General features: G+C 71.9%; 402 protein-coding genes, 2 tRNA genes, 10 pseudogenes and 1 riboswitch. Of the genes and pseudogenes, 233 read left to right on the top strand and 181 right to left on the bottom strand.

The annotated features are described in order from the left end of the window. Positions 1 to 193 precede the first annotated feature (193 nt). Positions 194 to 1162, top strand: a complete 969-nt coding sequence (locus tag ACZ4VI_RS03640) for an oxygenase MpaB family protein (RefSeq protein WP_467996233.1) — start codon at positions 194 to 196, stop codon at positions 1160 to 1162. On the opposite strand, the gene ACZ4VI_RS03635 is transcribed toward ACZ4VI_RS03640, so the two are convergent. From ACZ4VI_RS03635 to ACZ4VI_RS03610, 6 genes are all read right to left on the bottom strand, one after another. Beyond that, on the bottom strand, positions 1137 to 2504 hold the full coding sequence (locus ACZ4VI_RS03635) for a GH1 family beta-glucosidase (protein WP_467996231.1): 1368 nt from the start codon (positions 2502 to 2504) through the stop codon (positions 1137 to 1139). The genes ACZ4VI_RS03640 and ACZ4VI_RS03635 overlap by 26 nt on opposite strands. An 82-nt stretch (positions 2505 to 2586) precedes the next feature. Then, positions 2587 to 3426: a carbohydrate ABC transporter permease gene (locus ACZ4VI_RS03630; RefSeq protein ID WP_467996229.1), complete on the bottom strand. Its 840-nt coding sequence runs from the start codon at positions 3424 to 3426 to the stop codon at positions 2587 to 2589. Next, on the bottom strand, positions 3423 to 4394 hold the full coding sequence (locus ACZ4VI_RS03625; RefSeq protein WP_467996227.1) for a carbohydrate ABC transporter permease: 972 nt from the start codon (positions 4392 to 4394) through the stop codon (positions 3423 to 3425). The genes ACZ4VI_RS03630 and ACZ4VI_RS03625 overlap by 4 nt, the downstream gene beginning before the upstream one ends. Before the next feature lie 180 nt (positions 4395 to 4574). Continuing rightward, entirely contained in the window at positions 4575 to 5882 is a 1308-nt protein-coding gene (locus ACZ4VI_RS03620; RefSeq protein ID WP_467996226.1) for an ABC transporter substrate-binding protein, read from the bottom strand. A 161-nt stretch (positions 5883 to 6043) separates the two neighbouring features. Further along, positions 6044 to 7072, bottom strand: a complete 1029-nt coding sequence (locus ACZ4VI_RS03615) for a LacI family DNA-binding transcriptional regulator (RefSeq protein WP_467996224.1) — start codon at positions 7070 to 7072, stop codon at positions 6044 to 6046. A 539-nt stretch (positions 7073 to 7611) separates the two neighbouring features. Further along, positions 7612 to 9120, bottom strand: coding sequence for a M1 family metallopeptidase (locus ACZ4VI_RS03610; protein WP_467996222.1), 1509 nt, complete (start codon positions 9118 to 9120; stop codon positions 7612 to 7614). A gap of 209 nt (positions 9121 to 9329) precedes the next feature. Between ACZ4VI_RS03610 and ACZ4VI_RS03605 the strand changes: the two genes are divergently transcribed. After that, positions 9330 to 11327, top strand: a complete 1998-nt coding sequence (locus tag ACZ4VI_RS03605; RefSeq protein ID WP_467996220.1) for a Xaa-Pro dipeptidyl-peptidase — start codon at positions 9330 to 9332, stop codon at positions 11325 to 11327. Next, positions 11324 to 12643 carry a M14 family metallopeptidase gene (locus tag ACZ4VI_RS03600; protein ID WP_467996218.1) on the top strand — a complete coding sequence of 440 codons (1320 nt, stop codon included), beginning with the start codon at positions 11324 to 11326 and terminating at the stop codon, positions 12641 to 12643. The genes ACZ4VI_RS03605 and ACZ4VI_RS03600 overlap by 4 nt, the downstream gene beginning before the upstream one ends. Positions 12644 to 12820: 177 nt before the next feature. Here ACZ4VI_RS03600 and ACZ4VI_RS03595 read toward each other — a convergent pair whose 3' ends face one another. Further along, positions 12821 to 13777, bottom strand: a complete 957-nt coding sequence (locus tag ACZ4VI_RS03595; protein ID WP_467996217.1) for an FAD-dependent oxidoreductase — start codon at positions 13775 to 13777, stop codon at positions 12821 to 12823. 73 nt (positions 13778 to 13850) lie between these two features. Here ACZ4VI_RS03595 and ACZ4VI_RS03590 point away from each other — a divergent pair, with 73 nt between their 5' ends. Genes ACZ4VI_RS03590 through ACZ4VI_RS03580 form a run of 3 tightly spaced genes read left to right on the top strand, consistent with a single transcriptional unit; the run spans position 13851 to position 16620 of the window. Next, positions 13851 to 15488, top strand: coding sequence for an ABC-F family ATP-binding cassette domain-containing protein (locus ACZ4VI_RS03590; protein ID WP_467996215.1), 1638 nt, complete (start codon positions 13851 to 13853; stop codon positions 15486 to 15488). Continuing rightward, positions 15488 to 16216, top strand: a complete 729-nt coding sequence (locus tag ACZ4VI_RS03585) for a 2-phosphosulfolactate phosphatase (protein WP_467996213.1) — start codon at positions 15488 to 15490, stop codon at positions 16214 to 16216. Before ACZ4VI_RS03590 ends, ACZ4VI_RS03585 begins: the two co-directional genes overlap by 1 nt. Continuing rightward, the gene (locus ACZ4VI_RS03580) at positions 16213 to 16620 is read left to right on the top strand and encodes a hypothetical protein (protein WP_467996211.1); all 408 of its coding nucleotides are present in this window, start codon (positions 16213 to 16215) and stop codon (positions 16618 to 16620) included. Before ACZ4VI_RS03585 ends, ACZ4VI_RS03580 begins: the two co-directional genes overlap by 4 nt. A gap of 337 nt (positions 16621 to 16957) precedes the next feature. Here ACZ4VI_RS03580 and ACZ4VI_RS03575 read toward each other — a convergent pair whose 3' ends face one another. Continuing rightward, positions 16958 to 19333: a Tex family protein gene (locus ACZ4VI_RS03575; protein WP_467996210.1), complete on the bottom strand. Its 2376-nt coding sequence runs from the start codon at positions 19331 to 19333 to the stop codon at positions 16958 to 16960. Between the two features lie 140 nt (positions 19334 to 19473). Then, positions 19474 to 20337, bottom strand: coding sequence for an SCO6745 family protein (locus tag ACZ4VI_RS03570; RefSeq protein WP_467996208.1), 864 nt, complete (start codon positions 20335 to 20337; stop codon positions 19474 to 19476). A gap of 114 nt (positions 20338 to 20451) precedes the next feature. On the opposite strand from ACZ4VI_RS03570, the gene ACZ4VI_RS03565 reads away from it, so the two are divergent. Next, the gene (locus ACZ4VI_RS03565) at positions 20452 to 21429 is read left to right on the top strand and encodes a GlxA family transcriptional regulator (RefSeq protein ID WP_467996206.1); all 978 of its coding nucleotides are present in this window, start codon (positions 20452 to 20454) and stop codon (positions 21427 to 21429) included. Between the two features lie 13 nt (positions 21430 to 21442). Continuing rightward, a complete protein-coding gene (locus tag ACZ4VI_RS03560) occupies positions 21443 to 22087 on the top strand; it encodes a DJ-1/PfpI family protein (protein ID WP_467996204.1) in 645 nt (214 codons plus the stop codon). Between the two features lie 7 nt (positions 22088 to 22094). On the opposite strand, the gene ACZ4VI_RS03555 is transcribed toward ACZ4VI_RS03560, so the two are convergent. Further along, the gene (locus tag ACZ4VI_RS03555) at positions 22095 to 22847 is read right to left on the bottom strand and encodes an enoyl-CoA hydratase/isomerase family protein (RefSeq protein WP_467996202.1); all 753 of its coding nucleotides are present in this window, start codon (positions 22845 to 22847) and stop codon (positions 22095 to 22097) included. Between the two features lie 64 nt (positions 22848 to 22911). Here ACZ4VI_RS03555 and ACZ4VI_RS03550 point away from each other — a divergent pair, with 64 nt between their 5' ends. Together ACZ4VI_RS03550 and ACZ4VI_RS03545 are read left to right on the top strand one after the other, a co-directional pair. After that, the gene (locus tag ACZ4VI_RS03550) at positions 22912 to 23541 is read left to right on the top strand and encodes an HdeD family acid-resistance protein (RefSeq protein ID WP_467996201.1); all 630 of its coding nucleotides are present in this window, start codon (positions 22912 to 22914) and stop codon (positions 23539 to 23541) included. 130 nt (positions 23542 to 23671) lie between these two features. Continuing rightward, a complete protein-coding gene (locus tag ACZ4VI_RS03545; protein WP_467996200.1) occupies positions 23672 to 24208 on the top strand; it encodes an ATP-binding protein in 537 nt (178 codons plus the stop codon). Here ACZ4VI_RS03545 and idi read toward each other — a convergent pair. The 3 genes from idi to ACZ4VI_RS03530 form a co-directional block, all read right to left on the bottom strand. After that, positions 24174 to 24782, bottom strand: a complete 609-nt coding sequence (gene idi / locus ACZ4VI_RS03540; protein WP_467996198.1) for an isopentenyl-diphosphate Delta-isomerase — start codon at positions 24780 to 24782, stop codon at positions 24174 to 24176. The genes ACZ4VI_RS03545 and idi overlap by 35 nt on opposite strands. Positions 24783 to 24925: 143 nt before the next feature. Further along, complete coding sequence (locus tag ACZ4VI_RS03535) at positions 24926 to 26173, bottom strand: GNAT family N-acetyltransferase (protein ID WP_467996196.1); 1248 nt, start codon at positions 26171 to 26173, stop codon at positions 24926 to 24928. 170 nt (positions 26174 to 26343) lie between these two features. Further along, the gene (locus tag ACZ4VI_RS03530) at positions 26344 to 27285 is read right to left on the bottom strand and encodes a cation diffusion facilitator family transporter (protein WP_467996194.1); all 942 of its coding nucleotides are present in this window, start codon (positions 27283 to 27285) and stop codon (positions 26344 to 26346) included. A gap of 463 nt (positions 27286 to 27748) precedes the next feature. Between ACZ4VI_RS03530 and ACZ4VI_RS03525 the strand changes: the two genes are divergently transcribed. The 17 genes from ACZ4VI_RS03525 (at position 27749) to ACZ4VI_RS03445 (ending at position 47807) form a co-directional block, all read left to right on the top strand. Continuing rightward, entirely contained in the window at positions 27749 to 29515 is a 1767-nt protein-coding gene (locus tag ACZ4VI_RS03525) for a DUF5941 domain-containing protein (RefSeq protein WP_467996291.1), read from the top strand. Beyond that, the gene (locus tag ACZ4VI_RS03520; protein WP_467996192.1) at positions 29512 to 30249 is read left to right on the top strand and encodes a phosphocholine cytidylyltransferase family protein; all 738 of its coding nucleotides are present in this window, start codon (positions 29512 to 29514) and stop codon (positions 30247 to 30249) included. The genes ACZ4VI_RS03525 and ACZ4VI_RS03520 overlap by 4 nt, the downstream gene beginning before the upstream one ends. After that, positions 30237 to 31298 (top strand): iron-containing alcohol dehydrogenase family protein, encoded by a 1062-nt coding sequence (locus ACZ4VI_RS03515; protein WP_467996191.1) that lies wholly within the window; start codon positions 30237 to 30239, stop codon positions 31296 to 31298. The genes ACZ4VI_RS03520 and ACZ4VI_RS03515 overlap by 13 nt, the downstream gene beginning before the upstream one ends. After that, positions 31276 to 32055: a CDP-alcohol phosphatidyltransferase family protein gene (locus tag ACZ4VI_RS03510; RefSeq protein ID WP_467996189.1), complete on the top strand. Its 780-nt coding sequence runs from the start codon at positions 31276 to 31278 to the stop codon at positions 32053 to 32055. Before ACZ4VI_RS03515 ends, ACZ4VI_RS03510 begins: the two co-directional genes overlap by 23 nt. A gap of 17 nt (positions 32056 to 32072) precedes the next feature. Next, complete coding sequence (locus tag ACZ4VI_RS03505; RefSeq protein ID WP_467996289.1) at positions 32073 to 32951, top strand: glycosyltransferase family 2 protein; 879 nt, start codon at positions 32073 to 32075, stop codon at positions 32949 to 32951. 48 nt (positions 32952 to 32999) lie between these two features. Beyond that, positions 33000 to 33929 carry an ABC transporter permease gene (locus ACZ4VI_RS03500; RefSeq protein ID WP_467996188.1) on the top strand — a complete coding sequence of 310 codons (930 nt, stop codon included), beginning with the start codon at positions 33000 to 33002 and terminating at the stop codon, positions 33927 to 33929. Then, the gene (locus ACZ4VI_RS03495) at positions 33922 to 34707 is read left to right on the top strand and encodes an ABC transporter ATP-binding protein (RefSeq protein ID WP_467996187.1); all 786 of its coding nucleotides are present in this window, start codon (positions 33922 to 33924) and stop codon (positions 34705 to 34707) included. Before ACZ4VI_RS03500 ends, ACZ4VI_RS03495 begins: the two co-directional genes overlap by 8 nt. A gap of 116 nt (positions 34708 to 34823) precedes the next feature. Then, positions 34824 to 35477: a TetR/AcrR family transcriptional regulator gene (locus ACZ4VI_RS03490; RefSeq protein WP_467996185.1), complete on the top strand. Its 654-nt coding sequence runs from the start codon at positions 34824 to 34826 to the stop codon at positions 35475 to 35477. Between the two features lie 316 nt (positions 35478 to 35793). Then, on the top strand, positions 35794 to 36711 hold the full coding sequence (gene hpnC, locus ACZ4VI_RS03485) for a squalene synthase HpnC (protein ID WP_467996184.1): 918 nt from the start codon (positions 35794 to 35796) through the stop codon (positions 36709 to 36711). Next, positions 36708 to 37658: a presqualene diphosphate synthase HpnD gene (gene hpnD, locus ACZ4VI_RS03480; RefSeq protein ID WP_467996183.1), complete on the top strand. Its 951-nt coding sequence runs from the start codon at positions 36708 to 36710 to the stop codon at positions 37656 to 37658. The genes hpnC and hpnD overlap by 4 nt, the downstream gene beginning before the upstream one ends. A 373-nt stretch (positions 37659 to 38031) precedes the next feature. Continuing rightward, a complete protein-coding gene (gene hpnE / locus ACZ4VI_RS03475) occupies positions 38032 to 39519 on the top strand; it encodes a hydroxysqualene dehydroxylase HpnE (RefSeq protein WP_467996287.1) in 1488 nt (495 codons plus the stop codon). After that, a complete protein-coding gene (locus ACZ4VI_RS03470) occupies positions 39516 to 40616 on the top strand; it encodes a polyprenyl synthetase family protein (RefSeq protein WP_467996181.1) in 1101 nt (366 codons plus the stop codon). The genes hpnE and ACZ4VI_RS03470 overlap by 4 nt, the downstream gene beginning before the upstream one ends. Positions 40617 to 40723: 107 nt before the next feature. Further along, on the top strand, positions 40724 to 42709 hold the full coding sequence (gene shc / locus ACZ4VI_RS03465; RefSeq protein ID WP_467996179.1) for a squalene--hopene cyclase: 1986 nt from the start codon (positions 40724 to 40726) through the stop codon (positions 42707 to 42709). Beyond that, positions 42709 to 43374, top strand: coding sequence for a phosphorylase family protein (locus ACZ4VI_RS03460; RefSeq protein ID WP_467996178.1), 666 nt, complete (start codon positions 42709 to 42711; stop codon positions 43372 to 43374). The genes shc and ACZ4VI_RS03460 overlap by 1 nt, the downstream gene beginning before the upstream one ends. Before the next feature lie 7 nt (positions 43375 to 43381). Further along, the gene (gene hpnH, locus ACZ4VI_RS03455; RefSeq protein WP_467996176.1) at positions 43382 to 44395 is read left to right on the top strand and encodes an adenosyl-hopene transferase HpnH; all 1014 of its coding nucleotides are present in this window, start codon (positions 43382 to 43384) and stop codon (positions 44393 to 44395) included. 110 nt (positions 44396 to 44505) lie between these two features. Next, positions 44506 to 46389: a 1-deoxy-D-xylulose-5-phosphate synthase gene (dxs, locus tag ACZ4VI_RS03450; protein WP_467996174.1), complete on the top strand. Its 1884-nt coding sequence runs from the start codon at positions 44506 to 44508 to the stop codon at positions 46387 to 46389. Positions 46390 to 46421: 32 nt separating this feature from the next. Continuing rightward, on the top strand, positions 46422 to 47807 hold the full coding sequence (locus tag ACZ4VI_RS03445) for an aspartate aminotransferase family protein (RefSeq protein ID WP_467996285.1): 1386 nt from the start codon (positions 46422 to 46424) through the stop codon (positions 47805 to 47807). Positions 47808 to 47949: 142 nt separating this feature from the next. Here the strand turns inward: ACZ4VI_RS03445 and ACZ4VI_RS03440 are convergent, their stop codons facing one another. Further along, positions 47950 to 48762 carry a tyrosine-protein phosphatase gene (locus ACZ4VI_RS03440; RefSeq protein WP_467996172.1) on the bottom strand — a complete coding sequence of 271 codons (813 nt, stop codon included), beginning with the start codon at positions 48760 to 48762 and terminating at the stop codon, positions 47950 to 47952. Positions 48763 to 49154: 392 nt separating this feature from the next. Then, a riboswitch (cyclic di-AMP (ydaO/yuaA leader) is annotated at positions 49155 to 49309 on the top strand. Positions 49310 to 49313: 4 nt separating this feature from the next. On the opposite strand from ACZ4VI_RS03440, the gene ACZ4VI_RS03435 reads away from it, so the two are divergent. Both ACZ4VI_RS03435 and ACZ4VI_RS03430 read left to right on the top strand, forming a co-directional pair. Further along, the gene (locus ACZ4VI_RS03435; RefSeq protein ID WP_467996170.1) at positions 49314 to 50285 is read left to right on the top strand and encodes a M23 family metallopeptidase; all 972 of its coding nucleotides are present in this window, start codon (positions 49314 to 49316) and stop codon (positions 50283 to 50285) included. A gap of 159 nt (positions 50286 to 50444) precedes the next feature. Next, complete coding sequence (locus tag ACZ4VI_RS03430) at positions 50445 to 51239, top strand: SGNH/GDSL hydrolase family protein (protein WP_467996168.1); 795 nt, start codon at positions 50445 to 50447, stop codon at positions 51237 to 51239. Here ACZ4VI_RS03430 and ACZ4VI_RS03425 read toward each other — a convergent pair whose 3' ends face one another. The 6 genes from ACZ4VI_RS03425 to ACZ4VI_RS03400 form a co-directional block, all read right to left on the bottom strand. After that, complete coding sequence (locus ACZ4VI_RS03425; RefSeq protein WP_467996166.1) at positions 51240 to 52088, bottom strand: STM4011 family radical SAM protein; 849 nt, start codon at positions 52086 to 52088, stop codon at positions 51240 to 51242. Between the two features lie 13 nt (positions 52089 to 52101). Continuing rightward, a complete protein-coding gene (locus ACZ4VI_RS03420) occupies positions 52102 to 53433 on the bottom strand; it encodes an STM4012 family radical SAM protein (protein WP_467996164.1) in 1332 nt (443 codons plus the stop codon). Beyond that, positions 53430 to 54251: an STM4013/SEN3800 family hydrolase gene (locus ACZ4VI_RS03415; RefSeq protein WP_467996283.1), complete on the bottom strand. Its 822-nt coding sequence runs from the start codon at positions 54249 to 54251 to the stop codon at positions 53430 to 53432. Before ACZ4VI_RS03415 ends, ACZ4VI_RS03420 begins: the two co-directional genes overlap by 4 nt. 20 nt (positions 54252 to 54271) lie before the next feature. Beyond that, the gene (locus ACZ4VI_RS03410) at positions 54272 to 55447 is read right to left on the bottom strand and encodes an STM4014 family protein (protein ID WP_467996162.1); all 1176 of its coding nucleotides are present in this window, start codon (positions 55445 to 55447) and stop codon (positions 54272 to 54274) included. Next, positions 55444 to 56406 (bottom strand): STM4015 family protein, encoded by a 963-nt coding sequence (locus ACZ4VI_RS03405; protein WP_467996160.1) that lies wholly within the window; start codon positions 56404 to 56406, stop codon positions 55444 to 55446. The genes ACZ4VI_RS03410 and ACZ4VI_RS03405 overlap by 4 nt, the downstream gene beginning before the upstream one ends. Positions 56407 to 56624: 218 nt before the next feature. Continuing rightward, positions 56625 to 57248 carry a TetR/AcrR family transcriptional regulator gene (locus ACZ4VI_RS03400; protein WP_467996159.1) on the bottom strand — a complete coding sequence of 208 codons (624 nt, stop codon included), beginning with the start codon at positions 57246 to 57248 and terminating at the stop codon, positions 56625 to 56627. A 152-nt stretch (positions 57249 to 57400) separates the two neighbouring features. Here ACZ4VI_RS03400 and ACZ4VI_RS03395 point away from each other — a divergent pair, with 152 nt between their 5' ends. Beyond that, a complete protein-coding gene (locus ACZ4VI_RS03395; RefSeq protein ID WP_467996157.1) occupies positions 57401 to 58603 on the top strand; it encodes an MBL fold metallo-hydrolase in 1203 nt (400 codons plus the stop codon). Positions 58604 to 58677: 74 nt separating this feature from the next. On the opposite strand, the gene ACZ4VI_RS03390 is transcribed toward ACZ4VI_RS03395, so the two are convergent. Next, positions 58678 to 59469, bottom strand: a complete 792-nt coding sequence (locus tag ACZ4VI_RS03390; RefSeq protein ID WP_467996155.1) for an alpha/beta fold hydrolase — start codon at positions 59467 to 59469, stop codon at positions 58678 to 58680. Between the two features lie 357 nt (positions 59470 to 59826). Continuing rightward, the gene (locus ACZ4VI_RS03385; RefSeq protein WP_467996154.1) at positions 59827 to 60615 is read right to left on the bottom strand and encodes an alpha/beta fold hydrolase; all 789 of its coding nucleotides are present in this window, start codon (positions 60613 to 60615) and stop codon (positions 59827 to 59829) included. 247 nt (positions 60616 to 60862) lie between these two features. On the opposite strand from ACZ4VI_RS03385, the gene ACZ4VI_RS03380 reads away from it, so the two are divergent. Continuing rightward, positions 60863 to 61864 (top strand): NAD(P)H-dependent flavin oxidoreductase, encoded by a 1002-nt coding sequence (locus tag ACZ4VI_RS03380; RefSeq protein WP_467996153.1) that lies wholly within the window; start codon positions 60863 to 60865, stop codon positions 61862 to 61864. A 494-nt stretch (positions 61865 to 62358) separates the two neighbouring features. Here the strand turns inward: ACZ4VI_RS03380 and ACZ4VI_RS03375 are convergent, their stop codons facing one another. The 3 genes from ACZ4VI_RS03375 to ACZ4VI_RS03365 all read right to left on the bottom strand — a co-directional run bounded on the left by ACZ4VI_RS03375 (position 62359) and on the right by ACZ4VI_RS03365 (position 66336). After that, positions 62359 to 62628, bottom strand: coding sequence for a hypothetical protein (locus ACZ4VI_RS03375; protein WP_467996151.1), 270 nt, complete (start codon positions 62626 to 62628; stop codon positions 62359 to 62361). Positions 62629 to 62651: 23 nt separating this feature from the next. Beyond that, a complete protein-coding gene (locus tag ACZ4VI_RS03370; protein ID WP_467996150.1) occupies positions 62652 to 64412 on the bottom strand; it encodes a S8 family serine peptidase in 1761 nt (586 codons plus the stop codon). A 61-nt stretch (positions 64413 to 64473) separates the two neighbouring features. Further along, positions 64474 to 66336 carry a tetratricopeptide repeat protein gene (locus tag ACZ4VI_RS03365; RefSeq protein WP_467996148.1) on the bottom strand — a complete coding sequence of 621 codons (1863 nt, stop codon included), beginning with the start codon at positions 66334 to 66336 and terminating at the stop codon, positions 64474 to 64476. 102 nt (positions 66337 to 66438) lie between these two features. On the opposite strand from ACZ4VI_RS03365, the gene ACZ4VI_RS03360 reads away from it, so the two are divergent. Further along, positions 66439 to 67167, top strand: coding sequence for a TetR/AcrR family transcriptional regulator (locus tag ACZ4VI_RS03360; RefSeq protein WP_467996146.1), 729 nt, complete (start codon positions 66439 to 66441; stop codon positions 67165 to 67167). Here the strand turns inward: ACZ4VI_RS03360 and ACZ4VI_RS03355 are convergent. The 7 genes from ACZ4VI_RS03355 to ACZ4VI_RS03325 all read right to left on the bottom strand — a co-directional run bounded on the left by ACZ4VI_RS03355 (position 67162) and on the right by ACZ4VI_RS03325 (position 73101). Beyond that, positions 67162 to 67701 (bottom strand): NTPase, encoded by a 540-nt coding sequence (locus ACZ4VI_RS03355; RefSeq protein WP_467996144.1) that lies wholly within the window; start codon positions 67699 to 67701, stop codon positions 67162 to 67164. The genes ACZ4VI_RS03360 and ACZ4VI_RS03355 overlap by 6 nt on opposite strands. A 79-nt stretch (positions 67702 to 67780) precedes the next feature. Continuing rightward, a complete protein-coding gene (locus ACZ4VI_RS03350) occupies positions 67781 to 68425 on the bottom strand; it encodes a protein-L-isoaspartate(D-aspartate) O-methyltransferase (protein ID WP_467996142.1) in 645 nt (214 codons plus the stop codon). A gap of 3 nt (positions 68426 to 68428) precedes the next feature. Further along, the gene (locus ACZ4VI_RS03345; protein ID WP_467996140.1) at positions 68429 to 70750 is read right to left on the bottom strand and encodes an FdhF/YdeP family oxidoreductase; all 2322 of its coding nucleotides are present in this window, start codon (positions 70748 to 70750) and stop codon (positions 68429 to 68431) included. A gap of 29 nt (positions 70751 to 70779) precedes the next feature. Next, positions 70780 to 71286, bottom strand: a complete 507-nt coding sequence (locus tag ACZ4VI_RS03340; protein ID WP_467996138.1) for an SRPBCC family protein — start codon at positions 71284 to 71286, stop codon at positions 70780 to 70782. Positions 71287 to 71394: 108 nt separating this feature from the next. Continuing rightward, positions 71395 to 72129, bottom strand: a complete 735-nt coding sequence (locus ACZ4VI_RS03335; RefSeq protein ID WP_467996136.1) for a hypothetical protein — start codon at positions 72127 to 72129, stop codon at positions 71395 to 71397. Positions 72130 to 72317: 188 nt separating this feature from the next. Then, on the bottom strand, positions 72318 to 72734 hold the full coding sequence (locus ACZ4VI_RS03330) for a DUF6153 family protein (RefSeq protein ID WP_467996134.1): 417 nt from the start codon (positions 72732 to 72734) through the stop codon (positions 72318 to 72320). Positions 72735 to 72819: 85 nt separating this feature from the next. After that, positions 72820 to 73101 (bottom strand): hypothetical protein, encoded by a 282-nt coding sequence (locus ACZ4VI_RS03325; protein WP_467996132.1) that lies wholly within the window; start codon positions 73099 to 73101, stop codon positions 72820 to 72822. Between the two features lie 593 nt (positions 73102 to 73694). Here ACZ4VI_RS03325 and ACZ4VI_RS03320 point away from each other — a divergent pair. Genes ACZ4VI_RS03320 through ACZ4VI_RS03300 form a run of 5 tightly spaced genes read left to right on the top strand, consistent with a single transcriptional unit; the run spans position 73695 to position 77474 of the window. After that, positions 73695 to 75491 carry a sensor histidine kinase gene (locus ACZ4VI_RS03320; RefSeq protein ID WP_467996130.1) on the top strand — a complete coding sequence of 599 codons (1797 nt, stop codon included), beginning with the start codon at positions 73695 to 73697 and terminating at the stop codon, positions 75489 to 75491. Between the two features lie 7 nt (positions 75492 to 75498). Continuing rightward, the gene (locus ACZ4VI_RS03315) at positions 75499 to 75933 is read left to right on the top strand and encodes a roadblock/LC7 domain-containing protein (RefSeq protein WP_215071982.1); all 435 of its coding nucleotides are present in this window, start codon (positions 75499 to 75501) and stop codon (positions 75931 to 75933) included. A 2-nt stretch (positions 75934 to 75935) separates the two neighbouring features. After that, on the top strand, positions 75936 to 76307 hold the full coding sequence (locus ACZ4VI_RS03310; protein ID WP_392286325.1) for a DUF742 domain-containing protein: 372 nt from the start codon (positions 75936 to 75938) through the stop codon (positions 76305 to 76307). After that, positions 76285 to 76908, top strand: a complete 624-nt coding sequence (locus ACZ4VI_RS03305) for a GTP-binding protein (protein WP_467996128.1) — start codon at positions 76285 to 76287, stop codon at positions 76906 to 76908. The genes ACZ4VI_RS03310 and ACZ4VI_RS03305 overlap by 23 nt, the downstream gene beginning before the upstream one ends. Then, on the top strand, positions 76905 to 77474 hold the full coding sequence (locus ACZ4VI_RS03300) for a GAF domain-containing protein (RefSeq protein ID WP_467996126.1): 570 nt from the start codon (positions 76905 to 76907) through the stop codon (positions 77472 to 77474). Before ACZ4VI_RS03305 ends, ACZ4VI_RS03300 begins: the two co-directional genes overlap by 4 nt. Before the next feature lie 133 nt (positions 77475 to 77607). On the opposite strand, the gene ACZ4VI_RS03295 is transcribed toward ACZ4VI_RS03300, so the two are convergent. Next, entirely contained in the window at positions 77608 to 78807 is a 1200-nt protein-coding gene (locus tag ACZ4VI_RS03295; protein WP_467996124.1) for an acyl-CoA dehydrogenase family protein, read from the bottom strand. 636 nt (positions 78808 to 79443) lie between these two features. On the opposite strand from ACZ4VI_RS03295, the gene ACZ4VI_RS03290 reads away from it, so the two are divergent. Then, positions 79444 to 79517, top strand: a tRNA-Pro gene (locus ACZ4VI_RS03290). A 133-nt stretch (positions 79518 to 79650) separates the two neighbouring features. After that, a complete protein-coding gene (locus ACZ4VI_RS03285; RefSeq protein WP_467996122.1) occupies positions 79651 to 80289 on the top strand; it encodes a TetR family transcriptional regulator in 639 nt (212 codons plus the stop codon). Here ACZ4VI_RS03285 and ACZ4VI_RS03280 read toward each other — a convergent pair. Both ACZ4VI_RS03280 and ACZ4VI_RS03275 read right to left on the bottom strand, forming a co-directional pair. Beyond that, on the bottom strand, positions 80286 to 80789 hold the full coding sequence (locus tag ACZ4VI_RS03280) for an ATP-binding protein (protein WP_467996120.1): 504 nt from the start codon (positions 80787 to 80789) through the stop codon (positions 80286 to 80288). The two genes, ACZ4VI_RS03285 and ACZ4VI_RS03280, sit on opposite strands and share 4 nt — an antisense overlap. Positions 80790 to 80979: 190 nt before the next feature. Beyond that, positions 80980 to 84090 carry a TIM-barrel domain-containing protein gene (locus tag ACZ4VI_RS03275; RefSeq protein ID WP_467996118.1) on the bottom strand — a complete coding sequence of 1037 codons (3111 nt, stop codon included), beginning with the start codon at positions 84088 to 84090 and terminating at the stop codon, positions 80980 to 80982. Between the two features lie 344 nt (positions 84091 to 84434). Here ACZ4VI_RS03275 and ACZ4VI_RS03270 point away from each other — a divergent pair, with 344 nt between their 5' ends. From ACZ4VI_RS03270 to ACZ4VI_RS03260, 3 genes are read left to right on the top strand one after another with little or no spacing between them, the layout of a single operon-like run. Then, a complete protein-coding gene (locus ACZ4VI_RS03270; RefSeq protein WP_467996116.1) occupies positions 84435 to 85691 on the top strand; it encodes an extracellular solute-binding protein in 1257 nt (418 codons plus the stop codon). A 50-nt stretch (positions 85692 to 85741) separates the two neighbouring features. After that, positions 85742 to 86725, top strand: a complete 984-nt coding sequence (locus tag ACZ4VI_RS03265; protein ID WP_467996114.1) for a carbohydrate ABC transporter permease — start codon at positions 85742 to 85744, stop codon at positions 86723 to 86725. Further along, the gene (locus tag ACZ4VI_RS03260; RefSeq protein WP_467996113.1) at positions 86722 to 87561 is read left to right on the top strand and encodes a carbohydrate ABC transporter permease; all 840 of its coding nucleotides are present in this window, start codon (positions 86722 to 86724) and stop codon (positions 87559 to 87561) included. The genes ACZ4VI_RS03265 and ACZ4VI_RS03260 overlap by 4 nt, the downstream gene beginning before the upstream one ends. 21 nt (positions 87562 to 87582) lie before the next feature. Here ACZ4VI_RS03260 and ACZ4VI_RS03255 read toward each other — a convergent pair whose 3' ends face one another. Next, entirely contained in the window at positions 87583 to 88368 is a 786-nt protein-coding gene (locus tag ACZ4VI_RS03255) for a DeoR/GlpR family DNA-binding transcription regulator (protein WP_467996111.1), read from the bottom strand. A gap of 175 nt (positions 88369 to 88543) precedes the next feature. Here ACZ4VI_RS03255 and ACZ4VI_RS03250 point away from each other — a divergent pair, with 175 nt between their 5' ends. Genes ACZ4VI_RS03250 through ACZ4VI_RS03235 form a run of 4 tightly spaced genes read left to right on the top strand, consistent with a single transcriptional unit; the run spans position 88544 to position 92222 of the window. Beyond that, positions 88544 to 89416: an SIS domain-containing protein gene (locus ACZ4VI_RS03250; protein WP_467996109.1), complete on the top strand. Its 873-nt coding sequence runs from the start codon at positions 88544 to 88546 to the stop codon at positions 89414 to 89416. A gap of 26 nt (positions 89417 to 89442) precedes the next feature. Then, on the top strand, positions 89443 to 90399 hold the full coding sequence (locus ACZ4VI_RS03245; protein WP_467996107.1) for an ROK family protein: 957 nt from the start codon (positions 89443 to 89445) through the stop codon (positions 90397 to 90399). Beyond that, complete coding sequence (locus tag ACZ4VI_RS03240) at positions 90396 to 91352, top strand: 1-phosphofructokinase family hexose kinase (RefSeq protein ID WP_467996106.1); 957 nt, start codon at positions 90396 to 90398, stop codon at positions 91350 to 91352. Before ACZ4VI_RS03245 ends, ACZ4VI_RS03240 begins: the two co-directional genes overlap by 4 nt. 9 nt (positions 91353 to 91361) lie before the next feature. Then, positions 91362 to 92222: a class II fructose-bisphosphate aldolase gene (locus ACZ4VI_RS03235; RefSeq protein ID WP_467996104.1), complete on the top strand. Its 861-nt coding sequence runs from the start codon at positions 91362 to 91364 to the stop codon at positions 92220 to 92222. Positions 92223 to 92239: 17 nt separating this feature from the next. On the opposite strand, the gene ACZ4VI_RS03230 is transcribed toward ACZ4VI_RS03235, so the two are convergent. The 5 genes from ACZ4VI_RS03230 to ACZ4VI_RS03210 form a co-directional block, all read right to left on the bottom strand. Continuing rightward, positions 92240 to 93442 (bottom strand): glycoside hydrolase family 1 protein, encoded by a 1203-nt coding sequence (locus tag ACZ4VI_RS03230; protein ID WP_467996103.1) that lies wholly within the window; start codon positions 93440 to 93442, stop codon positions 92240 to 92242. 34 nt (positions 93443 to 93476) lie between these two features. Beyond that, complete coding sequence (locus ACZ4VI_RS03225) at positions 93477 to 94745, bottom strand: MFS transporter (RefSeq protein ID WP_467996101.1); 1269 nt, start codon at positions 94743 to 94745, stop codon at positions 93477 to 93479. 150 nt (positions 94746 to 94895) lie between these two features. Beyond that, entirely contained in the window at positions 94896 to 96593 is a 1698-nt protein-coding gene (locus tag ACZ4VI_RS03220; RefSeq protein ID WP_467996099.1) for an alpha/beta hydrolase, read from the bottom strand. Between the two features lie 102 nt (positions 96594 to 96695). After that, positions 96696 to 98030, bottom strand: a complete 1335-nt coding sequence (locus ACZ4VI_RS03215) for a sensor histidine kinase (RefSeq protein WP_467996097.1) — start codon at positions 98028 to 98030, stop codon at positions 96696 to 96698. Next, the gene (locus ACZ4VI_RS03210) at positions 98027 to 98692 is read right to left on the bottom strand and encodes a response regulator transcription factor (protein ID WP_467996281.1); all 666 of its coding nucleotides are present in this window, start codon (positions 98690 to 98692) and stop codon (positions 98027 to 98029) included. Before ACZ4VI_RS03210 ends, ACZ4VI_RS03215 begins: the two co-directional genes overlap by 4 nt. Before the next feature lie 242 nt (positions 98693 to 98934). On the opposite strand from ACZ4VI_RS03210, the gene ACZ4VI_RS03205 reads away from it, so the two are divergent. The 5 genes and pseudogenes from ACZ4VI_RS03205 (at position 98935) to ACZ4VI_RS03185 (ending at position 104365) form a co-directional block, all read left to right on the top strand. Next, positions 98935 to 100347 carry a family 2B encapsulin nanocompartment shell protein gene (locus ACZ4VI_RS03205; protein ID WP_467996095.1) on the top strand — a complete coding sequence of 471 codons (1413 nt, stop codon included), beginning with the start codon at positions 98935 to 98937 and terminating at the stop codon, positions 100345 to 100347. Between the two features lie 91 nt (positions 100348 to 100438). After that, positions 100439 to 101548, top strand: a pseudogene (locus tag ACZ4VI_RS03200) (family 2 encapsulin nanocompartment cargo protein terpene cyclase); the annotation flags it as partial. 14 nt (positions 101549 to 101562) lie between these two features. Further along, complete coding sequence (locus tag ACZ4VI_RS03195; RefSeq protein ID WP_467996093.1) at positions 101563 to 102447, top strand: geranyl diphosphate 2-C-methyltransferase; 885 nt, start codon at positions 101563 to 101565, stop codon at positions 102445 to 102447. A 128-nt stretch (positions 102448 to 102575) separates the two neighbouring features. Continuing rightward, positions 102576 to 103862 carry a cytochrome P450 gene (locus ACZ4VI_RS03190; protein WP_467996091.1) on the top strand — a complete coding sequence of 429 codons (1287 nt, stop codon included), beginning with the start codon at positions 102576 to 102578 and terminating at the stop codon, positions 103860 to 103862. Positions 103863 to 103972: 110 nt separating this feature from the next. Beyond that, positions 103973 to 104365 carry a nuclear transport factor 2 family protein gene (locus ACZ4VI_RS03185; RefSeq protein ID WP_467996089.1) on the top strand — a complete coding sequence of 131 codons (393 nt, stop codon included), beginning with the start codon at positions 103973 to 103975 and terminating at the stop codon, positions 104363 to 104365. 7 nt (positions 104366 to 104372) lie between these two features. On the opposite strand, the gene ACZ4VI_RS03180 is transcribed toward ACZ4VI_RS03185, so the two are convergent. From ACZ4VI_RS03180 to ACZ4VI_RS03160, 5 genes are all read right to left on the bottom strand, one after another. Further along, entirely contained in the window at positions 104373 to 105329 is a 957-nt protein-coding gene (locus ACZ4VI_RS03180; protein ID WP_467996087.1) for a LysR family transcriptional regulator, read from the bottom strand. 38 nt (positions 105330 to 105367) lie between these two features. Continuing rightward, a complete protein-coding gene (locus ACZ4VI_RS03175) occupies positions 105368 to 106063 on the bottom strand; it encodes a type 1 glutamine amidotransferase domain-containing protein (protein ID WP_467996085.1) in 696 nt (231 codons plus the stop codon). A gap of 181 nt (positions 106064 to 106244) precedes the next feature. Beyond that, the gene (locus ACZ4VI_RS03170; protein ID WP_467996083.1) at positions 106245 to 107312 is read right to left on the bottom strand and encodes a trypsin-like serine peptidase; all 1068 of its coding nucleotides are present in this window, start codon (positions 107310 to 107312) and stop codon (positions 106245 to 106247) included. Between the two features lie 55 nt (positions 107313 to 107367). Next, positions 107368 to 112596 carry a trypsin-like peptidase domain-containing protein gene (locus ACZ4VI_RS03165; protein WP_467996082.1) on the bottom strand — a complete coding sequence of 1743 codons (5229 nt, stop codon included), beginning with the start codon at positions 112594 to 112596 and terminating at the stop codon, positions 107368 to 107370. Positions 112597 to 112732: 136 nt separating this feature from the next. Then, positions 112733 to 113629 (bottom strand): DNA/RNA non-specific endonuclease, encoded by an 897-nt coding sequence (locus tag ACZ4VI_RS03160; RefSeq protein WP_467996080.1) that lies wholly within the window; start codon positions 113627 to 113629, stop codon positions 112733 to 112735. Positions 113630 to 113737: 108 nt separating this feature from the next. Between ACZ4VI_RS03160 and ACZ4VI_RS03155 the strand changes: the two genes are divergently transcribed. Next, positions 113738 to 114550, top strand: coding sequence for a caspase family protein (locus tag ACZ4VI_RS03155; RefSeq protein WP_467996078.1), 813 nt, complete (start codon positions 113738 to 113740; stop codon positions 114548 to 114550). Positions 114551 to 114568: 18 nt separating this feature from the next. Here ACZ4VI_RS03155 and ACZ4VI_RS03150 read toward each other — a convergent pair whose 3' ends face one another. From ACZ4VI_RS03150 to ACZ4VI_RS03115, 8 genes are all read right to left on the bottom strand, one after another. Beyond that, positions 114569 to 117709 (bottom strand): helix-turn-helix transcriptional regulator, encoded by a 3141-nt coding sequence (locus ACZ4VI_RS03150; protein WP_467996077.1) that lies wholly within the window; start codon positions 117707 to 117709, stop codon positions 114569 to 114571. A 203-nt stretch (positions 117710 to 117912) separates the two neighbouring features. Next, a complete protein-coding gene (locus tag ACZ4VI_RS03145; protein WP_467996279.1) occupies positions 117913 to 119613 on the bottom strand; it encodes a S8 family peptidase in 1701 nt (566 codons plus the stop codon). Between the two features lie 506 nt (positions 119614 to 120119). Beyond that, a complete protein-coding gene (locus ACZ4VI_RS03140) occupies positions 120120 to 120968 on the bottom strand; it encodes a GNAT family N-acetyltransferase (RefSeq protein ID WP_467996076.1) in 849 nt (282 codons plus the stop codon). Between the two features lie 162 nt (positions 120969 to 121130). Then, positions 121131 to 122039, bottom strand: a complete 909-nt coding sequence (locus ACZ4VI_RS03135) for an NAD(+)/NADH kinase (protein ID WP_467996074.1) — start codon at positions 122037 to 122039, stop codon at positions 121131 to 121133. Continuing rightward, positions 122036 to 123043 (bottom strand): SPFH domain-containing protein, encoded by a 1008-nt coding sequence (locus tag ACZ4VI_RS03130; RefSeq protein WP_467996072.1) that lies wholly within the window; start codon positions 123041 to 123043, stop codon positions 122036 to 122038. The genes ACZ4VI_RS03135 and ACZ4VI_RS03130 overlap by 4 nt, the downstream gene beginning before the upstream one ends. A gap of 52 nt (positions 123044 to 123095) precedes the next feature. Continuing rightward, positions 123096 to 123755 (bottom strand): MerR family transcriptional regulator, encoded by a 660-nt coding sequence (locus ACZ4VI_RS03125; RefSeq protein WP_467996070.1) that lies wholly within the window; start codon positions 123753 to 123755, stop codon positions 123096 to 123098. Positions 123756 to 124001: 246 nt separating this feature from the next. Continuing rightward, positions 124002 to 125270, bottom strand: a complete 1269-nt coding sequence (locus tag ACZ4VI_RS03120) for a DMT family protein (protein WP_467996068.1) — start codon at positions 125268 to 125270, stop codon at positions 124002 to 124004. After that, positions 125267 to 126043, bottom strand: coding sequence for a phosphatase PAP2 family protein (locus ACZ4VI_RS03115; protein ID WP_467996066.1), 777 nt, complete (start codon positions 126041 to 126043; stop codon positions 125267 to 125269). The genes ACZ4VI_RS03120 and ACZ4VI_RS03115 overlap by 4 nt, the downstream gene beginning before the upstream one ends. 147 nt (positions 126044 to 126190) lie before the next feature. Between ACZ4VI_RS03115 and ACZ4VI_RS03110 the strand changes: the two genes are divergently transcribed. From ACZ4VI_RS03110 to ACZ4VI_RS03100, 3 genes are read left to right on the top strand one after another with little or no spacing between them, the layout of a single operon-like run. Beyond that, positions 126191 to 126793: a TetR/AcrR family transcriptional regulator gene (locus tag ACZ4VI_RS03110; RefSeq protein ID WP_467996064.1), complete on the top strand. Its 603-nt coding sequence runs from the start codon at positions 126191 to 126193 to the stop codon at positions 126791 to 126793. A gap of 56 nt (positions 126794 to 126849) precedes the next feature. Further along, complete coding sequence (locus tag ACZ4VI_RS03105) at positions 126850 to 127224, top strand: DUF488 domain-containing protein (protein WP_467996062.1); 375 nt, start codon at positions 126850 to 126852, stop codon at positions 127222 to 127224. 40 nt (positions 127225 to 127264) lie between these two features. Beyond that, on the top strand, positions 127265 to 128599 hold the full coding sequence (locus ACZ4VI_RS03100) for a cytochrome P450 (RefSeq protein ID WP_467996060.1): 1335 nt from the start codon (positions 127265 to 127267) through the stop codon (positions 128597 to 128599). A 22-nt stretch (positions 128600 to 128621) separates the two neighbouring features. Here the strand turns inward: ACZ4VI_RS03100 and ACZ4VI_RS03095 are convergent, their stop codons facing one another. Beyond that, entirely contained in the window at positions 128622 to 129092 is a 471-nt protein-coding gene (locus tag ACZ4VI_RS03095) for a DUF309 domain-containing protein (RefSeq protein ID WP_467996058.1), read from the bottom strand. Positions 129093 to 129232: 140 nt separating this feature from the next. Here ACZ4VI_RS03095 and ACZ4VI_RS03090 point away from each other — a divergent pair. Continuing rightward, positions 129233 to 129306, top strand: a tRNA-Pro gene (locus ACZ4VI_RS03090). A gap of 648 nt (positions 129307 to 129954) precedes the next feature. Here the strand turns inward: ACZ4VI_RS03090 and ACZ4VI_RS03085 are convergent. From ACZ4VI_RS03085 to ACZ4VI_RS03075, 3 genes are all read right to left on the bottom strand, one after another. Continuing rightward, positions 129955 to 130089 carry a hypothetical protein gene (locus ACZ4VI_RS03085; RefSeq protein WP_467996057.1) on the bottom strand — a complete coding sequence of 45 codons (135 nt, stop codon included), beginning with the start codon at positions 130087 to 130089 and terminating at the stop codon, positions 129955 to 129957. Between the two features lie 151 nt (positions 130090 to 130240). Then, on the bottom strand, positions 130241 to 130903 hold the full coding sequence (locus tag ACZ4VI_RS03080) for a hypothetical protein (RefSeq protein WP_467996055.1): 663 nt from the start codon (positions 130901 to 130903) through the stop codon (positions 130241 to 130243). Positions 130904 to 130991: 88 nt separating this feature from the next. After that, positions 130992 to 131429: a hypothetical protein gene (locus ACZ4VI_RS03075; RefSeq protein WP_467996053.1), complete on the bottom strand. Its 438-nt coding sequence runs from the start codon at positions 131427 to 131429 to the stop codon at positions 130992 to 130994. Between the two features lie 786 nt (positions 131430 to 132215). On the opposite strand from ACZ4VI_RS03075, the gene ACZ4VI_RS03070 reads away from it, so the two are divergent. Then, on the top strand, positions 132216 to 133370 hold the full coding sequence (locus ACZ4VI_RS03070; protein ID WP_467996051.1) for an aminotransferase class V-fold PLP-dependent enzyme: 1155 nt from the start codon (positions 132216 to 132218) through the stop codon (positions 133368 to 133370). 45 nt (positions 133371 to 133415) lie between these two features. Here the strand turns inward: ACZ4VI_RS03070 and ACZ4VI_RS03065 are convergent, their stop codons facing one another. Further along, positions 133416 to 133931 carry a putative immunity protein gene (locus ACZ4VI_RS03065; protein ID WP_467996050.1) on the bottom strand — a complete coding sequence of 172 codons (516 nt, stop codon included), beginning with the start codon at positions 133929 to 133931 and terminating at the stop codon, positions 133416 to 133418. 297 nt (positions 133932 to 134228) lie between these two features. On the opposite strand from ACZ4VI_RS03065, the gene ACZ4VI_RS03060 reads away from it, so the two are divergent. After that, positions 134229 to 136049, top strand: coding sequence for an ABC transporter ATP-binding protein (locus ACZ4VI_RS03060; RefSeq protein ID WP_467996048.1), 1821 nt, complete (start codon positions 134229 to 134231; stop codon positions 136047 to 136049). Between the two features lie 103 nt (positions 136050 to 136152). After that, the gene (locus ACZ4VI_RS03055; protein ID WP_467996047.1) at positions 136153 to 136725 is read left to right on the top strand and encodes an antibiotic biosynthesis monooxygenase; all 573 of its coding nucleotides are present in this window, start codon (positions 136153 to 136155) and stop codon (positions 136723 to 136725) included. Positions 136726 to 136763: 38 nt separating this feature from the next. Here ACZ4VI_RS03055 and ACZ4VI_RS03050 read toward each other — a convergent pair whose 3' ends face one another. Further along, positions 136764 to 137687, bottom strand: coding sequence for a ketopantoate reductase family protein (locus ACZ4VI_RS03050; protein ID WP_467996045.1), 924 nt, complete (start codon positions 137685 to 137687; stop codon positions 136764 to 136766). Continuing rightward, positions 137684 to 138247 carry a winged helix-turn-helix transcriptional regulator gene (locus ACZ4VI_RS03045; protein WP_467996044.1) on the bottom strand — a complete coding sequence of 188 codons (564 nt, stop codon included), beginning with the start codon at positions 138245 to 138247 and terminating at the stop codon, positions 137684 to 137686. Before ACZ4VI_RS03045 ends, ACZ4VI_RS03050 begins: the two co-directional genes overlap by 4 nt. A gap of 90 nt (positions 138248 to 138337) precedes the next feature. Between ACZ4VI_RS03045 and ACZ4VI_RS03040 the strand changes: the two genes are divergently transcribed. The 4 genes and pseudogenes from ACZ4VI_RS03040 to ACZ4VI_RS03025 all read left to right on the top strand — a co-directional run bounded on the left by ACZ4VI_RS03040 (position 138338) and on the right by ACZ4VI_RS03025 (position 142464). Next, the gene (locus tag ACZ4VI_RS03040) at positions 138338 to 139594 is read left to right on the top strand and encodes an ROK family protein (RefSeq protein WP_467996042.1); all 1257 of its coding nucleotides are present in this window, start codon (positions 138338 to 138340) and stop codon (positions 139592 to 139594) included. A gap of 112 nt (positions 139595 to 139706) precedes the next feature. Beyond that, positions 139707 to 141181 (top strand): annotated as a pseudogene (locus tag ACZ4VI_RS03035) (ABC transporter permease). 42 nt (positions 141182 to 141223) lie between these two features. After that, positions 141224 to 141922, top strand: coding sequence for an ABC transporter ATP-binding protein (locus ACZ4VI_RS03030; RefSeq protein WP_467996040.1), 699 nt, complete (start codon positions 141224 to 141226; stop codon positions 141920 to 141922). 68 nt (positions 141923 to 141990) lie between these two features. Continuing rightward, complete coding sequence (locus tag ACZ4VI_RS03025; protein WP_467996039.1) at positions 141991 to 142464, top strand: hypothetical protein; 474 nt, start codon at positions 141991 to 141993, stop codon at positions 142462 to 142464. 19 nt (positions 142465 to 142483) lie between these two features. On the opposite strand, the gene ACZ4VI_RS03020 is transcribed toward ACZ4VI_RS03025, so the two are convergent. After that, positions 142484 to 142906: a DUF350 domain-containing protein gene (locus ACZ4VI_RS03020; protein ID WP_467996037.1), complete on the bottom strand. Its 423-nt coding sequence runs from the start codon at positions 142904 to 142906 to the stop codon at positions 142484 to 142486. A 285-nt stretch (positions 142907 to 143191) separates the two neighbouring features. Here ACZ4VI_RS03020 and ACZ4VI_RS03015 point away from each other — a divergent pair, with 285 nt between their 5' ends. Then, positions 143192 to 143728, top strand: coding sequence for a DoxX family membrane protein (locus tag ACZ4VI_RS03015; protein WP_467996036.1), 537 nt, complete (start codon positions 143192 to 143194; stop codon positions 143726 to 143728). Between the two features lie 122 nt (positions 143729 to 143850). After that, positions 143851 to 144249 carry a phosphodiester glycosidase family protein gene (locus tag ACZ4VI_RS03010; RefSeq protein ID WP_467996034.1) on the top strand — a complete coding sequence of 133 codons (399 nt, stop codon included), beginning with the start codon at positions 143851 to 143853 and terminating at the stop codon, positions 144247 to 144249. 65 nt (positions 144250 to 144314) lie between these two features. On the opposite strand, the gene ACZ4VI_RS03005 is transcribed toward ACZ4VI_RS03010, so the two are convergent. Next, a complete protein-coding gene (locus tag ACZ4VI_RS03005) occupies positions 144315 to 144806 on the bottom strand; it encodes an SRPBCC family protein (RefSeq protein WP_467996032.1) in 492 nt (163 codons plus the stop codon). Between the two features lie 186 nt (positions 144807 to 144992). Between ACZ4VI_RS03005 and ACZ4VI_RS03000 the strand changes: the two genes are divergently transcribed. Together ACZ4VI_RS03000 and ACZ4VI_RS02995 are read left to right on the top strand one after the other, a co-directional pair. Then, complete coding sequence (locus tag ACZ4VI_RS03000; protein WP_467996031.1) at positions 144993 to 145649, top strand: UdgX family uracil-DNA binding protein; 657 nt, start codon at positions 144993 to 144995, stop codon at positions 145647 to 145649. 98 nt (positions 145650 to 145747) lie between these two features. Continuing rightward, positions 145748 to 146749 (top strand): SDR family oxidoreductase, encoded by a 1002-nt coding sequence (locus ACZ4VI_RS02995; RefSeq protein WP_467996277.1) that lies wholly within the window; start codon positions 145748 to 145750, stop codon positions 146747 to 146749. Between the two features lie 28 nt (positions 146750 to 146777). Here ACZ4VI_RS02995 and ACZ4VI_RS02990 read toward each other — a convergent pair whose 3' ends face one another. Then, positions 146778 to 147125 (bottom strand): glycoside hydrolase family 15 protein, encoded by a 348-nt coding sequence (locus ACZ4VI_RS02990; protein WP_467996030.1) that lies wholly within the window; start codon positions 147123 to 147125, stop codon positions 146778 to 146780. Next, a complete protein-coding gene (locus ACZ4VI_RS02985; RefSeq protein WP_467996028.1) occupies positions 147062 to 148531 on the bottom strand; it encodes a glycoside hydrolase family 15 protein in 1470 nt (489 codons plus the stop codon). Before ACZ4VI_RS02985 ends, ACZ4VI_RS02990 begins: the two co-directional genes overlap by 64 nt. Positions 148532 to 148694: 163 nt before the next feature. On the opposite strand from ACZ4VI_RS02985, the gene ACZ4VI_RS02980 reads away from it, so the two are divergent. The 7 genes from ACZ4VI_RS02980 to ACZ4VI_RS02950 all read left to right on the top strand — a co-directional run bounded on the left by ACZ4VI_RS02980 (position 148695) and on the right by ACZ4VI_RS02950 (position 153108). Continuing rightward, the gene (locus ACZ4VI_RS02980) at positions 148695 to 149159 is read left to right on the top strand and encodes a hypothetical protein (protein ID WP_467996027.1); all 465 of its coding nucleotides are present in this window, start codon (positions 148695 to 148697) and stop codon (positions 149157 to 149159) included. Then, on the top strand, positions 149156 to 149530 hold the full coding sequence (locus tag ACZ4VI_RS02975; RefSeq protein ID WP_467996026.1) for a monovalent cation/H+ antiporter complex subunit F: 375 nt from the start codon (positions 149156 to 149158) through the stop codon (positions 149528 to 149530). The genes ACZ4VI_RS02980 and ACZ4VI_RS02975 overlap by 4 nt, the downstream gene beginning before the upstream one ends. Further along, a complete protein-coding gene (locus tag ACZ4VI_RS02970; protein WP_467996024.1) occupies positions 149514 to 149840 on the top strand; it encodes a monovalent cation/H(+) antiporter subunit G in 327 nt (108 codons plus the stop codon). Before ACZ4VI_RS02975 ends, ACZ4VI_RS02970 begins: the two co-directional genes overlap by 17 nt. Then, positions 149837 to 150118, top strand: coding sequence for a hydrogenase subunit MbhD domain-containing protein (locus ACZ4VI_RS02965; protein ID WP_467996022.1), 282 nt, complete (start codon positions 149837 to 149839; stop codon positions 150116 to 150118). Before ACZ4VI_RS02970 ends, ACZ4VI_RS02965 begins: the two co-directional genes overlap by 4 nt. Next, on the top strand, positions 150115 to 150843 hold the full coding sequence (locus tag ACZ4VI_RS02960) for an MnhB domain-containing protein (RefSeq protein WP_467996020.1): 729 nt from the start codon (positions 150115 to 150117) through the stop codon (positions 150841 to 150843). The genes ACZ4VI_RS02965 and ACZ4VI_RS02960 overlap by 4 nt, the downstream gene beginning before the upstream one ends. Beyond that, entirely contained in the window at positions 150840 to 151214 is a 375-nt protein-coding gene (locus ACZ4VI_RS02955; RefSeq protein WP_467996019.1) for an NADH-quinone oxidoreductase subunit K, read from the top strand. The genes ACZ4VI_RS02960 and ACZ4VI_RS02955 overlap by 4 nt, the downstream gene beginning before the upstream one ends. Before the next feature lie 76 nt (positions 151215 to 151290). Then, entirely contained in the window at positions 151291 to 153108 is a 1818-nt protein-coding gene (locus tag ACZ4VI_RS02950) for a complex I subunit 5 family protein (protein WP_467996275.1), read from the top strand. Positions 153109 to 153130: 22 nt separating this feature from the next. Here the strand turns inward: ACZ4VI_RS02950 and ACZ4VI_RS02945 are convergent, their stop codons facing one another. The 7 genes and pseudogenes from ACZ4VI_RS02945 to ACZ4VI_RS02915 all read right to left on the bottom strand — a co-directional run bounded on the left by ACZ4VI_RS02945 (position 153131) and on the right by ACZ4VI_RS02915 (position 159761). Further along, the gene (locus ACZ4VI_RS02945; protein ID WP_467996017.1) at positions 153131 to 154240 is read right to left on the bottom strand and encodes an enolase C-terminal domain-like protein; all 1110 of its coding nucleotides are present in this window, start codon (positions 154238 to 154240) and stop codon (positions 153131 to 153133) included. Then, the gene (locus ACZ4VI_RS02940) at positions 154237 to 155601 is read right to left on the bottom strand and encodes a GMC family oxidoreductase (protein WP_467996016.1); all 1365 of its coding nucleotides are present in this window, start codon (positions 155599 to 155601) and stop codon (positions 154237 to 154239) included. The genes ACZ4VI_RS02945 and ACZ4VI_RS02940 overlap by 4 nt, the downstream gene beginning before the upstream one ends. A gap of 22 nt (positions 155602 to 155623) precedes the next feature. Continuing rightward, positions 155624 to 155794, bottom strand: a pseudogene (locus tag ACZ4VI_RS02935) (lycopene cyclase family protein); the annotation flags it as partial. 122 nt (positions 155795 to 155916) lie between these two features. Further along, entirely contained in the window at positions 155917 to 156537 is a 621-nt protein-coding gene (locus tag ACZ4VI_RS02930; protein WP_467996014.1) for a gluconate 2-dehydrogenase subunit 3 family protein, read from the bottom strand. Then, positions 156534 to 156968: a hypothetical protein gene (locus tag ACZ4VI_RS02925; RefSeq protein ID WP_467996012.1), complete on the bottom strand. Its 435-nt coding sequence runs from the start codon at positions 156966 to 156968 to the stop codon at positions 156534 to 156536. The genes ACZ4VI_RS02930 and ACZ4VI_RS02925 overlap by 4 nt, the downstream gene beginning before the upstream one ends. A gap of 7 nt (positions 156969 to 156975) precedes the next feature. Next, positions 156976 to 158784, bottom strand: coding sequence for a thiamine pyrophosphate-requiring protein (locus ACZ4VI_RS02920; protein WP_467996010.1), 1809 nt, complete (start codon positions 158782 to 158784; stop codon positions 156976 to 156978). 11 nt (positions 158785 to 158795) lie between these two features. Then, positions 158796 to 159761: a TIGR03557 family F420-dependent LLM class oxidoreductase gene (locus ACZ4VI_RS02915; RefSeq protein ID WP_467996008.1), complete on the bottom strand. Its 966-nt coding sequence runs from the start codon at positions 159759 to 159761 to the stop codon at positions 158796 to 158798. Between the two features lie 157 nt (positions 159762 to 159918). Between ACZ4VI_RS02915 and ACZ4VI_RS02910 the strand changes: the two genes are divergently transcribed. Then, positions 159919 to 160095, top strand: coding sequence for a CsbD family protein (locus ACZ4VI_RS02910; RefSeq protein WP_467996006.1), 177 nt, complete (start codon positions 159919 to 159921; stop codon positions 160093 to 160095). 227 nt (positions 160096 to 160322) lie between these two features. Next, the gene (gene nhaA, locus ACZ4VI_RS02905) at positions 160323 to 161630 is read left to right on the top strand and encodes a Na+/H+ antiporter NhaA (RefSeq protein WP_467996004.1); all 1308 of its coding nucleotides are present in this window, start codon (positions 160323 to 160325) and stop codon (positions 161628 to 161630) included. Positions 161631 to 161666: 36 nt separating this feature from the next. Here nhaA and ACZ4VI_RS02900 read toward each other — a convergent pair whose 3' ends face one another. Together ACZ4VI_RS02900 and ACZ4VI_RS02895 are read right to left on the bottom strand one after the other, a co-directional pair. Then, positions 161667 to 165086, bottom strand: a complete 3420-nt coding sequence (locus tag ACZ4VI_RS02900) for a S8/S53 family peptidase (protein WP_467996003.1) — start codon at positions 165084 to 165086, stop codon at positions 161667 to 161669. Between the two features lie 35 nt (positions 165087 to 165121). Further along, positions 165122 to 167218 (bottom strand): M14 family zinc carboxypeptidase, encoded by a 2097-nt coding sequence (locus tag ACZ4VI_RS02895; RefSeq protein ID WP_467996001.1) that lies wholly within the window; start codon positions 167216 to 167218, stop codon positions 165122 to 165124. A gap of 193 nt (positions 167219 to 167411) precedes the next feature. Here ACZ4VI_RS02895 and ACZ4VI_RS02890 point away from each other — a divergent pair, with 193 nt between their 5' ends. The 13 genes from ACZ4VI_RS02890 to ACZ4VI_RS02830 all read left to right on the top strand — a co-directional run bounded on the left by ACZ4VI_RS02890 (position 167412) and on the right by ACZ4VI_RS02830 (position 180237). Then, entirely contained in the window at positions 167412 to 168479 is a 1068-nt protein-coding gene (locus tag ACZ4VI_RS02890) for a lytic transglycosylase domain-containing protein (RefSeq protein ID WP_467996000.1), read from the top strand. A 60-nt stretch (positions 168480 to 168539) separates the two neighbouring features. Continuing rightward, positions 168540 to 169565 carry an RNA polymerase sigma factor gene (locus ACZ4VI_RS02885; RefSeq protein WP_467995998.1) on the top strand — a complete coding sequence of 342 codons (1026 nt, stop codon included), beginning with the start codon at positions 168540 to 168542 and terminating at the stop codon, positions 169563 to 169565. Positions 169566 to 169663: 98 nt separating this feature from the next. Beyond that, on the top strand, positions 169664 to 170596 hold the full coding sequence (locus ACZ4VI_RS02880) for an ABC transporter ATP-binding protein (RefSeq protein WP_467995996.1): 933 nt from the start codon (positions 169664 to 169666) through the stop codon (positions 170594 to 170596). After that, complete coding sequence (locus tag ACZ4VI_RS02875) at positions 170593 to 171363, top strand: MlaE family ABC transporter permease (RefSeq protein WP_467995995.1); 771 nt, start codon at positions 170593 to 170595, stop codon at positions 171361 to 171363. Before ACZ4VI_RS02880 ends, ACZ4VI_RS02875 begins: the two co-directional genes overlap by 4 nt. Before the next feature lie 2 nt (positions 171364 to 171365). After that, positions 171366 to 172184, top strand: coding sequence for an MlaE family ABC transporter permease (locus ACZ4VI_RS02870; RefSeq protein WP_467995994.1), 819 nt, complete (start codon positions 171366 to 171368; stop codon positions 172182 to 172184). 6 nt (positions 172185 to 172190) lie between these two features. Further along, entirely contained in the window at positions 172191 to 173435 is a 1245-nt protein-coding gene (locus tag ACZ4VI_RS02865; RefSeq protein ID WP_467995992.1) for an MCE family protein, read from the top strand. Beyond that, complete coding sequence (locus ACZ4VI_RS02860) at positions 173432 to 174460, top strand: MCE family protein (protein ID WP_467995991.1); 1029 nt, start codon at positions 173432 to 173434, stop codon at positions 174458 to 174460. The genes ACZ4VI_RS02865 and ACZ4VI_RS02860 overlap by 4 nt, the downstream gene beginning before the upstream one ends. Continuing rightward, complete coding sequence (locus ACZ4VI_RS02855) at positions 174457 to 175440, top strand: MCE family protein (RefSeq protein WP_467995990.1); 984 nt, start codon at positions 174457 to 174459, stop codon at positions 175438 to 175440. The genes ACZ4VI_RS02860 and ACZ4VI_RS02855 overlap by 4 nt, the downstream gene beginning before the upstream one ends. Next, positions 175437 to 176573 carry an MCE family protein gene (locus ACZ4VI_RS02850; protein ID WP_467995989.1) on the top strand — a complete coding sequence of 379 codons (1137 nt, stop codon included), beginning with the start codon at positions 175437 to 175439 and terminating at the stop codon, positions 176571 to 176573. The genes ACZ4VI_RS02855 and ACZ4VI_RS02850 overlap by 4 nt, the downstream gene beginning before the upstream one ends. Next, positions 176570 to 177859: an MCE family protein gene (locus tag ACZ4VI_RS02845; protein WP_467995987.1), complete on the top strand. Its 1290-nt coding sequence runs from the start codon at positions 176570 to 176572 to the stop codon at positions 177857 to 177859. The genes ACZ4VI_RS02850 and ACZ4VI_RS02845 overlap by 4 nt, the downstream gene beginning before the upstream one ends. After that, a complete protein-coding gene (locus ACZ4VI_RS02840; protein WP_467995986.1) occupies positions 177856 to 179046 on the top strand; it encodes an MCE family protein in 1191 nt (396 codons plus the stop codon). Before ACZ4VI_RS02845 ends, ACZ4VI_RS02840 begins: the two co-directional genes overlap by 4 nt. A 5-nt stretch (positions 179047 to 179051) precedes the next feature. Further along, positions 179052 to 179567 carry a hypothetical protein gene (locus tag ACZ4VI_RS02835; RefSeq protein ID WP_467995985.1) on the top strand — a complete coding sequence of 172 codons (516 nt, stop codon included), beginning with the start codon at positions 179052 to 179054 and terminating at the stop codon, positions 179565 to 179567. Between the two features lie 25 nt (positions 179568 to 179592). Then, entirely contained in the window at positions 179593 to 180237 is a 645-nt protein-coding gene (locus ACZ4VI_RS02830) for a hypothetical protein (protein ID WP_467995983.1), read from the top strand. Positions 180238 to 180258: 21 nt separating this feature from the next. Here ACZ4VI_RS02830 and ACZ4VI_RS02825 read toward each other — a convergent pair. The 3 genes and pseudogenes from ACZ4VI_RS02825 to ACZ4VI_RS02815 form a co-directional block, all read right to left on the bottom strand. Next, positions 180259 to 181767 (bottom strand): annotated as a pseudogene (locus ACZ4VI_RS02825) (carboxylesterase/lipase family protein); the annotation flags it as partial. Between the two features lie 146 nt (positions 181768 to 181913). Then, positions 181914 to 182819: a 5'/3'-nucleotidase SurE gene (gene surE, locus ACZ4VI_RS02820; RefSeq protein WP_467995981.1), complete on the bottom strand. Its 906-nt coding sequence runs from the start codon at positions 182817 to 182819 to the stop codon at positions 181914 to 181916. A gap of 130 nt (positions 182820 to 182949) precedes the next feature. Next, on the bottom strand, positions 182950 to 184194 hold the full coding sequence (locus ACZ4VI_RS02815; protein ID WP_467995979.1) for an MFS transporter: 1245 nt from the start codon (positions 184192 to 184194) through the stop codon (positions 182950 to 182952). Between the two features lie 497 nt (positions 184195 to 184691). Here ACZ4VI_RS02815 and ACZ4VI_RS02810 point away from each other — a divergent pair, with 497 nt between their 5' ends. The 4 genes from ACZ4VI_RS02810 (at position 184692) to ACZ4VI_RS02795 (ending at position 190402) form a co-directional block, all read left to right on the top strand. Then, positions 184692 to 185411 (top strand): phosphatase PAP2 family protein, encoded by a 720-nt coding sequence (locus tag ACZ4VI_RS02810; RefSeq protein ID WP_467995977.1) that lies wholly within the window; start codon positions 184692 to 184694, stop codon positions 185409 to 185411. Between the two features lie 251 nt (positions 185412 to 185662). Further along, on the top strand, positions 185663 to 187213 hold the full coding sequence (locus ACZ4VI_RS02805) for a carboxylesterase/lipase family protein (protein ID WP_467995975.1): 1551 nt from the start codon (positions 185663 to 185665) through the stop codon (positions 187211 to 187213). A 176-nt stretch (positions 187214 to 187389) separates the two neighbouring features. Continuing rightward, positions 187390 to 189264, top strand: coding sequence for a glycoside hydrolase family 3 protein (locus ACZ4VI_RS02800; protein WP_467995974.1), 1875 nt, complete (start codon positions 187390 to 187392; stop codon positions 189262 to 189264). Positions 189265 to 189394: 130 nt separating this feature from the next. Next, positions 189395 to 190402, top strand: coding sequence for a LacI family DNA-binding transcriptional regulator (locus tag ACZ4VI_RS02795; protein ID WP_467995972.1), 1008 nt, complete (start codon positions 189395 to 189397; stop codon positions 190400 to 190402). A gap of 22 nt (positions 190403 to 190424) precedes the next feature. Here the strand turns inward: ACZ4VI_RS02795 and ACZ4VI_RS02790 are convergent, their stop codons facing one another. Then, positions 190425 to 191174 carry a phosphatase PAP2 family protein gene (locus ACZ4VI_RS02790; protein WP_467995970.1) on the bottom strand — a complete coding sequence of 250 codons (750 nt, stop codon included), beginning with the start codon at positions 191172 to 191174 and terminating at the stop codon, positions 190425 to 190427. A 107-nt stretch (positions 191175 to 191281) separates the two neighbouring features. After that, on the bottom strand, positions 191282 to 192271 hold the full coding sequence (locus ACZ4VI_RS02785) for an alpha/beta hydrolase fold domain-containing protein (protein ID WP_467995969.1): 990 nt from the start codon (positions 192269 to 192271) through the stop codon (positions 191282 to 191284). A gap of 369 nt (positions 192272 to 192640) precedes the next feature. Here ACZ4VI_RS02785 and ACZ4VI_RS02780 point away from each other — a divergent pair, with 369 nt between their 5' ends. From ACZ4VI_RS02780 to ACZ4VI_RS02705, 16 genes are all read left to right on the top strand, one after another. Then, on the top strand, positions 192641 to 193000 hold the full coding sequence (locus ACZ4VI_RS02780) for an ATP-binding protein (RefSeq protein WP_467995967.1): 360 nt from the start codon (positions 192641 to 192643) through the stop codon (positions 192998 to 193000). Between the two features lie 104 nt (positions 193001 to 193104). Beyond that, positions 193105 to 194733: an AMP-binding protein gene (locus ACZ4VI_RS02775; protein ID WP_467995966.1), complete on the top strand. Its 1629-nt coding sequence runs from the start codon at positions 193105 to 193107 to the stop codon at positions 194731 to 194733. Between the two features lie 13 nt (positions 194734 to 194746). Continuing rightward, positions 194747 to 195241 (top strand): acyl-CoA thioesterase, encoded by a 495-nt coding sequence (locus ACZ4VI_RS02770; RefSeq protein WP_467995964.1) that lies wholly within the window; start codon positions 194747 to 194749, stop codon positions 195239 to 195241. A 97-nt stretch (positions 195242 to 195338) separates the two neighbouring features. Next, positions 195339 to 197711, top strand: coding sequence for a bifunctional salicylyl-CoA 5-hydroxylase/oxidoreductase (locus ACZ4VI_RS02765; protein ID WP_467995963.1), 2373 nt, complete (start codon positions 195339 to 195341; stop codon positions 197709 to 197711). A gap of 13 nt (positions 197712 to 197724) precedes the next feature. Next, positions 197725 to 198789: a carbon-nitrogen hydrolase family protein gene (locus tag ACZ4VI_RS02760; protein WP_467995961.1), complete on the top strand. Its 1065-nt coding sequence runs from the start codon at positions 197725 to 197727 to the stop codon at positions 198787 to 198789. Continuing rightward, positions 198786 to 199901 carry a cupin domain-containing protein gene (locus tag ACZ4VI_RS02755; RefSeq protein ID WP_467995959.1) on the top strand — a complete coding sequence of 372 codons (1116 nt, stop codon included), beginning with the start codon at positions 198786 to 198788 and terminating at the stop codon, positions 199899 to 199901. The genes ACZ4VI_RS02760 and ACZ4VI_RS02755 overlap by 4 nt, the downstream gene beginning before the upstream one ends. Positions 199902 to 200038: 137 nt before the next feature. Further along, positions 200039 to 200944, top strand: a complete 906-nt coding sequence (locus tag ACZ4VI_RS02750; RefSeq protein ID WP_467995957.1) for a fumarylacetoacetate hydrolase family protein — start codon at positions 200039 to 200041, stop codon at positions 200942 to 200944. 20 nt (positions 200945 to 200964) lie between these two features. Continuing rightward, positions 200965 to 201762 (top strand): maleate cis-trans isomerase family protein, encoded by a 798-nt coding sequence (locus ACZ4VI_RS02745; protein WP_467995955.1) that lies wholly within the window; start codon positions 200965 to 200967, stop codon positions 201760 to 201762. Between the two features lie 85 nt (positions 201763 to 201847). Next, positions 201848 to 202687 carry a PaaX family transcriptional regulator gene (locus ACZ4VI_RS02740; protein WP_467995954.1) on the top strand — a complete coding sequence of 280 codons (840 nt, stop codon included), beginning with the start codon at positions 201848 to 201850 and terminating at the stop codon, positions 202685 to 202687. Positions 202688 to 202847: 160 nt separating this feature from the next. Further along, the gene (locus tag ACZ4VI_RS02735; RefSeq protein ID WP_467995953.1) at positions 202848 to 203219 is read left to right on the top strand and encodes a hypothetical protein; all 372 of its coding nucleotides are present in this window, start codon (positions 202848 to 202850) and stop codon (positions 203217 to 203219) included. An 11-nt stretch (positions 203220 to 203230) separates the two neighbouring features. Then, complete coding sequence (locus ACZ4VI_RS02730) at positions 203231 to 204814, top strand: peptidoglycan-binding protein (protein WP_467995951.1); 1584 nt, start codon at positions 203231 to 203233, stop codon at positions 204812 to 204814. Next, positions 204786 to 205292, top strand: coding sequence for a protease inhibitor I42 family protein (locus ACZ4VI_RS02725; protein ID WP_467995949.1), 507 nt, complete (start codon positions 204786 to 204788; stop codon positions 205290 to 205292). Before ACZ4VI_RS02730 ends, ACZ4VI_RS02725 begins: the two co-directional genes overlap by 29 nt. Before the next feature lie 46 nt (positions 205293 to 205338). Beyond that, on the top strand, positions 205339 to 205752 hold the full coding sequence (locus ACZ4VI_RS02720; protein WP_467995948.1) for a hypothetical protein: 414 nt from the start codon (positions 205339 to 205341) through the stop codon (positions 205750 to 205752). Positions 205753 to 205940: 188 nt separating this feature from the next. After that, complete coding sequence (locus tag ACZ4VI_RS02715; RefSeq protein WP_467995946.1) at positions 205941 to 206846, top strand: bestrophin-like domain; 906 nt, start codon at positions 205941 to 205943, stop codon at positions 206844 to 206846. A 45-nt stretch (positions 206847 to 206891) separates the two neighbouring features. Continuing rightward, the gene (locus tag ACZ4VI_RS02710) at positions 206892 to 208292 is read left to right on the top strand and encodes an ABC transporter substrate-binding protein (RefSeq protein WP_467995944.1); all 1401 of its coding nucleotides are present in this window, start codon (positions 206892 to 206894) and stop codon (positions 208290 to 208292) included. 427 nt (positions 208293 to 208719) lie between these two features. Continuing rightward, on the top strand, positions 208720 to 209484 hold the full coding sequence (locus ACZ4VI_RS02705) for a hypothetical protein (RefSeq protein ID WP_467995942.1): 765 nt from the start codon (positions 208720 to 208722) through the stop codon (positions 209482 to 209484). A gap of 56 nt (positions 209485 to 209540) precedes the next feature. On the opposite strand, the gene ACZ4VI_RS02700 is transcribed toward ACZ4VI_RS02705, so the two are convergent. Further along, a complete protein-coding gene (locus ACZ4VI_RS02700; protein WP_467995941.1) occupies positions 209541 to 211058 on the bottom strand; it encodes a PucR family transcriptional regulator in 1518 nt (505 codons plus the stop codon). Positions 211059 to 211273: 215 nt separating this feature from the next. On the opposite strand from ACZ4VI_RS02700, the gene ACZ4VI_RS02695 reads away from it, so the two are divergent. Together ACZ4VI_RS02695 and ACZ4VI_RS02690 are read left to right on the top strand one after the other, a co-directional pair. Continuing rightward, entirely contained in the window at positions 211274 to 212770 is a 1497-nt protein-coding gene (locus ACZ4VI_RS02695) for a purine-cytosine permease family protein (RefSeq protein WP_467995940.1), read from the top strand. Between the two features lie 56 nt (positions 212771 to 212826). After that, a complete protein-coding gene (locus tag ACZ4VI_RS02690) occupies positions 212827 to 212967 on the top strand; it encodes a hypothetical protein (protein ID WP_467995938.1) in 141 nt (46 codons plus the stop codon). Positions 212968 to 212981: 14 nt separating this feature from the next. Here ACZ4VI_RS02690 and ACZ4VI_RS02685 read toward each other — a convergent pair whose 3' ends face one another. The 3 genes from ACZ4VI_RS02685 to ACZ4VI_RS02675 form a co-directional block, all read right to left on the bottom strand. Then, positions 212982 to 214484 (bottom strand): aldehyde dehydrogenase, encoded by a 1503-nt coding sequence (locus tag ACZ4VI_RS02685; protein WP_467995937.1) that lies wholly within the window; start codon positions 214482 to 214484, stop codon positions 212982 to 212984. A 55-nt stretch (positions 214485 to 214539) separates the two neighbouring features. Continuing rightward, positions 214540 to 216132 carry a GMC family oxidoreductase gene (locus tag ACZ4VI_RS02680; protein WP_467995936.1) on the bottom strand — a complete coding sequence of 531 codons (1593 nt, stop codon included), beginning with the start codon at positions 216130 to 216132 and terminating at the stop codon, positions 214540 to 214542. Positions 216133 to 216290: 158 nt separating this feature from the next. Further along, a complete protein-coding gene (locus tag ACZ4VI_RS02675) occupies positions 216291 to 219224 on the bottom strand; it encodes a helix-turn-helix transcriptional regulator (protein ID WP_467995935.1) in 2934 nt (977 codons plus the stop codon). A gap of 265 nt (positions 219225 to 219489) precedes the next feature. Here ACZ4VI_RS02675 and panD point away from each other — a divergent pair, with 265 nt between their 5' ends. The 4 genes from panD (at position 219490) to ACZ4VI_RS02655 (ending at position 222513) form a co-directional block, all read left to right on the top strand. Next, on the top strand, positions 219490 to 219915 hold the full coding sequence (gene panD, locus ACZ4VI_RS02670) for an aspartate 1-decarboxylase (protein ID WP_467995933.1): 426 nt from the start codon (positions 219490 to 219492) through the stop codon (positions 219913 to 219915). A 27-nt stretch (positions 219916 to 219942) separates the two neighbouring features. After that, a complete protein-coding gene (locus ACZ4VI_RS02665; RefSeq protein ID WP_467995931.1) occupies positions 219943 to 220287 on the top strand; it encodes a GNAT family N-acetyltransferase in 345 nt (114 codons plus the stop codon). Further along, positions 220284 to 220925: an arylsulfatase gene (locus tag ACZ4VI_RS02660; RefSeq protein WP_467995930.1), complete on the top strand. Its 642-nt coding sequence runs from the start codon at positions 220284 to 220286 to the stop codon at positions 220923 to 220925. Before ACZ4VI_RS02665 ends, ACZ4VI_RS02660 begins: the two co-directional genes overlap by 4 nt. A 343-nt stretch (positions 220926 to 221268) precedes the next feature. Then, a complete protein-coding gene (locus ACZ4VI_RS02655) occupies positions 221269 to 222513 on the top strand; it encodes a transglycosylase family protein (RefSeq protein WP_467995929.1) in 1245 nt (414 codons plus the stop codon). On the opposite strand, the gene ACZ4VI_RS02650 is transcribed toward ACZ4VI_RS02655, so the two are convergent. Together ACZ4VI_RS02650 and ACZ4VI_RS02645 are read right to left on the bottom strand one after the other, a co-directional pair. Continuing rightward, positions 222394 to 223359, bottom strand: coding sequence for a DMT family transporter (locus ACZ4VI_RS02650; protein ID WP_467995927.1), 966 nt, complete (start codon positions 223357 to 223359; stop codon positions 222394 to 222396). The two genes, ACZ4VI_RS02655 and ACZ4VI_RS02650, sit on opposite strands and share 120 nt — an antisense overlap. Positions 223360 to 223476: 117 nt before the next feature. Beyond that, on the bottom strand, positions 223477 to 224193 hold the full coding sequence (locus ACZ4VI_RS02645; protein ID WP_467995925.1) for a carbonic anhydrase: 717 nt from the start codon (positions 224191 to 224193) through the stop codon (positions 223477 to 223479). Between the two features lie 130 nt (positions 224194 to 224323). Here ACZ4VI_RS02645 and ACZ4VI_RS02640 point away from each other — a divergent pair, with 130 nt between their 5' ends. From ACZ4VI_RS02640 to ACZ4VI_RS02630, 3 genes are all read left to right on the top strand, one after another. Next, a complete protein-coding gene (locus ACZ4VI_RS02640; protein ID WP_467995924.1) occupies positions 224324 to 225049 on the top strand; it encodes a (2Fe-2S)-binding protein in 726 nt (241 codons plus the stop codon). A gap of 57 nt (positions 225050 to 225106) precedes the next feature. Continuing rightward, a complete protein-coding gene (locus ACZ4VI_RS02635) occupies positions 225107 to 226582 on the top strand; it encodes an SDR family NAD(P)-dependent oxidoreductase (protein ID WP_467996273.1) in 1476 nt (491 codons plus the stop codon). Positions 226583 to 226831: 249 nt separating this feature from the next. Beyond that, a complete protein-coding gene (locus ACZ4VI_RS02630; RefSeq protein WP_467995922.1) occupies positions 226832 to 227002 on the top strand; it encodes a hypothetical protein in 171 nt (56 codons plus the stop codon). A gap of 105 nt (positions 227003 to 227107) precedes the next feature. Here ACZ4VI_RS02630 and ACZ4VI_RS02625 read toward each other — a convergent pair whose 3' ends face one another. From ACZ4VI_RS02625 to ACZ4VI_RS02615, 3 genes are all read right to left on the bottom strand, one after another. Next, positions 227108 to 228529, bottom strand: coding sequence for a lipase maturation factor family protein (locus ACZ4VI_RS02625; RefSeq protein ID WP_467995920.1), 1422 nt, complete (start codon positions 228527 to 228529; stop codon positions 227108 to 227110). Between the two features lie 24 nt (positions 228530 to 228553). Then, entirely contained in the window at positions 228554 to 228724 is a 171-nt protein-coding gene (locus ACZ4VI_RS02620) for a hypothetical protein (protein WP_467995918.1), read from the bottom strand. Positions 228725 to 228796: 72 nt separating this feature from the next. Continuing rightward, the gene (locus ACZ4VI_RS02615) at positions 228797 to 229339 is read right to left on the bottom strand and encodes a DUF1990 family protein (RefSeq protein WP_467995917.1); all 543 of its coding nucleotides are present in this window, start codon (positions 229337 to 229339) and stop codon (positions 228797 to 228799) included. Between the two features lie 197 nt (positions 229340 to 229536). Here ACZ4VI_RS02615 and ACZ4VI_RS02610 point away from each other — a divergent pair, with 197 nt between their 5' ends. The 8 genes from ACZ4VI_RS02610 (at position 229537) to ACZ4VI_RS02575 (ending at position 240055) form a co-directional block, all read left to right on the top strand. Further along, a complete protein-coding gene (locus ACZ4VI_RS02610) occupies positions 229537 to 230718 on the top strand; it encodes a DUF6777 domain-containing protein (protein ID WP_467995915.1) in 1182 nt (393 codons plus the stop codon). Between the two features lie 50 nt (positions 230719 to 230768). Then, complete coding sequence (locus ACZ4VI_RS02605) at positions 230769 to 232874, top strand: SpoIIE family protein phosphatase (protein WP_467995914.1); 2106 nt, start codon at positions 230769 to 230771, stop codon at positions 232872 to 232874. 78 nt (positions 232875 to 232952) lie between these two features. Next, positions 232953 to 234323 carry a wax ester/triacylglycerol synthase family O-acyltransferase gene (locus tag ACZ4VI_RS02600; protein ID WP_467995912.1) on the top strand — a complete coding sequence of 457 codons (1371 nt, stop codon included), beginning with the start codon at positions 232953 to 232955 and terminating at the stop codon, positions 234321 to 234323. Positions 234324 to 234376: 53 nt separating this feature from the next. Then, positions 234377 to 235249: an Fpg/Nei family DNA glycosylase gene (locus ACZ4VI_RS02595; RefSeq protein ID WP_467995911.1), complete on the top strand. Its 873-nt coding sequence runs from the start codon at positions 234377 to 234379 to the stop codon at positions 235247 to 235249. A gap of 31 nt (positions 235250 to 235280) precedes the next feature. Then, positions 235281 to 236036, top strand: coding sequence for a LytR/AlgR family response regulator transcription factor (locus ACZ4VI_RS02590; protein ID WP_467995909.1), 756 nt, complete (start codon positions 235281 to 235283; stop codon positions 236034 to 236036). 485 nt (positions 236037 to 236521) lie between these two features. Further along, positions 236522 to 236962 (top strand): hypothetical protein, encoded by a 441-nt coding sequence (locus tag ACZ4VI_RS02585; RefSeq protein ID WP_467995908.1) that lies wholly within the window; start codon positions 236522 to 236524, stop codon positions 236960 to 236962. A gap of 17 nt (positions 236963 to 236979) precedes the next feature. Further along, the gene (locus tag ACZ4VI_RS02580) at positions 236980 to 238785 is read left to right on the top strand and encodes a sodium/solute symporter (protein ID WP_467995907.1); all 1806 of its coding nucleotides are present in this window, start codon (positions 236980 to 236982) and stop codon (positions 238783 to 238785) included. A 61-nt stretch (positions 238786 to 238846) separates the two neighbouring features. Then, complete coding sequence (locus ACZ4VI_RS02575; RefSeq protein WP_467995905.1) at positions 238847 to 240055, top strand: sensor histidine kinase; 1209 nt, start codon at positions 238847 to 238849, stop codon at positions 240053 to 240055. A gap of 77 nt (positions 240056 to 240132) precedes the next feature. Here ACZ4VI_RS02575 and ACZ4VI_RS02570 read toward each other — a convergent pair whose 3' ends face one another. The 3 genes from ACZ4VI_RS02570 to ACZ4VI_RS02560 form a co-directional block, all read right to left on the bottom strand. Beyond that, positions 240133 to 240627, bottom strand: a complete 495-nt coding sequence (locus ACZ4VI_RS02570) for a hypothetical protein (RefSeq protein ID WP_467995903.1) — start codon at positions 240625 to 240627, stop codon at positions 240133 to 240135. A 183-nt stretch (positions 240628 to 240810) separates the two neighbouring features. Continuing rightward, positions 240811 to 241230: a PaaI family thioesterase gene (locus tag ACZ4VI_RS02565; protein WP_467995901.1), complete on the bottom strand. Its 420-nt coding sequence runs from the start codon at positions 241228 to 241230 to the stop codon at positions 240811 to 240813. Positions 241231 to 241234: 4 nt separating this feature from the next. Then, the gene (locus tag ACZ4VI_RS02560) at positions 241235 to 241807 is read right to left on the bottom strand and encodes a sigma-70 family RNA polymerase sigma factor (protein ID WP_467995900.1); all 573 of its coding nucleotides are present in this window, start codon (positions 241805 to 241807) and stop codon (positions 241235 to 241237) included. A 260-nt stretch (positions 241808 to 242067) separates the two neighbouring features. On the opposite strand from ACZ4VI_RS02560, the gene ACZ4VI_RS02555 reads away from it, so the two are divergent. Both ACZ4VI_RS02555 and ACZ4VI_RS02550 read left to right on the top strand, forming a co-directional pair. Then, on the top strand, positions 242068 to 243264 hold the full coding sequence (locus tag ACZ4VI_RS02555) for a CapA family protein (protein WP_467995899.1): 1197 nt from the start codon (positions 242068 to 242070) through the stop codon (positions 243262 to 243264). A gap of 94 nt (positions 243265 to 243358) precedes the next feature. Beyond that, complete coding sequence (locus tag ACZ4VI_RS02550) at positions 243359 to 244282, top strand: polysaccharide deacetylase family protein (RefSeq protein ID WP_467995897.1); 924 nt, start codon at positions 243359 to 243361, stop codon at positions 244280 to 244282. An 88-nt stretch (positions 244283 to 244370) separates the two neighbouring features. On the opposite strand, the gene ACZ4VI_RS02545 is transcribed toward ACZ4VI_RS02550, so the two are convergent. Continuing rightward, positions 244371 to 245024 (bottom strand): class F sortase, encoded by a 654-nt coding sequence (locus tag ACZ4VI_RS02545; protein ID WP_467995896.1) that lies wholly within the window; start codon positions 245022 to 245024, stop codon positions 244371 to 244373. Between the two features lie 379 nt (positions 245025 to 245403). Between ACZ4VI_RS02545 and ACZ4VI_RS02540 the strand changes: the two genes are divergently transcribed. Beyond that, a complete protein-coding gene (locus ACZ4VI_RS02540) occupies positions 245404 to 245934 on the top strand; it encodes a hypothetical protein (RefSeq protein WP_467995894.1) in 531 nt (176 codons plus the stop codon). A 127-nt stretch (positions 245935 to 246061) separates the two neighbouring features. Here ACZ4VI_RS02540 and ACZ4VI_RS02535 read toward each other — a convergent pair whose 3' ends face one another. The 3 genes from ACZ4VI_RS02535 to ACZ4VI_RS02525 all read right to left on the bottom strand — a co-directional run bounded on the left by ACZ4VI_RS02535 (position 246062) and on the right by ACZ4VI_RS02525 (position 248156). Then, positions 246062 to 246622, bottom strand: a complete 561-nt coding sequence (locus ACZ4VI_RS02535; RefSeq protein WP_467995893.1) for a hypothetical protein — start codon at positions 246620 to 246622, stop codon at positions 246062 to 246064. A gap of 215 nt (positions 246623 to 246837) precedes the next feature. After that, complete coding sequence (locus ACZ4VI_RS02530) at positions 246838 to 247602, bottom strand: bestrophin-like domain (protein WP_467995891.1); 765 nt, start codon at positions 247600 to 247602, stop codon at positions 246838 to 246840. 20 nt (positions 247603 to 247622) lie between these two features. After that, complete coding sequence (locus tag ACZ4VI_RS02525; RefSeq protein ID WP_467995890.1) at positions 247623 to 248156, bottom strand: hypothetical protein; 534 nt, start codon at positions 248154 to 248156, stop codon at positions 247623 to 247625. Positions 248157 to 248364: 208 nt separating this feature from the next. Here ACZ4VI_RS02525 and ACZ4VI_RS02520 point away from each other — a divergent pair, with 208 nt between their 5' ends. The 3 genes from ACZ4VI_RS02520 (at position 248365) to ACZ4VI_RS02510 (ending at position 252670) form a co-directional block, all read left to right on the top strand. Beyond that, on the top strand, positions 248365 to 249336 hold the full coding sequence (locus ACZ4VI_RS02520) for an SCO0930 family lipoprotein (RefSeq protein ID WP_467995889.1): 972 nt from the start codon (positions 248365 to 248367) through the stop codon (positions 249334 to 249336). Positions 249337 to 249683: 347 nt separating this feature from the next. Then, positions 249684 to 250496, top strand: coding sequence for an SAM-dependent methyltransferase (locus tag ACZ4VI_RS02515; protein WP_467995887.1), 813 nt, complete (start codon positions 249684 to 249686; stop codon positions 250494 to 250496). Further along, positions 250493 to 252670 (top strand): putative bifunctional diguanylate cyclase/phosphodiesterase, encoded by a 2178-nt coding sequence (locus tag ACZ4VI_RS02510; protein ID WP_467995886.1) that lies wholly within the window; start codon positions 250493 to 250495, stop codon positions 252668 to 252670. Before ACZ4VI_RS02515 ends, ACZ4VI_RS02510 begins: the two co-directional genes overlap by 4 nt. 134 nt (positions 252671 to 252804) lie before the next feature. Here ACZ4VI_RS02510 and ACZ4VI_RS02505 read toward each other — a convergent pair whose 3' ends face one another. After that, the gene (locus ACZ4VI_RS02505) at positions 252805 to 253683 is read right to left on the bottom strand and encodes a LysR family transcriptional regulator (protein ID WP_467995884.1); all 879 of its coding nucleotides are present in this window, start codon (positions 253681 to 253683) and stop codon (positions 252805 to 252807) included. A 72-nt stretch (positions 253684 to 253755) separates the two neighbouring features. Between ACZ4VI_RS02505 and ACZ4VI_RS02500 the strand changes: the two genes are divergently transcribed. The 4 genes from ACZ4VI_RS02500 (at position 253756) to ACZ4VI_RS02485 (ending at position 258848) form a co-directional block, all read left to right on the top strand. Beyond that, a complete protein-coding gene (locus tag ACZ4VI_RS02500) occupies positions 253756 to 254466 on the top strand; it encodes a succinate dehydrogenase (protein ID WP_467995882.1) in 711 nt (236 codons plus the stop codon). A 1-nt stretch (position 254467) separates the two neighbouring features. Beyond that, the gene (locus ACZ4VI_RS02495; RefSeq protein ID WP_467995880.1) at positions 254468 to 256408 is read left to right on the top strand and encodes a fumarate reductase/succinate dehydrogenase flavoprotein subunit; all 1941 of its coding nucleotides are present in this window, start codon (positions 254468 to 254470) and stop codon (positions 256406 to 256408) included. Further along, on the top strand, positions 256405 to 257154 hold the full coding sequence (locus ACZ4VI_RS02490) for a succinate dehydrogenase/fumarate reductase iron-sulfur subunit (protein WP_467995879.1): 750 nt from the start codon (positions 256405 to 256407) through the stop codon (positions 257152 to 257154). The genes ACZ4VI_RS02495 and ACZ4VI_RS02490 overlap by 4 nt, the downstream gene beginning before the upstream one ends. Before the next feature lie 71 nt (positions 257155 to 257225). After that, positions 257226 to 258848: a serine/threonine-protein kinase gene (locus tag ACZ4VI_RS02485; protein ID WP_467995878.1), complete on the top strand. Its 1623-nt coding sequence runs from the start codon at positions 257226 to 257228 to the stop codon at positions 258846 to 258848. A gap of 98 nt (positions 258849 to 258946) precedes the next feature. Here ACZ4VI_RS02485 and ACZ4VI_RS02480 read toward each other — a convergent pair whose 3' ends face one another. Continuing rightward, positions 258947 to 261289, bottom strand: coding sequence for an ATP-binding cassette domain-containing protein (locus tag ACZ4VI_RS02480; RefSeq protein WP_467995876.1), 2343 nt, complete (start codon positions 261287 to 261289; stop codon positions 258947 to 258949). A gap of 9 nt (positions 261290 to 261298) precedes the next feature. Beyond that, positions 261299 to 262330: an MsnO8 family LLM class oxidoreductase gene (locus tag ACZ4VI_RS02475; RefSeq protein WP_467995874.1), complete on the bottom strand. Its 1032-nt coding sequence runs from the start codon at positions 262328 to 262330 to the stop codon at positions 261299 to 261301. A gap of 703 nt (positions 262331 to 263033) precedes the next feature. On the opposite strand from ACZ4VI_RS02475, the gene ACZ4VI_RS02470 reads away from it, so the two are divergent. Beyond that, complete coding sequence (locus ACZ4VI_RS02470; protein ID WP_467995873.1) at positions 263034 to 263522, top strand: phosphatase domain-containing protein; 489 nt, start codon at positions 263034 to 263036, stop codon at positions 263520 to 263522. A 158-nt stretch (positions 263523 to 263680) separates the two neighbouring features. Here the strand turns inward: ACZ4VI_RS02470 and ACZ4VI_RS02465 are convergent, their stop codons facing one another. Beyond that, entirely contained in the window at positions 263681 to 263896 is a 216-nt protein-coding gene (locus tag ACZ4VI_RS02465; RefSeq protein ID WP_467995872.1) for a dodecin, read from the bottom strand. A gap of 308 nt (positions 263897 to 264204) precedes the next feature. Between ACZ4VI_RS02465 and ACZ4VI_RS02460 the strand changes: the two genes are divergently transcribed. The 3 genes from ACZ4VI_RS02460 to ACZ4VI_RS02450 all read left to right on the top strand — a co-directional run bounded on the left by ACZ4VI_RS02460 (position 264205) and on the right by ACZ4VI_RS02450 (position 267379). Then, positions 264205 to 265461 carry an extracellular solute-binding protein gene (locus tag ACZ4VI_RS02460; RefSeq protein ID WP_467996271.1) on the top strand — a complete coding sequence of 419 codons (1257 nt, stop codon included), beginning with the start codon at positions 264205 to 264207 and terminating at the stop codon, positions 265459 to 265461. 152 nt (positions 265462 to 265613) lie between these two features. After that, positions 265614 to 266498 (top strand): GNAT family N-acetyltransferase, encoded by an 885-nt coding sequence (locus ACZ4VI_RS02455; protein ID WP_467995870.1) that lies wholly within the window; start codon positions 265614 to 265616, stop codon positions 266496 to 266498. Between the two features lie 68 nt (positions 266499 to 266566). Beyond that, entirely contained in the window at positions 266567 to 267379 is an 813-nt protein-coding gene (locus ACZ4VI_RS02450; protein ID WP_467995868.1) for a lysophospholipid acyltransferase family protein, read from the top strand. Here the strand turns inward: ACZ4VI_RS02450 and egtD are convergent. The 4 genes from egtD to egtA are packed head-to-tail and all read right to left on the bottom strand — an operon-like array spanning position 267274 to position 271569. Beyond that, positions 267274 to 268239, bottom strand: coding sequence for an L-histidine N(alpha)-methyltransferase (gene egtD, locus ACZ4VI_RS02445; RefSeq protein ID WP_467995866.1), 966 nt, complete (start codon positions 268237 to 268239; stop codon positions 267274 to 267276). The two genes, ACZ4VI_RS02450 and egtD, sit on opposite strands and share 106 nt — an antisense overlap. Further along, on the bottom strand, positions 268236 to 268988 hold the full coding sequence (gene egtC / locus ACZ4VI_RS02440) for an ergothioneine biosynthesis protein EgtC (RefSeq protein ID WP_467995865.1): 753 nt from the start codon (positions 268986 to 268988) through the stop codon (positions 268236 to 268238). Before egtC ends, egtD begins: the two co-directional genes overlap by 4 nt. Further along, positions 268988 to 270301 carry an ergothioneine biosynthesis protein EgtB gene (gene egtB, locus ACZ4VI_RS02435; protein ID WP_467995863.1) on the bottom strand — a complete coding sequence of 438 codons (1314 nt, stop codon included), beginning with the start codon at positions 270299 to 270301 and terminating at the stop codon, positions 268988 to 268990. Before egtB ends, egtC begins: the two co-directional genes overlap by 1 nt. Continuing rightward, positions 270298 to 271569 (bottom strand): ergothioneine biosynthesis glutamate--cysteine ligase EgtA, encoded by a 1272-nt coding sequence (egtA, locus tag ACZ4VI_RS02430; RefSeq protein WP_467995861.1) that lies wholly within the window; start codon positions 271567 to 271569, stop codon positions 270298 to 270300. Before egtA ends, egtB begins: the two co-directional genes overlap by 4 nt. A 132-nt stretch (positions 271570 to 271701) precedes the next feature. Here egtA and ACZ4VI_RS02425 point away from each other — a divergent pair, with 132 nt between their 5' ends. Next, entirely contained in the window at positions 271702 to 272526 is an 825-nt protein-coding gene (locus tag ACZ4VI_RS02425) for a TIGR02452 family protein (protein WP_467995859.1), read from the top strand. 14 nt (positions 272527 to 272540) lie between these two features. Here ACZ4VI_RS02425 and ACZ4VI_RS02420 read toward each other — a convergent pair whose 3' ends face one another. Continuing rightward, positions 272541 to 272957 (bottom strand): type II toxin-antitoxin system PemK/MazF family toxin, encoded by a 417-nt coding sequence (locus tag ACZ4VI_RS02420; RefSeq protein ID WP_467995857.1) that lies wholly within the window; start codon positions 272955 to 272957, stop codon positions 272541 to 272543. 70 nt (positions 272958 to 273027) lie between these two features. Here ACZ4VI_RS02420 and ACZ4VI_RS02415 point away from each other — a divergent pair, with 70 nt between their 5' ends. Together ACZ4VI_RS02415 and ACZ4VI_RS02410 are read left to right on the top strand one after the other, a co-directional pair. Further along, entirely contained in the window at positions 273028 to 274143 is a 1116-nt protein-coding gene (locus ACZ4VI_RS02415) for a glycosyl hydrolase family 18 protein (RefSeq protein ID WP_467995856.1), read from the top strand. Positions 274144 to 274218: 75 nt separating this feature from the next. Beyond that, positions 274219 to 274383, top strand: a complete 165-nt coding sequence (locus ACZ4VI_RS02410) for a hypothetical protein (RefSeq protein WP_467996295.1) — start codon at positions 274219 to 274221, stop codon at positions 274381 to 274383. 92 nt (positions 274384 to 274475) lie between these two features. Here the strand turns inward: ACZ4VI_RS02410 and ACZ4VI_RS02405 are convergent, their stop codons facing one another. The 3 genes from ACZ4VI_RS02405 to ACZ4VI_RS02395 all read right to left on the bottom strand — a co-directional run bounded on the left by ACZ4VI_RS02405 (position 274476) and on the right by ACZ4VI_RS02395 (position 277515). Continuing rightward, positions 274476 to 275894, bottom strand: a complete 1419-nt coding sequence (locus ACZ4VI_RS02405) for a flotillin family protein (protein ID WP_467995855.1) — start codon at positions 275892 to 275894, stop codon at positions 274476 to 274478. Between the two features lie 81 nt (positions 275895 to 275975). Beyond that, positions 275976 to 276194, bottom strand: coding sequence for a hypothetical protein (locus ACZ4VI_RS02400; RefSeq protein ID WP_467995853.1), 219 nt, complete (start codon positions 276192 to 276194; stop codon positions 275976 to 275978). A gap of 79 nt (positions 276195 to 276273) precedes the next feature. Further along, positions 276274 to 277515, bottom strand: coding sequence for an MFS transporter (locus tag ACZ4VI_RS02395; RefSeq protein WP_467995852.1), 1242 nt, complete (start codon positions 277513 to 277515; stop codon positions 276274 to 276276). 155 nt (positions 277516 to 277670) lie between these two features. Between ACZ4VI_RS02395 and ACZ4VI_RS02390 the strand changes: the two genes are divergently transcribed. From ACZ4VI_RS02390 to ACZ4VI_RS02380, 3 genes are all read left to right on the top strand, one after another. Beyond that, complete coding sequence (locus ACZ4VI_RS02390) at positions 277671 to 278693, top strand: LacI family DNA-binding transcriptional regulator (RefSeq protein ID WP_467995850.1); 1023 nt, start codon at positions 277671 to 277673, stop codon at positions 278691 to 278693. A 140-nt stretch (positions 278694 to 278833) separates the two neighbouring features. Then, positions 278834 to 279103 carry a hypothetical protein gene (locus ACZ4VI_RS02385; protein ID WP_467995848.1) on the top strand — a complete coding sequence of 90 codons (270 nt, stop codon included), beginning with the start codon at positions 278834 to 278836 and terminating at the stop codon, positions 279101 to 279103. Positions 279104 to 279286: 183 nt separating this feature from the next. After that, on the top strand, positions 279287 to 280474 hold the full coding sequence (locus ACZ4VI_RS02380) for a thiolase family protein (protein ID WP_467995846.1): 1188 nt from the start codon (positions 279287 to 279289) through the stop codon (positions 280472 to 280474). 53 nt (positions 280475 to 280527) lie between these two features. Here ACZ4VI_RS02380 and trxA read toward each other — a convergent pair whose 3' ends face one another. After that, on the bottom strand, positions 280528 to 280893 hold the full coding sequence (trxA, locus tag ACZ4VI_RS02375; protein WP_467995844.1) for a thioredoxin: 366 nt from the start codon (positions 280891 to 280893) through the stop codon (positions 280528 to 280530). Between the two features lie 163 nt (positions 280894 to 281056). Here trxA and ACZ4VI_RS02370 point away from each other — a divergent pair, with 163 nt between their 5' ends. Next, positions 281057 to 282508 (top strand): dihydrolipoyl dehydrogenase family protein, encoded by a 1452-nt coding sequence (locus tag ACZ4VI_RS02370; RefSeq protein WP_467995842.1) that lies wholly within the window; start codon positions 281057 to 281059, stop codon positions 282506 to 282508. Next, positions 282505 to 283383, top strand: coding sequence for a 3'-5' exonuclease family protein (locus tag ACZ4VI_RS02365; RefSeq protein ID WP_467995841.1), 879 nt, complete (start codon positions 282505 to 282507; stop codon positions 283381 to 283383). Before ACZ4VI_RS02370 ends, ACZ4VI_RS02365 begins: the two co-directional genes overlap by 4 nt. 6 nt (positions 283384 to 283389) lie before the next feature. Here the strand turns inward: ACZ4VI_RS02365 and ACZ4VI_RS02360 are convergent, their stop codons facing one another. Further along, positions 283390 to 284004, bottom strand: coding sequence for a TetR/AcrR family transcriptional regulator (locus ACZ4VI_RS02360; protein WP_467996270.1), 615 nt, complete (start codon positions 284002 to 284004; stop codon positions 283390 to 283392). A 140-nt stretch (positions 284005 to 284144) separates the two neighbouring features. Here ACZ4VI_RS02360 and ACZ4VI_RS02355 point away from each other — a divergent pair, with 140 nt between their 5' ends. Beyond that, positions 284145 to 285539 (top strand): purine-cytosine permease family protein, encoded by a 1395-nt coding sequence (locus ACZ4VI_RS02355; protein WP_467995839.1) that lies wholly within the window; start codon positions 284145 to 284147, stop codon positions 285537 to 285539. A 32-nt stretch (positions 285540 to 285571) separates the two neighbouring features. After that, positions 285572 to 287227, top strand: coding sequence for an amidohydrolase (locus tag ACZ4VI_RS02350; protein ID WP_467995838.1), 1656 nt, complete (start codon positions 285572 to 285574; stop codon positions 287225 to 287227). An 82-nt stretch (positions 287228 to 287309) separates the two neighbouring features. Here the strand turns inward: ACZ4VI_RS02350 and ACZ4VI_RS02345 are convergent, their stop codons facing one another. From ACZ4VI_RS02345 to ACZ4VI_RS02335, 3 genes are all read right to left on the bottom strand, one after another. Continuing rightward, positions 287310 to 287936 (bottom strand): DUF305 domain-containing protein, encoded by a 627-nt coding sequence (locus tag ACZ4VI_RS02345; RefSeq protein ID WP_467995836.1) that lies wholly within the window; start codon positions 287934 to 287936, stop codon positions 287310 to 287312. A gap of 90 nt (positions 287937 to 288026) precedes the next feature. Then, positions 288027 to 288449: a DUF6153 family protein gene (locus ACZ4VI_RS02340; RefSeq protein WP_467995834.1), complete on the bottom strand. Its 423-nt coding sequence runs from the start codon at positions 288447 to 288449 to the stop codon at positions 288027 to 288029. A 62-nt stretch (positions 288450 to 288511) separates the two neighbouring features. Next, positions 288512 to 288856, bottom strand: a complete 345-nt coding sequence (locus tag ACZ4VI_RS02335) for a tetratricopeptide repeat protein (protein ID WP_467995833.1) — start codon at positions 288854 to 288856, stop codon at positions 288512 to 288514. Between the two features lie 153 nt (positions 288857 to 289009). On the opposite strand from ACZ4VI_RS02335, the gene ACZ4VI_RS02330 reads away from it, so the two are divergent. Beyond that, the gene (locus ACZ4VI_RS02330) at positions 289010 to 289975 is read left to right on the top strand and encodes a pirin family protein (protein ID WP_467995832.1); all 966 of its coding nucleotides are present in this window, start codon (positions 289010 to 289012) and stop codon (positions 289973 to 289975) included. Positions 289976 to 290045: 70 nt separating this feature from the next. Here ACZ4VI_RS02330 and ACZ4VI_RS02325 read toward each other — a convergent pair whose 3' ends face one another. Next, positions 290046 to 291020: a helix-turn-helix transcriptional regulator gene (locus tag ACZ4VI_RS02325; RefSeq protein ID WP_467995831.1), complete on the bottom strand. Its 975-nt coding sequence runs from the start codon at positions 291018 to 291020 to the stop codon at positions 290046 to 290048. 136 nt (positions 291021 to 291156) lie between these two features. Here ACZ4VI_RS02325 and ACZ4VI_RS02320 point away from each other — a divergent pair, with 136 nt between their 5' ends. Together ACZ4VI_RS02320 and ACZ4VI_RS02315 are read left to right on the top strand one after the other, a co-directional pair. Next, positions 291157 to 291552, top strand: a complete 396-nt coding sequence (locus ACZ4VI_RS02320; protein WP_467995829.1) for a RidA family protein — start codon at positions 291157 to 291159, stop codon at positions 291550 to 291552. 213 nt (positions 291553 to 291765) lie between these two features. Then, a complete protein-coding gene (locus ACZ4VI_RS02315) occupies positions 291766 to 292506 on the top strand; it encodes a class I SAM-dependent methyltransferase (RefSeq protein WP_467995827.1) in 741 nt (246 codons plus the stop codon). Between the two features lie 113 nt (positions 292507 to 292619). Here ACZ4VI_RS02315 and ACZ4VI_RS02310 read toward each other — a convergent pair whose 3' ends face one another. Beyond that, positions 292620 to 293372, bottom strand: coding sequence for a hypothetical protein (locus tag ACZ4VI_RS02310; RefSeq protein WP_467995826.1), 753 nt, complete (start codon positions 293370 to 293372; stop codon positions 292620 to 292622). Positions 293373 to 293387: 15 nt separating this feature from the next. Beyond that, a complete protein-coding gene (locus tag ACZ4VI_RS02305) occupies positions 293388 to 293996 on the bottom strand; it encodes a hypothetical protein (RefSeq protein WP_467995824.1) in 609 nt (202 codons plus the stop codon). 66 nt (positions 293997 to 294062) lie between these two features. Here ACZ4VI_RS02305 and ACZ4VI_RS02300 point away from each other — a divergent pair, with 66 nt between their 5' ends. Beyond that, positions 294063 to 297437 (top strand): AfsR/SARP family transcriptional regulator, encoded by a 3375-nt coding sequence (locus ACZ4VI_RS02300; protein WP_467995822.1) that lies wholly within the window; start codon positions 294063 to 294065, stop codon positions 297435 to 297437. Between the two features lie 22 nt (positions 297438 to 297459). On the opposite strand, the pseudogene ACZ4VI_RS02295 reads toward ACZ4VI_RS02300, so the two are convergent. The 3 genes and pseudogenes from ACZ4VI_RS02295 to ACZ4VI_RS02285 form a co-directional block, all read right to left on the bottom strand. Next, a pseudogene (locus tag ACZ4VI_RS02295) lies at positions 297460 to 297708 on the bottom strand (flavoprotein); the annotation flags it as partial. 96 nt (positions 297709 to 297804) lie between these two features. Continuing rightward, positions 297805 to 298575 (bottom strand): aquaporin, encoded by a 771-nt coding sequence (locus tag ACZ4VI_RS02290; protein WP_467995820.1) that lies wholly within the window; start codon positions 298573 to 298575, stop codon positions 297805 to 297807. 19 nt (positions 298576 to 298594) lie between these two features. After that, positions 298595 to 298909, bottom strand: coding sequence for an ArsR/SmtB family transcription factor (locus tag ACZ4VI_RS02285; RefSeq protein ID WP_467995818.1), 315 nt, complete (start codon positions 298907 to 298909; stop codon positions 298595 to 298597). A gap of 82 nt (positions 298910 to 298991) precedes the next feature. On the opposite strand from ACZ4VI_RS02285, the gene ACZ4VI_RS02280 reads away from it, so the two are divergent. Further along, the gene (locus ACZ4VI_RS02280; protein WP_467995816.1) at positions 298992 to 299411 is read left to right on the top strand and encodes an arsenate reductase ArsC; all 420 of its coding nucleotides are present in this window, start codon (positions 298992 to 298994) and stop codon (positions 299409 to 299411) included. Positions 299412 to 299446: 35 nt separating this feature from the next. Here the strand turns inward: ACZ4VI_RS02280 and ACZ4VI_RS02275 are convergent, their stop codons facing one another. The 3 genes from ACZ4VI_RS02275 to ACZ4VI_RS02265 form a co-directional block, all read right to left on the bottom strand. After that, the gene (locus ACZ4VI_RS02275; protein ID WP_467995815.1) at positions 299447 to 301834 is read right to left on the bottom strand and encodes an ATP-binding cassette domain-containing protein; all 2388 of its coding nucleotides are present in this window, start codon (positions 301832 to 301834) and stop codon (positions 299447 to 299449) included. Positions 301835 to 301967: 133 nt separating this feature from the next. Next, positions 301968 to 302324, bottom strand: coding sequence for a VOC family protein (locus tag ACZ4VI_RS02270; RefSeq protein ID WP_467995814.1), 357 nt, complete (start codon positions 302322 to 302324; stop codon positions 301968 to 301970). Positions 302325 to 302556: 232 nt separating this feature from the next. After that, entirely contained in the window at positions 302557 to 303111 is a 555-nt protein-coding gene (locus ACZ4VI_RS02265) for a GNAT family N-acetyltransferase (RefSeq protein WP_467995812.1), read from the bottom strand. 162 nt (positions 303112 to 303273) lie between these two features. On the opposite strand from ACZ4VI_RS02265, the gene ACZ4VI_RS02260 reads away from it, so the two are divergent. The 5 genes from ACZ4VI_RS02260 (at position 303274) to ACZ4VI_RS02240 (ending at position 308380) form a co-directional block, all read left to right on the top strand. Then, a complete protein-coding gene (locus tag ACZ4VI_RS02260) occupies positions 303274 to 303591 on the top strand; it encodes a hypothetical protein (RefSeq protein WP_467995811.1) in 318 nt (105 codons plus the stop codon). A gap of 74 nt (positions 303592 to 303665) precedes the next feature. After that, positions 303666 to 304400: a hypothetical protein gene (locus tag ACZ4VI_RS02255; protein WP_467995810.1), complete on the top strand. Its 735-nt coding sequence runs from the start codon at positions 303666 to 303668 to the stop codon at positions 304398 to 304400. Further along, on the top strand, positions 304393 to 305118 hold the full coding sequence (locus ACZ4VI_RS02250) for a hypothetical protein (RefSeq protein ID WP_467995809.1): 726 nt from the start codon (positions 304393 to 304395) through the stop codon (positions 305116 to 305118). The genes ACZ4VI_RS02255 and ACZ4VI_RS02250 overlap by 8 nt, the downstream gene beginning before the upstream one ends. After that, the gene (locus ACZ4VI_RS02245) at positions 305115 to 307067 is read left to right on the top strand and encodes a carbamoyltransferase C-terminal domain-containing protein (RefSeq protein WP_467995807.1); all 1953 of its coding nucleotides are present in this window, start codon (positions 305115 to 305117) and stop codon (positions 307065 to 307067) included. Before ACZ4VI_RS02250 ends, ACZ4VI_RS02245 begins: the two co-directional genes overlap by 4 nt. After that, complete coding sequence (locus ACZ4VI_RS02240) at positions 307064 to 308380, top strand: MFS transporter (RefSeq protein ID WP_467995806.1); 1317 nt, start codon at positions 307064 to 307066, stop codon at positions 308378 to 308380. The genes ACZ4VI_RS02245 and ACZ4VI_RS02240 overlap by 4 nt, the downstream gene beginning before the upstream one ends. Here ACZ4VI_RS02240 and ACZ4VI_RS02235 read toward each other — a convergent pair. Beyond that, a complete protein-coding gene (locus ACZ4VI_RS02235; RefSeq protein ID WP_467995804.1) occupies positions 308377 to 309252 on the bottom strand; it encodes a LysR family transcriptional regulator in 876 nt (291 codons plus the stop codon). The genes ACZ4VI_RS02240 and ACZ4VI_RS02235 overlap by 4 nt on opposite strands. A gap of 79 nt (positions 309253 to 309331) precedes the next feature. On the opposite strand from ACZ4VI_RS02235, the gene ACZ4VI_RS02230 reads away from it, so the two are divergent. From ACZ4VI_RS02230 to ACZ4VI_RS02215, 4 genes are all read left to right on the top strand, one after another. After that, complete coding sequence (locus tag ACZ4VI_RS02230; protein WP_467995802.1) at positions 309332 to 310210, top strand: EamA family transporter; 879 nt, start codon at positions 309332 to 309334, stop codon at positions 310208 to 310210. A 135-nt stretch (positions 310211 to 310345) separates the two neighbouring features. Further along, a complete protein-coding gene (locus ACZ4VI_RS02225) occupies positions 310346 to 311440 on the top strand; it encodes an ABC transporter substrate-binding protein (protein ID WP_467995801.1) in 1095 nt (364 codons plus the stop codon). A 66-nt stretch (positions 311441 to 311506) separates the two neighbouring features. Next, positions 311507 to 312289 (top strand): ATP-binding cassette domain-containing protein, encoded by a 783-nt coding sequence (locus ACZ4VI_RS02220; protein ID WP_467995799.1) that lies wholly within the window; start codon positions 311507 to 311509, stop codon positions 312287 to 312289. Then, entirely contained in the window at positions 312286 to 313587 is a 1302-nt protein-coding gene (locus ACZ4VI_RS02215) for a sugar ABC transporter permease (protein ID WP_467995798.1), read from the top strand. The genes ACZ4VI_RS02220 and ACZ4VI_RS02215 overlap by 4 nt, the downstream gene beginning before the upstream one ends. A 6-nt stretch (positions 313588 to 313593) precedes the next feature. Here ACZ4VI_RS02215 and ACZ4VI_RS02210 read toward each other — a convergent pair whose 3' ends face one another. After that, entirely contained in the window at positions 313594 to 314505 is a 912-nt protein-coding gene (locus ACZ4VI_RS02210; RefSeq protein ID WP_467995796.1) for an oxidoreductase, read from the bottom strand. A gap of 40 nt (positions 314506 to 314545) precedes the next feature. Continuing rightward, positions 314546 to 315139: a sigma-70 family RNA polymerase sigma factor gene (locus tag ACZ4VI_RS02205; protein ID WP_467995795.1), complete on the bottom strand. Its 594-nt coding sequence runs from the start codon at positions 315137 to 315139 to the stop codon at positions 314546 to 314548. A gap of 64 nt (positions 315140 to 315203) precedes the next feature. On the opposite strand from ACZ4VI_RS02205, the gene ACZ4VI_RS02200 reads away from it, so the two are divergent. Beyond that, positions 315204 to 316046 (top strand): alpha/beta fold hydrolase, encoded by an 843-nt coding sequence (locus tag ACZ4VI_RS02200; protein ID WP_467995793.1) that lies wholly within the window; start codon positions 315204 to 315206, stop codon positions 316044 to 316046. A gap of 137 nt (positions 316047 to 316183) precedes the next feature. Further along, positions 316184 to 317146, top strand: coding sequence for a glucose-6-phosphate dehydrogenase assembly protein OpcA (opcA, locus tag ACZ4VI_RS02195; protein ID WP_467995791.1), 963 nt, complete (start codon positions 316184 to 316186; stop codon positions 317144 to 317146). Here opcA and ACZ4VI_RS02190 read toward each other — a convergent pair. After that, positions 317125 to 318302 (bottom strand): annotated as a pseudogene (locus ACZ4VI_RS02190) (4-hydroxybenzoate 3-monooxygenase). The gene opcA and the pseudogene ACZ4VI_RS02190 overlap by 22 nt on opposite strands. Before the next feature lie 155 nt (positions 318303 to 318457). Here ACZ4VI_RS02190 and ACZ4VI_RS02185 point away from each other — a divergent pair. Then, a complete protein-coding gene (locus ACZ4VI_RS02185; RefSeq protein ID WP_467995789.1) occupies positions 318458 to 320332 on the top strand; it encodes an IclR family transcriptional regulator domain-containing protein in 1875 nt (624 codons plus the stop codon). 20 nt (positions 320333 to 320352) lie between these two features. Here the strand turns inward: ACZ4VI_RS02185 and ACZ4VI_RS02180 are convergent, their stop codons facing one another. After that, on the bottom strand, positions 320353 to 320811 hold the full coding sequence (locus ACZ4VI_RS02180) for a MarR family winged helix-turn-helix transcriptional regulator (RefSeq protein WP_467995788.1): 459 nt from the start codon (positions 320809 to 320811) through the stop codon (positions 320353 to 320355). Between the two features lie 163 nt (positions 320812 to 320974). On the opposite strand from ACZ4VI_RS02180, the gene ACZ4VI_RS02175 reads away from it, so the two are divergent. The 11 genes from ACZ4VI_RS02175 (at position 320975) to ACZ4VI_RS02125 (ending at position 332134) form a co-directional block, all read left to right on the top strand. Then, positions 320975 to 321727: a CoA transferase subunit A gene (locus ACZ4VI_RS02175; protein WP_467995787.1), complete on the top strand. Its 753-nt coding sequence runs from the start codon at positions 320975 to 320977 to the stop codon at positions 321725 to 321727. Then, positions 321724 to 322383, top strand: a complete 660-nt coding sequence (locus ACZ4VI_RS02170) for a CoA transferase subunit B (protein WP_467995786.1) — start codon at positions 321724 to 321726, stop codon at positions 322381 to 322383. Before ACZ4VI_RS02175 ends, ACZ4VI_RS02170 begins: the two co-directional genes overlap by 4 nt. A 20-nt stretch (positions 322384 to 322403) precedes the next feature. Beyond that, the gene (gene pcaH / locus ACZ4VI_RS02165; protein ID WP_467995784.1) at positions 322404 to 323174 is read left to right on the top strand and encodes a protocatechuate 3,4-dioxygenase subunit beta; all 771 of its coding nucleotides are present in this window, start codon (positions 322404 to 322406) and stop codon (positions 323172 to 323174) included. Between the two features lie 6 nt (positions 323175 to 323180). Beyond that, a complete protein-coding gene (gene pcaG, locus ACZ4VI_RS02160; protein ID WP_467995782.1) occupies positions 323181 to 323747 on the top strand; it encodes a protocatechuate 3,4-dioxygenase subunit alpha in 567 nt (188 codons plus the stop codon). Beyond that, positions 323744 to 325084: a 3-carboxy-cis,cis-muconate cycloisomerase gene (gene pcaB, locus ACZ4VI_RS02155; protein WP_467995780.1), complete on the top strand. Its 1341-nt coding sequence runs from the start codon at positions 323744 to 323746 to the stop codon at positions 325082 to 325084. Before pcaG ends, pcaB begins: the two co-directional genes overlap by 4 nt. Positions 325085 to 325196: 112 nt before the next feature. Then, on the top strand, positions 325197 to 326360 hold the full coding sequence (gene pcaDC, locus ACZ4VI_RS02150; protein WP_467995779.1) for a bifunctional 3-oxoadipate enol-lactonase/4-carboxymuconolactone decarboxylase PcaDC: 1164 nt from the start codon (positions 325197 to 325199) through the stop codon (positions 326358 to 326360). A 182-nt stretch (positions 326361 to 326542) separates the two neighbouring features. Continuing rightward, complete coding sequence (locus ACZ4VI_RS02145; RefSeq protein WP_467995777.1) at positions 326543 to 327916, top strand: MFS transporter; 1374 nt, start codon at positions 326543 to 326545, stop codon at positions 327914 to 327916. 108 nt (positions 327917 to 328024) lie between these two features. Further along, entirely contained in the window at positions 328025 to 328492 is a 468-nt protein-coding gene (gene aroQ / locus ACZ4VI_RS02140; RefSeq protein ID WP_467995776.1) for a type II 3-dehydroquinate dehydratase, read from the top strand. Further along, a complete protein-coding gene (locus ACZ4VI_RS02135; RefSeq protein ID WP_467995774.1) occupies positions 328489 to 329349 on the top strand; it encodes a shikimate dehydrogenase in 861 nt (286 codons plus the stop codon). Before aroQ ends, ACZ4VI_RS02135 begins: the two co-directional genes overlap by 4 nt. A gap of 153 nt (positions 329350 to 329502) precedes the next feature. Then, positions 329503 to 331362, top strand: coding sequence for a bifunctional sugar phosphate isomerase/epimerase/4-hydroxyphenylpyruvate dioxygenase family protein (locus ACZ4VI_RS02130; protein ID WP_467995772.1), 1860 nt, complete (start codon positions 329503 to 329505; stop codon positions 331360 to 331362). 58 nt (positions 331363 to 331420) lie between these two features. Beyond that, entirely contained in the window at positions 331421 to 332134 is a 714-nt protein-coding gene (locus tag ACZ4VI_RS02125) for a TetR/AcrR family transcriptional regulator (protein WP_467995770.1), read from the top strand. On the opposite strand, the gene ACZ4VI_RS02120 is transcribed toward ACZ4VI_RS02125, so the two are convergent. From ACZ4VI_RS02120 to ACZ4VI_RS02105, 4 genes are read right to left on the bottom strand one after another with little or no spacing between them, the layout of a single operon-like run. Then, entirely contained in the window at positions 332068 to 332808 is a 741-nt protein-coding gene (locus ACZ4VI_RS02120) for an ATP-binding cassette domain-containing protein (protein ID WP_467995768.1), read from the bottom strand. The genes ACZ4VI_RS02125 and ACZ4VI_RS02120 overlap by 67 nt on opposite strands. Then, positions 332805 to 333773, bottom strand: a complete 969-nt coding sequence (locus ACZ4VI_RS02115; protein WP_467995767.1) for an ABC transporter ATP-binding protein — start codon at positions 333771 to 333773, stop codon at positions 332805 to 332807. Before ACZ4VI_RS02115 ends, ACZ4VI_RS02120 begins: the two co-directional genes overlap by 4 nt. After that, on the bottom strand, positions 333751 to 335505 hold the full coding sequence (locus ACZ4VI_RS02110) for an ABC transporter permease subunit (RefSeq protein WP_467995765.1): 1755 nt from the start codon (positions 335503 to 335505) through the stop codon (positions 333751 to 333753). The genes ACZ4VI_RS02115 and ACZ4VI_RS02110 overlap by 23 nt, the downstream gene beginning before the upstream one ends. Beyond that, positions 335502 to 337013 (bottom strand): ABC transporter substrate-binding protein, encoded by a 1512-nt coding sequence (locus ACZ4VI_RS02105; RefSeq protein ID WP_467995763.1) that lies wholly within the window; start codon positions 337011 to 337013, stop codon positions 335502 to 335504. Before ACZ4VI_RS02105 ends, ACZ4VI_RS02110 begins: the two co-directional genes overlap by 4 nt. A 186-nt stretch (positions 337014 to 337199) precedes the next feature. On the opposite strand from ACZ4VI_RS02105, the gene ACZ4VI_RS02100 reads away from it, so the two are divergent. The 4 genes from ACZ4VI_RS02100 to ACZ4VI_RS02085 are packed head-to-tail and all read left to right on the top strand — an operon-like array spanning position 337200 to position 340416. Beyond that, on the top strand, positions 337200 to 337940 hold the full coding sequence (locus tag ACZ4VI_RS02100) for an amino acid ABC transporter ATP-binding protein (RefSeq protein ID WP_467995762.1): 741 nt from the start codon (positions 337200 to 337202) through the stop codon (positions 337938 to 337940). Between the two features lie 43 nt (positions 337941 to 337983). Continuing rightward, positions 337984 to 338829: a glutamate ABC transporter substrate-binding protein gene (locus tag ACZ4VI_RS02095; protein ID WP_467995760.1), complete on the top strand. Its 846-nt coding sequence runs from the start codon at positions 337984 to 337986 to the stop codon at positions 338827 to 338829. A 10-nt stretch (positions 338830 to 338839) separates the two neighbouring features. Next, on the top strand, positions 338840 to 339505 hold the full coding sequence (locus ACZ4VI_RS02090) for an amino acid ABC transporter permease (protein WP_467995758.1): 666 nt from the start codon (positions 338840 to 338842) through the stop codon (positions 339503 to 339505). Beyond that, positions 339502 to 340416, top strand: coding sequence for an amino acid ABC transporter permease (locus ACZ4VI_RS02085; protein ID WP_467995756.1), 915 nt, complete (start codon positions 339502 to 339504; stop codon positions 340414 to 340416). Before ACZ4VI_RS02090 ends, ACZ4VI_RS02085 begins: the two co-directional genes overlap by 4 nt. Before the next feature lie 325 nt (positions 340417 to 340741). On the opposite strand, the gene ACZ4VI_RS02080 is transcribed toward ACZ4VI_RS02085, so the two are convergent. Both ACZ4VI_RS02080 and ACZ4VI_RS02075 read right to left on the bottom strand, forming a co-directional pair. Continuing rightward, positions 340742 to 341140: a YybH family protein gene (locus ACZ4VI_RS02080; RefSeq protein ID WP_467995754.1), complete on the bottom strand. Its 399-nt coding sequence runs from the start codon at positions 341138 to 341140 to the stop codon at positions 340742 to 340744. Positions 341141 to 341220: 80 nt separating this feature from the next. Next, entirely contained in the window at positions 341221 to 341844 is a 624-nt protein-coding gene (locus ACZ4VI_RS02075; RefSeq protein ID WP_467995752.1) for an NAD(P)-dependent oxidoreductase, read from the bottom strand. A gap of 104 nt (positions 341845 to 341948) precedes the next feature. Here ACZ4VI_RS02075 and ACZ4VI_RS02070 point away from each other — a divergent pair, with 104 nt between their 5' ends. After that, entirely contained in the window at positions 341949 to 342332 is a 384-nt protein-coding gene (locus ACZ4VI_RS02070; protein ID WP_467995750.1) for a winged helix-turn-helix transcriptional regulator, read from the top strand. A 119-nt stretch (positions 342333 to 342451) separates the two neighbouring features. On the opposite strand, the gene ACZ4VI_RS02065 is transcribed toward ACZ4VI_RS02070, so the two are convergent. Together ACZ4VI_RS02065 and tnpA (ACZ4VI_RS02060) are read right to left on the bottom strand one after the other, a co-directional pair. Continuing rightward, a protein-coding gene (locus tag ACZ4VI_RS02065) for an IS5 family transposase (protein ID WP_467996269.1) occupies positions 342452 to 343311 on the bottom strand; the annotation gives its coding sequence in 2 pieces (ribosomal slippage) (positions 342452 to 342960 and positions 342960 to 343311; 861 coding nt in all). Between the two features lie 83 nt (positions 343312 to 343394). After that, positions 343395 to 343811, bottom strand: a complete 417-nt coding sequence (tnpA, locus tag ACZ4VI_RS02060; protein WP_467995748.1) for an IS200/IS605 family transposase — start codon at positions 343809 to 343811, stop codon at positions 343395 to 343397. Between the two features lie 26 nt (positions 343812 to 343837). On the opposite strand from tnpA (ACZ4VI_RS02060), the gene ACZ4VI_RS02055 reads away from it, so the two are divergent. Beyond that, positions 343838 to 344998: an RNA-guided endonuclease InsQ/TnpB family protein gene (locus tag ACZ4VI_RS02055; protein ID WP_467995746.1), complete on the top strand. Its 1161-nt coding sequence runs from the start codon at positions 343838 to 343840 to the stop codon at positions 344996 to 344998. A 126-nt stretch (positions 344999 to 345124) separates the two neighbouring features. Here the strand turns inward: ACZ4VI_RS02055 and ACZ4VI_RS02050 are convergent. Together ACZ4VI_RS02050 and ACZ4VI_RS02045 are read right to left on the bottom strand one after the other, a co-directional pair. Then, positions 345125 to 345667 (bottom strand): annotated as a pseudogene (locus ACZ4VI_RS02050) (alpha-amylase); the annotation flags it as partial. Beyond that, complete coding sequence (locus ACZ4VI_RS02045; protein ID WP_467996268.1) at positions 345661 to 345927, bottom strand: carbohydrate binding domain-containing protein; 267 nt, start codon at positions 345925 to 345927, stop codon at positions 345661 to 345663. The gene ACZ4VI_RS02045 and the pseudogene ACZ4VI_RS02050, both read right to left, overlap by 7 nt. A 167-nt stretch (positions 345928 to 346094) precedes the next feature. On the opposite strand from ACZ4VI_RS02045, the gene nadE reads away from it, so the two are divergent. The 4 genes from nadE to ACZ4VI_RS02025 all read left to right on the top strand — a co-directional run bounded on the left by nadE (position 346095) and on the right by ACZ4VI_RS02025 (position 349131). Further along, complete coding sequence (gene nadE / locus ACZ4VI_RS02040) at positions 346095 to 346925, top strand: ammonia-dependent NAD(+) synthetase (protein WP_467995744.1); 831 nt, start codon at positions 346095 to 346097, stop codon at positions 346923 to 346925. 110 nt (positions 346926 to 347035) lie between these two features. After that, positions 347036 to 347422 carry a VOC family protein gene (locus ACZ4VI_RS02035; protein ID WP_467995742.1) on the top strand — a complete coding sequence of 129 codons (387 nt, stop codon included), beginning with the start codon at positions 347036 to 347038 and terminating at the stop codon, positions 347420 to 347422. Between the two features lie 89 nt (positions 347423 to 347511). Further along, positions 347512 to 347742, top strand: coding sequence for a DUF6381 family protein (locus ACZ4VI_RS02030; protein ID WP_467995740.1), 231 nt, complete (start codon positions 347512 to 347514; stop codon positions 347740 to 347742). Positions 347743 to 347874: 132 nt separating this feature from the next. Continuing rightward, a complete protein-coding gene (locus ACZ4VI_RS02025; protein WP_467996266.1) occupies positions 347875 to 349131 on the top strand; it encodes a cytochrome P450 in 1257 nt (418 codons plus the stop codon). Positions 349132 to 349180: 49 nt separating this feature from the next. Here the strand turns inward: ACZ4VI_RS02025 and ACZ4VI_RS02020 are convergent, their stop codons facing one another. Beyond that, a complete protein-coding gene (locus ACZ4VI_RS02020; protein ID WP_467995739.1) occupies positions 349181 to 350353 on the bottom strand; it encodes a lipase family protein in 1173 nt (390 codons plus the stop codon). 133 nt (positions 350354 to 350486) lie between these two features. Beyond that, a complete protein-coding gene (locus ACZ4VI_RS02015; RefSeq protein WP_467995737.1) occupies positions 350487 to 351497 on the bottom strand; it encodes an AraC family transcriptional regulator in 1011 nt (336 codons plus the stop codon). 119 nt (positions 351498 to 351616) lie between these two features. Here ACZ4VI_RS02015 and ACZ4VI_RS02010 point away from each other — a divergent pair, with 119 nt between their 5' ends. Then, the gene (locus tag ACZ4VI_RS02010) at positions 351617 to 353356 is read left to right on the top strand and encodes an AMP-dependent synthetase/ligase (protein ID WP_467995735.1); all 1740 of its coding nucleotides are present in this window, start codon (positions 351617 to 351619) and stop codon (positions 353354 to 353356) included. A gap of 127 nt (positions 353357 to 353483) precedes the next feature. Continuing rightward, positions 353484 to 354941, top strand: a complete 1458-nt coding sequence (locus ACZ4VI_RS02005; protein ID WP_467995733.1) for a cellulase family glycosylhydrolase — start codon at positions 353484 to 353486, stop codon at positions 354939 to 354941. A gap of 107 nt (positions 354942 to 355048) precedes the next feature. Here ACZ4VI_RS02005 and ACZ4VI_RS02000 read toward each other — a convergent pair whose 3' ends face one another. Then, positions 355049 to 355852: an alpha/beta fold hydrolase gene (locus tag ACZ4VI_RS02000; protein WP_467995731.1), complete on the bottom strand. Its 804-nt coding sequence runs from the start codon at positions 355850 to 355852 to the stop codon at positions 355049 to 355051. A 252-nt stretch (positions 355853 to 356104) separates the two neighbouring features. Here ACZ4VI_RS02000 and ACZ4VI_RS01995 point away from each other — a divergent pair. Then, positions 356105 to 357479 (top strand): annotated as a pseudogene (locus tag ACZ4VI_RS01995) (IS1380 family transposase). Between the two features lie 253 nt (positions 357480 to 357732). Here the strand turns inward: ACZ4VI_RS01995 and tnpA (ACZ4VI_RS01990) are convergent. Next, positions 357733 to 358090 (bottom strand): annotated as a pseudogene (gene tnpA, locus ACZ4VI_RS01990) (IS200/IS605 family transposase). 14 nt (positions 358091 to 358104) lie between these two features. Between tnpA (ACZ4VI_RS01990) and ACZ4VI_RS01985 the strand changes: the two are divergent. The 4 genes and pseudogenes from ACZ4VI_RS01985 to ACZ4VI_RS01970 all read left to right on the top strand — a co-directional run. Next, positions 358105 to 358954: pseudogene (locus ACZ4VI_RS01985) on the top strand (RNA-guided endonuclease InsQ/TnpB family protein); the annotation flags it as partial. A gap of 203 nt (positions 358955 to 359157) precedes the next feature. Continuing rightward, positions 359158 to 360252: a LacI family DNA-binding transcriptional regulator gene (locus ACZ4VI_RS01980; RefSeq protein ID WP_467995729.1), complete on the top strand. Its 1095-nt coding sequence runs from the start codon at positions 359158 to 359160 to the stop codon at positions 360250 to 360252. Positions 360253 to 360321: 69 nt separating this feature from the next. Further along, positions 360322 to 361221, top strand: coding sequence for an SIS domain-containing protein (locus tag ACZ4VI_RS01975; protein ID WP_467995727.1), 900 nt, complete (start codon positions 360322 to 360324; stop codon positions 361219 to 361221). A 17-nt stretch (positions 361222 to 361238) separates the two neighbouring features. Further along, positions 361239 to 361991 (top strand): PIG-L deacetylase family protein, encoded by a 753-nt coding sequence (locus ACZ4VI_RS01970; RefSeq protein WP_467995725.1) that lies wholly within the window; start codon positions 361239 to 361241, stop codon positions 361989 to 361991. Between the two features lie 145 nt (positions 361992 to 362136). On the opposite strand, the gene ACZ4VI_RS01965 is transcribed toward ACZ4VI_RS01970, so the two are convergent. Together ACZ4VI_RS01965 and ACZ4VI_RS01960 are read right to left on the bottom strand one after the other, a co-directional pair. Then, positions 362137 to 362916 (bottom strand): VOC family protein, encoded by a 780-nt coding sequence (locus ACZ4VI_RS01965; RefSeq protein ID WP_467995723.1) that lies wholly within the window; start codon positions 362914 to 362916, stop codon positions 362137 to 362139. A 209-nt stretch (positions 362917 to 363125) separates the two neighbouring features. Beyond that, positions 363126 to 364088 carry an NAD(P)/FAD-dependent oxidoreductase gene (locus ACZ4VI_RS01960; RefSeq protein WP_467995721.1) on the bottom strand — a complete coding sequence of 321 codons (963 nt, stop codon included), beginning with the start codon at positions 364086 to 364088 and terminating at the stop codon, positions 363126 to 363128. A 76-nt stretch (positions 364089 to 364164) separates the two neighbouring features. On the opposite strand from ACZ4VI_RS01960, the gene ACZ4VI_RS01955 reads away from it, so the two are divergent. The 7 genes from ACZ4VI_RS01955 to ACZ4VI_RS01925 all read left to right on the top strand — a co-directional run bounded on the left by ACZ4VI_RS01955 (position 364165) and on the right by ACZ4VI_RS01925 (position 371936). Further along, positions 364165 to 364761, top strand: coding sequence for a helix-turn-helix domain-containing protein (locus tag ACZ4VI_RS01955; RefSeq protein ID WP_467995719.1), 597 nt, complete (start codon positions 364165 to 364167; stop codon positions 364759 to 364761). 154 nt (positions 364762 to 364915) lie between these two features. Next, positions 364916 to 365884, top strand: a complete 969-nt coding sequence (locus tag ACZ4VI_RS01950; protein ID WP_467995717.1) for an NADPH:quinone oxidoreductase family protein — start codon at positions 364916 to 364918, stop codon at positions 365882 to 365884. After that, a complete protein-coding gene (locus ACZ4VI_RS01945) occupies positions 365881 to 367068 on the top strand; it encodes an acyl-CoA dehydrogenase family protein (protein ID WP_467995715.1) in 1188 nt (395 codons plus the stop codon). Before ACZ4VI_RS01950 ends, ACZ4VI_RS01945 begins: the two co-directional genes overlap by 4 nt. Then, a complete protein-coding gene (locus ACZ4VI_RS01940; protein ID WP_467995713.1) occupies positions 367065 to 368267 on the top strand; it encodes an acyl-CoA dehydrogenase family protein in 1203 nt (400 codons plus the stop codon). The genes ACZ4VI_RS01945 and ACZ4VI_RS01940 overlap by 4 nt, the downstream gene beginning before the upstream one ends. Before the next feature lie 812 nt (positions 368268 to 369079). Further along, positions 369080 to 369919, top strand: coding sequence for a phosphatidylinositol-specific phospholipase C/glycerophosphodiester phosphodiesterase family protein (locus tag ACZ4VI_RS01935; RefSeq protein WP_467995711.1), 840 nt, complete (start codon positions 369080 to 369082; stop codon positions 369917 to 369919). Positions 369920 to 370032: 113 nt separating this feature from the next. Next, positions 370033 to 370227 (top strand): hypothetical protein, encoded by a 195-nt coding sequence (locus tag ACZ4VI_RS01930; protein WP_352190023.1) that lies wholly within the window; start codon positions 370033 to 370035, stop codon positions 370225 to 370227. Between the two features lie 125 nt (positions 370228 to 370352). After that, positions 370353 to 371936, top strand: coding sequence for a hypothetical protein (locus ACZ4VI_RS01925; RefSeq protein WP_467995709.1), 1584 nt, complete (start codon positions 370353 to 370355; stop codon positions 371934 to 371936). 61 nt (positions 371937 to 371997) lie between these two features. On the opposite strand, the gene ACZ4VI_RS01920 is transcribed toward ACZ4VI_RS01925, so the two are convergent. After that, on the bottom strand, positions 371998 to 372798 hold the full coding sequence (locus ACZ4VI_RS01920; RefSeq protein WP_467995707.1) for a VOC family protein: 801 nt from the start codon (positions 372796 to 372798) through the stop codon (positions 371998 to 372000). Positions 372799 to 373199: 401 nt separating this feature from the next. Further along, positions 373200 to 373583 (bottom strand): DUF779 domain-containing protein, encoded by a 384-nt coding sequence (locus ACZ4VI_RS01915; RefSeq protein ID WP_467995705.1) that lies wholly within the window; start codon positions 373581 to 373583, stop codon positions 373200 to 373202. A gap of 139 nt (positions 373584 to 373722) precedes the next feature. Here ACZ4VI_RS01915 and ACZ4VI_RS01910 point away from each other — a divergent pair, with 139 nt between their 5' ends. Next, complete coding sequence (locus tag ACZ4VI_RS01910; protein ID WP_467995703.1) at positions 373723 to 374802, top strand: NAD(P)H-dependent amine dehydrogenase family protein; 1080 nt, start codon at positions 373723 to 373725, stop codon at positions 374800 to 374802. Beyond that, complete coding sequence (locus ACZ4VI_RS01905; protein WP_467995701.1) at positions 374799 to 375284, top strand: carboxymuconolactone decarboxylase family protein; 486 nt, start codon at positions 374799 to 374801, stop codon at positions 375282 to 375284. The genes ACZ4VI_RS01910 and ACZ4VI_RS01905 overlap by 4 nt, the downstream gene beginning before the upstream one ends. Positions 375285 to 375298: 14 nt before the next feature. Here the strand turns inward: ACZ4VI_RS01905 and ACZ4VI_RS01900 are convergent, their stop codons facing one another. After that, positions 375299 to 376876 (bottom strand): GMC oxidoreductase, encoded by a 1578-nt coding sequence (locus tag ACZ4VI_RS01900; RefSeq protein WP_467995699.1) that lies wholly within the window; start codon positions 376874 to 376876, stop codon positions 375299 to 375301. Between the two features lie 159 nt (positions 376877 to 377035). On the opposite strand from ACZ4VI_RS01900, the gene ACZ4VI_RS01895 reads away from it, so the two are divergent. After that, on the top strand, positions 377036 to 377632 hold the full coding sequence (locus ACZ4VI_RS01895; RefSeq protein ID WP_467995698.1) for a DUF6197 family protein: 597 nt from the start codon (positions 377036 to 377038) through the stop codon (positions 377630 to 377632). A 62-nt stretch (positions 377633 to 377694) separates the two neighbouring features. On the opposite strand, the gene ACZ4VI_RS01890 is transcribed toward ACZ4VI_RS01895, so the two are convergent. Continuing rightward, positions 377695 to 378423: a VOC family protein gene (locus ACZ4VI_RS01890; protein WP_467995696.1), complete on the bottom strand. Its 729-nt coding sequence runs from the start codon at positions 378421 to 378423 to the stop codon at positions 377695 to 377697. A gap of 178 nt (positions 378424 to 378601) precedes the next feature. Here ACZ4VI_RS01890 and ACZ4VI_RS01885 point away from each other — a divergent pair, with 178 nt between their 5' ends. Continuing rightward, entirely contained in the window at positions 378602 to 379816 is a 1215-nt protein-coding gene (locus tag ACZ4VI_RS01885) for an FUSC family protein (RefSeq protein WP_467995694.1), read from the top strand. Between the two features lie 21 nt (positions 379817 to 379837). Here ACZ4VI_RS01885 and ACZ4VI_RS01880 read toward each other — a convergent pair whose 3' ends face one another. Further along, a complete protein-coding gene (locus ACZ4VI_RS01880; RefSeq protein ID WP_362420788.1) occupies positions 379838 to 380029 on the bottom strand; it encodes a hypothetical protein in 192 nt (63 codons plus the stop codon). Positions 380030 to 380210: 181 nt separating this feature from the next. Between ACZ4VI_RS01880 and ACZ4VI_RS01875 the strand changes: the two genes are divergently transcribed. Then, positions 380211 to 380489, top strand: coding sequence for a hypothetical protein (locus tag ACZ4VI_RS01875; protein ID WP_393485102.1), 279 nt, complete (start codon positions 380211 to 380213; stop codon positions 380487 to 380489). A gap of 276 nt (positions 380490 to 380765) precedes the next feature. Continuing rightward, on the top strand, positions 380766 to 382562 hold the full coding sequence (locus ACZ4VI_RS01870; protein WP_467995692.1) for a S8 family peptidase: 1797 nt from the start codon (positions 380766 to 380768) through the stop codon (positions 382560 to 382562). Here the strand turns inward: ACZ4VI_RS01870 and ACZ4VI_RS01865 are convergent. Then, positions 382559 to 382780, bottom strand: coding sequence for a hypothetical protein (locus ACZ4VI_RS01865; protein ID WP_467995690.1), 222 nt, complete (start codon positions 382778 to 382780; stop codon positions 382559 to 382561). The genes ACZ4VI_RS01870 and ACZ4VI_RS01865 overlap by 4 nt on opposite strands. 72 nt (positions 382781 to 382852) lie before the next feature. Beyond that, a complete protein-coding gene (locus ACZ4VI_RS01860) occupies positions 382853 to 383398 on the bottom strand; it encodes an EF-hand domain-containing protein (RefSeq protein ID WP_467995688.1) in 546 nt (181 codons plus the stop codon). 182 nt (positions 383399 to 383580) lie between these two features. Here ACZ4VI_RS01860 and ACZ4VI_RS01855 point away from each other — a divergent pair, with 182 nt between their 5' ends. Both ACZ4VI_RS01855 and ACZ4VI_RS01850 read left to right on the top strand, forming a co-directional pair. Then, positions 383581 to 384624, top strand: coding sequence for a M28 family peptidase (locus ACZ4VI_RS01855; protein ID WP_467995686.1), 1044 nt, complete (start codon positions 383581 to 383583; stop codon positions 384622 to 384624). Between the two features lie 85 nt (positions 384625 to 384709). After that, the gene (locus ACZ4VI_RS01850) at positions 384710 to 385006 is read left to right on the top strand and encodes an antibiotic biosynthesis monooxygenase (protein WP_467995685.1); all 297 of its coding nucleotides are present in this window, start codon (positions 384710 to 384712) and stop codon (positions 385004 to 385006) included. Between the two features lie 18 nt (positions 385007 to 385024). Here the strand turns inward: ACZ4VI_RS01850 and ACZ4VI_RS01845 are convergent, their stop codons facing one another. Beyond that, positions 385025 to 385486: an RrF2 family transcriptional regulator gene (locus ACZ4VI_RS01845; protein WP_467995683.1), complete on the bottom strand. Its 462-nt coding sequence runs from the start codon at positions 385484 to 385486 to the stop codon at positions 385025 to 385027. A 188-nt stretch (positions 385487 to 385674) separates the two neighbouring features. Here ACZ4VI_RS01845 and ACZ4VI_RS01840 point away from each other — a divergent pair, with 188 nt between their 5' ends. Beyond that, the gene (locus ACZ4VI_RS01840) at positions 385675 to 388368 is read left to right on the top strand and encodes an FAD/NAD(P)-binding protein (RefSeq protein ID WP_467995681.1); all 2694 of its coding nucleotides are present in this window, start codon (positions 385675 to 385677) and stop codon (positions 388366 to 388368) included. Positions 388369 to 388614: 246 nt separating this feature from the next. Here ACZ4VI_RS01840 and ACZ4VI_RS01835 read toward each other — a convergent pair whose 3' ends face one another. Next, positions 388615 to 389868 (bottom strand): Tm-1-like ATP-binding domain-containing protein, encoded by a 1254-nt coding sequence (locus ACZ4VI_RS01835; protein ID WP_467995679.1) that lies wholly within the window; start codon positions 389866 to 389868, stop codon positions 388615 to 388617. Positions 389869 to 389973: 105 nt separating this feature from the next. Between ACZ4VI_RS01835 and ACZ4VI_RS01830 the strand changes: the two genes are divergently transcribed. Beyond that, positions 389974 to 390552 carry a Type-2Aa cytolytic delta-endotoxin gene (locus ACZ4VI_RS01830; protein ID WP_467995678.1) on the top strand — a complete coding sequence of 193 codons (579 nt, stop codon included), beginning with the start codon at positions 389974 to 389976 and terminating at the stop codon, positions 390550 to 390552. A gap of 76 nt (positions 390553 to 390628) precedes the next feature. Further along, on the top strand, positions 390629 to 391249 hold the full coding sequence (locus tag ACZ4VI_RS01825; RefSeq protein ID WP_467995677.1) for an L-threonylcarbamoyladenylate synthase: 621 nt from the start codon (positions 390629 to 390631) through the stop codon (positions 391247 to 391249). Between the two features lie 42 nt (positions 391250 to 391291). Here the strand turns inward: ACZ4VI_RS01825 and ACZ4VI_RS01820 are convergent, their stop codons facing one another. Both ACZ4VI_RS01820 and ACZ4VI_RS01815 read right to left on the bottom strand, forming a co-directional pair. After that, complete coding sequence (locus ACZ4VI_RS01820; RefSeq protein WP_467995675.1) at positions 391292 to 392944, bottom strand: FAD-dependent oxidoreductase; 1653 nt, start codon at positions 392942 to 392944, stop codon at positions 391292 to 391294. Between the two features lie 23 nt (positions 392945 to 392967). Continuing rightward, on the bottom strand, positions 392968 to 393882 hold the full coding sequence (locus tag ACZ4VI_RS01815) for an AurF N-oxygenase family protein (RefSeq protein WP_467995673.1): 915 nt from the start codon (positions 393880 to 393882) through the stop codon (positions 392968 to 392970). A 267-nt stretch (positions 393883 to 394149) separates the two neighbouring features. Between ACZ4VI_RS01815 and ACZ4VI_RS01810 the strand changes: the two genes are divergently transcribed. Beyond that, entirely contained in the window at positions 394150 to 396954 is a 2805-nt protein-coding gene (locus ACZ4VI_RS01810) for an alpha/beta hydrolase family protein (protein ID WP_467995671.1), read from the top strand. Positions 396955 to 397020: 66 nt separating this feature from the next. Here the strand turns inward: ACZ4VI_RS01810 and ACZ4VI_RS01805 are convergent, their stop codons facing one another. Then, positions 397021 to 397374, bottom strand: a complete 354-nt coding sequence (locus ACZ4VI_RS01805; protein ID WP_467995669.1) for a zinc ribbon domain-containing protein YjdM — start codon at positions 397372 to 397374, stop codon at positions 397021 to 397023. A 61-nt stretch (positions 397375 to 397435) separates the two neighbouring features. On the opposite strand from ACZ4VI_RS01805, the gene ACZ4VI_RS01800 reads away from it, so the two are divergent. The 3 genes from ACZ4VI_RS01800 to ACZ4VI_RS01790 all read left to right on the top strand — a co-directional run bounded on the left by ACZ4VI_RS01800 (position 397436) and on the right by ACZ4VI_RS01790 (position 401432). Next, positions 397436 to 398242 (top strand): N-formylglutamate amidohydrolase, encoded by an 807-nt coding sequence (locus tag ACZ4VI_RS01800; protein WP_467995668.1) that lies wholly within the window; start codon positions 397436 to 397438, stop codon positions 398240 to 398242. A 41-nt stretch (positions 398243 to 398283) separates the two neighbouring features. After that, positions 398284 to 399876 (top strand): molybdopterin-dependent oxidoreductase, encoded by a 1593-nt coding sequence (locus ACZ4VI_RS01795; protein WP_467995666.1) that lies wholly within the window; start codon positions 398284 to 398286, stop codon positions 399874 to 399876. 110 nt (positions 399877 to 399986) lie between these two features. Beyond that, the gene (locus ACZ4VI_RS01790; RefSeq protein WP_467995664.1) at positions 399987 to 401432 is read left to right on the top strand and encodes a glyceraldehyde-3-phosphate dehydrogenase; all 1446 of its coding nucleotides are present in this window, start codon (positions 399987 to 399989) and stop codon (positions 401430 to 401432) included. A 100-nt stretch (positions 401433 to 401532) separates the two neighbouring features. Here the strand turns inward: ACZ4VI_RS01790 and ACZ4VI_RS01785 are convergent, their stop codons facing one another. The 7 genes from ACZ4VI_RS01785 to ACZ4VI_RS01755 form a co-directional block, all read right to left on the bottom strand. Beyond that, positions 401533 to 403296, bottom strand: coding sequence for a serine/threonine-protein kinase (locus ACZ4VI_RS01785; protein WP_467995662.1), 1764 nt, complete (start codon positions 403294 to 403296; stop codon positions 401533 to 401535). A gap of 99 nt (positions 403297 to 403395) precedes the next feature. Then, a complete protein-coding gene (gene mmsB / locus ACZ4VI_RS01780) occupies positions 403396 to 404637 on the bottom strand; it encodes a multiple monosaccharide ABC transporter permease (RefSeq protein ID WP_467995661.1) in 1242 nt (413 codons plus the stop codon). Between the two features lie 5 nt (positions 404638 to 404642). Continuing rightward, positions 404643 to 406217: a multiple monosaccharide ABC transporter ATP-binding protein gene (gene mmsA, locus ACZ4VI_RS01775; RefSeq protein ID WP_467996265.1), complete on the bottom strand. Its 1575-nt coding sequence runs from the start codon at positions 406215 to 406217 to the stop codon at positions 404643 to 404645. Positions 406218 to 406236: 19 nt separating this feature from the next. Further along, a complete protein-coding gene (chvE, locus tag ACZ4VI_RS01770; protein WP_467995659.1) occupies positions 406237 to 407355 on the bottom strand; it encodes a multiple monosaccharide ABC transporter substrate-binding protein in 1119 nt (372 codons plus the stop codon). A gap of 5 nt (positions 407356 to 407360) precedes the next feature. After that, positions 407361 to 408347, bottom strand: coding sequence for a hypothetical protein (locus tag ACZ4VI_RS01765; RefSeq protein ID WP_467995657.1), 987 nt, complete (start codon positions 408345 to 408347; stop codon positions 407361 to 407363). 103 nt (positions 408348 to 408450) lie between these two features. Further along, positions 408451 to 409455 carry a zinc-dependent alcohol dehydrogenase gene (locus ACZ4VI_RS01760; RefSeq protein ID WP_467996264.1) on the bottom strand — a complete coding sequence of 335 codons (1005 nt, stop codon included), beginning with the start codon at positions 409453 to 409455 and terminating at the stop codon, positions 408451 to 408453. Positions 409456 to 409594: 139 nt separating this feature from the next. Then, positions 409595 to 410758, bottom strand: coding sequence for a mandelate racemase/muconate lactonizing enzyme family protein (locus ACZ4VI_RS01755; protein WP_467995656.1), 1164 nt, complete (start codon positions 410756 to 410758; stop codon positions 409595 to 409597). 199 nt (positions 410759 to 410957) lie between these two features. On the opposite strand from ACZ4VI_RS01755, the gene ACZ4VI_RS01750 reads away from it, so the two are divergent. Together ACZ4VI_RS01750 and ACZ4VI_RS01745 are read left to right on the top strand one after the other, a co-directional pair. Then, positions 410958 to 411728 (top strand): IclR family transcriptional regulator, encoded by a 771-nt coding sequence (locus ACZ4VI_RS01750; protein ID WP_467995654.1) that lies wholly within the window; start codon positions 410958 to 410960, stop codon positions 411726 to 411728. After that, positions 411725 to 412567 carry an SMP-30/gluconolactonase/LRE family protein gene (locus ACZ4VI_RS01745; RefSeq protein ID WP_467995653.1) on the top strand — a complete coding sequence of 281 codons (843 nt, stop codon included), beginning with the start codon at positions 411725 to 411727 and terminating at the stop codon, positions 412565 to 412567. The genes ACZ4VI_RS01750 and ACZ4VI_RS01745 overlap by 4 nt, the downstream gene beginning before the upstream one ends. A 67-nt stretch (positions 412568 to 412634) precedes the next feature. On the opposite strand, the gene ACZ4VI_RS01740 is transcribed toward ACZ4VI_RS01745, so the two are convergent. The 5 genes from ACZ4VI_RS01740 to ACZ4VI_RS01720 form a co-directional block, all read right to left on the bottom strand. Next, positions 412635 to 413198, bottom strand: coding sequence for an SMI1/KNR4 family protein (locus ACZ4VI_RS01740; protein WP_467995652.1), 564 nt, complete (start codon positions 413196 to 413198; stop codon positions 412635 to 412637). A 43-nt stretch (positions 413199 to 413241) separates the two neighbouring features. Further along, the gene (locus ACZ4VI_RS01735; protein ID WP_467995651.1) at positions 413242 to 414432 is read right to left on the bottom strand and encodes a hypothetical protein; all 1191 of its coding nucleotides are present in this window, start codon (positions 414430 to 414432) and stop codon (positions 413242 to 413244) included. Between the two features lie 316 nt (positions 414433 to 414748). Continuing rightward, entirely contained in the window at positions 414749 to 416374 is a 1626-nt protein-coding gene (locus ACZ4VI_RS01730; RefSeq protein ID WP_467995649.1) for a hypothetical protein, read from the bottom strand. A 175-nt stretch (positions 416375 to 416549) separates the two neighbouring features. After that, positions 416550 to 417296, bottom strand: a complete 747-nt coding sequence (locus ACZ4VI_RS01725; RefSeq protein ID WP_467995647.1) for a hypothetical protein — start codon at positions 417294 to 417296, stop codon at positions 416550 to 416552. A 66-nt stretch (positions 417297 to 417362) separates the two neighbouring features. Further along, positions 417363 to 419030: a carbohydrate binding domain-containing protein gene (locus tag ACZ4VI_RS01720; RefSeq protein ID WP_467995646.1), complete on the bottom strand. Its 1668-nt coding sequence runs from the start codon at positions 419028 to 419030 to the stop codon at positions 417363 to 417365. A gap of 237 nt (positions 419031 to 419267) precedes the next feature. Between ACZ4VI_RS01720 and ACZ4VI_RS01715 the strand changes: the two genes are divergently transcribed. After that, positions 419268 to 420314, top strand: coding sequence for a M4 family metallopeptidase (locus ACZ4VI_RS01715; protein ID WP_467995644.1), 1047 nt, complete (start codon positions 419268 to 419270; stop codon positions 420312 to 420314). A gap of 53 nt (positions 420315 to 420367) precedes the next feature. On the opposite strand, the gene ACZ4VI_RS01710 is transcribed toward ACZ4VI_RS01715, so the two are convergent. Then, entirely contained in the window at positions 420368 to 421432 is a 1065-nt protein-coding gene (locus ACZ4VI_RS01710) for an AI-2E family transporter (protein WP_467995642.1), read from the bottom strand. Between the two features lie 163 nt (positions 421433 to 421595). Here ACZ4VI_RS01710 and ACZ4VI_RS01705 point away from each other — a divergent pair, with 163 nt between their 5' ends. Both ACZ4VI_RS01705 and ACZ4VI_RS01700 read left to right on the top strand, forming a co-directional pair. Continuing rightward, positions 421596 to 422450 (top strand): DMT family transporter, encoded by an 855-nt coding sequence (locus ACZ4VI_RS01705; RefSeq protein WP_467995641.1) that lies wholly within the window; start codon positions 421596 to 421598, stop codon positions 422448 to 422450. Continuing rightward, the gene (locus tag ACZ4VI_RS01700; RefSeq protein WP_467995639.1) at positions 422447 to 423688 is read left to right on the top strand and encodes an MFS transporter; all 1242 of its coding nucleotides are present in this window, start codon (positions 422447 to 422449) and stop codon (positions 423686 to 423688) included. Before ACZ4VI_RS01705 ends, ACZ4VI_RS01700 begins: the two co-directional genes overlap by 4 nt. Here the strand turns inward: ACZ4VI_RS01700 and ACZ4VI_RS01695 are convergent. The 4 genes from ACZ4VI_RS01695 to ACZ4VI_RS01680 form a co-directional block, all read right to left on the bottom strand. Next, on the bottom strand, positions 423676 to 426642 hold the full coding sequence (locus tag ACZ4VI_RS01695; protein ID WP_467995638.1) for an NHLP bacteriocin export ABC transporter permease/ATPase subunit: 2967 nt from the start codon (positions 426640 to 426642) through the stop codon (positions 423676 to 423678). The two genes, ACZ4VI_RS01700 and ACZ4VI_RS01695, sit on opposite strands and share 13 nt — an antisense overlap. 1 nt (position 426643) lies before the next feature. Continuing rightward, positions 426644 to 428908: an NHLP family bacteriocin export ABC transporter peptidase/permease/ATPase subunit gene (locus ACZ4VI_RS01690; protein ID WP_467995636.1), complete on the bottom strand. Its 2265-nt coding sequence runs from the start codon at positions 428906 to 428908 to the stop codon at positions 426644 to 426646. Beyond that, on the bottom strand, positions 428905 to 429711 hold the full coding sequence (locus ACZ4VI_RS01685; protein WP_467995635.1) for a biotin/lipoyl-containing protein: 807 nt from the start codon (positions 429709 to 429711) through the stop codon (positions 428905 to 428907). The genes ACZ4VI_RS01690 and ACZ4VI_RS01685 overlap by 4 nt, the downstream gene beginning before the upstream one ends. A 106-nt stretch (positions 429712 to 429817) precedes the next feature. Then, complete coding sequence (locus ACZ4VI_RS01680) at positions 429818 to 430069, bottom strand: hypothetical protein (protein WP_467995633.1); 252 nt, start codon at positions 430067 to 430069, stop codon at positions 429818 to 429820. Between the two features lie 348 nt (positions 430070 to 430417). Between ACZ4VI_RS01680 and ACZ4VI_RS01675 the strand changes: the two genes are divergently transcribed. The 3 genes from ACZ4VI_RS01675 (at position 430418) to ACZ4VI_RS01665 (ending at position 435086) form a co-directional block, all read left to right on the top strand. After that, complete coding sequence (locus ACZ4VI_RS01675; protein ID WP_467995631.1) at positions 430418 to 432466, top strand: prolyl oligopeptidase family serine peptidase; 2049 nt, start codon at positions 430418 to 430420, stop codon at positions 432464 to 432466. 254 nt (positions 432467 to 432720) lie between these two features. After that, positions 432721 to 434289 (top strand): globin domain-containing protein, encoded by a 1569-nt coding sequence (locus ACZ4VI_RS01670; protein ID WP_467995629.1) that lies wholly within the window; start codon positions 432721 to 432723, stop codon positions 434287 to 434289. Further along, entirely contained in the window at positions 434286 to 435086 is an 801-nt protein-coding gene (locus ACZ4VI_RS01665; protein WP_467995628.1) for a pyridoxamine 5'-phosphate oxidase family protein, read from the top strand. The genes ACZ4VI_RS01670 and ACZ4VI_RS01665 overlap by 4 nt, the downstream gene beginning before the upstream one ends. 212 nt (positions 435087 to 435298) lie before the next feature. Here ACZ4VI_RS01665 and ACZ4VI_RS01660 read toward each other — a convergent pair whose 3' ends face one another. Further along, positions 435299 to 435430, bottom strand: coding sequence for a hypothetical protein (locus tag ACZ4VI_RS01660; RefSeq protein WP_467995626.1), 132 nt, complete (start codon positions 435428 to 435430; stop codon positions 435299 to 435301). Continuing rightward, complete coding sequence (locus tag ACZ4VI_RS01655) at positions 435423 to 435620, bottom strand: hypothetical protein (protein ID WP_467995624.1); 198 nt, start codon at positions 435618 to 435620, stop codon at positions 435423 to 435425. Before ACZ4VI_RS01655 ends, ACZ4VI_RS01660 begins: the two co-directional genes overlap by 8 nt. Positions 435621 to 435765: 145 nt before the next feature. Here ACZ4VI_RS01655 and ACZ4VI_RS01650 point away from each other — a divergent pair, with 145 nt between their 5' ends. The 5 genes from ACZ4VI_RS01650 to ACZ4VI_RS01630 all read left to right on the top strand — a co-directional run bounded on the left by ACZ4VI_RS01650 (position 435766) and on the right by ACZ4VI_RS01630 (position 440165). Next, positions 435766 to 436041: a hypothetical protein gene (locus ACZ4VI_RS01650; RefSeq protein WP_467995622.1), complete on the top strand. Its 276-nt coding sequence runs from the start codon at positions 435766 to 435768 to the stop codon at positions 436039 to 436041. A gap of 70 nt (positions 436042 to 436111) precedes the next feature. Continuing rightward, positions 436112 to 436660, top strand: a complete 549-nt coding sequence (locus tag ACZ4VI_RS01645; RefSeq protein WP_467995621.1) for a hypothetical protein — start codon at positions 436112 to 436114, stop codon at positions 436658 to 436660. A 308-nt stretch (positions 436661 to 436968) separates the two neighbouring features. Further along, entirely contained in the window at positions 436969 to 437346 is a 378-nt protein-coding gene (locus ACZ4VI_RS01640) for a hypothetical protein (protein ID WP_467995619.1), read from the top strand. A gap of 352 nt (positions 437347 to 437698) precedes the next feature. Further along, entirely contained in the window at positions 437699 to 438310 is a 612-nt protein-coding gene (locus ACZ4VI_RS01635) for a DUF998 domain-containing protein (RefSeq protein ID WP_467995617.1), read from the top strand. A 307-nt stretch (positions 438311 to 438617) separates the two neighbouring features. Further along, a complete protein-coding gene (locus tag ACZ4VI_RS01630; protein ID WP_467995615.1) occupies positions 438618 to 440165 on the top strand; it encodes a pectate lyase family protein in 1548 nt (515 codons plus the stop codon). A gap of 10 nt (positions 440166 to 440175) precedes the next feature. Here ACZ4VI_RS01630 and ACZ4VI_RS01625 read toward each other — a convergent pair whose 3' ends face one another. Both ACZ4VI_RS01625 and ACZ4VI_RS01620 read right to left on the bottom strand, forming a co-directional pair. Further along, positions 440176 to 440967, bottom strand: a complete 792-nt coding sequence (locus ACZ4VI_RS01625; protein ID WP_467995613.1) for a hypothetical protein — start codon at positions 440965 to 440967, stop codon at positions 440176 to 440178. A gap of 84 nt (positions 440968 to 441051) precedes the next feature. Beyond that, on the bottom strand, positions 441052 to 441855 hold the full coding sequence (locus ACZ4VI_RS01620) for an endonuclease I family protein (protein WP_467995611.1): 804 nt from the start codon (positions 441853 to 441855) through the stop codon (positions 441052 to 441054). A 308-nt stretch (positions 441856 to 442163) separates the two neighbouring features. Here ACZ4VI_RS01620 and ACZ4VI_RS01615 point away from each other — a divergent pair, with 308 nt between their 5' ends. Beyond that, entirely contained in the window at positions 442164 to 443504 is a 1341-nt protein-coding gene (locus ACZ4VI_RS01615; protein WP_467995610.1) for a flavin-containing monooxygenase, read from the top strand. Positions 443505 to 443546: 42 nt separating this feature from the next. Here ACZ4VI_RS01615 and ACZ4VI_RS01610 read toward each other — a convergent pair whose 3' ends face one another. The 6 genes from ACZ4VI_RS01610 to ACZ4VI_RS01585 form a co-directional block, all read right to left on the bottom strand. Next, a complete protein-coding gene (locus tag ACZ4VI_RS01610) occupies positions 443547 to 444773 on the bottom strand; it encodes a tryptophan dimethylallyltransferase family protein (protein WP_467995608.1) in 1227 nt (408 codons plus the stop codon). Positions 444774 to 444876: 103 nt separating this feature from the next. After that, entirely contained in the window at positions 444877 to 446223 is a 1347-nt protein-coding gene (locus tag ACZ4VI_RS01605) for a cytochrome P450 (RefSeq protein WP_467995606.1), read from the bottom strand. Positions 446224 to 446234: 11 nt separating this feature from the next. Beyond that, positions 446235 to 446828, bottom strand: coding sequence for a GTP-binding protein (locus ACZ4VI_RS01600; RefSeq protein ID WP_467995604.1), 594 nt, complete (start codon positions 446826 to 446828; stop codon positions 446235 to 446237). Next, the gene (locus ACZ4VI_RS01595) at positions 446803 to 447180 is read right to left on the bottom strand and encodes a DUF742 domain-containing protein (protein ID WP_467995602.1); all 378 of its coding nucleotides are present in this window, start codon (positions 447178 to 447180) and stop codon (positions 446803 to 446805) included. Before ACZ4VI_RS01595 ends, ACZ4VI_RS01600 begins: the two co-directional genes overlap by 26 nt. Beyond that, a complete protein-coding gene (locus ACZ4VI_RS01590; protein ID WP_467995601.1) occupies positions 447177 to 447578 on the bottom strand; it encodes a roadblock/LC7 domain-containing protein in 402 nt (133 codons plus the stop codon). Before ACZ4VI_RS01590 ends, ACZ4VI_RS01595 begins: the two co-directional genes overlap by 4 nt. After that, entirely contained in the window at positions 447575 to 448753 is a 1179-nt protein-coding gene (locus tag ACZ4VI_RS01585) for an ATP-binding protein (protein ID WP_467995600.1), read from the bottom strand. The genes ACZ4VI_RS01590 and ACZ4VI_RS01585 overlap by 4 nt, the downstream gene beginning before the upstream one ends. Before the next feature lie 475 nt (positions 448754 to 449228). Between ACZ4VI_RS01585 and ACZ4VI_RS01580 the strand changes: the two genes are divergently transcribed. Together ACZ4VI_RS01580 and ACZ4VI_RS01575 are read left to right on the top strand one after the other, a co-directional pair. Continuing rightward, on the top strand, positions 449229 to 450485 hold the full coding sequence (locus ACZ4VI_RS01580; protein WP_467995598.1) for a serine hydrolase domain-containing protein: 1257 nt from the start codon (positions 449229 to 449231) through the stop codon (positions 450483 to 450485). Positions 450486 to 450544: 59 nt separating this feature from the next. After that, positions 450545 to 450805, top strand: coding sequence for a hypothetical protein (locus ACZ4VI_RS01575; RefSeq protein WP_467995597.1), 261 nt, complete (start codon positions 450545 to 450547; stop codon positions 450803 to 450805). Positions 450806 to 451268 lie beyond the last annotated feature (463 nt).

Genomic DNA, 451268 nt, shown 5'->3' with positions numbered 1-451268 from the left:
GGGACAGGTGCCGCCGGAGCCGAGCGGGTCCACGGGCCCCGGCGAGACGGCGAGTCCGGGCGGGACCACGCGTGCCGACGAGCCGACGCGGACCGACGACCTCACCGGTGCTATAGAGCCGACGGAACCCGGCGAGACGGCGGGGCCGAGCGGGTCCTCGGGCCCCGGCGAGACCGCGAGTCCAGGCGGGACCATGCGGGCCGACGACCGCACGCGGGCCGTCGAACCCACGCGGGCCGGCGAGCCGACGAGCCCCGGCGCGCGCGCGTCGGTCGCGCGGCCCGGCGCGGACGACGGCGGGACGGCGGCCTCGCCCCAGCCGCCGCCCGTCGGGGGAGTGCTCTGGAGTGTGGCCGGGGATGTGCGGGGGCTTCTCATGTTGCCCTCCGCGCTCGCGCTTCAGGTCGCCCATCCCGCCGTCGGCGCCGGCGTCGACCAGTACTCCGTCTTCCGCACCGACCCCTGGGGGCGGGGTGAGCGGTCGCTGCGGTCCGCCCTGCTCTGGGTGTACGGAGGCGAGGGCGCGGCCGAGGAAGGGCGCCGGCTCCGTAAACTGCACCGCACCATCCAGGGCACCGACGCCCACGGCCGCCGCTACCACGCGCTCACTCCCTCCCACTACGCCTGGGTGCACGCCACCGGCTTCCCCGTCTACCACCACGGCCTGCGCCTGCTCCACCGCCCGCTCACCGAGGCGCAGGAGCGGCAGCTCTACGCCGAGTGGCTCCAGGTCGGCCGCATCCTCGGGATCCACGACCGGGACATGCCCCAGACGATCGAGGAGTTCTGGCCGTACTACCGCACGATGCTCGGCGAGCTGGAGGCCACCGTCGTCCTGCGCGAGCTCGTCGCCACCGACCAGCCGGTGCCGCCGCCCGACCGCGGCCCCCTGCCGCTGCGGCTGCTGCTCCGCGCGCTGTGGCCGGTGATCCTTCCCCGGCTCGCCCGCTTCCGCGCCTTCGTCACCGTCGGCCTGATGCCGGCCGACGCCCGCGAGGCCGTCGGCCTTGAGTGGACCGACGAGCAGGAGCGCAGGCTCCGCAGCTTCGCCCGGGTCGTGCGGGCCGTGGTGCCCGTACTCCCGGAGCGGCTCCGCTATCTGCCCATCGCGCGCGACGCACGCCGAGACGCCAGGCTCAGCGCCGCAGCCCGCCGCGCCTGATCACCTCCGCGTACCAGCGCGCGCTGTCCTTCGGCGTACGGCGCTGGCTCGCGAAATCCACGTGGACGATCCCGAACCGCTTGCCGTAGCCGTACGCCCACTCGAAGTTGTCGAGCAGCGACCAGAGGAAGTACCCGCGCACATCGGCGCCGTCCGCGATCGCACGGTGCGCGGCTGCCAGGTGGGCGTCGAGGTACGCCACCCGCTCGGGGTCGTGGACGTGCCCCTCCGGGTCGGCGTAGTCGTCGTACGCGGCACCGTTCTCGGTGATCAGCAGCGGCACCTCCGGCAGTTCGTCGCCCAGCCGGACAAGCAGCTCGTACAGGCCGTCCGCGTCCACCGGCCAGTCCATGGCCGTCCGCGGTCCGGGCGCGGGAACGAACCGCACCCGCTCCGGCGCGCCCGGCCAGGGCGACGGGGACTCCGAGACACCGGCGGCGACGACGGCGGGGGAGTAGTAGTTGACGCCGAGCGAGTCGATCGGCGTGGAGATCACCTCCAGATCGCCGTCCCGGACGAAGGACCAGTCGGTGATATGGGCCGTGTCCTCGACCAGATCGGCCGGGAGGCGGCCGTGGAAGACCGGGTCGAGGAAGATCCGGTTGCCGACGGCGTCGATACGGCGCGCCGCGTCGCGATCCTCGGGGGAGTCCGACAGCGCCCTGATCGCGTGGAGGTTGAGGGTCAGCGAGAGCTCCGCCGAGGCGGGCACGGCCGCACGCAGCGCCCGGACGGCCAGGCCGTGGGCCAGATTGAGGTGGTGGGCGGCGCGCAGCGCGGCCGCGTCGTCGGTACGGCCCGGGGCGTGGACACCGGAGCCGTAGCCGAGGAAGGCGGCGCACCAGGGTTCGTTGAGGGTCGTCCAGGTGGCGATCCGGTCGCCCAGGGCCTCGGCGGCGAGCCCCGCGTACTCGGCGAACCGCTCGGCGGTCGCGCGCTCCGGCCAGCCGCCCTCGTCTTCCAGTTCCTGCGGCAGATCCCAGTGATAGAGCGTGGCGACCGGCCGGATCCCGGCGTCGAGCAGCTCGTCGGCGAGGCCCCGGTAGAAATCGAGCCCCTTCTGTGCCGCGGGCCCGCGTCCGGTCGGCTGGATCCGGGGCCAGGAGAGGGAGAAGCGGTAGTCCGTGAGGCCCAGTTCCTTCATCAAGGCCACGTCCTCACGCACCCGGTGGTAGTGGTCGGCGGCGATGTCACCGGTGTCGTCGTTGCGCACCTTGCCCGGCGTACGGCTGAAGGTGTCCCAGATGGACGGGGTGCGGCCGTCCTCGGCGGCGGCGCCCTCGATCTGGTAGGCGGCGGTGGCCGCGCCCCAGCGGAAGCCGGCAGGGAAGAGAGCGTTCATGGAGGGAGAACTCCTGTGAGGGGGAAGGGGAATTCGGTCGTCAGTCGGCCGGTGACTCGGCAGGCCAGGGCCCCGGGACGGCTCAGCCCTTGACGGCGCCCTGCATGATGCCGCCCACGATCTGCCGGCCCAGCAGGCCGAAGACGAGCAGCACCGGCAGCGTGCCGAGCAGGGTGCCCGCCATGATCACGGACTGGTCGTGGACATAGCCGCCGCCGAGCTGGCGCAGCGCGACCTGCACGGTCGGCTCCTGCGAGGACAGCGCGATGATCGGCCAGAAGAAGTCGTTCCAGGCGGCCATGAAGGTGAGCAGCCCGAGCACCGCCATCCCCGGCCGGGCCACTGGCACCACGATCGACCAGAAGATCCGGGCCGAGGAGGCCCCGTCGACCCGGGCCGCCTCTATCAGCTCGTCCGGCAGCGACTGCACCAGGAACTGGCGCATGAAGAACACCCCGAAGGCCGAGACGAGGCCCGGAAGAATCACGGACTGCAGCTGGTTCACCCAGCCCAGTTCGGCGATCACCATGAAGAGCGGGATCACCCCGAGCTGGGGCGGGATCATCATCGTGCCGACGGTGATCGCGAGCAGCGCGCCCCGGCCGCGGAAGCGCAGCTTGGCGAAGGCGAACCCGGCCAGCGTGCAGCAGAGCACCGTGCCGACGGTGATCGAGCCGGAGACGACGAGGGAGTTGAGCAGAGCCTTCCCGATGTCCGCCTCCTCCATCACCGCCTCGACGTTGCGGAACAGGTTCGGGCCGGGCAGCAGCGTCGGCGGCACCCGCGCGAGATCGGCGTTGGAACGGCTGGCGGCGACGATTGTCCAGTAGAACGGGAAGGCGGAGACGAGGACGGCGAGGACCAGGATCGCGTACGTGATCCGGCCCCCGCGCCCCGTACGGCCCGCGACACGCGTGGTCATACCCGGCCCTCCTTCCGTGAACGGCGCCGCACGATCAGGGCGTTGACCCCGACCAGGACGAGAATGAGCAGGAACATCACCCAGGCGATGGCGGCGGCGCGGCCGAGATGGAAGAAGCCCCAGCCCTGTTCGTACAGATAGAGGCCGAGCGTCTGGTACTGGTGCGAGATGCCGCCCGAGATCGACCCCTCGAACAGCAGTGGCTCGCCGAAGAGTTGGGTCGCGCCGATAGTGGAGACGACCGCGGTGAAGACGATCGTGGGCCGCAGACCGGGCAGGGTGACGTGGAGGAACTGCCGCCGGCGGGACGCCCCGTCCATCTCCGCCGCCTCATACAGCTCGGCGGGGATGGACTGCATGCCCGCGAGATAGATCAGCGCGTTGTAGCCCGTCCAGCGCCACACCACGATCGAGGAGACGGCGATCTGCGAGGCGAGCGTGCCGTTCTGCCAGTCGACGGGGCCGAAACCGACCAGCGAGAGCGCGTAGTTGACGAGCCCGTAGTCATGCCCGAAGAGCTGGGCGAAGACGAGCGTGGCGGCGGCGACGGAGGTCGCGTACGGCAGCAGCATCGCCGTACGGAAGAACGTCCGGCCACGAAGCCTGTAGTTGAGCAGATGGGCGAAGCCGAGGGCCATGGCGAGCTGCGGCACGGTGGACAGGACCCCGATGGTGAACGTGTTGCGCAGCGCGGTCCAGAAGAACTCGTCGGTCAGCAGCGCCGCGTAGTTCCCGAAGCCGCGCCACTCCATGTCGCCGGGGGTCTGCAGCTCGACGCGGTAGAGGGAGACGAACGCGGTGTAGAGGAGGGGGAAGAGGCCGAAGGCCGCGAACAGGGTGAAGAACGGGGCGAGATAGGCGTACGGGACGAGCGCGGACCGCCGCCGGCGACGGCGGGCGGGCCCGGAGGGCCGGGCCGACGACGGCGGGACGGGCGCCCTCGTCGGCCCGGAGGCGGTCAGGGTCACGGTGCGGCCCTTCGGGTCGGAATGGGCGGATGCGGGAAGCGCCGCGGGGGCGCTGGGGAGGCGAGGAGGGGCCGGATTCCGGCTCCCGGTTTCCGAGTGGTGAGCCCGGATTTCGGCTCCCGGTCTCCGGGCGGTCAGCCCGGATTCCGGCTCCTGGATTCCGGCCCCCCGCCCCCGGGGTCAGCCGACGGCGTTCTCGACGCCCTTCTGCGCGTTCGACCACGCCTTGTCCGGCGAGGTGCCCTTGCGCTCCACCTCGCTCAGCGCGTTGGTGATCTGGTCGGCGACGTTCTTGTCGTGGACCCCGAGCACCTGCACCGGGGCGGCCTTGGCCGCGTCGCCGAAGATCTGCCCGATCGGCGCGCCGGAGAAGTACGGGTCCGTGGCCGTCGCGACCTGGGCGATGGCGCCGGTCGAGGAGGGGAAGTTCCCCTGCTTCGTGAAGAGCGTGGCCTGCTGTTCGGGGGCGGTGAGCCACTTGATCAGCTCGTACGCCTCCTTCTTGTGCTTCGCCGCACGCGGTACGGAGAGATAGGAACCGCCCCAGTTCCCGGCGCCCCCGGGCAGCTTGGCGATGTCCCACTTGCCCTTGCCGGCGTCACCGGCCTGGCCCTTGATGTAGCCGAGCATCCACGCGGGGCAGGGGAGCGTCGCGAAGGAGCCGGTGGAGAACGCCTGGTTCCACTGCGGCGACCACTGGTCGAGCTTGGCGCTCAGCCCGTCCTGCGCAGCCTTCGTCGAGGCGTCCCAGGCGGTCTTCACGGCGGGGCTGTCGGCGTAGACGAGCTTCCCGGACGCGTCGTAGTACCGCTCCTTCTGCTGGCCGATCATGACCGCGTACAGACTGCCGACGCTGTCCACCCAGGCGCTCTTGGTAGGGGCCTTGGCCTTGTACTGCCGGCCGAGCTCGAGATAGCCGTCCCAGGTGGACCACTTCTGCGCCAACTCGGCCCGGTCCGTGGGGAGTCCGGCCTGTTTGAACAGGTCGGTGCGGTAGCACATGGCCTCGGGGCCGACGTCCGTGCCGAGCCCCAGGACCTTGCCGTCCTTGGTGGTCGCGGCGGACCACTTGGCGTCGGCGAACTCACCCTTCAGCGCGTCCGCGCCGTACTTCCTGAGGTCCTCGAACTTGTCCTCCTGCTGCTGCGTGACGGAGGCGATCCGCCCGACCTCGATGCCCTGGACGTCGGCGAGCCCGCCCCCGCCGGCCAGCCGCGTCTGGAGCGACTTCCAGTAGTCCTGCTCGTCCTCGGTGTCGGTCTGCTTGATGGTCACGCCGGGGTGCGCCTTCTCGTACGCGGCGTAGAGCCCGGCCTCCTTGTAGCCGAACGAGCCGAAGAGGTCGACGGTGATCGTGACCTTTCCGCCCGCGCTGTCGGAGGAGTCGTCGGATCCCCCGGATCCGCAGGCGGCGAGCAGGGCCCCGGTGAGAACGACCGCGCCGATCCGTGCGGCGGCGGTCGTTCTGGCGGCTCGGGCAGTGGGCATGGGGAAGCCTCCGTCGTTGAGAGCGCTCTCAGAATGCGTCTGGAGCGTGCCTTCCGGCCCAGGTTCCCGTCAAGAGTCGAACGCGTAACAGCTCGGCGTACGGCGGAACTTGTCCGCCCGCTTCAGGAGCCGTACGCGGCGGAAGCGCAGGTGGGGAGCGGTCAGGCGGAGGCTCGGCGGACCAGCTCGGTCCCGGTGATCACTGGCGCGGGGACGCCTCCGCCGTCGAGGGTTCCCATCAGCAGCCGTACCATCAACCGGCCCATTCCTTCGATGTCCTGACGGACCGTCGTGAGCGGAGGGTCGGTCGCCTCGGCCACCTGGAGCATGTCGTCGAAGCCGACGAGCGCCACGTCGTCCGGGACGCGCCGGCCGTGCTCCCGCAGCACGCGCAGCGCACCCGAGGCCATCAGGTCGTTGGCGGCGAACACGGCGTCCAGGTCGGGGCGGCGGCGCAGCAGCTCCGCCATCGCACGCGCCCCGCTCTCCTCCGTGAAGTCTCCCTCGGACACCAAGTCGGGCTCGGAACTGGGTAGTTCGTCCCGATATCCGTCGAGCCGGTCGAGCGCCGAGGTCTGGTCGCGCGGCCCGGTGATGTGCGCGATGTTCCGGCGGCCGAGCGAGCGCAGATGGCGCACGGCGGAGCGGGCGCCCCCGCGGTTGTCGCAGTCGACGTACGGCACCGGCGGCTCGCCCTCGGGGCCCGTCCAGCCGGGGCGGCCGCCGAAGACCGTGGGCACCTGGGCGCGCCGCACGATCTCCGGGAGCTGGTCGTCGTTGTGGAGCGAGAAGGCGAGCGCTCCGTCGACATGGCCGCCGCCGAGATAGCGCGCGATCCGCTCGTGGTCACCGGGCCCCTCCACCCAGAGCAGCACCAACTGGGCGTCGTGCGCGGTGAGCTCACGGCTGATGCCGCGCACCTGCTGCTCGAAGAACGGGTCGGAGAAGATCCGGAACTCGGGCTCCGCGATGATCACGGCGACGGCGCCGTTGCGCCGGGTCACCAGGGTCCGCGCGGCGTGGTTGGGGATGTAGCCGAGCTCCTCGACGGCCTTGCGCACCTTCTCCGCCAGCGATTCGCGGACGCCGGCCCCGCCGTTGACGACACGGGAGACCGTCGCCCGGGACACCCCGGCGCGCGCGGCGACGGCTTCCAGGGTCGGGCGCGTCCCGGACGTCGTTTCGCTCAAGGCTGGCTCCCCACGGGCACGGTGCTGCGACGCTGCTGACAGCGTCGAGGGTAACTCCTGGTCGCCCGGGCAGAAGCCCATCCGGAAAGCGCTCTCGCCGGCCGGGTGCGTCCCCTCCGGGCCCGGCGCACAGGACCGGGCCCCGCGCCCCCAGCGCCCATCCCCGCGGCACCAGGCCTCGCGCCCCCGCGGCACCAGACCGGGGCCCGCGCCGCACCAGGCCCGGGCCCGCGCCCCTACAGCGCGGCCCCGCCCCCGCCTGGTCGAGGCCCACGTCCGCGGCTGCGCCCCGAGGGCGTAGCCCTCGGGCGGGCGGCGGTCACGACATCGCGGGCGCCGCCCCCGTGCCCCGTGGTTTCCTCTCCGCCACTCCGTGGCGGGGTTTCTCATGGGGACGGATCCCCACACCCGCTGGGCCCGGTCCCCGCCCCGGGGCCTGTGCCCCGGCGGCACCTGGGGCGGCAGCTTCGCGCCGCCCACAGTCCACAGGCCCCAGGCCCACAGGCCCCAGGCCGCCGGGGCGGAGCGCACGTGCGGGCTCAGTGCTCGTCGTGGTCGTGGATCGTGTTCGTCTCCGCGATCTTCTTCCAGGACTTCGGCTGCACCGGCGCCGCAGCCCCGGCCGACCGCGCCGACACCCCCGCCTCGGCCGCCGTCGGCGCGGACGGCTTCACCGGCTGGTACAGCCAGGTGTCGAAGAGCGCGGCCAGCGGCTTGCCCGAGACCCGCTCGGCGTACCTCACGAAGTCCCCGACCTTGGCGTTGCCGTACGCGAACTCCGTCGGCCAGCCCTTCAGGACCGCGAAGAAGTCCTCGTCGCCGATCTCGTTGCGCAGCGCCTGGAGCGCCAGCGCGCCCCGGTCGTAGACGGCGATGTGGAACTGGTTGTCCGGACCGGGGTCACCCGGCTTGACCGTCCAGAACGGGTCATCGGCGGCACGCGTCGCGTAGACGTGGTCCGCCAGCTCCTGGGCCGTGCCCTCGCCCTCCTGCTCCGACCACAGCCACTGGCTGTAGCGGGCGAAGCCCTCGTTGACCCAGATGTCCTTCCAATTGTCGACCGACACGCTGTCGCCGTACCACTGATGCGCCAACTCGTGGACGACGACCGACACGTTCGACCCGTTGGCGAACTGCCGGGGGCTGTAGAACGGCCGGGTCTGCGTCTCCAGCGCGTATCCGCTGGTCACGTTGGGGACATAGCCGCCCAGCGCGTTGAAGGGGTACGGCCCGAAGACCTCCTCCAGCCACTCCGCGACCTCGGCCGTGCGCTCGATCGACGCGCGCGCCGCGCCCGCGTTGTCGCCGAGGTCCTTGCTGTACGCGTTGAGGACCGGGAGCCCGTTCGCCGTCCTGTCGGTGGTGATGTCGAACTTCCCCACCGCCAGCGTGGCCAGATAGGTCGCCTGCGGCTTGTTGGAACGCCAGTTGAAGCGCGTCCGGCCGAGCCGCGAGGACTGCGACTGCAGAACCCCGTTGCTGATCGCCTGCGTGCCGTCCGGCACGGAGACCGAGACGTCGAAGGTGGCCTTGTCCAGGGGGTGGTCGTTGGAGGGGAACCACCAGGCGGCCGAGTCCGGCTCCTGGGCGGCCACACCGCCGTCGGGGGTACGGTGCCAGGCGGTCCAGCCGCCGATCTTCACCTCGGATGGCTTGCCCGCGTACCGCACGACGACCGAGATCGTACGGTTCTTCTCCAGCGGGGTCGCCGGGGTGATCTCCAGCTCCTGCTCGCCCGTCTTGGCGAACGTCGCCTTCCTGCCGTTCACCCGCACCTCGCTCACCTTGAGCCCGAGATCGAGGTTGAAGCGGGAGAGGTTCTGGGTGGTCGTGGCGAGGATCGTCGCCGTGCCCTCCAGGAGGTCGGTCGCCGGCTGGTACGTCAGGCGCAGGTCGTAGTGGGAGACGTCGTAACCGCCGTTGCCACTGGCCGGGTAGTAGGGATCGCCGATGCCCGATGCGCCCGGAACGTAGTCCGCGGCGGATGCCGGGATCGCCAGCAGGAGAGAGGCCGCGAGTGCGCTCGGAACGACAAGTCTGCGGTGCACGAGAGCTCCAAGTCGGTGAGAGGAGTCGCTATGAGGAGTCGGTAAGAAGCCCGAATGGTGTTCGGTCCTTAGCGACGCTATTCAGCACCCGACGCCCCGTCACGTCCAGAGGACCTCCTGTCACACGATCGCCATTCGGCCGAAACGAACCCATCCGCCCGTCGACTGCACTCTTTTGCCAGGGAGTTGACCGGAGTACGTTCCGCCCCATGCCGATACCTGTGCGGAGAACCCGCAGAGCCCGTCTGTCGTGCAGAACCCTCGTGGCGGCCGCCGCGGCCGCCCTGACGACCGCCCTCGTGTCCCCGACCGGGGCTCAGGCGAACGCCCCCGTACGGGAGTCGCAGCCCGTCCACTCCTACGCCGACGCGATCCGCGAGTCCGTCTGGGTGGACACCGGACTCGACGGCGACGGCGACGGCCGCGCCGACCGGGTCGCCGTCGACATCGTCCGCCCCCGCGAGACCGCGGCGGCCGGCCGGAAGATCCCGGTCATCATGGACGCCAGCCCGTACTACGCCTGCTGCGGGCGCGGCAACGAGAGCCAGCGGAAGACGTACGACGCAGCCGGGAACCCGGTCCAGTTCCCGCTCTTCTACGACAACTACTTCGTGCCGCGGGGCTACGCCTTCGTCGCCGTCGACCTCGCAGGCACCAGCCGCTCCGACGGCTGCGACGACGTCGGCGGCCGCTCCGACGTCCAGTCCGCCAAGGCCGTCGTCGACTGGCTGAACGGCCGCGCCCCCGGCTACACGACCCGTACCGGCTCCCAGCGTACGAAGGCCACCACCTGGTCCACCGGCAAGGTCGGCATGATCGGCAAGAGCTGGGACGGCACCATCGCCAACGGCGTCGCCGCCACCGGCGTCGAGGGCCTGGAGACGATCGTCCCGATCGGCGCGATCTCCTCCTGGTACGACTACTTCCACTCCCAGGGCGCCCCGCTCTACGACGCCAACCCCAGCTGGCTCTCCGACTACGTCAACAGCCCCGAGGCAAAGGGCCGTTGCGGTCCCGTCCAGGACCGCATCACCGCCGCCACCCCGTACAGCGGCGACTGGACCCGCGCCTGGAGCGAGCGGAACCACGTCCCGGACGCGGGGAAGGTGAAGGCGAGCGTCTTCGTCGTGCACGGGCAGCAGGACCTCAACGTCCGCGCCAACCAGTTCGGCCAGTGGTGGGACGCCCTCGCCGCCCACGGCGTCGAGCGCAAGATCTGGCTCTCGCAGACCGGTCACGTCGACCCCTTCGACTTCCGGCGCGCCGACTGGGTCCGCACCCTGCACCGCTGGTTCGACCACCACCTCCTCGGCTACGACAACGGCATCGACCGCGAGCCGATGGCCGACATCGAACGCGCCCCGGACCGCTGGACCACCGACCGCGTCTGGCCGCCGCGCACCACCGAGCCCACCACCCTGCGCCCCGGCACCGGCCCGGCGCCCGGCGTCGGCACCCTCGGCCGTACCCCCGCCGCCCCCGGCGCCACGGAGACCTTCACCGACGACCCGGCCCTCGGCGAGACCGACTGGGCCGCGCGGATCGACGAACCGACCTCCGCCAAGGCCGGCTTCACCACCCCGGCGCTCGCCCGCGACCTGCGGCTCTCCGGCCCTTCCACGGTGACCGTCACCGCCACGCCGACGACCGCGACCGCCCATCTGACGGCCGTCCTCGTCGACCTCGGCCCGGACACGATCCGGGACTACGCGGCGCGCGGCGAGGGCATCACCACCCTCACCGAACGCTCCTGCTGGGGCGCGAGCACCGACGGAGACAGCGCCTGCTTCAAGGAGACCAAGGCCCGTACCGCGGATGTGGACTTCACCGTCGTCAGCCGCGGCTGGGCGGACCTCGGCACCTGGGCCGATCCGCGGAAGGGCCGCCCGCTGACCCCCGGAACGGCGTACACGATCACGCTGAAGCTGGCGGCCACCGACCACGTCGTCCCGGCCGGCCACCGGCTCGCCCTGATCGTCGGCGGCACGGACAAGGACCTCCTCGATCCTCCCTCGACCACGCCGACATTCACCCTCGACCTCGCCCGAACGTCGGCGAAGCTGCCCCTCGTCGGCGGTGTCGAGGCCTTCGCGCGGGCGACGGCCGGTACGGTCGACGCACGCCTGGCGCCTGTCGTCGCCGGGCAGCCGCTCATCGGTGTCGGGCCCGCGCGCTCGGACATCCCTGTCCCGGGTGAGGTCCGATGACCCGCACACCGAGCCGCCGCTCCCGCCGCACGCTCGCTCTCACGGTGGGCCTCGCCGCCCTCAGCCTTCCGCTCGTCGCCGTGCCCGCCGAGGCCGCCGGCGACGCGACCCCGCCGCCCCCACGGACCGGCTTCGAGACCAGCCAAGGGGCCCGGTGGACCACCGAGACCGAGGAACGGGACTTCCTCGCCGCCGTCGACCGGGACAGCGACCGGGTCGCGGTGCGGACCATCGGCACGACGAAGCAGGGCCGCCCGATCCGGCTCGCCACGGTGGGCACGGTGGGCCAGGGCGGTACGGGAGGCACCACCCTCCTGCTCGTCTGCACCCAGCACGGTGACGAGCCGTCCGGCCGGGAGGCCTGCCTCAGCACCGTGCGCGACCTGGCGTACGCCCGGGACCCGGAGACCCTCCGCTTCCTCTCCCGTACGACCGTCCTCGCCGTCCCCACCGCCAACCCGGACGGGCGCGAGGCCGACACCCGGGGCAACGCCGACGGCGTCGACGTCAACCGCGACCACCTCGCCCTGAAGACCGCCGAGGGCCGGGCGCTGGCCGCCCTGATCCGTGACCGGCGCCCCGAGCTGATCTACGACCTGCACGAGTACGACGGCACGTCGCCGTACTACGACAAGGACCTGCTCGCCCTCTGGCCGCGCAACCTCAACACCGACGACCATGTCCACGACGAGGCCCACGCCCTGTCGGAGTCGTACGTCCGGCCGACCGCGGGCGCCGCCGGCTACAGCAGCGGTGTCTACGGGATCTGGACCGATCCGCTGACCGGGCAGCCCGTCAAACAGGTCGCGGGCGACGGCCAGGAGCGCATCCTGCGCAACACGGCCGGCATCAAGCACTCCGTCGGCCTGCTCGTCGAGACCCGGATCGAGGCCCTGACGGCCGCCGAGAAGGACGACACCGCCCGTAACCAGCGGCGTCGCGTCACCACCCAACTCGCCGCGCTGAAGGGCGCCTTCGCCTACGTCGACGAGCGGCGCGGCCGGCTCGTCGCGGCCACGGCGGCGGCCCGTCACACGGGCTTCGCCGACCGGGGCCCGGTCCTGCTCGGCGGCGCCGACAACGACCCGGCCGAACCCGCCGAGATCATTCAGGACCCGCCCTGCGGCTACCGCCTGGACGCGGCGCAGTACGCCGAGTTCGGCGACGAGCTGGCGCTGCACGGGGTCGCGGTCCGCGGTGGCGGCGACGGGGCGTTCGTACCGCTGCGGCAGTCGCAGCGCGCGCTCGTCCCGCTGCTGCTCGACGGCCGGGCCACCTACCGGCTCACCACCGGACAGCCGGTGGAGGTCTGTTGAGCGGCATGTCGGAGGACAGACCTTGATCCACGTGGGCTAAAGTTACCGGCTGGTTTTGACCGGGCCATGGGGATCCCCCCCCGGCCGGAGGCTGGGGGAGGGTCCCCACGGCCCCGATCCCAGGATCGGGCCGGAGCCGCGGCGCATCCGGCCGAGGCCGGTCCCCCCCCCGGCCAGTCAGGCACAGGCCAGCTCCGCCGCCCTCCGGGCGCAGCCCCAGGCGACCGTGACGCCCGCGCCGCCGTGGCCGTAGTTGTGGACGAGACGGCCGCCGGACGGCAGCGGCTCCACGTCGATGCGGACCCCGCCCGTGCGGGCCGGGCGCAGGCCCACGCGATGGCCGATGACCCGAGCGCGGGCGATCTCCGGGCGGATCCGGGCGCACCGCGCCACAATCTCCGCCGCCGTCGCCTCATCGGCTTCCAGCCGTTCGTCGCCCTCCTGCGCGGTCCCGCCCAGGATCAGCCGCCCGGGCTGCGGGAAGAAGTACGTCGTCTCGCTCGACGCCCCGTCGGCCGCCGTGAACCACTCCTCGATCCCCGGGTTCTCCACAAGCACCAACTGCCCCCGCACCGGCCGGAGTCGCGCGTCCGGTACGAGTTCCCCGGCGCCCAGACCCGCGCAGTCCACCACCACCCGCGCCGACCGCCCCGCCTCCCCGAAACCGGTCACCGTGCGCCGCTCCAGCACGCCGCCCGCCTCCTCCAACCGGCCCCGCAGCCACGCCAGATGGACCGGCATGTCGATCAGCGGCAACCGGGCCGCGAGACCCGTCTCGTACGGCCCCGGCACCTCGCGAGCCCCCAACTGCCGTAGCCCCGGCACCTCCTGCGCCCAGTCGCCCAGTTCGCCGAGGACCGTGTCGGCGTGGACGCCTGCCACCAGCCGTACCCCCGTCGCCACCGGATCGGCCGCGAGCTTCTCGTACACCCGCAGCGACTCCAGGGACCAGCCGCCGACCTCCGCCGCCGGCTCGATCCGGTACGGCCACCACAGCGCCCCCGCCACCGCGGAGGTCGTCTCCGTCACCGGGTCCCGCGACCACACCCGTACCCGGGCGCCCCGCTCCGCCAGCGTCTGGGCCGTCGTCAGACCGATGACCCCGCCGCCCACCACGATCACCTCGTCGCTCATGGACGGACGGTACCGGGGCCTGTCCGGCGCGCACCACGGTGCCCGGAGCGGGTGGCTTACGATTCATCTCCTGATGACTGCCACTCTCGTCGCCAAGGACCTCGCCGCCGGCCACGGCGAACGCTCCCTCTTCGCCGGCCTCGACCTCGTCGTCGCCCCCGGCGACGTCATCGGCCTCGTCGGTGTCAACGGCGCCGGCAAGTCGACCCTGCTGCGGCTGCTCGCCGGGCTCGACACCCCCGAGGAGGGCGAGCTGAGGCTCTCGCCGCCCACCGCCACCGTCGGCCACCTCCCGCAGGAGCCGGAGCGGCGCGAGGGAGAGACGGTCCGGGAGTTCCTGGCCCGCCGTACGGGCGTCGCGGCGGCACAGACCGCGATGGACGAGGCCACCCAGGGCCTGGTCGACGGGGCGCCCGGCGCCGACGACGCGTACGCCGTGAGCCTGGAGCGCTGGCTCGGCCTCGGCGGAGCCGACCTGGACGAGCGGGCCGAGGAGGTCGCCGACTCCCTGGGCCTGACCGTCGGCCTCGACCAGCCGATGACCTCCCTCTCCGGCGGCCAGGCCGCCCGCGCCGGACTCGCCTCCCTCCTCCTCTCCCGCTACGACGTCTTCCTCCTGGACGAGCCCACCAACGACCTCGACCTCGACGGTCTGGAGCGGCTCGAAGCCTTCGTCCAGGGGCTGCGCGCCGGCACGGTCGTCATCAGCCACGACCGCGAGTTCCTCACCCGCACGGTCACCAAGGTCCTCGAACTCGACCTCGCCCAGCAGCAGATCACCCTCTACGGCGGCGGCTACGAGGCGTACCTGGAAGAGCGGGACACCGCCCGCCGGCACGCCCGCGAGGGCTACGAGGAGTACGCGGGCAGGAAGGCCGCCCTGGAGGCACGCGGCCACATGCAGCGCTCCTGGATGGACAAGGGCGTCAAGAACGCCCGCCGCAAGGCCACCGACAGCGACAAGCTGGGACGCAACGCCCGCAGCGAGGCGAGCGAGAAGCAGGCGGCGAAGGCCCGGCAGACGCAGCGCATGATCGAGCGGCTCGACGTCGTCGACGAGCCGCGCAAGGAGTGGGAGCTGCGGATGGAGATCGCCGCCGCCCCGCGCTCCGGCTCGGTCGTGGCGACCCTGCGCGAGGCCGAGGTCCGGCGCGGCGACTTCAGCTTCGGACCGGCCACCCTCCAGATCGACTGGGCCGACCGGGTCGCGATCACCGGCGCGAACGGGGCCGGCAAGTCGACGCTGCTCGCCGCGCTCCTCGGCCGGCTCCCGCTCGACGCGGGCGACGCGGTGCTCGGCTCGGGCGTCGTCGTCGGCGAGGTCGACCAGGCCCGCAAGCTCTTCCACGGCTCGGAGTCGCTGCTCGACGCGTTCTGCGCGGCCGTCCCCGAGACGGAGCCCGCGGAGGTACGGACCCTGCTCGCGAAGTTCGGTCTCAAGGCCGACCACGTCCTGCGCCCCGCCACCACGCTCTCCCCGGGCGAGCGGACCCGGGCCGCGCTCGCCCTCCTCCAGGGCCGGGGCGTCAACCTCCTCGTCCTCGACGAGCCGACGAACCACCTGGACCTGCCGGCCATCGAGCAGCTCGAGTCCGCGCTCGACTCCTACACCGGCACGCTGCTCCTGGTCACCCACGACCGGCGCATGCTCGACGCGGTCCGCACGACCCGCCGCATCGAGGTCGCGGCCGGCAAGGTGACCGAACTCTGATGGGCGTCACCTTCGGCTGGGGCCCGACGGAGGCCGCCGTCCTCGCCCGGGACGCCGCGTGCCTGGTCGTTGTGGACGTCCTCTCCTTCACGACGTCGGTGGGCGTGGCGGTGGAGTCCGGCACGGCCGTCTACCCGTACCGCTGGAGGGACGAGACGGCGGTGGCGTACGCGACCGGGCTCGACGCGGCGCTTGCGGTAGGCCGCAGCGAGGCGTCGCCGGATTCACCGTGGACGCTCTCCCCGGCCGCGCTCCGGGCGGCCCCGCCGACCCCGCGCCTGGTCCTGCCGTCCCCGAACGGCTCCACGATCGCCGCCGGGGCCGGCGACGCGACCGTGGTCGCCGCCTCGCTCCGCAACCGCACGGCCGTCGCCGCCTGGCTGGCCCACCACGGTTACGGCTCCGAGTCCCGCCCCCTGACGGTCATCGCCTCGGGCGAACGGCACCCGGACGGCTCCCTGCGCCCGGCCCTGGAGGACCTCCTCGGCGCGGGCGCGGTCCTTTCGGCCCTGCGCGCCATGGGTCCGTACGACCTGTCTCCGGAGGCGCGGGCGGCGGCCACGCTGTGGGAGGCGACGGACGATCCCGCGGCGGAGCTGCACCGCTGCGATTCAGGGCGTGAACTGTACGTGTACGGCTATCCGCAGGACGTCGCGGTGGCCGCCGAGGCGGACACCTCGGAGACGGTCCCCGTCCTGAGGGACGGCGCATTCCAGGAGACACCATGACCGACCTGCTGACCCGGCTCACCGAGATGCTGGACGACCTCGACGCCGACGTCGACGAGACCATCGATCTCGCCGACGAGATCGCCGCCTCGGGCGACGCGGCGCTCCTGCCGCGTCTCCAGGCCGAAATGGACCGCGCCCTCGTCGAGCGCAACGCCTACGCCCGGGAGCTCCTCGGCGGCGTCCTCGCCGCGATCGGCGGCCCGGACGCCCTCCCGGCGCTCCTGCGCGCCTCCTCCGTCGACCTCGGCGACGACCAGGACTCCCTGGCCACGGAGATCGTCGACCTGGTCCAGTCCGACCCGACCCGCTCCCGCGCCCTGCTCGAGCCCCTGACGGAGGACGACGACCTGACAGTAGCCAACCGCGCCGAATGGGCCCTCGGGTTCCTCCCGAACGAGTAGGGGCCGGGCGGTCACGGCGGAGTCCGTGACGCCCAGGCGTGCGGCATCGCCGAGTCCCGGCGGGCCTGCGGAGGCCTCAAGCCCAGCCGGCAGGCGTCGGGGCCGTGGCGGGCGCCGAGGGCGCCCGACGGGCGCGAGAGCCGCGGGCGTCGGCCGCTCAGGGCCGAAGGCCCACCCGCCCGCAGTCGCCGACGGCGGGGCACCACCCACCAGGTGGCCCGCACCTCTGTTCATTCACCTGCACGGGCGAGCGAAGCGAGATGGGGGTACCCCCAGGCGAAGCTCTGGGGGAGGGTGGGAACACCGGGCCCGGCCGTCAGGCCGGGCCCGTTCCGCGTCAGCGGCCGCGCCGCTTGCCGCCGCCGCCCTCGTTCAGCAGGCCCGCCTTGCGGAGGGCGTCCGCCATCGCGCTGTTCGCGGGGGCCGGGGCGGCCGAGCCCTGGGACTGGCCGCGGCGCTGCTGCGGCGGACGGCCGCCGCGCTCGCCGCGCTCCCGGCGCTCCCGCTGCGGCGCGCCCCCACCCGCCGCGTCCGCCGTCGCCTCGTCGTCCAGCCGCAGCGTCAGCGAGATCCGCTTGCGCGGGATGTCGACGTCCAGGACCTTCACCCGGACCACGTCACCCGGCTTCACCACGTCCCGCGGGTCCTTGACGAAGGTCTTCGACATCGCCGACACGTGCACGAGCCCGTCCTGATGCACGCCGATGTCCACGAACGCCCCGAACGCCGCCACGTTCGTGACCACGCCCTCCAGGACCATCCCCGACACCAGGTCGCCGATCTTCTCGACGCCCTCCTTGAACGTCGCCGTCTTGAACGCGGGCCGCGGGTCGCGCCCCGGCTTCTCCAGCTCGCGCAGGATGTCGGTGACCGTCGGCAGACCGAAGGTGTCGTCCACGAAGTCGTCCGCCCGCAGCGACCGCAGCACACCCGTGTTGCCGATCAGCGACGCGACCTCGCCACCCGTCGTCTTCACCATCCGCCGCACCACCGGGTACGCCTCCGGGTGCACCGAGGACCCGTCCAGCGGGTCGTCCCCGCCGCGGATCCGCAGGAAGCCCGCGCACTGCTCGTACGCCTTCGGCCCGAGCCGCGCCACGTCCTTCAGCGCCTTCCGCGACCGGAAGGGACCGTTCGCGTCGCGGTGCGCCACGATGTTCTCGGCGAGGCCCGCGCCGATCCCCGACACCCGTGAAAGCAGTGGCGCGGACGCGGTGTTGACGTCGACGCCGACGCCGTTCACACAGTCCTCGACCACCGCGTCCAGCGAGCGCGAGAGCTTCACCTCGGACAGGTCGTGCTGGTACTGCCCGACGCCGATCGACTTCGGGTCGATCTTCACCAGCTCGGCCAGCGGGTCCTGGAGCCGCCGCGCGATCGAGACCGCGCCGCGCAACGAGACGTCCAGGCCCGGCAGTTCCTGCGAGGCGAAGGCCGACGCCGAGTACACCGAGGCGCCCGCCTCCGAGACCATCACCTTGGTGAGGTTCAACTCCGGGTGCCTGGCGATGAGTTCACCGGCCAGCTTGTCCGTCTCGCGCGAGGCCGTGCCGTTGCCGATGGCGACGAGCTCGACCGCGTGCTCCTTCGCGAGCCGCGCCAGCTTCGCCAGCGACTCGTCCCACTTGTTCGCCGGGACGTGCGGGTAGATCGTGTCGGTGGCCACGACCTTGCCCGTCCCGTCGACCACGGCCACCTTGACACCCGTACGGAAGCCGGGGTCGAGGCCCAGGGTCGCCCGCGTCCCCGCCGGGGCGGCGAGCAGCAGGTCGCGCAGGTTCGCTGCGAAGACCCGTACCGCCTCGTCCTCCGCGGCCGTCCGCAGCCGCAGCCGCAGGTCGATCCCGAGGTGGACCAGGATCCGGGTCCGCCAGGCCCAGCGGACCGTGTCCAGGAGCCACTTGTCGCCCGGCCGTCCCCGCTCGGCCACACCGAAGCGCGCGGCGACGATTCCCTCGTACGAGGACGGTCCATGAGTCTCCGAAGGCTCCTCCGGCTCCAGCTCCAGGCTGAGGACGTCCTCCTTCTCGCCGCGCAGCATCGCGAGGATCCGGTGCGAGGGGAGCGCGGTGAACGGCTCCGCGAAGTCGAAGTAGTCGGCGAACTTGGCGCCCGCCTCCTCCTTCCCCTCCCGCACCTTCGCCGCCAGCCGGCCGCGGCCCCACATCCGCTCGCGCAGCTCGCCGATCAGGTCGGCGTCCTCGGAGAACCGCTCCGCGAGGATGGCGCGGGCGCCCTCCAGGGCGGCGGCCGGGTCGGCGACGCCCTTGTCGGCGTCCACGAACGCCGCGGCGGCCGCGGACGGCTCCACCGACGGGTCGGCGAGGAGCCCCTCCGCCAGCGGTTCGAGACCGGCCTCGCGGGCGATCTGCGCCTTGGTGCGGCGCTTGGGCTTGAAGGGCAGGTAGATGTCCTCCAGCCGGGCCTTGGTGTCGGCGGCCCGCAGCTGCGCCTCCACCTCGGCCGTCAGCTTGCCCTGCTCCCGTACGGAGTCGAGGATGGCGTTGCGCCGGTCCTCCAGCTCCCGCAGATAGCGCAGCCGCTCCTCGAGCGTGCGCAGCTGCGCGTCGTCGAGCATCTCGGTCGCTTCCTTGCGGTAGCGCGCGATGAACGGCACGGTCGAGCCGCCGTCGAGCAGCTCGACGGCCGCCCTCACCTGTCGCTCACGTACGCCGAGTTCCTCGGCGATCCTGCCTTCGATGGACGTCGTCACGGTGTCCCGACTCGCCTTCTCGTGCCTCAAGCTTGCGAGTGCATTCTGCCGCTTCCGTCTCCGGAACCCCGCACGCGCCCCGGCCCGGCCGTGTCCGGGCCGGGGCGAGGCGGATTCCGTCATCGGTACGGCGGATTCCGTCAGCCCTTGTCGCCGAGGTCCGCGGGGAACGCCCCCGCCAGGAAGGCCGCGTTCCGGAAGGCCTTGCCGAGCTCCGTCAGACGCTCGACCCCGGCCGCACCCAGGTGCTCGTACGGGGCGGAGTCCAGGCGGTCCGTGTGCTCCTCCACCGCGTCGCGCAGGGCCGTGCCCTCGGGGGTGAGCTCGCCGTCCGCGTCGAGGAGCCCGCGCTCGCGCAGCCGCCCGGCGGCGGCGTCCCAGTCGGCGCGCTGCCAGCCACGGCTGCCCAGGGCCCAGCGCGGGTTCATGCCCATGCCCGTGGCGGTGTGGCTGACCATCGCCTCCAGCGGGTCGAGGTCCGCGCTCAGGAGGGCCGCCAGGTGGCCGTCGCCCCGGTGCTCGCGCAGCAGCGTCGCGGCGTGCCAGTAGCGCAGGTGCGGTTCCTCCGGGACCGGCAGGTCGGCGTGGGCCGAGTAGAGCGGCCGGGAGTGCCGGGTGCAGGCCTCGGTGGCACGCAGGGCGAGCTCGGCGGCCTCCGCCATCTCGGCCGAGGCGATCGTCTCCTCGCCGAGGAGACGGCGCATCGTGCTGTCCACGGCCCGCAGCCGCGCGTCCACCACCTCTGCCGGCGAGGCGATGTCCCAGACGGCCGGCAGATGCCGGGCCAGCAGCTCGACGTTGTAGTTGGAGAAGGCCGCGGCCACGGTTCCGGCTCCCACGGCGCCCATCGCGGCGCTGCGCGCGGCGAGCCGCATGGCCGACCTGTCCTCGAAGCCCAGGGCCCGGAACTCGGTGTCCAGATCCGGTGAGAAGTACAGCGTGGAGTGCATCGGGTTCAGCATGTGGTGGCAGCGGCGGCCCGCACGGGGTGGCAGAGAGGTCATGGAACGGCACGTTACCGACTGGTCGGTACGACCGGTAGCCCCGGAGCCCCATGGCAGAAAAGGTGGGACCTTCGTCATTGCGGCCACCCCGCGCCGCCCCGAAGGATGGATCCCATGACGACACGACCCGTGCTCTTCGTCCTCTTCGACGGAGTGCAGAGCCTCGACGTCACCGGACCGCTGGAGGTGTTCGCCGGTGCCGGCCACTTCGGCGGCGCGTCCTACCCGATCCGCACCGCCTCCCTCGACGGCGGCCCGGTCCGCAGCCAGAGCGGGCTGCGAATCCTGCCCGACACCACGCTCGCGGCCGCGGACCGCCCGCACACCCTGGTCGTCCCCGGCGGCGAAGGCACCCGGCGCCCCGATCCGCGGCTGATCGACTGGCTGCGCGAGAACGCCCCGCACGCCGAGCGTCTCGTCTCCGTCTGCACGGGCGCCCTGCTGCTCGCCGAGGCCGGGCTCCTCGACGGGCACCGGGCGACCACCCACTGGGCCGCCTGCGAGCACCTCGCGCGCTGCTATCCCGAGGTGGACGTGGACCCGGACCCCATCTTCGTACGGGACGGCAGACTGTCGACCTCCGCGGGCGTCACGGCCGGCATCGATCTCGCCCTCGCCCTGGTGGAGGAGGACCTGGGCCGGGACGCGGCGCTCACCGTCGCCCGCGCGCTGGTCGTCTTTCTCCGCCGCCCGGGCAACCAGGCGCAGTTCAGCGCCCAGCTCGCCGCCCAGACCGCCCGCCGCGAGCCCCTGCGCGACCTCCAGCACTGGATCACCGAGCATCCCGGTGAGGACCTGTCGGTGGAGGCCCTGGCCGCCCGTGCCCGGCTGTCGCCGCGGCACTTCGCCCGCGCGTTCCGGGCGGAGACCGGTACGACCCCGGGCCGGTACGTGGACCGGGTCCGGCTCGAACACGCGCGCAGGCTCCTGGAGGAGACGTCCGACGGGGTCGAGGAGGTCGCGCGGGCGGCCGGCTACGGCACGCCCGAGGCCATGCGCCGGGCCTTCGTCAAAGCCATGGGCACCGCCCCGGCGGAGTACCGCCGCCGCTTCCACGCCCCCGTACCACGCGCACCACAGACCACCCGCTGAAAGGAATCGCACCGTGCAGATCGCCGTACTGCTCTACGACGGCTTCACCACCCTCGACGCCGTCGGCCCCTACGAACTCCTCGCCCGTCTCCCCGGAGCCGAGACCGTCTTCGTCGCCAAGGAGGCGGGCCCGGTCCGCAACGACCAGGGCAGCCTCGCGCTGATCGCCGACAAGGCCCTCGCCGACGTGCCGCACCCCGACATCGTCCTGGTCCCCGGCGGCCCCGGCTCGCGTGAGGCGATGAACGACCCGGAGATCCTCGCCTGGCTCCGTACCGCCGACGCGACCAGCACCTGGACCACCTCCGTCTGCACCGGTTCCCTGATCCTGGGCGCCGCGGGCCTGCTCGCCGGCCGCCGGGCCACGACGCACTGGCTCGCGTACGAGGAACTGCGGGCGCTCGGCGTCGAACCCACCGGCGAACGGGTCGTCTTCGACGGCAAGTACGTCACCGCCGCCGGGGTCTCCTCCGGCATCGACATGGCCCTGCACCTGCTCGGCCGGATCGCCGGCGACGAAGTTGCGCAGACGGTCCAACTGCTGACCGAGTACGACCCTCAGCCGCCGTACGACGCGGGTTCCCCGCACAAAGCCCCCGCCGAGATCGTCGCCCGCTGGCGCGGCGAGAACACGAGGGCTCTCGCCGAAGAGGGCTGACGAGGGGTCAGATCCCGTACGTGAAGCGGGGCGTGCGGCGCTCCAGGAAGGCGGCGACCCCTTCCGCGGTGTCGCCGCTGCCGCGCGCCCGCTCCGCCCAGTACGCGTCCCGGTCCGTGCGCCCGTCCGCGAACTCCTTGGCCGCCGCCTGGGTCAGCAGCGAGCGCGAGACCAGGACCCGGGTGAACTCGCCCACCCGCTTGTCCAGTTCGCCGGCCAGTAGGACCTCGTCGACCAGGCCGGTGCGCAGCGCGCGCTCGGTGTCGATCAACTCCCCCGAGAAAAGCAGGTACTTGGCGGCGGCGGGCCCCACCAGAGCGGCGAGGCGCCGGGTGGACGAGGAGGGGTAGACGATCCCGAGCTTCGACGGCGTGACCCCGAACCGCGCTCCCTCCTCCGCGAACCTCAGATCGCAGGCCGCCGCGAGCTGGCTGCCGCCGCCCACGCAATAGCCGCGGACGGCGGCCAGCGTCGGCTTGGGGAAGGCGGCGAGCGCCTCCTCGGCCCGCACAGCGAGCGCCTGCTGCTCGTCGCCGGGCTCCCTGAGCGTCGAGATGTCCGCGCCCGCGCAAAAGGTCTCGCCGTCCCCCGTGAGGACCAGTGCGCGGACCGCCGGGTCGGCGGCGAGCGGTGCGAGCAGTCCGGGCAGGGCCCGCCACATCGCGGCCGTCATCGCGTTGCGCTTGGCCGGGTTGGAGATGACGAGGGTGGCGACCTCGTCGGCGACGGCGACCTTCAGCTGCGGTTCGGTGGGCTCCATGCGCCGGATGCTATCCGGGCACCCCGACCGTACGATCAAGAAGGGGGTCCGAGGAGGAGGCGCCATGGCCCGGGATTCCCACGACCCCGTACGCGAGGGCAGGAAGCTCAGCCGCAGCTTCGGCTGGCTCACCGCACTCGGTGTGCTGCTCGTCGTCGCCGGCCTCGTCGGTCTGATCTACACCGGTGTGGCCACCCTCACCTCGATGCTGCTCTTCGGCTGGCTGCTGCTCATCGGCGGTGTCGTCGGCCTGCTGCACGCCATCGAGTCGCGGGGCACCGGCTTCTTCTGGCTCGCCGTGGTCGTCGCGGCACTGAACATCGCGGCCGGCGTGGTCGTCATCCGCCATCCGGAGGGATCGGCCGAGGCGCTGACGATGTTCGCCGCGCTGCTCTTCCTCACCGGCGGTGTCTTCCGGCTGGTGGGCAGCGTGGTGGTGCGCGGTCCGCAGTTCGGCTGGACGCTGCTGCAGGGCGTCATCGGAGTGATCCTGGGAATCCTGGTCCTCGGCGACTGGCCGGACAGCAGCCGGTACGTTATCGGTACCTTCTTCTCGCTCGCCCTGCTCTTCGACGGGCTCGGCCTGATCGCCCTTGGGGTCGGCGGCCGGCAGATCGTCGGGATGGTCGCGCCGCCGCCTCCGCCCGGCCCTCCGAAGAAGTCAGAAGAAGATCAGGAGCAGTCGAACAACTGACGTTGGCATACTCACCCGATCAGAATGCGGTCGATAAGCGTCGACTTCTGGTCAGTAGCCCGGTCCGGACCTGCCGATTACCAAGACTTGACTCGTGGCGACAATCGAGCACGAGGGTGGGAGCCGGACTATGGAGAGCCGGGGGAGCGTCCCCGCACGGCCACCGTCCTACGAAGGGGTCTGGCGCTTCACCGCTCCCGCGGTCGACGTCTCCGTTCCGCAGGCCCGGCACGCCGTACGGGACCTGCTGATCCGTCAGGGTGTACCGGTCCACGAGGACACGGTCCAGGGCCTGCTCCTGATCGTGTCGGAGCTGGTCACCAACGCCGTCAAGCACGCGGCGCTGCTCTCCCCGCAGGTGGCGGTGGAGGTGGCGATCGGCGCGGAGTGGATCCGGGTGTCCGTCGAGGACAACCATCCGTACCGCCCCAAGGCGCTGGAGGCGGACTACGGACAGACAGGCGGCCGCGGGCTGCTCCTGGTCCGGGAGATCGCACTGGAGTCCGGCGGGGCCTGCGACGTGGAGCACACCGCGAGCGGCGGAAAGATCATCTGGGCCGCGCTGCCCCTGGTCCCGCGGCTTCCGGCGCCGGGTCCGGCGCCGGAAGGACTGCCCACGGCGGCGCCCGGGATCACCAGCCCCCGGCCGGACCCGTCAGCTCCCTGATCGCCGGACGCGCCGCGTCCAGGACGGTCATGAACCACGCGGAGAACGGCGCGGTCGCGTGCCGCTCCGCCAGCTCCTCCGCCGTCACGAAGGCGGTCGCCTCGACCTCCTCCGGGTCCGGCTGCAGGTCGGCCTGGACCAAGCCGACGAAGAGGTGGTTGTACTCCTGCTCCACCAGGCCCGAGGCCGGGTCCGGGTGGTTGTAGCGGACCGTGCCCGCCTCGGCGAGCAGCGTGGGCGAGATCCCCAGCTCCTCGTACGTGCGCCGGGCCGCGGCGGCCATCGGCGCCTCGCCCGGGTACGGGTGGCCGCAGCAGGTGTTCGACCAGACGCCGGGGGAGTGGTACTTGCCGAGCGCGCGCTGCTGGAGCAGCAGCCGGCCCGACTCGTCGAAGAGGAAGACGGAGAACGCCCGGTGCAGTCGGCCCGGCGCCTGGTGGGCGGCGAGCTTCTCCGCCGTCCCGATGGTGATGCCGTTCTCGTCGACCAGTTCGAGCATGATCGACGCCTGGACTGCGGTCGGCTGGACGCCGTTCGACGAGCTGTGAGCCACGCTGGCTGTTGTGGTCGGCATAACCGTCCTTCGCTTCGGTCTCGGCCCGGTGGGGCTCCCTCAGTCTGCCGCACAAGAGCCACTTGTCCGTACCTTGAGCGGCCGGACATGGCCCGCTCCCACCACACCGGAGTACACCCGGTGCGGCGGGAGCGGGCGGAGCGTCAGACGCCGAAGGCCGCCGGATAGCGGATCGTGCCCGGTTCGACCTGGCCGGAACCGGCCAGGTCGAGCGCCATCATGGCCTCGTCCGGAACCTCGAAGGACGGCTTGATTCCATACGCGGACGCCCGTACGAACCCGAACCGCGGGTAGTACTCCGGATGGCCGAGCACCAGCACGAGCCGCTCTCCGCGCAGCCGCGCCGCGTCGAGGACGGCCCGCACGACGGCCTCCCCGGCGCCCTGCCGCTGGTACGCCGGATCGACGGCGACCGGACCGAGCGCCGCCGCCGGAACGTCGTCGACCAGACACCGGGTGATCAGCGCGTACGCCGCCACGGTGCCGTCCGGGGCCTCGGCCACGTACGACAGACCGGGCAGCCACGCCCCGGGGTCCGCACGGAGGGCGTCGACCAGTCCGGCCTCCTCCGCCGTGGCGAAGGCGGCCGCGTTGATCTCCCGTACGCGAGGGATGTCGGCGGCGGTCTCCACCCGCGTCCGCCACCGGGTGTCGGCGGGCCGCAGGACGTACCCGGTGTAGCCGTACTCGCCGCCGTGGTCGCGGCGCATGGCGAGTTCCGCCCGGGTCGAGGCGAGCGCCTCGGCCATCCCGGGAGCGGTGGGGTCCGCGGCCTCGACGTGCGCGGCCAGCGGACCGTAGTACTCGTCCCAGTCGCTCTCGGGCTGCGGGACGACCCCGAGGACGTGGTAGCCGGCCTCGACCGCCGCCGCGGTGTTCCCGGCGGTGGTACGGAGCGCGTAGTGCTGGTCCCAGAAGGCGCGGGCCTCCTGGCTCGGCTCGTCCACCGTCCACTCGCACTCGGTGAGCACCAGAGTGCCTCCGGGTGCAAGGAGCCGGCGCCAGGAGCGCAGGGCGGTGTCGAAGCCGAGGTTGTAGGCCGAGCTCTCGGCCCAGACCAGATCGAAGGATCCGTTGGGGAACGGCAGTTCGCCCATGTCGGCGTTGAGCGTGACGACACGGTCGCCGTGCCCGCGGGCGGCGGCGGCCTGCCGCAGCTCGTCCAGGAACGGCTCGTGCAGATCGACGGCCGTCACCTCGGCCCCGGCCTCGGCGGCCAGGAGCAGCGCGGAACGGCCGGGCCCGCAGCCCAGGTCGAGCACACGCGGCCGCTCGGGGAGCGGACCGGAGGCCGCGAGCAGACGACGGGTGGTGGAGTCGGAGCCAGGACCCTGCCGCGGAAGACCGTGGTGCAGGGCGAAGAAAGCGGTGTACAGAGCGTTGTCGGACAACGTGGGAAACCCTTGTGTGAGAGGGCCCCGGCCGACGTGGAACGTCAGGTCAGCCGGAAACCCGGAAGCTGAGGGAGGACCGGGCGCTGCCGCACTGGGCAGCCTCCATCGCGACGGTCATCAACCTCAGCTCCTCTCCACGCCTCACGTCTGTGCGAGAAGGCTAACAGTCACAGGCAGAGCTTCGCCTCGTGCGCGGCGTGACCGGCCGGCTCCAGCTGGAAGGTGCAGTGCTCCACGTCGAAGTGGGAACCGAGGCAGCCCTGGAGGTCGTGCAGCATCTTCTCGTGGCCCACCGAGTCCAGCGCCGCCTGGTCCACCACCACATGCGCGGAGAGCACCGGCATCCCGGACGTGATCGTCCAGGCGTGCAGGTCGTGGACGTCCTCGACGCCCGGCAGCGCCAGTATGTGCGCCCGGACCTCCGCCATGTCGACGCCCTTGGGGGCCGCCTCCAGGAGGACGTTCAGGGTCTCGCGCAGCAGCTTGACCGTGCGCGGCACGATCATCAGGCCGATCAGGATCGAGGCGATCGGGTCGGCGTACTGCCAGTCGGTGGCCAGGATGATGCCCGCCGAGACCAGGACCGTCACCGAGCCGAGCGCGTCTGCGAGCACCTCCAGATAGGCGCCGCGCACGTTGAGGCTCTCCTTCTGGCCGCGGACCAGGAGTGAGAGCGAGATCATGTTGGCGACCAGGCCGACCAGGGCGAACGCGATGGTCAGTCCGCCCCTGGTCTCGGCCGGCTCGATGAACCGCTGGATCGCCTCGTACAGCACATAGGTGCCGACGCCGAGCAGAAGAAGGCAGTTGGCCAGCGCGGCGAGGATCTCGGCCCGTGCGAAGCCGTAGGTGCGGCTCTCCGTGGGCGGGCGGTTGGCGAAGTGGATCGCGAGCAGCGCCATGGCGAGACCGACCGCGTCGGTCGCCATGTGGGCCGCGTCGGCGATCAGCGCGAGCGAGTCCGCCACGATGCCGCCGATGATCTCGACCACCATCACGGACAGCGTGATCGCGAGCGCGATCCGCAGCCGGCCCCGGTAGGCCGCGGCAGCCGTCCCCGTGGGCGGCGGCCCGCCGTGACTGTGCCCGTGGTCGTGTCCAGCCCCCATGACGTGCCCTCTCCCTCGGTCGTCTCCCGTGCCCCGAGTCGCAAGTGAACTACGGGTGGGGGGTATGCGCAACACGGCACTGAACACCGTTGTCATAACATCTGACCTGCGGTGATGCGGATACGCCAAGAGGGTGTGCGACCGTGGGGCGGAGCAACCGGGGAGCCGCGGTTTGTGGGGCGGCGGGTCGAACGCCCATGATGATCTCCGCGGGGCGTCGCGCACTCGGGCGGATACGAGTGGGCCCGGGGGAGTCCGCACCGCGAAGCCTCGATGAACTCCCGCCCTCGTTCATCCGATAGCCTCAGCCGACGTGCCGCCGCCCGATGCCGGGCCGAGCCGCCGTGCCCGGGGCCGTGACATGGGCCCCGAGGGCCCGCCCGTCAGCTCCAAGGAGTGAGTTCGTCTGTCGACCGCCATCCTCACCGGTCCGCCGGTACCCGGATCGTCGCTCGACGGCGATCTGCGGTCGCTGGGCTTCGACGTACGCGTCGCCTCCGGCCCGCAGGACACGGGCGCGCTGCTCGCCGCCGTACCGGCAGGTGAGCGGGTCGCCGTCGTCGACCCGCGCTTCGTCGGACACCTCCACGCACTGCGCCTGGCCCTCACCGACCCCCGCTTCCCCGCCGCCGCCGCGCCCGGCGCGCTCACCGCGCAGCCCGAGGCCCGCCCGGCACTCGCGCGCGCGCTGACCGACGCGTACGCCTCGGTGCCCGGCGCCCCGGCCCCCTCCGCACCCACGGCCACCGACGAGACCCTGCCCGACACCCTCGCCGAGGCGCTCGACGCCGACGGCGTCGCCGTGCACCGGCCCCAGCTCGGCACGCTCGTCGCAGCCGTACCGACCGACGCCGAGGCCCGCCACGAGGCCCGCGCCGCCGTCGCGGCCGTCGACGAGGAGGCCGTACGGCTGCGCTCCGCCGTGAAGGCCCACGACGGCTTCTTCACCACCTTCTGCGTCAGCCCGTACTCGCGCTACATCGCCCGCTGGTGCGCCCGGCGCGGTCTCACCCCCAACCAGGTCACCACGGCCTCGCTGCTCACCGCCCTGATCGCGGCCGGCTGCGCCGCCACGGGCGCACGCGGCGGATACATCGCCGCCGGTGTCCTCCTCCTCGTCTCCTTCGTCCTGGACTGCACCGACGGGCAGCTCGCCCGCTACTCCCTGCAGTACTCGACGATGGGCGCCTGGCTCGACGCCACCTTCGACCGCGCCAAGGAGTACGCCTTCTACGCGGGCCTCGTCCTCGGCGCCGCGCGGAACGGGGACGATGTATGGGCGCTCGCGCTCGGCGCGATGGTCCTGATGACCTGCCGCCATGTCGTGGACTTCTCGTTCAACGAGGCCAACCACGACGCCACGGCGAACACCAGCCCCACCGCGGCCCTCTCCAGCCGGCTCGACAGCGTCGGCTGGACCGTCTGGGTCCGCCGCATGATCATCCTGCCGATCGGCGAACGCTGGGCCATGATCGCGGTCCTCACCGCCGTCACCACCCCGCGGATCGTCTTCTGGGCGCTGATCATCGGCTGCGCGTTCGGCGCGTGCTACACCCTCGCCGGCCGCGTCCTGCGCTCCCTGACCCGCAGGGCGCAGCGGACGGACCGGGCGGCCCAGGCGCTGGCGGACCTGGCGGACTCCGGCCCGATCGCCGAGGCCGTCGCGAAGCTCCGTAACCCGAACACCCGGTTCTACGGGTACGCGCCGCTCGTGAAGGCGCTCGTGGCCGTCGCCGCGCTCGCCGCGGCGCTGGCCGAGGGCGATCCCTGGGTCGCGGTCGCCGGCGCCGTCGCCTATGCGGTGATGTCCGGGTTCGCCGTCGCCCAGCCTCTCAAGGGCCCCCTCGACTGGCTCGTGCCCCCCGTCTTCCGCGCCGCGGAATACGCCACGATCCTCATCCTCGCCGCCCGTTCCGAGGTGAACGGCGCCCTGCCCGCGGCTTACGGGCTCGTGGCGGCCGTCGCCTACCATCACTACGACACGGTGTACCGCATCCGCGGCGGCACCGGCGCGCCGCCCGCATGGCTGGTGCGCACGATCGGCGGTCACGAGGGCCGCGTGTTGCTGGTGACGGTCCTCGCCGCGCTGCTCGCGAGCCGGGTCAATGACTTCACCCTGGCGCTCACCGCCCTCGCGGTCGCCGTCGCGCTCGTGGTGCTCGTGGAGTCCATCCGCTTCTGGGTGTCCTCCGGAGCACCCGCCGTACATGACGAAGGAGAAACAGCATGATTGGCCTCGTACTGGCAGCCGGTGCCGGACGGCGTCTGCGCCCCTACACCGACACGCTTCCGAAGGCCCTCGTGCCTGTCGACGGTGACACCACCGTCCTCGACCTCACGCTGAAGAACTTCGCGGAGGTCGGCCTCACCGAGGTCGCCATCGTCGTCGGCTACCGCAAGGAGGCCGTGTACGCGCGCAAGGAGGCCCTGGAGGCCCAGTACGGCCTGTCGATCACGCTGATCGACAACGACAAGGCCGAGGAGTGGAACAACGCGTACTCCCTGTGGTGCGCCCGTGAGGTTCTCAAGCGCGGTGTGATCCTCGCCAACGGCGACACCGTCCACCCGGTCTCCGTCGAGAAGACCCTGCTCGCCGCGCGCGGCGACGGTCAGAAGATCATCCTCGCCCTCGACACGGTGAAGTCCCTCGCCGACGAGGAGATGAAGGTCATCACCGCCGACGGCAAGGGCGTCCGGAAGATCACCAAGCTGATGGACCCGGCCACCGCCACCGGCGAGTACATCGGTGTCACGCTCATCGAGCCCGAGGCCGCCGAGGCGCTCGCCGACGCCCTTCAGGCCACCTTCGAGCGCGACCCTGACCTCTACTACGAGGACGGCTACCAGAAGCTCGTCGACGACGGCTTCACCATCGACGTGGCCCCCATCGGCGACGTCAAGTGGGTCGAGATCGACAACCACGACGACCTGGCGAAGGGCCGTGACATCGCGTGCCTGTACTGACCCGGCTCATCCCGTCGCCGGTCGTCGTCGACATCCGCCGGGGAGCGATGGAGGACCTCTCCACGCTCCTCGCCGACCAGCGGATCTCCAGCAACGGCCGGATCGCCGTCGCCATCAGCGGCGGCTCCGGCCTGAAGCTGCGTGACCACTTCGCCCCCGAGCTGCCCGGAGCCGACTGGTACCCGGTCGACGGCGGCACGATCGACGCGGCCGTGAAGCTCGCCGACGCCATGCGCGGCAAGCGGTACGACGCGGTGGTCGCCCTGGGCGGCGGCAAGATCATCGATGTGACCAAGTACGCGGCGGCCCGGGTGGGCCTGCCGCTGGTCGCCATCGCCACGAACCTGTCGCACGACGGCATCTGCTCGCCGATCTCGACCCTGGACAACGACAACGGGCGCGGTTCCTACGGGGTGCCGACCCCGATCGCGCTGGTCGTCGACCTGGACGTGATCCGGGACGCCCCGGTGCGCTTCGTCCGCTCCGGGATCGGTGACGCGGTCTCCAACCTGTCCGCCATCGCGGACTGGGAGCTCTCGCACCGCGTGACCGGCGAGCCGGTCGACGGCCTCGCCGCGGCGATGGCCCGCAGCGCCGGCGAGGCGGTGCTCCGCCACCCCGGCGGCATCGGCGACGACGACTTCCTCGTCACGCTCTCCGAGGGCCTGGTGATGTCCGGCATTGCCATGTCGATCAGTGGTGACAGCCGGCCCTCCTCCGGCGCCTGCCACGAGATCAGCCACGCCTTCGATCTGCTGTACCCCGAGCGCGCCGCCAGCCACGGCGAGCAGTGCGGCCTCGGCGCTGCCTTCGCGATGCACCTGCGCGGTGCCGCCGAGGGCTCGCTCCAGATCGTCGAGACGCTGCGCCGCCACGGCCTGCCCGTGACGCCCCAGGAGATGGGCTTCGGCGTGGACGAGTTCGTCCGGGCCGTGTCCTTCGCCCCGCAGACCCGTCCCGGCCGCTTCACGATCCTCGAACACCTCGACCTCTCCGACGACCAGATCAGGGACGCGTACGCCGACTATGCAAAAGCCATCGGTAGCTGAGCTCCGTCCTGTCGTGCACCCGGCGGGTGTGAAGGACCGGCGCAGCGGAGAGCACTGGGGCGGCCGCCTGTACATGCGGGAGATCTCGCTGCGCATCACCCGCCGCCTGGTCACCACGAATGTCACGCCGAACCAGCTGACGTACGTGATGACGCTCTGCGGCGTGCTCGCGGCCCCGGCCCTGCTCGTGCCGGGCATCTGGGGCGCCGTCCTCGGTGTCGTCGCGGTGCAGCTCTATCTGCTGCTCGACTGCGTCGACGGCGAGGTCGCCCGCTGGAAGCAGCAGTTCTCGCTGGGCGGCGTGTACCTGGACCGGGTCGGCGCGTACCTCTGCGACGCCGCGGTCCTGGTCGGTTTCGGCCTGCGCGCCGCCGACCTGTGGGGCAGCGGCCGTATCGACTGGCTGTGGGCCTTCCTCGGCACCCTCGCCGCGCTCGGCGCCATCCTCATCAAGGCGGAGACCGACCTCGTCGGCGTCGCCCGCCACCAGGGCGGACTGCCGCCCGTCAAGGAGGCGGCGAGCGAGCCCCGCTCCTCCGGCATGGCCCTCGCCCGCAGGGCGGCCTCGGCGCTGAAGTTCCACCGCCTGGTCCTCGGGATCGAGGCGTCCCTGCTGATCCTGGTCCTGGCGATTCTCGACGCGGTCCGCGGCGACCTGTTCTTCACCCGCCTCGGCGTCGCGGTCCTCGCGGGCATCGCGCTCCTCCAGACGCTGCTGCACCTGGTGTCGATCCTGGCGTCGAGCCGGCTGAAGTGAGGAGCGTGAGCACGGCGATGAAGCTCGGTGCCGTCATCATCACCATGGGCAACCGGCCCGACGACCTGCGCGCGCTGCTGGAGTCGGTGGCCAAGCAGGAGGGCGACCCGGTCGAGGTCGTCGTCGTCGGCAACGGCGCCCCCGTGACGGGGGTGCCCGAGGGCGTCCACACCATCGACCTGCCCGAGAACCTGGGCATCCCCGGCGGCCGTAACGTCGGCATCGAGGCCTTCGGCCCCGAGGGCCCCTGCGGACCCGTGGACGCCCTGCTCTTCCTTGACGACGACGGTCTGCTGGCCCGCACGGACACCGCGGAACTGGTCCGCGAGGCGTTCGCCACCGACCCGCGCCTCGGCATCATCAGCTTCCGGATCGCGGACCCCGACACCGGTCTCACGCAGCGCCGGCACGTGCCCAGGCTGCGCGCCGCCGACCCGATGCGGTCCTCGCGCGTGACCACGTTCCTCGGCGGCGCGAACGCCGTCCGCACGCGGGTCCTCGACGAAGTCGGCGGCCTGCCGGACGAGTTCTTCTACGCGCACGAGGAGACCGATCTGGCCTGGCGGGCGCTCGACGCCAACTGGATGATCGACTACCGTTCCGACATGGTGCTGCTCCACCCCACCACGCCACCGTCCCGGCACGCGACGTACCACTTCAACGTGGCCCGCAACCGGGTATGGCTGGCCCGGCGCAACCTCCCCGCTCTCCTGGTTCCGGTCTATCTCGGTGTCTGGCTGCTGCTGACCCTCGCGCGGCGTCCCTCCGGCCCCGCCCTCAAGGCGTGGATCGGCGGTTTCCGGGAAGGCTGGGCCACCCCCTGCGGACCGCGCCGGCCCATGAAATGGCGTACGGTGTGGCGGCTGACCCGACTGGGACGCCCGCCCGTCGTCTGACCAGTGCTGCCTGACCTGCCGCGCATCTGAATACGAAAGTTTCGACCTGTGAGTGACACAACCCACCACGGTGCGGTCGCGACGAGCGCCCCGCCATCCGCCGACGACGGCCTGACCCCGGCCGAGCTGGCCGCGAAGTACGGACTGTCGGTCAGCGGCGCCCGGCCCGGGTTCTTCGAGTACATCCGGCAGCTCTGGGGACGCCGCCACTTCATCCTCGCCTTCTCCTCGGCGAAGCTGACGGCGCAGTACAGCCAGGCGAAGCTCGGTCAGATATGGCAGGTGGCGACCCCGCTGCTGAACGCGGCTGTCTACTTCCTGATCTTCGGGCTGATCCTGGGCGCCGGCCAGGGCATGAGGACCGAGGTGTACATCCCGTTCCTGGTGACCGGGATCTTCGTGTTCACCTTCACCCAGAGCTCGGTGATGGCGGGCGTGCGGGCGATCTCGGGCAACCTCGGGCTCGTCCGTGCCCTGCACTTCCCGCGGGCCTCGCTGCCCGTCTCCTTCGCGCTCCAGCAGCTCCAGCAGCTGCTGTTCTCCATGATCGTGCTGGCGGCCGTCGCGATCGCCTTCGGCAGCTACCCGTCACTGAGCTGGTTGCTCGTGGTTCCGGCGCTGTTCCTGCAGTTCGTGTTCAACGTCGGTCTCGCCATGATCATGGCCAGGATGGGTGCAAAGACGCCCGACCTCGCCCAGCTGATGCCGTTCGTCATGCGCACCTGGATGTACGCCTCCGGCGTGATGTTCTCGATCCCGGTGATGCTCGCGGACAAGCCGGCCTGGATCGCCGACGTCCTCATGTACAACCCGGCGGCCCTCTACATGGACCTGATCCGGTTCGCCCTGATCGACGGCTACAGCTCCGCCAACCTGCCGTCGCACGTCTGGCTGGCGGCACTGGGCTGGGCGCTGGCGATCGGCATCGGCGGCTTCGTCTACTTCTGGAAGGCCGAGGAGAGGTACGGCCGTGGCTGAATCCACCCCGGGACGTGTTCCCACCGTCATCGCCGACGAGGTCCACATCGTCTACCGGGTCAACACCGGTGGCGGCGGCAAGGGCAGCGCCACCGCGGCGCTCAGCCGGATCGTCGGCCGCGGCAAGGCCGAGGTCACCCGCGGCGTCCGCAAGGTGCACGCGGTGCGCGGCGTCACCTTCACCGCCTACCGCGGTGAGGCCATCGGCCTCATCGGCAGCAACGGCTCCGGCAAGTCCACCCTGCTGCGCGCCATCGCCGGACTGCTCCCCACCGAGAGCGGCAAGGTCTACACCGACGGCCAGCCCTCGCTCCTCGGCGTCAACGCGGCGCTGATGAACGACCTCACCGGCGAGCGCAACGTGATCCTCGGCGGCCTCGCCATGGGCATGAGCAAGGAGGAGATCCGCGAGCGCTACGAGGGGATCGTCGACTTCTCGGGCATCAACGAGAAGGGCGACTTCATCAGCCTGCCCATGCGGACGTACTCCTCCGGCATGGGCGCCCGGCTCCGCTTCGCCATCGCGGCCGCCAAGAACCACGACGTCCTCATGATCGACGAGGCGCTCGCGACCGGTGACCGCAGGTTCCAGATCCGCTCCGAGGAGCGCATCCGCGAGCTCCGCAAGGAGGCCGGCACGGTCTTCCTGGTCAGCCACAGCAACAAGTCGATCAGGGACACCTGCGACCGCGTCCTGTGGCTGGAGAAGGGCGAGCTCCTCATGGACGGGCCCACGGAGGAAGTCCTGCGGGCGTACGAGCGCGAGACCGCGAGGTAACCCCCGAACCGTGTACGAAGGCCCCCGCCGAGCCGGCGGGGGCTTTCGCGTTCTCCGCGCCGCGTCGCGCCCCCACCTGGAATGTTCATGCGGTCAACATCGGGCAGGATGAGCCCATGGCAGCGTTCTCGGGGGGAAAGTCCTACCACCACGGCGACCTGCGCAACGCGCTGATCTGCGCCGCCGTCGACCTCGCCACCGAAGGCGGTCCCGAACGTGTCGTGCTGCGCGAGGCGGCCCGCCGGGTCGGTGTCTCGCCCACCGCCGCGTACCGGCACTTCGAGGGCCGCGGCGAGCTGCTCCGGGCCGTCAAGATCCACGCCCAGCGGGCGCTCGCCGAGTCCATGGAGCGCGCCGCCGACCGCGTCCCCGGCGCCGACGACCCCACCGTCGCCGCCGAGCTGCGCCTCGCCGCCCTCGGCCGCGGCTACGTCGGCTTCGCCGTGGACCAGCCCGGCCTCTACCGGGCGGCCTTCTGCACCCCCGGCCCGGCCTGCGGCGACACCTGGCCGCCGCCCGGCCGGCCCGCCGAGCAGGAACCCGAGATCCGCGCGTTCGCCCTGCTCACGGAGGCACTGAACGCCCTGGCGAAGGCCGGCCGCATCCCGCGCCGCGCCCGGCCCGCCGCCGAGGCCGCCACATGGTCGGCCGTGCACGGACTGTCACTCCTGCTGCTCGACGGCCCGCTCGGCCGCCTCCCGGAGCAGCGCCGCGCCGCCGTCGTCGAGTCCACCCTGGCCCTGGTGGTCTCCGGCGCCCGTGCCGACTGAAGGCCGCCGGAACGCGAACTACCGCTTCGTCCGGGAAGGTTGGCGCGCCCGGCGATGTTTTTCGCCGGGCGCCCGGCACCCCGACGCGGCACTCAGCGTTGTACAACGTAAGCTGTACCGGTGCTGATTCGTGGCAAGTGGGGCGATAACCCCTAGGCATCCCCGGCCGTCAGGCGGCGAGCCCTCAGGGGAGACCGGTGGCGTGTCCGAAATAGGATGGATTGGATCGGCAGTGTAGAACAGGAGATATGACGGCCATGACGCGAAATCTCCAGCTCCACGAGGGTGTCGCCGTCCCCGCGTCGGGCAGCGGCCGGTGACGGGAACCCGGCAGGTGCGCCCCGACGCCTCCTCGCGCACCACGCTCGACAAGGCCGCGGACGAGAACTTCCCCGTGGCCCCCTTCTTCCTGCCGCGTGCCTGGCGCGACGACCTCATGGCGATCTACGGCTACGCCCGCCTCGTCGACGACATCGGCGACGGCGACCTCGCCCCCGGCGGAGCCGACGCCCGCCACCTCGGCGTCGCCCCCGAACGGGCCGAGGACCGGCTCGCCCTCCTCGACGCCTTCGAGGCCGACCTCCTGCGGGTCTTCGACGGTGCCCCGCACCACCCCCTGCTCCGCGCGCTCCAGCCGACGGTACGACGGTGCGGGCTCACCCCCGAGCCGTTCCTCGGGCTGATCGAGGCCAACCGCCAGGACCAGGTGGTGCGCCGCTACGAGACCTACGACGACCTCCTCGCGTACTGCGAACTCTCCGCGAACCCCGTCGGGCGGCTCGTCCTCGGGATCACCGGCACCACCACCCCCGAGCGCGTCCGCCGCTCCGACTCCGTCTGCACCGCCCTGCAGATCGTGGAGCACCTCCAGGACGTCGCCGAGGACCTCGGCCGGGACCGGATCTACCTGCCCGCCGAGGACATGAAGCGTTTCCACGTCACCGAGGACGACCTCGCCCGGCCGACCGGGAGCGCGTCGGTGCGCGCCCTGATCGCCTTCGAGGCCGCGCGCGCCCGCGCGCTCCTCGACGACGGCATCCCGCTGGTGGCGAGCGTGCCCGGGCGGCTGCGCCTGCTGCTCGCCGGCTTCACCGCCGGCGGACTCGCGGCGCTCGACGCGATCGCCGCCGCCGGGGGCGGATTCGACGTCCTGCCGGGGCCGCCCAGGCCCACCAAGCCGAGTCTGATGCGCGAAGCGGGCACGGTCCTGCTCAGAGCGCGGAGAGAGGGGTGAGCCGGACCGTGGAGGGACAGACGGAGACGTCCGCGCCGGTACAGGCCGCGTACAGCTACTGCGAGGCCGTCACCGGACAGCAGGCGCGCAACTTCGCCTACGGGATCCGGCTCCTGCCGACCGACAAGCGACAGGCCATGTCCGCGCTGTACGCGTTCTCGCGACGCGTCGACGACATCGGCGACGGCACCCTCGCGCCCGAGGCCAAGCGGGACCGGCTCGAAACCACCCGCGCGCTCCTCGAACGGATCCGGCAGGGCGCGGTCGACGAGGACGACACCGACCCCGTCGCCGTGGCCCTCACCGACGCCGCCCGGCGCTTCCCGATCCCGCTCGGCGGGCTCGACGAGCTCATCGACGGCGTCCTGATGGACGTGCGCGGCGAGACGTACGAGACCTGGGACGACCTCAAGGTCTACTGCCGGTGCGTCGCGGGCGCCATCGGGCGGCTCTCCCTCGGCGTGTTCGGCACCCAGCCGGGCGCGCAGGGCGTGGAGCGCGCCCCCGAGTACGCCGACACCCTGGGCCTGGCCCTCCAGCTCACCAACATCCTCCGGGACGTACGCGAGGACGCCGGAAACGGGCGTACGTACCTGCCCGCCGACGACCTCGCCAAGTTCGGCTGCGGCGAGGGCTTCGCGAGCGAGACCGTCCCCGCCGGAGCCGACTTCACCGGCCTCGTCCACTTCGAAGTCCGCCGCGCCCGCGCCCTGTTCGCCGAGGGCTACCGGCTCCTGCCCATGCTCGACCGGCGCAGCGGCGCGTGCGTCGCCGCGATGGCCGGGATCTACCGCCGCCTCCTCGACCGGATCGAACGCGACCCCGAGGCGGTGCTGCGCGGCCGCGTCTCGCTGCCCGGCCGCGAGAAGGCGTACGTCGCCGTGCGCGGCCTCTCCGGCCTCGACACCCGCCACATCTCCCGACGGACCGTCAGGAGGCGGGCCTGATGCGCGCATACGAGCCCGGCCACCGGGCAACCCCGCGCCGCGCGGCGGCGTCCCTGCCTGCGGGCACCGGAAGGGAGGCCACGTGAGCGAGGACGAAACCACCGCGCACGGCGCGGAAGCCCGCGGCGGCACGGCCGCACCGGGCGCCGACGGCGCCCGGCCCGTGAACGGCAGGGCGTCCGCCGTCGGCGGTACGTTGGCGCCCGCGCTCGGCGTGGAGCCTGGCCGTGCGGCCGTACCCGGCGCTGGTGGCGGCCGGCCCCGGCCGGTGGACGGGAGTGCGTCCGCCGTCGGCGGTACGTTGGCGCGCCCGCTCGGCGTGGAGCCTGGCCGTGCCGCCGTACCCGGCGCTGGTGGCGGCCGGACCCGGCCGGTGGACGGGAGCGCGTCTGCCGTCGGCGGAACGCGGGCGCACGCGCCCGGTGCGGGTGCGCCCGCCGCCGGTTCGCGGACCGAGGGAGCGCCCGGGCCCGAGGCCGGGACCGGCGGGAGCCGGCCGCACGCCGTCGTCGTCGGGGGCGGGCTCGCCGGCGTCACCGCCGCACTCCAACTCGCCGACGCCGGGCTGCGCGTGACGCTCCTCGAAGGCCGGCCGCGGCTCGGCGGGCTCGCGTTCTCGTTCCGGCGGGGCGAGCTCACCGTCGACAACGGGCAGCACGTCTATCTGCGCTGCTGCACCGCCTACCGGTGGTTCCTCGACCGCGTCGAGGGCGCCCACCTCGCCCCCCTCCAGGACCGGCTCGACGTGCCCGTCCTCGACGTCGCCCACCCCCGCGGCCCCCGCCTGGGAAGGCTGCGGCGCACCGGCCTTCCCGTACCGCTGCACCTCGCCAGAAGCCTGGCGACCTATCCGCACCTCTCCCTCGCCGAGCGGGCGAGCGTCGGCCGCGCCGCGCTCGCGCTCAAGGGCCTCGACCCCGCCGACCCCGCCCTCGACGGCATCGACTTCGCCACCTGGCTCGGCCGCCACGGCCAGTCCCCGCGCGCAATCGAAGCCCTCTGGGACCTCGTCGGCGTCGCCACCCTCAACGCCACCGCGCCGCACGCCTCCATGGGCCTGGCCGCCATGGTCTTCAAGACCGGCCTGCTCTCCGAGCCCGGCGCCGCCGACATCGGCTGGGCGCACGTGCCCCTCGGCGACCTTCACGACACCCTCGCCCGCAAGGCCCTCGACTCCCTCGGCGTACGGACCGAACTGCGCACCAAGGCCGAGCGGATCTCCCGTACCGAGGACGGCCGCTGGACCGTCGACGTACCGGGGGAGAGCATCGAGGCGGACACCGTCGTCCTCGCCGTGCCGCAGCGCGAGACCCGCGAACTGCTCCCCGACGGCGCCCTCGACGACCCCGACCGGCTCCTCGACATCGGCACCGCGCCCATCCTCAACGTGCACGTCGTCTACGACCGCAAGGTGCTCAGGCAGCCCTTCTTCACCGCCCTCGGCTCCCCGGTGCAGTGGGTCTTCGACCGCACCGACTCCTCCGGACTCAAGGGCGGCGGTCAGTACCTGGCCGTCTCGCAGTCCGCCGCCCAGGACGAGATCGACACGCCCGTCGCCGACCTGCGCGAGCGCTACCTCCCGCAGCTGGAGCGCCTGCTGCCCGCCGCCCGCGGCGCCGGCATCCGCGACTTCTTCGTCACCCGGGAGCGGACCGCGACGTTCGCCCCCACCCCGGGCGTCGGCCGGCTCCGCCCCGGCGCCCGCACCCACGCCCCCGGCCTGTACCTGGCCGGCGCGTGGACCGCCACCGGCTGGCCCGCGACCATGGAGGGCGCCGTCCGCAGCGGTTTCAGCGCCGCGGGCGCCGCGCTCTCCGCCCTCGGCCGCCGCCATGAACATCCGCTGCAGGAGGCGGCATGAGTGTGAGTACTGGAACAAGAGGAGAGACCGTGCCGACTGTGCCCCCGGTGAACCCGGCCGTCGACACCGCGGACGTCACCGCTCTGCTGGAGCGCGGGCGGACCCTGTCCACCCCCGTCCTGCGGGCGGCCGTCGACCGGCTCGCACCGCCCATGGACACCGTCGCCGCCTACCACTTCGGCTGGATCGACGCCCAGGGCAACCCCACGGACGCCGACAGCGGGAAGGCCGTGCGTCCCGCGCTCGCGCTGATCTCCGCCGAGGCCGCCGGAGCACCGGCCGAGGTCGGTATCCCCGGCGCCGTCGCCGTGGAGCTCGTGCACAACTTCTCGCTGCTGCACGACGACCTGATGGACGGCGACGAGCAGCGACGCCACCGCGACACCGTCTGGAAGGTGCACGGACCCGCGCAGGCGATCCTCGTCGGCGACGCGCTCTTCGCGCTCGCCAACGAGATCCTGCTCGAACTCGGCACCGTCGAGGCCGGCCGCGCCACCCGCCGGCTGACCACCGCCAGCCGCAAGCTCATCGACGGGCAGGCCCAGGACATCTCCTACGAGCACCGCGAGCGGGTCACCGTCGAGGAGTGCCTGGAGATGGAGGGCAACAAGACCGGCGCCCTGCTCGCCTGCGCGGTCTCCATCGGCGCCGTCCTCGGAGGCGCCGACGACCGCACCGCCGACAAGCTGGAGGAGTACGGCTACCATCTCGGCCTCGCCTTCCAGGCCGTCGACGACCTGCTCGGCATCTGGGGCGACCCGGAGTCCACCGGCAAGCAGACCTGGAGCGACCTGCGCCAGCGCAAGAAGTCCCTGCCCGTCGTCGCCGCCCTCGCGGCCGGCGGCCCGGCCTCCGAGCGGCTCGGCGAACTGCTCGCCGCCGACGCCAAGAGCACCGACTTCGACTCCTTCTCCGAGGAGGAGTTCGCCACCCGCGCGGCCCTCATCGAGGAGGCCGGCGGGCGCGAGTGGACCTCCGAGGAGGCCCGCCGCCAGCACACCATCGCCATCCGTGCCCTGCACGAGGTGGACATGCCCGAGCGTGTCAGGGCGCAGCTCACCGCGCTCGCCGACTTCGTCGTCGTACGGAAGAGATGATCACCATCACCCTGATATGAGTGCGCAGTCGCCGGCCGGTGCCCCCGGGCATCGGCCGACGGCAGACCCGAGGAAGCAGATGTATTCGACTGCACGAAGGGGAAGCCATGACAGCGACGACCGACGGAAGCGCCGGGGGCATGGCCCCCCGCGCAGCCGCGGCCAGCGACACCACTGACACCGCGTCTCCGGCGGCCGGCCTCGAAGAGGCCGCGAAACGGGCCGCGGAACGCTCCGTCGAGCATCTGCTCGGCCGCCAGGACGCCGAAGGCTGGTGGAAGGGCGACCTGGAGACCAACGTCACCATGGACGCCGAGGACCTCCTGCTGCGCCAGTTCCTCGGCATCCAGGACCCGGAGACCACCCACGCCGCCGCCCTGTACATCCGCGGCGCGCAGCGCGAGGACGGCGCCTGGGCCACCTTCTACGGCGGACCCGGCGAGCTCTCCACCACCATCGAGGCGTACGTGGCGCTACGCCTGGCCGGGGACCTGCCCGAGGACCCGCACATGGCCCGCGCCGCCGCCTGGATCCGGGAGCGGGGCGGGATCGCCGCCTCCCGCGTCTTCACCCGGATCTGGCTCGCCCTCTTCGGCTGGTGGAAGTGGGACGACCTGCCCGAGCTGCCGCCCGAGCTGATCTTCCTGCCGAAGTGGTTCCCGCTCAACATCTACGACTTCGGCTGCTGGGCCCGGCAGACCATCGTGCCGCTCACCGTGGTCTCCGCCAAGCGGCCGGTGCGTCCCGCGCCCTTCCCGCTGGACGAGCTGCACACCGATCCCGCCCGGCCGAATCCGGTGAAGCCGCCCGCGCCCGTGGCGAGTTGGGACGGCGTCTTCCAGCGACTCGACAAGGCGCTGCACCTGTACCACAAGGTCGCCCCGCGCCGGCTGCGCGCGGCCGCCATGAACGTCGCCGCCCGCTGGATCGTCGAACGGCAGGAGAACGACGGCTGCTGGGGCGGCATCCAGCCCCCCGCCGTCTACTCGGTGATCGCCCTGCACCTGCTCGGCTACGACCTGGAGCACCCGGTCATGCGGGCCGGTCTCGAGTCGCTCGACCGCTTCGCCGTCTGGCGCGAGGACGGTTCGCGCATGATCGAGGCCTGTCAGTCGCCCGTCTGGGACACCTGTCTGGCCACCATCGCCCTCGCCGACGCGGGCCTGCCCGCCGACCACCCGGCGCTGGTGAAGGCCGCCGACTGGATGCTCGGCGAGGAGATCGTCAGGCCCGGCGACTGGGCCGTCCGCAGGCCCGAACTTCCCCCGGGCGGCTGGGCGTTCGAGTTCCACAACGACAACTACCCGGACATCGACGACACCGCCGAGGTCATCCTCGCGCTGCGCCGGGTCAAGCACCCGGACCCCTCCCGGGTCGAGGCCGCCGTCGCGCGCGGCGGCCGCTGGACCCTCGGCATGCAGTCGAGGAACGGGGCCTGGGCCGCCTTCGACGCCGACAACACCAGCCCCTTCCCCAACCGGCTGCCGTTCTGCGACTTCGGCGAGGTCGTCGACCCGCCCTCGGCCGACGTCACCGCCCATGTGGTGGAGATGCTCGCCTACGAGGGCAAGGCCCACCACCCCCGTACCCGCAGGGGAATCGCGTGGCTGCTCGCCGAACAGGAGCCGAACGGCGCCTGGTTCGGACGCTGGGGAGTCAACTACGTGTACGGGACAGGCTCGGTGGTCCCCGCGCTCACCGCCGCCGGACTGCCCCGCTCCCACCCCGCGATCCGCCGGGCCGTCGCCTGGCTGGAGTCCGTACAGAACGAGGACGGCGGCTGGGGCGAGGACCTGCGCTCGTACAAGGAGCAGCCCTGGATCGGGCACGGCGCCTCGACCGCCTCGCAGACCGCCTGGGCACTGCTCGCCCTGCTCGCGGCCGGCGGGCGCGAATCGAAGGCGGTGGAGCGCGGCATCGCCTGGCTCGCCGAGACGCAGGCCGCGGACGGCTCCTGGGACGAGCCGTACTTCACCGGCACCGGCTTCCCCTGGGACTTCTCCATCAACTACCACCTCTACCGCCAGGTGTTCCCGCTCACGGCGCTCGGCCGCTACGTGAACGGCGAACCGGCCGTCTCCAGGGAGGGGTGATGGGCGAAGAGCCGGGGTCTTCGGGCTCCGTGGCGCCGCTGCTGATCGCCTGCGCGCTCGGCATCGAGCAGCTCGCCCTGCGCAGCGGTGAACGGGCTGGAGCACTGGGGTCGTTCACCGTCGTCCGCACCGGCATGGGCCCGGCCCACGCCCGCCGGGCCGTCTCCCGGGCGCTCGACCGGGAACCCTGGCGGGACGCCGTCGTCATCGCCTCGGGCTTCTGCGCCGGGCTCGCCCCCGGGATGCACCCCGGGGACCTGATCGTCGCCGACGAGACCCGCGGCGAACCGGGAGGGCCCGACGGCGTCACCCCCTGCACCGGGACCGAGCTCCTGGTGCGGGCCCTGACCCGGGCGCTGCCCGGGCGGACCGTGCACACCGGCCCGCTGGCCGGCTCCGGCCATGTCGTCCGCGGCCACGAGCGGGCCGAGCTGCGCGCCACCGGGGCCATCGCGGTGGACATGGAGTCCGCCGCCACGCTCCGTACGGCACTGGACGCCGGACCCCGCCCGGTTGCGGCCGTACGGGTGGTCGTGGACGCTCCAGAACATGAACTGGTCCGGATCGGCACGGTACGCGGTGGAATATCGGCTTTCCGTGTTCTTCGTGCCGTCCTTCCCGCATTCTTCGAATGGCACCGTTCTTTGCTGCTCCCCAGGAGGTGAGCGAGTTATGGCCATGCCGCTCCGTCAGTCCATCCGGGTCGGGACCTACCTCATCGAACAGAAGCTCCGCAAGCGGGACAAGTTCCCTCTGATCGTCGAACTGGAGCCGCTGTTCGCCTGCAACCTCAAGTGCGAGGGCTGCGGAAAGATCCAGCACCCGGCGGGTGTGCTCAAGCAGCGGATGCCGGTCGCCCAGGCCGTCGGCGCCGTCCTGGAGTCCGGGGCGCCGATGGTCTCCATCGCGGGCGGCGAGCCCCTGATGCATCCTCAGATCGACGAGATCGTGCGCCAGTTGGTGGCGAAGAAGAAGTACGTCTTCCTCTGCACCAATGCGATGCTGCTGCGCAAGAAGCTGGAGAACTTCACCCCCTCCCCGTACTTCGCCTTCGCGGTGCACATCGACGGGCTGCGCGAGCGGCACGACGAATCCGTCGCCAAGGAAGGCGTGTTCGACGAGGCGGTGGCGGCGATCAAGGAGGCCAAGCGGCGCGGCTTCCGGGTCACCACCAACTCGACCTTCTTCAACACCGACACCCCGCAGACCATCATCGAGGTGCTCAACTACCTCAACGACGACCTCCAGGTCGACGAGATGATGATCTCGCCCGCCTACGCCTACGAGAAGGCCCCGGACCAGGAGCACTTCCTCGGCGTCGAGCAGACACGGGAACTCTTCAAGAAGGCCTTCGCGGGCGGTAACCGGGGCCGCTGGCGGCTCAACCACTCGCCGCTCTTCCTCGACTTCCTCGAAGGCAAGGCCGACTTCCCCTGCACGGCGTGGGCGATCCCGAACTACTCGCTCTTCGGCTGGCAGCGCCCCTGCTACCTGATGAGCGACGGCTACGTCCCCACATACCGGGAGCTGATCGAGGAGACCGACTGGGACAAGTACGGCCGCGGCAAGGACCCGCGCTGCGCCAACTGCATGGCGCACTGCGGCTACGAGCCGACCGCCGTCCTGGCCACCATGGGCTCGCTGAAGGAGTCCCTGAGGGCGGCCCGCGAGACCGTCCGGGGGTGAGCAGAGACGCTCGGGGAGCCCCTGCCGGGGCTCCCCGAGCGTGCAGCCGGGACAGCCGGGACAGCCGGGACAGTCGGAACACTGGGTCTACGGGCCGAAGGGGGCCGAGCATGACGATTCTGGAGAACATCCGGGGGCCGCGCGACCTCCGGCCGCTCAGCGACGCCGAACTCGCCGAACTGGCCGGGGAGATCCGGAAGTTCCTCATCCACGCGGTCGCCAGAACGGGCGGCCATCTGGGACCCAACCTCGGCGTGGTGGAGCTGACCATCGCGCTGCACCGGGTCTTCGACTCGCCCGACGACCGCATCCTCTGGGACACCGGGCACCAGAGCTATGTCCACAAACTCCTCACCGGACGCCAGGACTTCTCCAAGCTGCGCAGCAAGGGCGGACTCTCCGGCTACCCCTCCCGTGAGGAGTCGGAGCACGACGTCATCGAGAACTCGCACGCCTCGACCGTCCTCGGCTGGGCCGACGGCCTCGCCAAGGCCAACGAGGTCCTCGAGAAGGGCGACCACGTCGTCGCCGTCATCGGTGACGGCGCCCTCACCGGCGGCATGGCCTGGGAGGCGCTCAACAACATCGCCGCCGCCCGCGACCGGCCCCTGATCATCGTCGTCAACGACAACGAGCGCTCCTACGCCCCGACGATCGGCGGCCTCGCCCGCCACCTGGCCGCCCTGCGTACCAGCGACGGCTACGAGCGCGTCCTCGCCTGGGGCAAGGACGTCCTCCAGCACACGCCCGTGATCGGACAGCCGCTCTACGGCTCGCTGCACGGCGCCAAGAAGGGGTTCAAGGACACGTTCGCGCCCCAGGGGCTCTTCGAGGACCTGGGGCTGAAGTACCTCGGTCCCGTCGACGGCCATGACATCGGAGCCGTAGAGTCCGCGCTGCGTCGCGCCCAGCGCTTCCACGGGCCCGTCCTGGTGCACTGCCTCACCGAGAAGGGCCGCGGCTACCGGCCCGCCCTGGAGGACGAGGCGGACCGCTTCCACGCCGTCGGCGCCATGGACCCGCTCACCTGCGAGCCGCTCGCCCCGTCGGCCGGCCCCTCCTGGACCTCCGTCTTCGGGGACGCCATCGCCGAGATCGGGGCCGAGCGGCCGGACGTCGTCGCGATCACCGCGGCCATGCTCCACCCCGTCGGCCTGACGAAGTTCGCCGAACGCTTCCCCGACCGGGTCTGGGACGTCGGGATCGCCGAGCAGCACGCCGTCGTCTCGGCCGCGGGCCTGGCCGCCGGCGGACTCCACCCGGTCGTGGCGGTGTACGCGACCTTCCTCAACAGGGCCTTCGACCAGCTGCTCATGGATGTCGCCCTGCACGGGTGCGGCGTCACCTTCGTCCTCGACCGGGCCGGCGTCACCGGCACCGACGGCGCCTCCCACAACGGCATGTGGGACCTCTCCGTCCTCCAGGTCGTGCCGGGCCTCCGGATCGCCGCCCCGCGCGACGCCGAGCGGCTGCGCGACCAGCTCCGCGAGGCCGTCGCGGTCGCCGACGCCCCAACCTTGCTGCGCTTCCCCAAGGAGACGGTGGGGGAGCCGGTCCCGGCCGTCGGGCGGATCGGCGCCATGGATGTCCTGCTTGAGCCCTCGGAGCCGGACGCGGAGGTGCTGCTCGTCGCCGTCGGCGTCATGGCCGGCGTCTGCCTCCAGGCCGCCGACCTGCTCGCCGGACGCGGCATCCGCTGCACCGTCGTCGACCCCCGCTGGGTCAAACCCGTCGACGAGGCCCTCGCCCCGCTCGCCGAGCGGCACCGGCTGGTCGCCGTCGTCGAGGACGGCATCCGCACCGGCGGCGTCGGCGCGGCCGTCGGCCAGGCCCTGCGCGACGCGGGCGTCGACGTCCCCCTGAGGACCTTCGGGATCCCCGAGCAGTTCCTCGCCCACGCCAAACGCGGCGAGGTGCTCGCCGACCTCGGCCTCACCCCGGTGGAGATCGCCGGGAACATCAGCGCCGCACTGACCCGGAAGAAGGGGCGATGAGTGAAGAAGTGGCGACGAGCGAAGGATCGGCGATGAGCAAGGAGTTCGACCTCTCGGCACTGCTCGCCGAACGCGGCGCCGAGCGCTACGAGCTGCACACCCGGTACCTCAACCACCAGCTCCCGCGCATGCTGCACACCATCGGTTTCGACAAGGTCTACGAACGGGCCGAGGGCGCCCACTTCTGGGACGCCGACGGCGAGGACCACCTCGACATGCTGGCCGGCTTCGGCGTCATGGGCCTCGGCCGGCACCACCCCGTCGTCCGCAAGGCCCTCCACGACGTCCTGGACGCCCAGCTCGCCGACCTCACCCGCTTCGACTGCCAGCCGCTGCCCGGACTGCTCGCCGAGAAGCTGCTCGCCCACAGCCCGCACCTCGACCGAGTCTTCTTCGGCAACAGCGGTACGGAGGCGGTGGAGACCGCGCTGAAGTTCGCCCGGTACGCCACCGGGAGGCCCAGGATCCTCTACTGCACCCACGCCTTCCACGGCCTGACCACCGGCTCCCTCTCGGTCAACGGCGAGAAGTGCTTCCGGGACGGCTTCGCTCCGCTGCTGCCCGACACGGCGATCGAGCTCGGCGACCTCGACGCCCTGGAGCGCGAGCTGCGCAGGGGGGACGTGGCCGGGTTCGTCGTCGAACCCATCCAGGGCAAGGGGGTGCACGAGGCCCCGCCCGGCTTTCTGCGCGCCGCCCAGGAGGTGCTGCACCGGCACGGCGCCCTGCTGATCGCCGACGAGGTGCAGACCGGGCTCGGCAGGACCGGCGACTTCTACGCGTACCAGCACGAGGACGGCGTCGAACCCGACCTGCTCTGTGTCGCCAAGGCGCTCTCCGGCGGGTACGTGCCGGTCGGCGCGACGCTCGGCAAGGACTGGATCTTCAAGAAGGTCTACTCGTCCATGGACCGCGTCCTCGTCCACTCCGCCAGCTTCGGCTCGAACGCCCAGGCGATGGCCGCCGGGCTCGCCGTGCTCTCGGTCATGGAGAACGAGGGGACGGTGGCGCACGCGCGCCGGATCGGCGAGCTGCTGTCCTCGCGCCTGAGGGAGCTCGTGCCGCGCTACGAGCTGCTGCACGAGATCCGCGGGCGCGGGCTGATGATCGGGATCGAGTTCGGGCGGCCCTCGTCACTCGGGCTGCGCAGCCGGTGGACGATGCTGCAGGCGGCCCGGAAGGGTCTCTTCGCACAGATGGTCGTGGTGCCGCTGCTCCAGCGCCACCGGATCCTGACGCAGGTGTCGGGGGACCATCTGGAGGTGATCAAGCTGATTCCGCCACTGATCATCGACGAGGCGGACGTGGACCGCTTCGTGACCGCGTTCACGGCCGTGATGGACGACGCCCACGGTGGTGGCGGGCTGATGTGGGACTTCGGAAAGACGCTGGTCAAGCAGGCGGTCGCGCAGCGCTGATTCCCCGAGCGTGATCCGATCGTCCGGGCCGGCCGGTCCGAGCCGGTAGAGGCGCAGAGCCCCGTCGCCGAGCTGTGCCTCGGCGGCGGCGCCCCGCATCTGCGCTGAGCCATTCGAAAGGGGCCGATATGTCCGATTAGGGTCACGCCTCGACGACGAGGCGCTCGCGCAGCCGCGCGCGGGTCTCCGGGGCGAGCTTCAGGCCGTCGGTGAGGTAGCTCTCCACCGTTCCCCAGGTCTGCTCCATCGTCTCGAACGCGGCCCGCAGATACTCCACCCGCGCGTCGAACAGCGGGCTGATCAGCTCCATCACCTCGGGCGACATCGCGTCCGCGGAGGTGGAGCTGCGGCGCACCTTGTAGCGGCGGTGCGGATCGTTCGACTTCACGTAGTCGGCCTCGATCGCCTCGCGCTCGACACCCACCGCGAGCAGCGAGATGGCGATGGACAGGCCCGCCCGGTCCTTGCCGGCCGCGCAGTGCATGAGCGCGGGGACGCTGTCCTCGGCCAGTGCGTGCAGGACGCGGCTGTGCTCCGCCGTCCGCTCAACCATCATCTTCCGGTACGAATTGGACATTCGCTCGGCCGCCTTGCCGTCACCGAGGATGCCGCGGAGCTGCTCCAGCTCGCCGCTCCTGACCAGCTTCCAGAACTCCTTGCCGTCGGCCGGGTCGTTGAGCGGGATGTTCACGTTCCGTACACCGGGAAGTTCGACATCCGGGCCCTCTATCTTGAGGTCGGCCAGATTGCGGAAGTCGAAGATCGTGTGGAGCCCGAGGGCCGAGAGGAATGCGGCGTCCTCCTCGGTGGCGTGCGCGAGGTGGCCACTGCGGAAGAGGCGTCCGAATCGCACCGAATTGCCGTCCACGGTCGGCAGTCCGCCCACGTCCCGGAAGTTGCGTACCCCGGTGAGCTCGGGTTCGGTCGACGGGACCTGCGGCAGCTGCTGCGTCACGAGTGCTCCTGAAGGTTGACGGATCGAGATCACTTCCGGATCGATTCCTCGGGCAATCATCCCGGGTGGCGCGGCCCCCGTGCACCCCTGGGCAGAGGAATGGGTGTTCTGTCCGAATTGGGCCGTTAGGTATAACGCGCCCTGGTTGCAGGGGAGATGGGATTCGGTGCGTGAGCAGCGTCATATCAGTGACGGAACGTGCCTGATCGTCTTCCGTAATCCCCTTACCGGAAAAGGAAATCGAGGTTCCGTCATCCACGGAGGGTGACCGGAATTCGGCGTAAATATCACGCCCCGGATTGCGAAGAGAAACCGGCGGCTTGTTCGCCTCGACCCGCTCGTCTAGCGTCACCGTCACTCCGGTCGGACCGCCGAATCCTGCCACCGTCCGGAATCCGCACCCACCCACGTACGGCAGGAGCGGGGGACCCAGGTAGTACGCCGTTCCGGTCGTGCCGGACGGCTCGGGGTAAAGCCGCGTGAAAACGCGGCCGGACATCTCCAGTCCGAACCCGACAGCTCACCTCGCAGGCGACGGAGAGGAATTCGCCATGCCCGCGAAGGGTAAGCACCGCCGTCCCAAGGTCAACCCGATCACGCGCGGATTCGTCGCCGCCGGTACCGGTGGCGCCGTCGTCGCCCTGCCTCTGCTCGGTGCGACCGGAGCCCACGCCGCCGACAAGGCCGCCCCGTCCGTGACGCCCGAGCAGGCCGTCGCCGCGGCCCCCGCCGCTCCTGCGAAGGCCGCGCCCGCCAAGGCCCCGGCCGCCAAGCCGAAGACGTACTCCGTCGTCCCCGGCGACTACCTGTCGAAGATCGCCGCCGAGCACCACCTCGCGGGTGGCTGGAAGAAGCTCTACGCGGACAACCGCGAGGTCGTCGGCGAGAACCCGTCGCTCATCTTCCCCGGCATGAAGCTCACCCTCGGCGCCAAGTCGAAGGCGAAGGCGGCGCCCAAGGCCCCGGCCCCCAAGGCCGCCCCGAAGGCCGCGCCCAAGGCGGAGAAGTCCTCCACCGGCTCGGGCGAGTCCCGCAGCTCGCGCTCCACCGAGCGCAGCACGGTGGAGTCCACCCAGGCCGCCCCGGCTGCTCCGGCCGCCCCCGCGCAGACCTCGTCCTCCGGCTGGGTCGCCCCGGTCGGCGGCGGCGTCTCCACCCCGTACCGGGCCTCCGGCTCGATGTGGTCCTCCGGCTACCACACCGGTGTCGACTTCATGGCCTCCTCCGGCACCTCGGTCAAGGCCGTCGGCGCGGGCACCGTCCACTCCGCCGGCTGGAGCGGCGCCTACGGCAACGAGGTCGTCATCCAGCACGCCGACGGCACGTACTCCCAGTACGCGCACCTCTCCTCCCTCTCCGTCTCCGCGGGCCAGACCGTCTCCGGCGGCCAGGAGATCGGCCTGTCCGGCTCGACCGGCAACTCCAGCGGTCCGCACCTGCACTTCGAGATCCGCACCGGACCGAGCTACGGCTCGGACATCGACCCGCTGGCGTACCTTCGCCAGCACGGCGTCGGTATCTGACACACCAGCAGCACCCCGCAGGGGCCCGGCACTTCCGTGTGCCGGGCCCCCGCGGCGTATTCCGGCTTGGTGGAATCTTGACCGGTGGCGTATATCACCCGGCGTCAACCCTTCCTTACGGTCGCGTAGGTCACATCCGTAAGGGAAAGATGTGCTCCTGTGGCAGACGATTCGAGATCAGAGAACACGCACGCATTCGGGTCGTACGCGGCGATCGGCGACAGCTTCACCGAGGGCGTGGGCGACCCCGGGCCCGACGGGAAGTACGTCGGCTGGGCAGACCGTTTCGCGGTCCTGCTCGCCGACCGACTGCCGGAGCACGACGCATTCCGTTACGCCAACCTCGCCGTACGCGGCCGGCTTCTCGACCAGATCGTGGAGGAGCAGGTCCCCAGGGCGAAGGAGCTCGGCCCCGACCTGGTGAGCTTCTGCGCGGGCGGCAACGACATCATCCGCCCCGGCACCGACCCCGACGACGTCGCCGAGCGCTTCGAGCGCGCCGTCGCCGATCTGACGTCGGCCGTCGGCACGGTGATGGTGACGACCGGCTTCGACACCCGCGACGTCCCCGTCCTCAGGCATCTGCGCGGCAAGATCGCCACGTACACGGCCCACGTCCGGGCCATCGCCGACCGCTACGACTGCCCGGTCCTCGACCTGTGGTCGCTCAAGTCCGTGCAGGACAGGCGGGCCTGGGACGACGACCGGCTGCACCTTTCGCCCGAGGGTCACACCCGGGTCGCGCTGCGCGCCGCCCAGGTCCTCGGCATGGACGTACCGGCCGACCCGGACCAGCCTTGGCCGCCGCTCCCGCCGCGCGGCACGCTGGAGGTGCGCCGCGACGACATCCACTGGGCCAAGGAGTACCTGGTCCCGTGGATCGGCCGGCGCCTGCGGGGCGAGAGCTCGGGCGACCACGTGGCCGCCAAGCGCCCCGACCTCATGCCGCTTTAGTCACCGGGAGGACGCCGGGATCCGCTCCAGGACACCGCCCGCGAACACGTCGTACAGCGGCAGCGTCTCCAGATGGACGTAGCCGATGTGGCAGTCGCAGACGGCGAGCGGACAGGCGCGCGGGCGCAGGGCGGCACGGTACGAACCGTCGTACAGGTTGCCGAGCTCGGCCTTCACGAAGTGGCAGCGGCGCACGGTCCCGTCGCCGTCCACGGAGATCACCGACTCACCGGTCCGGCAGGGGAGGCCGGCGGAGCGGTGCGGACGGCGACTGTACGGGAAGAGGGGGTCGAGGGCCGTCCAGCCCTCGGCCTCCTCGTCCGTGTACGTATGGCCGTCGGCCGCGTTCACCCACAGATAGACCTCGGGCGGGAGGTCGTCCCGCAGCCGCCGGGCGTGCTCCCAGTGCTCCGGCAGGCCGACGATCCCGACGCTGAACCGCGTGCCCCGGGCCGCCAGCTCGCGGCACTTGCCGAGGAAACGGTCGTACGGCGTCTGCCCGGGGTGGTACGTGCACCAGAGCGCGAGGGTCGCGGGATCGGCCTCGGCCGGCCAGTCGGTGCGGCAGCTCAGGTTGGTCTGGATCGCCACCCGCTCGATGTGCGGCAGGTGCGACAGCTCGACGAGCGTGCGCCGGTACCAGGACCGGACCAGGCCCTCGCCCCACGGCGTGAACAGAATCCTCAGCCGGTCGCCGCTCTGCGCCGCCGCCCACGCGGCGAACCGCTCCAGCGCGGCCCGGTCGGCGCGCAGCTGCTCGCGGCTGTCGCGGCGCTTGGCGAAGGGGCAGTAGGGACAGTCGTAGTCGCAGGAGGCGAGCGGGCCCCGGTAGAGGATCGTCAGGTCCATGGCGGGCACCCCGCTACTTCGGCTCGTAGGCGGCCATCGCCGCCCGGACGGCCGGGGAGAACAGAGCGGGGCCGAGCGCGTCCGAGTGGGCCAGGCCCTCGGGGGAGAGCCGCAGCAGACCGGCGGGTGCCGCCGGATCCAGCCAGCCGAGCGCCTCGAACCGGCCCAGTTCGGCCGGGAAGTCGGAGAAGGGCGAGGCGCCGAACCGCTCCTCGTACTCCAGGGTGGACATGCCCCGGGCCTGGAGGAGGGACTGGAGTAGATGACGGCGCCGGGCTTCGTCCGCGTCGACGGGCCGGCCCACCTGGGCCCGCGTGAAGTCTTCCGTCTCGGCGTACGCGTCGATGATCGAGCGGACCTTCCCCATGTCGACGGCGTAGTCGAAGGAGTAGTGCAGCGAGGAGGTGTACGAGCGGGCCCCGCAGCCCAGGCCGATCATCCCGTCCGTCTGGCAGGCGTAGTCGTCGGCGCCCTGCGGCGGGGCGTCGGCGCGCCGGAACATCCGCATCGACACCTGCTCGTAGCCCCGCGCGAGCAGATGGTCCCGGCCGTGGCGGTAGAGCCGCAGCCGCTGCTCGTCCCACGCGCGGTCGGCGGTCGCGGCGAGCCGGCCGAGGCCGGTGAGGGGCCGGACGTAGAGCGGGTAGAGGTACAGCTCCTCGGGCCGCCAGGCGAGGGCGGCGTCCAGGGAGTGGGTCCAGGTCCGCTCGGTCTGGCCGTCGATGCCGTAGATCAGATCGATGTTGAGGACGGGGACGCCGGTGTCCCGGATGCGGGCGAGCGCGGACTCGACGTCGGCGCGGCGCTGCGGGCGCACGGCGGCGCGGGCCTCGGCCTCCACGAAGCTCTGCACGCCGATGCTGAGCCGGGTGGCTCCGCGCTCGGCGAGGACCGCGAGCCGGTCGGCGGTCGCCGTCGAGGGGGACGTCTCGACGGACAGGGGGATCGCGCGCAGGTCGGCCCCCATCCGCTTCTCGGCGATGTCGCAGAGCCGCTCCAGTTCGCCGGCAGTGAGGAACGTGGGCGTGCCGCCACCGAAGGCAGCTGTGGCGAAGCGGACCGGCGCGCTGTCACCGAGCGCGTCGCGGACGGCGGTCGCCTGGCGGTCGAGGGCGTCGAGGTAACGGGTCGTCAGCTCGTCCGGGGCGCCGATCCGGGTGAAGAGGTTGCAGAAGCCGCAGCGGACCTCGCAGAACGGTATGTGCGCGTAGAGGGAGAGGGCGTCCTTCGGCTCGTCCCGCCAGAGCGTGGCGAGCTCGGGCGCCGGGTCGGGGAGAGGGCGGTACGCGGTCTTGTGCGGGTAGGCGTAGACGTAGCTCTCGTACGGTCGCGGGGTCTCGGTCATGCGACGTCCTCCCGCGCGGGGCCGTCGAGGAAGAAGTGGGCGTACGGGACGGTCCAGACGACCTCGTGACCGAGCCGGTGACCGGTGAAGCCGTCCTCTCCGTACGCGGTGCCGTGGTCCGAGCAGACGATCGCGAAGCAGCGTCGGCGGCTGCTCATGGCGGCGAAGAGACGGCCGATGTGCCGGTCGACGTACTCGAGCGCCGCCGCGTGCGAGGCGCGGGTGTCGCCCGACTCCCGGGTCGCGCCGGGGAGATGGAACCAGTTGGGCTGGTGCAGCGCAGAGACGTTGACGAAGAGGAAGAGCCGCTGCTCTCGAGGGAGGGCGGCGACGATCTCCTCGGCGCGGGCCACCTGGGACTCGAAGGAGGTGGGGGAGGTGACGCCGAAGGCGGGCTCCCAGTGGCTCTCCTGGAAGAGGCCGGGCAGGACGGAGCCGAGCGGGCCCTGGCCGTTGAAGAAGCCGACGCCGCCGACGCAGGCGGTGCGGTAGCCCTCCTTCGCCAGACCGGAGACGAGATCGGGGGTGTCGTGGACGAAGGTGCCCTCGGCGGTGGTCTCGCTGCCCGCGAACCGTGCGGCGAAGAGGCGGGGGTGCGGGCCGGGGGTGGCCGGGGTCGGCAGGAAGCCCGCGAAGATCGCCTGGTGGGAGGCGTACGTGAAGCTGCCGGGCGCGTGCCGGCGCTCCCAGCGGCCGCCGGGGAGATGCCGGGCCAGGTTCGGGATGCGGCCGGCGGCGGCGAGCTCGGCCGCCACGTCGTACCGGAGGGTGTCGAGCGTGATCAGGAGGAGGTCGTGACTGCCCACGATCTCGTTCATGTCGGGTGCGGGCTGCGGGTTCACGTGGTGCTCGTTCCTGTGGTGCGGGTGGTGCGAGTGGTGCGATTGGTGCGGGTGGGGCTTTCGCGGAGGAGCGCGGCGACCTGGGCGGCGTACGTGTCCAGGCCCTCCGCGCCGCTGCCCGGGAGGCCGGTGAGCCCGGGGAGGAGGTCGCCGAAGGCGTTGACCTCGCCGACGGCGAAGCGCCGCCAGCCGACGGCCGGAAGCAGATCGACACCGACGCACCGCGTGCCGGGGAAGGCGGCGGCGGCCCGCTCGCAGACGTCGAGCGCGTCCGCCCACCGGCCGCCCGCGCCGGTGACCGCCGCGCGCACGGCGCCCAAGTCACCCCGGGCGCCGCCGAGATGGAGGTTGGTCATCGGGGAGCGGCTGGTCCTGACGACGGCATGGGTGGCGCGCCCGTCGATCACCACCACCCGCAGATCGGCCGCCCTGCCGCCCTGCGTCGCCTTCGGCAGCCAGCGTTCGATGTGCAGCCCGTCGGGGGCGAGGGCATCCACGATGGCGGCGACCTCGCGCTCCGTCGTGTAGCGGCGTACCCGAAGGGAGTTGAAGAGGTGTCCCTCCGGGGCGCGTTCCACGGAGGTGGTGGCCTGCACCCGGCCGGCGCCGTTCGTCTCCAGGGCCAGCACCCCCGAGGCGGACGAGCCGTGGGCGAGTTTCACGAACACCCGCCGCAGCCCCGATGCCGCCATCAGGGAGCGGACGTCCGCCCAGCCCCGCACGGGCGGGGCACCGGCCCCGGACGTCGGAGAGTCCGGCACTGGGACCTTGGCCTCGCGCAGCCGGGCATGCGCGAGCCGCTTGTCGAACAGCACCGCCAGCTCGGCCGGGTCGTCGACCAGGACCGCCCCGGCGTCGGCGATGCTCCCGGCGAGTCGCGCCGTGGCGGCCGTGAAGGCCTCGTACCAGCGGCCCGTGCCCTCGACCCGGGTCGGGTCGTCCGTGCCGCGCAGGAGCCGGTCGACGTCCGGATCTTCACCGGGCGACTCCAGCCGGACCGTCTCGCCCGGGCGGAACCGCGCCCCGCCCCGCAGGACGTCGAGCCAGGACTCGACCCGCGCCTCGGGCAGCCCGGCGGCCCGCACCGCGTCGCGGAAGAACGCGACTCGGCGGTTGCCCGGATTACCGACCACGACGAGGCGAGGCTGTGCGGGGGGCGGGGAAGGTGTCATTCGGCGACCGCGACGTACCGGTAGATCTCGCCGTCGCCGTCGTCCTCCGGCTCCTGCGCGTCGTCGACGTCGACCGTCACCCCGTACGGCGTGAGGGTGTCGACGATCCGCTCGCTCATCTTCTCGGAGAGGTAGTGGTGCGAGAGGTCGAGGTGCGTGAGGTGGGTCAGCGGCTGGCCCACGAGCAGCGCCTCGGCGCCCTCGTCGGTGAGCGTGCCCATCGACAGGTCGAGACGTTCGAGCCGGGCGACCACCGGGGCGCTCGCCACGGCGGCGGCGATCTCGTCCTGGAGGACGCTGTTGCGCAGCGCGAGGCGGCGCAGGGCGGGGAGGCCGGTGCCGGCGAGCAGCGGCGCCAGGTCGGCGACCGAGGAGTCGCCGCCGTACTCGTCGGTGCCGAGCCACAGTTCGAGGCTCTCCAGGGCCGGCAGGTCACTGGCCGCGATGCCGCGCACGACCTCGGCACCGAGTCCGCCGGACTCCACCACGAGCGTGCGCAGACCGGCGTGCTTGATCGCCGGGAAGACGAGTCCCGTGCCTCCGCGCACGCCGAACTCCCGCAGGCGGGGGTAGGCGGCGAGCAGCGGGGTCACGTCCGACTGCTGGATCCAGCTGATCTCGCAGTCCTCGAAGCCCATGTCCCCGAGGAACAGCGCCTCCAGGCCGGTGAGCCGGTCGGCGGCCGCCTCGACGAGCGCGGTGACGATCGCCTCGGACGAGGTGTCGTACGCCTCGTCCCAGCCACCGACGACCAGCGCGCGGACCCCGTTCGTGTCGACGGCCGCGAGGAAACGGGCGAAGACCTGTTCCCACTGCTCGTCGTCGGGTTCGCAGTACGTCGGGGCGGAGACGCGCCAGGCGACGGAGGCCGCGTCCGGCAGTTCGACGGTGGAGTCACGGTCCGGGAACTCGAACACGGGAAGGCCGTGCAGCTCCTGCATATACCCCGAAATGGTCATGAGTGCTCCAGACACCGGACGGCGTTGACCGCGTTGATCGGCTGACGCGAGAAGTTGTACCAAGCCGCGCTGACAACGCGGTGCGCCGGGGGCGGCGGGAGGGCGTTGTCAGTGGCTGCCAGTGGCCGACTGGTGTGCGGGCCGGGCCCGTTCGGGCTCCTCCAGCTGGAACTGCCCGCGGGCGGAGGGGTGGTGTATGAGAAGTACGCCGCGCCGCTTCACGCCGGCGTGGGGTCCGTCGTGTCCAGGGAGGGGAGGCCGAGCTCGCGGGCCAGGGCGGCGTCGGCCCATTCCAGCATGGCGGCGCGGGAGAGCGACCCGGCGTACGACGTCATCTGCACGGCGAGGCCGTCCAGGAAGGCCGTCAGCCGCCAGGCCGCGGCGGCCGGTTCCGGGCACGGGAACTCGCCGGCTGCCGCACCCTCGGCGATCACCCTCGTCAGGGCCGCCTTCCACTGCTGGTCGAGCGCCCCGGCGACCTCGCGCAGCGCCGGTTCACGCAGACAGGCCGCCCAGCCCTCGATCCACAGCCGCCAGCCCTTGGCCTGCCCGGAGGGGGCGTACCACCGGACGGCCGCGCGCAGCCGTCGCAGGGCGGTGGTCCGCCGCCCCAGGAGCCGGCGCAGATGCGCGAGGTCGGCCTCGGCGGCGTACGAGAAGGCCTCCGCGACGAGCTTCTCCTTCGTCGAGAAGTGGTAGAGCACCAGCGCGTTGCTGACCCCGAGGGCCGAGGCGACATCGGCGATCCGGACGGCCGCCACGCCCCGTGCCTCGATCTGCTGGACGGCGGCGCGGAGCAGCTCTTCGCGCCGTTCCGCCACGCTCAACCGCACTCTCGCCACGCCCGTCAGATTACACAGAACATGCCAACGGCAAGATCATCTTCGTTCGGCGCTCGCTGCTACTGAATGATGATTCAGTATCGCCCATCCGCCCCGGCCGTGATCGGCGCGGGCCGCCCATAATGGAACGACCCCGACCATCAGGAGGACCCGTGACCGGCACCGGCTCCGACCATTCGCTGCGGGCCAGGCTGCGCGCCCTGCGGCCCGAGGCCTTCGGCGCCGATCCCACGGGGGAGCGCCTCGCGCGCATCCGCCGCTCGCCGAATTTCGTGGACGGTGTCTTCCAGAACCCCGTGGCCTCCCGGACCAGGCCCGGCGGGTCCACCGTCGAGTTCGCGAAGATCTACTTCCAGAAGGAGGCCCGGGCCCGCCGTGCCCCCACCGGCACGATCCCGGTCCACGCCACCACCCTGGCCGACCTCGCCAAGCCCCCGGTCTCCGGCCTCCGGCTCACCTGGATGGGGCACTCCAGCGTCCTCGCCGAGGTCGACGGCCACCGGGTCCTCTTCGACCCCGTGTGGGGCGACCGCTGCTCGCCCTTCGCCTTCGCCGGGCCCCAGCGCCTGCACCCCGTGCCGCTGCCGCTCGCCGCGCTCGGCCCGGTCGACGTCGTCGTGATCTCCCACGACCACTACGACCACCTCGACCTGCCCACGATCAGGGCGCTGGCCTCCACGGACACCCTCTTCGCGGTACCGCTCGGCGTGGGCGCCCACCTGGAGCACTGGGGAGTGCCCGCCTCGCGCCTGCGCGAACTGGACTGGAACGAATCCACCGAGGTCGGCGACCTGCGCCTGACCGCGACGCCCGCCCGCCACTTCTGCGGCCGCGGCCTGCGCAACACCCAGCACACCCTCTGGGCGTCCTGGGCCGTCGAGGGCCCCGAGCACCGCATCTACCACAGCGGCGACACCGGGTACTTCCCCGGCTTCGCGGAGATCGGCGCGGCGCACGGCCCCTTCGACGCGACCATGATCCAGATCGGCGCGTACAGCGAGTTCTGGCCCGACATCCACATGACCCCCGCCGAGGGCGTCCAGGCCCACCTCGACCTCCAGGGCGGCCGCCCGCACGGCGTGCTCCTTCCGATCCACTGGGGCACCTTCAACCTGGCCCCGCACGCGTGGGCGGAGCCAGGTGAGTGGACGAAGGATGCGGCCGAGGAGGCCGGCCAGGCGGTGGCGTTGCCGCGTCCCGGTGAGCCGTTCGAGCCTGCGGGGAAGCTGCCCGGAGACCCTTGGTGGCGCGTTGTGGCTCAGCCCATCGCGCACCCGTGGCGTCGCCCCAAGGTCGGGAGCGCGGGGACGGAGGACCCGGTTCGCGGAGACCTGGATCTCGCAGGTGAGCGATGACCCCGGATGCAGAGCTGGCGCGGATGGCTCGTTTATGGGTGCGAATCAGCCCGGCGACGTAGCCGAATAGGAACTCAGGCGGCCAGGAACGGCTTGATGGTGCGAACGAGTTCCTCGGGGTGATCGAGCTGCGGTGTGTGCGTGCCCGGGGTCCGCAGCAGCTCGGTCCCGAGGCGGGCGGCGAGCCAGGTGCCGACCTCGTGGAAGAACGGCGGGGAGTCCTGGCTGGTCAGGGCTCGGGTGGACGCGGTGATGCCGGCGAGTGCCGCGTCGTCCGGTCGGTATGGCTCGAACGTGCCCATCTCGACGCCGAAGAGCGTCTCGCCGTTCGCGAGCATCCTCTGGCGCAGTCCCGGCTCCAGCTGCTCCCAGGCGGCGTCGCCGGAGGCGAACCGCATGAAGTGCTCGACGGCCGCCGCCGGGCCTCCGGCGGCCATGCCTGCTTCGACGACGGCCTTCACGGGGGCCTGGGCCTCGCCCGGGTTCTTCACCACGGACACCAGCGGGGGGTCGTGCAGTACCGCGCTACGGACGACGTCGGGATGGCGGAGGAGCAGGTCCAGGGCGATGACGGCCCCGTAGCTGTTGCCGAACACGGCAGCTGGAGCGAGCCGGAGCGCTGTGAGCAGGGCGGCCGCGTCGTCCGCCTGCTCGGCCACCGAGGTCGTCTGCCACCCGGCGGGACGCGGGCTGCGGGAGTTGCCCCGCCGGTCGTAGGTGAGCAGGGTGAACTCGTCGGTGAGCAGGCCCGAGACCCGGTCGAAGATGTCGGCGTCGCCACCTGCGCCGGCGATGAGCAGCACCGACGGGCCGGTGCCGCGCAGGTCGTAGTAGATGTCCGTCCCGTTGACGGCGATCGACAGCATGGCCTCCCCTTCACTCGGCGCGGGTCTTCCCGCCCTGCGCCCGGATCCTGCCGGTCCGGCCACCCGTGCACATCGGACGCGGCGCGCGGTGTCGCCTGCGCGTGGGCGTGTCGAGGGGCTGAACGGGGGCCGCCGCGTTACGGCTCCCGAGCGGGCACGAGACCCGCTTGACGCCGCAGTCACGACTACGTGCGGTGGGCACCACCACGTTGTTCGCCGCCTTGGAGGTGGCGACCGGCGAAGGTCGCTCCACCGGAGGCACCGTGCGGTAGTACTGCGGAGCCCCTTGGGCGGCAGGGCTTGGACAGCTCCACCTGGATGCCGCTGCCCCCTGGCGGCCCCGTGCCCTTCGCCGGGTCAGCCGCTGATGGCGTCGAGCACCACCTGGGTGACCTGCTCCGGGTCGTCGGACATCGGTGAGTGCCCGCAGCCCTTGAGCGAGACGTGCCGGGCACCTGGAAGCAGTCGTGCTGCCCTGAGTGCCTGGTGGGGTGGGGTCATCAGGTCCCGTGTGCCCCAGCCGACCGTGACCGGGACCGGGACCTCAGGGGTGAAGGCCCGCAGCCGGTAGGCGCGCACAGCGCGCCGCGTCGGCTCGAAGCCGGGCGAGCGGACCAGGTTGCGCAGCGCGCCGGCCGCCGCCGCCTCCGGGATCCGCCAGGGCCGGGCGGAGAGCTGCCAGAAGGCCACGGTGCGCCCGATCGGATGTTCGGCGATCCAATCGGGGCGTGCAGCGCAGGCTCGTGCCATCGCGTGGGCGACGCGGAGCGAACCGAGAGCGTAGGCGGCCTCGGGGCCGGTCCACAGCCCGATGGGGGACAGCGCGACGGCGCTGCCGACCGCGCCGCTGCGGGCCAGTTCCAGGGCGACGGCCCCACCGAGTGAGTTGCCCACGACGGGCGGGCGGGTGAGGCCGACGCCGGGGAGCCACTCGGCGACGGCGGTGGCCAGCGCCTCGACGGTGGGTGTGGTCCCTTCGGGGAGCGAGGGACTGTCGCCGAAGCCCGGGAGGTCGACGGCCACCACTTCGTGCTCGCGGGCGAGACGCTCCAGGACGGACGCCCAGCCATCCCGGTCGAGTTGGAGGAGGACCACCAGGGGCGGCCCGCTGCCGAGCCGCTGCGACGCCAGTTGCATGTCCGGCATGTCCGCATCGTAGGGGGACAGTCCAGGACGCGCACCCGTGCACGGAAGCACGCGTCGGTGGTCTGTCACGCCCTCTCCCTCGGCTCGGGTTCCAGGTGCAGTAACCAGAACCCAGCGTGATCCGGAAGGCAAGCCCTCCCGTACTGGCGCGGTGTCCATCCGTACGGTTCGGCAGGCGGCCGGGAACCGTCACGCCTAGGCTTGATGTCCGGAAAATCCCTCTCTCGGGTCCCGGGATGGAGGCGCGATGCTGCGGACACCGGTGTGCGGAGTATTGGGCATCGAGGTGCCGATCGTGCAAGGGCCGCTCGGAGGGCCCTGGCAGCAGAGCATGCGGCTTGCCGCGGCAGTCAGCAACGCCGGGGCGCTCGGCAGTGTCCCCACCACGCTGCGCACCCCTGCGCAGGTCCGTGACGACGTGCGTCGGCTGCGAGATCTCACCGACCGGGCGTTCGCGCTGAACATGACCCGGCGGCCGTTCGACCCCGAGGTCTTCGACGCGGTGATCGCCGAGGCCCCACCGGTGTTCTCCTTCGCGCTCGGCGAGCCGGATGACCTGGTGAACCGCGTCCACGATGCCGGCGCGATCTTTCTGCAGCAGGTGACGACGGTCGAGCAGGCGGTGCGCGCGGCCGAGGCCGGCGTCGACGTGATCAGCGCGCAGGGCACCGAATCCGGCGGGTTCTGCGGCGATGTCAGCACGATGGCGCTGGTGCCGCAGGTCGTCGACGCCGTCCGGCCGCTGCCGGTACTCGCCTCCGGCGGCGTCGCCGACGGCCGGGGCATCGCCGCCGCACTGGCCCTGGGGGCGCAGGGCGTGAACATCGGCACCCGGTTCCTGGCCTCGGCCGAATGCGGGGTCAGCGACGGCTGGAAGGCGGCCATCGTCTCCGCCGCAAGTCAGGACGCTGTCAAAGTGGCGTTCGTCGAGCACATTCTGCCGCCGCCGACCGAGGGTGGGTACATGACCGTCCCCCGGTCGCTGCGCACGCGGTTCGTCGAGGAGGGGAACGCGCACCCCGAAGCGGCCGCCGCCCAGGCCGAGGCGTTGCGCACCGAGGTGATGACGTCGATGCGCGACGGCACGGCGCACGAACTGATCCCGTTGACGGGCCAGACCGCCGGCCTCGTCCGCGACATCGCCCCGGCCGCCGAACTCGTCCACCGGCTGATCACCGAGGCAGAGGCGACGCTACGCGCTCTCGCCGACCTGGTGTCGGCGAAGAACGGCGCGGATGAACCCAGGTAGGCACGGGTGACGTCGGCGTCTTGCAGCAGGATGCCGACCCGAGCCCACTCTTCCCGCCGCGGCAACGAGCCGAACACATCGGGAGCGAACTCCGACAACTGACCCTGGAGCGGCTCCACCTCCCCCAACGTCATACCCGGAGGATGCCCACTGCCAGGCGAGATCCCCCGACGTGACGAAGCGCTACTAGGCAGCTCGGTTGGTCCTGCGGCCCCGCACCGCCCAGGCCCCGGCCGTGAGCGCGAGCCCGCTCCCGGTTGACCGGCGCGAGGGTGGCGACGTATCCCGGCGCGGGGCCCTGGCCCGCCAGGAACAGGGGCACGTGCGCGTCGTCCGCGGTACTGCCCGTGGGCGGTGCCGCCTCGGGGGACCGGGTACAAGCCGGGCCCCGGGCGGCGCGCCTGTGATGCTTGGCGGGTTACCCGGACGAGGTGAACGAGTAGGGGGCGCTGCCCTTGAAGTACGTGCCGTCATCGACATTGCCGAGTTCGGCGTCAGGCCGGCCGGCGGGTCGCCGACAGGGTCAGGGACCGCACCCACGGCTCGTGGGAGAGGGCCTCGACCCCGCGGCGCGAGAGGGTGCCGGTGAGAACCGTCCGGTTCGGGGCCCGGACGTCCACCCCCGCGCCGCGCAGCACCTCGCGCTGTGCCGTCGTGGGCGCCCGCTCCAGGAGAACGGTCACCAGGAGGTTCCTTGCCTCCGGATCGCCGTCGGTGGCGTCCACGGCGGCTGCGAGGGACACACTCAGCTTTCCGTAGTCCATGCCGTCGATTGTGCCCGCGGTTCTCACAGAAGGGCAGCGTCGACCAGCCCATGACCCCACTTGGGGTCGAACGCTCCCGCGACCCCGCCGGGGATCGCCGCCGCGGCCGTCAGGGCCGAGAGCACCTTCCCGGGGTCCGCACCGGGATCGTCCTCCAGGAGCAGCGCGGCGAGTCCCGCGATGAACGGGCATGCCATGCTCGTGCCCTGGAACGCCACATGGCGATCGTCGAGCATGAAGGCCCTGCGCAGGCCGACGGCGTCGCGGGAGAGCGCGGAGACGATCATCGCTCCTGGGGCGGTGACATCGGGTTTGGGTACGTCGTCCCGGCGCGGCCCCTCGCTGCTGAAGCCCGCGATGTCGTCCGCGACCAGCCACGTCGCCTCGCGCAGCGTGCCGTCGATGTCCTGCCACCGCGTGCGGGTCGTGGACGCCGCCACGGTGATCGCCGAAGTGGCCGCGCCCGGCGAACCGATCTTGAGCGCGTCGTGCACGGTCGGGCCGCTGAACTGCGGCTGGGGCTTCGCCTCCGCCGTGCCCAGCATCCACACGTCCGCCGTGCAGCGTTCGCCGCTCACGCTCGCTCCGCGGAGCATGAGCCGCCACACCGGCGGTGAGACGCCCGCGGCGGACGGGGCGGGCTCCACAGCCACGAAGAAGTTGTGGTCCCCGTTGGCCGGATCGGGGCCCGGCGTGACGATCTGCACGGTGCCGTCGGCCAGGTCGTACGTACGCACAGGCGAGCCCGACGTCAGTACGGACTGGAAGTCGGTCGTGTCGCCGGACGGCGACGAGACGGCGACCTCCAGCCGGTCCTCACCGGAGTACCAGCCGTTCAGCCAGAACAGGTCCGGGAGGCCGCCGATCCTCCCCGGGTGGCAGGGGACGGAGCGGGTGGCGCCCTGGGCGACCGTCAGCCGCGCGTGGATGTCGTCGTCGCCCTCGTTGCCGGCGGCACAGCAGACGATCCTGCCGGGGCCGGTCTCCTCCTCGATGGCCAGGGACATCACGTCCGTGCCGTCGTGCGGGTCGACGTGGCCGCCCAGGCTGAGGTTGACGACCGCGGGCATGCCCAGCTCGCCCGCCAGCCGGAAGATGTACTGGATCCCGTCGATGATGTGCGCGTCCTGGAAATCGGTCCTGACCGCGACGATCCTGGCCTCGGGGGCGACCCCCTCGGTGCCCGCGGCGATCCCCGCGACATGGGTGCCGTGCCCGTCCGTGTCCCGGGACAGCGTGTCGACGCCCAGCGAGCGGGCGGTGAACTCCGCGCCGTACGGGCCCTCGGGGACGCCGGTCCCGCCGAGCAGCGTCTGGTCCCAGATGCGCTCGATCCGCCCCGCGAACTCGGAGTGCTCGGGATCGATGCCGGTGTCCACCACTCCGACCAGCACGCCGTTCCCGGTCCGGTCGGTGCGGCTGCGGAACGCGGGTACGCCGACCTTCGCCTGGGCCAGATCCAGGTACGGTCGCAGTTGCGAGGCCGGCACGATACGGCGCACACCCGGCTGCTCGGACAGTTCCTCCAGGGCGTCGAGGGGAACGATCCCCGTACGGATCTGACGGCCGCCCTCGTTGATCACGGCTCCGCTCGTTCCTGCGGTCGGCTTCGCGTCCGGGTCGCACTCCAGCGAGACGACCACGCGTACGGGCTTGGCGCGCTGTTCGACGGAAACGAGTCCCATGAGTCCCGCCGGCTTCCTCAGCGGGCCGCGCCGACGGCCTTCCCGTACGTAGCGCTCATACGCCGCGGCGAGCGGCGGCGCCAGCTTCTCAATGGCCATGACGGTCTCCTCCTCCTGTGCTTGCTCCTCGTGCGAGGTCTGGCGATGGTCCTGTCGTCTGTCATGCCAGCGTCCACTCCAGGAACTCCGGATGACGCCGCAGATGTCTGAGGTCCGGATCGTCCTTCAGGTGCTCGAGCCAGTTGTCCAGGAGTTCGGAGTCCTGCACCGACGCCGTGAGGTGCTCGAGCGCCAGCTCGGCGGCTTCCCGCGTGCGGTCGGTCCAGCTCGCGTCGCCAGGGGGTCCGATCAGCCGGGCGTAGAAGCAGGCGGCGTTGTACTGGACAAGACCGGCGATCTGGATCCGCCCCAGGGCCTCGCCGCCGCTCGCCTTGAGGGCGGGGGCGCTCATGTCGCGCAGCCGGCTGCCGAGCCGGGACCGGCGAGGGTGGTTGCGTCCGCAGATGGTACGGAGCCGCTGCTCGTTCCGCGCGAAATCAGGATCGTCGCTCCGCAGGTCCGAGAGGGAGGGGATGATGTCCCGCCCGCTGAGACGGACATGGAGGTCCTGCGAGAGGATCGCGGCGTCGACGGCGGCCTGGGTCCGTGCGCGCAGGGTCCCGAGCGGCCTGACCAGCTCGCGGTAGAGCTCTCGGGTGTCCCTCCGCCACCACCATCTGAGCAGCCGGCCGAATCGCAGGTCCGCACGCAGGGACGTGAGTTCCTCGCCGGAGACGCGGAGGAAGTAGTCCCGCGCGGCCCGGGGATCCCCGTTCGGCGGCGTTTCGGACGCGGGCACGAGACCCGCGCCCGTCAGGGCCTTGTGGAGTCGTCTCTGCCACGCCGGGTCGGCCATCCAGGCGTCCAGCCATTCGTCCACCAGATCCAGGACGATCCCGGCCCGGTAGCGTGGCTGGATCATCGCCGGATGCGCCTTGGTGAGCTCCAGGTACATCTCCAGGGCGAGGAGGTATCCCGCGGTGTTCTCCTCGAGCAACGCCAGCTCGGAGCGGGCCAGTCCGTTGGCAGGGTCCAGTCGCACGGCTGCCCTGAACTCCCTTTCCGCATGTCGCCGATGGCCGCCGTTGCGCAGGAGATCGACGCCGTCCCGGTAGTGCCGCAGTCCGCGTCCGTTCTTGGCGCGCCATTTGGCCCATCGGGGAAGGCCTACGGTGTTCTCCATCGCGAGCTGCGCCACCGTGTACGCCGCCTTGTACACGGCCTCTTCCTCGGTGTCCGCCCAGTAGGTGTCCTGGAGGATGCTGCGAGGCCTCGCCTTCTCCGTGATGTTCACGGTGACGCCGAAACCTCCGTCGGACCGCTGGACGTGTCCTGTGAGCCGCCACCCGCGCTGCGGAAACGCCAACTGCCAGGCGAACGCGAGGAGTTTGGTGATGATGTCCGCGTCCTTGGGCTTCGCCTCGTACAGCACGGTGGGGAGGCTGAGGACCGGCTCGCCTCCGGGGAGGGGCGGCGGCGTCTGCACCTGGGAGGCGAGGATGGTGCGCATCCGCACGGTGCACGTGGCGGCGCTGTGGCCCGCCGGGCCCGGGCCGCCCTCCGTGCTCTGCGGATTGGCGTAGAGCAGGTCGTCCACCTCTACGGAGACGGGATCGCCGCGCGAGTTGCGGATTTCCAGCGCACGCACCAGGCCGACGAGCAGTGCACCGAGGAAGACCCACGTGACGACGCCGGGGGAGAACCGGAAGGACAGGTCGTCCCGCGGGGCCAGGCAGAGCACCCCGTGATCCACCAGGCAGCCCACTGTCGCGGAGAGCCCGTTGACGGCGGAGACGTCGACCGTCGTCCTCGGGTACCCGGCTGCCATGGCCACCTGTCCGGCGATCAGGGTCCACGCGGCGAGGGTCACCACGAGCAGCGACCGGTTCGTCCACCGGGACACCGCGGGAGCCGCGAGAAACAGCAGCGCGGTGGAACCCAGGACGACGTACAGGAAGATCGGGATCCACCAGGAGGGGGCCATGACCAGGACCGCTACCCTACGTGTGCGGCATATGCTTAGTACATCCGCTTACGTCGTATATGCTCCCCCGACCGGGGGAGACCGTCAAGGCTGGACCTGATCATGAGCGACGGACCATCGGCATCACGCCGGGAACGCCTGAGCCGCGAGCGCGTCCTGAGTGCCGCGCTGGCGGTGGCGGACGGCGACGGACTGACCGCCGTGAGCATGCGGCGCGTGGCCGACGAGCTCGGCGTCGAGAGCATGGCGCTGTACCGGTACACAGCGAGCAAGGACGACCTGCTCGACGGGCTCGTCGAGACGATCTTCCTGGAACTGGAGGAACGCCTGTCGAGCCCCGGGCATCCCGCCGGCGCGGGGCTCCCCGCCGGGCGGCCCCTCGGCGTGCCCGCCCTGCGGGCCGCGCTGCACGGCGTGGCGTGCGAGATGTACCGCGTCGCGCTGGCCCATCCGAACGTCGTCCCCCTGTGCGCCACGCGGCCCCTGGTGGTCCCCCTGACCCGCCGGCCCCATGCGGTGCTGCGTGTCCACGAACGCCTGCTGGCACTGCTGCACGCGGCCGGCCTGGAGGACGGGGTGGCCCTCCGGGTGTACCGGGCGTTCATCTCCTGGGTCCTGGGCTACATCGTGATCGAGCTGCGTGAGGTGGTGGACGCTCCGGACGAGCCCGATCCCGCCTTCCGGCTGGGGCTGCACCGCCTCCCGGCCCGGGACTTCCCCCGGCTCCGCGCGGTCGGCCCGGACCTGGCCGAACGGGGCGGAGAGGAACAACTCACCGCGGGGATCGACGCATTGCTGGACCGACTGGGGGCAGGCGCGGGCGGTTCATGAAGGACCGCGTTCCAGACCGCGTTCCAGTCGAGCCGCGAGTGCCTCGGGCAGGTCGTCCCGGTTGGCCGGGGTGAGGTGGAGGACCTCGACGTCGGGGCGCTGTTTGAGGGCGTCGGTGAACGGATCTCGGTGCGCGTGAACCGTCGCGACGATATCCACGGTGGTGTCGAACAATGCCTGGACCGCGTCCCGGAACGGGGCGCAGGCCAGCTCCATCCTGCCGAGCTCGTCGACGAGAACGAGCCCTCCGGGCTCCTCGCTCGGCCGGAGTGACGGCAGCGCCAGCCGTTCCATGACGCTCAGGTCGACCCCGTACCGTCCGACACGAGTCGGGCCCGGGAAGCCCGTATGAGCGAGGACCGCCCGCTCGCCCGTCAGGGTCTCCAGGGCGAAACCGACCCTGGTGCCGGCCTGCCTGATCTCCTCCGTGGTGAAGCCGGCGGCCTCGCGGGTGCGCAGCAGCGCCGCCAGCCGGCGAATGGCGGTCGTCTTGCCCACGCCCGGGCGTCCTTCGAGCAGAATCCTTGTCGGCACACTGCCATCATCCGCGCGCGCTCGGCGGGCGGACGCCGCTGATCGGGTGTCTTCCACCTGTACGTATCAGCTGTACGTATCAGCACTGATCGTAGCCATGGGCGCCGTACAGCCGGACGAAGTAGGCCGACGTGACCGTCGCGCGATGCACGAGGCCGTGGGTCCCCCGCTCGTACAGTTCGACCCGTTCGTGTCCGCCCGGGCCGATGGGCTGGACGAGCCGACCACCGGTCCGCAGCTGTGCGATCAGCGGCTCCGGTACCTCCGGGAAGGCCGCGCACACGATGACGGCGTCGTACGGGGCACGGGCCGGCATGCCGAGGGTTCCGTCGCCGAGGACGATCTCGGCGTTGTCGAGGCCCTCCCCGGCGAGCCGGCGGCGGGCCTCCTCGACCAGGTCCGGCCAGCGCTCGACGCTGACGACGTACGCGGCGAGGCGGGCCAGCAGCGCGGTCTGCCAGCCGTAGCCGGTGCCGACCTCCAGGACGCGTTCGCCTCCGGTCAGGCCGAGCGCGGAGACCATCATGGCGACCAGCGAGGGCTGGGTGGTCACCTGGCCGTGGGGCAGAGGTACGGGCGTGTCCCAGTACGCGGACGCCACGTGCTCGGCAGGGACGAACTCCGCCCGTGGGGTGACCCGGAGGGCTTCAAGGAGACGCTCGTCCGTTACTCCCATGGCCCGCGCCGCACGGACCAGATTCTCGGGAGACGCCTCATGCCCCATGGTTCACCGGGGCGCGCTCGCGGTGCGTTCGAGCCGGATGACGATGCCCTTGGATGTGGGCGTGTTGCTGATGTCGGCCGTACTGTCCAGCGGCACCAGGACGTTGGTCTCCGGGTAGTAGGCGGCGGCGCAGCCGCGTGCGGTCGGATACGCGACGAGCCGGAAGTCCTCCGCGCGGCGCTCCGTGCCGTCCGGCCCGGTGCTCACGATGTCCATCCGTTCGCCGTCGGCAAGCCCGAGTGCGGCGAGGTCCGCCGGGCTCACCAGGACGACCCGGCGGGTGCCGTGGATGCCGCGGTACCGGTCGTTCTCGGTGTACGGAACGGTGTTCCACTGGTCGTGGGAGCGCAGCGTCTGCAGCAGCAGATGGCCCTCGGGCGCCCGCAGCATCTCGCCCGCGTTGCGGGTGAAGACGGCCTTGCCACCAGGGGTGGGGAAGGTTCCCTCGTTCACTGGGTTGGGCAGCCGGAAGCCGCCGGGTCTGGTCACCCTGGCGTTGAAGTCATGGAAGCCGGGCACGACCCGGGCGATCCGGTCCCGGATCGCGCCGTAGTCCGCCGTGAACTCCTCCCACGGCACGGGCACCCTGTCACCGAGCGTCCGGCGGGCCAGCCGGCACAGGATCGCCACCTCGCTCAACAGCGTGGGGGAGGCCGGTTCCAGCCGGCCGCGGGACGCGTGGACCTCGCTCATCGAGTCCTCGACGGTGACGAACTGCTCCCCGCCCGCCTGGACGTCCCGCTCGGTCCTGCCCAGAGTGGGCAGAATCAGCGCCGTCTCACCGCACACCGTGTGGGAGTGGTTGAGCTTGGTGGAGACGTACGCGGTGAGCCGGCACCGCCGCAGTGCCCGCTCGGTGACCCGGCTGTCGGGGGTGGCCCGTACGAAGTTGCCCGCGACGCCGAGAAACACCTTGGCGCGGCCGTCGAGCATGGCCCTGTTGGACTGCACGGTGTCCCAGCCGTGCCCGGTCGGCGGGGTGAAGCCGAACTCGTCTCCCAGCGCGTCCAGGAACTGCTGCGGCATCCGCTCCCAGATGCCCATGGTGCGGTCGCCCTGCACATTGCTGTGGCCGCGCACGGGGCAGACGCCCGCGCCGGGCTTGCCGATGTTGCCGCGCAGCATGAGGAAGTTGACGATCTCGCGGATGGTGGGCACCGCGTGCTTGTGCTGCGTCAGCCCCATGGCCCAGCACACGATGATCCGCCGGCTGCCGAGGACCAGGTCGCGCAGGTTCTCGATGTCCTGGCGCGGCAGCCCGGTCGCGGCGGTCACCTCGTCCCAGGAGACGCTCCGGACGTGCTCGGCGAACGTCTCGAACCCTGTCGTGTACGTGTCGATGAAGGCCCGGTCGAGCACGGTGCCGGGAGCCGCGTCCTCGGCCTCCAGCAGCAGCCGGTTCAGTGCCTGGAACAGCGCGAGGTCACCGCCGAGCCGGATCTGCAGGAAGGCGTCGGCGAGCACGGTCCCGGGGCCGATGACACCGCGCGCCTTCTGCGGGTGTCTGAACCGCCGCAGCCCCGCCTCGGGCAGCGGGTTCACCGCGACGATCCGCCCTCCGTTCCGTTTGGTCCGCTCCAGGGCGGCGAGCATCCGGGGATGGTTGCTGCCGGGGTTCTGGCCCACGACCAGGACCAGATCGGCGTGGTAGATGTCGTGCAGGCTGACGCTTCCCTTGCCGACGCCCAGGGTCTCGTGCAAGGCGGCGCCGCTGGATTCGTGGCACATGTTCGAGCAGTCCGGCAGGTTGTTGGTGCCGAAGGCCCGGGCGAACAGCTGGAGGAGGAAGGCGGCCTCGTTGCTGACCCGGCCCGAGGTGTAGAAGACGGCCTCGTCGGGGGAGTCCAGCCGGCCCAGCTCCTCGGCCAGCAGCCCGATCGCCGCGTCCCAGCCGATCGGCTCGTAGTGGTCCGAGCCGGGCCGCTTGACCATGGGTTCGGTGAGCCGGCCCTGCTGGTTGAGCCACTGGGCGGATCTCGTGGCCAGTTCGGAGACCGGGTGCCGCCGGAAGAACTCGGCCGTGATCCGTCGGGACGTCGCTTCGTCATTGACGTGCTTGGCGCCGTTCTCGCAGTACTCGTTGAGCTGCCGGTGGGCCGGGTCCGGTTCCGGCCAGGCACACCCCGGGCAGTCGAAGCCCTTGGTCTGGTTGACGTTGAGCAGGGTCAGCGCGGTCCGGCGGACCGTCGTCTGTTCCAGGGAGTACCGCAGGGCGTGGGCCACCGCGGGTACGCCCACCGCCCAGGTCTTGGGCGGGGTGATCGAGACCGCCGTCCCGGCAGGGTCCTCCGGGGCCCGGCCCGGTTCTTCCCGTCCTCTGCTCATGTGCCCATGTCTCCTTGCCCGTCCGCCGGTCAGCCCGAGGGCCAGCACGGGACAGCGGGCCGCCGCCGCCCGGGACGGACGTGCCCGCCGCTGATCGTGCCGCGCCAGGCCCCGGTCTCTTGCTCCTGGCCCTCGACGAACGCCTTGAACCGTCCCAGCCCGCCGTGGACCCCTCGCCGGACCACACCGAGCGCGTCCACCGTCCGCCCGAGGGGGCCGTGCGGCGCGTACTCCATGCGCAGGGTCACCCGGGTGCGGTCGTCGGCTGTGGGACGGAAGGACACCGAACCGGTGAGGTGCGGATCGTCCAGGCTCTGCCAGACCACGCGTTCATCGGGTGTCTGCTCCACGATCTCCGCATCGAACTCGTGGGTGACCGGGCCCCATCCCGCAGCCCAGCGGACCAGGGCGGGACCGAGCTGCTCGACGTCCTTCACGCCCGGCACGAACCGGGGGAAGCTCTCGAACTGGGTCCACTGGTTGTAGGCGGCGCGCACCGGGGCGGCCACATCGACCGACTCCTCGATCACGCCCATGGCCGGCTCCGCTTCCCTCGCGCTGTCGTTCCCGCCCAGTGTCGGCACATTCCGTCCCCCGCGCGAGCCGGAAACCGCGGTGCGCCGACCTGGTGGGGTGATCAGGTTTCAGTGGGCGTGGCCGTCGTCGGAGTGGCCGGGGTCGGCGTGCCCGCTCTCGCCGGCGCCCGCTCCCTCGCTCGGTGTGGGCGTCCCGCCCGGCGTGGTCGGGCTGGTTTCCGGGGTGGACGGCTCGGGCTCGGCTCCATGGTCGTCGGTCTCCGGCGCTCCGCCCCCGTGACTGTGCCCGCCGCCCTCGGTGGATGCGCCGCCCATTCCGGCTGCCAGCGTGCTGAGGCCGAGGTAGCCGCCGCCCGCGACGAGCAGCACCACCAGGCCCAGAGGGCTGAGGATGCGGCGGGCCGACGTGTCGGCGTCCTTGATGACGAAGGCCACGAACGACACCACGATGCCCAGCGGGACGAGGACGGCGCCCCGGGCCGGGAAGTCGTCGAAGTGCTGGAGCCCGCCGCTGAGCATGCCGATGCCGAACGACAGCAGCAGCGAGGCGGCGATCACCACGAGCCCGCGGCCGAGCGGTGGCCGTTCCTTCGCCAGCAGGAACTCGTTGACCAGCGTGGCGACCAGGAAGACGCCCACGCCGGCGATCGCGACCGTCGTGTAGCGGGCGGGATCGAGCGGATGGTGGACCACGGCGCCGCTGATCAGGCCCGCGCCCACGAAGTACAGGACGTAGCCGAGGTAGCGGCCGGCCAGGGGCGTCTTGCGCTTGCGGCGCGAGCGACCGGCGCGGCCGGCGGGTGCCGGCTGGGGCGGTGCGGGGTGGTCGGCGAGAAGGGACATGGAAGCCTTCCAGGTGTGGATCGTGGCATGACCTGAGACGCCACCGCCCGTGGGTTCGACGGTGGGCGCGGTCGGCCGTACGAGTGCGCTCAGGGCGCGGCCGGTCGGAGGCGGCGCGCGAGCAGGTCAGGGATGCGGCCCGTGAGGGCGCGGGTGAAGAAGCGACGGGCGCGGCGCGCCGGCGTCGTCTAGATGCGGAGAACCGCTGAGGCCGGACCCGTTGGTGCCCTGAGACGGGCCACCGTGGCGGGCGCTGCGGAGCGAGCGGTGACCGCGGGGCTATCCGTCACGGTCACGGGCGTAATGGCCGGGGGAGCGATGTCTACGGCCGCCGGAGGCTGACCGGTCGCGCAGTCCTGGAGGGTGTGCGTCGGCTCGCCTTCGCCCTCGTGGTCGTCGACGGACGGGGCGGGCTGGTCGTGCTGGACGTGGGCCGCGGAGGCGGCGAGGTGTCCGGGAGCGATGTGTCCGGCGCTGCTGTCGCCGTGCAGGCCGTGCGTGTACAGAAGCCCGAACAGCAGCGCTCCGAGCCACAGCAGGCGTGACCACAGCGGGATCCGGCACCGGGTGCCGGCTCGCCTCGCCGTAGAACGTTCCGTGACCACGGCGGGATCATAGCCAGCCCGAGGCAACGGCCCGGATCCGGGTACCCGGCCGGACGGGGGTCGTCGTGCCCGCGGCGCACACCGGTCACTCCGTCCTCCTGGGTCTTGCCGACGGCGGGGTCGGGATGTCGCGGAGGGTGTCGGCGACGCCCCAGGTCAGCGCGGCGGCGATCGTGGTGGCCCCCCACAGGGCCCAGGCGGCGGCGGAGGCTTCGCCGGCCAGGAGTGCCGGCAGGGCGAGAAGGCCCGCGACCGGCAGGACGACGGCCACCGCGCGGGTGGGACCGTGGCGCCGGTGGACATGGACGGCGCAGACGGCCACCGCGAGGATGCCGACGATCAGCAGGAGCCAGATCAGAGCGGTCACGGCTGGTCACCTCCAGGCGGCCCGCCGGCGCGGGCGTGCGATGACAGCCGTTTCCAGGATCCTGCGATGAGTCGGAAGCCACCAATGCTGGAGGCGCGGCCGACGAGGCCGGTCAGGTTGTTCCACGGGTGGTCCACGCGCCCCGCGACCGGGCCTGACCGGCTCGTGCCAGCGGAGCCGATGCGAACGCGAATGCGAGCGGCGGGCGCGGGCGGCGCGGGTCGGCTGCCGGGTGGGGTACGGGAGCGTGACGCGGAGCGCGGGAGGTCGTACCCGCGCCCCGGCGCGCAACCGCGCGGGCGGATTCCGGTCAAGGCCGAATCTCGCCGAGGGGGGAGGCCTGCACCCGCCTCCTCCCCCTTCCGTTCCCCCGCCGACACCAACCCCCGTCGACTTCCGGCCGAGTGTTCTCGGCCTGTCGTGCGAAGGGTGATACCAGAGAGGGACCCCTCTGCGGGTAAGTTTGCCAACTGCGCACCGCACATGAACGGTTGACGTCTACAGTGGGTGGTTGGTGATCATCGGTAGGCTCATCCGACCCACGCAGTACACCACGTAGTACGCCGACTCCTGGGCACGTACCAAGGACACTCATGTCTCAACTTCGCGCACCCGCCCCGCGGTCCGAACGCCGCGAGGGCGGGCGGCACGGCCGGTCAGGCGCCCGTTCCGCTTCCGGCGCGGGGGCTCCCGGCCCCGCGCCGCAACCCGCGCCGCTCCCGACGGAAGCCCGCATACGCCCGCAACTCCTGCGCACCTCCGTGCTTCCCGCCGTCGCGGTCGCACTCGGCGGCGCCGCCGCCGTCCTCTTCACCATCCGCTCCACCGGAGCCGGCCTGACTCCCGGCCTCTGGGCCGCGCTGACGGGTGCCGCCGCCCTCACGGTCGCCTCGGTGACCGCGGCCGCGCTCGGCGCCGACCGGGCGGCCAAGTCCGTACTCGACCGCTGCAACGCCCTGCGCCGTTCCAGCGCCCGCGGCCAGAGCGAACTACGTACGGTCGTCGAGCAGCTGCGCCGAGGCGAAGGGCCCCCGGCCCGTCCGTCCGGCCCGCCCGCCGCCGCGTCCGGCGACGAGTTCGACCTGCTCGCACAGGAGTTGACCCGCTCCCACGAGGCCGCCGTCGCCGCCGTGGTACAGGCCTCCCGGCTCTCCAGCAGTGTCGGCAACGAGCAGAAGGTCGAGGTGTTCGTCAACCTCGCCCGGCGTCTGCAGTCTCTCGTGCACCGCGAGATCCAGCTCCTGGACGAGCTGGAGAACGAGGTCGAGGACCCCGAGCTGCTCAAGGGCCTGTTCCACGTCGACCACCTGGCCACCCGCATCCGCCGCCACGCGGAGAACCTCGCCGTGCTCGGTGGCGCCATCTCCCGCCGCCAGTGGTCGAATCCGGTCACCATGACCGAGGTGCTGCGCTCCTCCATCGCCGAGGTCGAGCAGTACCCGCGCGTGAAACTGGTGCCGCCGATCGACGGTACGCTGCGGGGTCATGCCGTGGCCGACGTCATCCACCTGCTCGCCGAACTCGTCGAGAACGCGACGCTGTTCTCCGCACCGCACACCACGGTGCTCCTGCGGGCCCAGTACGTCACCGCGGGCCTCGCCGTCGAGGTCGAGGACCGTGGCCTGGGCATGCCGGTCACCGAGCAGAACAAGATGAACGCCCTGCTCGCCGACCCCGACCAGGTGAATGTGGCCCATCTGCTCCAGGACGGCCGCATCGGACTGTTCGTCGTCTCCGCGCTCGCCCGGCGCCACGGCATCGCGGTACGCCTCCAGTCCAACATCTACGGCGGTGTCCAGGCCGTTCTCGTGCTGCCGCAGGGCCTTCTCGGCGCCGACCCCGAGGGTCTCGCGCGGAGCCAGAACCAGGCGGCCGCCGTGGCCGCCGGCCAGTCGGCTGTTCAGGCGCCCCAGGCATCCCACGTGCAGCAGGTGCCCCAAGCGGCGGCCCCGGCCGTCCACGCGGCGCCCGCGCCCGTACCGGCGCAGATCACCGCAGCCGTACCGGCACCCCGGCACACTCCCGTACAACCCCCCGCGCACACCCCCGTACAACCGCCCGTACGGACCTCGGGCCACGCTCCGGAGCCCGCGGCGGCCGAACCCCCTCATCGGCCCCTGGCGTACACCCCCTCGGCCTCCGGGCTACCGCTCCAGCCGGCGGAGAACACCGAGCGTGCCCAGCCGCCGGGCCGTCCCCTGCTCCCCAAGCGACGGGCCCAGGAGCACCTCGTCCCGCAGCTGCGCGACGAGCCCGTGGCCCGCAAGCCCGAGGAGCACACCCTGCACGACCCGGGTCTGATGGCCGCGTTCCAGCGCGGTATCGGACTCGCCGAATCCCAGCCCTCCCCCCAAGAACCGCTGCGTCCAGGCGACGCGCACAAGGAGTAGATGCACCATGGCGAGCAATGTGCCGAACGGCCATTCCTCGGATCTCGACTGGCTGCTGAGCGGTCTGGTCCAGCGGGTCCCGTACACCCGCAACGCGGTACTGCTCTCCTCCGACGGCCTGGTCAAGTCGGTCCACGGCCTCGACACCGACGCCGCCGACCACATGGCCGCGCTCGCCTCCGGGCTGTACTCGCTCGGCCGCAGCGCCGGCGCGCGGTTCGGCGACGGCGGCGAGGTGCGGCAGGTGGTCGTCGAGCTCGACTCCACCCTGCTGTTCGTCTCCACCGCCGGTTCCGGCACCTGCCTGGCGGTCCTCGCCGGGCGGGAGGCGGACGCCGCCGTCCTCGGCTACGAGATGGCGATGCTGGTCAAGAGCGTGCGGCCGTATCTCGTCACTCCTGCCAGACAGGCGGCGGGCGCGGCGGGCAGCACGGGGCAGTGAGCGTGGCGTCCTCTCAGGAGGGGCCCTGGCTCGACGACGCGGCGGGCCGGCTGATCCGTCCGTACACCGTGAGCGGTGGCCGGACCCAGCCGACCACCGCGCTGGACCTCCTCTCCATGGTGATGGCCACCGGCTCCTCCCCACAGCCGCACATGGGTCCCGAACACAGCCTGGCCCTCGGGCTGTGCGACGGACCCACCTCCGTGGCGGAGATCGCGGCGCACTTACGGTTGCCGGCCGTCGTCACCAAGGTCCTCCTCTCCGATCTCGTGGACTGCGGGGCGCTGACCGCCCGTGCGCCCCGCTTCCACGCCAACCCAACCGACCGTTCCTTGCTGGAGGCAGTGCTCGATGGCCTACGACAACGGCTCTGAGCGCGACGAGAGTTTCGCGGCCGACCCGTTCCCCACCGCGCTCAAGATCCTGGTGGCGGGGGGCTTCGGCGTGGGCAAGACCACCTTCGTGGGCGCGGTCAGCGAGATCGAACCGCTGAGCACCGAAGAGCTGCTGACCCAGGTCAGTGCCGCCACCGACAGCCTGGAGGGCGTGGAGACCAAGACCACGACCACGGTCGCGATGGACTTCGGGCGCATCACGCTCGACGACAGGAACGTGCTGTACCTGTTCGGCACCCCGGGCCAGGAGCGCTTCTGGTTCATGTGGGACGAGCTCTCCGAGGGCGCCCTCGGAGCGGTCATCCTGGCCGACACCCGGCGACTGCAGGACTGCTTCTCCGCCGTCGACTTCTTCGAGCGGCGGGGCATCGGATTCGTCGTCGCGGTCAACGAGTTCGACGGCAGCTACCGCTACGAGCCCGAAGAGGTCCGGGCGGCGCTCGACCTCAAGCCCGAGGTGCCGGTCGTGCTCTGCGACGCCCGGATCTCCAGCGCCGGCATCCGGACCCTCCTCACCCTCGTCCAGCATCTGCTCACCACCATCCCGGCCCCTGTGCCGAGCTACGGAGCACCGTCATGACCTACGACCCGACCGGTCATCTGCTGCTGACCCCCGTCGACCAGGAGGCGCCCGCCCGTGTGCGGCGGCTGCGGGAACTGGGCATCGGGGAGCGGCCGGAGCAGGCGTTCGACGAGTTCGCGCACCGGCTCGCGGAGGTGACCGGCGCTCCGTACTCGATGGTCAACTTCATCGACGAGAACCGGCAGTTCTTCGCCGGGCTGCACACCCCGGCCGGCACCCACACGGGCAGCGACCTGGGCGCGGCGGCGGCAGCCGGGAACGTCGGCCGGTTCATGGCCCGCGACCACGGCTACTGCCCGCACGTCGTGGTGCGCCGCAAGGCGCTCGTCCTGGAGGACGTCTGCGACTACCCGCGGTTCGCGGGGAACCCGGTCGTGGACGAGATCGGCATCCGCTCGTACATGGGCGCGCCGCTGATCGACCGTACGGGCATTGCGCTGGGCACGATCTGCGTGGTCGACACGGACGTACGGCCGTGGGGCCGGGCCGGTCTGGAGACCATCAAGACGCTCGCGGCGGAGCTGGTGGAGCAGATCCACCGCCGCGAGGAAGGGCTCATCTGACCCGATCGGACGGACTCGATCGGGTGGACCCGATCGGACGGACACATCGGGATGCGCCCCGGGACGGCTACGTTGTCGTGCCGGGGCGCGCCTGTGTCTGTATGCGTGTGTGCGCTTGTGCGTCTTCGCGCGGTCAGGCGTGGACGGGCTCCAGCCTGACCAGGTCCGAGAGCCTCTCGGACCAACTGCCCTTGTCCTGGCCGAGAGCGACCTCGGCCAGCCGCAGCAGCTGGATGTCGGAGGTGCCGGCCGGGGCGAAGATGTGGTGCGCGTCGCGGAGATAGCGCTCGATCGGACGGTCGGTGAAGAGACCGGCGGCGGCGTGGATCTCCATGGCGTTGCGTCCTGAGTCGATCGCCGACTCCACGTTGACGAGCTTCGCGTTCATCAACTCGGTGTCGCAGGACAGGCCTTGGTCGAGGAGATGGACGGCGTGGTAGGCGGCGAGCCGGGCCGTCATCAGCCGGGACTGCATCTGACCCAGCTTCAGTTTGACCGTGGGCAGGTGGTGCAAGGGGTTGCCGTAGCGGTGCCGCTCCGCGCAGAAGCGGGTCGTCTCCTCCAGGATCGCCTGGTGGATGCCGAGGGAGACGGCGGTGAGGTTGGCCCTGCCGTACAGCACGCTGGAGGAGTACGCGACGGCCAGACCGTCGCCCTCGTCGCCGAGCCGGTTGGCCGCCGGCACCCGGCAGTTCTCGAAGATCAGCTCGCCGAAGCTGAAGCCGTGCAGGCCCATGGCAGGCTGCTGGGGGCCGAGCCGGAAGCCCGGGCGGTCGGGTTCGACCAGGAAGGCCGTCAGGCCCTTCGATCCCGGGCTGGTCCTGACCACGACGCCGTGCAGATCGCCCACATGGCTGTTGCCGACGAAGACCTTGCTGCCGTTGAGGATGTAGTCGTCGCCGTCGCGGACCGCGCTCGCCGTCATGCCGAGGACGTGTCCGCCCGACTCGGGTTCGGTGACGGCGATGGTCGGCAGGCAGTCACCCGCGGCGATGGCGGGAAGCCAGGTCTTGCGCTGCTCGTCGCTGCCGAAGTGGACGATCTTGGCGGTGCCGAGCTGGGAGGCCTGGACCATGGCGCCCATCGCGCCGCTGACCCGGGAGAGCTCCTCGATGATGATGGTTTTGGCCAGGTGGCCGGCGCCCATTCCGCCGTACTCCTGGCTGATAGTGGCGCCCAGCCAGCCCTGTGCGCAGATCAGCCGGGACAGTTCGTGGTGCACCGAGCGTGATGCTTCCATCTCGGCTATGCGTGGCCGGACCTCACGCTCCGCGAAGTCACGGACTGTTTCCCTGAGCTGATGATGGAGTCGGCTGCTGAAGTAGCTGTCCATACGAGTCCCTCCCCTGCGAAACGCCTGCTCGCTCGGATGTTCGAGCAGGTGGTGCATCGGCAGTGGCCCCGTCCCGAACAGGCCGACACTCCATGGTGTTGATCTTTCTGGGGCGGATCAATATCGCCACAGAGTTTGTCCGAAAGAGGATTGGTTGACGATTGAATCTGACTGTGTTTCGGGGGGAGTTGGCCTGTTCGGGCGGGTCACCAGGGCATTCCCCGTGGGCATCTTTCTGCCACATGCCAAAGGCAAACAATTGGCGGGCATATGGCGTTGAGGGGGGTCGGTTCATCTCATGCGTCACCTGTTCACCAAAGAACCGGCATCTCGGAACAGGTGGGGACTCGGGACGGGGCCGGAATCCAGGGGCCGAGCCCGCTCGGCCCCTGTGGGCGGGGGCGGTGCGGGGCGTACGGGTGTACGCGGCGGCGCCGGGGCGCGTCACGGGGAGTGACGGGCGCACAGTCCGGCGCGTGCGCCGAGGGGGAGCCGGGTGCATTACCTGGGGGTGGGCGCCCCGCGGGAGCAGGGCTGAGTCATCGGTCGAGGAAAGCGGTTCGTGACCACCCGGGGAAGTGCGGTATTGTTCTCATGCGCGTTCAGCCGGGGGGAAACCCCAGGTCAGACGGGCATCGGGACGTGGCGCAGCTTGGTAGCGCACTTGACTGGGGGTCAAGGGGTCGCAGGTTCAAATCCTGTCGTCCCGACTCGAAAGAGTCGCAGATCAAGGGGCCGTTTCAGAGCAATCTGAAACGGCCCCTTGATCGTTTCGGGGACCGTGCACCCTTGAAAAGGTAGGGGTGCGAGGTTTTCCTCTGCGGGGCTGGCTACAGTGCTCGAGTGACCACACGACGCCCCCGGGGCCCGTACGCCAAGACCGCCGCCAAGCGGCAGGAGATCCTCGACGCCGCCCTGGCCGCCTACGCCGAGGCCGGCAGCCGGGGTGTGTCCGTACGGGACATCGCCCAGCGGGTCGGGATGACCGACGCGGGCGTGCTGCACCACTTCGGGAGCCGTGAGGCGCTGCTCACGGCCGTGATCGAGGCCCGCGACACCGCCGCGGCCGAGGTGTACACCCCGGAGACCGTCCTCTGGCGGACGGAGCTGCTGGCTCAGAACGCTGCCACGCCAGGACTGGTCAAGCTTTTCCTGGACATCGCCGCGGCCTCCGCCGACCCCGACCACCCGGGGCACGCGTTCTTCACGGAGCGGTACCGCGGCCTGAGGCGCCAGATCGCGGCGCTGCTCGCCGGGGGTCCGCCGCCGGGGCTCGGCCCCGAGGGGCCGGTGGCGGACGCCGACGCCGACTGGGCGGCCCGGATCCTGCTGGCCGCGACGGACGGGCTGCAGCTCCAGTGGCTGCTGGAGCCGTCGATCGACATGGCCGGGGACATCGGCCGGCTGCGGGACGTGCTCCTGGAAGTGCTGGACAGGCAGCGGGAGCGGGAGTCCGGAAGCGGCGACAGCGCGGCGTCCTAGTCCGGCGCCGGCGGGCTCTGTTCGTTCCCCGCGCCGGCGGCGAGCGTCACGGCCACCCGCGTGCCGCGTGCGGTCCGCACGATCGCGCAGTCCAGGGCGTACGCGCGCACGAGCTGCAGGCCGCGGCCGCAGCACTCGGCGTCGTCGCCGGGGAGACGGGGGCGCCGGGGGCGCCATCTGCCGGTGTCCTGGACCTGGAGGGTGACCGTGCGGCCGGTCGTCGTCAGGAGCACGGCCACGTCCGGGCTGCCGCTGTGCCGGACGGCGTTGGCGACGAGCTCGGTCACGATGACGCCGAGCGCCTCGTCGGCCTCGTCGCCGAGTTCCCATGGGCCGGCCGTCTCCCGGACGAAGCGGCGCAGCAGCGGGACCGCCTCCACGGTCGCGGGCATCACGCACAGGGCCCGACGCTCGTCCTGCAGGAGCGGGCCGGGGCGGAGGGTGAGGGGGAGGACGTCGGGAGGGCTGGTGAGCGGGGTGTTCTGCGTGCCAGTGAACATGGGGGCTCCTCTGCGCCTGGGGGGACGGGGCGCGGTGGCGGCTGGAAAACCGCCGGTTATGCCACGGTAAGTGCGAAAACTTTGGATGTCTAGGTTTTCGCGCATATGACTGCGCCCCCCGACCGATGCAGGTCGGGGGGCGCAGCTTCCCTCCTCAGGTGGTGGCCAGGTGGTAGCCAGGTGGTAGCCGTCAGGCCGTGGGCGTCCATCGCTGGGCCGCCGTGCCCGAGCAGGTGGCGAGCGCCAGCTTCGTGCCGTTCGCCGTGCCCGCCCCGACCGGGGCCAGGCAGCGTCCGCCACTGGTGATCGTCGCCTGGGCGCCGAGCTGCCACTTCTGGCCGGTCGAGCCGTTGCACGCCTGGACGGTGACGGTGGTGCCGGAGCCGTCGAGGCAGACGCCGTCCTTGCCGGTCAGGGTCCCGGCAGCGGTGAAGGTCCAGCGCTGGTTGGCACCGCCGTGGCAGGTGTAGAGCGCCGGTTCCGTGCCCGGTGCCGTCGCGCTGTACGGCAGGTCCACGCACGTCCCCGAAGCCCCGTTGACCAGCGTCGCGTTCGACGGCAGCGGCGTGACCCGGCCGGTCGCTGAGATCTCGGCGGCGCTGGTCCATGGACCGCTGTCGCCCGCCTCCGTGAGAGCCTTCAGCCGCAGGTAACGGCCTGTCTTCGGGGCGAAGGAGGCCTTCTTCTCGGTGGCGCTGTCGGCCCACACGCCGGTCGCGACCGGGCTGCCCCAGCTCGCCGTCGTGTCGGAGACGTACACCTCGTACGACCCGATGTGGCCGTTGCTTCCACCGTCCTGCCGCGGCAGGTACGCCAGGCTGTCCACGTCGTAGCGCGCCCCGAGGTCGATCTGGACCTCATGGGGGAGCTGAGCCGCGGTACCGCCCGAGTACGCGGTGTGCCACTTCGTGGCCGGGTTGCCGTCGATGGCGTTGACGGCGGCCCCGTCCTCGACCGTGGTCTCCTGGCTGTCGGTGTACGCGATCTTCCAGGCGGCCTTGGAGATCGGCTCGCCGGAGGCGGGGACCTCGGCGGCCGGGAGCAGCGTCACACCGGACGCGGTGACCGTGAACGCGCCGGACTTCGAGCCCGTCTTGACCCACAGGGCGCCGGAGCGGTCGGCCGGGTCGAAGTACCAGCCGGTCGTGGCGGAGTCGTACGCGGCCTTCGACGTGAGCGCCGGCAGCCCCGTACCGTCGACGGTGACGCCGCTGGGGGCGGCGGCCGCGTGGACGGTGAACTCGTAGCCGCGCGAGGCGGGCTTGCCGGTGTACGCGCCGGTGCTCGCGCCGACGCTGATCTTGACGTCGCCGGTGCCGGAGGCGGGGGCGGTGACGTCGACCTTCTGCTTGGCGTAGGCGCCGGTCTGGTACTGGCGGGTGTTCCCGTCGTCCTCGTACAGCGTGAACGTCGACGAGCCGCGCGGGTACACGTCGTACGTGAGCGTGGAGACGGGCTTCTCGCCGGTGTAGTTCATCTGGGGCCACATCGGCACGATGCCGCCGCCCTTGACGAACATCGGCAGCCGGTCGAGCGGGGCGTCGTAGCCGTTCAGCCAGCCCGGGCCGCTGTACGTCTTGCCGCTCCAGTAGTCCGTCCACGTGCCGGCGGGCAGGTAGATGCCGTCACGCTTCGTGGTGTCCGTCACGACGGGAGCCACAAGGAGCGAGTCGCCGGACATGAACTGACCGCTCGTCTGGTTGCCGCGCGCGATCGGGTCGTTCGGGTACTCCAGGACCATGGCCCGCAGCGTCGGCGTACCGGTCTCGGTCGCCACCCGGCTCATGGAGTAGAAGTACGGCATGAGCCGCATCTTCAGCTTGAGGTACTTGCGGTTGATGGACAGGTACGGGTCGGAGAAGCGCCAGGGCTGCTTGTCCTGGTAACCGGCCTCCGGGCCGGTCGCGCCCCAGCCGGACATTGTCATGAAGACCGGGGTCAGCGCCTTCCACTGCAGGTCGCGGACGTAGGTCTTCGGGCTGCCCTGGAAGATGCCGTCGACGTCGCCGGCGGCGTAGTTGAGGCCGGACAGGCCCGCGCCGGTGATGGCGGGGACGTGCCAGCGCATGGCGTCCCAGTTGCCCGGGGTGTCGCCGGTCCAGACGATGGCGTTGCGCTGCGTGCCGGCCCAGCCGTCGACCGTCCACACGTAGCGGCGGGCGTCGGAGTTCTTCTCGATGCCGTCGACGGCCTGCTGCACGCCGTCGAAGGCGTACTTGTAGCCGGGGCCGATCCAGGCGACGTCGGTCTTGACCCCGCGCGAACCGGCGGTGCCGACCTCCTCGTTGATGTTCGCCAGACCGGTCGAGGTCCAGAGGCCCGTCTGGAAGCCCTTGGCCTTCAGGGCGTCGACCGTGCTCTTCAGGGGCGCGGTGTAGCCGCAGCCGTAGCCGTCGTTGGGCAGGAACCAGCCCGAGGGCATGTCGGCGGCGCGGGCGTCGGTGGCGTAGCCGACCACATCGGGCGTGGTCTGGTGACGGAGCCGGTTGTGGTCACCGGTGTAGTCGGGGTTGGAGGCGTTCCAGCAGTCGGCGTTGCCGAGCTCGAAGCCCCACATCGGTGCCAGGAACGGCTTGCCGCTGACGTCGGTGTACGAGTCGAGGACGCCCTTGAGGGAGTCGGAGACGAAGTACCAGGCGTCGAAGCGGTTCTCGTTGTGCGTGAACGTGCCCGGCGCGCCGAAGTTGTACGTGCCCGGGGCCCAGGTGTTCCGCATGACGCCGTAGTTGTTGGTCGACATGTAGAATGGCGCGGGGCTCGCGTTGTGGTTCTCCAGCCACTTGTTGCTGCCGGAGATGGGCACGGTCTTGCCGCGCAGCGCCCACTCGCCGAGCCGGAGGCCGGTGCCGTAGAACTGCTCGTCCGCGCCCTGGGCCAGGTACTGGCTGGCCTGGGTGCCGGTCCAGGAGAGCGGCTGGGACTCCGCCCACACCAGCGTGGAGTTGTCGGCTCGGTAGACCGAGAACCGCAGCGGGGACTTGTTGACCCGTATGTTCAGGGCAGGAGTACTGATCTTGTAGTACGTGCCCGCGTCCGTGACGCTCGTCGTCACGGCGCCGAAGTCCGTGTCGATGGCGAGCGCGTTGCCCGCCGGGTCGTCGGTGAAGCCGCCGTTCGGCGACAACCAGATCCGGAAGATGTCCTGGCGGGCGACCGTGATCCGGGCCTTCGCCGCCGTCGAGGTGCTGATCGTGAAGGTGTTGCCGGTCTGGCTGACCCCCGTGGCGTCCCCGGCGGTCACCGCCGCGGCCGGCGACACCGGACCCGCGACGGAGAAGACGGCGGCCACCAGGGCCGCCACCAGGGCGAGGATGGCTGGTCGCCGGCCTCTGCCTCTGATTCGTACTGAAGAGCGTGCTCGCATCGCTGTCGCCTTTCGCTCGCCGACACTGCCGAGAGTGGTGCGCGACATGACAGCAGTCGCCTTCGAATGACGTCAAGTGCGCGGTTCTCCCCCTCTTCAATCAAAAACGATCAGAACTGCGCGTGAAGCTTCTGCCTCGGTTCTGCGGTCACAACTCCATAACTGAGCAGGACTCGCAGGTGACAGGACGCAGGTCTCGTGCTCTAAGTTGAGCAATACGCGCCAACCTGCTCAGTTTCGCGCGCCAACCTCTCCTCTTCGTGAACCAGGCGGTAGTTGCCATGAAGCGACGTCTTTTCACCCTGTCCACCGCCGGAATCGTCGGCGCGCTCGTGCTCACGGCCTGCGGGGGCGGATCCGGCGCCCCGACCGGCGCGGACGGGGTCACCACGATCAAGTTCGTCGCGGCGGACTACGGCTCCAACGGCGACAACCCCAGCCAGGCGTACTGGCAGGACGTGATCAAGGCGTTCGAGAAGAAGAACCCGAAGATCAAGGTCGACCTCCAGGTGATCAACTGGAACGACATCGACGCCCAGGTCAAGACCATGGTCCAGAACGGGAACCAGCCGGACATCCTCCAGACCGGCGGCTACGCGGACTTCGCCAAGAGCGGCCTGCTGTACCCCGTCCCGGAGGTGCTGTCGGTGCCCACCGAAGGGGACCTCATCCCCTCCATGGCCGACGCCGGCCGCCAGGACGGCACCGCGTACGGCATCCCGTTCGTCTCCAGCGCCCGGATGTTCCTCATCAACAACGCGCTGTTCCGCAAGGCCGGCCTCGACCCCAAGAAGCCGCCGCAGACCTGGGCCGAGGTCACCGCCGCGGCGACCGCGCTCAAGAAGGCCGGCGTCGAGGTGCCCCTCGGCGTCCCGCTGGGCAAGGAGGAGGCGCAGGCCGAGGCGTTCATCTGGATGATGGGCAACGGCGGCGGCTACCAGAACTCCAGCGGAAAGTACGCGATCAACTCCTCCGCCAACGTGGAGACGTTCACCCAGCTCAAGAAGTGGGTCGACGCGGGCCTCACGGAGAAGAGCCCGGCCGCCGTCAACCGCACCGACCTCACCAAGAACTTCGCCTCGGGCAAGGTCGGCATGCTCAACGGCTTCCCCGGCCAGCTCGCCGAGCTCAAGGGCTTGGACGTCACCTGGACCGCCATGCCGGGCGCGAACGAGAAGAGCCCCAGCACCCTCGGCGTGGCCGACTGGGTCATGGCCTTCAAGAAGGGCGGCCACAAGAAGGAGATCAAGGCCTTCCTCGACTTCGCGTACGGCAAGGAGAACACGGTCAGGTTCGCCAAGACCTACAACCTGCTGCCCGTGACCCAGACGGCGCGCGCGGCGCTCGCCGAGGACCCGGCCCTGGGAGACCTCAAGCCCTTCCTCGAGATCCTGCCGTCCGCGACCTTCTATCCGCTCAGCGACCCGACCTGGCCGGGCGTCTCCGCCCAGATCAAGACCCAGATCGGCAGCGCCCTCGACGACCCGCAGAAGAGCCTCGACGCCCTCCAGAAGGCGGCCGAGCAGGCGGGGCAGTGACGGGATGCGGCCGTAGGTCCGAAAGTCGTACGTCCGAAACGAGAACGCACGTGTCCACCAGCACCACACCCCGTACCGACCGGCGGGCCCACGCGGCCCGCCGGCCCGCAGCCCCGGGACCCGGCCGGCGCCACCCTGACCGGCCGGCCGGGCCCCGGCCCCCCTCCTGGTTCCGGCGCCTCGGCGCCCTGCCCTGGATCGGGCCCTCCGTCCTGCTCATCCTGGCCGTGGTCGTCTGGCCGGTCGTCGAGATGGTCCGCACCTCGCTGCGGAGGATCGACACCTCCGGCGTGGACCTGGGCCCGGCCGGTCTCGACAAGTACCGCAAGCTGTTCGCCGACCCCCGGCTCCCCGACGTCCTGACCTGGACGGCGGTCTGGACGGTCGCCGTCGTCGCGCTGACGATGCTGATCTCGCTGGCCCTGGCCCAGCTGTTCAACCAGCGCTTCCCCGGCCGCCGGATCACCCGCTGGGCGCTCATCGCGCCCTGGGCGGCCTCCGTCCTGATGACCGCCATCGGCTTCCGCTGGATGCTCGACCAGGTGGCCGGCGTCCTCAACCGGCTCCTCCTCGACCTCGGCCTGATCGACTCGGCCGAGGCGTGGACCGGGGACGCGGCGCACGCGAAGCCGTGGCTCGTGGTCGTCGCCGTCTTCGTGTCCCTCCCGTTCACCACGTACACGCTTCTCGCCGGGCTCCAGACCGTGCCCGGCGAGGTGTACGAGGCGGCCCGCGTCGACGGCGCCTCGCGCCTGCAGACGTACGTCCGGATCACGCTGCCCCTGCTGCGGCCGGCGTTCCTCGTGGCCCTGGTGATCAACCTGATCAACGTCTTCAACTCGTTCCCGGTCATCTGGGGCATGACCCAGGGCGGCCCCAACGCCGACACCGCCACCACCACGGTCTTCATGTACATGCTGCGCAGTTACGACGTGGCCGAGTCGGCCGCCCTGTCGGTGGTCAACTTCGCCGCCGTCATCGTCATGGTCCTGGTCTTCCTCAAGGTCAGCGGCTGGAAGGAGGCGGACCGATGAGCACCATGACCCTTCGCCCGCGCCCCCGTACGAAGACCGTGCTGCTCACGGTCACGGCCTGGGCGTTGGCCGCGCTCTTCCTGCTGCCGTACGTCCAGATGGTGATCACGGCCGGGCGCCCGGCCGACGAGCTGCGCGACAACGGCTATGTGCCGTCCCGCTTCGACTGGTCCGCGTTCACCCGCGTCTGGAGCGAGACCACGCTCGGCCAGAACCTGTCCAACACCCTGCTGATCGCGGCCGGTTCGACGCTGCTCGTGCTGCTCGTCGCGCTGCCCGCCGCGTACTACACGGCACGCGTACGCTTCCGCGGGCGCAGCGCCTTCCTGCTCCTCGTCCTGGTCACGCAGATGTTCCAGCCGACGGCCCTGCAGGTGGGCCTCTACCGGGAGTTCCACGCGCTCGGCCTGCTGGACACGACGACCGTACTGATGGTGGCCAACGCGGCGTTCAACCTCGCCTTCGCGGTCTGGATCATCAGCGCGTACGTCGGCTCGATCCCCGTCGAGCTGGAGGAGGCCGCGATGATGGACGGCTGCGGCCGGGCCCGCGCACTGTTCCGCGTGACCCTGCCGCTCGCCATGCCCGGCATCGTCACCGCCGTGATCTTCACCTTCATCGCGGCGTGGAACGAGTTCATCATGGGCCTGACGCTCACCACTTCACCCGAGCGGCAGCCCCTCACCGTCGGCATCAACAACATGATCGGGGCCTACAGCGTGCAGTGGAACCAGGTGTTCGCCGCGTCGCTGGTGGCCATCGTGCCGGTGATCGTGCTGTTCGCGGTCATCGAGCGCCATGTGGTGTCCGGGCTGACGGCCGGCTCGGTCAAGTAGCCTGTTTCGTAGGCCTGTTCGTCAGACGCAGTGGACGTCGACGCCCTGGGCCGTGAGCTGCTCCACCAGGTTGTCGGGGGCGTCGTGGTCGGTGATCAGGACGTCGATCTCGGGGATCGTGCAGACCCGGGCGAACGCGCGCTGGCCGAGCTTGGTGGAGTCGGCGACCACGATCACCTTCTCCGCCCGCTCGGCCATGGCGCGGTTGGCGCTTGCCTCGCCTTCGTCATGGGTGGCGGCGCCGAAGCGCGGGTCGACGGCGTTGACGCCGAGGATGGCGTAGTCGAGCGAGAGGCCCTGGAGCACCGCCGTCGCCAGCGGGCCGGTCAGTTCGTACGACTGGGGGCGGGCGACCCCGCCGGTCACCACGGTCTTCACGTACGGGCGGACCGCCAGCTCGTTGGCGATGTTCACGGCGTTGGTGACGATCGTCAGCGCCGTGGACCCGCCGTGCTCGGCCAGGTCGGCCCGGGTCGCCAGCTCGCGGGCGACCTCGGACGTCGTGGTGCCGCCGTTGAGCCCGACGACGGCGCCGGGCGGGATGAGCGCGGCGGCGGCGCGGGCGATGCGCTGCTTCTCGTCGGCCTTGCGCGCGGTCTTGTAGCGCAGGGGCAGGTCGTACGTCACGCCGCTGAGCACCGCGCCCCCGCGGGTGCGGGTGAGCAGCTGCTGACGGGCCAGCTCCTCGAGGTCGCGGCGGACGGTGGCGGGGGAGACCTCCAGCAGTTCGGCGGCCTCTCCGACCTCGATGCTGCCGCGCTCGCCCAGAGCGTCGAGCAGTCGCGTCCACCGCTCGTGCGTGCCCATCGCCGTTCTCCTCGCCTCGTGCCGTTCGGGAGCCGAGCGTAACCCGTATCGACTCCGATGTGATCACTGCTGCGCAGTCTTGCTCGAAACTGAGCACTCACGCTATAAACGAGTCATCTTCAATCATGCGGTCTGGGTCTGAGCCCGGCCATCACGCCCTTCTTGGGAGGCCCCCGTGAGTCACGTCGACGTGGAAATAGCCGACCAGCCCTCGTGCTGGCGTCGTGCGCTGGAGACCCGTCCGGCCGGGTTGCCGGAGGCGGGTGAGCGGGTCGCGGTCGTGGGGTGCGGCACCTCGCTGTACATGGCGCAGGCGTACGCGGCGCTGCGCGAGGGCGCCGGGCTCGGCGAGACGGACGCGTTCGCCGCCTCCGACTTCCCGGCCGCGCGCCGCTACGACCGGGTGGTGGCCATCAGCCGCTCCGGCACCACGACGGAGGTGCTTGACGCCCTCGAACGGGCCGCCGGCAGCGCGACGGTGGCGTTGACCGGTGACCTCGACACGCCGATCAAGGACGCCGCCGACACGATCGTGGACCTGTCCTTCGCCGACGAGCGGTCGGTGGTGCAGACCCGGTTCGCCACGACCGCGCTCGTACTGCTCCGGGCGAGCCTCGGGCCCGTGCCGCCGGACCTGCTGCGGCAGGCCGACTACGCGCTGGCGTCCTGGCTGCCCGACGAGATCCTGAATGCCCGTCAGTTCACGTTCCTGGGCATGGGCTGGACCACGGGGCTGGCGCACGAGGCGGCGCTGAAGCTGCGCGAGGCCTCCGGAACGTGGACGGAGTCGTACTCGGCCATGGAGTACCGGCACGGCCCCATCAGCGTCAGCGGCCCCGGCACGGTCGTCTGGTTCTTCGGCGAGCCCCCCGTCGGCCTTGCCGACCAGGTCCGCGCGACCGGCGCGTCCATCACGGTGTCGCCCGGCGACCCGCTCGCCGACCTGATCCGCGCCCAGCGCCTGGCCGTCGCCCTCGCCGAGAGCCGGGGCCTGGACCCGGACCAGCCGCGCAACCTCACCCGCTCGATCGTCCTCACCGGCTCATGACCACCGCCACGAGCACCGCGAGCACCATGAGCACCGCGAGGACGGCCGCGCGGACGGTCATCGCCCTGGACGTCGGCGGCACCTACATCAAGGGCGGCGCCCTCACCGACGGCGTCCTCATCGACGGCGCCACCACCCTCGAGCACGCCGACCGCTGGTACACGCGCGCCGACCGCGGCCCCGAGGCGGTTCTGGAGACCGTCCTCACCTGCGCCGCGGAGCTCGTGGAACGCTGCCCGGACGCGGGTGCGGCCGGGATCGTCGTCCCCGGCATCGTCGACGAGGAGTCCGGACTCGCCGTCCTCGCCGCGAACCTCGGCTGGCGCGGCGTACCCGTCCAGGACTGGCTCGCCGAACACCTCGACCTCCCCGTCGCGTTCGGCCACGACGTCCGCGCCGGCGGACTGGCCGAGGCACGCCTCGGCGCCGGCCGCGGCTGCGCCGACTTCCTGTTCGTCCCGGTTGGCACGGGCATCGCCGCCGCCGCCTTCAGCCGGGGCCGCGCGCTCACCGGCGCGCACGGCCGGGCGGGCGAGCTGGGGCACGTGGTCGTGCGGCCCGGCGGCGCCCGCTGTCACTGCGGAGGGCGCGGCTGCCTGGAGACCGTGGCGTCGGCCGCGGCCGTCGCCCGCCGCTACTCCCGCGCCACCGGCTGGCACGGCATCACCGCCCGCGACGTCCAGCGCCGCGCCGACGCGGGCGACTCGGTGGCCGCCGGGATCTGGACCGAGGCGATCGAGGCGCTCGCCGACGCCCTGGCCATCGCGGTCACGCTGTACGACCCCGAACGCATCGTCCTCGGCGGCGGACTGGCCCGCGCGGGCGAGGCCTACCTGGCGCCCGTGCGCGACGCCCTCGCCCGGCGGCTGACCTTCCAGGCCGCCCCGCAGGTCACCGAGGCCCGGCTCGGGGACCGGGCGGGCTGCATGGGCGCGGCGCTGCTTGCACACGACCTCCTGGAACAGGCCTGGGTGCACCCGTGATCGTCACCGTCACCCTCAACGCGGCCCTCGACATCACCCACCGCGTCGACCGCCTCCGCCCCCACTCCGCGCACCGCGTCCGCGACGTCGGCGCCCGGGCGGGCGGCAAGGGCGTCAACGTGTCGCGCGTCCTGCACACCCTGGGCCTGCCCACGCTCGTCACCGGCCTGGCCGGCGGACCGACCGGTGAGGCGGTACGCCGCGAACTCCGCCGGGCGCAACTGCCGGAGCGCCTCACGCCCATCGCCGGCGAGACCCGCCGCACGGTGGCCGTGGTGGACGAGCACACCGGCGACACGACGACGCTCCTAGAACCGGGCCCCGTCGTCCAGCCGGAGGAGTGGCGGAGCTTCCTCGCCGACTTCGACTCCTGCGTCGAGCGGGCCGCCGTCGTCGTGCTCTCCGGCAGCCTGCCGCCCGGCCTCCCCGAGGACGCGTACGCGACACTCGTGCGCGCCGCCCGGGCCCGGGGAGTCCCGGCGATCCTCGACACGAGCGGCCCGGCCCTCCACCACGCGCTCCCCGCCGGCCCGGCCCTCATCAAGCCGAACGCGGACGAACTGGCCGAGGCCACCGGCGAGTCGGACCCTCCCCCAGCCTCCGGCCGGGGGGACCCCCATCTCGCTTCGCTCGGGGCGGCGGAGGCCCTGCGCGCCGCCGGCGCCGAAGCCGTGGTCGCCTCCCTGGGCCCGGACGGCCTCCTCGCGGTGACCCCGTCGGGGGCCTGGCGAGCCGTGCCGCCCGAGCGGCTGCGCGGCAACCCGACCGGCGCCGGGGACGCGGCGGTCGCCGCCCTGGCCCGGGGCCTGGCGGCCGGCGTCTCCTGGCCGCGGCGGCTTGCCGAGGCCGTGGCACTGTCGGCGGCCGCCGTCGCCGCGCCGCTGGCCGGCTCGTTCGACCCCACCGTTCACCAGCGCCTGTGCGGCGCCGTGGACGTCCACCCCGTCACGTAAGGAACCGTCATGCCACTCGTCGGTACGGGCGACATCGTCACCCCCGCCGCGCACGCCGGACACGGCGTGGGCGCCTTCAACGTCATCCAGCTCGAACACGCCCAGGCGATCGTGACCGGCGCGGAGGACGCCGACGCGCCGGTGATCCTCCAGATCAGCGAGAACGCGGCCCGCTACCACGGCGGTCTCCGGGCCATCGGCGCGGCGACCCTGGCGGTGGCCCGCGCCGCCCGGGTCCCGGTCGCGGTCCACCTCGACCACGCGACCTCCGACGACCTGGTGCACGAGGCCGTGGAGCTCGGCTTCACCTCGGTCATGTACGACGCCTCGGTCCTTCCGTACGAGGAGAACCTCCGCGCCACCGAGGCGATCACCGCCCACTGCCACGCGGCGGGGGTCTGGGTGGAGGCCGAACTCGGCGAGGTCGGCGGCAAGGACGGCGTCCACGCCCCCGGCGCCCGCACCGACCCGGCCGAGGCCGTGGCGTTCGTCGCCGCGACGGGAGTGGACGCGCTCGCGGTGGCCGTGGGCACCTCCCACGCCATGCTCACCCGGGATGCGGCACTGGACTTCGCCCTGATCCGTGCGCTGCGTGAAGCCGTCCCGGTGCCACTGGTGCTGCACGGCTCGTCGGGCGCGGCGGACGAGGACCTGACGGCGGCGGTCGACCACGGCATGACCAAGGTCAATCTCGCCACGCATCTGAACCGGGTCTTCACCACGGCCGCGCGCGAGGTGCTCGACGGCGACCCGTCGCTGGTCGACACCCGCCGCTACCTCGGCGCGGGACGGACGGCGATGGCCGGTGAGGTGACGCGGCTGCTCGGCGTACTCAGAGCTCCGGCCGCGTCCGCGTCACCGGCACGGTGACGAGCCGGGGCGGGCCGTCAGGTGGCGGCGGGGAGGCGGCGGGAGCGGGCGATGCCGCCGAGCCAGGCGGCGGACGGCTTGGGCGTACGGGCGAAGGTGCGCGGGGCGACGGCGATCAGGCCGAACGTCGGTCCGTACGAGCCCCATTCATAGTTGTCCAGGGCGCTCCAGTGCAGGTAGCCACGGACGTCGAGTCCGTCGGCCAGCACCTCCGCCAGGCAGCCGAGGGCCTCCGTGGTGTAGGCGATGCGCCGGTCGTCGTCGGCGGTGGCGATCCCGTTCTCGGTGACGATCAGCGGAACGCCGCCGGACACCTCGGCGGTGTGCCGCAGGGCATGTCCGAGGGCCGCGGGGTAGAACTCCCAGCCGGTGAGGGTAAGTTCGGCGTCTTCCGGCACCGGCAGCGGACCGTCGGGGCCGACCAGAGTGCGCGTGTACGCCTGGACGCCGATCCAGTCGTCGTCGCGCGCCGCCTCGATGAAGACGTCCTCGCGGGGACGCCGGTGGGCGGCCGCCGCCTCCTCGGCGCCGGGGAGCGCCTGGAAGACCTGGTTGGCGATGGACCAGCCGGTCCGGATGTCCGGCGAGATCGCCTTCACGGCGGCGACGGCCCGATGATGGGCGTCGATGAGCGCGGCCGTCACCTCCGCGGCGGGCAGCGGCATGCCGGGCTCCGCCGGTCCGTCCTCCTCACCCCGCCGGATCATCGCGTCCATCGCGGCGACCACGTTGGGCTCGTTGATGGTGCAGACGTGGCGTACGCCGGTCCCGATGACGGGCGCAGTCGCCGCCACGTACCGGGCGAACAGCTCCGCAGCGCCGGGCGTCCGCCAGCCGCCGCGCTCCGCGAACCAGCGCGGCGCGGTGAAGTGATGGAGAGTCACCATGGGACGCAGGCCCCGTGCGATGGCCCCTTCCACCATGCGCCGGTAGTGGGCGAGGGCCGCGTGGGAGAAGTGGCCGGGCTCGGGTTCGATCCGGGCCCATTCGATGCTGAAGCGGTAGTCGGTGAACCCGAGGCCGGCCAGCAGGTCCATGTCCTCGCCCCAGCGGTGGTAGCTGTCGGCGGCGTCCCCGCTCGGCTCCTTCAGCGGGCCGCCGGAGTGCTCAAGACGCCACCAGTCGCTGTTGGTGTTGCCCCCCTCGGTCTGGTGCGCCGAGGTGGAGGCGCCGAAGAGGAAGTCGTCGGGGAGAAGCAGTCCGTCGGCAGCGTGCCGCATCACAAGGTCCTTTCGAGGGAGGGGAAGTAGGGCGTCAGCGGACGCGGCGGATGGGCGCCACGCACAGCGCGCCTGCCACGGCGCATGCGGTCGCGAGCAGGAACAGCCCTCGGAAACCGAGCGCAGGCACGACGGCCACGGCGATGAGGGGCGCCACGATCTGGGGCGCGGTGTTGGCGATGTTGAGGATGCCCATGTCCTTGGCGGCGTGGTCGCGGCTGGGCAGCACCTCGGTGATGAGGGCCTGGTCCACGGCGAGGTACGCGCCGAAGCCGAAGCCGCCCACCGCGAGGAAGGCGTAGAACGCCCACAGCGAGGGGACCAGCGCCAGCGGCAGCGCCGCGAGGCCCATCAGCAGGGAGGCCGCGGCCACGAACGCCTTGCGCCGGCCGAGCCGGTCCGAGAGCGGGCCGGCGAGCGCGATCGCCGTGCCGGAGGCGACGGCCATCACGATGCCGCCGGTGGCGATGGCCCTCGCCGTGGCGTCGGGGCCGAGCCGGACATGGTCGGTGAGCGTGTAGAGCTGGTACATCAGGACGAGGAACAGGCCGAGCATGCCCAGGAAGCGGCTCACCAGTGCCCACGCGAAGTCCGCGTCCCGCGGCGGCAGGAGGCTCCTGAGCAGCGCGCCCGGGGCGAACGGCGCCCGTGGCTCGTCCCGGTTGGAGCGGTCCGGGGCGGCGACGAACACCAGCACCGCGCCCGCCGCAAGCAGCCACGGCACCCAGCGCAGCCCCTCGGCCGGAACGGCCAGGAAGTAACCGGCGACGACCCCGGCGAGGCTCTGCGCGAGCAGCTGACCGGCGCCGACGTACGAGGACGCCTTTCCCAGGTGCGCGGGGCTCACCCGGTCGGGCAGGAGCGCGATGAGCGGACCGAGGAAGGCGTTCAGTGCGATCTGGAACACCATCCACAGCAGCACCAGCGCGGTGAAGTCGCGCACCAGGGACATCGCGCCGAGGGAGACCGCAGCGACGAGGCCGCCGCCGAGGATCCACGGATTGCGGCGGCCGAAACGGGAGCGGGTCCGGTCCGACAGCACACCGAACACGACGTTCGCGGCCGTGGCGGCGACCGCGCCGACGGTGCTCAGTGTGGCGTACAGGGCGAGCTTGGCCTCCGTGTCCACCTGCGCGAGGAGTGCCTGGATGAGCGTCGCGCTCGCGGCGGCGGGCAGCAGCCAGCCGAAGTGCGCGAGGAACATCACCGGCCCCAGCCGGCCGAGGCGCGAGGTGGCGCTCGGGCCGCCCTGACGTGGTGCTTCTGCGGGCGACGCCGAGGTCGAGAGGTACGTGTCGGGCATGGCCGGCTCCTTAACGCTGTGCTGCCGACGACTTACGGAACAGGCCGCTGGGAGGCGGCCTGGTTCTCACCGTACGGGCGAAAACTTAGTACGTCTAGGTTTTGCAGCACGGAGAAGGCGGCGGCGACCGGAGCCCAGGCGGCGGTCTCCTCAGCAGGCGGTTCCGGCGGTGACTGCCTTGCGCTCGATGAGGTAGTCGTCGACGTGCTTCGTGACGCAGGAGTTGCTGCGGCCGTACGCGGTGTGGCCCAGGCCCTCGTACGTGAGGAGCATGCCGCCGGGGAACTGGGAGGCCAGACTCCGCGCCTCTTCGTAGGGCGTGGCCGCATCGCCGGTCGTGCCGACCACGAGCACCGGGGCGACGCCCTCGGCGTTCACCCGGTGTGGCTTCTGGGTGGTCGTGGGCCAGTCCTTGCAGCTGAGCGCCGTGGTGATGCCGGAGGTGCCGTAGCGCCCCGCGGCCTTCTCGGCGGGGGCGAGGGCCTTCCAGTACGCCTCCGCGTCGCGCGGGTGGGGGACGTCGAAGCAGTTGACGGCCTGGAGCACGGCGGACTCGTTGTCGGAGGGCGCCTGCGCACCGGAGGATCCGGAGTCCGACGGCTCCTCCGAAGGTTCCTCCGACGGGTCCTCAGACGGCTCCTCGGACGGGTCCGGTGACGGGGTGTCCTCCTGGGACTCCGTCAGCTTGGACAGCTTCGTGCCGTCGCCACGGCCCGCGTCCGCAAGGGCCTCCGAGAGGTCCTTCCACTGCGCCTCCGGCGTGTACATCGCCATGACGATCGCTTCGAGCAGCCCGTTCGCGTCCAGGCCGTCCTCCGCGCCGTCGATCGGCAGCGGCTCGCGCGCGGTCTTCTCGAAGAGCCCCTCGATCAGCGTGCGTATCTCCTCGGGGCTGCCCCCGGGGCAGCTGTCCCCGGCGACGTCGGCGCAGTACGTGGCGTAGTCCGCGACGGCCCGCTGGAAGCCGGCGCCCTGGCTCATCGCCCGCTTCGACCAGTCCAGGGACGGGTCCACGGCGCCATCGAGGACCATCGCGCGGACCCGCCGGGGGAACTGCTCGGCGTACGACGTGCCCAGGCTCGTCCCGTACGACCAGCCGAGATAGGTGACCTGGGACTCCCCGAGGGCGGCCCGCAGCACGTCCATGTCCCGGGCCACGTCGGCCGTGCCCACGTGCCGCAGGATCCCGGCGCTGTGCTTCGCACACGCGGCAGCGTCCTCCTCGGCGGCAGCGAGGACCTCGGACCGTTCCGCCTCGGTCTTCGGGAAGAACGGGTCCGCCATCGGGGCTGCCTCGCCGGCCGCGTCCCCGGGGGCCTCCGTGGGCGCCTCCGTGGACCCCTCCGTCCCCTCCGTCGGCTTCGCGTCGGCCCCGCAGGTCAGCGCGGGCGAGCTGCCCCCGACACCACGCGGGTCGAAGGAGACGACGTCGAAGCGGGCGCGCGCCTTGGCGGTGAACGACTCGGCCATGCCCTCCTCCAGGAGGGACGTCACCCCGGAAGCCCCCGGGCCGCCGGGGTTCGCGATGACCGAGCCGATCCGGTCGGCGGGCTTCGCCGTGACGGCCCGGGCCACCGGAAGGACGAAGGTCTTCCCGTTCGCCGGGTGCGCGTAGTCCATGGGGACGGTGAGCTTGGCGCACTCGTACGCACCGCAGGCGCTCCACTTCAGCTTCTGCTGGTAGAAGGACCTCAGGTCGGACCGGGTGGCGGGGTCGGTGTACGTGCCCGTCGCCTCGGCCGGAGCCGAACCGGACCCCGGAGCCGAGGTGCAGGCGGCGAGGGTGGTGGTGGCGACGGCGGCGGCCAGGGCGACGGCCAGGGCAGGGCGGCGGACAGCGCGGTTCAACGTCGTACTCCCAGGGGTTCGGATTCACCGAGGAGCATGCCGGGCCGAAGCTGAGGATTTGATGAGGACGCCGGGGGCCCGAGCCCTCCGAGGACCCGCCGGTCAGCCGGCCGTCGGAAGACGCAGCACGAAGCGGGCGCCCCCGAGCTCCCCCCGGTCGGCGGTGAGGGAGCCGCCGTGCGCGTGAGCCACCCACGAGGCGATGGAGAGCCCCAGGCCGGTGGACCCCGACCCGCTGCGGAACCGCTCGAACAGCGCGCCCGCCACCTGCGGCGGCAGCCCCGGCCCCGCGTCGTCGACCGTCACCGTCCCGTCCCGCGTGACCCGGATCCGGACGTCCGCGGGTACCCCGGGGAGGTGCCCGTGGGCGAGGGCGTTGCCCAGCAGATTGGCCACGGCCCGCCGCACCAGATCGGGATCCGCGTTCACGACGCAGTCCTCGGTCCGGACCGTCACCCTGTCTCCCCCGACCGGGGCGTCCGCGACGACCGCCTCCACCAGCTGGTCGAGACGCAGCGGCTCCCGCGCCAGGGCCGCCGTGCCGGACATGAGCCTGGCCCGGGTGAGCAGCCCGTCGACCAGGCCACCCATCCCCTCCGCCAGCCTGAGCGTGCGCCGCAGCACGTCGGTGGTGTCCGTCTCGCCCCGTAGCGCGGTCTCGGCGAGCGTACGCAGGGACGCGGCCGGTGTCCGGAGGTCGTGCGCCGCGTCGGCCAGGAACGCCTCCTGCTGACCGAGTACGGACAGGGCCGGACGGACGGCCCGCCCGGACAGCACATGTCCGACGGCCGCCGAGACGGTCACGAGCCCCAGACAGCCGGCCGTCACCACCCAGACCAGCCGACGGTGGTCGGCCAGCTGGTCGGAGGTCTCCGTCATGGTCACGATGGCACCCTGCGGGAGATCACCCTCGACCGCGTCCGGACCGTAGAAGGGCACCGCGAACACGCGGACCGGATCCCCGTCCGTCGTCGTGCGGTCGGAGGCCACGAGCTCGTCGTCGGACACGGCCGTGGCCGCCGCGGCCCGTACGTCGGCGGCGGGGACCGTCAGACACGGCCGACGCGGTGCGTGCTCGACGACCAGATCCGAGGCCTTCTCCTTGCCCGGTGGCAGAGCGACCACGGTCAGGGGCGGGCAGCCCGTCCCCATGGTCTCCTCCAGGATGCCGGTGTTCAGCCGGCCGTCCTCCCCGGTCTCCAGGAGCCCGATCGCCCAGCTCGTGTCGGCGTTCATCGACTGGTCCAGCTGCTCACGCCACCGCTCGTCGTCGCTGCGCACCGCGAGGACGGCCATGATGCCAAGACCCACCGCACTGGTCAGCGCGAAGAGCGCGGTGATACGCCACCGCAGCCGGCGCACCCGTGTGGTCGGGGTCGGCTGTCGTGCGCCACGGAGCCGGTCGCGCCACCGGCTCATGGCGCGCCGGCGGCTCATCGGGAGCCGTCCGCCGCCAGCCGGTAGCCGACGCCCCGCACGGTGTGGATGAGCGACGGCTCGCCCAGCTTGCGGCGGAGCTGGGAGACGAGGACGTCCAGGACGTTGGACTGCGGCTCGGCCATCTCATCCCAGCAGCTCTCCAGCAGCTCCGCCCGGGACACCGCCTGGTCGGCACGCGTGGCCAGCACCTCCAGGACCGCGAACTCCCGGCTCGTCAGCGTCAGCAGCACGCCGGCGCGGTGGACGCGCCGCCGGGCGGTGTCGACCTCCAGGTCGCCGACCTGGTGGACGGGCGGGCGGACGATCTCGGATCGCCGGCAGAGACTGCGTACGCGGGCGACCAGTTCCGGGACGGCGAACGGCTTGATCAGGTAGTCGTCACCGCCGCTCGCGAAGCCCTCGACACGGTCGGCGACCGAGTCGCGGGCGGTCAGGAAGAGCACCGGCACCGCCCGCCCGCCACGGCGCATCTCCTCCACGTACGCGGCGGCGTCCCCGGACGGAAGCATCCGGTCGAAGACGGCGCAGTCGTACGAGGTGACGAACAGCGCCTCGTCGGCCTGCGGCAGGTCGGCGGCCTCGTCGACGGCGAGTCCCGCGGCACGCAGCGCGGCCGCCACGCCGAACCGCAGATTGTCGTCGTCCTCGACCAGCAGCACTCGCACGCCGCTCACCCTAGCTCTCGCGCGAGCGGGGCCGGCTCGCGGCCCGACGCGGGAGCCCGCTGAGGGGCGGCTATCGGTCAGGTGGCTGGAATGTCGCCTTTCGCCGGTATAAACCCCATGCGGACCAAGGTCACTTCATCGAGGTAATACCCACAGGATCAGGGGTGACCAGGGCATTTCCGGCGCTACCGTGCGCGTACGCCGATCACAAGACCTGCGTGAGGAGATCTCGTCCGATGACCGTTGAGACAGGCCCGGAAGTGGAGGCGGCGCCGCCCCCGCAGTCCAGCCTGAGTACCGCCGCCGCCCGCAAACTCGCCACCACGACCAAGTCCGTTCCGCAGATGCAGGAGATCAGCGATCGCTGGCTGCTGCGGATGCTCCCCTGGGTGGAGACCAAGGGCGGTACCTATCGGGTGAACCGGCGGCTCAGCTACACCGTCGGCGACGGCCGCATCGAGTTCGTCCAGGACGGCGCGGACGTACGGGTGATCCCCCAGGAGCTCGGCGAGCTGGCCCTGCTGCGCGGATTCGAGGACATGGAGGTGCTGACCGCGATCGCCGACCGGTGCGTCCAGCGCGACTTCCGTGCCGGCGAGGTGCTGGTCGAGCGCGGTACACCCGCCGAGCAGATCCACCTGATCGCCCGCGGCCGGATCAACCAGACCTCGGTCGGCAAGTACGGCGACGAGGTCGGCGTCGCCGTCCTCGCCGACGGCGACCGGTTCGGCGAGCACGCCCTCCTGGACGGCGAGGGCAGGTGGGACTACACCGCCACCGCCGAGACCGCGGGCACCCTGCTCACCCTGTCCCGCGCCGACTTCGCCGCCGTGCTCTCCGCGGCGCCGCATCTCCAGGACCACGTCCGGCGGTTCAGCTCGCTGCCGCGCCAGCGGCAGAACCGCCACGGCGAGGCCGAGATCGCGATGTCCGCCGGCCACACCGGCGAAGTCGCGCTGCCCGGGGCGTTCGTCGACTACGAGCTCAAGCCGCGAGAGTACGAGCTCTCCGTCGCGCAGACCGTGCTGAAGGTCCACACCAGGGTCGCCGACCTCTTCAACGGGCCGATGAACCAGACCGAGGAGCAGCTCAGGCTCACCATCGAGGCGCTGCGCGAGCGCCAGGAACACGAGCTGATCAACAACCGCGAGTTCGGTCTGCTCCACAACGCCGACTACAAGCAGCGGATCCAGCCCCACTCCGGCCCGCCCACCCCGGACGACCTCGACGAGCTGCTCTGCCGCCGCCGCAGTACCAAGCTCTTCCTCGCCCACCCCCGGACGATCGCAGCGATCGGACGCGAGTGGAACGCCTGCGGGATCTACCCGGAGACCGTCGACCTCGACGGGCGCCGGGTCCAGGCCTGGCGCGGGGTCCCGATCCTGCCCTGCGACAAGATCCCCATCAGCAAGGAGAACACCAGCTCGATCCTGGCCATGCGCATCGGCGAGCACAACCAGGGCGTCATCGGGCTGCACCAGACGGGCCTGCCGGAGGAGTACGAGCCGGGTCTGTCGGTGCGCTTCATGGGCATCAGCGAGCAGGCGATCATGTCGTACCTCGTCACGACCTACTACTCCGCCGCCATCCTCGTGCCCAACGCGCTCGGCGTGCTGGAGAACGTGCAGATCGCCCGTAGGCACGACTAGACGGTCCGTCCGGCGGCCGGACACCACAGCCCCCCACCCCACCAAGGAGTTACGGATGCCCGATCCCGGGCTCTCCCCAGCCCTGTCTTCCCTGGAACAAGTCCTGCGCGGCCCCACCGGTCTCGGCACGTCGGGTCTGTACCCGAGCCGGCGCGAGGAACCCGCCGAACCGGCCGAACGGGCGGAACCCGCGGAACCGGCCGAACCGGCCGAACCCGCGGAAGGAAAACCGATCCCCGGCCTCTACCACCACCCGGTCGCGGAGCCCGACCAGGCGCGCGTGGAGGAGGTCAGCCGCAGGATCAAGGACTGGGCGGTGGAGGAGGTCGAGCTGTTCCCCGATGAGTGGGAGGGCGAGTTCGACGGCTTCTCCGTCGGGCGCTACATGGTCGCCTGTCATCCGGACGCGCCGACCGTCGACCACCTGATGATCGCCACGCGGCTGATGGTCGCCGAGAACGCGGTCGACGACTGCTACTGCGAGGACCACGGAGGTTCGCCCATCGGCCTCGGCGGCCGCCTCCTCCTGGCGCACACCGCCCTCGACCCCCTGTACACGACGGCGGACTACCAGCCGCAGTGGGCGGAGTCGCTCCACGCGGACGCCCCGCGACGCGCCTACCGCTCCGCGATGGAGTACTTCGTCCAGCTGTCCACCCCCTCCCAGGCCGACCGGTTCCGGCACGACATGGCGCGGCTGCATATGGGGTACCTCGCCGAGGCCGCCTGGTCCGAGACGGACCACGTCCCGGAGGTGTGGGAGTACCTGGCGATGCGGCAGTTCAACAACTTCCGCCCCTGCCCCACCATCACCGACGCCGTCGGCGGCTACGAGCTGCCGGCCGACCTGCACGCGCAGCCCGCGATGCAACGGGTCATCGCGTTGGCCGGCAACGCGACCACGATCGTCAACGACCTGTACTCCTACACCAAGGAGCTCAACAGCCCCGGCCGGCACCTGAATCTGCCCGTGGTGATCGCCGAGCGCGAGGAGTGCTCCGAGCGCGACGCCTACCTGAAGGCGGTCGAGGTCCACAACGACCTCATGCACGCCTTCGAGGACGCGGCCGCCGAGCTGGCCGTCGCCTTCCCCGTCCCGAACGTCGCGCGCTTCCTGCGCGGCGTGGCCGCGTGGGTCGACGGCAACCACTACTGGCACCGGACCAACACCTACCGCTACAGCCTGCCCGATTTCTGGTAAGAACGGATTGATCTGTGACCCACACCGAGCTCCCCACCGTCAACGGCACCTCCGCGTTCGTTCCCACCCCGGCGACGCCGTACCAGGGAGACATCGCCCGTTACTGGAACAACGAGGCCAGGCCCGTCAACCTGCGTCTCGGTGACGTCGACGGGCTCTACCACCACCACTACGGCATCGGTGACGTCGACCACGACGCGCTCGGGGACGCCGAGGACAGCACGTACGAGAAGAAGCTGATCGCCGAACTCCACCGCCTCGAGTCGGCGCAGGCCGAGGTCCTCCTGGACCACCTCGGCTCCATCGGGCGCGACGACACCCTCATGGACGCCGGCTGCGGCAGGGGCGGTTCGATGGTCATGGCCCACCAGCGCTTCGGCTGCAAGGTCGAGGGCGTCACCCTCTCGGCCAAGCAGGCCGAATTCGCGAACCAGCGCGCCCGTGAACTCGGCATCGAGGACCACGTCCACGCCCGCGTGTGCAACATGCTCGACACGCCCTTCGAGACAGGGCAGGCGGCGGCCTCGTGGAACAACGAGTCGAGCATGTACGTCGACCTGCACGACCTCTTCGCCGAGCACTCCCGCGTCCTGGAGGTCGGCGGCCGCTACGTGACCATCACCGGCTGCTGGAACCCGCGCTACGGACAGCCCTCGAAGTGGGTCTCCCAGATCAACGCGCACTTCGAGTGCAACATTCACTCCCGTCGGGAGTACCTGCGCGCCATGGCCGACAACCGTCTCGTACCGCAGGCCGTCGTCGACCTGACGGCCGCGACCCTGCCCTACTGGGAGCTGCGGGCCACGTCGTCCCTGGTCACCGGCATCGAAGAGGCGTTCATCAACTCGTACAAGGACGGCTCGTTCCAGTACGTCCTGATCGCGGCCGACCGCGTCTGAGCGTGTCTCACCGTGTCTGACCGCGTCCGAACTGTCTGACGGAGGGCGGGCGAGGTGGTCTGTCGCCCACCGCGCCCGCCCTCCTACAGTGCGTGACGACATGTCAGCCGCCCGAAGAGGAGCAGACCGTGGCCACCACAGCCCGCCCAGGCTCCGTCCCCGAACTGGAACCCGCCCTCGTCGGGCAGTGGCAGGCCGGCGGAGGGGAACTCGTCGACCTGTTCGCCCAGGCGCGCGAACGGCTCGGCGGCGTCGCCGCGTTCCGGCTCGGCCCGCACCCGACCGTCCTGCTCACCGACCCGCAGGCCGTGCAGCACGTGCTCGCGCTCCACCCCGGCCGGTACGTGAAGCGCTCGCACCGCGCCCGGCTGCTGATCGGCGACGGCGTCCTGGCCGCGACGGGCGAGGCCTGGCAGCGGCAACGGAAGCTGCTGCAGTCCCAGTTCACCGGCCGGGGCATGCGCCGCTACGAGCAGCGGATCAGCGAGGCCGCCCGGACCAGCGCGGCGCGCTGGGCCGCGTACGCCCGCACGGGCGAGGTCCTCGACGTCGGCGACGAGATGCGCCGATTCGCCCTGGACACCATCTGGCGGTCCTTGACCGGCCATCCCCTCGACCCCGGCACGGAGCGTGAACTGGCCGCCGTGCCCGCCGTGGTGGCCGCGCTGCCCAGCCTGCCCGCCGACGGCGCCGCCGCCCACGGGGCCGTCGCCGCCGACCTGGCCAGAATCGACGCCGTGGCGAGCCGCGCCATCGCCGCCGCCCACGACGGCGAGGCCGGGCCCGACGGCCCGGGCCTGCTGCACGTCCTGACCGAGGCGGCCGGAACGCGTCCCGAGTACACCGACCGGCTGATCCGGGACGAGCTGGTCACCCTCCTCGTCGCCGGCCACGAGACCACCGCCACTACCCTGACCTGGCTCTACCTCCTCCTGGACCGACACCCTCAGGCGCGGGAGCGGGCCCTCGCCGCAGGCGCCGAGGGCTCTCCCGAACGGCGGCAGGCCGTCCAGGCTCTCGTCCACGAGACGCTGCGGCTCTACCCGTCGGCCTGGATCCTGCCGCGCTGCGCGGCGGAGGACGACATCCTGGCCGGTTACGAGATCGAGGCCGGAACCGACGTCCTGGTCTGCCCCTACCTCACGCACCGGGACCCGGGACTCTGGGAGGAGCCGGAGCGGTTCGACCCGGGGCGCTTCACGACTCCGGGACGACGCCCCACCCACCCCGGGAGCTACCTCCCGTTCGGTATCGGGCCCCGGGCCTGCCTCGGTCTGCAGTTCGCCCTCCGGGAGTCGACCGTCCTCCTGGAACACCTCCTGCCCGCCCACGTACCGCACTTCCGCTCCACGCCGGCCAAGGCCGCGTACAGCATCACCGTCCGCCCCGACGGCCCCACCCCCGCGACGCTCTAGGGACAGTCCGGAGGGACAGTGCTGGACGGAGGGACCGTGCTGGACAAGGAGTCGGGCGCGCCCGTAGCCTCCTCTCACCTATTCAATTAGTTGAGTATTTGCGAGGGCTCATGCACCCGTTCCGCAAGGCCGTCGAGAACCGTGACGCGGATGCCATCGCGGCGCTGCTCGCCGACGACGTCGTCTTCACCAGTCCGGTGGCCTTCAAGCCGTACGCCGGGAAGGCGATCACCGCGGCGATCCTGCGCGGAGTGATGCGCGTCTTCGAGGACTTCGCGTACGTCCGCGAGATCGCCAACCCCGACGGCCGCGATCACGCCCTGGTCTTCACCGCCACCGTGAACGGCCGCCGGATCCAGGGCTGCGACTTCCTCCACTTCGACGAGGACGGGCGGATCGACGACTTCACCGTCATGGTCCGTCCGCTGTCGGCCGCCCACGCGCTCGCCGAGGCGATGGGTGCGCAGTTCGACCGCATCGCGCAGGAGGCGGCCGGGGCGTGAAGGGCCCCTACCAGGTCGGCCCGAGGGCCAGGAGGTGGTCCCGGACCAGCGTGACGTGCGGGTTGGCGGGGGTGCCCGGGCGCTGGACCAGGTAGCCGGTGTTGATCGGCGGGTCGTAGGTCTCGTGGAGGGGGACGAGCGCCCCGGAGGCGAGTTCGTCCTCGCAGAGGTAGCGGGGGAGGACCGTGAAGCCGGCCCCCGCGACGGCCGCCGCCAGGACGCCGCGCAGGTCAGGCACGGTGACGGCGGCGCGGCGGTTCAGGCGCTGCTCGAAGGCGTGGCGCCAGTAGCGGCGGACGATGGGGAGGTCCTCGGCGTACGTGATGAGCGGGACGGTGTGCAGACACCCGGGCCCCTCCGCGGTGACCCGTCCGCCGAGGCGCTCGGCCCAGAGCGGGGCGGCGACCAGGACGAACTCCTCGTCGAGCAGCGGCGCGGCGGCCAGGGTCCGGCCGCGCGGGCGCGCGGTGGCGATGACCAGGTCGTGACGACCGGCCCTCAGCTCGTCGAGCAGAGGGTCCGTCAGACCGGTCGCGACACGGAGCTGTACGCCGTCCCCGACGAGCGGCGCGAGCGCCGGCAGGACGCGCAGACAGAGGAGCTCGGCAGGACCGGCCAGGTGGACGGGCGCGGTCGGCGCCTCCGCCGCCGGGTCGTGCCCGGTCGCCGCGAGCAGGGCGTCGAGGGGGCCCGCGATTCTCGCCGCCAGATCCTGGGCGTACGGCGTGGGGGCGACGCCGCGGGGCAGCCGGGTGAACAGCTCCCGGCCCGCCTGCCGCTCCAGCGCCTTCACCTGGGTGGTCACCGTGGGCTGCGAGATGCCGAGCAGGTGGGCGGCGGAGGTGAAGGAGCCGGAGCGGTACACGGCGAGGAACGTCCGTACGAGGTTCAGATCGAGCCCGGCGGCCGCCTGCGGTTCGTGGACCGGCGGCACGTCCCGGGCATGGGAATCCTTATGCCTCATGGGCGTAAGGATAGCTTCCCCTATGGTTCGCCGGCGCGTCAGGCCAGCTTCTTCAGCAGCTCGGCGGCGAGCGGGGCGGAGGAGGCCGGGTTCTGGCCGGTGACGAGGTTGCGGTCGACCACCACGTGCGGCGCCCACGGCGCACCGACCTGGACGTCGACGCCCGCATCGACCAGACGGGTCTCCAGGAGCCACTTGGCCCGGTCGGCGAGGCCGCCCTGGGTCTCCTCGGCATTGGTGAACGCGGCGATCTCGTACCCCGCGAAGGCGTTCGTGCCGTCCTCCTTCGTGGCGGCCAGCATCGCGGCCGGGCCGTGGCACACGACGGCGAGCGGCTTGCCCGAGTCGAGGGCGTCGACGAGGATCCGGCCGGAGGTCCGGTCGACGGCGAGGTCCTCCATCGGGCCGTGGCCACCCGGGTAGAAGACGGCCGCGTACTCGTCGAGGTTCACGTCCTCCAGGGCGATCGGGTGCTGGAGCTCGGTGATCGAGGCCAGCCCGGCGGCGATCCGCCGTGCGCCCTCCTCGTCGCCGTTGGCCTCGGGCGCAAGGCTGCCCCGGTCGACGGTCGGGACGACACCGCCGGGGGTGGCGACGACGATCTCGTGGCCGGCGGCCGTGAACGCCTCGTACGGAGCGACGGCCTCCTCGGCCCAGAAGCCGCTGGGGTGCTTGGTGCCGTCGGCGAGCGTCCAGTGGTCGACGCCGGTCATCACGAAAAGGATCTTGGCCATGGTGGGTCTCACTCCGAGGGTGGGGCAGTGGGGCGATGTCTTCGAAGCTATGCCCGCCGCCGACAGGGCGCCAATGCGGAATCCAATGTCTGGCATCGGAACTCCGATGGGTCCGGGGGAATACCCACCTGGGTCCTGGGGATACCCCCGCGTGGCCTCCCGACCGGCCCCGGGTGCCGCCTCAGACCCAGTTGACCTCCGCCCGCTCCAACAGCGGATCGTCGACCAGCTCCCACAGCGGGACCGCGAAGTTGCCGAGCCGGTAACGGCCGCCGAAGTGCAGGCCGAGGACACGGTGGTCCGTCAGGTCGAAGACCGGGGAGCCGCTGTTGCCGCCGAGGGTGGAGCAGTCGTGCTTCATCACCAGGCCGCCGGGCATGAACTCCGTTGCCATGCCCGGCTGGAGCCGCTTCACGTTGTAGATGTCCATGAAGATCCGCCGCATCGACTCCGGCTCGTTGCGCCGGCCGTCCCAGGCCGGGTAGCCGATCACGTACACCGGCCGGCCGGGCACGTTCGCGGGCGCGTCGGCGGCCACCGCGAGCGGGGTCGGCAGCACGCCCCCGTCGGGCGGGACGACCCGCAGCAGCGCCATGTCGACGTCCGGGTGGATCCCGATCACCTCGGTCACCTCGTACGGGGGAGGGCCCGCCACCGCCACGGGAGACGCGGCCAGTTCCTCGCCCGGGTCGACACGGGCCGACATGCCCTGCTGGAACGACCACCCCGCCTCCTCGGCGCGGCTGAACTCCACAGCCACATGCCGGTTCGTCATCACCGTCTGCGGGCCCACCAGGAAGGCCGTGCCGACCCAGTCAAAGCTCGGGTGGCCGGTCACCTCCACGCGGCCCACGCGCGCGATCGACTCGCGGATGGCCGTCCGACCGGCCTCCAGGACGGACCAGTCGCCGTCCTGCGCGGCGAAGTCCTGGCCCTGCACCAGGATCGCGGGCCGGCCTTCCAGGAGGACGATCGCCTCCACCCCGAAGTACTCGTTCTCGTCGATCTCGTCCGCGCGGTCCGCGGCCAGTTTCTCCAGCCCTGCGACCCCCGCCTCCAGGACCCGGGCCCGCTCCTCCTGCGCGAAGCGGGAGATCTGGGCGGCCGGTGCGTGGTCCGGCGGCAGCTCCTCCACCGATTCGGAGATCTCCGCCTCCAGATGCCGGCGTACCCGCGCCGCGACGTCCCGCAGGTCGTCGAAGATCCGCTCGGGACCGGTCGCGACCGGTGATCCGTACCGCGTCTCCATCTCCCGCCACCTCCGCCTCTCGTCCGATAGCCGTCCTCAGGCCCGGTAGCCGTCCTCAGGCTGCCCACATGTGGGTCTCGGGCGCCGGCGCCGACTGCGCGCCCGCGATCTCCTCGTACAACTCCGGTCTCGTCTCCCGCAGATGGGCCAGGATCCGGCTCATCTGCGTGCCGACGTTCACGAACGCCGTCGTCCTGCCCTGGTAGTGGACCTCCTCGACCCGGCGCGTGCCGCGATGGAGAGCGACCACTGTCCAGTCGTCGATGAAGACCGGTGAACCGGACGACCCGCTGCGGGTGTCGGTGAAGTACCGGACGTCCCGCTCGTCCGCCTCGAAGACCAGGTTGTTGCGCAGCGCCACGCGCTTGGGCTGCCCGCCCGGGTGCTGGATGATGTTGACCGCCACCGGCTCGGTCCCGGTCAGCAGCAGCGGTTCGGTCGCGACCCGGAGCACCGGGCGCGGCGGCAGCCCGGCCGAGAGCCGCATGAGCGCGTAGTCGAGCCCCTCGTCCCAGGCGACCAGGGCGCCCGCCGTCGCCTCCTCCGTCTCCGTCTCGTCGGCGCCGTAGTCGAAGCGGGAGCGGGAGTTGCGCACCTGGAGCTGGAGATCGTCCTCGGCGACCCGGAGCAGTACCCCGGGCGAGCGCGTACGGGCGTTCACCACATGGTGGTTGGTGATGAGCAGCCCGGGGGCGATGAGCCAGCCGGTGCCCGCGTGCGGGTAGGCGGGCTGGAGCGGCCGGCCCGACTCGTACGGCGGGACCTTCAGACGGGCGACCGACGCCCCGGCCAGGACACCGCCGTTCAGGAACTCGAACGGCACGGTGTCGTCCCGGAAGATGATCTCCTCCTTGGTCTCGGCGGGCATCGGCCCGGCCGGCAGGTCCGGCTCGCCCGCGGCGTCGCGCGCCACGTCGTCGAGGGCGCGCTGGAACACGGCGAGCGGGCTCGCCTCGACCGTGTGGGAGATCGCGTTGCGCAGCCAGACCTCCAGCGGGACCGTCCCGTCGATCAGCCGCTCCACCTGGTTCATCACGTCGAGGTCGGAGTGCATCTGCCGCAAGGGGGTGTCCATCGTCGGCAGGCTCGCCCGGAAGTGCGGCGTGGTGCCCGCGAACAGCAGCCGCCGTACGCCGCTCTCGGCGAGCCCCGCGTCCAGGGCCGCGTTGCGGACCCGGACGAGATCCTCGGCGGAGAGGTACGGCACGCTCCGTACCGCCCCCTCCGCCGCGTCGGGCGGGGGCCGCGACCAGATACCCGCCGTGCCGCCCCTGCCCCCGGCAGGTTCCGCGGCGGGGCCGCGGGCCGGAGTGCCCACGTCCATGGCGGCGGCGACACCCTCGACCAGGTCACCGCTCCGGTCGCGGAGCATCAGCGCCCGCCAGGCGACGCTGTCCAGCGTCCCGCGCCTGCGGGCCTCCCGGAGAGCCTCCTCCACCGCGGCGCGCTCCATCCCGGCCGCGCCTTCGACCGGAGGGGCCGAGGGTGTCGCCGGAGCCGTTCCGGTCGCCGACTCCAGGATGCGGGTCAGCGGTTCGCGCAGCTGCGGCTCGTCCGTCATCGCCGTGTCGATCCAGCGGGCGAGGGCGTCGACCACCGGCTCGTCGTCGGCCGGCAGCCCCACGAGCCGCAGCGTGTGCTCCAGAAGCTGGGGGTCGACCCGCGAGGCCGTGGCCGCGGCGGCCCGCGCCAGGGCGGGCTGCCGGGCCAGCTCCTCGTCCGGCATGCCGCGCAGCGTATGGGCGAGGCGTGCGTCCATCTCGGCCGAGCCCTCGTCCGAGAGCGCCGCAAGCCGCGACCTGGCCACCAGGACGCCCACCGACTCGTGCGCGAGGCCGAGTCCGGCGGCGACGTCCTCCGCCTCCTGGAGGTCGTGGTCGGCGTCCGTGAGGTCGCCCTGGTCCTGGGCCAGCCGGGCGGAGAGCTGGAGCAGCTCGAGACGGGTCTTGGCGCACCCCGCCTCCTCCGCCCCGTCCACGGCCCGCTCGGCGGTCTCCCGGGCCTCCGCGACCCTCCCGGACCTGGCCAGGGTCTCCACGAGGAGCCCGTGCAGCCGGCTGCACGGGGTCCAGGGCCGGCGCTCGGACAGCCGGTCCACCGCCGCCTCCACGTACCCCTGGGTGAGCAGGTCCTCGACCTCGCGGGCGGCGATCCGCTCCCAGTCCTCCTGATCGGCCTCGGCCATGATCCGGTCCGGTACGTGCCCGCCGAGCTTCCCGAGCAGGAAGGCGGCCGAGCGCGGCGGCATGTCCCGGTCGGCGCCGGTCAGGTACGCGCCGACGCCGACCTGCCAACGCCCCTCCACCGCACGGGGGTTCTGGCCGAGCCTGAGCCGGTGGTAGATCTCCTCGGCGCGCGCGGCGGGGCCCTCACGGGCGGCGTAGTACTCCACCGCGCGATGGTCGACGGCGCGCATGAGGTCCGTCCGCGCGCTGTCGGAGAGCCGCAGCATGATCGAGCGCAGATCCGCCCGGTGCCGTACGGCCTGCGGCCCCGCCGACTCCATCAGGTCGAGCCGCGACACCAGCCGGCCGAAGAGCGTACGGGCCTCCTGCGGCGAGCCGAGGGCCAGTCCGGCCGGTTCGGCGAGCACCTCCGCGATCAGCTCGGGGGTGATCACCCGCAGCGCCAGGCCCGCCTGCACCAGGGCACGGACGGCGTCGTCCGCGATGTGCTTGAGGATCCGGTCGTACAGCGTGCCCTGGATGAGCATCTGGTCGACCTGGTGGTGGAAGTACCGCCGCCGCGAGGGCAGGCTCCGCAGCAGGTCGCCGAGCGACTCCGACCCGGCGCCCAGGAGGACCGTGGTCCGCGCCGCGAGTTTCAGGCTGAGCGGATGGCCGCCGATGCGGTCGGCGAGGTCCCCGGCGACGGTCTCGTCCTCGACCCCGCAGGACATCAGCAGGTCCACGGCGGCCTGGTGGTCCAGCTCGCCGAGCTCCATGGTGCGGGGCGCGAGGACCTTGGCCGGGTGCTCGATCGGCGCCCGCCCGGAGACGACGAACCGCAGCCGGGGGTAGGCGGCACGCAGCGCCGTCCAGATCGCCCACATCCGGCCCAGGACCGGCGAACCCCGGTACTGGGCCTCCTCGAAGGAGTCCAGGACGATCACCAGCGGCGGGTCCATCTCGCCCTCAGGCGTGGCGACCGCCAGGGCGGCCAGCTCGCCGACCTTGCCGGCGAGCTCCTGCTCGCGTGCGCTGGCCCGGGCGTGGAACCCCGCCGAGTAGTCGCGGCCGAGGGTCGCCCGGGTGGCGGAGAGCCGGTACAGCTCGTCCAGCTGGTTCCGTTCGCCGCGCTGGGCCGCGGCGGTCTCCTCGCACGCGTCGGCGAGCGCGTCGAACGCGGCCCGCCGGTGCGGGTACTGGATGCCGAGCTGCCGGGCGATCTCGGCGAGCACCGTGGCCGGCTCGTGGATGGAGAGCGTCGGCCGCTCGAAGTCGATGGCGGCGAAGGGGAATCCGGCGGGGGACTCCCGCAGGCTCTCGATGAGGAAGGTGGCGAGGAGGGTGCTCTTGCCGATGCCGCCCACGCCGTGGATGAGGACGGGCGGCTCCGCCGGTTCGGCGGGCAGCGCGATGTACGCGCGCAGGAGGTCGAGTTCGCGCCGCCGCCCGTGGACCGTGCCCTCGATGAGCCGCTCCATCGGCTGGAGCAACCGCGCCCGCTCCAGACGGTGTTGCAGGTCGTCGACGTCCGGCAGCCCGGTCGTGCCGGGGATCCGGCGCAGCCACAGTACGGCCCGCAGGGTGTCGCAGAGCCCCTCGACGCCCGGCGTCGTGAGGTCGGGCGGGACGCCGGACAGCAGGGCGAGCGCGGTGCGCTCGGCACCCGGCCCCTCCGGCACGGCGTCGATGGCGGCCTCCAGGGCGCGCCGGGCGGCCTCGGGGCCCGCGAGCGTGTTCAGCGTCTCCTCGCGCACCTCCGGCTTGAGGACCCAGGTCTGGGCCGGATGGTCGCCGAGGGCCGTGCAGTCGTCGACGAGGGCCAGGGCGGCCCGTCCGGTGGGTTCGCTCTCGCCCGGCAGCCGCAGCCGGGCGGGGTCGAACTCGTCGAGGAGGCAGGCCGCTTCCCGGTAGGCCCTGCGCAGCTCGGGAAGGGCGGGGGCGGGCGGTGGGCTCTGCGCGGCCGTGGTCCTCAGCGCGTGGCGCAGCCGGTCGGGGGCGCCGTCGCCGGGTTCGAGCGAGCGGAAGGCCAGTACCGCCTCCTCGGTCGCCGTGCAGACCCTGCGCATGTAACTCTCCGTCGCACCGGGGGAGTCGACGGCCCGCAGCACCTCGGCCACCGCCACGTCCACAAGCTCGGGGATCAGTGCGGCGTCCGGACCCGGCCACTCCTGGCCGAAGAACTCCCGGAAGAACTCCCGCAGATCGTCCTCGGTGGCGATCGTGGCCGTGTCACGGCACTCGTTCTTCCGGATGTCGTACGGGAGTTGGCGCGTGGCGGGCGAGTAGCCGAGCAGGACGAGCCGGGGCACGGCGTCCTTCCGTACCGGCGTGAACTCGTAGATCGCGAGGGCGAGCTTGCCGATGCAGTCCCAGACGTCGGTGCTCGGATCGAGCTTGTCGCACTCGTCGAGCACCAGCCAGAAGCGGTCCTCGGCGGCCGTCGCCCGGCTGACGATCCGGTGCACGGCGTCGTCGATCGAGGGCAGTGGATCGTTCAACTGTGTGGGATTCAACGGCAACCGGTCCAAGCCGGGACCCGTCACGAACTCGCCGAGCCGCTCCACGAGCCGCGCCGCCGTCGAGGTCCGCGAGAGCGTGATCCGTACGGGACGGAAGCCGCAGTGCTGCCCGAGATGGCGGATGAGGCGGTACGAGTACGAGCGGCCGCTGTCGGGCTCGCCGTCCACCACGAGCACCGTCTGCTCCGGATCGTCGACGAAACCGCGCAGCTTCTCCCGCAGCTCGGCCCGGTCGATGAACACCTCGGTACCGTTCGCGAGGACCAGCGTGCGGAACGGGTCCTGCGCGGAGCGCAGCAGCTCCTCGTCCTCGTGCAGCCGCCTCAGCAGGGTCCGCGCCTCGGCGTCTCCGGGCCCCGTGAGCGCGTCGAGCCCGGCGAGGGCGTCGAGCAGCGCGCGCTGATGGGCGATGTCCCGGCGCGCCGCGGCCACCACGAGGCGGGCGTTCGCGTCGCGGTCGGGGGTGAGCTCGAGACCCGCGACGAAGTCCTGCGAGAGCCCGGCGCGTCGCAGCCGGGTCGGAGGATCAGGGGTGTCGAGCAGGTACTCCCGTACCCAACTGGTGACGAGTCCCCATTCCGTTTCGGTGAGCGGCATACCGCACCTGCCCGGCGGTCGCGGTCCCGGCGGTCCCTTGTCATGGTTTCACCGGGCCGGGACGGTGGCAAACGGGCGAGCCGGCGGTGGCAAACGCGGGAGACGATGGCGGCCGCCCGTCCGGAGGCCCGGCCGGTCAGCCCTGCATGACGATGTCGTCGAACGACTCCAGACGCCGCCAGCGGTCCTCCGGAGCGCGGAACGGCGGCATCAGATCGACGTCCGGCAGCGGCCCGAACTCCAGCTCCGTGAGCTCCGCGACGTCCGATACCGGCACCTGGTACGTACGGAACGGGCCGAGCGGCGGCGGTGCGCCCGGCTTCGCCCCGGCGAGCGCCCGCTCCGCGTCACGGGTCAGGTCGGGGCTCTGGTCCAGAATGTACGCGGTCGCGGCCAGCGCCCCCTCCTGCATGAACGCGGCCACCTTCCAGAACCGCATCGGCACCTGGATACCCCGGTAGGGCGGGTCGGAGTCGTGCAGCACCGGGCCCGTGAGCACCGTCAGGCGCCGGTCGAACTCGGCCGCGTGGTCCAGGAGATAGTTCTCGAGCCCCTGCCAGAGCTGCTTGCCCTGGTTGAACACGTCCGACTGCGGCGCCGCGTTCGTGTAGTGGAACGTGTCCATGTTGGCCCGGCCGGCCACGGCCGCCGCACCCCACACGGGATCGAGCCGGCGCACCAGATGGCCGCGGTCCAGACTGTTGTTCCGGTAGATGTCGTTGCCGGCCTGCTGCGCCTCGGGCAGCCGCGGGTCGAACTCCCAGACGTCCTCCCGGGGTACGTCCTCCGCCAGCTGCCCTCCCTCGATACAGCACGCGGTCGCGGCGGCGAGCCGCCGGTCGGGCCGGAAGACCACGGTGAAGTGGGTGTACGGCAGGATCACCGTCTCCACCGAGGCCCGGACGGGCAGCGGAAGGGGCACGGTCGGGCCCAGGAAGTCCTCGTCGTAGCCGGTGCGGTCGGCGAACGAGTCGTTGCGCTGTCCGCCCGCGCGCGGGGGCGGCGGAGAAGGCGGGGGATCGGTCGGTTCCATACGATGTAAGTACCGCGCATTGAAGGGTCGCGCTCGGCACCGGGCCCCCAGGCCACTCGATCAGCCGCCCCGGTGCCGGATCTCCCACCCTGTCCTAGGAGGCACCCCATGCCCACCGGACTGTCCATCCACGTCGGACTGAACAAGGTCGACCCCGACCGGTACGAGGGCTGGGACGGCGCCCTCGTGGCCTGCGAGAACGATGCCCGGGACATGGCCCGGCTTGCCCGCGCCGCGGGCTACTCCGGCACCGTCCTGCTGACCGCCGACTGCACCGTCGACGCGGTCACCGCCGCGCTCCGCGAGGCGGCGGGGCGGCTCGTCCCCGGCGACATCCTGCTCTTCACCTACTCGGGTCACGGCGGACAGGTGCCCGATGTCACGGGCGGCGGCGACGAGCCGGACGCGCTCGACGAGACCCTCGTGCTGTACGACCGCCAGTTCCTCGACGACGAGGTGTACCGGGAGTTCCTGGGCTTCGCCGACGGCGTGCGGATCGTCGCGCTGCTCGACTGCTGCCACAGCGGCAGCGGCATCGAGCTTCCCGGCGCGCCCCTCCCCTCGACCGGCATCCGGCTGATGCCCGTACCGAAACAGCAGGAGATCTACGAACGGGACCAGGGCTTCTTCGACGAGCTCCAGCAGTCCCTGAAGAAGGCGTCCCCCGACGGTGAGGCGGCCGAACCGACGGCGATCCTCGTCTCGGCCTGCCAGGACAACCAGGTCGCCGCGGACGGCCCGGTCAACGGCGCCTTCACCAGTGCGCTGCTCAAGACCTGGGACGACGGCGCCTTCCGCGGCGGCTACCGCGCTTTCCACCGCGCGATCCAGAGCCGACTGCCATCCACCCAGAGCCCGAACCTCTACACGACGGGCAGCCCGGCGCCCGCGTTCCTGCGCCAGCGGCCGTTCACCGTGTGAGCGGTCCGAGGACCGGTGTCAGCCGCGCAGGGCCGTCGCGAGCTGGGCCCGTGAGCGGACGTCCAGCTTCTGATAGATCCGGGTGAGGCGCGCCTCGACCGTCTTCACGCTCAGATACAGCTTGGCAGCCGCCTCCTGGTTACTGGCGCCCTGACCCACCAGATGGGCGAGCCGCAGCTCCGCGTCCGTGAGCGAGGAGAGCGCCGGAAGGGAGTCCTCCCCGGCCGGGGTCTCGCGCGTCAGCGCCAGCCAGGGGGCCGCCCCGGCCCGCTCGAACACCGTGGCCGCCGCGTGCAGCGCGCTCTGCGCCGCCGACCGGCGCCGACGCCGCCGCTCCACCCGGGCCAGGGAGATCAGCGCCCGCCCGTGCTCCAGCGGCAGCCCCGCCTCGGCGAACCGCTCGGCCGTGCGGGTGAGCAGCTCCGCCGCCTCGTCGGTCCGTCCGCACCCGGCGAGATACAGGGCGTACGCCCGGTCGCAGCCCAGGAGTACGGTCGTACGGCCCAGGCCCTCGGCCACCGGACGCACCCCGTCAAGGAGTTCCACCGCCTCCGGGGCCGCGTCGTTGGCGAGCAGGGCCTCCGCCAGCTCCTCGTGCCAGCGCAGCATCGACGGGTCGACGGTCGACTGCGCCCGCTCGTTCGCCTGCACCCGGCGCAGGGTCTCCAGGGCCGAGGCGACGTCGCCGTTGACCAGCTGGACGCGCCCCAGGGCGTAGAGGCTGCGGGAGAGGAAGACCCGGTCGCCCTCCTCCTCCGACGCCTGGACGCTGCGCCGGGCGTAGCTGGCCGCCCGGGCGAAGCTGCCGCCGGCGGTCTCCGCGAGCGCCAGCGTGTACCAGGCAGGGCCGGGGGAGAGGCCTGCCTCCAGGGTCAGGGCGAGTGACTGGCCGGCGTGCACGAGCGACGCGGGGCAGGCCCCGATCCGGGACTCGATCGCGGCGAGCGTGGAGAACAGCTCGATCGTGTCCTCCACCGAACCGCGCCGCTGCACCAACGGCAGCAGCGCGTTCACCTGGTCGCGGGCGTCGGTCAGCCGGTCGTCGAAGAGCGCATGACGGATCGTCAGGATCTGTGCGGCGTTACGGATTCCGAGCGGACGCTCGGCCATCTCCAGGCCCCGCGCCTGAGCCACGACCGACTCCGCGTCCGACGCCCCGAGCGCCCGGTCCATCCGCGCCTGTACGGTCAGGGCCTGGGCCGCCGTCCGGGGATCGCCCACCGACGCGGCCAGCGCGGCGGATTCGACGGCCGCGGCCCGCGAGCGCAGCGGATCCCCGTCCGCCAGAACGTACTTGACGGCCAGTCGGAGGAGGACGCCCGCGCGAAGTGCGGTGTCGCCCTCGGAGTCCTCCATCGCGTGCACGTACATCTCGTCGAGGCCGGTCAGCCCCTGGCCGGCGGTGTCGAGGACGGCGAGCCGGGCGCGTACCCGGTCGGACGGGGCGGCGTCGCGGGCCAGCAGATCGGTGGCGGCCCGCATCGCGAGGTCGGCCCGCGCGGCGCGGGCGGCCTCCTCGGCTGCGTCCACGAGCCGCCCGATCCGCTGCTCGGCGTGGAGCACGGGCGTCGACTCGGCGGCGAGCAGCGCCAGTTCGGCGGCGAGCGCGCTGTTGCCGCGCCGCCGCGCGAGATCGGCGGCCGCGGCGACCTCGGCGGCGAGAGCCTCGTCGGGGATGTCGTTGGCCAGCGCCCGGTGCCGTACGGCCTCCACCGAGTCGTCCACCACCGTGGCGAGCGCGGCGTGGCCGGCGCTGCGCTCGCCCCAGCAGGCGTCGTGGACCAGCGTCGAGGGGAGCAGCCCGGCGGTGAAGGCGACCGTGCCGTCCTCGGCGACCGAGACCAGCCCTGCGCGCTCGGCCACGGCGAGGTCCGCCTCCGCGTCGGGCCGGCCGGCCCGACGTATCAGCGACGCCGTGGGGCGCAGCGCGAGGGCGGCGAGCAGCAGCGTCTCCCGGACGTCGGGCGGCGCCGTGCCCAGGAGCTGCCGCGCGAGGTCGCGGGCCCGGCCGGACAGGGTCAGCGCCTCGGCGTGATGGACGGGGGTGCGCGCGTCGGCCAGCGAGCGGCCCACGGCGAGCGCGAGGCGGGGATTGCCGCCGCTCGCCTTGTGGATGCGGCCGGCCATCCGGGAGGGCAGCCGGTGGTGGATGAGGAGTTCGGCGATCTCGTCGGCCTGCAGCGGCGGTACGAGCAGGATGTCGGCCTCCGACGGCACCCAGAGCCGGGTGTCGTGGCCGTCCTCGGTGCCGTACGTCTCAGGAGTCTCGACGGCGATGACCCGCAGCGCGGGCGGGGCCAGGTGCAGGGCGAAGCGCAGCAGGTCGGCGCTGTCGGCGTCCATGTGCTGCACGCCGTCGACGACGAGCAGGGCGGGGCCGCGGGCGGTGAGGGCCCGCAGGATCTGGGCGATGCCGAGGCGCAGTGCGATCGGGTCCCAGCCGCCGTCGTGCAGCGGCGCCTCGCGGCACAGCATCGCCACGGCGGTCCGCTGGGGCCCGGGCAGCCCGTCGAAGACCCCGGAGGCGGTGACCGACCCGACGGCCCTACGGAGACCGTCGGCACCCTCCTGGTGGCGTGCGTGGCCGGCCGGATCCGAGGGGCGCGCGGGGTCGCCCTCGGACGCGTGGTCGCCGCGCGGCGCGGGCACGCCCGCAAGCGAGCCGCCACCGCGGGACCCCGATGTGCCGCCGGCTTGGCCGGCGAGGGTGCCGCTGCGGGGTGCGCATGCGCCGCCCGCTTGGCCGGCGGACGTTCCGCTGCGGGGCGCTTGGCCGGCGGGGGTCCCGCCTCGACCCGTCGCTGTCGTCGTGGTGCCGGTCGGGCCCGCGTCGGCGGCCCGGCTCCGAGCCGGGGGCTCGGGCAGGGCGGGGATCGTCGGGTCGGCCACTCCGGGCCAGGTCACCGTCGCCGCCGCCGAGGCGACGAGGGCGGCTGCCGCCGCGCCCGGTATGTCACGGTCGGACGGCAGGGTCGGCAACCACAGGACGGTCTCGCCACGGGACTCCGCCCGCGCCGCCTCCGCCAGGGCGACTTCGGTCTTGCCGACGCCCGCGGGGCCGGTGAGAAGGGCGCGTCCGCGCGAGTGCAGCACGCGCTCGAGCCGGGAGAGCAGCTCCCCCCGGCCCACCGGCGCAGAAAGGTGCGGCGTTGTCGTCACCTGTCCACCACCCTCCGGCACTCGGGCCCTGCCCGTGAGCCCCGTGGGGCAGAGAATACGGAGCGTACCGGCGCAGTCCAGGCCCCTTGTCCGGCATACGGACAGCGTTCGGCGGCCCCCACGCCAGGACGCGCCCGTGGTGTAGACCACGAGCGCGCCGCTGACCAGCAATGATGCTGTTGTGGGGGGTGGTTCAGGTGGGCCTAGAAGGTCAGGCTCCACGAGTCGATGTAGCCGGTGTCACCCGAGGCCACATCGCGGACCTGAAGCTTCCAGGTGCCGTTGGCGACCTCGCTCGACGCGTCGACCGTGTACGTGGTGAGCACGTTGTCGGCGCTGTCCGAGCCGGAGGAGGCCTTCAGGTTGCGCACCGTGCCGTCGGGGGCGATCAGGTCGATGACCAGGTCCCCGCGCCAGGTGTGCTTGATGTCCACCGCGACCTTGAGGGTGGCGGGGGCGTTGCCGGTGAGACCGGTGACCGCGATCGAGGACGACACGGTGGTGTGGTCGGAGATCGTCACGTTGTTCGCGTTGGTGAAGACGGTGCCGGTCGGCGGAGGGGTGGTGCCGGTGACGGCGTCCACGGTCTTCGCGGTGTCGGCGATGCCGGCGCCGCAGCCACCGGTGCAGGTGCCCGGCAGCGGACGGGCGTTGGCCTTGATCGCGGACTCGATCTCGGCCGGCGTGAGGCTCGTCTTCGCCGACTTCAGCAGCGCGGCGAGACCGGCGATGTGCGGCGCGGCCATCGAGGTGCCCTGGTAGGGCTTGTAGTTCTCCGTCGACTGGACCGTCGTGCCCGAGTTCAGCGTGGAGTAGATGCCGTTCTCGGGGGTGGTGATGGTGCCCGGCGTGTCGGTCGCGCGGCGGGTCTCGCCACCGGGGGCCGAGACGTCGATGATGGTGCCGTAGTTCGAGTAGAACGAACGGTTGCCCTCGCGGCTGGTGGACGCCACGTTGATGACGTTCGCGCAGTTCGCGGGGGTGAAGCCGGACGCGTTGGCGTTGCTGTTGCCCGCGGCGACGACGACGGTGGTACCGCGCGAGACGGCGCCGTTGATCGCGTTCTGGTAGACGCTCGGGCAGGTGGAACTGGCGCCGCCCAGGCTCAGGTTGATGACCTTCGCCGGGGTCGGGTTGGCCGTGACGCCCGGTACGTTGCCGCCGGACGCCCAGGTGATCGCGTCGGCGATGTCGGCGGAGGAACCGCCGCACTTGCCGAGCACGCGCACGGGCTGGATCTTCGCGTTGTACGCGATGCCCGCGATGCCCTTGGTGTTGTTGGTGACCGCGCCGATGGTGCCGGCCACGTGGGTGCCGTGCCAGGAGGAGTTGGACGCCCGGGAGCCGGTGCCGCACTCGCCGTCGGTGGCGTTCCAGTCGCCCTCGTCCTTGGCGTCGGCGTCACGGCCGTTGCCGTCGCGGGCGTCGGCCGAGGAGGAGATGAAGTCGTAGCCGGACACGACGTTGGTGGCCAGGTCCGAGTGGGCCGCGTAGCCGGTGTCGATGACGGCGACGGTCACGCCGGAGCCGGTGGTCTTGTCCCAGGCGGTCGGGACGTTCATGCCGCCGGTGGCCTCGAAGAGGTCCCACTGCTTGGCGTAGTCGGTGTCGTTCGGGGTGACCGCCATCGCGTACGCGCGGATGTCGGGCTCGACCGAGGCGACCTGCGGGTCGGCGCGGAAGGCGGCCATGACCTCGGCGACGTCCTGCTTGGTGGCGCTGTCGCCCAGGTCGATCAGCGCGCCGCCACCGGCGAGGCGGCGCTCGAAGGCGAGGCTCTCGCCCGTCTCGGCGGCCTTGGCGGCGGCGTCGCTCTTCGCGGCGGCGTTGGAACCGGCCTCCGCGGTCCTGGACTTGTAGGTGACGATGACCTTCTCGACCGGGGCGCTGGGCAGCGCGGTCATCGCCTGCGAGGCCGGAACCGGCTTCGGGGTGGCAGCGACCGGGGCGGCGGCGAACGCCCCGGTGGACGTGGCAGCGGCGCCGATGATCGCGGCGCTCGCGACCACGACGGATATGACTCTCCGCCTGGAACTGTTCAAGGTGTTCCCTTTCAGGCACGACGTAGGTGCGGAGCAGTGGCGGCGGCGCGGGAGCCACGGGCGGAGTGGGGTCGCGTTCCGTCGTTCCCTGGGCTTGGGGAGCCCGTGCGCCGCCACCGGCGACGCGACGGCCCGGGTCAAGGCCGTCACCGGCGGACACTACCCACCGCTCCACATGCACCTGACAGGCGGGTCGGAGGATGGTATCTGCCGGTGCGGCAGACAGTAGGGAACGAGGAGATGAACCCGATACGGGGAAAACCCTTGTCACGCCCCGAGGGGGTGAGGGGAGGGGGTGGGGAAGGGGTGCGGGGTGGGGGCGTCCAGGGGTGTGTCGTGCCGTGCGTCAGCCGAGTGGGAGGGGTGCTTCAGCCGAGTTCGAGGGTGGTGACGCCGAAGACCCGGTCCCGCGCGATCGGCCTGACCGGCCCGGTGTACATCCGCGCCGTCTCGAACGTCGGCTCCAGGCCGCGATCCAGCGCGAGGCGGGCGGCCGCCGGATTGGCCTCGGGCATGTCGATCGCGATCCGCGCCGAGCCGAACGCCCGCGCCTCGGCGGCGAGGGCGTCGAGGAGGGCCGCCGCGTCGGCGGGCGTGTCGGCGAACAGCGGGCCGACACGGGCCTCGTCCTCGGCCGGCCGCACCACGCCGTACCCCGTGAGCCGCCCGTCGACGACCCGGGCGAGGGCCCGGTGGCCGGGGGTGGCCAGCCACGGGGAGAGGAAACGGGGGCGGTCGGCGGGGTAGCAGGCGCTGTCGTACGCGAGGAGGGCGGCGGGGTCGACGTGCCGGGCGGGGACGACGTGCGGGGCGGGCGTCTCCGGGGCGCTGGGCTCACCGACGTACCGCGCCGTGCGGTGGACGGTGGAGAACCCGGAGCGGCGGTAGTTCTCCTGCTGGTCGGGCACCCCGTCGAGCCCGACGGTCCGGTCGCCGGCGTGGGCGAGGGCGGCGCGCCAGGTGGCGAGACCGTGGCCGAGGCCGCGCCGGTCGGGGCGGACGAGATAGAAGCCGAGGAAGGCGTAGCGGTCGCTGTAGTTGACGACCGAGATCGCGGTGACGGGCTCGCCGTCGATCCTCCCGAGGAAGAACCCCTCGGGGTCCTGCGCGAAGAACGCGGCCGCGTCCGCCGCCCCCGGATTCCACCCCTCGGCGGCGGCCCACTCCCGTACGACCGCCCAGTCCTCGAGCCGCGCCGGGGAGACGTGGAGGGTCATGGAGGGGCTCCTTCGGCGGCCGAGGATGTATCAGAACCGGTCAAAGTGCCCCGAGCATAGCGAGCGCGGGGGAGCCTCACGGACGGGAACGACGCTTTCCGGCCGGGGGGGCCGTCCGGTAGCCGAACGGCCCCCCGCCACACCCCGTCACGCCCCCGCCGCTCAGCCCAGCAGCCTCAGGGTCGTCCCCGAGACCGCCACCCGGACGGTCTGGCCCCACGTCAGTTCCAGGGCGTCCGATTCCATACCGTCGCCGAAGGCGACCAGGCGGTCCGACTCCACCGTCAGGCGGAGGGATTCGCCGTCGGCCAGGACGCCCTCCACGCGCGTCGTGCCCGTCGTCGGGGAGGGCCAGGCCTCGCGGACGAACCAGGCGAGGCGGCGGGCCGTCGGGGCGGGGAGGACGAGCGGGCTGGAGCGCTCGTGCCAGACGGAGCGGAGCCAGCCCGTCGCGCCCGTACCCGTGCCGACCAGGACGCCCGAGGAGGCCTGGGGTTCGGGCGGCGACTCCGTGCGCCCATCACCCTCGACCGCGAGGGCGTAGCGCGCGGTCTGGTGGCTCGGCGGGCCGAGGCAGATCTCGTTGAGGGCGAGGAGCCGCTGCGCGTCGTCCGTCACCGCCTCCACCATCGTGAGTTCGTCCACGCCCGTCTCCGGGGCCGCCGCCGACCTCAGCAACGCCCCCGCGTCGGCCGCCCGGTGCCGGACGAGGACCCCCGGGTTCCGCCCCGGGTCGGTGTCGATGCCGACGACCGGCTGTCCGTCGAGGTACTTGGCGGCGTTGGCCACCAGGCCGTCCTGCCCGACCACCACGACCACGTCCTCGGGGCCGAACAGGAACCGGTCCAGATCCGCCCGCTCCACGCGCGCGTGCCGCCACTGCAACGGCACCGCGGCCGCCACCTCCGCGAGGCCCCGGCGGTTCCGCTCGTGCCGCCGCCGCACCTCCTCGATGCTCCGGCCCCGGCTCGACAGGAAGAACGCCGCCTGCCCGTGCGTACCGTGCCGCGCGAGCAACTCCTCGTACTCCGTGGTGCGATGCACGAGCACCGCGCGCGGCGCCAGGCTCACGACGACGTCCCGCCGCTACCCAGCCTGGCGAGGAGCCCGGTCAGCACATCGGGGGAGAGGGTCAGGCTCTCGATCCGCGGCAGGTTCTCCGCCGCCCGGGTCGCCGCCAGCGCGTGCAGTGTCCCCGCGTCGACCTCCCCGTGCACCCGGAGCCACGCCGCCTGCGCCGCCGCCCGCGCCTCGCCGACCTCGCGCGCCGCCTCCGCCTCGGCCCGCGCGAGCCGGACCTTCCGTACCGCCTCCGCCTCCGCCCGTACGGCGTCGGCGGCGGCGCTCTCCTCCGCCTCCCGCCGCGCGTTGGTACCGCGCTGGTCGACGAGCCGCTCCTCCTGCCGGGCGAGCTCGATCTTGCTGGCGAGCTCGTTCTCGGCGATGGTCCGTTCACGCTCGACCGCGACGGCCCGCCGCTCGTACGTCGCCCGGTCCGCCTCCTGCTGGATCTGCTCGCGGGCCGGCGTGCGCAGCGCCCGCTCGACCTCCGGTTCCGGACGGATCGCCACCACCCGTACCGCCACCACCTCGATCCCGGTGGCCGGCAGCCGCGGCTCGGCCGCGAGCCCGTCCGCGATCCGGTCCCGTACGGCTGCCACGCCGTCGACCAGCGCCGCCGCCAGCGGGGTGCGCGCAAGGACGTCGAGGGCGTGCTGCTGGGCCGTCTCGGTCAGCAGCGTGGCGATCTGCTCCAGCGGCGCACCGCGCCACGCGCCCGTGTCCGGGTCGATGGAGAAGTCGAGGCGGGTGGCCGCCGCCTCCGGCTCACCGATCCGGTAGGTGACGGTGGACTGCACGCTCACGTCCTGGAAGTCGGCGGTCCGGGCGTGGAACGCCATCGCCAGCTCCCGGTCGTTGACCGGCACTTCGGAGAGCGCGGCCGAGAGCGACCGGTACCAGAAGCTGAGACCCGTACCGTCGTGGACCAGGCGTCCGCGCCGGTGGTGGCGGATGTGGGCGGTGGGCGCGGACCGCAGATGGCGCCAGCCGGCGCGGCGGGTGATGTCGGCCATGAGGAACTCCCCCTTGTCGTCATCTTGACGTTAGGGGTGCAGGCTCTTTTCGTCAAGATGACGAAATCGGCGATTCGGGGGGTGGGGGAATCCGGTGCAGGTGGGCCGAGACGTCCTCGTGCGCCAGGCGGCGCAGGGCCAGCAGGATCGGTTCGTACAGCATCGTGTACGCGACCGCCGCCTCGATCGCCTCCTCCAGGCCCGGGTACTCCTCCATCGCCGCGTACTCCTCGGTGGCGATCGGGTGCATCACCTCGGCGTACCGGCGGATGTGTTCGGCGCCGCCCTTGTAGCCCAGTGCGCGGAGCGTCATGACCGCCCGGGTCAGCGCGGCGAGCGCGGGAGCCTCGTCGTACACCCGCCAGCCCATCTCGGTGAGCAGCCCGCGCATCTCGGCGAAGACCTCGTCCCAGAGCGCGCGCTCGGGGTCGGAGGCGTCGGGCGGGGAGATCTGCGGACCCAGCATGTACTGGGCGATGCCGATGCGCTCGTGGCGGCCGAAGGCGGGGTCGTCCGCGACTGCCAGGACGTCCCGCGCCTGTTGGATCGTCATCCCGCCGACCGTGAGGAGCGCCCGGACCAGCCGCAGCCTGCGCAGGTGCTCCTCGCCGTACTCCGACTGCCGCGCGGTGACGGGCGTGCCCGGGGGCAGGAGTCCCTCGCGCAGGTAGTACTTCACGGTGGCCACGGAGACGCCGCTGCGGGCGCTCAACTCGGAGAGGCGCAAATGCGTTTCACCGTTCCCATCGTCTTGACACGGTACCGGGGAGTTCTACTCCGGCCCCCAAGGATAGTTCGCCTATCCAGGCATGGAAGGGCCGGCGCCGGGCGGGCGACATCCGTGCGAGACGTACTCCGCGCTCTTCGGGCTCGAACCGGCCGTGCGTGGGGAGCAGGGCGGCTGCGGGCCGTCGACGGACCTGGGGAGCGGCCGCTGAAGGGGTGGGTGAGGTGTGGCTCACCCGGCGACGGGTGCGGGCTCCGGCGCGGGGGTGGGTGAGGCGTCGTCCGTACGGGGGAAGGGGAGGGGCTGTCCGGAGGCGGTGACCGGGGACGGGGGCGGGGGCGGGGGCGCGGTGGCCGGTCCCGCCCCGGTCGTCAGGAGCACCACCCCGCGTGCCGCCACCACCGAGGCGGCGGCCGCGACCAGCCAGCCCCACACCCCCGCGCGGAAGGTCTCGCCGAGCAGCGCCACGCCGATGACCGCCGCGGCGGCCGGGTTGGAGAGGTTGACGACGGCCAGGGGCGCGGCGAGGCCACCCCGGTAGGCGGTCTGCGAGAGCAGGAGACCGCCTACCGCGAAGGCGGAGATCAGCACCGCGATCAGGGCCGTCTGCCACCAGGCCGTCGCACCGCCCGGCAGCTCGCGGGCGAGCGCGGCGGTCAGCGTCTGCGTCAGCGCCGAGCCGACCGCGGAGGCGATCCCAGAAGCCGTCGCATGCCGGAGCCCCCGGCCCCGCGCGACACCACCCGGCGATCGAGCCCCGGCATCGGCACCGGCCCGGAAGCCCGAGCCGCCCGGCGAGGCCGCGTCGCCGCTGCCTTGCGGGGCCGCACTTGAGCCGACGCCGCCCCGCGAGCCCGTGCCCACACCGACGCCGCCTTGCGGGGCCGTACGCGCGCCCGCGCCCGCGCCGCCCCGCGCGCCCGCACCGCCGCCGCCCCGCGCGCCCGCGCCCGTGTGTGCCCGCGCTCGCGAACCCGTGCCTTCGCGTCGCCCTCCAAACCGCTCCTCAAACCGCCCTCCGTACCGCCCCCCGTACCGCCCTCCCGAAGCGAGTATCGCGATCATCAGCGCTGTCGCCGCAGCGACGATCAGGGCCTCGCGGACGCTGAGGGCGTCGCCCGGGGTTGCCGGGCCCGTGACCGAGATCAGGCCGACGAGGCCGGCCAGCGTCCACAGCGCGCCCCGCCACTCCGCACGGGTCACCCTCCGCCGCGCCCCGTACGCCCCGAGGGGCAGCGCCGCCACCAGGGTGAGCGCCCCCAGCGGCTGAACGAGCGTCAGCGGGCCGTAGTGCAGCGCGGCCACGTGGGCGAGCGCGCCCGCCGCGTTGAGGCCGACCGCCCACCACCACTGGCCGCGGGCGAGCAACGCGCGCAGCGCGCCGCGTCCGCCGTCGGAGGATGCGGCGAGCCGGGACTGGGCGACCGCGGCGAGGGCGTACCCAGCGGCGGAGACGAGCGACAGGAGGACGGCCGCCACGGTGCCTTGGAGGCCGCTCATCGCAGCATCCCCGCCGCACGCGGGAGAGGGCCGGTGCCCAGCGCCCGTACCGCCGCCAGCGCGAGACCGAGGAGGGCCGCCGCAGCGAGGGCGTCGAGCCAGTAGTGGTTGGCCGTGCCGACGATCACCAGCAGGGTCAGCGCCGGATGGAGCAGCCACAGCCACCGCCAGCGCGCGCGGGTCGCGGCGATGAGGCCGATCGCGACCATCAGCGCCCAGCCGAAGTGCAGCGACGGCATCGCGGCGAACTGGTTCGCCATCGAGTCCGTCGCCGGGCTCGCGCCGTACACCGACGGTCCGTAGACCCGCGCGGTGTCGACGAGCCCCGTCGCGGGGAGCATCCGGGGCGGGGCCAGCGGCATCAGCAGATGCAGGGCGAGCGCGGCGGCGGTGAGGAGGGCGAGGACCCGGCGGGACCAGACGTAGTGGGCGGGCCGGCGCCAGTAGAGCCAGGCCAGGAAGGCGATCGTGGCCGGGAAGTGCACGGCCGCGTAGTACGTGTTGGCGGCCCGGACGAGCGGTTCGCCGTGCATCAGGAGCGCCTGAACGGAGCCCTCGCCGGGCAGATGGACGGCCCGCTCCGCGTCCCAGATCCGGTCGGCGTTGTGGAAGGCCCTCAGTTCGTGGCCGTTGGCGAACAGCCGGCCGCACTTGTAGACGAGGAACAGCGCGGTGACGAGCACCAGTTCGCGCACCAGGCGCGGTCTCGGGGTAGCGGTCGGCTCCGGTTCCGCGGGACGTGTCCCCGGTATCCCGCGTATCCCGGCAGCCATGGTGGCGCGGCCCCTTTTGGTCGAATTGCCAACAAACGGGGGAAGCCTAGATCCGAATTCATCGAGACGCAAGCGTCTCGAAACGTTTGCGTCTCGATTGTGCAGCCCCTACCCTCGTATGAGCAGAGAGCTGTCCGGGAGGAAGCCATGTCCACGCAGGCCGCGACCGCCGCCGCCCGCCGCAGCAAGATCACCCCCGAGCGGGAGACCGAGCTCTACGAAGCCGTGCTCTCCCTGCTCCGGGAGGGCGGCTACGACGCGGTGACCATGGAGGGTGTCGCGGCCCGCACCAAGTGCGGCAAGGCGACGCTCTACCGGCAGTGGGGGACCAAGCCGAAGCTCGTCACGGCCGCCCTCGCCAAGCAGCGGTGCCCGTTCTTCACCGGCATCGACACCGGTTCGCTCGCCGGTGACCTCCGCGAGGCCGCCCACCTCGCCGCGACCCGCCGCGACCGGGACGCCGAACTGATGGAGGCCGTCAGCCAGGCGTACGTCCAGTACCCCGATCTGCGCGAGGCGCTCCGCGAGACCGTCATCAGCCCCGAGATCGCGGCGCTCGACGAGATCCTGCGGCGGGCCGTGGAGCGCGGCGAGATCGACCCGGACAATCCGGCGGTCGGCTTCGTCGCCCCCTGCTTCCTCGGGATGCTCCGCATGGAGCGGCTCTTCGAGGAGCGGTTCGCCGACGCCTCGACGATGCGTGTCTTCGTCGACTCCGTACTCCTGCCCGCGCTGAGGCCCGCACGCTGATGCCCGCAGGGCGCGCCTCGACGTGTGACCGCCCGCCCCTCCGGCACCCTGGACCCATGCCTTCCCCCGCACCCGACGTACGCGTCCGACGGATCTACGAACCCCCGTCACCCGACGACGGCGTACGGGTCCTGGTCGACCGCCTCTGGCCGCGTGGCCTCGCCAAGGACGACGCCCACGTCGACGAATGGCCCAAAGCGCTGACCCCCTCCACCGAACTGCGCCGCTGGTACCACGGCACGGAGGGCGCGTACGAGGAGTTCTGCCGGCGGTACGAGAGCGAGCTCGCCGAACCCGCGGCCGCCGAGGCCCTCGACCGGCTGCGTGCCCTCGCCGCGAAGGGCCGCGTCACCCTCCTCACCGCCGCCAAGGACCCGTCCCTCAGCCACACCTCCGTGCTGGAGCGCGCGCTGAACGCCACCGGGGCGTAGCCAGGGCACGCGGAGCCGGTCACCATGGCGGGGACCGCACATGTGTACGCACCTGCCCGAGTTCCGCACCTTCCCGTTCCGGAGGCACCGCGTGGACCCGACAACGCCCGCACCGCAGGCACCGCCCGCACCGCACGCACACGCACGTCACGAGCTGCTCGACGCGTTGCAGCGCAATCCGTACCCCCTCTACGCACGTGCGCGACAGACCGACGGTCTGACCTTCGTCCCCGAACTCGACGCGTGGCTGGTCGCCCGGGACGCCGACGTCCGCGAAGTGCTGCTGCGGCCCCAGGACTTCTCCTCCGCGCAGGCCCTGCGGCCCGACGTCCTGCCCACCCCCGCCGTCCTCGGCGTCCTCGCCCGCGGCTTCGGCGCACGCCCCACCGTCGTCTCCACCGACGGCGCCGCCCACCGCCGCCACCGCGCGCCGATCAACCGCGGCCTCTCCGCCGCGCGCGTCGCGGCCCTCACGCCGTACGCCACCGAGGTCGCCACCGCCCTCGTCGACGGCTTCGCCGCCGACGGCCGCACCGAACTGATGGCGTCCTACGCCCGCAAGCTCCCCGGAGCAGTCATCGGCCGGCTCATCGGATTCGCACCCGAGGACGTGCCCGCCGCGGTGCACGGAGGACACCGCGCCGAGCAGCTCCTCTTCCGCCCCATGGTCGAGGACGAACAGCTCGCCGCCGCCGAGGACGTGGTCGCCCTCCAGCACCTCCTCGACCGCTACGCCCGCGACCGGCGCGCCCACCCGCGCGACGACCTCTGCTCGGCGATGGTCGCCGCCCTCGCCCCCGACACCGGCCTCGGGCCCGGCCCCCGCGAACTCACCACGGACCAGCGCAGCGAACTCGTCGCCAACCTGCAGAACTTCCTCATCGCCGGACACCTCACCACCAGCGCTCTGATCGGCAGCACGCTGCTCCATCTGCTGCGCCACCGCGACCAGTGGGAGCTGCTGTGCGCGCGGCCCGCACTCATACCCGGGGCGGTGGAGGAAGCAGTCCGCTTCGACACCGCCGTCCAGGGATTCCGCCGTACGACCACCCGGCCGGTCAAGCTCGCCGGCACCGAACTGCCCGCCGGTGCCACCGTCTTCGTCGCCTACGGCTCGGCCAACCGCGACGAGGCACGCCACCGGGACGCCGACACCTTCGACATCACCCGGCCCGCGAGCCCCACCCGCCATGTCAGCTTCGGTCACGGCGCCCACGGCTGCCCCGGCTCTCAGCTCGCCCGCACCCAACTCCGGCTCACCCTGGAGCTGTTCACCCGCCGCTTCCCGGGGCTGCGCCTAGCGAAGGACCAGGAAGTCGTGATGCGGCCGACCATGATCCACCGCTCGCCCCTGGAGCTGACGCTCACCTGGTGACCCGCCCGTCCCGGGCGCCGCGTCACTCCCCGAGCAGACGCGGTGCCTCGGCGGCGGCGTCCGTCACCTCGCCCGCCCGGTCCGCCAACGCGCGGGCCCATAGGACGAGTCCGCCGACATCGATCCCGTACGGATCGGGCTGCCCGGAGATCCGGGCGGCACCGCGCAGCAACAGCCGCGCCCCGCCCGCCGCGTTGCCCCGGGCCGCATGCGTGAGCCCCACCGCCAGCTGCGCGAGCCCCTGCCACAGGTCCCGCTCGGCGGCGGGGCCGGTCTTCCACGCGTCCTCGAAGACCTCGTGGGCGTGGAACGGCATCCCCGCATCGAGCAGGCGCTGTGCCTCGCGCACGGTCTCCGCCGGCGTCCGCACCACGCCCTCGGGCAGCCGCGGCACCCCCTCGGTCCCGTACGGCAACGGCCGCCCCAGCCCGTCCCGGGGCCGCCCACTCCGCGCCCGCCCCTCCGCGTCCCGGTCCCTGCGCTTCCTGTCCACACCCCCATTCTGCCCCCGAGCCCGCCCCGGCCTGCGCGGATGCCAAGCGCCACCAACCGAGGGTGTGTCCCGGCGTCGCACGGAGTGAGGTAATGTTCTCTTGCACGCGGCCACCGGGGACGAACCGGGGGCACGGGCATCGGGACGTGGCGCAGCTTGGTAGCGCACTTGACTGGGGGTCAAGGGGTCGCAGGTTCAAATCCTGTCGTCCCGACTTGCTTTACGCAGGTCAGAGGCCGTATCGGAAGCATCCGATACGGCCTCGAGATCGTTTTTGGGGACCAGTCGGGGACCAGGGCGGTCGGCGCGGGTCGGACGGCGGCAACTGCCGTGACCGGCAGCGAACGAGGTGCACGGAGCACCATGAGGTGCCCGGAGAGCACCCGCATCTTCCGGATGAGCATCCCGGCGATGGACTGGGAACCCATCGACGTCGTCAGCACGTCCTCCAGCCGGCGGCAGCCGCGTCCGGCCGCCGGATGGCGCACGCCATCACCGGGCAGATCACCGTCTCCGCCGAAGCCGCCGGCCGCTCTGGCCGACGAGGACGCTGTGCCTCTCCCAGTGCTCAGCCGACTCATGGGCGCAAACTGTCATTTGACGCTGTCTCCGTCAGCCGGGTCGGCTATCTGGGCCCAGGTCCACACGACGCCTGTCGCCAGGGAGGCAAGCAGAGCGGCACGATCACGTACCAGCCGGTTACGCCCATCGTGACGTACACCGACCGTACCGTCAGCGCGTCCTGCGCGGTCAGTCCGGTCACGGCGAGAGCGAGGAACACCGCGACCGCGCCGAACCAGCCGACGGAGACGATCACATGAGCGGTGAGGGCGAGCTTGGGGCACGCGCGGCGATATGGCCATCAACCGTGGCCCCGCCTGCCGCCGTCGGCCGGCGGCTCATGGAGCTTGTGCGGGATCTCGTCGCCGAGGGCGCCGCGAGCGGCGCCCTGCGCGTCGACGTTGCCGCCGATGAGCTCGCCGCGTACTGCCCCCACGCCCTCGGCGCGGCGGCGGGGCTCCCGTCGAAGGCGGCGGTCGGGCGGCTCGTCGACGTGACTCCCGCCGGGCTGCGGCCCGCGGACTGTCCCCCGGGACGGTACGTCGGCGACCTCGGGCAGGCAGAGCCCGAGGATTGCCGGACCGCGGTCAGTGGCTATGGGACGTATGACCATCCTCTGCCGACTCGGCGGGTACCTGTGCCGGGTGATCCTGCTCAACGGGAGCCTGGTCTTGCTCCGCGGGGGTCTCGGTCGTGGAGCCGTGGTCGTGGCTGTGGCCATCGGAGCTGATGGTGCCGGCGAGGGCGGTCATGCCCAGCCAGGCCACGGCCGAGATGACGACGACGGCGGCCGCGAACGGGCTGACGAGGTGCCGCCAGCGGCCCTTGGAGTCCTTGGCGACGAACGCGACGTACGACATGAGCAGGCCGATGGGGGTCATCCAAGCGCTCCGCTCGGGGAACTGCTCGAAGTGCTGGATGCCGCCGCCGACCAGACCGACACCGAAGGACAGCAGCAGGGAGAACGCGACCAAGGAAACTGCCTGGCTCAGCGCCGGACGCTCGTCGGCCAGCACGAACTCGTTGACGATGGTGCCGAGGAGGAAAACGAAGGCGCCGACGACGCAGATGATCGTGTACAGAGACGGATCGATCGGGTAGTGGACGACGGCGCCGGCGATGAGGGCGGCGCCCATGAAGTAGAGCATCTGGCCGCTGTAGCGAGCCGGGAGTGACTTCTTGTCGAAGGCGAGGCGGCGTGGCTTTGAGGCGGGAGTCTGGTGGCGCTCGGGCTCGAGAACGGTGGTCATGTGGGTAAGGCCTTTCAGATCTGGGTGGATGAGAGCAGGCGGAAGCCGCGCCGGCACCAGTGGTGCCGGCGTCGCGCTGGCGTAGCTCTCAGCAGCGCAGGATCGAAAGTCGGTGTATGCATGGTGGGTCGCCGCTGCGGCTGATCCAGGGGTGCGTGGGTGCTGCCCATCGGCGGAGCGCGTAGAGGACGCGGTTGGAGCCCCCGTGCCTGAGGGCGAACGCGAGCAGGGCGGCGAATATGCACAGCAGCGCCAGGCAGCTCTCTCCGGCTCCGCCGTGGTCGCACGGGGATTCGTCGTCCCGGCTGTGCGGGGTTCTGGTGGCGTCCCCGGGGGTGACGTCAGCGTGAGCGTGCTGCGTCTTGTCCCCTGCTTCGATGAGCGGGAACGCGGCGGCGTGCCCGCTGTGGGCCTGCTGGTGTGAGGCCAGGGCGTGCATCGCGAATACGGCAAGCACCATCACGAGGAGCGTTGCCCGCAGCAATGCTCCCGTGTGGTCGTCGCGACGGACCTTGCCTGAGATCACGCTTCACGACCATAGGAGAGCTTGGTAGCGGAAAGGCAACAGGGGGCCTCCCCACCCTGCACTGAGAGGAAGATAACACCAGGTGAGGATGCGTCATCGCGGCGTCCCGGCGTGGCCGCGCCCCCAACCTGCCGTACGGCGGGCGGTCCAGACCTACGGCGTCGGAGTCCCCGGCTCGCGCAGCGCGACCTGGTACTACAGCGGCGTCCGGGAGATCATGGCGGCGGGAGCCTTCCGGGTGATCCGTGCCGCCGCCGTGGTCCGTATGGCCGGGTGCCTGAGACGTGGGGGCAGCGACGCCCACGGCGGCCGCGTACCCCAAGAGCGCCGGCGCCGCGTTCACTGGCTTCCAGGCCGTCCTCCATGGGTGCGGCCGAGTACGCCTCGCGGGTCGCGACGGCCTTGCACCGGCAGATCCGACCGTCTCTGGCGTGTGTGAGATGCCCGAGATGCTCGACAAGACTCGCCGTGCACTGGGCGGCGAGAGCGATCCGCCGGAGAAAGGTGTCTGACCTGACATCGCTTCACGGACAGCGGCCGTTTGGGTCATGGTGCTGTGGGCACTCGCAGCCGCCTTGCGTAACCTCGATCCCAGAAGGGCACCGGCAGCTATTCCGCCACCGTTTCGCCGGTCGCGGTGTGAAGGGGTGCTGGATGTCGATGACGAGTCGGCGTGATCTGCTGGCGAGATCTGCGGGAGCGGTGGCGGTCACCCTCGTGCCAAGCGCCTGCGCGGCAGGGGCGAGCACACCGCGGGAGCGGCCGGTCACTACGCCCGATGGGCGAGTGGACTGGGACGCCTTGCGGGCGCAGTTTCGTCTGGAGCCGGGATGGGCGAACCTTGCGTTGTTCTACCTGGCCTCGCATCCGAAGGTGGTGCGGGACGCGGTGGATCATCTGAGTGCACAGGTCGACGCCAATCCTCTGTCGGTGCCCACGGGGATGGCGTTGCCCGACGGTCCGACCGGATGGCCCCGGGTACGCCAGGCCCTCGCGGCCTATGTGGGAGGCCGGGCCGAGGACATCGCGATGACGGCGAGCACGAGTATCGGGCTGGGTGTCGTCTACAACGGCGTCGTGACCCGTCGGGGACAAGAGTTCCTGTTGACGGAGCACGACCACATCTCCCATCGGACCGCCGCCCGACTGGCCGCAGAAAAGCATGGCAACACGGTGCGGTTGGTCTCCTGGTTCGCCGATCCGGCCACCGCGACGGCGGACGGCATCGCAGCGGCAGTCGGCGAGGCGATACGCCCGAACACCAGAGTCGTGGGGATCACCTGGGTGCAGTCCAGCACGGGGCTTCGGATGCCGGTGCGTGCGGTGGCCGAGGCGGTGCGACGGGCCAATGAAGGGCGCAGTCCTGCCGACCGGTGCCTGCTGGTCGTCGACGGCGTGCACGGGCTGGCGGCAGTCGACGAGGATGCCGCCGGCCTGGGCGCGGACGTGGTGATCGCCGGAACGCACAAATGGCTGTTCGGTCCCAGGGGAACGGGGCTGGTGTGGGTGGCGCCGGACGTCCTCGACCAGCTGCGGCCCACCTTCGTGAGCTTCATCGGGAGCGGAGGAGCAGCGGCCCTGTCACCCGGCGGGTTTCTGGCGTTCGAGCATGCCTTCGCCCTGCCGGTGGCGGTAGCGCTGCATGAGCAGCTGGGCCGAGCACGCGTTGCCGCCCGCATCACACAGCTGTCGACGCGGGTGAAGCAAGGACTGAGCCGCATCCCCGGGGTCACCGTGCACACTCCTGCCGACGCGGGGCTGTCAGCGGGCATCACGTGTTTCAGCGTGGCCGGACACACCCATCAGCAGGTCGTCGACCACGCCGCCGCCCGCCGCGTGCGGCTGTCCACCTCGACCTACACCCGCATCGGCACCGCCGTCATCAACACTCCAGCAGAGATCGACACCGCACTCGACAGCCTGGCCGATCTCAGCCGCTGAAAGCGGCTCAGGGCTTCCCCGTGTCATCGCGCAGCAGAATCCGACTCAACAGTCGAACACCGACCAGCAGATGTCGTTGCGCAACCTCTGGTCATCAAGCACGAGCTCGCGGATCGCCTCCGGGAGCTGATCGCGCTGCCACTGGCACTCGAGTCGCCCCGCGGTCTCGCTCTCGCCTTCCGGTGCCGCTGCGCGTGCTGCCTTGATCGCGTAGGCGGCCGCGCCGAGCTCGTGCGCGGCGACGTGGGCGACGGCCCCGGCCTGGCCGGCGGCGTACGCGGCATGCCGTGCCGCCCCGCGCAGGTCTCTGGCTGCCCCCATCGCATGGCCGCCCGCCGCGCGAGCCTGCATCATCCTGACCTCGCCACGCACCCAGGCCCGGGCATGCTCGATCGCCTGACGCGGTCGCGGGTCCCCAGGCTGGGCCGACTCGAAGAGGCCAAGGACGTGCTCTGCACACGAGGCAGCCCACAGAGCGAGGAGACGGTGATCCGCATCAGTGAGAGTCCCACCACGGCGGATCGTCACGAAGCGAGGGTCCCGGACCTTCGGGAGGATCATGACGTGCGCTCCCTCCTGCGCGCATCGGCGCCACTTGCTGCGGTGTGCCCTGGTGGCCGGCCGGCCACCAGGCTCGGGGAATGATCCAGAGTGCCGGACAGACCCCTGGCAAGTACAGCAGAACCCGAGACCACTCCAGCCGACCGGTCGGGGCGATCGAGCTACCCCCGGCGCAAGCGCGTTTCCTCGGAATGGCGAGTACACGGCGGCGGCGCTGCGAAAACGCTTGGACCGCGCGGGGCCCTTCGCGGGACACTCCGTTTTGTCACTCGTCGGTCCGACAGCACAGGGTTTGAGATGGAATCAGCTCAATCGTCCGAAGGGTTACCGAGCAGGGGCTCGGTACTCCTCGCACTTCGCTATTACGGACGGGAACTGGCCCGGCTCCGGTGGCTGACCGTGCCGGCCATGCTGTTGCCGGCGATCGGCAATATCGGCATCTACTACATCGCCCCGCTCGTCGTCGCCAAGCTGGTCGGACGGATCGCCGGGGGAGAGGGCGCCGGTGCCGCGATCGGTTCGATGCTGCCGTACGTTCTCGGTTTCGCCGGCGTGCTGTTGCTCGCGGAGGCCTTGTGGCGCGTCGGGCTGCACTGCCTGAACCGCCTCGACGCCCGGGGCATCGAGAACCTGTACGTGATCGGCATGGACGAGCTGTACGCGAAGGACGCCGCGTTCTTCCACGACAACTTCGCCGGGTCGCTGACCAAGCGGGTCCTGAGCTTCGCCTCCCGATTCGAGGAGTTCGTCGACACGCTGACGTTCTCGGTCATGGGCAGCTTCGTGCCGCTAGTGTTCGCCTCGGTGGTGCTGTGGCAGTACGACCCGCTGCTCGTGATCGGGCTCCTGACGCTGATCGTGGTCACGGCGCTGTGCGTGACACCGCTCATCCGTCGCCGCCAGGCGCTCGTCGCCCGGCGGGAGCAGGCGATCGCCCGGGTGTCGGGCCATGTCGCCGACAGTCTGATGAACATGGACACGGTCCGGTCGTTCGCCGCCGAGGAACGCGAGGCCGCCGAGCACCGGTCCCGCGTCGCCGAGTCGCGGCGGCTCACGCTCCGTTCGTGGGACTACGGCAACCTGCGCATCGACACCCTGGTCGCGCCGATGTCGGTGCTGACCAACGTACTGGGCCTGGTGCTCGCCCTCTCGCTGGGCGCGGGAGAGCACGGCGTGGAGGCCGTCGTCGTGGCCTTCACCTACTACGCCAACGCGACCCGGATCATGTTCGAGTTCAACCAGATCTACCGCCGCCTCGAGAGCTCGATGACGGAGGCCGCGCAGTTCACCGAACTCCTCCTCGAACCGCCGACGGTGGTCGACCCGGCATCCCCCGAACCGCTGCTGTCGAAGGGCGCCGACGTGCGCTTCGAGAAGGTGACCTTCGCCCACGCGGGCGCCGAGCCGCTCTTCGAGGGCCTCGACCTGGCCGTGGACGGCGGAGCGAAGATCGGATTCGTCGGCCGGTCCGGCGGCGGCAAGACCACGCTCACCCGCCTGTTGCTGCGGATGACGGACATCGACGCCGGCCGGATCCTGATCGGGGGTCAGGACATCAGCCGGCTGCGCCAGGCCGACCTGCGCAGCCTGATCGCCTACGTGCCGCAGGATCCGGCGATGTTCCACCGCTCGCTGCGGGACAACATCGCGTTCGCCCGGCCGGGCGCGACCGACGCCGAGATCCGCCGCGCCGCCGAGGCGGCACACGTCACGGAGTTCGCCGACGCGCTCCCCGAGGGCTTCGACACCATGGTGGGCGAGCGCGGCGTCAAGCTGTCCGGCGGACAGCGGCAGCGGATCGCGCTCGCCCGGGCCATCCTGCGCGACGCCCCGATCCTGCTGCTCGACGAGGCGACCAGCGCCCTGGACTCCGAGAGCGAGATCCTGGTCCAGGACGCGCTCTGGCAGCTCATGGCCGGGCGGACGGCCCTTGTCGTGGCGCACCGGCTGAGCACGGTCGCCACCATGGACCGGCTCGTCGTCCTCGACCGCGGACGGATCGTCGAGCAGGGCACGCACAAGGAACTGCTCGCCACGGGCGGCGCGTACGCGAAGCTGTGGCAGCACCAGTCGGGCGGCTTCCTCGACGACACCCCCGCGCGGGCCGACCTGCACTGAACCGCCGTGCGGCGGCCCGCCCCAGGCCGAAGGTCCGGAGTCCGCCGGGCTGCCCGCGCCGCGTACAGTGAGGGCGGGCGCGGTGTGATCACGAGGAGTACGAGTGACCGCGGTGAGTCTTGAGCACGCCACCGTCCCCGCCGACACCGGCGAGGTGACCCTGCTGATAGCCCGCCGGGTGGAGCCCGGCTACGAAGCCGCCTTCGAGCGGTGGGCGAAGGGCATCCTCGACAGCGCGGCCGCCTTCCCCGGCCATCTCGGCTACGGGCTCTTCCGCTCCTCCGGCGGCGACGCCCCCTGGTTCCTCGTGCACCGGTTCCGGGACGCGGAGGCCTGCCGGGCCTGGCAGGAGTCGCCCGAGCGGGCGGCCTGGTTCGCCGACTGCGAGGGGCACCACCACACCGAGATCGCCCGGCGGAGACTGACCGGCATGGAGACCTGGTTCGCCAAGCCGGGCTCGACGCGGCCGGCGCCGCCGCGCTGGAAGATGGCGATCAGCGCGACCCTGGCGATCTACCCGATCTCCCTGCTCGGCAGCTACTTCCTCGTGCCCCGGCTGACCGCGCTGCCCCTCGTGCTCAGCAGCGCGGTCATCGCCTGCGTCTTCAACGTCCTGATGACGTACGCGGCGATGCCGGCCGTGAGCAGGCTCCTGCGGGGATGGCTCAGCCGGTAGGCAAGAACTACGCGCTCCGGGAGCCTCTGACAACAGGTTCAGGCAGCCGAGACCCGTGCCTGGTGGACGCGCAGGTGGAGGGTCGCCAGGTCGAGCAGCGGGGTGGGTACCGACAGGGCGCGGGCGCGTGCCACCAGGTCGCCGAAGAGGTGCTCGACCTCCGTCGGGCGGCCGGCGACCAGATCGCGGTAGAGGGAGGGCACCATCGGGGACCCGGTCGCGGTCACGATGCCGAGCGTCGCGGACCGTTCCGGCTCCGGTACGGGATGGCCCGCCGCGGCCGACACCGCCGCCGCCTCCGCGAGGACTGCCGGGCCCAGTTCCGCTCCGCCCGGTACGGCGTTGACCTCGCCGACCGTGCCGCGCATCAGGCTCGTCACCGCGCCGAAGGTGGTGATGAAGACCCACTTGTGCCACATCGAGGCCATCACGTCCTCAGGCACCACGGCGTCGATGCCCGCCTCGCTCAGCACGGACCGGATCTTCTCCACGCGGGCGGAGGGCGAGCCGTCCTGCTCGCCGATCGTCAGATGGGCGAGCGGCGCGAGGCGGACGATGTCCCCCTCGTCGCTGAGGGTGGTGACCACCTTGGCGACGCCGCCGAGGACCGGTCCGGCGCCGAACCGGGCGTTCAGGGCGTCGACATGGGCGAGACCGTTGAGCAGCGGCACGATCGCCGTGTCCGGGCCGACGGCCGGAGCGATGTCCTCGATCGCCTGCTCCAGGGCCGTGGACTTCACCGAGAGGAGGACGAGGTCGTACGGAGTGGTCAGCGCGTCGGCCGTGACGAGCCGGGGCTCCAGGGACCATTCATCGTCCCCTCCCGTGATGCGCAGACCGCGCTCGCGCAGGACGGCGGCCCGGTGCGGACGGACCAGGAAGGTGACGTCCTGTCCGGAACGGGCGAGCAGGGCACCGAAGTAGCCTCCGGTGGCTCCGGCGCCGACGACCAGGATCTTCATGAGTGCGGACCTCTCGGGGAGCGTTGCGTGGTGGACGGTGTGAGCAAGGGTTGGAGCAGCCGGTGCGGGCGGGCCAGAGCCGCCGTCACCGGGTCGTCGTCCTCGGCCGCGGGGCCGAGCCCGGGGCCGGGGGTCACGAGGAGGTCGCCGACCGGGACCGATGCCCCGCAGCCCGTACAGCGGCCGTCCTCGGCGACCTGGGCGTCGTCGTCGGCGTGGCGGAAGACGCGGCGCGGGCCGCCGCCCGCCGCGTAGAACTCATCGCCCCAGGAGGTGAGCGCGCGGACGGCGGGCCAGAGCGCGATGCCCTTGGGGGTCAGGGCGTACACCTCGCGGCGTCCCGTGTCCGGCAGGCGGGCGAGGACGCCCGCATCCGTGAGGCCGGCCAGCCGGTCCGCGAGGACGGCGCGGGGGAGCCGGAGATGGGCGGCGAACTCGCCGAAACGGCGGACCCCGAAGAAGGCATCCCGCACGATCAGCAGGGTCCAGCGCTCGCCGACGACCTCCATGGAGCGGGCGAGGGCGCAGGTCTGACCGCCGTAGTCGCGGGGGAGTGGCATGGCGCAGACAGTAGCGGAAAGAGTTCGTTGGTTGAACTGTTTTGTGCGGGGAGAGAGGAGTGGGAGAAGGGGGATTAGGCTCGACGCACGATGAAGAAGACTCCGCGGACCGGGGACGCGCACCCAGTGGAACGGAAGCCGTCGGAGCCGGCGCGGCCCTCGGAGCCCAAGGCCGACAAGGCGACCGTGCGGCGGCACAATCTCAGCCTCGTCCTGCGCACCGTCCACGCGGCCGGCGAGACGACCCGCGCCGCCGTCGCCGCGCGCGTCGGACTCACCCGTGCCGCCGTCTCCTCCCTGGTCGAACAGCTCCTGGAACAGGGCTTCCTCGTCGAGTCGGGCAAGACCTTCAGCGGACAGGCAGGGCGGCCGGGAACGGTCCTGAAGGCGGCCGACACCGGGCCGGCCGGGCTCGGGGTCGAGATCAACGTCGACTACGTGTCCGTCTGCGTCGTCGACCTCGCCGGAGCCGACCGGGTCCGGGTCACCGAACCCCTCGACAACCGCACCGCCGAGCCGGAGGAGGTCCTCGCGCGCGCCGCCGGGATCGCGGCGGACGCCCTGCGGAGCGCGGCGGAGCGGGAGCTGCGCCCGGCCGGGGTACGGCTCGCCCTGCCGGGGCTCGTCTCGTCCGGCGCCGTCCACCAGGCGCCCAACCTCGGCTGGAACCGCGTGGCGGCCGACAAGCTGTTCGGCGCCGCGCTCTCCGCGCTCAGGCCGGGTCGAACGGACCTGCCCGTGGCCTCGGACAACGAGGCGAACGCGGCGGCGCTGGCGGAGTTGTGGTGCGGCGACCTGGGTGACGTACGGAGCTTCCTGTACCTCACGGGCGAGATCGGGGTGGGCGGCGCGATCGTCGTCGACGGCGAACTGCTGCGTGGCGCACACGGCTTCGCCGGCGAGATCGGCCATGTGCCCGTGGACGAGAACGGCCCCCTGTGCCGCTGCGGCTCGCGGGGCTGCCTGGAGCAGTACGCGGGCCAGTCGGCGCTGCTGCGGGCGGCGGGAGCGGCCGACGTCGCGGAGCTCGCGCGCCGCGCCGACGCGGGGGAACCACGCGCGGTGGCCGCCGTCGAGGAGGCCGGGCGGATGCTCGGGCTCGCGCTCTCCGGCGCGGTGAACCTGCTCGACCCCGAGGCCGTCGTCCTCGGCGGGATATACCCGCGGCTGATGGACCGCCTCGGCCCGGCCGTCGACGCCGAACTCGCCCGCCGGGTCGTCTCCGGTCTCTGGACCCCGGCGGCGGGCCGCCTCCGCGCCGCCTCCACCTCCACGCCGGCGGCCCGCGGCGCGGCGACGTTCGTCATCCGTCAGGTCCTGACGGACCCTCTCTTGTACACCACCTGAGCCCCCGCCAGCCGGCCCACCACCCCTCCGGGGGCGAGGCACCCGGCGACTCTCATCCCACTCTCACCCAGGCCTTATCCAGCCATCACCGCGCGCCCCTAGCTTCGCGCTCATGTTCTTCACCTACCTCCGGCGCGAACTGCGCCGTCGCAGAAAGGCGGCGCTCGTCGTCGCCTCCGGGCTTGCGCTCGGGATCGCGTTGGTCATCGTCGTCAACTCCGTCTCCTCCGGGATGAAGCAGGCCCAGACCCAGGTCCTGGAGTCCCTTTACGGGCTCGGCACCGATCTGACCGTCACCAAGGCGCGTGAGGAGCCCAAGGCCGGTGAGCAGGCGCAGCGGCCGCGGTTCGAGTTCGACGCCAAGGAGGACGGCGAGGAGCAGAGCAGCGACCGGCTGATGGTCCAGGGCTTCCAGACCCTGCCCGCCTCCACCGTCGCCACCGTCGCCGAGCAGGCCGGCGTCGCCCAGGCCGTCGGCGGCCTCAGTCTCACCAACCTCAAGATCGACGGTGAGTTCAAGCGCGGCGAGTTCAAGCAGGCCCAGCCCGCCCAGCCGGCACAGCCCGGCGGCCCCGGCGGCGGAAGCGGGGGCGGGGGCCGTGTCGAAGGCGGAGGCGCCGCCTTCGACGTCAACTCCTTCACGCTCTACGGCACCGACGTCACCGCCCCCGAGATCGGCCCCCTCACCACCTCCACCGTCACCAAGGGCCGCACCTTCAAGACCTCCGAGACCAATAGCCAGGTGGTGGTGATCGACAGCGCCTACGCCAAGCAGGAGGGCCTCGACGTCGGCAAGACGCTCACGGTCAAGGGCGTGACGTTCGAGGTCATCGGGATCGCCACCGCCGACAGCGGCCAGGCCGCCGCCCAGGTCTACCTGCCGCTCCAGCAGGCGCAGACCCTGTCCGACTCCAAGGACAAGATCACCACCGTCTATGTGAAGGCGACCGACTCGACCAAGATCGAGGCCGTCAAGTCCACCATCCAGAAGAACGTCTCCGGCACCACGGTCACCACCTCCGCCGACCTCGCCGAGACCGTCTCCGGCTCCCTCGACACCGCCGCCAACCTCGCCACCAACGTGGGCAAGTGGCTCTCGTACGGCGTCCTCGTCGCCGCCGTCCTCGTGGCCGGCCTGCTCACCTCCGCCGCCGTCAGCCGCCGCGTGCGCGAGTTCGGCACTCTCAAGGCGCTCGGCTGGAAGAGCGGCCGCGTCACCCGGCAGGTGATGGGCGAGGCGCTCGTCAACGGCCTGATCGGAGGCGCTCTCGGCATCGCCGTGGGCCTCGGCGGCGCGTACCTCGTCACCGCCGTCAGCCCGACGCTCACCGCCGAACTCGGCGGCGGCGCGCTGAACGCCGGCGGCCCCGGCGGCGCCCGGATGCTCGGCGGCCCCGGCATGACCGCGGTCCGCGACGGCGCAGGCGCGGGCAACACCCTCGACATCGCGCTCACCGCGCCCGTGAGCGTCACGACCGTCGGCCTCGCCGTCCTCCTCGCCTCGGCGGCGGGCTCGTCGCGGGCGGCTTCGGCGCCTGGCGCGCCTCGCGCCTGCGCCCGGCGGACGCGCTGCGCCGCGTCGAGTAAGCCCACGCCCGAACCCCCATCACGTATCGCAGGAGTTGCACCATGTACGAACTCACAGGCGTCACCAAGCAGTACCGCAGGGGCCAGGAGAGAGTCGACGCGCTCGACGGGATCGACCTCACCATCAGGGAGGGCGACCGGCTGGTCATCCAGGGCCCCACCGGCGGCGGCAAGTCCACCCTGCTGCAGATGCTGGGCGGCCTCGACCGGCCCACGTCGGGCAGCGTGATGCTCGACGGTGTCGATCTGGCCAGACTGCCCGAGAGCCGGCTGACGGCCGTACGCAGTCAGAACATCGGCTTCGTCTTCCAGTCCTTCAACCTCATCCCCACGCTCACCGCCCAGGAGAACGTGGAGACCGCGCTCGTCCCGATGGGCCTCAAGGCGGGCGAGCGGCGCGGCCTGGCGGCGGAGGCCCTGGAGGCCGTCGGCCTCGGCGAACGCCGGGCGCACCTGCCGTCCGAGCTCTCCGGCGGACAGCAGCAGCGCGTCGCCATCGCCCGCGCCCTGGTCAAGCGGCCCAAGGTGCTCCTCGCCGACGAGCCGACCGGCAACCTCGACGAGTCGATGCGCGACGAGATCGTCGAGCTGCTCGAAGGCCTCTGGAAGGAACATGGGCTGACCTTCGTGATGGTCACCCACGACAGCGCCATCGCGCGCCGCGCCCCGCGCCTGGCGATCATCCGCAAGGGCCGGATCACGATCAAGGAGAACCGTCACGCGGAGGCGGTGGAGGCGTAGGTCCCGTCACCCTCACCCCCGTCCCCCGGTGACCGTCCGCTGTCAGTGGTGCGCCGTACGGTTTCGGTATGACGACGAACCGGGGGACCTTCCAGGCGGCGACGGGGGACGATCCGCCGCTGCCGGAGGGAGACGTGGAGCAGCGGTCCCGTGAGGTGCGGGCCGCCGTCGAAGGGCTGCTCCAGATCAGGCGGCTCGCCGGCGGCGGGGGTGGTGGTGATCCACGGCAGCGGCCCGCGGAGTGGGAGCGAAGACAGCCGGTACGGGCGGTGGCGCTCGCCCTTGAGGCCGCGGGCATCACGCCCTCGGCGCTCGACGCCTCGGGTGTCCGGGTGGCGACGGGCTACCGGGTCACGGCCGGGGAGCGGCCCGGGACCGTGGTCGTGGAGTGGGTGGGGCCGCCCGGCGGCGGAGCCGCCCAGGAGGAGGAGTCCGCCCTGGGCGCGTGCGTTCCCGTACTGGAGCGGCTCGGCTGGGAGGCGCTGCTCTACCGGGGGCCGCGCCGCAGACGGTTCCTGGAGGTCGAGCCGATCAGCGGGTGAGCACGGGGGCCCGGCCGGCTCAGGCGATGGAGGCGGAGATGATCGCGGAGACGGCGATGTTGCAGGAGGCCGTGACCCAGACCGCCGGGTGCGGCTGCGGGTCGACGAGCGTCGCGCCCAGCTTGCCCGGCGTGACCAGGTCCACCACCAGGAACGCCACGGCCATCATGACCAGGCCGAGCAGACCGAAGGCGGCCGTGGACGCGAGGCCCTTGCCGAAGTCGTCGTACGTCGTCCAGATCGAGGTGAAGACGATGCCGCCTATGCCGAGCAGCGCGGAGCTCAGAAGCGTCGCCGCGTTGCGGTTGCGCTCCTCCCAGATCTGCCGGCCGAGCTTCCCCGGCGTGAGCACGTCCACCAGGACGATGCCGAGGATCAGCAGCACCACGCCGAGGGCGCCGTAGGCGGAGGCCCGGCCGAGGCCGTTGACGATGTCGCTCATGGGTTGCCGGCTCCGAGGAGAGAGGGATCGTGAATGATCGCGGTCAAGGACCGGCAAAATGTAGCGCATGCGTTGCAGTCCGCCATGGGCCGGGCGCGGTGGCCGACGACCGCGTCGGTGCCGTCCGGGGTGGTGACCCGGCGCATGTCCTGGAGCCCCGCCTCCGTGAAGGCGCCACATGTGGCGCAAGACCTGCCCAAATGGAGCAACATCGGGCAGGTCGCCGCCTCCAGGGAGGTGAGAGTGAGAGGCGTACGCCTTCGGCTCTGCCCAGGGAGACCCCAGATGACCACCCTCAACCGACGCGACCTCGGGCTGCTCGTCCTCCGGGTCGGCACCGGCGCCGTCCTCGCCGCGCACGGCACGCAGAAGCTCTTCGGCTGGTTCGGGGGTGGCGGCGTCGAGGGCACGGCGAAGGCGATGGAGGCGATGGGATTCCACCCGCCGCGCGAGAGCGCGATCGCCGCGGGCCTCGGTGAGGCGGGTGGCGGGGCCCTGCTGGCCCTGGGCCTGGCCACCCCGGCGGCCGGCGCCGCCGCGGCCGGCGCGATGGCGGGCGCGGTCGCCGTGCACCTGCCGGCCGGCTTCTTCGCCCAGGGCGGCGGCTACGAGTACCCGGCCTTCGTCGGCTTCACGGCGGCCGCCATCGGCGTCGCGGGCGCCGGCCGATACTCCCTCGACCACGCCACCGGCCATGTCGTGGACCGCCCGTGGGTCGTCGCGACCGCGTTCATCGGCAGCGCTCTCGCGGCAGCGGCCGTGGTGGGCCGCCGCGCCCAGTCCCGGAGCGACGCGGCGAAGGGGGACGAGGACACCGTCTGACCATGGCCCGGCCTCGGCAGTCGCCGCGGGGGCGGGAACGACCAGGTAGCGGCCGCCGGGGCGCAGCACCGGGCTACTCGCCGCACACGGCGAGACGACCGGGCCCGGCGTGTGGCAGCCAGGTGGACACCGCCTGTGTCACCGACGCCGTAAGCACGGGCGCAGGCGGACACCGCCAGTGTCACCGGCGCCGTACGCACGCACGACCGGCCGGTGTCCGCCACCGCGACCTGCTGTCCAGCCTCGCCCGGACCCGGGCGAGCATCCCGGGGCTGCGCGGCAGCCCGCGCTCGGTGATCCGCGTGGACGGCCGCCAGGCCGGGTACAGCGAGGGCCTCCGCATCGCGCAGACCGCTGAGCTGATGCGGCAGCTCGGCGCGCGCGAGGCGATGAACCTCGACGGCAGCGGCTCCAGCGTCCTCGCCACGGCCAGGTCGGGCATCGCCGGCGGCCCTCGAACGCGACCGGGCAGCGCACGCTGGGCACCGTACTCCTCACCCGGACCCGTGACACCCGGCTGACGACGAACGGTGGTCCGGCCGGTCGGCCGCCCCCGCGTGGCGACCGGACGGACCGGTCGAGCTGTTCATTGGGTCTTCGGAGGCTCGTCGCCGGCGTCCGCGGGGCGCAGGCGGCCGCGCCAGCCGCCGGTGGGCCTTTCGCGGTCCTCGATGAATTCCTTGAACCGGTACAGGTCGTTTTCCACCCGGCTGTCGACCACGCCCATGGCCGCTGCGGCCTTCTCCGTGAAGCCATGCGGCGCCAGGTCCATGGCCAGCGTCACCTGGGTGTGCGTCTCGTCCAGGGACTGGAAGGTGACGACGCCCTTCTGCTTCACGTCACCGCCCACCGTGCGCCACGAGATGCGCTCGTCCGGCAACTGATCGACGATCTCGGTGTCGAACTCCCGTGTCACCCCGGCGATCCTGGTGCGCCAGTGGAGGTGCCTGTCGTCGATCTGCCGCACATCCTCGACGCCGGCCATGAACCGGGGGAATTCCTCGAACTGCGTCCACTGATCGTAGACATGGCGCAGCGGGGCGTTCACATTGATCGTGGCGTGCACCATGGCGGTCATCTCCCTCGGTCGGCGGTGACCCGATGCGCAGCTACCCGCCCCCGCGCGGCGCAATCCGGGGCCCGGAAAGCCGAGGCCGCCGCCCGTTTCGCCACCCCGACCGGCGGGCACTCGCACCAGGCACGTACGACACGCACGTACGACACGCACGTACGACACCACACCGCCGAGCCGGGGAGGTGCGGGATGCCCGGCAGCAGCGCGGACGGATCCGCTCCGGAACCGTACGACGCCACGCCGTACCTGCCGAGCCGCGGCGGGCTACCGGCGCACGAGCGGGCCGCCGCCGAATGCCGCGGCTGCCCCCTCCACCGGGACGCGACGAGAACCGTCTTCGGACGGGGCGCCTCGGACGCGCGGGTGATGCTCGTCGGTGAGCAACCCGGTGATCAGGAGGACCGTGAGGGCGCGCCCTTCGTGGGGCCCGCCGGCCGGCTGCTCTTCCGAGCCCTGCGCGAAGCGGGGATCGACGAGAAGGACCTCTACGTCACCAATGCTGTCAAGCACTTCAAGTTCACTCGCGACGAGACCCGGAAACGCCGCATCCACAAGGCGCCCACCATGCGAGAGACCCTCGCCTGCCGCCCCTGGCTGATGGCGGAACTGCGTCTTGTCTCGCCCGAGTTGGTGATCGTCCTGGGGGCCACGGCCGGCCGGGCCATGCTCGGCCCGTCGTTCCGTGTCGGCGCCGACCGTGGAGTGCCGCGGCCGTTGCCCGGCGCCGAGGACGGAACGCGCGTGCTCGCGACCGTTCACCCCTCGGCCGTGTTGCGCGCCACGGACCGCAAGGCCGCGTACGCGGGCCTCCTCGCCGACCTCCGCACCGCGGCCGAGGCCCTCTGACATCCCCGCCGGTGATGACCATGGTGACATCCGACGCCGTATCCCGCCTGGAGGGCCGGCTGGTCGCCTGGGCCCGGCGGGGGAGAGGTTCGTCCCTGGTGGGCCGCACCGTCGTCGTCACGGGAGCGAGCGCCGGCGTGGGACGCGCGACGGCCCGGGCCTTCGGAGAGCAAGGGGCGCGCGTCGCGCTCCTCGCTCGCGGACGCGTCGGTCTCGAGGCCGCGGCGGCCGAGGTCGAGCGGGCGGGCGGCCAGGCCCTCGTGGTACCCGTTGACATGGCGCGGCCCAGCCGCGTGGAGGACGCCGCCGCGTGGGTGGAGGAGACGCTCGGGCCCATCGACGTATGGGTGAACAACGCGTTCACCTCGCTGTTCGCCCCCTTCCTCGATGTCGCCGAGGACGAATACGCCCGGGTGACCGAAGTGACGTATCTCGGCTGCGTCAACGGAACACGCGCCGCCCTGCGCCGCATGCTGCCCCGGAACTCCGGCGCGGTCGTCCAGGTCGGTTCGGCGCTCGGCGAGGTGTCCGTGCCGCTCCAGTCGGCCTACTGCGGGGCCAAGCACGCGATCAACGGCTTCACCGCCTCCGTACGGCTCGAACTCCTGCACCGGCACAGCGACGTGGCCGTCACGGTGGTCCAGCTCCCCGCCCTGAACACCCCGCAGTTCTCGTGGGCTCTCTCCCGTCTGCCGTACCGCCCACGGCCGGTGGCCCCGGTCTACCAGCCCGAGGTGGCCGCCAGAGCCGTCGTACACGCCGCCCGCCACCCCCGCCGCAAGGAGTACCGGGTGGGAGCCTCGACCGTCGCCACCGTCCTGGCGGGCCGGGCCGCTCCCGCGCTCGTGGACCGCTACCTCGCCCGCACCGGATACGACGCCCAGCAGACCGACGTGCCCGCGGAGGCGGAGCTGCCGCACAACCTCTGGGAGGCCCTGGACGGCCCCGGTGGCCGTGATCACGGGGCGCACGGTGTCTTCGACACCGAGGCCGCCGGGCATTCCCCCTACGCCGCTCTGGCCCGCCATCCCGCCCTGGTCGGAGCCGCTGTGGGCGCCGCCGGGCTGGCGGTCGGGGTGCTGCGCCGACGGGCGGAGTGACCCCACCCGGCGACCCCACGGGGGTCACTCAGTCGGTGCGAAGGCGTGCCGCGTTCTCCAGGAGCAGGGCGTGGACGAACGCCTGGGGAAGGTTGCCGCGCAGCTGACGCTGGGTGACGTCGTACTCCTCCGTGAACAGCCCCGCGGACCCCGCTGCCGTGCGGGTCCGCTCGAACCAGCGGGCGGCTGCCACCGGACGGCCCTCCGCGCGACAGGCCGAGGCCATCAGGAACCCGCACATCAGGAACGCCCCCTCGGTCTCCCCGAGGGGTGCTCCGTCCCGGCGGTAGCGGTACACGAAACCGTCCTGCGTCAGATCCCGTTCGACCGCCTCACGGGTCCGGGACAGCGAGGGATCACCCCGCGGCCACGACATCGACGTGAGGGGCCGCAGCAGCGCCGCATCCGGTGCCGGATCCGTGGAAGAGCGCTGCCAGGCCCCCGAACGCCCATGCACCGACGCTCCGTCTCCCGCAGCATGTTCGCGGCGAGCTCCGACCAACGGCCCGCCGAGGGACCCGCGATGTCCCGGGCGGCGGCCCGGAGACCGGTGACAGCGGCCAGGCGGGAGTGGGTCCACCAGGCGGGCTCCAGTTCCCACAGCCCCGCGTCCGGGCGCTGCCAGTTCTCCTCCAGCGCCGCCGCCGCGAGGGAGGCGGCGCGAACGCCGTCGTCGTCGATCCGGTCCTGACGAGCGGCGGCCGCAAGCAGTTCCAGGACCTCCCCGAAGGTGTCGAGCTGGAACTGGCGCCCGGCGCGGTTGCCGATCCGGTCGGCCGCCCCCGGGTAGCCGCTCAGGGGCAGGCGCCGCTCCGGCGGCACGGGACGGCCGTCGGTCCGGTACGCGGGCCTCAGGTGGGGCCCGTCCGCCAGGACGCGCTCGGTGACCACACGCACCGCGTCGTCCGTGAGGCGGTGCGGTCCGTGCGCGGCGACGGCGAGACCCGTGTAGCACTGGTCGCGCAGCCAGGCGTAGCGGTAGTCGTAGTCCCGTCGCGCGCCCGCGTGTTCGGGCAGGGAGGTCGTGGCGGCAGCGACCATGGCCCCGGTCCTCGGGTGGGTGAGGCCGGTGAGGACGGCATAGGCCTGCCGGACGTCCCGTACCGCCGTGACATCGCGGCAGTCGGGCACGGCGGATGCCCAGTACTCCTCGGTGCGCCGCCATGCGGGATCCGGGTCCACCGGACGTCCCAGCGGCCGGTCGGAGAGTTCGAGGACGAGGTCGTGCGTGGCGCCCTCGGGAACCGTCACCGAGGAGAGCAGTCCGCCCTCCTGCGCGGTACGCGCCGCTCCGGCGCCCCGCAGCCGCATACGAAGGCGCCGTCCGGATCCCGCCCAGAGCCCCGCATCGGTCCGCCGCAGCGTGAGCGGAGGGCCGGTGCCGTAGTCGTCCCGCGCCATCAGGCGTACGGACATCCGCGCCGTCCCGGACAGCGCGCGGATCCGCCGCAGCAGGACCACTCGGTGTTCCTCGGCCGGGGCGGCAAGTGCCTCCTGGCACTCGACCACACCGTCCGACACGACCCAGCGGCATCTCCAGATCAGCGAGCCCTCCACGTACGAGCCGCCGGAGACCGTCCACGCCTCTTCGGGGCAGACCGCGAACGCCCCTCTTCCGCCGATCAGCTCGGCGAAGACCGCCGGATCGTCCCAGGCCGGGACACAGAGCCACACCACGTCGCCGCGGGGGCCCACCAGCGCGCCGCGCTCCCCGTCGGCCAGGAACTGGTAGTCCCCCAGGGGCCGGGGGACATGGCCGGGGCGGGCTGGTGCGGGAGGCACGGTGTCACCACCTCGTGACGTGTCACTCCGCGTCTACCCGTGCCGTTCGCCGCTACGCCGGTCCGGTGACGGGAGGCCCGCGCCACGGCGCGTGGCGACGAGGAGCGTCGGGCCGGAGCGGTACACCTGGTCAGCGCACCAGCACGACGGCAGGGGAGGCGGAGTGGCACGGACGGCGGCGGAACTCGCGGCGTGGTGGGTGGCGGCGCTCGTCCTCCAGGTCCTGTGTGTCAGCACGCTGTCCTGGCCGGAACTCGCCGTCGCGGCGGCGGCCGCCCTGCTCGCCGCCGTCGCCGCGCGTGCCGTGCGGATCGCCGCGGAGGCCCGTACGGGAGGGTCGGCCGGGCTGCCGCTCGCACTGCTCCACTGGCCCGGGGCGCTGCTCCTCGACAGCTGGCGGCTCGCCCGGTCGGTCGGCCGGGTCCTGCGAGGGCGCCGGGTGACCGGCCGCTTCCGTACCGTCCGCTGGCGGGAAGGGACAGGAGCCGCGTGGGCGTGCGGGCTGCTGTCGGCCACACCCGGCGTGTACGTCGTCGACCTCGGCCCGGGGCCGACGGCCCTCGTGCACACCCTGCCCGGCGGCCCCACCGCGCTGGAAGAGGGCCTCACCACGGGAGGCCGCTCATGAGCGGCACCCCGGACGGTGGCGAGTGGAACGGGTGGCTGATCGCTCTGGGCGTCCTCCTCGTCCTCGGACTTCCCCCGCTGCTGCTCTCGGTCTCCCGGGGTGCGCCGGTGGACCGGCTGGCCGGACTCGGGCTCGCCGGCACGCTGGTCACCGTGGCGCTGTTGCTCGCCTCCCGAGGCTTCGCCCGTGACGCGTACACCGATCTGGCGCTCACGCTCGCCGTACTCGGCCCGGCGGGCGTGCTCGTCTTCGCCCGGTTCCTCGGCGGCCTCGCCCCGGACGCCTCGGACGCCTCCGACGCCTCCGACGCCGAGCAGGCCCCGGAGTCCCCGGAGCCCCCGGAGTCCCCGAGCCGTGAAGGGAGCCGCTGACATCGACGCCCGCACGTTCTGCGCCGCCGCCCTGCTCGTGGCCGGGACCGTGGTCCTGCTGCTCTCCGTCCTGGCGCTGTGCGTCCTGCCCCACCCCTACGCCCGGCTGCACGCGCTCGCCCCCGCCGGATCGCTCGGCGCTCCGCTGATCACGCTCGCGCTGGCGGTCGACAGCGGGCCTGGCCGCCAGGCGGCCAAACTCCTCGTCGTCGGCCTGCTGTTCGCCGTCGGAGGCACCCTCACCACACTGGCGGTGGGCCGGTCCACCGCCCAGCACGAGGCCCGGGTGGCCCGGGGCAACCCGCCGTGACCGCCGCCTGGCACCCCGTGGAGGTGCTGGCCGACATCACCGTCGTCCTGGTCGCCGTCGTCGCCACCGTGGCCGTCCGTACCGGCGACCCGGTGCGGCAGGCGCTCGTCCTGAGCATGCTCTCCCTCCTGCTCGCGCTGCTCTTCCTGCTGTTCCAGGCCCCTGACGTGGCCCTGTCGCAACTCGTCGTCGGGACCGCCGTGACTCCGCTGCTGATCCTGCTGACGGTACGGAAGATCAGGCGCCGCCGTCCGGAGCGATCGAAGGACCAGCGGTGAACCGCACCGTACGCGTCCGGCTGTTCTGGGGCGCCGCCGTCGTGCTCGCCGTCGGATTCACCGCGGCCGCCCTGCGGCTCCCACCTCTGGGCAGCCCCTTCCACCCCTACGCGGACCGTGCCGTCGCCGCCGCGCTCGGCCGCGACACCGCCAACGCCGTCGCCTCCGTCACCTTCGACCAGCGCGGATTCGACACTCTGGGTGAGGAGTTCGTGCTCTTCACGGCCCTCCTGGGAGCCATGCTGCTGCTGCGCAGGACGCGCGGCGAGCACGTCGTCAAGCCCCGCCCCGGCCGCGTCCTGCCCACGGTCCGGCTGACCGGCACCCTGCTGCTGCCCGTCGCCCTCGTCGTCGGCGTGTACGTCGTCGCGCACGGTCATCTGACGCCCGGCGGCGGCTTCCAGGGCGGCGTGGTCCTCGCCACCGGGCTGCACATGGCGTACCTCGCGGCCGACCACCGCGTCCTGGAGCGGGTGCGTCCCCGTGCCGTCCTCGACGTCGCCGACGCGATCGCCGCCGGGGCCTTCGCCGCGCTCGGCCTCGCCGGCCTCGCCCAGGCCGCCGCCTATCTGGAGAACGTCCTGCCCTGGGGCACCCTGGGCCAGCTCACCTCCGGCGGACTCGTGCCCGTGCTGAACGCGGTCGTCGGCGTCGAGGTCGGCTCCGCCTTCGTGGTCGTGCTCGCCGCCTTCATCGACCAGGCCCTGGAGACCGAGTCCTCATGACACCGCCCGACAGCCCGGACACCCCGCTCGCCGTCCTTCCGTACCTCGCCGCCGGCTGGATCTTCCTGGTCGGTGTGCACGGCCTGGTCACCAGCCGCAACGCGGTCCACGCGGTGGGGTGTCTCACCGTCGTCCAGTCCAGCACCTACGTGCTGCTCCTCGCCGTCGGATACCGCCGCGGCGGCACGGCACCGTACTTCACGGAGGTCCCGCCCGGCACACCCGTCGTGGACCCCGTCGCCCACGCCCTGGCGCTGACCGACGTCGTGGTCGGGGCGGCGATCGGCGCACTGCTCCTCGCCCTCGTCCTCCAGACCGCGAAACGCCACGGCACCGCCGACCCCGACGCCCTGACCGGCCTCAAGGGCTGACCGACAGGACCCCCGTGACCCCGACAGGACCCCCGTGACCACGCCCGACCTCCTGCCGCTCGCCGTCGCCTGCCCGATGCTCGGCGCGACGTTCCTGGCCGTCCTCGGCCGGTGGCTGCCGCGGACCGGCACCGACGCCCTCGCGACCGCCTGGGCCACCGGTCAACTGGCCCTGACGGTCGCGCTGTGGATGCGTACCGGCGACGGCCGCACCGTGTCATGGGTGGGCGGCTGGACTCCGGTCGACGGCCGTTCGGTCGGCATCGTGCTCGCCGCGGACCGGATCGGGGCCGGGTTCGCGGCGCTCACGGCGGGGCTCGTCCTCGCCGCCCTGTGCTACTCCTGGCGGTACTTCGACGAGCCCGAGAGCAAGGGAGAGCACGGCGGAGGTTTTCCCGCGCTCCTCCTGCTCTTCGAGGCCGGCGGGGGCGGATTCGCCCTCACCGGCGACCTGTTCAACGCCTTCGTCTTCTTCTCGCTGATGGGTGTCGCCGCGTATGCCCTCACCGGATACCGGATCGAGGAGCCGAGACCCCTCCAGGGAGCCCTCACCTTCGCGGTCACCGGTTCGCTCGCCGGATACTGCGCACTCCTTGGCATCGGTCTCGTCTACGCCCGTACCGGCGAACTCGCCTTCGCCCGCATCGGCGAGGAGCTGGCCCGCCGGCCCGCCGACATCGTGGTGGCGGTCGCGTTCGCGCTGATCGCCGGCGCGATGCTGGTCAAAGCCGCGGTCGTACCGTTCCACTTCTGGCTTCCGGACGCGCACGCCGAGGCACCGACGCCGGTGTGCATGCTGCTGTCCGGGGTGATGGTGGAGCTGGGCCTGTACGGACTCCTGCGCATCCACGGAAGCGTGTTCTCCGGGGCCGGCGGGATTCCGGACGAGGTCTTCCGCGCCGTGTTCCTCACCGTCGGCGCCCTGACGGCCGTCATGGGAGCGGTGCTGTGCTGGCAGCAGCGGCACCTCAAGCGGATGCTCGCCTTCTCCACCGTCGGGCATGTGGGGCTCTTCCTGTGCGGTCTCGCGCTGCTGACCCCGGAGGGGACCGCCGGAACAGCGCTGTACGTGGCCGGTCACGCGGGGGCCAAGTCCGCGCTCTTCGGCCTGACGGGCGTCCTGCTCGACCGGCACGCCTCGGTCGACGAGCACGGGCTGTACGGGCGCGCCCGCGATCTGCCGTTCGTGGGAGTGCTGTTCGCGCTGGGAGGCCTTGCGCTCGCCGGGCTGCCGCCCTTCGGGACGGGTCTGGGCAAGGCGATCGTCGAACACGCCGCGGCGTCCGGAGCCGGCTGGCTCGTGCCGCTGGTCGTCGTCGTTCCGGCGGTCACGGCGGCCGCCGTGCTGCGCAGTGCGGCCAGGGTGTTCGCGGGATGGGGGACCCAGCCGAGGCGGCACGCCGGTCCGGAGACGACGGGCACGGGCGAGGAACCGGAGGTGACGGACCCGCGGCGCGGGGTGCCGCGGCCCATGGTCGTGGTGCCCGCCGTGCTGCTCGCCGGCTGCCTGGCCATCGGACTTGTGCCGGGTCTCGGACGCCAACTCGCCGCGGCCGCCGTACTGTTCGGCGATCCGGTCGGCTACGCGGCCTCGGTGAGCGGACGGCCCGCCGGGACCGTTGCCGGGCTGCCGCCCGAGACCGGCTGGACGGTGACCGGGGTGGTGCTGGGCCTGCTCTCTGCGGGGCTCGCGGTGGGTGTCGCGGCGGCGGCCCTGTGGGGACCGCTCATCGGCGGCCAGGCTGCCCGGAGCGTACGAGATGGGCTGGGAGTGCTCACCCGTCGGCTCGTCGTGCCGCTCCGGCGCCTGCATTCCGGGCACATCGGGGACTACGTGGCCTGGCTGGCGGCCGGCCTGGCCGGTCTTCTGGCCGTGATCGCGCTGCGGATCTGAGTCGCATCCGTAATCCCCGGTCTCAGCTCACCCGGTACGTCTCCGCGGCCCTGTGGCGGAGCGCGACGCCCAGGCCGGGAGCACCGGAGGCGCCGGGCCGCACCGTGCCCCCGCCGGGGTCGAGCAGGCCGTCGCCCTCGAACAGCAGCGGCTCAAGCAGGGCATGGTCGTGGAACCACTCGATGTGCCGCAACGCCGGTACACAGGCCGCCGGATGTGCGTGGACGTGCGGGGCGCAGTGCGCCGAGAGGCCCAGACCGAGCGTCTGTGCCAGCGCGGCGACCCGGAGCCATTCCGTGATGCCGCCGCAGCGGGTCGCGTCCGCCTGGAGGCAGTCCACCGCCCCGGCCGCCGTCATCCGCGCGAAGTACGGCAGGTCGTAGCCGTACTCCCCGGCCGCGACATCGCACTCCAGGCGGTCGCGCAGCAGGCGCAGACCGGCGAGATCGTCCGAGGACACGGGCTCTTCGAACCACAGCACGGCGTGCTCCACGAGCTGACGCCCGATCCGCAGGGCGCTCTTCCTGTCGTACGCCCCGTTCGCGTCCACGTACAGCTCCGCGTCCGGGCCGACGACGGCGCGGGCGCGACGGACCCGGGCGAGGTCGCGGCCCTGCGCCCGGCCCCTGTCCTGACCGATCTTGATCTTCACGCGGGGGATGTGCACCCCGTGCACCCAGGAGTCGAGGTGCGCGGTCAGCCGCTCGTCCGACTCCCCGACGAACCCGCCGCTGGCGTACACCGGAACGTCCTCCCGCACGGTCCCGAGCACGGCGGCCAGCGGCAGGCCGAGCAGCCGCGCCTTGAGGTCCCACAGCGCGATGTCGACAGCCGAAATGGCGCACGACGCGACCCCGGGACGGCCCGCGTTGCGCACGGCCCGGCACATCGACAGGTGCAGGCCCGGCAGGGCGAACACGTCTCCGCCCGTCACCACGGGCTCCAGGAGTTCCCGGACGAATGCCGCCGTCGCGGCGGGCGCGTAGGTCCAGCCCGTGCCGACGAGCCCGCCCCCGTGTGCCTCCACCACCACGGTCGTGGTCGAGTCCCAGGCGAACGTGCCGTCCGCCTCCGGGACCTCCGTGGGGACCGTGTAGGCGGAGACGTCGATCCGCTCGACCGGCACGCTCATGGCGATCCCCGCCCCACGGACACCGACGGGCTCCGCAGCCCCTTGCGTGCCCCGGCGATCAGCAGCCGGGCGGCCCGGTCGGCGAGCGCCATGACGGTCAGCGCGGGATTGGCACCGCCCTGCGTCGGCAGCACGCTGCCGTCGGTCACCAGGAGGTTGGGGACGGCGAAGGTGCGCAGGGAGGCGTCGACCACGCCGTGCTCCGGCCGCTGCGCCATCCGGCAGCCGCCCACCAGATGGGCGTACCGCTCCACCGTGATCAGCTCGCGTGCCCCGGCCGCGGTGAGGATGTCCTCCATGGTGCGGGTGGCCGCCTCCATCAGAAGGTCGTCGTTGGGGCCCCTGCTGTGGGTGAAGCGGGGGATCGGAAGGCCGTACGCGTCGGTCTGCGGGTCCAGCGTGACCCGGTTGCCGGACCGCGGCAGGAACTCGCACAGGGCCCCGAGGGTGGCCCAGTACGGGTACGAGCGCATGCGCTCCCGCAGGTCCGCGCCCCAGTGCCCGTCGGCGGCCATGAGCTCGGCGAAGACCACCGGCAGCGGTGAGACCGTCTGCACCGTGAAGCCACGCCGATAGGGCCGTGCCGGGTCCGTCTCGTAGAAGGCCTCCGTCGTGACCTCGGGCGGCGGCCCCTTGTACATCCGGATCTCGTCGTCGAACCGGCCCGCGACCTGGGGCGCGCCCTGCACCATCACATATCTGCCCACCTGGTCGTAGGCATTGCACAGACCCGAGTTCAGGAGCAGCCGGGGCGACTCGATCGCGTACCCCGCGACGGCCACGGCACGCGCCCGCTGCACGTGTTCAATCCCCCGGCGGACGTAGCGCACGCCGGTGGCGCGTCCGTCACGCGTCTCGACATGGGTCACCATGCTGTCCGCGCGGATCTCCGCCCCATGCGCGAGGGCGTCGGGAACGTGCGTGATCAGCGGGCTGGCCTTGGCGCCGACGGTGCAGCCCTGGAGGCAGAACCCCCGGTAGACGCAGTGCGGGCGCGCCCCGAACCGCCCGTTGGTGATGGCGACCGGGCCGATCCGGGCCTCGATGCCGAGAGCCGCACAGCCCTCCAGCATCATCTGGCCGTTGCCGCTCACCGGGTGCGGCCCGTGAGGGTACGTGTGGGGATCGCCCCAGGGCCAGTACTGACCGGCCACGGGCAGCTCCTGTTCCAGACGGGCGTAGAACGGAGCCAGATCGGCGTACGAGATCGGCCAGTCGACGCCCACGCCGTCCCGTGACCGGGTGCGGAAGTCGGAGGGGTGCAGCCGTGGCGCGTAACCGGCGAAGTGCACCATCGAACCGCCCACACCCCGGCCGGAGTTGTTGGCCGCCAGCGGGACCGGGTCGGCGCCGTCCACCACCCGGGGATCGGTCCAGCTTCCGCGCGCCCTCCTCGTCGCTCACCCAGTCCCGGCCCGGCTCCCAGAAGGGCCCGGCCTCCAGGCAGACCACCCGCCAGCCCGCGCGGGCCAGGCGCTGGGTGAGGACCGCGCCGCCCGCACCGCAGCCGACCACCACGAGATCGACCTCGTCGCCGTCCTCGAAGTGCCGCATCTGCGAGCGTAGTTCGGCGAGCGGCGGCAGCCAGGCCGACGCGTTGCGGGCGCGTACGGCGCTCTGCGGGCGCGCGGTCTCGCGCAGCGTCCCGCCGGCCGCCCGCAGGGCCTGTCCGAGCGTCATGGGGGCGGCTCCTCCCAGGACTCGCGCAGGCCACGCCCCAGGCGTACATAGCCGCGCGGGTAGGCCGGCCCGCCGAACCCCGTCTCGTCCCAGGCCAGCGGATGCGCGTAGTAGGCGGCGCACGCGTAACGCGTCCACAGTTCCCAGACATGTCCTGGCGGCAGGCCGCGCCAGCGGGCCGCCGTGTTCCCGTACGAGCGAATGGCGTCGAGCAGCCGGTACCGGTCACCGGTGCCCAGGCGGCCGAAACCCGTACCCTCGTGGCGCAGCCGTGCCTCGGCGTCCAGTGCGGCGAGGGAGAGGCGCCATGCCGCCCCGTCCTCCGGCATGTCGGTGTGCCGCCAGCCGTCCGTGTCCCCGTCGGTCAGCCTCAGGTCGACCAGACGCAGCACCGGGACCCGGCCGGGAGTGTGCGCCTGACCGACGAGCAGGTCGAGCAGCGGCCCCGCGACGGCCTGCTCGACGACGGTGAAGAACCGGCAGGGCGGGGGAGTCAGCCGGGCCCGCACCACATCCAGGGTCACCGCGTCCCAGGCGGACGCCTGCCGCATCACCCGCGGTTCGCGGTCTGCGGATCTCTTCGCGCCCGCTGATCTCGTCGCGTCCGCGAACCTCATCGTTCCCGCCTCGATGCCGCCGCGAGCAGACCGAGCGCGCCGACGCCGCTCACCATGAGCGGGGCGAACAGCGGCGGCCCGAGTTCGATGTTGCAGCGGGCCATCCGCCAGCCGCCCGGCTTGGCGGCGATCCCGCGCACATGCAGATACATGCCCTGCAGCCCGTTCGCCACGAGCGCGGCCGAGACGACCGGGAGGAAGGTCCGGGCCGCGCGCCCGTTCACGTACCCGGCGATGCCCGCGGCAAGCCCGGGAGGACCAAGGAGGACGGGCCACCACATGACCCGGTTGCCGAAGGCCGCCCGGTCGTGCTCGAACCAGATCTCCGCCGCCACGAGCGCGGCCCCGGCGCCCGTGGCCAGGGACAGCATCCGCTGGATCCGTCCCTCGCCCACGTTCCGTACCGTGCGCGCCAGAGCCGAACGGACCATGACCGTCTCACCGCCCGCCTTCGCCGCGGTGGGACCGGGGCAGAAGCTCCTGCACCTTCGCCTTCAGGCCCTGTGCGACCACATGGACGCGGCCGCCGTCGCCGTGGGCCAGGGACGCCAGCGTCGCCTCGATCTGCTCCCAGGTGGAGTGGGGCGGGATCGGCGGTACGGCCGGGTCGGTACGGAAGTCGAGCACCGTCGGCCCTTCGGCGGAGAGCGCGGTCCGCCAGGCGCCCTCGACGTCGTCCGGCCGCATGACGCGGATGCCGTCCATGCCCAGCGAGCGCGCGAAGTCCGCGTACCCCACATCGGGAATCGACTGCGAGGGCTCGAACGGAGGCGTGCCCGCCATGGCCCGCATCTCCCAGCTCACCTGGTTGAGATCGTGGTTGTTCCACACCGCGACCACCAGCCGGGGATCGGTCCACTCAGCGGCGTACTTCACCACCGTCACCAGTTCCGCGAGCCCGTTCATCTGCATGGCGCCGTCGCCGACCAGGGCGATCGCGGGCCGGTCGGGATGGGCGAACTTGGCGCCGATCGCGTACGGGACACCGCTGCCCATCGTGGCCAGCGTCCCGGACAGCGAGCCGCGCATGGTTCCTCGGAACGTCAGATGACGGGCGTACCAGTTGGCGACCGAACCGGCGTCGCACGTGATCATCGCATTGTCGGGCAGCAGGGGGTCGAGTGCGTGCGCCACGAACTCGGGGTTGACGGGATCGGCGTCGAGCGCGGCTCGCCGCTCCATGACCGTCCGCCACCGGCGCACCCCGTCCGCCGTCGTCTCCTGCCAGGACCGGTCCTCCTTGCGATGAAGCAGGGGAAGGAGCCTGCGCAGGGTGAGGGCGGCGTCCCCGACGAGATTGACCTCGTACGGGTAGCGCAGACCGACCATGTGGGGATCGATGTCGATCTGCACGGCCCGTGCCTGCCCATAGGGCGGCAGGAACTCGGAGTACGGGAAGTTGGATCCCACCGTCAGGAGGGTGTCGCAGTCGCGCATCAGCTCGTACGAGGGACGTGTACCGAGAAGTCCGATCGACCCCGTCACGTACGGGAGCTCGTCACTCAGCGCGTCCTTGCCGAGCAGGGCCTTCGCGACGCCGGCGCCGAGCAGTTCGGCCGTCTCCGCCACTTCCCGGCGGGCACCGGCCGCGCCCTGCCCGATCAGCATCGCCACCCGGCGTCCCTCGTCGAGGAGTTCGGCGGCCCGGGCGAGGGCACGGTCGTCGGGCACGGGCGTCCAGCCGCTCGCGTCCAGGCTGGACGGGACCATCTGGTGGGCGTGTTCGGGTGGGGAGTACTCCAGCTCCTGCACATCGGCCGGTACGACGACGGCGGTCGGTGCCCGGCGAGCGTACGCGGTGCGCATGGCCCGGTCCACGACGTTCGGCACCTGCTCGGGCACGTTGACGGTCTCCAGGTAGTCGGCGGCCACGTCCTTGAACAGGGAGTGCAGGTCGACCTCCTGCTGGTACGAGCCGCCCATCGCGCTGCGGCTCGTCTGGCCGACGAGGGCGACCACCGGCACATGGTCCAGCTTGGCGTCGTACAGCCCGTTCAGGAGATGGACGGCACCGGGGCCCGAGGTCGCCACGCACACGCCGACGCGTCCCGAGAACTTGGCGTACCCGACGGCCTCGAACGCGGCCATCTCCTCGTGCCGCGCCTGGATGAAACGAGGGTCGTCGCCGGCCCGCGCCCACGCGGTCAGCAACCCGTTGATCCCGTCCCCGGGGTAGCCGAAGACATGACGGACGCCCCACGCGCGCAGCTGCTCCAGGATCCGCTCGCCGACGGTCTCCTTACTCATGAGAACTCGGCTCATGAGAACTCGCCTCCGTCCATCAGCGGCAGCACCTTGTCGCGGTAGAAGTCGAAGAAGCCGCGCTGGTCCGGGCCGATCTGGGCGACGTGGACGCGGTCGAAGCCCGCGTCGACGAACGCGCGAAGCCATGCCGCGTGCAGCTCGGGGTCCGGCCCGCAGGGAACGTTCTCGGCCACCCTCTCCTCGGTGACCAGCTCCGACACCTGCTCGAAGTGGCGTGGGCTGGGAAGGATCTGCCCGAGCTCGCCGGGCAGATGCTCCATCGACCACAGCCGGTGGGCGGTGCGGACGGCGTCCTGGCGCTCCGGAGCCCAGCAGACCTTGGTGGCGGCGTACGCGGGCCGGGCGGGGTTCTTGCCCCGGAACCGTTTGATCAGCTCCGGGTCGGGCGAGGTGGTGATGAGTCCGTCGGCGATCCGGGACGCGAGAGCGGTCGCCTTCGGGGCGAAGGCCGAGATGTCGATGGGGGGCGGTGTCTCGGGAAGGGTGTAGATCCGGGCGTTCTCCACCGTGTAGTGGGGGCCACGGTGGGTGACCTCCTTGCCGGTCAGCAGCTTCCGGATGATCTCCACCGCCTCCTCGAGCATGTCGAGGCGGACGTCGGCGGGCGGCCAGGTGTCGCCCAGGATGTGCTCGTTGAGAGCTTCGCCCGAGCCGAGGCCCAGCCGGAACCGGCCCTGCAGCATCACCTGACAGGTGGCTGCGGCCTGCGCGATCACCGCCGGGTGGATCCGTACCGTGGGACACGTGACGGCGGTCTCGACGGGCAGCCCGCTCGTCTGTGACAGGGCTCCGATCACGGGCCACACGAAGGGACTGTGCCCTTGCCGGTCCGTCCACGGATGGAAATGGTCGGAGATCCAGAGCGACCGGAACCCCGAGTCCTCCGCCATCCGCGCCTGATCGATCAGGTCGGCGGGAGGGAAGTCCTCGCAGGAGAGGAAGTAACCGAACTCGGTCATGACGCCTCCACGACGTGCGGGTCGTCGATCGCCTCGATCGGTCCGACTCGGCGCGTGCCCGGGGCCCGCGCCGGGAAACGTCATGGCGGGGGCCGGGGCATGCCGGGGGCCATACGGGGTATTCGCCGAGTCGCACGCACCCTGAAAGGACGACGTCATGGGTAAGGCGAAGGCCAAGATCGAACAGCTGAAGGGCAAGGCGAAGGAACGCATGGGCGGCGCCACGGAACACCGCTCCATGGAAGCCGAGGGACGCCGCGAGAAGACCGTCGGAAAGATCAGGGAGGCGGCCGGGGAGACGGTGGAACGGATCAAGAAGGTTCGTGGAAAGTAGTCACTGGCATGACAAGCCGGCCCCCGTGGCGCAGGACCCAGCGCCACGGGGGCCGGCACTCTCTTGACCTGCGGGGATAACCGGCCCGCACGACGCCTGGTGAGACCCCCGGCCCACCCGATAGGGTGTTAAGAACGCATCAACATGATGCTGGTGTGCCGGGAAGTCTGGTCGGCGTCCGAGGGGCCTGCGTGCCCACCTGTCGACATGCCCCGGAGGCCCTCCCCATGACCCAGGCACGCCCTCGCAAGGTCCTTCTCGGACTGCTGCCCTGGCCCGAACGCCAGGCCGTCACCGAGGCCCTGCGCACGGAGACCGTCGGCGGACTCGTCCTGCTCACCGCCGCCGTGGTCGCGCTGGCGTGGGCGAACAGCCCCTGGAGCGAGGCGTACGAGTCCGTACGGGACTTCCACTTCGGCATTCCCGCCCTGGGCCTGGACCTGTCGGTCGGGCACTGGACGGCCGACGGCCTCCTCGCGATCTTCTTCCTGGTGGCGGGCATCGAGCTGAAACGCGAGCTCGTCGTCGGCGAACTGCGCACCCCCGCCACGGCTGCCCTGCCCGTGATCGCTGCCCTGTGCGGCATGGCCGTACCCGCCGCCCTCTACACCCTCACCGCCGCGGCGGGCGGCGGGAGCCTCGACGGCTGGGCCGTCCCGATGGCCACCGACATCGCCTTCGCCCTCGCCGTCCTCGCGGTGATCAGCACCCATCTGCCCGCGGCCCTGCGGGCGTTCCTGCTCACCCTCGCCGTCGTCGACGACCTCGGCGCCATCCTCATCGTCGCCGTCTTCTTCACCTCGGACCTCAACTTCTGGGCGCTGGGCGGGGCGTTCGCCAGTCTGGTCCTCTTCTACGCTCTCCAGCGCTTCCGGGTACGCGGCTGGTGGTGGTACGTGCCCCTCGCCATCACCACCTGGGCGCTGATGTACAACTCCGGTGTCCACGCCACCGTCGCCGGCGTCGCCATGGGCCTCATCCTGCGCACCACCCGCGACAAGGGCGAAGCCGCCTCGCCGGGCGCGCGCGTCTCGCACCTCGTCCACCCCGTCTCGGCGGGCGTCGTCGTCCCTCTCTTCGCGGTCTTCGCCGCCGGCGTCGGCATCTCGGGCCCCGCCCTGACCCATGTGTTCACCGACCCCGAACCCCTCGGCGTCGTCATCGGCCTCGTCGTCGGCAAGATCCTCGGCATCTTCCTCGGCACGTATCTCGCGGCCCGCTTCACACGTGCGGTGCTCAACCCCGACCTCGCCTGGGCCGACGTGCTCGGGCTCGCGACACTCGCGGGGATCGGCTTCACCGTCGCCCTCCTCATCGGTGAACTCGCCTTCCCCGACCCGGCCACAGCCGAGCACATCAAGGCCGCCGTCCTCGTCGGCTCGCTCATTGCCGCGGTCCTCGCCGCTGTCCTCCTGCGCCGCCGCAACCGCATCTACCGGCGTCTGTGGGAGGAGGAGGAGCGCGACGAGGACGCGGACGGCATCCCCGACATCTACCAGGTCGGTGCCCCTCCCGGCACGGCCGACAGGGGGTAGGGGCTGCGGGGTCCGCCGTGCTCGGACCCCGCCGCCTTACCTGAACCGGGCGCGTGCGGTGTCCCGCGCCGTCTCGGTGCCGCGTTCCACCAGGCGTACGACGAGCGTCCTGTGGCCCTTGCCGTACGCCGATGTGGTCAGCCCGAACGACCAGTCGTCCAGGCCCGTGGCCGGGCGCCAGGCAGCCGGGTCCGGCCGGGCGTTGCGGTCGACCACCTGCCATTCGACGCGCGCGTCCGGCAGTACGCGGAACGTGGTCCGTACGACCTCGGACGGCGTGCCGTCGCGCATCGCGCGGGCATAGAGGGAGTGTTCGCCGGCGCCGAGCCGGCCGAGCTCGGCCCGCCAGGTACGGGAGGCGTCGTCCAGCGTCGCCGAGAGCGGCGAGCCGAAGGACGGGTCGTCCACCGACACCTGTACCCGACGGGTCTCCGGGCGGCCGTCGGCTCCCAGGTCGGGGAAGGCGAAGCCGCCGCCGGCGACGACGGGTTCGGCTGCGTCGAGCTGCGCGCCCTGCGCCGGGGAGGTGACCGTGACGCCGAACTCCAGGCCGGTCGGGGGCAGTTGCGCCGGTTCGAGCAGCACGCGGGAGGCGTGGGCCGTCTCGTAACCGATGTCCATCAGAGCCGTGTTGTCGAACAGGACGTGGAGTGCGGGATGTTCGCCCGTGAAGGCCGGGCGCGTGGTGGTGAAGTCGACGGTGAACTTCGTCCAGCCGCTCCCGGTGACCGCCTGCGTCGGGGCCTGTCCGCGGCCGATCTCCCGGTCGGTGGCCTGGAGCAACACGGTGGGCGTCACGACGGCCGCCGGGGTGCGCGAGCGCAGATACAGCTCGGCGCGCACCCGCGAGCCGGCCGGGAGCGGCTCACCGAGCGCCTCCTCCGCCGGGTATGCCGCGACCGGCAGATACGGCGCGGCCGAGGAGAGGGTGGCGGAGACCGGACACCCGTCCGGATCGCCCGCGCTGTCCGTGCGGTTCATCGTCCGGTCGCCGCCGCAGGCCGGGCGTTCGTGCAGGTACGACACCCAGGAGGCGGCGGACAGCGGGGTCGCTGCCGTGGTGTCCTCGGCCGTGGTGGTGTCCCTCGCCGTCAGCACCTTGCGCAGAGCCGAGAGCGAGCCGTCCAGCGTCAGTACGTCGTCCAGTCCCACCGTCACCCCCGACGGCAGCGGCGCCGGATCGGCCGTACCGTCGCCGTCCCGGTCGTAGCCGCCCCAGATGCCGTCCCGTACCGACCGGTCGGCGGCGAAGAAGTCGTCCTCGACCGGCCGCTCGGGCAGCAGCGCACGGCCGAGCAGGACGTCGACGGCCCGCCGGGAGGTCTCGGGCGTGGCCGCGCCGTAGCCCTCGAAGAGGACGTTCGCCGGGGTGTACGGCGCTCCGACCGGCCAGGAGGCCGACGGCAGGTTGTCCTCGCCGAGCGGGAAGGCGTTCTTCAGTACCGCCTCGCGGAGTTCGCCGCGGGTCAGCCGGCCGTCGTCGAGGTAGACGCTCTCGGGCACGGTCGAGCCCTCGGCCACGACCTGGCCGCCCTTCTGTCCGGCCCGCGGGTCGCCCACGGCCTCGCGTACGCGCTGGAGTGTCGTACCGAACACGCCGGCGGTGTACGGGGTCGCCGCCGACGTGCCGCTGAACTGGTCCTGGCAGTGGACGCCGGTGTGGCAGGCCGAGGGCAGGCTGCCGATGCCCCAGGACGACAGGTGGACGGGGATGCCGTCGCCGACGACCGCGCGCTGGTTGTCGCGGCGCAGCGCGCCGACGGTGATGTTCCAGTCCGGGCCCGTCTGGTCGGAGTGCCAGGTGGAGACGGGGACGTCGAAGGCGTTTCCGACGCCGTTGCCCGCGGCGAACAGCACCGTCTGGCCCCGTTCGACGGCCTTCTTGGTGACCTCCTCGCCGCGTACGACCGGGCCGACCGGCGCGCCGCCGACATAGCCGAAGGAGTGCGAGGTGATGTCGACCCAGGGGTAGGCCGTCGCGACGGTCTCGTCCAGGCCCTCGACCATGACCAGGAGGCAGGAGGGGCAGTAACCGTACCGGTTGCCGGCCGAGACCGACGCCGAGCCGGTGCCGTGGCCGTGGTCGTCCAGGACCGGATGGGCGCCGTCGACGGCCGCCGCGTACGCGCCGACGATCTTCGTGCCGGGGATCCAGTGCAGCGTTCCGGCGCGCACACGATCCGTCCAGAGGTCCTTGTCCTCGTCCGGCAGATAGCCCTTGCCGAGGGTGACGGGGATCGGCTGCGCGCTCGCGGGGTAGCCGGGGATGTACTCCGACGGGTGGCGAGTGAAGTTCCTGGTCAGCGCGAGGACATCGGGGTCAGGGTAGGTCTGGGCGGAGAATTCGAGGTGGTACGGGTTGATGCCGGTGTCGGCGATGCCGATCACCGTGACCGGCGGGCCGTCGTCGAGCCGGTCCGCGCCGCCCACCCGGACGGTCGTCGTCTCGCGCCGTTCAAGACCCTGGGCGTCGGTGGCCTTGAGCGTGACCAGGTGGCGCCCCTCGGGCAGTGAGGTGGTGAGCTCCGCGCCGGTGCCGTCGTCGAACTCCCCGTCGCCGTCGAGGTCCCAGGCCGAGCCGACGGGATCCGTGCCACCCGTGACCGTTCCGGCCAGCCGCTGCTCGGCGCCGGTCTCGAAGGTGTACGGACCACCCGCCCGGACGGACGGCCTCGGGTCGGCGGGGCGGGTGTGGGCGACGACCTCTGCGGTCACCTCGGCGGTCGCGGTCGCGTACTTGACCGCGACGACCTTCCAGGTCCCGGCGGTGGGGGAGGCGACCGAGGTCCGCTCCGGGTGGCCGCCGGTCTCCGAGCGTGCCACCACCTGACCGGTCGGGTCGGTGACCCGCAGGTCGTAGTCCTGGGCCGTGGTCGTCCACGCCAGCGTGACATCGAAGGACGCCACCCCCGCCGGCACGGTGAAGGGGAACTCCACCGCCTCGCCGGTCGGGAACAGGCCGGGCGTCGTGTCGGACTTCGTCTGTTTCAGCAGCTGGGCGGAGGTCTCCTCGGTCACGACGACCTTGACGGTGTCGGTGGTCTTCGTACCGCGCGCGTCGGTGACGGCGAGCAGCGTCTCGTACGTGCCCGGGGCGAGCCCGGTCGTGTCGAACTCCGTGCTCGCCGCGCCGGGTTCGACGATCCGGCCCTGCGGCGCCGACCAGGACCAGGTGTACGGGGCCGTGCCGCCGTAGGCCGCGCCGAGCAGGACGGCCTTGCCGCCCGCGACCACGAATCCGCTGTCACCCGCGTCGGCGACCAGTGGCTTCGGGGCGTCCGGGGCGGGCCCGCCCGGCCGGGCCGTGCCGGTGGCCGTCACCTCGCCGCTGAGCGGCTGCGGCACCGTACCGTCGACGACCTGCTGGCCGCCGACCGTGCCGATCGCGACATCGGCCCCCTCCGCTGCCGCGACGCCGGCACCGGCGCTGCTCGCGAGCGAGGTCACGAGGAGCACCGATCCCAGGAGAGCAAGTGACCTTGTAGCACGCATCAGTTGACCGTCCACTTCTGTGCGCAGCTCCGCAGGTCCGCCTTGACCTGCCCGCCCCGGTCGACGATGACCGGCAGTTGCTGGAGGACCTTGCCGTCCTTCTCGCAGGACAGCGTCCAGTTCTCGATGAGTCCGCCCACCTGTTCCTCCGTCGCGTCGAACAGTGAGGCCGTCAGCGTCCACGAGGGCGCCACCGACGCGAAGTTCTGCACCCGCAGGACGTAGGTGCCCTGTTCGGGGGCGGTCAGGAGCACCCGCTCCTTCTCGCCGACGGATCCGGCGGAGCCGCCCACCTCGGTGAGGCTGCCGTCGGCGTTCTTGCGGAGGACGAGGAGATCGAGGTCGTCCGGTGTGGGCCAGTCCAGCTTCACTTCGAGCACGTCGGCGGCCCGGTCGACGACGAACTCCCGGTCGGTGGCGGCCGTCGGCAGCGTCGTCCCGGTGAAGGTCGCCGACGTCAGCGGAGTGGAGGAGACGACCGTGTTCTGGCGTGCCTGGACGACAGGGCGGGTCGACGGGTTGACGTGCCAGGTGAACCTTCCGTCGGCACCGACCACCATCGTGGTCTCCAGGGTGTCCTGGATCGCACCGGACCAGGTCGGCGTCGCGAAGGTCTTCTTCAGCCGCAGGGTGGCCCCGGCCGGCGCCCTGCCGTCGATCACCGAGTGGTGTGCCGCGTCGGCGGCGTGCTCAAGGGCGAGGAGATACGCCTCCCGGTTGCCCTTTCCCGCGTACGCACCCGCGCCGAGGTACTCGTCGACGACCTTCGGGAACGGCGGATGGAACTCGTCGGGGCCGATCTCGAAGGTGTAGCCGAAGCCGCCGGTCGCGTTGTACGACCAGTCCTCCGTGGTGCCGGTGGTGTCGTACAGCTGCCAACTGTGCTGGCTGGTATAGCCGTTCTGCTCGGCCATCCGGTCGCCGAGGTCCTTGAGGCCCGCCTCGTCGGGCGCGTCACCGACCGGCCGTCCGTCGGGGCCGATGGTGTCGGGGGCGACGCCGTTCGGCCGAAGCACCAGGTTGGAGAAGGTGTGGTTGGTGATCAGGCCGGTCACCTGCCGTGTGCTCACCAGCTCGCGGATGTTCTGCGTCTCCGGCTCGGAGAACGGGCCGGCGCCCCGGTAGGTGGCCTGGACGGGCTCGGCGGCCGCGCCCGGACCGCCCCAGAAGCCGCCGTAGTTGCGGTTGGGGTCGACGCCCGCGCCGAATCCGCCCGGGCTGGAGACGAGTGCGCACTCGCCCGCGAGGGGTGCCTGGCCGTCCAGGATCCGGCAGTTCTTGCGCTTGTACGCGTTGCCGGGGGTGCCCAGGATCGACGCCGTACCGCCGCCGTCGGCCTCGCGCAGGTCGACCGCCTGCCCGTCGGTGACCGACTTCTCGAACCCGTCGACGTTCACCACCGGCACGACCAGGACCCGCGCCTTCTTCAGCAGGCCGGTGATCCGGGGGTCGGAGCCGTAGTTCTTCACCAGGTCGTGGGCGAACTCGATGGCGTGCTCGCCGGACGGCCACTCCCGGGCGTGGTGGACGCCCATCATGAGGAACACCGGCCGGCCGTCCGCCGCGGCCCGCACGTCATGTCCGATCTCCACCCCGTGAATCGCCTTGCCCTCAAGGCTCTTGTGGGGGAGGACGAAGGTTCTGGCGATGTCGGGCCGGAGCGCGGCGAGCCGCCGCAGGTCGTCCTCGTAGTCGGGGAGCGTACGGTACGTGTCGCGGCCGGACGGCAGCGGCGAGGTGTCGGTGGCGGCGGCGTAGGCGCTGTTCGCCGCGTTGTTCGCGGCCTCGCGGCGGGCGAGGTCGGGTATGCGTACGGTCCAGGTCAGACCGGCGGCGCGCAGCGTCTCGGCGTCGGCGGCCCGGTGCAGGACCACCTCGACGTAGTCGTGGCCCGCGTGTTCGGTCAGGTCGAGACCGAGTCCGGTCAGCAGATTCTTGGCGGCGCGGCTCGGCGTGTCAACGGTCACGAGCTGCACCGGGAAGACGTCGGCGCCGTCGGAGGCGTCGGCGGCACCGGCGGGCGGGGCGCCGAGGGCGGGGAGCAGGCCGACGCCGACGGCGGCCAGGAAGGTCAGAAGTCGGTAGGAAGCGGTCACTTGCCACTCTCCTGTCGAGGAATCGGCCAAGTGAGCCGGGAACGTAGCGGGTGTTCGATAGCCGCACAAGAGACTCCGGAATTATTCGATCCGAAACCAGAACCCGGGAAATTTCCGGCGATCGACGCGACGGACGCGCCCTCTCGCCCCGTAGAGCAGATGGCAGAAACGGGTGAGCGGGAGGGGACCGAGGATGGCCAGACGTTGGTCGGGGCGGATGCGCAGAGGTGTCCGGGGTACGGCGGTCGCGGCGGCGGCCATGGCGGCGCTGACCGGCTCACAGGCGCCGGGGCTCGTGGCGCGGACCGCCGGCGCCCAGGCCGGCACGGCACCCGAGGCGGAGACGCCGGGTGACGCGTACTACCTGACCGAGCTGCCCCCGCTGAGGGTCCACACCCCGACGGCGCCGGCCGCGGCTCGCTCCGTCCTCGTGGCCGACCGTGGGGCGCTGCCCGCCACGGTCTTCGCCGCGTACCGCCGGGCGGAGGAGGCGCTCGCGCGGAGCACCCCGCACTGCGGGCTGCGCTGGCAGCTGCTCGCGGCGATCGGGCAGGTGGAGTCCGGCCAGGCGCGGGGCGGGCGGGTGGACGCGGACGGGACGACGAACGCGCCCATCATCGGCCCGCAGCTCAACGGGCAGGGCTTCGCCCTGATCGGGGACACCGACGGCGGCGCGTACGACGGCGACCCGGCCTACGACCACGCCGTCGGCCCGATGCAGTTCATCCCGTCCACCTGGGCCCGATGGGGCTCGGACGGCAACGGCGACGGGAGAGCCGATCCCCACAACGTCCACGACGCGGCGCTCGCCGCCGGGCGCTATCTGTGCGCGGGGGGACGCGACCTGTCCCTGCGGCAGGACCTCGATCGCGCGATCCTCTCCTACAACCACTCCCGGGCGTACCTGAGCCTCGTCCTGTCCTGGTACGGCTACTTCCGCGACGGCCACCGGGTGGTGCCCGACATGAGCGGTACGGACTCCGGTACGGGCACGGGACCGGGCTCGCCCTCCGACGCCGAGCGGACCGAGCAGGGCGGCCCGCGGCCCCGTACCGGCGCGGCGCCCGAACGGACGGAACACCCGCCCACCGCGGCGCCCGAGCCGACGGCGAAGCCCTCACCGGAACCGAAGCCCACTCCGACACCGTCACCCACACCTGAACCGTCTTCGGTGCCCACGCCGAAGCCCCTGCCCTCCCTGGTCACCGGGCCTGTCGACCAGGTTCTTCCGGGTGCCGGGCAGCTCCCCGGCAACGGTTAGGACTCACTAGCGCGCCACCCCCTCCACAACACGGGGTACCCGCGGGTAACGTCCCGGCTCATGGCAAGGGAATTCCGTGACGACGCGGCCCACCTGCGATGGCAACGCATGTGGAGCCATCGCGAGCAGCTGCTCAAGGTGGCTCGCCGCAGGTCCATGAGCGCGGAGGACGCCGAGGACGCCGTCCAGGAGGCGATGGTGCGCGGCGCGCAGCAGACCCACCTGGACGACGAACGCCTCGGCGCATGGCTGACCACGGTGACCATGCGCCTGTGCGTCGACCGGTACCGGCAGGTCCACCGCGAGGCCGAGGTCGGCACCGCCCCGAAGCTCACCGTCCCCGGTCCCGTCCCCGTCGAGGAGGCGGTGTGCGACCGGGCGGAGGCCAGCTGGGTGGCGTTCCGGAGCCGGGAGCTGCCCGCCCGCCAGGCGGAGGCGCTCCGGCTGAAGGCGGAGGACCGGGACGTCGACCAGATCGCCCGGGAGATGGGGCTCAGCTACCAGGCCGTGGAGTCCCTGCTCGCCAGGGCCCGGCGTACGCTGCGCAACTCGCTGGCCGGCACGCTGGCCCTCGGCCTGTGGCTGATCGGGCGGGGACGGGACCAGGCGGGTCAGGCGGGCGCCCCGGCCCACGCACTCGCCGCGACATCGGCCGCGACGCTGGCGGTCGTGGGCCTGGCGGTCATCCCGTTCGCGTACGACGCGGACACGCCGCGGCCCGCTCGCCCGGCCGTGTCGGAGCCGGGGAAGGAGAACGCCGGTTACGACGTGCCGGCCCGCACCCCCTCCGTACGTCCGGCACGTCCGGCACCCCCAGCCGCTGAGGCGTCACCCACCGCCCTCCCGCCGTCGGTGTCGCCGTCGCCCTCGCTCGTCCCCGTGCCGCTGCCGGAGGTGGCCCTGCCGGAACCCGATGTCGAAGGCGTCCTGCCGGAGGCGTCGGCCCCGCTGCCGTCCCTGCCCCCCGCCCCCGCCGCGTCGGTGCCACCGCTCCCGGTCCCCGACACCGGCGCCGTACGGGACGCCGTACTGGACGCCCTGCCGGATGTCCCGGCCGACCTGCAGCACGCCCCCGTACACCCCTGATGTCCGCCGCGTAAAAAATCTTCGATTCTCCGCGACGGACCCGGCGCCCCTCCCCGTAGAGCAGATGTACGAGCTGCTCCCGCTGAAGGGTGAACCGGATGGGCGTCGAGATCTGTGTGGAAGGGCTGACCAAATCCTTCGGCCACCAGGTCATCTGGCAGGACGTGTCCCTCACACTGCCCGCCGGCGAGGTGTCCGTCATGCTCGGCCCCTCCGGCACCGGCAAGTCGGTGTTCCTGAAGACACTCGTGGGTCTGCTCAAGCCGGAACGGGGATCGATCCGGATCGCCGGGCAGGACATCACCAAGCTCCGTGAACACGACCTGTACGAGGTGCGCAAGCTCTTCGGTGTGCTGTTCCAGGACGGCGCCCTCTTCGGGTCGATGAACCTCTACGACAACATCGCCTTCCCACTGCGCGAACACACCCGCAAACCGGAGAGCGAGATCAGACGGATCGTCCTGGAGAAGATGGACATGGTCGGTCTGATCGGCGCCGAGGAGAAGCTGCCCGGCGAGATATCCGGCGGTATGCGCAAGCGGGCGGGCCTGGCGCGGGCGCTCGTGCTCGACCCGGAGATCATCCTCTTCGACGAGCCGGACTCCGGGCTCGACCCGGTGCGGGTGGCCTACCTCAACCAGCTGATCGTGGACCTGAACGCGCAGATCGACGCGACTTTCCTGATCGTTACCCACGACATCGCCTCGGCCCGCCAGGTCCCGGACAACATCGGGCTGCTCTTCCGCCGCGAGCTGGTGATGTTCGGCCCGCGCGAGCAGCTGCTCACCAGCGACGAGCCCGTCGTACGGCAGTTCCTCAACGGCCGGATGCAGGGACCGATCGGCATGGCGGAGGAGAAGGACGCCGCCCAGGTCGAGCAGGAGCTCGCCGGCCTGGACAACGGCGACGACACCATCCCCGCCATGACCCCGCGCCTGCTGCCCAGCCCCGGCATCACCCGCCCGCCCCGCTGGCAGGCGATCGCCGAACGCGAGACGAAGCTCCGGAAACCGGAGGTGGCGGACGCATGAGCCTCTCCCCGACAGGTGCCCTCCGGCACTCCGGCAGCCTCTTCGCCATGGCCCTCGACGTCCTGCGGACCATGCCCCGACGCCCCTTCCAGGTAAGGGAGTTCATCCAGCAGGCCTGGTTCATCGCGAGCGTCACCATCCTCCCCACCGCCCTCGTCTCCATCCCCTTCGGCGCCGTCATCGCGCTCCAGATCGGCGGCCTGACCCGGCAGCTCGGCGCCCAGTCGTTCTCCGGTGCCGCCTCCGTCCTCGCCGTCCTGCGCGAGGCGTCCCCCATCGTCACGGCCCTGCTCATCGCGGGGGCCGGCGGCACCGCGATCTGCGCCGACCTCGGGGCACGCAAGATCCGGGAGGAGATCGACGCCATGCAGGTGCTCGGCATCGACCCGATCCACCGGCTCGTCGTACCCCGGGTGCTCGCCACGATGCTCGTGGCCGTCCTGCTCAACGGCCTGGTCTCGGTCGTCGGCGTGGCCGGCGGCTACTTCTTCAACGTCGTCCTGCAGAACGGCACCCCCGGCGCCTATCTGGCCTCCTTCACCACCCTCGCCCAGCTGTCCGACCTGTGGGCGGCCGAACTGAAGGCACTCGTCTTCGGCGCCATCGCCGCGATCGTCGCCTCGTACAAGGGTCTGACCGCCAAGGGCGGACCGAAGGGCGTCGGCGACGCCGTGAACCAGTCCGTGGTCATCACCTTCATGTTGCTGTTCGTGACGAACTTCGTACTGACGGCGGTGTACTTCCAAATCGTCCCGCAGAGAGGTTAGTTGTGCGACGACTTCTCGACCCCCCACTGCGCTCCCTCGAGGAGCTGGGCACGCAGCTGGTCTTCTACGGCCGCTCCCTCGCCTGGACCGGCCGCACCCTGCGCCGCTACAAGAAGGAGGTCCTGCGCCTGCTCGCCGAGGTGAGCTTCGGCCGCGGAGCGCTGGCCGTCGTCGGCGGCACGGTCGGCGTGATCGCCTTCCTCTCCTTCTTCACCGGCACCGAGGTCGGCCTCCAGGGCTACGCCGCGCTCAACCAGCTCGGCACCTCCAACTTCGTGGCCTTCCTCTCCGCGTACTTCAACACCCGCGAGATCGCCCCGCTCGTCGCCGGGCTCGCCCTCTCCGCGACGGTCGGCGCCGGATTCACCGCCCAGCTCGGCGCGATGAGGATCAGCGAGGAGACCGACGCGCTCGAGGTGATGGGCGTCCCCTCGCTGCCGTTCCTGGTCACCACCCGGATGATCGCCGGTTTCGTGGCCGTGATCCCGCTGTACGTGATCGGGCTGCTGTCCTCCTACTTCGCCGCCCGGACCATCACCACCGGCTACTACGGCCAGTCCAGCGGCACGTACGACCACTACTTCCAGCAGTACCTGCCGCCGGTCGACGTGCTGTGGTCCTTCGGCAAGGTCATCGTCTTCGCCCTCGTGATCATCCTCGTCCACTGCTACTACGGCTACCACGCGAGCGGCGGCCCGGCCGGCGTCGGCGTCGCCGTCGGGCGCGGTGTGCGGACGTCCATCGTGGCCATCAACGTCCTCGACTTCTTCCTCAGCCTGGCGATCTGGGGCGCCAACACGACCGTACGGATAGCGGGGTAGGGGCCGATGCGTCGCACCATCAGACTGAGGCTGTACGGGATCGTCTTCATCGCCGTCATCGCCCTGCTCCTCTCCCTGTCCGTCGCCGTCTACCAGCAGGCGTTCACCTCCGTCGTACGGATCACCCTGGAGGCCGACACCCTCGGCAACCAGCTGGAACCGCGCGCCGACGTCAAGCTGCGCGGGCTGCTCGTCGGCGAGGTGCGCGAGGTACGGGCCGACGGCGAGAAGGCCACCCTCGGTATCGCGCTCAAGCCGGAGCACGTCCGCCTCATCCCGTCCGACGTCAACGCCCGGCTGCTGCCCAAGACCCTGTTCGGCGAGAAGTTCGTCGACCTGGTCGCGCCACCCACGTCTTCTTCCCGGCCCATCCGCGCCGGTGACGTCATCACCCAGGACCGTACGACGGTCGGCATCGAGCTCCAGCGGCTGATGAACGACCTGCTGCCACTGCTCCGTACCGTACGGCCGGGGGAGCTGAACGCCACCCTCTCCGCGTTCTCCACCGCGCTCGAAGGCCGAGGCGAGGACATCGGCGAGAACCTCGTCCGCCTCGACACCTACCTGCGCAAGCTCAACCCGCACATGCCCTCCCTCAAGGAGGACATCTCCCGGTTCGCCGACGTGGCCGAGGTGTACGGCGAGGCCGCCCCCGACCTGCTGCGGATCCTGGACAACACCCTCACCACCAGCCGGACGATCGTCGAGAAGCGGGACCAGCTCGCCTCGCTCCTCCACGAGACCGCCACCGCCGCGAACACCACGGAGGGCGTACTCGACGAGAACTCCGCCCGGCTCATCACCCTGGGCCGCGTCTCCCGCCCCACGCTCGCGCTCTTCGCCCGCTACTCGCCGGAGTACCCCTGCCTGCTGGCCGGTCTCGTCCGCCAGGAAGCGGCGTCCGAGGAAGCGTTCAAGGGCGGGAAGATGCGCATCACCCTGGAGTTCGTCCGCCCCCGACCCCCCTACCGACCCGGCGAGGAACCGCGCTATGCCGACCGATCGGGCCCCAACTGCCGAGGGCTGCCCCACCCCCACGTCCCGGCACCGCCGCTCAAGCTCAACGACGGTACGTCGGCGCAGAGTTCAGGTGGTCCCGTGTCCGTCCCCATGTCCGGTACGCAGGCCGAACAGCACGCCGTCGCCTCGCTCGTGGCCCCGGTCATGGGCGTGTCCGCCGACGAGGTCCCGGCCGTCACGACCCTGCTCTTCGGGCCGCTCGCACGGGGAACGGCGGTGAGCCACGCATGAACGCCCGCTCCACAGCCCCCCAGCTCGTCAAGCTCGGCATCTTCGCCGTGGTGACCATCGCGGCGACCGCCGTCCTCGCCGCCACCATCGTCAATCTCTCCTTCACCCCCCAGGAGACGTACACCGCCGTCTTCAGCGATGTCACCAGCCTGGAGGAGGGCGACGACATCCGGGTCGCCGGCGTGCGGGTCGGCGAGGTCGAGGAGATCAGGATCAAGGACCGGTCACTGGCCGAGGTCACCTTCAGCGTCTCCCGCGACCGGCCACTGCTCACCAGCACCCGCGCCGTCATCCGCTACCGCAGCCTGGTCGGTCAGCGGTACGTCGCCCTCACCGAAGGCGTGGGGAACGGCAAGCGGCTGGCTCCCGGCGGCGTGATCCCGCTCTCCCGTACCGAACCGGCCCTCGACCTCAACGCCCTGCTGAACGGCTTCAAGCCGCTCTTCGCCGCGCTGAGCCCCGAGGACGTCAACCAGCTCGCCACCGAGATCGTCAAGACCCTCCAGGGCGAGGGCGGTACGGTCCGCAGCCTGCTGGCGCACACCGCCTCGCTCACCACCACGCTCGCCGAACGCGACAAGCTCATCGGGTCCGTGATCACCAACCTCAACACCGTCCTGACCACGGTGGACCAGCGCAGCACCCGCTTCTCCGACCTCATCACGCAGCTCCAGCGGCTGATCTCGGGCCTGTCCGCCGACCGTAAGCCCATCGGCGAGTCGCTGGCCGGCATCAACGGTCTGACGCAGGCCACCGCGGGCCTCCTCAAGGACGCCCGCCCGCCCCTGAAGACCGACATCGCCGAGCTGGCCGAACTCACCGGAACGCTGAACGACCACGAGAAGACCGTGGAGGGCGTCCTGCAACGGCTGCCGAACAAGCTGAACAAGCTGACCGGCACCGCGTCGTACGGCTCCTGGTTCAACTTCTACCTCTGCGACTTCGACGGCCGGATCGTGCTGCCGAAGACCGACGAGGTCATCACCCCCGAACTCCACGTCGCCCGGGCGAGGTGCGGCCGATGATCCCCTTCCGTGAACGCAACCCCGTGACGATCGGGGCGGTCGGCCTCACCACCCTCGCGCTGCTGATCGCCGCCGCGTTCAACGTCGAGAGCCTCCCGCTGATCGGCGGCGGCGACACCTACACCGCGGCCTTCTCCGAGGCCGGCGGCCTGCGGCCGGGCGACGAGGTACGGATCGCCGGCGTCAAGACCGGCAAGGTCGACGAGGTCGAGCTGGCCGGCGACCACGTCAAGGTGACCTTCCGGGTCGAGGGAGACCCGGAGCTCGGGACCAGGACCGGCGCGTCCATCCGTATCAAGACGATCCTGGGCGCGAAGTACCTCGCGCTGGATCCGCAGGGTCCCGGACGGCTGAAGCCCGGAGCCGAGATCCCGCTGAGCCGCACGGTCCCGGCGTACGACGTCGTGGCAGCCTTCAGCGACCTCACCACCACCACCGAACAGATCGACAGGCAGCAGCTGGCCACCGCCCTGGACACCCTCTCCACCACGTTCGAGGACTCACCGGCCGAGGTCAAAGCCTCCATCCAGGGACTCGCGAAGATCTCCCGGACCGTGGCCTCCCGCGACGAGGCGCTGCGTGAACTCCTCGACCACGCCAACGGCGTCACCGGGGTACTCGCCGCGCGGAAGGACGAGTTCGGCAAGCTGGTCAAGGACGGCGACAAGCTGTTCAAGGAGATCCACGCACGGCGCCAGGTCATCCACTCCCTGCTCACCAGCTCCGTCGCCCTCGGCATCCAGCTCTCCGGCCTGGTACGCGACAACCGGGCGGCGATCGGCCCGGCACTCACCCGCCTGAACACCGTGGTGACGATGCTGGAACGCAACCAGGCGAGCCTCGACCGCAGCGTCCAGCTCCTCGCCCCCTTCGCCAGGCTGTTCACCAACACCCTCGGCAACGGCCGCTGGTTCGACAGCTACATCCAGAACCTCGTCGCCCCCACACCGGTGACCCCACGGACAGGAGGGTCACGATGAACAAGCGCATCATCCGCCGCCTCGCGCTCGCCACCGTGCTGCTGGTCGTAGCGGGCCTCGCCGTCGTGTACCTGCCCGCGGAACCGAAGGTCCGGGTGACCGCGTACTTCCCGCGTACGGTCGGCATCTACCCCGGCTCCGACGTACGCGTGCTCGGCGTCCGCATCGGCGAGGTCAAGGAGATCACGCCGGAGGGCGACCGGGTGCGCGTCGAGCTGGAGTACGCGGCCGAGTACAAGGTCCCGCCGGACGCCAAGGCGGCGATCATCAACTCCTCGGTGGTCAGCGACCGTTACCTCCAACTGCTCCCCGTCCACCGCGGCGGCCCGGCGATGGAGAACGGCGCGGTCATCCCGCTGGACCGCACGGCCGTGCCGGTCGAGCTGGACCGCGTCTTCGACAGCCTCCGTACGACGTCGGACGCGCTCGGCCCGCAGGGCGCCAACAAGGACGGTTCGCTGTCCCGGCTGCTCGCCGTCAGCGCGGACAACCTCCAGGGACAGGGCACGCAGCTGCACCAGACGGTCAAGGACCTCTCGCAGGCCGTCACCACCCTGTCCGACGGCCGGCAGGACCTGTTCGGGACCGTACGGAACCTCCAGGCGTTCACCGCCGCGCTGGCGGCCGACGACGCCTCCGTCCGGTCGTTCAACGACAGCCTGACCAAGGTGGCCGAACAGCTGGCCGGGGAACGCAAGGACCTCGCCGCGGCGATCACACACCTGGCGGCGGCCCTCGCCGACGTGTCCGACTTCGTGAAGAAGAACAAGAAGGCACTGACCGCCGACGTGAAGGGCCTCTCCAAGGTGACCGGAGTCCTTGTCACCCAGCGCGCGGCCCTCGAAGAGCTGCTCGATGTCATCCCCGCCGGTCTGACCAATCTCCACAACGCCTACAACCCGGAGTCCGGCACGCTCGACACCCGCAGCAATCCCGAGCAGCTCCAGGACCCGGCCGCCCTGCTGTGCTCCCTGCTGAAGACGACGGGGGACGAGGGCTCGGGCAAGGCCGCCGACTGCCAGAACCTGAAGAAACTGTTCGACTCCCTGCCCGAGCTGCCCGAGGCCGACCCGGTCACCGGAGCGCCCTCGATGGACAAGACACTCGGCGGAATCCTGGAGGCCCGTACATGACCGCCCCCCGAAACGTGGCGCTGTGGGCTGCCGCCGGCTCACTCCTCCTTGGCACCGGCTGCGAGTTCAACGGGCTGTACGACGTTCCCCTGCCCGGCGGAGCCGCCGCGGACGGCAACAGCTACCAGGTCACGGTCGAGTTCCGGGACGTCCTCGATCTCGTACCGCAGTCCACGGTGAAGGTGAACAACGTCACCGTCGGCGCCGTCGAGTCGGTCGAACTGGTCGGCTGGCACGCCCGCGTGCGACTGCGCGTCGCCGACTCCGTCAAGCTGCCCGGCAACGCGATCGCCGAGCTGCGGCAGACCAGCATGCTCGGCGAGAAGTACGTGTCGCTGTCGGCACCGACGACCGAGAAGCCGGTCGGCAGGCTCGGCGACGGCGCGCGGATCCCGCTCTCCCGCTCCGGCCGCAACCCGGAGATCGAAGAGGTCCTCTCGGCCCTGTCGGCGCTGCTCAACGGCGGCGGCGTCGCTCAGCTCAAGACCATCACCACGGAGCTGAACAAGGCCCTGGACGGCCGCGAGGACCGGGTCAAGTCCCTGCTCGGCGAGCTGAACACCTTCATCGGCGGCCTCGACGCGCAGAAGAAGGAGATCGTCCGCGCCCTTGAGGGCATCGACAAGCTGGCCGCGACCCTCGCCAAGGAGAAGAAGACGATCGGCGAGGCCCTCACCACCGTCCCGCCCGCGCTGAAGGTCCTCGCCAACCAGCGGACCAAGCTGACCACCATGCTCACGTCGTTGTCGAACCTCGGCGCGACGGGGACGAAGGTGATCAACGCGTCGCGGGCCGACGTGATAGCCAATCTCCGCGCGCTGCAACCGATCCTCGGGCAGCTGAACAAGGCGGGCGCCGATCTGCCCAACGCCCTTGAGCTCCTGACGACGTATCCGTTCCCCCGCAATGTCGTCGACGCGATCAAGGGCGACTACGTCAACCTCAAGGTCACCGCGGATCTCGACCTGCGCAGCGTCTACGGCAACCTGGCCGACGAGCCCGCGAAGCCCGGCACGCCGGGGAAGCCCGGAAACCCCACGACTCCCGGGCTGCCGGGGCTGCCCACCCCTGCCCTCCCCGGCGTCCCCGCCCCCGGGCTCCCCGAGACCCCGCTGCCTTCGCCAACCCCCGGCGCCCCGGCGGCGCCGGGCGGCGACACCGACCTGGCGTGCCTGCCTCTCTGCAGCCCGGCCAACCCGGTCTCGTACAGCCGCGGTGAGGCCGGCTTCCCGCCCGGCGTCGACCTCGCGCTCGCCGAGCTGCTCACGAAGGGACTGGTGCCGTGATCACCCGTACGGTCAAAGCCCAGTTGCTCGCCTTCGCGCTCATCACGGGTGTCGGCGTGTCCTACGTCGGCGCCGAGTACACCGGACTCGTCGACAGCCTCCTGGACCGCGGATACACCGTGCGGGCCGAGTTCGCCGACTCCGGAGGCATCTACTCCGGCGCCGAGGTCACCTACCGCGGAGTGCCCGTGGGCCGCGTGGGCGACCTGCGGCTGACCGAGTCCGGCGGTGTGTCGGTGGCGCTGCTCCTCGAGGACTCCCCGAGGATCCCGGCGGACAGCCTGGCCGTGGTCGCGAACCGCTCGGCCGTCGGCGAGCAGTACGTGGATCTGCAGCCGCGCTCCGCGAACGGCCCCGAACTGCGGGACGGCAGCACCATCCCGCGCCGCAACACCCGGGTGCCGGTACCCACCACCGAGATGATCCTGAGCCTGGACCGGCTGGTCGAATCGGTGGACAAGAAGGACCTGCGGATCACGGTCGACGAGCTCGGCAAGGCGTTCTCCGGCACCGGCCCGCACCTGACCCGTCTCGTGGACTCGGGCAACGCCCTGGTCGAGTCGGCCTCCGGCTCGCTCCCCGAGACGATCGCGCTGATCGAGGACTCCAGGAAGGTCCTGAAGACCCAGGCCGACCAGGGCTCGTCGATCAAGTCCTTCTCCCGCGATCTGGCGGCGCTCACCGCCCAGTTGAAGGCGAGCGACGGGGACCTCCGTGGCCTGATGGCGAACGGCACCTCCGCCGCCCGGGAGGTCGACGCGCTGATGAAGGACAACCGGCCGCACCTCCCGGTCCTCCTCGGCAACCTGATCAGCGGCGGTCAGATCACCCTCGCCCGGCTGCCCGGCGTGGAACAGACCCTGGTCACCTTCCCCGTGGTGGTCTCGGGCAGCTACACCGTGGTGCCCGGAGACGGCACCACCCACTTCGGCATGGTCGTCAACGCCGACGACCCGCCGGCCTGCCGTCAGGGGTACGGCACCACCCAGCGCCGCGACCCCGCCGACACGAGCGACCGGCAGGCCAACACCGACGCCCACTGCGCGGCCCCGCGCGGCGGCGACACCTCCGTCCGGGGCGCTCAGAACGCTCCCGGACAGTCCGTCCGGATCGGCTCGACGGGCGGAGCACAGACCGTGTTCGGAAAGGACTCCTGGCAATGGCTGCTCGTGGGACCCATGGCATGAAGGCCATGACTCGTGTACTCCTCACGCACGCGGCCCGGCCGCTGCGTCACCGGTGGTCGGTGCCGGTGCTGGCCGTCCTGGCCGCCGCTCTGACGGCCGCCTCGGTCCTGCTCGGCATACGGCTGTACGAGCGCCACGAGGAGGACCGGCGGAACCAGGACATCCTGGCCGCCGCCCGCCAGTCGGCGCTCAACTTCACGTCGCTCGACTACCGGCACTACGACCGCGACAGCAAGAACGTGCTGAACGGCGCGACCGGGGACTTCAAGAAGCAGTTCGCGGCGCAGACCACGCAGCTGACGAAGATCGTCGCCGACAACAAGTCGGTCTCCGAGGGCCAGATCCTCGACGCCGGCATCGCTCAGGCCGACGAACGGACCGCCCGCGTCCTGGTGGTGGCCGACAGCAAGGTCACCAACGTCGCGGCCCCCCAGGGCACGTCCCGTAACTACCGCCTTCAGCTCGACCTCGTCCTCGAGGACGGGCAGTGGCTGACGTCCAACGTCGAATTCGTCGGCTGACCGTCGGCTGAAAAGGAGAAAGACCGTGGCGAACCAGACTCTGCGAGCGGCAACCGTCCGAGCCGCCGCCAAGCGCGCCGAACGCGCCGAACGGGCGGCGCACCAGCCGAACGAGCCCGAGGCCACGCCGGAACCGACGCCGGAACCGACGCCGGACCCCAAGCCGACCACCCGGACGGGCAGCCGGCCCGGCCGACTCGGCGCGGTGCTCGCCGTCCTGGTCCTGCTGGCCGTGGCCGCCACGGCCACCCTCGGCTGGCAGTACCGCGAGGCGGAGCGTACGACCCAGGCACGCACGGCGGCCCTGGCCGCGGCACGCAAGGCCGCCCCGGCCATCCTGTCGTACGACTACCGTCACCTGGACCGCGACTTCGCCGCGGCCCGCACCCACCTCACCAGCCCGTTTCTCGACCAGTACAGCAAGACCACCGAGACCGTGGTCACGCCCACGGCCAAGCAGTACCGCGGCGTGGTCAAGGCCACGGTCGCGACGCCGACTTCGGCATCGGTGATCTCGGCCTCACCGGACAGGGCCGTCATCCTGCTCTTCATGAACCAGCTCACCACCAGCACCCAGGTCACCACGCCCCGCCTCGACCTGAACCGCGTCCGCATGACCCTCGTCCCCACCCCCCAAGGCTGGAAGGTCAGCGCCCTGGACGCGCTGTAACACGCCGGCCCAGAAGTCGCACTGGTGGTCGGCCGCGAAGGTGGTCGAGGTGCGGGTGCGCTCGGGGTGCAGGGTCAGGACCGTGTACCGGTTGCCGATCGGCGGCCAGTGGGTCTCGCCGGCGAGGTAGGGGCTGCCCGTGCGGGCGAAGGCGCCCCATCGGCGCTTCATGTCGTCGGCGAAGGCGACCTGTTCGGGGGTGAGCGGGCGGTCGGCCATGGTGAAGTCGTGCAGATAGGCGAGTTCGGCGCTGTGGGCGTTGGCCATGTCGAGGCCGGGTACCTGGGCTCCGGAGAGGGTCGGGGACTGTGGGTCGTCGAACTCGTAGACGTAGGTGGGGGTTTGTGAGGCCAAGGTCCGAGCGGTGGTGCGTGTGTGGCAGGCGAAGGTGGAGTCGGTGAACACCGCCGACAGCGCGTCGAACGGAGTGGGGTGGTTCGCCACCGGGTAGCGGGCCAGCACCTGTGGTGCAGCCGGTCCGTACATGGCGTTGATCCGGTCGGTGTACTCCTGCGCCGTCAGGTACGGATCGGTGAACGAGACGAAGAACCGCCCCTCGGCCCGGGTGCTCCCGATCAGGACCGGGACCTTGTGCCAGGAGCCGGCGGCGATCGCATCGGACGGCGCCAAGGGCAGGAGACCGTCACCGAAGGCGGGCCCCGAAGTCGGACGGGTGCGGGCGGCGGCGATCAGGTCGCCGGAGGGAGCCGTACGCAGACAGGCGGCGCGGGTGGCGGGATCGGGGCAGCCGGCAGCGGCCGCGAAGTCCCGGGCGGCGTCGGCGGCCTGCGTGGCATCGGGCGGCCGGATCAGGGTGCACGGTCCGCTCTGGAGTATGGCGCGGGAGAACAGCCCGGCGGTGCGGGGCGAGGTGAGCATCGCGCAGACGGAAGCGCTGCCGGCGGACTGTCCCCAGAGGGTGATGTTGGCGGGGTTCCCGCCGAACAGGGCGATGTTGTCGCGCGTCCAGTTCAGCGCCGCGATCTGGTCCATCAGCCCGTACGATCCGGAGCTCGGGACGTTCTCCCGGGTGAGTTCGGGTACGGCCAGGTAACCCAGTTGTCCGAGGCGGTAGTTGACGCTCACGACGACGCTGCCGGTGAGGTCGGCCATGGTGCGGCCGGCGAACTGAGTGCCCGTGCCCACGGCGTACGCGCCGCCGTGGATCCAGAGCAGCACCGGCAGACGGTCACCGGGACGGGCGTGGCGTGGCCGGTACACGTCGAGGTAAAGGCAGTCCTCGCTGACGTGGTCCGGGTCGAGGAGCCCGTGGGGCGCGAACTGCAGGCATGCCGGCGCCTGCCGGGTGGCTTCCCGTGTTCCGTTCCACCGGGGGGCCCGCTGAGGCGGGCGGAACCGGAGGTCTCCCACGGGTGGTGCGGCGTAGGGGACGCCCAGGAACTCCTCAGCCGGGCCGTTCACTTGACCGGCGAGCCGGCCCTGACCGGTGGTGACGGCCGGGCGCACCGTGGCGGCGGCCGCAGGGTGCGCGCACAGCGCCGCTGCGGCGAGCACCAAGGCCAGCACCATCGAGGGGACGATCGAGCGTGTCATCCTTGTCAACTCTCCTCCAAAGGATGCCAAGTGCATGACAGCCGGCTGGTTCCGACGCGGCACACCGCCCCTCCCCGTGGCAGCGGTGCCGCCGTGACGAGGAGCGGTCGTGCCGGGTCGGTCTACGGACGCAGGCCGCTCAGGAGTGTCGCCGTCGCGGCGAAGTCCGCGGCACCGCTGTTCCAGTCCGGGGTTATGGGGGTGAGGGACACCTTGTCGGCGCTGACCGCTTCCACGTCGCCGCCCTTCCGGGCGGTCGCCGGGACCAGGCGGATGTCCACCTTCCAGGTGCCGTCGCCGGAGTCGGTGTAGTCCGCCTTGAGGCCCTGCTGCGGATCCTGGGTCGTGACGGAGGCACCCCGTGCGGTTCCCGTACCGTCCGCACCGACCACCGGGTGGTTGACGTTGAGACCCACACCATCGGGCAGCAGCCGGCCTCTCTTCGCCTGTGTCCGAAGCCGGTCGATGAGCTTGACGGTGAAGTCGTTGGTGGGCCGCATGGCGTTGAGGATCTGCTCGGGAACCGGGACCGCCATCTCGCCCGTGCTCACCGCGATGGCGGGCACACCGTGTTCCAGGGCGGCGATGGCGCCGCCGACCGTTCCGGAGTGCGTCGCCAGGGCGGCCACGTTGGGTCCGAAGTTGGTGCCGGAGACCACCAGGTCCGGGGCGCGGTCGGCGAAGACCCCCGACAGGCCGAAGGACACGGAGTCGCCGGGCGTGCCGTCGACGGCCCACACCCGGGGCTCGGGGTGCTGGACCTTGATGGTGCTGCCGCTCATCAGCTTCGTCCCGGTCCCGCTCTGGTTGGTGAGCGGGGCGACGATGGTGACGTCGTGACCCGCTGCGGTCAGCCGCTGGAACAGCATGCGGATTCCGGGGGCGTTGTAGCCGTCGTCGTTGGTCAGCAGGATGCGCAGCGGGCCGGCCGGTCCACTCGGCGGAGCGGCGCTCGCCGGCGCCGTGCCGGTCAGGGCCGGCGTGCACAGCAGCAGAGCGGCCAGGGGCAGGACGCGCTTGCGTCTCACGGGTACTCCTTCGATGAGAGAGAACAAGGTCGGAGAGGCAGAAAAGGAGGGGGAGGGGTCGACCGGCGGGCGCATGACCCCCTGGCACGGCCCGCCGGAGCTTCGTCAGGCGGTACGGCGGTACGGCCGGTCAGCGCACCCCGCGGATCGGGACGATGGCCAGCGCACCCAGCAGCGACAGGGCGCCGCCGATGAGGAACAGCGGGGTGTAGCCGCCGAGCGCGGTCACGATGGCGGAGGCGACAAAGGGCGCGATGATCTGGGGCCCTGCATTGGCGATGTTCAGTACGCCCATGTCGCGAGCGGCGTCCTCCGCCCGGGGCAGTACCAGCGTGACCACCGCGGTGTCCACCGCCATGAAGCAGCCGAAACCCAGGCCGTTGAGGGCGCTGAACACCAGCATGCCCGTCCAGGTCGGGCTGATCACGGGGACCGCCATCACGGCCCCGGCGAGCGCCGCGGACACGCCGACGAAGATCTTCCGCCGGTTCCATCGGTCGGACAGCAGACCGCCGACGACCGTGGACAGAGCCATCGCGGCCATCGACACCGGCGTGAGCACCGCCATGGCCTCGGGCGGGGTCAGTCCGTCGGGCAGTGCGATGTGGTCGTCGAGGATGTACAGCTGGTAGCCGATCACGGAGAAGTAGCCGAGCACCATCAACGCACGTCCGATGAAGGCCCACCGGAAGTCGTGGTGGGACAGGGCGGACAGGAAGGCGGCGAGGCGTTCCCGCTTCGGGGCGGAGGGCACGGGCTCGCGCCGCGGTACATCGCGGCAGAAGCTCGCGAGCAGCAGCGCCGCACCGGCCGCCACGGCTCCGAGTACCAGATAGCCGGTCGTCAGCCGGTCCACCGTCTGCGAGGCGATCATCACGCCGACGACGCCGCCGACGGGCAGAGCCAGCCCGACCACGGCGGAGGCCGTACCCCGGCGGGCGGCCGGGATGCGGTCGGGCACGATGGCGGTGACGGCGGCCTGGTAGACGTTCATGGTCGCCTGGACCAGGCACCATCCGATGCCGACCAGCAGCGCGGTGTGGACACTGCCGAGGAACGCCAGCCCGGCAAGGGAGGCAAGGGCGCCACCCAGAACCCACGGGTTCCGGCGGCCGGTACGGTCCGACAGGGCGCCCGCGATCGGGTTGAAAGCGGTGGCGAAGATCGAGCTCACACCGCCGACGATGCCGAGGATCGCGACCTTGTTCGCCGGATCGATGGTGGCGATATGTGTCGGCAGCAGCACCGAGCCGACGCCCATGTACACGGCGAGCATGGAGGAGTTCGCGAGCAGGAGGAGCAGCAGGAGCCCGCGCCGGCGCGGCGCGGTGACCTCCGGTGACGTCTTCGGCTGGAGCAGTTCATCAGCGGTCATGGTGACCACCGGGCGATGCGGGCGCGTGGTGCGCGCGGCTGGGGATCGGGGCGGGCATGGCGACTCCTTGAGAACGGAGCTGAGCGCGGAGCTGCGAGCTGGAGCAGCGAGGGGCGGAACGCCGGGATGACGTGTTCGTGATGCGGCGTGAGCGCGCAGGCAAGCGCGTCGAGGGTGGCATGGTTACACGTGTTATCCGCGGCTTGCAGCATTGTGTAGCACTCGTACGGCCCATTGGATAGGGGTGGAAGGCATTTGAACGGCGACCGTGACCCGAAGGGTCTCGAGCCCTAGGTGACACGTGTTGCTACTCGCGAGTCGCTCTTGTGCCGGTTGCCGCGAGGGGTTCAGTGTTGGCTTGAAAGGGCCGTGCGCGTCGTGTGTCCCCGCGCGGCCGTTCTGGCGCGGCGCCGTCGCCGACCGCTGCCGTTCGTGTCTCCAGCCGCCGCCTCTCCGTCAGGGGCTGCGGTTTTCCCTGCAGGTTCCGGAGGTCAGTCATGCCCCGTCCGCATGCCGTGTCCGTACCGCCGCCGGCTCCCGGCGAGCCGCTGCGCCACGCGGTCCCGGCCGCCCCGCCCCGGTGGGCCCTGGTGGCCGGACCGTTGCTGTTGATCGCCGCCCTGGCGGCCGGGCTCGCCACTCTCGGTGAAGGTGGGCCCGTCTTCCAGGGCGTCGACGACCTCTGGATGAGGTCGATGGACGGCTCTCCGGACGACGGGGTGACGAGTCTTGCTCTCGCTCTCGATCTCCTTGGCGGGCCCCTCGGGATCGTGGTGCCCCTCGCCCTCACCGGGTGTCTCGCCGTCTACGGGCGCTGGAGATCCGGGGCCTTCGTGTTCGCCACCTGCGTCGCGGCCAACATCGTCCTGCTGCTCCCCGTGAAGCAGATCGTCGACCGCCCGCGCCCGGCGGACGCCTGGGTCCTGGTGAGCGGCGGCTCCTTTCCGTCCGGGCAGGTCTTCACGGTGACGACCCTGGTGATGACTGCCGGCGTGGTGCTCTTCCCGCCCGCCGTGCGGCGCTGGTGGTGGCTGTTCGCCGCCCTGCTCGTGGTGGCGACGATGTGGAGCCGTACCTGGCTGCACGCCCAGTGGCTGAGCGACGCCGTCGCCGGTGCCGTCGCGGGGGCGGGCGTCGTCCTGTTGCTCTGGCGGGCGTTCGCCCGCCTCCTGGAGGAGGAGGCCCTTCGTGCGGCGTCCGGCCGCCTCTGGGACTGAGGCGCGTCGGGAGCTTTCCCGCGTGCCCGTTCGTAGGGATGGTCTCGGCGGCGGCGTCGGGGGCAGCTGCACGGTGGAACGCCCCGATCGGGAGTGTAGCGATTGATTGACGGTCGTCGCATTTACTGCATAACCTCGCTTGTCCGGCTCGGCGTGCGCCGGCCCCCACCTTGCTCCGCTAGGCCCGGCCGAGTCGGCCGGTGCCGACGGCGCCGATGCCGCCCGGTGCATCAACGATCAGGAGGACAAGCATGGTTGACACGCAAGGCGGGGCGCCTCCCGTCGTACAGCTGCCGACCGGTCGGCTGCGCGGAAGCGTCGAGGGTGGCGTCGCGGTGTTCAAGGGCGTGCCGTACGCCGCACCTCCGGTCGGGGACCTGCGCTGGCGTGTCGCGCAGCCGCACCCCGGCTGGAGCGGCACGCGGGACGCGACGGCGTACGGCCCGAGTTCACCGCAGATGTTCGTCGAAGGGGGCGACCCCGTCCTGGGCGGTCACGGACACCCGCCGTTCGACGACGACTGCCTGACGCTGAACGTCTGGACGCCGGCCCCCGACGACGCCCGGCGGCCCGTGCTGGTCTGGATCCACGGCGGCGGATTCGTCTCCGGTTCCGGATCGCTGCCCATCTACTCGGGCGAGACCTTCGCGCGGGACGGCGACCTGGTGGTCGTCACCCTCAACTATCGCCTCGGCCCGCTGGGTTACCTTTCCTTCGATGACGAGGCCGAGGCGGATGCGCAGCCAGCCAACTTCTGGCTCACCGACCAGCTGGCCGCCCTGCGGTGGGTGCGCGACAACGTCGCCCGCTTCGGCGGGGACCCCGACAGCATCACGGTCGCCGGCCAGTCCGGCGGCGCCATGTCGACGGCCGCCCTGGCCGGGCACCCCGAAGCGCAGAAGCTGTTCCAGCGGGCCATCCTGCAGAGTCCGCCCTTCGGGCTGCACATCCCCACCCGTGCCGAGTACCGGGACCGCGTCGACGCCTACCTGCGGTTCGCCGGTGTGAAGGACGTCGGCGAACTCCGTCGCCTGCCGTGGCCGCGGCTGATCGAGGCCGTCGGCGGGCTCTTCGCGCACACCACCCGCTGGGGATACTGGCCCACCCCCTTCCTGCCCGTACGGGACGACGTTACGGTCTTCCGTCATCCCGCGCAGGCCCTCCTCCGTGGCCCGGCGACGGACATCGAGGTCCTCATCGGCTGGACCCGGGAAGAGGCCAACTTCGGCTTCGCCCTGGACCCCGGGTACGCGAAGGCCACCCGCGAACAGGTCCTCGCGCGCATCGCGGAGACCTTCGGAGCAGGGCAGGCGGACGACGTGTACGCCGCATACGCACGGACCCGCCCCGGCGCCCGGCCCACCGACGTGCTCATGGACCTGATCACGGACGAGCTGTTCCGCCTGCCCTGCCTGGAACTGGCCGAGGCGAGGGCGGCCCTGGGGCGCCCGGTCCGGGCGTACCAGTTCGACCTTCCGACGCCCGCGCACCAGGGGCGGCTCGCCGCCGCGCACTGCCTGGAACTCCCCTTCGCCTTCGACAACTTCGACAGCTGGGGGCACGCTCCGCTCGTCGACGGGATCGATCCGGCCGTGGGGCAGGGGCTGGCGGCGAGCATGCATCGGGCGTGGATCGCCTTCGCCCGGACCGGCGACCCGAACCACGCCGGCTTGCCGGCGTGGGGCCCGTACCGGGCGGACGCCCGCACCACCATGCGATTCGACTCCGTCACGCTCCCCGTGGACGACCTCGCCGGGCATACGCGTCGCCTGCATCGCCGACGGACGACGGCCGCCGCGTAGCCACCGTTACCGAAACGTCTCACGCGGGGGCGCATGCCACAGTCTGTTACACGTGTAACGTCACTCCCGGGCCGTCTCAGGGGGGCGCGGCCCAGCCGGTCCCGAGCTCCTGACGGCTCGGGACCGGCCACCTGCCCCGCACTCGCCCCCTCCACGCGAACCGGAAGAGAGCACCGATGGCCCACCACGTGGCGGCCCGGCCGCGCACCCTCACCGCCCCCGACGGCACCGTCTTCCGTGACCTGAACGGCAACGGCGTGATGGAGCCCTACGAGAACCCGAGCCTGCCCGTGGGCGAGAGGGTCGCCGACCTCGTCGGCCGCATGACCCTGGAGGAGAAGGCCGGCCTGCTGTTCCAGACCATGATCGCGATCAATCCGGACGGAACTCTGGTGGAGCCGGAACCCGGCGCGCCCGACGACGATCCGATGCGCGCCTCCACCTCGGCCATGGTGAGCGGCAAGCTCATGAACCACTTCAACCTCTTCGGCGCCGCGGCCCCGCGTCGCATGGCCGAATGGAACAACCGTCTCCAGGACCTGGCCGCGACGACCCGGCTGGGCATCCCGGTGACCATATCCACCGATCCGCGCCACGGCTTCATCGACAACCCCGCGGCCAGTGCGCACACCGAGGGTTTCTCGCTGTGGCCCGAGCCGCCCGGCCTGGCGGCGATCGGGGACGAGGAACTCGTCCGCCGGCACGCCGACATCGTCCGCCGCGAGTACCTCGCCGTCGGCATGCGGCTCGCCCTGCATCCCATGGCCGACCTCGCCACCGAGCCCCGGTGGGCCCGCATCATGGGCACGTTCGGCTCCGACGCCCACGTCGCCGCCCGCATGGTCGCCGCCTACGTCCGCGGTCTCCAGGGCGAGACGCTCGGCACGCACAGCGTGGCCGCGATGACCAAGCACTTCCCCGGGGCGGGACCGCAGATGAACGGGGACGACGCCCACTTCCCGTACGGTCGCGAGCAGGTCTACCCCGGCGGCAACTTCGACTACCACCTGATCCCCTTCGAGGCCGCCTTCGCCGCGGGGACCTCCCAGATCATGCCCTACTACGCCATGCCGGTCGGCACCCCGTACGAAGAGGTGGGCTTCGGCTTCAACAAGGGCGTCATCACCGGACTGCTTCGCGAGAAGTACGGCTTCGACGGCATCGTCTGCACGGACTGGGGCCTGGTCAGTGACAGCCGGATCTTCGGTGCGCCCTTCCCTGCCCGCGCCTGGGGCGTGGAGCATCTGGACCGGCTCACTCGCGTGGAACGGATCCTCGACGCCGGGGCCGACCAGCTCGGCGGCGAGGCCGCGCCCGAACTCGTCGTGGAACTGGTCCGCGCGGGCCGGGTCGACGGCGAACGCCTCGACGCCTCGGTCGCCCGCCTCCTGCGCGAGAAGTTCGTCCTCGGCCTCTTCGACGACCCGTACGTCGACCCGGACGCCGCCGAACGGATCTGCGGCAGCGCCGAGTTCGCCGCGGAGGGCCTGGCGGCCCAGAGCCGGTCGATCACGATTCTCAAGGACCGCCCGAGCGAGGCGGTGGAGCCGCTCCTGCCCCTGCGCCCCGGCATCCGGATCCACGTCCAGGGCGTCGACCCCGAGGTCGCCGGGCGGTACGCCACCGTGGTGGACGGTCCGGAGGAGGCCGACGTCGCGGTGATACGGATCAACGCGCCGTACGACGCGCGGACCGAGGGCTTCGAGAGCTTCTTCCGCGCCGGCCGGCTCGACTTCACCGCGGAGGAACTGCGGCCGCTGCTGGAGATTGCGGCGGCCGTGCCCACCGTCTTCGACGTCTTCCTCGACCGCCCCGCGGTCCTCCCGGAGATCACCGAGAAGGCGGCGGCCCTCGTCGCCGACTATGGCGCCTCGGATGTCGCACTCCTGGACGTGCTCTTCGGCCGTACGAAGGCCGAGGGCCGGCTGCCGTTCGAGCTCCCCCGCTCCATGGAGGCCGTGATGGCCGGCTGCGAGGACGTGCCCAACGATTCACGGGACCCGCTCTTCCCGTACGGCCACGGGCTGGACGTGGAGCCGCTGGCGTCCTGAACGGACCGTGTCGACGGGGGCGCTGCCGGATGCGAGACGCGGCAGCGCCCCCTGACGTTCTCGGCGCAGTAACGCGTGTAACCTGGGCCTTGGCCGATCGGCCGAAGGACGGGACGAGTCAGGGGACGTCATGGCTAAGAAGCCGACCGCGGCGGCCGCCGTCACGAGCGCGGACGTGGCGCGCCTGGCGGGCGTGTCGCGGGCGACGGTGTCCTTCGTCCTCAACAACACGCAGGCGCACCGGGTCAGCGACACCACACGCGCCCGGGTACTGGCGGCGGCCGAGCAGCTGGGGTACGTACCGCACGCCGCCGCCCGGTCGCTCCGGGCCGGGCGCAGCAATCTCGTGCTGATCCCCGCTTCGGTCTCGGCGGCCGGACGCCTGGTCAGCGAATGGGTCGACGACCTGGAGAGCGAGCTCGAACGCCACGGGTACGTCCTCGTCCTGCACGCCGGGCGGTTCCCCGACCCGGTGAGCGCCGCCCGGGCCTGGGCGGAACTGCGCCCGGCGGCGGTCGTGGCCCTGGAGGGCGACAGTCTGTCCGGGCAGGCCGTGGACGTGCTGAGCAGGGCGGGGGTACGCGGGGTGCTGGCGTTCGCGTCCCGGGAGGTGGCCGGCGTCCATACCGTCGACTTCGACCAGGCGCGCATCGGCGCGCTCGCCGTCGAGCACCTGGTGACGCAGGGGCGACGGAGGATCGGCGTGATCATGCCGCAGGAGCGCGGCCTGGCAACCTTCGCTCGGCCGCGCCTCGCCGGCGCCGAGGGCGTCGCCGCCCGCAGCACGGCGACGATCACCCCGGTGGACCTGTCCTACACCCACGAATCCGCCGCCGAACTCGCCGGGCGCTGGCGGGAGCTGGGCCTGGACGGGGTGTTCGCCTACAACGACGAGTACGCCGCCCTGCTGCTGCACGCCCTGCGCAACGAGGGCGTCTCCGTTCCGGAGGACGTTGCCGTCGTCGGCTGCGACGACCTGGTCCTGTCGGCGCTGCAGCAGCCCCCGCTGACGTCCGTACGCCTGGACCTGCCCACGCCCGCGCAGATCGCCGACGCCCTGCACGAACTGGTGGACCGCGGTGCACCGCCGGAGATGCCGGGCGTGGAGCCCGTGCTGGTGCACCGTCAGTCCTCCTGAGCCTGCCAGCCCTTCTGAGCCGTCAGTCCGCCTGAGGATCCCGGCCGCGCACGGCCTCTTCGCGGTTCAGCAGCGGAGTGAAGGCCCACCACAGCACGAGGGCCGTTCCGGCTCCCGTCGTGGCACCGGCCAGGGTGTCGCTCAGCCAGTGCGCGTGCAGCCAGGTGCGGCTCCACATCATCGCCAGTGTGAGGACCGCGCCGGCCGCCCACCAGCCGCGCCGACGGCCCGCGGGCACGAGCAGGGCGACCGTGATCACCACGAGGAGGGCCGTTCCGGCCACGTGTCCGGACGGGAACGAACCGTGGTCCACACGGACCAGGGGGTCGGCGGGGCGGGGCCGGTCCACCCCGTACTTCAAGGCCTGGACGACGAGGAGGTTCCCCACCAGGTACGTGGTCAGCAGGCAGAGCAGCGACGGCCAGCGCTTCCGGACCGCCAGGAAGACCAGCAGACCCACCGGGACCACCACACCCAGCGGCCCGCCGAACCAGTCGAGCGCGGCGGCGACCACCTCGTACGGGCCGTCGTGCGGGCCTCCCATCCACCGCAGCCACGTGTCATCGAGAGGCTGCAAGACCGGTCGCTCGGGGCGCGAGAGTACCGCGGCGGCGAGCACGGCGGTGACCAGCAGGAAGAGGACTCCGAACACGAGCGGGCCGGAGCGCGGGGCAGTGGGGGAGGGGCGGCTGAGCCGTGACGGCACCGGCGCCGCAGCGGGCGTCACCGGAGTCGGGGTCGGGGTCGGAGTCGGGGTCGGAGTGCCGGTCATGGGATACCTCTCGCGGGGTGCGGGTGCGGGTGCGGGTGCGGGTGCGGGTGCGGGTGCGCGGGGCACCGTGATGACGGCGCCCCGCGCAGGGTGTTCGACGGCTGTGCTCAGACGCCCAGGTGGCGGGCGAGGAAGGCGACGCTCTCGGTGACGATCGGCGCGACGTCGGGAGCGCCGAGGAAGATGTGGTCGGCGCCCTCCACCGGTCGCAGGGTGACGTCACCACCGGCGCTCCGAAGCGCTGCGGCGAGGGTCTCGCTCTGGCTGTACGGCAGCAGGCGGTCCGCCGTTCCGTGGATCAGGAGGAACGGGGGCGGGGTGGCGGAGCCCACGTAGGTGACCGGGCTGGCGGCGCGGGCGAGCTCAGGCCACTGCTCCGGGGTGCCGCCCAGCAGGGCGCCGAAAGGGTTGGGGTACTCGGCTCCGTTCGGCGCGGGCGGCATGGGCAGCGGGTGCGAGAGCAACACGCCGAGGTCCGTGGCGGGGTACCAGCTGACGACGGCCTGCACGGCACTGTCCTCGTCGTGGACCCCCACGGCGCCCTCCAGTGCGACGGTGCCGTCGGCCCCGTCGGCCCCGTCGGCCCCGTCCGGCCCCACAAGCCCGGCGAGCGCGGCCAGGTGTCCGCCCGCCGACTCACCCATGACGCCGATCCGGTCCTCGTCGATGCCGAGCTCGGCGGCGAAGCGGCGCACGTACCGGATGGCGGCCTTCGCGTCGTGCAGCTGGGCCGGGAAAGGGGCCTCAAGGCTGTGCCGGTAGTCGATGCTGATCAGGGCGAGGCCGGCGCCGAGGACCGCGCCGTGCAGCACCTCCACCGGCACGGTCGGCGGCGGGAAGCGGCGGTCGCCCTCCAGCCAGCCGCCGCCGTGGATCCACACCACGGCCGGGACGGGGCGCTCGGACGCCGGTACCTGGACGTCGAGCAGGCACGGCCGGTATCCCACGGTGGCCGCATAGGTGAGTCCGTCGAAGCGGCGCACCCCGTCCTGGCCGACCAACGGCGGAGCGGGGGCACGGAAGGGCGGCGGCGGCCATGCCGACTCGATTCCGGCGGGCGGCTGTGCGGCCGGGGCCGTGGGAGGTGATTGCGTCATGTCCGCCTCTTTCTGCGGGTATGTGGCAGAACTCCCATTGAATGTCCGAAATGCGTTGCGATCTCAACGGGGTCCGCCTAAGGTTGTTACACGTGTAACACAATAGGTGCGGCGTCGTAAACGCCTCGATCGTCGATGCGTCGGATGGTGTGTGACCCGAGAGGTTACACGAGATAGCACGGCGTGCGTCGCCCCTCTCGCCAGGGAGTCCCCATGCCCGGTCCCGTGTTGTCCCCGACTGCCCCGCTGCCCCGCTCGCGCAGCGAGGCGCCCACCCGTTCCGCCCCGTCGTCCGCCTCTTCCCCTCCGCCTCCGGGGCGCCGGCTCGCCTGCTGGGCGGCGCGGGGGGCGGCGTTCGAGGTTCCCAGGGTGCGGGCGCGTCTGCGCCGCACGCTCGAAGGCTGGGGCGTCGCACTTCCTTGCGTCGAGCTGCTGCTGTTGGCCGGCACGGAGCTCCTGTCCAACGCCGTCCGGCACGCCGGCGGCGCGGGGGGTCGGCTGCGGGTCACGGTCGCCCTCGGTGGGGGCCGGCTGCAGCTCGACGTCGCCGACGGAGACCCCTGCCTGCCGCGCTTCGGTGAGGGCATTCGCCTCGATGCCGACGCGGATGCGGAGGGCGGTCGCGGTCTCGCGATCGTGAACTTCCTGGCCGGCGAGGCCGGCGGTGAGCTGACGGCGTTCCGTGCGGCGTCCGGCAAGGTCGTGAGGATCCGCGTCCCGTTCGCGTGACGGATCGTCATAAAAATCAATGTCGTGAAAACTTGACGCTCGTCAATTTAGCGAAATACTTGCCGCACTCCCTCCGCTGCCCCCGAAACCGAGGTGTGCGCCCCATGGAGCTCTCCCCGTCCGCCCACGTGGACGCCTTCTGCCGCGACCGGCTTCCTCCCTTCCTCCTCTGGCCTCAACTGCACTTCGACCTCCCGGAGTTGACGTATCCGGACCGCCTCAACTGCGCCGTCCGCCTGCTCGACGACGGCGCCGAACGATGGGGCGCCGACCGGCCTTGCCTGCTCACCCCGACCGACCGGTGGACGTACGGCGACCTGCTGCGCCACGCCAACCAGGTGGCGCAGGTCCTCACCGAGGACCTCGGTCTGGTCCCCGGCAGCCGGGTGCTGCTGCGCGGCCCCAACAACCCCTGGCTGGTCGCCTCCTGGTTCGGCGTGCTCAAGGCGGGCGGTGTCGCGGTCACCACCATGCCGATGCTGCGGGCCGCGGAACTCGCGCAACTGCACGAGATCAGCCGGCCCGTCGTCGCCCTGTGCGACCACAGGTATGCCGACGAGTTGCGAGCCGCCGACACGCCGGGGCTGACCGTCCTCTCCTACGGTGGCGACGGCGAGGGCGACCTGACCCGCCGCTGCGCGGTCAAGGACGGCGTGTTCGACAACGTCCTGACCGCCGCCGACGACGTGGCCCTCATCGCCTTCACCTCGGGTACGACCGGGAAGCCCAAGGCGACGATGCACTTCCACCGGGACGTGCTCGCCAACGCCGACACCTTCTCCCGGCACATCCTCAAGCCCCGGCCGGACGACGTCTTCACCGGCACGCCGCCGCTGGCCTTCACGTTCGGACTCGGCGGCCTGGTCGTCTTCCCGCTTCACGCCGGGGCGGCGACGTTGCTCGTCGAGCAGGCGTCGCCGCGGCGACTGGCCGATCTCGTCGCCGAGCACGGCGTCACGGTCCTGTTCACCGCCCCCACCGCATACCGGGCGATCATGGCCGCCGGTGCCGCGGACCAGCTGTCCGGCCTGCGCAGATGCGTGTCCGCCGGGGAGGCCCTGCCGGCCCAGGTGTGGGAGGACTTCCACGCTGCGACCGGGCTGCGCATCATCGACGGCATCGGCGCCACCGAGATGCTGCACGTGTTCATCTCCGCCGCCGACGACGACATCCGCCCCGGGGCGACCGGCAAGCCCGTTCCCGGGTACCGCGCGATGATCGTCGACGACGCCGGTGTGCCCGTTCCCGACGGGGAGCCCGGCCTGCTCGCCGTCACCGGCCCGACGGGCTGCCGCTACCTCGACGATCCGCGCCAGACGACGTACGTCAGGAACGGCTGGAACATCACCGGCGACACCTACCGGCGGGACGCGGACGGCTACTTCTGGTACGTAGCGCGCAGCGACGACATGATCGTCTCCTCCGGCTACAACATCGCAGGCCCGGAGGTCGAGAAGGCGCTCCTCGACCACCCCTACGTGGCGGACTGCGGCGTCGTCGGGGCGCCGGACGAGCGGCGCGGCATGGTCGTCAAGGCGTATGTGGTCCTGGTCGACGGCGTCGCCGCCGGCGAAGCCACCGTCAAGGAACTCCAGGACCACGTCAAACAGGCCGTCGCGCCCTACAAGTACCCGCGCGCGGTCGAGTTCGTGACCGAACTGCCGCGCACCAGCAACGGAAAGCTGCAGCGCAACGTGCTGCGCCGGCGTGCTGCGAACGCGGCCGGCAGCTGAGAGAAGGCTCTTCATGGAAACCCCCATCACCCACCCCGCGACCCCGCCGATCGGCAGCTGTGCCGAGGGGGCCGCCGAAGACGGCGAGTTGAACCTGCCCAGCATCGTCATCGAGCGTCGCGTCGAATGGCCCGACACCGATGCCGCCGGCCACTACCACCACTCCACCGTCGTGCGCTGGGTGGAGGCGGCGGAGGCCGCCCTGTTGCGCCGCCTGGGCCTCGCCCACCTCTTCGGCAGCACTCCGCGTGTGCACTTCGAGGCCGACTACCGGGCACGGCTGTGGTTCGGCGACCTCGTACGCATCGAACTACGCGTCACCAAGGTCGGCACCACCTCGCTGCACTACGCCTTCACCGTCCGCGCCCAGGGCGACGAGGTGGCGGCCACCGGCCGGATGGCGATCGCGCACTCCTCCTCACGCGCCTCGGGCTCCACGCCGTGGCCGGACGACGTGCGCGAGCTCTTCACCAAGGCGGGCGTGCAGGCTCCCGAAACCCTCGGCTGAGACGCCGGTTCATGCAGGCCAAGCTCATGTATATAGCTTTCTTGACGATCGTAGGAATTACGGCATACGTTGTTCCTCGAACCACTAGGAGGACGCCGTGCGCGTAGCAGTCATCGGCGGAGGGCCCGGCGGGCTGTACTTCGCGGCCCTGGCCAAGCAGCTCTCACCACACTGGGAGATCACCGTCTGGGAGCGGAACGCGGCCGACGACACCTTCGGCTTCGGAGTGGTGTTCTCCGACGAGACCCTCGACGGCATCGCCCAGGCCGACCCGGAGGTCTACGCGGCCATGTCCGCGGAGTTCGCCCGCTGGAGCGACATCGACGTGCGCTACCAGGGGCAGGTGCTCACCTCGGGCGGCCACGGTTTCGCCGCTCTCGGCCGCAAGCGCCTGCTGCAGATCCTCCAGGAGCGGTGTGCGGCCCTGGGAGTGGACGTGCGCTACGGCACGCTCGCCCCGTCCGCGGCCGAACTCGCCGCCGACCACGACCTCGTGGTGGCGAGCGACGGCGTACGGTCGCAGACCCGGAGCGCGTACGCCGACACCTTCGGACCGGACCTGGACGAACGGCACTGCCGCTACATGTGGCTCGCCACCGACAAGGTCCTCGAAGCCTTCACCTTCATCGTCGCGGAACGCGACTTCGGGACCGTGCAGGTCCACGCGTACCCGTTCGACGACACGCGCAGCACGTTCATCGTCGAGATCGACGAGGACTCCTGGCGGCGGGCGGGATTCGACGCCTTCGCGGCGCGCGACCTCCCGCCGGGGGCGGACGACGAGGACAGCATCCGGCTGTGCGAGGAGATCCTCGCCGAACACCTCGACGGCCACCGGCTGATACCCAACGGCTCCCGGTGGATCCGCTTCACCACGGTGCGGAACAGGACTTGGCACCACGAGAACATCGTTCTGCTCGGGGACGCCGCCCACACCGCTCACTTCTCCATCGGCTCCGGCACCAAGCTCGCCATGGAGGACGCCCTCGCCCTGGCCGCCTGCCTCCACGAACACCCGGACGTGCCCCGCGCGCTCGCCGCGTACGAGTCCGAGCGCAAGCCGGTCGTCGAGTCCACGCAGCGGGCCGCCCAGGCCAGCCTCGAATGGTTCGAGAACGTCGGCCGCTACACCCGACAGGAACCGCTCCAGTTCGCGTTCAACCTGCTCACCCGGAGCCGGCGGGTCACCTACGACAACCTGCGCGTGCGCGACGAGGCGTTCACCGGGGCGGTGGACACCTGGCACGAGGAGAGCACGGCGATCGGCGGCCAGGCCGATTCGGCGCCCCCGATGTTCCGGCCGTTCCGGCTGGGCGGGGTGCGCCTGCGCAACCGTGTCGTCGTACCGCCCACCGCGCTGTACTCCGCGCAGGACGGTGTACCGGGAGACGTCGAACTCGTCCACCTCAGCACGCAGGCAGTGGGCGGCTCGGGGCTCGTCATCGCCGGTATGACGGCCGTCAGCGCCGACGGACGGGCCACCCCCGGCTGCCCGGGCCTGTACACCGACGAGCAGGAAGCGGCCTGGCGCCGGATCGCCGACTTCGTCCGCGGGCAGTCGGACACCCGCCTCGGCATCCAGCTCACCCACGCCGGACGGCGCGCCGCGACCGGCACACCGCGGGCCGACGGCCGGTGCCACCCCCTCGGCGAGGACGGGTGGCCGCTGGTAGCCGCGTCCGCCCTGCCCTGGGACACGGCGAGCGCGACGCCCCGCGAGGCGACCCGCGAGGACATGGACGCGATCGGGCAGGACTTCGCCGCCGCGGCCCTGCGTGCCGACCGGGCCGGCTTCGACGTGCTGGAACTCCAGTACGGCCACGGGCACTTGATGTCCGGCTTCCTGTCACCGCTGACCAACACCCGGACGGACGAGTACGGCGGCGGCCTCACGAACCGGATGCGCTTCCCCCTGGAGGTCCTGCGCGACGTACGCGCGGTATGGCCCGCTTCCAAGGCCCTGATCGTCCGGATCTCGGCTGCCGACTGGGCCGACGGCGGCATCGCAGAAGCCGACGTGGTCGAGCTGTGCCGAGCCCTCGCCGAAGCGGGAGCGGACGCCGTCGACGTCTCCACCGGAGAGGTCGTCGCACACGAGCGGCCCCGCTTCGGCCGCAGCTACCAGACGCCCTACGCCGACCTGATCCGCAACACCGTCGGCGTACCCGTCATCACCGTGGGCGCCATCTCCACCTACGACGACGTCAACTCCCTGATCCTGGCCGGTCGGGCCGACCTGTGCGCCGTCGGCCGCGCCCAGCTCCACGACCCGCTGTGGACGCTCCACGCCGCGGCCGCCCAGGGGTACAGGGGCCCGGCCGCGCCCTGGCCGGCGTACTGGAAGGCGGGCAGCCGCCGGCCGCCGGGCGCCCGCACCGACCGCATACCGCCGCGCCTCCAGCTGCTCCGGGACGAACCCACTCCCGTGCACCAGCGGTGGCTTCCCGAGCCCGTGACAGCAGCCGTCTGACATGGAGGAACAGATGAAGGAACAGATGAAGGAAGAGAGGGAGAGGCTGCCCCGCTTCACGGCGGCGGCCGTGCAGTCCTCGCCGGTCTTCCTGGATCCGGCGGCCACGGTCGAGAAGGCCGTGTCGCTCATCGCGGAGGCCGCCTCCCACGGCGCCGAACTGATCGTCTTTCCCGAGGTGTTCGTCCCCGGTTACCCGTACTGGAACTGGACGATGAACCCCGTCCAGGGGTCGCCGTGGTTCGAGCGCCTGTGGCGGGCCTCCGTCGACGTCCCCGGCCCGCACGTGGACACGCTGCGCGCGGCGGCCCGCCGGCACGGCGTCGTGGTGGTCATCGGCATCAACGAACGAAGCCCCCACAGCCTCGGCGTCCTCTACAACACCCTGCTCACCATCGGGCCGGACGGCGAACTCCTCGGAGTGCACCGCAAGCTCGTCCCCACATGGGCGGAGAAACTGACCTGGACCGGCGGCGACGGCAGCTCCCTCAAGGTCCATGCCACACCCGTCGGGCCGCTCGGAGTGCTCGCCTGCGGCGAGAACACCAACACCCTCGCCCGCTTCACCCTGCTCGCCCAGGGCGAGTTGGTGCACGCGGCCAGCTACATCGCACTGCCCGTCGCGCCGGAGGACTACGACATGGCGGACGCCATCGCCGTCCGCACGGCAGCCCACAGTTTCGAGGGCAAGGTCTTCTCCGTTGTGGCCTGTTCCACGATCTCGGAGGAGATCGTGGACACCGTCGCGGGGGACGACGAAGACGTACGGCGGATGCTCGCCCGTCCACGCAGCGCCCTGTCCGGGATCTTCGGGCCCGACGGCCGCCCCGTCACCGAGCCGCTCGTCGACGACGAAGGCATCGTCTACGCCGAGATCGACCTGGCCAAGTGCATCCAGCCCAAGCAGATGCACGACATCGTCGGCCACTACAACCGCTTCGACGTCTTCCGCCTCCACGTCGACAACACTCCACGCACCCCGGTCGTCTTCACGGCCCGTCCCGCCCACCAAGCCACCGACCTGCCGCTCCCGGCCGACGACACCGGCACCGCCGGGGCTACGAAGGAGGACTCATGACCACCGCCGAGTACGACGACGACAGGCTGGGCCGGGCCCGCGTGTCCGACACCCCCGAACTCACCGCCTACTACGGCGAACTCGCCGAACTGGAGGCCGGCGCACTCTGGACCGTGGCCAACGACATCGAGCCGTGGTACCCGCAGCCGAAGTCCGTACCGGTCCTGTGGCGCTACAACGCCCTGCGTCCCCTGGTGCGCAAGGCGCTCGACCTGGTCAAGGCCGACGACGCCGGACGCCGCGTGGTCATGCTCGTCAACCCCGGCCGCAAGGACGTGAGCGCCGCCGTCGGCCTCCTCTACACCGGACTGCAGATCATGGGACCGGGGGAGGCCATGACCGCGCACCGCCATCAGGCGGCCGCCTTGCGCTTCGTCCACGAGGGCACCGGCGCCTGGACGATCGTCGACGGCCAGAAGCTGAAGGTCGGCCCCGGCGACTTCGCCATCACCCCCAACGGCACCTGGCACGAGCACGGCAACGAGGCCGACGACGTCCCCGTCATCTGGCAGGACGGCCTCGACATCCCCCTGGTCAACGCCATGGACGCGGGCTTCTACGAGGTCCACCCCGAGCTGTACCAGCAGCCCGGGAAGGTGATCAACTCCTCGGTCCTCACCTACGGCGCCAACCTGCTGCCCTATGGCGTCGAGAAGTGGGCCAGGCCCTACTCGCCCCTGCTCGCCTACCCGTGGGAGCCGACCTACGAGTCCCTGCGCAATCTCGCCCAGGCCACGGAAGGCTCCCCGTACGACGGCGTCATCGCCGAGTACACCAACCCCGTCACCGGCGGCTCCGTGATGCCCACCATGGGCGCCCACATGCAGCTGCTGCGGCCCGGCCAGGCCACCCGGGCCCACCGCCACACCGGATCGGTCGTCTACACCGCGGCCAAGGGCCGGGGCTACTCGGTCATCGCCGGGAAGCGCTACGACTGGCAGCAGGGCGACATCTTCTGCGTCCCGTCCTGGGCCTGGCACGAACACGCGAACCTCGACCAGAACGAGGACGCCTGCCTCTTCTCGTTCAACGACTTCCCTGTCATGCGCTCCCTCGGCTTCCACCGTGAAGAGGCGTACACCGACAACGGCGGGCACCAGCCCACCGCATGAGCCGCCGCCGCGCCGGAACCGCCGGCCCTGACACCGGTACCGGCGCGGCGGCGCCGAACCGGAGGCGATCCGAACCTTCCCCGCATCGCCCCGAACCCCCGCTGTCCTCTTCCTCCACCACTTCCCAAGGAGCCGTCATGCGCCTCGTGACCTACACGCTCGACGACGCCCCCGCCCGCCTCGGCGCCCTGGTCGACGACCAAGTGGTCGACCTCGCCCCCCTGGGCGCCCACCACGGCAGGGCACTCCCTCAAGACCTGCTGACGTTCGTCCGCGCGGACGCCGACGTCCACGAGACCGCGCGGAGGCTGCTCGCCGGCGACCCGTCCGACTGGCCCACCACGGCCGTCCACGACCTCGGGGAGGTCGTGCTCCAGGCCCCGCTGCGCCCGGGAAAGATCATCGGGGTCGGCCTCAACTACGTCGAACACGTCGAGGAGTCCAGCCGCAGCCTGGACACCGACAAGGACCTGCCCCCGCGCCCCGTCCTCTTCAGCAAGCCCGCCACCGCGGTCACCGGCCCCGGGCAGCCGATCCTGCACAACGGCGACCTCACCCAGCAGCTCGACTGGGAGTGCGAACTCGCCGTCGTCATCGGCCGCACCGCCTTCCGCGTCAGCGAGGAGGACGCCTACGACCACATCTTCGGCTACAGCATCGTCAACGACATCAGCGCACGCGACCAGCGCCGCTCCGGCCAGTGGTTCTTCTCCAAGGGCCAGGACTCCTACGCGCCCTTCGGCCCCGCCGTCGTCACCGCCGACGAGATCGCCGACCCCATGGCACTGGATCTCGAACTGCGCGTCAACGGCGTCACCAAGCAGAAGTCCAACACCCGCCACATGCTCTTCCCCGTGGCCCGCCTGATCGCGGACATCTCCTCCGGCGTGACGCTGGAGCCGGGCGACGTCATCGCGACCGGCTCGCCCTCCGGGGTGGGCGCCGGCATGGTGCCCCCGGAGTTCCTCTTCCCGGGCGACACCGTGGAAGCGACCGTCGAGCACATCGGCACCCTCGCCAACCCCGTCGTCGACGCCCGCTGACAAGCAGCAACGGAGCAACCATGACCACCCACCGCACCTACCGCATCGGCCAGATCGTGCCGAGCTCCAACGTCACGATGGAAACCGAGATCCCGGCCATCCTGCGCGCCCGCGAGAGCGTGGCGCCGGAACGCTTCACCTTCCACTCCAGCCGCATGCGCATGACTCACGTCACGCCCGAGCAGCTCAAGTCGATGGACGCCGACTCCGACCGCTGCGCCGTCGAACTGTCCGACGCCCGTGTGGACGTCCTCGGGTACGCGTGTCTCGTCGCCATCATGAGCATGGGACTCGGCTACCACCGCACCTCCGAGGAACGCCTGCACGCCCGCACGGCCGAGAACGGCGCCCCTGCCCCGGTCGTCACCAGCGCCGGCGCTCTCGTGCACGGTCTGCACACCCTCGGCGCCAAGAAGATCGCGCTCGTCGCCCCGTACATGCGCCCGCTGACCCGGACGGTGGTCGACTACCTGACCCACGAGGGTATCGAGGTACTCGACTATGCGGCGCTCGAGATTCCCGACAACCTCGACGTCGCCGCGCACGACCCCGCCCGGCTGCCCGGTATCGCCCGCGCCCTCCAGCACGCGGACGCGGACGCCGTCGTCCTGTCCGCCTGCGTCCAGATGCCCTCTCTCGGAGCCGTCGAGGAGGCGGAACAACTCCTCGGCAAGCCTGTCGTCTCCGCGGCGGTGTGCACCGCGCACCAGATGCTGCGGACCTTGGACCTGCCGGCCGTCGCGCCCGGAGCGGGACACCTCCTCTCCGGTGCGTACGCCGAGACGCCGCTGCCCCTGCGCGAGGCGACCTCAGAATGACCGGTCGCCCGCGCTCGCGCCCACCGGCCCGGCCGTACCGGACGACGCTCGGTAGGATCGCCCCCGCACACCACGGAAGGCGATCATGTCCGACAGTCCCCTCAGGCCCAGCTCGTTGATCAACACGGTCTACGGAGCCTTTCTCCGGCCGCTCGGGGGGTGGATCTCCATCGCCGACCTGATCGTCCTGATGACCGAACTGGACGTGGACGGACCGGCGGTGCGCTCGGCGATCTCCCGCTTGAAGAAGCGGGGCATCCTGGAACCCGAGCGGCGCGGCGCCAACGGCTACCGCCTCAGCCCGGCCGTCCATCCTGTGTTCGACGAGGGCGACCGCCGGATCTTCGGCAGCCTGGAGCCGGCGGACCTGGCCGACGGCTGGGTGACGGCGGTGTTCTCCGTGCCGGAGTCCGAACGGGCCCACCGGTACCAGCTCCGCACCCGCCTGACCTGGCTCGGCTTCGGGAACATCACCTCCGGGGTATGGCTGGCCCCCGGGCGCCTCCTCGACGACGCCCGGGCCACCCTCGACCGGCTCGGCCTGAGCGAGTACGTGCATCTGTTCGCGTCGCAGTATGTGGCGTTCAGTGAACTGCGCGCCTCGGTCAGCACCTGGTGGGACTTCCCGGCGATCCAGGCGCAGTACGCCGCGTTCAGCGACACCTACGGCCCGGTGGCGGCCCGGCTGACATCGCCGTCCGACATCGACCCCCAGGAGGCGTTCCGCCACTACGTCCCCATGCTCACGCAGTGGCGGCGCCTTCCCTATCTCGACCCGGGCCTGCCGGAGGAACTCCTGCCCGAGGACTGGAACGCGGTCGCAGCACGCCGGCTCTTTCAGCAGCTGCACGCCGTACTGGCCGAGCCCAGCCTGCGATATGTGCAGACGGTGACCGGCCTTCAGGCGGCTGGGACTCCGGACTGAACCTCCATCAACGTGCACATCGTCCCCGGCCCCGGCGCCCAGGCGTGTCGTGGGTGTGATGTGGAGGAGGTGTGTGGGGCGGACGGCGTGTGATCGTTCGTATGTACGGTGCGTGTTAGCCTTCCCGCGATCAAGATCGAATGCGTACGGGGGAGGTACGGTGGGCTCGGACGGCTACCAGGTCAAGGCAGGTATGACCGGCCAGGCCCAGCAACTCGACGACGCCGGAACGGACATGGACGGCGTCAGCTCGGCCGTCAAGGCTCGCACGAGTTACTCGTACCGCGATGTCGGCGGCGATGACGCCGCGTCGGCGCTGAACGCGTTCGTCAAGGCCTGGGAGGCGGAGGCCAAGACGCTGGCGTCGGCGTTGCACGAGCTCGGTGGCAAGGTGCAGTTGGCCAAGAAGACCTACCGCGGCACCGACGGCTTGGTGCAGACGCAAGTGGACAGTGTCCCCGCCGGCGGCACGAGCAGCCTCACCGACACATCGACGCAGGGCGAGCGCACCTCGGCCCTGTCGAGCTACTGAGGGATGGGCCGGTGTCGTTCTTCTCCTCTCCCTTCGACTCCCCTTCCTTCCGTCTCGATTTGCTCGCCGGGCTGTCCAAGAAGATGCTCGGCGCCGGGAGCAAGAACGAGCTCCTCGACCTGATCGACAACGCCCTCTCGGTGCCCGAACCGGGCGGCGACCAGGGCGTGCTGGAGAGCCTGGCAAGGCTCTACCGCGGCCAGGTCGACCCCGTCGGCGGCGTCTTCGACCAGGTCGACCGGGTGGGCCGCAAGGGTCTCCCGGAGGTGTGGGTCGGCGACACGAGCGTCCGCGCATCCGACGCGGTGAACGCCGCCGGCCGGGCCGTGGACCAGATGAGGGCTGCGTTCCAGGGTGGCGCGGGGGTGCTGCTGACGCTGTCCGACGCGATCGGCGCCGCGCAGCGCAAGGACGAGCAGGGCCGCGGACAGCTGCTGGAACAGAAGAAGATGCTCGGCGGCAAGGACGGTTTCTTCGACGACCTGCACGAGGACGACGAGGAGGAGTGGGACCGCAAGAACGCCGCCCACTTCGGCTCCTACGCGGTCGACCTGATGCACGCCGCCGTCTCCGACGCGCAGGAGGCCACCTGCGTCGCGGCCCGAGACCTGAACAAGTGGGCCGCCGAGGCGCGGGCCGGGAAGATGGAGACCAGCGAACTCACCGCCGTCGACAAGCTGATGCTCGCCGACACCGGCGTCGCGGGCGCCGACGCCGAACTGAACGAGATCCTCAAGGCCGCCGAGCTGGCGCGCGCGTCGACGCGTATGGACCTGCTGAGCCTCGACGACGAGACGGCGATGGAGCGGATGCTGGCGAAGTCGGACACCCCGCAGGAGCGGGCCTACCTGATGAAGGCCCTGGCCGCCGGCCACAGCGTCGCCGAGATCGAGAAGTTCCAGGACAAGATCCACGGCAAGGACCCCGACTGGCTGCGCCGGCACCTCACTCCGGTGGTCACCGGCGCGGACAGCATGAACGACGAGGGCCTGGCGCCGGACGGCTCGAACAACAACAAGGACTACGCGACGTTCAACGGCCAGCTGTGGGTCCAGGGCGGCAACGGCGCCGAGGGCACCTGTGTGGCCTCGTCCACCGTCACGTCCCGCGCCATGGTCGATCCCCTGTACGCGCTCGAACTCACCGGCGGCCCCGACGGGCAGCAGGACGACCCCAACGCCTTCAAGCAGCGCCTGGTGGCCGAACAGCACCGGCTGCACACCGAAGGCGAAGGCGGCAAGAACTGGACCGGCATGGGGCCCGAGGGGCAGGAGCGGATCAACGACACGGCCGTCGGTACTGCCACCGGCACTGACTACCAGCGCCAGGACCTGAACAGCGCCGCCGACCGCAGGGCGGTCCTCACCGAAGTCGAGAAGTCGGTGGCGCAGGGGCGGCCGGTGCCGGTCGACGTCTCGGGCGAGAAGGGCGCCCACGCGATGACCATCATCGCCCAGGAGGGTGACATGCTTCAGGTGTACAACCCCTGGGGCTCGACCACCTGGGTCAGCGAGGACGACTTCATCAACGGCCACATGGGCAAGGCTTCCAAGAGTGAACTCCCCAATGCGTACAGCGTCTATCTTCCGCGGTAGCAGGGGCGGTGCCGCGATCGCGGCGGCCGTGCTCCTCGCTCTCACCACGGGCTGCGGCTCGGGCACCGACGAACCGGTCGGCACCACGAGCCGCCCGGTGAAGGACACCAGCATCACTGCCGAGCCGGGCGAGCGCTTCACGCTCACCGTCGACCAGAACGCCTCCACCCGCGAGTACTGGTACCTGGTCGACCCCAAGCCCGACAGCTCGGTGCTGGTCCTCCGCGGCCAGGACTACGCGTCGGACTCCGGCGACGAGCCGGTGCCCGGAGCCGGCGGCCGGCTCACCTTCACCTTCGAGGCGAAGGGCGAGGGGACCACCCGGTTCACGCTGCTGCACTGCACGTTCACCACCTGCCAGGGCAACACCTCCACCCTGCCCCCCGAGACGAACGGACCCTCCGCCACCCCGACCACGGGGGCGGCCACCCCCTCCCAGGCCCCCGAGCGCATCACCTACACCGTCACCGTCAACTGAGCCGCAACGGACCAGTTGGATGAGACGAGATATCGGAGGCCCCACCATGAACGACGACGTCCCCTACCCGCCGGACCGCACGGACGACGAGCTGGCACAGCTCGACATCACCGTCCTGCTGCGTTACGGCCTCGCCGCCGAGCCCGGCAGCCGGCGTACCGCCCTCTTCGGCGACGGCGCCGCGGCCGCAGCCGTCATCCTCGACCGTCTCGGCACCGAGCCGCGCTCGGTCGCCTTCCTCGCCGACACCGTGCGCGCCGGCGGTCTCGCCCGCGCCGCGGAGCTGCCCGAGCCCCTGCCCCGCCGGGAGGCGGCCGTCCTCGTACGGGAGTGGCTGCGGGCCGGCACCGAACTCGTGGGCGGGATCGCCGTCGACGACACCGCGGCCACCTGGCTGCGCGCCGTCGCGACCCTCATCGAACTGAAGCGGATGACCCGGGCGCGGGGCAGGAGTACGTGATCTGACCTCGTTCTCGTTCCTGCCGGACCGCCGGGCAGAGCGGCGGAGCATATTGTGGCGATTTGAGGCCAGATTCCGCCGAGCGTCGTGGTAGCTTCACTCGCGATTGGTGACTCGTGATTCTGTTGGTGAAACTGACACTTCTCTGAACGTTGAGTCAGGCAGGACACTAGGGGCGAGTTCAACGGATGTCTGCCTGGTTCTCGCACTTGTCGACCTGGGCCCAGGCCGTGGTCTTGGCCGGGGGTTTCCTTGTATTCGGCTTGAGCGGCCTGCTCACGCGCTCCTGGGTTCGTCAGCGGTTCGGTATGGACCCCGAACACAACGAGCGCGTCACCTTCCTGATCGAGGTCGTAGGGATCTTCTATGCCTTGTTGGTCGGGCTGGTTGCCGTCGGCGCATACGACCACTACGTGGATGTCAAAAAGCTGGTCAACCAGGAAGCGTCCCAACTCACCAGCGTCTACCGCGCCGGTCAGGCATTTCCCAACAGCCGTCGATGCCGACTCCAGTCGCAGGTGCGCAACTACGCGGAGAACGTCATCGACGAGGTCTGGCCGAAGCAGAAGCACGGCGAGATCGAGGAGGACAGGGGCCGGCTGGACGCCGTGTTCGAGTCGCTCATGTTTTACGAGCCTCGAAACACACAGGAGTCGAACGCCCAGTCTGCGACCCTCGACGCTTTCAACGAATACAACAACCTCCGTCGCGAGCGGCAGGGAGAGGTGGACATCGGGTTGCTGCCCGTGCTCTACATCGTCCTCTTCCTCGGCGCGGCCGTGACCATCGGGGCAAGCTGGTTGCTCGTCGGCGTCAGGCTGATCGACCACGTTGCTCTCACCGGCCTCCTGTCGCTCTTCATCGGCCTCTTCCTGGCTCTGATCGTCGCCCTGGACCACCCTCTCCAGGACAGCAATTCGCTCGATCCGAAACCCTGGCAGGTCGCCCTCGAGATGGGAATGGGGGTTCCCTCCCAGGGCGAGAAGCAGGTCATCACCTACTTCGGGAAGTCGACCGCGGAGCGGGTCCCGGGCTGCCTCCTCGACGTGTCCGACTACGTTTCGTTCGCGAGTTCGGAGCGGCTCCCGGAGTAGGGAGAGACCGATCCGCGGTAAACCCGCTGTTGACCGGGAGTGCTGATGCCAGGCAAGTTCCGTGGACGGCTCACACGTATCGCTTTGGTGGGAGCCTCGATCGCCTCGCTCGCACTCGGCGCTGCCGCCTGCGCCGGAGGCGCCGGGGACGAGAAGGGCACGACGATCACCGTGGTGGCGGTCGATTTCATGCGAGACGTCGAGAAGCTCATCGACGACTTCGAGCAGGATCACCCGGATACGAACGTGAAGCTCGTGTTCCTCCCCGAGAGCGAGCTGAGGCACAGGGTGCCGGAGGACATCGCCACCGAGTCCGGCCACTATGACGTCGTCACCATCGGCCCGTACGAGGCACCCATCTGGGCGTCGAGGGGGTGGCTGACCCCACTTGACGCCTTCGCAGGCCAGGGTGACTACGACCAGCAGGATTTCATCCCGACGGTGCGCAAGGCGCTGTCATACAACGACGTCCTGTACGCGGTGCCGTACTACGGCGAATCGTCCTTCCTGATGTATCGCAGGGACCTGTTTGCGAAGGCCGAGCTGACCATGCCGGAGCGCCCGAGCTGGCAGGAGGTCGCCCAGCTGGCGGCGAAGCTCCACGACCCCGGGAACGGCATCGCCGGGATCTGCCTGCGCGGCGGTCCTGGCTGGGGGAACCTGCTCGCCCCTCTGGACACGGTGATCCTGACCTTCGGGGGTCGCTGGTACGACGAGAAATGGAACCCCCAGCTCACCTCCCCCGAAACGAAGCAGGCGGTGCAGTTCTACGTGGACCTGGTCCGCCGGTACGGCGAGCCCCGGGCTGCCGAGGCCGGGCCCGCCGAGTGCCTGACAGCGATGGGGCAGGGCAAGGCGGCCATGTGGTACGACAGCACGGCCTTCGCCAGCAGCCTCGAGGACCCGAAGAACAGCAAGGTCGCCGGCAAACTCGGCTACGCCCCCGCTCCGGTGGTGCATACGGAGAGCTCGGGATGGCTGTGGGCCTGGTCGCTGGCGATCCCGGTCACGGCGAAGGATCCGGAGGCCGCATGGCAGTTCGTCTCCTGGGCCACGTCCAAAGGGCTACCTGAAGCTCTACGGCGAGAGGCTCGGCTGGGTTCGCGTACCACCCGGCAGCCGGCAGTCCACGTACAGGCTTCCGGAGTACAAGAAGGCCGCCAAGGCATTCATCGGACCGACGCTGGACGCGCTCGAGGCTGTGAACCTCGTCCAACCCGGGGTGCACAAGCAGCCGTGGGCTGGAGTGTTCTACGTCGGCATCCCGGAGTTCGCGGGCCTCGGCGACCGGGTGTCCCAGGAGATCTCCGCGGCGATCGCCGGCCGGCAAACAGTCGACGAGGCACTGGCCAAGGCACAACTCTTCGCGGAGGACGTGGTCGAGGGTGGCGGCTACAGGGACTAGATGTATGGACCCGCAGCGCTGTCGCCTTGCAACGAGCATGAGGAGATCAGTCGGATGGCAGATCAGGTATCCACATACGCTCTGCCTCCGGTCGCCGTCTTCTGCGACCCGACACGGCCGCACCCCATGCCCTGTCTGGAGGCCGATGCGCAAACCCGGGCCGCGCGGCTGGCCACCGCGCTCGCAGCCGTCCCCGCGTTCGGAACGGCTGCGGAGCGCGCCTTGGGACTGCAGGTAGCTACTCGTGTGGCTGCCGGGCTGGTCCGGTCCCTGTCGGCGCAGGATTCCCCGACCGAGGCGGACGCACGGCCGGTCAGGTCTCCGGTACAGGCGTACTTCCGGGTGCGCACGTCTGATCTCACCGCCGGCCAGGCTGCCCGGCAGGCGGCGCTGGTGATTCACCGGGGGCTGGCGGACCTGTGTGAAGCGCCGCTCTCGGGAAGCGACATCGCTCGGGAGACCGCGGCGATGAGGCAGCTCGTCCAGGACCTTGCCGGCATCCAGGAGAGCCCACGCCGCTCCGCCGAGCCGGATGCCGAGGCGGCGGACGAGGCGGCGGACGCGGTCTCAGGGTGGGGGCATGGGCGGCCGGAGGAGATGTGGCTCTCCCGCTGGATCACCGGCCACCACGTGCACGTCCTGTTCAACGTCTACGCGACGATCGCACTGCGCCAGGCCATCGAGCGGCTGCGCGAGGGGATGGTGCGCGAGGCAACCGCTCTTCTCGCCCGAACCACCGTCTATGTCCAGGGATTCGCCGCGGCCCGGGCGCACGCCGCCGCCCTGCCCTCCGACTTCTACAACACCACCGTCCGCCCCACTATGGTCCCCACGGTGGTACCGGTGCCCCTCAGCGGAAGCATGCACGTGGAGTACCGCCAGTACCGCACCACCATCGACGAACTCCTCGACGTGCTGCCCGACCCCATGGCAGACCTCGCCCTGCGTGAGCCAGGACTCGCCTTCGCCCGCGAAGCCCTCCTCGAGGCGGACCTCATCGAGGCAGAGCGGCACGTGACCCTCGTCGAACCGGTAGTGGGCAGCGAACGCTCCCTGGTCCAGCCCCCGGCGACCATGGACAATGCCGTCTCGGTACTACGCCTCATGCGCCATGTCCGGGCTGCGAAGGCCGCATCCCTCGTCCGGTTCGGAGACCACCTCGTGGCAGCAGGCGCCCGACTCCAGCACAAGAACGGAGACAGCCCGCCCGAGACTGGCCACTGCCCGAACTGATCGCCGGGGTCCAGGCGGCCACGTGCAGTCAGCTCCCTCATCCGCCTGGCCTCGGATCACGGCATACGGCCGGACGAACGGGCCGCGCGCAAGGCGAGCCATACCTCGGCGGTGTCTGCCGTCGAGGAGAGGTTCCTGCCGGTCATCGCGGTGAAGCGGCGCAGCCGGTAGAGCAGGGTGTTGGGGTGGATGTGCAGGGCCCGGGCCGCTTCCCCCGTGGACCGGTTCCGCTCCAGCCAGGTGAGGGCGGAGAGGACCAGTTCGCTGCCGTGCTCGGCGTCGTACCGCAGTGCCGCACCCAGCACGTGCTCCACCAGCCCGTGCAGGACGGAAGGATCCTCGTGCAGCCACCGTTCCGTCGTGTCGGCCTCGCACGAGACCAGCGATCTGCCCGATGCCCGTGCGCGGGTCCGCGCCAGACAGGCTTCGCGTCGGGGCACCCCGAGCGAGCCGCCGGGGGCGAAGGGGCGCGAGACGCCGGCCCTCGTACGCGGCAGGGCCGTCAGGGCGTCGAGCGCCGTCGAGGAGCCGGGGAGGAGCAGGTACAACCCCTCGTGGCGGCGCAGCATCAGGTACGGCACAGCTGCTTCGTCGAGGGCCTGTGCCACGGCGGTGTCGTCCAGGGGAGCATCCTCCTCGCCGTCGAGAACGGCCAGGGCGACGCGCTCCTCCTGGGCGAAGCCCAGCCGGGTCAGGTGCCTGCGTGCGGTGTCCGGGTCCAGGACATCCTGCATGAGTTCCGCGAGTGTCTCCGCTCCCTGGCGGCGCAGCGTTTCGCGCTCGTGGCGGACCGTGGAGAGCTGGAGTGCCGCGACGGTCGCGATGTGCTGGACGACGCCGAGCCCCGCCGGCCGTATGCGAGTTCCCCGCCCGTCGTCCCGGCGCTCCAGGGCGAGGAGGTACCCGGCGGCACCGCCCGGCGCCGGTACCGGCAGGACGTAGCCACCGAGAACGGTGGGGGCCGGGTCGGGTGAGGTCGGCAGGAGCGCCGCGTGCCGGGCGTCAGGTACCGGGACGCCGGCCAGCAAGGGGCCTCCGTGCCGCGTGCAGAGGTAGAGGGAGTAGCCGGACAGCTGCTCCAGTCGGCGGAAGAGTTCCGCGGAGCTGAGATCTTCCGCGGCGAGCCAGCGCAGGGCGCCGAACACCTGTACCTGGGCGCTCAGCCGCTGCCGGGCGTCGGCCTGTGCGGCGGCCGCGACCTCCTGCGCGACCGCGATGAACGGGATCTGGAGCGGCAACTCCAGTACCGGCATGGCCCGTTCCTCCGCAGCGTCCAGGAAGGCCCGGCGCAACGGCGGCACGTGCAGGTGCGCGGAGAGCACGAGCGCGGCCACGCCCGCGGAATCGAGCCGCTCGACGTACGCACACTGCCGGACGGCGCTGCGCGGTATCGCGATCCCCGTCGTCATGATCAGCTCCTCGCCGAGGAGCCACGGAGTCGGGTCCTCCAGCTCACTCGCGTGTGCCCAGGCCACCGGCCGGTCGAGCCCCGCCTCGCCGGCGAGGACACGCAGCTGGAGGGCGGGGGAATCCACCAGGGCACGGACCCGGAGGGCGGCTGCCATCGCGCTCATCGAGCACATGCTGCATTGCGGCGGCCCTTGACGGAAGAGCCGCGCCTTCGAACGTTGCACAAGTGTTGGATACCTGCAACGTGGTGGCGGCGCACAAAGAAGGGCACCGGTCTTTGAGTGCCGCACAATTGCCGCTCGCCGGACGGCGACCGCACACTCTGGCTTCCGGTTCCGGGTGACGAGCGCCTTGGAGCGATCGAACAACGGGAGGGTCCATGACGGTGAAGCCTCCGCAGCGCCCCCTCGCCGAGCACAGCGGCGCGGATGCCATTGAAAGCCTGTCCATCCAGCACGTTCCCTTCGCCGAACGGCACGGCAAGTTGTGGAAGCAGGGCCCCTTCTGGTTCCAGGGGAACTTCCAGCCCTTCACGTTGTCGCTCGGCTTCATCGGCCCGAGCCTGGGCCTGTCCGTCGGATGGACCGTACTGGCCAGTGCGCTGGGGCTGTTGGTGGGCACCTTCTTCATGGCCTTCCACGCCAGCCAGGGCCCGCAGCTGGGGCTGCCGCAGATGATCCAGTCGCGCGGCCAGTTCGGGTACCGGGGAGTGATCGTGCCGCTCGCGGCGACGCTGTTCACCTTCGTCGGCTTCAACGTCGTCGACACGATCATCATCGGCAACGGCCTTCAGTCGGTCTTCGGCTGGAACGCGACCGTCCTCGGTATCGGCGTCACCGTCATCGCCGTCGTTCTCGCCGTGTACGGGCACGACTGGCTGCACCGGGCGTTCCAGGTGCTGTTCTGGTGCTCGGCGCCCTGCTGGCTGCTGCTCTCGGCGGGCATCCTCACCGGCCGCGTGGTCGGCCCGGCGGGCGCGGCGGGGGATGGCGGCGGTTTCACGCTGGTCGCCTTCATGGTGCAGTTCACCGCCGCGGCCGGCTACAACATCTCGTACGCCCCGTACGTCTCGGACTACTCGCGCTATCTGCCGCGCGACACCCCGACGCCCCGCATCATCGCCTCGGTGTTCGGCGGCGCTGCCGGTTCGCCGATGTGGCTCATCCCCATCGGCGCGTGGATGGCCGCCACCCTCGGCGTGGCCGATCCGCTGGCCGGCATCCGTGCGGCGGGCGACCAGGTGGTGGGCGGCCTGGGTGCGGTTCTGACGCTGCTGTCGGTGCTTGCGCTGGTCGCCACCATGGGACTCAACGCCTACAGCGGCATGCTGACCGTGCTCACCGGCGTCGACTCGATCCGCCCGCTCCGGCCCGGTCGGCGGGCCCGCGTCCTCACCATCAGCGGCCTTGGCGTCGTCTGGTGCGCCGTGGGTCTCAGCGTCTCTGGCGACTTCTCGACGGCACTGGGCAACGCCCTGCTGCTCATGCTCTACCTGCTGATCCCGTGGACGGCGGTGAACCTCGTCGACTACTTCTTCGTCCGGCGCGGCCACTACGCCATCACCCACCTCTTCCGGCCCGACGGCATCTACGGCACCTGGGCCTGGCGCGGCCTGCTCGCCTACGGCGTCGGCCTGGTCCTGATGGTGCCGTTCATGGTCGTGGGCCCCTTCACCGGTCTCGTGGCCGAAGCGCTCGGCGGGGTGGACGTGGCGTTCGTCGTGGGGCTCGTCGTCTCCGGCGTCCTGTACTACGCCCTCACCCGGCGGCTGGACCTGACGGCCGAGGAGCCGGCCGTGGCCGCCAGTGAACACGAACTGGCCGAGCGGGAGCCGAAGGCCGAGAGGGACCCGGGCGCGGTCGAGGTACACGGATGAACACCGTGACCCGAGATGGGCCCGATGGACCCAGCCATCCACAAGGAGGGACGCTCATGAGACGCACCACACGACCCGCACGCCCGGCCGGGACCTGGATCGTCGCAGCGGTGATGGCGCTCGGCGCGCTCCTGGCCACCGCCCCCGGCAGCAAGTGGTCAGCATCGATCCCGGGTCGCGTCCCGCGGTTTGCCTGACCCCGGACACGGCGTCAGGCCCCGGCCTGCGCCGGAGACTTGACGGCCGTGCCCTCGGGGAGATTGATCGTCTTGTACTCGAGGAAGGAACCGAGCCCCTCGGGCCCGAACTCGCGGCCGATCCCGGAGTCCTTGTAGCCGCCGAAGGGTGCGCCGAACTCGATCCGGTACCCGTTGATCGTCAGGCTTCCCGTGCGGACTCGGCGGGCAATCCGCAGCGCGCGGTCCTGGTCAGGGGTCCACACGCTTCCCGACAGGCCGTACTTGGAGTCGTTGGCGATACGGACGGCGTCGTTGTCGTCGTCGAACGGGATCACGGCGAGTACGGGGCCGAAGATCTCGTCCTGGGCGATGCGCATGTGGCTCTCGACGTCGGCGAAGACGGTCGGCTCGACGTACCAGCCCTTCGGGAATTCCTTGGGGCGGCCCCCGCCCACGGTGACCACCGCGCCTTCGTGTCGTCCACTGGCGATAAAGTCCTCGACCCGCCGCCGCTGGCGTTCCGCCACCAGCGGGCCGACCTCGGTTGCAGGATCGTGCGGATCGCCGACTGTCAGCGCGGAAGCCGCCCGGGAAATCGCGTCGACGGCCTGTCGGTAACGGCCGCGCTGCGCGAGGATCCGGGTCTGCGCCAGGCAGTGCTGGCCGGACATCATGATCGCGTACGGCATGAGGGCGGGGACGACGCTGTCGAGGTCGGCGTCCTCCAGGATGATGGCGGGCGACTTCCCGCCGCACTCAAGAGTGACCCGTTTGAACTGCTCGCCGCACAGTGCGGCGACGCGTCGCCCCACCGCCGAGCTGCCGGTGAAACTGATCTTGTCGACCAGCGGGTGGCGCACCAGCGCCTCGCTGTTCGCGCGGTCGGCGGGCACGATGTTCAGGACGCCGGCAGGCAGGCCGGCCTCCAAGGCGGCGTCGGCGAGCACGTACGCGTCCAGCGGCGTCTCCGGCGCCGGCTTGAGCACCACGGTGCAGCCGGCGAGCAGAGCGGGGGCGAGGTTCACCATGGTGAGGACGAGCGGGGCGTTCCAGGGCACGATCTGTCCGACGACGCCGACTGGCTCCCGGAGAATTCGTGCGGGCCCGGACAGCCCCACGCGGTCCTCCTCGAACGGGAACGTCGTGGCGAGTTGTCGGAAGTAGTCGAGGAGCATCACGGGAACCGGTGCCTGGAGGCGGTTCGAGAAGGTGATCGGCGAGCCCATCTCTTCGGTGATGAGCCGGGCGATCTCCGGAACGCGAGCACGCAGATGTTCACCGAAGGGCTGCAACGCGTCGGCTCGTTCCGCCGGGGACATGCGGGGCCATGGTCCCTGGTCGAAGGCGGTACGGGCGGCGCGCACGGCCCGGTCGATGTCGGCCGGTGTGGACGACGGCGCGGTTCCGATCCGCTGCTCGGTGACCGGAGAGACAACGTCGATCAGGTCTGCGGATTCCGGTTCCACCATGTGGCCATCGATGAAGAGACGGTTCCGGACGAGGTCCGGTGCTTCTGTCGCCATGTGCGTGGCCATGGCCGGCCTCCTGGTTGTGGGTGTTCCGGCCGCCGGGTCGCGGTCGGTCAGCGGGTTATGTCAGTTCGGCGGAGCCGGGGTCGCGCTCCGGCATCTTCAGCGGCTTCACCAGCTTCAAGTCACCAGCTTCTGAGCGGCCGTCGGCAATGAGTGCGGCGGCCCGTTCGCCGATCATCACCGTGGTCGCGTTCGTGTTCGCCGAGACGATCGAGGGCATCACCGACGCGTCGGCGACGCGCAGGCCGTCGATGCCGAGCACGCGCAGCCGAGGGTCGACGACGTGACCGATCGCGCAGGTCCCGACGAGGTGGAAGTAGGGGCCCGTGCACTGCGCCAGATAGTCGCGCGCGGCGGCCGCGTCGACGACCTCGGGCCCGGGCAGCACTTGTCGGCCACGCCACTCGGCCAGGGCGGATGCCGCGCCGATCTCGCGCGCCCGCTGGAATCCGGTCAGCAGACGACGTACATCCTCCGGCTCTGCGAGGTAGCCGGGGTCGATCCGTGGCGCCTGCGCCGGATCCGGGCCGGCCAGCCTCAGCGTGCCGCGCGAGAGCGGCGTCATGACAGAGAAGGCGATCGTGTAGCCGTTGGCAGGGCCTTGCAGGGCCGGTGGGTGGAAGGGCACGTCGATGAAGACGAACTGGAGGTCGGGCTCCTCCACGTCAGGCCTCGTGCGTTGGAGCGCGCTCACCTCGGCGTGCTGGTTGGCGCCGGGCTCGACCGGCCGGCGCGCCTCGTAGGTGATGCCGGCGAGCGGATGGTCGTGCAGGTTCGCGCCGACTCCCGGCAGGTCTTCGGCGATCTCGATGCCGAGCTCATGCAGGTGCCGCGCGGGACCGAGCCCGGACAGCATCAGCAGCTTCGGTGAGCCGACCGCGCCGGCGCAGAGCACGACCTCCTCCGCCGCCGAGGCACGACGGGTCCGCCCGTCGACGGCGTACTCGACGCCGACGCACCGATCGCCGTGGAGCAGTACGCGCAGGGCGAGCGCGCCGGTCTCGACGCTGAGGCCCGGCCGCCGACGAGCCGGCTCCAGGTAGGCGGCGGCCGCGCTCTGGCGCGCGCCGTCGACGATGTTGAGCTCATGCCAGTTGACGCCCTCGGGCTGTTTGCCGTTGCCGTCCTCGGTCGAGGGGATCCCCGCTTCGAGTGCGGCTTCGAAGAGTGCCTCGGAGAGCGGATGCCGGTTGCGGGCCGGTGCGACGCGCAGAGGTCCGCCCATGCCGCGGTAGGCCGGGTCCCGGCCTTCTGCATGTTCCGAGCGCTTGAAGTACTGCAGCACGTTGTCGTAGTCCCAGCCGGTCGCGCCCTCCCGCGCCCAGCGGTCGAAGTTGGTCCGGTGGCCGCGGATGTGGGCCATGGCGTTGATCGCGCTGGAGCCGCCGAGCACCTTGCCGAGGGGAATGGGATGGGCACGGTGGGCTGTACCGGTCTGAGGCACGGTCGTGCAGCACCAGTCGACCGCGGTCCCGGCCAGCCCCGGCCACGCCTGCGGGACCGTGAGCAGGTCGTGTGTGGCGGGGCCTCCAGCCTCCAGCAGCAGTACGCGTGCGCTGCCGTGTTCCGACAGCCGTGCCGCGAGCACGCAGCCCGCCGTGCCTGCACCGACGATCACGTAGTCGTGATGGCTCTCCTGTCGCGCGGCCATGTCCGTTCGCCTCCCACGGTCGCCGACCCGGTCCTGCGCCGGCGACTTTTGGGTCGGTCCGTACTCTGACGTCCGACACGATCGTCGCCGGTCCGCGGCCGCCCTCGCGTCGATGGACCGACCCCGACCTTTTCCGCGCGGGACCCTGAGAATTGCGCCTACAGGGGCGGCGCCGCGGAGTCGCGCGATCCGTTGAGGTGCTGGGCGAGCTGCCCGCCGAGCTCCCCGCGCGAGGCGATGCCGAGTTTCTGGAAGACGTGACGCAGGTGGGTCTCCACGGTGGCCAGGCTGATGACGAGCTTTTCCGCGATCTGCCGGTTGGTGAGGCCCTGGGCGGCGAGGTCGGCGACACGTCGTTCGGCGCCGGTGAGCGCATCCACCCCGGTGAGCGCCGGCCGACGGGGCCGCGCACCGACGGCCCGTAGCTCCTCACCCGCCCGCCGCGCCAGCGCGGTCGCCCCGCAGGACCAGGCGGTGTCCATCCCGCGCTCCAGTACGGTCCGCGCCTCGGAGCGCAGCCCCGTCCTGCGCAGCGCGGCGCCCAGTTCGACGAGCGAGCGCGCGCGCTCAAGGCGCGTCGGCGAGTCCTCGAGCACCGCCACCGATTCCCGCAACAGGCCGACCCGCTCGTCCGGGCCGCCTGTCATCGCTGCCGCGCGCAGCGCGACACCGAGCGTTCCCGGGGCGCCGAAGACCCGAGCGAGGTCCAGCTCCTCACGCGCCATCCGGTGTGCCGCCTCGGCATCCGCGGCTGCCAGCGCCAGAGCCGCCTGCGACCGCCACGGAACGATCCCCGGCGTCACCACCACGCCCTCCATCCGGGCACCCAGGGCGAGCAGACCCTCGACAGCCTCCGACGCCCGGCCCCGGACAGCCCGCAGCCGGGCTCGCGTGCTGATCAGGAACGAGAAGAGCAGCAGAGGACTGTCGGCGTCAGCAAGCCCGGCCTCGGTCAGCAGCCGCTCGGCGTCCCCGGTCCTCCCGCGCTCGATCAGGGTGTCCAGGAGCACGGCGACCGCCATCGGAGCATGTAGCGAGTGCCTCGGCGCGCCGGCGGACCGCCCCGCCCTCGGCTGGAGCCGCGCCGCCTCGAGCGCGGCCCGGGCGTCTGCCTCGGCCTCGGCGAGTGCGCCCAAGCGGTAGAAGAGCATCGAACGGAACGTGGCCGCGTTCAGGAACTGCGCGACTGATCCATGGCGTCGGGCATCCTCGATCTCGTCGTCCAGCAGCTTCCGCGCGAGCGAGAAGTCCTCGGCGAAGATCAGCGCCACGAACAGTTGAGCGCTCATCAGCCCCCGCGTGAACCCGGGAGCTTGGTGCCAGCCGCGTGCCGCCTCCTCAGCCAGCCGGAGAACCCGTGCGGCCGGCTCGTTCGCGAAGAGGGCCAGGACCGCCGCCAGGCTGGAGATGTGGGGAGGGACGGACTCTCCCGCGAAGGCCCGGGCCACGACGTGCTCAGCACGGCGGCGCTGTTCCGCCGGTGCCGAGAGATCCACCACCGACGCCCCTGCTACGGCCGCCTGCAGGAGCAGCGCACCCTCAGGGTCGGCATCGATGACCTCGGCGACGACACCGTCCAGGGCGGGCGCGACCTCCGCGGCACGGTCCGACCACACCAGCGCATAGCGCAGCCGGAAGCCGATCTCGATCTTCGCCTTGATGTCGGCGGTGCACTCCAGTGCCCGTCGCAGGTCCGCCGCGGCGGCGGCGAACTGGCCCGCGCTCTGCTCCGCTGCACCGAGCTCGCGCAGCAGCTCGGGCTTGAACGCATCGGAGGCCTCCTCCGCGAGTGCCCGTCTGAGGTAGCGCACCGCGATGTCCGGCGCGCCCTTCCGGGTCGCCGCGCGTGCGGCATGAAGCAGGATCTCGACAACCTGCCCGTCGCCGGCCGGGGCTGCCGCCAGTAGGTGCGAGGCCACGCACTCGACCGCAGCTCCGGCGCGCCACAGCAGGCGTGCGGCGTCCCGGTGCCCTCGCGCCCGCTGAAGCGGGGGAAGCTCGGCATAGATCGCCGCACGCACCAGCGGATGCACAAATGTCAGGCTGCCGTCGACAGCACGCAGAATGTTGATCGCGACAAGGCCGTCGGCGGCCGTGTCGCAACTCGCCGCATCGAGCCCGGCCAGCCGGGCTGCCTGTGCCGCATCGACGCCGTCACCCAGCACCGCGACCGCGCCGGCCAACGCGGTGGCCGTCGGCGGCAGGCCCGCAATCCGCAGGTTGACCCACCGCGACACCGCCGCCAGGCCCGGCTCGCCGATGTGCTCGACCGCCTCGGGGGTCGGCTGCGCGCCACTGGCACGCAGAGCCCCGATCAACTGGGTGACCAGGAACGGGTTTCCGCTCGTCATCTCCCGACAGGCTCGGACGAACCGAGAGTCGAGGGAGGTTGCCGTGAATGCCTCCTGTACGAGGGTTCGTACCGCATCGAGCGTGAAGGGTTCTGGCCGGACGACATCGCTCCCTGGGCAGGTGACCAGTTCCGTGAGCAGCAGGCCGTGGGCGCCGGGATCCTCGGGACGCACCGCTACAAGGAGCAGCACCGGCAGGCTCTCCAAGCGGCGGGCCAGATACGCCAGGAAGCGCAGCGACGGCTGATCGGCCCAATGTGCGTCGTCGACCACCATCAGCAGTGGCGTACGCTCCGCCATCTTCGCGGTCAGCCAGTAGAGGCCGTGCAGAGTGGCGAAGCCGCGATCGCCACCTCGGCCCGGTTCACCGGGACCACCTGCGCTCTCACCGCCGAGCAGCCACGTGGCGGGAGCCGCAGCTTCCGCCAGCAGCCTCCTGCGCTCGTCGGCATCCCCTGTGACCAGCGTCGGCTCGAACAGCTGCCTGACCACCCCGAACGCGAACTCGGTCTCCAGCTGCCCGCCGCGAGCGCTGACCACGGCCATGCCGTTCTCCGTCGCACGCTCCATCGCTGCCCGGAGCAGCCGCGTCTTCCCGATCCCCGCCGAGCCCTCCACCACCACGACCGCGCCCGCGCCGCCCTTCGCCCCTGCGATCGCCGCGCCGATACGCCGCACCTCGTCCTCACGCTCGAGCAGCCGCTCCCCGACACCAGCCCGGTCCGGCGCGTCAGGCCCCACCGGGCGAGGGTCGACGTGGGCGTCGTGCTCGCGTTCACGGCCGGACGAACTCACGATGGCAAAGACTTCCTCTCCGCCTCCGGGCGGCGGTACCGGCCGCCTTCCGTCTCCTTCTCACCGTACGACCCATGCGGTGAGCTGTCCGCAGCGTGAGTTCTGCAACACCGGGGGACAGCCGACCGGACATGCGAAGCGTTGTACGCTCCGGAGACCGCCCTTGACCTGCGGGAAGCAGGCAGGGAGCAGACATAACGGGAGCTTTTTCATGTTTCGTACCATGTTCAAGTCCAAGATCCACCGCGCCACCGTCACCCAGGCCGACCTGCACTACGTCGGTTCCGTGACCGTCGACGCCGAGCTCATGGAGGCGGCCGATCTGCTGCCCGGGGAGCTCGTGCACATCGTCGACATCGACAACGGGGCGCGGCTCGAGACGTACGTCATCGAGGGCGAGCGCGGGTCCGGGGTGATCGGGATCAACGGGGCCGCCGCTCATCTCGTGCACCCCGGGGACCTGGTGATCCTCATCAGCTACGCCCAGGTCGAGGACGCCGAGGCCCGCACGCTCGTGCCGCGTGTGGTGCATGTGGACGCGGACAACCGGATCGTCGAGCTCGGCGCGGACGCCTCCGCCCCCGTGCCCGGGAGCGACACCCTGCGCAGCCCGCACGCCGTCGCCGCGCACGCCTGACCGACCGCACCGAGGGAGAGGTTCCGCATGGCCGATCTGGAGCTCCGCGACGACCGGGACAAGGGGCGCCTGGAGGCGTTCGAGGACGGGCGATACGTCGGTGTCGTCGTCTACTTCGTCCTGGACGCCGAGCCCCACGCCCTCGTGGCCGTGCACACCGTCGTCGAGGAGGGCAACGAGGGCAAGGGCATCGCCGGGTCCCTCGTGCGGGAGTTCTACTCCATCGCCGCGCGCGAAGGCGTACCCGTCGTGCCCCTCTGCCCGTACGCCGCCAAGTGGGCCGAGAAGCACCCCGACGAGGCCCCTGTTCCGCCCGAGGACGTGGTGCGCGCGGCCAAGCTTCAGCTCAAGGCCACCCCGGAACTCTGGTGACCCTCGCCCTCCTGCACACCTCCCCGGTGCACGTGCCCGTCTTCGACGAGCTGCGCGACCGGTACCACCCCGGGCTCGAACTGCGGCACCTCGTCGCCGAGGAGCTGCTCGTACGGGCCCGGGCCGACGGGCCGGAAGCCGTCAGCGATGCCGTCCGTGAGCGTCTCGCCGAGGCCGTCGCGGACGGCGCCCGCGCCGTGCTCTGCACCTGCTCGACCCTCGGCGGCGTCGCCGAACGGCACGCCGCGGAACTGGGTGTGCCCGTGCTGCGCGTGGACCGGCCGATGGCGGCCGAGGCGGTCCGCTCCGAGCGGATCGTGGTCGTCGCGGCCGTGGAATCCACCCTCGTACCTACGCTCGATCTGCTCCGGGAGGAGTCGGGGGAGCGGGCCACGACCGTCACCACCCTCCTCGTGGACGGCGCCTGGGAGCGGTTCCTGGCCGGTGACCGCGACGGCTATCTGGATACGGTCGCGGCCGCCGTCGACCGCGTCGACCCCGGCGGCGACCCGGTGATCGTCCTGGCCCAGGCCTCCATGGCCGACGCCGCCGAGCGCACCACGACCCCGCTGACCATCCTCTCCAGCCCTCGCCTCGGCCTCGCCGCCGCGGCGGGTGCGGTGCCCCGACACGGATGAATGGCCCCGGCGGGCGCGGGCAGACGCTCCGGGAGAGCCTGGAGCCGTACGGCCCCGTCCACCGAGAGGCCCGTCATGACCCACCCGTACCCCGACCCGGTGCCGCCCTCGCCGATCCCGCCGCCCGGCCCGGTCCCGTCGCCGCCGGTCCCGGTGCCCGAACCCCCGCCAGTACCGCCCCCGAACCCCGTTCCGGAGCCGCCGAGCCCCACCCCCGCACCGGAACCCGAACCCCAGCCGCAGCCCGGGCCCGCAGGGCGCTGAACCCTTGTCACGGCCTGTGACCTTCCCCTACCGTGGGCGACTGGCTGATGCGTTCAGCTGATGCGCTCAAGGGGGGGCCATGGCCTTACGGGGACGACACCGCCGGTACCAGCCGAGCCGGATCAACCGCGCCTCGCTCACCGTCACGGCGAGCGGCGCCGGCATGGCGCTCCCGCTCGTCGGTGCCGGGGCCGCCCAGGCGGCCTCCCTCGACGTCTGGGAGAAGGTCGCCGCCTGCGAGTCCTCCTCCAACTGGCGCATCAACACCGGCAACGGCTACTTCGGCGGACTCCAGTTCAGCCAGTCCACCTGGGAGCGGTACGGCGGCACTCACTACGCGCCGCGCGCCGACCTCGCCTCCAAGGACCAGCAGATCGCCGTCGCGGAGAAGGTCCTCAAGGGGCAGGGGCCGGAAGCCTGGCCGACCTGCTCCTCGCACGCCGGGCTCGGGCACCAGACGACAGGCGTGACGCCCGCCTCCGTACCCCGGCAGCGCTCCGCCGGCGCGAAGCCGCAGTCCGCACCCGCGACGCTGACGACCGTGCCGACGGTCCGCGAGATGTACACGGTCACCCCCGGCGACTCGCTCTCCCGCATCGCCCGCGAGGAGCGGGTGAAGGGCGGCTGGCAGCGGCTGTACGAAGCGAATCGCGCCGTCGTCGGCGACGACCCCGACCTGATCCACCCGGGCCAGAAGCTGACCCTCCGGATCACCGCCCCGACGAAGACCGCCCCGAGCCGGACCGCCGCGCAGGCGAAGACGAAGCCGACGGCGAAGTCCCCGGCTTCCGAGGCCCCGGCCGCGAAGCCGCCGGTCGCCGAGGCTCCCACCACCAAGGCCCCGCCCGCCACCAAGGCCCCCGCGGCCCCCGCCGCCAAGACCAAGCCCGCCCCCAAGCCCGCCACCCCGCCCCGCACCGACACCTTCTCCGCGCCCGTCTCCGCCTCCATCGGCACCCGTTACCGCGTCTCCGGCTCGTCCTGGTCCAGCGGCTATCACACGGGCGTCGACTTCCCGGTCGCCACCGGTACGTCCGTCAAAGCCGTGGCTCCCGGTCGGGTCGTCTCCTCCGGGTGGGGCGGCGCGTACGGCTACGAGATCGTCATCCGGCACGACGACGGCCGCTACAGCCAGTACGCGCACCTCTCCGCGCTCACCGTGCGCGAGGGCCAGCGAGTCAACGGCGGGCAGCGCATAGCCCGTTCAGGATCGACCGGCAACAGCTCGGGACCGCATCTCCACTTCGAGGTGCGGACGGGCCCCGGGTACGGCTCCGACATCGATCCCCTCGCCTACCTGCGCGCCCACGGCGTCTCGATCTGACACCGCCAGGGAGTCGGCAGGGACCTTCAGCCGGTCCACGGTGAGCTGGACGATCCCGAGCGCCGCCACCGCGCCGCAGATCACTGCCGCGACGCTGCCGGCCACGCCGTAGCGGAAGGTCTCACCGAACAGGGTGAGACCCACCGTCGCGGCCACCACCGGGTTGACGACCGTGACCGTGGCCAGCGGGGCCGCGAGCCCGGCGCCCCGGTAGGAGGCCTGGGAGAGCAGCAGCCCCGTCACGGCGAGGGCCGAGAGGACCAGCAGGCTCGGCCACTGGGCGAGCGGCGCGCTCGGCTCCCACTCCACGGCCACGGTCTTGGTGAAGACCGAGGCGATCCCGAAGGCCACGCCCGCCGCAACCGCCAGGCCGATGCTGCGCAGCACCGAGCGGCCCACGACGTGCGCGGCCGTGAAGAGCAGGCCCACGAGACCGAAAGTCCCGGCGGCGAGCAGCCAGCGCTCGGTGTCCGCCAGGGACTGGGCGTCGGCGCCGCCCGTCAGGCTGAGCAGCCCGGCGAGGCCCACCGCCGCCATGAGCGCGCCCCGCCACGCCGTGCGCCCGGCCCGGCGGCCCACGAAAAGCGCCGCCATGGGCAGCGCGAACACGATCGTGAGGGCGCCCAGCGGCTGGACCAGACTGAGCGGGCCGTAGGCGAGCGCGGCCACGTGCAGCGCCGCCCCGAGAGCGTTGAGCAGTACGGACCCCCACCAGGCCGGGCTGCGCAGCGGCGCGTACGTGAGGCCGGCGGCGGAGGCCGCGACCCGCTCCTGCACGATCGCCGCGGCCGCGTAGGCGACCGCAGAGACCAGTGACAGGAGCACGGACAGCAGGAGGGGGCTCATACATACAACGATCTCTCTTCCGGGCGTTCACGTCGTCGTACCTGGGAACGCCTTCGGACGTACTGCCGTCGCAGTACGGGACCGTGCCGTACGCCATCGGATGTACAGCCGCGCAGGTCAGGACGGGTGGAATGCGACCTTTCCGGTATCCAGGTCGAAGCGGGCGCCCATGATCAGCGCCTTGTCGAACGCCTCATCCCGAGCCAGTCGCCGCCGTATCCGGGCCACATTGGCCCGTACGGTGTTCTCCACCCAGTCGCCGGGCAGGTCACGCGCCGCACGCGCGGCCGGGGCGATCTCCTCCACGACCCGGGCGAGGTGCCCGCCGACCGGCTTTCCCGTCCGTACGTACTCCACGGCAGCCGTCGCCGCCCCGCAGCGCTCGTGCCCGAGCACCACGACCAGCGGAACGCCCAGCTCCTCGACGCCGAACTGGATCGAGCCGAGCACCGCCTCGTCGAGCGCCTGCCCGGCCGACCGTATCGCCAGCAGATCGCCGAGGCCCTGGTCGAAGACGAGCTCGGGCGGCACCCGCGAGTCGACGCAGCCGAGGATCAGCGCGAACGGGTGCTGGGAGACGGCCACGGCCGCGCGCCGGGCCGCGTCCTCGTGCGGATGGGTCTGCCGGAGAGCGGCGAACCGGGCGTTTCCGGCGCGGAGTTCGGCCAGGGCCCGGGCCGCGGTCGGCGGCCCTTCGAGAGTGCGGTCGCGTCCGGCGGGCGCCGCCGCACGCGCGGACGGTACGCCGGCCGTCAGGGCCGCCGCGGCGGTGAGGGCAAGAACCGTGCGCCGTCCGGGGGTTGACGTGGGCGAGAGGGCTGGGGAAGTGGTCATGCGTCCGAGCGTTACGGTGATCCGGGGTCACGGCCAGGACTTGGTCCGGTCATGACCGGATCATGACCTCGGATGACCGGAGCTTTCCGTCGCCCATACCGGGCGCACGACGTTGCCAGGAGGCAGTGCGGTGGATCTCGTCGCGAGCGGGGAGGTGGGCGGCTTCTTCGCCCTGCGGACGACCGCACCGGAGACGGGCGGCGCGCATGTGCCGCTCGCGCGCCTGTACGCGGGGGAGGTAGGCCCGCTCACCGCCCGCGTCGACCGGGTCGGGGCCCGGCTCGGCGTCCCCGAGCGGCGGGTCGCGGCCTCGATCGCCCACCTCGGGCTCGCGGCCCGGCTCTGGTCGATCGCCCTCGGCCCGGCCGCCCTCTTCGGCCGGTTCCCCGACCTCGACCCGGCGCGGCTGTTCTGGGACGGCGCGCTGACCTCGCCCGACGACCTGTGGTGGGCGGGCACGGCCACCCGCCCCGCCACCGTGGCCGACCTCCGCGAGGTCGTCCAGACCGCCCATCTCGTCCCGCTGCACGAGGCCTTCCGCCGCGACGGACGGATCTCGCCCCGGCTGCTCTGGGGGAACGCCGGTTCGGCCCTCGCCGGAGCGCTGCGTGAGCTCACCCGCTGGGCCCGCGCCCAGGACCGGCCCGAGGTCGCCGCCCGTGCCGCCGAGCTCGTCTCCGGGCTCCTCGCCCACCCCGACCTGGCCGGCACCGTCCGGGGCCCCACACTCCGCCGTACCAGCTGCTGCCTCTACTACCGCTGCCCGGGCGGCGGACTGTGCGGCGACTGTGTCTTCGACCACGCGCCGGCACGAGTACGGCCCACGGGTTTGGAGACACGGCCCCCGGCTCCGTAAAGTTTCATTTTTGGGATGAGCGGAACGACGACCAGCGACAGAGGAACGGCAGAGGCCATGACGGTGACCGAAGAAACCCAGGAGTACGGGCCGGGTATCGACCCCGATCGCCTGGCCGTCTGCCTGAGCGTGCTCGACGAGCTCGACAAGCTGGACGTCGACCACCCCGACGCGATCGCCGTCCGCCGCGCCACGGCCGGTATCTACCGCACGGTGAAGCAGCGCCGCCGCCAGGAGCGCCGGGCCGCGAAGACCGCGCACGACAAGGCCGTCACCGAGGCCACCGCCACCGGCTCCGCCCAGCGCATCGACGATGAGACCGAGGGCCTCCTGCCCTCGTCCGTCACCGAGGCCGGCCGGATCGCCGGGATACTCCAGCGCCCCCGGTCCTGCTACACCTGCAAGACGCGGTACGTCGAGGTCGACTACTTCTACCACCAGCTCTGCCAGGACTGCGCCGCCCTGAACCGGGGCAAGCGCGACGCCCGCACCGAGCTCGCCGGCAAGCGCGCGCTGCTCACCGGCGGCCGGGCCAAGATCGGCATGTACATCGCGCTGCGGCTGCTGCGCGACGGCGCCCACACCACCATCACGACCCGCTTCCCCAAGGACGCCATCCGCCGCTTCAAGGCCATGGAGGACTCGGCGGAGTGGATGCACCGCCTGGAGGTCGTCGGCATCGACCTGCGCGACCCCGCGCAGGCGGTCGCCCTGGCCGAGCAGGTCGCCGAGCAGGGGCCGCTCGACATCCTCATCAACAACGCGACGCAGACCGTGCGCCGCCTGCCCTCCGCCTACGCCGCGCTGGTCGACGGCGAGAGCGCGCCGCTGCCCGCCGGGGAGCTGCCCGCCCACCACGTGATCGGCGCCTTCAACTCCGGCGCGGTCGACGGCCTTGCCGCGCTGCCCCTCGGTGTCAGCGGCCTCGACGCCCAGAAGGTGGCCGATCTCGCCCTGGTCGCGGGCAACGCCAGCGTCGAGCGGCACCGCGACGGCAGCGCCATCGACGCCGGTGGCCTCGTGCCGGACGTCGTCGAGAGCAACACCTGGGTGCAGACCATCGAGCAGATCTCCCCGGTGGAGCTGCTCGAGACCCAGCTGTGCAACTACACGGCGCCGTTCATCCTGATCAGCATGTTGCGGCCGGTGATGGCCGACGCCGCCAAGAAGGCAGCCAGCGGGCGCGCGTACATCGTCAACGTCTCGGCGATGGAGGGCGTTTTCGGCCGGGGTTACAAGGGTGCCGGGCACCCGAACACCAACGCCGCGAAGGCCGCGATGAACATGGTGACGCGGACCAGCGCCCAGGAGATGTTCCAGACCGACGGCATCCTCATGACCTCCGTCGATACCGGCTGGATCACCGACGAGCGCCCGCACTTCGACAAGCTGCGCCTGGCCGAGGAGGGGTTCCACGCCCCGCTCGACCTGGTCGACGGCGCCGCCCGCGTCTACGACCCCGTCGTGCGCGGCGAGGCGGGCGAGGACCTGTACGGCTGCTTCCTCAAGGACTACGCGCCGGGCAACTGGTAGAGCGCCCCCGTTCTAAACCGCTCTGATGTCTGAAATTCACTCGATTGCGTCACACTTCCGAGCCCCATAGAGCGCTGGCGCGCTCATTTGGTTAGTCTGATGTCCACGGTCGGCCATCGGGGTTTCACCAAACCCTCACGGCCGGCCTGGGGACTGGCCTGCCACCAAGGCCGCGGTCCCGCCCCAAGAACGGCGCCACCGCGACCGAACGGCCATGTCCTTACAGGTACGCGACACAAGGAGTGCGCGGTGACACCAGAACTGACGAAGCAGGAACAGCGACCGGCCGAACATCCGGAGCGGCCCCACCGATCCGGTGAGCTGGGAAGCCTGGACGTGTGGGCCCACGCCGCACCGATCCGGCTGGCGGGCTACGAGGAGGACCTCGCGGAGCCTCACATCCTGCCCAGCATCGACTGAGTCGTACCGCTTCATCCGTGCCCCCGGCCGCCCCGGCGCCCGGGGGCACGGCGCTGCCCGGGCTTCCCAGGCCACCCGGGCCACTGGCCTCCCAGAGCCACGAGCTCAGCGTCGGGCCGGCGATTGCAGCCCGACCGGCGGCAGATACTCCCGTACGAGCGTGCGATGCCACCACGCCCCGGTCTCCCGCAGCTCCCGCCAGGTCGTGTACCGGTAGCGGTACAGCCGGGCCCGGACCAGGGCCGGCGGCGCGTCGGGGAACGGGTTGTGCCGCAGCAGCCGCAGGGTGTCCCGGTCGCCGTCGAGCAGCCGCTCGACGAACGGCCCGAACCACTCCCGGGCGTACATGGGGGAGAGGGCCGCGAACCACATCAGCCAGTCGAGGCGCAGATGGTACGGGGCGAACTGGCGCGGCATCCGGTGCGGATCGCCGGGCTTGCCCTTGAAGCCGTACTCCTTCCACACCGTGTTCGCGTGCGGCACCGGATCGTCGGTGCCCTCGATGACGATCTCGTCCCGGATCCGGCCGACCGTGCCGAACGCGCCGTACGAGTTGACCAGGTGGAACGGGTCGTACGAGCGGTTCATCGCCTGGCGCCGCGAGAGCAGGTTGAGTGCCGGCCGGTAGCTGCGGACGAGGACCAGGGCGGTCACGGCGATGACCACGACCACGTACCAGAGCGGCGGATCGGGCTGGGGGTGCTCGCCCACGAGCAGCGAGCCGTCCATGGCGGAGAGCGCGAGGACGATGGTCAGCCAGTTCAGCCAGGCGAAGTTGCCGGACAGCACCAGCCACAGCTGGGTCGCCACCATCAGGCCGGCGGCCACCGTCGCCACCGGCTGCGGGGTGAAGAGCAGCACCGGGACCAGGAGTTGGACGACATGGTTGGCGGCCACCTCGACCTTGTGCAGCGGTCGCGGCAGGTGGTGGAAGAACCAGCTGAGCGGGCCCGGCATCGGCTGGGTTTCGTGGTGGTAGTGGAGGCAGGTCAGATTCCGCCAGCAGGCGTCACCGCGGATCTTGATGAGCCCCGCGCCGAACTCGACCCGGAAGAGCAGCCAGCGCAGCAGCCACAGCACGAGGACGGGCGGCGCCGTGTCGTCGTTGCCGAGGAAGACGGCGAGGAATCCGGTCTCCAGGAGCAGTGACTCCCAGCCGAAGCTGTACCAGGTCTGACCGACGTTGACGATCGACAGGTACAGCGCCCAGATCACCGCCCACCACAGCATCGCGACGGGGAGCGGCACCGCGTCCCCCGCGCCCGCGACCAGGGCGAGCGCCAGGACGGCGCCGCTCCAGGCGACCGTGGCGAACATCCGGTCCGAGTAGCGCCAGTGGAAGAGGCTCGGGGTCTGACGCGGCTCCACCCGGCGCAGATACTCCGGTATGGGGAGCATGCCGCGCTCGCCGATCAGAGCCCGGAACTGGAGAGCGGCCGAGAGGAAGGCCACGAAGTAGAGCCCGGCGAGCCCCCGCTGGAAGACGATCCGGCTCAGCCAGTAGTCCGGTGCGGTGAACCACTCCATCGCTTCCAGTATCGGGGCCGGGCGTCAGCTTTTCTCCTCCTCGTCCGCGACGCGCTGGCCCTCCGCCTGGGACGGCGTGGTGCGCACGGTCGAAGGATGCCGGTGGTCCAGCTGCAGCGCGTCCATGTCCTCTTCGAGCCGCTCCCCCTCGGCCTGCGAGGGAGTGCTGTAAACGTCGTACTGGTACTGGCTCACGGCCGCCTCCTGGGTCGGAACGTATGCCTCTGAACGTCTATGACGTTTATAAAGGGAGCGTAACCCCGTAGGTCATCCCGCGACGACGCGTCGGAGCGTGCGGCCGAGGCGGCGTGCGTAGGCGCGCTGGAGGACGGGGACGAGGGGGCCCGCGAGGCGGGTGTACCAGGCGGCGGGGCGGCTGAAGGCGATCACCGTGAACCAGACCGAGCCGTCGGGGTGAAGATCGACCACGAAGGACTCCTCACCGCTTTCGGGGTGCCCGGTGCGCGTGCCGTACGCGAAGCCGGTGCGGTCCTTCTCGTACGCCGTCCAGATCACCTCGCACGGCGCGGCGAAGCGGACGGGGCCGGCGCCGAGCGAGACCTCGACGAAGACACCGGGTTCGGCGCGGACGGCCTCGCCGCGGACCCGGGCGCCCGAGGCGCGGTGCATCCGCCAGGTCGTGACGGCCGCCCCGGCGAGCTCGAACGCGTCCCTGCCCCGGCCGACGCGGACCGTGTGGTGGAGGTGGTGGTAACCGCCGGGGAGGAAGTCGCGCGCGGTGGCACCGACCTCGCGGTAGTTCAGGCGCGCGGCGGCCGGAGTGGCGAGGTCGCGGATCAGACGGGCCATGATGCGGTCTCCTTCGAGGGGGACGGCCGCCCACCCCCCTGATTGAACGCGTTCAAACCTGCTGGTTCTGAGAGTAGGGCCTTCCTTGAACGCGTTCAAGTCCCTCGCCTGATCGGCCCCGCCCCGCTTGCGGACTGCGCCTCGGTGCGACAGACATGGAAGGAATGTCTCGGGGTGGAAAGAGGCGGGAGATCCACGTGCGCTCATCCATACGCCGGTCACGACGGCCCCATGTCACCGCACTCGCCGTCGGCGCGCCGGCCATGGCGCTGCTCCTGGCGGGCTGCTCGTCGGTCGGCGACATCGGCGGCGCCGGCGCGGACCGGACCACCGCCGCCGCCCAGGAGGTCTTCCTCCAGCCGGTCGCCGCCCAGGGCCCCGACCCGTTCACCGCCTCCACGGCCACGGCGGCCACCAGCCCACCCGGCACCCCCACCCCACCCGGCACCCCCACCCCCGTACCCACGCCGACCGCCACGGCGCAGACGATCCGCGAGGTCACCGGCTCCGCCCCCGGCCTCTACGGCGGCACCCACTCCGTCGCCAGCTGCGACGTCGACCAGCAGGTCGCCTTCCTCGACCGCGAACCGGCCAAGGCCCGCGCCTTCGCCCAGGCCGCCGGAATACCCGAGACCGCTGTCGCCGACTGGCTGCGCGGCCTCACCCCCGTCGTCCTGCGCACCGACACCCGCGTCACCAACCACGGCTTCCGCGAAGGCAGCGCCACCGCGTTCCAGTCCGTGCTCCAGGCCGGTACGGCCGTCCTCGTCGACCAGTACGGCACGCCCCGTGTCCGCTGCGCCTGCGGAAACCCGCTGCGCTCGCCGGTCGCGGTCCAGGGCGCCAAGCACAAGGGACGGCCCTGGAGCGGCTACCACCCCGACCGCGTCGTGGTCATCCGGCCGACGACGACGATCGTCACCAGCCTCGTCATCGTGAACGTCGTCGACAACACCTGGATCGAGCGGAAGACCGGCACCGGTGGCGAACACGACGGCCGCCCGGTCGTGGTCCCGCCGTGCGACCCCGCCGCGTGCGACCTCACCGGAACACCGACCCCGGTGCCGTCCCCCTCGGCCGGCGACGGCTCGCCCACGCCCGGGGACTCGACCACGCCCGGCGAGCCCCAGAGCAGCCCCCCGCCCCCGCCCCCCACGACGACCGACTGCCCGTCCCTGCCCCCGTCCCCGCCGTCCCGGCCGTCCTCGCCCGAGAACCTGACCGACACGAGCCCGTCGATCCCGCCCGGCTGCCCGACCCCGACCTGGTCGGAACCGCCGGTCGAGCCCCAGCCGGAACCCGAGCCGGACACGCCCTCCTTCGAGGACCTCTTCCCCAGCGACACGGCTCCCCAGCAGCCGGAGACCTTCGAGGGCTGAGGCGTGATCTCCGCCGTGCGCGCCGCCGGGGCTGCGCCTAGCGTGGCCCCATGAGCGCGGGTAGCGGGGGTGGCGAGGCGACCGAGCCCTGCCGCTGCGAATCCGGCACGGGCGGTGTGACGTGCTGCTTCCTCCGGGAGTACGGCGAGGCCTTCCGGATGGGCAGCTTCGACTGGGACCTGGTCACCGGCCTGATGACCATGGACGAGGGCGCCCTGCGGGTCTTCGACATGAAGCCCGAGGAGTACGACGGCGACCCCGTCACCCTCTCCTCCCGCGTGATGCCCGACGAGGGCCGCCGGCTCGACACGCTCGTCACCCACGCGCTCAAGGACGGCAGCGACCACTACGGCGCGTACTTCCGCGTCCGCCTGCGCGACGGCACACCGCGCTGGACGCACACCGAGGGCCGGATCCAGCGCGACGAGACCGGCCGCCCCCGCCGGATCGTCGGCATCGTCCGGGACGCCTCGGAGGAGGTGACCGAGCACGCCGCCCGGCTCGGTCTGGACGAGGGGCGGCGTGCTCGCACCAGCGTCGTGGAGAGCACCACCGCGGCCCTCGCCCACGCCCGGACCGTGCAGGACGTCATCGACCTCCTCGGCGACTCCCACGGACTGGAGTACTTCGGCGCCACCAGCCTGGTCATGGGGCTCCTGGAGTCCGGCCGGATCCACCTCGTCGCCGAGGGCCCCCAGGGCGCCTTCGTGCCCGGCACACGATTCACCCGGGTGGACGAGCCGTACCCGATGGGCGAGGTGATCCGGACCCTCCGGCCCCGGTTCATCGAGTCGCCGCAGGACTTCGCCGAGTCGTACCCGATCCTGTGGCCCCACATCAGCGGGCTCGGCATCACCTCGGCGGCCTACCTGCCGCTGATCGCCCAGGCCCGGCCGATCGGCGCGCTCGGGCTGCTGTACAGCGACAGGACCGGCTTCAGCGCCGACGAGCGCAATCTGCTGGTCGCGCTCGGCAGCAGCATCGCGCAGAGCCTCAAGCGCGCCATGCTCTACGAGCAGGAGCACGACCTGGCCGAGGGGCTCCAGCAGGCGATGCTGCCGCGCCGCATCCCCGACGTGCCCGGCGCCCAGATAGCGGTCCGCTACCGCTCGGCCCGCCTCGGCCGGGACATCGGCGGCGACTGGTACGACGTCATCCCGCTGCCCGGCGGCCGGGTCGGCGCCGTCATCGGAGACGTACAGGGCCACGACACCCATGCCTCGGCCGTGATGGGACAGCTGCGGATCGTGCTGCGCGCCTACGCCGCCGAGGGGCACACCCCGGCGACGGTGATGGCCCGGGCCTCCGTCTTCCTCCACGAACTGGACACCGACCGCTTCGCGACCTGCACCTATGTCGAGGCGGACCTCACCACCGGCGCCATGCAGGTGGTCCGCGCCGGGCATGTCGACCCGCTGCTCCAGGACACCGACGGAAGCTGCCGCAGGCTGCCGGTGGACGGCGGTCTGCCGCTGGGCCTCTCGGCAGAGTTCGACCGCCTCGACTACCCCGCCACGACGCTGGAGCTGTCTCCGGGCCAGACCCTGCTGCTGTACACCGACGGCCTGGTGGAGACGCCGGGCGCGGATCTCGACGAGGGGCTGCGCTGGCTCTCCTCGCTGGTACGGGGCGGGCCGCGCGAACCCCAGCAGCTCGCCGATCATCTCTGCGAGGTCGTGGACGAACGGGGCGGCGAGGACGACGTGGCGATTCTGCTGCTGCGGCGGCAGGGCCCGTACTTCCCGCAGGCCGGCGGCCGGCTCCAGCAGCACGTGGCGCAGAGCGACCCGGAGGCGCTGAGATCGGCCCGGCACATGATCCGCGCCGCGGTACGGGCCTGGGGCGCGGGGGAGCGCTCGGACGAGATCGAGCTGGCCGCCGACGAGCTGATCACCAACGCGCTGATGCACACCGACGGCGGCGCGATCGTGACCCTGCGGATGCTGGCGAGCCCGGAACGGCGGCTGCGGGTGGAGGTGGAGGACCGTTCCAGCGCACTCCCGCGGCGCCGGGAGGCGGGAGAGGCGGGCGTCTCGGGTCGCGGCCTGATGCTCGTGGACCGGATCTCGGACGTCTGGGGCGTCGAATCGCGTGGCAGCGGCAAGTGCGTCTGGTGCGAATTCATTGTTAACCCTGCGTACACAGATCGTACTTGACCGTAACGGATCACACGCGATTGACTGCGACTTCCCACCCCCTACGTTTCCCGCCACCCAATAGGACATGGGGATCCCTTGAGCAGTGAGCTTCTGGCACCTCTCGATCTGGCTTTCTGGCACCTCGAATCCACCGACCACCCCATGCACCTGGGCGCCCTCGCCCACTTCGGCCCACTGCCGGCCGGCGGCGATCCGTCCGCCGTCCTCGACCTGCTCGGAAGCCGCGCCGCCGCTATCCCCCGCCTGCGGATGCGGGTCCGCGACGTGCTGCTGCCCGTCGGCGGCGCCGCCTGGACCGCGGACAAGCACTTCGACGTACGGCGTCACGTGCGCAGGATCGCGCTGCCGGGCGCCGACTTCGGTGCCGAGACCGCCCGGCTGGCCGGCGAACTCATGGAGCGGCCCGTCGAACGCGGGCTCCCGCCCTGGGAGATGTATCTGCTCACCGGCGCGCCCGACGGTTCCTTCGCCGTCCTCGTCAAACTCCACCACGCCCTCGCCGACGGCATGCGGGCCGTCGCCATCGGCGCCGGGATCTTCGACGAGATCGCCGCCGTCGCCCGCAGGACGGGCGGCCACCGGGCCGGCGCCCGCCGGCCCCTCGCCGTACCCCCGCGCTCCTGGCTCCCCGGGCCCGGACGGATCATGGGCGCGGCCCGCGAGCGCATCGGCGACCTGGGCCGGGCCGTCGAGGTGGGCGCCTCCGTGGTCGGTGCCTCGGTCGCCTGGGCCGGCCGGCTCGACGGGCCCGCCACGGCCGCGCTGGCCGCCGACTCCAGCGGGACCCGCCGGGTCGCCACCGCCGTCCTCGATCTGGAACAGGTCCACCAGGTTCGCCGGACCTCCGGCGGCACCGCCAACGACGTCCTGCTCACCGTGGTCGCCGGAGCCCTGCGCCGCTGGCTCGACGGCCGCGGCGCACCGCTCCCCGGCGCCGACCCGCGCGCCCTGGTCCCCGTCTCCCGCCGCCGGCCCGGCTCCCCGGCCGGCTCCGGCAACAGCCTCTCCGCCTATCTCCTCGCCCTCCCCGTCACCGAGCCCGACCCCGCCGCCCGGCTGGCCGCCGTACGCCGCGCCATGGACCGCAACAAGGCCGACGGGCCGCTGCGGGGCGCCGGAGCCGTCGCCGTCCTCGCCGACCAACTGCCCGCGCTCGCCCACCGCTTCGGCGCCCCGCTGGCCTCCGGGGCCGCTCGCCTGCTCTTCGACGTACTCGTCACGAACGTGCCGCTGCCCCGCTCGGCGCTCTCCCTCGGCGGGGCCCCGCTGCGCACCCTCTTCCCGATGGCCCCGCTCGCCCGCGGCCAGTCCCTCGCCGTCGCCATGTCGCCGTACGGCGGCCGGGTCCATGTCGGCCTGGTCGCCGACGGCAAGGCCGTCCCCGACCTCGACGCGCTGGCCGCCGCCCTCTCCGACGAACTCGGCCTCCTCGCCGGGACGGGCTGAGCGCGCGGCCGGCTGAGCGCGCGGCCGGACGGCGGCTGCGGCAGGGTGGAGCCATGCCCGAACTGCCCGAGGTGGAAGCGCTCCGCGAGTTCCTCGACGAGCATCTGGTGGGCAAGGAGATCGCCCGCGCGCTGCCCGTCGCGATCAGCGTGCTCAAGACGTACGACCCGCCGCTGAGCGCCGTCGAGGGCGCCACCGTCACCGCCGTCGCGCGCCACGGCAAGTTCCTCGACATCGCCACCGACGGCCCGGCGGGCCGACTCCACCTCCTGGTCCATCTGGCGCGCGCGGGCTGGCTCCAGTGGAAGGACCCGCTGCCCTCCGGGCCGCCGCGCCCCGGCAAAGGGCCGCTCGCCCTGCGGACCGCGCTCACCGGCGGCGACGGCTTCGACCTCACCGAGGCCGGCACCACCAAACGCCTCGCCGTCCACCTGGTCCGGGACCCGCGGGACGTGCCCGGCGTCGCCCGCCTCGGACCCGACCCGCTCGCCGAGGACTTCGACCTCGCCGCCTTCACCGCCCTGCTCACCGGCGAGCGGCGCCAGATCAAGGGCGCCCTGCGCGACCAGAGCCTGATCGCCGGCATCGGCAACGCGTACAGCGACGAGATCCTGCACGCGGCGAGGATGTCCCCCTTCAAACCCACCCAGAACCTCACCGAGGAGGAGACCGCCGCCCTCTACGAGGCCATGCGCACCACCCTGCGCGAGGCCGTCGAACGCTCCCACGGACTGGCCGCGGGCCGGCTCAAGGCCGAGAAGAAGAGCGGGCTGCGCGTCCACGGGCGGACCGGCGAACCCTGCCCCGTCTGCGGGGACACCATCCGCGAGGTCTCCTTCAGCGACTCCTCGCTCCAGTACTGCCCCACCTGCCAGACCGGCGGCAAACCGCTCGCCGACCGCCGGCTGTCGAAGTTCCTGAAATAGCGCCCTCGCGCCCTCGCCTAGACTCCGCCGCATGCTGCGCGTACTGGCCGTCGACGACGAAGAGCCGGCCCTCGGGGAACTGCTCTACCTCCTCCGTGCCGATCCGCGGATCCGCAGCGCCGAGGGCGCCACCGACGCCACCGAGGCCCTGCGCAGGATCGGCCGGGCCCTGGAGGCGGGCCCCGACGGGGACGAGGCCATCGACGTCGTCTTCCTCGACATCCACATGGCCGGGCTCACCGGCCTGGACCTCGCCCGGCTGCTCGCCGGTTTCGCCCGGCCCCCGCTGATCGTCTTCGTCACGGCGCACGAGGGCTTCGCGGTGCAGGCCTTCGACCTCAAGGCCGTGGACTACGTCCTCAAGCCGGTCCGCCGCGAGCGGCTCGCCGAGGCGGTCCGCCGCGTCCGCGAGCTGGTGCACGCCTCCGCCGCACCCGCGGCCCCCGTCGCGGCGCCCGAGCAGATACCGGTCGAACTCGGCGGGATCACCCGGTTCGTGGCCGTCGACGACATCGCGTACGTCGAGGCCCAGGGCGACTACGCGCGCCTGCACACCGACGAGGGCAGCCACCTCGTCCGTATCCCGCTCTCCACCCTGGAGGAGCGCTGGGCCGCGCGTGGTTTCGTACGGATCCACCGCAGCCACCTCGTCGCGCTCGCCCGCATCGACGAGCTCCGGCTCGACGGCGGCGCCACCTCCGTCCGCCTCGGCAGCACCGAGCTCGCCGTCAGCCGCCGCCACGCCCGCCAGCTCCGCGACCTGCTTATGCGGCGCGCGGGCGGCTGACGGGGTGCGCCGGGCGGGCGGCTGACCGGGTGTGCCGGGGGCGGCTGACCCGATGTGCGGCGAGTGGGGCGAGCGGACGTTGGTGCGCGTGGGGCCGACCGTACGTGGCGCGCGTGCGGCCGGCGGGCCAGACCGGCCCGACCAGACGGCGTGCGCGTACGGCCGGGCGGACGTGCCGGCGCGTGGGGCCGTCCAGCCAGACCGGCAGAGCGTCAGACCGGCCGACTCGGCCGACTCGGCCGACCGGGCCGACCGGGCCGACTCGGCCGACCGGCCGACCGGGCTGACCGGGCCGACCGGGCTGACCGGGCTGACCGGCCGACCGGCTGACGGGCCGACGGGCGGACCCGGCCGACGGGCTGACGGGCCGACCTGGCCGACCGGCCGACCCGGCCGACCGGCCGGGTGCCGGTCCGGCACCCCTATCCTGCGGGAACGCCGCTGCGTAGACTCCGTTGCCTCCACAGCCCCTGCGAGGTCGACAGATGCCGGAGCGGACACCGACGTCCGAGGAACCACCGCCGCGCCGGCCCCGGCGCGAGACGGTCACGCGCGCCTCCGCGCTCCGTGACAGCGGCCTGCCCCGGCAGCGCTTCCCCGGCCACCCGCCCTCCCCCAGCCTCCGGCCGGGGGGACCCCCACCTCGCTCCGCTCACTCCGAGATCAGCGAGCAGACCACCCTCGGCCACACCTACGTCCGCTCCCTGATGCGCAGCCAGCTGCGGGCCGCCCTCACCGCACTCGGGGCCCTCGCCCTGTTCGTCGGACCGCTGCCCCTGCTGCTCGCGCTCCCCGCGCCCGAGGCCGTCGTCTGGATCGCGCTCGGCGTCGGCGTGTACCCGGTCATCTGGGCCGTCGCCCACTGGTACGTCCGCCGCGCCGAACGCAACGAACGCGACTTCACCGGCCTCGTCGAGGGCCGCTGAGCGCGGGGGAAACGGACGTGAACCACACCTACGCGGTGACCGCCGTCACCGCCGTCGTCCTGACGACCGTGCTCATCGGCGCCCTCGGCCTGCGGATATCCCGTACGACCTCCGACTTCTACGTCGCCTCCCGCACCGTACGGCCCGGCCTCAACGCCGCCGCCATCAGCGGCGAGTACCTCTCCGCCGCCTCCTTCCTCGGCATCGCGGGCCTCGTCCTCGTCCAGGGCCCGGACATGCTCTGGTACCCCGTCGGCTACACCGCCGGCTATCTGGTCCTGCTCGTCCTCGTCGCCGCCCCGCTGCGCCGCTCGGGGGCGTACACCCTCTCCGACTTCGCCGAGGCCCGGCTCGAATCACCGCCCGCCCGCCGGCTCGCGAGCCTCTTCGTCGTCGGCATCGGCTGGCTCTACCTCCTCCCGCAGCTCCAGGGCGCCGGGCTCACCCTGGAGATCCTCACCGGGGCCCCCGACTGGGTCGGCGGACTCCTCGTCGCCCTCGTCGTCACCGGCATCGTCGCCGCGGGCGGCATGCGCAGCATCACCTTCGTCCAGGCCTTCCAGTACTGGCTGAAGCTCACCGCCCTGCTCGTGCCCGCCCTCTTCCTGACCGCCGCCTGGTTCGGCGACGACGCGCCCCGGGTCCGCTTCGACGCCCCGGCCGTCTTCCGCGAGCACACCGTCGTGCGCGTCGCCGACACCGTACGGATCGAGCTCGACGCCCCGCTCACGCTCACCGTCACCGGCCGCGTCGACTCACTCCCGTACGAGAAGAGGACCGTCACCCTGGACGAGGGCGCGCACCGCGTCGAGGGCGGCACCGAACTCGCCTTCCCGCAGGGCGCGCCCGTCCCCGCCCGGGCCTCCACCGGCGCCGACCCCCTCGGCTGGTCCCAGCCGCTGGCCGGCGGGCGCGACGGCCACCAGCTCTACGCCACGTACGGGCTGATCCTCGCCACCTTCCTCGGCACCATGGGACTGCCCCATGTCGCCGTCCGCTTCTACACCAGCCCGCACGGCCGGGCGGCGCGCCGCACGACCCTTGTCGTCCTCGGCCTGGTCGGAGCGTTCTATCTGCTGCCGCCGGTGTACGGGGCGCTCGGCCGGATCTACGCCCCCGAGCTTGCGCTCACCGGAGCCGCCGACGCCGCCGTGCTCGTCCTGCCGGAGCGGATGCTCGGCGGCGTGCTCGGCGATCTGCTGGGCGCGCTCCTGGCGGGCGGTGCCTTCGCCGCCTTCCTCTCCACCGCCTCCGGCCTGACGATGGCCGTCGCCGGAGTCCTCACCCAGGACGTGCTGCCCTCCCGCGGCGTACGGCACTTCCGGCTCGCGACCCTGCTGGCCACGGCCGTGCCGCTGACCGCGGGGATCTTCGCCTCGAAGGTCCCGGTCGCCGACGCCGTCGGCCTCGCGTTCGCGGTCTCCGCCTCCTCCTTCTGCCCGCTGCTCGTCCTCGGCATCTGGTGGCGCCGACTCACCCCGCCTGGAGCCATGGCCGGGCTGCTGCTCGGCGGCGGCTCCGCGCTCACGGCCGTGATGGCGACCCGCGCCGGCCTGCCGGACGAGGGCTGGCCGCACACCCTGATGGCCTGGCCGGCGGTCTGGTCGGTGCCGCTGGGCTTTCTGACGATGATCCTGGTGTCGCTCGCCACCGCCCGGCACATCCCGGCCGGAACACCGGCGCTCCTTGCCCGACTGCATCTGCCGGAGGAGCTGACGGGCCGGCCCGATGCCGTTCGCCCCGAGGCGGCGCGGGCGCATGAGCCGGTACGGCATGAGCCAGGCCCGGGCGGCCGTGGCGCGACCAGGGGGTACGAGCGATGAGCGGCGCGGTACGGCATGAGCCGGGCCCCGGCAGCCGGGCCGCGGCGAGGGGGGATGAGCGATGAGCGGGATCGCGATCGCGGCCGCGGCCGCCGTGGGGGCCGTGCTGCTCGCCGTCGGATTCGTCCTCGGGCGGCTCGCCGCCCGCCGCGGGGACCGGGCGGCCGACCTCGACCTCGGCACCCCCGTCGAGCGGGCCACCTTCCACACCCTGCACACCGCCTCGCTCGCCGCCCCGCCGCTACGGGCCGGTCTCACCGAGGACACCGCGCGCAAGGCCGCCCGGCGGCTGCGCTCGCTCCTCGGCACGGAGGCGCTCTGTCTGACCGACCGGTCCACCGTCCTCGCCTGGGACGGGCCGGGCGAGAGCCACCACCGCGAGCACGTCATGGACCAGGTCGCCGGCATCCTCGACTCCGGGCGCAGCCTGTCCGCGCACACCGGCTGCGCCGACGTGGACTGCCCGCTGCGCTGGGCGGTGATCGCCCCGCTCACCGGAGAGGAGGGCGTGCTCGGCGCGCTCGTCGCCTACGGTTCGCAGGAGTCGGCCGTGCTCGTCCGGGCCGCGACCGAGGTCGCCCGCTGGGTCTCCGTCCAGCTCGAACTGGCCGAGCTCGACCGCTCACGGACCAAGGTCGTGGAGGCGGAGATCCGGGCCCTGCGCGCCCAGATCTCCCCGCACTTCATCTTCAACTCCCTTGCCGCCATCGCCTCGTTCGTCCGCACCGATCCGGAACGAGCCCGCGAACTGCTCCTGGAGTTCGCGGACTTCACCCGCTACTCCTTCCGCCGGCACGGGGAGTTCGCCCAGCTCGCCGACGAACTCCGCGCCATCGAGCAGTACTTGGCGCTCGCCGGCGCCCGCTTCGGCGACCGCCTCAAGGTCACGCTCCAGATCGCGCCCGAGGTGCTGCCGGTGACCCTGCCGTTCCTCTGTCTCCAGCCGCTGGTGGAGAACGCCGTGAAGCACGGCCTGGAGGACAGCGTGAACGCCTGCCGGGTCACGATCGCCGCCCGCGACGCGGGCGCGGAGGCGGTGGTCGTGATCGAGGACGACGGCGTCGGCATGGACCCGGACGTCCTGCGCGCGATCCTGCTCGGCGAGCGGCCCACCGGCGCGGGCATCGGCCTGTCCAACGTCGACGAGCGGCTGCGCCAGGTGTACGGGCCGGAGCACGGACTCGTCATCGAGACCGGGATCGGCGCGGGGATGAAGGTGACGGTACGGATCCCCAAGTACCGCCCCGGAGTGCACCCGATGGCCCCCTAGCCCCGATGGCCCCTTAGCCCCCGACGGCCCCTTAGTCCCGACGGCCCCTCAGCCCCCGATGGTCCCTGGCCCCGCGATCAGTAGAGATGCAGGGCCAGATGGCCGAGCGGAAGACCCAACTGCCAGGCGGGCACCCACACTTGATTGGACTCGTCGACGGGGGCGCCGAACCCGGCAGGGGGCAGTCCGCTCAAGTCGGTCGCGCGCACCCACGTCGCCTCCAGGAGGCGCCAGGTCTCGCGGGCCATGGCCAGATCGGGCCCGTCCTCGCCCGCACGGACCCGTTCGGCGAGCCGCGCGCGGACCCACTGCGGCCAGGGGTGGTCGTACGCCGTCCTGGACAGCCACTCGTCGAGCCGGCCCGCCGCCCGGGCCCCGCCGAAGGCGTCCGCGCCCTCGCAGAGGTGGATGGTGAGCGCGAGCGTCTGCCGGCCGGCCCGGTACTCCAGGCTGCTGGGCGCCACCAGGCAGCCCGTGCGCAGCAGATCGTCGGCTATGAACTCGGCACACAGCCAGGCCATCGGGACGGCGAGCCCGCCCCCACTGGTGCCGTTCGTACTCTCGGGCAGCAACGCTCCCACCTTCTCCCGGACATGTCGGTCGGCGACCCCGAACCACGAGCCTCCACCGAGGAAGACGCGCGTGGGTCGCTCTTTACTCAACTCGCCGGTGTGGTTTCGGATACGTTTCCCCGCCGGATCGGTGCCGGTGGGGGTGGTGAGCGCCCGGGAGGCGTACGGGACGAGCGGTGCGTCTCAGCCGAGGAGCGCGTAGACCGCTGTCGCGTGCGCGGCCGTCTCCTCCGTGCCCTCGGCCGTCATCGTGATGTCCGCGAACGCCATTCGCTTGCCCGCCTTGGTGAGCCGTGCCCGTACCAGCACGTCCGTACCGAGCACCGCCCGCTGGAAGCTGATGGACTGCTGCACCGTCGTCATCGGTACGAAGCCGCCGCGGGCCGCCGCGACCGCGATCACCGTGGCCGTGTCGGCGGCGGCCATCAGCGCCTGACCCGAGAGGCCGCCGCCCTCGCGGGCGAGCCGGTCGGACCAGGGGAGGCGGAGGACCGCCTCCTGACCGTCGACCGAGACCACCGAGAGCCCCAGATCGAGCACCCAGGGGGCGAAGTTGTCGGCGAGTACCTTGTCCGCTGCGGCGGGAGTCAGTGTCGGCGTCACGTCGTCATTGTGAGGCCGCGGCCCGGGGACGGGCAACGGCGCGGCGCCGGGGCCGGTAGCCGGGCAGCCGGTGGCCGAGCTGGCGCAGCGCGTAGTGCGAGCGGGACTTGACCGTTCCGGCGGGGATGCCGAGGTCGGCCGCGGCCTCGTTGACCGTCAGACCGTGGAAGTAGAGCCGCTCCAGGACCGCGCGGTGCTCCGGGCTCAGGTCGCGGACGGCCGCGCGGACGTCGAGCGCGGCGACCGCGGACTCCGTCGCGTCGGCCGGGTCGGGGGTGGCGGCGAGCATGCCGTCGCCGATCTCCGTGGGCCGGGCGAGCCGGGAGCGCCGGGCGTCGATGGCGAGGCGCCGGGCCACCGTGAAGAGCCAGGGGCGCATCGACTCGTAGGGGCTGTCGAAGGCCTCGGGGTGGAGCCAGGCCCGGAGGAGCGTCTCCTGCGCCAGGTCCTCCGCGCGCTGCTGGTCGCCGTAGGTCAGCCCGAGGAGAAAGCCGAGGAGGGCCTGGCCGTGGTCGCGCTGCAGCTCCGCGAGGGCCCGCTCGTCCGTCGTGGCCGTCCTCACCGTCGCCGTTGTCATGCTCCACACCTCTCGTGCCGGCTCGTCGTCCCGGGGCGTATACGAACGCATGTGGGCGACAAGGGACAGGGAACGAACACCTGTCTGCGACGAGCGGTCGCACCGAGCGGCGAATGGTGCGGTGAGCGGTCGGGCGGAGGCTCTTCATCCGTTTCGGCAGGGTTTGAGAACCCTTGCGGCTTTGACTCTTGACTAGGGCATTCATCCCCTGTCAATTCATCAGGACAGATGTTCGTCCTATTAATCAGGCGGAGCCGGCGATGATCCAGCGTACGAGACAGGGGGCGGTCGCCCTCGCGGCGGTCCTGCTCACGGCGGCGACCGGCTGCGGCGGCGGCACCGGCACCCCCGACGCTCCACCCGCGCGGCAGGACCCGGCGAGCCCCGCCACCCCCACGGCGGCCCCCGGCCAGGCCTCCGCCCGGACCGGCTTCACCCTCGTCGCCTCCGGCGACGTCCTGCCGCACGACTCGATCATCCGCCAGGCCGCCGCCGACGCGAACGGCCAGGGGTACGACTTCCGCCCGATGCTCTCCGGGGTCAAGAGCATCGTCTCCGGAGCCGATCTGGCGATCTGTCACATGGAGACCGTGTACGGACGGGAGGGCGGACCCTACACCGGCTACCCCGCCTTCAAGTCGCCGCCCGAGGTCGCCCCCGCCCTCAAGGAGACCGGGTACGACTCCTGCTCCACCGCCTCCAACCACACCCTGGACGACGGCGCCGAGGGCCTCGCCCGCACCCTCGACGCCCTCGACAAGGCGGGGGTCCGCCACGCGGGCTCGGCCCGTACCGCCGAGGAGGCGGCCCGGCCCACCCTGCTCACGGCCGGCGACGCGACGGTCGCCCAGCTCGCGTACACGTACGACACCAACGGCTACCCGCTGCCCGAGGGGCAGCCCTGGGCGGTCAACCTGATCGACGAGCAGAGGATCGTCGCCGACGCCAGGGCCGCCCGGAGCGCCGGCGCCGACGTCGTCGTGGTCAGCATCCACTGGGGAAGCGAGTGGCAGACCGCCCCGGACGAGCGCCAGCTCACCCTCGCCCGGTCCCTGACGGCCTCGCAGACCGGCGGCAGGCCCGACATCGACCTGATCCTCGGCACCCACGCCCATGTCCCGCAGGCGTACGAGAAGGTCAACGGGACCTGGGTCGTCTACGGCATGGGCGACCAGATCGCCGGCGACATGATCAACCACGCGGGAGCCTTCGACCCGCGCGGCAACCAGGGCACCCTCGGGCGCTTCACCTTCACCCCGCCCACCACGCCGGGCGGGCGCTGGGAGGTGGCCAAGGCCGAGTTCATCCCGCAGTGGTTCGACACGGGCCAGGGCCGGGTGGTCAACCTCAACGCCGCGATCGAGCAGGGGGCGCCCGTCACCGCCGTCCGCGACACCATTCGCGACGTGGTGCTTGAGCGCGGCGCCGCGGCGGACGGTCTGGTGATGGGGCGGTAGAGCGCGACCGCGGTTATCGGCCCAACGGGTGTTTTCGGGCGGGGGGCCGGTGTCGGTGAGGAGCGACGGGGTTCGGCCGTGCGAGCTATTAGTCATGAAAAAGGAAGAGATGTCCACCGGGCGCCGGGCGGTGCTGCGCATCGCCGCCGCGCTCGGGGCCACAGCCACGGTCGGAGTCCTCACGGCGGATCGTTTCGGCGGCGCACCGGGCGCTCCGCCGAGCGCCCTGCCGGGCGCCGGGCCCAGCGGCCCGCCGAGTTCCGCGCCCAGCGGCCCGCCGGACGCCGCCGGAGGCCACGCCCCCGGCGGCGGCCCGGCGGCCGGCTCACCGGCGGGGGGTCGGCTCAGGCCCTCCTCGTACCGGCTCCAGCCGATGACGGCGTACGCGCCCCCGGCCGCTGCCCGGCGGGCGATGCCGCCCGTCCGGCAGCGGCCGTTCCTGAAGATGTCCGGCGTCGGCCGTTCGATGGTGCTCACCTTCGACGACGGCCCCGACCCCCGCTACACGCCGGAGATTCTCGCCACCCTGCGCCGCTACGGCTGCCGGGCGATGTTCTTCGTCTGCGGCGAGATGGTGGCCGAGAACCAGGACCTGCTACGGCAGATGGCCGCCGACGGGCATGTGGTCGGCAACCACTCCTGGTCCCATCCGCTCATCCCCAAGCTGCGGCCCTCCCGCATCCGGGACGAGCTCGGCTCCACCAGCGATCTCGTCGAGGGGATCCTCGGCTCCGCCCCGCTCTGGTACCGCGCCCCCTTCGGCGCCTGGAACCGGCACTCCTTCGAGATCGGCGCCGAGCTGGGCATGGAGCCCCTCGCCTGGACCGTCGACACCCTCGACTGGATGGAGCCGGGCACCGACAGCATCGTGCGCCGGGTCCTCGACGGGGCGGCGCCGGGCGTCGTCGTGCTCTCGCACGACGCGGGCGGCAACCGCTCCCAGAGCGTGGCGGCGCTCAAGCGGTACCTGCCCGAACTCCTCGACGCCGGCTACAGCGTCACCGTCCCTCGGCACTGAGCGACCCACGCACGGAGAAGGCCCCCGGAGTCCGGGGGCCTTCTCCATGCGCCGACCGAGTCAGCGCGAGCCGCATACGGCGGGCGGGTCAGCGCGAGCCGACCATCCGGGCGTACACCACGACGTTGCCGTCGTAGCCCGTGGCCCGCGAGTATCCGCCGCCGCAGGTGATGACCCGCAGCTCGGGCTCCCCGGTGTCGCCGTAGACCTGGACGCCGGGGAAGTTGTTCTTGGCGTACACCTCGACGCCGTAGATCTCGAAGACGGCGACCCTGCCGTCGTAGCGCTCCACCTCGATGTGCTGGCCCTTGTCGAGCGAGCCGAGGTTGTAGAAGACCGCGGGGCCCGCCGCGTTGTCGACATGTCCGACGACGACGGCCGTGCCGCGCTGCCCGGGCGCGATGCCGTTCTGGTACCAGCCGGCCAGGTTGGGGTCCTCCGGCGGCGGCGCCGCGACCCAGCCGTTCTGGTCCAGGCCCACGTCCATGATGGGGGCCTGGACCCTGATCGCGGGGATCGACACCCGCGAGGCCGGGGCGTACGGAAGGGGTTCCAGACCTTCGGTGGAGGGAGCGTCGATCGGGCGGGTGTCGGGGGCCGCGGCGGCCGCGGGCTGCGGAGGGCCGAGCTCGACGTCGACTCCATTGCGCATCATCGCCAGGCCGGACAGCATGACGAGAGCGAGGACGCCCCACGGTCGGCGTCTTGTCCGCTCAAGGACGCTGAAGTCCTTGGGGCTCATGGTTCTCCCTTCGTGGCGTCGTCAGAACGGTAAGGGTGGCGGGCCGGACCGGCGATCAGGGAAAGGCGAACGGGTGGCGGGCGCGCCCGGTCCGTGCGAGGGCCGCCCGGTGCGCGCCGTGAGCTCAGTGGTACCTCAGGGCGGGGCGGGTGACGAGAACGATGACCCATACGAGTAATCATCGGATAAGCGTCCTGACGGTCTGTGACCTGCGACTCCGTCAGGTTCACGGGCCCATGCCCCGGCGTGTCGCCTCACCGGGGTGGACCAGTGCCGAGATGCGGTGACTGTCAGTACTTGTGATGGTTCGTCATGGAAGGCGTACTCGTCGAATTTCCCGGGGCACCGCTTTGGGGCGTCTTCCACTGGAGGTTCAACCATGCGTGCTGCACGCACTCTGGCGGTGACCGCCACCGCGATCGCGGCGGTCGGCCTCGCGGCCCCCCTCGCCGCCGCCACCAACGGTCCCAGCGTCACTGTCGGCTCCTCCGCGGTCCAGCGGGGAGGTGACGGCGCCCACCACGTCACCGTCACCCCCGCCGCGGTCCACCAGGGGTCGACCCTCACGATCACCGTCAAGGGCTGCGCCTCGGGCACCGTCTCATCCGCCGCCTTCCCGACGGTCAGCCTCTCCGCGCCCTTCGGCGGGGTCTCCAGCGCCGTCGCCCGCATCCACAACAACGCCACCGTCGGTGAGCACACCCTGACCGTCAACTGCACCAGCCCCGTCCGGACGTTCACCAAGACCTTCCGTGTGCTGGCCGGTACGGGCGCGGCGGGTGGCATCGGCGGATCGCTCGCCCCCAGTTCCATGGAGATGGCCATCGGCGGTTCGCTCGTCGCGGCGGCCGCCCTGGGCGGTGGTCTCTTCATCGCCCGCCGGCGCCGTATGGCCGGCGCGAACGTCTGACCGGTCGAACCTCCTGGTCGGCCGCCGCAACGCCCGTCGCCCCCGAATCCTGGTGCTCAGGACTCGGGGGCGACGGGCGTGTACAGCCCTTCGGGGGAGGGCCTCGGAGGGGACACCGTCCCCGCCGTCAGTGACGCCGGCCGCGGTCGACGTGCGACCGGCGGCGGACGACGAAGACGGTTCCCGCCGCCGCCGCGACGACCAGAGCGGCCCCGGCCGCCAGCGTTCCGGTATCGATCCCGCCGACGGAGCCGCCGATGCCGCCCTGCACGCCGCGCGGGGTGGTCAGGACGGTGGAGCTGACCGTCGGGGTCGCGGTGGTGCCGCTGATGGTCAGGTTGACGGTGTCCGTGATGCCGCCGGTGCAGCGGAACGTGACCGTGTAGACCGCACCCCGTTTGGCGTCCAGGTCCACCAGGGCGGTGGCCGAGGACCCGGGAGGGATGGTCACGGTGTCGAAGATGCCCGCCGAGGCCAGGGCCGTACTGGGGCAGCCCGGAGCGGTGAGCGTCACCCGCCCGCCCGGCGCCACCAGCGAGGGTGTCACGACGAAATCGCCCGGTGCCTTCGCTCTGGCGGCCTTGGCGTTCGGTGCGGGTGCGCCGTCCGCCGCGGAGGCGACGGGAGCGGCCAGGGCGAGGGTGGCCGCCCCCAGCAGGGCAGTGGACGCGGCACGTATCGCGCGCATGGAATCCTCCGGTCCCCGAGGAGCAGCAGCGGAAGCGGTTTCCGCACAAGGACAGGGCGTGCACCTCGATGCTCGAAACGCTAGGAGCCCACTACCACAGCCGCGATCCCAGAGTGGCGAATGGGGCATCGAGGTCCCCTGGCCGGCCCACAGCGCGTCGCTCGGCGGCCAGGTGCCGGCCCGGCCCGGGACGGCCCGGCCAGGTGCCCGGCCCGCTAACTCGTCAGGTGGGGGAACAGATCGGTGAACGGTGTCGCCGTCGCCGAGATCCCGCGTCCGAACGGCGCGTCGAAGTCCCAGATCAGGAAGAGCAGGAACGCGATGAGCGCGCTGAACAGGCCCGCGAGGAGCACCTCGCGGCCCGTGCGCCGGATCTGCAGGGTGAAGATCAGCCCGACGGTCACCAGCGCTCCGATGATCAGGCCGAACCACACCACCCCGGGCATGGTCGCGCCCGCGCCCTGCCCCCGGGCGCCCCGCGCGTCGTCCACGACCGCCACCTGGTCCACCAGCGGCTGGTACGCCTGCCCCTCGTGGTCGTCGGCCGGCCGGTAGTCGGTCACGCTCCGGCGCACCTGCTCCAGGAGCCGGGCGCCCTCGTCGTTGAGCTCGCCGTGCTCGGACATGTGCTTCCACTCCTGGTCGACCACGTACGAGACGTATGCGTCGACATCGGCGCGGATCCGGTTCCGGACGTCGGCCGGGTACACCTCGACCCGGGCCGAGATCTCGTGCAGCGCCTGGGCCTCCTGCCGCACGGTCTCCTGGGCCGCGCCGCGCGCCTCCCAGACGCCGGCGATGGCGAGGCCGAGCACGATCGCGTAGATCACGCCGATCATCATGGTCATGTACTCGATGACATCGGGGGTTTCGCTGGGATCGTCGTCCTCCGGAAGTCTCCGGTGGTTGATGACGACGATGGTGAGGACGACGGCGCACGCGGCGGCCATCGCGATGGTCAGGACAAGCCATTCGGACATGGGGTTTCCTTCGGCGGGGCTCAGCGGGAGCGGGGACGCAGGATCGCGGTCGCGAGCACCGCGGGGGCGGTGACCAGCAGCATCAAGGACACGAGCGAGGGCCCTCCCTGGGGCGTGGGACGGGCGGTACGGCGGTAGGCGGGCAGGGCGACCGGGGTGGGGGCCGGCGGCCGATGGCGCAGCGACGGCTTCGGGGACGGCGGCGGGGGAGTGGGTGCCTCGGGCGCCGGAGCGGGCGGCGGCGGGGCCGGCTTCGGTGGCGGCGGCGTGGGCCGAGGCGGCGGTGGTGGATCCGCGCGTACGGGAGGAGGGGGCGGCGGGGGAGGGGGCGGCGGCGCGGGTTCCGGCGTGGGCGCCGGACTTGGCGGCGGGGGAGGGGTCGGCGTGGGTGAGCACGCGCCCGGCCCGATGACCGCGACCGAGGTGTTCGAGCCGCCCGGCCCGGTCGAGGCGTAGGCGCAGGCGTCGGCGGCCGCGGGCGCCGGGGCGGCGAGCAGCCACAGCAGCGCGGCGGCCGCCAGTGGCCGCGCGAGGAACGATCCGTACAGAGACACGCCGAAGAGCATGATCGGAGACCTGGCGCACCACGCCGGGAATCGCGCGGATTCCCCGGATGGAGGGGATCTCGGGGCACACCGGTTTGACGATCTCCGGAAAGATTCCTCGCCGTTCATTGAGCACGACGCCGGCCGGCCCCGTATCCAATGCCGGGAAGCGGTCGCCGAGACCGCGCCAACAGGCGATGAAACAATGGGAGTTGACATGAAGAGCTGGGGGAACGCGGCACTCGCGCTGACGGCGACGGCCATGCTCGCACTGACGACGGCGTGCGGCCAGGAGCAGGGCGGCCAGACGCTGGGCGGTCAGCCGGCGGGAGCCGCGAACCCCGCCGGAGCCCCCGCCGACAACGGCTACAGCTCCGGCGGATACGCCTCCGGGGGCTACGGCTCCGGCAGCGGCGGCGACGAGGCGGAACCCGCAGGGCAGTTGGCGCTGACGTCCACCAAGGAGCTCGGCAAGGTGGTCACCGACAGCGAGGGCTTCACCCTCTACCGCTTCGACAAGGACTCCTCCTCCCCGCCCAAGGCCACCTGCGAGGGCGACTGCGCCAAGGCATGGCCCGTGGTGAGCCCCGAGGGCGCCAAGGCCCCGGCCGGCGTGGACGCCTCGCTGCTCGGCGAGGTGACCCGCGCCGACGGCAGCAGGCAACTGACGCTCGGCGGCTGGCCGATGTACCGGTACGCCAAGGACACCAAGCCCGGCGACCTCAACGGCCAGGGTGTCGGCGGCACCTGGTTCGCCGCCGCCCCCGACGGAAAGAAGGCGTCGGCGGCCTCCGGCGAGGACGCGGCCGAGGAGCCGACGGAGGACGCGGCCGGGCTCTCGGTGCGCAAGGACCCCAAGCTCGGTGACATCGTCGTCGATTCGGGCGGGATGACGGTCTACCGGTTCAAGAAGGATTCCGCGTGGCCCATGAAAACGGCCTGCACCGGTGACTGCCTGGAGAAGTGGCCGGTTGTCGCCCCTGTCGACAAGAACGACATCGAGGGCATCACCAAGAAGGGCTTCGTCACCTTCGACCGGCCGGACGGCATCAAGCAGCAGACGATCGACTGCTGGCCCCTCTACACCTTCGCCGGTGACGAGGCGCCCGGAGACACCAACGGCCAAGGTGTGGGCGGTGCCTGGTACGCCGTGTCCCCCGAGGGAAAGCTGGTCGGAGCGCCCAAGTAAGTCCCCCGCGCCGCGCTTCCGGCCTGCCGGCCCGCCGTCACCCCTCAGGTGACGGCGGGCCGGCGCACGTCCGTGTGAACGTGAACGTGCACCGCGCCGAAGCCACTCGACGCGGCGTGAACTCAGCGTTCGTCAGGCGTGAACTCGGCGTTCCGTCAGGCGTCAACTCTGCGATCCGTCAGGCCTGAACTCTGCGTTCCGCCTGCACGTGCCAATGGCGTGTGACCAAGAACGGACCGCGAATTTCCGTTTCCACTCGCTCTCCCGGCGGGCGATCAGTAGCCTCACCTCGAACACCGGCCGCGAACACATGGCCGCATCCCCGTGGCGACTTGTTGGAGACATTGATGGAGCGTCCCGCCTGGGCCCCGCCGGGTATCGATATTTCGGTGCCGAGCGTGTCCCGTATGTACGACTTCTATCTGGGCGGCTCGCACAATTTCGAGGTGGACCGGGAAGCGGCCCGCAAGGCCATGGAGTTCATGCCGGGACTTCCCAAGATCATGCAGGCGAACCGTGCCTTCATGCGCCGGGCCGTGCGTTTCGCGGTCGACAACGGAGTCACCCAGTTCCTCGACATCGGCTCCGGCATACCGACGTTCGGCAACGTCCACGAGGTCGCCCAGGCCGCGTCGCCGGAGGCACGCGTGGTGTACGTCGACCACGACCCGGTGGCCGTCGCGCACAGCCTCGCCGTCCTCGAGGGCAACGACCGCGCCGCCGTCGTCGCGGCCGACCTGCGCAAGCCGCGGGAGATCCTGAACAGCCCCGAGGTCGGCCAACTCCTCGATATGGACAAGCCGGTGGCGCTGCTGCTCGTGGCCGTCCTGCACTTCCTGGAGGACGAGGACGAGCCGGGGAAGGCCGTCGCGGAGCTCCTGGACGCCCTCGCGCCCGGCAGCCTGGTCGTGCTGACCCACGCCTCGTACGAGGGCATCCCGCTCACGCAGGAAGAGGCCGAGGGCACCGTCGGGGTGTACCGGAACATCCGCAACCCCCTCGTGATGCGCTCGCACGCCGAGATCAGCCGGTTCTTCGACGGCTGCGAACTCATCGAGCCCGGCCTCGTCTCCATGCCCGACTGGCGGCCCGACAGCCCGGCCGAGGAGGAGGATCCCTTCGCCTTCTCCGGCTTCGCAGGTGTGGGGCGCAAGGCGTGAAGGTGCCGTCGCAGCCGCCCGGTTCCGGCGCGGAACCGGACGGCCTCGAGGACAGACTCAGGCGGTTCGTGACCATCTGGAGCCGGGCCACCTTCCCGGTCACGGCCACCTCGATGACCCGCGCCGAGTTCGAGGAGCGGCTGCTGCCACTCGCCCGCGAGCTGCGGGACGCGCTGCACGACCGCTCCTTCGACACGGCCCCCGCCCACCGCGCCGGCGCCGCGCTCGTGGGCGTCCACTGCACGGACCCCGACGCCCTCAGCCGCACCCTCGGGGTCATCGACGCCTACCTGGTGCTCTACTGCGGCGACGAGGACGGCGCCTCCACCGAGGAGCTGCGGGCCCGCTGTTCACGGCTCCAGCACGCCATGGCGGCCGGCTTCGCCCAGGCCCTGCGCGAGCGCACCCTCCTGGAGCAGGAGGCCATCGCCCGGTCCGCGCTGAGCGCGCGCAGCGCCGCCGAAGTCGCCCTGCACACCACCGAGAGCCGCTTCCGAGCGGTCTTCGACGGAGCCGCGATCGGGATCGGCATCGCGGACCTAGAAGGGAACGTCCTGGAGGTCAACGAGACCCTCACCCGGATGTTCGGCGGTCTGGACCAGCAGATCCGCAGCCGTAACGTCAGCGAGTGGGTCCATCCCGAGGACGGCCCGCACGTCTGGAAGCTCTACGACGAGCTCGTGCGCGGCGAGCGCGACCACTACCGCGTCGAGAAGCCGTACTACCGGGGCGACGGCACCGTCCTGTGGACCAACCTCACCGTCTCGCTGCTGCGCGACGCCGAGGGCTTCCCCCAGTACCAGCTGGCGCTCATGGAGGACACCACCGAACGGCGGCTGCTCAACCTGCGGCTGCGGTACGAGGCGACCCACGACGCGCTCACCGGACTGCCCAACCGGACCCTGTTCTTCGAGCGCCTGGAGAAGGCGCTCGCCGCGGCCGACGGGACGAAGGGGCAGGCCCGCTTCGGCCTCTGCTACCTCGACCTCGACGGCTTCAAGGCCATCAACGACAGCCTCGGCCACTCGACCGGTGACCGGCTGCTCGTCGAGGTCGCCGACCGGCTGCAGAGCTGCGCCACCGCCCCCGGCGAGATGGTGGCCCGGCTCGGCGGCGACGAGTTCGTCGCCCTGACCACCGGCCCGCACACCGAGCGGGAGGTCGTCGAGCTGGCGAACCGTATCCTCGCCATGCTCACCACGCCCGTCCGGATCGACGGCCGGGAACTGACGGTGCGGGGCAGCATCGGCGTCGTCGAGGGGCCGGCGGGGGAGCGGACCCCGGCCGAGGTGCTGCGGAGCGCGGACATCACCATGTACCGCGCCAAGTCGGCGGGCGGCAACCGCTTCGAGTTCGCCGACGCCGAGGCCGACGCGCGCGCGATCACCCGCCACGGGCTGACCACGGCGCTGCCGGCGGCCCTGGAGCGCGGCGAGTTCTTCATCGAGTACCAGCCGCTGGTGCACCTCGGCGACGGCAGCGTGCACGGCGCCGAGGCGCTCGTACGGTGGTGCCACCCGCAGCACGGGGTGCTCGGGCCCGACCGGTTCATCCCGCTCGCCGAGAACACCGGCCTGATCGTGCCGCTCGGCCGCTGGGTCCTCCAGGAGGCCGTCCGCCAGGCCCGCTTCTGGCAGACCCGGCACTCCGACGGCGGCCCGCTGCGCATCAACGTCAACCTCTCGCCGACCCAGCTGCACCACCCGCGCCTGGTCGCCGACACGGTCGACGTCCTGGAGCGTTCGGGGCTCGAACCGGGCGCGCTGTGCCTGGAGGTCACCGAGTCGGCGCTGATCGGCGCGGACGACGACCTGCTCAAGCCGCTGCGGCAGCTCGCCGAGATGGGCGTGGACATCGCCCTCGACGACTTCGGCACGGGCTACTCGAACCTGGCGAACCTGCGGCGGCTGCCGGTGAGCGTCCTCAAACTGGACCGGTCCTTCACCCAGGGCATGCAGCAGCACCCGGCGGACCCGGTCGACCTCAAGATCGTGGAGGGCATCGTCTCGCTGGCGCACAGCCTGGAACTGGCGGTGACGGTCGAGGGCGTGGAGACGGGCGCCCAGGCCCAGCAGCTCCGCGACCTCGGCTGCGACACGGCCCAGGGCTGGTACTACGCCCGCCCGGGGGCCCCTGACCGCATCCACGCGCTGGTCCTGGCGGACGCGGTGTAGCGAGCGCGCGTGCCGCCCCAGCGGGACGATGGCCCACAACCCGCGTGCGGGTTGAGGACGATGGCCCACAACCCGGGGAGGGGGAGGGTGGGCGCCGGCTCAGCGGGACGAGGGCGCGCCGCCCGGGGGAACGGTCACGTGGAGTGGAGGAGCAGGCGCTGGAGTTCGCGGGCCGCGCGCGGTGGGGCCACGTCGCTGCGGTGGGCCAGGGCGATCGTGCGGCGCAGTCCCGGCCGGGCCAGGGCCGTCACGCGGAGGTCGCGGCCCGCCCGCGCCGCGACCATGGCCGGCACCACCGCCACCCCCAGACCCGCCCGCACGAAACCGAGCACCGCGTCCATCTCGCCCCCCTCCACCGTGAACGACGGCTCGAAGCCCTCCGTCCGGCACGCCGCCACGGTCAGCTCCCGCAGGTCGTAGCCGTGCCGGAACATCACCAGCGGCTGCTCCCGCAGATCCGCGATCCGCACCGGCCGCCCCGGCGCCGGCGCCGCCGCGCTCGACACCACCACCAGGTCCTCGCGCAGGAGCTCCACCGTCGTCAGCGCCGGCGACGGCGTCGGCAGCGGCAGCACCACGAGCGCCAGATCGAGCGCGCCGCGCGCCAGCTCCCGTACGAGATCGTGCGAGCCGCCCTCCTCGATGAGCAGCCGGATCCCCGGGTGCAGATCGTGGAAGGCGCGCAGCACGTCCGGCAGCAGACCCGTGCACAGACTCGGCGTCGCGCCCAGCCGCACCCGGCCCCGCTTCAGCTGCACCAGCTCCTGCACCTCGTGCCGTGCCGTGTCCGTGTCCGCGAGGATCCGCCGGGCCAGCGGCAGCAACGCCTCGCCGGCGTCGGTCAGCGCGATGTTCCCCCGCGCCCGGCTGAACAGCTCCGCCCCCAGCTCCTGCTCCAAGGCCTTGATCTGCTGGGAGAGCGAGGGCTGGGAGACATGCACCCGCTCCGCGGCGCGAGTGAAGTGCCGGGTCTCCGCCACGGCCACGAAGTAGAGAAGCTGCTGGAACTGCATAGGCTCAGCCTATCGAGATGAGCCGGACCATGTCTTGGACCTCTCGGCCCCTTCGCCCCTAGCGTCTGTCGCATGGCTCTGGCAACGAAGGCGGCACCGCCGCCGCCCACCCGCCCCCGCGGCTTCTGGGCAACGACCATCGGCAAGAAGACCGTCATGGCCGTCAGCGGCCTGATCATGCTCGGCTATCTGGTGGCCCACGTGATGGGCAACCTCAAGGTCTTCTTCGGCCCGGAGGAGTTCAACGCCTACGGCCACTGGCTGCGCACCATGGGCGATCCCGTCCTGCACTACTCCTGGGCCCTCTGGCTCGTCCGGATCGTGCTGCTCGCCGCCGTGACCGGGCACGCCGTCTCTGCGTACCAGCTCAGCCGGCGCGACATCAAGGCCCGCCCCACCGGCTACGTCCACCGCCGCAGGCGGTCCTCCTACGCCACGCGCACCATGCGCTGGGGCGGGATCATCGTCGGGCTCTTCATCGTCTGGCACGTCCTGGACCTCACCACCGGCACCGTCCACGCCGGTGGCTTCCAGGAGGGGCACCCGTACCAGAACGTCGTGGACACCTTCTCCACCTGGTACGGCAACGTGATCTACATCGTCGCCATGCTCGCCGTCGGCCTGCACATCCGCCACGGCTTCTGGAGCGCCGCCCAGACCCTCGGCGTCGGCAACGCCCGCCGGGAACGGCTCCTCAAGATCCTCGCGAACGGCCTCGCGCTCGCCCTGACCGTGGGCTTCGTCTCCGTACCCGTCGCCGTCATGACCGGAGTGGTGAGCTGACATGAGCTTCCTCGACTACACGACCGGCGAGCCGCTCGTCGACCACAAGGCCCCCGCCGGACCCATCGCCGAGCGCTGGGACACCCGGCGCTTCCAGGCCAAGCTGGTCAACCCCGCCAACCGCCGCAAGCACACCGTCATCGTCGTCGGCACCGGCCTCGCCGGCGGCTCCGCCGGCGCGACCCTCGCCGAACAGGGCTACCACGTCGTCCAGTTCTGCTACCAGGACTCGCCGCGCCGCGCCCACTCCATCGCCGCCCAGGGCGGCATCAACGCCGCGAAGAACTACCGCAACGACGGCGACTCCGTCCACCGCCTCTTCTACGACACGGTCAAGGGCGGTGACTTCCGCGCCCGCGAGTCCAACGTCCACCGCCTCGCGCAGATCTCGGTCGAGATCATCGACCAGTGCGTCGCCCAGGGCGTCCCCTTCGCCCGCGAGTACGGCGGACTGCTCGACACCCGCTCCTTCGGCGGCGTCCAGGTGTCCAGGACGTTCTACGCCCGTGGCCAGACGGGGCAGCAGCTCCTGCTGGGCGCCTATCAGGCGCTCTCCCGGCAGATCGCCGCGGGCAACGTCGAGATGCACGCCCGCACCGAGATGCTCGACCTGATCGTCGTCGACGGGCGGGCGCGCGGCATCGTCGCCCGCGACCTGATCACCGGCGCCATCTCCACCCACTACGCGGACGCCGTCGTCCTCGCCAGCGGCGGCTACGGCAACGTCTTCTACCTGTCGACCAACGCCATGAACTCCAACGCCACCGCCGTCTGGCGGGCGCACCGGCGCGGCGCGTACTTCGCCAACCCCTGCTTCACCCAGATCCACCCCACCTGCATCCCACGCACTGGCGACCACCAGTCCAAGCTGACCCTGATGAGCGAGTCGCTGCGCAACGACGGCCGCATCTGGGTCCCCAAGGCGAAGGGCGACACCCGCCCGGCGGCCGAGATCCCCGAGGACGAGCGCGACTACTACCTGGAGCGCATCTACCCCTCCTTCGGCAACCTCGTCCCGCGCGACATCGCCTCCCGCGCCGCGAAGAACGTCTGCGACGAGGGCCGCGGCGTCGGCCCCGGAGGCCAGGGTGTGTACCTCGACTTCGCCGACGCCATCCGGCGGATGGGCCGCAAGGCGGTCGAGGAGAAGTACGGCAACCTCTTCGACATGTACGAGCGAATCACCGCCGAGAACCCGTACGAGGTCCCGATGCGGATCTACCCGGCCGTGCACTACACCATGGGCGGACTCTGGGTCGACTACGACCTCCAGACCACCGTCCCGGGCCTCTTCGCCATCGGCGAGGCCAACTTCTCCGACCACGGCGCCAACCGGCTCGGCGCCTCCGCGCTGATGCAGGGCCTCGCCGACGGCTACTTCGTCCTGCCCTCCACCATCAACGACTACCTCGCCCGGCACCCTTCCAGCGCATCGCTCGACGACGAACACCCGGTGGTACGTGAGGTGTTGGCCGAGACCGAGGACCGGCTGAACCTGCTGCTCGCCGTGGACGGCGACCGGACGCCCGACTCCTTCCACCGCGAACTGGGCGAACTCATGTGGGAGTTCTGCGGCATGGCCCGCACGGACGCGGGTCTGCGCAAGGCCCTCGACCGCATTCCGCAGATCCGCGAGGAGTTCTGGCGCCGGATCAAGGTCCCCGGCATCGGCGAGGAGTTCAACCAGTCCCTGGAGAAGGCCAACCGGATCGTCGACTACCTGGAGCTCGCCGAGCTGATGTGCCTCGACGCGCTGCACCGGGCCGAGTCCTGCGGCGGCCACTTCCGCGAGGAGTCCCAGACCCCGGACAGCGAGGCCGCGCGCCGCGACGAGGAGTTCTCGTACGCGGCGGCCTGGGAGTTCACGGGGGATGCCCCGGTGCTCCACAAGGAAGAGCTGACCTTCGAGTACGTCCACCCCACCCAGCGGAGCTACGCATGAAGCTCAACCTGCGCGTCTGGCGCCAGAAGAACGCCGACGCCCCCGGCGCCATGGCCACCTACGAGGTGGACGGCATCTCCTCCGACATGTCGTTCCTGGAGATGCTCGACACGCTCAACGAGGAACTCATCCTGCGCGGCGAGGACCCCGTCGCCTTCGACCACGACTGCCGCGAGGGCATCTGCGGCGCGTGCAGCCTGGTCATCAACGGCGACGCCCACGGCCCCGAGCGCACCACCACCTGCCAGCTCCACATGCGGTCCTTCCGCGACGGCGACACCATCGACATCGAGCCCTGGCGGGCCTCCGCCTTCCCGGTCGTCAAGGACCTGGTCGTCGACCGCTCCGCCTTCGACCGCATCATCCAGGCCGGCGGCTACATCAGCGCCCCCACCGGCTCGGCCCCCGAGGCCCATGCGACCCCGGTGCCGAAGGCCGACGCCGACTTCGCGTTCGAGCACGCCGAGTGCATCGGCTGCGGCGCGTGCGTGGCGGCCTGCCCGAACGGCTCGGCGATGCTCTTCACCTCGGCGAAGGTCAACCATCTCAACGTCCTGCCCCAGGGCTCCCCGGAGCGCGAGAGCCGGGTCCTGGACATGGTCGGGCAGATGGACGCGGAGGGGTTCGGCGGCTGCACGCTCACCGGCGAGTGCGCGACGGCCTGCCCGAAGGGGATCCCGCTGCCGTCGATCGCCGCGATGAACAAGGAGTGGCTGCGCGCGACGCGCAAGTCCGCGCGTCGGTAGGGGTGTTGCGCCGACCGCTCTATACTCCCTGTGCTCTACCGGCGGGCCGGGCGAGGAGACACGGGGGAAGCATGGCGGAGGCTGAACAGACATCGCTGGTCATGGACGCCCTGGCCGTGGTCGGCCCGGCACTGGGACTGAGAGCGGTGACGCTGCCCCTGCTGATCAGGGCTCAGCAAGCGGTACGACGCCAGGCGTTGGCGGATCCCGCCACGCCGCCCCGGAGGATTCCGGGTGCGGTCGTGGGGGAGTTGGCCCTGGGAGTCGCCGGAGGCATCGGCCTGTGGTTCCTGATGCGGTTCGACTTCCTCCACGGGTTCTTCCTGGCCCGCCCGGTCGTCTTCCACACCGGTGACTGGCTGTCGGCGGAATACGGCTATGCCCTGGGGTCGGCGTGGTTCCTGTACGTCGTCAACGTCGTCCTGGTGTCGGTGGTCTGGCCGGTGCTGTGGGGAGGGACGCACCGCACTCTCGTGACGACCGGCACGCCCGCGGACTCGTGGACCGCAACCCCCGCTGGGCGGTGGCGGCTGGGCGGCCTGGTGGCCCTCCGTGTCGCACTGGGACTCCTTCTCCCGGTGGGTCTTGCCCTCGCGGCCGTCGCGTGCCAGGCCGTCGCGTACGGGATGAGCCGGAGGTACCGGCACGGGGCCGGGGTCCCGGACGCCCCTGTTCCGGCCCCCGTCGGGCATGCCCTCGCCGACGCGGCGACGCAGGGGCCCGGACAGCCCGTCGCGTACGTACCGACGCAGCCCGACGCGGGCGCCGGCGCCGTGGCGCCCATCGCGCACCGGCAGTTGAACCCGGGCGAGCCGCGGACCATCGGCGGCTACCAGCTGCTCGGCCTCATCGGAGCCGGAGGGATGGGCACGGTCTACCTCGCGCGGCGCGAGGGGGCGGCGACTCAGGTCGCGCTGAAGACCATCAACCCCGAACTCCTCGACAACGCGGACCTGTTGCGCCGCTTCCAGCGCGAGGCCGAGGTGCTGTCCATGGTCTCCGGCGCCTACACGGCCCGTGTCCTGGACTCCGGGGTCGACGCCGGACGGCCGTACCTGGTCATGGAGTTGCTGGACGGCCGTCCCCTCGACGTCCACCTGCGGGAGCAGGGGCCGATCCGCACCCCCGAGGCGCTGCGGGCACTGGCGCTCGCGCTGGCCGTGGCACTGTCCGGGATCCACCGGCTCGGCCTGGTCCACCGCGACCTCAAGCCGGCCAACATCATGCTGACCACGGCCGGGCCGCGCCTGCTCGACTTCGGCATCGCGGACCTGGTCGACGGCACCCGGCTCACCCGCACCGGCGGCGGACCGGGCACCCTGACCTATATGGCGCCGGAACAGTTCGGTGAGGAGCGCGTGGGCGCGGCTGCCGACGTGTGGGCGTGGGCCTGTTGCGTGGTGTGCGCGGCGCACGGCACCAGCCCGTTCGCCGCGACCAGCATGGGCGCGGTGATCCGCCGGATCGTGGACAGCGGTCCCGAGCCCGCGGCTCTGGCGGCGGTGCAGGCCCTCGATCCGGAGCTCGCGGCCGCCGTCGGACGCGCGCTGACCCCCGACCCGGCGGGCCGCCCGGGGGACGGCGCCGCCCTGGCCGACCTGCTCACGTCCCACGGGAGCCCGCACCACGAGCCGACGCAGGTGGACGCCGTACGCGAGGAGATCACCCGGGGCTGGCGCACCCTGCCCCTCTGACCGCCGCGCCTCGGGGACGGACCGCTCAGCCTCCCCCCCCCGCACCTCGCGGGCCGGAGCGGGCACCACAGTGCACAGGTGCTCGTGTTCCTGGGACTTCAGCCGTCGAGCCGGGCCGCGAGATAGGGCGCGGTCCGGCTCACCGGCGCTGTGGCCACCGCGCGCGGCGGGCCCTCGGCGACGATCCGGCCGCCCTCCTCGCCGCCGCCGGGACCGAGGTCCACGACCCAGTCCGCGGTGGCCACCACGTCCATGTCGTGCTCGACGACGACCACCGTGTGCCCGGCGTCGACCAGGCCGTGGAGCTGGCGCATCAGCACCTCCACATCGGCCGGGTGGAGCCCGGTCGTCGGCTCGTCCAGGACGTAGAGCGTGTGACCGCGGCGCAGCCGCTGGAGCTCGGCGGCGAGCTTGATCCGCTGGGCCTCGCCGCCGGAGAGCTCGGTCGCCGGCTGCCCCAGCCGCAGATAGCCCAGGCCGACGTCGAGCAGCGTGCGAAGGCTGCGCGCCGCGGCGGGCGTGTCCGCGAAGAACGTGGCGGCGGCCTCGACCGTCAGATCGAGCACCTCGGCGATGGTGAGCCCGCGCAGCCGGACCTCCAGGGTCTCCGGGTTGTAGCGGGCCCCGTGGCAGTCGGGGCAGGGAGCGTACGTACTCGGCAGGAACAGCAGCTCGACCGAGACGAACCCCTCGCCCTGACAGGTCTCGCACCGCCCGCCGGGCACGTTGAACGAGAACCGCCCCGCCTTGTAACCGCGGGCCTGGGCCTCCTCGGTGGCCGTGAAGAGCTTGCGCACCACGTCGAAGAGGCCCGTGTACGTCGCGAGGTTGGACCGGGGCGTCCGGCCGATCGGTCTCTGATCTACCGTCACCACACGTTCCACTCCCGCCAGTTCCTCGCTCAGCTCGCCGACCAGCGTCGACTTGCCCGATCCGGAGACACCGGTCACCGCCGTGAGGACACCCGTCGGGAAGGCCGCCTCCACGGCCTTGAGGTTGTGCCGGGTGACCGGCCCCGTGCGCAGCCAGCCCGTGGGTCGGCGCACCGCCCGCTCGGGGGCGGGCTCGCGGTCGAAGAGGAAGCGGCGGGTCGCCGACTCCTCCACCTCGGCCAGTCCGTGCGGCGGGCCGCTGTGCAGGACCCGGCCGCCGTGCACACCCGCCCGGGGACCGACGTCGACGATCCAGTCGGCGTGGCGGACGACGTCGAGATGGTGCTCGACCACGAACACCGTGTTGCCGGCCGCCTTGAGGCGGTCCAGGACCACGAGCAGCGCCTCCGTGTCGGCCGGGTGCAGGCCCGCGGACGGCTCGTCGAGGACGTACACGACACCGAACAGACCCGAGCGCAACTGGGTGGCAAGGCGTAGCCGTTGGAGCTCGCCGCTGGACAGCGACGGCGTGGCGCGGTCCAGGCTGAGATAGCCCAGACCCAGCTCGGTCACCGTGCCGATCCGCGCGACGAGGTCCTCGGTGAGGACCCGCGCGGTCTCGGAGCCGTCGTGCTCCGTCAGGATCCCCGCCAGGGCCGTCAGCGGCAGAGCGGCCAGCTCCGCGATCGTCCGGCCCGCGAACGTCACAGCGAGCGCCTCGGGCCGCAGCCGACTGCCCCCGCACACCGGGCACGCGGCGCTGGTCAGAAAGCGCTCCGCCTTCGCCCGCAGCGTGGCGCTCTTCGAGTCGGAGAACGTGTGCATCACATAGCGCCGGGCGCTCATGTACGTTCCCTGGTACGGGCGTTGGATGCGCCCCGCCTCCCGTACCGGATGGACAGTGACGACCGGCTGCTCCTCCGTGAAGAGGATCCACTCCCGGTCCTTCGCGTCGAGCTCCCGCCACGGCCGGTCGACGTCGTAGCCGAGCGTGTCCAGGACATCGCGGAGGTTCTTGCCCTGCCAGGCGCCGGGCCATGCGGCGATCGCCCCGTCCCGGATCGACAACTCCGGGTCCGGCACGAGCAGTTCCTCGCTCGTCTCGTGGACCAGGCCAAGACCGTGGCACTCGGGGCAGGCCCCGGCGGCGGTGTTCGGCGAGAAGGCGTCGGAGTCGAGCCGCACGGCCCCCGCCGGATACGTGCCGGCGCGGGAGAACAGCATGCGCAGCGAATTGGACAGCGTCGTCACCGTGCCGACCGACGAGCGGGCGTTCGGGGATGAGCGGCGCTGTTCGAGGGAGACCGCCGGGGGAAGCCCGGTGATCTCGCCGACCTTCGGCGCCCCCACCTGGTGAATCAGCCTCCTGGCGTACGGCGCGACCGACTCGAAGTAGCGGCGCTGGGCCTCCGCGTAGATCGTCCCGAAGGCGAGCGAGGACTTCCCGGAGCCGGACACCCCGGTGAAGACGGCGATCGCGTCGCGCGGGATGTCCACGTCGACGCCGACGAGATTGTGCTCGCGGGCGCCGCGGACGCGGACGTACGGATCGTGTGGAGTGTCGGGCATCCCTCGATTCTAGGTGTTTGCCCTGGTCAGGCTGGTACGCAGGCCCGCGATGCGGGCGAGCCGGCGGTACGAGTCGAGCAGCGCGGCGCGGTCGTACGTACTGGTCGTCACGAGCACCTCCTGCGCCCCGCTCTCCTTCACCACCCGCTCCAGGGCCTCCCCGACGTGCTCCTCCGTGCCGTACATATGCCCCTTCAGGCCTGATGCGTAGAAGCCGCGCTGCTTGTCGGTCATCGGGAGGCGCTGGACGTGATCGACGGGCATGAGCGGCGGGAAGACGCCCTGGGTGCGGGAGTGGGCGAGCGACCACGCCTCCGGGATCAGCAGGCGCCACGCCTCCTCCTCTGTGGCGGCGACCGCGACCGTGCCCGCGACCACGACGTACGGCTCCTCGGACCACGGCGAGGGCCGGAAGGCGGACCGGTAGCCGTCGATCGCGCGCAGCATCCGCTCCCGGCCGCGGAGGTCGCCGATCACGAGCGGCAGTCCGGCCTCCGCGGCGATCGACGCGCCCTCGCCGGTCGCCAGGACGTACGGCGGGACCCGCAGGCCCTCGGCAGGGCGGGCGTGCACCTGGGGGTGGGCGGTCTGCGTGCCGTCGAACCAGCCGAGCAGCTCGGCCAGTTGTTCTCCGAACCGGTCGGCGTCCTCCTTGTCCCGGCCGAGCGCACGCCGGATGCCGTCGGTGAAGCCGACCGAACGGCCGAGACCCATGTCGATCCGGCCGGGAAACAGCGACTCCAGGACGCCGAACTGCTCCGCGACGACCATCGGCTGGTGGTTGGGGAGCATCACTCCGCCGGTCCCGACCCGAATGGCGGAGGTGGCTGCGGCCACGGCGGCCGCGAGCACGGCCGGCGCCGAGCCGGCCACGCCCGGCACGCTGTGGTGCTCCGAGACCCAGAACCGGTGATACCCGAGCGCCTCCACCTCCCGCGCCAGCTCCACGGTCGCCCGCAACGCCACGGACCCGTCCTCGCCCTCCCGGGTCCGGGAACGGTCGAGGACGGAGAAGCGGACGCCGGCGAGAGAAGGGTTCACGCAGGGTTCAACGTCCAGGGGCGCCGAGGATTCCCGCGAGGACGGAGGACGTTCGCCTTGCGGGTGGGGGGCGGGGGCGGGGCCGCGTGTGGGGGGGCGTGGGCCGAGGAACCGCGCCGTAGCCGGGCCCGGCCCGGTCTGCGGGTCGGGGGGCGCGTAGTGGGGTGTGGGCCGGGGGGCGCGTACGGGGGTGTGGGCCGGGGGCGTGCGGGGCGTGGGCCGGGGGCCCGCGCCGTAGCCGGGCCCGCCCGGGCCTGCGATCGCGGACCGCGCGTCGGGCCGCAGCCCGGCCCGGCCCGGTCGGGTCCGTGGGGCGGGGCCGGGTCGGCGATCGCGTCGCTCGCGAGCGTTGCTGGGGGCTACGGAGGACTGCCGCGCCGGGCCCGCCCGGCCTTGCGATCGCCGCCACTCCGGTCCGGGTGCCTCCGTGGCCGCCGGAGGGCCGCGACCGTAGCGGGGCCTGGTCGGCCGCGCGTAGGCTCCGCACCCGTCCCGTCCCGCCCCGCCCGGCCTGGGCCGCAGCATGGCCCGCCCGGTCGGGACCGCAGGCCCGGACCTGCGATTGCGCCCCAGCGAGCGGGCGCTGGGGCTGCAGCGCCGTGCCCGAGCCCGCGCGCCTGCGATCGCCCCGCCGGGGTGCGCCGAGGTGCGCGGGAGAATGCCGCGCCGGGCCGGCCCGGCGCGCATTCCCTACGCTGTCCGGGTGACGCTCACCCACCGGCCCCTTGCCGTCTTCGACCTCGACAACACCCTCGCCGGCACCGCGCACCGGCAGCGCTTCCTGGAGCGCCGTCCCCGCGACTGGGCGGCGTTCTTCGCGGCGGCGCCCCACGACCCGCCGCTCGCCGAGGGCGTCGCACTGTGCCGAGAGGCGGCCGAGGAGTGCGAGATCGTCTACCTCACCGGGCGCCCCGAGCGCTGCCGCAGGGACACGGTCGCCTGGCTCGCCGCGCACACGCTGCCGGAAGGCGCCCTCCACATGCGGCGCGACCGGGACTTCCGCCCCGCGCGCCACACCAAGCTGGAGATCCTGCGCCGGCTCGACCGCGACCGTGAGATCAGGATGCTGGTCGACGACGACGAGCTGGTCTGCGACGCGGCCGAGGTGGCCGGCTTCACCGTCGTACGGGCCCGCTGGGCGGCCGCGTCGGAGACGCTCAGGGACGCCCAGCAGAAGGAGGGCCGGACCTGACGCGGCCAGCGCTGCGATCGTCGGCCGGATCTGACGCGGCCGGGGCGCCGCGACTGTCGGTCGGACGTGACGCGGCCGCCGCCGCGACCCTCGGTCGGACCTGAGGCGGCCGGGGCGGCCGCGCTCGCCGACCCGACCCGACCCGCACCGCGCCCGCTTCAGTCGCCGTCCTCCAGGCGGAAGCCCACCTTCAGGCCGACCTGGAAGTGCCCGATCCCCCCGTCCACGAGGTGGCCGCGTACCTGCGTCACCTCGAACCAGTCCAGGCCGCGGAGCTTCTGCGAGGCCCGGTCGATGCCGTTGCGGATGGCCTGGTCCACGCTCTCCGTGGACGTGCCGACGATCTCGGTGACGCGGTACGTGTGGTTCGACATGACGGCCGAACTCCTCTCCGTGGGATTCACTCCACCGTGCCCCACCACGCCCCGGTCCGCGACACGTCGGGCGCGGGGTGGTCCGGCGCAGGTGGCCGCCAAAGTCCCGGGACCGGTCGTCCAGCGACCCTTCCGGGCGGGCGTGCCTGGCACCCCCGCCCGGAACCGGATCGTCCGGGGCTTGACGACCTGATTGGTCCAGACCAGAATCCAGCCCACGCACCCGCACGAACACGCCGTTCGGTCCCCCCACGACGGGTCAGCTCCCCATGCCGCACTCCATTCATGGAACGCAGAAGGTGACCTACGTGAAGAACCGCCATCTGGCCTGTCCTCTCGCAGTCGTGACCGCCCTAGCCTTCGGCCTCGCGGGCTGCGGGCTCCTCCCCGGCGACGCCGACCGGACCCGTACGGTCAACGTCTGGCTGATGCGCGACAGCGTCAGCGAGGACTTCCTCGAGCGCTTCACCACCGCGTACGAGGCCGAACACGCAGGCGTCGAGCTGGAGTTCACCATCCAGGAGTGGACGGGCATCGGCAAGAAGGTCACCGAGGCGATCCGGGGCGAGGGCGGCCCCGACGTCATCGAGGTCGGCAACACCCAGGTTGCCCAGTACGCGGACACCGACAAGCTCTACGACCTGACCCTGGAGTCCGTACGCGACCTCGGCAGCGAGGACTGGCTGCCCGGTCTCGCGGAGCCCGGCCGCATCGGCGGATCCCAGTACGGCATCCCCTGGTACGCCGCCAACCGGGTCGTGATCTACCACAAGGACCTCTTCGCGCAGGCCGGCCTCACCAAGCCGCCCGCCACCCGGGCCCAGTGGCTCGACGACACCGAGAAGCTCAACCGCAACGGCTCCCAGGGCATCTACCTCGCGGGACAGGACTGGTACACGCTCGCCGGGTTCATCTGGGACGAGGGCGGAGAGCTCGCCGAGGACAAGGGCGGGGAATGGACCGGCGCCCTGGACAGCCCCGCCGCGCTGCGCGGCATGGACTTCTACAAGGAGCTCCAGTCCCTCGGCTCCGGCCCCAAGGACGCGGACGAGCAGACCCCGCCCCAGGCCGAGGTCTTCGCCCAGGGCGACGTCGCCCAGATCATCGCCACGCCCAGCGCCGTCGCCGCCATCACCAAGGCCGCCCCCGGCCTCAAGGACAAGCTCGGCTTCTTCCCGATACCCGGCAAGAAGGCCGGGCAGCCCTGCACGGTCTTCACCGGCGGCTCCGACCTGATCGTCCCGGAGAACGCGCCCGAGCGGAATGCCGCGATCGAGGTCGTCAAGGCCCTGGCCGGCGAGAAGTGGCAGACGGAACTCGCCCGCGCCATGAACTACGTCCCCAACAAGAGCGCCCTCGCCTCCGTCGTCGAGGGCCAGGAAGCCACCGCCGTGATGGCCGTCGGCGCGGCGCGCGGCAAGGCCACACCGAACTCCCCGCAGTGGGCCGACGTCGAGGCGGCCAACCCGATCAAGCCGTACATGACCGCCGTCCTGCAGGGCGAGGACCCGAAGAAGGCCGCCCGGGCCGCCTCGGAACAGATCACCCAGGCCCTCGCCGAGTAGACCGCGGGCGACCAGCATTCAGCGCCTACACACCCGCGATCCCCCGAAAGGTCATGTCGAATCCAATCGGCCACGGAAGAAGTAAGGAGCCGGACCACCGCTCACCCGGTCCGGCCTCACCGTCCCCCTTCCGTACGCCGGAGGAGCCCGACATGCCCGCACCCTCACCCGCAGCCGCTCTCGCACCCGCAGTCCCCGTCCCCGCCGGTGTCCCCGTCACGGCCGGTCTGCCTGTCACGGCCGTGCCCTTCGCCGGGGTCCCGGCGCAGCCGCAGCCCGTGGCCGCGGACCGGGCCACCGAGGAGCAGCCGCGCTACATCGTCTGCCTCGCCCGTGACCAGGACGACGTCCGCGCCGCGCAGCGGCTGCGTCACCAGGTCTTCGCCGGCGAGATGGGTGCCCACCTCGACGGACCCGAGCCGGGCCTCGACATCGACGCCTTCGACGCCTACTGCGACCACCTCCTGGTACGCGAGGAGGCCACCGGCGAGGTCGTCGGAACCTACCGCGTACTGCCGCCGGATCGCGCCCGGATCGCCGGACGCCTGTACTCCGACAGCGAGTTCGACCTCGGCCGCCTCGGCCCGATCCGCGACGACCTGGTCGAGGTCGGCCGCTCCTGCGTCCACCCCGCCCACCGCAACGGCGCCGTCATCGCCCTCATCTGGGCCGGGCTCGCCCGCTACATGACCCGGACGGGCCACAACTGGCTCGCCGGGTGCTGCTCGATACCGCTGGCCGACGGAGGCACGCTCGCCGCCGCCACCTGGGACACCGTCAAGGCCAAGCACCTCGCCCCCGAGGAGTACTGGGTCACCCCGCACAAGCTCTGGAGCCCCGAGGGCGTCACCCGCCCCGAGGGCCGCGTCGAGCTCCCGCCGCTGCTCCGCGGCTATCTGCGGCTCGGCGCCTGGGTCTGCGGGGCGCCCGCGCACGACGTGGACTTCGGCGTCGCCGACCTCTACGTCCTGCTGTCGCTGCGCAACACCAACCCCCGCTACCTGCGCCACTTCCTCTCCCTCGCCCCGGCGCAGTGACCACCGCCGGCCCCGTCTCACCCTGGCTGCCGACGTCGCCGTGCGCGCCCGCGGCCTGCGCACGGCCCATGGGCCCGGGCCCGGCCGCTGGGCCCGTCCTGGCCGCGGCCCGGCTGGTCGCGGGCATCACCGCCGTCCTCGCCGGGGTGCTCCTCGCGCCCCTGGCCGCGCTGCTGCCCGCCGCCGGCCGGCGGGCGCTCGTCCGCGCGTGGTGCCGGCTGGTCCTCCGGGCCTTCGGCGTCCGCATGAAGGTCACCGGGGTTCCCGCTCCGGCGGACGGCCCGATGCTCGTCGTCGCCAACCACATCTCCTGGCTGGACATCCCGCTCGTCGCCGCCGTCCTGCCCGGACGCATGCTCTCCAAGCGCGAGGTCCGCGCCTGGCCGGTGCTCGGCCCGCTCGCGGCGCGGGGTGGGACGGTCTTCATCGACCGCGACCGGCTGCGCGCCCTGCCCGACACCGTCCGGGCGATGGCCGGGGCCATGGCGGGCGGCGGCCGGGTGGTCGTCTTCCCGGAGGGGTCGACCTGGTGCGGCCGGGGCGGCGGCGCCTTCCGGCACGCCGCCTTCCAGGCCGCCATCGACGCCTCCGCCCCCGTCCAGCCGGTGCGACTTGAGTACCGGCCCGTCGGGCCTGCCGCCTTCGTGGGCGACGATCCGCTGGCCGCGTCGCTCTGGCGGGTCGTGACGACCCGCGGCATCACCGCGGAGATCCGGATATTGGATCCGATATCCAGCGTCCAGTATCCGGACCGCCGCTCACTCGCCCGGGCGGCTCAGAGCGCCGTCGCCAGCGACAGCGCGAACCGCCCCTCCTTGTCCGTCCACCAGCGGGTCAGCTCCAGTCCGGCCCCGGCCAGCTCCGCCCGTACACCCGCCTGACGGAACTTCGCCGACACCTCCGTCCGCATCTCCTCGCCCTCCTCGAACGGCACCACCAGATCGAGCTCGGGGATCTTCACCGTGAGCGCGTGACGCGCCCGCAGCCGCATCTCGATCCACTCCCGCTCCCGGTCCCAGAGCGCCACGTGGTCGAAGTCCTCCGGCTGCACGTCCGCGTCCAGCTCACGGGCGAGCACGGCCAGCACGTTCTTGTTGAACGCCGCCGTCACCCCCGCCGCGTCGTCGTACGCGGCGACCAGCGTCGCCTCGTCCTTCACCAGGTCGGTACCGAGCAGCAGGGCGTCGCCCGGCGCCAGCATCGCCCGCACCGAGCGCAGGAACACCGTGCGTTCGGCGGGCAGCAGATTGCCGATCGTGCCGCCGAGGAACGCCACCAGGCGCGGCCCCGGAGTCCCGGGCAGCGCGAGCCCCCGGGTGAAGTCGGCGACCAGGGCGTGGATGTGGAGTCCCGGCCGCTCCACGAGCAGCGCCTCGGCCGCCCCCCTCAACGCCGACTCGCTCACGTCCACCGGCACATAGCTGTCAAGCCCGGGCAGCAGCGCGTCGATCAGGAAACGGGTCTTCTCCGAGGAGCCGGAGCCCAGCTCGACCAGGGTCCGCGCCCCGGTCGCCGCCGCGATCTCGTGCGCCCGGTCGATCAGGATCTCCCGCTCCGCGCGGGTCGGGTAGTACTCGGGGAGCCGGGTGATCTCCTCGAACAGTTCACTGCCGCGCGCGTCGTAGAACCACTTCGGCGGCAGCTCCTTCGGTATGCGGGTCAGACCGTTGAGCACATCGGCGCGCAGATCGGCGTCCGTGGCGTCCTCGGGAAGCGTGCGGGTCAGCTGGAACGGGCTCACGAGGAGAGCTCCTTGAGCGAGGTGAGAGTGACATCGGTACGGGTGGCGGTCAGCAGCGTGCGGTCCGGCACCTCGTGCCAGCGCGGATCGTCGTCGTACGGTTCGGAGGCCACGACCGTCCGGTCGGGACGCCTGAGGTACCACAGGGAGTTCCCCCAGGTCGTCGCGGTGATCTCGGCCCCGTCGGTGAGCAGCAGGTTGAGCCGGGACTCCGGGTCGGCCTCGGCGACCTCCCGTACGGTCTCGGCGAGCGCCGCCCCCGGCGCGTCACCGGCCCGCAGCCGGTGCAGCACCAGGGCCCACACCAGCGCCGAGTCCGTACGGGCCTCCAGGGCGAGCAGCTCCGCGGCGGACAGCGACGCGGCCGGGCCGGACAGCGAGCCGGGCCAGCCCGCGACCGCCCCGTTGTGGCTGAACAGCCACCGGTCCGCCGCGAACGGCGCCGCCGCGGCCTCCCCGTCCGCGCCCGGCCGGGTGGCGCCCCGGACCGCCGCGAGCAGCGCCCCGGTACGGACGACCCGCGCGAGATCGGCGAAGGAGAGATCGCCCCAGAGCGGCGCCGCCCGGCGGTAGCGGGCCGGCACCGGATCGCCGTCGGCGTACCAGCCGACACCGAACCCGTCCGCGTTCACCACCCCACTGACCTGGGTGCGCGGCTGCCACGCCTGCCGCTCCAGGGAGTGCGGCGGCCGCAGCAGCAGCTCCCCGAGCGTCACCGGTTCGCCGACGAAGGCGAGATGGCGGCACATCAGGCGAGCTCCGCGTCCCGCGCGGTCCGGAAACCGGAGAAGATCTGACGGCGCACCGGCAGGTCCCAGTTGCGGAACGTGCCGCGGCACGCCACCGGGTCCACCGCGAAGGACCCGCCGCGCAGCACCTTGTGCGCGGGGCCGAAGAAGACCTCCGAGTACTCCTTGTACGGGAAGGCCGTGAACCCCGGATAAGGCAGGAAGTCGCTGGACGTCCACTCCCACACGTCCCCGATCAGCTGCCGTACGCCGAGCGGCGAGGCGCCCTCCGGATAGCTGCCGGCCGGGGCGGGCCGCAGATGCCGCTGCCCGAGATTGGCGTGTACGGGCTCGGGGTCGGCGTCGCCCCAGGGATAGCGGCGCGAGCGCCCCGTCGACGGGTCGTGCCGGGCCGCCTTCTCCCACTCGGCCTCCGTGGGCAGCCTGCGCCCGGCCCAGCGGGCGTAGGCGTCCGCCTCGTACCAGCTGACGTGCACCACCGGCTCGTCCTCGGGCACCGGCTCCGTCACGCCGAACCGGCGGCGCAGCCACTGCCCGCCGTCGCGCCGCCAGAACAGCGGCGCGCCGATCCCGTGCCGGCGGATCTGCTCCCAGCCCTCCGCCTGCCACCAGCGCTCGTCCGTGTAGCCGCCGTCCGCGACGAACGCCATGTAGGCGCCGTTGGTGACCGGGACGGTGTCGATGGCGTACGCCGGGACGACCCGGGTGTGCGCCGGGCGCTCGTTGTCCAGCGCCCAGGCCTCGTCGGAGGTGCCCATCGTGAACGCGCCGCCGGGGATGAGGACTTCGGCTGGGAGGGGGCCGATGTCCGTGGCGGGCGGCGGGGGAGCGGTCAGCGCCTGCGGGCCCTTCCGCAGCTGATGGGTGATCAGCATGGTCTCGTCGTGCTGCTGTTCGTGCTGGGCGATCATCCCGAAGGCGAACGCCGCCTCGACCAGCGGCCGTCCTTCCAGTGGGGTGCGCTCAAGGACGTCCAGGACCCGGCCCCGTACGTCCGAGGCGTACGCACGGGCCTCGGCGGGCGGCAGGAGTGGCAGGGTCGGGCGGGTGGCACGAGGGTGCTCGAAGGCGTCGTAGATCGAGTCGATCTCCGGGCGGAGCGCGTCCTGCCCGGCGACCGACCGCCACAGCCACTGCTCCTCCTGGTTGCCGATGTGGGCCAGGTCCCACACCAGCGGAGACATCAACGGGGAGTGCTGCGCGGTGAGTTCGTCGTCCTCCACGCAGGAGGTGAGGAGCGCGGTGCGGGCCCGCGCGGTGGTGAGCGCGTCCAGCGCCCGCCGCCGCAGAGCCGCGGGGTCGGTCACGGTCATGACGCCACTTCCTGGAGTCTGTCGGCGAGTTCGTCGGCGGGACAGCTGCCGGGCAGCACATAGCGCTCGTGGAAGGCGGTCACCGCCTGCCGGATGGCCGGGCTCGCCCCGATCCGGGGCAGCGCCTCAAGAGCGGCCGGGAACGCGACCAGCGCGGCGGCGTGCAGCTCGGGGTCCCTCAGCCCGTCCCGGGCCGCCGCCAGCCAGAGCGGATTGCGCGGGGCGGCGAGCGAACCCGCCCTCTCGGCAAGGGGCTTGACGGCACGGTAGACCGTCTCGGCCGCCTCCGGATCGTCGAACAGCGCCGTGGTCACGGCCACCGGCACGATCCAGCCGTCCGGACCCGGCTGAGCGTCGATCATCCGCAACTCCAGATGCCCGCGCGGTCGCACCGGCGGGAAGAGCGTGGTCAGGTGGTAGTGCAGATCGTCCTCATCGGCCGGCCGGGGACGCCCGGTGCGCAGCCACTCCCGGAAGGTCAGCCCGTCCGGAACGGCCCACGGCGTCTCCTCGCCGCGTACGCACATCACCGGAGTGTCGAGCACATGCGCCGCCCAGGCGCCACGCGGCTCGCCGTCCGGCGGCGGGGCGAGCGCCCGCGCCGGGTCGAGATCCGTCCACAGCGCCTGCCGGGTCGAGCGCCAGCCCGTCCGACGCCCGCCGTGGACGGGGGAGTTGGCGAACGCGGCCACCAGCACCGCGCCGAGCAGATGAGCCAGCTGCCAGCGGCGGTGGTAGCCGAGCGGCCCCGGTTCCTCGTGGCCGGCGTCCAGACAGATCTGCACCGACGCCGAGTCGCGCATCATGGCCCGGCCAGCCGGGCCCGCACGGTCGAGAGCGGTCTCCATCGCCTCGTAGCGGGGCTCACGCAGCAGCCGCTCGCGCGGCGCGTTCCAGGGATCGACCCCGTACCCGCTGAGGGAGAGTCCGAGAGGAGAGAGCGCGTCGCGCACCGCGCGAAGATCGGCCGAGAGGGTGTCGACGCAACTCATGAGAGAGGCGGCGGGCGGCGAGCTGAGCTCAAGCTGCCCGCCGGGTTCGAGGGTGATCGCCGAGGCCAGCGGCAGGGACCGTACGGTGTCGACGGCCGGGGCCAGTCGCTCGGGCGGGACGGGGAGCCGCGGATCACGCAGCTCGTGGACGAGCCATTCCACCTCCACCCCGACCGTGCGGGGTGGGCCCGTCTTGAAGCAGATACATCGCAGGAGGTCTTCGGCCTCGTCCTCGCTGAGGCCAGGACCGCCCTGCGGTATGCCGCTCGACGACATGTCGTCTCCTTCTGTTCCGAGAGGCGCTGACTCCACCTAAAGCCACCTCCGACGGGCGTGCAAGAGCGCCTCACCGGCCTCACGGTGAATATCCCGTTGCCCCCTGCCGCGGAGTCGATCATGCTTCCGGACATGAGCGCACGACTGCGGGGGATCGCGAGAGAGACCGAGGAGATCGTCGAAGCGGGCCGCTACCGGTCCCCCGGCGGCCGACTGGTCTCCATCGAGGCAGAGCTGAGCGCCTCCGTGGCCGGAACCAGGCTGTACGGCCCCGAGCCCGTCCCCGTCACCTCGGACACCGACCGCACCACGACCATCGAGGTCACCGACGAGAGCAGCCTCGCCGCCGCCCGCCGGCTGACCGGGGCGGATCCGGCCCCGGTGGCCGTCCTGAACTTCGCCTCCGCCCGCAACCCCGGCGGCGGCTATCTGAACGGCGCCCAGGCCCAGGAAGAGGCCGTCTGTCGTGCCTCCGCCCTCTACACCACACTGCTGCGCGCCCCCGAGTACTACGCGCACCACCGGGCCGAGAAGGATGCCTTCTACACGGACCGGGTGATCCTCTCGCCTGGAGTCCCGGTCTTCCGCGACGACCGCGGCCGGCTCCTGGACGAGCCCTTCACGGTCGGTTTCCTCACCTCGCCCGCCCCCAACGCGGGCGTGATCCGGAGGCGGACCCCCGAACTCGCCGACCGCGTCCCGGCCGCCCTCGCGGCCCGCGCCGAGCGGGTCCTGGAGACCGCCGTGGCCGGCGGCTACCGGCGGCTCGTCCTCGGCGCCTGGGGCTGCGGCGTCTTCCAGAACGACCCGGCCGAGGTCGCGGGCGCCTTCCGGGCCCTGCTCACGGACGGCGGCCGGTTCGCCGGCCACTTCGACGAGATCGTCTTCGCGATCCTCGACCGCACGGCCGGCAGGACCACGCTCGGCGCGTTCCAGCGGGTCTTCGAGGGCGCCTGACCGGCGCGAGCGGGTCAGGACCAGCCGTACCGCTCGATCAACCGCTCCACGACCCGGTCGAACCGCGGCCGGTCCAGGGCGCACGCCTCACGGCGCATGCCCGCCTCGTGCACCCGGAGCACCCGATCGAGGTCCACCCACGACTCCCGCCCGGCACTGTCCCAGGCCCCCACTCCGATCGCGACCCACTCACGATCGTGGTCATGGCGCTTGCTCGACAGCTGTACGGCGAGCAGCGTCCCGACCGCCTCCCGGGCCACCACCAGGACCGGGCGGTCCTTGCCCCGCCCGTCGTTCTCCTCGAAGGGAACCCAGGTCCACACGATCTCCCCGGGATCCGGGGCACCGTCGCGGTCGGGGGCGTAGGACGTGCGCACGGGGCCGATCGCGTGAGGGTCGGCCTCGGTCGTGGAGTACTGGAAGATCGTCACGGGGACACCGTAGGGCCTGGTTGGCCCAACCCACAGGGCACGGCGCGGCGTGGACGCCGAGGCTCGGGTCATGTCCCTCGCACGCCCCACCCGTACGACACGCCCTACGTCCAAGACGCGAACCACCCGTAAGAACGGCGCGCCGCGCGCCGCCCTGGCGACCTGTCTGCTCGCCTGCGTGCTCTCCCTGCCGCCGGCCCGGGCCGCCGCCGACGACCCGCCGCCCCCGCGGACCGTCTCCGCCTGGCTGCCGTACTGGGACCAGGAGGCCGCCTACCTCGACGCCCTGCGCCACGCCGACCAACTGCACACCGTCAGCCCCTTCTGGTACGAGACGACATCCGCCGACCGGATCGCCCCGCACCCCGGTGCGGGCGAGCGGCTCGTCGTCGACGGACTGCACCGCGCGGGCATCAAGGTCGTCCCCACCGTCATGGAGACCCTGCCCGCCGGAGCCCTCGCCGCGATCCTCACGGACCCGGCCCGGCGCGCCGCCCACGTCGACGCCCTCGTCGCCACGGCCACCACCGCGGGAGGCGACTACGACGGACTCGACCTCGACTACGAGTCGATCGCGACCACCGGAGACGCCGACTACAAGGCGGTACGCGACGCATACGCGGCGCTCGTCACCGACCTCTGCGCCCGCCTGCACGCCCTCGCCAAGCAGTGCGTGGTCACCGTCAGCCCCAAGACCGCGACCACCGGCCGTATCTGGGACTACGCCACCTTCGGCAGGGTCGCCGACCGGGTGCGGATCATGGGGTACGACCTGCACTGGGCGGGCGGCGCCCCCGGACCGCTCTCCGGCACCCAGTGGTACGACGACCTGCTGCGCACCGCCACCGCGCTCGTCCCGCCCGAGCGGATCGAGCTCGCGCTGCCCGCGTACGGCTGGGACTGGAACACGACGGTCGGCGGCAGGGCCGCGCACGTGACCTGGAAGGAGGCGGAAGCCCTGCGCCGCGCGCGGAACGCGCCGTACCGCCTCGACCCCGCGTCCAGCACCCCGTACTTCACGTACCAGGACGGCGGCTCCACCCACGCAGTCTGGTACCAGGACGCCCGCGGCGTCGCCGGCCATCTGCCCGTACTGCGCCGCCACGGCATCGTGAACACGGCGCTGTGGGCGCTGAACTTCGAGGACCCGGCGCTCTGGCCCGCCCTGGCCGCCGCCGGTCCCTGACATGCGGTGCCCGTACCCGCGTGCGAGGCTGAAAACGGCCCCAGCGTCCGACTTCCGCTAGCAGGAGGCATGATCGTGGGCAAGAAACAGACCCGGGTGAACCGTGGCGCCCGCACGGGCGGTCACGAACACCGGACCGAGGCGGCGGCGAAGGAAAAGACACCGGCCGTGCGGGAGACACCGCGGCCGATCATCGAGCAGGTCTCCCACAAGAAGGAACGGAAGTTCGGCCACAACTGACCTTCCGCTCCGCCATGAACCGGGGCCCGGCGCCGTGGCGGCGACGGGCCCGGCCTGTCTCACTCACTACTCCTGGTCACTACTCCTGCTCACTACTCCTGGTCGTCGCCGACCGCGATGGCCTCCGCCTTGGGAGCGGGCGGCGCCGCGCCGTTCACGGAAGGCGCCACCGCAGCCTGGGCGGCCGGATTCATCGTCGAGAGCAGCTGACGGGCGAGCCCAAGACCCGTCCCGCCCATCGTCAGGGCCTTGGCGAACATCTCCGCCATGCCGTCGGCGCCGTTCAGCAGGACCATCTGGTCGACGTTGCCGAAGGCCGACGCCCCGGCCTCGACGATCTCCGGCCACTTCTCGGCCAGCTGCTGGGCGACCACGGCCTCCTGGTTCTCGGCGAGCGCCGCCGCCCTCGCCTTGATCGACTCGGCCTCGGCGAGACCCTTCGCGCGGGTCGACTCGGCGATCGCGAGGCCCTTGGCCTGCTGCGCCGACGCCTCCGCCTCACCGGTCAGCCGGGTCGCCGTCGCCCTGGCGGCACTGGCCAGCTCGGTCTCCTTGGCCTCCGCCTGCGCCGCCGAGATCCGGGCGTCGCGCTCGGCCTCGGCCCGGGTCCTGATCTCGTACGCCTTGGCGTCCGCCGGCTTGCGGACCTCCGCCTGGAGCTGCTGCTCCTTGCGGTGCGCCTCCAGCTCGGCGACCCGCGTCTCCTGGACGACGACCTCCTGACGCGCCCCGGCCTCGGCCAGCGGACCGGCCTGCCGGGCCTTCGCGGAGGCCTGGTCCCGCTCGGCCTGGTAACCGGCCTGCAGAATCTCGCTGTCCCTCGTGGCCTCCGACATCCGGGCCGCGGCCTGCTGCTCGGCCTCGGTCGCCCGCCGGTTGGCCTCCGCCTGTGCGATCCGGGCGTCGCGCTGGACCGCGGCGGCGTGCGGCGCGGCCAGGTTCTTGATGTAACCGGTCGGGTCCTCGATCTCGTGGATCTGGAGCGAGTCGACGATCAGACCGAGCTTCTCCATCTCCGTGCCACAGGCCGAACGGGCCTGCCCGGTCAGCTTCTCCCGGTCACGGATCATGTCCTCGACCGTCAACCCGCCGACGATGGCGCGGAGATGACCGGCGAAGACGATGTGCACGCGCTCGGACATGAGCTTCTGCTGGTCGAGGAAACGGCGGGCGGCGTTGGCGATCGACACGAAGTCGTCGCCCACCTTGAAGATCACCACACCACGGACCTTGAGCGGAATGCCCTGGTGGGTGACGCACTCCACCTGCAGCTGCGTCTCGTTGAGGTCGAGCGACAGCTTCCGTACGGCCTGGACGCCCGGCAGCACGAGCGTGCCGCGGCCCGTGACGATCCGGAAGCCCATGCCCTCGCCGAGGCCCTCCATCTTGTGGTTGGAGCCGGAGATGATGAGCGCCTCGTTGGGTTCCGCGACGCGCCACATGAGTTTGAACAGTGCGATGAGGACGAGGACGGCGCCGACCGCGCCGCCCGCCAGGATGCCGATGCCCATGGGCAGCTCCCCCTTCACCGGAGCCGTGCGGATCCGGTGAAGGGAGTGTGCGCCTCGCCGGACGGGCGCTCAATGGCTCGGTCAGCCGTCGTACGCGGCTGTGACATAGACGGTGCGTGGAGGGAGATGTTCCACGACCATCACGACCGTTCCGGTACCGATCCGTTCCTTCGCGTCGGCCGCGTAGGCGAGGAAGTGCTCCGCGCCGCCGCGGATCCGGACGATCACCTCGCCGACGAGGCCCGGCCCGACGGTGCCGGTGACCCGGCCGAGCATGCCCACCATCGAGACGTCATCCATGACCCCACGGTACGTCAGATCAGGCCCTCACCAGGTGCGTTGGTCGATGATCGGCCACGAGGCGAGGGGAACGGACGGCTCAGCGCACGCTGCGGATCGGGCGCACGGCGAGTGCCCCGAGGACCGACAGCACGGCCGCGACCAGGAAGAGGGCCGTGTATCCGCCACTCAGCGAGACGATGAGCGAGGCGACGAACGGGGCGACGATCTGCGGACCGGCGTTCGCGACGTTCAGGACACCCATGTCGCGGGCCGCGTCCTCCGCCTTCGGCAGCACCATGGTGACGAGCGCCGTGTCCACCGCCATGTAGCAGCCGAAACCAAGGCCGTTGACGACGGAGAACGCGAGCATCGCGGTCCAGCTCGACGAGACGGCCGGGATGACCAGCGCGACGGCGGCCAGTGCGGCGGAGGCGCCGACGAACAGCTTGCGGCGGTCGTAGCGGTCGGAGAGCCAGCCGCCGAGGACGGTGGAGACCACCATGGCGACGGAGTTGAGCGGCATCAGGATGGCCACCGCCTCCTCGGCGGTGAGTCCGCCCGGCAGGTCGGTGTGGTCCTTGAGGATGTACAACTGGAAACCGGCGACCGCGAAGTAGCCGAGCACGAGCAGCGCGCGGCCGATGAACGCCCAGCGGAAGTCGTGGTCCTTCAGCGCGCTGCCGAAGGCGGCGATCTGCTGCTTCACCGGCAGTGGGGCCTTGGCGGGCATCCGCTGTTCGCGGGCGCAGGTGGTGAACAGGACGGCGGCGGCCGCCACGATCACGCCGAAGACCAGGTACCCGGTGCGGTAGTTCTCCGAGAACGCGGCGCCGATCAGCGCGCCGATCGTGGAGCCGATCGGCAGGCCGAGCCCGACGGCGGCCGAGGCCTTGCCGCGCGAGGCGAGGGGCACCCGGTCGGGCACGACCGAGGTGATCGCGGCCTGGTAGACGTTCATGACGGCCTGGCCCAGACACCAGGCGATCATCACGAGCAGGATCGTGTGCACGCTGCCGAGCAGGAACATCACCGGTATCGCGAGCAGTCCGCCCGCCAGGATCCACGGGTTGCGGCGGCCTGAACGGTCCGACAGCGCGCCGGCGACGGGGTTGAAGACCGTCGCGAAGATCGCGGAAACACCGGAGACCAGTCCGAAGTTGGCCACCTTGTCCGCTGGGTCGATGGCCTCGATCTGGAGCGCGAGAAGCATGCCGGGGACGCCGACGTACAGCGCGTACATCGCCGTGTTCCCGGCCAGCAGCAGGGACAGCAGACCGCGGGTGGGCCGGGGTCCCGAGGGGGAGTCGACTCCGGTTTCGGCGGAGGAGGAAAGGGCCACGTTGCCCTCCTGGTGAAGATCGCCCGAGCGGGGGCGAGGAGCGGAAGAATCGGTATGATTACACGTGTCACTGACACGCGTCAGCACTGTGTAGCACCCGAATCCGGCCATCCGCCAGACCCTGGGCCGGATTGGTCTGGAAAGATGCCGGAGCGATGAGCCAGTCACCCAAACAGTCCGCCGAACGTCCCGTCCCGACGAGCGCCGATGTGGCGCGGCTCGCGGGAGTGTCCAGAGCCACCGTGTCGTACGTCCTGAACAACACCGCGGCCGTACGGATCAGCGAACCGACCCGGCAGCGGGTGCGGGAGGCGGCCGAGGAGCTGGGGTACGTCCCGCACGCCGCCGCCCGCAGTCTCCGCGCCGGCCACAGCCGGATGGTCCTGCTGCCCACCGCCCATGTGCCGGTCGGACCCCTCTACAGCCGGTTCTTCGACGAACTGCAGTGGGCCCTGCGGCGCCTCGACTACACCGTGGTGCAGTACGGCAGCCTCGGCCTGGAGGGGGACGAGGCCGCGCGCGCCTGGGCGGAGCTCCGCCCGGTCGCGGTCGTCTCGCTCGGCGAGGTCCAGCTCTCCCCGAACGGCGTGGAGATCCTCAAGCGGTCGGGGGCGAAAGCCGTCATCACCGTCGGCGCGCAGCGGGTCGAGGGGGCGCACGCCCTGGTCCTGGACCAGGGGCGGGTGGGCCGCGTCGCCGCGGAGCATCTGCTGGAGCGGGGCCGGCGCCGGATCGGCGTGGTGGTCCCGGAGGAGCCGGGTCTGGAGATGTTCTCCGGGCCGCGGCTCGACGGCGTCCGGCAGGCGGCGGCGGGCATGGGCGCCACCGTCGTACCGCTGCCGCTGCGGTACGAGGAGGAGGCGGCGAACGAACTCGCCGGGCGGTGGCGCGAGTTGGGCCTCGATGGCGTGTTCGCGTACAACGACGAGTACGCGATGCTGCTGATGCGGGCGCTTCAGGACGCCGGGATCTCCGTCCCGGCGGACACGGCGATCGTGGGCTCGGACGATCTGCTGCTCGGGCGGCTGCTCCGGCCCCGGCTGACGACGGTGCGGATCGACATGGTGAGCGGCCGTGAGCTCGCCGAGCTCGTCGACAGCGCGGTCCGCGAACCGGGGACCACTCCCGAGGCGCGGGATCTGCTGGCCTCGCGGGTCGTCGCCCGCGAATCCAGCTGAGCGAGAGGGCGCGGGACGCCCGGCTCCGGGGTGCTGTGTGCCCTGGGCTGTGTGCCCGGGAGCGGGGCGGGGTGTCCGGCTCCGGGGTGCTGTGCGCCCCGGAGCGGGCGCCCGGGGGCGAAGCGGCTTAGCGTCGAAGCATGAGCACAGTTCCGCGGCGGTTCGAGGTCCTGCTCGTTCCCGAGCATGTGGAGGACCGGGGCGACGCTTCCGTGGAGGACAGCGCGGTCCGGTCCGCGGTCGTGGAGCTCACGGGCCGGACGGGCTCGTCGGGCTATCCGCGCTACGAGGGGCACGGCATCGCCGCCGACATCGACCCCGAGACCCGCACCGTCGAGGCGCTCCTCGTCGACGGTCGTGAGCTCGACCTCGGTCTGACGGCGCTGGTCCGGGACGCGCCCACGGCCTGACGGGCGCCCGGCGTCGGTGCCCGCGCGGCCGTATCGGTTCATCCACCACGCATCGCCGTTCTGGCACCGTTGACAGGAGCCCCCGCCGGGCGGAGACTCTGCGCGCACATCAATGAAGGAAAATTCACCAGGCGAACGAAGCTGGCCCCGAGGGTCACCCGAGGGCCACGTGGGAGAGAACCGATGAGCATCCGCGACGTCTACATCGTCGACGCCGTCCGCACCCCGATCGGCAAGTTCGGAGGCGCGCTCTCGTCCGTACGCCCCGACGACCTCGCCGGCCATGTCGTCGCGTCGCTCGTGAAGCGTGCGCCCGCCCTCGACCCGGCCCGCATCGACGACGTGTACTTCGGCGACGCCAACGGCGCGGGCGAGGACAACCGCGACGTGGCCCGCATGGCCGTCCTGCTCGCCGGGCTCCCCACCTCCGTGCCCGGTGTCACCGTCAACCGCCTCTGCGGCTCGGGTCTGGAGGCGGTGATCCAGGCCGCGCGCGCCATCGCGGTCGGCGACGCCTCCGTGGCCATCGCGGGCGGTGTCGAGTCGATGTCCCGCGCCCCCTGGGTCCTCCAGAAGCCCGAACGCGCCTTCCCGGCCGGTCATCAGCAACTGCACTCCACGACCCTGGGCTGGCGGATGACCAACCCGAAGATGCCCCCGGAGTGGACCGTCGCGCTCGGCGAGGGCGCGGAGCTCGTCGCCGACAAGCACGCCCTCAGCCGCGAGCAGCAGGATGCGTTCGCCCTGGCCAGCCACCAGAAGGCGGCCGAGGCCTGGGCCAAGGGGCTGTACGACGGAGAGGTCGTGCCCTACGAGGGCGTGGACCTCGTCCGTGACGAGTGCATCCGTGACAGCACCTCGATCGAGGCCCTCGCCAGGCTGAAGCCGTCCTTCCGGCCCGACGGCGGCACCGTCACGGCGGGCAACGCCTCGCCGCTCAACGACGGCGCCGCGGCCCTGCTCCTCGTCGACGAGGAGGGCCTGCGGGAGACCGGCCTCGAGCCGCTGGCCCGGATCCGGGCCTCCGCCGTCACCGGCATCGAGCCGCAGCTCTTCGGCCTCGGCCCGGTGGAGGCGGTCCGGCGCGCGCTGGAGAAGGCCGGCCGCTCCTTCGCCGACCTGACGACGTTCGAGCTGAACGAGGCCTTCGCCGCCCAGTCCCTCGGCTGCCTCGCCGAGTGGCCGGAACTCGACCCCGCCATCGTCAACCCGCGCGGCGGCGCCATCGCCATCGGGCACCCGCTGGGCGCCTCCGGCGCGCGGCTCGCCGGCGCCGTGGCCCACCAGCTGGCGGCGGCCGGCTCGGGAACCGGACTCGCGGCCCTGTGCATCGGAGTCGGCCAGGGCCTCGCGCTCGTCCTGGAGCGCTGAGAACCGGCGAAGGGGCGGTACGGGTCCTCCCGTACCGCCCCTTCGCCTCGTGCCTACTGCTGCTGCGCGTCCTCGATGGACTTGCGCACCTGGTCCATGTCCAGCTTGCGCGCCTGACCGATCACGTCTTCGAGAGCCGCCTCCGGCAGCGCGCCGGGCTGGGCGAAGACGGCCACGTTGTCGCGGACGATCATCAGCGTCGGGATCGAGCGGATCTCGAACGCCGCGGCCAGCTCCTGCTGTGCCTCGGTGTCGACCTTGGCGAAGACCAGATCCTCGTGCCGCTCGGACGCCGCCTCGAAGACCGGCGCGAACTGGCGGCACGGACCACACCAGGAAGCCCAGAAGTCGATCAGAACGAAGTCGTTGTCGCTCACGATCTGGTCGAAGTTGTCCTTGGTGAGCTCAACAGTGCTCATGCTTTCTACCTCTCCGGGTCTCCTGGTGGTGTCCTCACGGTCCCCTGGGGACTCGCCCCGCACAACGGCGGATCGAGCCGCGCTATTCCGCGCCGTCCGGGGCCGCGCACGGGCCCGCCTTCCCCTGTGGCCCGCGCCCACACCTGCCACCAGACTGGGGCGCATGACACATGCGGTGGAGCAGGAGTACGACGTGGTGGTCCTGGGCGCGGGGCCGGTGGGCGAGAACGTGGTGGACCGCGCCAGGGCAGCGGATCTGAGCGTGGCCGTGGTCGAGAGCGAACTGGTGGGCGGCGAGTGCTCGTACTGGGCCTGCATGCCGAGCAAGGCCCTGCTGCGCCCGGCCATCGCCCGCTCGGACGCCCGCAAGGTTCCCGGGCTCCGGCAGTTGGTCCAGGGTCCGCTGGACGCGGCTGCGGTGCTCGCCCACCGCGACTACTACGTCTCCGACTGGAAGGACGACGGCGCCGTGGAGTGGCTCGACTCCACCGGCGCCCGTCTGTACCGGGGCCACGGCCGGCTGAACGGCGCCCGGAAGGTCGTCGTGGAAGGGCCCGAGGGCGATCGCTACCACCTCTCCGCTCGCCACGCCGTCGCCGTCTGCACCGGCACGCGTCCCGCCGTTCCCGAACTGCCCGGATTGGCCGGCGCGAGGCCCTGGACCAGCCGCGAGGCGACCAGTTCGCGCAGCGTTCCGGGTCACCTGATCGTGGTCGGTGGGGGAGTGGTCGCGGCGGAGATGTCCACCGCCTGGCAGGCGCTCGGCTCGCGCGTGACGGTCCTCGTACGGGGCAAGGGGCTGCTGCCGCGCATGGAGTCCTTCGTCGGCGACCATGTCGCCGACGCGCTGACAGAGGGCGGCGCCGACGTCCGTACCGGCGTGTCCGTCGCCGCGGTCGTACGCGACGGGAGCACCGGACCGGTCACCGTCGTCCTGGAGGGCGGGGAGCGGATCGAGGGCGACGAGGTCCTGTTCGCGACCGGCCGGCGCCCGCGCACCGACGACATCGGGCTCGAGACCGTCGGTCTGGAGCCCGGCTCGTGGCTGCCGGTGGACGACAGCCTCCGGGTCACGGGAACCGACTGGCTCTACGCCGTCGGGGACGTCAACCACCGGGCACTGATGACCCATCAGGGCAAGTACCAGGCCCGGATCGCCGGGGCGGCCATCGCCGCCCGCGCGGCGGGTGCCGCCACCGTGGAGACCAGCCGCTGGGGCGCGCACGCGGCCACCGCCGACCACGCCGCCGTGCCCCAGGTCGTCTTCTCCGACCCCGAGGCCGCGTCGGTCGGGCTCACCGTCGCCGAGGCCGAGCGCGCCGGGCACCGGGTCCGCGCCGTCGACCTCGACCTCACCTCGGTATCGGGCGCCGGTCTGTACGCCGACGGATACCGGGGCCACGCCCGGATGGTCGTCGACCTTGACCGCGAGATCGTCCTCGGTGTCACCTTCGTCGGGCCGGGCATCGGGGAACTGCTGCACTCGGCGACCGTCGCCGTCGCCGGAGAGGTGCCGATCGACCGGCTCTGGCACGCCGTCCCGGCGTATCCGACGCTGAGCGAGGCCTGGTTGCGGCTCCTGGAGGCCTACCGGGATGGCGCGGGGACGGCATGAGCCCCGGCGCCCCCGACCTCACCAACGAGTACGACGGACCCTGCGCGGTCTGCGGGGCCGTCGTGCCGGCCGGGACGGGGGTGCTCCGGCACGGCCACGGTCCGAAGGACGGCTGGGAGGTCTTCCATCCGGACCATGCGCCCGAACCCGCGCCGCCGGCCCGGCAGGACCTGCCGGGCTGGCACCACCGGCGCCTCATGGCATTGGACATCGTGTCCACCGGCCACCGGGCGGCCGTGGATCGGATCCTCGCCGCGTCCGTGCGGGTCAGCGACGGCACCACTGGAGATTGGATCATGGATCCTGGATCCAATCTCCATGATCCGATATCCGGCAGCGGGCTCAGTGCCGCCGTCGAACGGGCCCGCGCCGAAGGCGTCCTCGCCGCCCGCGCCCTCGACGAACTCGCGACCGAGCTCGCCGATCACCTGGCGTCGAACGAGGTCCTGGTCGTCTGGTTCGCCCCGCACGTCCTGACCACGCTCCACGCCGAGCTCCTGCGCCACGGCCTGCCCCCGCTGACCGAGCGGCTTCCGCACGGCGTGGCGCCCGTCTGCGACCCGCTCGTCCTGGACCGCCACGCCGACCGCTATCGCCCGGGCCGCCGCTCGCTGCGGGACGTCAGCGCGTGGTACGGCGTCCCGCACGCCCACCCCGGAGACGCGGCGTCCGACGCCGAGGCCACGCTCGCCCTCGCCCAGGTGATCGCGGACTCCTACCCCGCCCTCGCCCGCCTCTCGCGCCCCGCGCTGCACACCGAGCAGATCCGCTGGTACGCCGACCAGACGCGGCGCCACCCCGACGCCCTGGACTGGCCGTTCACCGCCGCCGAGCCCCTGCCCTGGGAGGCGCCGCCGAGCACGCCCCCTCCGTGAGCGGCCTCAGCTCCGCGGGACCAGCCGCTCGGCCGCCGCCCGCGCCGCGTCGATCGCCGGACGGGCATCGCGCCCCGACTCCTGGCCCAGCACCGTACGGGTACTCAGACCGTCCAGGAGCGCGAGGAGTTCGGAAGCGCGCGCGGTCACCTCGGCCGCGTCCATGGGCGCGAAACGGGACTGGGCCACGCCCTTGGCGAGGAGGGCCTCCAAGTCCTCCTGCCAGCCCCGGTCCAGCTCCGCCTGCGCCTCGCGCAGCGCGTCGTTCGCCGGGGTCCGCGCCCAGAGTTCGATCCAGAGCATCCAGCGCGGATCGCGCGGACCGTGAGGCAGATAGAGCCGCAGAAACAGGTCGAGCTTGCGCTCCGCCGTCAGCCGGCGGGCGAGCAGCGCCCGGCGCTCCTCGGCGAGGGCGGCCTCGCTCCAGCGCAGCGCGGCGAGCAGGAGCAGGTCCTTGCTGCCGAAGTAGTACAGGATGTGGCCGCCGCTCGTGCCCAGGCGTTCGGCCAGCGCCGACATGGTGAGTGCCGCGAGGCCGTCCTCGGCGATGGCCGCCATGGCCTCTTCGAGCATCCGCTCCTGGGCGATGTGCCCGTCGCGCCGTCGTGCTGCCCCTGCCACCCGCTCCGCCTCCATCGCCGTGACCCGCCAGGTCACGACTTTAACCGCAGGTCCCGAAGGTCTTGACGCGGCCGTCACCTCTGCCACATCTTGAATGCCGTTCTAAGTTCTAGAACACCATTCAAAGTCTGGGGAGTGGCATGCTGCACCAGGAGAGAACGGCGGACGCCGGCCGCGACGAGGTCTTCCAGGTCGAGGGCCACGGCATCGACCCCATCCCGGACGCCGAGCGCCACGGCAGCGCCAAGGACCTCTTCTGGCTCTGGTTCGGCTCCAACCTGACCTTCACCTACGTGATCAACGGCGCCCTCGCCGTCGCCTTCGGCCTCTCCTTCTGGCAGGCCACCGCCGTCGTCGTCATCGGCGGACTGTCTTTCTTCGCCATCAGCGCCGCCGGGCTCGTCGGCGTCCGCACCGGCACCGCCACCCTCGTCATCTCCCGAGCCGCCTTCGGCGTACGCGGCAACTGGCCCGCCGGACTGCTCAACTGGGTGGTCGGCATCGGCTACACCATCGTCAACACGGTCGTCGGCACCCTCGCCCTCGAAGCCTTCTTCGCCGGCCTCGGCTGGGACGGCGGCCGTACCGCACGCGCCCTCGCCCTGCTCGTCACCCTCACGATGACCTTCGCGGTCGCCCTGTGGGGCCACGCCACCGTCCAGTTCGCCGAACGCTGGATGGCCTACGCCCTCGCCCTCGGCTTCGCCGCCCTGCTCGTCTTCGTCCTGCCAGGCGCCGACACCGCCGCCCCGGCCCAGGGCCCCGGAGCCTCCGGCTGGAGCCTCGCCTTCGTCATCATGCTCGCGGGCCCCTTCTCGTACCTCCCGATGCCCGCCGACTACACCCGCTACCTGCCCCGCACCACCTCACTCAAGGCCCTCACGTGGAGCGGCGGCCTCGGCGGGTTCGTCTCATCGGTCGCCCTCGGCGTCGCCGGAGTCGCCGCCGCGACCCAGGCCGACATGACCGACGCGGTCGCCGGCACCGAAGGGCTGCTGCCTGGCTGGTTCCAGCCACTCTTCCTCGCCCTCGTCCTCGGCGGCTCGGTCACCAACTCGATCATCACCCTCTACTCCTCCAGCCTGAACCTCCAGGTCCTCGGCATCCCCTGGAGCCGCGCCCGCGCCATCGTGATCAGCGCCGCCGTCACCGCCCTCGGCTCGCTCGGCGCCCTCTTCCTCACCGACTTCACCACCTCGCTGCTCTCCTTCCTCTCCCTCCTGATCATCGTCTTCGCCCCCTGGGGCGGCGTCTTCCTCGCCGACATGGTGCTGCGCCGCTGCCGCTACGACGCCGAGGGCCTGCACGCCGGAGAGCACGGCCCCTACTGGTACCGCTCCGGCTGGCACCCCGCCGGCATCACCGCCCTGCTCGCCGGCATGGTCTTCGCCGCGCTCACCTGCGACTCCGAGCTCTGGACCGGCCCCCTCGTCGCCCCGCTCGGGGGCGCCGACCTCACCCTGCTCGGCGCCCTCGTCTCCGCGCTCGTGTACCTCGTCCTCGCGCGCCGCACCGCCACCCCCGTACAGCCGTAACCGCGTTACCGGAAAGTGGAGTTCGACCGCACATGAACAGCGCCACCCCCGCCGACCTCGTCCTCACCGGGGCCCGTATCCACACCGTCGACCCCGACCTGCCCGAAGCCGAGGCGCTCGCTGTACGCGACGGGTGCATCGTCTGGCTCGGCGCGGACGCCGACGCCGCACGCTGGACCGGGCCCGGCACCACGGTCCTCGACGCGGGCGGCCGCCTGGTCCTGCCCGGGTTCATCGACGCCCACAACCATGTACGCCTCGGCTCCGACGACGCCTGCGTCCAACTCGCCGGAGCCCGTACCCTCGACGCGATCCACGAGCGGATCACCTCCTGGCGGGCGTCCCACCCCGACGCCGCGTGGATCGAGGCCGAGGCCTTCGACTACTCGGCGATCCCCGGCGGCCGCATGCCCACCGCTGCCGACCTCGACCCCGTCACCGGCGACACCCCCGCCCTCGTCCTCAGCTACGACGTCCACACCGCCTGGCTCAACACCGCGGCCCTGCGCGCGCTCGACGTCACCCGCGACCGCACCGACCTGCCCTTCGGCACCGCGGTCACCGAATCGGCGACCGGCGAACCCACCGGATTCGTCAAGGACTTCGCCGTCAAAGGGCTCTCCCGTGCGGGCCACCGCGCCCTGCGGGAGCTCGGCGTCCCCTGGGCGTCGCCGGACCGCCAGTACGGCAGGCTCGCCAAGAGCCTTGACGACGCCATCGCGTACGGCATCACCACCGTCGTCGAACCGCAGAACTCCCTCGACGACCTCACCCTCTTCGAGCGCGCCCGCGCCGAGGGCCGGCTCCGCTCCCGGATCGTCGCCGCGCTCTTCCACCCACGCGGCACCACCGACGCCGATCTGGACGAATTCGCCGTCACGGCCCGGAAGTTCGCCGACGACCGGCTGCGCGTCGGACCGCTCAAGCTCTACATCGACGACGTGGTGGAACCCCGTACGGCCGCGCTCCTGGAGCCGTACGCCGGCTGCGGCCACCACCGCGGCGACACCTTCTACCCGCCGGAGGAGTTCGCCGAACTGCTCACCGGCCTCGACGCGCGCGGCTTCCAGTGCTTCGTCCACGCCACCGGCGACCGCGGCATCCGTACGGTCCTCGACGCCGTCGCCCATGCCCGGGCCACCAACGGGCCGCGCGACGCCCGCCACCAGATCGTCCACGTCGAGTGCCTCGACCCGGCCGACACCCCGCGTTTCGCCGAACTCGGCGTCGTCGCCTGCATGCAGCCCCGCCATGCCGCACCGGACATCGCCGGACCGGGCCAGGACTGGGCGGAGAACATCGGCCCCGACCGCTGGCACAAGGCCTGGCCCCTGCGCAGCCTGCACGCCGCCGGCGCCGTTCTCGCCCTCTCCAGTGACTGGAACGTCGCCGAGATGGACCCTATGGCCGGCATCTACACCGCCGTCACCCGCCGCCCGCTGCACGGCGGGGGAGAGTCCTGGAGGCCCGAGGAGACGATCGACGTGGCGACCGCCGTCGAGGGCTACACCATGGGTTCGGCCTACGCCAACTTCCTTGAGGGGGAGCGGGGTTCGCTGACAGTCGGCAAGCTCGCCGACTTCGTCGTCCTCTCCCGTGACATCCTCCGGATCGACCCGGAGGAGATCCCGGGCACGGTGGCCGAGACCGTCGTGGTGGGCGGCGAGGTGGTCCACACGCGCGGTTGACTCACGCGTCCGTACGGGCGCGTGTACTGGCGTGCGTACTGGCGGCCCTCCCTCGGAAGGGGAGCCGCCAGTACGGCACTGGTCAGAGCCGGTCGAGGATCTTCTTCAGCTCGGTGATCTCGGCGGTCTGGGTCCGTACGACGTCGTCGGCGAGCTTCTTCGCGGCGGCGTCGCGGCCGTCCTTCTGCTCGGTCTTCGCCATCTCGACCGCGCCCTCGTGGTGGGCGATCATCAGCTCGGCGAACTTCCGGTCGAAGGCCTTGCCCTTGGCTGCCGCCAGATCCTTCATGTCCTGCTCGGACATCATCCCGGCCATGCCGTGGCCGCCGTGACCGGCGGCTTCGGGCTTGCCCCAGCCCTTGAGCCAGGACTTCATCCGCTGGATCTCCGGGTCCTGGGCCTTCTCGACGTCGGCGACGATCTTCTTGATGCCGGCGTCCTCGGCCCGGCCGTCGGCGAGCTTCGCCATCTCCAGGGCCTGCTCGTGGTGCGGGATCATCGCCTGCGCGAACGCCACGTCCGCGTCGTTGAACGCCGTGGCGTCGGAGGCGGCGGCCGACGGGGAGCCGGAGGCCGAGTGGCCCGTGCCGTGCGGTGTGTCGGCCGCGGAGCCGTTGTCGGCACCGCATGCGGAGAGCAGCAGGCCCGCGACGGCGACGGCGCCGGTCAGCGCGAGCTTCCGGGCGGTGGGGTTGTTGAAGGCACGCATATGAGACACCTCGTGTGCTGTGTGTGCTGTCGGAAAGGCTGAAGGGAGGCTTCTACGGGCAGCGCGAGGCGCCCGCGGTGGCGATTCGGCCTATATCCGCAGGACGGACAGCTGAGCGAGGTCGGGAGGTCTGCGCGGCGGGGCGTTCGGGGCGAGCACCGGCATGAGCCGGCCGAGCAGTCGGAGCAGCCAGTCGGGACGGCGCCCGAGGGCGGCGAGGACGAGCCGGGCGAGGGCCCAGACGCCGAGGACAGCCACGCAGAGCGTCGTCATGTCCATACTCATGCCGGAGTCGTTCATGCCGGAGTCATTCACGCCGGAGTCCGGCGACGGCGCGTGGTGCGCGGGGGCGGAGACATGCGTCATTCCGTCCGCCCCGGTGCCCGAGGCGCTCTCTGGATGGCCGACCGAGTGCATCACGAAGACGCCGAGGGAGAGCACGACGACGAGCAGCAGGTGCGCGAACGCGCCTCCCGCTTCCCTCCGGCTCTGTCCCACTCGTCCCGTACGCACGGCTCGAACCTCCCGCGGCGAGCCTACCCAACGGCCCCCAAGGCTTGCGCACCAGTCCGGGTCTACTCCGGAAGGTCGCCGCGCATCGCGGCGGCGAGCCGGAGGTGCGGGGCGGCCTCGGCGGGGCGGCCCTGCCGCTCCAGGGTGCGGCCGAGCATCAGGCGGGCGTAGTGCTCCACCGGGTCCCGGTCGAGAACGGCGCGGAGCTCGGTCTCGGCGCGGGAGAGCTGGGCGGAGTGGTAGTAGGCGCGGGCCAGCAGCAGGCGCTGGGCGGTCTGCTCCGGGTGCTCGGCGACCAGGCCGCGCAGGATGCGCGCCGCTGTCAGGTACTCCTTGGCCTCGAAGAACAGCTGGGCGCGGTCCCAGCGCTCGCCGGCCGTGCCGAACTCGTAGTACGTGTCGTTCACTCGCGCTCCCTCGTGGCATCCCTACCCTGACCACCCGGTAGGGGTGGCACTGTCTTCACCTCCGCCAACACCGCCGAATGATTGAACATTCCACTACTATTTTCGCGTGGAGACACGCCCACCTCGTCCCCGGACAGGAATAGGTTGAGCGTCATGAGCAATCTTGATCGTCAGGCCGACCTGACCGTCTGCGGCGGGCGGGGCTTCGTCGTCGCCGAGCCGGTCCGGGAACTCCTGAGCCCCCGCCACGTCCAGCTCGGCGAGTCGACCCAGGTCCGCCGCCTGCTCCCCAACCTCGGCCGCCGCATGGTCGGCGCCTGGGCATTCGTCGACCACTACGGCCCCGACGACATCGCGGACGAGCCCGGAATGCAGGTCCCGCCGCACCCGCACATGGGGCTCCAGACGGTGAGCTGGCTCCACGAGGGCGAGGTCCTGCACCGCGACAGCACGGGCAGCCTGGAGATGATCCGCCCCCGCGAGCTGGGCCTGATGACCTCGGGCCGGGCGATCTCCCACTCCGAGGAGAGCCCGAAGTCGCACGCGCGATTCCTCCACGGCGCCCAGCTCTGGGTGGCGCTCCCGGACGCGCACCGTAACGTCGAACCCCACTTCCAGCACCACGCGAACCTCCCGCGGGTCACCGCCCCCGGCCTCACGGCCACGGTCATCCTCGGCGACCTCGACGGCGCCACCTCGCCCGGCACCACCTACAGCCCCCTGATCGGCGTGGACCTCGCCCTGGCGGCGGGCACGGAGACGAACCTCCCGCTGGAACCGGACTTCGAGTACGCGGTCCTCGTGATGTCGGGCGAGGCCCACGTCGACGGTGTCCCGGTCCTCCCGGGCTCGATGCTCTACCTCGGCTGCGGCCGCACCGAACTCCCGCTGCGCGCGGCCTCGGACGCGGGCCTGATGCTCCTGGGCGGCGAGCCGTTCGAGGAGGAGATCGTCATGTTCTGGAACTGGATCGGACGGTCGCAGCAGGACATCGAAGAGGCCCGCGAGGCGTGGATGAACGGGACAAAGTTCGGCGAGGTGAAGGGGTACGACGGCGCTCCGCTTCCGGCCCCGGAACTGCCCGCGACGCCGCTGAAGGCGCGGGGAAGGGTGCGCTGACCACGGCAGCGCCGCGCGTTGCGCACGCGTCGTTCGGCGGATTCGGCATCTACCAGATGGGCGTCGACTCTCAGGACGGCACTCCATAGCGGGTGGCGATCGCGGCGGCGCGGTTGCGCAGGGAGGTGCGCAACCACTGCGGGGCCAGGGCTTCCGCGTTCGTGGCGAGCTGCCACAGCGCCCATTCGGCGTGTCTCGCATCCTGGAAGGTCACGTCCATCCGCAGCCAGCCGTCCGCGTCGGCTTCTTCGGCGCGGACGGCCAGCGCGGTGCCCACCAGGTCCTCCCGCCGCGCCGGATCCACCCGTACCAGCACGGCGACCTGGTCACCGCCGGTCCGGAACCGCGTGCTGCGTTCCTGCCAGGCCCGGTCCAGATCGACCCGGTACGCTCGCTGTGCGGGTTCGTCGAGTTCCTCGGCGGCCAGCACCCGGGACAGCCGGTAGGTGCGGTCCGCGCCCGACCTCGTGGCCAGCAAGTAGCCCTGATCGCGTACGGTCACCAGGCCGATCGGGTCCACCGTGCGCCACTTCGGGGTCTGGTCCACAGGCGCGTAGCGGATGCGCAGCTTGTGTCCGGCGAACACCGCGCGCCGGACCTCGGCCACGATGGTGTCGGGCACCTCCCCGCCGGCCACGCGGCGCGAGAGGAGGTCGGTCTCCGGGTCGATGAGCAAGCGCTGCGCGGCGCCGGCCGCGGTGTCCCGAAGGCCTTCGGGCAGCGCGTCAACCACCCTGAGCATGGCCGAAGCGAGCGCCGAGCCGAGACCGAATACCTGGGCGCCGCGCCGTGATCCGGCGATCAGCAGGGCCAGCGCCTCGTCGTGGTTCAGTCCGGTGAGCTCTGCCTGGAAACCGGGCAACAACGCGAAACCGCCGTGCCGGCCGCGTTCGGCGTAGACCGGGACACCGGCCGCGGACAGCGCCTCTATGTCGCGCAGCACGGTGCGGGTGGATACCTCCAGCTCGCGGGCCAGCGTGTCCGCCGTCAGCCGACCGCGCTGGCGCAGCAGTAGCACCAGTGAGACCAAGCGGTCGGCACGCATACGAGTACTTTAACGGAATACATGACTGAGGGTGTCGTGATTTGTTGGGAGGCTCGTTGACGCGACGTCAAAGCTGGCGGCTGCCGAGCCGGTGGACGTACGTACTCCCAACGAATCGAACGGAGCTCATGCGGCAATGGAACGAACTGCGGTCAACCCGGTGACGTGGTCGGTGGAGATGGGTTTCAACCAGGGGGAGGTCGTCTCCGGGCACACACGGACCCTGTACATCTCGGGGCAGACCGCGATGAGCGGCGACGGCAAGCCCCAGCATGACGGTGACATGGCGGCGCAGTTGACGCTGAGCATCGACAACCTGGAGGCCGTGCTCGGCGAGGCCGGCATGTCTCTCGCGAACCTCGTCCGGCTCAACGTCTACACGACCGACGTCGATCTGCTCTTCCAGCACTACGGCGTGCTGGCGGCGCGGTTGAGCGCCGCCGAGGTGGCGCCGACCTCCACGATGCTCGGGGTGACGCGACTGGCGATCCCCGGCCTGATGGTCGAGCTCGAGGGGACGGCCGTCGCGTGATGTGACCTCGTTGCCTCCGCTGCTCGTGCCGGTTGGACCGGCACGAGCAGCGAGCAGGTGGGTGATCCTAGACGACCCCTGCATCTTTGTGGCTTCTGCCAGTACGAGGGTCTGCCGGGGTGCGGGAAGACTGCCCACCAGTGGCCGCGGCGTCTCGGGCGTGGGGGCGTGCCGAGGCCGAGGGCATGACGGACGCACAGGGGAGGCAACACGATGAGCGGGCAGCAGTACGACGAGATCGGTGAGGCGTACGAGGGCTTCAAGTCCCTGCCGCTGGAGCACTACGCGGTGGTGCCCGGCTTCCTGGCCATGGTGGGGGACGTGCGCGGCAAGTCGGTACTCGACCTGGCCTCCGGTACCGGCTTCTACAGCAGGGAGTTCAGGCGGCGCGGCGCCGCGGACGTGCTCGGAATCGACATCTCCGGTGAAATGATCGCCGTGGCACAGCAGTTGGAGGAGAGGGATCCGCTGGGTGTGCGCTACGAGGTGGGCGACGTGTCCGAACTGCGGCCCCTCGAGCAGCGCTTCGACGTCGCCACCGCGGTCCAGCTGCTCAGCTACGCGGAGGACATCGCCACCACGGAGCGGATGTGCCGCAACGCGCACCGGAGTCTGAAGCCCGGCGGCGAGTTCTTCGTGCTCAACCAGTCGCCCGACTTCCGCTTCGACGGGCCGTCCCCGGAGAAGTACGGCTTCCGCAGCGAGCTCACCGGCGAGGAGGCCGAGACGGGACCGCAGGTCCGGATCACGGCACTCCTCGACCCGCCGATCTCGTTCGTCGCCAACCTCCCACGCCGCGAGGTCTACGAGAAGTGTCTACGGGCGGCCGGATTCAGCGAGGTGACCTGGGTCCCGCTGGAGGTGTCGGAGGCCGGCGTGCGCGAGTTCGGCGCGGACTTCTGGGCGGACTTCCGCGCCAACCCTCCGCTGGAGATGCTGCGCTGCCGCGCCTGACCACTGACCCCGACGGTGCGGTGGTCAGGGCCGGCTCGCGGGAACGGTGGCCTTGGCCACCAGCACGTCGCCGCTCGGCAGAGCCGCTGCGGTAGCGCCCGAGATGCCCGGGTTCAGGACATCCGTGCGCCGACGGTACGGACGAACTGGGACAGCACCTTGTCCGTCCAGACCTCGTGGCGCCTCTTCGCGGCCGCGAGGTTCTCGGCCGGCCCGGCGTCCGGGCCCGGCCCCGGCGCCAAACCGTCGGCATGGCTGGAGCCCGTCGTCTCGAAGAGGTACGGCCCCTGACGGCAGTGCACTTCGGTACCGCCCCCGACGGCGTCGATCGCGTAACAGCCCTCGGCACCCCAGGAGTTCGCGAGGTCGGTGAAGCCCTTCTCCGTGCCGTCCGTCCCCTTGTCCTCCTCGTACCTCTCGACTGTGAGCGAGGGGTCCGCCACCGCCGTCACGGTGACGGTCACCTTGCTGTTGGCCCAGGTCTCACCGCTCCCGTCGGGCAGTGCGAACCCGAACTCGCAGCCCCCGCGTGGCACATCGCCGGTGGTGCCCGGCGCGGTGTCGCCCAGCGGGTTCATCTGGAGGACCGTGACCTTCACCGGCTCCCGCTCGATGCTCTTCGCCTGCGGGAGAATCGCGCGGATCTCGGCGTCCGACATCAGGTCGCATGCGTCGGGCCACTGGGACAGTCGCACCGCGGAGCCCCGCTCCGGCTGGAGCCCGAGCCTGGCCCCGCCCGGTTGCGCCGATCCGAACTCGATCGGGGGCGGGGGCTTCTCCCCGCCGCAGCCGGCCGTCAACACCGCGCCCACCACGACGGCCAGGCACCGGACGCCCACGCGGACCGCCACGCTCTTCCTCTCCACGGTTCCTTGCCCCTGCTAGGCCGCGACGCGTTCGCCGTGCGGTTCGGCGACCATGATCCGGATGTGCGGCGGGGCGTACTTGCGCGCCTTGGTGACCATCTTCGCCAGCTCGAACTTGTGCCGCTGCACGGCGACATGGACCGGCGCGGGCATGGCCGGGTGCGGCTGCGCGACGACGGCGCCGGGCGGCAGGGCCGCACCGGAGCGCAGCCGCGCACCGATCAACGCGTCCTGGCTGTTGGGAGGTGTGGCCACGACGAACTCGCTGACGTCGGTCCACGGCAGCAGCACGTTGCCGATCCGTACGCCGGCCGCGTCGAACTGGAAGGCCGTCCGACGCTGTTCGAACCAGGAGATGATGAAGGGCAACGCCGCGACGATGACCACGCCGCCCTTCATGTCGAGTGCCCAGCCGAGCAGGAGCGCGAGGGCCACGACGCCGACGATCGACCCCCACAGGCCCGCCTGGTCCTGAGGGGAGAAGGGGTGGGTGACCCGGTAGCGCTCCCATCGCGCGCTCCGACGGGTGGGCTGGGCTCCGGGTGACTGGTTCATGTGCGACAAGGCGCGGTGTCCTTCCTTGATGACGGCCGCCGTCGCGTGACCCGCACGGCGCGAGGGCATGACGTGGGGACCCTCTCGCGAGACGATGCAACGGCGATGAAATCCTGCTGAAGCGAGCGGTCGAGCGTGCCCGGCACTGACCGGCCCGGTGCGCGCCGGAGGAAGCGGGAGAGCTACGGGGGCATGGGCGGCATGGGTGGCGTGGGGGAATCGGGGATCGGTGTGGATCCGGAGGCGGAGCTGCGGATCGACCTCCTCGGCCCGGTCGGAGTCCGCCGCGGCGACACGGTGCTCGACATCGGGCCCGTACGGCGCCAGGCGGTCCTCGCCGCCCTGGTCCTGCGTACGGGGACATTGATCACCCGCCGGCAGCTGCTCGACGACGTGTGGGGAACCGAGCCACCGGGCACGGGGCACCGGGTCCTCCCGAGCTATGTCTATCCGCTGCGCAAGACGCTGGACGCTCCGGGCACCGGACCCGGGCAGTCGGTGATCCGTGGCGAGCGCGGGGGCTACCGCTTCGTGCCCGGCAGGGCGCGGACGGACACGGACGAGCTGGCCGCCGAGGCCATGCGGGCGAAGGCCGCCCACGGCATCTCCGCCGTCCTCGACCACTGCACCCGGGCGCTGGACCTGTTCCGCGGTGAGCCGCTGCCCGGCCTGCCGGGCCCGTTCGCCGAGGCCGAGCGGCAGCGCCTGGCCGAGCAACGGCGCACGCTGCACCAGGAGCGGGTGCGGTGCCTGGTGCTGCTCGGTCGCCACCCGGACGCCCTGGACGCCCTGGCGGCCGCCGCCCTGTCCCAGCCGTACGACGAGGCGCTCGCCGCCCTGCGCATGCGGGCGCTGTACGGCAGCGGCCGGCAGGCGGAGGCGCTCACCTTCTACCGGGAGACGCGCGCCCGGCTCCTCGACGAGCTGGGAGTGGAGCCCGGCGAGGACCTACGCCGAACCCACCAGGCCGTCCTCCGCCGCGACGCCGCCCTACTACTCGGCGAGGCCCCCCGCCCGCCCGAGTTGGGGCGGGGCACCCGGGCGTCCGACTCGGGCCAGGGAACCCGGGAGCCCGGGCAGGGGAGCCGGGCGTCCGTGGCCGGGCAGGGGAGCTGGCCGTCCGAGGTCGCCCAGGCGACCCTGCCGCCCGGGCAGGGCACCCAGCCGCCCGGGGCGGGCCAGGGGACCCGGGCGCCCGAGGTCGGGCCGGCGACCCAGGTGCCCGGGCAGGTAACCCGGCCCTCCGAGGCTGGGCAGGGCACCCTGCCGCCCGGGTCCGGGCAGGACAACCAGCCGCCAGGGGCGGCGCAGGGGACCCGGTCGCCCGAGGTCGGGCAGGCGATCCGGTTGCCCGGGCAGGTGACCCCGCCCGCCGAGGCCGCGCAGGAGACCCGGCCGCCCGAGGCCCGGTCCGCTGGCGTGCGGGCTCGGCGGCCGCGCGTCGACCTGCCCGGGGATACCGCGTGCCTCGTCGGCCGGGAGGCCGAACTCGCCCTGCTCACCGCGCCGGTGGCGGACGGTGCCGTGTCCGTGGCGGCGGTGGACGGGACGGCGGGCGTCGGGAAGACCGCGTTGGTCGTACGTGCCGGCTGGACGCTCCACGACCAGTACCCGGACGGCTGTCTGTTCGTAGACCTGCGCACCCATGGCCGCGCTCACGAGAGCATCGGGCCGCAACGGGCCCTGCGCCGGCTCCTGCGCGCGGTCGGGAGCGCCGACGGCGACCTCCCGGACGAACTGGACGAGCTGGTCACCGCCTGGCGTGCGGCGACCAGTTCGCTACGCCTCCTGCTCGTCGTCGACGACGCCCGCAGCGCGGAACAGGTGCGCCCCCTGCTGCCCGCGGGGCCGGGCAGCAGGGTCCTGGTGGCGGGCCGCCGGCGGCTGCCGGAGCTCGACGCCGACGTGCGGCTCACGGTGGAGCCCCTCGCGACGGGACCGGCGGTCGATCTGCTCCGGCAACTCCTCGGCGAGGAACGCGCGGACCGCGAGCCGGACGCCGCGCGCGAACTCGCCCGGCGCTGCGGCGGACTGCCGCTGGCGCTGCGGATCACCGGCGCCCGGCTGCAGCACCGCCCTTCCTGGACGATGGCCCACCTCGTGGGCCGGATGACGGACGGCGCGCGCAGCCTCGGCGAACTGAGGGCCGGAGACCGCAGCGTGGAGGCCGCGTTCCGGCTGTCGTACGACCAGCTGCCGTCCGAACTCCAGCGGGGCTTCCGTACGTTGGGACTGGCGCCGACCTCCACCTTTGACGGCCTCACCCCGGCCGTCATGCTGGGCTGCGCCCGCGAGGACGCCGAGGAGCTGCTGGAGCGCCTGGTCGACGCGAGCCTCCTTGAGCAGCCGCAGCCCGGCCGCTACCGCGCGCACGACCTGGTCAGGGCCCACGCGAGGCGGCTCGCCGAGGCGGCGCCCGAGGAGGCCGCCGCCGACCGCGCGGCCGTCCTGCACCTCTACACAGCCGCGGGCCGCATCGCCAGCGACTGGGGCCCCGAGGGCTTCCCGACCGGCCCCGACGTCAAGGGCGCGCCCTTCACCGAGTGGCGGGCCGCCGCCGCGTGGCTGGACGCCGCCGGCGGAGAGCCGGCCGACGTGGTGGCGTACGCGGTCGCCGCGGGGGAGTACGACCACGCCTGCTGGGTCGCCGAGGGCCTGGTCGACCACCTGGTCCGCCAGGGCCGCTACCACGAGTGCCGGGCCGCGCTTGAACTGGTGCTCCCGTACGCCGAGTTGACCGCCGACCGGCGGATGCCCGCCACCCTGCGCAACTGTCTCGGCATGACCGACATCTACCAGGGGCGGTTCCGGCAGGCGCACGCCTGGTTCACCGACGCACTGCGCTGCGGCCTGAGCCAGGGCGATCCGCGGGACCAGGCCCGGGCGACCGCCGGAATGGGGGCCGCGGAATGGCCCCTGGGCCGTACCGAGGAGGCGGTCGCCCATCTGAGCGAGGCGGTGGAGCAGGCGGCCCGCCTTGACGACCACTGGCTGGCCGGGATGGCGACCTGCAATCTCGGCGCGATCCACGGCCAACAGGGGCGCCACAACCAGGCGCTGGAGCATTACGACACGGCTCTCGCCTCCGCCGAGAAGAACGGCCGCCCCAGAATGATCGCGAAGATGCTGTGCTTCGCGGCCGACTCGCGGGCGGCCCTCGGTCGGCACGCCGAGGCGGCGGACCTGTTGCGGCGGGCGGCCGGACTGGCCCGTGAGGCGGGCGACACGGAGCTGCGCGCGGTGACTCTGTCCCGGCTCGGAGCCGTGGAACACGGCCAGGGCCGTCCGGACCTGGCCGTCGACATCCACCGGGAGGCCCTGTCCGCGCTCACCGAGCGCACGAGCACGTGGCTCGAGATGGAGGTCCGCGTCCGCCTGGGCCAGAGCTACGCCGCGGTGGGCCGTCGAGCCGAGGCGCGGGACGAGTTCCGCACCGCGCTCTCCCTGCCCGGAGCCGTCGACCACCTCCAGGCGTACGAGAGGGCACGCGACGGCCTGAACGGCTGCTGACACACTCAGTCGTTCGTGCCGCTCAGCAGCCCCCGCCGCGGGTGGGGGCTCCGATGCCGATCTGCAGCGTCGTCGGCGCGGCGCAGCAGCCGCCGCCGTCGCCCGCCTGCTCGGTCCCCGGCTCGTCGAAGAGGCCCGTGCCGCCGCAGACGCCGGTCTCCGGCAGCCTCAGTTCGACGCGCTCGGCCGCCTCCCGGTCGCCCGCGAGGGCCGCGGCGATCGAGCGGACCTGCTCGTACCCGGTCATCGCCAGGAACGTCGGGGCCCGGCCGCCTCGGCGTGACCGTCGCCGTGCGGCCGGCGCCGGAGGGAGCGGTCCGTCATGCCGCGACGGGGCGGTCCGTGATGCCCCCGCGGGCGCGGTCCGTCATGCCGCCGCGGGCGCCTTGGGGCGGGCGAAGACGACCGCCACCAGCGCCAGGCCCAGCGCCGCTCCCACGAGCTGCACGCCGATGAACGCGGGCACGGAGGCCGGGGCGATGCCCGCGAAGGTGTCCGTGAAGGCGCGGCCGATCGTCACGGCCGGGTTGGCGAAGGACGTGGACGAGGTGAACCAGTAGGCGGAGCCGATGTACGCGGCGACGGCGACCGGCGCGAAGCGGAGCCGGTCCGTGCGGCCCAGGCCGAAGATCAGCAGGATCAGGCCGGCGGTCGCGACGACCTCGCCAAGGAGCAGGTTCCCGGCCGAGCGCTCGTGCGTGGACCACGCCACCAGCGGTTCGCCGAACATCGCGTCCGCCAGGATCGCGCCCGCGATGGCGCCGGCGATCTGCGAGGGGACGTACGCGGCGAGTTCGCGGGCGTTGACGCCTGAGCCGCCCCGCCGGGCGGTCCACCACTCGGCCAGCGTGACCGCCGGATTGAAGTGGGCGCCGGAGACCGGCCCGAGGAGGGCGATCAGCACGCCGAGGCCGAAGACGGTGGCGGTGGAGTTGGCCAGCAGCTGCAGGGCCACGTCGTCCGTGAGGTTCGTGGCCTGGATGCCGGAGCCGACGACGATCGCCACGAGCGCGGCGGTGCCGACGAGTTCGGCGGCGGCGCGGGCGACCAGGGGGGTACGGGACAGGGTGGCGCCGGGGGCGGGCGGCCGGGGCTCGTCGGCGGGTATGGGCAGGTCGACGGGCTGGGTCGCGGTCAAGGCAGTGACTCCTGGAAGGTTAGGGGCAGGACCGCTTGGTGTCGGCCTCGGCGGTGGCGCGCGCGGTCTCGGCGAGCTCGGCGAACCGGCCCGCGAGGCCCGCGATGACGTCCGGGCGCAGGCGGTAGTACGTGAACCGTCCGCAGGGCTCCGTGTCGACGAGACCGGCCTCGCGCAGCACCTTCAGGTGGTTGGAGAGGTTCGTCTGCCGGGCACCCGTCTCCTCCACGAGATGGGTGGTGCAGAGCGTCTCCCGGGCGAGGAGGGTCACGATCCGGAGCCTGAGCGGGTCGGCCAGTACCCGCAGCAGATCAGTCTCGACTGACGTCATCATGGACTGATACTGTCACATCAGCCGAGGCTGACGCCAGGGCTTCCGCACCGCAGGCCGATCCACCTCATCGAGGGAAGAACCGATGTCCTCCGCTCCCGCCGCCTCCGTCCTCTTCGTCTGCGTCCACAACGCGGGCCGCTCCCAGATGGCCGCCGGCTTCCTCCGCCATCTCGCCGGGGACCGCGTCGAGGTCCGCTCCGCGGGCTCGCTCCCCGGCGACCAGGTCAACCCGGCCGCCGTCGAGGCGATGAGCGAGATCGGGATCGACATCTCCGACCAGCGGCCGAAGGTACTGACGACCGAGGCCGTCCAGGCCTCGGACTACGTGATCACCATGGGCTGCGGCGACGCCTGCCCGGTCTTCCCGGGCAAGAAGTACCTCGACTGGGCGCTGGAGGACCCGGCGGGCCAGGGCGTCGAGGCCGTCCGCCCGATCCGGGACGAGATCAAGGGCCTCATCGAGGGCCTCGTCGCCGAGATCGACGCACAGCGGAAGGCGTGAACGCGAACCCCGTCCCTACGCGCCTCGTGTGAGGCTCAGGCGCCGATGTACGTCGCGAGGTGCTCGCCGGTGAGGGTGGAGCGGTCCGCGACGAGCTTGGCGGGGGTGCCCTCGAAGACGACCTGACCGCCGTCGTGACCGGCGCCCGGGCCGAGGTCGATGATCCAGTCCGCGTGCGCCATGACCGCCTGGTGGTGCTCGATGACGATCACCGACTTGCCGGAGTCGACGAGCCGGTCGAGCAGGCCGAGCAGATGCTCGACGTCGGCGAGGTGGAGACCCGTGGTCGGCTCGTCCAACACGTAGACGCCGCCCTTCTCGGCCATGTGGGTGGCCAGCTTCAGCCGCTGCCGCTCACCGCCGGACAGCGTCGTGAGCGGCTGCCCGAGGGTGAGGTAGCCGAGCCCCACGTCGGCGAGGCGCTGAAGGATCTTGTGCGCGGCCGGCGTGTGCGCCTCACCGGCACCGAAGAACTCCTCGGCCTCTTCCACCGACATCGCGAGCACCTCGCTGATGTCCCGGCCCCCGAGGTGGTACTCAAGCACCGACGCCAGGAACCGCTTCCCCTCGCACTCCTCGCAGGGCGTCGCGACGCCCGCCATCATCGCCAGATCGGTGTAGATGACGCCGGCCCCGTTACACGTGGGGCACGCGCCCTCGGAGTTGGCGCTGAACAGCGCCGGCTTCACGCCGTTGACCTTCGCGAACGCCTTACGGATCGGCTCCAGGAGACCCGTGTACGTGGCCGGGTTGCTCCGCCGCGAGCCCCGGATCGGGCTCTGATCGACCGCCACCACACCTTCGGCGGCGGGGATCGAGCCGTGGACCAGCGAGCTCTTGCCCGAGCCGGCGACCCCGGTGACGACCGTAAGGACGCCGAGCGGGATGTCGACATCGACGTTCCGCAGGTTGTTCGCCGTCGCGCCGCGGATCTCCAGCGTGCCGGAGGGCGTGCGCACCGACTCCTTGAGGGAGGCCCGGTCGTCGAAGTGCCGCCCCGTGACGGTGCCGCCGGACCGCAGCCCCTCGACGGTGCCCTCGAAGCAGACGGTGCCACCCCCCGTACCGGCGCCGGGGCCGAGGTCGACGACGTGGTCGGCGATCGCGATGGTCTCCGGCTTGTGCTCCACGACGAGCACCGTGTTGCCCTTGTCCCGCAGCCGCAGCAGCAGGCTGTTCATCCGCTGGATGTCGTGCGGGTGCAGGCCGATGGTCGGCTCGTCGAAGACGTACGTGATGTCGGTGAGCGGGGAGCCGAGGTGGCGGATCATCTTGACGCGCTGTGCCTCGCCGCCCGACAGCGTGCCCGCCGGCCGGTCCAGCGAGAGGTAGCCGAGGCCGATCTCCACGAACGAGTCGAGGGTGTGCTGGAGCGAGGCGAGCAGCGGCGCCACCGACGGCTCCTTGAGGCCGCGGACCCAGGCGGCCAGGTCGCTGATCTGCATCGCGCACGCGTCGGCGATGCTGATCCGCTTGATCTTCGACGACCGGGCGCCCTCGCTGAGCCGGGTGCCGTCGCACTCGGGGCAGGTGGTGAACGTGACCGCCCGCTCCACGAACGCCCGGATGTGCGGCTGCATCGCCTCCTTGTCCTTGGACAGGAACGACTTCTGGATCTTGGGGATCAGGCCCTCGTACGTGAGGTTGACGCCGTTGACCTTCACCTTGGTCGGCTCACGGTAGAGGAAGTCGTGCATCTCCTTCTTGGTGAACCGGCGGATCGGCTTGTTCGGGTCGAGGAAGCCCGACTCGGCGTAGATCCCCACGGTCCACACGTTGTCGGACTTCCAGCCGGGGATGGTGAACGCGCCCTCGGCAATCGACTTGGAGTCGTCGTAGAGCTGGGTGAGATCGATGTCGGAGACCTTGCCGCGGCCCTCGCAGTGCGTGCACATGCCGCCGGTGCGCTGGAACGTCGCCTTCTCCGCCTTGGTCCTGTTGCCGCGCTCGACGGTGATCGCACCGCTCGCCCGGACCGAGGCGACATTGAAGGAGTAGGCGCTCGGCGGGCCGATGTGGGGCTTGCCGAGCCGGCTGAAGAGGATGCGCAGCATCGCGTTGGCGTCGGTGGCGGTGCCGACCGTGGAGCGGGGGTCGGAGCCCATCCGCTGCTGGTCGACGCTGATCACCGTGGTCAGGCCCTCCAGCACGTCGACGTCGGGCCGTGCCAGCGTGGGCATGAAGCCCTGGACGAAGGCGCTGTAGGTCTCGTTGATCAGCCGCTGCGATTCCGCGGCGATCGTGTCGAAAACCAGCGAGCTCTTGCCCGAGCCGGAGACACCGGTGAACACCGTCAGCCGGCGCTTGGGGATCTCGACGCTGACATCCTTGAGGTTGTTCTCGCGCGCGCCGTGCACGCGGATCACATCGTGGCTGTCGGCACCGTGCGACGCGGGCGGCTGCGCGCCCTTCCTCGTGGCCATGCTGATCGTCTCTCCATCTGTGGGGCGGGGCCGCCTGCGCGGTCTCCGTCGGTGCCGTTCTACTTCGTCCTACAGCGTCGGCGTGTTCGGCGGCAACGGTCTGCCGCCGAGGCGCCCGGGCTCGTCGGCCGGCTCAGCGGTCCTGAAGAAGTCCGAGGACGTTGCCGTCGGGGTCGGTGACCGTGGCCACGAGCCGGCCGCCACCCACATCGTGGGCCGGCTCCTTCACGGTGGCCCCGGCGGCCGTCACCTCGGCGAGCTTCGCCTCGATGTCCGGGACGTGCCAGTAGGCGACCGGCGAGGTCATGCCCTGCGGTCCACCGCCCGGCACGAGCCCGATGTGCTGGCCCGCGGCCTCGAAGCCGACGTAGTAGTCCCCGTCGGCCTGGGGCTGTACGCCGAGGAGGGCGGCGTACATCGCCTTGGCCTTGGCCAGGTCGGACACGGGGTGGAGCACGGTCTTGATTCCCTGCGTGGACGTGCCGGTCATGATCACTCCTGAGGTCGGGGGTCCGCACGGACCCGGTGGGCCATGGAGGCCGACCGCCGGGGCGAGCCCGGATTCGGGGGGCCGGGCCGGTCGGCGCGGCCCCGTCGGACCTCCATGGCAGCCACGCTACGTGCGGCTCCGGCCGGGCGCTTCTCGATTCCTGACCGGTCCGCGCTCCGGCGGAGCTATGAGCCGGCGGGCCCGCGGAGCCATGAGCCGACGGCCCGCGGAGCTATGAGCCGGAGGGACGGTCACGCGGGCCGAAGTCGGCCCACAGCTCCTCGGAGTCGTGCACCTCACCGGTCGGCTCCATGCCCAGGGACCTCGCGATCCCGGCCGATGCCCGGTGCCCGGGATGCACATGGGCGACGAACCCCGAGACCCCCTGGGTGCGCAGCCAGAGCGCCATGGTGGAGGCCCCTTCCTTGCCGTAGCCGTCACCCTGGAAGTCGTGGCCGACGACCCACGCGAGCTCTGCTTCGACGCGGTCGGGGCGGGGCCGGTAGAGCGTCGCCTGCACCGTGCCGGCCAGCCTGCCGTCGGCGCGGATGCGGAGCATCCAATTCAGCCAACCGTGCCGGCCGTCGGGTGACTGGCCGACGATCTGCCGCCGGTACCGCTGCTCCAGTTCGTCCCGGGTGGGGGGAGCGCCCCCGATCCACGTGTGCAAACGCACGTCGTTGAGGATTTCCGCAGCTTCTTCAGCGTGCGCGATCGTTAACGGTTCCAGCTGCAAACGCGGTCCCTGTAGCGGGGCGGCGCTCGGCCAGGAATTTGTCTCGGACATGCACGTGATCATAGCCCCGGGTGTCCAGTGTGCGTATCCCGGCCACTTACTAAGCCATTTCCCCAAAGGCCCTCTGGGGGAACGGAGTTGCCCCTGCTAGCTTAATTGATCGTTGCACCGAGCACCGATCATGGGCATCTTGCCCGAAACGGAGGCATACGGATGGCGCACGAAACAGAGACCAGCAACACCACCAACCCCGACCTGGCACTCGACGTCGAATTGGACGCGGCGGCGCTGGAAGCCGCACTTCCGACGCTGACCGAAAAACTCGGCATTCTGGCCGCGGATCTCTCCGTGGACGAGCGTGCCGTGCTCAGCTCCATCGTGACCTCGGCCGCCCTGCACCTCGAGGAGCTGCAGAAGGTCGACGCGGAGGGGCTGTACATCTTCGCGAAGCCGATCTCGGCGGCTGCCACGCCGGAGATCCGGATGGGCCTCATCGGCCTTCCCGGCGAGCTGGGATTCGTCGAAGAGTAAGACCTCGTCGGCGTACGAGTGAGTACGCGCAAGCACTGTCGGTAAGTACCGGAGAAAAGTCAGGGGATCAAAGGATGGCGTCTGCGGAGGAAGCTTCGGCATTGGTGCAGCGGTTGTCTCAGCTGTCGACGGATCTGACCGCCGCAGAACGGGAGAACCTGAAATTTCTCCTGAGCATGGCCGCTGGCGGTGTGCTCAGCGGCCATGCTCAACAAATTTCGGATGACTTACGGGAGAGCGCTCTCGGAACCGCGCAGCATTCGCTGCCGAAACTCCTCGCCGGGGCGCGCGAGAAATTCCCGACCGGAATCGTCTTCTACGGCCGGGGCCCCTTCCTCTCCGACGAGGACCTCGCCGCACTGGACCGGGAATCGCGGTCCAGCCGGGCCGGCGCCGACCGGTTCCTCGACCACTACGTGGTCTCCGGCGCCCCCGTGGCCAGGGAGATCTCGCTCTCCCCGGCGATCCACACGTTCCTCACCGAGAACGTCGGAGCCATCACCCCGACGCGCAGGGCGAATTACCTGTACTACGACGAGCCCGGACTCGGTATCGATCCGCACGTCGACAAGGACGAGTTCTCGCTGAACATCCTCACCATGCTCGAGCACCGGTCGGGCAGCGAGGGACGGTCCGAACTCATCCTTCATCCGCCGGACCAGGAGGCGGTGCACCTCCATCTGAAGGCGGGGGAGTCCCTGGTCTTCTTCGCGGACAGTGTCACGCACCAGCGCACCAGGACCGTCGCGGACGAGCAGATCCGCCTGGTGTCCTTCGGCTACCGCACCCTTGGGGGAACACATGAGTGACATGTCGACCATGGGCCGACGCCTCGCCGGTCTGCACCAGGGGCTCACGCCCGCCGAACAGGCCAACCTCAAGCTGATCCTGGGGCTTTCGGCCGGACGCCTGGTCGCCGCGAGCGAGGCCGAGGCCGCGCCGGGCCGCGAAGCCGTGACCGACGCGCTGGAGATCCTCTGCCCCTACGACGTGGAGGACCCGCGCGGGGTGCAGTACCGGGGACGCCCCGACTTCCTCACCGACGAACTGCTGACGGCCCTGATCGAGGAGTCCGGGAGGGTCGGGGAGACCGCGATCCCGTTCGACGAGCACTACCTCGGCATGGGCGGCCCCGTCGCCAACCGCGTGGCGACCAGCCGGGAACTGGCCGACCTGGTGGCCTCGGTCGTACCGAAGGCGGAGTCGACCGGTGTGGCGAGCTATCTGTTCTACCGCGACGCCGGCCAGGGCATCATCCCGCACATCGACACCGACATCTTCTCCCTCAACGTGCTGATGATGCTCGCGCACGAGATCCCCCCGGGGACACCGGAGCCGTCCGCGCTGCACATGCACTACGCCAACGGCAGCAAGGAGCGGTTCCAACTGGAACCGGGCGAGGTCGTCATCTTCCTGGCCGGCACGCAGGCGCACAGCCGTACGCCCATCCGGCAGGACGAGCGGGTCTCCATCCTCACGCTCGGCTTCATGCCCGAGGGCGCGCCGCTGGAGAACTACAAGCGATGACCGTCGCCCTCGGAATCCACTGCGGACACGAGTCCTCCTGCGCCGTCGTCCAGGACGGTGTTCTGCTGGCCGCGATCCAGCAGGAGCGGATCAGCCGACGCAAGTACGACGGCCAGGAGGCGCTGTCCAACAGGCTCCCGGTCCGGGAGACACTCGCCGCGGCCGGCCTGACCCTCGACGACGTCGACGTGATCGTCAGCTCCTTCCAGGCCGCGGGCCCTTCGGGAGTCGGCCTGCAACGGCCCCTGGTCTCCACCTCGTTCGACCTCTTCGACCCGTTCGACGCCCGCCACCAGGTGGTCTCCCACCACCTGGCGCACGCGGCATCGGCCCTCTATCCGTCGGGTTTCCCGGAAGCGACGGTGCTCGTCTCCGACAGCGCGGGCACCTCGTCGCGCGACGGCGCGGACTTCTACGTCCCGTTCGGAGAGTTCTTCCGCACCTACTACAGCGACTACGACAGCGACGACGACAGCGAGGCGTCGTCCTCGAAGATCTTCACCGAGATGCGCTCGATGTACGCGTTTCGCCAGGGGCGGTTCGAGCTCCTTGAGCGGGCGTTCAGCGAACCGCACAACCAGCCCGACGTCTTCGTACAGAGCGAGGCCAGCCTCTACGACAACGTCGCCCGGTTCCTGTTCCGCAAGGAGCACGCGCACGGCCAGCTCATGGCGCTCGCCGCGCTCCCCTTCGACGGGCCCGGCCGGCTGACCGCCGACGACATCCTCACCGAGGGCCCCAGGCCGCGGCTGCGCAACGGATGGCAACTCCTGGAGGCGACGGCCGACATCACCAAGAGCGCCGACGTCGCGCACGCGACGCAGGAGGCGTTCAGCCGGCTCGTCGTCAGCCACGCCGCGCACGCCGTCGGTCTCAGCGGGCTTCCGGACCTGTGCTGCGCGGGCGGAATCTTCCTGAACCTCTCCGGGAACACCGCCATCAGCGCTCTGCCGCAGGTGCGGGACCTGTACGTGCCGTCGTGTCCGCACGACGCGGGCATCTCCGTCGGCGCCGCCTACCTCGGCTGGGCGCGCACCTCGCCGGCCCTGCCCGCGGGTTCGACGAAGGTCACCTCCGACTTCCTGGGGCGCTCCGCCGAACCGGTCACGCCCCAGGAGGCGGAGGCCCAGAACTACGCCGCCTCCGCCGTCTCCGCGACGGCGGACCTGAGCCGGCGGGCCGCTCAGGCACTGCTCGACGGGGCGGTCGTGGTCCGGTACGCGGGACGGGCCGAGTTCGGCCCACGAGCCCTCGGCAACAGGTCGATCCTCTGCCACCCGGTCGCCTGCCACGACGCCAAGTCCAAGCTGAACGGGATCAAGAAGAGGCAGCCGTGGCGACCGGTCGCCCCGATGGTGCGGATCGAGGACCTGGAGACGTACTTCATCGGGCCCGGCGAAGCACCGTTCATGAACTACGACTTCACGGTGCGCGAGCACCACCGCGCGGTGCTGAAGGAGATCGTGCACGACGACGGGTCGGCGCGCGTGCAGACGGTGACGGCCGAGGACAACCCGGCCATCCACGCGATCCTCACGCACATCGCGGAGTCGGGACAGATTCCGGTCCTGGTCAACACCTCGCTCAACGGGCCCGCCCAGCCGATCATCGAGTCCGCACACGATGCGCTGATCTTCTCCCGGCACCCGGACATCGGCTACCTGCTCACCGAGGACGGCCTGTTCGCCTCTCCCGCACCCGAGAAGATCCCCGTCCGGCGCGCGGACGCGACCGTGATGGCCGTGTTCGGGACGGCGGAGAACACCCAGTACGTGCTGAGCAGCGGGAACACCGCAGTGCCGGTCGGCCGGGACCTGTTCGTGGCCCTGCTGGAGCAGGGATCCGTCCTGACCGACAGCACGGCGGCCGACGTCGTCGAGTGTCTGCGGGCGGGCGTACTGACCGAAGCCTGGGAGAACACCCCAGAACGGATGACCGAGAACGGATGACCACCACCACCGAACCACTGGGGAAGAGCGACTCGCCGGCAGTGTCGCTGCCCGTGGCGAACTTCCTCTCGTTCTTCGCCATCGCCGCCGTCGAGTTCTCGGTGCCTTTCGTCGCCGTCGACGCTCTCGGCGCCAACGCGACGATCGTCGCGCTGCTCGGCATCTGCCGCTTCGCCCCGCAGGTCCTGCTCGCCGGCCCGGCGGCCCGCCTCGTCGAACGGTTCGACCAGCGTTCCGTCATGATCGGCTCCGAGCTGCTGCGCGTGGCGGCCTTCGCACTCGCGGCGCTCGGACTCGCCTTCGCGCCCGGCGTGGCGCTCGCCGTCTTCTGTCTGGCGAACATCTCGCTGGCCTGCGGCTCCATCCTGACCGCGGTCTCGACGCAGGTGCTGATCCCGCGGGTCTTCGCCGACGCCGCCCTGCCGAAGATCTACTCGCGCCTCGGCATGGCCGAGTCGTCGGCCGACGCGGCGGCGCCCTTCATGACCGGTCTCGGGCTCGCCGCCTTCGGCCTGGCGCCCACGTTCGGCACGGCCGCGGCGCTGGCCCTGGGCGCGTGCGGCCTGCTGTCCCGCATCCCGCGGGTACGGGTGGTGTCCGGCGAGGCGTCCGGTGCCGCATCCGGCCAGGAGGACGGGGAACCGGACGCCACGGATCCCGGCGGATCGGACAAGGCCGCTCCCGCGAAGAAGAGCACGTTGCGCGCCGGACTGGCCGTCAACTTCCGTACACCGGCGCTCCGCACCGTCACCGTCTGGTCCCTGTCGTACAACTTCGGGCAGTGTGTCATCGAGGCCGTCCTGCTGATCACGCTGCTCGAAACCTCACCGCTGTCGGCGGCGACCTTCGGCGTCATCCGCAGTTGCTCCGTGCTGTTCGCCGTTCTCGGTTCCTACGTCGCCGAACGGCTCCCGCGGGCGCTGCGCACCGGATTCGGGACCTCGCTGTTCGGGTGCGGGGCGGTCGGCGCGTACACGGTGATCGGCGTGGGAGCGTATCTGGGCGGCACCGGGGGGCTGTTGCTCGTGCTCGCGGGCTTCGTCATCGACGAGTTCTGCTCGGGTGTCGTCATGGTCCGGGTCCAGACGTTCCGCGCCCGGGCCATCACCGACGTGGAACGGCCCATGGCCACCGCCTCCTACCGCGCCGCGAACCTCACGGCGGTGCCCGTCGGGCTCGCGGTCGGCGGCGTCGCGGGCGTCCTGATGAGCTCAGCCACCCTGATGCTGGCCATCGGGCTCCTCATGATCGTCCCGGCCCTCCTGATCTGGTCCCGGCCGGTACGGGAGTCCGAGCCCGCCCTGGCCGCCTAGGTCGGGATGTCGAGGACCGTGAGGAACGCGGTCGCGGCGGGCGTGCGGGTGGCGCTGCTCCAGACGACGTACTCGACGCGGGTCGGCGCGTCCGTGACCTCGATCGTGGTCACGCCGGTGAGCTGGGGCACGTAGGCGGCGGGGAGCAGGGCGATGGCGAGGCCCTCCCCGACCAGGCGGGCCATGAAGAGGTCCGCGGTGGTGACCTCGAAGGCGACGTCGCGGCTGAGACCGGCGGCCGAGAAGGCCAGGTCGGACTGGACGCGCCCGGCCGTCCCGGCCGGCAGGTCCACGAACACCTCGGTGGAGAGCGTACGGAGGGCGACGGACGGTGCGCCGGCGAGCGGATGGTCCGGCGCGACCACGGCGACGAGCCGGTCACGGGCGAGTTCGTGGGCGGCGACACCGCGAGGCCGCGCCGTGGTCGGCAGCCCGAGGAACGCCACGTCGAGGGTGCCCTGCCCGACCTGCTCGGCGAGTTCCTCGCTCGCGCCCACCCGCAGGCCGATGCGCACGTGCGGGTACCGCCCGCGGAACTCGCGCAGCGCGCCCGGGACATCGACCGCGGCGACGGTCGGGATGAGGCCCACGGCGAGCCGTCCGCGTACCTCTCCGACAGCCGCGGCGACCTCGGCGGCGGCGCGGTCGGCGGCGTCCAGGCACTGGCGGGCGGCGGGGAGGAACGCGGCTCCGGCCGGGGTCAGCCGCACCCGGCGGCTGGTGCGGTCGAAGAGTCGCGCGCCCAGTTCGCGTTCCAGGCGCGCGATCTGGTGGCTGAGGGCCGACTGGACGACCAGACAGCGCTCGGCGGCTCGGGTGAAGCTGTTCGTCTCGGCGACGGCGACGACGTACCGCATCTGCTGAAGGTCCATGGATCCATCGTGAATCGAGATCGATCACGTGACAAGCATGTGTTGGACTCATTGATCGCCGCCGACTGAGACTGCGGACATGACAAGTCCAGTCGCATCGAGGGTTCTCCTGACGGCGCTCGCTCCCGTGTCGTGGGGCACGTTCTACGTCGTCACCACCGAGCTTCTCCCGCCGGGGCACCCCCTGTTCGCGGGTCTCCTGCGCGCGTTGCCCGCCGGTCTGATCGCGCTGGCGATCGGCCGGACGCTGCCGCGCGGAGCGTGGTGGGGGAAGGCCGCTGCGCTCGGCGTGCTGAACATCGGGCTGCTCTTCCCGCTGCTGACCGTCGCGGCAGAGCGCCTGCCGGGAGGCGTGGCCGCCACGCTGGCGGCGGCCCAGCCGCTCGTCGTCGCGGGTCTGGCCGTGGCCGTCCTCGGCGAACGCCTGTCCGCCTGGCGGCTCGCCTGGGGGGTGACCGGCGTGGTCGGCGTCGGCCTGGTGGTGATCGGGCCGAACGCGGACTTCGACGTCGTCGGGGTCCTGGCGGGCCTCGGCAGCGCGGCCACGATGGCGCTCGGCGTGACGCTCACCAGGCGCTGGGGGCGACCGGCCGGGGCCGGTACCACCGCGTTCGCCGGGTGGCAACTCACGGCAGGGAGCCTGTTCCTGCTGCCGCTCACCTTCCTCGCCGAGGGGGCGCCTCCCGCCATCGGTCTGCCCGCGGCCCTCGGGTACCTCTGGCTCGGTCTGGTCGGCGGCCTGGTCGCCTTCGTCCTGTGGTTCCGCGGCCTCACCACGCTGCCCGTCACCTCCGTGGCCGTCCTCGTCCTGCTCTCGCCGCTGGTCGCCGCGGTTCTCGGCGCCGCCGTGCTCGGCCAGACACTGGGCCCTGTCCAGCTCGTGGGATTCGCGCTCTCCCTCGCCGCGATCGTCGCGGGCCAGCTTCCGGCACCGGCCCGCTCGCGGCCGCAGGCGTGACCATACGCAGGCGGAATGTTCACCCGCTTGCCGGTCCGTCAGTTGCGGCTAATGTCGTATTAAGGCCACATGTGCACCCTCTTGTCTCCTGCGTTCACCCGGTGGAGGGAAGGGGGCGTACGGAAGGAGCCCCCCATGACCCGAACATTGCGTGGCGCGATAGCCCTGGCCGGGGCCGCGGCCCTGTCCCTGGGCGCGGTGTCGATCAGCGGCGCGGCCCAGCCGGGCGCAGGTACCGCGGCGCAGGAGGAAGTCAAGATCGGCCTGCTGCTCCCCGAGAGCAAGACCACGCGCTACGAGAAGTTCGACCGGCCGTACATCGAGCAGAAGATCAAGGAGCTCGCTCCCGGCGCGCAGATCGACTACTACAACGCCGCCGAGAGCCCCACCACCCAGCAGCAGCAGGTCAACACCGCGCTCGCCAAGGGCGACAAGGTGCTGATCCTGGACGCCGTGGACTCCAAGTCGATCCAGTCCTCCGTGCAGAAGGCCCATGACGCGGGCGTCAAGGTCGTCGCGTACGACCGCCTCGCGCAGGGTCCCGTCGACGCCTACGTCTCGTACGACAACCGCAAGGTCGGCGAGTTGCAGGGCCAGGCACTCCTCGCGGCGCTCGGTGACAAGGCCAAGACCGGCCAGATCGTGATGCACAACGGCTCGCCCACCGACCCCAACGCCGCGGAGTTCAAGGCCGGTGCGCACTCCGTCCTCGACGGCAAGGTGAAGATCGGCAAGGAGTACGACACCCCGAACTGGGACCCCAACAACGCCAACCAGCAGATGTCGGGCGCGATCAGCGCACTGGGCAAGGACAACATCGTCGGCGTGTACTCCGCCAACGACGGTCTGGCCGCCGGCATCGCCACCGCCCTCAAGGCGGCTGGTATGAACGTGCCGTTGACGGGTCAGGACGCCCAACTCGACGCCATCCAGCGGATTCTCCTCGGCACCCAGACCATCACGGTCGAGAAGCCGTACAAGCCTGAGGCCGACATCGCCGCCACCATGGCCGTCAACCTCGCCGAGGGCAAGGAACTCCCCAAGTCCCTGACACCCACGACCGTCACCAGCGGCAGCGGCGACAAGGTCCCCGCGAACCTGCTGACCCCGATCGTGGTCCACAAGGGCAACATCAAGGACACGGTCGTCAAGGACGGTCTGTACACCGTCCAGGAGATCTGCACTCCCACCTATGCGGACGCCTGCAAGAAGGCGGGGCTTCAGTACTAGCCCGCCGCACCCTGAGTCGTACGTGAATCCGCAGCGGAACGGGGGCCGGGCAGGAGGCGGTTGAAGGTGCCGGAAACACCTGTGCTCACTCTGCGGGGGATCTCCAAGCGGTTCGGCGCCGTCCAGGCACTCTCGGAGTTCGACCTGGACGTCCACGCCGGCGAGGTCGTCGCCCTCGTCGGCGACAACGGCGCCGGCAAGTCGACCGCCGTCAAGGCGATCGCCGGGGTGAACCCGCCGGACGAGGGCGAGATCCTCTGGCAGGGCCGCCCGGTCACCATCCACCGGCCGCACGACGCCCAGAACCTCGGCATCGCCACCGTCTACCAGGACCTGGCGCTCTGCGACAACCTCGACGTCGTCGGCAACCTCTTCCTCGGCCGTGAGCTGAGACGCTGGGGCGTCCTCGACGAGGTCCGCATGGAGCAGCGCTCGCGCGAACTGCTCAACACGCTCTCCATCCGCATCCCCAGCGTCCGCATCCCCGTCGCCTCCCTCTCCGGCGGCCAGCGCCAGACCGTGGCGATCGCCCGCTCCCTGATCGGCGAACCGAAGGTCGTCATCCTGGACGAGCCCACCGCCGCGCTGGGCGTCGAGCAGACCGCCGAGGTCCTGGACCTCGTCGAGCGGCTCCGCGAGCAGAACCTCGGCACCATCCTGATCAGCCACAACATGGTGGACGTGATGGCGGTCGCGGACCGGATCGCCGTCCTGCGCCTCGGCCGGAACAACGGCTTCTTCGACAAACGCGCCACCACCACCGAGGAGATCATCTCCGCCATCACCGGGGCCACCGAGAGCGCCGTCACCCGCCGCCTGGCCCGCAAGCGCGAGGAGGGCGAGCGATGAGGCGCGACCGAGGCCGCCACGACCCCTCCGTTCCGGAACCCGGCGACGCCAACACCCAGGAACCGGCCCATGACGCCGTGCCCGCCGTCGACACCCGGCTGATCGTCCGGGAGGAGGGCTTCAAGGGATACCTCGGGGAGTTCAAGCGCAAGCTGCGCAGCGGTGAACTGGGCTCGCTGCCCGTCGTCGTCGCCGTGATCATCATCTGGACGGTCTTCGGCACCCTGGACAGCGCGTTCCTCTCGGCGCAGAACCTCTCCGACCTCAGCCAGCAGATCGTCGGCACGGGGATGATCGCCATCGGCATCGTCTTCGTCCTGCTGCTCGGCGAGATCGACCTCTCCGTCGGCTCGGTCAGCGGCCTGTGCGCCGCACTCTTCGCCGTACTCAACGTCCTGAACGGGATGAACCAGTGGCTGGCGCTCCTCGTCGCCATCGCGGGCGGAGCCGCCGTCGGCCTCATCCAGGGCTTCTTCTTCGCCAAGGTCGGCGTGCCCGCGTTCGTCGTCACCCTGGCGGGCAACCTCGCCTGGAACGGCCTCATGCTCCAGGTGCTCGGCACCAGCGGCACGGTCAACATCCCCAGCGAGAGCGTGGTCTCCGAGCTCTACTCGACGATCTTCCACAGCCCGGCCGCCGCCTATGTGACGGCCGCCGTCGGCGTCGGTCTCTTCCTGGCGTCCTCGCTCCTCGACGCGAGGCGCCGCCAGCGGGCGAGGGTGCCGTTCCGGCCGATCGCCGAGATCGTGATCCGTACGGTCGTCATCGCCGCGATCGCCTTCGTCGCCGCCTACATCCTCAACCAGTACCAGGGGCTGCCGCTGGCGCTCCTGATCTTCCTGATCCTGCTGGTCATCGTGGACTTCGTGCTGCGCCGCAGCTCGTACGGGCGGCAGATCTTCGCCGTCGGCGGCAATATCGAGGGCGCGCGCCGGGCCGGCATCAGCGTGCCGTTCGTCCGGATGACCGTGTTCTCGATCGCCGGCACCATGGCGGCGGTCGGCGGCATCTTCCTGGCCGGGCAGATCCAGTCCGCGAGCCAGACCTCGGGCGGCGGCAACCTGCTGATGAACGTCATCGCCGCCGCCGTCATCGGCGGCACCAGCCTGTTCGGCGGGCGCGGCTCGGTCTGGTCCGCGCTGCTCGGCGCGCTGGTGATCGGGTCGATCCAGTCGGGCATGAACATCATGGGCGTCAGCAACGCCGTCCAGTTCATGATCACCGGAGCGGTCCTGCTCGCCGCCGTCGTCGTCGACTCGCTGTCCCGCCGCAGCCAGAAGGCCGCCGGGCGCGCCTGACACCTCCTATGCGGCGCTACGGTGCAGGGCGTCCAGGGTTGCCAGTTCGTCCTCCGTGAGGCGCAGCGCGCCGGCGGCGACGTTGGCGGCCAGATGGTCCGGGTCGCCGGTGCCGGGGATCGCGAGCACGTGCGGACCCCGGTGCAGCGTCCACGCGATGCGTACCTGCGCGGGGCTCACTCCGTGCGCTGTGGCGACGGCGAGCACCTCGTCGTCCGCGCCGCTCTTCGCACCGGCCTGGCCCCCCGTGCCGGCGATCGCGTAGAACGGCACGTACGCGATGCCCTGCTCGCCGCAGTCGCGGACGAACGCGTCGTGGTCGGGGCGTACCCCGATGCCGTACCGGTTCTGTACGCAGACCACCGGAGCGATCGCCCGCGCCTCGGCCACGTGGTGGGGCTCGACGTTGGAGAGGCCCAGGTGGCGGATGAGCCCGGCCTCGCGCAGCTCGGCGAGCGCCCCGAAACGCTCGGCGATCGAGTCGGTGCCGAGGACGCGCAGGTTCACCACGTCGAGGTGGTCGCGGCCGAGCTGGCGCAGATTCTCCTCGACCTGCCCGCGCAGCGCCTCCGGGGTGCGGGCGTGCTCGGCCCACCGCCCCGACGCGTCCCGGCACGGACCCACCTTGGTGGCGATGACCAGGTCGTCGGCGTACGGCGCCAGGGCGCGGTTGATCAGCTCGTTGGCGGAACGCAGGGGCGAGAAGTAGAACGCGGCGGTGTCGATGTGGTTCACCCCGAGCTCGACCGCCCGGCGCAGCACGGCTATCGCCTGGTCCCGGTCCCGGGGTACGGCGTCCTCGATCAGGGCTTCTCCGGTCTGCGGCAGGCGCATCGTGCCGAAGCCGATCCGGTTGACGGTGAGGTCGCCGAGCGTCCAGGTGCCGGAGGCGGCGGTGGTGATCGTTTCCGTGGTCATGCCGAGGATGATCTCCCGGAGACCGCTCCGAGCGCCAGGCTCAGCGGGCTCTCCGGAGCCGTTCGTATTGGACCTGGCGGGCGAGACCGCGCCGTACCGAGGCGGTGGCCTGGGCGGGCACGGTGCTCTGAGTCGGGATGTCGAGACCGCGGCTGATCTCGTCGTACGCGGCCCGGAAGGCGGCGGGGAACCGCTCCCGGTGCGTCCTGAGGTCGTCCTCGACGAGGCGCCGCAGCTCGTCGACGGTCCGGGGCGTGAAGCGCTTCCTGCCCCGCGCGAACGCGTGGACGTACGGCGTGCAGCGGGCGGTCTCGCGGGTCTCCTCGCAGGATTCGGAGATCGCCTCGGCGAGGCCCCACAGGCGTCCTTCGAGCCACGGGACGTCGGTCTGCTGGAGGGAGAGCGCCGTCGGCACCTCCGGTTCGGCCGCCCGGAACTTCGTGACCTGCTTGGAGACGGCAGGCTGACTCATCCCGGTGAGGCGGGCGATGTGCTCCTGTGTCCAGCCGTAGCCGGTGAACACCTTGATCATCTCGGCGCGCAGCCGCCGCATCTCCTCGCCCGCCCGGATGACCTCGTTCATGGCGGCGAGCATGCGCGCCGCCTGTTCCTCGGTGATCTCCTCGCCTGCCATGACTCGGTTATACCTCGCCATAACCTGGTTGTACTACTCGGTTATGGCTGGCAGCATCAGGCCCATGCCCACCTACTTCGCAGCAGCAGACGGAACCCGGCTGGCCCATCGCACGGAGGGCCGTACGAAGGGAGCCGGAGACCCGGTCGTCTGCATCCCCGGAGGCCCCACCGACTCCCGCTACCTCGGCGACCTCGGTGGCCTCTCCGCATACCGCGGGCTGGTCCTCCCGGACCCGCGCGGCACGGGGGACTCCGCCGTCCCCGAGGATCCGGCCTCCTACCGCTGCGACCGCCTCGCCGACGACGTCGAGGCCCTGCGCGCGCACCTCGGTCTCGACCGCATCGACCTGCTCGGCCACTCCGGCGGCGCCAACATCGCCGTCACGTACGCCGCCCGGTACCCGCGGCGTGTCCGCAGGCTCGCCCTGATCACCCCGGGTCCGGCGGCCGTCGGTGTCACGGTCACCGGCGAGACGCGGCGCGGGGCGGCGCTGCTGCGGAAGGACGAGCCGTGGTTCCCGGACGCGTTCGCCGCCCTGGAGGACCTCATCGAGGGCCGGGGCGGCGACCGGGACGCCATCGCCCCCTTCTTCTGGGGCCGTTGGGACAGCGAGGCGCGGCGGTACGACGTGGAGGCGCGGCCGGGCAACACGGCGGCCGTCGCAGGCTTCGGCGCGGAGGGCGCCTTCGACCCGGAGACCACGCGCGCCGCGCTGGCCGCCCTCCAGGCCCCCGTCCTGCTGCTCGCCGGGGAGTTCGACCTGAACAGCCCGCCCGGACCGATGGCCGAGTTCGCCGCGCTCTTTCCCGACGCCTCGTTCGTCGTGCAGCCGGGGGCCGGCCACTATCCGTGGGTCGACGGACCCGAGGCGTTCGCCGCCACGGTCGGGGCCTTCCTCTCGTGACGGTGCGCGCCGTCCGCCCGCCCCGGTCGCGGCCCCCGGCGCAGGGTCCGCCGGGTGGGGCGGGAACGTCGCGGCACGCGTAGGCTCGTGGCGAAGCCGCAGCGATCGCACGCGACGGAGGGAACGGGGCGCGGGGCATGAAGATCGATCTCACGGACACCACATCCAGCAAGATCAACAAGGCGATCGTCCAAGGCCGCCGGGCCGTCGGCACGCCCGCCGTCGGCATGGTCCTCACCCTCGTGATCGTCACCGACGAGGAGAACACCTACGACGCGCTGAAGGCCGCCAACGACGCCGCCCGCGAACATCCGTCCCGCACACTCGTCGTCATCAAGCGCCACGCCCTCTCGCCCCGGCGGCGCCACGAGACCCGCCTCGACGCGGAGGTGCGTGTCGGCTCCGACGCGGGCGCGGGGGAGACCGTGCTGCTGAGGATGTACGGCGAACTCGCCGCCCGCGCCGACTCCGTGGTCCTCCCGCTGCTGCTGCCCGACGCCCCCGTCGTCCTCTGGTGGCCGGTCGACGCCCCCGACGTCCCGTCCAAGGACCCGCTCGGCGCACTCGCCCAGCGCCGCATCACCGACGCGTACGCCGTCGAGGACCCCCTCGCCGCGCTCGCCGACCGCGCCGCCTCCTACGCCCCCGGTGACACCGACCTCGCCTGGACCCGGCTCACCCCGTGGCGCTCGATGCTCGCGGCCGCCCTCGACCAGGCCCGTACGACCGTCGTCTCGGCCGCGGTGGAGAGCGAGGCGGACAACCCCAGCGCCGAACTGCTGGCCCGCTGGTTCGAGGACCGGCTGCGGGTCCCGGTCGAGCGGGTCGTCACGGACGGACCGGTCGTCACCGCCGTACGCCTGGGCACCCCCGACGGCGAGATCCGCATCGACCGGCCCGAGGGCCCGGTCGCCAGGCTGTCCATCCCCGGTCAGCCCAGCCGCGTCCTCGCCCTGAAGGTCCGTACGACGGCCGAGCTGATCGCCGAGGAGCTGCGCAGGCTCGACCCCGACGAGGTGTACGCCTCGGCACTGCGGACTGCGGTGACCCCGGCCGGCGCCGTAGCCGAGGTCCGGGCTCAGAGTGGCAACCCCACGTAGTTCTGGGCCAGTTCGGCGGCGGCGTGCGGAGAGGTCGCGGTCCGCTCCAGCTGGGACAGCTGCAACCGGGTGTCGAAGCCCGACTGTGCGGGATCGACGTGCAGCGTCGTCGTCATGACGTACGAGAAGTGCTCGGCCCGCCACACCCGGCGCAGGCACGTGTCGGAGTACGCGTCGAGCAGCTCCGTCGAGCCCGTCGCCGCCCGGTGGGCCAACGCCCGCGCCAGGACGATCACGTCGGCGGCGGCGAGGTTGAGCCCCTTCGCGCCCGTCGGCGGAACGATGTGCGCCGCGTCCCCGGCGAGGAACAGCCGCCCGTACCGCATCGGCTCCGTCACCGAACTCCGCATCGGCAGAACCGACTTCTGGGTGACCGCGCCCCGCGTGAGCCGCCACTCGGGCGTGTCCCCGAGCGCGAAGCGGACGTCGAGCTCGTCCCAGACGCGTTCGTCGGACCAGTCGGCCGGGTCGGTGCCGTTCTCCACCTGGAGGTAGAGCCGGCTCACGGCGGGCGAGCGCATGCTGGCCAGCGCGAAGCCCCGCTCCGAGTGGGCGTAGATCAACTCCTCGTACACGGGCGGGGCTTCGGCGAGGATGCCCAGCCAGGAGTACGGATACGTCCGCTCGTACGTCGTCCGCTCGCCCTCCGGGACGGCGGTGCGCGCGACCCCGTGGAAGCCGTCGCAACCGACCACGTAGTCGCAGGTCAGGGTCTGCTCGCGGCCTTCGTGGGTGTAGCGGATCAGCGGTCGGTCCGTGTGGACGCCTTCCACCGACCGCACCTCGGCGCCGAACAACAGCGGTCCGCCGTCGGCGAGCTGAAGGGCTATCAGATCTTTCACCACCTCGGTCTGGGCGTAGACCCAGACGCGGCGTCCTCCGGTGAGGGAGGGGAAGTCGACCCGGTGGGCCCGTCCGTCGAAGCGCAGCTCGATCCCGTCGTGGGGCAGCCCCTCGGCGTCAAGCCGCGCACCCGGCCGGCGGCGCGCAGGGCGTCGACGGTGGCCTGCTCCAGGATTCCGGCGCGCTGCCGCTGCTCGACGTAGGCGCGGTCGCGGGACTCCAGGACCACGCAGTCGATGCCGGCGTTGTGCAGCAGACGGGCGAGCAGCAGCCCGGAGGGGCCGCCGCCGACGATCCCGACGGTGGTGTGCATCTGGCCTCCATGTTCGTATAGTGAAGGAAACTTCACCAAAGAGTGGGCCGAGTCTGCGGCCGCCGCGCCCGGCTGTCAACGGCCCGCGTGGACGCGGCGGCTCCGCGCTGCCGTCCGTCCTCTACGGTGTCCCCGAGATCCGCCAGGGAGAGTCCATGCCGCCGACCGAGACCGCGCCGCCGCACGAGGCTGTCGCGCCGCAGGAGGCCGTCGCGCCGCTGATGCGCGGGCTCATGGTGCTGCGCCGGCTCACCGACGCCGACGGGGCCCTCAGCCTCAGCGAGCTGGAGCGCACCACCGGTCTGCCCCGCTCCACCGTCGACCGGGTGACCGGCACGCTCGCCCGCATGGGATACGTACGCCTCGACGGCCGCGACGTCTTCCTCGCCCCGCCGCTGATGGAGCTGGGCAACGCCTACCTGGCCGCGCTGGGCCTCCCGGCGCTGCTCGGCCGCCCCGCCGACGCGCTCGCCGACGAACTCGACGAGTCGGTGTCCCTCGCGGTCGCCGACGGCGACGGCATCCGCTTCGTCCACCAGGCCACGCGTCGACGGGCCATGTCGTTGAGCTTCCGCATCGGTGATCTGCTGCCCGCCGAACGGACCGCCCCGGGAGCGCTGTTCGCCGCCCACTGGGCGGAGCCGGAGTGGGCGCGCTGGCGGGCGCGCCGGGCCGCCGACCCCCGTAACGCCGGCTTCCCCGCCGTACCGGCCGGCGCCGGGCCGGACGAGGCGGAGTTCGCGGCGCGCGCGGCGCGGGCGGGGGAGCGCGGCTGGGCCCTGGACGACCAGCTCATCGAGCCCGGCCTGGTCGCCCTCGCCCTGCCGGTACGGGACGCCGAGGGCGCGGTCGCCTGCGTGGCGAGCGTGGTGAGCCACACCAGCCGCCACACCGCCGAGTCCCTGTGCGAGGCGATGCTGCCGCGCCTGCGGGCCGCGGTCGCGGACTGGGAGGAGCTGCTGAAGCGGCACGCCCGCGAGGCTGAGGCGCGGGGCAAGGCGCCGCGGCGCGGCGCCGCCCGGCAGCACGAGCAGACCGACCCGCAGGGCCCGGACCTGTACCCCCCGCAGGCGGGCCCGCAGCCCGCCGCGCCCGACTCGCCCCGGCCCGACTCGGCAGGGCCCGGCACCGCACCGGCCCCCGGGCCGACCGGGTCCGGTGCCGCCTCCGCCCCCGGTCCGATCGGCCCCGGGGCCCCCGCGCCCGGCGGGCTCGCTGGGTGGACTCGTGCGTCGAAGCAGGAGCTCGGGCGGGGGTTCGTCGAGTCGCTCGCGCGGGGGCTCACCGTTCTCACCGCCTTCGGCGAGGGGCGCGCCGCGCTGCCGCTGACCGCCGTCGCCGAGGCCACCGGGCTCGCCCGCGCCACCGCCCGGCGCGCCCTGATCACCCTGGAGCACCTGGGATACGTCGCTGCGGAGGGCCGGCTCTTCCGGCTCACCCCGCAGGTCCTCGCGCTCGGCTTCCCGTATCTCTCCCGGATGCCGCTCCCGCAGATCGCCTCGCCCCACTTGGCCGAACTCTCCCGGCGCGTCCACGACTCGGCCTCCCTCGCCGTGCTCGCCGGCCATGACATCCGCTACACCGCCCGGGTCGCCACCCGCCGGATCATGAGCGTCCATATCACCGTCGGCACGCGCTTCCCGGCCCACGCCACCTCCATGGGCCGAGTGATGCTCGCCGGTCTGGAGCCCGACGCGCGCGCCGCGTGGCTGGCGGAGATCGAGCCGCAGGCCCTCACCCCGTACACCGTCACCTCGGGCGCCGAGCTCGCCGCCCTCCTGGAGCGCGTACGGGAGCAGGGGTACGCCCTCGTCGACGAGGAGCTGGAGCAGGGCCTGCGCTCGATCGCCGTACCGGTGCGCGACCGCACGGGCGCGGTCGTGGCAGCCGTCAACGTGGCCATGCACAGCAGCCGCCGCACCGTCGAGGAGTGCGTCGGCGAGGTCCTGCCCGAGCTGCGCGCCACGGTCGCCCGCATCGAGGACGACCTGCGCACGGCGGGCAGGTTCGCCCACGTACCGGAGGTCTGACCGGCCCCGCCCCCCCCGGGTCAGGACGCGAGCGGTTCCGCCGGGTCGCGCAGGCGTTCCGCCGCGTCCGAGACCCGCAGCAGCAGGCTCATGAACTGCGTCTGCTCCTCGGGCGACAGCGGGGCGAGGAAGACCTGGTTCATCCGCGCCGTCCGCACGGTCAGCCTGCGGTGCGTCCGCTGCCCCTCCTCCGTCAGCCGCAGCAGGAAGCGCCGGCCGTCCTCCGGATCGCGCACCTTGTCGAGCAGACCGCGGCGGGTGAGCCGGCTGACGACCTCGGCGATGGTGGAGCGGTCCAGGCCCACGCGCTCACCCACGGTCCGCTGATCGAGTCCCGGCTCGGCGGTCAGGGCGTTCAGGACGCCGAACTGCGGGGAGGTGATCTCCTCCGAGACCATCGTGGTCCACAGCAGGTGGTGCGCCTGCTGGAGCCGCCGGGCCAGGTGCCCGGGATGGGTGGTCAGATCCACCGCGGCCATCGAGTGCCTCCCGTGTCGCGTACGAGTTCGTCGGTGCACTGAACGATACGCGCCCGCCTCCGGGAGCCGCCCAGGGAGGGTATTGACGGTCGCCGGGACCAGTGTCAGCATGACCGCGTTGCATCCGATGCTCAGTACACTGACTAATTTGGAGGCTTCTCGTATGGACAAGGTGGTCCCCACCGCCGTCGAGGCGGTGGCCGACGTCGGGGACGGGGCCTCGCTCGCCGTGGGCGGCTTCGGCCTCAGCGGTGTGCCGAACGTGCTGATCGACGCGGTCCACCGGCGCGGTGCCGGCGGCCTGCGCGTCGTGTCGAACAACTGCGGGGCCATGGACTCCGGCCTCGCCGTCCTGCTGTCCGCCGGCCGGATCGCCCGCGTCACGGGCTCGTACATCGGCGCCAACAAGGAGTTCGCCCGGCAGTACCTGGCGGGCGAACTGGAGGTCGAACTGATCCCCCAAGGCACGCTCGCCGAACGGCTGCGGGCCGGCGGCTGCGGCATCCCCGCCTTCTACACCCCCGCCGGTGTGGGCACCCAGGTCGCCGACGGAGGTCTGCCATGGCGTTACGACGGCGAGGGCGGCGTCGCCCTCGCCTCGCCACCGAAGGAGGTACGGGAGTTCGACGGCGTCGCGTACGTCCTGGAGCGCGGCATCCGCACCGACTTCGCTCTCGTCCGCGCCGCACGCGGGGACCGCCACGGGAACCTGGTCTTCAACAAGTCGGCGCGGAACTTCAACCCCCTCGCGGCGATGGCCGGGAAGGTCACGATCGCCGAGGTCGAGGAGCTGGTCGAACCGGGCGAGATCGATCCCGACGCCGTGCACGTACCCGGCATCTTCGTCCAGCGGGTCGTGGCGCTCACGCCCGAACAGGCCGCGGACAAGGGGATAGAGAAGAGGACCACGCGATGAGCTGGACCCGTGAGCAGATGGCCGCCCGCGCCGCGCGTGAGTTGACGGACGGTCAGTACGTCAACCTGGGCATCGGACTTCCGACCCTGATCCCCAATCACCTCCCGGAGGGGGTGGAGGTGATCCTGGAATCGGAGAACGGCATCCTCGGCACCGGCCCGTACCCCACCGAGGACGAGGTCGACCCGGACCTGATCAACGCGGGCAAGGAGACCGTCACCGTCCTGCCCGGGGCCTCCTACTTCGACTCCGCGCTCTCCTTCGGGATGATCCGAGGCGGCCACATCGACGTCGCCGTGCTCGGCGCCATGCAGGTCTCCGCCCGCGGGGACCTCGCCAACTGGGCCGTACCGGGCAAGCTCATCACGGGCATCGGCGGCGCCATGGACCTCGTCCACGGTGCCCGGACCGTCATCGTCGTGATGACCCACACCGCCAAGGACGGCACCCCGAAGATCGTCGAGGAGTGCACCCTGCCGCTGACCGGCCGGGGCTGCGTCGACCGGATCGTCACCGACCTCGGCGTCCTCGACGTCACCGACGACGGCCTTGTCCTTATCGAGACCGCCCCCGGCGTCGACGCCGCCGACGTCCTCGCCAGGACGGCCGCGAAGGTCCGTTGCGCCGCCGATGTCCCCTCCGCTGACACGCTCTGACACACACCCCGGGATCCCACATGGCCCTCACCCAGTCGGACATCGACACCGAGATCGACGACCTTCAGAACGCCTACGACAAGGAGCTGGCCGCCGGAGCCACGCCCCGCAGCCACCCGGCCCGCGACTACGCCCCGTATCGCAGCTCCCTGCTCCGCCACCCCCACCAGCCGCTCGTGGCCGTCGACGGCGGCGACCCCGAGACCGTGGAGCTCTCCGGTCCCGTCTTCGGCCCCACCGACATCACCGAGATCGACAACGACCTCACCCGGCAGCACGCGGGCGAGCCCCTAGGCGAGCGGATCACCGTCTCCGGCCGGCTCCTCGACCGCGCGGGCCGCCCCGTGCGCGGCCAGCTCATCGAGCTGTGGCAGGCCAACGCCTCCGGCCGGTACGCCCATCTGCGCGACCAGCACCCCGCCCCGCTCGACCCGAACTTCACCGGCGTCGGCCGCACCCTCACCGACGACCAGGGCCGCTACACCTTCACGACGATCAAGCCGGGCGCCTACCCGTGGCGCAACCACACCAACGCCTGGCGCCCGGCCCACATCCACTTCTCCGTCTTCGGTACGGCCTTCACGCAGCGGCTCGTGACGCAGATGTACTTCCCGGGCGACCCGCTCTTCGCGTACGACCCGATCCTGCGCTCGGTCACCGACCGGGCGGCCCGCGACCGGCTCGTCGCCCGCTACGAACACGCCCTGTCGCAGCCGGAGTTCTCGCTCGGCTACGCCTGGGACATCGTGCTCGACGGCCCCTCCGCCACCTGGATCGAAGAAGGACGCTGACCCGCGATGACACTTCTCCCGACCCCCTCCCACACCGTCGGCCCGTTCTACGGCTACGCCCTGCCCTTCCCCGGCGGGGACCGGATCGCGCCCGAAGGCCATCCCGACCGGATCGTGCTGCACGGCCACGTGTACGACGGCGAGGGCGCCCCCGTCCCCGACGCGCTCCTCGACTTCTGGCAGGCCGCCCCCGACGGCTCCCTCACGGGCGCACCCGGGTCGATGCGCCGCGACCCCGTCACCGGCGGCCATCTCGGGCGCAGCGCAACCGACTTCACCGGCTTCGGCCGCGTCGCCACGGACGCCGACGGCCACTACGCGCTGGCCACGCTGCCGCCCGGCAACGCCGGCCTGCCGTACATCAGCGTCTGCGTTTTCGCCCGCGGGCTGCTGCACCACCTCTTCACCCGGGCGTATCTGCGGGACGGCGCCGACCCGCTGCTCGACGCGCTGCCGGCCGAGCGCCGGGCCACGCTGGTGGCCGCGCCCGACGAGCACGCCGCGCCCCGCACGTACCGCTTCGACATCCGCCTCCAGGGCGAGGGCGAGACCGTCTTCCTGGAGTTCACATGACCCCGGACAGCACCGACGCCGGCCTCCTCGCGCCGGGGCGCGCGGGCTCGCCGGCCGAGAACGCGACCGGCGACACCGCCTTCCTCCGGGCGCTGCTCGACGCGGAGGCGGCCCTCACCCGCGCCCAGGCCGCCGTCGGGCAGGCACCGGCCGAGGCCGCCGCCGCGGTCACGGCCGCCGCGGACACCGCCCGCTTCGACGCGCGTGATCTCGCCCTGCGGGCCCGCGCGGGCGGCAACCCCGTCATTCCGCTGGTCGCGGACCTCACGGCCGCCGTGCCGGGGAAGTGGCGGCCGTACGTCCACCGCGGCGCGACGAGCCAGGACATCATGGACACTGCGGCGATGCTGGTCGCGCGCCGCACGCTCGACCTGGTCCTGGGCGACCTCGACCGTACGGAGCGCGCCCTCGCCGCGCTGGCCGCCGCCCACCGGGACACGGTCATGCCCGGCCGCACCCTCACCCAGCACGCCGTGCCGACCACCTTCGGCCTCAAGGCGGCCGGCTGGCGCGCGCTCGTCCTGGACGCGCGCGACCGTCTCCGTACGGTACGGGACTCCCTGCCCGCCCAACTCGGCGGCGCCGCCGGGACCTTGGCCGCCTTCGACGCGTACGGCGAAGGCGCGGCCGGGTGCGCCGTCCGACTCGTGGCCGCCTATGCGCGGGAGACCGGCCTCGCGGAGCCCGCGCTGCCCTGGCACACCCTGCGCACGCCGATCGCCGACCTCGCGGGAGCCCTCGCGTTCACCGGGGGAGCCCTCGGGAAGGCCGCCGTCGACGTCCTCACGCTCTCCCGCACCGAGATCGCGGAGGTCGCGGAAGGCGCGGGCGGCGGCTCCTCCGCCATGCCGCACAAGGCGAACCCCGTGCGCGCCACGCTCGTCGCCGCGGCTGCGCGCCGTGCCCCGTACCTCGCCGCCACGCTGTACGCCTCACTGGCCGCCGAGGACGAGCGCCCGGCCGGCGCCTGGCACGCCGAGTGGGAGCCGCTGCGCGAGCTGCTCCGGCTCGTCGGCGGCGCCGCCCGTGACGCCGCCGAACTGGCCGAAGGGCTACGGGTCCACGCCGACGTCATGCGCGAACACCTCGATCTCACCGGCGGGTTGATCGTCTCCGAGCACCTTTCCATCGCGCTCGCCCCGCTCCTCGGCCGCGCCCGGGCGAAGGAACTCCTCGCCGAACTCGCCCGGCGCACCCGCGCCGAGGGGCGCGGCCTTCCCGAACTCCTCGCTGACACAGACGAATTGAAGGGCATCGACCTCGACGGACTCACCGACCCCACCCGCTGCACCGGCTCCGCCGGAGCCCTGACCGACCGCGCCCTGGAGCGACCGTGAACGCCACCATCCCGCCGCCGTACGCAGGACCGCACCACCGCGACGAGGGTGCCGACCCCACCCGCTGCACCGGCTCCGCCCGAGCCCTGACCGACCGCGCCCTGGAGCGACCGTGAACGCCACCACCCCGCCGCCCTACGGAGCAGGACTGCACCACCGCGCCGAGGGGCCGGCCACCGGGCCCGTGCTGATCCTCGGCCCCTCGCTCGGCACCTCCACCGCCCTCTGGGACGCGGTCGCGCCCGAACTCTCGGCCACCCACCGCGTCGTCCGCTGGGACCTGCCCGGCCACGGCGGCTCCCCGGCCTCCCTCATCGGCCCCGGAGCGACCGTGGCGGACCTGGCCGATCTCGTCCTCGCACTCGCCGACCGGCTCGGCGTCGACCGCTTCTCGTACGCGGGTGTCTCGCTCGGCGGTGCCGTCGGCCTCCATCTCGCCGCGTACCACCCCGAGCGGGTGGGGCGGCTCGCGGTCCTGTGCTCCTCCGCCCACTTCGGCCCGCCCGCGCCCTGGGAGGAACGGGCCGCGACGGTCCGGCGCGAGGGGCTCGCCGCACTCGCGGAGACCGCCGACGCCCGCTGGTTCACCCCCGGTTTCACCGTCCCGGAGCTCGTCGACGACCACCGCAGGGCCCACCCCGACGCGTACGCCGCCTGCTGCGACGCGCTCGCCGCCTTCGACCTGCGGGACCGGCTCCCGTCGATCACCGCGCCCACGCTCCTCGTCGCAGGCCGTGAGGACCCGGCGACCCCGCCCGCCCATCTGCGGGAGATCGCGGACGCCGTCCCCGGCGCCACGCTCACCGAGATCGCGGGCGCCTCGCATCTGGCGCCGGCCGAACGGCCCGCGGCCGTCCTGGCCGCACTGCGCGGCCACTTCACAGAGGGCGGCGCGAAGCCGGGCATGGCGGTGCGCCGCCAGGTGCTCGGCGATGCGCACGTGGACCGCGCCCAGGCACGCCAGACGGACTTCACGGCCCGGTTCCAGGACTTCATCTCCCGCTACGCCTGGGGCGAGATCTGGACCGACCCCACCCTGACGCGGCGCGAGCGGAGCCTGGTCACCCTCACGGCGCTGGTGGCCCACGGTCATCTCGACGAGCTGGCGATGCATGTCCGCGCAGCCCGCCGCAACGGCCTCACGCCCGACGAGATCGGGGCCGTCCTGCTCCAGGCCGCCGTCTACTGCGGCGTCCCGGCCGCCAACGCGGCCTTCGCCGTGGCCCAGCGCGCCCTTGATGACGACGAGATGCCTGATGACGACGAGATGTCTTGACAGGGCCGGAGGGTCGGGGGAGCATCACACCCACGTTAATTAACTATCTAGTGCGTTAACTGCACGTGTCCGGTGTGCGCGCCTCGTCCGCCACCTGCTCCGGCGCCCTCCCTCGCGCCGATCCCCGTCCCTCCCGCAGCCCGTACCTGCCCCGGGTACGCTGCTCACTCCGAGGAGTTCACGTGTCCGTTCCCCCGCAGGCCGACCTGGCGCCCGCCGGTCCACCCCAGGGCAAGCCCCGCAAGGCCGCCTTCGCCGCCTGGATCGGCAGCGCGCTCGAGTACTACGACTTCTTCATCTACGGAAGCGCCGCGGCCCTCGTCTTCCCCAAGGTCTTCTTCGACCCCTCCGACCCGGCCACCGCCACCCTCGTCTCGCTCGCGACCTTCGGTGTCGCCTACGCGGCCCGCCCCGTCGGGGCGCTCGTCCTCGGACACATCGGCGACCGGGTCGGCCGCCGGACGATCATGGTGTGGACGCTCGTGCTCATGGGCCTGTCCACGTTCCTCATCGGCTGCCTGCCGACGTACTCGCAGGCCGGTGTCCTCGCGCCCGCCCTGCTCGTCCTGATGCGCGTGTGCCAGGGCCTGTCGGCGGCCGGCGAGCAGGCCAGCGCCAACGCGATGACGCTGGAACACGCGCCCGAACACCGGCGCGGCTACTACACCAGCTTCACCCTCAACGGCACCCAGGCGGGCCAGATCCTCGCCACCCTCGTCTTCATCCCGGTCGCCGCGCTCCCCGACGAGCAGCTCTACAGCTGGGGCTGGCGCGTCCCGTTCCTGCTGAGCGTCGTCGTCGCCGTCGTCGGCTACGTCATCCGCCGCACGCTCGACGAGACCCCCGTCTTCCAGCAGGCGACCGCCGAGCGCGACGTGGCCCGGATGCCGCTCGCGGAGCTGCTCGGGAACCACTGGGCGGACGTCCTGCGGGTGGTCGCGGCGGCGCTGGTCGCCACCGTCAGCACGATCTTCTCCGTCTGGGCCCTGACGTACGCGACGAGCGACGCCGTCGGGTTCGACAAGACGAGCATGCTCTGGGTCAACGGCTGCGCGAACGGTGTCGCGCTGCTGGCCATCCCGCTGTGGGCCCGGCTGTCCGACCGGATCGGCCGCAAGCCCGTCTTCCTCGTCGGTTCGCTCGGCAGCGGGGTCATGGTCTTCGTCTACCTCTGGGCGATCTCCACCGGCAGCTATCCGCTCGTCTTCGCGACCGGACTGCTCTTCTTCGGTGTCGTCTACAGCGCGGCCAACGGCATCTGGCCCTCCTTCTACGGCGAGATGTTCCCGGCCAGGGTCCGGCTCTCCGGTATGGCCGTGGGCACCCAGATCGGCTTCGCCGTGGCCGGGTTCGCGGTCACCTTCGCGGCGCAGATCGCGGGCCCGGGCGGGGACGACTGGAAGGGTGTCGCCCTCTTCACCGCGGTCTTCTGCGTCATCTGCTCGATCGCCGTGGCCACCGGCCGTGAGACGCACCGCGTCCCCACCGCGGACCTCGGGCTGCGCCCGCAGGCCGGAACCGCCGCGGTTCCGGCGCGCGAGTCCGCTGCTCTCTGAGCCCTCCCGGCTTCCGCGACACCACGCCCGGGCCCCTCGGCGGCCTTCCCCGAGGGGCCCTGCGCGCGATTTCCTTAACTAACCAGTTCGTACAATGAGGAGTTCGTCATGGAGACCCCAGCGACCCCCGTCCTCGTCCTCAACGGGCCCAACCTCAACCTCCTGGGCCTGCGCGAGCCCGCGATCTACGGCACGGACACGCTCGACACGATCGAGCGGCTCTGCCACGACACCGGCGAGCGCCTCGGTCTGCGCGTCGACTTCCGCCAGTCCAACCACGAGGGCGTTCTCATCGACGCCGTCCAGGAGGCGCGCACCGCCCACCGCGGCATCGTCGTCAACCCCGCCGGCTACGGCCACACCTCCGTCGCCCTGCGCGACGCCCTCGCCGCCGTGGCCGCCGTCGGACTGCCCGTCGTCGAGGTGCACCTGTCGAACATCCACCGCCGCGAGCCGTTCCGGCACCACAGTTACGTCTCCGGTGTCGCCGACGCCGTGATCTGCGGCGCCGGCGCCCACGGCTACGCCCTCGCGCTGACCCACCTCGCCCAGCTCACCCAGGGAACCGCCCGATGACCTCGTACCTCACCGGCCTGATCGGCTCCGGCATCGGCCCCTCCCTCAGCCCTGCCCTCCACGAGGCCGAGGCCGACCGGCACGGCGTGCGCCTCGTCTACCGCACCCTCGACATCGACACCCTCGACGTCGAACCCCACGACGTCGGCGACCTGGTCCACGCCGCCCGGCTCCTCGGCTTCGACGGGCTGAACATCACCCACCCCTGCAAGCAGCTCGTGATCGAGCACCTGGACGAACTCGCCCCCGAGGCCGCCGAACTCGGCGCCGTGAACACCGTCGTCTTCCGCGCCGGGCGCGCCGTCGGCCACAACACCGACGTCACGGGATTCGCCCAGTCCTTCGCCCGCGGACTCCCCGACGCCCCCACCCGGGAGGTCGTCCAGCTCGGCGCGGGCGGGGCCGGCGCCGCCGTGGCGCACGCCCTGCTCACCCTCGGCGCCGACCGCCTCACCGTCCTGGACACCGATCCGGCCCGCGCCGCGGGCCTCGCCGACGCCCTCAACGCCCGCTTCGGCCCCGGCCGTGCCGCGTCCGCGACGGCGAGCGAGGCGGCGGACCGGCTCGCGGGCGCCGACGGGCTCGTCCACGCCACCCCCACCGGCATGGCCGCCCACCCCGGACTCCCCGTCCCCGCCGAGCTGCTCCGCCCGGACCTGTGGGTGGCCGAGGTCGTCTACCGCCCGCTGGAGACCGGGCTGCTCCGCGCGGCCCGCGCCGCCGGCTGCCGCACCCTCGACGGCGGCGGCATGGCCGTCTTCCAGGCCGCCGACGCCTTCCGGCTCTTCACCGGCCTCGCCCCGCACACCGACCACATGCTCGCCCACCTGGCCGCCCTCGCCACCACCCCAGCCTGAGCCGCCACCCGCCCGGCCCCGGGCCGCCGCTGGCTTTGAGCCGCCACCCGCCAGGCCCGAGCCGCTACCCCGGCCCTGAGCCGTACCCGCCCTGCCTCAGCCACCACCACCACGCCTCAGTCGCCACCACCCCGGCCTCAACGGAGGAACTCCGTGAATCACCCGACGCCCTTGATCCGCTTCCGCAAGTCCATCGCCACCGTCTCCCTCAGCGGGCCCCTCTCCGAGAAGCTCACCGCCATCGCCGCGGCCGGCTTCGACGGCGTGGAGATCTTCGAGAACGATCTGCTCGCCGGCCCCCTCAGCCCCGAGGAGATCCGGCTGCGCTGCGCCGACCTGGGCCTGCGCATCGAGCTCTACCAGCCGTTCCGCGACTTCGAGGCCGTCCCGGCCGAGCGGCTCGCGCACAACCTCCGGCGCGCCGAGTACAAGTTCGCCCTCATGGAACGCCTCGGCGCCGACCTCCTCCTCGTCTGCTCCAGCGTCGACCCCGACGCGGCCGACGACGACGCGCTCGCCGCCGCGCATCTGCGCCTCCTCGCCGAGCGCGCCGACGCCCACGGCATCCGCATCGCCTACGAGGCGCTGGCGTGGGGCCGCCACATCCACACGTACGACCACGCCTGGCGCGTGGTCGAGCTGGCCGACCACCCGGCCCTCGGCACCTGCCTCGACAGCTTCCACATCCTGTCCCGGGGCTCCGACCCCGCGGGCATCGCCGGCATCCCCGGCGAGAAGATCTTCTTCCTCCAGCTCGCCGACGCGCCCCTGATGGGGATGGACGTCCTGCAGTGGAGCCGCCACCACCGCTGCTTCCCCGGTCAGGGCGGACTGGACGTCGCAGGCCTCGTGTCCGCGGCCGTGCGCGCCGGATACCAGGGGCCGCTGTCCCTGGAGGTGTTCAACGACGTCTTCCGGCAGGCCGGCGCGGCCTCCACCGCCGTCGATGCGCTGCGCTCCCTGCTCCTCCTGGAGGAGCAGGCCGGTCTCACCGCCCCGCCCGCCCCGGCCGTGCCGTCCGGCTTCGCCTTCGCCGAACTGGCCGCCACCGACACCGAACCGCTGCGCGGCCTGCTCGGCGCGCTCGGCTTCACCCGTACCGGCCGGCACACCTCCAAGCCCGTCGAACTGTGGCGGCAGGGAGACGCCAGGATCCTGCTCAACACCGGTACGGGCGGCGGCCGGCAGGGCCCGGAGCTGACCGCCGTCGGAGTCGAGACCCCGGACCCCGCCCGGTCCGTACGCCGTGCGGAGGCCATGCTCGCCCCGGTAGTCCCGCGCCGCCGCGCGCCGGGGGAAGCGCCGCTTGACGCGGTCGCCGCGCCCGACGCCACCGAGCTGTTCTTCTGCCGCACCGACACGCCCGACCACCCCTCCTGGACCACCGACTTCACCCGCGACGTCACCCGCGACGCCACCGGGGACCCCGACCCCACCGGCGTACCGACGCCAGACGCCGATCCCGCCGGGATCCGCCGCATCGACCACATCGCGCTCACCCAGCCCTGGCACCAGTTCGACGAGGCCTCGCTGTTCTGGACGAGCGTGCCGGGGCTCGCGGCCGACGACAGCGTCGACCTCGCCGACCCGTACGGCCTGCGGCGCAGCCGGGCCGTGGCCGGGCCTGACGGCGGCGTACGTATCGTGCTCAACGTCGCCCCCGCGCCGGGCGCCGACCGCGCCCCCGTCCAGCACATCGCGCTCGCCACCGACGACCTCGTCACCACCGCCCGCCGGATCCGCGACCGGGGCGCGCGTCTGCTGCCGATCCCCGCCAACTACTACGACGACCTCGACGCCCGCCACGCCCTGGACTCCGACACCCTCGCCGCCTACGCCGAGCTCGGCATCCTCTACGACCGGGACGCACAGGGGGAGTTCCTCCACTGCTACACCGTCACCGTCGGCCGCGTCTTCTTCGAACTCGTCCAGCGCATCGGCGGCTACCGGGGGTACGGAGCCCAGAACGCCCCCGTCCGCCTGGCCGCCCAGCTCGCACGGACGCACGGCTGACCCCGGGGAGCCCGCGGCTAGACTGGCCGTCGCCGGACAGACCGCCCCGAGGAGCCGCATGGCCGCCGCCGTTCCCCCGTCCACCCAGCCCGCAGAGCCCGCCAAGCGCACCCGGGACGCGGCCCGGACGCGGGCGGAGATCCTCGACGTGGCCACGGAGGAATTCGCCCGCCTGGGCTTCGCGGGCGCCCGGGTGGACGAGATCGCCGCCCGGATGCGGACGACGAAGCGAATGATCTACTACTACTTCGGCAACAAGGAGCGGCTCTTCACCGCCGTCCTCGAACGGGCCTACACCGTCATCCGCGAGGAGGAGCAGCAGCTCGACGTCGAGCACCTGGACCCGGTGTCGGCGATCCGCCGGCTGGCCGAGCTCACCTTCGACCACCACGAGGCGCACCCCGACTTCATCCGCCTGGTCAGCATCGAGAACATCCACGAGGCGGAGCACATCGCCTCCTCGCCGAGCCTCAGCTCACTGAGCTCGCCCGCGATCGACGTCATCGCCCGCATCCTGGAGGCGGGACGCGCCGAGGGCGTGTTCACCGCGCAGGTGGACGCCGTGGACCTGCACGCGATGATCAGCTCGTTCTGCTTCTTCCGGATCTCCAACCGGCACACCTTCCGTACGCTCTTCGGCCGCGACCTCACCGAGGCGCCGCTGCGCGAGCACTACCGGACGATGCTGGGCGACATGGTCATCGCCTATCTGACGTCGACGTCCTCGACGGACTCGACGGCCTCGACGGCCTCGACCCCCTCGACGGACTGACGGGGGACGATCCTCCCCTCCCGCATGGTGAGGACCCGGTCGGCGATGTGCCGGACCGCCGCCATGTCGTGCGAGATGAACAGGTAGCCGAGCCCGAGCCGGTCCTGGAGGTCCAGGAGAAGGTTGAGGATCCCCGCCCGCAGGGACGGGTCGAGGGCCGAGACCGGTTCGTCCAGGACGAGCAGCTCGGGCGAGCTCGCCAGGGCGCGGGCGATCCCCGCGCGTTGACACTGCCCGCCGGACAGCTCGTGCGGAAGCCGCTCGCCGAGCGCGGCGTCCAGGCCTACCAGGTCGAGGAGTTCGGCGACCCGTTCCGGCCCGGCGGGCCGTGACCAGCGACCCTGCACGCGCAGCGGTTCGGCGATCTGCGCGGCGATCCGCCGGCGCGGACTGAGCGAACCGTACGGATCCTGGAACACGGGCTGGAGACGCGGCCGGACCGCGCGCAGCCGCCGCTCGCTCAGCGCGGTCAGCTCCAGACCGTCGAACCGGACCTCACCGCTGTGCGGCCGCCGCAGCCGCAGGACGGCGGCCGCCGTCGACGACTTCCCGCAGCCGGACGGACCGACCAGACCCACGGTCTCACCCGCCCCCACGTGGAAGGAGACGCCGTCGACGGCGGTGGATCCGCCGTACCGTACGACCAGGTCGCGGACTTCGAGCAGGGGGCTCATACGGTCTCCAGGACGGCGTGGTGGCAGGCGACCTCGCGCCCGTCGAGGGGGCGAGGGTCGGGCCGTTCGGTGGTGCAGCGATCGGTGGCCCGCGCGCAGCGGGGAGCGAAGGCGCAGCCCGTCGGCAGCTCGCCGGGCGCCGGCGGCCGGCCGGGAAGGGCGGCCAGCCGGGTCCGGGGAACGGTGTCGGCGGTGGGCAGAGAGGCCAACAGGCCCGCGGTGTACGGCGCGAGCGGGTCGGCGAGGACCCGGTCCACCGGACCGTGTTCGGCGAGCACGCCGGCGTACATGACCGCCATGCGGTCGGCGTGAGCCCGTACGACGTCGAGGTCGTGGGTGACAAGGACGAGCGAGGCGCCCCGGGCCGCACATCGCTCGCGCAGCAGGCCCAGGACCTTCTCCTGCGCCTCCGGATCGAGCGCCGTGGTCGGTTCGTCGGCGACGACGAGAACGGGATCGTTCACCAACGCCATGGCGAGCACGGCGCGTTGGCGCATGCCACCCGAGAACTCATGCGGGTAGGCACGGGACGTGGCGGCCGGGATGCCGACCTGTTCCAGCGCCGACTCGGCCCGCCGCCGCGCCTCCTTCCTCGACAGTCCCTGAACGGACCTGAGAGCGAGGGCGAGTTGGTCACCGACCGGGTGGACGGGGGAGAGGGCGGAGAGCGCGTCCTGCGGGACGAGCGCGAGCCGACGGCCCCAGTCGGCCGGCGTGACCGGGGAACCCCCGAGCAGAACCTCGCCGGAGACCGCCGCCCCGCGTGGGACGATCCCGAGCAGGGCGCGGGCGGTCAGCGACTTCCCCGCGCCCGACTCGCCCACCAGGGCCAGGACTTCACCCGCGCGGGCCTCGAACGACACACCTCGGACCACGTCCACGCCGTCGAACCCGACGCGCAGCCCACGGACCGAGAGCAGAGTGTCGGACGGGTCGGACGTGTCAGACGTGTCGGACCGGGGCACGGGTCGCCTTCCTTCGCAGCGATACGGAACGGGTACGGGTACGGGTGCGGTCACGCCGCACCGTCGTCCCCGACAGGGTGACGGCGAGCGCGGCGAGCAGCGCCAGCGCGACCGCCGGCGCGAGGGCCGCCACCGGCGCCCGCTCCACGTAGTCGGCGGACTCGTCGAGCAGCAGCCCCCACTCCGGGGACGGCGGCTGGGCACCGAGCCCGAGGAAGCCGAGCGAGGCCAGGGCGAGCGCGATGCCGGGCAGCCTAAGGACAGCGTGCCGGGCGACCGGCGCCGCGACCGACGGCAGGACGTGCCGGCCGAGGATCCACAGCGGGCTCGCGCCCATCGCCCGCTGGGCCATGAGGAACCCGGAGGCCCGGATCTCCTGGGTGAGCGCCGCGGCGTGGGCCGCGAGCGGCGGCCAGGAGACCAGCGTGACGGCAAGCGTCGCCGCGCCGGTGCCAGGGCCCGTCGCGGCGGCGACCAGGATGCCCGCGACGACGGGCGGCACGGAGTTCGCGATGTCGGCGAGCCCCGCGGCCAGGTGGGGCAGGAAGCCGAGCGCCAGCGCCGCGAGGTACGCGAGCAGACAGACGACCGCGGCCGTGCCGACCGTCGACGCGGCACCGTGCCCGAGCCGGGCGAGCACGTCCCGGCCCAGGGCGTCGGTCCCGAGCGGGTGCGCCGCCGAGGGTGCCGTCAGCCGGGCGGCGGTGTCGATCGTGTACGGCTCCCGCAGCAGGCCCCAGCCGACCACGACGGCCAGGACGATGCCCAGCACGACCGGAACGGCGAGGGGGACCCGGACCGGACGGGCGGCGGGCAGCGTGAGGCCCGCGTCGCGCAGCGCGGGGCCGAGCAGCCTGCGCCGTACGGCGGCCGCGAGGGCACCCGTCAGGAGACCCAGTGCGAGCAGCGCCAGGACCGCACCCTGGAGCAGCGGCAGATCCTGCGACTTGGCCGCCCCCAGAGCCGTACGGCCGAGGCCCGGAATCGCGAAGACCGTCTCGACGGCGACCGCGCCGCCCGTCAGGCCGACCGCCACCATCCCGAACTGCGGGACCAGCGACGGGAGTACGCGACGCACGGCGGCCGCTGCGATCTGCCTCCGGCCGACGCCCGCACCGCGCCACAGCTCCACCCAGCGCTCGTCGAGCACGGCCGGCAGGGCATCGGCGACCAGCCGGCCGAGGAGAGCCCCCGCCGGAACGCCCAGCGCGAGCGCGGGCAGAACGAGGTGCTCCGGTCCGGCCCAGCCGGAGGTCGGGAACCAGCCGAGCCACACGCCGGCCACGATCAGCAGTCCGAGCGAGAGCAGGAACTCCGGGACGGCGGCGAGGACCGCGGCCAGGGCTCCCGTCGTACCCCGTCCGCGCACGAGCACGGGCGCGGCGAGCGCCCCGCCGACGAGCAGCGCCACCGCGAGGGCCGCGCCCATCAGGGCCGACGAGACCTGGAGCCCGGCCGTTACCGACGGCAGGACGTCCGTGCCGGAGACCCAGGAGACCCCCAGATCGCCGTGGAGCAGGCCGCTCGCCCACCGGGCGAGCAGACCCAGCGGACCCGCGTCCAGGCCGAGATCCGCGCGGATGGACGCCAGCGCCTCGGGCGTCGGCTCCTGTTCGGCGGACCTGGCCCTCAGCAGGCTGAGCGCGGGGTCCTTGCCGGACAGCCACGGCAGCAGCCCGGCCACCGTCAGGACGGCGACCAGTCCGGCCGCCCTCGCGAGCGCCGCTCTCACTTGACGAAGGTGTCGATCGTGACGAGCTCGCGCTCCCGTGGATCGTGCGCGGCGCCGCTCACGTGCGCCGCGTCGCCCTGGATGACGCGCTCGTGCAGCAGGGGCACGGCGGCGTCGGTGGCGAGCACCGCGGCCTCCGCCGCCATGACGGCCGCGCGCCGGGCGTCGCCCGTCGCGGTCTCCGAGGCGGTGGTCAGCGCCCGGTCGACGGCGGGGTCGGCGAGTTGGGAGATGTTGAAGGAGCCTTCGCCCGCGAAGTCGCTGTAGAGGTACGCGGCCGGGTCCCCGGAGTCGAGGACGGTGGCCCGGGACAGGATGAAGGCGTCGAACTTCCCGGCCAGCGCGTCCGCCTCGATGGTGGCGTACTCGCGCACGTCGAGGGTGACGGTGAAGCCGGCCGCCTGGAGCTGCTGCTGGAGCACCTGCGCGACCTCGGGCAGCTCGGCCCGGTCGGTGAAGGTGCCGATGGTGATCCGGGTCCCCTTCGGCGTACCGGCCGCCGTGTGCGCGACCGTCCCGCGCAGCTTCGCCGCCCAGGGCAGCGCGGGACCGAGCAGCCCGTGCGCGACGTCGGCCCTGCCCTCGTACACGCCCTTGACGATCTGTCCGGCGTCGATCGCCTCGCGGGCGGCGGCGCGCAGCGCGGGGTCCTCGAACGGGCCGGATTCGGTGTTGAGGTACAGCGTGTTGGTGCGCGGCATCGGCACTTCGGTGATCAGCTTCGGATCGAGCAGCGCGGCCTGCGAGACCGGCACGGCCTCGGCGATGTCGGCCTCGCCGCTGCGCAGGGCTGCGGCGCGCGCGGTCCCGTCCGGCACGAACTTCACGTCGATCCCGGACGCCTTGGCCGTGCCGCCCCAGTAGCCGTCGTAACGGTTCAGCGTGGCGGAGACGGTGCCGTTCACCTTCACCAGCTCGAAGGGGCCGGTGCCGGCGCCGACCGGGCTGACCGTCTTCCCCGAGTACGCCTTGGCGGCCAGGATCGACAGCTGCGGCGAGCTGAGGCGCTGCGGTACGAGGGGGTCGGCGGCGGCCGTGGTGACGGTGACCGTGCGCGGGCCGGTGGCGCGGACGGTGAGGTCGACGCCGTCGAGGATGCGGGGCTTGGGGGAGGCGCCGGCGGCGACGGTCAGGGACTTCACGACGGAGTCGGCCGTGAAGGGCGTCCTATCGTGGAAAGTGACGCCCTCGCGGAGCGTGAACGTCCAGGTCCGGCCGGTCTGCCGCCATGCGGTGGCCAGAGCGGGGACGGCGTTGCCGTCCCGGTCGAGCCGGACGAGCGTCTCGGCCGTGGACCAGCGTGACAGCTTGAAGGCGTCGTCCGACAGCGGGGAGAGCCCGGAGCGCGGGGGCTGCATCATCGCGACGCGCACGCGGGCGTCGCCGGGCCCCTTCGCCTCGGTGCCGTTGGCGGAGAAGCAGCCGGTGAGCAGGACGGAGGCGGCGCCGGCGGAAAGAACGGTCAGCAGGGCGCGGCGCTGGGTGCGGGAGTTTTCGGGCAGGCGCAAGGGAGGTGCCTCAACGGGAGGTGCGAGGAATGGTTGATGGATTGACCATATCAGTATGACAATCGTTTTCATTACGGCCCCTGCGCAGACCACCGCCCCCGACGGGCGCAGTCCGGCGTGCAGTAAATCCGCCGAGGGCGGAGCATGAACGTGAAGAGGTGGCCGCGGGCCGACCAGGAGGCTGCCATGCCCGACGAACTCGTCGTGCTGAAAGACGTCAACAAGCATTTCGGCGAACTCCACGTGCTCCAGTCCATCAACATGACCGTCGGCCGGGGCGAGGTCGTGGTCGTCATCGGACCCTCCGGCGGCGGGAAGTCAACCCTCTGCCGGGCCATCAACCGGCTGGAGACCATCGACTCCGGCGAGATCGTCATCGACGGCAAGCCCCTGCCCGCCGAGGGCCGGGAGCTCGCCGCACTCCGCGCCGACGTCGGCATGGTGTTCCAGTCGTTCAACCTGTTCGCGCACAAGACCGTGCTCGAGAACGTCACCCTCGGCCAGATCAAGGTCCGCAAGAAGGAGAAGAAGGCCGCCGAGAAGCGGGCCCGCGAGCTGCTCGAACGCGTCGGTGTCGCCAACCAGGCGGACAAGTACCCCGCCCAGCTCTCCGGCGGCCAGCAGCAGCGCGTCGCGATCGCCCGCGCGCTGGCCATGGAACCGAAGGTGATGCTCTTCGACGAGCCGACCTCCGCGCTCGACCCCGAGATGATCAACGAGGTCCTCGAGGTCATGCAGCAGCTCGCCCGTGACGGAATGACCATGGTCGTCGTCACCCACGAGATGGGCTTCGCCCATTCGGCCGCCAACCGCGTGGTGTTCATGGCGGACGGCAGGATCGTGGAGGAGACGACACCCGAGCAGTTCTTCAGCAATCCGAGCAGCGACCGCGCCAAGGACTTCCTCTCGAAGATCCTGCACCACTGAACCGAACGGCCGGTCGCGCCCAGCAGCCCCCAGGGATGATCACATGAACCCGCGCAAACTCACCAAGGCCGGCGTCGCCGCGGCAGCCGCGCTCGCCCTCTCCCTCTCCGTGGCCGGCTGCGGCGACGACGGCGGAGGCGGCGGAGCCGCCACCGCCGGCGACAAGATCACCGTCGGCATCAAGTTCGACCAGCCCGGCCTCGGGCTCAAGACCCCCGATGGCAACTACACCGGCTTCGATGTCGACGTGGCCACGTATATCGCCAAGCAGCTCGGCCGGGATCCCGGTGACATCGAGTGGAAGGAGGCCAAGAGCGCCGACCGGGAGACGATGCTCCAGCGCGGCGACGTCGACTTCATCGCGGCCTCCTACTCGATCACCGACAAGCGGGAGGAGAAGGTCGACTTCGCCGGTCCGTACCTCCTGGCCCACCAGGACGTACTGATCCGCGCGGACGACAACTCCATCACCAAGCCCGAGGACCTGAACAACAAGAAGCTCTGCTCGGTCACCGGCTCCACGTCCGCGCAGAACGTCAAGGACAAGATCGCCCCCAACGCACAGCTCCAGGAGTACGGCGGCTACTCCGAGTGCCTCACCGGCCTGGAGAACGGTGTGATCGACGCGCTGACCACCGACGACGCGATCCTCGCCGGATACGCCTCGCAGCCCGAGCACGAAGGCAAGTTCAAGCTCGGCGGCTTCAAGCTGAGCAACGAGAACTACGGAATCGGCGTCCAGGAGGGCAGTGAACTCAAGGCGCAGGTCAACGACGCCCTGAAGAAGATGGTCGCGGACGGTTCGTGGGACGCGGCCGTGAAGAAGAACTTCGGACCGGCCAACTACAAGAACGAGCCCGCGCCGGAGATCGGCGTCGTCGTCAAGTAAGTGGGTCGCCGTGTTCGACTTCCTCGAAGGCTACGACCTGCTGGGAGCGTTCTGGGTGACGGTGCAGCTCACCGTCTACTCCGCGATCGGCTCCCTGATCTGGGGGACGCTGCTGGCCGCCATGCGCGTCAGCCCCGTCCCCCTGATGCGGGGCTTCGGCACCGCCTACGTCAACATCGTCCGTAACATCCCCCTCACGGTCATCATCGTCTTCACCTCGCTCGGCCTGTTCCAGACCCTCGGCGTCGACCTCGGCGCCGAGGACTTCACCACCATCAACTTCCGGCTAGCCGTCCTCGGACTGATCGCCTACACCTCCGCCTTCGTCTGCGAGGCGCTGCGCTCCGGCATCAACACCGTCCCCCTCGGCCAGGTCGAGGCCGCCCGCGCCGTCGGGCTCAGCTTCCCCCAGATTCTGCGCCTGATCGTGCTGCCGCAGGCGTTCCGCTCGGTCGTCGGACCGCTGGCCAACGTCCTGATCGCGCTCACCAAGAACACCACCGTGGCCGCCGCCATCGGCGTCGCCGAAGCCGCCCTGCTGATGCGCGAGATGATCGAGAACGAGGCCCAGCTCATCCTCATCTCGCTGATCTTCGCGGTCGGCTTCATCTGCCTCACGCTCCCCATGGGGCTCTTCCTCGGCTGGGTGAGCAAGAAGGTGGCGGTGAAGCGATGAAGGAGAAGCTCGCCGTCCTCTACGACGTCCCCGGACCGCGCGCGAAACGGCGCGACATCCTCTACACCGTGCTGTTCCTGATCGCGCTCGGCCTGCTGATCTGGTGGGTCCTGGTGACCCTCGCCGATCAGGGCCAGCTCGAATGGGCCAAATGGGACCCGTTCTTCACGGACTCCCGCACCTGGTCGACGTTCCTCCTGCCCGCACTGAAGAACACCCTCATCGCCGCCGCGCTCGCCGTGGTCATCGCCCTGCCCGTGGGCGCAATCCTCGGTATCGGGCGCCTCTCCGACCACTGGTGGATCCGCGGCACGGCCGGCACGATCGTGGAGTTCTTCCGCGCCATCCCCGTGCTGATCCTGATGCTCTTCGCCAACGCCGCCTACTCCGAGTTCACCGACATCAGCCCGGAGAACCGCCCCCTCTACGCGGTCGTCACCGGACTCGTCCTCTACAACGCCTCGGTCCTCGCCGAGGTGGTCCGGGCCGGCATCCTCGCCCTGCCCAGAGGCCAGACCGACGCCGCCAAGGCGATCGGCATGCGCAAGGGCCAGACGATGACGAACGTCCTGCTGCCCCAGTCGGTCACCGCGATGCTCCCGGCGCTCGTCAGCCAGCTCGTCGTCATCGTCAAGGACACCGCGCTCGGCGGCGCGATGCTCGGCTTCTCCGAACTCCTCGCGTCCGTCCGCCCGATGAGCGCGAACTACGGCGCCAACACCATCGCCAGCTTCACCGTCGTCGCCGTCATCTTCGTCATCCTGAACTTCGCGCTCACCACCTTCGCAAGCTGGCTGGAGCGCAGGCTGCGGCGCGCCAAGAAGTCCACGGGCGCGGTGGTCGCCCCCGAGGCGGTGGAGGAACTCGCCCGCCCCGGCGAACACCTGGGTCCGGCCGAAGAGGAGAAGTGACGGGTCGCGACGGAAACGCTACCGGGACTAATCGCAGTGCATCGGGCTTTAGAGGGTGTCTCACGTGGTGAGTTGAGCCGAAGCGCGATAGTTGTCACATAGGCAGGTTTGTTGGCACCGGCCGGACTGCAAAGCATCGCCTCGTAGGCTTTGCGCAGTCCGCTGTAGCCGGTGCTGGTCGAACCCTGGAAGTACAGGGCCCCGATGGGCTCGTGCAGCGCGAGCACGCCGCCGGTGTCCCCGGCCTCGGCGCGCTCGAGCCACAGCCGGCCCAGGTCCTCGGGCTTGTGCGCCTTTCGCGACCGTGGTCGGTGACCGTCGGCTTCTATGCCTGCGCCGGGTTCTGGGAGTACATGTACTTGTGGATGCGCCACCCGTCCGGGGTGTGACGCAGCACGAACAGCTCGCGGAAGTAGGTCTTGGTGCGGGTGCCGTCGGCGACGGCGACCACAACGATGGGCTGCTCGGACCGGACGAGCGCGATCTCGTCGTAGACCTCGGCCGAGACCACCTGCAGGTCGCCTTCGAACCCGATGGCGGCGAAGGTGTCGGTGTAGAAGGAGTCGATCGCATCCGTGCCGCGCAGGCTGGGCGCGGCCTCGGGGATGATCTCGGATTCGTCGGCGTAGAGCCGCAGAATCGTGTCCTTGTCACCGGCCTGTAGTGCTTGGCCGTAGGCGTCGACCACGCCGACCGCGTCGGCGGTGCTGTCGTTGTTCGTCACGTGGTGCTCCTCTGATATTCGTTGGCAACCGACACAACACGTGCCGGTGACGTGCCAACTTTTCCGTTTGGGTGAACCGGTCAGTACGCGACGTGGGCGAGGCGGCGGATGAGCTCGCCCCGCTCCAACGCGTCGACGAGAGCGACGGCGTAGTCCTCGGTGCTGATGTGGCTGTTGCCCTCGCCGTCGCTGAGCAGTCGGTGATCGCCTACCCGGTACGCGCCCGTGCGCTCGCCGGGCGTGATCATCGCGGGCGGGGCGAGGTAGGTCCATTCCAGGTCGTCGGCGTTGTCCCGGACAAGCTCGAACAGTGCCACCTGGGCGCGAACCGGCGGCAGGGCGTCCTCGGGGAACCCGGGGGTGTCGACGACCCGTGCACCGGGGGAGACCTCCAGGATGCCCGCGCCGCCCACCACGGCCAGGCGACGCACCCCGGCCTTGCGTACGCCGTCCAGAACGCCCCGGCCCACCTCCAGCAGCGACTCGGTGGCCTCGCTGCCGCCCCGTGGCGGTGCCACCGCCAGGACCACCGCGTCGTGGCCGGCCGCCAGGCGCGCGACGGTGTCGGCGTCGCTCGCGTCCGCCGCGAGGGTGCCGTCCCTCCCGCTGCGCGTGACACCCGTCACCTCGTGGCCCCGCTCGCCCGCGTCGGCAGCGATCCGGCTGCCGATCATCCCGGTGGCTCCGAACAGCAAGATGCGCATCTCATGACCTCCTGTCGTCATCGCGTGTGCCGCGCACACGCCGTGAGCTAGAAGGTATCAATCGGGTACTGGTTACTTCAAAGATACTTAGATACCCTTTGGGTATGAAGAAGGAAGCTGCTGACGACTCCGAGATCTGCTGCCCGTCCCGGCTGGTACTCGACCGCATCGGTGACAAGTGGTCGGTGCTGATCGTGCTGAACCTGGGCAACGGCCCCATGCGGTTCAGTGAACTGCGGGGGGTGCTTCATCACGTGACGCCCAAGGTCCTCACCTACACACTGCGGGGGATGGAACGCGACGGCCTGCTCACCCGCACGGTCTTCGCCGAGGTCCCGCCCCGCGTGGAGTACGAACTGACCCCGCTGGGTCACTCCCTGCGGCCCGTCATGGAGCCGATCACCACCTGGGCCGAGGAGCACGTGGACGAGGTCCTGTCCATGCGCAAGGCCCACGACACCCGCTCCGAGGACGAGTTCGCGGGCTGATCACCGAGTAGCCCGACTGCGAGATACGGCCCGCCATGCACGCTGAATGAGCGTTTGTGGCAAGTCGCACCCCTCATTGGTGACAACCCAGGCTGCTTCGACTGCCCCCATTCACCAGCTCAGCCGGTCCCGCTGGTGACAACTCCTGAGCTTTGGCTCATGAGTTTCGCGAGCTTCTTGTAACAGGTCAGGGCGGCTGCGAGGCCGAGGAAGGCGAGGAAGTGCGAGCCCTTTCGCTCGCATCGGACGGTGAGGCGGCGGTCGCCGAAGAGCCAGGCGATCGACCTTTCGATCTTCCAGCGGTGTCGGCCTAGCCGTTCGCCCGACTCGATGCCCGGACGGGCGATGCGCGGGATGATTGCGCGTTCGCGCAGGCAGGTGAGGTGGTCGGCGGAGAAGTACGCCTTGTCGGCGCGGAGCTTGGCCGGTCGGCGCCGGCGTGGTCCGCGGCGGGAGCGGATGGCGGGTATGCCGCGGATCAGCGGTTTGAGGGCCTGGCTGTCGTGGGTGTTCGCGCCGGACACTGCGACGGCCAGGGGGATGCCCCGGGCCTCGGACAGGACGTGCAGTTTGCTGCCCTGCTTGCCGCGATCGACCGGGTTCGGCCCGGTCAGCGAACCCCCCTTTTCGCCCGCACCGGCGCGGCGTCGACGATCGCGGAGGTCCAGTCCAGCTCACCCCGGGCACCGAGCTCGTCCAGGACCGCCCGGTGCAGCCGCCGCCACAGCCCCGCCCTCGTCCACACGGTGAACCGGCGGTGCGCGGTGGCGGGCGAGACGCCGAACGTCTCCGGAAGATGCCGCCAGGCACACCCGCTGGTCAGGACGTACACCACCGCCGTGAACACAGCCCGCTCGTCGCGCGGAGCGGTCCCGCCACCCTGCGGACGGGACTTGAGCGGCGGCAGCAACGGCGCGGCCAGCTCCCACAGACCATCAGGAACCAGCCGCTGCGACAGATCAGCGCCCACGACCAGCATCATGCCGCACAGACATCACACCACGTGAGACACCCTCTTAGCCCGGTGGTGAAGCGATTCTCAGAACTGCTCTGACCCGCAGGTCACATCGGACGATTCTGCTGCTCGATGTACTGACGGACGATCGACAGCGGAGCCCCGCCGACCGATCCGGCGAAGTACGAGCCGGACCACAGCCGCTGCGCCCGCCAGTAGTGCCGGACGAGTTCCGGGTACTCGTGGCGGAGCCTGCGGGAGCTGACGCCCTTGAGCGAGTTGACCAGCTTGGACAGGGCAACCTTGGGCGGGAAGTTCACCAGGAGGTGGACGTGGTTGTTCTCACCGTTGAACTCCACCAGCTCGCACTCGAAGTCCTCGCACACGGCGCGCATGATCTCCTCCATGCGCTTGAGGTGGGTGTCGGTGAAGACCTTGTGCCGGTACTTTGTCACGAAAACCAAGTGGGCATGGAGGGCGAAAGCACAGTGCCTGCCTGTACGGATGTTCTGCATATCAGCCATAAACCAACTGTAGTACGGTGATCGGCATGAAGCTCAGGTATCAGTTCCGGCTGTACCCGAGCGCCCCGCAGCGGATCATGCTGGCGAGGGCGTTCGGGTGCGCCCGCGTCGTCTTCAATGACGCACTTAGTGCCCGTCAGGACGCCTACAAACAGGGCGCCAAGCGCCCGAGCGCTGCGGAACTCTCGAAGCGATTCGTCACCGACGCCAAGAAGACCGAAGACCGGCACTGGCTGGACGATGCGTCAGCCGTAGTGCTCCAGCAGTCCCTTCGGGACCTGGAGACCGCGTACTCCAACTTCTTCGCCTCCAAGAACGGCACCCGCAAGGGGCCGAAGATGGGGCCGCCGAAGTTCAAGAAGAAGACCAGCCGCCAGTCCATCCGCTTCACCGCCAACGCCCGCTTCTCGATCACCGAGGACGGCGCGCTGCGCCTGCCGAAGATCGGCGACGTGAAGGTCCGCTGGTCCCGGGAACTTCCCTCCGCCCCGTCGTCTGTGACCGTTGTCAAGGACGCGTCCGGCAGGTACTTCGCCTCGTTCGTGGTGGAGGCCGAAGGCAAGCCGCTGCCAGAACTGGACCTGGACGAGACAGAAACCGGGATCGACCTGGGCCTGTCCACCTACGCCGTCCTGCGGGGCCGGAAGATCACTTCCCCGAAGTTCTTCCGCCGCCAGGAGAAGAAATTCCGCCGCGCTCAGCGCAAGCTGTCCCGCGCTCAGAAGGGCTCCAACAACCGGCGCAAGGCCAAGCTCGCCGTATCGAAGATGCACGCCAAGATCGCGGACAAGCGCCGCGACTTCATCGAGCAGGAAACCACCCGCATCGTCCGCGACAGCCAAGCGGTCTATGTGGAGGACCTGAACGTGAAGGGCATGGGATCGAAGAAGGGCAAGCGGGCCAAGTCCGTCCACGACCAGAGCTTGGGCATGTTCGCCCGCACCCTGGAAGCCAAATGCGCACGGTACGGGCGCACCTTCGCCAAGGTGGACCGGTTCTTCCCGTCCACTCAGCTCTGCTCAGCGCCGGGCTGCGGATCCATCGAAGGACCCAAGGGACTGGAAGGACTCAAGATCCGGAAGTGGACATGCTCCTGCGGAGCAGTCCACGACCGGGACGAGAACGCCGAACGCAACATCCGCCGTGAAGGACGGCGCATCGTGGCCGAGGGACGCCCGGACACGTAAAACGCCTGTGGAGCCCGTGTAAGACCCGGCACGCCGGGCGGTGGGTGCTGAAGCAGGAACCACTACGCACGTGCTGGAAACAGCGGCGGCACGGTGGGAATCTCCCCCGTTCACGGGGGGAGAGCGTCAACTCAGGTACGGTCCCGCGGTTCCGATCCGGCCCGGCCCGGCCCGGCCCGGCCCGTTCAGTATGTACACCCGCAGATTGCCCTTCCCCGGCGCGGCGACGCTCAGCGTGCCGCCGGTGACGGTGTCGGTGTAGGTGCCGTTCGGGATGCCGGTGTACGTCGCGCCACCGGTGACCGTGACGAGGGCGAAGCTGTCCGCACCGCCGTAGGTGTAACGGCGCTTGTACGCCATCGACCCGCTGACGCCCTCGGTGGAGTACTGGCCCATCTGCAGGGCCGGGACGGCGCGGCGGATCTGGTTGAGCCGCTGGACGTGCCGGGCCAGCGGCTGGGCGAGGGTCTGGACGACGGCGCCGCTCGCCGACTCGACGGTCGAGAAGCCGGACGCCTTCACCTCCCCGGCGAGATGGTCGCCGAAGTAGGCACGGCCGGTGGTCGACAGCGGGCAGGTGGGCCCGCAGTCGATCTTCTTCCCCTTCTGGAACTCGATCTCGGAGCCGTAGTACAGGGTGGGGATGCCGCGGAAGGTCCACATCAGCGACCCGTGCAGGCCGCCTCCATCGCCACGCCGGGGACGGTGGTCCAGGCGCCGCCGTCGGGCGCGTAGTGCAGCCGTCGCGGCGTTCTCCGCGGCCGCGACGGGCGCCGCGGATTGGTGGCCGGTTCGGCCGGGGGAGCGGCGGAGAGCAGCCCGAGCAGGCAGGCGGCCGCCGCGGCCGCCGCCGGGGCGCGTCCGAACCGCCGAGGGGAGTGCGTCGCATGCGTCTCTTCTCCGGAGCAGGGCCGCGACGGGGAGGCCACGGCGGGTGCTGAAAGATCGGTCAGGAACTTGCAGCAAGCACTTGTGAGAGACAGGCCCGTTATTCGGGGCCTGGCCGCCCGCGTGAGGGCCTGTGCGCTGTCCGGGCGACGGTCCGCATAGAGTCGACCTGGCCTCCGTACCGCCGAACCACTCCGAGGAGCACTCCGTGACCGACGCGGCGTCCACCGCCCTGCAGCAGCAGATCGCCCGGGAGCTCGAGGTCTCCCCGACCTTCGATCCGCTCGTCGAGATCGAGCGGCGGGTGGCCTTCCTCACCGAGCGCCTCACCTCCACGGGGCTGCGCAGCCTGGTCCTCGGCATCAGCGGCGGCGTGGACTCCACGACCGCGGGTCGGCTCTGCCAGCTCGCCGTGGAGCGGGCCCGGGCTGCCGGCCACGACGCCACCTTCTACGCCATGCGGCTGCCCTACGGCGTCCAGGCCGACGAGAAGGACGCCCAGCTCGCCCTCGGCTTCATCGCCGCCGACCGGGTCCTGACCGTGGACGTCAAGCCGTCGAGCGACGCCGCCCTCGACGCCTGCCTGGCCGGCGGGGTCACCTTCCGGGACGCCCACCACCAGGACTTCGTCCAGGGCAACATCAAGGCCCGGCAGCGCATGATCGCGCAGTACGCCGTCGCGGGCGCCCACGACGGCCTCGTGGTCGGCACCGACCACGCGGCGGAGGCGGTCTCCGGCTTCTTCACCAAGTACGGCGACGGCGCGGCCGACGTCGTCCCGCTGACCGGCCTGACCAAGCGTCGCGTCCGGGCCTGCGCCGAGGCCCTCGGCGCCCCTGTCGAGCTGGTGTGGAAGACCCCGACGGCCGACCTGGAGACCCTCGACCCGGGCAAGCCGGACGAGGACGCGCTCGGGGTCACGTACGACGACATCGACGACTTCCTGGAGGGCAAGCCGGTCGCGGAGGCCGCCTTCGCCTCGATCGTCCGCCGCTACGAGCTCACCGACCACAAGCGCCGGCTGCCGATCGCTCCCTGAGGGTGACCGGCGGCGACCATCCGGACGCGAGCCCGCGTGGCGGGCTTCCGGATGGTGGTCCGCTGGGTGTGCCCTCGGAGATCCCGAACGGCACACGCGAAGGAGACGGCATGTTCGGACAGTCGAAGGCGTTCAGCGGCTTCTCGGTCGACGACCTCGGCAAGGCCCGCCAGTTCTACGGCGACACCCTCGGCCTCCAGGTGGAGGAGACCGGAGAGGGGGACATGCGGATGCTCACCATCAAGCTGGGGAGCGGCGCGAATGTCTTCGTCTACCCCAAGGAGAACCACACGCCCGCGTCCTTCACCATCCTGAACTTCCCCGTGGACGACATCGAGGTGGCCGTCGACGAGCTCGCCAAGCGGGGCGTGTCCCTGGAGCGCTACCCGGAGTTCGAGCACGACGCCAAGGGCATCGTGCAGGCCCCCGAGGGCCCGGCGATCGCCTGGTTCACCGACCCTGCGGGCAACGTCCTGTCCGTCCTCCAGGAGCACTGAGCCGTACGGCGACGGCCCCGGCCCCCGCGCGAGGGGGGCCGGGTTTCGCCCCTCGTCGGGCGGGCAGCCGCAGGCCGAGGAGGTACGTCATGACCGGGCACGACGACAGCGGAGAGCACCGGCGGGAGGGCGTGGCCGCGCACGCCCACGCCCAGTACGAGCGCGACAAGGCGGAGCACCTCCTCCAGCGGGCGCAGCGGAGCACCGACCCCGAGGAGGCCGCCCGGCTGCGCGAACAGGGCGAGCGGCTCAAGGAACGCAGTGAGCAGGCCCTGGACCAGGAGCACGACCCCTGGCCCGACGAACTCCACGAGCGGTGACCCGGCCAGGGGCGTGGGGATGGGCGTCGTCGCTGTGACCACGGTGGCGGGCCGGGCCGGTGCATCAGGGTGAAAGGTCCGTCGCCCAGGTGTGTTCCGCCGCGATCCGGGCACCCGGCGGACATGCCCCTCATGACGCCCGACAGCACAGCCGCCCTGCTTCTCAAGGGCTACGCCTGGCTCCCCGACCTACGCCGCCGCGCCGACGGAGCCCTCGTCCGGACCCGGCTCTTCGGGCGGCCGGCGGTCGTCGTGCACGGGCCGAGCAGCGTCGCCTTCTTCTACGACCCCCGGAACGTGCGCCGCCACGGAGCCCTGCCCGGACCCGTCCTCGACACCCTCTTCGGCCGCGGCGCCGTGCACACCCTGGACGGCGAACGGCACCGCGTGCGCAAAGCGATGCTCCTGGCCGAACTCACCGAACCCGCCGGAGTCGGCGAACTCGTCGACCGCGTCACGGCCGAGTGGCAGCGCGCCTTCGCCCCGCCCCACGACCGCGAGGTGGTGCTCTTCGACGAGGCCGCGCTCATCCTGGCCCGCGCGGTCTGCGCCTGGACCGGTCTCGCGCTGACGGAACGCCAGACGGTACGCATGGCCCGGGACTGCGTCGCCATGGTCGACGGCTTCGCGACCCCCGGCCCCCGCCACCTGCGGGCCCGGCGCGCCCGCACCCGGCAGGAGGAGCTGCTCGCCCGGCTGGTCGAGGAGGCCCGCGGCGGAGCCGCCCACGCACCCGGCACGCCGTTCGACGCGATCGTGCGCCACCGGGACGCCGACGGCTCGCGGCTTGACACGCACACGGCTGCCGTGGAGCTGCTCAACATCGTGCGGCCCACCGTCGCCATCGCCTGGTACCTCGTCTTCGCCGCCCACGCCATGGACCGCTGGCCCGGGCACCGCCGGCTGCTGCGCGAGGACGCCGGCACGCTCGCGGAGCCGTATCCCGAGACGAACGCGGGCGGTTACGCCGAGCCGTTCGCCCACGAGGTCCGCCGGTTCTACCCGTTCGTCCCGTTCATCGGCGGCCTCGCCGCCGACGACCTGCGCTTCGACGGCCAGGACATCCGGGCCGGCACGCTCCTCCTGCTCGACGTCTACGGCCAGAACCACGACCCCGAGCTGTGGCACGACCCCTACCGCTTCGACCCGGAGCGGTTCCTGCGCCGCGCGCCGCTGCCCGACGAGCTGATCCCGCAGGGCGGCGGACACGCCAAGAGCGGCCACCGCTGCCCGGGTGAGGACATCACCGTCGCCGTCCTGGCCGCGCTGGCCGGGGAACTGGCCCGCCTGGAGTACACCGTCCCCGAGCAGGACCTGAAGATCCCCCTCCACCGCATCCCGACCCGCCCCCGCAGCGGCTTCCGCTTCGTCCCGCACCCGACCCTCTGAGACCGGCTGCCCCTCTGAGACCGCCGCCCCCCCCGCAGAACTCACTGATCTAGCAGTTGTCGTCGGCCTGGCGGCCCGCGAACCGGTCGGCGAGCCAGTTGCCCGCCTCGACGGCCTCAGTGATCACGCCGCTGACGTGCTCACCGACCCAGATGGTCTCCCAGTGCACGTTCGCGCCCTTCGCGCACCAGTCGGAGCGCAGCTGCCGACCCACCGCGTACGGGATCAGCTCGTCGCCCAGCGCGTGGTACTGGTACACGGGCGCCGCGGGCGCGGTGCGGCCCAGCTTCGACTGGTTCAGGCGGGCCTGCCAGTCCGGCTGGTAGAGGGGGTTGGAGGTGGTCAGGTCGGAGATCTTCTTGAAGGACCCGACCGTGGCGTCGATCGCCACGCAGTTCTTCTTGAAGAAGTCGACGAGGACCTTGCCCGCCGGGTTGAGGTAGGAGTCGAGGTCCAGCTCGGGGAAGGCCGCGTCCTGTCCGGCCGCCGCCATGAAGATCAGGCCGGAGCCGAAGCTTCCGTTGTTGGAGTCCGCGACCTTGAGCAGGTCGGCCGGGACGCCGCCGGTCGCCGTGCCCTTCACCTTGAGTTCGGGCGCGTACGAGCCGTGCAGCTCGGCGGCCCAGCCGGCGGCCTGCCCGCCCTGCGAGTAGCCCATGATGCCGACCGGCCCGTCCTTCGACAGGCCCGCCTCGGGCAGGCGCTGCGCGGCGCGGGCGGCGTCGAGCATGGCGTGTCCGGCCGAGGGGCCGACCGTGTACGTGTGGTCGCCCGGAGTGCCGAGACCCTCGTAGTCCGTGACGGCCACGGCCCAGCCGCGCAGGGTGAGCTGCTGGATGAGGTTGGCCTCCATGGCCGTGCCGTACGGGAAGTTGTTGCTGGGCGCGCAGGAGTCGCCCATGCCGACGGTGCCGACGGCGTACGTGATGAGGGGGCGGGGGCCCGTACGGCCGTCCTGCGGGACGATCACGGTGCCGGAGACGGTGTTCGGGGTCCCGTCCGCGGCCGTGGACCGGTAGTGGATCTTCCAGGCGTTGGTGTTGGTCCACTGTCCGGGCAGCGGGTGGAAGGCGGACGGCGCGACGCTCACCAGGTCACCGGGGCTGGTGGCGGCTTCGGCGTCGGCGGTGGACGCGGTCGCGGTCGCTGTGGCGGTGGCGGGGATGACGACCGACAGGGCCAGTGCGGCGACGGCGGCCAGGGCGGTGCTGTGGATACGCATGGGCGGCTCTCCCAAGGGTCCCGTGTGGGGGTAGGTGAGGGAAAGGTAGTGACCGACCGGTAGGGATGGCGCTGACCGCGCAGCTCACCTTTCCTGGCCGGATGTCGCAGCGGTGGCGGCGGGGCCGGTGGGGTCAGCCGTCGGAGGCGATGCGGTACGCGCCCGGGGTCGTCCCTGTCCACCGCCGGAAGGCCCGGTGGAACGCGGTGTCCTCCGAGAAGCCCAGCCGGGCCGCCAGTTCCGCGATCGGCTCCCCGCCCTCGGCCAGCCCCGCGATCGCCGCGTCCCGCCGCACGTGGTCCTTGAGCCGCTGGAACGAGGTCCCCTCCTGCTGGAGGCGCCGGCGCAGGGTCGCCGGGCTGACCGCGAGCCGCCCCGCCACCTCCCCGAGCGCCGGCAGCCGTGGCGAGTGGCGCAGCTCCTGCGCGAGGGCCCGGCGTACCTGCTCGGCGACCGTGGTCCCGTACTCCGGCCTGCTGAGCAGGTCGAAGGGCGCGCGCCGCAGCAGCTCGTCGAGCGCGGCCTCGTCCCGGACGAGCGGGGCGGTCAGCCAGTGCGCGGCGAAGCCGGCCCCCGTGCGCGGCTCGCCGAAGCGGACCGGGCAGTCGAAGAGCACCTCGTACTCGTCCTTGTGGGGCGGCGGCGGATAGGCGAAGGCCGCGTAGGAAAGGGGGATGCGTCGGCCGATCAGCCAGCTGCACAGGCGGTGCCAGATGACCAGCAGACACTCCGTCAGGAAGCGCTCCTCGTCCCCCGCGAGATCGCTGCGCACGGTGAACCGCGCCTCGCCGCCGCCGACTTCGAGCGCCAGGTCCGGCCCGCCCGGGAAGAGGCCGTAGAAGGCAGCCCCGCGCTGGACGGCCGAGCCGAGGTCCCGGCAGCCGAGGGTGGCGTAACACATCATCGCGAAGGTGCCGGGGCGGCTGGGGGCACCGCTCAGGCCCAGGAACTCGTCCTGGGTCTCCCGGTAGAGCGCGCGGAAGAGCCGCGCGAACTGCGTGGCGGTGACGCGGGCACGGTCGTCGCCGAGCAGCAACGGCGGGATCTGCGCGGCCTGCAGCAGCGGCACGGTGTCGAGACCGGCGCGTCGCGCGCCCGCCAGCACGGCCCGCACGTGGTGCACGGTGATCGTCCGCCTTCCCATGCGGACGACGGTAGTTGGTCTGAGCGCTGAGGTCAGCGGGCGTGACGATTCCGGTCATGCCCTGCCACGGGTGCACTGCCTAGCGTCGGTCGTACCACCGGCTGTGGGGAGGGCACACGATGACGGAGCGCGCTGAGAGGGCTGAGCGGCCAGGGACGTTGGCGGTCTTCACGGAGTGGACCGGCGAGCGGTACGGCGCGGAGACCGCGCTGCGGTTCCGGCGCGACGGGCAGTGGCGGACGGTCTCGTACGCCGGGCTGCGTGACGCCGTGCGCGAGACCGGGTGCCGACTACTCGGCCTCGGCGTGGGCGCGGGGGAGCGGGTGGCGGTGCTGGCCGAGACGCGCCCGGAGTGGACGTACACGCACTTCGGGGTGCTGGCGGCGGGCGCGGTCCTGGTGCCGGTGTACCCGACGGCGGGGGAGGAGGAACTGGCCTGGGTACTGGGCGACTCCGGGGCCGTGGTGGTGGTGTGCGAGGACCCGGCGCAGGCGGAGCGGGTGGAGTCGCTGCGGGGGAAGCTGCCACGGGTGCGGGACGTGGTGCTGATGGGGGAGGCGGGGGCGGCCGCCGGGGGCCTTGCGGAACTGCTGGCGCGGGCCGCCGCCGTCGGGCCCTGCGACGACGCCTCGATCGTCTACACCTCCGGGACCACCGGACCGCCGAAGGGGTGCCGGCTCACGCACGGGAACCTGGGCGCGATCCAGGACGCGACGCTCCCGCTGATCAAGGGAGGGCCGGGGGATTCGACGTACCTCTACCTGCCGCTGGCCCATCTGCTCGCCCAGCTGATCCAGTTCACCACCCTCCTGGAGGGCGGGGAGCTGTGCTACTTCGGCGGCCGGATCGAGGACGTGGTCGGCGAGCTGGCGGAGGCCCGGCCCACCCATCTGCCGTCCGTACCCAGGCTGTTCGAGAAGGTGCACTCGGTGGTCCTCTCGCTCGCGGAATCCCAGGAGGGCGGCCGCGAACGCTTCGAGGAGGCGGTACGGCTGGGAGTGCTGGCCGCGGAGGGCCGCCTCCCGGAGTCGGCGCGGGAGGCCTGGCAGGCGGCGGAGGAGTCCCTCTACTCCCTGGTCCGGGCGGCCTTCGGGGGCCGGCTGCGCTGGGCACTGACGGGCGGCGCGCCCATCGCCCCGGCCACCCTGGACTTCCTGCGGGCCTGCGGGATATCGGTCTTCGAGGGGTACGGGATGACCGAGTCGGGCGGGGTGATCAGCCTGAACCACCCGGGCGCGGTGCGGTACGGGACGGTGGGGCGCCCGATCGCCGGGTGCGAGGTGCGGATCGCCGCGGACGGCGAGGTGCTGGCGCGGGGCGCGAACGTCTTCCCGGGCTACCACGCGAACGCCTCCGCCACGGCGGAGGCGCTGGACGGGGAGGGGTGGCTGCACACGGGCGACCTGGGGGAGGTGGACGGTGACGGCTTTCTGCGGATCACCGGCCGGAAGAAGGAGCTGATCATCACCTCGGCGGGCAAGAACCTCACCCCGTCGGAGACGGAGTTCGCGATCCAGCACTCCCGCTACGTCTCGCGAGCGGTGATGATCGGCGACCGCCGCCCGTATCCGGTCGCGCTGATCACCCTGGACGCGGAGGAGGTCCGGGGGTGGGCGGACCGGGAAGGCGTGGACCTGGGTCCCTCGCCGTCCACGAACCCGGGGGTACGGGCCCTGATCGAGGAGGCGGTGCGGACCGCGAACGCGAGCGTCTCCCGCCCGGCGCGCGTCCGAGCCTTCGAGGTCCTGGCCGAGGACTTCACGGTGGAGGCGGGCACGCTGACCCCCACCCTGAAGCTGCGCCGCCAGGCGATCGCGCAGCGGTACGAGAGGGAGATCGAAGCGCTGTACGGGGAGTGAGCGCGAGCGCCGCCGAGGGCATGACAGCGGCCGCGCTGTTTGTCATGACCCTTGCGAGCCACTCGGCCGTGCTGCTATCCATTCGTTAGGAAACTTTCCTTCCGATTCATCGTTCCGGGAGACCCCCATGACATCGGCACGATCGGCACATCTCCGGCTGCGTTCACTAGGTGCGCTCGGCACCGCGGTGGCCGCCCTCGTCCTCCTCGGCCTCGCCGCCGCACCACCCGCGGCGGTCGCGGCCCCCGTCACTCACGAGGCGGAGACCGCCACCGTCTCCCAGGGCCTGGTCGAGTCCAACCACACCGGCTTCACCGGCACCGGATTCGTCAACTACAACAACGTCAACGGCAGTTACGTCCAGTGGAACGTCAACGCCGCCACGGCGGGCACGGCGACCCTGACCCTGCGCTACGCCAACGGCACGACCACCAACCGCCCCATGGACATCGCCGTCAACGGGGTCGTCGCCACCGCGGGCAAGGCCTTCCCCGGCACCGGCGCGTGGGCCACCTGGGCCACCACCACCCTCACCGTGAACCTCAGGGCCGGGGCCAACACCCTCCGTGCCACCGCCACCACCGCCAACGGCGGCCCCAACGTCGACCACCTCACGGTCGACACCGCCACCACGCCCGTCGGCGACACCCCGGCCGCGATCAACGGACAGCTCAAGGTCTGCGGCACCAAGCTCTGCAACCAGTACGGCAAGCCCGTCCAGCTGCGCGGCATGTCCAGCCACGGCACCCAGTGGTACAGCCAGTGTCTGACCGGCGGCTCGCTCGACGCCCTCGCCAAGGACTGGAACGCCGACGTCCTGCGCGTCTCCACCTACGTCCAGGAGGACGGGTACGAGACCGACCCGCGCAAGTACACCGACCTGGCCCACTCCCTGATCGACCAGGCCACCGCACGCGGGATGTACGTGATCGTCGACTGGCACATGCTCGACCCGGGCGACCCGCACTACAACCTCGACCGCGCCAAGACCTTCTTCACCGAGATCGCCCAGCGCCACGGCGCCAAGACCAACCTGCTGTACGAGATCGCCAACGAGCCCAGCGGGGTCGCCTGGTCCCGCATCAAGAGCTATGCGGAGCAGCTGATCCCCGTCATCCGCGCCAAGGACGCCGAGACGCCGATCCTCGTCGGCACCCGCGCGTGGTCCTCGCTCGGCGTGTCCGAGGGCGCCGACGAGTCCGAGATCGTGGCCAGCCCGGTGAACGCCTCCAACATCATGTACACCTTCCACTTCTACGCGTACTCGCACCGAGACGAGTACCTGAACACGCTCTCCCGCGCCGCCGACAAACTGCCCGTCTTCGTCACCGAGTTCGGCACCCAGAACTACGCCGGTGAGGGCGCCGACGACTTCGCGATGACCCAGCGCTTCCTGGACGTCATGGCCGCCAAGAAGATCAGCTGGGTCAACTGGAACTTCTCCGACGACCACCGCAGCGGCGCCGTCTTCACCGTCGGCACCTGCGCCGACAACGGGCCGTGGGCCGGGACGAGCTCGCTCAAGCCCGCCGGTGTCTGGATCCGCGACCGCATCCGGACGGCCGACGACTTCCCGACCTCCTGACGCGGGGATCTTCAGCAGGATCTAGCCTCGTCGTGGGGAAAGATGCACTCCTCAGGTGAAGAAGATCGGCGGCGCTGGCACCGTTGCCCAAGGGGAGGACTCAGCGGTCAGGCCGTCGACGCCATGAACGAAGTGATCGCATCGGCGAACATCTCGGGGGCGGTATCCATGGCGGTGTGCCCCTGACCCGGGAGCACGGCAATCTGGCCGTGTCGGAGGATCGAGCACAGCTCCCCCGCCTGCGGCCCCAGGCGTTCCTCGTTCTGCTCGCCGATCAGGAACAGCACCGGAGCCGCGATCGAGCGGAATTCGGCCTCGGACAGCCTGACCGATGCTCCGGCGTGGAGCTCCCGCGGGAGCGTGTGCGCGGCGGCCAGCCGTCCCGCCCACTCCGGCTGCCCGCGCATCCACTCGACCTGCTCCGGGCTAAGGCCGGCGACCTCCCTCATGAGCAACGCGACGGCACCGTCCTGATCGCCCGCGTCGACCAGGGCCTGGATCTTGTCTGGCGCGTCTCGGAAGTCGGCCCAGCTCGGTACGCCCTCGACGACTGGCCAGCCTTCGTAACAGATGATGCGCGTGATCGCCTCCGTGCGCATCGCCGCGCCGAGGGCGACAGGTCCGCCGTACGAATGGCCGAGCACTGTCACGCCGCCGCCGACCACATCCGCAACCGCTGCGACGTCGTCGTATTCACGCTCGATCGAATAGCTCTCAGCATCCGAGCTGAGTCCGCGACCACGGCGATCCACAAGATGCAGCGCGAACCGGTCGGACATTCTTGCTGCGAGTGCTTTCCACCGCGTGTGGTCGGCTGCTGACCCGTGGACGAGGACGATCGGTTCGCCGCGCCCGGCTGTGGTCCATCCAATCCGGGTGCTGTCGCGTGAAGTTGCATACGTGGCGTCCATCGCCTTCCCTTCTCGCACCCGCCAAAGGCGCCGAAGCAGCGTTGAATACACGACACTGGGATCTCCTCCTTGTCGCAAACCAGACGCTGCCAGTCGGGTGATCACCACGCAGTGCCAACGCAGAGCTTTAGCCTCGCGCTTCATGAAGCGGCCTGTCCGGCAAGTGATCACAGAAGAGAAAAGTGCCTCTGACCAGCGAGAATGAGGATTGCTGAGGTCCTTGTACCCGTGTAAGCCGGGGGAACTTTCCAGATGCAGAAGCGTATCGGGTCCTACCCGCGTGTCCGCGTCGAGGGCGGCGGCTGTTCAGTGGTCTCCCAGGCCGGGGCTGTGGTGCTGGTCGAGACGGCTCGCCAGGCCGGGCTGGACCAGGCGGTATCGACGGCGCTTGCGCCGTGGCGTCGTCCGAGGACGGTGCACGATCCGGGGAAGGTCCTGCTGGACGTGGCCCTCGCGGTCGCGCTGGGCGGGGACTGTCTCGCGGATGTCGGGGTGCTGCGGGCTGAGCCGACCGTGTTCGGGCCGGTGGCCTCCGAGCCGACCGTCTCCCGCCTCATCGACACCCTCGCCGCGGCCGGGCCGAAGGCCCTGTCCGCGATACGGGCCGCGCGGGCCGAAGCGCGCGAACGCGTTTGGAACGTGGCCAAGAATGCGGCCCCGAATGCCGCAGGGCAGGTGATCGTGGACCTGGACGGGGTGCTCGTGCCGGCCCACTCCGGGTAGCAGGACGCCACCGCGACCTGGAAGAAGACCTTCGGACACCATCCTCTGACGGGGTTCGTCGATCACGGAAGCGGCGGGAGTGGGGAGCCGGTGGCCGGCCTGCTCAGGCCGGGCAACGCGGTCAGCAACACCGGCACCGACCACATCACCACGGCCCACCCTCCCTGGCCCAACTACCGAAGAAGTACCGGCGTGGACGCCAGACGCTGATCCGTACCGACTCCGGAGGCGGCACTCACGAGGTTCGTCGCCTGGTTCGCCCAGCGCGGCCGGTGGCTGTCGTACTCGGTCGGCATGACCATCACCGACACCATCCACGAGGCCGTGCTCAAGGTCCCGCCCGCCGCGTGGACGGTGGCCGTCGAGCCGGGCGGCGAGATCCGCGACGGCGCCTGGGTCGCCGAACTCGCCGGAGACTGCCTGAAGGGCTGGCCGGTCGGGATGCGGCTGATCGTCCGCAAGGAACGGCCGCACCCCGGCGCGCAGTTGCGTTTCACCGACGCCGACGGCCTGCGGCTCACCGCGTTCGCCACCAACACCACCGGCACCGCGATCGCCGCACTCGAACTGCGGCACCGCCAGCGGGCACGGGCCGAGGACCGCATCCGTGCCGCCCGCGCTACCGGCCTGCGTAACCTGCCCCTGCACGACACCGCGCAGAACCGGATCTGGCTGGAGATCGTCCAGATCGCCCTCGACCTGCTGGCCTGGATGCCCATGCTCGCCCTGACTGGCGAAACCCGCAGGTGGGAGCCCCGCCGTCTCCGGCTCCGCCTCTTCTCCGCCGCAGCCCAGATCGTTACCACCGCCCGCCGCCGGCACCTGAGATTCGCACCACTGGCCCTGGACCGACGTGATCACCGACGCCATCGCACGGCTCGAAGCTCTCCCGAACCCCGGCTGACCAGCACGTTCCCGTCCCTGCGAGCAGCACCACCCGACCGGAGCCGTGGAACCCGGCGCCCACCCGACGCGACAGCCGGGCCATCAGCCTGGCCACCAACAGCCCGAACAGCCGAAACGGCCCACCGAAGAAACCGACGGACCGTCACGAAAGATCGAGGCTAACGAGGAACCCCGGGCGTTCACGCCGGGGAGGAATCGCTTCTCTTGACTGCTCTGACCCGCACGGTCGCACGGGGGTGGTACTGCTGACCTCAGCCGGGGCGCTTCTGGTTCTCGATGTACTCCTTGATGATCGACAGCGGGGCTCCTCCGCAAGAGGCGGCGAAGTAGGAGGGTGACCAGAAGTGTTGGGCCCCACAGGTACTTGCGGATGTGGCCCGGGAACTCCTGTCGGAGCCTGCGGGCGGAGACGCCCTTGAGTGAGCCGACCAGACGGGACAGGGCAACCTTCAGTGGATAGTGCACCAGCAGGTGCACGTGATCAGTCTCGCCGTTGAATTCGACCAGCTCGGTCTCGAAGTCCGCGCAGACAGAGCGCATGACCTCTTCGCAGCGGCGCAGGATCTCGTCGGTGAATGGTCCGCGCCGGTATTTTGGCGTGAAGACCAAGTGGGCGTGGAGGGCTGCGGAAGCACACCTACGCCGAGTTGAAGGCGCGGGGGCTGGGGGCGCAGGCGGCCCAGCACGTCATCAAGAAGACGCGTGATGCCTACGCCACGTTGAAGGCGAACATCCGCGCCGGGAACCTGGGCGAGCCGGGGTCGAAGCGCAGGGGCAAGGCGGAGCCGAAGCCGATCACGTTCCGGCCCCAGGCCGCGCAGCCGTATGACGACCGGTGCCTGTCCTGACAGTACGACGCCGGCACGGTGTCGATCTGGACAACTGCCGGACGGCTCAGAGGCGTTCGCTTCGCCTGCTCGCCGGACGCGCTCAAGATGCTCCGTGAGCACCGCAAGGCGAGTCCGACCTGATCGAACGCGACGGCGTGTTCTACCTGATCGCCGTCTGCGATGTCCCCGAGTCCGGGCAGTACGAGCCCAGTGGGTTCATCGGCGTCGACCTCGGGATCACCAACATCGCATCGTCTCCAAGACCATCGTCACCACCGCTGAACGCACCGGTTCCGGTATCGCCCTGGAAGACCTCACGGGCATCCGCAGCCGGGTACGGCTCCGCAAGGACCAGCGGACGTCTCTGCATTCGTGGAGCTTCCACCAGCTCGCCGCCTTCGTGGAGTACAAGACGAAGCGGGCTGGGGTGCCGCTGTTGTAGGTCGATCCGGCGTACACCAGCCAGCAATGCTGCGAGTGCGGTCACATCGACCGGCGCAACCGCCAGTCACAAGCGACGTTCGCCTGCCGGTCCTGCGGGGCCCTCATGCACGCGGACGACAACGCGTCCCACAACATCGGCCACAAGGGCGAGACCGTGTGGACTGCGGGGCGTGAGTCACGCGTCCCTGCCACCCCATAAGGGTGTCTGGACGGAGGAGCCCACCCAGCAGCCGGCTGGGCGCTACCTCCAAGCCCGGTCCTTTAGGGCCGGGTCAAGTTGACGGATAGGATTCGCCCCGCGAGCCGCGCAATCAGGCAGCAATCGAGGCGAGTTCGGAGGGGGCCGGGTTGGCACGGAGCGAGGTTCCGGCGGCCGGACGCGAGCTTAAGTTCCGGGCCCTGATGGCCGAGCTGCGGCGCGGCATCCTCGACGGCACCTGGCCCCCCGGCTCCAAGCTCCCCACCGAGCGGGCCCTCGCCACCGAGACCGGACTCTCGGTGACCACCGTCCGGCGCGCGTACGAGGACCTCGTCGCCCTCGGCCTCGTCGAACGCCGCCAGGGGGCCGGTACCTTCGCCGCGCAGCCGGCCGCCGACACCGGGGCGGCCGCCGCCGACCGCAGGATCGTCGGCGTCCTCGTCCCGGACACCTTCTTCTACTACCCCCGCGTCCTCCAGGGCATCGAGCGGGAACTCGCCGCGGCCGGCGCGCGACTGGTTCTCGCCTGCTCGCACTACGACCCCGACGAGGAGGACGCCGCTGTGCGGCGGCTGCTCTCCGCCGGCGTCCACGGACTGCTGCTCGTCCCCACCCTGCACACCGCCACCGACCCGGGCCGGCGCGCCGACGACCTCCTCGCGCTGCCGGTCCCCGCGGTGCTCGTCGAGCGCCGGCTCGCCGCGTACGGCCCCGGCGACCCCACCGAGCACGTCTGCACCGACCACGAGGGCGGCGCCTATGACGCCGTACGGCATCTGCGCGCCCTGGGCCATCGGCGGATCGCCCTCCTGGTCCGCTCCGACGCCCCCACCACCGTGCCCATCGAGTCCGGTTTCGCCCGGGCCGTCGCCGACCTCGGCCTCCCCGAGCCCCTCCACGTACGGGAGGGACGGGAGCGCTGGAACCCCGAACGGGCCGACCGCGCCGTCGCCGCCCTCCGCGCTGCCGGTGCCACCGCCGGGCTCTGCTTCGGCGACCGCGAGGCCACGCTCGTCCTCGCCGCGGCCCGCCGCGCGGGCCTGAGCGTGCCCCGCGACCTGGCCCTGATCAGCTACGACAACGAGTTCGCGGACGTCGCCGAGACCCCGCTGACCGCCGTATCGCCCCCCAAGTTCCAGGTCGGGCGGCTCGCCGCGCAGATCCTGCTGCGCCGGCTCGCCGACGGCGACGCCTCACCCCTGCACCAGGTACAGCTGCGGCCGAGGCTGGTCGTCCGGGCCTCCTGCGGCGCGAGCCCCGTCACGGCCGGACGCAAAAGTCCAAGAGATGCGTCCTGATTGCTCATGGTGCGCTCGTGGCACGGCGGATAGAAAGCGTCCGGAGCACATCGAGGAGAGGACCCGGACATGACCACCCACGTCAGTGCCGAGATCGCCGGCCAGCCCGACTGCTGGCGCCGTGCCGCCGACACCGCCGCCGACCACGCCGACCTGCTGCCCCGGCGCGGCGAGCGGATCGCGGTCGTCGGCTGCGGCACCTCCTACTTCATGGCACGCGCCTACGCCGCCCTGCGGGAATCCCTCGGCGCGGGCGAGACCGACGCCTTCCCGGCCTCCGACGAGACCCCGCTCGGCCGCGACTACGACCGGATCGTCGCCCTCACCCGCTCCGGTACGACGACAGAGGTCGTGACCCTGCTCGCGCGCGCCTCCGGCCGCATCCCGACCCTCGTCCTGACCAGTGCCCCGGACAGCCGGGCCGCCCACCTCGCGGACCGGGTGATCGACCTCGGCTTCGCCGGGGAACGCTCCGTCGTCCAGACCCGGTTCGCCACCACCGCTCTCCAACTGCTGCGCGCCGGGCTCGGGGTGGACCTCACCGCCTCGATCGCCGATGCCGAACTCGCCCTGTACGAACCTCTGCCGACGGCCTGGGAACGACGCGGCCAGTTCACCTTCCTGGGCACCGGCTGGACGGTCGGTCTCGCCGACGAGGCCGCGCACAAGCTCCGTGGAGTGGCCCGCGCCTGGGCGGAGTCGTACGCGGCGATGGAGTACCGCCACGGGCCCATCGTCATCAGCGACCGCTCCAGCCTCGTGTGCTGCCTCGGTCCCGAGCCGACCGGTCTCCGGGACGAAGTGGAGGCCACCGGTGCGCTGTTCGACGCCGACGCCGTCGACCCCGTGGCCGCCCTGGTGCGCGCCCAGCGGCTCGCCGTCACGCTCGCGGCACGGCGCGGGCTCAACCCGGACCGCCCCCGTCACGCGTCTCGCTCGGTGATCCTCTCCGGAGCGCTCCGGGTGTGACGCCGTATCCTGCGCCCATGACCGACACGAGCATCACGCCCCTCGACGACATGCCCGCCGACTGGCAGCGCGCGCTCGCCGTGGTCGCCCACCCGGACGACCTCGAGTACGGCTGCGCCGCCGCCATCGCGGGCTGGACGGACTCCGGCAAGGAGGTCGTCTACGTCCTGGCCACCCGCGGCGAGGCCGGCATCGACTCGCTCGACCCGGCCGCCTGCGGCCCGCTGCGCGAGCAGGAGCAGCGGGCGAGCGCGGAGATCGTCGGGGTGTCCACCGTGGAGTTCCTGGACCACCGGGACGGGGTGATCGAGTACGGACTCGGTCTGCGCCGCGACATCGCCGCGGCCATCCGCCGCCACCGCCCCGAACTCGTCCTCACCCTCAACCACCGCGACACCTGGGGCACGGGCGCGGGCGGTTTCTGGAACACCCCCGACCACGTGGCCGTCGGCCGCGCCACGCTCGACGCGGCGGGCGACGCGGGCAACCGCTGGATCTTCCCCGAACTGACCGAGCAGGGCATCGAGCCGTGGAACGGCGTCCGCTGGGTGGCGGTCGCCGGATCGAACACCCCCACCCACGCCGTCGACGCCACGCCCGGCGTCGAGCGCTCCGTCCAGTCGCTGCTCGCCCACCGCGCGTACATCGAGGCGCTGACGGACAAGGACCCCGAGGAGTACGTCCGTACCTTCCTGGCCGGGAACAACCAGCGCTACGCGGCCCGGTACGGGGACCGGCCGACCGTCGCCTTCGAACTGTTCTCCCGCTGACGGCGGACGGCCTTCCTCCGGCCGTGCCGATCCCCTTCCTGACGAGACGTCAGGAAGGGGATGCGGGTGATCGACACGCGGACCAGGGCCTGGCCGCCGCCATCGACCGCACGCCGGCGCCCACGCTTCGAGGGCGGCTGAGACGTCACATCTCCGGGGCGGGCTTGAGGACGGCGAAGGGCGCGCCGAAGGGGTCGGCCAGCCAGGCGATGCGGCCCACGTCGGGGATGTCCGCCGCCGGCATGATGACCGACCCGCCGTTCCCCTGCGCCCGGATCACGGCGTCGTCCGCGTCCGCGACGGCGAAGTACGGGATCCAGCGCGCGTGGTCCCCGCCCTCCTGGAGCTCGGCGACACCGCCGAAGGACGCGTCCTCCAGGTCCCCCTCGGCGGTGGACAGCACCCGGTAGGTCATGCCCGGCGTCTCCATCTCCTGCGAGCGCCAGCCGAACAGCTTTCCGTAGAAGTCCAGGGCGGCCTGCGGGTCGGGCACATGCAGCTCGGCCCAGCAGAGCGTGTTGTTCTCGGAGGCTTTCTCCAGACCCTTCGTCGCGGCCGGCTGCCAGACCGCGAAGTCCGCGCCCGCCGGGTCGGTCAGCTGGGCCATCCGCCCGGCGTCCATGACGTCCGTGGGCTCGACGCGCACGGTCCCGCCGGCGCTCTCGGCGGTCTTGGCCGTGGCGTCGGCGTCGGGCGTCTGGAAGTACAGCGTCCACGCGCTGCTCGCCCCCGCCTCGGTCAGCGGACCGAGCGCGGCGACCGTCTTCCCGTCCTGCTGGAAGAAGCCGTAGCCGCCGGCGTCCGGCCCGGCCGAGGTGTACTGCCAGCCGAAGACGGCGGTGTAGAACGCGGCGGCGACCGCCGTGTCGGGGCTGCCCAGGTCGACCCAGCTGGGCGATCCCTTGGTGAAGTCCGTACCGAGCATGTGGTGTGCCCTGCCTTTCCGAGTCTGGAGGTCGCGTCCGGCCACCCTCGCCGATCCTCGCCGCTCGCCGCCGTCCCCCGCAGCCGCAGCCGCCCGGGTTCATCCGCGTGGACCAGTGCGTCACCGAGGGGCGGGCAGGCCCGGCGGATCGTTCGCTTCGTTTCTCATGGCGCATCGACAGCGCGGCGGGAGCGAGAACTGAAGGACCGTCAGCCGGCGGCCGCGACCTTGCGGTCCAGATCCTCCGTGATCAGCTCCATGTTGATCGCCACACCGGCCCGGTAGCCCCCGCTCGCCGCGTTGATCACCTGCTCCTGCGCGCCGATCGCGTTCCCCGCCGCCCAGACGCCCGGCACGCTGGTCCGGCCCGTCTCGTCCACCGCGACGAACGAGCCGAGCGGCGTCTCGCGGGTCTCGGCGCCCAGCGCGGTGAGCAGGCCGTCCCGCGGTGTCATGCGCGGACCGACGAAGAGGACGTCGCGCGCCACGATCCGCCCGTCCGTCATCCGTACGCCGGTGAACCGGTCGTCCTCGACGACGAGCCCGGCCACCTCGCCCGTCACCACCTCGACTCCGGCCGCCGCCACCCGCGCGCGCTCCTCCTCGGAGAGCGGCCCGGCCGTGTGCGCGAAGAGGATCACGTCCTTGGACCACTGGGAGACGATCAGCGCCTGATGGGCGCCGAAGACGGGATGCGCGAGCACGCCGAAGGCCTGGTCGCGGACCTCCCAGCCGTGGCAGTACGGGCAGTGCAGCACCTCCCGCCCCCACCGCTCGGCGACCCCGTCGATCGCGGGGAGCTCGTCGACGAGCCCGGTGGTGACGACGAGCCGGCGCGCCTCGATCCGACGGCGGCCGTCGTCCACGGTCACGACGAACCCGCCGGAGCCGTCCCGTACCGCCGCCGTCACCCGGCCCGCCGTCCACTCCACTCCGTACGCGGCGATCTCGCGCCGCCCGACCTCCAGGAACTCCGCCGGGTTCATCCCGTCCCGGGAGAGGAAGCCCTGCATATGGGCGGCCGGGGCGTTGCGCGGCTCGCCCGCGTCGACCACCAGGGTGCGGCGCCGCGACCGGCCGAGGACCAGGGCCGCGCTCAGCCCCGCCGCGCCGCCGCCGACCACCACCACGTCGTACCGCTGACGTTCGCCTGTGCTCGTCTGTTCACTCATACCGGGAGCGTCACTCCCGAGGCCCCTGGCCGACAAACATTCTTGCTGTTTCGGCAAAGGGAGGCATGATGGAGGCATGACGGAACCAGAGACCGGGGACGACCGTATCGACGCCGTGCTGAACGAGGTCGGCCCACGGCTGCGCCGCATCCGGCGCGATCGCGGCGCGACCCTGGGAGACCTGTCCGCCTCCACCGGGATCTCCGTGAGCACGCTCTCCCGGCTGGAGTCCGGGCAGCGCAGGCCGAGCCTCGAGCTGCTGCTCCCCATCGCCCGCGCCCACCAGGTGCCGCTCGACGAGCTCGTCGGCGCGCCACCGGTCGGCGACCCCCGGGTCAGGGCCAAGCCGATCGTGCGGCACGGCCGGACGATGTACCCGCTCACCCGCCAGCCGGGCGGCCTCCAGGCGTACAAGGTGGTGCAGGAGAAGCCGTACGAGCAGCCGGACCCGCGCGTCCACGAGGGGTACGAATGGCTCTACGTCCTGTCCGGGAAGCTGCGGCTCGTCCTCGGTGAGCACGACGTGGTCCTCGGGGCGGGGGAGGCGGCCGAGTTCGACACGCGCGTACCGCACTGGTTCGGGCCCACGCCCGACGGGCCGGTGGAGTTCCTGAGCCTCTTCGGGCCGCAGGGCGAGCGGATGCACGTACGGGCCCGGCCGAAGCAGTCCTGACGGCGAGGGCGCTCCGGGCGTCCTGGTCGTCCTGGGCGCCCTGGGCGCCCCGGGCGTCGCAAGAAGTCCTCCGCGCATGGTTCCACCAGGCACAAGCGACCGCTTAGTATGCGACCGACCGCGCAGTACGGACGACGGCTGGTGGAGGACCACGATGCAGGCATGGCGAGTGCACGAGAACGGCGAGCCGGGCGAGGTGATGCAGCTCGACGAGGTGGAGACGCCCACGCCCGGCGAGGGGCAGCTCCTCCTCAGGGTGCGCGCCGCCAACGTCAACTTCCCGGACGCGCTGCTCTGCCGGGGCCAGTACCAGGTGCGGCCCCCGCTGCCCTTCACCCCCGGGGTGGAGATCTGCGGCGAGGCCGAGGACGGCCGGCGGGTCATCGCGACCCCCGCCCTGCCCTACGGCGGCTTCGCCGACTACGCGGTGGCGGACGCGGCGGCCGTACTCCCCGCCCCGGAGGCCCTCGACGACGCCGAAGCGGCTGCTCTCCACATCGGCTACCAGACCGGCTGGTTCGGTCTGCACCGCCGCGCCGCCCTCAAGGAGGGCGAGACGCTGCTCGTCCACGCCGCCGCTGGCGGCGTCGGCAGCGCCGCCGTCCAGCTCGGCAAGGCAGCCGGCGCCACCGTCATCGGTGTCGTCGGCGGGGCGGACAAGGTGGAGGTCGCCCGGGCGCTCGGCTGCGACGTCGTCGTCGACCGGCGCTCCGAGGACGTCATCGCCGCCGTCAAGGAGGCCACCGGCGGCCGGGGTGCCGATGTCATCTACGACCCCGTCGGCGGCGAGGCCTACGCGCAGTCCGCGAAGGTCGTCGCCTTCGAGGGCCGGATCGTCGTCGTCGGCTTCGCGAGCGGGGCCATCCCCTCGCCCGCTCTCAACCACGCCCTCGTCAAGAACTACTCGATCGTCGGCCTCCATTGGGGCCTCTACAACCTCAAGGACCCGGCGGCGATCCTGCGTTGCCACGAGACGCTCACCGAGTACGCCGCCAAGGGCCTGATCAGGCCGCTGGTGAGCGAGCGCGTCCCGTTCGCCGGCGCGGCCGACGCCGTGCAGCGCGTGAGCGAGGGCATCACCACCGGCCGTCTGGTCGTCCTCCCGGAAGGGGCCGGAGCATGACAGACGCGGCCGAACTCATCGACCGTACAAGGGCCTTGCTCGCCGAGCACCCGCCCGCGACCACCGACCGCACCGACTTCCTCCGGGCCCGCTTCGACGCCGGGCTCTCCTGGGTCCACTACCCCGTCGGCCTCGGCGGACTCGACGCCCCGCGCGCCGTCCAGGCCGTCGTCGACGCCGAACTCACCGCCGCCGGCGCCCCCGACAACGATCCCCGCCGGATCGGCATCGGCCTCGGCATGGCCGCGCCGACCCTCCTCGCGTACGGCTCTGAGGAGGTCAAGCAGCGCTTCCTCAGGCCGCTCTGGGTGGGCGAGGAGGTGTGGTGCCAGCTCTTCAGCGAGCCCGGCGCCGGCTCCGACCTCGCCGCGCTCGGCACTCGTGCCGTCCGCGACGAGGCCACCGGCGACTGGATCGTCAATGGGCAGAAGGTGTGGACGTCCAGCGCCCATGTCGCCCGCTGGGCCATCCTCATCGCCCGTACCGACCCCGATCTGCCCAAGCACCGCGGCATCACCTACTTCGTCTGCGACATGACCGACCCGGGCATCGAGGTGCGGCCGCTGCGCCAGATCACCGGCGAGGCCGAGTTCAACGAGGTCTTCCTCACCGACGTCCGCATCCCCGACGCCCACCGGCTCGGTGAGATCGGCGACGGCTGGCGGGTCGCCCAGACCACCCTGATGAACGAGCGGGTCTCCATCGGCGGCGCCCGCATCCCCCGCGAGGGCGGCATGATCGGCCCGATCGCCGCGACGTGGCGCGAACGGCCCGAGCTGCGTACCCATGACCTCCACCGGCGGCTGCTCGACCTGTGGGTCGACTCCGAGGTGGCCCGACTCACCGGGGAACGGCTGCGCCAGCAGCTCGTCGCCGGACAGCCGGGACCCGAGGGCAGCGCGATGAAGCTCGGCTTCGCCCGCCTGAACCAGGCCATCAGCGGCCTGGAGGTCGAACTCCTCGGCGAGGAGGGGCTGTTGTACGGGGACTGGACGATGCGCCGCCCCGAGCTCGTCGACTTCACCGGCCGCGACGCCGGGTACCGCTATCTGCGCTCCAAGGGCAACTCGATCGAGGGCGGTACGACCGAGGTCCTGCTCAACATCGTCGCCGAACGCGTCCTCGGCCTGCCCGCCGAGCCCCGCAACGACAAGGACGTCGCCTGGAAGGACCTCGCGCGATGACTGACCTCCTGTACTCCGAATCCGAGGACGACCTGCGGGCGGCCGTCCGCTCCCTGCTCACCGACCGGGCGGACCCGAGCGTCGTGCTCGGCCGCATCGAGAGCGGCGACCCGTACGTCCCCGGTCTCTGGAAGTCCCTGGCCGGCGAGATCGGCGCGGCCGGGCTGCTCGTCCCCGAGACGCTCGGCGGCCAGGGCGCGAGCCACCGCGAGGTTGCCGTGGTCCTGGAGGAGCTGGGCCGCGCGGTGACCCCGGCCCCGTACCTCACCAGCGCGGTGATCGCGACCGAGACCCTGCTCGCCCTGGACACGGAGAGCGCCCCGATCGCCGAGCTGCTGGCGAAGCTGGCTGCGGGCCGCACGATCGCGGTGCTCGCACTGCCCCTGTCCACGGCGCCGGGGGTGTCCACCGGGCCGGGCACGTCCACCGCCCCGGGCGCGTCCACGTCCGCGGCGCCGGGCGCGGCTGCGGCCCCGGATGCGTCTACGGCTCCGGGCGCGTCCACGATGCCGAACGCGTTCCCCTCTGCGCAGGCGCCCGCCTCCGGCACCGTGACCGGGGTCGCCGATGCCCTCGCCGCCGACGTCTTCCTCGTCCTGCGTGCGGACGGTCTGTACGCCGTCCCGGCCGGCGAGGTCACGGTCACGCCGCAGATCCCGCTCGACCTGACCCGGCCGCTCGCGGCGGTGACCACGGCCGCCGCCTCCGGCACGCGGCTCGCGGACGCCGGCACGGCCCGCGCGGCCGTCGAGCGCGGCCTGCTCGCGGGGGCGGGGCTGCTCGCTTCCGAGCAGCTCGGGCTCGCCGAGTGGTGTCTGGAGGAGACGGTTCGTCACACCCGCACCCGCTACCAGTTCAACCGGCCGGTCGGCTCCTTCCAGGCGCTCAAGCACCGCATGGCGCAGCTCTGGCTGGAGGTCGTGAACGCCCGTGCGGCGGCCCGGGCCGCGGCCGACGCGCTCGCCACGGGCAGCCCCGACACGCCGCTGACCGTGGCCGTCGCCCAGGCCTACTGCTCGAAGGTCGCCGTCCACGCGGCGGAGGAGTGCGTGCAGCTGCACGGCGGCATCGGCATGACCTGGGAGCACCCCGCGCACCTCGCGCTGAAGCGGGCCAAGTCCGATCAGATCGCCCTGGGTTCGGCGGGGCGGCACCAGGACGCGATCGCCGCACTGGTCGGTCTCCCGGCCCCCGCCTGACATCGAGGCAAGGGTCAAGAGGGGTACGGGCACGATGACCGCCCGATCCACACGCGGCGTGGCCGCCGTGTGAAGTCCCGACCGGCGCTCGCCTGGCAGTGACGCGGCGAGCGCCGGTCGGGCTGACGCGCGCTTTCACGCACCGTCAGGCCCGAACGGTCTTGGGGGGACTGGTCGTCCGCTCGCCGTCGCCGCTGCGCTCGCCGTCGTCGACGAGTTCGCCGCGACCCGGCGCACGTCCGCGCCCGCGGCTGGGCGGCACCTGCCCTCTCGGGCCACATCCGCCAAGCCGTCCCGGCTTGCCGTGCCCGTCGGCCCCGGCCGATCGCCCGTCCGCGCCGGGCCGCCCAGGCGCACCCGGCGGGCCAACCCTGGGCGACCGGGCAGCGTCGCCCGTCCGCGCCGATCCGCCCCAGGCGCGCCCGGTCGGCCAACCCCAGGTGACCGGGGGGCGTCGGTCCTCCGCGCTGGGCCGCCTCAGGGGCTCCCGGTCGGCCAACCCCGGGTGACCGGGGGGGCGTCGGTCGTTCGCGCCGGGCCGCCCCAGGTGAGCCCGGTCGGCCAGCCCCGGGCGGCCGGGCGGCGTCGGTCGTTCGCGCCGGGCCGCCCCAGGCGCACCCGGTCGGCCAGCCCCGGGCGGCCGGGCGGCGTCGGTCGTCCGCGCCGGGCCGCCCCAGGCGCACCCGGTCGGCCAACCCCGGGCGACCGGGCGGCGTCGGGTCGGCCAACTCTTGGATGGCGCCCGCCCGTTGAGTCGGCCGGCGCACATACTCGTGTGGGTCACTCGTCCCGACACCCCCGGGAGTTACCCCATGGCGCCCCTGACCCGTCGTACCGCCGTCGTCGCCCTCGCCGCCGGAGCCGCCGGGCTCGCGTTGCCCGGGGCCGCGCTCGCCCACGGCGTCCGGCCGTTGGCGCAGGCGCACGCGCACAACGACTACCTGCACGCGCGGCCCCTTCACGACGCCCTCGGACACGGGTTCACCAGTGTCGAGGCCGACATCTTCCTCGTCGACGGGGAGCTGCTCGTCGCCCACGAGCCCGCCGAGCTCGACCCGAGCCGCACCCTCGCCTCCCTCTACCTCGACCCCCTGTTCGCCCGCGTGCGCGCCAACCACGGTGCCGTGTACGCCGGTTATCGCCACCCCGTGCAGCTCCTCATCGACATCAAGGCCGACGGCGTCGCCGCGTACCGGGAACTCCACCGCCAACTCCGCCCGTACCGGCGGATGCTGTCCACCGTCACCGGCGGCCGCGTCCACCTCGGCGCCGTCACTCCCGTCATCTCCGGCGACCGCGCCGCCCGCGCCCCCATGGAGGCCCAGCGCGTCCGCCACGCCTTCTACGACGGCCGGCTCGACGACCTCGCGGCGCAGACGTCCGCGCCCGCCTCCTTCATCCCCCTCGTCAGCTCCAACTGGACCCACTCCTTCAGCTGGCGGGGCGAAGGCCCCTTCCCCGCCGCCGAGCGGGCCCGGCTGCGCTCCATCGTCGAGACCGCCCACGCCCGCGGCCAGCGGGTCCGCTTCTGGGCCACCCCTGACCAGCCTGGACCCGCCCGTGACGCCGTCTGGAGCGAGCTGCGCGCCGCCCGCGTCGACCACATCAACACCGACGACCTCGCCGGGCTCCGGGACTTCCTGAACAGCTGACGGCGAATCTCACCCGTTCGGCAGACATGCCGTACGGCCGGACGGCGCCCCCGCTGCGCCACACTGGCCGCCGAACGCCGCGATTCCGGCGCGGCGCAAGGAGGGTGTGGGCGATGGCCGTGTCCGTTTCAGTCGTACTTCTCCTGCTCGTCCTGGCGGTGATCTTCCTCCGCAACGGCGGCCTCAAGTTCTCCCACGCGCTGGTCTGCGCCCTGCTCGGCTTCTTCCTCGCGGGCACGAGCATGGCGCCGACCATCCAGAACGGGGTCGCCGCCACCGCCAACGTGGTCAGCAGCCTCAAGCCGTAACGTTTCACGGCCACATGCACGGCATGAAGTGGCCGTGAAACCAGCGGCGGTTCCATGTACAAGTCACGCGCTCTTCCCTACCGTCGGCCGCCGGCGCGACCGACGTACGCACCCGAGGAGCCGCATTGACCACCCCCCGCAGGCGAGCACGCGTGCTCGCCGCGCTCGCCGCGGTGAGCGCGACCGCCCTCGCGTTCGCCACCCCCGTCGCCCTCGCCGACGAGATACCCCTGGCCCCCGGCCACCGGCTCGTCGACCACTACGAGGGCGCTCCCGCGCCCGCCCGGCCCGTGCCGGGCGAGGCGCCCGCCCAGCATCCGTACCTCGCCCCCAACGGGCGCAGCGGTATGCACGCCGACGGCGCCGGCAGCGGCACCCACCCCTTCCCCGGGCCGCTCGGCAGGGCCCCCACGGTCGACAGCGAGAAGATGGCCGCGCTCGGCGGCGAGTGCGCCACCGTCACCTTCGACTCCGGCGGCCGGCTCCTCACCGTCTGCGGCACCTTCTCCGGCTTCCTTCTGAAGCTGCTCGACCCGCGCACCCTGGACACCCTCGCCGAGTACCGGCTGCCGCAGCGCTCCTCGACCGTCGAGGCCGTCACCCGGCTCGACTTCGAGAAGATCTTCAAGGACACCTCCGGCGGCGCCTACTTCTACCTCGACGACCGGGACCGCGTCGTCCTCGCCGACTCCCGCCAGCACGTCCTGCGCCTCGCACACCGTCAGAAACCCGACGGCGCCTGGGAGTTCGTCGTCGAGGACGACTGGGACCTCACCCCGCTCGTCCCGCACGACTGCGTCGGCTGGACCAACCTCTTCCCCAGCGGCGTCTGCGACCCCGTCACCTCCGTCATGCCCGACTGGGACGGCCGGATCTGGTGGGTGACCCGGCTCGGCCGCGTCGGCACCGTCGACCCGGCCACCGGCACCCTCCGCTCGATCAGGCTCGACGGCGAGGAGATCCAGAACTCGTTCTCCGTCGCCGCGGACGGTGTCTCCATCGTCTCCGACCATGCCCTCTACAGCTTCCGCGCCGACCCCGACGGCACCCCGCGGATCCAGTGGCGCCAGACCTACGACCGGGGGACCGGCACCAAACCCGGCTCGGTGAACCAGGGTTCGGGCACCACGCCCGACCTCTTCGGCGCGCGCGACGACTACGTCGCCATCACCGACAACGCCGACGACCGGATGAACGTCCTCGTCTACCGGCGCGGCACCGACGTCCCCGACGCCGACCGCCTGGTGTGCAAGGTCCCGGTCTTCGGCTCCGGCGCCTCCACCACCGACAACTCCCTGATCAGCTGGGGCGACAGCCTCGTCGTCGAGAACAACTACGGCTACGAGAACCCCACCACGCTGACCTTCGGCCGTAGCGTCGTCGGCGGCGCGACCCGGATCGACGTCCGGCCCGACGGCAGCGGCTGCGACACCGTCTGGGAGAGCGACGTCCGCTCACCCTCCACCGTCCCCAAGCTCTCCACCGCCAACGGCCTGCTCTACTTCTACGAGAAGCGGCCGAACCCGCTCGGCGTCGACGCCTGGTACCTGACGGCCGTCGACTTCCGTACCGGGAAGCGCGCCTGGCGGCGGTTCACCGGCACCGGCCCGGCGTACGACAACAACTGGGCGCCGATCACCCTCGGCCCCGACGGCACGGCGTACATCGGCGTGTTCAACGGGATCGTCGCGGTGCGCGACAGCAGCTGAGACACGACGGCACGACGGTGCCCGGGGCCGTGACAGCCCCGGGCACCGTCCCGCGTACCGCTCAGACCATCTCGGGCATCTCGCCCACCGTGGTCTTGACGTCGATCACCGCGAAGGCCGCGCCCTGCGGGTCGACGATCGCCGCGAACCGCCCGAAGGGACTGTCCATCGGCCCGAAGACCTTCTGGCCGCCGAGCTTCACGGCCTTGTCGACGGCCTGGTCGCAGTTGTCGACGGCGAAGTAGACCTGGATGTAGGACGGGACCTCGGCCGGGAAGTCCTCCGGCGTCATCTTCATCCGTCCCAGGACCGGCATCTCGCCGCCCAGGTCGAAGACCTTGTAGTCCATGTGCTCGTCGGCCATCTTCTTGGCGTTGTAGCCGAACACCGAGGTGAGGAAGTCGTCCGATTTCTTCGGCTCCCGGGTGAAGACCTCGGCCCACACGTAGGAGCCGGTCTCGCCCTCCAGCTCGAAGCCTTCGTGGCTGCCGGGCTGCCAGACGCCGAACAGGACTCCGGCCGGGTCCTGCGCCAGGCACATGGAGCCGAAGTCGCCGACGGCCAACGGCTCCATGACGATGGTGCCGCCGCTGCTCTTGATCTTCTCGGCCGTGGCGGCGACATCGGGCGAGGAGAAGTACAGACACCAGGCCGACTGCGGGGAGCCTTCCTGGCCGGGCATGGGCGGGACGACGGCCGCGACCGCCTTGCCGTCGCGGTACGCCTGGGTGTAGTTGCCGAATTCGGAGGACGACTCGCCGAAGGTCCAGCCCAGCACCTCGCCGTAGAAGGTCTTGGCGCCTTCCACGTCGGTGAACATCGCGTCGGCCCAGACAGGGGTGCCTTCACGTCGTGCGGCCATGACAGTGACTCTCTTCCGATCGATGGTGGTCTCGATGGTCGTTGCCGGGTCCCACGCTAGCCAGGGCGAGCGCGCCCCGCACGGTGACGGAACGTGTCCGTACGGGTCACCGGCGGGCGACGATCCCGACGCCGTCCCCGTGGGGTGGTTGCGTACGGTGACGACGGGACGTCCGGGTCCCGGGTGACCAGCGTCGACGTGCCGCCGGGCAGCGGCGCGCCGGGACACGGGAGCCCTCGGCGACCAGCCGGTGCCGTACGCCGACGGCCGCCGCGCGCCCTCCTCCCCGTCGGGGGCCTCCGGCAATCGGGCCCCGCCCGGGCGTGTCGGCCGATGCGACGGCCCTTCCGTCGCGCACCGTCACCTCGTACGTCTCCGAGGAACGATCCCCAGGCGTCCCGTCATGTCTCCCGAGCGGCAACCGGCGGGGAGTCGATCAGCCGGGAACGGATCAGGAAACGGACGCCTTCGGGGGCCTCCAGGGAGAACCCGCTGCCCCGACCCGGCACGACGTCCACGATCAGCCGGGTGTGACTCCACACCTCGTACTGCGCCTTGGACATCCAGAACGGGACCGGCTCCGCGACGCCGGTGACCTCCAGGGAGGCGAGCAGCACGTCCGAGCCGCCGGTGCGGAATTCTCCGTCCCGGTAGCACATCGGCGCGCTGCCGTCGCAGCAGCCGCCCGACTGGTGGAACATCAGCGGCCCGTGGAGCTCCCGCAGTCGGCGCAGCAGCTCGGCGGCTGCGGGGGTCAGTTCCACGCGCTCCTCGGATCGGTCCATCCAACGGCCCCTTCCCGGTCGGTCGGCGTCCCCAGCCAACACGGCGCGAGGTTGCGAGAGGGTTGCGGCGCCCGCGAGGGCGGTATCGGGTCCGTTCACGACTCTAGGAACTGACGGTTCGTCAGGTTACTCTCCCCGCATGATTCCGACCGTCGTCTGGGGCACCGGAAACGTCGGCCGCGCGGCCATACGGGCCGTCGACGCCCACCCCGCGCTCGCCCTCGCCGCCGTCCTCGTCCACGACCCCGCCAAGGTCGGCCGCGACGCGGGCGCGCTCGCCGGACTCGACCGCCCCCTCGGGGTGGCGGCGACCGACGACACCGCCGCCGTGCTCGCCGCCCGCCCCCGGGCGGTCGTGTACGCCGCCTCCGGCGACATCCGGCCCGACGAGGCGCTCGCCGACGTCGTCAGGGCCGTCGGCTGCGGCGCGGTCGTCGTGACACCCGCGCTGTACCCGCTGTACGACCAGCGCGGCGCCCCGCCCGAGTTCCGGGACCCGGTGCTCGCCGCCGTCGCCGAAGGCGGCGGCTCGCTGTTCGTCTCCGGCGTCGACCCCGGCTGGGGCAACGACGTCCTGCCCCTGCTGATCAGCGGCCTCGGCACCACCGTGGACGTCGTCCGCTGCCAGGAGATCTTCGACTACTCGACGTACGAGCAGGAGGACTCGGTCCGCCATCTCGTCGGCATGGGGCACCCCATGGAGTACGAACCGCTGATGCTCGCCCCGTCCGTCCCGACCATGGTGTGGGGCGGCCAGATCCGGCTCATGGCGCGGGCCCTCGGCGTCGAACTCGACGAGATCCGCGAGACCCTGGAGCGGCGCCCCCTCGACACCACCGTGACCACGCGCACGATGGGCGTCTTCGAGGCCGGCACCCAGGGCGCCGTACGGTTCGAGGTCCAGGGCATCGTCGGCGGCGAACCCCGCATCGTCATCGAGCACGTCACCCGAATCCACCCCTCTGCCGCCCCCGACTGGCCCACCCCGCCCGACGGCGCGGGCGCCCACCGGGTCGTCATCGAGGGCCGCCCGCGCATCGAGGTCACGGTCGAGGCCACCGACGAGGGCGAGAACCGCTCCGCGGGCGGCAACGCCACGGCCGTCGGCCGGCTCGTGAACGCCGTCGACTGGCTCGTGGACGCGAAGCCGGGCCTCTACGACGCGCTCGACGTCCCGCTGCGCCCCGCGGTGGGCAGACTGGGAAGGAAGAGGCCATGAGGATCGACGTCCCCGAGGACAGGCACCCGATCGAGTACGTATGGGGCGAGATCGTCCCCGAGATCGGGACGGCCGCCGCGAACTTCTCCCTCTCCGTCTACGCCCATACGACCCTGGGGCTGCGGGAGTTCGAGGCCGCGCGGCTGCGTATCGCGCAGATCAACGGCTGTCTGTTCTGCCTCGACTGGCGGACCGACCGCGACGGCGAGAAGGTCGAGGAGTCGTTCGCCGACGCCGTCACCCAGTGGCGTACCACCGATGCGTTCGACGACCGCACGCGGCTGGCCGCGGAGTACGCCGAGCGGTACGCCCTGGATCATCACGGTCTCGACGAGGACGAGGACTTCTGGGCTCGTGTGACCGCTCACTACAGCCAGCCCGAGATCGTGGAGCTGACGATGAGCATCGGCTCCTGGTTGTCGTTCGGGCGGCTCAACCGGGTGCTTGGTCTCGATGCGGCGTGTGTGCTGCCCACACAGTGACCTGCACGATGACCTCAGAGGTCGGTGGCGATGATCTTCTCGATGTTCCGTTCGGCGAGCGCGGTGATCGTGACGAACGGGTTGACGCTGGTGTTCCCCGGGATCAGCGCGCCGTCGATCACGTAGAGGCCCGGATGGCCGTGGAGGCGCCCGTAGTTGTCGGTGGCCCGGCCGAGCACCGCGCCGCCGAGCGGGTGGTACGTGAGGTGGTCGCCCCAGATCTTGTACGCGCCGAACAGGTCCGTGCGGTAGATCGTCCCCTCCTTGGCGTTGATCTTGTCGAAGATGGTCCTGGCAGCGTCGATGGACGGCTGCTTCCAGGCGGTCTGCCAGTTCAGCTCGACCCGGCCGGCCGTGGGGTTCCAGGAGAACTCGGCGCGGTGCGGGTTCCTCGTGATCGACAGGTAGAACGAGGCGTACGTCTCGATGCCGGTGGGCAGCGGCGCCACCTCGGCGAACGCGCCGCCCGCCGCCCAGTTGTCGATGCCGGCCGTGGGCATGGAGGCCTGGAGCTTGCCCGTCGCGTCCCACATGTGGTTGGCGCGCCCGCACATGACGTTGCCGTTGTCGCCCCAGCCCTTGCCGATCTCGCCGTTGAGACCGGGCAGCGCGCCGTTGGCCTTGAGCCTGGTCAGCAGCTTGCTCGTGCCGACGCTGCCGGCCGCGAAGAACACCCGGTCCGCGAGGACCGTCTCGGTGGACGTCGTGTTCCCCTCGGTGTCGAGCCGGTCGACCTCGACCGTGTAGCCGACGCCGGCCGCGGGGGACACGGACGTCACCCTGTGCAGCGGTGAGACGGTGACCCGTCCCGTCGCCCGGGCCTGCGCGAGATAGGTCTTCTGCAGCGTCTTCTTGCCGTGGTTGTTGCCGTAGAGGACCTCGCCGGCCAGCGCCGAGGTGGGTACGGCGCCGGCCGCCTCCTGCTTCATGTACTCCCAGTCGTAGACGTTGGGCACGAAGACGAACGGGAAGCCGGAGCGCTCGGCGTGCTTGCGGCCGACGCGGGCGTACTGGTAGCAGGCGGCGCTCTCCCACCAGGCCGGGTCGACGTGGGTGACCCCCAGGCCGGCGTTGGCACGGGGGTAGTAGACGGCGTACATCTCGTCGGCGTTCACGGACGGGAGGATCGCGCCGAAGTTCTCCCGGCGCGGGGTGACGGCCATGCCGCCGTTGACCAGGGAGCCGCCTCCGACGCCCCGGCCCTGGTAGACGGTGATGCCGCCGAACTCCTCGGCGTCCAGGATCCCGGTGTGCCGGGGGACGTCCTTGTCGAGCGGGAAGCCGAGGAACTGGCTGAGGGGCTGCTTGGTGCGGGTGCGCAGCCAGAAGGACCGGTAGTCGGGGGTGGTGGTGTTGGCGAAGATCTTTCCGTCGGGCCCGGGGGTGTCCCAGGCCATGCCCATCTCGACCATGCGTACGTCCACACCCGCCTGGGCGAGCCGGAGCGCGGCGACGGAGCCGCCGTAGCCCGTGCCGATCACCAGAGCGGGGATGCGGGACTGCGTGGCTGAGGCGTAGGCATGCGCGGGGAGTGCCAGAGTGCCGAGAATAGAACCTGTTGCCGTGATGAATCCACGGCGGTTAACAGCCATGAGAGCCCTCACTGTCGGTGGAAGGGGAACGAGTTCTACTGCCGCCCGCATGGGAAGTCACGGCATACCAATTGGTAACTTTTGGCTGGATCGCTCAAGAATGCTCGGAACAAAGCCGACATTCTGCTGAGTGAAAGATCCGCCGAGTCCGGAGCGCGCATGTCCCTGCCGACCCTCGCCCCCGACACCCTCGACCGCGCCGGGGCGCAGCTCTACGACACCGCCGCCTGGCAGGAGATCGTCCGGCACTGGGGCACCCCGGACGGGCCTCCACCCGCCGCCGAGGACTGGCGCCGGCTGCTCTCCGTCCCTGTCGATCAGCTCGTCGCCACCGCCCTCGCCGGGCTCACCCCGCCCCCGCCCGCCGAGCGACCGCTCCCCGGCCGGCTCGGCGCCGTCCTGCCCGACCGGCTGCACGCGTGGCGCCGCATCGGACAGCCCGACGTACGCCCCTCCACCCACCTCGCCCACGCCCGCCGCGTCCTCGTCGAATGGGGCTGGCAGAACAAGCCGTACCGCCTCCGCGACACCCGGGGAGCCCGCTGCCTCTGCGGCGCCCTCCTCACCGCGCACCGCCTCGGCTACGGCAGCGCCGACACCATGAACCGTTCCGCCGCCTGGATCGTCACCGAACTGCGCGCCCAGGGCTGGACCGGCCTCATCGGCCCCTGGAACCGCGCCCCGGGACGTGACCGGGACCAGGCCCTGGCCCTCGTCGACGCCACGATCCGGCGCGCCGCGCACGCGGGGGAGTGACCCCGGGGGCTCCGCCCCGGCTCCCCGGGCTGCGCCCCGGCCCCGCGACGGAGCGCCGGGGGTCACTCCACGCTGTCGGCCACCGTGAAGAGCCCGCCGTCGGGATCACGCAGCATGACCTGGCGGCCGTTGCCCGCGGGCACGACCGGCGAGGCCGTCGAACCGCCGAGCCGCAGGGCCGCCTCGACCGCCTCGTCGACATCGGGCACGCGGAAGTGCACATGCCAGCGCGGCCGGATATGGGGGTCGGGGGCGTCCTCCACCGCGCCCCCGCGGAGCCGCGCCACGGTGACACCCGCGTGGCTCAGGACGACATGGTCGTCCTCGTAACTCACCTGGCAGCAGCCGGGCCGCTCACCCGCCCAGTCGAGCACCTCGGCGTAGAAGATCGCCGCGTCGAAGGCGTTCCGGGTCCGCAGCTCCAGCCAGGCCGGGGCGCCACCCTTGCCGACACTCCAGTTGGGGATGTGCTCGCCCTCCCAGATCCCGAAGACAGCCCCCTCCCGGTCCGAGGCGAGCGCCGCGCGCCCCGTCCCGAACCGCAGCGGCCCCACGGCCACCGTGGCGCTGCGCTCCCGGATGCGCGCCGCGGTCTCGTCGGCGTCGTCGACGGCGAAGTACGGGGTCCAGGCGACGGCCACCGCGAGGCGCGGCGCCAGCGCGCCGATCCCGGCGAGCGGGGCCCCGTCACGGATCGCCACGGAGAACTCCTCGCCCAACCGGGTGGCCCGGAACTCCCAGCCGAAGACACCCCCGTAGAAGGCTTCGGCGGCGCGCAGATCGCGGGCCATGAGACTGACCCAACAGGGGGCGCCGGACACCGCATGGCTCGAGGTCGACACAACCTTCATCCATCCGTCGGGACGCGTGATCGCTCTTCATCCCACCGTACCCCCGGCGAGATCGCCATTCCGGCGGGCCGTCCCAGTACGGCGTGCGAAGAGTCCGCCGGTGCGAAAGCCTGACAGGGTGAGCGACGTGCGCGCTGCGCTACGACGAACGGTCGCCGACCTGCCGTCGCTGCGCCGGGACCCGGTGGTCGTGCAGACCGTCCGGTCCACCGCCGCGGCCACGATCTCCTACGTCGTCGCGCTCCAGCTGAGCAGCGAACCCGCACCCCTCACCGCCCCGCTCACGGCCCTGCTCGTCGTCCAGGTCACCCTCTACTCCACGCTCACCACCGGCATCCGCCGGGTCAACTCGGTGGTCGTCGGCGTCGTCATCGCCATCGGGTTCAGCGCCCTCGTCGGTCTCACCTGGTGGAGCCTCGGGCTGATCATCCTGGCCTCGCTGGTGGTGGGCCATTTCGTGCGCGTGGACGAGTTCGTGCCCGAGGTCGCGATCAGCGCGATGCTCGTCCTCGGCGTCACCCAGGTCACCGACACGGCTTGGGACCGCGTCCTCGAAACCCTCATCGGGGCGATCGTGGGGCTGCTGTTCAACACGGTCCTCGCCCCGCCGGTCTGGGTCGGCTCGGCGGGGGAGTCCATCGAGGGCCTGTCGCGGCGCATGCGCCGGCTCATGCTGGGAATCGGCGAGGAGCTCACCACCCCCACCCCCGTCGAACACGCCGCCGCCCGCCTGCACGAAGCCCGCCGGCTCGACAACGACGTGGCCGACGTCGACGCGGCGCTGCGCCAGGCCGAGGACAGCCTCCGGCTCAACCCCCGGATCAAGGAGGAGGAAGGCGTCCTGCACCGCATCGTGCTGCGCACCGGGCTCGACACCCTGGAGATCTGCGCCGTCGTGCTCCGTGTCCTGGCCCGGACGCTCACCGACCTCGCCAAGGAGCGCAAGGGCGGGGAGCTCTTCCCCAGGGACGTCGCGATCGCCCTCGAAGACCTCCTGGCGCGTGTCGCCGACACGATCGTGAGCTTCGCCGTCCTCGTCTCCACCCATGTCAGCTCGGACGCCGAGGCGGCGGAGGAACGGCTCGCCGGCGAGCTCCGCGCGGCCCGCGCGGTCCGTGACCACGCGGCGGACCTGCTGCTCCACGCCGTCCAGCGCGACCCCCGGCACTGGCAGCTGTACGGAGCGCTGCTCGCGGAGATCGACCGGATCCTCGACGAACTGGACCTCGACCACCGCGGCCGCCGCCTGATGGAAGAACTCGACCGCCACTCGCGCGAACGCGCCGAGCGACGGCCGAGACTGTCGGCGCTCCGGGACCGACTGGGAGTGTGAGGGGTACCGGAAATCCGGCTGTCACCGCCGGTCGTTCATCAGCTCCTGGAACGAACTCATACAAGGGGTGCAGTGACGGTCGGTCCTCTCCCGCTCCTCCAGCGGCTCCTCGTGGAGCGACTGCCCGCACAGGGCGGTCGCGGTACCGATGGCGGCCACGTGCCAGACGAAGACCCCGTCGCGGGGTGCTATGCCGACGTGCATTTCGTACATGGTCGTCTCCATGCTCGGCGGACGCTTGCCCCTCCAGTGCACCCGACGGAGGGGCGGTTGCACGCCTGGAGGGCGGCTGTTCGGGTGACGGGGCCCGCGCCCCCGGCCGGGCCGCCCGGGGTCCGGATGGCTACGCTGGAGCAGGGGGGTGTGGACGGCGACCGGTCGGAGGCGACATCCCATGAGACGACGCCACCATTTCCACATCGACCACGCGGGCCACTCGGTCAGCGTCACGGTCCAGACCGGCCACAAGGCCGTCGTGGAGGTCCTCGTCGACGGCAAGGAGACGGGGTACGCCACGACCGGCGCCGACCGCCCGGTGACCGTGCACATCGAGCTGCCGACCGACCCCCCGACACCGGCGACGGTACGCGCCGCCGCAGGCCCCGGCATACCGCGCTGCGTCCTCGAGGTGCCGGGCGCCGAGCCGCAGGTCATGTCACCGCGGCTCTACTGAGATCGCGTCCCGAGGGGCAGGCGCCGCAGCCGCGCGCCGCCCCTCGTGACGAACCTGCCCAACAGGGCGGAAACCCTCCCAAGCTGAGGCTCCGTCAGGTCAACACTGTGTAACGCCAACAGGCTTGTCGGACAGAAGGCTTTCTTCCGCATACGGTCCTCTGGGATCTTGCGTCCACCCCACACATCACAGGGCCCGGCCGACGCCACCCGCGTCACCGGGCCATCGGAGGACGCATTGTTTTCCCACATATCCAGCCGGCTGAGACTCCCGGCCGTGGCCGCAACCGCTCTGGGCGCGGCCGTCGCGCTCGCCGTCCCCGCCGGAGTGGCCCACGCTGCTCCGACGACCATCCCGGAGCCCCCGGCCCCCTCCGCAGCGCGTGCCGGCTCCGCCGCCTCCGCCGCGGCCACCGCGTCTGCCGCGTCCGTCGCCGCCCCGACGGCCTGGGCCGCCGGTACCCGGGCCTACCTGGTGATCACCGCTCCCGGTGACACCACGGCCGTACGCACGGCGGTCGCGAACAACGGCGGTTCGGTCTTCGCCTCGTACGACGCCATCGGCGTCATCGTCGCCCACTCGACCTCGGCGAGCTTCGCCTCGACGATGCGCGCGGTCACCGGCGTCCAGCAGGTCGGCGCCACCCGCACCTCCGACGTCCCCGCCGACGCCTACAACCCGGCGCTGCCGAGCAACCCGGCGCAGTCCGCCGCGCCGTCCACCGAGCCGGTCCGCTCGGACATGACCCAGATCAAGGCCGACCAGGCCTGGGCCGTCAGCACCGGCTCGGCCACGGTGAAGGTCGGCATCCTGGACACCGGCGTGGACGACCAACACCAGGACCTGGCGCCGAACTTCAACGCCGCCGACTCGGTCTCCTGCGCGTACGGCAAGACCGACACCCGGGCCGGGGCCTGGCGTGACGTGGACCAGCACGGCACCCACGTGGCCGGCACGGTCGCCGCCGCCAAGAACGGCAAGGGCGCCATCGGCGTCGCGCCGAGCGTGAAGATCTCCTCGGTCCGCATCGCCGAGCCGGGCAGCACCCTGTTCTTCGCGGAGAACACCATCTGCGGGCTGATCTGGGCCGGTGACCACGGCTTCAAGGTCACCAACAACAGCTACTACACGGACCCGTGGCAGTTCAACTGCCCGACCAACGTGGACCAGGCGGCGATCCTGGAGGGTGTGAACCGCGCCCAGCAGTACGCGGAGGGCAAGGGCTCGCTGCAGGTCGCGGCGGCCGGCAACGCCAACTACGACCTGGCGAACAAGACCACCGACACCTCCTCGCCCAACGACTCCACCCCGGTGAGCCGGACCATCACCAACGACTGCCTGGACATCCCGGCCGAGCTGCCGGGCGTGGTCACGGTCGCGGCGAACGGCACCAGCGGCTCGTCCAAGGCCTCGTTCTCCAACTTCGGCCGCGGCGTCATCGAGGTGTCGGCCCCCGGCGAGTCGGTCTACAGCACCGTCCCCGGCGGCAAGTACGCCTCGCTGAGCGGCACTTCCATGGCCTCCCCGCACGTGGCGGGCGTGGCCGCGCTGCTGGCGAGCGCGAACCCGGCCTACACCCCGGCGGACATCCGTACGAAGCTGGGCGAGCAGGCCACCGACCTGGCCTGCCCGGCGGACAGCCGGTGCACCGGCACCACGGCCCTCAACAGCTTCTTCGGCGAGGGCCGGGTCGACGCGCTGAAGGCGGTCGGCGGCTCCACCCCGCCGCCCGGCGCGTACTTCGAGAACCTCACCGACGTCGCCATCTCCGACAACACCACGGTCGAGAGCCCGATCACGGTCAGCGGGGTGACGGGCAACGCCCCGGCCACCCTCAAGGTGGGTGTGAACATCCAGCACACCTACATCGGTGACCTGAAGGTCGACCTGGTGGCCCCCGACGGCACCGTCTACACCCTGCACAACCGGAGCGGCGGCGGCACGGACAACCTCGTCCAGACCTTCACCGTCAACGCCTCCGCCGAGGTCGCGAACGGCGTCTGGAAGCTCCGTGTGAACGACAACGCCAACCAGGACATCGGCAGGATCGACGCCTGGAACCTCACCTTCTAGGCGTTCTCCGGGCGCCCCTCGCCGCCGCGGCGGGGGCGCCCGGACTCCGTACCGGAGTAGAGGTGGTCGACCTCGGGACGCAGGTCGAGTATGTCGAGGAACTCAGCGAGCTCGGCCCGGTCGGTCGTCCGGCTCGCGACGGCCCGCCGAGCGGCACGACGGCGGTCTCCGGGCCCCTCGGGCCCGGGTGAACCGTCGCTCTCCTCTGTGACGTCCATGACGCCGATCCGACCACACCCCGGCCCGCCGCGCACGGTCAGCACACGCCGAGGATCAGTACACGCCGAGGGTCAGTACACGCCGAGGAAGATACCTCCGGGCGTGTTCAGGTCGTCGTTGTTGAGGTGGAACGCGCGCAGCGACCGCACGATCTCCCGCTGGGAGACATAGGCGTCGCGGTCCAGGTCGAGACGTTCGAAGACCACCCCGCCCTCGTCGCCGGAGACGCCCCAGACGGCGAGGTAGTCGGCGAACTCCTCCCCGCTGACACGCTTGTCACCCTTCGTGTCCATGATGCGGAAGATCGCCGCCGCGAGGTTCTCCAGGAGCTCGGGCCGGTCGCTGTCGTAGCCCACCGCGCGGTGCGCCGCGACGAACCCGTCCTGGTCCAGCCGCTGCTGCCCCGGCACCGACTGGGCGAGCAGCCCCAGCCACTGCGCCCAGTACGCCCGCTCCAGGGCCTGGATCCGGGAATCGTCCTCCGTCAGCCCGTACGCGCCCGCGTAGGCCCGGACGATCCGCACGTGGTCGTCCCAGGTGACATATCCGTCGCCGTCGGTGTCCAGGACCGCGAAGAGGCGCCGGAGCCTACGAGTGATCGGATCGAGCGTCGCCATGCCGGGGTCCTTCCGAAGGAGGTGATCGTATGGAGAGGGACGGGAGAACCCCCAGTCTGGTTGCCCGGGCCGCCCCGTGCGCGCCGCCACACCCTCCACCACGGACGAGAACGCGACGAGAACGGGCCGGGACCGGTGAGATGAGCGGGCGGGGACGGGACGGGTGCGCCACCATCGACGCCATGGAGCCCGGTCCCGACGTGCCCGCGCTCGTCCGGGAACTGACCCGACGGGCCCATCCGCAGCGCCTGCGGTACGACGTGGAGTTCCTCGCCGACCGCCCGCGCGGCCGGATCCACGCGCCCGAGGCCATGCTCCGGGCCGAGACCCATGTGGCACGCCGACTGGCCGAGGCGGGCTGGCGGACCGAGCGGCAGCCCTTCGACGTCCGGTGGCGGGCGGGCTCCACCGACCACCCCGACGGCGCCGGCCTGTCACCGCTCCGCTTCCGCGTGCACCGGCGGCTCACCGGAGCCAACCTCCTTGCCGAGCCGCCGGACGGGGACGACCGCCCCATGGTGCTCGTCGGAGCGCACCTGGACACCGTCGCGGGGAGCCCTGGCGCCGACGACAACGCCTCCGGAGTCGCCGTCCTGCTGGAGGTCGCCCGGCTGCTCGCCGGGCTGTCGAGGCCGCCCGCCGTCGGCCTGATGTGTTTCGACATGGAGGAGCTGGGCTTCGTCGGCGCCCGCGTCGCCGCCCGCGCATTGCGCCGCGGCCACCGGGTCGCCGGCATGCTCTGCCTGGAGTCCGTCGGCTGCTTCGCCGCCGAGCCCGGCACGCAGACGATGCCGGCGGGGTTCGGCGCGCTCTTCCCGGGCGCGGTGGCCGCCGTACGCGCGGCCGGGCGGCGCGGCGACTTCACCCTCGTCGTCCACCGGCGCTCCTCGGGCGCGGCGGCCGGCCTGTGGCGGCGGGCGGCGGGGCTCACGGACCCGCCGCTGCCCGTCGTCACCCTCCGCGACCCCCGTCCCGACGGGCTGCTGGGCACCCTCGCCGGCCTCGTGGTGCCGCCGGTGAACCATCTCGGCCGCAGCGACCACGCGGCCTTCTGGAACGCGGGCGTCCCGGCCGTCCTGCTCACCGGCACCGCGAACTTCCGCAACCCGCACTACCACCGGCCCACCGACACCCCGGACACCCTCGACTACACGCGCCTGACGGCCGTCGCCGTCGCCACCGCCGTGACCGCCGCGCTCTGGCAGCCGCCGGGTCACCCTCGGTAACCGCCTCGGAGGCGGAAACGCCACCACGGTCCTACGGTGGTCGAAGAGCGCGCTCACGACCGATCCCGTATCCGAGGAGGCTGCGATGCAGGAGCGCTTTGTCTGGGTCACCACGCGCCGTATCAAGCCGGGCGCCCTCCAGGAGTTCGAGCGGGCCTGGCGCCCGGATTTCGCGCCCGACGGTCTGCACCGGGCGTATGCCTACTGGACCGAGGACGGCCAGGAGATCACCGGAGTCTCGCTCTGGGACTCGAAGGAGGCGTGCGACGCCTGGCGGTCCTCCGACGCCGAACGGCAGCGCCGCGAGACCATGGCTCCGTACGTCGTCGAGGAGTCCGAGGCCTTCTACCAGGGCGGCGAACTCGGCCTGCCCGGACGGTAGCCACGGTGGTCCACGGCGTTACGGATACGTCCGTACGTCGTCGGTGTACTCGCGCGCCCGTTCCTGCACGAGCTCCGGCAGCGTGCCCGACGCCAGGTCCGCGAGGGTCGTCCCCTCCAGGACCTGGCGCAGACTCGCGCGGACCGCACGCCACACGTCCGGCATCGGCGCGGCGGCGCCCTGGTACTCCAGACCCGTCAGCTTCAGGTCACGCACGCTCACCAGCGGCCCGTCCATCGCCCGGATCACATCGGCGAGGGTGATCTCCGCCGACGGCCTGGCCAGGGTGTACCCGCCGTCCGGGCCGCGCACGCTCCGCACCAGCCGGGCCTGCCGCAACTCGCTGAGGACGACGAAGAGAAAGCGGACGGGGATGTCCTGCCGGCCGGCGATGTCCTCCGCCTTGAGCGGCCGGTCCGGGGAGCAGGCCAGCTCCGCCATGGCCCTGACCGCGTAGTCCGTTCGCGCTGAGATCCTCACCGCCTCAATGTCTCACGGCTGGCGCGAAACCGATCCGGCTCCTGGCGCGAGGACGTGGCGGCCTTGTCACTGCACATTGTTCATCGACATAGTGAACAACGTTGTGCAGCACCCGCCTTGGCCGGAGGTCCGTCGTGCCCATGCCCATGCCCATGACCGCGCCCGTGTCCGTGTCCGCGGTGTCTGCGGTGTCCCGTCCTGCGCGGCCGACCGTGGCCGTCGTCGGCGCGGGCGCGGCCGGGGCGCTCGTCGCCGTCCAGCTGTGCGAGACGGCCGCCCGCCGGCGCATCCCGCTCGACCTCGTCCTGATCGACCCGGCGGCCGAGGCGGGACGCGGTACGGCCTACGCCACCGAGGTCCCCGAGCACCGGCTCAACGTGCCGGTCGGCGGGATGAGCTGCTACCCGGACGACCCCGGCCACTTCCGGCGCTGGCTCTGCCGGCACGGCGAATCCACCGTCACCGCCGCGGACTTCGCGCCCCGTCACCGCTTCGGGTCCTATCTCGCCGACACCCTCGGCCGCGCCATCATCACGGCCCACGGCACCGTCGCCGTACGCCGGCTGCGGACCCGGGCGACCGGCTGCGCGGCCACGGCCGACGGGCGGTTCGAGCTGCGGCTCGCCGACGGCGGGACGGTCACCGCCGACAGCGTCGTCCTGGCCACCGGGCCCGCCGCCGGCGCCGCGCGGTGGGCACCGGCCGAACTGCGCTGCTCCGAGCGGTTCATCGGCGACCCCTGGGCAGCCGGCGCGCTCGACGCGGTCGGGGCGGGCGACGACGTGCTGCTCGTCGGCACCGGGCTTACCGCCGTCGACCTCGCACTCGTCCTCGACCGGCCCGGCCGCACCGTGCACGCCCTCTCCCGGAGCGGTCTCCTGCCCCAGCCCCACGCCGTCGCACCGCTGCCGCCCGTACCTCCACCGCCGGGCCTCACGGCCCTCCCGCTGCACCGGCTGCGGACCGCGCTGCGGCGGCACTTCGCCGCCTCGCTGCGCGACCACGGCGACTGGCGGCCCGCTCTCGACGGGCTGCGCCCCGTGATCGCCGCGCTCTGGCAGGGACTCACCGACGAGGAGCGGGCCGAGTTCCTGCAACGCGACGCGACCCGGTGGAACGTCCACCGCCACCGGATGGCGCCGACCACCGCGGAGACGATCGCCCGGGCGCGCGCCGCCCGCCGCCTGCGGATCCACGCCGGCCGGATCGTCGCCGCCCGGCCGCTCGACGACGGCCGGCTCGCCGTCGCGGTCGCCGACGGCCGGGAACTGACGGTGGCGTGGGTCGTCGACTGCACCGGGCCCGGGCTGCGCATCGACGCCACCGACGACCTGCTGTGGAGCGGGCTGCTCGCCGACGGGCTCGCGGTGCCCGGACCGCTCGGCATCGGCGTCGCCACCGACGCGGGCCGGCTGCGCGACGCCCGCGGCGGCACCGGCAGGCGCCTGTTCACCCTCGGCGCGCCCCGGCGCGGCGAGCTGTGGGAGACGACCGCGATGCCCGAGATCAGGGCGCAGGCCAGAGAGCTCGCCGAGTCCGTGCTGGCCCCGCTCACCCGCGGCCCGCAGGCGGGCCGCCGCCGGCCCACCGACCAGTTCGGGCTGTCGTTGTCGACCCACGCCGCCGCGGCCGCGGCCTTCCGCAGCGGCCTCGGCCGGGTCGTCACCGTACGGGCGAAGGCCGAAGAGGCGTTCGCCCGGGCCACCGCGCTCGATCCCGGTTTCGCCCTCGGGCACGCCGCGCTCGCCCTCCTCGGCCACGAGTGCGGCGCCGACCTCGACGTACACCGGGAACTCGCCGACGCGCAGCGGAGCGTGGCCGAGCGCGGGGACGAGCGGGAGCGCTCGTTCGTGGACGTCGTCACGCGCCGGATCCAGGACCACGAGGGGGCTGCGGGGCCGGACGGCGACCGGGCGCTCGTCGAGCACCTCGACCGGTATCCGGGCGACGCCTTCGCGCTCAGCATCGCGGTGCCCACGATCGCCTTCTCCGGCGTCGGCGACCTCGACGGGACGCTCGCCCAGCGGATCGTGGACCACACCGCGCCCGCCTACGACGGCCACTGGTTCCACACCTCGCTGGTCGCCTTCCTCCGCCAGGAGGAGGGGCGCATCGAGGAGGCGGGCGCCCTCGCCACGGCGGCCCTGGCGGCCGAACCCGCCTCGGGACACGCCGTGCACGCCCTCGCCCACGTCCACTACGAGTCGGGCGACCACCGCGCCGGGCGCGACTGGCTCGACGGCTGGATCGGCGGCCAGGGCCGCGGCGCCGTGCACCGGGCCCACTTCTCCTGGCACGTGGCGCTGCACGAACTCGCCCTGGACGACTCCGAGGCGGTACGCCGCCGCTGGTTCGCCCAGCTTGCGCCGCGCCAGGTGAACGGCGTACGGGCCCTGGTCGACTCCGGCTCGCTCCTGTGGCGGGCCAGGATGACCCGGAACTGGACCGGCAATGTGCCCGTCGACGGGGTCCTCGACGCCGTCGCCCGGGACCTCCTGGAGCGGCCCGCGACCGCGTTCACCGCCCTCCACAGCGCGGTCGCGCTCACCGCCGCGGGCGATCTGCCCGCGCTCCGGCGGCTGCGCACGCACGCCGCCGGAGCCGACGCCGTCCAGCGCGAGGTCATCGCGCCGCTCTGCCGCGCCCTGGAGGCCGTCCTGGAGGAACAGTGGCCGACCGCGGTGGAGGGGCTGCGGGCACTGCTGCCCGCCCTCCGGCGCGTCGGCGGCAGCGCCGCGCAGCGCGAGGTCGTCGAGGAGACCCTGCTCTACGCGCTCCTGGAGGCGGGCCAGAGCGACGCGGCCCGCCACCTCCTCGAGGAACGCCTCGACCGCCGCGCCTCCCCCCTCGACCGCCGCCGCCTGTCCGCCCTCCCTCACTGAGCCACCGGCCCCCGGCTCGCTCCACCGTCGCCCGTGCCCGCCAGCCGCCAGCCGGCGGCCGGTCCGGCCGGCGGCGGTGCCAGGTCGACCGCCGACCGGTCCCGCCGACCGGTGGTCCGGCGGGCAGGCCGCTGATCCGTCCGGTCGGCCGACCGGCCCCCCTCCGGCGGACCGTCGTCCCCCCGGTCAAGCGCTGGTCCGTTCGGCCAGGCAGCAGTCCGGCCGGTCGGGCGGCGGTCCTGTCGCTCAGGCGGTGGTTCCTTCCCCTCGGGCGTTCTGGCTGATCAGGCGGTGTAGCAACTCCGCCGCCGCTCGGCCGAACGTCGGGTCGTTGAGGTGGGTGTCGAACTCCAGTACGTCGACCGCGCTGCCGCGCAGCCCGTCCCGGACGGCGCTGAACAGGGCCTCGTCCACGGCCGGATCGTGGTACGGGCCGCCCGGCGCTCCGAGTGTGGACAGGCCCCGCAGCGGAAGGCACACCGCCGCGGGGCCCGTGGCCGACCGGAGCTTCGCCGCGAGCCGGGCCCCGAGTTCCATGCACTCCCCGGCCGTCGTCCGCACGACCGAGATCGACGGGTTGTGCACCCGCACGTCACGGTCGAGCACGCGCTCGGGGACCGTGTCGAGGGGGCCGAACTTCACCAGGTCAAGCGCCCCGGGACTCACCACCTGCGGCACCCCCGCGCGTCCGGCCGCGAGCAGCCGGTCAGGCCCGGCCGTCAGGATGCCCCCGCAGAGGTCGTCCGCCAGCTCACAGAGCGTCAGATCCAGGACGCCCGCGAAGAGCCGCTGCTCCGCCAGCGACTCCAGCGTCCGGCCCCCCGCCCCGCTCGCGTGGAAGACCAGCACCTCGTAACCGAGTTCGGTCAGCCGCGCCCGGGCCGCGTCGACGCCGGTCGTCGTCACCCCCGCCATGCTCGCGGCGATCAGCGGCCTGTCGCCCTCCGGTGCGGGTGTCGACACCGTCGTCGCGAAACCCCGCGCCATGCCGGCGACGGCGTCGACGGCGTTCGCCAGTATCGGGGCCGACACCCGGTTGACCCCCGCGATGTCGACCACGCTGTACATCAACGTGATGTCCGCCGAGCCGACATAGGGCGCGACATCCCCCGAGGCCATCGAGGAGACCATCACCTTCGGCACCCCGATCGGCAGCGCCCGCATCGCCCGCGTCGCTATCGACGTACCCCCGCTGCCGCCGAGCGCAAGCACCCCGTGCAGCCTGCCCTCCGCGTGCAGCCGCCGGACGACCACGGCGGCGCCGCGCGCCATCGCGGTCACGGCCGCGCCCCGGTCCCCCTCGCTCCGTAAGCGCTCCAGCTCCGTGCCCGCCGCCCGCGCCACATCGGCGCGCGGGACGTCGGCGGATATCCGCGGGGTCCCGATCACCCCCGTGTCGACGACTATGACCTCGACCCCGCGGCGCAGCAGCCGCTCGCGCAGCCATCCGTACTCCAGACCCTTGGTGTCCAGCGTGCCCACCAGTACAACGATCGTCATCCCCGTACTCTCCGGCGAAGTCGACAAGACGACAAGAGTGTGGCGGCCCGACGCCAGACGGCATACTGACCCCTCTTTGATCACACCGACGCATCAGGAGGAGTCATGTCCGCCAGTTTCAAGACCGTCATCGAGGTGGGTACGGACCATCTCGACCAGGCCCGGGCCATCGACCGGCTGTTCCAGGAGGCGATCGCGCCCGCCACCGTCAACTTCGACTTCGAGAACATCCACCGCGCCGCCGCCGCGATCCCCGACAGCACCGTCGTGAAGATGGTCCGCGGCTGGGGACTCCAGGAGCACGCCCCCGTCATGGTCATGGTGCTCTCCCTCAAGGAGGCCGTACGGCAGGCCCTGCCGGGCGAGTTCGCCGAGGCCGCGTTCTGGGACACCGTCGAGCAGGAGCTCGCCCGCGCGTTCACCGGCCTCTCCGCACAGGAGGGCGAGCCGGGACTCTCGTACTACGACGAAGGTCCGGACCGGACCGGTTACTACCGGGACGTGTTCTTCGCCCTCCAGGACGAGGAGACCGGGGACCACATGTACGCGATCGCCTTCTGCATCGACGTGACCGTCGGCCTGGAGAAGGAGAAGGCCGCCGCCCTGGAGCTCATGGACGTCGCCCCGTTCACGATCCGGCTCAACGCGATCGTCCTGCGCCAGGAGTTGCGCCTCGCGGCCTGACGGCCGCCCGAACGTGCGGGGAACCGCACCGGCCCGCCGTCCCGGGCCGGACCCGCGAGGAACCTAGACTGCCTGCATGGCGAAGTACTTCGACGTGCACCCCGAGAACCCTCAGCGGCGCACCATCAGCACCGTGGCCGACAGCATCCGCTCCGGCGCCCTCGTCGCGTACCCGACGGATTCCTGCTACGCGCTGGGATGCCGCATCGGCAGCCGCGACGGAATCGTCCGGATCCGCTCGATCCGCGAACTCGACGACCGCCACCACTTCACCCTGGTGTGCCAGAACTTCGCGCAGCTCGGCCAGTTCGTGCACGTCGACAACGACGTGTTCCGCGCCGTCAAGGCGGCGACGCCCGGCAAGTACACCTTCATCCTGCCGGCGACGAAGGAAGTACCGCGGCAGCTGCTGCACCCCAAGAAGAAGACCGTCGGCGTCCGGATCCCCGACCACGTCGTGACCCAGGCGCTCCTCGAGGAACTCGGCGAACCGCTGCTCTCCAGCACCCTGCTCCTGCCCGGCGAGGAAGAACCGATGACCCAGGGCTGGGAGATCAAGGAGCGGCTCGACCACGCGGTCGACGCCGTCCTCGACTCCGGTGACTGCGGAACGGAACCGACGACCGTCATCGACTTCTCCGGGGCCGAGCCGGAGATCGTACGCCGAGGGGCCGGCGACACCTCGCGGTTCGAGTAGCCGTGCGCTCGACCCCTTGCGGTGACGTTACGTGACGTCCGCTCAGCTCGTCCGGCTCAGGCGGCCCCCCTTCGCCGTCGCGACCAGCTCGGCCAGGGTGCCGAGCTTGACCCGTGGGCGTCCGGCCGCCCGCCCGCGCGCCCGCTCGGCCCGGTCGATCGCGGCCAGGCCCCGGGCGTCGACGACCGTCGCACCGCGCCTGCGCGCCAGCCGCCGGAACGCCTGGGAGGTACGGGACGGAGCCGGCAGGGCGCCCGCGACGGCGTCGGCCAGGAGCGTCCCGACCGTCTCGGCGGCGCAGGTCCGGTTGGCACCGATGCCACCCGAGGGGCCGCGCTTGATCCAGCCGACGACGTACGTCCCCGGCATCCCGGCCACCTGCCCGCGCTCGTGCGGCACGGTGCCGGTCGTCTCGTCGAAGGGCAGCCCCGGCACCGGCACACCGCGGTAGCCGACCGCCCGCAGGACGAGACCGGCCGGTATCTCCCGCTCGCCCGGACCCTCCGTCACCCGCACGCCCCGCACGGCGTCCTCGCCGAGCACCGCCACCGGCGCCGAGTGGAACCGGAGCACGATGCGCCGCTCCGGAGAGGGCGGGCGCGACCAGTTCACGGTCTCCCGCGCCACGTCCCGTAGCAGCGCGGCCTTCTCGCGCGGTCCCGCGCCGTCGATCGCCGCCCCGGTCCGCGGGTCGTGGTCGTCGACGACCAGGCGTACCCCGGGCAGGTGGGTGAGGGCGAGGAGTTCGGAGGCGGTGTACGCGGCGTCCTCGGGGCCCCGCCGCCCGAGCAGGACCACCTCGCGCACCCGCGAGGCGCGCAGGGCCGCCAGCGCGTGGTCGGCGATGTCGGTGCCGGCCAGGGTCTCCGGGTCCATGACGAGGATCCGGGCCACGTCGAGCGCGACATTCCCGGTGCCGACCACGACGACCCGCTCGGCGGCGCCCAGGCCGATCGCGTCCGGGGCGACCTCCGGGTGGGCGTTGTACCAGGACACGAACGCGGTCGCCGGGACGCTGCCGGGCAGCTCCTCGCCCGGGATGCCGAGCCGGCGGTCGGTGGACGCGCCCACGGCGTACACGACGGCGTCGTGGTGCGCGGCGAGTTCCGCCGCCGTGACGTCCTTGCCGACCTCGACGCCCAGCCGCATCCGTACCCGGGGATGGGTGTGGAAGCGGGCGAAGGTGTCGCCGACCTTCTTGGTCGCGGGGTGGTCCGGCGCCACGCCGTACCGCACGAGACCGCCTGCCACGGGCAGCCGGTCGACCAGGGTCACCTCGGCGTTGGTGTGCAGCAGCAGATCCTCGGCGGCGTACATCCCGGCCGGTCCGGTGCCGACGACCGCGACCCGGATCGGCGCGAAGTCGGACGGTATGTCGCGCTCGAAGGCCGGGGCGCCCCAGGAGTGGAAGTTCGGCCCCAGGGCGGCCGTCCGGGGCTCGTCGTCGGCGAAGTACGCGGCGTTGACGGCCGCGTACGCGGTCTGCGTGGGGGAGAGGCTGTCCACCGGGAAGATCGCGTCGACCGGGCAGGCGTCGGCGCAGGCGCCGCAGTCGATGCAGGTCGCCGGGTCGATGTGGAGCATCTCCGTGCTGCCGAACTCCCGCTCCTGCGGCGTCGGGTGGATGCAGTTGACGGGGCAGACGGCGACGCAGGTGGCGTCGCTGCAGCAGGTCTGGGTGATGGCGTACGTCATGTCGTCGGCTCGACTCAGTCCGGTCAGATCAGGTGGGCGCGCTTGTAGAAGGCCAGGGCGGGCCTGGTGAGCAGCCGGGCGGAGGCCAGGAACTCCATCAGGCCCGCGCAACTGGACCGCATCAGGGACTTGTGGTGCTCGTTCGCCCTGGCCTCGGCGACGGCGCGCTCGACGTCGAGCCCGGCGCTCTCGTAGACCTTCCGGTTCACCATGCTGGTGACGATGACGTATGACGCGATCGCGATCACGAGCGCGTTGAACTGGCGGCGCGCCCTGCTCGCCCCGCGCAGCCGCCTGCGGGTCTCCTCGCGGGCGAACTTCATGTGCCGCGACTCCTCGACGACATGGATGTTGTTGATCGTGCGGACGAACGGCACGACCCGCTCGTCGCGCATCCAGTCGCGCTGCATCACGTCGAGGACCTCTTCGGCGACCAGGATCGCCGCGTACGCCGCCTCGCCGAACGCGATCGTCTTGAACGCCCGGCCCAGTTCGAGCGCGATCCGGTGCGGACGGTAGGCCGGGGCGCCGAGCTTCGCGGCGCCGCGGGCGAACATGATCGAGTGCCGGCACTCGTCGGCGACCTCGGTGAGCGCCCACTGGAACCGGGGGTCGGTCGGGTCCTTGGCGTACATGTCGCGCAGCACCATCTGCTGGAGGATCATCTCGAACCAGATGCCGGTACTGGCCACCGACGCGGCCTCCTGACGCGTCAGCTCCTTCTGCTGAGCGTCCGTCAACTCGCTCCAGTACGCGGTGCCGTAGAGCGTGCTCCACTCGGGGCTCGCGCCGTGGAAGTCCTTGTCCAGCGGGGTGTCCCAGTCCACCTCGGTGGCCGGGTCGTACGACAGCCTGGCGGCCGAGTCGAGCAGCCGCCGGGCGACCTCCTGCTCGGCGTGCCGGTCCTCGCTCTCCGGTGGGACGGTGCTGCTCGCCATGTGCGGCTCCTTGGATCGAGACGTCGGATCGAGACCTCGCACGCTTGTTAGACGCAGCGTCTAGCAAGCTGTTAGACGGAACGTATAACAAGAGGGCTGTGCGGGCCTACCCCCGTGCGGGAAATCCCCGCGATCTCTCCACGCGCGCCGATGTCGTCCCGCCCCATGAGGCAACCCGCGGCGGTCGGTTGCCGTCCTCCGGTCACGAGAGGGGCACCCGGGGACCCCGAGGTGCCGCGAACGAGACCGATCGTGAGGAAGACCGCTTTGATACGTGTCACACGCGCGGTGACCGCGGCCGTGGCGTTACTCGCGCTGGCCGCGGCGTCGCCCGGACCGGCGTACGCCGAACCGTCCTCGGGCTCCCCGGCACGGGCGGGGAACGAGGGCAACGGCGAGCAACTACCAGAGGGGTGGCGCCTCACCGGCACCGGCGCCGGCCGGGAACTCGTCTGGACGTCCCCCGACCCCGTGCCCATGGGCGACGCCCGCGTCGAGTTCTACGCCGGGAACCGGCTGCTCGGCCGCCCCGTGGCCGCTGCGGACGGACGCTCGTACCGGCTGAGGGCCGACGGCGTACGGCTCGGCTCCGCATCGGACTTGAGGGTGCTGGCCGGCGGCCGCCGATTGGACGCCGACGCCCCCGACCCGACCGTCCGGGCCCGGCCCCTAGCTCCGTCGGAGCGACAGGAGGCACCCGTCCCGGCGAACGGGATCGATCCCGGAGTGCCCGGCGGCTATCGCACCGTGAGTGGTGAATACGACCTGAAATCCATCCGGTTGCCCGGATTCCCGGAACCGGTGGAGATGCGGGCTGTGGTGGTCGGGCCGGCAGGCGCACCGGGGAAGCGGCCGCTCGCGCTGTTCCTGCACGGCCGTCACGACACGTGCTACGGCCCCGAGGAGGAGCTGAACGGAGCCTGGCCCTGCAGGCCCGGCACCCGACCGGTGCCGAGCCACCAGGGCTATCTGCTCGCCCAGCGGCTCCTGGCCTCGCAGGGCTACGTGACGGTGTCGATCTCCGCGAACGGCATCAACGGGCAGGACCACCGCGCGGAAGACGGCGGCGCACAGGCCCGCTCGTCCCTGGTGCGGCAGCACCTGGCCCGCTGGGCGGACTGGTCCGTGAACCGGGCGGGCGCGCCCGCCGCCGTACGCACCGCCGCCTCCGCCGACCTGTCCCGCGTCCTGCTGGTCGGCCACTCCCGGGGCGGCGAGGGCGTCAACCGCGCCGCGCTCGACAGCCTCCAGCGGCCCCCCGCCGACCAGGACGGCTACCGGGGCCCGGTGCGCTGGAACATTCGCGGCAACGTCCTGATAGGGCCCACCATCTTCGGGCAGAACCCAGCCCCGGACGTGCCCTCCGTGACCCTCCTGCCCGGCTGCGACGGCGACGTGTCCGACCTGCAGGGTCAGATCTACGTCGACGGCACGCGCGGGGTCGGCCGCGGCACCGCGCTCCAGAGCTCGGTGTACATGGTCGGCGCCAACCACAACTTCTTCAACAGTGAGTGGACTCCGGGGCAGGCGCAGGCACCGGCCATAGACGACTTCTCCACGGAGGACGGGCCGGATCCGGTGTGCTCGCCGGGCAACGGCATCCGGCTCACCGCCGCGCAGCAGCAGACCGCGGGCGCCACGTACATCGCGGTGGCGGCCCGGCTGTTCGTCGGCGGCGACGACCGGGTACGTCCGCTCCTCGACGGCACCGGTCGCCGGGCGCCCTCGGCCGGCCCCGCGCGCGTCCTCACCCACGCCGTCGGCGCGCACCGGACCCCGGCGTTCCGGCCGGAGCCCTCGGTCGCCGTGACCGGCGGCCGGGTGTGCGCGCAGGTCGCCCCCGACCCGGCGCGCGCCTGCCTGCCGCCCGACGCGGGCGGTCAGTCGCCGCACTTCGCCTTCTGGGAGACCTCGCCGGAGCCGGGCCGCGACGCCGTCGCGATGCGGTGGTCGGGTACGGGTACAGGTACGACGGGCACGGGTCCGACGGTGACGGTGCGCTCCCCGCGTCCCGTCTCCCTCGTGGGGAGCGCGGCCCTGGCGGCGAGGGTGATCGTGCCGCCCAACACCACCGGCACGACGCTGGACATCGCCCTCGTCGACAGCTCGGGCCGCCGCGCGCAGCTCGGCCGGGCGCGGGTCGACGGACTGCCGGGCAGTGAGCGGACCGCCTCCTACTGGGGCCGCGAGGTCCGCGTCCCGCTGGCCGCCGCCACCCGGTCCGGCCTCGACCTGAAGCGCATCACGACCCTCGAACTGACGCCCCGGGGCGGCTCCGGCCAGGCCTGGCTGATGGACACCTGGGGCTGGCGAGCCGGCACACCGGCGGTGCGCCCGGCGGCGATGCCGCGCGTCGACATCGGCCGGCTCACCGTCGACGAGGGGGACTCCGGCGAGCGGACCTACCGTGTTCCGGTCCGCGTCTCCGGCCGGGGCAGCGGCCAGGTTCGCGTGTTCGTCGCCGAACCGGGCTCGGACGTGGTCACGTCCCGGATCGTGACGGTCCGTCCCGGCAGCCGGAGCATCGACGTGCCGGTCGTGGTGCGGGGCAACACCCGCTACGGCTACGACATCTCCCAGGAGGTGTTCGTGAAGGCGGTGAGCGGCGTTGCCGTCGGCTCCCACCATGGCGGGGTGACCGCCCGGAACGACGACGCGATGCCCACGGTCACGGTGACGCCGGTCGCGGACGACGTCACCGAGGGCAGCCCCCTGGCCTGGCGGCTGACCCTGTCCGCGGTCGCCGATGCCGACGTCGACGCCGGTCTCGCCCTCCTGCCGGTCGCCGACGGTGCGGAGCTCTCCACCACCGATGTCGAACGGAGCTGGCTGGAGGAGCGCTTCGGCGAGATCCCGGAACCGCCCCGGCCGCTCTCCCGGATCGGCTGGGAGCCGTATCTCGGGGGCACCGTGCCGGCCGGCCGGACGAGCGTCGAGGTGACCGTGCCGACCGTCGCGGACACGGTGAGCGAGCCGGCGGAGTCCCTGCGGGTACGCCTGATCACCTACGACGCCGACTGGGAGCCGCACCCCGGCCCGGAGTTCACGGGCTCGGTGCGGGACGCCGCGTAACGAGGGCGTGCTACGGACCGGACGGCGCGCCGTGGCTGCGACCGTCGTCCGGTCCGGAGGCCCAGATCAGGCCTTCTTGACCACGCTCGACTTGAGCTGCATGGGCCCGAAGCCCTCGATCCTGCAGTCGATGTCGTGGCCGTCCACACCGTCCACGAGACGGATGTTGCGCACCTTGGTGCCCGCCTTGATGCCGCTCGGGCTGCCCTTGACCTTGAGGGTCTTGACCACCGTGACGGTGTCGCCGTCGGCCAGTACGTTGCCGACCGAGTCCTTGATCACCTTCTCGCCGGCTCCGGCGTTGTCGCCGGAGGCGGAGGCGGACCACTCGTGGCCGCACTCGGGGCAGACCAGGAGCGCACCCATCTCATAGGTGTACGCACTGGAACATTGGGGACAGGGGGGAAGATTCTCGGTCACACGCCCATTCTATTTCAGTCAGAGCTCCCCGACCCTCGCCCAGGTGATCATGCTGGTGCGTATGACCGACGCGACGCCCTCCTTCGAGCTCCTCCCCGGAGCGCCGGACTCCCCGGTGCTCCTCCACGTGCCGCACTCCTCCCGGGAGCTGCCCCCGGACGTGCGCGCGGGCATCGTCCTCGGGGACGAGGCGCTCGCGCGGGAGCTCGACCACATCACCGACTCCCACACCGCCGAGATCGCCGCCGTCGCGGTGCGGGCAGCGGCCGGTACCCCCTGGCGGTTCGTCAACCGGCTGTCCCGGCTGGTCGTCGATCCCGAGCGCTTCCCCGACGAGCGGGAGGAGATGCTCGCGGCCGGGATGGGCGCGGTCTACACCCGGACCACGCACCGCGCCGAGCTGCGGCCGGCCGGATTCGACGCCCAGCCTCTCCTCGACCGGTACTTCACCCCGTACGCGCGGGCCATGACGGCCGCCGTGAACGAACGGCTCGCGGCGGCCGGTCACGCCGTGATCATCGACGTCCACTCGTACCCGACCGAAGTGCTGCCGTACGAGCTGCACGGCACGGGTCCCCGACCGCCCATCTGTCTCGGGACCGACCGCTTCCACACGCCGCCCACGCTGGTGGAGGCGGCACGGAAGGCGTTCGCGCCGTTCGGCGGCATCGGGACCGACAGCCCCTTCGCGGGGACGTACGTGCCGCTGGAGCACTACGGCCGCGATCCGCGTGTCTCCGCCCTGATGATCGAGATCCGCCGCGACGTCTATATGCGGGAGCCCGGCGGCCCCGCCGGACCCGGCCTCGACGCCCTCGGCGCGGCCCTGGCGGCCCTGGTCGGCGACGCGGGGGCGGCGCGCGGCTGAAATCCCCCACGCGGCGGCCTGTTCGCGCCGATGCTGGGACCATGAACGCCACCCGTTCCTCCCGCCGGCCCACGCGCACGGACCGGCTGCTCGCCGCGCTCGGCGGGGTCCTCTCCGGCTATGTCGCCCTGGCCGTGGCCGATCTCCTCGCCGGCCGGATCCGCCCCGAGGCGGCGCCGGTCACGGCCGTCGGCGACGTCCTCGTCGACTGGACCCCGTCCGCCATCGAGCAGTGGGCGATCCGTACCTTCGGCGAGAGCGACAAGACCGTCCTCCTGCTTGGCATCGTGCTCGTCCTCGGTCTGATCGCCGCCGCCCTCGGGCTGCTCGCCCTGCGCAACCGCCCGGCCGGGGCCGCCGGAGTCCTCGGCTTCGGCGTCGTCGGAGCCCTCGCCGCCGTGAGCCGGCCCGACTCCGGCTCCGCGCTCGACGCCGTGCCCTCGCTCGCCGGGGCGGCGGCCGGAGCCGTCCTGCTGTACGTCCTCATCGGCCGGCTGCTCGCCACGGGCGCCGGGGAGCCGCCGGACGCGGCCGCCCGCGCGGGCCGCCGGGGCTTCCTCGTCGTCGCCGCCGTGACGGGCCTGGCGGCGACCGGGGCCGCCGCGCTCGGCCGGGCGGCCGGGTCACCCGCGGGCGAAGGCGCGACGGCGTCCCGGAAGGCGCTGCGGCTGCCGCGCCCGGTCTCGCCCGCGGCCGCCGTCCCGCCTGGTGCGCAGCTCGACGTCCCCGGGATCAGCCCGTTCCTCACCCCGAACAAGGACTTCTACCGGGTCGACACCGCGCTCGTCGTCCCCCAGGTCGACGCCGACGGCTGGCGCCTGCGGATCCACGGCAGCGGCGTGCGCGGTGAACGCTCCCTCACCCTCAAGGAGCTGATGTCACGCCCGGTGGTGGAGCGGGACATCACCCTCGCCTGCGTCTCCAACGAGGTCGGCGGACCGTACGTCGGCAACGCCCGCTGGCTCGGCGTACGCCTCGCCGATCTGCTCCGCGAGGCCGGGGTGCGCCCGCCGTCCGAAGGTGGTCCCGCCGACCAGCTCGTCGCCCGTTCCGTCGACGGCATGACCATCGGCACCCCCGTCGAGGACGTCATGGACGGCCGCGACGCGCTGCTCGCCTTCGGCATGAACGGCACGCCGCTGCCGTTGTCCCACGGCTTCCCGGTCCGCATGATCGTCCCCGGGCTCTACGGCTACGTCTCCGCCTGCAAGTGGATCGAGTCCATCGAGCTCACCACCTTCGACGCCTACGACGCCTACTGGGTCCCGCGCGGCTGGGCGGCCCAGGCCCCGGTCAAGACCCAGTCCCGGATCGACACCCCACGGGCGCTCGCCCGCCCGGACGCGGGCACCGTCATGATCGCCGGGGTCGCCTGGGCCCAGCACCGGGGCATCGCGCGCGTGGAGGTCCGGGTCGACGACGGGCCCTGGCAGGAGGCGCGGCTCGGAGCCGAGGACAGCCTGGACACCTGGCGGCAGTGGGTCCACCCCTGGCAGGCCGAACCCGGCCGCCACACCCTCACGGTCCGCGCGACCGACGGCACCGGAGCCACCCAGACCGAGCGGCGCACCGACACCATGCCCGACGGGGCGAGCGGATGGCACTCGGTTGTGGTGACCGTCGCCTCGGACTGAGGAGCGTCGTCCCGAACGGGCGGGGTGGTCCTGAGGGGTGGGGCCCCCAGGAAAGATCAAAATTCCGTCGGGTTAGCATATGAGCACCGCCTAGCTCGAAAGATGAACTCGTGACTGTCAATGACGACTCGTTCACCAGCTGGAAGAACCGCGAGGAGATCGCGGAGTCGATGATTCCGATCATCGGGAAGTTGCACCGGGAGCGGGACGTCACGGTCCTGCTTCACAGCCGTTCCCTGGTGAACAAGTCGGTGGTGAGCATCCTCAAGACCCACCGATTCGCCCGTCAGATCGCCGGTGAGGAACTCTCGGTCACCGAGACCATGCCGTTCCTGCGGGCCCTCACCGCCCTCGACCTCGGCCCGTCCCAGATCGACATCGGCATGCTCGCCGCGACGTTCAAGTCCGACGACCGCGGTCTCTCCGTCGAGGAGTTCACCGCCGAGGCCGTCGCCGGTGCCACGGGCGTCAACAAGATCGAGTGCCGCGACGGCCGCGACGTCGTCCTCTACGGCTTCGGCCGCATCGGCCGCCTCGTCGCCCGCCTGCTCATCGAGAAGGCCGGCTCCGGCAACGGTCTGCGCCTGCGCGCCATCGTCGTCCGCGGCGGCGGCGACCAGGATCTGGTCAAGCGCGCCTCGCTGCTGCGCCGCGACTCGATCCACGGCCAGTTCCAGGGCACGATCACCGTCGACGAGGCGACCAGCACCATCTTCGCCAACGGCAACGCGATCAAGGTGATCTACGCCAACGACCCGTCCGAGGTCGACTACACGGCGTACGGCATCAGGGACGCCATCCTCATCGACAACACGGGCAAGTGGCGCGACCGCGAGGGCCTCTCCAAGCACCTGCGCCCCGGCATCGACAAGGTCGTCCTGACCGCCCCGGGCAAGGGCGACGTCCCGAACATCGTCCACGGCGTCAACCACGACACGATCAAGCCGGACGAGCAGATCCTGTCCTGCGCCTCCTGCACCACCAACGCGATCGTCCCGCCGCTGAAGGCCATGGACGACGAGTACGGCGTGCTGCGCGGCCACGTGGAGACCGTCCACTCGTTCACCAACGACCAGAACCTGCTGGACAATTACCACAAGGCCGACCGTCGCGGCCGTTCCGCGCCGCTCAACATGGTCATCACCGAGACCGGTGCCGCCTCGGCCGTCGCCAAGGCGCTGCCCGACCTCAAGGCGCCGATCACCGGCAGCTCGATCCGCGTCCCCGTCCCGGACGTCTCGATCGCCATCCTGAGCCTGCGCCTGGGCCGCGAGACCACCCGCGACGAGGTCCTCGAGTACCTCCGCGACGTCTCGCTGCACTCGCCGCTCAAGCGCCAGATCGACTTCACCACCGCCCCCGACGCCGTTTCCATGGACTTCGTCGGCTCGCGCCACGCCTCGATCGTCGACGCGGGCGCCACCAAGGTGGACGGCGACAACGCGATCCTCTACCTCTGGTACGACAACGAGTTCGGCTACTCGTGCCAGGTCATCCGGGTCGTCCAGCACGTCTCGGGCGTCGAGTACCCGACGTACCCGGCCCCGGCGGTCTGATCCCCGGCGCACGGCGCACACGCACAGACGAGCAAGGCCCCTGGCGTTCCCGGCAGGGGCCTTGCTCGCGTCTCATGCGCCGTGCCTTATGCGCCGTGCCTTATGCGGCGTTGCGCCAGACGGTCAGGTCCAGGGTCATGTAGGTGCTGGGCGAGTCCTCGGCCGAGAAGCCGCGGACCGTGATCAGACCGATGTGACCCGTGCCCGTGGTGACGCACACTTGCCGTCCCTGAGACAGCTTGTCCACGTAGACGTCGTTCGTGAAGCGGGTGTCCGCGCGGCAGGCGGCGAGCGAGCCCTCCTGCCCGGCGTCGAGCAGCACGAGGCTGCTGCCGCTGCTCTCCGCGTCGAGATAGCCGCCGGTGTCGTACGAGAGTTCGTACCCGCCGTCCTCGCCCTGCTGCGGCCGGATCGTCTCGTCGCCGAGCGTCAGGTGGTAGCCCGCGGTGAGGTTGATCCCCTTGAAGTCGGTCGGCTGCGGCTGGGGCTTGGTGCTCGGCGACGGGCTCGTCGACCGGCTGGGCGTCGTACCCCCCGTGCTCCCGCCGCCCTTCTGGCCGTCCTGCGCCGAGCCGCCGCCCTGTGTCTGCTTGTCCTTGTCCTTGAGCAGCAGGTACGCCGTGCCACCTCCGGCGACACCGAAGACCAGCGCGGCCGCGAGCGCGATGACCAGGCCCCGCTTGCCCGAGCGCGCGGGAGGCGGCGCCTGGAATGGGTGGCGCTGAGGGGCGAACGGCGCCGGGGTGTAGGCCTGCGCCGGGGCAGGGCCGGCCGGCATCGTCGGCGAGTAGGCGGGCGACGGGCCGGCCGGTGCGGTGGGCGGGTACGCGACCGGGGCCGGGCCCGCCGGTGCCGTGGGGGTGTACGCGACCGGCGCCGGGCCCGCCGGCGCCGTGGGGGTGTAGGCCGGAGGCGGCGGAGTCCGGTCGGGAGCGGGCGCGGGCGCTGCCGCTCGTACGGTGATGTCGGCGGCCACCGAGCTCGGCAGCCAGTCCTCGGGCCGGCGCAGCACCGTCTCTGCGTTCGCGGACTGGCACAGGGCGATGATCTCGGCGAGCGACGGCCGCGCCTCCGGGTCCTTGGCGAGCGCGCGCGTCACCAGGTCCGTCAGCCGCTCGGGGACCCGCGAGAGGTCCGGCTCCTCGTGGACGATCCGGTAGAGAACCCCGTGCGAGGTCCCCTCGCCGAACGCCGGGGTTCCCGTCGCCGCGTACGCCGCGACCTGGCCGAGGGCGAAGATGTCGGTGGCCGCCGTCACCTTGCGGCCCGCCGCCTGCTCGGGGGCCATGAACGACGGCGTGCCGATCGTGACGCCGCTGCCCGTCAGGGAGGTGGCGTCGGCGGCGTAGGCGATGCCGAAGTCGATGACGCGGGGCCCGTCCGCGGCGAGCAGGACGTTCGACGGCTTGAGGTCGCGGTGCACGATCCCCGCGCCGTGGATGACGTGCAACGCCTCGGCCATACCGGCGATCAGCAGCAGTACCGTCTCGACCGGCAGCGCTCCGTGGGCGACCACGGCGTCGGCGAGCGAGGGCCCGGGCACGTACGCCGTCGCCAGCCAGGGCTGCGGCCCCTCGGTGTCCGCGTCGATGACCGGCGCCGTGAACAGCCCCTGCACCCGCTGCGCCGACTGCACCTCCTGGGCGAACCGCCGCCGGAACTCGGGGTCGTCACCGAACTCGGGGCGGATCACCTTGATGGCGACCGGCCGCCCGCCGGGCGTGTAGGACAGATACACCTTGCCCATACCGCCCGCGCCGAGCTTCGCCGCCAGCCGGTATCCGGCGACGGTGGTCGGATCGTCCCCGGCCAGCGGCTGGAAGATCTGAGAGGCGCTTCCCCGCCCTGGCTGCTGACCGCTCATCAACTCACGTCTCCCGCACACAGAACACCGATGTCGACCGGCACCCTATCCAAGTGGGAGAGCCTCGTTCGCCGCTTCCGCCGCGGCCCCGGACACCCGTTACGAACCGACCTTCCGCTTGTTCCACACGTCGAAGCCGACCGCCGCGAGCAGCACCATGCCCTTGATCACCTGCTGCCAGTCCGTACCGATCCCGACGAGGTTCATGCCGTTGTTGAGCACGCCGAGCACCAGGCCGCCGATGATGGCGCCCAGGACCGTGCCGACGCCGCCGCTCATCGACGCGCCGCCGATGAACGAGGCGGCGATCGCCTCCAGTTCGAAGTTGATGCCGGCCTTGGGCGAGGCCGCGTTGAACCGGGCGGCGAAGACCAGTCCGGCCAGCGCCGCGAGCATCCCCATGTTGAGGAAGACCAGGAAGGTGACCTTCTTGTCCCGCACACCGGAGAGCTTGGCGGCGGGCAGGTTGCCACCGATCGCGTACACATGGCGTCCGACGATCGCGTTGCGCATGACGTAGCCGAAGCCGACGAGGAGCGCGGCGAGGATCAGCAGCACCACCGGGGCGCCCTTGTAGCTGGCGAGCAGCAGGGTGAAGACCAGGACCGTGGCGATGAGCGCGCCCAGCTTGAGCGCGAAGAGCCCGGCCGGCGGCACCTCGAGCGCGAACTCCCGCTGGCGCCGGCGGTCACGTATCTCCTGCCAGACGACGAAGACCATCAGCGCCAGACCCAGGAGCAGCGTCAGGTTGTGGTAGTTGGTCCGCGGCCCGACCTCCGGGAGGAAGCCGTTGGAGACCGTCTGCAGCCCGTCCGGGAACGGCCCGATCGTCTGGCCCTTGAGGAAGATCTCGGTGAGACCCCGGAAGAGCAGCATGCCCGCGAGCGTCACGATGAACGACGGAATGCCGAGATACGCGATGAAGAAGCCCTGCATCGCGCCCGCCGCCGCGCCCAGCAGGAGCACGAGGACCACGGCCAGCGGCCACGCCATCCGGTGTTCGACCATCAGCACCGCCGCCAACGCACCGATGAACGCGGTGAGCGAGCCGACCGACAGGTCGATATGGCCCGAGATGATGACGATCATCATGCCGATGGCCAGGATCAGGATGTAGCTGTTCTGCAGGACCAGGTTGGAGACGTTGCGCGGCAGCAGCAGGTCGCCGCCCGTCCAGACCGCGAACAGGGCCACGATCAGGCCGAGCGCGATCAGCATGCCGTACTGCCGCATGTTGCCGCGCAGTCCGTCGAGGATCAGCCGGCCGACGCCGGGGCCGGACCCCGCGGGGTGACCGGGCGAGGGGTCGGCCTTCGGCCCGGCCGAGAGATCGGTGCTCATGGGTGCTACCTCTTGTTCCTGTCCTTCGGGGACACCGGGGAGACGGTGTCCTTGGTCATGTGCCGCATCAGCAGCTCCTGCGTCGCCTCGGCGCGGGGCACTTCACCGGTGAGCCGGCCCGCGGCCATGGTGTAGATGCGGTCGCACATGCCGAGCAGCTCGGGGAGTTCCGAGGAGATGAAGAGGACCGCCTTGCCCTCGGCGGCCAGCCGGTCGACGACCGTGTAGATCTCGTACTTGGCACCCACGTCGATCCCGCGGGTCGGCTCGTCCAGGATGAGGACGTCGGGACCCGCGAAGATCCACTTGCTGAGCACGACCTTCTGCTGGTTGCCGCCCGAGAGCTTGCCCACCGGCTCGAAGACGGTCGGCGCCTTGATGTTCATGGTCCGGCGGAACTCCTCCGAGACCCGGCGCTCCTCGTGCTCGTCGACGATGCCGCGACGGGCGACCTTGGACAGGGCGCTCAGCGAGACATTGCGGTTGATGGTGTCGATCAGGTTGAGGCCGTAGTGCTTGCGGTCCTCGGTGACGTACGCGATGCCGTGCCCGACGGCCTCGGGGACCGTCCGCGTACGGATCTCCACGCCGTCCTTGAGGACCGTGCCGCCGCCGTACCGGCCGTAGCTGCGCCCGAAGACGCTCATGGCCAGTTCGGTGCGGCCCGCGCCCATCAGGCCCGCGATGCCGACGATCTCCCCGCGCCGCACGGTCAGCGACACGCCGTCGACGACCTTGCGGTGCTGGTCGATCGGGTGGTGCACGGTCCAGTCCCGGATCTCCAGGGCCGGTGCCGCGCCCCTCTCCGGCGTGTGCGGGGTGCGCTCGGGGAAGCGGTGGTCGAGATCGCGGCCCACCATGCCGCGGATGATCCGCTCCTCGGTGGTCTCCGGCGCCTTGACATCGAGGGTCTCGATGGACCGGCCGTCCCGGATGATCGTCACCGAGTCCGCGATCCGGGCGATCTCGTTGAGCTTGTGCGAGATGATGATCGAGGTGATGCCCTGATCCCTCAACTCATCGATCAGGCCGAGGAGTTTGCCGCTGTCCTGGTCGTTGAGCGCGGCCGTCGGCTCGTCGAGGATCAGCAGCTTCACCTCCTTGGCGAGCGCCTTGGCGATCTCCACCAGCTGCTGTTTGCCGACGCCGATGTCGGCGACCCGGGTCTGCGGATGCTCGTCCAGACCCACCCGCCGCAGCAGCGCCGCCGCGTGCTCCAGTGTCCTGTCCCAGCTGATCATCCCCCGGGTGGCGTGCTCGTTGCCGAGGAAGATGTTCTCCGCGATGGAGAGGTAGGGCACCAGGGCGAGCTCCTGGTGGATGATCACGATGCCGCGCTTCTCGCTCGCCTCGATGTCCCTGAACCGGCACGGCTCGCCCTGGAAGAGGATCTCTCCCTCGTAACTGCCGTGCGGATGAACGCCGCTGAGGACCTTCATCAGCGTCGACTTGCCGGCGCCGTTCTCCCCGCAGATGGCGTGGACCTCGCCCGCACGGACGGTGAGGGAGACGTCCGACAGCGCCTTGACGCCGGGAAAGGTCTTGATGATCGAGCGCATTTCCAGGACGGGTCCCGCCATGGTCGTGCCTGCCAATCTGCTAGTTGAGGTCGCTGGCCTTGATGTAGCCGGAATCCACCAGCACGCTCTGGTAGTTGCTCTTGTCGACGCTCACCGGGTCCAGGAGATAGGCCGGCACGACCTTCTTCTCGTTGTTGTAGGTCTCGGTGTCGTTGACCTCGGGCGTCTTGCCGTCGAGCAGCGCGTTGACCATCTGGGCGGCCACCTTGGCCAGTTCGCGGGTGTCCTTGTAGACGGTCTGGGTCTGCTCGCCCGCGATGATGGACTTCACCGAGGCGACCTCGGCGTCCTGCCCCGTGACCAGGGGCAGCGGCTTGCTCGCACTGCCGTAGTCGTCGGACTTCAGCGCCGACAGGATGCCGATGGAGATGCCGTCGTACGGCGAGAGAACGGCGTCCACCCGGTCCTTGGCGTACGACGAGGTGAGCAGGTCGTCCATGCGCTTCTGGGCAGTGCCGCCGTCCCAGCGCAGGGTGGTGACCTGGTTGAGCGCGGTCTGGCCGGACTTCACGACCAGCTGCTTCTTGTCGATGTACGGCTGCAGGACGTTCATGGCGCCCTGGAAGAAGTAACGGGTGTTGTTGTCGTCGTTCGAGCCGGCGAACAGCTCGACGTTGAACGGGCCCTTCTTGCTGCCGTCCTTCAGGCCCAGCTTCTCGACGAGGTAGCCGCCCTGGAGCTCGCCGACCTTCTCGTTGTCGAAGGAGGCGTAGTAGTCGACGTGGGGCGAGCCGAGGATCAGCCGGTCGTAGGAGATCACGGGGATCTTGGCGTCCGCCGCCTGCTTCAGCACGTTGGCGAGCGCCCGGCCGTCGATGGCCGCGACCACCAGCGCGTCCACCCCCTGGGTGATCATGTTCTCGATCTGCGAGACCTGCTGGTCCGGGTCGTCCTCGCCGTACTGGAGCGAGGTCTTGTAGCCGTACTTCTCCAGGCTGGCGACCATGTTCTTGCCGTCGGCGATCCAGCGCTCGGAGGACTTGGTGGGCATGGCGATGCCCACCGTCAGGTCCCCGGCGTTCTTCTCCTCGTTGCTGCCGCCCGCGCCGCTCTGGCCGCAGGCGGTGAGGGCGAGGGCGAGGCAGGTCGCGAGGGCGGTGGTGGTGGCCGTCGTGGTGGCGGCTCTGCGGATGCGCATGGTCATCAGTCCTTGTCGGTGGGGTGGATGCGGTCCGGGAAGCGGTTCAGGGGGCCGGGCAGCCGGGAGCCGAGCGGCGACATGCCGCCGTCCGCGCCGTGCCGGGCCAGCAGGTCCAGGGCGAGCCGGCCGCGGCGTACCCGCTCGCGCGCCGTCGCCAGGACGGTCTCGCGCAGGTGCAGGCCGGAGGGGTAGATCGAAGGGGCCTTCGCCAGGCCGAACTTCAGATACAGCGGGGCGCCGCGGCGGATCAGCTCGGCGACCTCGTACATCCGGACGTAGCCGCCCAGGTCGTCGGGTGCCTCGATGTACATGTCCATCGGCGCGGCGCTGACCCGGCGGATCTCGGTGAGGTGGGCGAGCGTCAGATCGCTCGGCACGTTCACCGAGTCGGCCCCCAGACGCTCATGGACGGCGTACGCCGCCGGGTTGACCGGACCGATCAGCGCCGAGACCTTGAGCGTGGTGTCCGCCGGGAGGATGCCCTGGCACCGCGCCCGGTGCAGCGTCCACAGCACACCCTCATCCGCGACCAGCAGGCACTTCACGCCCAGTTCCGTGGCGCGGACGGCGTCCTCCACGCAGCCGGCGACCGCGTCGTGGCCGCGGGCGCGCAGACCTCCGCCGCGCGAGTCGGTCCGGACCGAGCCGCCGATGTCCCAGGTGCCGCGCGGGCCGGTGAACAGGCAGACCTCGATGGAGCGTTCGGCCGCCGCCTCCACCATCTCGGTGATCTCGGCGTCCGTCAGCATCCAGACGCCGCTGCCCTGGCTGACCCGGTGGACGGGCACATCGAGCCGGGTGGCCTCCTTGAGGACCGCGTGGAGCGCCTCCGGGCCCTCCACCGAGGGGACCTCGGTGCGCCAGGTGCCGCCGTCCGGGAAGGAGTGCGGCGAGGTGTCGGCGGAGGAAGGTACGGGGGTGCCGAGGCCGAGGGCGGCGAGTGTCTGTTCCCCGGGGCGTCGGGGAGGGGGAGAGGGAGCGTCGGTCACGGGCAGTCCTTCGTGTTCTTTGTGTTCGAAATTTCGGACATGGTTCGAGTCTTTGGGTGCGCGCCGGTACGGGCAGTCAGGTGGCTCCGTACCGGCGCGCGGATCAGGGCCGCAGCAGCACCTTGCCGACCTTCGGGTCGCCGGACCCCACGAGCTCGATCGCCCGGGGGAACTCCGTGAGCGCCAGCTCGTGGGTGACCAGCGGTGCGAGGTCGAGGAGGCCCGCGGAGAAGGCCCGTACGGCATGGGACCAGGCGGCGGGCGGCGCGCCGAAGACCGTGTGCAGGGTCAGCCGGCCGGTGACGAGGGACGCCGGATCCAGGCCGAGCGCCCCGGGGGCGGGGATGCCGGTGAGGACGACCGTGCCGCCGCGGCGGGCGAGGCCCACGGCGGTACGGGCGGAGCCGGGCGCCCCGGCGGCCTCCAGGACCAGATCGCACCGGCCTTCTGCCTCGCCCGCTGCGTCCATCACGGCCGTCGCCCCGAACTTCCGTGCCAGCTCGGCCCGTTCGCGGCGTGGCTCGACCACGTACAGTTCGCCGGGCGAGGAGGCGGCGAGCAGCTGCACGGCGATCAGCCCCAGGGTCCCGGCGCCGACCACGGCGACGCGCTCGCCGGGCCGCGGCGCTGCCGCGAGCGTCGAGGCCGCCACACAGGCGGCCGGCTCGAGCAGCGCGGCGGCCGTCAGATCGGCGTCGTCCGGGAGTACGTGCAGCAGCCGGGCCGGCAGCGTCAGCGTGGGCGCCATCGCGCCCGGCAGCGTGAACCCGGTCTCGTCGTACCCGGCCGTACAGAGCGTGGTGTCGCCCGCATGGCACCGCTCGCACACCTGGCAGTTGCGGAACCCCTCGCCGACCACCTTCCTGCCCACGAGCTCCGGCGGCACCCCGGCGCCGACCGCGGCGACGGTCCCCGACCACTCGTGGCCGGGGGTGAGGGGGTAGCGCACGTACCCCTCGGGCCGGTTGCCCTGGTACACCTCGCGGTCGCTGCCGCAGATGCCGCTCGCGTGGACGCGGACCAGGGCCTCCCCGGGACCGGGCGGGGCCGGCTCGTGCGGGACGAGCCGGTGCCGCCCGGGAGCGTCGAGGACGACGGCGCGTCCCACTCCGGTCATGCGCGCTGCCTTTCTGTGGTGCCGATCTCGGCGGTGGCCTCGGCTCCGCCGGACCGTGCTGTGGTGGTCGTCCGTCGCCCCGGTGTGACGGTGTGGCCCGGCAGCCGTCCTCGGGCAGGGGCCGATGTCCTCACTTGCCGCCGCCCCGAGAGGGATCGCGCTGCTCCCAGCCGTCCGCCCACAGGTCGAAGTGGGCCCGCTGCTGCGGGAACTCGGCCGCGGCGTCGGTGTCGAGCTCGACACCGAGACCCGGCGCGTCCGAGAGGTGGAAGTAGCCGTCCACCACCTGAGGGGCGCCCTTCACCACCTTCTTGATGTCCGCGTCCGCGAAGTCGTTGAAGTGCTCCAGGATCTTGAAGTTCGGGGCGGTGAAGCCCACTTGGAGCGAGGCGGCGGTGAGCACCGGGCCACCCACGTTGTGCGGGGCCACCATCATGTAGTGCGTCTCGGCGGTCGCTGCCAGCTTCCGGGTCTCCCAGATGCCGCCCAGGTGGCCGACGTCCGGCTGGAGGATGTCGGCGGCCTGGCTCTCGAACAGCTCGCGGAACTCGATCCGGTCGTGGATCCGTTCACCCGTCGCGATAGGGAGGTCCACCTTCGCCGCCACCTTCTCCAGCGCCTTCAGGTTCTCCGGCGGGACGGGCTCCTCCAGCCAGGCGGGCCGGAACGGGGCCATCTCCCTCGCCAGCCGGATCGCCGTGGCCGGCGAGAACCGGCCGTGCATCTCCAGCATCAGCTCGGCGTCCGGGCCGATGGCGTCCCGTACGGCCTCGATCAGGGAGACCGCGTACAGCGTGTCCTGGTGCGACAGTTCGAGGTGCCCGGTGCCGAACGGGTCGATCTTCAGCGCCTGATAGCCCCGCTCGATCACCGCGCCGGCGGCCTTGTGGTACGCCTCCGGAGTTCGTTCGGTGGTGTACCAGCCGTTGGCGTACGCCTTGACCTTGTCGGTCACCTTCCCGCCGAGCAGCTGCCACACCGGCACGCCGAGCGCCTTGCCCTTGATGTCCCAGCAGGCCATCTCGACGACGGCGATGCCCGACATCACGATCTCGCCGGCCCGGCCGAAGTCCCCGTACTTCATCCGGCGGACGAGGTCCTCGATCGCGAACGGGTCCGAGCCGGCGATGTGGTTGGCCTCGGCCTCGCGGAGGTAGCCGAGCAGCGCGTCGGTGTGGCCGAGCATGCGGGTCTCGCCCACGCCCGTCAGCCCCTCGTCGGTGTGGACGAGTACGTAGGTGAGATTGCGCCAGGGAGTTCCGACGACGTGAGTGCTGATTCCCGTGATGCGCACGGCGGTTGCCCCTCGGTCTCGTTCGAAATTTCGTCACACGTTCGAAATGTAGGCGTGACCGTAGGGGCTGGTCGAGGGCCTGTCAACGCCTTGCACGACCATTGCCCGGGGGAGCGACCTGTGGTTAGCCTGTGTTCGCGATATCGGCCAGCGGCCGGAATGTCGAACGAAGCCGGACACGAGGGGTGGGTGAGCGGCCATGGGACGCCAGGTTCCCGCGGTGACCAGAGCGCTGGACATACTGGAGCTGTTCCTGACGGGCGACGAGACACTCTCCGCCCCGGACGTCGTCCGCAGGCTCGGCCTTCCGCGCACCACCGTGCACGAACTGCTCACCACGCTGGCCGCCCGCACCTACCTCGTGCCCGTGCCCGAACACCCCGGCCGCTACCGGCTCGGCGTCCGTACGTACCAGCTCGGCAGCCGGTACGCGGAGCAGCTGGACCTCGCCGCCGAGGGCCGCCAGGTGGCCCGCGAGGTCGCCGAGATCTGCGACGAGACGGTCCATGTCGCGCTCCTCGAGGACACCGACGTCATCTACATCGCCAAGGTGGACTCCACCCACGCCGTCCGCATGGTCTCCGCCGCCGGCCGCCGGCTGCCCGCGCACTGCACGGCCGTCGGCAAGATGCTGCTCGCCTCGCTGCCGCCGGCCGAGCTCGACAGCCGTATCGACGGCCGCGAACTGGCCGCGATGACGCCGAACAGCATCACGGGCCATGACGCGCTGCGCGCGGCCCTCGCCGAGATCCGCGAGCGGGGCGTCGCCATCGAACACCAGGAGTCCAACCCCGACGTGAGCTGCGTCGCCGCACCCGTACGCGACAGCGCGGGGCGGGTCGTCGCGGCGCTCTCCGTCTCCGTCCCCGTGATCCGCTGGAGCGAGGAGCGCGAACGGGAGCTCGCCGAGCTGGCCGCCAAGGGCGCCGCCGACCTCTCCATACGCCTCGGTCACCGGGGCGCCCGATGAGGATCGAGGTGGCCGTCCGCGAGCAGGCCGAGCTGGGCGAGGGTCCCACGTGGGACCGGGCCGTCGGTCGGCTGATCTGGGTCGACATCCTGGGCTCGCGCGTCCACACGTACACTCCGGCGACGGGCCATCGCTCCGTCATGGCCACCGAACAGCACGTCGGCGCGGCGAAACCGACCGCGGACGGCGGTCTCGTGGTCAACCTCAGGGACGGCATCGGCCGGTACGACGCGGACGGCACCTTCTCCTGGCTCCTGCGGGACCCCGTGCCCGGCCGCCGCGGCAACGACGCGGCCGTCGCGCCCGACGGGGCGCTGTGGGCGGGCACCATGCGCTACGACGAGGCGCCCGGCGGCGGCAACCTGGTCCGCCTCGCACGCGACGGCGCCGCCGGTGTGGTGCTCCCCGAGGTGACGGTCAGCAACGGCATCGGCTGGAGCCCGGACGGCTCCCTCATGTACTACGTCGACAGCCCGACCCGTCGCATCGACGTCTGCCCGACGGACGCCGAACTCGCCACCCACCGCCGCCCCTTCGCGACCATCGAACCCGGAGCGGGCTTTCCCGACGGCCTCACGGTCGACGCGGACGGCTGCGTGTGGGTGGCCCTCTGGGACGGCGCCCAGATCCGCCGCTACACCCCGAGCGGCGACCTGGACCGCGTCATCCCCCTCCCCGTACGCCGCCCCACGGCCTGCGCCTTCGGCGGCCCCGACCTCCGCGACCTCTACATCACCACAGCCCGCACAGGCCTGCCCCACCCCCACCCGCTCTCCGGCTCGCTCCTGGTACTGCGCAACGCGGGCGAGGGCTTGGCGAGCGCCCCCTTCGGGGGCTGAGCTCCGGCGCGGGTCGTCACCGAGGGCCCGGACGGCAGGCGAACGTCTTTCGAGCGCGCCGACGGCGTCACTGTCCGGTCGTTCCGAGGGTCTGGTCTGCCGTCGCGAAGCGGTGCTCCGTCGGCTTCAGTACTTCGTAGAGGTGGCCGAAGTACTCCGTCTCCGCCGTTCCGGTGAGCACCGCCAGCAGGAAGGCGAGGCACCCCATGTCGTGGTGCTCCCACAGTGGGCCGCGCCCCTCGTTGTAGAGCACGGTCCACTCGTCAGGGTGCTGACCGGGCCGCGCCAGCCAGTACAGGAACGCCCCCGTGCCCTCCTCGAATGCCCACGGCAGGACCCGCGCCCCCGCTTCCTGCAGGCCGGCGGGCTTGTCCTCGAACTCCCACAGGTCGGCCAGGATCTCGTCCCGTTCCGTCGTCTGCGCGTGCAGGTCGCAGTCGTCGTAGGCGGAGTCGGGGACGAGCAGCCAGATCGTCTCGTCGAAGATGCCGTCGCCGTATGCCTCGACGAGCTGCTTGTAGTCGGCGGGCAGAGCCGCACCGAGGGCGCGCTCGGCTTGCGTCCAGTCCACCGCGGGCGGCGGATCGGCGGGCGGCGGGCAGAGGCGGACGAGGGCATCGAGGGCGATCATGGAACGGACGCTACCGGAACCCCAGCCGGTGCCCGAGTTGGCATCATCCGTCAGATGACGTGCTCAGTGCGGCGCGGTGCTCAGGGGCGCGGAAGTCCTTCTTGTTCGGGTACGTCACGTGGGTGCAGCCGCGCCGCTTCGTGATGTCGTCGACGTACGCGCGGAACAGGGCCGACAGCGTCTGGGGGCCGAGCACGTTGTCATAGGTGTAGCTGGAGCTGAGAGTGTGCAGGGCGGGCTTGTTGTCGCAGAGGGAGGAGGCCCACCACGCACCGCTTTCGTGTCCGGCCGTTCCCGCTGTGATGATCTTGTCCTCGCTGCCAAGGGCCTCGTATCCCACCGCGTGCGCCTCTGCGTCGAAGTAGGAGGCGGTGCGCAGCCACCACGGCGAGTGAGTGAGCGCACTGCGTGCGGAATCGCGTTCGTCGTCGGGCAAGCCGCCGGCGATACGGCCCACCTGGTCGGGGCTGACCGCCAGAAGACAGCTCTCGATGGGGGCCGCGTCCAGGGCAGGTGTCGCGAGGGCACGGTCGGGCAGCCGGCCTTGCCCTTGCTCCTGGACGTGTCGCGCAAACCAGCGGCATGAACCGTCCGTCGCCTGCGCGGGGCGGAGGTCGGACGGTACGGACGGCAACTGGTGGTCAGGCAGGGCGGGCAGCCGGCTCTGGCAGCCGATCCGGTCGGTGAGCTTCTCGGTGGCCGAGCGGGCGATGTGGGCCAGGCGCTCACGGTCCGCTGCGGAGACGTCGTCGTAGTCGGCGCCGGCCGTGACGTTCAGCAGCTTCGGGGCCGTCGCGCGGCTGCCGGGGCCGCACTCGGCGCGGATGGTGGTGTACCAGTCTCCGTAGCGGCCCAGGGTGCCATCGCCGATGGGTCGCGGTTCGGGGCGCCGGTCGGCGGTCGCCGTGACATCGGATTTCTGACTGTCGAGACTGTCGCGGAACGGCTCGAGATCGTTGTCGTCACCGATCCAGTGCAACGGCTTTGAACTGCCGCTGACCCGCACCCTCAAGGTGAACAGGCCCGTGGTCCTACCGGGACCATGCACCTTGTAGACGGTGCAGTAACCGGGTAGCTCGCCCACATCGAGCCTGGACTTGGGGTAATCGCTGCTTTCTGCCCGGACCATCCCGCCCTGCAGGTCCATCACCGCGGCCCCGGACACAAGTTGATCGCACGCCGCACTGATGTCGCGCTCGCTGGCAGCGCGGTCCCGGATGTCATCGAACGTCAACCAGCCCGCGTACAGACTCAGTCCGATCCCGCCCCACGCCGTCCACTGCCACAGCCTGATCCACCCAGCGCGCATCGCACACTCCCCTCGGAACCCGTCCGGCGCGATCACTGCCGCCCGGTCACCGAGCGTAGACGTCCGGTCGCATGAAGGCCGAGGCAGGGTGTTGACCTGCAATTGTCGTCAGCCGGATCGCGACCGATACGTGGCCAACTGGGCATGAGCAACGGCCGGCTGCACGGGCCCGAAGGGCGGTCGTGCGGTGCACGGCTTCTGGCGTGCAGGCGGCCGAGCTATCCGTGGCGACCCCGGCGCGTTACGGCAGCCCGCTCAGCGGCAGGATGCGCTCGGTGAGCCGGCCGCGCAGTCTTTCTTCGGTGGTTTCGGCTTCGGTGAGCCAGTCGGCGGCGACCAGCAGGTCGGCGTGTTCGGCGACTTGTTCGGGGGGCAGGGTGCAGAACGTGGCGACCTGGTCCAGGTGGAGCCCGCCGTCCTCGGTGCGTCCGAGGCGGCCGTCGGGGCGGGTGTGGGCGGCGGTGTACAAGGCCAGGAGCCGGGCTGTGGCACCTAGTTTCTTCTTGCGGATCTTCCGGTCACCCACGACTTTCTGGGCCCAGCCGGAGATCCTGGAGCGGTTGGCCTTGCCGAAGCCGAACAGGCGGGGCTGCTCGGGCAGCAGCGTGGGGACGGTGAACGCGGTGGCGTCTTCGGGTCGGGAGGCGAGCACCTCGGCGACGGTTCCGGGCAGGCGCAGCCAGTCGGCCGCGACCAGCTGCTGGAGTACCCGTTCCGCATCGTCCTGGAGCCAGCCGGTGAGGTCCTGGCCGGTGATGTTCCCGGTGCCGGCGCGTGCGGCTCGCAGGGTGAGCATGAGTACCGCGAGGCGCACCTCGGCCTCGGGGTGAGGGGCGTGGGCGGCGACGTGGTCCAGCAGGGAGCGGGCGTGCACGGCCTGTTGCCGGGTCAGCAGCCGTTCCACCACCGGCCCGTCTCCGCCCGCCGTGTCGGTGCGGTTGTCGTTCATTTCGAGGGTGGTCTGTGCCGCCTTCTCGGCGCGCTTCGCCTCGTGGCGCAGGGAGCCGTCGCCACTCAGGTCGGCCCACAGGGCGAACGCGCGGGCCTTGCGTTCGTGCAGTGTGGCGAGAAGGGCGAGGTCGGGTTCGGCGCGTTGCTGGTAGGCGCGGAACGCGTCACCGAGCTCGATGAGCTCCAGGCGCAGGACGTCGGGCTCGAGGTCGTGCGGCACGATCCGCTGTGCGATCTTCCCCGACCGCTTCGCCAGCCGGGCCGCTCCACCTGGTGAGGCGGCGCGGGCGCGGGGGACCGGAGTCGGCGTGGCGGCTGACGAAGCGTCGGCAGCGGGGGAGGGGCCCTGGTCGGAGAACATCGCCGCCACACCCTCCCCCACCGTGCCGCCGGGCGCCGGCTCCGCATCCGGCTTCCCCGGCGCCTGGTCCGCGCCGGCCGGGGCGGTGCGAGCCGGGGGCGGAGCTGTGTCCAGGACACGGCAGTCGGGGGTGGCGGCCGCGCAGCGCGCGCACATTTCCGCGATCCGCCACAGCCTTCCGGCACGGTCCGCGTAGACCGTCAGTACCACCGGGCCCCCGCACCGCACCGCCCCCGCCGGCGGCCGCGTCCCGCCCCGCCGTCCGGCTTCGGGGTCGGGGGTGTGCCAGGCGCAGTCGGCGGCGCGGCACGCGCACCACGCTTCGCCGCGCGGCCCGCCGCCCGCGCGGATGTGGGCCAGGTGCGTGTTGATGTGACCGATCGCGGCCTTGCGCCCTGCGGCGGCGCCGCCGGGGAAGCGCTGATCGGCGCAGGCCGGGCGGGAGCAGGAGAGCCTCACCGTGCCGGCTGATGGGCGTCCGTAGGGGTCCAGGCGCACCGTCCACACCCGTCCTGCGACGCGCGCCTCATGCTGCGTGCCGGCCTCCACCGTCATGTGCGTACTCCCAGCGTTGCTTGATCCGTTGCCCCGGGCGGTTCCCATCATCGGGCATACCGGCCCATCAACCCTGCAAGAAGGCGGGCGACCACCAGGGGCGCGTCACCGCAACCTGCAACGCCACGAGCCTGGGATCGTTCCGGCTCTGGGCGAGATCCCTATGAAGACGGGCCTAGTTGCCGTGCGCTGCGCGGGCCGCTTTCGCGGCCCTGGTCGCCGCCTCTCGGGCCGCCCGCTGGTCCGACCTGGCCGCGCGGAGCTGTTCTTCCAGCTGCGCGACCCGCTCGTCCGCCTCGGTCGCCCGGGCCTCCGCCGCCCGTAGCTCCTCGTCCCTGCGGCGCGCTTCGGCGGCTGCCTTCTCCGCCGCCGCGCGCGCTCGGGCGTCGGGCTCGGGCTTGGGCTGCCGGCGCGGTGCCGGGCGGGGCGGGAGGGTCTCGGGGGTGATGGCGCCGAAGCCGACCGGGGCCTCCGGGGGTTTCACGAGGCGGCCCGTCGACCATTCCGCCGCGATCTCGGGGTCGGCGAGCACCGCGCGGAAGAGCTGTTCGACCTCCTGCAGGACCGAGGGGCTCAGCGGGTGGCCCGCCCCGTCGGCGACCGCCGCCGCCTCCTGGACCTCGGCGGCGATCACCTTGTGCTGTACGGCGGTGGCCTCGCGCATCTTCGTCGCGTCGAGGAGCCGGTGGGCCTCCTGGAGCGTCTCACCGAGCGCGAGCAGCCGACGGGCCTCCTCGGGCCGTTCCCGTACGAACCGGTTCGAGGCCCAGGCGGCCAGCGTGGGGCGGCGCAGTGCGGCGATCCGCTTCACGGCGGCCGTGTCCTGCGCCCTTCGTGCCTCGGCCGTCCGCGCGTCCCGGGCCGCGACGAACTCGTTCGGCTCCACCCCGTACAGCTCATCGATGACCTGCTCGACGTCCATGACCTCACTGTCGCACGAGGACACCGCCGCGGGCCGGGAGCGGTCCGCGGCGGTCTCGCCGGACGGTCAGCCCGTGAAGCCGGCCGTGATGGAGGTGAACTGCCAGTCGCTCTGGGCGATGCCCGAGCAGTTGCTGGTGACCCCGCCGCCCGCGCAGCCGCGGTCACGGTTCACCGACCAGAAGGCCAGCCGGGCGATGTGGTTGGTGTTCGCCCAGTTGCGGATGCCGGCCCAGATCTCCGGTGTGGTGACCTCCTGCTGGTCGGACAGGCCGTTCATCCCCGAGATGCCGAGGTGGGCGTAGGCGGTCGCGTCGTCCCAGCCGAAGACCGCCTTCAGCTTGTTCTTCAGGCCGTTCGCCGCGTTGACGGTGTTGCCGTACATGTCGGCTCCGCCGCCGAAGTCGAACGGCATGATGGTGAAGACGTCGATGTCCGCGTTCAGCGCCTTCGCCTGCTCGATCAGCCGGTTGCCCCAGTACGTCGGGCCGGTGGTCGAGGTGCCGAAGGTGACGATCGTCCTCAGGCCCGGGTTGTTGGCCTTGACCGTCTTCAGGGCGGTCAGGACCTTGTCCTGGACGGCCGCGTTCTCGAACTCGTCGTTGTTCTCGATGTCGACGTCGATCGCCTTGAGCCCGTACGCGTCGATGACCTTCTGGTACGCGCCGGCGAGGTCGGCCGCAGTCGCGCAGTTCGGGCCGAGCTTGTTTCCCGACCAGCCGCCGATGGACGGGACGATGTCGCCGCCCGCCGCCCGGATCGCGTTGATGGTGGACTGGTCGGTGCCGCCGGTCAGCGGCCGGTTGCCGTCCCAGGCCGGGTTGCAGCCGCCGGAGGAGAGGATGAACGCCATGGTGAACCACTTGATGCCGGTCGCGTTCATCACCGTCGTGGCGGACGGCGGGTTGCCCCAGCCGAGGTAGAGGTACGGCGCGGCCTGCTTGAAGGCGCCGGGGCCACCGCCCGGGTCCGTGGTGACCGAGATGCTGTTGGACGCGCCGGAGGTGTTCCCGGCCGCGTCGCGCGCCCGCACGGTGAAGGCGTACGAGGTGGAGCCCGCGAGCCCGCCGACGGTCGCCGAGGTTCCGGTGACCGTGGAGACGAACGTGCCGCCCCGGTACACGTCGTACCCGGTGACGCCGACGTTGTCGGACGAGGCGTTCCAGGCCAGCGAGACGCTGGAGGACGTCTTGCCGGTCGAGCGCAGGCTGCCGGGCACGCTCGGGGCCTGGGTGTCGCCGCCGCCTCCGCCGCCCGGTCCGTCGAGGCTGATGTCGTCGGCGTGGTAGGTGCCCTGGCCGTACCACCCGTGCGTGTAGACGGTCGCGCTGGTCTGCGAGGCGCCGGTGGTGAAGCTCAGGGAGAGCCGGGTGTACGCGGTGGCCGACGGTGTCCAGGTGGAGGCGTCGCCGTCCACCCCGAGGTAGACGTAGTTGCCGCGGACCCAACCGGACAGCGTGTACGTGGTGTTGGGCTGGACGGCCACGGTCTGGCTGCACTTGGCGTTGTCGCTCGCGCTCGCGGCCCCGGCGAGGGCCTTGGTGCCGGAGTGCACGGGGGTGGAGACGACGGAGCCGAGGCCGCCCGTGCAGGACCAGCCGGAGAGTGTGCCGGCCTCGAAGCCGGAGTTGGTGAGCACGTTCGCGGCTTGGGCCGACTGGGGCAGCGCGACCACGCCGGTCGCGCCGAGCAGCGCGCCGACGACGGCGGCCACGAGGCGATTTCGGGAACGCAAGAGGTCCTCCCGGGTGAAGGGGGTGCGGAAGGTACGGAAGATGCGGAGCAGAAGTGCGGCGTCGACGCGCAGCGCCTCACAAGTTGGCCTAGACCAATACGAGCCGTCAAGATGCCCTGCCTGACAAGTTCACGCCAATGACTCCCGGGGCTCATGGCACGAAGCCTGGTCAAGTACAGGGCACTTGCGCGAGGATCACGCCCGCACAGCACCACGTCCCAACAGGGAAGGACGCACATGGCTCGCCGCACACCCCGCGGACTCATCGCCGCGGCCACCGCCACGGTGGCACTGCTCGCCCCGGCCGGAGCAGCCTCGGCCTCCGGGAGCGCCCCGGTCACCGCCGACCCGCAGGCCCGGATATTCATGGTCAACCCCGTCCAGTCGTCGGGTGACCAGTCGCTCTCCGACGGCAAGGACGCGTCCGACGCCGTCCCCGCCTCGGCATACACCTCGGCCACGCTGCGCAACCTCGGCGCCGACGGCGGACTTTCGGGACGGTGGGCCTCCGTCCGATCGGACACCGGCGCCTCCGCGAACCCCGCCGACGCCCACGCGTACACCCGGCACGACGACCAGTTCGAGCAGGTCATGGCCTACTTCTGGGTCAACGAGGCGCAGGAGTACCTGCAGGGTCTCGGCTTCGGCAGCGAACTGCCAGGCGCGAACGACCGCGTGCAGCCCGTCCGCATCAACCAGTGGGGTGCGGACAACTCCTACTTCACCGACAAGAAGGCCGAGATCCGCTTCGGCAAGGGCGGCGTCGACGACGCCGAGGACGCCGAGGTGATCGTCCACGAGTACGGACACGCGGTGCACCACGCCCAGGTGCCCGGCTTCGGCACCTCCACGGAGGCCGGGGCCATCGGCGAGGCCTTCGGCGACTACCTGGCGGTCGAGGTCGGCACCCACGCGGCAGCCCGGTACGGCTGGCCCGTGAAGGCGAATCCGGCCTGCGTCGCCGACTGGGACTCGGTCACGTACAGCGACGCCCCGCACTGCCTGCGGCGCATCGACGGGAACAAGGTGTACGCCGACCGGGTCGGCGAGGTGCACGCGGACGGCGAGATCTGGTCCCGCGCGCTCCTGGACATCCGGGAAGCGCTCGGCCCCCGGACGGCCGACCGCATCATCGTCAACGCTCAGTTCGACTTCGCGCCCGACACGAGCTTCCAGGACGCGGCGCGCACGACGATCGCCACGGCGCAGCGCATGTACGGCGCGAGCGCGGCGGACGCGGTCCGCAAGGCGTTCGCGGCCCGCGAGATCCCCGGCATCCAGTAGCGGCATCGGTACGTGTCCCTCGGCGGCCGTCGCCTCGCGCGCGGCCGCCGTGCTCATCCCTTCGCCGGCACCCGCGCCGCCCGCAGCGCCGTGTAGACCGACCAGATCACCGACACCAGCGGTACGGCCACCACCGCACCCACGATCCCGGCGGCGATCGCCCCCGCGATCACCGAGATCGCCACCACCAGCGGGTGCAGCCGAACGGCCCAGCTCATGACCAGCGGGTGCAGCACATGCCCCTCGATCTGACCGATGACCACGATCAGTCCGACCACGATCGCCGCCACCCACGGGCCCTGCGAGGCGAGCGCCACGACGGCGGCGACCGCGAGCGCGATCGGAGAACCGATCAGCGGGACGAAGGCGGCCATGAACTCGAGCAGCGCGAGCGGGACCGCCAGTGGAACGCCGAGGAGCCAGAGGGCGAGACCGACGAGCACCCCGTTCACCGCGGCGACCAGCACGATCCCGTGCGTGTAGCCGGTGAACGTACGCCAGGCCGCACGGCCGCCGATCTCCAGGCGCCCGCGTACGGCCCCCGGCAGCTGCTCCTCCAGCCACGCCCACTGCCGGTCTCCGGAGTGGATGAAGAACACCGAGCAGAACAGCGCCAGGGCCAGCGTGGTGAGCACCGCCACCAGACGGTGCGCGCCGCTCATCGCCTCGCTGATCAGGGTCGAGCGGTGGCTCGACAGGAACTGACCGATCCTGCCCTGAACATCCGAGAGCGCCTCCGGGTTCACCCGGAACGGCGGCCGTTCCAGCCAGTCCTCGATCCGGTCGATCCCGTCCCGGAACTCGCGCACCAGCGTCGTCCGGTCACTCTCCACCGCCTCGCCGACCAGCGCGAGCACACCGAGGATCAGCGCCAGGCTGCCCAGGAGCGTGAGGGCGACCGCCAGCGGGCGGGGCAGGCCCCGGGCGACGAGATCGGCGACCGGCCGCAGCAGCGCGGTGATCACCAGACCCAGGAACACGGCCACCCCGATCTCGTGGAAGCGCCCGAGCAGCGCGAACAGGCTGTACACGACCGCGCCGACGACGAGCAGCCGCCACGCGTAGGCGGCGACAGTACGGAGGAAGGGGTTCACCGGCGGCGGTGTGCCTGGCTGCATGGCCAACGACGTACCACCCGGGACCCGGCGGCCCCACGCCCGAGCCACCGGATTCGCCCGAGATCGGCCCGCGGAGGGTCCGGACGGGCGAATACCCGGTGAACCACCGGCCCCGGCCGGTGTCGTCACGGCGACCGCCGCCCGCGCGGGTGACTATCGGGGGATGGGCATCGTCCTGCCGGTCCTGTTCGCGGTGTTCGCCGCGTCCAGCAATGCGCTCGCCACGGTGCTGCAACGCCGCGCCTCGCTCACCGTTCCCCAGTCGGACTCCTTCCGGCCCGGACTGATCCTCGATCTGCTGCGGCGCCCGCTCTGGCTGGCCGGCATCCTCGCGGTGATCGCCGCCGGGGCCGGTCAGGCGGTGGCCCTGGCGACCGGCCCGCTGTCGCTCGTACAGCCGCTCTTCGTGCTGGAACTGCCGCTCGCGCTGCTCATCGCCTCACTGATGACACGGGAGCGGCTGCCCGCGACGCTGTGGCCGGCCGTCGCGGGGATCGTGCTGGGGCTCGGGCTCGCGCTCGCGGCGGCCTCGCCCAGCGGCAACCGTACGCACCTGGAGCTGAACCGCTGGATCCCGGCGCTCGTGCTGAGCGGCGCCGCGGTGGTGGCGCTGGCAGCGGCCGGACTGCGCAAGCCGGCCGGCCGCGCCCGCGCCGGCTGCCTCGGCGGCGCCACCGCGGTCTGTTACGCGCTCACCGCCGCCCTGATGAAGACCTCCGTGCACATCCTCGAGGAGGACGGCCTCGGCGCCTTCCTGACGACCTGGCAGACGTACGCGTTCGGCGTGACCGGGATCGCCGCCCTCCTGCTGCTCGGACACGCTATGCAGGGCGGGCCGCTCGTCGCCTCACAACCCGCGCTGACGCTGGGGGACGCCACGGTGAGCCTCGCGCTGGGCGTCCTGCTGTACGAGGAACACGTACGGACCGGATGGTGGCTCCTGCCGGAGCTGCTGGGCGTCGGCCTGATCGTCTTCGGCGTGTTCGCCCTGGCACGGGGAGGGGTGAGCACTGCGTGACGACGCCCTACCGCGGAGGACGCCTCGGATACAAGGCGGCCGCGGCGGTCTTCGCCATCGGCATGGCGGGCACGACGCTCCCCACCCCGCTCTACGGGCTGTACCGCGAAGAGCTCGGCTTCTCCGAGCTGATGGTGACGGTGATCTTCGCCAGCTATGCAGTCGGCGTCATCGCCACCCTTCTGCTCGTCGGCAACTACTCGGACGAGGCGGGCCGCCGCCCCGTCCTGTGGGCCGCGCTCGGCTTCGCCGCGGCGAGCGCGCTGTGCTTCCTGTTCGAGGGCGGACTGCCGTTCCTCTTCGCCGGCCGCGTGCTCTCGGGCTTCTCGGCCGGGCTGCTGAGCGGGGCGGGCACGGTCACCGTCCTCGAACTGGCGCGGCCGGAACGGAAGTCCCGCGCGGGGTTCGCCGCGACCGCCGCGAACATGGGCGGCCTCGGCTGCGGACCCCTGCTGGCCGGACTCCTCGCGGAGTACGCCCCCGAGCCGCTGGCCCTGCCCTTCCTGGCCCATCTCGCGCTGCTCTGCGTGGCCTGCCTCGTCGTCCTCCTCCTGCCGGAGACGGTTGCGGAGCCACGGCTCCGGACCCGGCCGAGGCCGCAGGGTCTTTACGTACCGTCAGAGGTCCGTGGCGTCTTCACGCCCTCGGCGCTCGCCGCCTTCGCCGGGTTCTCGCTGCTCGGCCTGTTCACCGCGCTGGCACCGAGCTTCGTGTCCCAGACCCTGGGCATCACCAACCTGGCCGTCAGCGGAAGCGTGGTCTTCTCGGTGTTCCTCTCCTCGACCGTCGGGCAGTCGCTGACGACCCGGCTGGCGGTGCGGACCGCCCTGCCGCTCGGCTGTCTCGTCCTCGTGATCGGACTCCTCCTCGTCGGCGCGTCCCTGTGGGCGGAGACGCTGCCGCTCCTGGTGGCCGGCGCGGTCTGCGGAGGGATCGGCCAGGGGCTGGCCTTCCGCGCCGGACTGACGGCCGTCGGAGCGGTGGCCCCGGCGGCGCACCGGGCGGCGACGATCTCCTCGTTCTTCGTCGTCGCCTACGCGGGCATCTCCCTGCCGGTCGTGGGCGTCGGCGCCTTGGCCATGTGGCTGGGTCTGGACGCCGCCGGGCTGATCTTCACCGCCTGCGTGACCCTGCTCGTCATGGCCACCGGCCTCTACCTGGCACGCGGCCTCGGCAGGGCGGACGTGGACGCGGGCGCGGACGTGGAGGCGGACGCGGACGGAGGTCAGCGCAGCTGACGGCGGACCAGCTCGTGGAAGAGTCCCGTCGTGTCGGCGAGCAGCTCGGCCGGCGATCCCTGCTGGACGATCCGCCCGTCCGCCATGGCGATCACCCGGTCGGCGTCCATGATGGTGGACAGCCGGTGGGCGATCACGACACGGGTCGCGTTCAGAGCGCGGGTGGACTCGATGACCACCCGCTGCGCCTCGTTGTCGAGCGCGCTCGTGGCCTCGTCGAAGAAGAGGATCCGCGGCCTGCGGATGAGCGCCTGGGCGATCATCAGCCGCTGGCGCTGTCCGCCCGAGATGGTGCCGCCGCCGTCGGACAGCATCGTGTGCATGCCCATCGGCATCGCCTTGATGTCCTCGGCCAGCCCCGCCATCGCGGCGGCGGCCCACGCGTCTTCGAGGGGGAACGTCTCGGCGCCGCAGATGCAGTCGAGGATCGACCCGGAGAACGGCTGGGCGTTCTGCAGCACGACGCCGCACTGGCGGCGCACGGCGGCCTGGTCGAGCGCCGCCAGGTCCTGGCCGTCGTAGCGCACGCTGCCGGTCGTCGGCCTGTCGAAGCCGATGAGCAGCCGCAGCAGCGTCGACTTGCCGCAGCCGCTGGCACCGACGATCGCCACGAACTCGCCCGGCCGGACCCGGAAGTCGACCCCGTCGAGGACCAGGGGGCCGTCGTCGGTGTACCGGTAGGACAGGTTCTCGGCCTCGATCGCGCCGCTCAGCTCGCCCGGCTGGGCGCTGGAGCCGCGGACCTCGGGTGTCTCCTGGAACACCGGCCTGACCTGCTCGAACATCGGCTGCACCGCGGCGGCCGACAGGAGCGCGCCGGTCAGCTGGGTGACCGAGGACAGCAGCATCGTCACGGCGGTGCTGAAGGTGAGGAACTCACTGGCGGACATCGACCCGCGGGCCGGTCCGGCCAGCAGCATGAACATCACGAGCGTGCAGAGCGGCAGACAGACCGCGCCGAGCACCGCGAGCACGTTCTTGATCCGCCCGATCCGCTGCTGGAGTTCCCGGGTCCGGGCGAACTCACCGGCCCAGGCGGCGTACGCGAAGCTCTCGGCCGCCGCGACACGCAGCTTCGGCAGCCCGCGCAGGGTCTGGAACGCCTGGTTGTTGAGCTTGTTGCCGAGCCGGATCAGCTGCCGCTGGTACCGCAGTTGCCACAGCCCCATGCCCAGAAACACCGCCGCTATGACGAGCAGCATCGCGAGCGCGGCCAGCGCCAGCGGCACGCTGTAGACGAGCAGCAGGACCAGGTTCATCGTGCCGACGGTGCCGGCCTGGACGATCACCGGTCCGATGCCGGACAGCACCCTGCGGATGGCGCTGATGCCCATGGCCGCACTGGCCAGCTCACCGGTGGAGCGGCCCGCGAAGAACCGAGTCGGCAGCCGGAGCAGCCGGTCCCACACCGCGGGCTGGAGGGTGGCCTCGATCCTGCCCTCCATCCGCAGGATGGACATGTTCTGGAGCAGCATGAACGCGGCCGAGACCACGCTCGTGGCGATGATCGCCATCGCGGTCTGCACGATGAGACCGTTCTCGGCCCGGGGCACGTACTCGCCGAGCACCTTGCCGGTCGCGATGGGCACCAGCGAGCCCAGGCCGACCGCGACGAGCCCGCCGAGCAGCAGCGTACGCAGCTCCGCGCGGGTGCCGCGGACGCTGAACCGCATCAGTGGCAGCAGGCCCAACGGCCGGTCGGGCAGCGGCCGGTAGAGCATGACGGCGCGCGGTTCGAGGCCTGCCGCCTCAGCCCTGCCGAGGCGCTCGCGCTCGCCGGTGGCGGGGTCGACGGCCTCGTACCGGCCGCGCCGCCACAGCAGCGCGACCGGGGTCCCGTCCTCCTCGCGACGACCCACCAGGGGCCCGCTGTACTCCCGCCACCACCGGCCGCCGAGCCGGACGACACGGGTACGGATCCGTGAGGCGAGCGCGATGCGTTCGACGGGGTCGAGGCGGCCGGGCAGCCCGATCGCCTCGGCCTGTCCCGCCAGCGTGATCCGGGCCTCGTCGGCGACCAGACGGCATACGGCGTACGTCGCGTCGTCGCTCGCCCGCCCGCGGGCAGCCCGGCCGGACGCGCCCGAGCCGGAGGCGCGTGAGCCGCCGGAGCGGCCGATGGAGGCGAGCAGCGCCTCGTCAGCCTGCGTACGGGCGGCGCGGCCGGCCTCGATCCCGGCCGCCGTACGGTCCTCGTGGGCGCGCTCCAATTGCTCGATCCAGCTGTCCAGGGCGTACAGCAGCCGGTACTGCTGGTCGACCATGCCCTGCCACATCGCCGGGTCGACGAGGAGGATGCCGGCGGTGTCGTCCCCGTACCCCTCGTACGCCGCCGCGTAGCGCACGCTGCCGGGGGCGATCTGCATCCACAGGATGTCGTCGTCCGCCCCGGCGGGGTCGTTGGCGGCGCGGCCGTCCAACGGCGCCTGGTACAGCACGCGCAGACCGCGTCCGACGCCCAGCGTGAAGGCGTGCTCGAGCGGGCTCAGCTGCGGTTCGGCGGCCCCGTACGGGTCCTGGTCGGCGTACCACTGACCGCCGTACCACTGACCGCCGTACGTCTGGCTGCCGTACGCCTGACCTCCGTACGCCTGACCCTCATACGTCTGGTCGCCGTACGCCTGCAGTTCGCGCAGCTCAATGCGCCGCAGCAGACACCCTTCCAGGGGCCGGCCGATCAGGGTGTGCTCGGGCCCCTCCACCGGTCCGAGCAGCAGGGTGCCCGCCTCCAGCCGGCCCAGGAAGTGCCAGGGGCCGAGCTGGGCGGCGTCGACGGCGAAGAGGTCCATGGCGCCCTCGACGACCAGCCACAGCACGTGCGGGCCTTCGAGGGACAGGCTGGTCATCCCGGTGCAGTCGACCGCCGTGCCGAGCCCGCCGAGGGCCGCGACGACGGGGTCGTACGCGCCGCTCGGCTGGGCACCTGTCGCCGTCGGCTGGTGAGGGAACGTCACCTCAGTGCTCCTTGACCAGTTCGGCGTAGGCGCCTCCCGCGGCGACCAGGTACGCGTGCCGGCCGCGTTCCACGACCGTGCCCCGGTCGAGCACGACGATCTCGTCGCTGTCGCGGACCGTGCTCAGCCGGTGGGCGATCACCACGCAGGCGCAGCCACGGCGCCGCAGGTTGTCGATGATGACCTGCTCGGTCGCCGCGTCCAGGGCGCTGGTCACCTCGTCGAGGACCATGACGCTGGGCCGGCGCACCAGCGCCCGGGCGATCTCCAGGCGCTGCCGCTGGCCGCCGGAGAAGTTGCGGCCGTCCTGCTCGACGCGGCTGTGGATGCCGCCGGGGCGGCGGGCGACCACGTCGTACACCGCCGCGTCCTCCAGGGCGGCGACGACGGCCTCGTCGGGGACGGAGGGGTCCCACAGGGCGATGTTGTCGCGGACCGTGCCCTCGAAGAGGAAGACGTCCTGGTCGACGAAGGAGACGGAGGCGGCCAGCGCGCTGCGCGGGATGTCCTCCAGACGCATGCCATCGATCCGGATGGCGCCCTCCCACGGGGCGTAGAGCCCGGAGATCAGCCGGGAGACCGTCGACTTGCCGCTGCCGGAGCCGCCGACGAGCGCGACCTGCTGCCCGGGGCCGACGGAGAGCGAGAAGTCCTTCAGGAGCGGGGCGTCCAGCGGGCTGTAGCCGAAGGTGATGTCCTCCAGCTCCACATGGCCCTTGAGCCGGCGGGTTCGGGCCGGTGGCTCGCGCCGGGTGTAGACCGGGTCGACGGGGAAGTTCTCGACGTCCTTCAGGCGGGCGACGTCGGCCGCGAAGTCCTGGATCCGTCCGGCGACGCCGTTGAGGCGGGTGATCGGTGCGGTGAAGCTGGTCACCAGGGCCTGGAAGGCGACGAGCAGACCGACGGAGAGATGCCCCTCCACCGCTCGCAGACCGCCGATCATCAGGATCAGCGCGCTGTTCAGGGCGGCCAGGGTGGGCGCCACGACCGCCAGCCAGGCGCTCGGCACGCCGAGCCGCTGCTGCACGTCGAGGGTGGTCGCGTGCTGCCCCGCCCAGCGGCGGAAGAAGCCGTTCTCGCCCCCGGTGGCCTTCATCGTCTCGATGAGCTGGAGACCGCTGTACGCGGTGTTGGTCAGCCGGGCGTTCTCGGCGCGCAGCTTCTGCGTGTCGGTGGCCCGCAGCTGGATCACGATCCGCATGGCCACCACGTTGAGCAGCGCGATCAGCACGCCGAGGACGGTGAGTTGGGGATCGTATGTCCAGAGCAGCACCGCGTAGAGGAGGACCACGACGGCGTCCACGCCCGCCGCGGCCAGGTCGCGGGCGAGGGTCTCGGCGACCGCGTCGTTGGACTGCAGGCGCTGGACCAGGTCGGCCGGGTTGCGCTGGGCGTAGAACGTGAGGGGGAGTCTGAGCAGATGCCGCAGGAAGCGGGCGCTGCCCAGGGTGGAGGAGATGATGCGTCCGCGCAGCAGATTGGCCTGTTGGAGCGCGGTGAGCGTCGCGGTCAGGACGAGCGTCGTCGCCATCGCCGCGAAGAGCACGCCAAGCAGCGACGTCTGGTTCCCGATGAGGAACATGTCGATGTACGTACGGCTCAGCGCGGGCACCCACGCGCCGACGACCACCAGCAGCAGGCTGGAGATCACGGCGGCGGCCATCGTGCCGGACGTGCCGCGCAGCCGGGCCGGCAGGGCGCCCATGACGCCCGGCCTGCGGCCACCGCGGCGGAAGCCGGGGCCGGGCTCGAAGGTGAGCACGATCCCGGTGAAGCTCGTGTCGAACTCGTCCATGGGGACGAACCGGCGTCCCTTGCCGGGGTCGTTGACGTACACGCCCCTGCGGCCGAAGCGGCGCCCCATGCCGTCGTAGACGACGTAGTGGTTGAACTCCCAGAACAGGACGGCCGGCGCGGCCACTTCGGCGAGCGCGGCCAGGTCCATCTGCATGCCCTTGGCCTGGAGGCCGTAACTGCGCGCCGCCTTCAGGAGGTTGCTCGCCCGGGAGCCGTCGCGCGAGACGCCGCACGCGATGCGCAGCTCCTCCAGCGGGATGAAGCGGCCGTAGTGGCCGAGCACCATCGCCAGGGCGGCGGCGCCGCACTCGACGGCCTCCATCTGGAGCACGGTGGGCGTGCGTACGGTCCGCGGCCGACGGCCCTTCGGGACGGGGCCGCGCCGGCGCCGGGCGGGCGGGAGCCGGCGCGCGGACGCCCGGGAACGGGAGCGTGCCCGGTCCCGCGTGGACTCCGGCGGCGCGGTCACGGCAGCAGCCAGTCGACGGGGCGCTGCGCGGAGAGATGGACGGCGCCCGTGACCGGCGTACCCGAGTCGAGGGCGTGCGGGGGGCCGTCCGTGGAGGACCAGGCGTAGCCGGAGGCGGTGGCGGCGGAGCGATCGAGGCTCACGAGCACGGCGACCGGGTTGCCGTCACGGGAGAACTGCGCGGCGAGTCCGCTGTCGCCGAGGAAGGAGCCGATCTGCTCCCGGGTCTGGGGCGTGCGGCTCACCGCCGTCACGTGGCCGCGCAGGACGCCGAACCGGTTCCGGGGGACGGACTGCACGCCGAGGTCGACCGGGGCGCCTTCCCGGATCGTCGCGGCGCTGTCGCCCGGCAGGTACAGCACGGCCACCAGCGGGGCCTTCGGATCAGTCACGCGCTCCACCGTCGCCACGTCCGCGCCCGTCCTGACGACCGAACCCATCCTGGCGAACAGGGTGGTGACCCGGCCGCCGGCGACCGCGAGCACGGGCCGGTCGCCCTTCTCCGTACGGACCGTCAGCACCGGCGCACCGGGGGAGACGGTCCGGCCCTCCTCGACGAGTACGTCGGTGACCTGTCCGGCGACCGGACTCTGCAGCAGGTAACTGCCCTCGGCGTGGGTGAGGATGCCGGGCGCGCTCAGCTTGGACGACACCGTGCCGGTGAGGGCCCAGTAGCCCGCGACGGCGATGACGACGACCGTGACGGCCAGCACGAGGCGCCCCTGCGGGCGCGCGAAACGCACGGGAACGTCGAGTTCTTCGGGCGATTGCAGCTTGGAAAGCGCCTTCTGGCGGAACTGCACGGGCTATTCCCTCGACTGCATTCGAATCGTTCGGTACGGGGGGTGCCCATGAGCCCCGGAACCGTAAAGACCATCCCGGTTCCGGGGCTCATGGGCGGTATTCGGCTCAGAGACCGGCGAGACCGGTGAGGCCGGCGGTGTTCACCGAGACGCCGGTGATGCCCTGGGCGAGGGCGGGGACGCCGGTGGCGAGGCCCTCGACGCCCTGGACCGTCTGGAGCGAACCGACGGTGCCGAGGACGCTCGCGACGTCGCTGGTCGCGGCGCCGGCGAGGCCGCCGGAGATGGTGACGAGACCGCCGGAGACGGCGTCCAGGTCGGCGTCGGAGATCTCAACGGTCTCAAGGTCGTGACGCATGATGCGCACCCTTCGTTTGTTGGGGGGAATCCGTTTCTGCGGCCGCAGCGGGCCGATCAAAGCACGCGAACGGGTGGCCGGACCAATTCCGTTGACGCTGCCACGTGAACGGATGTGTCCCTCGGGAAACGGCCGTGCAGCCAATTTCACGGAACGCCGACATCTTCTCCTCAAGATCGAGTAACACATTCCGAGGCACCCGCGCGCGCTGGGAACGTAACGGACAGATATGGGCGAGCCGGACGGGCTCCGGGGTACGCGGGTCGAGGAGGTGTGAAGGGGGCCGTCCTCAACACACGCACGTTGTGCAGGTTTTCGGCAGGTGCGACAGGGCAGACCAGCGGCACAATGCGGTGTGTGACCGATGACGATCCGTATCTGTGGCTCGAAGACGTCGAGGGTGAGGCCGCTCTGGAGTGGGTGGCCGAGCGGAACGCCGAGACCGCGGCGGCGCTGGCCGTCGACGACGGGTTCGCCCCGCTCAAGGAGCGGCTACGGGAGGCGCTCGACGCCTCGGACCGCATTCCGTACACCACCCGCCGCGGCGCGTACCTCTACAACTACTGGCGGGACGCCGGGCATGTGCGCGGTGTGTGGCGGCGGACGACGCTGGAGCGGTACCGCAAGGACGATCCCGAGTGGGAGGTCCTCCTCGACGTCGACGCGCTGGCCGCCGCGGAGGGCGAGAAGTGGGTCTGGGCCGGGGCGCGGGTGCGCCGCCCCGAGGACGACCTGGCCCTGGTGTGTCTGTCCCGCGACGGTGGCGACGCCGTGGAGGTCCGGGAGTTCGACCTCGCCACGCGGGCCTTCGTCGAGGGCGGGTTCCACGTGCCCGAGGCGAAGACCCGGATCGCGTGGATCGACGCCGACACCGTCTACGTCGGCACGGACACCGGGCCGGGCTCCCTGACCGAGGCGGGCTACCCGCGCACGGTACGCAGATGGCGACGGGGCACCCCGCTGGAGGAGGCCGCCGTGGTCTTCGAGGCCACGCCCTCGGACGTGTCGGCCTGGGGGGCGCGCGACACCACACCGGGCTTCGAGCGGGACTTCGTCGGCCGCGCCAAGGACTTCTACCGTGGCGAGACGTACCTCGTGACGCCCGACGCGGATCTCGTGAAGATCGACGTCCCGGACGACGCCGAGGCCTACGCCCACCGCCACCATCTGATCGTCACCCTGAAGTCGGACTGGCTCGGACAGCGGGCCGGCTCCCTGCTGGTCTTCGACTTCGACGCCTTCCTTGCGGGCGACCGCACCCCGGAGGTGCTGTTCACCCCGGACGAACGGACCGCCCTGGCCGGGCACTCCTGGACCCGCCACCATCTGCTCCTGGAGACGATGCGCGACGTCAGCACCCGTATCGAGATCCTCACCCCGACGACCGGAGGCGAGGGTTGGGCGCGCGAGCCGCTCACCGACGTCCCGCCGCTGTCCGCCGTCACCGTCGTGGACACCGACCCGGACGTCTCCGACGAGTACTTCCTGGACGTGTCGGGATTCCTCCAGCCCTCCACCCTCTACCGCGGGCACATCGGCGCCGACACCGAGATCCTCAAGCAGGCCCCGGCGCGCTTCGACACGACCGGCCTGACGGTGGAGCAGTTCTTCGCCACCTCCGAGGACGGCACACAGGTGCCGTACTTCGTGATCGGCCCCGACCGCGCCGCCCACGGCCCCGGACCCACGCTGCTCTACGGGTACGGCGGCTTCGAGGTCTCCCTGACCCCCTCCTACGGCGCGGTACGCGGCCGGGCCTGGCTGGAGCGCGGCGGCACCTATGTGATCGCGAACATCCGGGGCGGCGGGGAGTACGGACCGGACTGGCACCAGGCCGCGCTCGGCGCGAACCGTCCCCGCGCCTTCCAGGACTTCGCGGCCGTCGCCCGGGACCTCGTCGCGCGCGGCATCACCACGCCCGCCATGCTCGGCGCCGCGGGCGGCAGCAACGGCGGCCTGCTCATGGGCGCGATGCTCACCCGCTACCCGGAGCTGTTCGGCGCGATCGTCGCCCAGGTGCCGCTGCTGGACATGACCCGCTTCCACCGGCTTCTCGCGGGCGCGTCCTGGATCGCCGAGTACGGCAATCCGGACGACGAGGCCGACCGCCCCCACCTCCGCGCGCTCTCCCCTTATCACCAGCTCGCCGCGGACCGCGTCTACCCGCCGGTCCTGCTGATGACCTCCACCCGCGACGACCGGGTCCACCCCGGTCACGCCCGCAAGACGGCCGCGCGACTGCGCGAACTCGGCCACCGGGTCCTGCTTCACGAGAACCTCGGGGGCGGCCACGCGGGCGCCAGCGACAACGAACAGTCCGCCCACAACAACGCCCTGATGCACACCTTCCTGTGGACGCATCTCGGGAGAGGTGAAAAGCCCGCGAACATTCGGTGAGAGGTGCGCGCCGCGCCGCAGGTCGCGGCGAATCGCCGAGGTGGCGAGGGGGCGAGGAGTGCCTTTATGGAATCTCGCCCCCGGGGTATGGTCGAGCCCGTTCGCACACCCGTGCCCCACGTCACAGCGGGCGTACAGCACCTTCGCGGGGGCGGGTGCGCCGACGGGGAATTCCGAGAGGGAAGGGACGACGGGGCACGCTCGGACCCCACGCGCGAAGACCGACCGAAAGACGTTCGAGGCGAGGCAAACCGATGGATGGTCCGACCCCCACGTCGGCCGACAACGAGAGCTCAGGCGGCCGCAGACCGGACGGCGGCTGGTTCGGGCGAAACCCGAGCGGAACGCCGGGCGGCGGTCCGAGCGGCGGTCCGGTCAGCGGTCCGAGCGGTTCCCACGGCGGCCCGAGCGGCGGTCCGGTCAGTGGTCCGAGCGGCGGCCCGGTACGTGCTCCGGGCGGTCCCCACGGCGGCCCCGGCGGCGGTCCGGTCAGTGGACCGAGCGGCGGCCCGGTACGTGCTCCGGGCGGTCCCCACGGTGGCCCGGTCACCGCTCCCGGTGGCGGCCCGGTCCGTACTCCGAGCGGTTCCCACGGCGGCCCGGGCGGCGTCTGGCCCGCCACCCCGGGCCGTACGGCACCCCAGCCGCCTGTACCCCAGCCGGCCGTACCCCGGCAGCGGGCCGAAGCGCCCGAGGACACGTCGGACGCCGCGCTCCTGCGCCGCACCCTCGCCGAGATCGAGCCGATCGCCGACAACGTCACCTCGTACTTCTACGCCCTGCTCTTCCTCAAGCATCCCGACCTGCGGGCCCTGTTCCCCGCGGCGATGGACACCCAGCGCGACCGCCTCTTCACGGCGCTCCTCACCGCCGCGACCCATGTGGACGACGCCGCCACCCTGACCGCGTACCTCACCCGGCTCGGCCGCGGGCACCGGAAGTACGGCACGCTCCCCGAGCACTATCCGGCCGTCGGCGAGTGCCTCATCGGCGCCCTCTCCCGCTACGCCACGCAGAGCTGGGGGCCGCGGACCGAAGCGGCCTGGATCGGCGCCTACACCGCGATCTCCCAGATCATGATCGACGCGGCGGCCGAGGACGAGCTCCGCGCACCCCCGTGGTGGCAGGCGGAGGTGGTCGCGCACGAGATGCGTACGCAGGACGTCGCGGTCGTGACGGTCCGCCCCGACCAGCCCTACCCTTTCCTCGCCGGCCAGTACGCCGCCCTGGAGACCCCCTGGTGGCCGCGCGTCTGGCGGCACTACTCCTTCGCCTCCGCGCCCCGCTCCGACGGACTGCTCTCCTTCCATGTCAAGGCCGTCCCGGCGGGCTGGGTCTCCAACGCGCTCGTGCACCGCGCCCGCCCCGGACATGTGATCCGGCTCGGCGCGCCCACGGGATCCATGACCGTGGACCACACCACGGACAACGGGCTGCTGTGCCTCGGCGGCGGCACCGGCATCGCGCCCATCAAGGCGCTGGTCGAGGACGTGGCCCAGCACGGCCGGCGCCGTTCGATGCAGGTCTTCTACGGGGCCCGCCGCGACCACGACCTGTACGACATCGACACCATGCTCCGGCTGCAGCAGGCGCACCCCTGGCTCTCGGTCCGCCCGGTCGTCGACGACGGCCCCGCCGGGCAGCTGTGCAGCCAACTTCCCGATGCCGTCTGTCAGTTCGGCCCATGGCACTCCTACGACGCCTACCTCTCCGGCCCGCCCGGCATGATCCGCCGCGGCGTCGACACCCTGGTGGGCATCGGCATCCCCACCCACCGCATACGGCACGACTCCATCGAAGATCTGGTCGGGGCAACGAATTGAGCACTTTCGAACAGACCGGTGCCGCGCAGCAGGCGCCGGTCCGCACCACACGCCCGGGCAGCGACGGCGAACACCTGGTCCAGCAGCGCATGGGCACCACCGAACGCGCCGACAGGTTCTACGCCGAGCAGGTCCTCGACCGGCTCAACCCCCGGATGCGGGAGTTCGTGGCGCGCCAGGAGATGTTCTTCCTGGCGACCGCCGACCGGCACGGCGAGTGCGACAACACCTTCCGGGCCGGCCCGCCCGGCTTCCTCCACGTCCTGGACGACCGGACCCTCGCCTACCCCGAGTACCGGGGCAACGGCGTCCAGGCCAGCCTCGGCAACATCGAGGAGAACGCCCACGTCGGCATCCTCATGATGGACTTCGTCCGGGACCGCATCGGGCTCCACGTCAACGGCCGGGCGCGGATCGTGTCCGACGACGCCATGCGCGAGACCCGCGCCGACCTGCCGTACGACACCGTGCCCGGCCGCCGCGCCCAGGTGTGGGTGGAGGTCGCCGTAGAGGAGGCGTACATCCACTGCGCCAAGCACATTCCCCATCTGCAGAAGGTGCCCCGGAACGGCCCCGGCCGGGCATGGGGAACGGACGACGTCCGGCGCAAGGGCGGCGACTTCTTCGGGGCAGCCGCCGACGCGCCGGACCGAGGCCCGTTCCTGCCCCCGCCACGCGCGGACGCCGCGACCTGGCGGGCGGAGGCCGAGAAGCTGCTGGAGAGGGCCGAGCTGCACCGGTCCGACGGCGAGCGGGACGTGTTCACGGGCTGGTTCAGCAGAAACGTGCCCGCTTGATCCTCGGGCCGAGGGGTTCGGCCGGCTCGGCGACTTCATCTCGCAAATGTGATAGTTCGTGATGTTTCGTGGGGCGCGGTGCCGCCAGTGCTTATTGATCGAAGGTCATGTGACGCAGATCCCGGATTCGGTGTTCCGGTGATCCGGGCATCCCCGTCAAAAGAAGTCGGCCCGCCCCCGAGTCGGGGAGCGGGCCATCGTGGTGCTGCGGGTCAGGCAGTGGCGCCCTCCGGCCACAGCACCCGGACCGGGACGCCGGTCCGCTCGGCGTACGCCACCACGTCCGCCGTCCCGCCGTACGCCCAGGCCGGTTTCCCGTCCCAGACCGCCAATAGCTCATCCACCAGGCCCACCAGCTAGGTCCAGGGGCAGGCGCCGGAGGAGCGTCGCCGTGACCGGCGCGTCCTCGGGCGCGGAGACGTAGAAGCCGTTCGGCTTCGCCCCGCCCGGGGGGAAGCCGACGATGAACGCGTAGCCCGCCTGGTTGGGCAGCTCTTCCACGGTGACGCCGTTCGTGCTGGTGGTGACCTTCACGCCTGCCCCTCGTCCAGATTTGATCGCTCACATGTGACGTGAGCGTGCAATTTGATCGTTGGCGTGCCATGATGGCGGCCGCCCTGGCTCCATCATGCGGCAGTGAGCTGGGGCTTTCCCTTGCCCAGGAGAAGGAAGCACCGCCATGACCCAGCAGCCCCACCAGCCCGGCCCCCAGGGCCAGCCCCCCTACGGACAGCAGCAGCCGCCCGCCCCGCCTTACGGCCAGCCGCCCGCCGGGTACGGCTACGGCCGGCCCCAGCAGCCGCAACAGGTCGTCGTCGCCAACCAGATGCGCGTCACCAAGCACGGCCCCGGCTTCTTCGGCACCCTCGGCCACTGGTTCCTGATCCTCTGCACGTGTGGCCTGTGGTACCCCGTCTACTTCAACGCCAAGCGCCGCTCCCGCCACCACTACTGACGCCCCGGGATCTGCCACACGGCAGGGCCCGGTACACCCTTCAGCCCCAACTCCCGACCAGGAGCGCGCCTTGAGCTATCCCCCCAATACCCCGCAGGGACAGCCCCCCTACGGTTGGACGCCGCCCCAGCTCCCGCGCGGCCACAGCGCCACCACCCTCACCCTCAGCGTCATCGGCGCGGCCTTCGGCGGCCTCCTCTTCGGCTGCGCGGGCGGCGCAGCCGTCGCCGGCGACGGCAAGGCCGCCCCCGCGCCGACCGTCACGGTCACCAAGACCGTCACCGCCCCCGCCGAGAAGGAGGACAAGCCGAAGCCCGAGGCCAGCAAGGACGGCGCCGGCAAGAAGACCGAAAGCGGACTCCGTAAGAGCCAGCTCGACCAGCTCAAGGCATACGCCGCCAAGCACGGCACCCCTGGACAGAAAGACGCCGCCAAGCACATCATCAAACTCGACGTCGACGGCAACGACATCTACACCGACTACACCGGCGACATGTTCACCAGCGCCGGAGACGGAGCCAAGCTCATCTCCGCCATCTACAAGGAATGGCGCAACAGCGAAGGAGATGGCGCCTCCTGGATCTCCGTCTACAACGCCAACGGCGAATACCTCGCCTGACTCAACACGCCCGGGGCGGGTGTGCGGCGGTAGCGTTGTGGCATCAGATCGGCTGGCCGGCGCGCCCCCGACAATGCGAACAGCCGGGCGATCTTGACCCGTGTTCGATCCGGGATCGACGGTTCTCCGTGCCGTGGTGGACGACGAGGCGGGGTGGTTTCGGCCGGAGCGGAGACTGGTCGATTCAGCAAGGCTGAGGCCGGCTGCCTGGAGGGTGTCGGCCTCAGTGATGTAGGTGCAACCGGTCCGGGCAGTGCAGAGGCACCGCGCCGCAACTTCCGCGGCGGGTTCGTCCATAGGCTGCGCGGATGATTGTCCGCTGCATTCAGATCATCAGTCCCACCTCCGGTGAGGTGGTGAGTGACCACCCGGCGATGCGTGTGGGAGCTGACTACCCGGTCCTCGAAGTGGTGACCGGGAGTGGCCGAGTGCTGTTTCGAATTCCGGATCCGGCCGACAGCGAGTCGGGGTCCTTCGACTCTCCAGGGCTGTGGGACACGGCGATGTTCACCGTTGTCAGCGGGCGCCTGCCCGCCTGCTGGGTGGCTGGACTGGCGGATGACTCGCTGACGTTGGCGCCGCGCGAGTGGCAGCGGGCCGGGTTCTGGGAGGACTACTTCGATGGCGTGCCCGAGGCGGTCGCTGAGTACGACCGCCTGAAGGCGGACATTCTCGCCCAGCTTTGACGCGTGGACGCGGCCTCGGATGGCCAGAATTGACGATGCCGGCCGCCTGGCGCTCGCCCTGCTCCGTGGAGCGACCGCCGAGGCGGGGGCGGTCCGGGATTCGACGCCGGGGCCCTGCTCTCCGCGTGGCTGGAGGCGCCCCGTTCGTGTCGTTCGTGGGCGGCCTCGCGGGCGCCGGCGCCCTTGTCGCGGCTCTGTATCCGCCGGTCGCCGAGCGACACAGGCCGTCTACGGGCTCGGCTCCGGGATGGCCGCACTCCCCGCCGCGCTGAGCGATCCGCACACACCCATTCGGAGCCCATCCCGCCCGCGTACGCGTGGCAGAGGGGGCCGAGCGGCTTACGGTGGGCCGATGCGACCTGTTCCTCGGTGGGCCCTCATCTCGTCCGGGTGTGCCCCTGTGCTGCTGGCCGGAGGCTGGCTGATCGCTGCGCGGCTGGAGGGACCCGCCTACGATCCCGTCACCCAGACGATCAGCGTCCTGGCGGCCTACGGGGCCGAGGGGTTCTGGGTGATGACCGCAGCACTCTTCGGGCTGGGCGTCTGTCACCTGCTCACCGCCTGGGGGCTGCGCCCGGCCGCGCTCGCCGGGCGGGTGACCCTGGCGGCCGGCGGCGTGGCGGCCGTGGTGGTGTCCCTGCTCCCGGCGCCGAGCAGCGGGGGGTCCCTGCACCACGGCTCGGTCGCGGCGATCGGCTTCGCCTTCCTGGCGCTGTGGCCGGTCCTGGCCGCCGAACGCGGCGTAGCCGTGCCCTGGGCGCTACGGCTCCTGCCCTCGGTCGCGGCGACCGCTCTGATGGGCCTCGGCGCGCTCTGGTTCATGATCGAGACGAACCGTCACGGCGCGGCGGGAGTCGCCGAACGCCTGGTGACGTGCATGCAGTCGGTGTGGCCCTTCGTGGTCGTCGCCTCCTGTCTCCGTCATACCGATCTCCGCCAAACGGAGGACGACGTACGGGCGTGAACTCGCTGTCCGCTGCGGGGTGTTCGCACGATGTGACGGGGGGGGCACCCCTGCATCGGCGTACGTGCGCGGTGACGCTCTTTTCTGTCTGACGGCACCTTGTCAGCTCAGCGGAAGCCACCCTATTGTCACGGTCAGAAAGCGCTTTCTATCGCTCACGGACCGTTCCGGCGAAAGCGACCGTCGCGGTCCTGTCGTGACTTCTGCGCATGAGCCGCTACAGCAGCAGATCACCCGGTACTCGAAGACAGCTGTCCCGAAGACACCTGTCGAAGACGCATGCTCGAACACGAATGGGGACACGAGAATGAGACGACCAGTCGCACTGCGACTCGGCGCGGGGCTGGCCACGGCGGCCCTCGCGGCCGCGGCCGGAGTGGTGCTGACGATGCCCGAGGCATCGGCGGCGACCGGCACCGCCACCGGCTACGCCACCCAGAACGGCGGGACCACGGGAGGCGCGGGCGGACAGACCGTGCGGGCCACCACGGGGACCGCGATCCACGCGGCCCTGTGCGGGCGGGCCAGCAGCAGCACCCCGATCACCATCGAGGTCGAGGGGACCATCAACCACGGCAACACCAGCAAGGTGTCGGGCACCTCCTGCAACACCGCCGACGGCGTGATCGAGCTCAAGCAGATCAGCAACGTCACCCTCGTCGGCGTCGGCAGCGGCGCCGTCTTCGACCAACTGGGCATCCACATACGGGAAGCCAGCAACATCATCATCCAGAACGTGACCCTACGGAACGTCAAGAAGTCGGGCTCGCCCCTCTCCAACGGCGGTGACGCCATCGGCATGGAGAGCGGCGTCCGCAACGTGTGGGTCGACCACACCACCCTGGAGGCGTCGGGCGGAGAGGCGGAAGGGTTCGACGGCCTCTTCGACATGAAGGACAACACCCAGTACGTGACGCTGTCCTACAGCATCCTGCGCAACTCCGGCCGCGGCGGGCTCGTCGGCTCCAGCGAGACCGACCTCTCCAACGGCTTCATCACGTACCACCACAACCTGTACGAGAACATCGACTCCCGCGCGCCCCTGCTGCGGGGCGGGACCGCCCACATGTACAACAACCACTACGTGAGCCTCAACGAATCCGGCATCAACTCCCGCGCCGGGGCCCGCGCCAAGGTGGACAACAACTACTTCGAGGACTCCAAGGACGTCCTCGGCACCTTCTACACGGACGCGGCCGGCTACTGGCAGGTCAGCGGCAACGTCTTCGACAACGTGACCTGGTCGGCGCCCGGTACCGACTACAACCCCGCCGGTCCGAACCCGCAGTCCAACACGACCGTCGCCATCCCCTACGCCTACAGCCTCGACAACGCCAGTTGTGTGCCGGCCGTCGTGAGCCAGACGGCGGGCGCCGGCAAGGCCCTGCAGGTGTCGGACGGCAGCTGCACCCCGCAGACACCGGCACCGACCACCCCGGCACCGACCGCGACCACGACCACTCCTGCGCCCACGCCGACCCAGTCCGCCGGGACCAACCTCAGCATCGGGGCCGGCTCCGACGGCTCCAGCAAGGCCGACGGCACGAGCTACGGCAACGTGCGCGACGGTGACATGAGCACCTACTGGTCACCGGTCGGGACGACCGGTTCCGTCTCGATCAAGTGGGCCACCGCCACCGCCGTGTCCAGGATCGACATCCGGGAGGCGGCAGGCTCCGCCGGCACCATCGGGTCCTGGAGGGTCGTCAACGCCGACACCGGCGCGCTCCTGACCTCCGGCAGCGGGGCGGGCGCCATCACCTTCCCCCGGACCTCGCTCACCAAGGTCACCTTCGAGATCACCGGCTCCACCGGCACGCCGAAGGTCGCCGAGTTCGAGACCTACGCGCAGTAGCCGCCGGCGATCACTCACCCGTCGTGGCGCCCCAGGCCTTCGCCAGTCCTTCCAGCCAGACGGGCGGCAGCTCCCCGCGGTCCCACTCCTCCCGCAGCGCGGCCGGTGCCGAGACGAGACGTTCGAGCACGGCGATGCTGGCGGGGGAGTGGAGGAGGGCGTAGCGGCCGTGGATGGAGACGTCGCTGCCGGGTCCGTACTCCCCGTACAGCCGGGAAAGCTCTCCGCTCCTGGCCACGGCGAACGCGTCGAGCCGACCCGCGTATCCGGCCCGTTCGGCGGTGCTCATGGTGCCGAGGACGGCGACGAGGACGTCGTCCGCGACCTCGGGGTCCAGGTCGGAGAGGTGGCTGAACCCGAGGTAGAGCGGGGTCACCGCCACCTTCGCCCGCTCCACGTCCACCCCTCCGACCGGGGGGTGGACGTGCGGCGTTTCCGTCGCCCCGCCCTCCTCGAAGGTGCCCGGCACGTCCGGGCCGATGGCCTCCCGCAGGGCGCGCTCGGCGACGCGGAGGAGCGCGTCGCCGACCGCCCGGGCACCGTCGCGCCACCCGAGGCCGTAGCGCTCTCCCCTCTCCTCCGGGGCGGCGTCCCCGCCGTGGACGACCTCGGAGTGCGCCTCGGCGAGGGCGCCCGCCTCGACGAGGGCGATCAGCTGCCCGGCCTCGTCCGCGGGCACGCCCGTGCGGCCGAGGAGTCCGAGAAGGGTCGTCTTGGCGTTCCTGACGTCGGCCGAGTTCAGCAGGGTGGCCGTGGGGACGACGTCCTTCGCTTCCTGAGGCGGCGGCTGCTCCGAGTTCATACTGCCCATGCTGCCCGACGGGACCCCCTTCGGACCTGGCAGCCCCCGTCCCGTATCAGCCGCGCTCGGCGGGCGAGGGTGCGGCTACCAGATCGCCTCGACCCACTCCGGGTGGTCGATGAACGGGTTGCGGTTGCCCTGGTAGGTCCCGTGGATGATGTCGTTGCGGCGCTCCTCGAAGGCGCTCGGCGGGTCCTGCTCGTTCCACTGCTTCAGGACCGAGAGGCGGCCGTGCCAGGGGACGCTGCCGTTGGACGTGGACTCGTTCGGCTCCAGGTCGGCCCAGGCGTCGTCACCTTCGTAGCGGACGGCCATGTAGAGGATCATGCGGGCCACGTCGCCCTTGTCCGCGGCGCGCGGCTCGAAGGAGTTGGAGTCCGTGTAGCTGCCGGGCGCGCCGCTGACCGCGCTGCCGCCGTTGTCGAAGTCCTTGTTGCCGCGGATGCTGTTGACCTGCACGTCGCACGCGCGCAGGTGGTGCAGGTCCGTGCCGGGGCCGGCCGAGGTGCCGAAGCTGCCGTGGGACTGGGCCCAGACGTGCTCACGGTTCCAGTCGCCCACGTCGCCGCCCTTGAGGCTCTTGCTGCGCGAGACGCCGCTGTACAGCAGGATCACGTTGGCGGTGTTGCTCGGGTCCTGGTCGGTGACCTTGAGCGCGTTCCAGACGGCGTCGTACGAGATCCTGCTCTGGCTGCTGATGATCGTGTGCAGCGAGGACTTCAGGCTCGTACCGGTCTTGCCGATCGCGTTCTGGTAGTACGTGCTGTCGTACGCGGTGGTGGTGGCGCTCGCCGGGGTCGCGGCGACCGCGGGAAGCATGAGACCGATGAGGACGGCGGATATGGACGCGGCCAAAGCCTTCCATCTGCCGGGGTGCACAACGGACATGGGGGGACCTTTCGCGGGGGACGGCACGCGCCGGAACGCGGAGCCCGCTCAACGGCTCGGCGTTCTACGCGTGTTGACTTCTTGCATCCGGGAGCGTGGCACGGGGCAGGGGGTCACCGTGTAACCCGGAGGAGACTTTTCCATGACGTTCTCGTATACGGCCCGCCCGCCGTCGCTCCCCGGGCCTGCCACCTCGCAACTCCCCTTCACGGGCCGGTCGGTATCGTGAGGCCCCGGCTCCCGCACGGGGGGACAGCGGCGGCGGCCGTCGCCGGTGCAAGGACGGATGGTGTTCTGTGGAGGGTTCCTTGGGCGGGTCACGTGTGATCGGTGCTTCCCCTGCCGCGACGGTGTGCGTCATCGGTGCCGGCCTCTCGGGGCTTGCGACCGCGCACGCGCTCGCGGCCAGGGGAATCGGCTTCGTCTGTCTGGAGAAGGCGCCGGACGTCGGAGGGATCTGGCGCCAGCCCGGGGCGGGAGAGGAGGGCCCGGCGTATCTGTCGCTGCATCTCAACACCGCCAAGCAGCTCACCGGGTACACCGACTTCCCGATGCCGGACGAGCTGCCCCTCTACCCCGGGCACAGCGACGTCGCCGCCTATCTGCGGTCCTTCGCCGAGTGGGCCGGACTCCTGCCCCGCGTCGAACTGCGTACGGAAGTGCTCTCCGTGCGGCAGGACGGCGACGACGCCTGGACGGTCGTCAGCCGGGACGCGCGGGGAGAGGTGACGGAACGGCGGTTCGCGCAGGTGATCGTCGCCTCCGGCCACAACACGGTGCCGGCTCTGCCGAATCCGCTCCCGCCGGGCTCGGAGACCTTCGCAGGAAGGATTCTCCACTCGATGGACTACCACGACGGCCGGGACTTCGCCGGGCAGCGGGTCGTCGTCGTGGGGATGGGGGCGTCGGGCGTGGACATCGCCACGGACCTCTCCCGGCACGCCGCGCGGACTCTGCTCTCCGTCCGCCGGGGGCTGCACGTCGTGCCCAAGCAGCTCTTCGGCACGTCCGTGGACCTGATCGCAGACGCGCCGTGGTGGCACGACATGTCCTTCTCCGAGCAGCGGAGCTTCGTCGAACAGGCGCTGCTCGTGGCGCGGGGGAAGCTGTCGGACTACGGCCTGCCCGAGCCCGACCACGCGATCTTCTCCTCGGCCGTGACCATCTCGGACGAGATCCTCAGCCGCATACGCCACGGCGGGGTGACCCCCAAGCCGGCGATCGACTCCCTGGACGGCGACCGGGTCTCCTTCACCGACGGGACCGTGGCGGAGGCTGACGCGATCGTCTACTGCACCGGATTCCGCATGGACTTCCCCTTCCTGCCCGCCGGGTGTCCGGCGGGCAGGAAGCAGGGCGTGGTCGAGCTGTACAGGCGGGTCGTCGCACCCGACCGGCCCGGCCTGTACTTCGTCGGTCTCATCCGCCCCGTGGGCTCGATCACGCGCCTCGTGGAAGCCCAGGCGCGCTGGGTGGCATCGATCGTCGACGGCGACGTGACCCTGCCGCCCGCGGAGGTCATGCGCGAGGAGATCGGCACGTACCTCGACAGCATCGAGGCGCGCTACGGCCGGAAGACCGAAGGCGCCTCCATCCAGGTGGACGTCGGCCCCTACCTGCGGGAACTGCGGGAGTTGCAGGACGCGTAGCGCCGGGCGCCTACCGCCTCGCGATAGGGAGGGCGCGCGGTCTCAGTGGACGGGCTCGGCCTGCGGGGACGGTACCGCCACCGGGGCCGGCGGTCTGACCGCGTACGCCTCCGAGGAGATGTACACGTTGATCCGCGGCGGCCGGCCCTGCTGGTGGGCGAGTCCCAGATACGCGATGAGCCCCACGCCGTCCTGGAGACGGCGCGGGGTGACGGCCGCCAGGGCCCGGACGAGCGGGTCGGGGTCCATGCCGTGGCGGCGGAGTTCGGCCACCGCCCGGTCGAAGGCCTCCCCGTCGTGGCGGGCGTAGTCGCGGACCGGGATGTGCAGGGTGAACCCGGTGGGCCGCCCGGACCGGCTCTCGGTGAAGGCGTGACAGCTCAGGCCCGGCCGCCGGTCGAGCGGTACGTCCACGGGGCCGAGGCCGTCGCCGTCGAGGTCGTGTCCGGCCGCCGTGCGGAAGAACCGTTCGATCTCCGTCCGTCCCGGGCCGCCGTCCATACGGGACAGGCCGGCGGCCTCCGCGGCCGACAGGTCCTCGTGCACGAGGTAGACCTTCACCCGGGGTTCTTCCCAGTCACCCAGATCCAGGGCGAAGAACAGCGGCCGATCGCTCTCGGGCAGCGCCGCGTACGCCCGCGGGTGGCCGAGCCGGCGCAGGGCCTCCCGCACCGTCTCGGCGGAACGTTCCTGCCCGGACGCCGCCGGGTTCAGGTACACCTTGGCCTTGGGCACCCCGCCGGGGACCAGCTCCAGGGCGCACCAGAGCGCCAGCGGACCCTGCGGGTCCAGCGGGAAGAACAGGTCCTCAAGTTCGTCCAGCCGCCGGGTGTCAAAGCCCCAGCGCTGTGCCATCTGGCGGACGACCCGCAGCCCGGTGCGCCCGTTCTGCGCCAGGTCGGCGGCGCCGCACCCCGGCTCGAGCAGCACACGCAGCGTCGGGTGCGCGCCCGGGGTGAAGGCGAGGGAGAACTCCACGGGCGTGTGGTCGTCCGAGAGGAACGAGCGGTCCGGGGGCGGCAGTTCGAGCGGCCGCTCACCGACGCCGTCCAGCGCCGTGAGCAACGTCCGCGCGTACGCGGCGGAGTCGGCCCCGCTCAGCCCCGCGGCCTCGCACAGCCGCAGGACCTGTCTCGCCGCGTGACCGCCGAGCGTCTCCGTACTGCGCCTGAGCGCCCAAGAAGATACCCGCCCGGATGGGCGGGTATCGAGGGGGCCGAACTCGGTCTGGCCGGGCAGGAAACCGGCGTCGGTGGATATGTGGTCCACGACACCTCCTTCTTCTCGTAAGCACCTCGAACAACGCGGTGCTCACTACCCCCGTGCCGGATCGTTCATGCGAGGGCGGGGGAGCCAAGCGGAGTTACGCTTCTCACTCCGCCAGCCAGTTGAGGAACCGGCTCCACATACCCCCGCGTTCGCGCTTGCGGCCCGCCTCGGACTCCTCCGGACGCGCGGCCGCCTCGGGGCCCGTCTGCGCGCCCGTCCGGCGCGCGGCGACCGGGGTGAACCGCGCGGGAAGCGTGGTGAGGCCCCGGTTGAACGGGCCCGGACGCCAGACGAGGCTCTCCTCGGGCACCGACAGTTCGACATCGGGGAGTTGGTTGAGCAGGTGCTCGATGGCGGTCACGGTGATCTGCCGCGCGGGCTCCTTCGACGGGCAGGCGTGCGGGCCCGCGCTCCACGCCAGGTGGGACCTGTTGCTGCCGGCCTCGCGTGCGGCGGCCAGCTTCGGCCCCGTGTTGGCGGCCGCGAAACTGACCAGCACCAGATCACCGGCGCGGAACTTCTGCCCCGCGAACTCCATGTCGGCGGCCGGGTAGTGCGGCGCGTAGTTGGCCATGGGCGGGTTGTCCCACAGGGTGTCGTCGATGGCCTCGTCGATCAGGCCGCCGCCGTCGGCGTACCGGTCGTGGGTGAGCAGCCGGTGCAGGGTGTTGCCGAGGAGGTTGCCCAGCGGATCGGTGCCCGCACCCAGGAGCAGGGCGACCTGATGGACCATCTCCTCGTCGGTCAACTTCGCCGGGTGCTGAAGCAGCCAGGAGGTGACGTCCTCGCCCGGCCTGGCACGCTTCAGCGCCACCAGTTCGCCGACGGCGCCGAAGAGCACCTCGACCGCCCGCTCGGCGTTGATGCCGTCGAACATGCCGATGATGCCGAACAGCACGCGGTCGCCGATGTCGGCCGGGCAGCCGAAGAGTTCGTTGAAGACGAAGAGCGGCAGCTGCCTGGCGTAGTCACCGAGCAGGTCGGCGGAGCCCCGCGCGCCGAACTGCGCGATCAGGTACTCGGAGACCTGCTCCGTGGTCCGGCTCAGCTTGCGCGCGTCGACGCGGGCCATGCTGTCCGTGACCGCCTGCCGCAGCCGCAGGTGCTCGGCGCCGTCGCTGAACATCGCGTTGGGCCGGTACGCGAGGACGGGCACGACCGGATTGTCGGGGCGGATCAGCCCGTCGCGGAGGTCCCGCCAGCGGCGCGCGTCCTTGCGGAACGAGCCCGAGTCCTGGAGGAGTTGCAGCGCCGTCGCGTAGTCCGTGACGAGCGTCGCGTCCACCCCCGGAGCGAGCTCCACGGGCGCGGCTGGACCGTAGTGGCGCAGATAGCTGTAGTACGCCTGCGGATCGGCCTGGAACTCCGGCCCGTACAGCGGAACCCGGCCGCCGACGTCGTGGGCGGGGCACCCGGGCGGGGGTACGGGGGCGGTGGGTTGAGCGTCCATGTCTGTGCTTCCTAGTGAGCGCGGTCCAGCAGGTAGCGGACGAGAGTGATCAGCGCGTCGGCGGACGACTTCTCGTCGCGGGCGTCGCACGTGACGATGGGCGTGTCGTCTAGCAGGTCCAGCGCCTCGCGCAGCGCCCGTACCTCGCGGTCGGCCGTGCCGTCGAAGCGGTTGATCGCGATCGCGTAGTCGAGGCCGTACTGCTCGATCAGGTCGATCACGGCGAAGGAGTCCGCCAGCCGCTCCGGGTCGACAAGCACCAGCGCTCCGAGCGCGCCGCGCGCCATGTCCTCCCACATCTGGACGAAGCGCTGCTGACCGGGCGTTCCGAACAGGTACAGCACGACGCGTTCGCTGATGGTCAGACGGCCGAAGTCCATGGCCACCGTGGTGGTGGTCTTGCTCCGGACGCCCTTGAGGTCGTCGAACGACTCGCCGGCGCGGGTCATCGTCTCCTCGGTGGTCAGCGGAGGGATCTCCGATATCGCACCGATGAACGTGGTCTTGCCGACGGCGAAGTGGCCGACGACGAGGATCTTCACGGCCGTCTGCGTCGCACCGCCGCGTACGTACGCCTGCTCATCCAAACTTGGCGCGGAGCCCATTCAACACCTCCTCGAGGATGTCCCGGTCCGCGAGCGCGGCACGCTGCACGGGCGGGCGGGTGATGAGGTAGCCGCCCTCGGTGAGGGCGGCTAGAAGGATCTTCACCACGCCGATGGGCAGCCGTGTGTGCCCCGCGACCTCGGCGACCGAGAGGTAGCCGGCGGTGCACAGCTCGAGCAGGCCCTGCTCCTCGGGAGACAGCCGGGTCGGGCGCTGCTGGTGGTCGGCCGCCGCGGTGACGAGAGTGACCAGGGACAGCTGCTCCTCGTCGGGCAGGCCGCGTCCCTTGGTGATGACGTACGGGCGTACTAACTCCGCCGCCTCGGGCCCCAGTTCCTCGAAACGGCTCATGAGCGGGCGCCGAGGTTCTCGCGCGGCGGCGTCATCAGGGCCTTGCCCAGCTGACCGACGAGCTGCTGCATCCGGAAGGTGATGTCCTGCATGTCGACGTCCGGCGAGGCGGAGACGCCCAGGTAGGCGCCCTCCCCGGCGGAGATCAGGAAGACCCAGCCGCCGTCGAACTCGACCAGCGTCTGCCGCCACTGCACCTGCCCGGCCTCGACGAAGAACCCGAGCGAGCGGCTGAGCGACTGCATCCCGCTCATCGCGGCGGCGACCGTGTCCGCGTTGTCCTTCCCGAAGTCCCTCGTCCGGGCCATCAGCAGGCCGTCGGCGGAGACGAGGACCGCGTGCAGTGCCCCCGGAATCTCCAGGGCGCTGTCAAGCATCCATGACAGATCGTCGTTCACGAGACCTCATGCCCTTCGCTGCTCGCACCACGTGTGCTGCTCGTCTGATCCGCCGCGTCCGGGCGCGCGGCCCGTCCGGATTGCGTACCGCGCTGGAACGCCCCCATGATCGCGGCGGTTTCGGCACCGGAGCGGGTCGCCGTGGGCGTCTCCGACGTGCCGCCGGTCACGATGGCCATCGGCCGCTTGCGGCGCCGCCGCGGCAGACCGTCGTCGGTCGTGGCCGTGGTCACCGCGGAGGTGGGGCCGCTCGGCTCCGTCGCGGACCCGGCGGACGCGGCGTGGACGGCCGGTGCCGGGGCCTTCTTCTCCGGCATGCCGGTGAGCAGCTCGTGCGGCAGCAGGAGGACGGCGCGGACGCCTCCGTACGGTGAACTGGAATCCACGGACACCTCGAAGCCGAAGCGCTCACAGAGCACCCCGATCACGGCGAAACCGAACTGCGGCGGGCTGCCGAGTCCAGAGACTCCGGAGACGCGCTCGGTCGACAGGAGTTTCCCGGCCCTGGCCCGCTCCTCGTCGTTCATGCCGACACCGGCATCGTCGACGACGATACAAATTCCCTTGGGCACGGTACGAATATTGATCTCGACCACGGTGTCCGGGCTGGAATAGCTCGTCGCGTTGTCGAGAAGCTCGGCGAGAGCAAGCGCCACCGGTTCGACGGCGCGGCTCGTGATGCCGAAGTCGACCTGCGAGAGAATCTCCACCCGGCGGAAGTGGCGGATTCTTCCCTGCGCGCTGCGGACCACGTCGTAGACCGAGGCGACCTCGCGCTGCCGGCCCAGCCAGCCGTCACAGAGGACGGCGATGGACTGGGCGCGCCGGCCGAACTGGGAATTGGTGTGGTCGATCTCCAGGAGATCGTGGAGCATGACGGAATCGCCGTACTTGCTCTGCAGTCCTGAGATGACCAACTGCTGCTCGGCGGCAAGGCCCTGAAGGGTCCGCATGGCGGACTTGAGGACCGATTTTGTCGAGTCCTGGGCCCGTTCCTTCTCGTCCTCGACGGATTTCGAGTAGCTGTTCTCCAATGCGGAGTAGTGGGCCTTGAGCTCCTCGGTCTCCTGCCGTAAAGTCCGTATCGCCTTGCGCTGGCGAAGAATTACGGCTACGGCGCCGAGGGTGGCAGCCAAGAGGGCCCAGATCACTGGGTTCTGTGCGTAATACGTCATAAGGCTCTCTTCAGGCGACTGACGGTCAGTTGCTGAACTCCGTCAATGCGGGTGGACCGGCGGACCGTTCGTGCGGGGGTCAACCGTACGGAAGGTCGCCGAGGTCGGAGATGTCGTCGTGCACCCATCCACCGCTCCGTAAGCGAAGCGATCTTATCACTGGGTCACGAACAGGTGACCGACCGTCAATATGGGGTCGTCTGGCGGAGCTTGACACCATTCGGCCGCGGGCCTTAGTGACGCGCCGAGGCGGGGCGGGGGGCGGGGGGAACCGGAATCCGGACGCACCGGGGGCCGCCGGGCTTCCGGCCGGCGGAGGGCGATTCCGTCGCGCGTGACGGGAACCTCCCGTCGCCGTTGTCACTCCTGATCGGTAGGGCAGGGGGGCGGCGCAATGAGCGTGCCGGATTCCCGGTGCCTGCGCGGCTCGCGCCCACCGAGTCGACGAGGAACCCGAAGAAGCCGAGGTAGCAACATGCCCCTGTCGCCCCGCCGCAGACTGACCGTCACGGCCACGCTGATCGCCGCGCTGGCCGGCGCAATCACCCCCGTCACGACCGCGTCCGCCGCGTCGGGATCGTCCGCCGCGCACGCCCTCCGGGCCGCACCCACGGCTCCCGCTCCCGTACCCGCTCCCGACATGGACGGCGTGCTCGGGGCGCTGAACGCCGCCATGGCCAACGGCGCACCCGGCGCGATGGCCCGGTTCACCGGCCCCGACGGCGCCGAGACGCGGACCGTGGGCGTCCGTGACCGCGTTTCGGGCGCGCCGATGGACATCAAGGCCCGGTTCCGGATCGGCAGTGTCAGCAAGACCTTCTCCACCGTCGTACTGCTCCAGCTCGTGGACGAGGGCAGGCTCGAACTCGACGAGCCGGTGAACCGCTATCTGCCCGGGCTGCTGCCCGACGACAGGATCACGGTCCGGCATCTGCTCAGCCACCGCAGCGGTCTGGGCGAGTACACCGACGCGATGTTCGACAAGACCGTGCCCGGCTTCGAGGCCGTACGGAACCGGGTGTTCACCTACCAGGAGCTCGTAGACCTCTCGTTGAGCCTGCCGCGCACGACCGAGCCGGGCGTCGCGTACAAGTACTCGAACGCCAACTTCGTCGTCGTCGGCATGCTCATCGAGAAGCTCACCGGCAGGCCGGTCGCCAAGGAGTACGAGCGCCGCGTCATCAGGCCGCTGGGCCTGCGGAACACCTCGTACGTACACCCCGACACCCGCATCAAGGGCCTCCACGCGCGCGGCTATCTCCACCCCGACGAGGAGGGCGCGCCGCTCGTCGACTCGACCGAACAGACCGTCTCCTGGGCGCAGTCGGCCGGAGCCGTCGTCTCCAGCCCCGCGGACCTGAACACCTTCACGACCGCGCTGATGCGCGGCTGGCTGCTGTCGCCGCGCATGCTGGACGCGATGACCACGGTCACCCCGACCGATGCCGTCGGCACCCGCTTCTACGGCCTCGGTCTGCGGCGCTACAACCTCTCCTGCGGCACCCAGGTGTACGGCCACACCGGCACCGTCCAGGGCTTCTACACCTACGCGTTCGCGACCCGGGACGGCCGGCGCAGCCTCGCCGCGATGGCGAACACCTCGAACCGGGGCGCCGCGAACACGGCCCTCGGCGGCACGCTGGAGGCGGCGTTCTGCGGGCCGAAGCCGACGGCGCAGCGCGGCTTCTCGGCGGCGCGACCGGCCGAGTCCGACCTGACCGAGAACCGCTGAGCGAGGTGGGACCGGAGGGTGACGGCCCGAGATCCCCGCGCGGCTGTCAGGATGCGGGGATGGACTACGAGTACGTGGCCGGGATCCTCGGCCGTGGCGGTGTCGCCGCGGTCGAGGCGGCACTGAAGGACTACGCCGGACACGCGAGCGCGGAGGAGGCGGACGCGGCCGTCGACCTGGCATGCCGGGTCATCGCGGACGAGACGACCCGGCTCGAAGAGCTGGCCGCCCGCCGGGAGGCCCGAATCCAGGCCCTCGAAGCCGAGGCGACCGACCTCCGCCGCGAGATCGCCGACGCGCTCCCGATGGAGCGACCCTAGGACAGCTGACGCGGTCGCCACGGGATCGCTCCGCCGGGAAGGGGGCTCCTTCACCGGCGGCGCTGGCCGGGCGCCGTCGGCTAGCCGCCGCCGGTCGGGCGCCGTCCGTCGGGAACCGCGGTCGGGCGTCCCGGCCGGGCACCGCCAGCCGGGCGTCCCGGGAGCGTCCCGGTGGCCGAGGGGCTCCTGCATCGGCTCCGCCAGCCGGGCGTCCCGGTCGGGCACCGCCGGTCGGGCGCCCCGGTCGGGCAGTCCTGTCGGGCATCCCGACCGGGCGCCGCCAGCCGGGCGCCGTCGGCTAGCCGCCGTCGGTCGGGCGCCGTCGGTCGGGCGTCGCGGCCGAGCAGCGCCAGTCGGGCGTCCGGGCTGAGCGTCCCGGTGGCCGAGGGGCTCCTGCATCGGCTCCGCCAGCCGGGCGTCCCGGTCGGGCACCGCCGGTCGGGCGCCCCGGTCGGGCAGTCCT

It is taken from the genome of Streptomyces sp. NPDC029169 (genome assembly GCF_055563935.1).
This window is presented reverse-complemented; position numbering and strand designations above follow the sequence as displayed.

Bases quoted from the DNA above. Each gene is read 5' to 3' on its own strand.
- ACZ4VI_RS03640 (WP_467996233.1), top strand. From the start codon at position 194: ATGCGGGCCGACGACCGCACGCGGGCCGTCGAACCCACGCGGGCCGGC.
- ACZ4VI_RS03635 (WP_467996231.1), bottom strand. From the start codon at position 2,504: ATGAACGCTCTCTTCCCTGCCGGCTTCCGCTGGGGCGCGGCCACCGCC.
- ACZ4VI_RS03630 (WP_467996229.1), bottom strand. From the start codon at position 3,426: ATGACCACGCGTGTCGCGGGCCGTACGGGGCGCGGGGGCCGGATCACG.
- ACZ4VI_RS03620 (WP_467996226.1), bottom strand. From the start codon at position 5,882: ATGCCCACTGCCCGAGCCGCCAGAACGACCGCCGCCGCACGGATCGGC.
- ACZ4VI_RS03605 (WP_467996220.1), top strand. From the start codon at position 9,330: ATGCCGATACCTGTGCGGAGAACCCGCAGAGCCCGTCTGTCGTGCAGA.
- ACZ4VI_RS03600 (WP_467996218.1), top strand. From the start codon at position 11,324: ATGACCCGCACACCGAGCCGCCGCTCCCGCCGCACGCTCGCTCTCACG.
- ACZ4VI_RS03595 (WP_467996217.1), bottom strand. From the start codon at position 13,777: ATGAGCGACGAGGTGATCGTGGTGGGCGGCGGGGTCATCGGTCTGACG.
- ACZ4VI_RS03590 (WP_467996215.1), top strand. From the start codon at position 13,851: ATGACTGCCACTCTCGTCGCCAAGGACCTCGCCGCCGGCCACGGCGAA.
- ACZ4VI_RS03585 (WP_467996213.1), top strand. From the start codon at position 15,488: ATGGGCGTCACCTTCGGCTGGGGCCCGACGGAGGCCGCCGTCCTCGCC.
- ACZ4VI_RS03580 (WP_467996211.1), top strand. From the start codon at position 16,213: ATGACCGACCTGCTGACCCGGCTCACCGAGATGCTGGACGACCTCGAC.
- ACZ4VI_RS03570 (WP_467996208.1), bottom strand. From the start codon at position 20,337: ATGACCTCTCTGCCACCCCGTGCGGGCCGCCGCTGCCACCACATGCTG.
- ACZ4VI_RS03565 (WP_467996206.1), top strand. From the start codon at position 20,452: ATGACGACACGACCCGTGCTCTTCGTCCTCTTCGACGGAGTGCAGAGC.
- ACZ4VI_RS03555 (WP_467996202.1), bottom strand. From the start codon at position 22,847: ATGGAGCCCACCGAACCGCAGCTGAAGGTCGCCGTCGCCGACGAGGTC.
- ACZ4VI_RS03550 (WP_467996201.1), top strand. From the start codon at position 22,912: ATGGCCCGGGATTCCCACGACCCCGTACGCGAGGGCAGGAAGCTCAGC.
- ACZ4VI_RS03545 (WP_467996200.1), top strand. From the start codon at position 23,672: ATGGAGAGCCGGGGGAGCGTCCCCGCACGGCCACCGTCCTACGAAGGG.
- idi (WP_467996198.1), bottom strand. From the start codon at position 24,782: ATGCCGACCACAACAGCCAGCGTGGCTCACAGCTCGTCGAACGGCGTC.
- ACZ4VI_RS03530 (WP_467996194.1), bottom strand. From the start codon at position 27,285: ATGGGGGCTGGACACGACCACGGGCACAGTCACGGCGGGCCGCCGCCC.
- ACZ4VI_RS03520 (WP_467996192.1), top strand. From the start codon at position 29,512: ATGATTGGCCTCGTACTGGCAGCCGGTGCCGGACGGCGTCTGCGCCCC.
- ACZ4VI_RS03510 (WP_467996189.1), top strand. From the start codon at position 31,276: ATGCAAAAGCCATCGGTAGCTGAGCTCCGTCCTGTCGTGCACCCGGCG.
- ACZ4VI_RS03505 (WP_467996289.1), top strand. From the start codon at position 32,073: ATGAAGCTCGGTGCCGTCATCATCACCATGGGCAACCGGCCCGACGAC.
- ACZ4VI_RS03490 (WP_467996185.1), top strand. From the start codon at position 34,824: ATGGCAGCGTTCTCGGGGGGAAAGTCCTACCACCACGGCGACCTGCGC.
- ACZ4VI_RS03470 (WP_467996181.1), top strand. From the start codon at position 39,516: ATGAGTGTGAGTACTGGAACAAGAGGAGAGACCGTGCCGACTGTGCCC.
- shc (WP_467996179.1), top strand. From the start codon at position 40,724: ATGACAGCGACGACCGACGGAAGCGCCGGGGGCATGGCCCCCCGCGCA.
- ACZ4VI_RS03460 (WP_467996178.1), top strand. From the start codon at position 42,709: ATGGGCGAAGAGCCGGGGTCTTCGGGCTCCGTGGCGCCGCTGCTGATC.
- hpnH (WP_467996176.1), top strand. From the start codon at position 43,382: ATGGCCATGCCGCTCCGTCAGTCCATCCGGGTCGGGACCTACCTCATC.
- dxs (WP_467996174.1), top strand. From the start codon at position 44,506: ATGACGATTCTGGAGAACATCCGGGGGCCGCGCGACCTCCGGCCGCTC.
- ACZ4VI_RS03445 (WP_467996285.1), top strand. From the start codon at position 46,422: ATGAGCAAGGAGTTCGACCTCTCGGCACTGCTCGCCGAACGCGGCGCC.
- ACZ4VI_RS03435 (WP_467996170.1), top strand. From the start codon at position 49,314: ATGCCCGCGAAGGGTAAGCACCGCCGTCCCAAGGTCAACCCGATCACG.
- ACZ4VI_RS03425 (WP_467996166.1), bottom strand. From the start codon at position 52,088: ATGGACCTGACGATCCTCTACCGGGGCCCGCTCGCCTCCTGCGACTAC.
- ACZ4VI_RS03420 (WP_467996164.1), bottom strand. From the start codon at position 53,433: ATGACCGAGACCCCGCGACCGTACGAGAGCTACGTCTACGCCTACCCG.
- ACZ4VI_RS03415 (WP_467996283.1), bottom strand. From the start codon at position 54,251: ATGAACGAGATCGTGGGCAGTCACGACCTCCTCCTGATCACGCTCGAC.
- ACZ4VI_RS03410 (WP_467996162.1), bottom strand. From the start codon at position 55,447: ATGACACCTTCCCCGCCCCCCGCACAGCCTCGCCTCGTCGTGGTCGGT.
- ACZ4VI_RS03405 (WP_467996160.1), bottom strand. From the start codon at position 56,406: ATGACCATTTCGGGGTATATGCAGGAGCTGCACGGCCTTCCCGTGTTC.
- ACZ4VI_RS03390 (WP_467996155.1), bottom strand. From the start codon at position 59,469: ATGCTGTCGATCGCCGTCAACGGGACGGACATCTACTACGACCTGCGC.
- ACZ4VI_RS03385 (WP_467996154.1), bottom strand. From the start codon at position 60,615: ATGCCGGACATGCAACTGGCGTCGCAGCGGCTCGGCAGCGGGCCGCCC.
- ACZ4VI_RS03380 (WP_467996153.1), top strand. From the start codon at position 60,863: ATGCTGCGGACACCGGTGTGCGGAGTATTGGGCATCGAGGTGCCGATC.
- ACZ4VI_RS03375 (WP_467996151.1), bottom strand. From the start codon at position 62,628: ATGGACTACGGAAAGCTGAGTGTGTCCCTCGCAGCCGCCGTGGACGCC.
- ACZ4VI_RS03370 (WP_467996150.1), bottom strand. From the start codon at position 64,412: ATGGCCATTGAGAAGCTGGCGCCGCCGCTCGCCGCGGCGTATGAGCGC.
- ACZ4VI_RS03365 (WP_467996148.1), bottom strand. From the start codon at position 66,336: ATGGCCCCCTCCTGGTGGATCCCGATCTTCCTGTACGTCGTCCTGGGT.
- ACZ4VI_RS03360 (WP_467996146.1), top strand. From the start codon at position 66,439: ATGAGCGACGGACCATCGGCATCACGCCGGGAACGCCTGAGCCGCGAG.
- ACZ4VI_RS03350 (WP_467996142.1), bottom strand. From the start codon at position 68,425: ATGGGGCATGAGGCGTCTCCCGAGAATCTGGTCCGTGCGGCGCGGGCC.
- ACZ4VI_RS03345 (WP_467996140.1), bottom strand. From the start codon at position 70,750: ATGAGCAGAGGACGGGAAGAACCGGGCCGGGCCCCGGAGGACCCTGCC.
- ACZ4VI_RS03340 (WP_467996138.1), bottom strand. From the start codon at position 71,286: ATGGGCGTGATCGAGGAGTCGGTCGATGTGGCCGCCCCGGTGCGCGCC.
- ACZ4VI_RS03335 (WP_467996136.1), bottom strand. From the start codon at position 72,129: ATGTCCCTTCTCGCCGACCACCCCGCACCGCCCCAGCCGGCACCCGCC.
- ACZ4VI_RS03320 (WP_467996130.1), top strand. From the start codon at position 73,695: ATGTCTCAACTTCGCGCACCCGCCCCGCGGTCCGAACGCCGCGAGGGC.
- ACZ4VI_RS03315 (WP_215071982.1), top strand. From the start codon at position 75,499: ATGGCGAGCAATGTGCCGAACGGCCATTCCTCGGATCTCGACTGGCTG.
- ACZ4VI_RS03305 (WP_467996128.1), top strand. From the start codon at position 76,285: ATGGCCTACGACAACGGCTCTGAGCGCGACGAGAGTTTCGCGGCCGAC.
- ACZ4VI_RS03300 (WP_467996126.1), top strand. From the start codon at position 76,905: ATGACCTACGACCCGACCGGTCATCTGCTGCTGACCCCCGTCGACCAG.
- ACZ4VI_RS03295 (WP_467996124.1), bottom strand. From the start codon at position 78,807: ATGGACAGCTACTTCAGCAGCCGACTCCATCATCAGCTCAGGGAAACA.
- ACZ4VI_RS03280 (WP_467996120.1), bottom strand. From the start codon at position 80,789: ATGTTCACTGGCACGCAGAACACCCCGCTCACCAGCCCTCCCGACGTC.
- ACZ4VI_RS03270 (WP_467996116.1), top strand. From the start codon at position 84,435: ATGAAGCGACGTCTTTTCACCCTGTCCACCGCCGGAATCGTCGGCGCG.
- ACZ4VI_RS03260 (WP_467996113.1), top strand. From the start codon at position 86,722: ATGAGCACCATGACCCTTCGCCCGCGCCCCCGTACGAAGACCGTGCTG.
- ACZ4VI_RS03255 (WP_467996111.1), bottom strand. From the start codon at position 88,368: ATGGGCACGCACGAGCGGTGGACGCGACTGCTCGACGCTCTGGGCGAG.
- ACZ4VI_RS03245 (WP_467996107.1), top strand. From the start codon at position 89,443: ATGAGCACCGCGAGGACGGCCGCGCGGACGGTCATCGCCCTGGACGTC.
- ACZ4VI_RS03235 (WP_467996104.1), top strand. From the start codon at position 91,362: ATGCCACTCGTCGGTACGGGCGACATCGTCACCCCCGCCGCGCACGCC.
- ACZ4VI_RS03230 (WP_467996103.1), bottom strand. From the start codon at position 93,442: ATGCGGCACGCTGCCGACGGACTGCTTCTCCCCGACGACTTCCTCTTC.
- ACZ4VI_RS03225 (WP_467996101.1), bottom strand. From the start codon at position 94,745: ATGCCCGACACGTACCTCTCGACCTCGGCGTCGCCCGCAGAAGCACCA.
- ACZ4VI_RS03215 (WP_467996097.1), bottom strand. From the start codon at position 98,030: ATGAGCCGCCGGCGCGCCATGAGCCGGTGGCGCGACCGGCTCCGTGGC.
- ACZ4VI_RS03205 (WP_467996095.1), top strand. From the start codon at position 98,935: ATGACCGTTGAGACAGGCCCGGAAGTGGAGGCGGCGCCGCCCCCGCAG.
- ACZ4VI_RS03185 (WP_467996089.1), top strand. From the start codon at position 103,973: ATGCACCCGTTCCGCAAGGCCGTCGAGAACCGTGACGCGGATGCCATC.
- ACZ4VI_RS03180 (WP_467996087.1), bottom strand. From the start codon at position 105,329: ATGAGGCATAAGGATTCCCATGCCCGGGACGTGCCGCCGGTCCACGAA.
- ACZ4VI_RS03175 (WP_467996085.1), bottom strand. From the start codon at position 106,063: ATGGCCAAGATCCTTTTCGTGATGACCGGCGTCGACCACTGGACGCTC.
- ACZ4VI_RS03170 (WP_467996083.1), bottom strand. From the start codon at position 107,312: ATGGAGACGCGGTACGGATCACCGGTCGCGACCGGTCCCGAGCGGATC.
- ACZ4VI_RS03165 (WP_467996082.1), bottom strand. From the start codon at position 112,596: ATGCCGCTCACCGAAACGGAATGGGGACTCGTCACCAGTTGGGTACGG.
- ACZ4VI_RS03160 (WP_467996080.1), bottom strand. From the start codon at position 113,629: ATGGAACCGACCGATCCCCCGCCTTCTCCGCCGCCCCCGCGCGCGGGC.
- ACZ4VI_RS03155 (WP_467996078.1), top strand. From the start codon at position 113,738: ATGCCCACCGGACTGTCCATCCACGTCGGACTGAACAAGGTCGACCCC.
- ACZ4VI_RS03145 (WP_467996279.1), bottom strand. From the start codon at position 119,613: ATGACCGCGCTGCCCAGCGCCCCGGTCGAGAAGGTCATCGTCACCTAC.
- ACZ4VI_RS03140 (WP_467996076.1), bottom strand. From the start codon at position 120,968: ATGACCCTCCACGTCTCCCCGGCGCGGCTCGAGGACTGGGCGGTCGTA.
- ACZ4VI_RS03130 (WP_467996072.1), bottom strand. From the start codon at position 123,043: ATGGCCGACATCACCCGCCGCGCCGGCTGGCGCCATCTGCGGTCCGCG.
- ACZ4VI_RS03120 (WP_467996068.1), bottom strand. From the start codon at position 125,270: ATGAGCGGCCTCCAAGGCACCGTGGCGGCCGTCCTCCTGTCGCTCGTC.
- ACZ4VI_RS03115 (WP_467996066.1), bottom strand. From the start codon at position 126,043: ATGGCTGCCGGGATACGCGGGATACCGGGGACACGTCCCGCGGAACCG.
- ACZ4VI_RS03110 (WP_467996064.1), top strand. From the start codon at position 126,191: ATGTCCACGCAGGCCGCGACCGCCGCCGCCCGCCGCAGCAAGATCACC.
- ACZ4VI_RS03105 (WP_467996062.1), top strand. From the start codon at position 126,850: ATGCCTTCCCCCGCACCCGACGTACGCGTCCGACGGATCTACGAACCC.
- ACZ4VI_RS03100 (WP_467996060.1), top strand. From the start codon at position 127,265: ATGTGTACGCACCTGCCCGAGTTCCGCACCTTCCCGTTCCGGAGGCAC.
- ACZ4VI_RS03080 (WP_467996055.1), bottom strand. From the start codon at position 130,903: ATGACCACCGTTCTCGAGCCCGAGCGCCACCAGACTCCCGCCTCAAAG.
- ACZ4VI_RS03065 (WP_467996050.1), bottom strand. From the start codon at position 133,931: ATGATCCTCCCGAAGGTCCGGGACCCTCGCTTCGTGACGATCCGCCGT.
- ACZ4VI_RS03060 (WP_467996048.1), top strand. From the start codon at position 134,229: ATGGAATCAGCTCAATCGTCCGAAGGGTTACCGAGCAGGGGCTCGGTA.
- ACZ4VI_RS03050 (WP_467996045.1), bottom strand. From the start codon at position 137,687: ATGAAGATCCTGGTCGTCGGCGCCGGAGCCACCGGAGGCTACTTCGGT.
- ACZ4VI_RS03045 (WP_467996044.1), bottom strand. From the start codon at position 138,247: ATGCCACTCCCCCGCGACTACGGCGGTCAGACCTGCGCCCTCGCCCGC.
- ACZ4VI_RS03040 (WP_467996042.1), top strand. From the start codon at position 138,338: ATGAAGAAGACTCCGCGGACCGGGGACGCGCACCCAGTGGAACGGAAG.
- ACZ4VI_RS03030 (WP_467996040.1), top strand. From the start codon at position 141,224: ATGTACGAACTCACAGGCGTCACCAAGCAGTACCGCAGGGGCCAGGAG.
- ACZ4VI_RS03025 (WP_467996039.1), top strand. From the start codon at position 141,991: ATGACGACGAACCGGGGGACCTTCCAGGCGGCGACGGGGGACGATCCG.
- ACZ4VI_RS03020 (WP_467996037.1), bottom strand. From the start codon at position 142,906: ATGAGCGACATCGTCAACGGCCTCGGCCGGGCCTCCGCCTACGGCGCC.
- ACZ4VI_RS03015 (WP_467996036.1), top strand. From the start codon at position 143,192: ATGACCACCCTCAACCGACGCGACCTCGGGCTGCTCGTCCTCCGGGTC.
- ACZ4VI_RS03005 (WP_467996032.1), bottom strand. From the start codon at position 144,806: ATGACCGCCATGGTGCACGCCACGATCAATGTGAACGCCCCGCTGCGC.
- ACZ4VI_RS03000 (WP_467996031.1), top strand. From the start codon at position 144,993: ATGCCCGGCAGCAGCGCGGACGGATCCGCTCCGGAACCGTACGACGCC.
- ACZ4VI_RS02990 (WP_467996030.1), bottom strand. From the start codon at position 147,125: ATGTCGTGGCCGCGGGGTGATCCCTCGCTGTCCCGGACCCGTGAGGCG.
- ACZ4VI_RS02975 (WP_467996026.1), top strand. From the start codon at position 149,156: ATGAGCGGCACCCCGGACGGTGGCGAGTGGAACGGGTGGCTGATCGCT.
- ACZ4VI_RS02955 (WP_467996019.1), top strand. From the start codon at position 150,840: ATGACACCGCCCGACAGCCCGGACACCCCGCTCGCCGTCCTTCCGTAC.
- ACZ4VI_RS02950 (WP_467996275.1), top strand. From the start codon at position 151,291: ATGCTCGGCGCGACGTTCCTGGCCGTCCTCGGCCGGTGGCTGCCGCGG.
- ACZ4VI_RS02945 (WP_467996017.1), bottom strand. From the start codon at position 154,240: ATGAGCGTGCCGGTCGAGCGGATCGACGTCTCCGCCTACACGGTCCCC.
- ACZ4VI_RS02930 (WP_467996014.1), bottom strand. From the start codon at position 156,537: ATGAGGTTCGCGGACGCGACGAGATCAGCGGGCGCGAAGAGATCCGCA.
- ACZ4VI_RS02925 (WP_467996012.1), bottom strand. From the start codon at position 156,968: ATGGTCCGTTCGGCTCTGGCGCGCACGGTACGGAACGTGGGCGAGGGA.
- ACZ4VI_RS02920 (WP_467996010.1), bottom strand. From the start codon at position 158,784: ATGAGTAAGGAGACCGTCGGCGAGCGGATCCTGGAGCAGCTGCGCGCG.
- ACZ4VI_RS02915 (WP_467996008.1), bottom strand. From the start codon at position 159,761: ATGACCGAGTTCGGTTACTTCCTCTCCTGCGAGGACTTCCCTCCCGCC.
- ACZ4VI_RS02910 (WP_467996006.1), top strand. From the start codon at position 159,919: ATGGGTAAGGCGAAGGCCAAGATCGAACAGCTGAAGGGCAAGGCGAAG.
- nhaA (WP_467996004.1), top strand. From the start codon at position 160,323: ATGACCCAGGCACGCCCTCGCAAGGTCCTTCTCGGACTGCTGCCCTGG.
- ACZ4VI_RS02890 (WP_467996000.1), top strand. From the start codon at position 167,412: ATGGCCAGACGTTGGTCGGGGCGGATGCGCAGAGGTGTCCGGGGTACG.
- ACZ4VI_RS02885 (WP_467995998.1), top strand. From the start codon at position 168,540: ATGGCAAGGGAATTCCGTGACGACGCGGCCCACCTGCGATGGCAACGC.
- ACZ4VI_RS02880 (WP_467995996.1), top strand. From the start codon at position 169,664: ATGGGCGTCGAGATCTGTGTGGAAGGGCTGACCAAATCCTTCGGCCAC.
- ACZ4VI_RS02875 (WP_467995995.1), top strand. From the start codon at position 170,593: ATGAGCCTCTCCCCGACAGGTGCCCTCCGGCACTCCGGCAGCCTCTTC.
- ACZ4VI_RS02865 (WP_467995992.1), top strand. From the start codon at position 172,191: ATGCGTCGCACCATCAGACTGAGGCTGTACGGGATCGTCTTCATCGCC.
- ACZ4VI_RS02860 (WP_467995991.1), top strand. From the start codon at position 173,432: ATGAACGCCCGCTCCACAGCCCCCCAGCTCGTCAAGCTCGGCATCTTC.
- ACZ4VI_RS02855 (WP_467995990.1), top strand. From the start codon at position 174,457: ATGATCCCCTTCCGTGAACGCAACCCCGTGACGATCGGGGCGGTCGGC.
- ACZ4VI_RS02850 (WP_467995989.1), top strand. From the start codon at position 175,437: ATGAACAAGCGCATCATCCGCCGCCTCGCGCTCGCCACCGTGCTGCTG.
- ACZ4VI_RS02845 (WP_467995987.1), top strand. From the start codon at position 176,570: ATGACCGCCCCCCGAAACGTGGCGCTGTGGGCTGCCGCCGGCTCACTC.
- ACZ4VI_RS02835 (WP_467995985.1), top strand. From the start codon at position 179,052: ATGACTCGTGTACTCCTCACGCACGCGGCCCGGCCGCTGCGTCACCGG.
- ACZ4VI_RS02815 (WP_467995979.1), bottom strand. From the start codon at position 184,194: ATGACCGCTGATGAACTGCTCCAGCCGAAGACGTCACCGGAGGTCACC.
- ACZ4VI_RS02810 (WP_467995977.1), top strand. From the start codon at position 184,692: ATGCCCCGTCCGCATGCCGTGTCCGTACCGCCGCCGGCTCCCGGCGAG.
- ACZ4VI_RS02805 (WP_467995975.1), top strand. From the start codon at position 185,663: ATGGTTGACACGCAAGGCGGGGCGCCTCCCGTCGTACAGCTGCCGACC.
- ACZ4VI_RS02800 (WP_467995974.1), top strand. From the start codon at position 187,390: ATGGCCCACCACGTGGCGGCCCGGCCGCGCACCCTCACCGCCCCCGAC.
- ACZ4VI_RS02795 (WP_467995972.1), top strand. From the start codon at position 189,395: ATGGCTAAGAAGCCGACCGCGGCGGCCGCCGTCACGAGCGCGGACGTG.
- ACZ4VI_RS02790 (WP_467995970.1), bottom strand. From the start codon at position 191,174: ATGACCGGCACTCCGACCCCGACTCCGACCCCGACCCCGACTCCGGTG.
- ACZ4VI_RS02785 (WP_467995969.1), bottom strand. From the start codon at position 192,271: ATGACGCAATCACCTCCCACGGCCCCGGCCGCACAGCCGCCCGCCGGA.
- ACZ4VI_RS02775 (WP_467995966.1), top strand. From the start codon at position 193,105: ATGGAGCTCTCCCCGTCCGCCCACGTGGACGCCTTCTGCCGCGACCGG.
- ACZ4VI_RS02770 (WP_467995964.1), top strand. From the start codon at position 194,747: ATGGAAACCCCCATCACCCACCCCGCGACCCCGCCGATCGGCAGCTGT.
- ACZ4VI_RS02760 (WP_467995961.1), top strand. From the start codon at position 197,725: ATGAAGGAACAGATGAAGGAAGAGAGGGAGAGGCTGCCCCGCTTCACG.
- ACZ4VI_RS02755 (WP_467995959.1), top strand. From the start codon at position 198,786: ATGACCACCGCCGAGTACGACGACGACAGGCTGGGCCGGGCCCGCGTG.
- ACZ4VI_RS02750 (WP_467995957.1), top strand. From the start codon at position 200,039: ATGCGCCTCGTGACCTACACGCTCGACGACGCCCCCGCCCGCCTCGGC.
- ACZ4VI_RS02745 (WP_467995955.1), top strand. From the start codon at position 200,965: ATGACCACCCACCGCACCTACCGCATCGGCCAGATCGTGCCGAGCTCC.
- ACZ4VI_RS02740 (WP_467995954.1), top strand. From the start codon at position 201,848: ATGTCCGACAGTCCCCTCAGGCCCAGCTCGTTGATCAACACGGTCTAC.
- ACZ4VI_RS02725 (WP_467995949.1), top strand. From the start codon at position 204,786: ATGCGTACAGCGTCTATCTTCCGCGGTAGCAGGGGCGGTGCCGCGATC.
- ACZ4VI_RS02720 (WP_467995948.1), top strand. From the start codon at position 205,339: ATGAACGACGACGTCCCCTACCCGCCGGACCGCACGGACGACGAGCTG.
- ACZ4VI_RS02715 (WP_467995946.1), top strand. From the start codon at position 205,941: ATGTCTGCCTGGTTCTCGCACTTGTCGACCTGGGCCCAGGCCGTGGTC.
- ACZ4VI_RS02710 (WP_467995944.1), top strand. From the start codon at position 206,892: ATGCCAGGCAAGTTCCGTGGACGGCTCACACGTATCGCTTTGGTGGGA.
- ACZ4VI_RS02705 (WP_467995942.1), top strand. From the start codon at position 208,720: ATGAGGCAGCTCGTCCAGGACCTTGCCGGCATCCAGGAGAGCCCACGC.
- ACZ4VI_RS02700 (WP_467995941.1), bottom strand. From the start codon at position 211,058: ATGAGCGCGATGGCAGCCGCCCTCCGGGTCCGTGCCCTGGTGGATTCC.
- ACZ4VI_RS02695 (WP_467995940.1), top strand. From the start codon at position 211,274: ATGACGGTGAAGCCTCCGCAGCGCCCCCTCGCCGAGCACAGCGGCGCG.
- ACZ4VI_RS02690 (WP_467995938.1), top strand. From the start codon at position 212,827: ATGAGACGCACCACACGACCCGCACGCCCGGCCGGGACCTGGATCGTC.
- ACZ4VI_RS02685 (WP_467995937.1), bottom strand. From the start codon at position 214,484: ATGGCCACGCACATGGCGACAGAAGCACCGGACCTCGTCCGGAACCGT.
- ACZ4VI_RS02680 (WP_467995936.1), bottom strand. From the start codon at position 216,132: ATGGCCGCGCGACAGGAGAGCCATCACGACTACGTGATCGTCGGTGCA.
- panD (WP_467995933.1), top strand. From the start codon at position 219,490: ATGTTTCGTACCATGTTCAAGTCCAAGATCCACCGCGCCACCGTCACC.
- ACZ4VI_RS02665 (WP_467995931.1), top strand. From the start codon at position 219,943: ATGGCCGATCTGGAGCTCCGCGACGACCGGGACAAGGGGCGCCTGGAG.
- ACZ4VI_RS02655 (WP_467995929.1), top strand. From the start codon at position 221,269: ATGGCCTTACGGGGACGACACCGCCGGTACCAGCCGAGCCGGATCAAC.
- ACZ4VI_RS02650 (WP_467995927.1), bottom strand. From the start codon at position 223,359: ATGAGCCCCCTCCTGCTGTCCGTGCTCCTGTCACTGGTCTCTGCGGTC.
- ACZ4VI_RS02645 (WP_467995925.1), bottom strand. From the start codon at position 224,193: ATGACCACTTCCCCAGCCCTCTCGCCCACGTCAACCCCCGGACGGCGC.
- ACZ4VI_RS02635 (WP_467996273.1), top strand. From the start codon at position 225,107: ATGACGGTGACCGAAGAAACCCAGGAGTACGGGCCGGGTATCGACCCC.
- ACZ4VI_RS02625 (WP_467995920.1), bottom strand. From the start codon at position 228,529: ATGGAGTGGTTCACCGCACCGGACTACTGGCTGAGCCGGATCGTCTTC.
- ACZ4VI_RS02615 (WP_467995917.1), bottom strand. From the start codon at position 229,339: ATGGCCCGTCTGATCCGCGACCTCGCCACTCCGGCCGCCGCGCGCCTG.
- ACZ4VI_RS02605 (WP_467995914.1), top strand. From the start codon at position 230,769: ATGAGCGCGGGTAGCGGGGGTGGCGAGGCGACCGAGCCCTGCCGCTGC.
- ACZ4VI_RS02595 (WP_467995911.1), top strand. From the start codon at position 234,377: ATGCCCGAACTGCCCGAGGTGGAAGCGCTCCGCGAGTTCCTCGACGAG.
- ACZ4VI_RS02590 (WP_467995909.1), top strand. From the start codon at position 235,281: ATGCTGCGCGTACTGGCCGTCGACGACGAAGAGCCGGCCCTCGGGGAA.
- ACZ4VI_RS02585 (WP_467995908.1), top strand. From the start codon at position 236,522: ATGCCGGAGCGGACACCGACGTCCGAGGAACCACCGCCGCGCCGGCCC.
- ACZ4VI_RS02575 (WP_467995905.1), top strand. From the start codon at position 238,847: ATGAGCGGGATCGCGATCGCGGCCGCGGCCGCCGTGGGGGCCGTGCTG.
- ACZ4VI_RS02560 (WP_467995900.1), bottom strand. From the start codon at position 241,807: ATGACAACGGCGACGGTGAGGACGGCCACGACGGACGAGCGGGCCCTC.
- ACZ4VI_RS02555 (WP_467995899.1), top strand. From the start codon at position 242,068: ATGATCCAGCGTACGAGACAGGGGGCGGTCGCCCTCGCGGCGGTCCTG.
- ACZ4VI_RS02550 (WP_467995897.1), top strand. From the start codon at position 243,359: ATGAAAAAGGAAGAGATGTCCACCGGGCGCCGGGCGGTGCTGCGCATC.
- ACZ4VI_RS02545 (WP_467995896.1), bottom strand. From the start codon at position 245,024: ATGAGCCCCAAGGACTTCAGCGTCCTTGAGCGGACAAGACGCCGACCG.
- ACZ4VI_RS02540 (WP_467995894.1), top strand. From the start codon at position 245,404: ATGCGTGCTGCACGCACTCTGGCGGTGACCGCCACCGCGATCGCGGCG.
- ACZ4VI_RS02535 (WP_467995893.1), bottom strand. From the start codon at position 246,622: ATGCGCGCGATACGTGCCGCGTCCACTGCCCTGCTGGGGGCGGCCACC.
- ACZ4VI_RS02530 (WP_467995891.1), bottom strand. From the start codon at position 247,602: ATGTCCGAATGGCTTGTCCTGACCATCGCGATGGCCGCCGCGTGCGCC.
- ACZ4VI_RS02520 (WP_467995889.1), top strand. From the start codon at position 248,365: ATGAAGAGCTGGGGGAACGCGGCACTCGCGCTGACGGCGACGGCCATG.
- ACZ4VI_RS02515 (WP_467995887.1), top strand. From the start codon at position 249,684: ATGGAGCGTCCCGCCTGGGCCCCGCCGGGTATCGATATTTCGGTGCCG.
- ACZ4VI_RS02505 (WP_467995884.1), bottom strand. From the start codon at position 253,683: ATGCAGTTCCAGCAGCTTCTCTACTTCGTGGCCGTGGCGGAGACCCGG.
- ACZ4VI_RS02500 (WP_467995882.1), top strand. From the start codon at position 253,756: ATGGCTCTGGCAACGAAGGCGGCACCGCCGCCGCCCACCCGCCCCCGC.
- ACZ4VI_RS02495 (WP_467995880.1), top strand. From the start codon at position 254,468: ATGAGCTTCCTCGACTACACGACCGGCGAGCCGCTCGTCGACCACAAG.
- ACZ4VI_RS02490 (WP_467995879.1), top strand. From the start codon at position 256,405: ATGAAGCTCAACCTGCGCGTCTGGCGCCAGAAGAACGCCGACGCCCCC.
- ACZ4VI_RS02485 (WP_467995878.1), top strand. From the start codon at position 257,226: ATGGCGGAGGCTGAACAGACATCGCTGGTCATGGACGCCCTGGCCGTG.
- ACZ4VI_RS02480 (WP_467995876.1), bottom strand. From the start codon at position 261,289: ATGCCCGACACTCCACACGATCCGTACGTCCGCGTCCGCGGCGCCCGC.
- ACZ4VI_RS02465 (WP_467995872.1), bottom strand. From the start codon at position 263,896: ATGTCGAACCACACGTACCGCGTCACCGAGATCGTCGGCACGTCCACG.
- ACZ4VI_RS02455 (WP_467995870.1), top strand. From the start codon at position 265,614: ATGCCCGCACCCTCACCCGCAGCCGCTCTCGCACCCGCAGTCCCCGTC.
- ACZ4VI_RS02450 (WP_467995868.1), top strand. From the start codon at position 266,567: ATGGGCCCGGGCCCGGCCGCTGGGCCCGTCCTGGCCGCGGCCCGGCTG.
- egtC (WP_467995865.1), bottom strand. From the start codon at position 268,988: ATGTGCCGCCATCTCGCCTTCGTCGGCGAACCGGTGACGCTCGGGGAG.
- egtB (WP_467995863.1), bottom strand. From the start codon at position 270,301: ATGACCGTGACCGACCCCGCGGCTCTGCGGCGGCGGGCGCTGGACGCG.
- egtA (WP_467995861.1), bottom strand. From the start codon at position 271,569: ATGTCGTCGAGCGGCATACCGCAGGGCGGTCCTGGCCTCAGCGAGGAC.
- ACZ4VI_RS02425 (WP_467995859.1), top strand. From the start codon at position 271,702: ATGAGCGCACGACTGCGGGGGATCGCGAGAGAGACCGAGGAGATCGTC.
- ACZ4VI_RS02415 (WP_467995856.1), top strand. From the start codon at position 273,028: ATGTCCCTCGCACGCCCCACCCGTACGACACGCCCTACGTCCAAGACG.
- ACZ4VI_RS02405 (WP_467995855.1), bottom strand. From the start codon at position 275,894: ATGGGCATCGGCATCCTGGCGGGCGGCGCGGTCGGCGCCGTCCTCGTC.
- ACZ4VI_RS02400 (WP_467995853.1), bottom strand. From the start codon at position 276,194: ATGGATGACGTCTCGATGGTGGGCATGCTCGGCCGGGTCACCGGCACC.
- ACZ4VI_RS02390 (WP_467995850.1), top strand. From the start codon at position 277,671: ATGAGCCAGTCACCCAAACAGTCCGCCGAACGTCCCGTCCCGACGAGC.
- ACZ4VI_RS02385 (WP_467995848.1), top strand. From the start codon at position 278,834: ATGAGCACAGTTCCGCGGCGGTTCGAGGTCCTGCTCGTTCCCGAGCAT.
- ACZ4VI_RS02380 (WP_467995846.1), top strand. From the start codon at position 279,287: ATGAGCATCCGCGACGTCTACATCGTCGACGCCGTCCGCACCCCGATC.
- trxA (WP_467995844.1), bottom strand. From the start codon at position 280,893: ATGAGCACTGTTGAGCTCACCAAGGACAACTTCGACCAGATCGTGAGC.
- ACZ4VI_RS02370 (WP_467995842.1), top strand. From the start codon at position 281,057: ATGACACATGCGGTGGAGCAGGAGTACGACGTGGTGGTCCTGGGCGCG.
- ACZ4VI_RS02365 (WP_467995841.1), top strand. From the start codon at position 282,505: ATGAGCCCCGGCGCCCCCGACCTCACCAACGAGTACGACGGACCCTGC.
- ACZ4VI_RS02355 (WP_467995839.1), top strand. From the start codon at position 284,145: ATGCTGCACCAGGAGAGAACGGCGGACGCCGGCCGCGACGAGGTCTTC.
- ACZ4VI_RS02350 (WP_467995838.1), top strand. From the start codon at position 285,572: ATGAACAGCGCCACCCCCGCCGACCTCGTCCTCACCGGGGCCCGTATC.
- ACZ4VI_RS02345 (WP_467995836.1), bottom strand. From the start codon at position 287,936: ATGCGTGCCTTCAACAACCCCACCGCCCGGAAGCTCGCGCTGACCGGC.
- ACZ4VI_RS02330 (WP_467995832.1), top strand. From the start codon at position 289,010: ATGAGCAATCTTGATCGTCAGGCCGACCTGACCGTCTGCGGCGGGCGG.
- ACZ4VI_RS02325 (WP_467995831.1), bottom strand. From the start codon at position 291,020: ATGCGTGCCGACCGCTTGGTCTCACTGGTGCTACTGCTGCGCCAGCGC.
- ACZ4VI_RS02320 (WP_467995829.1), top strand. From the start codon at position 291,157: ATGGAACGAACTGCGGTCAACCCGGTGACGTGGTCGGTGGAGATGGGT.
- ACZ4VI_RS02315 (WP_467995827.1), top strand. From the start codon at position 291,766: ATGAGCGGGCAGCAGTACGACGAGATCGGTGAGGCGTACGAGGGCTTC.
- ACZ4VI_RS02305 (WP_467995824.1), bottom strand. From the start codon at position 293,996: ATGCCCTCGCGCCGTGCGGGTCACGCGACGGCGGCCGTCATCAAGGAA.
- ACZ4VI_RS02285 (WP_467995818.1), bottom strand. From the start codon at position 298,909: ATGATGACGTCAGTCGAGACTGATCTGCTGCGGGTACTGGCCGACCCG.
- ACZ4VI_RS02280 (WP_467995816.1), top strand. From the start codon at position 298,992: ATGTCCTCCGCTCCCGCCGCCTCCGTCCTCTTCGTCTGCGTCCACAAC.
- ACZ4VI_RS02275 (WP_467995815.1), bottom strand. From the start codon at position 301,834: ATGGCCACGAGGAAGGGCGCGCAGCCGCCCGCGTCGCACGGTGCCGAC.
- ACZ4VI_RS02270 (WP_467995814.1), bottom strand. From the start codon at position 302,324: ATGACCGGCACGTCCACGCAGGGAATCAAGACCGTGCTCCACCCCGTG.
- ACZ4VI_RS02265 (WP_467995812.1), bottom strand. From the start codon at position 303,111: ATGTCCGAGACAAATTCCTGGCCGAGCGCCGCCCCGCTACAGGGACCG.
- ACZ4VI_RS02260 (WP_467995811.1), top strand. From the start codon at position 303,274: ATGGCGCACGAAACAGAGACCAGCAACACCACCAACCCCGACCTGGCA.
- ACZ4VI_RS02255 (WP_467995810.1), top strand. From the start codon at position 303,666: ATGGCGTCTGCGGAGGAAGCTTCGGCATTGGTGCAGCGGTTGTCTCAG.
- ACZ4VI_RS02250 (WP_467995809.1), top strand. From the start codon at position 304,393: ATGAGTGACATGTCGACCATGGGCCGACGCCTCGCCGGTCTGCACCAG.
- ACZ4VI_RS02245 (WP_467995807.1), top strand. From the start codon at position 305,115: ATGACCGTCGCCCTCGGAATCCACTGCGGACACGAGTCCTCCTGCGCC.
- ACZ4VI_RS02240 (WP_467995806.1), top strand. From the start codon at position 307,064: ATGACCACCACCACCGAACCACTGGGGAAGAGCGACTCGCCGGCAGTG.
- ACZ4VI_RS02235 (WP_467995804.1), bottom strand. From the start codon at position 309,252: ATGGACCTTCAGCAGATGCGGTACGTCGTCGCCGTCGCCGAGACGAAC.
- ACZ4VI_RS02230 (WP_467995802.1), top strand. From the start codon at position 309,332: ATGACAAGTCCAGTCGCATCGAGGGTTCTCCTGACGGCGCTCGCTCCC.
- ACZ4VI_RS02225 (WP_467995801.1), top strand. From the start codon at position 310,346: ATGACCCGAACATTGCGTGGCGCGATAGCCCTGGCCGGGGCCGCGGCC.
- ACZ4VI_RS02215 (WP_467995798.1), top strand. From the start codon at position 312,286: ATGAGGCGCGACCGAGGCCGCCACGACCCCTCCGTTCCGGAACCCGGC.
- ACZ4VI_RS02210 (WP_467995796.1), bottom strand. From the start codon at position 314,505: ATGACCACGGAAACGATCACCACCGCCGCCTCCGGCACCTGGACGCTC.
- ACZ4VI_RS02205 (WP_467995795.1), bottom strand. From the start codon at position 315,139: ATGGCAGGCGAGGAGATCACCGAGGAACAGGCGGCGCGCATGCTCGCC.
- ACZ4VI_RS02200 (WP_467995793.1), top strand. From the start codon at position 315,204: ATGCCCACCTACTTCGCAGCAGCAGACGGAACCCGGCTGGCCCATCGC.
- opcA (WP_467995791.1), top strand. From the start codon at position 316,184: ATGAAGATCGATCTCACGGACACCACATCCAGCAAGATCAACAAGGCG.
- ACZ4VI_RS02185 (WP_467995789.1), top strand. From the start codon at position 318,458: ATGCCGCCGACCGAGACCGCGCCGCCGCACGAGGCTGTCGCGCCGCAG.
- ACZ4VI_RS02180 (WP_467995788.1), bottom strand. From the start codon at position 320,811: ATGGCCGCGGTGGATCTGACCACCCATCCCGGGCACCTGGCCCGGCGG.
- ACZ4VI_RS02175 (WP_467995787.1), top strand. From the start codon at position 320,975: ATGGACAAGGTGGTCCCCACCGCCGTCGAGGCGGTGGCCGACGTCGGG.
- ACZ4VI_RS02170 (WP_467995786.1), top strand. From the start codon at position 321,724: ATGAGCTGGACCCGTGAGCAGATGGCCGCCCGCGCCGCGCGTGAGTTG.
- pcaH (WP_467995784.1), top strand. From the start codon at position 322,404: ATGGCCCTCACCCAGTCGGACATCGACACCGAGATCGACGACCTTCAG.
- pcaG (WP_467995782.1), top strand. From the start codon at position 323,181: ATGACACTTCTCCCGACCCCCTCCCACACCGTCGGCCCGTTCTACGGC.
- pcaB (WP_467995780.1), top strand. From the start codon at position 323,744: ATGACCCCGGACAGCACCGACGCCGGCCTCCTCGCGCCGGGGCGCGCG.
- aroQ (WP_467995776.1), top strand. From the start codon at position 328,025: ATGGAGACCCCAGCGACCCCCGTCCTCGTCCTCAACGGGCCCAACCTC.
- ACZ4VI_RS02135 (WP_467995774.1), top strand. From the start codon at position 328,489: ATGACCTCGTACCTCACCGGCCTGATCGGCTCCGGCATCGGCCCCTCC.
- ACZ4VI_RS02125 (WP_467995770.1), top strand. From the start codon at position 331,421: ATGGCCGCCGCCGTTCCCCCGTCCACCCAGCCCGCAGAGCCCGCCAAG.
- ACZ4VI_RS02120 (WP_467995768.1), bottom strand. From the start codon at position 332,808: ATGAGCCCCCTGCTCGAAGTCCGCGACCTGGTCGTACGGTACGGCGGA.
- ACZ4VI_RS02100 (WP_467995762.1), top strand. From the start codon at position 337,200: ATGCCCGACGAACTCGTCGTGCTGAAAGACGTCAACAAGCATTTCGGC.
- ACZ4VI_RS02095 (WP_467995760.1), top strand. From the start codon at position 337,984: ATGAACCCGCGCAAACTCACCAAGGCCGGCGTCGCCGCGGCAGCCGCG.
- ACZ4VI_RS02085 (WP_467995756.1), top strand. From the start codon at position 339,502: ATGAAGGAGAAGCTCGCCGTCCTCTACGACGTCCCCGGACCGCGCGCG.
- ACZ4VI_RS02075 (WP_467995752.1), bottom strand. From the start codon at position 341,844: ATGCGCATCTTGCTGTTCGGAGCCACCGGGATGATCGGCAGCCGGATC.
- ACZ4VI_RS02070 (WP_467995750.1), top strand. From the start codon at position 341,949: ATGAAGAAGGAAGCTGCTGACGACTCCGAGATCTGCTGCCCGTCCCGG.
- tnpA (WP_467995748.1), bottom strand. From the start codon at position 343,811: ATGGCTGATATGCAGAACATCCGTACAGGCAGGCACTGTGCTTTCGCC.
- ACZ4VI_RS02055 (WP_467995746.1), top strand. From the start codon at position 343,838: ATGAAGCTCAGGTATCAGTTCCGGCTGTACCCGAGCGCCCCGCAGCGG.
- ACZ4VI_RS02035 (WP_467995742.1), top strand. From the start codon at position 347,036: ATGTTCGGACAGTCGAAGGCGTTCAGCGGCTTCTCGGTCGACGACCTC.
- ACZ4VI_RS02030 (WP_467995740.1), top strand. From the start codon at position 347,512: ATGACCGGGCACGACGACAGCGGAGAGCACCGGCGGGAGGGCGTGGCC.
- ACZ4VI_RS02025 (WP_467996266.1), top strand. From the start codon at position 347,875: ATGACGCCCGACAGCACAGCCGCCCTGCTTCTCAAGGGCTACGCCTGG.
- ACZ4VI_RS02020 (WP_467995739.1), bottom strand. From the start codon at position 350,353: ATGCGTATCCACAGCACCGCCCTGGCCGCCGTCGCCGCACTGGCCCTG.
- ACZ4VI_RS02015 (WP_467995737.1), bottom strand. From the start codon at position 351,497: ATGGGAAGGCGGACGATCACCGTGCACCACGTGCGGGCCGTGCTGGCG.
- ACZ4VI_RS02010 (WP_467995735.1), top strand. From the start codon at position 351,617: ATGACGGAGCGCGCTGAGAGGGCTGAGCGGCCAGGGACGTTGGCGGTC.
- ACZ4VI_RS02005 (WP_467995733.1), top strand. From the start codon at position 353,484: ATGACATCGGCACGATCGGCACATCTCCGGCTGCGTTCACTAGGTGCG.
- ACZ4VI_RS02000 (WP_467995731.1), bottom strand. From the start codon at position 355,852: ATGGACGCCACGTATGCAACTTCACGCGACAGCACCCGGATTGGATGG.
- ACZ4VI_RS01980 (WP_467995729.1), top strand. From the start codon at position 359,158: ATGGCCGAGCTGCGGCGCGGCATCCTCGACGGCACCTGGCCCCCCGGC.
- ACZ4VI_RS01975 (WP_467995727.1), top strand. From the start codon at position 360,322: ATGACCACCCACGTCAGTGCCGAGATCGCCGGCCAGCCCGACTGCTGG.
- ACZ4VI_RS01970 (WP_467995725.1), top strand. From the start codon at position 361,239: ATGACCGACACGAGCATCACGCCCCTCGACGACATGCCCGCCGACTGG.
- ACZ4VI_RS01965 (WP_467995723.1), bottom strand. From the start codon at position 362,916: ATGCTCGGTACGGACTTCACCAAGGGATCGCCCAGCTGGGTCGACCTG.
- ACZ4VI_RS01960 (WP_467995721.1), bottom strand. From the start codon at position 364,088: ATGAGTGAACAGACGAGCACAGGCGAACGTCAGCGGTACGACGTGGTG.
- ACZ4VI_RS01955 (WP_467995719.1), top strand. From the start codon at position 364,165: ATGACGGAACCAGAGACCGGGGACGACCGTATCGACGCCGTGCTGAAC.
- ACZ4VI_RS01950 (WP_467995717.1), top strand. From the start codon at position 364,916: ATGCAGGCATGGCGAGTGCACGAGAACGGCGAGCCGGGCGAGGTGATG.
- ACZ4VI_RS01945 (WP_467995715.1), top strand. From the start codon at position 365,881: ATGACAGACGCGGCCGAACTCATCGACCGTACAAGGGCCTTGCTCGCC.
- ACZ4VI_RS01940 (WP_467995713.1), top strand. From the start codon at position 367,065: ATGACTGACCTCCTGTACTCCGAATCCGAGGACGACCTGCGGGCGGCC.
- ACZ4VI_RS01935 (WP_467995711.1), top strand. From the start codon at position 369,080: ATGGCGCCCCTGACCCGTCGTACCGCCGTCGTCGCCCTCGCCGCCGGA.
- ACZ4VI_RS01930 (WP_352190023.1), top strand. From the start codon at position 370,033: ATGGCCGTGTCCGTTTCAGTCGTACTTCTCCTGCTCGTCCTGGCGGTG.
- ACZ4VI_RS01920 (WP_467995707.1), bottom strand. From the start codon at position 372,798: ATGGCCGCACGACGTGAAGGCACCCCTGTCTGGGCCGACGCGATGTTC.
- ACZ4VI_RS01915 (WP_467995705.1), bottom strand. From the start codon at position 373,583: ATGGACCGATCCGAGGAGCGCGTGGAACTGACCCCCGCAGCCGCCGAG.
- ACZ4VI_RS01910 (WP_467995703.1), top strand. From the start codon at position 373,723: ATGATTCCGACCGTCGTCTGGGGCACCGGAAACGTCGGCCGCGCGGCC.
- ACZ4VI_RS01905 (WP_467995701.1), top strand. From the start codon at position 374,799: ATGAGGATCGACGTCCCCGAGGACAGGCACCCGATCGAGTACGTATGG.
- ACZ4VI_RS01900 (WP_467995699.1), bottom strand. From the start codon at position 376,876: ATGGCTGTTAACCGCCGTGGATTCATCACGGCAACAGGTTCTATTCTC.
- ACZ4VI_RS01895 (WP_467995698.1), top strand. From the start codon at position 377,036: ATGTCCCTGCCGACCCTCGCCCCCGACACCCTCGACCGCGCCGGGGCG.
- ACZ4VI_RS01890 (WP_467995696.1), bottom strand. From the start codon at position 378,423: ATGGCCCGCGATCTGCGCGCCGCCGAAGCCTTCTACGGGGGTGTCTTC.
- ACZ4VI_RS01880 (WP_362420788.1), bottom strand. From the start codon at position 380,029: ATGTACGAAATGCACGTCGGCATAGCACCCCGCGACGGGGTCTTCGTC.
- ACZ4VI_RS01875 (WP_393485102.1), top strand. From the start codon at position 380,211: ATGAGACGACGCCACCATTTCCACATCGACCACGCGGGCCACTCGGTC.
- ACZ4VI_RS01865 (WP_467995690.1), bottom strand. From the start codon at position 382,780: ATGGACGTCACAGAGGAGAGCGACGGTTCACCCGGGCCCGAGGGGCCC.
- ACZ4VI_RS01860 (WP_467995688.1), bottom strand. From the start codon at position 383,398: ATGGCGACGCTCGATCCGATCACTCGTAGGCTCCGGCGCCTCTTCGCG.
- ACZ4VI_RS01855 (WP_467995686.1), top strand. From the start codon at position 383,581: ATGGAGCCCGGTCCCGACGTGCCCGCGCTCGTCCGGGAACTGACCCGA.
- ACZ4VI_RS01850 (WP_467995685.1), top strand. From the start codon at position 384,710: ATGCAGGAGCGCTTTGTCTGGGTCACCACGCGCCGTATCAAGCCGGGC.
- ACZ4VI_RS01835 (WP_467995679.1), bottom strand. From the start codon at position 389,868: ATGACGATCGTTGTACTGGTGGGCACGCTGGACACCAAGGGTCTGGAG.
- ACZ4VI_RS01830 (WP_467995678.1), top strand. From the start codon at position 389,974: ATGTCCGCCAGTTTCAAGACCGTCATCGAGGTGGGTACGGACCATCTC.
- ACZ4VI_RS01825 (WP_467995677.1), top strand. From the start codon at position 390,629: ATGGCGAAGTACTTCGACGTGCACCCCGAGAACCCTCAGCGGCGCACC.
- ACZ4VI_RS01820 (WP_467995675.1), bottom strand. From the start codon at position 392,944: ATGACGTACGCCATCACCCAGACCTGCTGCAGCGACGCCACCTGCGTC.
- ACZ4VI_RS01815 (WP_467995673.1), bottom strand. From the start codon at position 393,882: ATGGCGAGCAGCACCGTCCCACCGGAGAGCGAGGACCGGCACGCCGAG.
- ACZ4VI_RS01800 (WP_467995668.1), top strand. From the start codon at position 397,436: ATGACCGACGCGACGCCCTCCTTCGAGCTCCTCCCCGGAGCGCCGGAC.
- ACZ4VI_RS01795 (WP_467995666.1), top strand. From the start codon at position 398,284: ATGAACGCCACCCGTTCCTCCCGCCGGCCCACGCGCACGGACCGGCTG.
- ACZ4VI_RS01785 (WP_467995662.1), bottom strand. From the start codon at position 403,296: ATGAGCGGTCAGCAGCCAGGGCGGGGAAGCGCCTCTCAGATCTTCCAG.
- mmsB (WP_467995661.1), bottom strand. From the start codon at position 404,637: ATGAGCACCGATCTCTCGGCCGGGCCGAAGGCCGACCCCTCGCCCGGT.
- mmsA (WP_467996265.1), bottom strand. From the start codon at position 406,217: ATGGCGGGACCCGTCCTGGAAATGCGCTCGATCATCAAGACCTTTCCC.
- chvE (WP_467995659.1), bottom strand. From the start codon at position 407,355: ATGCGCATCCGCAGAGCCGCCACCACGACGGCCACCACCACCGCCCTC.
- ACZ4VI_RS01750 (WP_467995654.1), top strand. From the start codon at position 410,958: ATGGGACGCCAGGTTCCCGCGGTGACCAGAGCGCTGGACATACTGGAG.
- ACZ4VI_RS01745 (WP_467995653.1), top strand. From the start codon at position 411,725: ATGAGGATCGAGGTGGCCGTCCGCGAGCAGGCCGAGCTGGGCGAGGGT.
- ACZ4VI_RS01740 (WP_467995652.1), bottom strand. From the start codon at position 413,198: ATGATCGCCCTCGATGCCCTCGTCCGCCTCTGCCCGCCGCCCGCCGAT.
- ACZ4VI_RS01730 (WP_467995649.1), bottom strand. From the start codon at position 416,374: ATGACGGTGGAGGCCGGCACGCAGCATGAGGCGCGCGTCGCAGGACGG.
- ACZ4VI_RS01725 (WP_467995647.1), bottom strand. From the start codon at position 417,296: ATGGACGTCGAGCAGGTCATCGATGAGCTGTACGGGGTGGAGCCGAAC.
- ACZ4VI_RS01715 (WP_467995644.1), top strand. From the start codon at position 419,268: ATGGCTCGCCGCACACCCCGCGGACTCATCGCCGCGGCCACCGCCACG.
- ACZ4VI_RS01710 (WP_467995642.1), bottom strand. From the start codon at position 421,432: ATGCAGCCAGGCACACCGCCGCCGGTGAACCCCTTCCTCCGTACTGTC.
- ACZ4VI_RS01705 (WP_467995641.1), top strand. From the start codon at position 421,596: ATGGGCATCGTCCTGCCGGTCCTGTTCGCGGTGTTCGCCGCGTCCAGC.
- ACZ4VI_RS01680 (WP_467995633.1), bottom strand. From the start codon at position 430,069: ATGCGTCACGACCTTGAGACCGTTGAGATCTCCGACGCCGACCTGGAC.
- ACZ4VI_RS01675 (WP_467995631.1), top strand. From the start codon at position 430,418: ATGCGGTGTGTGACCGATGACGATCCGTATCTGTGGCTCGAAGACGTC.
- ACZ4VI_RS01670 (WP_467995629.1), top strand. From the start codon at position 432,721: ATGGATGGTCCGACCCCCACGTCGGCCGACAACGAGAGCTCAGGCGGC.
- ACZ4VI_RS01650 (WP_467995622.1), top strand. From the start codon at position 435,766: ATGACCCAGCAGCCCCACCAGCCCGGCCCCCAGGGCCAGCCCCCCTAC.
- ACZ4VI_RS01640 (WP_467995619.1), top strand. From the start codon at position 436,969: ATGATTGTCCGCTGCATTCAGATCATCAGTCCCACCTCCGGTGAGGTG.
- ACZ4VI_RS01635 (WP_467995617.1), top strand. From the start codon at position 437,699: ATGCGACCTGTTCCTCGGTGGGCCCTCATCTCGTCCGGGTGTGCCCCT.
- ACZ4VI_RS01630 (WP_467995615.1), top strand. From the start codon at position 438,618: ATGAGACGACCAGTCGCACTGCGACTCGGCGCGGGGCTGGCCACGGCG.
- ACZ4VI_RS01625 (WP_467995613.1), bottom strand. From the start codon at position 440,967: ATGAACTCGGAGCAGCCGCCGCCTCAGGAAGCGAAGGACGTCGTCCCC.
- ACZ4VI_RS01620 (WP_467995611.1), bottom strand. From the start codon at position 441,855: ATGTCCGTTGTGCACCCCGGCAGATGGAAGGCTTTGGCCGCGTCCATA.
- ACZ4VI_RS01605 (WP_467995606.1), bottom strand. From the start codon at position 446,223: ATGGACGCTCAACCCACCGCCCCCGTACCCCCGCCCGGGTGCCCCGCC.
- ACZ4VI_RS01600 (WP_467995604.1), bottom strand. From the start codon at position 446,828: ATGGGCTCCGCGCCAAGTTTGGATGAGCAGGCGTACGTACGCGGCGGT.
- ACZ4VI_RS01595 (WP_467995602.1), bottom strand. From the start codon at position 447,180: ATGAGCCGTTTCGAGGAACTGGGGCCCGAGGCGGCGGAGTTAGTACGC.
- ACZ4VI_RS01585 (WP_467995600.1), bottom strand. From the start codon at position 448,753: ATGACGTATTACGCACAGAACCCAGTGATCTGGGCCCTCTTGGCTGCC.
- ACZ4VI_RS01580 (WP_467995598.1), top strand. From the start codon at position 449,229: ATGCCCCTGTCGCCCCGCCGCAGACTGACCGTCACGGCCACGCTGATC.
- ACZ4VI_RS01575 (WP_467995597.1), top strand. From the start codon at position 450,545: ATGGACTACGAGTACGTGGCCGGGATCCTCGGCCGTGGCGGTGTCGCC.